The organism is Pseudocitrobacter sp. CD920760, assembly GCF_057782505.1.
Window position 1 is genome coordinate 4,125,887 of the sequence record NZ_CM173490.1, and the last position, 461,373, is coordinate 4,587,259.

Sequence of the window (461,373 nt, forward strand, 5' to 3'; positions counted from 1 at the left end):
ATTTCGTGTCGTTCAGCTACTACGCGTCTCGCTGCGCATCTGCCGAGATGAACGCCAATAACACCAACGCGGCGAACATTGTGAAATCGCTGAAAAACCCGCACATCCAGGCCAGCGAATGGGGCTGGGGCATCGACCCGCTGGGGCTGCGCATCACCATGAACATGATGTACGACCGCTACCAGAAGCCGCTGTTTTTAGTGGAAAACGGGCTGGGTGCGAAGGACGAAGTGAACGCGCAGGGTGAGATTAACGACGACTATCGCATCAGCTATCTGCGCGAACATATCCGCGCGATGGGCGAGGCAATTGGCGACGGCATTCCGGTGATCGGCTACACCAGTTGGGGCTGTATCGACCTGGTGGCGGCCTCGACGGGCGAGATGAGCAAACGGTATGGTTTTGTCTATGTCGACCGCGATGACGCAGGCAACGGCACGCTGGCCCGCACGCGCAAAAAATCGTTCTGGTGGTATAAGAAGGTGATTGCGAGTAACGGGGAAGATTTGGGATAACCCCTCACCCCGGCCCTCTCCCACCGGGAGAGGGAGAAACCCCGTTTGTAATCCGGATAAGGTGAAGACACCATCCGGCTACTGCGGATCAATCAAATCCACGACCATGCCGAGAATTTCATCCATCACCCTGGGTGAAACGGTTGCGGCATAGCGTGCTTGACGCTCCAGCAAATCGAGGGCGCGAAGCTGATAACACAAAACCACCCCGGTGATTTTTCCGCTATCCGTACTATCACCATCCAGCCAGACCGTTACCGCTTTCGAGCGTGCCAGACCACCACCGCTGGTAATCGGCAGGCATACCGCCGTACCTAAAGCGGCGACCAGTTTTTTTTCTGAAAGAACCAGATAGTAGTGTGCACCTTTAAATTCATGCCCCTCTACCGGGTCGCCGTTAACATGCCAGATTTCTCCCTTTGCCGGAATCCGCTTCCCCTGCGCCATTAAATTTTCTCCTTACCCTTCGGAGTATCAGCTAAATCATCGGCTAATGACTGGTTGAGGCTGGCAATTTCGTTTTCATCGATGCCACCCAGAATTTCAGCAACCGAGCGACGCCCTCTGGCCCGACGCTTTGCAGGCGTGATGCTGACCGTATCGCCGTGCGCCTTTACATTGAGCATCGTGCCAACGACCCAGCCCATTAACGATGCAATTTCGCCGGGGATAGTTACCACGACCGCCCCGCCCTGCTGCCTGAGTTTTGTTAACGGCATATTCCCTCCGATGAGTGCAACAAAGTCTCACTCAGCATATATTCTGAGTAACACAAAGTCACACTGAAATCGTGCGATTTTTATTGCTGACACAAGGGGGTAATTACCAGAAACTGGGAGAATGGAAGGTAACAGCAGTGCCGGATGGCGCTAACGCTTATCCGGCCTACGGTATTGCATAGATTGGTAGGCCGGATAAGGCGTAGCCGCCATCCGGCATGGTTACTCCTCAGCCTCTAACTGCGCAAACCCGCCGTTACATTCCCAACCTTCAAGCCGCTGATAAACCACCTCAACCGCGTCTTTAATCGCCTGGGTCATCGGGTAATAGAAACCGACAATATCCGGCTGAATGCCGAGGAAAATCACCTCGCCGACATCTTCTTTGAGCTGTTCGACCAAATAGTTCAGCGGCATATTATGGGTGGTCATCATAAACATCTCGGCGATGTCGTCCGGGTCGATAATACGGATCTCGCCAGGGTTAAGCCCCATGTCGGTGGCATCGACAATCAGCAGACGTTCCGGGTGCAGTTCGCGGATGGCGAAGACGTCGTTTTCCGGCGCGCTGCCGCCGTCAATCACCACCCAGTTGCCTTTCGGCGCGGCGGCGCACATTTCGGCGAGCAACGGGCCTGCGCCATCGTCGCCCATCATGCTGTTGCCCACGCAAAGTAATACGTCAGTCACGAAGCCTCCGGACCATCAAATAAATCGCACTTTCCTGATAAATCGCGTGCAGCATACCGAGCATCGCTTCGCTCCATTCCTTCTGCTGCGCTGTTTGCCCCGCACGCGCTTTATCAAACGCGTTCGCGAGCATAGAGACGTGATTACTGTCGATAACGATTTCACCGTACTTCGGCACGCCTTCCATTTTGCGCCGCGCGACGCTGCCCTCTTCCAGCGTAGCAATCCATGCCAGGTATTGATCCCACGGGCAGGTCAGCGCGGCTTCGAGGCAGTCGATCACCCCGAGGTGGTGGCCAATCGCCAGGCTGTAATAGACAACCTGCTGCGCCTCAGACGGCGTCGCATCGTTCTCATCAATAAATTTACGGCTCAGTTGACTGAACACCACCGTTTCGCTCATCGGATACGCGCCTCTTCAACAACGTGATTAAGCTGGCCGACGATTTCGGTCAGACGGGGATCGCTTTCGGCTTCCAGCCAGCGCTGAACCTGGTGATCGCCCTGCCCCAGCAGACGCAGATAATCGTCTGCAATCTGGCGGCCATAGCGATAGCCCGCCAGACGGCGCGCGGCGCGGTCAACGCGAACGCGCAGCGGCTGGTTCATATCCGGGTGCAGCAGTTCTGCCGGTTGTGCGTCCAGTTCACCCGGCGCGCGGGCGTGGATTTTCTGCTCCAGCAGGCCGAGCGCCATTGCAAAGCCATACAGCGTGGCGGCAGGCGTCGGCGGGCAGCCTGGGATGTAAACATCCACCGGCACGATTTTGTCGGTGCCGCCCCAGACGCAGTACAGGTCGTGGAAGATGCCGCCGCTGTTGCCGCAGGCGCCGTAAGAGATACAGATTTTCGGGTCCGGCGCCGATTGCCAGGCACGCAGCGCCGGGGAACGCATGGCGCGGGTGACTGCGCCAGTGAACAGCAGGATGTCCGCATGACGCGGCGACGGCACAACTTTAATGCCGAAGCGTTCAGCATCAAACAGCGGCGAAAGCGTGGCGAAAATCTCGATTTCGCAGCCATTACAGCCGCCGCAGTCCACGCGGTAAACATACGCGGAACGTTTGATGTTTTTCAGTAACGCCGTTTTCATGCTGGCGATGGACTCTTCCACCGTCATCGGCACCGGCATGCCGTTATCATCACGTGGGCCTAGTAAAGCACTCATCAGATGGCCTCTTTCATATGGCGAGTCAGTTCAATACGGTCGGACGGCACCAGGCATTTCTGGCGTTTGCATTCCGGGCAGGTTTCGAAGCTTTCGCGATGTTTTTCCGCGCGGCTGTCGCCGTTGTGCTTGAGGATAGCAATGGCGTAGTCGATCTCTTTTTGCACCGCGAACGGACGCTGACAAACGCGGCAGTTACAGATGTCAAAGCGAGACTGCTGTAAGAAGTCCTCTTTTTTCCACACCGCCAGTTCGTACTCCTGCGACAGTTTAATCGCCGCCGTTGGGCACACTTCTTCACAGCGGCCGCAGAAAATGCAGCGACCCAGGTTGAATTGCCACGCCAGTTGGTTGGTGGCTAAATCCGTTTCCACGGTCAGCGCGTTAGACGGGCACGCGTTCACGCAGGCCGCACAGCCTACGCACTGCTGCGGATTATGTTCCGGTTTGCCACGGAAGTTTTTATCAACCGGCAGCGGCTCCAGCGGATACGACGCGGTGGTCGTACCGGTTTTGATCACTTTTTTGATAAAGGTAAACATGGCGATTCCTTATTTCAGCGGCGAGTTTTTACGCTCGATGCTGTAGCGCTCAAGTTCTTTGTACGGCACCACTTTGCTTTTCTTCTTACGCACATCAACCACAGTCATGCGGTCGGTACAGGAGTAGCAAGGGTCGAGGCTACCGATAATCAGCGGCGCATCGGAAACGGTGTTGCCGCGCAGCATGTAGCGCAGGGTCGGCCAGTTCGCATAGGTCGCCGCACGGCAGCGCCAGCGGTAGAGTTTCTGGTTGTCGCCGGTCATGCTCCAGTGGATATCATCGCCGCGCGGCGCTTCGGCAAAGCCAAGGGCGAAGCGATGCGGAATGTAGGTAAAGCCTTCCACCGCCAGCGGGCCGCCAGGCAGATTATCGAGGCCGAAATCAATCATATTCAGCGCGGTAAAGACTTCGTTGATACGCACTTTCAGGCGCGAAATCACATCACAGCCCTGCTCGCTGTGGACTTCCATCGGCAGCAGGCCATAACCGACAAACGGGTGATCGGCGCGGGTGTCGCGCGCGTGGCCGCTGGCGCGAACCATCGGGCCGACGTTACTGAAGTCGCGGGCGATTTCCGGGTCAAGACGACCAATGCCGACGGTGCGCTGTTCCATGTTCGGCGTACTGAGCAGCACGTCTACCAGCTCCTGAACATCGCGGCGCATCTGCTGCGCCAGTTGGCGGGTCTGGATCATGTCATCTTTCAGCAGGTCGCGACGAATACCGCCAATCAGGTTCAGACCGTAGGTTTTACGCGCCCCGGTGAGGATTTCCGCCATTTTCATGGAGGTTTCACGCACGCGGAAGAACTGCATAAAGCCGGAGTCAAACCCGGTGAAGTGGCAGGCCAGGCCGAGGTTCAGCAGGTGCGAGTGCAGGCGTTCCACCTCCAGCAAAATGGCGCGGATCATCTGCGCACGTTCCGGCACCACGATGCCCATCGCATTCTCAACGGAGGTGGTGTACGCCGTACTGTGGGCGAAGCCGCAGATACCGCAGACGCGATCCGACAAGAAAGTGACTTCGTTGTAGCCCATACGGGTTTCCGCCAGTTTTTCCATGCCACGGTGGACGTAGAACAGACGGTAATCGGCGTCGATAATATTTTCACCGTCAACAAACAGACGGAAGTGACCCGGTTCATCAGAGGTAACGTGCAACGGGCCAATCGGCACCACGTTGTTCTTTTTGCTGCCCAGTTCGTTGATGAACTCGTAGGTTTCGGCATCGGTGGTCGGTGCCGGGCGCTGACGGTAATCCATGCTGTCTTTACGCAGCGGATAAAGTTCGTCCGGCCAGTCATCCGGCAGAACCAGACGACGCTCATCCGGTAAACCAACCGGAATCAAACCGTACATGTCGCGCACTTCGCGCTCGCCCCACACCGCGGCAGGCACGCGCGGCGTCACGGACGGATATTCCAGCGTGTTGGCGTCCACTTCGACGCGCACCGTTACCCAGCATTTCGTGCCCTGCTCCATGGAGAGCACGTAATAGACCGCGTAGTGGCCGTTCAGCTTGCGTTCATCGTTGCCGAACAGCACCGACAGCCAGCCGCCCTGTTTGTAGTAAAGAAACTCCACCACTTCCGGCAGGTAGTTCACCTTCACCGTAATAGTGAGCTGATCTTTCGTCTGCCAGGCTTCATCCAGCACCACGCCCGGAAAGGCCTGATGCAGTGCGGCGAGGTAATGTTGACCGATTTTTTCTTCAGACATGCTCAAACTCTCTTAATCACGCCGCCAGCAAGGAGACGAAAGCTAAAAACGCAAAACCAAAACCCGCCCAGGTGACGCGAGACGTGGCACAAAAACGCAGACGCGCCATGCTGTTTTCGAACAGGGCAATCACCAGAACGCCGACCACCAGTTTGACGACCGCAGCCACCAGCGCCAGCACAAGGCCGCCAACGCTGAAGCTGGTCATCTGGCCCCACGGAATGAAGACTCCGACGAACATTTGCAGCACCACCAGTTGTTTCAGGCTGATGCCCCATTTCAGGATGCCGAAGCCACTGCCGCTGTACTCAGACAGCGGGCCTTCCTGCAACTCCTGCTCTGCTTCAGCCAGGTCGAACGGCAGTTTGCCCATTTCGATAAAGGTGGCGAACGCGCAGGCGCAAAGGGCCAGCAGCAGCGGCAGGGAGTGAGAAACAGGCCAGTGATAAACGGTGTTCGCGATATTGCTGATGTGCGTAGACCCCGCCACCAGCGCGGCCACCCACAGGCCGAGCAGCAGAATCGGCTCCACCAGCACGCCCAGCATCGCTTCACGGCTTGCGCCGATGGCGGTAAACGGGCTACCGGTATCCAGCCCGGCGATGGCAAAGAAGAAACGGGCAATGGCGAACAGATAAATCAGGGTGATGAGATCGCCCAGAGACGGCATCAAAGACCCTACTGTTACCACCGGCAGCGCGGTCGCAATGGTGAGCATCACGCCGACCATCACAAACGGCGTCAGGCGGAAGACCCAACCAGATGCATCCGGCCCGACACTCTGGCGGCCCAGCAGTTTGATAATGTCGCGATACTCCTGCAACACCCCCGGCCCACGGCGGTTATGCATACGCGCGCGGGCCACGCGGGTAATGCCGGACAGCAGCGGCGCGGCGGCAAACAGCACCAGCGCCTGCAGTAATGCAAAGAAAACGGTCATTCTCAGGCTCCTCGCGAAATCACAATCACCACCAGCACGGCAAGCTCAACGAGCGCCACACCGCGCAGCAACGCTGGCGCACTGGCGTTCTGCCAGCCTGGCACCAGACGCACCGGGTTCAGCCAGTCGCGCAGTTTCAGCACCACGGCAAAGACTTCTTTCACCGGCATGGCAAAACCGTGCGCGGTGACGACCATTGATTGCTCATGGTCATAGCCACACACCCACGCCGCGCCGCGTGAACGGTTCGGCAGGCGGTCGCCTTTGAAGATTGTCATGATGATGAACGGCAGCAGCGGGCAGGCAATCAGCAGTAAGGTGATCATCGGCTGAGACACCACGGTGCTCGCGGTCTGCAACGGCAGCGGCACGGCGGAGGTCAGCAGCGGCAGCAGCCAGGGTGCCGCAACGCCACCCACGACGCACAGCAGCGCCATCGCCACGGTGCTCACGCCCATCAGCAGCGGCGCACAGCAGGCGTTTTCCGCCTCTTTCGTACGCGGTGCGCCAAGGAAGGTGACGCCATAGACTTTCGCCATACACATCACCGCCAGCGCGCCGGTAATGGCGAGGCCCACCGCCAGCAGCGGCCCTAACAGACGACCAATAAACAGGTCGCTGGTGCTCAGTTTGAAGAAGGATTGATAGATAACCCATTCGCCTGCGAAGCCGTTCAGCGGCGGCAGCGCAGCCATCGCCATCAGGCCAACCAGCATAGCAATGGAGATAACCGGCATTTTTTTGCCGATGCCGCCCAGTTTTTCGATATCGCGATGCCCGGTGCGATACCACACCGCGCCTGCGCCGAGAAACAGCGTGGTTTTAAACAGGCTGTGGTTCACCAGGTGATAGAGACCACCGGTTAAGCCCAGCGCCACCAGAACCGGCTGTTGCAGCGCAATACCGGTTACGCCAGCGCCAAGGCCGAGCAGAATGATGCCGATATTTTCCAGCGTGTGGTACGCCAGCAGACGCTGAATATTGTGTTCCATCAGCGCATAAAGACCGCCGACAAACGCGGTGATCATTCCCAGCACCAGCAGGGCAATCCCCCACCACAGCGGTTGATTCACGCCAATCAGCGAGACGGTCAGAATGCCGAGTAAACCCACTTTCATCACCACGGCGGAGAACAGCGCCGCAGCCGGTGCGCTGGCATTGGCATGCGCCTGCGGAACCCAACCGTGCAGCGGAATAATCCCCGCCAGCAGGCCGAAGCCCAGCACGCTCAGAACCCAAATATCAGATCCGAGCGGCAGAAGCAGCGTCCGTTGATTCAGGACGGAAAGCTCCAGCGAGCCGTAGCGTTGCCACAGCAGCCAGCAGGCGACCGCCAGCAGAATTGTGCCCAGGCGACCCAACGCAAACCACAGTTTGCCGGAGGTGGCGCAGCCGGTCAGGAACGCGCCGCACAGCGCCATGATTTCCGCCATGACAACCATCGAACCCAGGTTATCTGCAAGCGTAGCGCATACCGCCGCCGCCAGCAGAATGTTCATCAGCCAGCCATTGGCTTTCGCCTGCGGATGACGATGCCAGGTAATGTTAAACAGGCTGATAAACAGACCACACAGGCCAAAAGCAATCAGCCAGATGGAATTCAGCGGAGTGGCCAGCACGCGATGACCCACCAGCGGGAGTACCCCGGCAATGGGCTGCGCATGCGTTAATACCCCAAAACCCGCCAGCGCCGTGCAGACACTGCCGACCGCGCCGCCAATACCGGCAACCCAGCCGCTCAGCGGTTTATTGAACGACAGCAGAAAAGCGAGCACCGCCGCCGCCGCAAACCAGGCGACCGCACTATCAATTAACGACATCACGCTCATTTCGCCTCTCCTTCCTGCATGCTCTGCAACAGCGACAGATCGCCTAAGTCGGTATTAAAGGTCAGTTCGCGTTTGCGTTTGCTGACGCGAGCAATATCCATGTTATTGACCAGATGCAGCGCTTTAGTTGGGCAGGTGCGTACACAGGCCGGGCCTTCTTCGTCGAAGTCGCACAAATCGCACTTCACGGCGATGGCGCGAACGCCCGGCACCCAGTCCAGCAGCGTGCTCACACGTGCAGGCGCAGGCGGCGCGGGCAGTGCTTTCGGCGTATTGGCATTGGCCGGAATATCCAGCGGACGGCTGCCGGAGAATTCAATGGCACCAAACGGGCAGGCGATGCCGCACAGTTTGCAGCTTACGCACAGGCTTTCATTGAGCTGTACCGCACCGTCAACGCGGTTGATAGCGTTCACCGGGCAAACGGTGGCGCACGGCGCGTCTTCACAGTGGTGGCACATCTGCGGGGCAGATTCTTTTTCATTGCGCATCACGCGCAGACGCGGCATGGACTGCAATCCATGATGGCGATGCGTCTCGGAACAGGCGGCTTCGCAGGTGCGGCAGCCAATACAGACGCTTGAGTCAGCAATTACAAAACGGTTCACCAGGTCTTCCTCAGGTGACAGTCATTTTTGACGAAATCATGCAGAGCAGGTGTCATTTCGACACCTGTCGACACACCGGTACTTCAGGCTACTTTGGCCGTATTCACGCTTTGCGCCAGCGGGTTGAACGTCACCGGGCTGTCGCTTTCCAGCGCGGCATACAGGGCGTCGTAAACCGGGGCGATTTTTTCCAGATAGTGTTCCAGCACCTGCTCGCGGTCGCGGCATTTGACGCCGTTATCCACGGTGCCGTCGGCGTTTAACTCCGCGCGGGCAATACATTTTTTGTCTTCTCCGTCGCGCGTTTCGACGGTGTATTCGATGGTGTGGCTGTTGAAGCCGCCGACCAGGCTCACGGAAAGCACAAAGTGTTCGAACAGCACAAAGCTGAGATCCTTATCCGGCGCGCAATTCACCGCATGATGCAGGCGCGCTTTGGAAAGCGTGATCCCCTGAACCAGCGAGTTGCAGTAAATACGCCACTGTTCCTGTTGGCGATGGTGTCGATCGGCAATGAAGTCAGCTTTTTCGCTAATTTCCCAAATGGTCATGTCAGGTTACCCGGTTGATAGAGACTCACCCTGATAAGCACGTTCCATGCCAGTTTTTATGCTGTTGAAAAATATGGGTTTTACACATTCTGACAGCAAGGAGTGACATGTCATTTCGTCAGTTTGACACTGTCATCGACAGTACAAATGCATCAGATTTCATCTCTGGCATCGTTATTGCATTAATCGGGTCAATGAAATGTCGGAGGCGTTATGCACGAAATTACGCTCTGCCAGCGGGCGCTGGAAATCGTCGAACAGCAGGCCACCCAGCACGGCGCAAAACGCGTAACCGGGGTCTGGCTCAAAGTTGGCGCATTTTCCTGCGTCGAAACCAGCGCAATGACCTTTTGTTTTGATCTGGTATGCCGCGGCACGTTAGCTGAAGGATGTAAATTACACGTCGAAGAACAAGAGGCGGAGTGCTGGTGCGAAAAGTGCCAGCAATATGTTCAGTTACTCTCCGTTCACGTGCGCCGCTGCCCGCAATGCCAAAGTAACGACCTGCACATTGTGGCGGATGACGGTTTACAGATTCAGCGAATTGAAATAGATCAGGAGTAAACTATGTGTACCACCTGTGGTTGTGGAGAAGGTAACCTCTATATAGAGGGAGACGAACATAACCCGCACTCGCCGTTTCGCAGTGCGCCTTTCGCCTCTGCTGCACGGCCAGCAATGACCATTACGGGCGTGAAAACCCAGGAATTTGAACCGACGCGCGCCGACAACGGCGACCTGCATTACGGTCACGGCAAAGCGGGAACCCACGCGCCGGGCATGAGCCAGCGTCGCATGCTGGAAGTCGAAATTGACGTGCTGGATAAAAACAACCAGCTCGCCGCGCGCAACCGCGCGCGCTTCGCCGCCCGCGAACTGTTAGTACTGAATCTGGTGTCCAGCCCCGGATCCGGTAAAACCACCCTGCTCACCGAAACGTTAATGCGCCTGAAAGACAAGGTGCCTTGCGCGGTTATTGAAGGCGATCAGCAAACGGTGAACGATGCCGCGCGGATTCGCGCCACCGGTACACCAGCCATTCAGGTTAACACGGGTAAAGGTTGTCACCTTGACGCGCAGATGATTGCCGACGCCGCGCCGCGTTTGCCGCTGGATAACCACGGCATTCTGTTTATCGAAAACGTCGGCAACCTGGTGTGCCCGGCAAGTTTTGATCTCGGCGAAAAGCACAAAGTCGCCGTGCTCTCCGTCACCGAAGGTGAAGACAAACCGCTCAAATATCCGCATATGTTTGCCGCCGCATCTATCATGCTGCTCAATAAAGTCGACCTGCTGCCGTACCTCAACTTCGACGTTGAGAAGTGCATCGCTTACGCCCGTGAAGTGAATCCGAATATTGAAGTTCTGCTGATCTCCGCCACCAGCGGCGAAGGCATGGACACCTGGCTAAACTGGCTGGAGGCACAGCGATGTGCATAGGCATTCCGGGGCAAATCTGCGCCATTGATGGCGTCCAGGCGAAAGTGGAAGTCAGCGGCGTAAAGCGCGACGTTGACCTGACGCTGGTTGGCGCGGTGGATGAACAGGGCCAGTCGCGTATCGGCCAGTGGGTGCTGGTGCACGTCGGCTTCGCGATGAGCATCATTAACGAAGAAGAAGCCCGCGACACCCTCGCGGCGCTGCACAATATGTTTGAAGTCGAGCCGGACGTCGGCGCGCTGCTGTATGGCGAGGAGCACTGATGCGTTTCGTTGATGAATATCGCGCCCCTGAGCAGGTGATGCAGCTTATCGCGCATCTGAAATCCCGCGCGGCGCTGCTGAACTACACCGCCGCGCGCCCGTTGCGCATCATGGAAGTGTGCGGCGGTCATACCCACGCCATTTTTAAGTTTGGCCTCGACCAGCTTCTGCCGGATAACATTGAGTTCATCCACGGGCCGGGCTGCCCGGTGTGCGTACTGCCGATGGGGCGCATCGATAGCTGTATCGAAATCGCCAGCCATCCGGAAGTGATTTTCTGCACCTTTGGCGATGCGATGCGCGTGCCGGGGAAAAATGGCTCGCTGATGCAGGCGAAATCGCGCGGCGCGGACGTGCGCATTATCTATTCGCCGATGGATGCGTTGAAACTGGCAAAACAGAACCCTGATCGCAAAGTGGTGTTCTTTGGCCTTGGCTTCGAAACTACCATGCCCGCTACCGCCATTACGCTGCAACAGGCGCGTATCCAGCAGGTCGATAATTTCTTCTTTTTCTGTCAACACATTACGCTCATCCCGACGTTGCGCAGCCTGCTGGAGCAACCGGACAACGGCATTGACGCGTTCCTCGCGCCGGGCCACGTCAGTATGGTCATCGGCACCGACGCTTATGGATTTATCGCCAGCGATTTTCATCGTCCATTAGTGGTCGCTGGATTCGAACCGATTGATCTACTGCAAGGCGTGAACATGCTGGTTGAGCAGAAAATAGCGGATAACATTCAGGTAGAGAATCAATACCGCCGGGTCGTGCCCGATGAAGGCAACCGGCTGGCGCAGGTGGCTATCGCCGACGTGTTTAGCGTGAAAGGCGACAGCGAATGGCGCGGTCTGGGGCTTATCAATGACTCTGGCGTGCAGTTAACCGAAAAATATCAATCATTTGATGCAGAAGCGCACTTCAAACCTGCGCCGCAAAATGTCAGCGATGACCCACGCGCGCGCTGCGGCGACGTGTTAACCGGGCGCTGCAAACCGCATCAATGCCCGCTTTTCGGCAACACCTGTAATCCACAAAGTGCCTTCGGCGCACTGATGGTTTCCTCCGAGGGAGCCTGCGCGGCCTGGTATCAATATCGCAGTCAGGAATCAGAAGCATGAAAAGTATTCAGCTCGCTCACGGCAGTGGCGGCCAGGCAATGCAGCAGTTGATTGGCGACCTGTTTATGCAGGCATTCGCCAACCCGTGGCTGGCGGAGCAGGAAGATCAGGCGCGTTTGTCGCTGGCAACGCTGACCGCGCAGGGCGACCGTTTAGCCTTCTCCACCGACAGTTACGTTATCGACCCGCTTTTCTTCCCCGGCGGCAACATCGGCAAGCTGGCGGTGTGCGGTACGGCGAATGATGTCGCAGTCAGCGGCGCGATCCCGCGCTTTCTCTCCTGCGGTTTTATCCTCGAAGAAGGCCTGCCAATGGAGACGCTGGAAGCGGTGGTGAACAGCATGGCGGCGACGGCGAAAGCGGCGGATATCGCCATCGTGACCGGCGATACTAAAGTGGTACCGCGCGGCGCGGCGGATAAACTGTTTATCAATACCGCGGGTATGGGCGCGATTCCGGCGGATATTCACTGGGGTGCGGCGCAGTTGCAGCCTGGCGACCAATTATTGGTGAGCGGCACCCTGGGCGACCACGGAGCGACTATCCTTAACCTTCGCGAGCAGATGGGGCTGGATGGCGAACTGGCGAGCGACTGTGCGGTGCTGACGCCGCTGATTCAGGCGCTGCGTCATATTCCTGGCGTGAAAGCCCTGCGCGACGCCACCCGTGGCGGCGTGAACGCCGTGGCGCATGAGTATGCCGCCACCAGCGGTTTCGGTATTGAACTGTACGAGCAAAAACTGCCGCTGAAAGAGGCGGTACGTGGCGTATGTGAACTGCTGGGGCTGGATGCGCTTAACTTTGCCAACGAAGGCAAACTGGTGATCGGCGTGGCACGCGACGCGGCGGATGCCGTGCTGGAAGCGTTGCGTGCGCATCCTTTGGGGCGCGATGCGGCGATTATTGGTGAAGTCACCGAACGCAGTGGCGTGCGCGTCGCCGGGCTGTACGGCGTGAAACGCACGCTCGATCTTCCGCACGCAGAGCCGCTGCCGCGGATTTGCTGAGTGCCCGCTTTGTGCCGGTGGCGCTGCGCTTGCCCGGCCTACGGGTAAGCGCAGCGCCACCCGACACCATGCACCGGCATGATGGTTTAATCGTTTGTAGGCCGGGTAAGCGTAGCGCCACCCGACACCATGCACCGGCATGATGGTTTGGTCGTTTGTAGGTCGGGTAAGCGCAGCGCCACCCGACACCATGCACCGGCATGATGGTTTAGTCGTTTGTAGGTCGGGTAAGCGCAGCGCCACCCGACACCATGCACCGGCATGATGGTTTGACCGTTTGTAGGTCGGGTAAGCGTAGCGCACCCGACAAAAAGCAGGTTCCGCCCTGCCATTAATCTAATTTTTTCTTTTTCCGTACCCTCACGGTACGTTTGTGGGCTAATCAATGTCGTATACACCGATGGGCGATCTCGGTCAGCAAGGGCTGTTCGATATCACCCGGACACTTCTGCAACAACCCGATCTGGCGGCGCTTAGCGAAACGCTAACGCGCCTGGTGAAACAATCTGCACTGGCAGATCGGGCGGCCATCGTACTGCTGCAGGCGGGCAATCATCGCGCCAGCTATCATGCAACGCATGATGAAGGGAAACCCATTGCCTACGACGACGACAGCCTGCTGGCGAACGGCCCGGTGCGTCGACTGCTCTCACGCCCGGACGCCCTGCACTGCGACTATCACGATTTCAGCGAAACCTGGCCGCAGCTCGCCGCCAGCCAGCTCTATACGCCCTTTGGTCATTACAGTCTGTTGCCGCTCGCCGCCGAAGGCCGCATTTTCGGCGGCTGCGAATTTATTCGTGACACCGACCAACCGTGGACGGAAAAAGAGTACCAACGGCTGCAAACCTTCACCCAGATTATCGCGGTGGTCACCGAGCAAATTCAGAGTCGCGTCACCAACAACGTTGATTACGACTTACTGTGCCACGAACGCGATAACTTCCGCATTCTGGTTGCCATCACCAACGCCGTCCTCTCGCGTCTGGATATGGACGACCTGGTGAGCGCGGTGGCCAAAGAGATCCACTATTACTTCCGCATCGACGCCATTAGCATCGTGCTGCGCAGCAACCGTAAAGGCAAACTCAACATCTACTCGACGCACTATCTGGATGTGAACGACCCGGTTCACGATCAGAGTGAAGTTAGCGAAGCGGGTACGCTGACCGAGCGCGTGTTCAAAAGCAAAGAGATGCTAATGCTCAACCTGCGCGAGCAGGATAATCTTGCGCCTTACGAACGTATGCTGTTCGACATGTGGGATAACCAGATTCAAACCCTGTGCCTGCTGCCGTTGATGTCGGGTAACACCATGCTGGGCGTTCTGAAGCTGGCCCAGTGCGACGAAAAAGTCTTTACCGCCACCAATCTTAAACTGCTGCGCCAGATTGCCGAGCGCGTGGCCATCGCGGTAGATAACGCCCTCGCCTATCAGGAAATTCATCGTCTGAAAGAGCGGCTGGTGGATGAAAACCTGGCGCTGACCGAGCAACTCAACAACGTCGAGAGCGAGTTCGGCGAAATCATTGGCCGCAGCGAAGCGATGTACAGCGTGCTTAAGCAGGTTGAAATGGTGGCGCAAAGCGACAGCACAGTATTGATCCTCGGCGAAACCGGCACCGGGAAAGAGCTGATTGCCCGCGCTATTCACAACCTCAGCAACCGTAATGGTCGCCGGATGGTGAAAATGAACTGCGCCGCGATGCCTGCCGGGCTGCTGGAAAGCGACCTCTTCGGCCACGAACGCGGCGCATTTACCGGCGCGAATACGCAGCGTATTGGCCGGTTTGAACTGGCGGATAAAAGCTCGCTGTTCCTTGATGAAGTCGGTGACATGCCGCTGGAACTTCAGCCAAAACTGCTGCGCGTATTACAGGAGCAGGAGTTTGAGCGCCTCGGCAGTAATAAGCTGATCCGCACGGATGTGCGCTTGATCGCCGCCACCAACCGCGATCTGAAACAGATGGTTAACGATCGCGAATTTCGTAGCGATCTCTATTATCGATTGAACGTCTTCCCGATCCACCTTCCACCGTTACGCGAACGTCCGGAAGATATTCCGCTGCTGGTGAAAGCCTTCACCTTTAAAATCGCCCGTCGCCTGGGACGCAATATCGACAGTATTCCGGCGGAAACCCTGCGCACCCTCGAACGCATGGAGTGGCCGGGCAACGTCCGCGAACTGGAGAACGTGATTGAACGCGCCGTTCTGCTGACGCGCGGCAGCGTGCTGCAACTTTCGCTACCCGAAGTGACCATCACACCGGATGAACCCACCGCACCCGCAGCGACCTGCGCTATGGACGGGGAAGATGAATTCCAGTTGATCACGCGCGTACTGAAAGAGACCAACGGCGTCGTCGCCGGGCCAAAAGGTGCGGCGCAACGCCTGGGGCTGAAACGCACCACGCTGCTGTCGCGCATGAAGCGCCTGGGGATAGATAAAGACGCACTTCTGCCTTAAATCTGGCTATACTGCTCTCACACACATCGAAAGGAGGCAGTATGTCAGTATCAGCACGTAACCAGCTTACCGGCACCGTCAGCGCCGTATCCACCGGCGCCGTCAACGACGAAGTAGAACTGACGCTTGCAGGCGGCGCGAAGCTTGTCGCCATCGTCACGCACAGCAGCAAAGAAGCGTTGGGGCTGGTAAACGGTAAGGAAGCCATCGCGTTAATTAAAGCGCCGTGGGTCACGCTGGCTACCGAAGATTGCGGCCTGAAATTCTCCGCCCGCAACCAGTTTGCCGGCAGCGTTTCTCAGATTACCGAAGGTGCCGTGAACGCCACCGTACATATCAAAACCGACGCCGGTTTTGAGGTTGTCGCGGTAGTGACTAACGAAAGCCAGGATGAAATGAAACTCACCACCGGCAGCCGTGTCATTGCGCTGATTAAAGCCTCAGCGATCCTTCTGGCGACCCGCGCGTAATAATGCCATAATCCCATATTACTGCGGTGATATGGGATTTTATCTTTTATTCACAAAACCCAACAAATAATGAGAACACATCAATAATAAAATAAATCATTACTCTCAGGAAATTATAAAATCCGAACTCACAACACAAATGGCAACCACGATTGCGGTGATTAAACCACAAGATAAAAAATTCAATATTGAATCTTTTTTTCTAACATTAAGAATATCAATTAAATATTTTTCTCTGCGGGCTGACGGAATAAGCCCTTGAGAGCCCAGTGTTATTTCTTTTCTCAGCATCTGGCTAAGTTGTTGCGCATTCACTAACAGATAAAGCCCTTTCTTTGCATTGGTGTGAACTTGAATATAACAGGCAGATTCTTTTTGACGCCCCAGTTTTTTTAGCGACCAGGATACATCTATACCGTCAATGGCCGCACCATCGTCCGTCACCTCAATTTGTTTAATGAAAAAATAGGGAACACAGCAACTGCTCATTATTATAAATAAGCCAAAACATAGTGTGTACTCCATAACATGCTCAATATGGCATATCTGATTGACTACGCCATAACTTGTGCGACATATACTCATCGTTATCCCCACTAAAAAAGCGAGAGATAATACATACAAACCGATGATGAATGTCAGTCGGCATGCAGATATTGAAATCATGAATAAATAGTCACAATGCGCTCTTTTGCTTAACAACCAGTGTAGTCTTTTAAAAAACAAACGAAAAGTAAGAGCCGTTAATGAAATAATCAAAAAGTACTTCGTCATAATTCACCTGATATCCGCCAACAGCAACGATGACGCATTCACCACTATAAAAACAGAGGCGTAAATTTCATATAAATAAACAATAATATCGACAAGTATGATTTATAAAAATGATAATAAGTTAATTATCCGAGGCGGTCAGAGTACAGTAATAACTGAGAAATGTCATCCCGGCTACTTCATCTCTAAAGCAGGACAAAACAGAGATCTCACTTTCAAAATCTGCGTACAATAATCCAGTATTTCGCCAGATTGTCTCCTGTCTTCACGCCGCTGATTTGCCTACCTTAGACACATCACCTGTTCTGAGGAGCAACCTGTATGACCCATCGCATTCAACGCCTGAAAGACGCCCTTTTCGCTCACCCACGTGAAATTTCTCTGGAGCGCGCCCTGCTCTACACTGAAAGCCATCGCCAGACAGAAGGCGAGCCGGTGATCGTTCGCCGCGCTAAAGCCACCGCACACATTCTGGATAACGTTGCCATCAGCATTCGCGATGACGAACTGATTGCGGGCAATCGAACGATTAAACCGCGCGCCGGGATTATGTCACCGGAGATGGATCCTTACTGGTTGCTCAAAGAACTGGATCAGTTCCCGACGCGCCCGCAGGATCGGTTTGCCATCAGCGACGCCGACAAACGCTGCTATCGTGAAGAACTTTTCCCCTATTGGGAGAAACGCTCGATGAAAGATTTCATTAACGGGCAGATGACCGATGAGGTAAAAACCGCCGTTGGTACACAGATTTTCAGCGTTAACCAGACTGACAAAGGCCAGGGTCATATCATTATCGACTACCCGCGCCTGCTGAATAACGGCCTCGCCGCGCTGGTTTCAGAGATAAAAGCACACTGTACTCAGCAGCCGGAAAACCATTTTTATGCCGCAGTGTTGATTGTGCTGGAAGCCGCGCAGCGTCATATTCTGCGCTATGCCGTACTGGCGGAAACCCTGGCCGTAACGTGCCCGGATGCCACGCGTCGCCAGGAGTTGCTGTCTATCGCCGCGACATCCCGCCATAACGCCGAACAGCGCCCGGAGGATTTCCATCAGGCATGCCAGCTGTTCTGGTACATGAACATCATTTTGCAGTATGAATCTAACGCCAGTTCGATTTCCCTTGGCCGCTTCGACCAGTACATGCTGCCCTTCTGGCAGGCCTCGCTCAACCGTGGCGTTGACGCGCAAACGCTGCGCGAGCTGCTGGAATCCCTGTGGGTGAAATGCAACGACATCGTACTGCTGCGTTCCACCAGCAGCGCCCGTTATTTTGCCGGTTTTCCGACGGGTTATACCGCACTGCTCGGGGGCTTAACCGAGAATGGCCGCAGCGCCGTCAACGCCCTTTCGTTTATGTGTCTGGATGCGTATCAGAGCGTACGCCTGCCGCAGCCAAACCTCGGCGTGCGCGTCAATGAGCTGATTGATCGCCCGTTCCTGCGTAAAACCGCCGAGACCATTCGCCTCGGTACCGGCATTCCGCAAATTTTTAACGATGAAGTGGTCGTTCCGGCATTTTTAAACCGTGGCGTGTCGCTGGAAGATGCGCGCGATTACGCGGTAGTCGGCTGCGTCGAGCTGTCGATTCCAGGGCGGACCTACGGGTTACACGATATCGCCATGTTTAACCTGCTGAAGGTGATGGAAATCGTGCTGCATGAGAACGAAGGCAATTCAACGATCGACTGGGAAAGCTTGCAGGCGCAAATCCGCGACAAGATTCGCCACTACATTAAGCTGATGGTTGAAGGCAGCAACATCTGCGATATCGGTCACCGCGACTGGGCGCCGGTTCCCCTGCTCTCCTCGTTTGTCAGCGACTGCCTGATCAACGGCAAAGACATCACCGAAGGCGGCGCGCGCTACAACTTCTCCGGCGTACAGGGTATTGGCATCGCCAACCTCAGCGATTCGCTACATGCACTGAAAGGCATGGTTTTTGACCAGCAGCGGATGCGTTTTGACGAACTGTTGGCGGTACTGAAAGCAAACTTCGAAACACCAGAAGGCAAAGAAGTTCGCGCGCGACTAATTAACCGCTTTGAGAAGTACGGCAACGATATCGACGAAGTGGATAATATCAGCGCCGATCTGCTGCGTTTTTACTGCAAAGAGGTGGAAAAATACCGCAATCCGCGCGGGGGGCAGTTTACGCCAGGTTCCTACACCGTTTCAGCGCACGTGCCGTTGGGATCGGTGGTTGGCGCGACGCCGGATGGCCGCTTTGCCAGGGAGCAACTGGCGGATGGCGGGTTGTCGCCCATGTTAGGCCAGGATTGCCAGGGGCCAACGGCGGTGCTGAAATCGGTGAGCAAGCTGGATAACTATTTGCTCTCTAACGGGACGCTGCTGAACGTGAAATTTACCCCGGCGACGCTGGAAGGCGAAGGCGGCCTGAACAAGCTTTCGGATTTCCTTCTCGCCTTTACCAAACTGAAGTTGCAGCACGTGCAGTTTAACGTCGTTAACGCCGATATGCTGCGCGAAGCCCAGCAGCGCCCGCAGGATTTCGCCGGGTTGGTGGTCCGCGTGGCGGGCTACAGTGCCTTCTTTGTTGAGCTGTCGAAGGAGATTCAGGATGACATTATCCGCCGCACCGCGCATCAGCTGTGAGGTAATGGAGCCGCGCGCCAACACGGCGCGCATCTTTAACATCCAGCGTTACTCGCTGAACGACGGCCAGGGCATCCGTACGGTAGTCTTTTTTAAAGGCTGCCCACACCGCTGCCCGTGGTGCGCTAATCCGGAATCACTGTCGCCCAAAATCGAAACCGTGCGCCGCGAAAGCAAATGCCTGCGCTGCGTTCGCTGCCGCCAGGATGCGGATGAGTGTCCGTCTGGTGCATGGGAAAATATTGGCCGCGACGTCTCGCTGGCACAGCTGGAACGCGATGTTCTAAAAGATGACATATTCTTTCGCGCATCGGGTGGCGGTGTCACGCTTTCGGGCGGTGAAATACTGATGCAGGCAGAATTCGCCACACAATTTTTGCAACGCCTGCGCCAGTTAGGTATCCGTACGGCAATCGAAACGGCGGGTGACGCATCATTCAGCCGCCTGCTACCGCTGGCCAGCGCCTGCGATGAAGTATTGTTTGATTTAAAAATCATGGATGCCGAACGCGCCCGCGAGGTGTTGAATATCAACCAGCTACGCGTGCTGGAAAACTTCCGCCAGTTGCTGGCGGCCGGTATAAAGGTCATCCCGCGCCTGCCACTGATCCCTGGCTTCACGTTGAACGACGAGAATGTGACGCAGATTCTGGCATTCCTCGCACCGCTTGCGGTGCAGGAAATTCACCTGCTACCGTTTCATCAGTACGGTGAACCGAAATACCATCAGCTTAGTAAAGTGTGGCAAATGGCGGGCGTGACAGCACCAACAGAGCAGGATATCGCCCCTCTGCGCGAGAAAATCGAACAGGCCGGTTATCGGGTAGTGATGGGCGGATAGTTATTTCGCATTGGGTTTCTTGCGATATTTTTCAGGTAGTTCCGGCACCGGGCGTTTGTCATCAATCAGATGGCGGACGGTGAGTATCGGGTGACGCCAGAGCATTCGTGGCCCGGCCCAACGCATTATCTGCTTCATCTCTTCGCGCTTTGCCGGCTGATAGCAGTGTACCGGGCACTGTTTGCAGGCCGGTTTTTCTTCACCGAACACGCACTTGTCGAGACGCTTTTCTGCATACGCGAAAAGTTCATCATAATGCCCGCTCTGAGCTACGGCCTGCGGGCACCGTTTCTCGTAAAGCGCGATCATTTTTTCAATCGTTTTTTTCTCACGAGCAATACGTTTTCCAGACATTGCGCCCCCTCCCGACAAAAGATGCATGTATCTTACAACTTATCTATTGTGCATACCATTACCCGAAAGTGACAGTTCGCCATTATCTGCTTGTATCGATATCCGGTTATTCAGCGTCGTATAACGAATAATATGAAACAGTATTAATAACTTGTCATTGTCTTAATGCTTATGTTATTTTTCTTATATCATCAACTCTTCAACTTTTGATTTTAATCAATAAACCCACATTATTATCAAACGCTCTCGCCCCACACTTCCATATTAATATGGTGATAATAATAATCACACCAATATTCACCCATGATAACTAAATTATTTTTCTAATCTTTTCGCCGTTTGTTCATACACAAAAAAGACGCTAATTTAAGATTTTTACCTCCCCGTGGATAAGTGACAACAAAAAACTTTTAATCACTGCGCCAGCATTTTTCACACGCGCATTATTCTTATATTGTTAAAACCTATTAATCATTCATGGTTGCGGTGTTTTAAACGATTTTTTATTTCATTCCTGCCATCACTACTATCCAGATTGCAAAACTTTTGTTTTTAACCGTTGCAAAAACAATATTGATTATGAGCAAGGAAAAGCTATGAGCCCTAATCCTCTGATTCTCCCAATGTCAAAAGTAGCACTTGTCGTATCACTGGTACTTTCTGCTCATGCCAATGCAGGTGCAATCAATAATAATATCGATTTATTCGCTTTATATCCGCCGATTGATGCCAGCACCACCGTCACTATCAATGAAAATAATTCCGTTACGCTGTCATCGACAGAGAATACCGAACCTGAATGGGACCAGTTTAAGTCGCTGATTATCGGGAAAGACACCGATGGCAGCATGATTATTGATAATCGCGCAATCAATACTCAACCCATAAACGTAAATGACAATATCATCGGTGAAAACTCAACGGGGTCCTTAACGTTAACCAATGGCGCCAGATGGTCGGTTAACCGTGCTTATCTTTCTTTAGGAACAAATGACGGCAAAGGAACCCTGGTGGTTGAAAAAGGGAGCCAGATTACCGGCATCGGTGAGCTCAGAATCGGTGAGTTCGCGAGTGCGGCTGAAGGCGTCGTTATTATCGACGGAGAGAACTCATCAGTTGAGACTCAATGGACGATGGTTGGCGATCAGGGAACGGGGTATCTTGCGATCACTAACGGAGGTCACCTCAGCGTAGCCAGACACCTGGTATCAGGATTCAATGGTTATCCAGAATTTAATCAGGCTGGTCATGGTGAAGTGCTGGTCGACGGTGACCAGTCAACCCTTGATGTCACTTCTAATTTAACCGTTGGCGGTTACGGTGCGGATGAAAATTCAGGGTTTGGCACTCTGACCATCAGTAATGGCGCAACCGTCAATGTGGGAAACGAATTGCAATTAGGCTATAGCACAACGGCCACCGGAATCCTCAATATCGGCGGCGTAGCCGGTGAAGCGGAACAGGGCGCGGGCACACTCAACGCGCCGGTGATCCTTTTAGGTCGTGAGGGTGATAACAGCACCGCGATTCTCAACTTTAACCATAACAGCGAAGATTTTACGCTCGCGGCGAATATTGTTAACCACGGGGAAGTGAATCAGGTAGGTTCGGGCATTACGACCCTCAGCGGCGCGAACACCTACACGGGCACCACCCATGTGGCAAACGGCACGCTGCGCGCGGGTGTAGCGAATACCTTTAGCGCCAATTCAGATTATGTCGTCGACAGCGCCGGGACGCTTGATCTCAACGGTCACGATCAAACGCTCAACTCGCTGATTCTGGCAGGCAACGCCACCCTTTCCTCAGGCGAAGCAGGCGATGAATTTACGCCCACCACGCTCACCATTAACGGCGACTATACGGCAGACAACGCTCTACTGGCGCTGCGCACGGTATTAGGTGATGACCTCTCTGCCACCGACAAACTGGTTGTGCTGGGCGATACCGCGGGCGACACCCGCGTCAGCATCAGCAATGCGGGCGGCACTGGTTCGCAGACTATTGAAGGTATCCGCATTGTCGATGTCGCCGGAGCATCAAACGGCACGTTTGCCAAAGAGGGGCGCATCGTCGCTGGCGGGTATGACTACAATATTGTCAAACTCGACAATCAGAACTGGTATCTCACCAGTGAAGCCATTCCGGACCCGGTCAAGCCCGTAGATCCTGTCGACCCTATCGATCCTAAACCTCCGGTTGATCCGGTTGACCCTGTACCGCCTGTCGATCCGGTTGACCCTGTACCACCTGTCGATCCGGTTGACCCTGTACCGCCTGTTGATCCGGTTGACCCTGTACCGCCTGTCGACCCGGTTGACCCGGTGCCGCCTGTCGACCCTATTCCAACGAAACCTGAAGGTGAACATCAGTATCGCCCGGAATCTGGCAGCTATCTCGCGAACGCAATGGCCAACAACACCTTGTTTAATACTCGCCTGCACGATCGTTTGGGGGAAACCCAGTACACCGATGCACTGACCGGCGAGCAGAAAGTGACCAGTCTGTGGATGCGTAACGTCGGCGGACACACTCGATTTAAAGATGGGTCAGACCAACTCTCAACGCAGAGTAATCGCTATGTGTTGCAGATTGGCGGTGACATCGCACAATGGAGCAGCAACGGTCAGGACCGTTTACACCTCGGCATGATGGCGGGCTATGCCAACAGTAAAAGCCGCACGCATTCAAAACTGACCGGATATTCTTCTCGCGGCGAAGTGAGTGGTTATAGCGCGGGGCTCTACGGCACATGGTATGCCAACGAGCTCGACAAAACCGGCCTCTATGTCGATAGCTGGGTGCTTTATAACTGGTTTGATAACAAAGTATCCGGCGAGGGTCTCGCCACCGAGAAGTATGATGCAGATGGCGTTACCGCCTCAATTGAGAGCGGCTACAGCTTCCGTCTCGGCGAAAGCAGCGATACGCGTACCAGCTACTGGCTGCAACCCAAACTCCAGCTTACCTGGATGGACGTGCAGGCCGACAGCCTGACCGAACATAACGGAACCCGCGTGTCGGATAAAACAGATGGCAATCTGCAAACACGTCTCGGCGTGAAAGCGTATCTTCAGGGGAACAACAAACTGGACGACGGGAAAGATCGTACTTTCCAGCCGTTTGTTGAAGCGAACTGGATCTACAATTCGGACACGTACCGCGTGAAAATGGATGATATCAGCAATGATATCAGCGGCACGCGCAATGTTGGCGAGCTGAAAGTGGGCGTTGAGGGGCAAATTAACAAGCGTCTACAACTATGGGGGAATGTTGCCCAACAGCTGGGCGACAACGGTTACAGCGACACCCAGGGTATGCTGGGTATGAAGTACAGTTTCTAATCCCCCCTGTCCCCACCTGCGTTTTCGCAGGTGGGGATCCTGTTATCCCTCCTCTCAATCACCATGCCTTTTGCTTTTACGCGCTCATACGCATAACCCCAGGCGACATCTGGAAGCGCGATCGCAGAACCACGCAGATTGTTAAATCAACGTCGTATTAATGGTACAATCGCCCCCCAAGAAGCTGAATTTCATCGGCGGCGTTGACGCGACCCGGTTCACTTTCGTGGTCATGCATGAGAAGCGAAATTCTCACTAACGCACTAAAAGTAAAGAGAATGGAATAACGAATTCGATGAGTACGATTGATAACCTGGACGCCCACACGCCGATGATGCAGCAGTATCTCAAGCTGAAAGCACAGCATCCGGAAATCCTGCTGTTCTACCGCATGGGCGACTTTTACGAGCTGTTCTACGATGACGCCAAACGCGCATCGCAGCTGCTGGATATTTCGCTTACCAAACGCGGCGCTTCAGCAGGCGAGCCTATTCCGATGGCGGGCATTCCGCATCACGCAGTGGAAAACTATCTCGCTAAGCTGGTGAATCAGGGCGAATCGGTCGCCATTTGCGAACAAATTGGCGACCCGGCAACCAGTAAAGGCCCGGTAGAACGTAAGGTTGTGCGCATCGTCACGCCGGGTACGATCAGCGATGAAGCTCTATTGCAGGAGCGCCAGGACAACCTGCTGGCGGCTATCTGGCAGGACAGCAAAGGCTACGGCTACGCGACGCTGGATATCAGCTCCGGGCGTTTTCGTCTCAGCGAACCGGCAGACCGGGAAACGATGGCGGCAGAGCTGCAACGCACTAACCCTGCGGAATTGCTGTATGCAGAAGATTTCGCCGAGATGGCGCTGATTGAAGGCCGTCGCGGCCTGCGCCGTCGCCCGCTGTGGGAGTTTGAAATCGACACCGCGCGTCAGCAGCTTAACCTGCAATTCGGTACCCGCGATCTCATCGGTTTTGGCGTGGAAAACGCGCCGCGCGGCCTGTGCGCTGCGGGCTGCCTGTTGCAGTACGTGAAAGATACCCAGCGCACCTCACTCCCGCATATCCGCTCCATCACCATGGAGCGTCAGCAGGACAGCATCATTATGGATGCGGCCACCCGGCGTAATCTGGAGATCACCCAGAATCTGGGCGGGGGCGTTGAAAACACGCTGGCGTCCGTGCTCGATTGTACCGTAACGCCGATGGGCAGCCGCATGCTCAAGCGCTGGCTGCATATGCCGGTGCGCGACACAAAAACGCTGACAGAGCGCCAGCAAACTATCGGCGCTTTACAGGATGCGACCGGCGAACTGCAACCGGTACTGCGTCAGGTGGGCGATCTCGAACGTATTCTGGCGCGCCTTGCGCTGCGTACCGCTCGCCCGCGCGACCTGGCGCGTATGCGTCATGCCTTCCAGCAACTGCCGGAACTGCGCGCACAGCTGGAGAGTGTCGATAGCGCCCCGGTGCAGATGCTGCGCGAGAAAATGGGCGAGTTCACGGAACTGCGTGAACTGCTCGAACGCGCGATTATCGATGCGCCGCCGGTGCTGGTGCGCGACGGCGGTGTCATCGCGCCAGGCTATCATGAAGAGCTGGATGAGTGGCGCGCGCTGGCCGACGGCGCAACCGACTACCTCGATCGTCTGGAAATTCGTGAACGCGAGCGTACCGGCCTGGATACCCTGAAAGTGGGCTTTAATGCCGTCCACGGTTATTACATCCAGATCAGCCGTGGGCAAAGCCACCTGGCACCTATCAACTATGTTCGTCGCCAGACGCTAAAGAATGCTGAACGCTATATCATTCCTGAGCTGAAAGAGTATGAGGATAAAGTCCTCACCTCCAAAGGCAAAGCCCTGGCGCTGGAAAAACAGCTTTACGACGAACTGTTCGACCTGTTGCTGCCGTATCTGGCCGAGCTGCAACAGAGCGCAAGCGCCCTGGCGGAGCTGGACGTGCTGGTAAACCTTGCCGAACGCGCGTATACGCTGAACTATACCTGCCCGACCTTTATCGACAAACCGGGCATTCGCATCACCGAAGGCCGCCACCCGGTGGTTGAACAGGTGCTGAACGAGCCGTTTATCGCCAACCCGCTGAACCTGTCACCGCAGCGTCGTATGTTAATCATCACCGGCCCGAACATGGGCGGTAAGAGTACCTACATGCGTCAGACCGCGCTAATTGCCCTGCTGGCTTACATCGGCAGCTACGTGCCTGCGCAAAGCGTGGAGATTGGCCCGATTGACCGCATCTTTACCCGCGTTGGCGCGGCGGATGACCTTGCCTCTGGCCGCTCAACCTTTATGGTGGAGATGACCGAAACGGCCAACATTCTGCATAACGCCACCGAAAACAGCCTGGTGCTGATGGATGAAATTGGGCGCGGTACATCAACCTATGACGGTCTGTCGCTGGCATGGGCGTGTGCGGAAAATCTGGCGAATAAAATCAAAGCGTTAACGCTTTTTGCCACCCACTACTTCGAGCTGACTCAACTGCCGGAGAAAATGGAAGGCGTCGCCAATGTGCACCTCGATGCACTGGAGCATGGCGACACCATCGCCTTTATGCACAGCGTACAGGACGGCGCGGCGAGCAAAAGCTACGGCCTGGCGGTTGCTGCACTGGCAGGTGTGCCGAAAGAGGTGATCAAGCGTGCGCGGCAGAAACTGCGCGAGCTGGAGAGCATTTCGCCGAATGCCGCCGCGACGCAGGTCGATGGCACGCAGATGTCGCTGCTGTCAGCGCCGGAAGAAACCTCGCCCGCGGTGGAAGCGCTGGAAAATCTCGACCCGGATTCACTGACTCCACGTCAGGCGCTGGAGTGGATTTATCGGTTGAAGAGTTTGATGTAAATGCACTATCCCCGATGGTATTAACCCTCGGGGATATTAATGGTCATTAACGATGCAAACAGGAGTATAATAAAAGCTGAGATATAAAACCATTAAGGAAATATATGAAAAGGATTTTTCTATTTATAGTAGTAATACTCCAATTCTCGGGTAGTTGTTTAGCTACTTCGCAGCCATCACTTGATGATCTCATTCAGGCTGAAAAACGTTATTCTCTTACCAAGCAAAAAAAACTTAATGATATTATTACACAGGCTCAATCTGGTGACAAAAAAGCTCAACAGACATTAGGCCTTGTTTACAGAGAAGGTTTCACCGGAGTTATTAATCGAGAAAAATCATTTTATTGGTTTAACCTTGCAGCAATTCAAGAAGATCCCATTTCAGAGTTTTATGTCGGCCTTTTATATCATGAAGGCGATAAAAATACTCCTCCAGATTATAGCAATGCGTTAAAATGGTATGAGAAGGCAGCTAACCATGGTAATACACAGGCACAAGTAAACTGTGCCAATATCTATCAGTTTGGGCCTACCGCATTCAAAGATATTAATAAGGCCAAATATTGGCTACTTAAGGCCGCAGAAACTGGAGATCCTATCGCTCATGCGAATCTGGGCCTGCTTGCCGCAGAAGAGAAGAAATATGATGAAGCTGCCTCATACTTGAAATATGCCGCAGAGAAAGGCCAGCGTATTGCTCAATATAATTATGCCACACTCTTTCTAAATGGTACTGGTGTCGCTAAAAATATCGGCCAAGCTAAATATTGGTATGAGAAAGCGGCGGCACAAGATCTTCCTGATGCACAAATTTACTTAGGCAGGATTTATGCGTCAGGAGCAGATGTGAAAGGCGTAGATAAAGAAAAAGCATTATATTGGCTTAATATGGCTAAAGAGAAAGGTGCAATTTCTGAGGAACAAATCAACGCTATTCTTTCACAAAAGAATGATTAACATCCTTATGGGGAGTTGTGATGCTATCCGTTCGCTATCAAAAAATTGACACTCATCACTATCGCCATATCTGGGCCGTTGGTGATATTCATGGTGACTATCAATTATTACAATCCCGCTTGCACCAATTATCTTTTTGTTCTGAAACTGACTTACTTATTTCCGTAGGCGATAATATTGATCGTGGGCCGGATAGTCTTAACGTGCTACGCCTGTTAAACCAGCCCTGGTTTACATCGGTTAAAGGCAACCACGAGGCAATGGCGCTTGATGCCTTCGCGACTGGCGATGGCAATATGTGGCTTGCCAGTGGCGGTGACTGGTTCTTTGAGTTAAATGATTCAGAACAAAAAGAAGCAATAGACCTGTTGCTTCGCTTTCATCATCTTCCGCATATTATAGAAATCACCAACGATATTATAAAATATGTTATCGCACATGCAGATTATCCGGGTGATGAGTATCAGTTTGGCAAGGAAGTAGCGGAAAGAGAGATACTTTGGCCTGTTGAGCGCGTGCAGAAATCACTCAAAGGTGAGTTAAAAGAAATAAACGGTGCCGACTGTTTTATCTTCGGGCATATGATGTTTACAAATATCCAGACATTTGCCAATCAGGTTTATATTGATACCGGCTCGCCGGAAAGCGGACGGTTATCGTTTTATAAAATTAAATGACGTAGCTACCGTCTTGAACGTCAAGCGGTAGCTGCATAATTTTCGTCCCAGAGAAGCCGCGTTTTTAACACTCCGAAGCATAAATGCACCAGTTTGCGCATAACCGCTCCCAGTGCGGCTTTTTTGGCTTTACCCTTTGCGACCAGTCGTTCATAAACAGCTTTTGCCTGTTTGTTCCAGCGGCACGCGCTCAGCGCTGCAACATACAGCTTAGCCCGTACTTCCGACGGCCCTGTCTTTGACATATGGGGTCTGCCACGTACCGAACTCCCCGACGTTTTCTCTACCGGCGTGATACCCAGATAAGCCGCGACCTGTGAGGCGCTTTTGAACGTCCCGTCTTTCAGCAGTGCCAGCATCTCCCGCCCGACCTGATCTTTAACGCCCTTGATCGATTTCAGTAAATCAAGATCAGCCTTCAACCCCGGATCGTTATCTGTATGATCGGTTATGAGTTTTTCTATCCGGGCCAGTTCATCGCTCAGCCAGCTTTTCGTCCGCTCAAGTGAACGGATGACCTCCTGCGGAGTGGTTGTGGAATTCGCTTTTTCCAGCCGGTTCACCGTGCGCTGAACATCCTCTTTCAGGGCATCCCGCTGGCGCAGCAGCGCCCTCAGCTTGCGGACTTCGGGCGAAGGTGGAACCCAGGCATTCGGGTGTTTCAGCTCGCCATAACAGGCCAGAACGAAGGCATCCACAGCATCATTCTTGTTGAGAATACCCATCCCGCTGGCAAATTCACGAACACGATAGGGATTAGCCATGCAGACTCTGACACCGGCTTCATGCAGGCCATATGCCAGATTTTCATGGTAGATACCCGTCGCTTCCAGCACGACCGTCACACTTTCCGGAACGCATTTTTGTGCGCTCAGCCAGTCGATAACTTTGCTGGAGACGTCGGGTTCATTGGTCAGAACTTTGTGTTTTTTTTTGCCGCCGGGACCGGCAGTAAGCAGACAAACATCGATTTTATTTTTACTGACATCAATACCGAGAGTACACATCGAGAATCTCCTTTCACCTGAGCCAACACGTCATTCCAGCCTTGTACATACGAAGTCAGAGCTTCTGGTTACCGTTCGGATTTTGAGTGACGTGAAAGGTGAAACGGGAGGCTTAAGCTACGTCGAAAGATCGATGTCTTCAGGCCGGATACAAGCTTCTCCCGTTTCATGTAGCTGATAGCTAATCAGCTACCAGTTCAAGATACAAGGCCGGGTAAGGCGTAGCCGCCACCCGGCATTGTGTGCTTAACGCTTATCTTCCGCCAGCAGCGGCGGGATGCTCGGCACCATTGGCGCGTCATCAATATCTTTCTGCGTCATACGAAACGCTTCCGGGTAATGTTCGCGACTGGTGCGGCGTAGCGGTTCGGTATCGCGCCAGGTATAAAGGCAATGCTGGCACTGGTAGACCGTCCAGACATCTTTCACCGGCGATTTCGCCATCACTTCAATCTGTTCATCGGCACAACGTGGACAAATCATCTTCTTCTCCTTATTGACGTGCGGCCAGCATAGCGGTCAGTTTTTCAGCCCAGGCTTTGGTTTCCGGTAAGTCCACCACCGGCTGGCTGTAGTGACCACGGTTGTCCGGGGCGACAGGCGTGGTGGCGTCGATAATCAGCTTGTCGGTGATCCCCGCCGGGCTAGAGCCAGGGTCGAGTTCCAGCACGGACATATTCGGCAACTGCACCAAATCCCCTGCCGGGTTCACTTTAGAGGAGAGCGCCCACATCACCTGCGGCAGGTTGAACGGGTCAACGTCTTCATCGACCATAATCACCATCTTTACGTAGCCCAGACCGTGCGGCGTGGTCATCGCACGCAGGCCCACCGCGCGGGCAAAGCCGCCGTAGCGTTTTTTGGTGGAGATTATCGCCAGCAGGCCATGGGTGTACATGGCGTTCACCGCCTGCACTTCCGGGAACTCGGCTTTCAGTTGCTGATACAGCGGCACGCAGGTGGCAGGCCCCATCAGGTAGTCGATTTCGGTCCACGGCATGCCGAGGTACAGCGATTCAAAAATCGGTTTGCTGCGGTAAGAGACTTTATCGATGCGCACCACGGTCATATTGCGCCCGCCGGAGTAGTGGCCGGTAAACTCACCGAACGGCCCTTCAATTTCACGTTTGCGGCTTTCGATAACGCCTTCGAGGATCACTTCCGAGCCCCACGGCACATCAAAACCGGTCAGCGGGGCGGTAGCGATCGGGTATGGGCTTTCGCGCAGTGCGCCCGCCATTTCATATTCAGACTGATCGTATTTCAGCGGGGTGGCCCCCATTAGCGTGATGATCGGATCGTTACCGAGGGTGATCGCAATCGGCAGATCTTCACCGCGTTCTTCCGCTTTATGCAGATGCAGAGCGATATCGTGCATCGGCACCGGTTGCAGGCCGAGCTTACGTTTGCCCTTCACTTCCATACGGTAGATGCCGACGTTCTGCTTGCCGAAGTTATCCGGGTCGAGCGGATCGCGGGAAACCACGCAGGCTTTATCGAGATAGAAACCGCCATCGCCATCGTTTAAACGAAACAGCGGCAGGATATCGAACAGGTTAATCTCGTCGCCATCGACGGTGTTCTGTGCCCACGCTGGATTAGCGCGGCGCTCCGGGGCAATCGGGAAGTTATCCCAGCGGCGGATAAACTCATCAATCTGCTTTTTGACCGGCGTATTCGGCGGCAGGCCGAGGGAAATCGCGTGGTTCTGCCAGGAACCGATGGTGTTCATCGCCACGCGCGCATCGGTAAAGCCGCGAATATTATCAAACCACAGCGCGGGCGCGCCGTCGCCAATACGCCCGGTGGCGTTGGCCGCAGCGGCCAGATCTGGCTCGGCGTTCACCTCTTCGCTGATTTTCAGCAATTGCCCCTGGTCGTCGAGCGCCTGTAAAAAGCTGCGTAAATCATCAAAAGCCATTATGCATTCTCCTGTGAAAATGAGTGTGCCGACGGAAGCCCCTTCCAGCGGCGGGCCTTGTCATACTTCAGGCCGAATTGGTCCAGCACGCGGGTGACGATGTGATCGACGATGTCGCCCACCGTTTCCGGGTGGTTATAGAAAGCAGGCATGGGCGGCACCATCGCCACGCCCATGCGGGAAAGCGCGAGCATATTTTCCAGGTGAATGGTGCTGAGCGGCATTTCACGCGGCACCAGTACCAGCTTGCGGCCCTCTTTGAGCACCACATCTGCCGCGCGCCCTACCAGGCTGTCGGCGTATCCGGCGCGGATCCCCGCCAGGGTTTTCATGCTGCAAGGGATCACAATCATGCCGTCAGTCTGAAACGAGCCTGAGGAGATAGTCGCTGCCTGGTCCGCCGGGCTATGGCTGAAATCCGCTAACGCGGCGACATCGCGCGCGCTATAGGGGGTTTCCAGTTCGATGGTGGTTTTCGCCCACTTCGACATCACCAGGTGCGTTTCAACGTCTGGCATATCACGCAACGCCTGAAGCAGTGCGACGCCAAGCGGTGCGCCCGTCGCGCCGGTCATACCCACAATCAGTCTCATTCATCACCTCAATATTTGTTCGTGTACGAACGTTTTATATAACCTACGTCAGAATGTCCTTTCATACAATATTGTTCGTATACGATCGCACTCAGAGCTAAAAAATGAAGGATTAAAAAAGCGGCGCGTAGCGGCTATCATGAGAGAAAGTTTTTTACGATGGGGTTTTCATGGAGTTAAGAAACGAAGCATTCCACCTGCTGCGCCAGCTCTTTCAGCAACACACCGCGCGCTGGCAGCAAGAATTGCCGGAGCTGACCAAGCCCCAGTACGCCGTGATGCGCTCTATCGCTGAGCATCCGGGCATTGAGCAGGTTGAACTGACGGAGGTCGCGGTCAGCACTAAGGCGACGCTTGCTGAGATGTTGAGCCGCATGGAGAGCCGCAATCTGGTGCGACGCGAGCACGATCCGGCCGATAAACGCCGCCGATTTGTTTTTCTCACCGAGGAAGGCGAAGCGTTATTGAACGCAAAAAAAACCGTCGGCAACGCCGTGGATGAGGAGTTTTTGGGCCGATTAAGTAAGGAAGAGCGCGAACAGTTCACGCGGCTGGTGAGGAAGATGATGGGGTGAATGACCGCCCCCAAAAAAGAAAAAGGCCAGTCTCTCGACTGGCCTTTTTGACGAATGTTCACTTACTCGCGGAACAGCGCTTCGATATTCAGCCCCTGCGTCTGCAAAATTTCACGCAGACGACGCAGACCTTCAACCTGAATCTGACGAACGCGTTCACGAGTCAGGCCAATTTCGCGGCCCACATCTTCAAGCGTTGCAGCTTCATACCCCAGTAAACCGAAACGGCGTGCCAGCACTTCACGCTGTTTAGCGTTCAGTTCGAACAGCCATTTGACGATGCTCTGTTTCATGTCATCGTCCTGCGTGGTGTCTTCCGGGCCGTTTTCTTTTTCATCGGCCAGGATGTCCAGCAGCGCTTTTTCAGAATCTCCGCCCAACGGCGTGTCAACTGAGGTAATGCGCTCGTTGAGACGCAGCATACGGCTTACGTCATCAACCGGTTTGTCCAGTTGCTCGGCTATCTCTTCCGCACTTGGCTCGTGGTCCAGTTTATGGGACAACTCACGCGCCGTACGCAGATAGACGTTCAGCTCTTTGACGATGTGAATCGGCAAACGAATGGTACGGGTTTGGTTCATAATCGCCCGTTCAATCGTCTGGCGGATCCACCAGGTCGCGTAGGTTGAAAAGCGGAACCCGCGTTCCGGGTCAAACTTCTCAACGGCGCGGATCAGCCCCAAATTGCCCTCTTCGATAAGATCCAGCAATGCCAGACCACGATTGCCATAACGGCGAGCAATTTTTACCACCAGACGCAGGTTACTCTCGATCATCCTGCGACGGGAGGCGACGTCTCCACGCAATGCACGACGTGCAAAATAGACTTCTTCTTCGGCTGTTAACAGTGGAGAATAACCGATCTCTCCAAGGTAAAGCTGAGTCGCGTCCAGCACACGCTGTGTGGCACCCTGCGATAACAGCTCTTCCTCAGCCAGGTCGTTATCACTGGGTTCCTCTTCTACTAAGGCTTTCTCATCGAAAACCTCTGCTCCGTTCTCATCAAATTCCGCGTCTTCATTTAAATCATGAACTTTCAGCGTATTCTGACTCATAAGGTGGCTCCTACCCGTGATCCCCAGGCAAAGCACCTTATCACTTCATCTTCAGACGGCGCATTTACACCGCCTGAATGACTCCGTGCTTAGTACTCTGCCGAATTATCGCTGCGGCAAATACTGCAGCGGGTTTACGGATTTCCCCTTGTAACGAATTTCAAAATGCAAGCGTGTCGAACTGGTTCCGGTGCTACCCATGGTAGCTATTTTTTGCCCCGCCTTGACCTCTTGTTGTTCCCGGACCAGCATTGTGTCGTTATGGGCGTAGGCGCTCAGGTAATCATCGTTATGTTTGATGATAATTAAGTTACCGTAACCTCGCAGCGCATTACCGGCATACACAACGCGACCATCCGCGGTCGCGGTGATAGCCTGTCCTTTGCTACCTGCGATATCGATGCCTTTGTTGCCTCCTTCGGAGCCGCCAAAGCCTTCGATGATTTTGCCGTCAGTTGGCCAGCGCCAGGACGAAATTGGCGCGCTGGTTGTCGTACTGCTGGCATTGGGTACGGAAGAGCTCGCAACCGGTGCTGTTACAGGCGCTGTGACTGTCGTCGCAGGCTTGTTATTAGGCAACATCTTGTTAGCACTTTGTTCACCTGAATCCTCAGAATACGTAATTGTTGGTTGCGACGCAACAGCCACGGTTGAATTTTGTGCAGGTTTTGCGACCGCCGTCTGAGAAGTGGTTGCCGCTTGCGTGCTGGCCATTGCAACCGGATTATTGCCGGTGATCGGCTGGCCGGACGCGTTCCCAACTTGCAGCACCTGGCCAACATTCAGCGCGTAAGGCGCGGCGACATTGTTGCGCTGCGCCAGGTCGCGGAAGTCGTTACCGGTGACCCATGCGATATAGAAAAGCGTGTCGCCATGCTTGACGGTATAAGTGCTGCCGCCCGCGTAACTGCCTTTCGGAATATCGCCGTATTTACGGTTATAGACGATATGACCGTTCTGCATTTGCACCGGTTGCTGGGCAACAGGCTGCTGAGTGACCGGCTGAATCTGCGTCGGCTGAGTTTGAACCGGCTGCACCGGTTGGATTTGCGGCGTGGCTGGCACGCTGTTTTGCGCCGTTGCGCCCGCTTTCTGCTGCGGCGTGATGAGCATGCCGGAATTGGTGCTGCTGGAGGTGTTTCCGTTAACAGAGGTTACCGGCGCAGGCGGATTGTCCGAAGACGTACAGCCTGCCAGCCAGAGTGAAACCAATGATAATGCCGCAACACGGCGTACGGTGATTTTTGGGCTTCCCGCGCTCATTTATCCCCCAGGAATAGTGTTAACTGCCAGTGTTTTAATAACCGTGTCGCGTCCATCGTGGACTCTTACAAAGTCTCCCCACGATACGCTGAATTGTGCCGAAAAACCTAAGAAAAATCCGGGTCTCAGGCCAGCTCTCCTTTGACTAAAGGAACAAAACGCACGGCTTCCACGGTATCAATAATGAATTCGCCTCCCCGTCGATGAACGCGTTTTAAAAACTGATGTTCATCGCCCACGGGTAAAACGAGAATGCCGCCTTCATCCAGCTGCGACATTAGCGCCACCGGAATTTCCGGCGGTGCGGCCGTGACGATAATGGCGTCGAAAGGCGCACGCGCCTGCCAACCCTGCCAGCCATCGCCATGGCGAGTAGAGATATTATGCAAATCAAGCTGCTTCAGGCGACGTCTTGCGTGCCATTGCAAACTTTTAATGCGTTCAACCGAACACACGCGCTGCACCAGATGCGCCAGAATCGCGGTCTGATACCCGGAGCCGGTGCCAATTTCCAGCACCCGCGATTCCGGCGTCAGCTCCAGCAGTTCAGTCATCCGCGCAACCATATAAGGCTGAGAAATAGTTTGCCCCTGCCCTATCGGTAAAGCGACGTTTTCCCAGGCTTTATGTTCAAACGCTTCATCAACAAATTTTTCGCGTGGAACGCGGGCAATGGCATCGAGCACCCGCTCATCACGAATGCCCTGCGTGCGAAGTTGTTCCAGAAGCGCCAGTACGCGTCCGCTTACCATTGCGTATCCACTCCCGCCTGTTCCAGCCAACTGCCTACGACTTCACGGGCGCTGTGCGCGGTTAAATCGACATGCAACGGGGTGACGGAAACATACCCGGCGTCAACCGCGGCAAAATCCGTATCCGGGCCAGCGTCCTGTTTTTCGCCCGGTGGGCCAATCCAGTAGAGCGTATTGCCGCGTGGATCCTGCTGCGGAATCACTTTATCCGCCGGATGACGGCTGCCGCAACGGGTAACGCGAATGCCTTTGATTTGATCGAGCGGTAAGTCCGGCACGTTGACGTTGAGAATACGCCCGGTGCGCAGCGGTTCACGCGCCAGCGCGCGCAGCAACGTACAGGTGACCGCCGCCGCCGTGTCGTAATGCTGCGTGCCGTTCAGCGAAACCGCCAGTGCCGGAAAACCGAGGTGACGCCCCTCCATCGCTGCCGCGACGGTGCCAGAATAGATAACGTCATCGCCCAAATTCGGTCCGGCATTAATACCCGACACGACGATATCAGGACGTGGGCGCATCAGGGCATTGACGCCGAGATAGACACAGTCCGTCGGCGTGCCCATCTGCACGGCGATATCGCCGTTTTCAAACGTAAAAGTACGAAGAGAAGATTCCAGCGTCAGCGAGTTTGATGCGCCACTGCGGTTACGATCGGGTGCAACTACCTGAACCTCGGCAAATTCCCGTAAGGCTCTGGCCAGTGCCTGTATGCCTGGCGCGTGGATCCCGTCATCGTTACTCAGCAATATTCGCATATTCACCTGTTGTATTGATAAGTTCCCTTACCACGCTGGTCGCAAAACTGCCCGCCGGGAGCCAGAAACGCAACTCTACGGTTACGTCGTCCCACCAGTTCCACTCAAGCTGTTGTGGATAGAGCAGCATCGCGCGCCGCGCGGCCTCTACTTTTTCGCGCACCAGCAACGACTGGAGCGCAGTTTCTTCTGCAAGCTGAAGTTGTTCAAATGCGAGCGCTTCACGCTGGGTTCCCCAGTCGCCGCTACCCGGCATTGACGCGGTGATCATCAATTCGCGTGCATCCACACGCGTTTGCAGTTCGGGCATTTCTTCAGGCGTGGCGACAAACCAGCTGCCGCGTCCCGCTAATTGTAGCGCATCGCCATCAACAACTTGATTAAATTCCGGTTTCTGTAAGCGCGCGCTCGCCAGCTGATTAAACAACGCACTGCGCGCTGCCGACAACCAAAAACTGCGTTTATTGCGATCGCGCACCGGCGCACCGCTTTCGGCCCAGCGCAGCGCACCCTGTAGATTACTGCCGCCAATACCAAAACGCTGAGCGCCAAAATAGTTCGGCACACCCTGGGCGTTAATCGCCTGCAGGCGCGTGTCGACATCCTCGCGGTGACTGACTTCGCGCAGAATAATCGTGAACTGATTGCCTTTCAGCGCGCCTAAACGCAGTTTACGCTTATGTCGCGCATACTCCAGCACCTGGCAGCCTTCCAGCTCGAACTTACTTAAATCGGGCATCTCTTTGCCCGGCACGCGTGCGCAGAGCCACTGCTCGGTGACCGCGTGTTTGTCTTTCTGCCCGGCAAAGCTCACTTCGCGAGCGTGAATCTTCAGGAATTTCGCCAGCGCGTCAGCCACGAAACGGGTATTGCAGCCATTTTTCAGGATGCGCACCAGAACGTGTTCGCCTTCGCCGTCGGGCTCAAACCCTAAGTCTTCCACCACCAGGAAATCTTCCGGGTTGGCTTTCAGCAGCCCGTGTCCCTGCGGCTTACCGTGCAGGTAAGTCAGGTCATCGAATGCAATCATTTGTTTGCCTTATACAACAGAGCGACCGCTTCGCAGGCGATGCCTTCACCGCGCCCGGTAAAACCGAGTTTTTCAGTGGTGGTCGCTTTTACGTTAACGTCATCCATATGGCAGCCAAGATCTTCAGCGATAAAGACACGCATTTGCGGGATGTGCGGCAGCATTTTCGGCGCCTGCGCGATGATGGTGACATCGACGTTGCTCAGGGTGTAGCCCTTTGCCTGCACGCGTTTCCAGGCCTCACGCAGCAGCGCGCGGCTGTCTGCACCTTTGAACGCCGGGTCGGTGTCCGGGAAGAGTTTCCCAATATCGCCCAATGCCGCTGCGCCAAGCAGGGCATCGGTCAGCGCATGGAGCGCGACGTCGCCGTCAGAGTGGGCGAGCAGCCCTTTCTCGTAAGGGATGCGCACGCCGCCGATAATAATCGGCCCTTCGCCGCCAAACGCGTGTACATCAAAACCGTGTCCAATTCGCATTATGCTTTCTCCTGGTGTCCCGATCGGGTGAGGTAAAATTCTGCCAGCGCCAGATCTTCCGGGCGTGTCACTTTAATATTATCAGCGCGTCCGGCAACCAGCGCCGGATGAAAACCACAATATTCCAGCGCCGATGCTTCATCGGTGATGGTTGCGCCTTCGTTGAGCGCCCGGGTCAGGCAATCGAAGAGTAATTCGCGGGGGAAAAACTGCGGTGTCAGGGCGTGCCACAGATCGTTGCGGTCAACCGTATGGGCAATCGCAGGTTTGCCGGGCTCCGCGCGTTTCATGGTATCGCGTACCGGCGCGGCCAGAATACCGCCGACGCGGCTGGTTGCGCACAGCGCCAGCAGACGCGCCAGGTCATCCTGATGTAAACAAGGGCGCGCGGCATCGTGCACCAGCACCCACTCTGCATTGCCAGCGGCTTTCAGGCCCGCCAGCACGGAGTCGGCACGTTCGGCGCCGCCGTCAACGACGGTAATTTGCGGATGCTGTGCCAGAGAGAGTTGGCTGAAACGCTCGTCTCCGGGAGAGACAGCGATGATCACCCGCTGGACGCGCGCATTTGCCAGCAGCGCATCCACCGAATGTTCGAGAATCGTTTTGTTACCGATTGAGAGATATTGTTTCGGGCAGTCCGTTTGCATGCGGCGACCAAATCCGGCCGCCGGAACCACGGCGCAAACGCCCGGAAAAGTTGCTGCCATGTGTTAATCCTGGGCTTATTCTGTTTATCGGTTTGTTTGCCCTGAACTCTGATTGCGTTTCGACGCATCCGGCACCAGACGGTAGAAGGTTTCACCCGGTTTCGTCATGCTGAGTTCATTGCGTGCGCGTTCTTCGATAGCTTCCTGGCCGCCGTTAAGGTCATCAATTTCGGCGAAAAGCTGATCGTTGCGCGCTTTTAATTTGGCGTTAGTCGCCTCTTGTACTGACACGTCATCACGGACCCGGCTAAAGTCATGCAGACCATTTTTGCCGAACCACAGCGAATACTGCAACCACACCAGCAAAGCCAGTAATAGCAGCGTTAATTTACCCATCCTGCCCCCTGAAAAACGGCATCATCATCCCAAAACTTGCCGTCGTACTCTACGCCGGCTGCGGACGATACCGCGTCACGCGGGCAATGTATCACATTTTGCCTGCCGATACTTATGTCTCGTTGTCGGGCGATTGTGCGGATTTTCACAAAAAACGTCAGGCTTAGCCCATCAACCATAGAAATAATAGACCGCACAACGCGGCGACGGTAAGCAACGTTGCGATAATACTGTAGCGCAATTTGCTGTTCACCAGCGAGTGGATTGCCACGCCAATCACCACAGCAACGGGCATCAGCGCAAGGAAGAAAGGCCAGGTATAGAGGAAGAAAAACAGGGTGTTATTGCCATACCAAAGGTAGGGAATACCCAATGCAATCAGCCAGGCAACGAAACCCACGGTTGCGCCTGACAAAGACCAGGTGGTTTCGTCATCGGGCGGGGGGATGGACTCTGAACGCGTCAGGCTGATGTTTTGAGTATTGCGCATAGTTAATCCTGTCAGGCCGGGCAACGATACGCCCGGCACTCTCTCAGGATCTGATGATATCGTCCTGTCTCAGCAGGTCTAACATTTGGTCCACTAAATTTGTTACCAATTGTTCACCATCGAGGTAGATTTCAGGACGTTCAGGGGATTCATAGACTGAATCAATACCGGTGAAATTGCGCAGTTCTCCGGCACGTGCTTTCTTGTATAACCCTTTGGGATCGCGAGCCTCGCAGGTATCAAGCGGCGTATCGACGAACACCTCGATAAAGCGCCCTTCCCCCACTCGCTCACGCACCATCTGGCGCTCAGCGCGATGCGGAGAGATAAACGCCGTTAAAACCACCAGCCCGGCATCGACCATCAGGTTAGCCACTTCGCCCACCCGACGGATATTCTCTTTGCGATCGTCATCACTAAAGCCGAGATCGCTGCACAAACCGTGACGCACGTTATCGCCATCCAGCAGATAAGTGCTGACGCCCAGTTTATGCAGCGCCTCTTCCAGCGCCCCGGCAACAGTCGATTTCCCCGAACCCGAGAGCCCGGTAAACCACAGCACAACCCCACGATGACCGTGGAGTTGCTCACGCTGTTGCGCAGTGACCGGATGAGCGTGCCAGACGACGTTTTCGTCATGCACCGCCATCACTTGCCTCCCAGCAGGTCACGCGCGCCCCAGTGTGGGAAGTGTTTACGCACCAGCGCGTTGAGTTCCAGCTCGAAGGCACTGAATTCCGATGCCACTGCCGTCGGGGCCGTATTCGGTTCACGCACCATGCCTGCGCCCACCGTGACGTTGGTCAGACGGTCGATAAAGATCAGGCCGCCGGTAACCGGGTTTTGCTGATATTTATCCAGCACCAGCGGTTCATCAAAGGTCAGATCCACCAGGCCGATGCCGTTCAGCGGCAGGTTATCAACGTCACGCTGCGTCAGGTTATTAATATCCACCTGATACTGAATACCGTCCACGCGGGCGCGGGTTTTCTTGCCTGCGATTTTTATGTCATAGCTCTGGCCTGCCGCCAGCGGCTGTTCCGCCATCCATACCACATCCACAGATGCACTCTGTACGGCAGGCAGCCTTTCGCTGGCATCCAGCAGCAGGTCGCCACGGCTGATGTCGATTTCGTCCTTCAGCACCAGCGTCACGGCTTCGCCGGCAAAGGCTTCCTGCAAATCGCCATCGAAAGTGACGATGCGCGCGATGGAGGATTCCACGCCTGACGGCAGCACTTTAATGCGTTGCCCAACCTGAACATGCCCAGAAGCCAGCGTGCCGGAGAACCCACGGAAATCGAGGTTCGGACGGTTCACGTACTGCACCGGGAAGCGCATCGGCTGGGTGTCGACCACGCGTTGAATCTGCACGGTTTCCAGCACTTCCAGCAGCGTCGGGCCGCTGTACCACGGCATTTTTTCGCTCTGACTGGCAACGTTATCCCCTTCCAGTGCCGATAGCGGCACGAAGCGAATATCAAGGTTGCCAGGCAATTGTTCGGCAAAGGTCAGATAGTCCTGACGGATCTGCTCAAACTTCTCTTCGCTGAATTCAACCAGATCCATTTTGTTGACCGCGACGATCAGGTGTTTGATCCCCAGCAGCGTGGAGATAAAACTGTGGCGGCGGGTTTGATCGAGCACGCCTTTACGCGCGTCGATCAGCAGGATCGCCAGATCGCAGGTGGACGCGCCGGTCGCCATGTTACGGGTGTACTGCTCGTGCCCAGGGGTATCGGCGATGATAAATTTGCGCTTCTCAGTAGAAAAATAGCGATACGCCACATCAATGGTAATGCCCTGCTCGCGTTCAGCCTGAAGGCCATCCACCAGCAGCGCCAGATCCAGGCGCTCACCCTGCGTACCGTGACGTTTACTGTCATTGTGCAGCGAAGAGAGCTGATCTTCATAAATCTGACGGGTATCGTGCAGCAAACGGCCAATCAGCGTACTTTTGCCGTCATCCACGCTGCCGCAGGTCAGAAAACGCAGCAGGCTTTTGTGTTGCTGGGCGTGCAGATACGCTTCAACGCCGCCTTCATCCGCAATTTGTTGTGCAATTGAACTGTTCATGGCGGCTCCTTAGAAATAACCCTGACGTTTTTTAAGCTCCATCGAGCCTGCCTGGTCGCGGTCAATCACGCGGCCCTGACGCTCACTGGTGGTCGAAACCAGCATCTCTTCGATGATTTCCGGTAGCGTCTGCGCATCGGATTCCACTGCGCCGGTCAGCGGCCAGCAGCCGAGGGTACGGAAGCGCACCATACGTTTTTTGATAACCTCGCCCGGCTGTAAATCGATGCGATCGTCATCGATCATCATCAGCATACCGTCGCGCTCCAGCACCGGGCGCTCTGCCGCCAGATACAGCGGTACAATTTCGATATTTTCCAGATAGATGTATTGCCAGATATCCAGCTCGGTCCAGTTGGAGAGCGGGAAGACGCGGATGCTTTCACCCTTGTTGATCTGGCCGTTGTAGTTGTGCCACAGCTCCGGGCGCTGGTTTTTCGGGTCCCAGCGGTGGAAACGGTCGCGGAAGGAGTAGATACGCTCTTTAGCGCGCGACTTCTCTTCATCACGACGCGCCCCGCCGAACGCGGCATCAAAACCGTATTTATTCAGCGCCTGTTTCAGGCCTTCAGTTTTCATGATGTCGGTGTGTTTGGCGCTGCCGTGCACAAATGGGTTGATCCCCATCGCCACGCCTTCCGGGTTTTTATGCACCAGCAGCTCACAGCCATAGGCTTTTGCAGTGCGGTCGCGGAACTCGTACATCTCACGGAATTTCCAGCCGGTATCCACGTGCAGCAGCGGGAACGGCAGGGTTCCCGGATAGAACGCTTTACGCGCCAGGTGCAGCATCACGCTGGAGTCCTTGCCGATCGAATACATCATGACCGGGTTGGCGAATTCGGCGGCCACCTCACGGATGATATGGATGCTTTCCGCCTCCAGTTGCCGCAGGTGAGTGAGTCGTTTTTGGTCCATAACCGTTCCTTAAGCCAGATTCACTACAGAAGAATCGAAATTTTCTGAGTCTGTTGTGTGTTGAAACCAGGCGAGCTGGTGATGCAGTTCCACCACTTCGCCGACCACCAGCAGTGCTGGCATGGGGGCCTCTTTCGCCAGGTTTTCGAGTTGTTGCAGGGTGCCTGTTTTTATCTGTTGGTCCGCACGCGTACCGCGCGAAATTACCGCCACCGGCGTTTCGCTATCGCGTCCGTGTTGAATCAGTTGTTGGCTAATCTCCGCCGCTTTCATGGTGCCCATGTAAATCGCCAGCGTCTGACGGCTTTGCGCCAGCTGTTTCCAGTCAAAGGGCGTGCTGTCCGCTTTGTAGTGCCCGGTGACGAAAGTGACGCTTTGCGCGTAATCGCGGTGGGTGAGCGGTATGCCAGCATAGGCTGTTGCACCTGCGGCTGCCGTCACGCCAGGGACGACCTGGAAGGGAATTCCCGCTTCTGCTGCCGCCTGAAGTTCTTCGCCGCCGCGCCCGAAAATAAACGGGTCACCGCCTTTAAGGCGCACCACGTTTTTGCCTTCACGCGCCGCTTCGATTAGCAGACGATTGGTGTCATGCTGGGCTACGGCATGCGTTCCCGCGCGTTTACCCACGCAGATAAGTTCTGCATCACGACGCACCAGTTCTCGCACTGCGTCGCTCACCAGGTGATCGTAGAAAACGATATCCGCCTGCTGAATGACCTGAAGCCCGCGCAGCGTCAGCAGCCCGGCATCACCCGGTCCTGCGCCCACCAGAATAATCTCGCCCACGCGCCGCTGCGGCTGAGCCAGTTCATCCTGTAATGCCGCTTCCGCCGCCTGCTGATTGCCGGCAAGCAACATGTTGGCAATACGGCCACGGAACACGCGTTCCCAGAATCGACGGCGCTCGGCGGTGGTTTTCAGGTGCGTTTTAATCGCATGACGCCAGTAACTGGCCGCTTCGGCCAGCAGGCCTAAGCGCGTTGGCAGTAGAGCTTCAATTTTTTCGCGCAGGATGCGTGCCAGTACCGGCGCGGTGCCGCCGGATGAAATCGCCACCAGCAGCGGCGACCTGTCGACAATCGATGGGAAAATAAAGGAACACTGCGACGGGCTATCCACCACATTCACCAGCCGCTGGCGGGCATTTGCCGCGTCATAAATACGCTGATTGAGTACGCTATCTTCAGTGGCGGCAATCACCAGGAAAACGCTATCGAGCTGTGTTTCCTGAAAAGAGTCTGCCAGCCATGCAATCTTGTTATCCGCCACCAGAGCCGCCAATTCGTCACACAGCGTTTCGCTCACGACCTGAACGTTAGCGCCCGCACGAAGCAAAAACGCAATCTTACGAGCAGCGGTGTCATCGCCGCCCACAACCAGGGCAGTGCGGTCTTTCACAGCGGCAAAAAGGGGCAGATAATCCACAGAGTTACAACTCACTAACAATCAGTCATAGTGGGACTATAGGGTGCCCCTTAGTGCAAATGAAATTACGAAATGGAATGAGTAGTTCCTCAAAGGAATAACAGCCTGAAAAAGCAAATATCAAAAAGTGCTTAACACCCTCTTTTTTGGGCATTTAAGAAGAAATGAAATTGTGTAATTACCGCCTCGGTTTCATACTGGCTGCGTCTAATTTTTTGCATTGTTTAAAGGATTTCCCTATGTCTTCCGCACTGCGTCGCCGCCTCTTTGCGCTGGCGCTTGGCGTATGCTCTGCCTTCCCGGCACTGGCGACAACGACGTCGCCCGGTTCTATCGCAAACACCCAGGCTCGCTATATCGCAACCTATTTCCCTGGCCGTATTACCGGCACACCGGCAGAGATGCTGTCGGCAGATTATTTGCGTCAGCAGTTTGCCAAAATGGGTTATCAAAGCGATATCCGCACGTTCCACAGCCGCTATATCTACACCGCCAAAAATAACCGCCAGAACTGGCATAACGTGATTGGCAGCACCGTTATCGCGGCGCATGAAGGTAAATCGCAGCAGCAGATTATTGTGATGGCGCATCTGGACACCTACGCGCCGCAAAACGATGGCGATGTCGAAAATAATCTCGGCGGGCTGACGCTTCAGGGTATTGATGATAACGCGATGGGGCTGGGCGTGATGCTTGAGCTGGCAGAGCGTTTGAAAGACGTGCCGACGGAGTACGGCATTCGCTTCGTCGCCACCAGCGGCGAGGAAGAAGGCAAGCTGGGCGCGGAGAATCTGCTCAAACGCATGAGCGCCGCCGAGAAGAAAAATACGCTGCTGGTTATCAACCTCGATAATCTGGTCGTCGGCGATAAGCTCTATTTCAACAGCGGCGTTAAAACCCCGGCGTCGGTACGAAAACTCACGCGTGACCGCGCGCTGGCAATTGCGCGCAGCCATGGTATTTCTGCCTTTACCAACCCAGGTTTGAATCCTGATTATCCAAAAGGTACCGGTTGCTGTAATGATGCTGAGGTGTTTGATAACGCAGGTATTCCCGTGTTGTCTGTCGAAGCCACGAACTGGTCGTTAGGGAAGAAAGATGGTTATCAACAGCGGGCAAAAACGCGCAGCTTCCCGGAAGGAAACAGCTGGCACGATGCGCGGCTGGATAATCAGCAGTATCTCGATAAAGCCCTACCGGGCAGAATTGAGCGCCGCAGCCGCGATGTAGTGAAGGTGATGATGCCGCTGGTTGCGGAACTGGCGAAGGCGGGGAAGGTTTAGGTTAAAAGGGTGCCGAAGACCAAACCATCACAATCCAATACGCGGGGTTTTACCCCCGCGTGATGGCTACTTCTTCGATTCGTAAGCGAGAACAGCCTTAAACTCCATACCACGCTCTCTGATACTCAACTCACACAACGAGTCGCCTACCATCAGCGTGAATCCCAGTACTGTAAAACACAGCACTATGATTGCCACAAGGGCATATTTTGTTAGCATGTCTTGCCTCCCTGCAAAGAAGAGACTAACATCCGAATTGCTTAGGTTCGGACGCTGGCCTCAGGTTGATAGAAATATCGCCTGGGGCTTTTGTCCATCTGGAACCTCGCGAATGCTCAACGCCAGACAGCCTCAAGCACCCGACGCCATTCTATGCCTGTTGATTCCCCCTGCTATATTCACGTTTAAAAGCAGGAATGCGGCTCGCAAAATAAAAACGCCCCCATCTTTTCAGACAGAGGCGTTTATTAAGCGGCACGATGTTTTACCCTTCGTGCAGCCCACATTCCCTTTTTAAGCCAAAGAAACGCGTTTCTTCTTCCGCCATGCCGGGTTCCCATTTACGGGTTGTATGGGTATCACCGACGGATAAATATCCTTCATCCCATAGCGGGTGATATTTCAGACCATGTTTTTGCAGGTACTGATATATCGTCCGGTTATCCCAGTCGATAATCGGCAACACCTTAAATACACCCCGCTGAACCGCCAGTACCGGCAATGTTGCGCGGCTACCGGATTGTTCGCGGCGCAGGCCAGCAAACCAGGTTTGTGCGTTCAGTTCTTTCAGCGCCCGGTTCATCGGTTCGACTTTGTTGATATCGTTGTACTTCTCAATACCTTCGACACCCTGCTCCCACAGTTTGCCGTAGCGCGCTTCCTGCCAGGCGGCGCTCTCGGTGGCGCGGTACACTTTCAGGTTGAGCTTGAGTTTGTCCGTTAACTCATCGATAAAACGGTAGGTTTCCGGGAACAAATAACCCGTATCGGTGAGGATCACCGGAATATCCGGACGGATCTGATTCACCAGATGCAGGCTCACCGCCGCCTGAATGCCGAAGCTGGAAGAAAGCACATATTCACCGGGCAGATTTTCCAGCGCCCAGGCGACGCGGCCTTCAGCGTCCAGTTTTTCAAGCTCGGCGTTGGTTTGGGCCAGCGCCAGAATGCGGTCTACCTTTGGCAGTTCGTTCAGGGCGTTTAGATCGAGTTTGGACATAAGTTCCTCACTGTTTGCCTTGCGGGTTAAGTAGGCCGAATAAGGCGTTTACGCCGCATCCGGCAAAAGATGCCACAGTGCCTGATGGCGCTTCGCTTATCAGGCCTACAAAACCGGGCAGGAGCGGCAATTCAAGTTAATCCCACAAATCGCGCGCCGGGTCGAGTACCGGGCGAATGATGCCCGCACGCACCGTAAAGTCGCCGAAGCCTTCACCCGCTTCACGCTCTTTCGCCCAGCGCCCTACCAGCTCATCAATCACCGCAAGAATTTCGGTATCAGTGATGTTTTCTTTGTACATACGCGGGATACGCGTTCCCATGCGGTTACCGCCAAGGTGCAGGTTGTAGCGACCCGGCGCTTTACCGATCAAGCCGATCTCTGCCAGCATCGCGCGGCCACAGCCGTTCGGGCAGCCCGTCACGCGCAGGACGATGTGCTCATCGCTGACACCATGCGTCGCCATCACCGCTTCCACCTTGTCGACGAACGACGGCAGGAAACGCTCAGCTTCGGCCATCGCCAGCGGGCAAGTTGGGAACGAGACGCAGGCCATTGAGTTTTCACGCTGCGGGGTGACAACATTCATCAGGCCGCTCGCCTGCGCAATTTTCTCGATCTTCGCTTTCTGGCTTTCCGGTACACCGGCAATGATCAGGTTCTGGTTCGCGGTAATGCGGAAATCGCCTTTGTGGATCTTCGCGATCTCCAGCAGACCGGTTTTCAGCGGCCGCCCCGGATAATCAAGGATACGACCATTTTCGATAAACAGCGTCAGATGCCATTTGTCGTCGATCCCTTTTACCCAACCGATACGATCGCCACGTCCGGTGAACTCATACGGACGGATCGGTTCAAATTTGATCCCCGCGCGACGTTCAACTTCCGCTTTAAACGTCTCAACACCCACACGCTCGAGCGTGTATTTGGTTTTGGCGTTTTTACGGTCGGTACGATTACCCCAATCGCGCTGGGTGGTAACCACCGCTTCCGCTACCGCCAGGGTATGCTCCAGCGGCAGATAACCAAATTCGCTCGCGGTGCGGGCGTAGGTTTTCTTGTTACCGTGCTCGATGGAAAGCCCACCGCCCACCAGCAGGTTGAAGCCCACCAGTTTACCGTTTTCCGCTATCGCCACGAAGTTCATGTCGTTGGCGTGCAGATCGATATCGTTCTGCGGCGGGATCACTACCGTGGTTTTGAACTTACGCGGCAGATAGGTCTGGCCGAGGATCGGTTCTTCATCGGTGGTGGCGACTTTCTCTTGATCGAGCCAGATCTCCGCATACGCGCGAGTACGCGGCAGCAGATGTTCTGAGATTTTCTTCGCCCACTCGTACGCTTCTGCGTGCAGCTGCGACTCATACGGGTTCGAGGTGCACAACACGTTACGGTTCATATCGTTGGCGGTCGCCAACGCATCAAGACCGACCGAGTGCAGCATCTGGTGCACCGGTTTGACGTTCTTCTTCAGAATGCCGTGAAACTGGAACGTCTGGCGGTTGGTCAGACGGATGCTGCCGTAAATCGTGTTATCAGCGGCGAATTTATCAATTGCCTGCCACTGTTTAGTGGTGATCACCCCACCTGGCAGACGGCAGCGCAGCAGCATCGCATGACGCGGTTCCAGCTTCTGTTCAGCACGTTCCGCGCGAATGTCGCGGTCATCCTGCTGATACATGCCGTGGAAACGGATCAGCAGGAAGTTATCGCCCTTAAACCCGCCGGTCAGGCCATCGTTTAAATCTTCAGCAATCGTGCCGCGCAGGTAGTTGCTCTCAAGCTTCATGCGCTCGGCGTCTGCCAGTTTACCTTCGACCACTAAAGGCCCTGGATGTTTTTCGCTCATTAGTAGACATCTCGCTGATAACGGCGCTCTACGCGCAGCTCACTTAAAAATTCATCCGCCGTTTCGGTGTCCATGCCACCAAATTCGGCAATCACTTCCAGAAGTGCCTGTTCAACGTCTTTCGCCATTCGATTGGCGTCGCCACAGACATAAATGTGGGCACCGTCATTGATCCAGCGCCACACCTCTGCGCCCTGTTCGCGCAGTTTGTCTTGTACGTAAATTTTTTCTTTTTGATCGCGCGACCAGGCGAGATCGATACGGTTCAATACGCCCTCTTTCACGTAACGCTGCCACTCCACCTGATACAGGAAGTCTTCGGTAAAGTGCGGATTGCCAAAGAACAGCCAGTTTTTACCCGGCGCTTCGTCGGCGGCGCGTTGCTGCATAAAGGCGCGGAATGGCGCGATACCGGTGCCAGGACCAATCATAATCACCGGGGTTTCCGGGTTTGCTGGCAGGCGGAAGTTGTCGTTATGTTCGATAAAGACGCGGACCTCTCCCTCTTCTTCCACGCGGTCCGCAAGGAAGCTGGAGGCACCACCCGCACGGGCGCGGCCTTCAATGTCGTAACGCACCACGCCAACGGTGACATGCACTTCGCTTTCCGCTTCCGCCTGCGATGAAGCGATGGAATAGAGGCGCGGCGTCAGCGGGCGTAGCAGGGTGATCAACGTTTCAGCATCAAGCTGCGCCGGGGAGAAACGCACCATATCGACAATCGGCGTGGTCGCGGCGTAATGCTGTAACTTCGCTTTATCGCCCACCAGCGGCAGCAGCGTTTCGCTGCGGGTAAGCGTGGCGTAGTTCTCAACGATGTTGGCGGTGTTAACCGTTAGTTCAAAATTCCACTGCAAAGCTTCAGCCAGCGGCAGGGTTTTGCCGTCAACGGTGACAGATTCATCGCCTTTCAGCCACAGCAGTTCGACAAGTTCTTTCACCAGTGCCGGATCGTTCTGATACCAAACACCCAGCGCATCGCCCGGCTGATAACGCAGGCCAGAGTCGCCTAAATCAATTTCGATATGACGAACGTCTTTTTCTGAATCACGGCTGGTGATTTTCTGGTTAACGGACAAGCTTGCCGTTAGCGGCGCTTCTTTGCTGTATGGGCTGGTGCAGATTTCATTCACTGCGCCCGTGGCGAAGGATTGCGAAGGTGCTGCGACAGGCGCGCGAGATTTCAGTACATCAACCACGCGAGCGCGCCATTCACTGGCGGCAGCCTGATATTCTACATCGGCATCTACACGGTCAAGCAGACGCTCGCCGCCGAGCTCCGCCAGCTTGCTGTCGAAATCTTTCCCTGCCTGGCAAAAGAACTCATACGAGGTATCGCCCAGCCCCAGCACAGCAAACGCGGTGCCATCAAGCTTCGGTGCTTTTTTCGAGAACAGGAACTTATGCAGCGCCACCGCTTCTTCCGGAGGCTCCCCTTCCCCTTGCGTGGAGGCAACGACAACCAGCAGTTTTTCTGACGCGATTTGTTTGAATTTATAATCCCCGGCATTCACCAGGTTCACGTTCAGTTTCGCGGCGAGTAAATCGTCACGCAGCGCTTCAGCGACGCGGCGAGCGTTGCCGGTTTGCGAGGCAGAGATAAGTGTAATGGTTGGGGCCTGAACAGCCGCAGGCGTTGCAGCAATGGCTGCCGCACCAGGCTGCTGGTTTAGCACGCCCCAGAAATAGCCGGAAACCCAGGCAAGCTGGGTCGGCGTTAAGTCAGTCGTGGCCGCCTGAAGGCGTGCCAGTTGCTCCGTATTAAGCGGCAGCAGCGCGGAAGGGGGGACCTGTGTTGTCATGCTTGTTATGTTCCAGTATCAAAGCTGTTTTAAATCGGGAAAAACAAAACTGAATGTAAGGTTAACGAGCTGGATAATAACAATTAAAGAAGGGTTGGAAATATCAAATAACCAAATGGACTAACCTGATTTACAGGTAGTTATTAGCAATAAAAGTGATTGGATAACCTATTGATATAGATAGTAAATGAAGCATGGACACAATCCATTACGCTCTTCACGCCCATTTGTGGGTTTTAGTTAATGATAAAAAATGTGCTTTCCGGTACTATGCGGCGGTTTTTTCCGCAAGACTGAGAGTTCATGATGTCCACCACACTGTTTAAAGATTTCACTTTTGAAGCCGCTCACCGTTTGCCTCACGTACCCGAAGGGCATAAGTGCGGTCGCCTGCACGGCCACTCCTTTATGGTGCGCCTTGAGATTACGGGTGAAGTCGATCCGCATACCGGTTGGATCATGGATTTCGCCGAACTGAAAGCGGCGTTTAAACCGACTTACGATCGTCTGGATCACTATTATCTGAATGATATTCCGGGCCTGGAGAATCCGACCAGCGAAGTGCTGTCGCGCTGGATTTGGGAACAAGTGAAACCGGTTGTGCCGCTGCTGAGCGCGGTGATGGTGAAAGAGACCTGTACGGCGGGTTGTGTTTATCGCGGGGAGTAAGAGCGATTGAGATGCGTGTATTCCTGCGGGGATATGCGCATGCAACAACGCGAAAACTTTGTTCCTGGTAAACATTGCTGATTCAATTTTCAGGCATGAAGATTGTTGGAATCAGTTGCTATTTTTTATCCATAATACAGTTTGATGCTGAGTCTGCAGTAGGTACGTTTAACGCTAAATCGGCAGGCACCAGGGTGCCATGTTTATGTGGGCTCGACTCCCATCCCGCTGTAGACTCACTCCTCATTTTTCCCTCAATATATTTACTGATTGCGCTTTAGATTGGCCTGCAGGCAGATGACTTCTCATGACGTTTTTTGCGAGCGGCCAATTTCCGCAGCTGGAACTGAAGATACAAGGTCAGCGACGCGATCATTTGTAATGCACCTTTCTGATACTGTGGTATATCCCCGCTGGCGCGGGGAACTCCCAGATTCCCCATCAGATCAACAACAATGCTGACCGGTTTATCCCCGCTGGCGCGGGGAACTCTCGTTCGACTGGTTGTAATCGATGACGAACAACGGTTTATCCCCGCTGGCGCGGGGAACTCGCGATCGCCGTCTCGCGTCGTGTATGTAATAGCCGGTATATCCCCGCTGGCGCGGGGAACTCACCAGCTTAGTAACGCTGCGCCCGGCGAGTTTCGGTATATCCCCGCTGGCGCGGGGAACTCTTTTCCGTTTGATACGTAATCAATTACGTGATCGGTATATCCCCGCTGGCGCGGGGAACTCGCTCACTGATAAAGCAAAGCCCGGTTGGCCAGCGGTATATCCCCGCTGGCGCGGAGAACTCGCTATATCACCGGACGCATAACCCGCCTCGCGCGGTATATCCCCGCTGGCGCGGGGAACTCAGTTGAGAAATCACTAAATTTCATCCCAATCTCGGTATATCCCCGCTGGCGCGGGGAACTCCAGCCGCCGCCACAAATCGGCGAGGCTATAATCGGTATATCCCCGCTGGCGCGGGGAACTCTATAAACATAACCCACTGTTTTAAAACACCTTATTCACCAACAAACATCCCACCAACGTACCACATCAATTTCTTTCACAAATCCGCATTATTAAGGAGCTGCTAACCCATTAATTTCAATAAATAAACCATCAGCCTTGTTAAAGTCAGCCCAAAAACACCAAAAGCACTCGACTGAGTTTCGCGCGTTCGGCAAAAGGCCGCTGAGAAAAATATGGGAATGACGACTAACATCCCACTTTAGAGGGAAAAATCTATGAGGAAGGTGCGAAAACGGACAGCCAAAGCTGTCCGTTTATCATCAACTTGTCACCGACCATAACCATGGTCAGCGGTAAGTAAAATCAGGCAATATTCAAATACTTATGCGTCTGCATCGACAAACGCCAGTTGCGCGCAATGCAGGTGTCAATGCACAGGCGTGTGGCATCTTCTTTCTGGCTAATCGGCTGCAGGGCAATCACACGCTGTTTGTCATCCGTCAGCGTCTCCAGCAGCTCGTCCAGCGCTTCAATATCGCGCACGCGGCCTACCGGATGCTTGATTTCATCAGCGCGCTCCAGCGCCTGCGATAGCACGTCATAGCCGCCGCGCATATTCACTTTCGGGGAAACCGTGACCCACGTGGTGTGCGTGCAACGCACTTCGTGCGTACCGCTGGTTTCAATCTGGCAGCTATAGCCGTTTTGCTCGAGCAGCGTTGTCAGCGGGGTGAGGTCGTGAATGCAGGGTTCGCCGCCGGTGATGACAACATGCTTCGCTGTCCAGCCCTGACGGGCAATCGCGGTTAACAGATCGTCTTCCCCTGCCGCGCCCCATTTATCGCTCTCTTTAGTTTTTGCCAGGATGCTGAACAGAGACACTTCCCGATCGCTAAGTTTTTCCCAGGTATGCTTGGTATCACACCAGGCGCAGCCCACCGGGCATCCCTGTAAACGAATAAAGATAGCGGGAACGCCAGTGAAGTAACCCTCGCCTTGCAGGGTCTGGAACATTTCATTAATCGGGTACTGCATAATCATCTCTGTAAAAGGGGTATGCGGTAATTATCGCAGATTTATGCGGGAGGGTCATGTTTGCCCGTGCATTCTCTTACAGGCGTAAAAAAACCCGCCGAAGCGGGTTTTTATTAAGAGTTAAAAGCGGGGCGATTAAGCCTGGCCTTTGATCTCTTTACGACCGTTGTACGGAGCTTGTTCGCCCAGTGCTTCTTCGATACGAATCAGCTGGTTGTATTTAGCAACACGGTCAGAACGGCTCATAGAACCGGTTTTGATCTGGCCTGCAGCAGTACCGACCGCCAGGTCAGCGATGGTAGCGTCTTCAGTTTCGCCAGAACGGTGAGAGATGACAGCAGTGTAGCCAGCGTCTTTCGCCATTTTGATCGCAGCCAGAGTTTCGGTCAGGGAACCGATCTGGTTGAATTTGATCAGGATGGAGTTAACGATGCCTTTTTCGATGCCTTCTTTCAGGATCTTGGTGTTGGTTACGAACAGATCGTCACCAACCAGCTGGATTTTGTCGCCCAGTACTTTGGTCTGGTATGCGAAACCATCCCAGTCAGATTCGTCCAGGCCATCTTCGATGGAGACGATCGGGTACTGTTTGGTCAGTTCTTCCAGGAAGTGAGTGAATTCTTCAGAGGTGAACGCTTTGTTGCCTTCGCCAGCCAGAACGTATTTACCGTCTTTGTAGAATTCAGACGCTGCGCAGTCCATCGCCAGAGTGATGTCTTTGCCCAGTTCGTAGCCTGCTGCTTTAACCGCTTCAGCGATGACAGCCAGCGCTTCTGCGTTGGAACCCAGGTTCGGCGCATAGCCGCCTTCGTCACCAACAGCAGTGTTCATACCTTTAGCTTTCAGAACTTTAGCCAGGTTATGGAACACTTCAGAACCCATACGTACGGCTTCTTTCAGGGATTTCGCGCCAACCGGCTGAATCATGAATTCCTGGATGTCGACGTTGTTGTCAGCGTGCTCACCACCGTTGATGATGTTCATCATCGGAACCGGCATGGAGTATTTACCCGGGGTGCCGTTCAGTTCAGCGATGTGAGCATACAGCGGCAGGCCTTTAGCGGCAGCAGCAGCTTTAGCAGCAGCCAGAGAAACGGCCAGGATTGCGTTCGCACCGAAGTTAGATTTGTTTTCAGTACCGTCCAGGTCGATCATGATTTTGTCGATGCCAGCCTGATCTTTAGCATCTTTACCCAGCAGAGCCTGAGCGATTGGGCCGTTAACAGCTGCAACAGCTTTCAGTACGCCTTTACCCATGAAACGGGATTTGTCACCATCGCGCAGTTCCAGAGCTTCGCGGGAACCAGTAGAAGCACCTGACGGAGCAGCTGCCATACCGACGAAACCACCTTCCAGGTGTACTTCTGCTTCAACAGTCGGGTTACCACGGGAGTCGATGATTTCACGACCGATGATTTTAACGATTTTGGACATTAGGTTTTCCTCAGTACAAGTTAAACTAAAACTCCAGACAAACAACGCCCCTCATGGGGCGTTGCCGTTCTAACTTTTTTACTTACTTCGCCTGACGCTTCTGGTACTCGCTGGCGGCTTTTACAAAGCCTGCAAACAGCGGGTGCCCATCACGAGGTGTAGAAGTAAACTCCGGATGGAACTGACAAGCAACGAACCACGGGTGATTCGGAACTTCGATGATCTCGACCAACTGATCATCCCCGGAACGGCCCGCAACGCGCAGACCTGCAGCTTCAATCTGTTTCAACAGCATATTGTTGACTTCGTAGCGGTGACGATGACGCTCAACGATAGTTGGCGCATTGTACATCTTACGAACCAGGCTATCGTCGGAGAGCTGGCACTGCTGTGCGCCCAGGCGCATAGTGCCGCCGAGATCGCTCTTCTCGGTACGCACTTCAACATTACCTTCTTCATCACGCCACTCGGTAATGAGCGCCACAACCGGGTACTTACAGTCTGGCACAAATTCCGTAGAGTTGGCGTTATCCATACCCGCCACGTTACGTGCAAACTCAATCAACGCAACCTGCATACCCAGGCAAATGCCCAGATACGGAATATTGTTTTCACGCGCATAGCGTGCGGTAGCAATTTTACCTTCGACACCACGGTAGCCGAAACCACCAGGAATCAGGATAGCATCTAAATCTTTCAGAATTTCGACGCCACGTGTTTCAACATCTTGCGAATCGATCAGTTTGATGTTGACGGTTACACGATTTTTCAGGCCACCGTGTTTCAGCGCTTCGATAACTGATTTATAGGCATCCGGCAGTTCGATGTACTTGCCGACCATACCGATAGTCACTTCGCCTGCCGGGTTGGCTTCTTCATAGATAACCTGTTCCCATTCAGACAAGTTAGCTTCCGGACAGTTCAAGCTGAATCGTTTACAAATATAATCGTCCAGCCCCTGAGATTTCAACAGGCCTGGAATTTTATAAATGGAATCGACGTCTTTCATCGAAATAACGGCTTTTTCTGGCACGTTACAGAACAATGCAATTTTTGCACGTTCGTTAGCCGGAATCGCACGATCGGAGCGACAAACCAGGATGTCAGGCTGAATACCAATGGACAGCAGTTCTTTCACAGAGTGCTGAGTCGGTTTGGTTTTGACTTCACCCGCCGCCGCCAGATAAGGCACCAGGGTCAGGTGCATGAACAGCGCGTGTTCACGGCCAATATCAACCGCCAACTGGCGAATCGCTTCAAGGAACGGCAGGGATTCGATATCACCTACGGTACCGCCGATTTCAACCAGAACCACGTCATGGCCTTCACCGCCAGCAAGTACGCGTTCTTTAATAGCGTTAGTGATGTGCGGGATAACCTGTACGGTCGCGCCCAGATAGTCGCCACGGCGCTCTTTGCGCAGGACATCTGAGTAGATACGGCCAGTCGTGAAGTTATTGCGGCGAGTCATTTTGGTGCGGATGAAACGCTCGTAGTGACCCAGGTCCAGGTCGGTTTCAGCGCCGTCTTCAGTAACGAACACTTCGCCGTGTTGGATCGGGCTCATGGTGCCTGGATCGACGTTGATGTACGGATCCAATTTCATCATGGTTACGTTGAGGCCACGGGCTTCAAGAATGGCTGCCAGGGAGGCTGCGGCAATGCCTTTACCCAGAGAGGATACGACCCCGCCGGTCACAAAAATATAGTTCGTTGTCATGCTGAACCTGAGAAGTTAGGGTGAAACGATGGAATAACCAGGACGGGAAAACAGTATACCCGAACATGACGAGCGCCACAAACTTTCATTCTCCCTCCCCTATGTTCTTCAGGCCGCGTTAATGTTGGTTTTCTCCGGGTTAAACAGGGCATTACACTGCTATTCACCCAGAGAATTACTCCTTTATCACCTTGATGTCTCACGAATAAGTGATGAATGCATCTCAGCACGGAGTCTCAACAGAGATAAGGAGTGAGAAAATAGCCGCTTTTGGCTAAATGTTTTTGACGCAAATCAAGCGCTTGTCATTTAAAAAATCACACAAATTGCGCTTGATCGCGAAATTTCCTTAGAGATCATGTTCCTGTCGTTTTACCTCCTGCCATACCTCTTCCATGGTATTCAGGTCTACTCCGGTCATTTCCAGGCCTCTGGCGGCGACGATTCGCTCAACTTCACGAAAACGGCGTTCAAATTTAAGATTGGCCTTTTGCAGCGCGGTTTCGGCTTTTACGCCTAAATGACGTGAAAGATTCACCGTGGCGAACAACAGATCCCCCACTTCCTCTTCCAGTTTGGCTTCATCAATCACCGCCTGCTTCGCTTCGTGCATCACTTCGTCAATTTCTTCATGCACTTTATCCAGCACCGGGCCGAGCGTGTCCCAGTCAAAGCCAACCGCCGAGCAGCGTTTCTGAATTTTGTGCGCGCGCATTAACGCCGGGAAGCTGTGTGGAATATCATCCAGCGCGGAGGTCTGCGCTTTTTCAGCGCGTTCGGCGGTTTTGATTTGCTCCCAGCGCGCCAGCACTTCGCTGCTGTTGCCTGCGGTCGCGTCGCCAAAGATATGCGGGTGGCGGCGTTCTAATTTGTCGCTGATGGCCGCGCAGATATCGTTGAAGTCGAAGCGTCCCTCTTCCTGCGCCATCTGGGCGTAAAACACCACCTGGAACAACAGGTCGCCGAGTTCGCCGCGCAGGTCGTCAAAATCTTCACGGGCGATAGCGTCGAGCACTTCGTAAGTTTCTTCAAGGGTGTATGGCGCGATGGTGCTGAAGGTTTGTTCTTTATCCCACGGACAGCCGGTTTCTGGGTCGCGCAGGCGCTGCATAATGGTGAGAAGGCGGGTGATTTGGTCCATGTAAAATCCTGGAAAATTGAAAAGATATAGGCCGGATAAGGCGAAGCCGCATCCGGCGTTGCGATAGTGCCGGATACGGCTTCGCCTTATCCGGCCTGGAAGAATTTACCCCCCGTGCAAACGCCGCGCGTCTATCACATCCGGCACCTGGTTCAGTTTGCCAAGCACGCGGCCCAGCACCTGCAGGTTGTAGATTTCAATGGTCATGTCGATGGTCGCCATCTGCTGCCTGGTATCGCTGCGGCTGGCGACGCCGAGGACGTTGACCTTTTCGTTGGCGAGGATGGTGGTGATATCGCGCAGCAGGCCGCTACGGTCGTTCGCCGTGACGCGCACCACCAGCGAGTAACCCGCTGAGTAGCTTTCGCCCCACACGGCGTCCACCAGGCGTTCCGGCGCATGCGCGCGCAGTTCGACCAGCTGTTCGCAGTCGGCACGGTGAACGGAAATACCGCGCCCCTGGGTGATAAAGCCCACAATCTCATCGCCCGGAATGGGCTGGCAGCAGCGAGCAATGTGGTGCATCAGGTTACCGACGCCTTCCACCACCACACGGCCATTGTCCTTGCTGCGGTTTTGCGGAGTGTAGGTTTTCTGCTGCAACTGTTTCAGCGCCGCCGCGTCTTCTTCTGCCGCGCTCGGTTTGTTGAACTGCGCCTGCAGGAAGTTGACCATCTGGTTAAGACGAATGTCGCCGCCGCCAATCGCCGCTAACAGCTCTTCCACGTCGTTGAAGTTGTAACGCGGCAGCAGATGTTTTTCCGCTTCCTTCAGGCTGATGCCCAAATGCTCAAGCTCGTCATCCAGAATTTGACGCCCGGCCAGCACGTTTTTATCGCGATCCTGTTTACGGAACCAGGCGTGAATTTTCGAACGCCCGCGACTGGTTGTGACGTAGCCCAGATTCGGGTTCAGCCAGTCACGGCTCGGGTTCGGCTGCTTCTGGGTGATGATTTCAATCTGATCGCCCATCTGCAACTGATAGGTGAACGGCACGATGCGTCCGCCAATTTTCGCACCGATGCAGCGGTGGCCGACATCGCTGTGAATGTGATAGGCGAAATCAAGCGGCGTCGAGCCTGCCGGTAAATCGACAACATCACCTTTCGGTGTAAACACATAGACACGGTCGTCAAAGACCTGGCTGCGCACTTCGTCGAGCATTTCGCCGGAGTCGGCCATCTCTTCCTGCCACGCAATCAGCTTACGCAGCCAGGCGATGCGGTCTTCGTGGCCGCTACGCGGGCCAGGTGCCGCCGTGCCCTCTTTGTATTTCCAGTGCGCGGCGACGCCCAACTCGGCATCTTCGTGCATCTGTTTGGTACGGATCTGAATCTCAATTGTTTTGCCGCCAGGCCCCAGCACCACGGTGTGGATGGACTGGTAACCGTTCGGTTTCGGGTTGGCGACATAGTCGTCAAACTCATCCGGCAGGTGGCGATAGTGAGTGTGTACTATCCCCAGCGCGGCATAGCAGTCCTGCAAACGTTCGGCGACGATTCGCACCGCGCGCACATCAAAAAGCTCATCAAATGCGAGCTGTTTTTTCTGCATTTTGCGCCAGATGCTATAGATGTGTTTTGGTCGCCCGTACACTTCCGCTTTCACGCCTTCGGTTTTCATTTCGGCGCGCAGATGCCCCACGAACTCAGAAATGTAGTGTTCGCGGTCGATACGGCGTTCGTGCAGCAGCTTGGCAATGCGCTTGTATTCTGCCGGGTGCAGATAGCGGAAACAGTAGTCTTCCAGCTCCCACTTCAACTGGCCGATACCGAGTCGGTTCGCCAGCGGCGCGTAGATGTTGGTACACTCTTTCGCCGCCAGAACGCGTTCATCTTCTGGCGCGTCTTTCACTTCACGCAGATGGGCAATGCGCTCTGCCAGCTTGATAACCACGCAGCGGAAGTCGTCCACCATCGCCAGCAACATGCGGCGCACGTTATCGACCTGATCGGAGGAAACGGAATCCGTGTGGGTGGCTTTCAGCTGGCGAATGGCTGCCATATCGCGCACGCCGTGGATCAGGGTGACGACGGATTTCCCGGCGCTTTCAGCAAGCACCTCTTCGGAAACTACGTTAGCGTCCACCAACGGGAACAGCAAGGCGGCGCGAAGGGTGTCGTTATCCATACTGAGCATCGACAGAATCTCTACCATCTCTACCCCACGCCAGAGCAGAAGCTCGGCGTCCGGGTGATTCTGGGTGTGCTGTCGACAATAATCCCAGGTCTCGGCTAAGCGCTCACACGACTGCTGGCTGGTAATTCCCAGACTTGAGATCCATTTTTGTGAGTCAAACTCACCAGCTTTATTTAGATGTGCACTTCTTACCGCAACCATTGTCCTCTCCTTAAGGGACCGGGCCTGTCGAAGTCGACAAGCCACAATTATTACTTACGCTCAAACAACACCATTGATTCCAGATGCCCAGTGTGCGGGAACATGTCAAGCATTGCCATACGCTGAATTTGGTAACCCGCACGTAAAAGCGCTTCACTGTCACGCGCAAGCGTAGCGGGGTTACAGGACACATAGACCATCCGCGTTGGCGCTAATTTTATAATATGTTGCATCACGCCCGGTGCGCCTGCGCGGGCAGGATCGAGTAAAATTTTGTCAAAGCCGTGCTTTGCCCAGCTCTGACGCGTTACGTCCTCTTCCAGATTCTCATGGAAAAACGTGACATTCTGTAAATTATTCAGCGCCGCATTTTCCTGGCCTTTCGCCACCAGCGCCGGAACGCCCTCTACGCCAATGACGCTGGCGGCGCGTTTTGCCAGCGGCAGCGTGAAGTTGCCCATGCCGCAGAAAAGATCGAGCACGCGGTCCTCTTTCTGTATATCGAGCCATTCAAGCGCAGTGGCGACCATTTTTTGGTTTACACCATCGTTCACCTGAATGAAGTCGCGCGGGCTGAACGTTAAGCGTAGTCCGTCTGAGGAATACCAGGGCACTTCACCGCTTACGCGTTCAAGTATCTCGCTTTCGGGCGCGAGATACAGGGAAAGACCTGAAGAATGCGAAAAGCGTTCCAGTTTTTCTCTGTCCTGCGCACTCAGCGGCGCGGTATGGCGAAGCACCATTAGCGGGCCGTTGTCAGCGCTCACTAACTCAACGTGCCCCAGGCTGCGTTTGCCTTGCAGCGTATTCAGGCATTCGCGCAACGGCACCAGCAATGCTTCAAGAGTGGGCACCAAAACGGGGCACTGCACCACATCGACGATATCGCTGGCGTTGGCCTTGCGAAAACCCATCTGCAACTGCTGCGTTTTAGGCTGGTAGTTCAGGCTCAGGCGCGCACGGCGGCGGTAGCCCCAGGGCTGGGCCGCAATCACCTCTTCTACGTCGCGCTTCATCAGGCGCGCGAGTGCGGCCTGTTTACTGCGCTGCTGTAGTGCAATCGAGGCGTGTTGCTGCTGGCACCCGCCGCAGACGCCAAAATGCGGGCAACGCGGTTCTACACGCTCCGGGCTGTCGCTTAAGCGCCGTTTTACCTGCCCACGGGCATACTGTTTTTTATCTTCCGTCAGGGTAATTTCCGCGCGTTCATCAGGAAGTAATCCATTGATAAATAGCGCCTTACCGTTGTTACGCGCAACACCCTGACCAAAGGGATCGAGGTCACTGACTGTCACAGTTATGATCTGGCGCGTCGTCACGCGCCGTTTTGCAGAGTAGAATTGCGCCATCGTAGAGATTTTTCTCAATCAAACATATTACCCTGATTCTCCCACAACGGACCTTCATGACCAACTACAGCCTGCGTGCGCGCATGATGATTTTGATCCTGGCCCCGACCGTACTCATCGGTTTGCTGCTCAGCATCTTCTTTGTCGTTCACCGCTATAACGACCTGCAGCGTCAACTCGAAGACGCTGGCGCCAGCATTATCGAACCGCTTGCCGTCTCCAGCGAATATGGAATGAATTTGCAGAATCGCGAATCCATTGGCCAGCTCATCAGCGTGTTGCATCGCCGTCACTCTGATATCGTGCGGGCAATTTCGGTGTATGACGAACATAACAAACTGTTCGTGACCTCGAACTATCAGCTCGACCCGACCGAACTGCGCTTGCCCAACGGGCAGCCTTTCCCCCGACGGTTGAGCGTAGTGCGCCACGGCGACATCATGATTTTACGCACGCCGATTATCTCAGAACACTATTCACCGGATGAATCCCCGCAGTCAGAGGCAAAAACTCCGGTCAATATGTTGGGCTACGTCGCGCTGGAGCTGGATCTCCGCTCCGTGCGGCTTCAGCAGTACAAAGAGATTTTCATCTCCAGCGTGATGATGCTGTTCTGTATCGGCATTGCGCTGATCTTCGGCTGGCGTTTAATGCGCGATGTGACCGGGCCGATTCGCAACATGGTGAACACGGTTGACCGCATCCGGCGCGGGCAACTCGATAGCCGCGTGGAAGGCTTTATGCTGGGCGAGCTGGATATGCTGAAAAACGGCATTAACTCGATGGCGATGTCGCTGGCGGCATATCATGAGGAGATGCAGCACAACGTTGACCAGGCCACCTCTGACCTGCGTGAAACGCTGGAGCAGATGGAAATTCAGAACGTTGAGCTGGATCTGGCGAAAAAGCGCGCTCAGGAAGCCGCGCGTATTAAGTCTGAATTTCTTGCCAATATGTCACACGAACTGCGTACGCCACTCAACGGCGTGATTGGCTTTACCCGTCTGACGCTGAAAAGCGAGCTGAATCCCACTCAGCGTGACCACCTGAATACCATTGAGCGTTCGGCGAATAATCTGCTGGCGATCATCAACGATGTTCTCGACTTCTCGAAACTGGAAGCCGGTAAACTGATTCTGGAAAGCATTCCGTTCCCGCTGCGTAACTCGCTGGATGAAGTGGTGACGCTGCTTGCCCACTCCGCCCACGATAAAGGGCTGGAGCTGACCCTCAACATCAAAAACGATGTGCCGGATAACGTCATCGGCGACCCGCTGCGCTTACAGCAGGTGATTACCAACCTGGTCGGTAATGCGATTAAATTTACCGAACACGGCAACATTGACGTGCTGGTTGAGAAACGCGCGCTCAGCAACAATAAAGTACAGATCGAAGTGCAAATCCGCGACACGGGAATTGGTATTCCGGAGCGCGATCAGTCGCGGCTGTTCCAGGCATTCCGTCAGGCAGACGCCAGTATTTCTCGCCGCCACGGCGGTACCGGGCTGGGGTTAGTGATCACCCAGAAACTGGTGAAAGAGATGAGCGGGGATATCTCCTTCCACAGCCAGCCAAATCGCGGCTCAACCTTCTGGTTCAATATCAATCTGGATCTCAATCCGAATGTTCTCTCGGACGGGCCATCCACACAGTGCCTGAAAGGCAAGCGCCTGGCCTACGTAGAAGCGAACGCAGCCGCTGCGCAGGCAACGCTGGATATGCTGGCCTCGACGCCACTGGAGGTCATTTACAGCCAGACCTTCTCCGCGCTGCCGGTTGAGCATTACGACATCATGCTGATAGCGATTCCGGTTTCGGTACGCGACCTGGAGCATCATCGTGAGAAGCTGTCGCAGGCCCGTGCAATGACCGATTACCTGCTCCTCGCGCTGCCTTGCCATGCGCAGGTTGATGCAGAAGCGTTGAAAAGAGAGGGGGCCGCTGCCTGCCTGTTGAAACCGCTAACCTCAACGCGTCTGCTGCCTGCGCTGACAGATTATTGCCGCACAACGCAACCCGCGCTGGAACTTCAGGATGACGACGCCCGCATCGCCATGACGGTGATGGCGGTAGATGACAACCCGGCCAACCTTAAGCTGATTGGCGCGCTGCTCGGCGACCAGGTTCAGCATGTTGAGCTGTGCGAGAGCGGTCAGCAGTCGATTGAGCGCGCCCGCGAAATGCAGTTTGACCTGATTCTGATGGATATTCAGATGCCGGATATTGACGGTATTCGCGCCTGCGAACTGATTCGTCAATTGCCGCATCAGCAGCAAACGCCGGTGATTGCGGTGACCGCGCACGCCATGGCCGGGCAGAAAGAAAAACTGCTGAGCGCGGGTATGAACGATTATCTGGCGAAACCCATCGAAGAAGATAAGCTGCGCAATCTTCTGCTGCGTTACAAACCGGGGCTATCTGCGGCGACGCTGCCGACCGCGTCTGAGCCCGTAGAACCTGCAATCGATCTCAACACCACCCTCGACTGGCAGCTGGCACTGCGTCAGGCCGCGTATAAACCGGACCTTGCACGCGAGATGCTGCAAATGCTGGTCGCCTTCCTGCCAGAAGTGCGTAACAAGGTGGAAGAGCAACTGGTGGGGGAAGAGCCGGAAAATCTGGTGGACGCCATTCATAAGCTGCACGGTAGCTGCGGCTACAGCGGCGTGCCGCGCCTGAAACACTTGTGTCATTTGATTGAAGGGCAACTGCGCAACGGAACGCCTGCGGAAGATCTGGAGCCAGAGTTTCTGGAACTGCTGGATGAGATGGACAACGTGACGCGCGAAACGAAGAAGATGTTGGGATGAGAAGATAGCCTTTGCCGGATGGCGCTCACGCTCATCCGGCACTAAACGTAGGCCGGATAAGCGTGAGCGCCATCCGGCATTTTACAGCGATAATCTCTGCCCCATCCTCAGCACCGCCGCGATATTCCGCGCCGCCATAAACAGATTATCTTCGGCATCCCGCAATGCGTCTTCCAGCGTGCAGATGCGATACAGCACGCTAAACACCGCATCTAAGCCATGCTCATGCACTACGCCGACATCCGGCGTCAGGCTGCCGCCAATCGCGATGACCGGCACGTTATAGCGCTTTGCCACGCGTGCCACGCCTACCGGTACTTTGCCGTGAATAGTCTGGCTGTCGATACGCCCTTCCCCGGTAATCACCAGGTCAGCGTCAGCCACCAGCTTATCGAGATGCAGCGCGTCGGTAACAATTTCGATGCCAGGGCGAAGCTCTGCGCCGCAGAATGCATACAGCGCCGCGCCCATTCCGCCTGCCGCACCACCCCCTTCCAGCGCCAGCACGTCAATATCCAGACAGCGCTTCACGCATTGCGCATAGTGCTCAAGCGCCGCATCAAGTCGGGAAATCATCTCGGGCGTTGCGCCTTTCTGCGGGCCAAACACGGCGGATGCGCCCTCTTCGCCCGTTAACGGGTTGGTGACATCACAGGCGACTTCAATACGGCACTCAGCCAGACGCGCATCCAGCTCGCTGATATCGATAAGTTTAAGCGTCTCCAGCCCTGCGCCGCCTGGGGCAATGGCCTGGTTATCCGCCGTCAGAAGCTTCACGCCCAGCGCCTGCGCCATGCCTGCGCCGCCGTCATTGGTCGCGCTGCCGCCAAGGCCAATAATAATATGCTTTACGCCCGCATCTAAGGCGTGGCGAATCAGCTCCCCGGTTCCCCAGGATGTTGTAGTCAGCGGGCAGCGTTTGTCGCCTGGAACGAGCTCCAGCCCGCTGGCCGCCGCCATTTCGATAAAGGCGCTCTGCTCATCGCCAGACAGGCCGTAAAAACCCTGCACCGTGTCGCCCAGCGGGCCGGTAACCTCTACTTCGACGACACGCCCCTGAGTAGCGGCAACCATCGCTTCGACGGTACCTTCACCGCCATCCGCAACGGGAAGTTTATGGTAATCCGCGTCGGGGTAAATTTCGCGAAAACCCCGCTCGATGGCACTCGCCACCTCCAGCGCGCTCAGGCTTTCCTTGTACGAATCCGGTGCAATTACAATCTTCATTGGCTGTCCTTATGCGTCGGGAGTGCCATGATCTTACATCTGAATCAGAAAAAATACCGACCCCGGCAGGGATCGGCATTTTGCTTAACGCACCATGCAAGGGCGCTTATTATCGAACGTCCAGTTCGGGAGGAGATACTGCATGCCCATCGCGTCGTCGCGTGCGCCAAGGCCGTGTTTTTTATACAGCTCGTTGGCCTGCATAACGCGGTCCATATCCAGTTCAACGCCCAGACCCGGCGTAGTCGGTACCTGCACCATCCCGCCCTTGATTTCAAACGGTTGTTTGGTGAGACGTTGATTTCCTTCCTGCCAAATCCAGTGGGTATCAATCGCGGTAACATTACCCGGCGCGGCAGCGGCCACGTGGGTGAACATTGCCAGCGAAACGTCAAAGTGGTTGTTGGAGTGTGAACCCCAGGTCAGGCCGAATTCATGACACATCTGCGCCACGCGCACCGAACCCTGCATGGTCCAGAAGTGCGGGTCCGCCAGCGGGATATCGACAGATTGCAGCGAAAGCGTGTGGCCCATCTGACGCCAGTCGGTGGCGATCATGTTGGTGGCGGTCGGCAGGCCAGTTGCGCGACGGAATTCCGCCATCACTTCACGTCCGGAGAAGCCCTGCTCCGCACCACACGGATCTTCCGCATACGCCAGCACGCCCTTCAGGTATTTACCAATTTTAATCGCTTCATTGAGCGACCATGCGCCGTTCGGATCGAGCGTAACGCGCGCCTGTGGGAAACGTTTTGCCAGCGCCACAATCGACTCGGCCTCTTCTTCCCCGGCAAGCACGCCGCCCTTCAGTTTAAAGTCGTTAAAGCCATATTTTTCATACGCTGCTTCCGCCAGACGTACCACGGAATCCGGGGTCATCGCTTCGTCGTGACGCAGGCGGTACCAGTCGCACTTTTCATCCGGCTGGCTCTGATACGGCAGCGGCGTGGCTTTGCGGTTGCCGACGAAGAACAGATAGCCGAGCATTTCCACTTCGCTACGCTGCTGACCGTCGCCCAGCAGAGACGCCACGTTTACGCCTAAGTGCTGACCCAGCAAATCCAGCATTGCCGCTTCAATACCGGTGACCACGTGAATGGTGGTACGCAGGTCGAAGGTTTGCAGCCCACGACCGCCGGAATCCCTATCGGCAAAGGTATTGCGCACCAGCGTCAGGACGTTCTTGTATTCGCCCAGGGTTTTACCGACAACCAGCGGGATCGCATCTTCAAGCGTGGTGCGGATCTTCTCGCCGCCGGGGATTTCCCCCACGCCCGTGTGGCCGGAATTGTCTTTAATCACCACAATGTTGCGGGTAAAGAACGGCGCGTGCGCCCCGCTCAGGTTCATCAGCATACTGTCGTGGCCCGCAACCGGGATGACCTGCATGGAAGTAACAACTGGCGTTGAATAGTGAGACATGATTCAGTCCTTTTTTAATGAGTTGCGGCCGAAAACGGGACGTTTGCGGTCAAATGTCCAGCCGGGGATCAGATACTGCATCGGGCCGGCGTCGTTACGCGCACCGCCCGGCAGGCTTTTGTAGGCGTCATGCGCTTTCAGCACCTGATCCCAGTCCAGCTCTACGCCCAGTCCAGGCGCATCGGGAACGGCAATTTTGCCGTCGGTAATCTGGAGTGGATTTTTGGTCAGGCGCGCGTCGCCTTCCTGCCAGATCCAGTGGGTATCAATCGCCGTCGGTTTACCGGGTGCGGCAGCGCCCACGTGGGTAAACATCGCCAGCGAGATGTCGAAATGGTTGTTGGAGTGGCAACCCCAGGTCAGGCCCCAGTCGTCACAAAGCTGCGCGACACGCACCGCGCCGGATAGCGTCCAGAAATGCGGGTCCGCCAGCGGAATGTCTACCGCATTGAGCATCACCGCATGGCCCATTTCACGCCAGTTGGTGGCAATCATATTGGTGGCGACCGGCAAGCCGGTGGCGCGGCGGAATTCCGCCATCACTTCTCGCCCGGAGAAACCCTGTTCGGCGCCGCACGGATCTTCTGCGTAAGTCAGCACATCGTTCAGCCCCTTACACAGGGAAATCGCTTCATCCAGCAGCCAGGCCCCGTTGGGATCGACAGTGATACGGGCGTCGGGGAAGCGTTTTTTCAGCGCCTTCACTGATTCAATTTCCTGTTCGCCCGGCAGGACGCCGCCCTTCAGTTTGAAATCTTTAAAGCCGTAGCGGTCCTGCGAGGCTTCTGCCAGACGCACCACCGCATCGCTGGAGAGCGCTTCCTGATGACGCAGATGATACCAGTCATGGTTGCCTGGGGTGCTTTCCAGATACGGCAAATCGGTTTTGCGACGGTCGCCAACGTAGAAGAGATAGCCCAGCACGGTCACCGCATCACGCTGCTTACCAGGGCCCAGCAGTTCACAAACCGGGACATTGAGCGCTTTGCCGAGCAGGTCGAGCAGCGCGGCTTCCAGTGCTGCCACCGCGTTAACCCGCAGTTCAAATGTCCACGCGCCTTTGCCGAAGGTGTCAAAATCTGCCGCCTGGTTTCCCTTATGCACCTGCTGAACCACTTTATTCAGCCGGGCTATCTCCTGGCCCAACACCATCGGTATCGCATCCACCAGCGTCTGGTAAATCACTTCACCCCCCGGCGCTTCCCCCACGCCGGTATTCCCGGCGTTATCGGTCAGCACCACGATATTACGGGTGAAATACGCGTTGTGTGCGCCGCCGATGTTGAGCAGCATACTGTCATGCCCGGCGACCGGAATGACCTTCATGTCCGTTATAACTGGGCTGGATTGCGTTGTCATGATGATTGCCCCGCAACAGGTTTCAGTTCGATACGTTTAATGTCGCCAACCAGTATCAGATAGCTCAGTACCGCCACCAGCGCATGCACACCGACATAAATCAGCGCACCGTTAAACGAGCCCGTGGTACCGACGATATAGCCAATTGCAATTGGCGTAACGATGCCGGAAATGTTGCCGAACATATTGAACAGGCCGCCCGAGAGACCGCTTATCTCTTTCGGCGCGGTATCTGCCATCACCGCCCAGCCCAGCGCGCCAATGCCTTTACCGAAGAAGGCCAGCGCCATAAAGCCGATGATCATCCACTCAACGTTCACATAGTTACAGAACACCATCACCATCGACATCAGCATGCCCATGACGATTGGCGTTTTACGCGCAATGTTCAGCGAACCGGTACGACGCATCAGCCAGTCGGAAATAATGCCGCCCAGCACGCCGCCCGCAAAGCCGCAAATTGCCGGAACGGAGGCCACGAAGCCCGCTTTCAGAATCGACATGCCGCGCGCCTGCACCAGATAAACCGGGAACCAGGTGATAAAGAAGTAAGTCAGGGCGTTGATGCAGTACTGGCCGATATAAACGCCAATCATCATGCGAGAACCCAGCAACTGCTTGATTTGCCCCCACTTCACGCTGAACGGCACTTTGGCTTTTGCCCCCGCCTGATCCATGTTGATCAGCGCACCACCTTCTGCAATGTAATCCAGCTCTTTTTGGTTCACACCCGGGTGCTGGTTCGGTTCGTGGATCACCTTCAGCCAGACAAAACTGATAACGATCCCAAGCCCGCCCATAAAGAAGAACACATGAGACCAACCCACTTCATGGGTCAGCCAACCCATGATTGGCGCAAAGATAACGGTGGCGAAATACTGTGCGGAGTTAAAAATCGACACCGCCGTGCCCCTCTCCTGCGCCGGGAACCATGCCGCGACGATTCGACTGTTGCCAGGGAAGGAAGGCGCTTCCGCCAGGCCGACCAGGAAACGTAAGGTAAACAAGGCGATAATGATGCCAAAACCACTGAAGATATCGACGAAGCCCTGCAAAAGGGTAAACATGGACCAGATAAAGATAGACCAGAAGTAAACGCGTTTTGAACCAAAGCGGTCAAGCAGCCAGCCGCCCGGTATCTGGCCGATAACATAGGCCCATGAGAATGCGGAGAAAACGTAACCCATACCCACCGCGTCCAGGCCAATATCTTTCGCCATCTCCGAACCGGCAATAGACAAGGTGGCGCGGTCGCCGTAGTTGAAGGATGTGACAATAAACAACATCACCACTATCCAGTAACGAGCATTGGTGCGCTTTTCCGCCCCGCTCGCAGCCTGACTTAATGAACTCATTGTTGTACTCCTGAATTATAGCTTTCGGCTACATTCACTCTGAACAGCACAACCTGTAGGGTAATCAGAATGACGTATTTGTGTTTTTATCGCAGTGTGTCGTTATGTCTTGCTGACTGCGTTTTATAACTGGCTCAGGAAGTATAAAAAGAGGTCACCTGTGGCTCACCGTGCATCTTCACAGCATTCACGCGGTAAATAAAAGAGATTTATGGCTTATGCACAACGCGCTGGAAGATACCTCACGGAAATGAAAACTGTTTGCGGGAAGAGCACGTTACAAACACAGAGGAAGGCAGAGTGTGAAACAGCTCTCTTGACGCAGTGAAAACGCCCTGCGCTAACCCATTATTAAATGGGCAAATATTGGCATTCGCCCGAGGCAGGTGGCGAAAATGAGGAATAAGATAGTGAAAGCTGCTAGTGCAGCGAACTGGCGATTTAAGGGAACGCCCTCTGCGTAGGGAGAGGGCGACACCTTACTTAAGCAATGTTGCCCACTGCTCAACCCACGGGTTCGACACGCCCTCTGGTTCAGGATCTTCGCTGGCGTCAATCATCAGCATGTCGCCGATACGCTGCGCGTCCTGTTCCTGCAACAACGCATCAAACGTTTTCCCGCCGCCGCAGAAATTAGCGTAGGTACTGTCACCCAGCGCGATAATGCCGTAGCGCAGATGCGGCTGATACATATCTTTGAGATCGTTAAACAGCGGCACGATGCTGTCTGGCAAATCGCCCTGCCCGGTCGTGGAGGTCACCACCAGCACGTATTTGCCGACATACTCTTCCCACTCGCTGACCTGCGGGTCTTCAAACACTTTGGCGGTATGGCCCTGATTGCCCAGAATCGCCTGCGCTTCTTCGGCGACTAACAGCGAATTGCCATACATGGTGCCTACAAAAATCCCTACTTCAGCCATGATTTAACTCCCTGTTTACTTTCAGATGTTCTCATCCTGACCGCTGTTGGCGACAAACTCAACCCTTTCGTTATCGGGGAGAAGCCCGCGCCAGCCAAAGTGTGACAAGGCCTGCATCCAGGTCTCGTCGAACCCGGCGCGCAGCGTAAGCGGTTCGCCAGTAAACGGATGCGTCAGCGAAAGCGAGCTGGCGTGCAGCATCAGACGCTGGCAGCCGAAATGTTCCGCCGCGCTACGGTTCTGACGCAAATCACCATGCTTGCTGTCGCCAAGAATAGGATGGCGCAAATGGGACAAATGGCGGCGCAATTGATGCTTGCGCCCGGTTTTCGGTTCCAGCTCAACCAGCCCGTAACGGGTCGTTGGGTAGCGCCCGGTGGCGACCGGCATTTCGACCGTCGCCAGCCCACGATAGTGCGTCACCGCAGGCTGCGGATCTTTATTCTCTTTCGCGAATTTATCGGCGATTTTGTCGAGCTCTTCCACCAGCGGGTAATCGAGCACCGCGTCATCCATCAGCCAGCCGCGCACAATCGCATGATAGCGCTTCTGCATTTGATGCTGCTCGAACTGCTGAGACAACAAACGCCCCGCCTCGCTGGAGAGCCCCATTAGCAGAACGCCGGAAGTCGGGCGATCGAGGCGATGAGCGGTAAACACGTGCTGACCAATCTGGTCGCGGACGGTCTGCATCACCACCACTTTTTCATCGCGGTCCAGCCAGCTGCGGTGAACCAGCCAGCCGGATGGTTTGTTGACGGCCACCAGCCACTCATCCTGATAAATAATTTCCAGCATCAGTTAGCGTCATCGGCAAAAAAGGCATCGAGCTTTTGCAGCTCCAGCAGAATAATCTCGCGCTGCGGATGCTGTGCATCCAGCGCCATTTCATAATACGGCGCGATGGCAAAGCTTTGCGGCAGCGGCTGGCCGTTATCCAGCAATTGATGCATGCGCGGAATCAATACCCACTGCAACCACTCCAGCGGCTCCAGCGTGTCCATGCAAAAGGGTTGGTCGCTGGCAAATTTGCTTTCATGCGGCGCTTCGTCCTGCCAGTGTTGGTGCAGGCGCAGCATCGCTTCGATGGCCTGAAGTTGTTCGCGCAAATTATCGTGAAGGGTCATGGCTACCTCGGTAGAAACAAAATCGCGTGCAGGATACACCAGCCGAACGCAAAACAAAAAAAGGGAGCACTGTATAAACAGTGCTCCCGGTTCGTTTCGCAGCATTCCAGCTACTTTTCGTGCTCCCTGCTCGTCCGTGACAACTTTTCCTGCGGCCTTGCGGCCTGTTCATCCGTAAACTGTTGCGTCCTGCTCACACCACCCCGATGCGAATCTACCCAATCCCTGAGTATGTCCTGAACTTCTTGCTCCACCAGGCATCCTGTCTGGCTCTCATTCTCCGTCCTGGAGGTGTCCTTTAACGCGTCCTGCGTTATCCTTTTGCCTCGTCCTGAAGCCTTTCCTTGTAACACCATCCTGGCGTATCCACTTACCTCATCCTGAGGCCTATCCCTGAAGCACCGTCCTGGTGTGTCCTGTTTGAAGTGTCATCATCCTGATGTTCACTTCACTGTGCGACTCCTTGTCGACGGACATAGAATCGCTTATTCCGCCCCGTCTTACAAGGGCCCTTCAGGCAATCCTGTAAGGACATTTTCATATGAAAGAGCCTAAGAAAAATCTTAATAAGCTGATTTATAAGGAAAACATAATAATCGATCAGTAGCTGTCCTACTTACAGCCTGGCGATCTCCTACAAGGCTTGTAAGAGATCTCTCACAAGCATTCGGGCAAACTGGATTACAAATCGGGGTCTAATTGATTGAGGAAGCTCTCAAGAGAGGGGGCGAGAGTCTGGCGCTTGCGGGTGCCGAGCGTCTCTTTAACCACTTCGCCGGTCAGATTACAGACGGAAATTACGTCCAGTTCACTGTCGAGCGTGGCGATAAACAACGTCGGCGAAAGCTTCAGGCGTTTCTGAGTGACCATATGGCCGATCAGATTCTCCTGCACGCGACGAAAATCGTCCGGGCTCCATACCTGTAGCAGCGTCAGTCGTTGTCCGGCAAAACGGGCTTCCATGTCGCCAGCATACTGAGTGGTATAATAAGTATGAAGGGGTGGTTGTACCACAATGTCCAACGCACGTTCAACGCCATTTACATTCTGTTCACCACTAAACGGCAACGGTTGCCAAAAAACCGCGTCGTCGGTGGTATTGACGATGCAGGGAGACGCTACGCCAAACAGCTCTTCGCTGCGCGGCCAGCAGTGATTCTGTTGCTGCCAGGCGTCGCAATAACGTTGGGTAAAGGCTTTAAGCGCTTCTGCGGTCTGATGGTCCACCGATTTCTCTCTTCTGGTTAGTCAGGTTACACTTGGCGCATAGTCTACCTGCTTTATAACGGTGAAACATGTCTTCTTATGAGAATCATCAGGCGCTGACGGGCCTGACGCTTGGTAAATCAACGGATTACCGCGACACTTACGATGCCGGGTTATTACAGGGCGTTCCGCGTAGCCTGAACCGCGATCCGCTGGGCCTGCATGCCGACACGCTGCCGTTCCACGGCGCCGACATCTGGACGCTGTATGAACTCTCCTGGCTTAACTCCAAAGGGCTGCCGCAGGTGGCGGTGGGTCACGTTGAGCTGAGCCATACCACCGTCAACCTGGTTGAGTCCAAAAGCTTCAAGCTTTACCTGAACAGTTTTAACCAGACGCGTTTTGGCTCATGGGAAGATGTCCGCCATACGCTGGAGCGCGATCTCAGCGCCTGCGCGCAGGGCGACGTCACCGTTTCGCTTTATCGTCTGGATGAAATTGAAGGGCAGCCTATCGCCCATTTCCACGGCACCTGCATTGATAATCAGGATATCGAGATTGATAACTATCAGTTCAATGCCGATTACCTGCTGAACTCAACCGGCAGCAAGAGTGTGGAAGAGACGCTGGTCAGCCATCTGCTGAAATCCAACTGCCTGATTACCCATCAGCCAGACTGGGGCTCGGTGCAAATCCAGTATCGCGGGCCGCAGATTGACCGCGAAAAGCTGCTGCGTTATCTGGTGTCGTTCCGTCACCATAATGAGTTCCACGAGCAGTGCGTCGAGCGTATTTTTAGCGATATTCTGCGCTTCTGTAAGCCGGAAAGCCTGAGCGTCTATGCGCGCTATACCCGTCGCGGCGGGCTGGACATTAACCCGTGGCGTTCGAATACGGACTTTGTGCCGGCGATTGGGCGACTGGTCAGGCAGTAAGCTCGCACAAACCTAAATAATTTCTCAATTTGCAACCATTCTCCCACACAGGATGGTTGTAGTATTCCTACAGGCAAGGCTATTGTAATCAGCAGGGAAGACGATTCTCGTCCCGTAAGGAGCTCACTTGATTACACATATTAGCCCGCTTGGCTCAATGGATATGTTGTCGCAGCTGGAAGTCGACATGCTTAAACGCACGGCCAGCAGCGACCTGTACCATCTGTTTCGTAACTGCTCGCTGGCGGTACTGAATTCAGGCAGCCTGACCGATAACAGTAAAGAACTGCTGTCACGTTTTGAGAATTTCGATATTAACGTGCTGCGCCGCGAACGCGGCGTGAAGCTGGAACTCATCAACCCGCCGGAAGAGGCGTTCGTTGATGGCCATATTATTCGCTCGTTGCAGGCGAACCTGTTTGCCGTGCTGCGCGATATCCTGTTCGTTTACGGCCAGATTCATAACGCCGTACGCTTCCCGAATCTTGATTTGGAAAGTTCCACGCATATTACCAACCTGGTCTTCAGCATTCTGCGTAACGCGCGTGCGCTGCACGTCGGCGAAGCGCCGAGCATGGTCGTTTGCTGGGGTGGTCACTCCATTAACGAAAATGAATACCTCTACGCGCGTCGCGTGGGGAATCAGCTTGGCCTGCGCGAGCTGAATATCTGTACCGGCTGTGGCCCGGGGGCGATGGAAGCGCCAATGAAAGGCGCGGCGGTTGGTCACGCGCAGCAGCGTTACAAAGAAGGCCGTTTCATCGGCATGACTGAACCATCAATCATCGCTGCTGAGCCGCCTAACCCGCTGGTTAACGAGCTGATTATTATGCCGGATATCGAAAAACGTCTCGAAGCGTTTGTCCGTATCGCTCACGGCATCATTATCTTCCCCGGCGGTGTCGGTACGGCGGAAGAGCTGCTGTATCTGCTCGGAATTCTGATGAACCCGGCGAATAAAAATCAGGTACTGCCGCTCATCCTCACCGGCCCGAAAGAGAGCGCCGATTACTTCCGCGTGCTGGATGAGTTTATCGTCCATACGCTGGGTGAGAGCGCGCGGCGCCACTACAAAATCATCATCGACGATGCGGCGGAAGTGGCTCGTCAGATGAAGAAAGCGATGCCGCTGGTGAAAGAAAATCGTCGCGATACGGGTGATGCTTACAGCTTTAACTGGTCGATTAAAATCGCGCCAGACCTACAGATGCCGTTCGAACCGACTCACGAAAACATGGCGAACCTGAAGCTTTATCCGGACCAGCCGGTTGAAGTGCTGGCCGCTGACCTGCGCCGCGCCTTCTCGGGTATCGTCGCCGGTAACGTGAAGGAAGTGGGTATCCGCGCCATCGAAGAGCATGGGCCGTATAAGATCCACGGCGATAAAGAGATGATGCGCCGTATGGACGACCTGTTGCAGGGTTTTGTCGCCCAGCACCGTATGAAACTGCCAGGTTCCGCTTATATCCCTTGCTACGAAATCATGGCCTGATAAGGCCTGTCACGCCGTCGCCCGCTCGTCGGGCGACTTATCCCTTCTTGCCCATTGAATCCATTAGCATAAAACGCCACCCCGTTTCGTTTATCCCCTCACATGTGCTGACGGGGTTGAACAAAAAATGACAACAATCCCTTATCGTTAATCACTTTCCCTCAATCGTTTGCGTACTCAGCAAAGCGTGAATTATTGACAACAAAGATAAATAAACCGTCTAAAACGCTATTTTTGACACTTTTATTAGTGCAAACCGCGTATTTACACTCCTGCCTATTTACCAACCATACTGCTAATGCTAGGTTTCGCGCCCATAAATTTCTGCCCAAATAACAATCACAGGCAGATGAACTGCAAACACAGCGAAGAGGAGTGAATTATTACATTTGGGATCATGATCACTGATAGATTCATCAGTTAAATGTATCTTTCCGCCCCGTCGTAGTGATGGGTGGAAAATCATAAAAAAACCGTCACTGAAAAGATTTCATATTACTGTCGGTCTTAATTCCATTGGATTTAACTAAAAACCGGCAATTTTAGTCCTCCAGGAGATACAGATGGAAAGCACTCAAACCAGCACCATCGCGTCAACACAATCCGCTAGCGGATGGCGCAAAACAGATACCATGTGGATGCTGGGTCTGTACGGTACAGCAATCGGCGCGGGCGTTCTGTTCCTGCCGATCAACGCAGGCGTCGGCGGTATGATCCCGCTGATTATCATGGCAATCCTTGCCTTCCCGATGACCTTCTTCGCACACCGCGGCCTGACCCGCTTCGTGCTGTCCGGTAAAAATCCGGGCGAAGACATCACGGAAGTTGTTGAAGAACACTTCGGCGTAGGCGCAGGTAAACTGATTACCCTGCTCTACTTCTTCGCTATCTACCCGATTCTGTTGGTATACAGCGTAGCCATCACCAACACCGTAGAAAGCTTCATGACGCACCAGCTGCAGATGACTGCGCCGCCGCGTGCGATTCTGTCGCTGATTCTGATCGTCGGTATGATGACCATCGTTCGCTTCGGTGAGCAGATGATTGTTAAGGCGATGAGTATTCTGGTGTTCCCGTTCGTTGCAGCCCTGATGCTGCTGGCTCTGTACCTCATCCCTCAGTGGAGCGGTGCGGCGCTGGAAACCCTGTCCTTTAGCTCTGCCTCCTCTACCGGCAACGGTCTGTGGATGACGCTGTGGCTGGCTATTCCGGTCATGGTCTTCTCCTTCAACCACTCGCCGATCATCTCCTCTTTCGCCGTAGCGAAACGTGAAGAATACGGCCAGGGTGCTGAGAAAAAATGTTCTAAAATCCTGGCATGCGCACACGTCATGATGGTGCTGACGGTAATGTTCTTCGTCTTCAGCTGCGTACTGAGCCTGACTCCGGCAGACCTGGCAGCAGCAAAAGCACAGAACATCTCGATTCTGTCTTACCTGGCGAACCACTTTAACGTCTCCTTCATCGAATGGATGGCACCAATCATCGCGATTATCGCTATCACTAAATCGTTCCTGGGCCACTACCTGGGCGCACGTGAAGGCTTTAACGGGATGGTGATTAAGTCTCTGCGCGGCAAAGGCAAATCCATCGAAATCAACAAACTGAACAAAATCACTGCGCTGTTCATGCTGGTTACCACCTGGATTGTGGCGACCCTGAACCCAAGCATCCTGGGTATGATTGAAACCCTGGGCGGCCCGATTATCGCGATGATTCTGTTCCTGATGCCGATGTATGCGATTCAGAAAGTACCGGCGATGCGTAAATACAGCGGCCACATCAGCAACGTCTTCGTTGTGATTATGGGTCTGATTGCTATCTCCGCTATCTTCTACTCTCTGTTCAGCTAATATCCCCCGCGCCGCCTTCGGGCGGCGCGTCTCTTCTTTTCCTACAGCAATGGATGCATCATGATCAGCGTATTCGATATTTTCAAAATCGGCATTGGTCCCTCCAGCTCTCATACTGTCGGGCCAATGAAAGCAGGCAAACAATTCACGGACGACTTGATTGCGCGTGGGATCCTGACCGACATCACCCGCGTCGTCGTCGATGTATATGGCTCACTCTCCCTCACCGGGAAAGGCCACCATACCGATATCGCCATCATCATGGGCCTGGCGGGTAACCTGCCGGACACCGTCGATATCGACAGCATTCCTGGCTTTATCCAGGACGTGAATACCCACGGTCGTTTACTGCTGGCAAACGGCCAGCACGAAGTGGAGTTCCCGGTTGATAAGTGCATGAACTTCCATGCCGACAACCTCTCTTTGCATGAAAACGGCATGCGCATCACCGCACTGGTGGGCGAAAAAGCGGTTTACAGCAAAACTTATTATTCCATCGGCGGTGGCTTTATCGTCGATGAAGAGCATTTCGGTCAGCAGACTGAAGCACCGGTCGCCGTGCCTTATCCGTACCGCAGTGCGGCAGATTTGCAGCGTCATTGCAGCGAGACGGGCCTTTCCCTCTCGGGCCTGATGATGCAGAACGAACTGGCGCTGCACAGCAAAGAAGAGCTGGAAAAGCACTTTGCTGACGTCTGGGCGGTTATGAAAGGCGGCATCGAACATGGCACCACCACCGAAGGCGTGCTGCCGGGTAAACTGCGCGTCCCGCGCCGTGCCTCCGCGCTGCGCCGTATGCTGGTCAGCCAGGATAAAATCAGCAGCGACCCGATGGCGGTCGTTGACTGGATCAACATGTTCGCGCTGGCGGTAAACGAAGAAAACGCCGCTGGCGGACGCGTGGTGACAGCGCCAACCAACGGTGCCTGCGGGATTGTTCCGGCGGTGCTGGCGTACTACGACAAGTTTATCCGCGAAGTGAACGCCAACTCTCTCGCACGCTACCTGCTGGTGGCCAGCGCAATTGGCTCGCTTTACAAGATGAACGCCTCTATTTCCGGCGCGGAAGTGGGCTGTCAGGGCGAAGTGGGCGTGGCCTGTTCCATGGCTGCCGCAGGCCTGGCGGAACTGCTGGGCGGTAGCCCGGCTCAGGTGTGCATTGCCGCTGAAATCGGCATGGAGCATAACCTCGGTTTAACCTGCGACCCGGTTGCCGGTCAGGTTCAGGTGCCGTGCATCGAGCGTAACGCGATTGCCTCTGTCAAAGCGGTCAACGCTGCCCGTATGGCGCTTCGCCGTACCAGCGAGCCGCGCGTATGCCTCGATAAGGTCATCGAAACCATGTATGAAACAGGCAAAGACATGAACGCCAAGTACCGTGAAACCTCTCGCGGCGGCCTGGCAATGAAAGTGGTTGCCTGCGATTAATCCCCCCAATTGCCCGGTGGCACGCTGCGCCGGGCAGTTTTTTGCGAGTCGCCTTCCTGATTTTTTATCCCGCGTAGCCTCCCCCTGACGCAAATGTTACCCTAGCCTCAATTGTTACAAGGAGGTCCCGGTGTCCGTTCATCTGCTTATCGTCGACGCACTCAATTTGATTCGCCGCATTCATGCCGTGCAGGGTTCCCCCTGCGGTGAAACGTGCCTGCGGGCGCTGGAGCAACTAATTGCCCACAGCCAACCCACGCACGTGGTCGCCGTGTTTGATGATGAAGAGCGGGGTCAGGGTTGGCGACACCAGCGTCTGCCAGACTACAAAGCGGGCCGTGCGCCGATGCCGGACACGCTGGTAGAAGAGATGCCCGTCTTACGCACGGCCTTCGAACAGCGCGGCATTAAATGCTGGGCGCTACCCGGCAGCGAAGCCGATGACCTGGCCGCGACGCTTGCGGTGAAAGTGGCGCAGGCCGGGCACCAGGCGACGATTATCTCGACGGATAAAGGCTACTGCCAGTTGCTCTCACCCACCATTCGCATTCGTGACTATTTCCAGAAACGCTGGCTGGATGCGCCGTTTATCGCCAGTGAATTTGGCGTCACGCCGCAGCAGTTACCTGATTACTGGGGGCTGGCGGGGATCAGCAGTTCGAAAGTGCCGGGCGTGGCAGGAATCGGGCCGAAGAGCGCCACGCAGTTACTGAATGAGTTTGAATCGCTGGAAGGGATCTATGCGCAATTAGAGAAAGTGCCGGAGAAGTGGCGCAAAAAGCTCGAAGAGCATAAAGAGATGGCGTTTATCTGTCGCGACGTTGCGCGGCTGGAGACAAATCTACAGCTGGATGGGAATTTGCAGCAGTTGCGGTTGATGCGGTAGAACTCCCCCTCACCCCGCCCTCTCCCGCAGGGAGAGGGAGAAAACCGGCTCAGTTCTGTCAGATATGCACAATCGGTTCCCTCTCCCTGCGGGAGAGGGTTAGGGTGAGGGGGGCCTTACCGCTCGTCCCGACGTCCACCGACCGCTGCCCACCAGCGACGCACGTGAACCGTCACTTCTTCGCGGTCATGGTACAGCTGACGCGCCTGAATCTCTGCATTGATACCGTTGTCCTTCAGCGCCTGCTCAATATGCGCCAGGTTTGACGACAACTCTTCATAGCGCTTTTTCATCGGCAGCTTAAGGTTGAAGATGGTTTCGCGACACCAGCCGTTTACCAGCCACTGCGCCATCAGCGCGGCGACTTTCGCCGGTTTCTCGACCATATCGCACACCATCCACGAGATGTTGTTGCGAGTCGGACGATAGCGGAAACCATCTTCGCGCAGCCACGTCACCTGCCCGGTATCCATCAGGCTTTGTGCCATTGGGCCGTTATCCACGGAGGAAACCCACATATTGCGTTTCACCAGCTGATAGGTCCAGCCGCCAGGGCACGCCCCGAGGTCAACCGCGTACATCCCGTTCGCCAGACGCTCATCCCACTCATCGGCGGGAATAAAGACATGGAACGCCTCTTCCAGCTTCAGGGTTGAACGGCTTGGCGCATCGGACGGGAACTTGAGGCGCGGAATGCCCATATAGAACGGGGAATTATTGGTGCTGTAGGAATAACCGGTGTAGCAACAACCTGGCGCGATAAAGAACACATGCACGACCGGGCGCTTCGGCGTGTCGTATTTGGCTAATACGCCAACCTCACGCAGTGCCGAACGCAGCGGTACGGTAAATTTGCGACAGAACTTCATCAGCTCTTTGCTTTCGTTGGTGTCGGCCACTTCCACACGCAGATCGCCGCCTTTTTCGACCACGCCCTGCAACATGCCGACTACTGGCGTAATGCGATCTTCCGGCGGCAAATCTTTGAGTAACTCACCGACAACAAACATCTGACGCGCGAAAATCAGTGAGCTAAACGGCAGCTCACGGGCCAGTTTATCGGCCTCGCCTTCCTGATAACACTCGAATATCACATAGCCAGAGTTATCTTTTACTCGCGCAAAACCAAAGACTTCGCGGCGTGCGGCTTTATCTGTAATTTCCGCAGCACACTCTTTCTCAAACCCAGGGCGGCAATAGAGCACAACCTTATTCATGAACAACACCCTTACGTTTAAGACGAATAGCGCCGACCAACATCAGCGCCCAACCTGCGAGGAAGCTAACGCCCCCCACCGGAGTAACAAACGCCCACAGGCGTAAATGAGAGAGCGCCAGGCAGTACAGGCTGCCGCTGAATAACACGGTACCTAATGCCAGGAAAACGCTGCTCCAGTAGAACCAGATGCTGATGCGACGCTGCATCGCAACGGATAAGCCGAGAATTGCCAGCGTATGGAACGCCTGGTACTCGAGGCCGGTTTGGATCCAGCCCATCTCAACAACACCCAGAGATTTGCTTAACACGTGTGCGCCAAAAGCGCCCAGTGCGACAAAGATAAAGCCGCTAATGGCGGCGAAAATCAGCATAAAACGGCTGGTCATGCGATTACCCTACATTCATTTATTGTTCGTAGCGGAAGCGGAATGTCTCTTGTTCATTGGCCGCTTTCGCCAGTATCCATTGCCGGAAGGCAGCTATTTTACCCAGTTCAGCCTGACTGTCATGACAAACCAGATAAAAAGCGTTTTTACTGACCAGGACATCATTAAACGGGCAGACCAGGCGGCCTGCTTCTATTTCCGATTGCGCCATGACGTTATTCGCCAGCGCAACGCCTTGTCCATGAATGGCAGCCTGTAGCACCATCGCGCTATGGCTGAAGATCGGTCCCTGCTGAACGTTGATGTGGTTAAGCCCCAACTGACGAGTATAGGTTTGCCAGTCGCGACGCGAAGCATCGTGTAATAACGTGTGCTTTGCGAGATCTGCTGGCGTTTTAAGCGCTTTATCGCCCGTCAGCAGCAGCGGTGAGCAAACCGGCAGCAGGTATTCTGCGTACAATTTTTCGACACGCAGCCCCGGCCAGTTGCCGCGACCATAAAAAATAGCCACGTCAACATCGTCAGCCAGCTTGTCTTCCTGACGGTCAACAGCCTGGATTCTGACGTCGATTCCCGGATAAGCTGAGTTAAAGCTTGTAAGACGAGGCACCAACCACTGAATGGCAAAACTGGGCAATAAACTGACCGTCAAGGCCCCTTTTGCACTTCGTGCCTGTAGTTTACGCGTTGCCTCGGTTAATTGCGAAAAGATCTCTTTGATGTCGAGGAAATAGCTCTGCCCCTCTTCCGTAAGCAGCAACGATCGATTGCGGCGTCGGAACAGCTTCAGACCCAAAAAATCCTCAAGTGACTTGATTTGGTGGCTTACTGCGGCCTGTGTCACAAAAAGCTCATCGGCGGCGCGAGTAAAACTTAAATGGCGGGCTGCTGCATCAAATACACGTAATGCATTCAGAGGTGGCAATCGCTTCGACATGGTCCCAGAACCTGAATGTTAATAGGATTTAACAAATAGGAAACAACGCTTAACCTATTAGTTTTTTTTATCTGAGACATTATAAATTGTCCGTTGAGCTTCTACCAGCAAATACCTATAGTGGCGGCACTTCCTGAGCCGGAACGAGAAGCTTTTTTCGGAATGCGTGTTCTGATGGGCTTTTGGCTTACGGTTGTGATGTTGTGTTGTTGTGTTTGCAATTGGTCTGCGATTCAGACCACGGTAGCGACGCTACCCTTTTTCACTTCCTGTACATTTACCCTGTCTGTCCATAGTGATTAATGTAGCACCGCCAAATTGCGGTGCTTTTTTTTGCCTGTAAACCTGACTTAGTCTTCCAGGGCAACCATCTCTTTCACATCGGTACGGTTAATCTGCTGCTTGTTCCCGTTGGCATCTTTGTAAGAAATCATCCCGGTTTCGTCATCCGTTTTCGGCTTACCATCAGAGACAATACTACGGCCATCATTCGTGTGCATGACGTAGTTCGGGGAAGAACATGCGCCCAGGGCAAAGGTCATTACACAAGCTGAAATAATTGCGGCAGTCTTTTTCATCTTCTACTCCTTTAAGCGATTTATGCCAGATAGTTCATATTCCGTAACAGGCAAAAACATTTGCCTAACGTTATTTAGCATATGTCACTGGTCAGATTTCGCCAGGATATCCAGATTATTCTGATGGTTAGCACAAGCCTTGTCACAGGGCCTGTTTTGCGCCACGATCGCACTACTGAACCGAGGAATATCATGAACGCTTTCAACCCCGCGCAGTTTCGCGCCCAGTTCCCTGCTTTGGCCGATGCAGGCGTCTATCTTGATAGCGCCGCGACGGCCCTTAAGCCGCAGGCCGTCATTGAAGCCACGCAGCACTTCTATTCGCTCAGCGCAGGCAATGTCCACCGTAGTCAGTTTGCACAGGCGCAAAAGCTCACCGCCCGTTATGAAGCCGCCCGCGATCAAGTTGCAGAGCGCCTGAATGCCCCTTCCGGGAAAAATATCGTCTGGACGCGCGGAACGACAGAAGCCATCAACATGGTAGCGCAATGCTATGCGCGGCCTCGCTTGCAGGCAGGTGACGAGATTATCGTCAGCGAAGCAGAACACCACGCCAACCTGGTGCCGTGGCTGATGGTTGCGCAACAAACCGGGGCGAAAATCGTTAAGCTCCCGCTGGGCAGCGATCGTCTGCCCGATCTCAACCTTTTGCCTTCGCTTATCACACCGCACAGTAAGTTTCTGGCGCTGGGGCAAATGTCCAACGTGACCGGCGGCTGCCCGGATTTAGCGCGCGCCATTACCCTTGCTCATCAGGCAAATATGGTGGTGATGGTCGATGGGGCACAGGGCGCGGTGCACTGCCCGGCGGATGTGCAACAGCTGGATATCGATTTCTACGCCTTTTCCGGGCATAAACTGTATGGCCCGACAGGTATCGGCGCGCTGTACGGCAAAAGCGACCTGCTCGACGACATGTCGCCATGGCTTGGCGGCGGCAAGATGATCAGTGAAGTCACCTTCGACGGATTTACCACGCAACCGGTACCTTATCGCCTGGAAGCGGGCACGCCAAACGTAGCGGGCGTCATTGGCCTGAGCGCCGCGCTGGAGTGGCTTGCTGATATCGATATCGTGCAGGCAGAAAACTGGAGCCGTGGGCTGGCAACGCTTGCGGAAGATGAACTGGCGAAGCGACCGGGATTCCGTTCCTTCCGCTGCCAGGATTCCAGCCTGCTGGCCTTCGATTTTAAAGGTGTTCACCATAGCGATATGGTTACGCTGCTGGCAGAGTACGGTATCGCCCTGCGCGCCGGGCAGCACTGCGCACAGCCGCTGCTGGCCGCACTTGGCGTAAGCGGCACGCTGCGTGCTTCCTTTGCGCCCTATAATACGCAGGATGACGTTTACGCGCTGGTCAACGCCGTTGATCGGGCGCTCGAATTACTGGTGGATGAATGACAGCTTCCCTGCTCGCCGGGCATCCGTTCGGCACAACCGTGACCCCCGACTCGCTGCGCCAGCTTTTTACCCCATTGCAGCAGTGGGAAGAGAAATACCGGCAGGTGATTCTGCTGGGCAAGCAGCTTCCTACGCTCAGCGACGATCTCAAAGCGCAGGCACGGGAAATCCCCGGCTGCGAAAATCGCGTCTGGCTGGGCTATACGGTCACGCCATCGGGCGCGATGCATTTCTTTGGTGACAGTGAAGGAAGGATTGTGCGCGGGCTGCTGGCTGTATTGCTGACAGCGGTAGAAGGACGAAGCGCCAGCGATCTGGCTTCAGCCGACCCACTGGCGCTATTTGATGAGCTGGGGCTACGCGGTCAGTTGAGCGCCTCGCGCACGCAGGGCCTGGCGGCCCTGAGTGAGGCGGTAACGCAAGCTGCACGTCAGGCGCTGGCCTGACGCTCCGCTTTCGCCATCATTTTTTTCAACACATGGGATACCGCAACAAAGCCAAAAGTTGCGGTGACCATGGTCGCCGCGCCAAAGCCGGAGGCGCAGTCCATCCGTTTTGGCCCTTCTGCCGTGCTTTTCATCGCACACACTGAACCATCCGATTGCGGGTAAACCAGCGCTTCGGTGGAAAATACGCAGTCCACACCCAACTTGCCTTTACTGTTTTTCACCACGTTGAACTCACTCTTCAGCCGCTCACGCAGTTTCGCTGCCAGCGGATCCTGAATCGTTTTCGCCAGATCGGTCACCTGAATCTGCGTCGGATCGATTTGCCCGCCCGCCCCGCCGGTGGTCACCAGCGGCACTTTATAACGGCGACAGTAAGCAATCAGCGCCGCTTTGGGGCGCACGCTGTCGATGGCATCAATCACGTAGTCATAGCCTGCGCTCATGTACTGTGCGACGTTTTCCGTGGTAACGAAATCATCGATCACCGTGACGCGGCATTCCGGGTTGATCTGGCGAATACGCTCGGCCATCACTTCCGCCTTAGCCTGCCCGACATTGCCAGTCAGCGCATGAAGCTGGCGGTTGGTGTTGGTCACACAGACGTCGTCCATATCGATAAGCGTGATTGCGCCAATCCCGGTACGCGCCAGCGCTTCTGCCGCCCAGCAGCCTACGCCGCCGATCCCTACCACGCAAACATGCGCGCCCGCAAAGAGCTGCAACGCTTTTTCACCGTACAACCGCGCCGTGCCGCCAAAACGCTGGCGCCAGGCGTCACTGATGACAACTGACATAAAACCTCGGAGTTGAAAAACATAAGAGTGGGAGTGGATGGTTACCCTCACCCTAACCCTCTCCCTGAGGGAGAGGGAACCGATCGAGCGCGGAGTGACGACTCTGCTCCGCCTTTCTCCCTCTCCCTCAGGGAGAGGGCGGGGTGAGGGTGAAGGAATTAACCGCTAAACACGTTCCCGGCGCCTGGCGCAGGTTTCAGCACCCACACGCGGCCATAGTGATTATACCAGCCTGCGCGGTGTCCGGCATCCGGGCCGATCCCCTGATAGATATCAAAGTGTTGGCCTTTAATCGCCCCGCCCACATCCAGCGCGACCATCAGTCGCAGCTCGTACTGACCGTTAAACTTGCCGTTATTGTCCAGCAGCGGCACTTCCGCCAGCAGCGTGGTGCCCGCCGGAACGATGCTACGATCCGATGCCACAGACGCGCGACCAATCAGCGGCACCGCGCTTGCCCCTTTCACCGGCGCAAATGATTGAGGTTTAAAGAAGACGAACGACGGGTTCTGTTCCAGCAACTCACGCACTTCCGCTTCGCTGTGTTTTTCGCCCCACTCACGGATCGCCTGCATCGACATATCTTCGCGCTTCACTTCCCCGCGATCGATCAGCACTTTACCGATGCTGCGATACGGCCAGCCATTTTTGCCGGAGTAGCTAAAGAAGTTGAGCGGCGAACCGTCGCCAAAATCGATATAGCCGCTGCCCTGCACATCCATAATGAAGTTATCCATCAGCGAGTTGCTGTAGGCAAGGATATAGCTGTCGCTCAGGCCACCGGCATAAATGCTGGCGCGCGACGGCAGTTTTCCGCGCTTCGGCGGCATGCGGTAAATCGGATACTGGAACTCACCCTGACGGGTATGGCGCGCCTGAATCACCGGCGTGTAGTAACCAGTAAACTGGACGTTACCGTAGTTATCGGCACCTTCCATTTGCCAGGCGTCGAGACCGAACTGGCGCATGTTGCGCGTATCGCCCCCGGCACGCAGCCACTGCTGCACGGCGTTATACACGTTGCTCTGGTTACCATACAGGCGCGGCGACGCGCTGCGAATTTGATTAACCTGTTCTGCAAAATCACCGGCGTTGATTGGCGCGCCGACGGCTTCAGGTTGATTGACCAGTGAGAAAGGCTGGGTAAATTTCCCGTCTTTATACTGTTGACCGCGATCGGTCGGTTTGGAAGAACAAGCAGCCAGCATTGCCAGCATTGCGCCCGTCACCACATACTTTGCCCAACGTCCTTTCATGGTATCTCGTCTTCTACGTAAATCGTGAATGCCCGAAGAAGATAACAAACCGCCAGGCCTATTGAAACGTGATAACGTCCCCTGAGCGCAATTTCGTACAAAAAACAAACCGAACTGACGCTTTTTAACGCGTTTTCGGAAAAAATAACCATTTAAATCAAAAAATAGTTGCATCAGAAAGCGAGCAGAGTATAGTGCGCATCCACGGACGCGGGGTGGAGCAGCCTGGTAGCTCGTCGGGCTCATAACCCGAAGGTCGTCAGTTCAAATCTGGCCCCCGCAACCAATTACAATGTGAAAAGAGTTACTTGAAAGAGAGTAACAGACGGACGCGGGGTGGAGCAGCCTGGTAGCTCGTCGGGCTCATAACCCGAAGGTCGTCAGTTCAAATCTGGCCCCCGCAACCAACACATTGTACAAAAGAGAAAAGGTTACTCGATGGAAGAGTAACAGACGGACGCGGGGTGGAGCAGCCTGGTAGCTCGTCGGGCTCATAACCCGAAGGTCGTCGGTTCAAATCCGGCCCCCGCAACCAACAAAATCAAGCACCCATTCGGGTGTTTTTTTTGCCTGCAATATACCTGCCGTACTAGCCAGATCGCCTGTTTATCATCAGCCCCCCAGGATATTGGGACTGATGACAAACGCAACATTGCCTGATGTGCTACGCTTATCAGCGCCTACATGATTTCTTCAATATATTGAATTTTCAATATTTTGTAGCTACCGTCTTGAACGTCAAGCGGTAGCTGCATAATTTTCGTCCCAGCTAAGCCGCGTTTTTAACACTCCGAAGCATAAATGCACCAGTTTGCGCATAACTGCTCCCAGTGCGGCTTTTTTGGCTTTACCCTTTGCGACCAGTCGTTCATAAACAGCTTTTGCCTGTTTGTTCCAGCGGCACGCGCTCAGCGCTGCAACATACAGCTTAGCCCGTACTTCCGACGGCCCTGTCTTTGACATATGGGTCTGCCACGTACCGAACTCCCCGACGTTTTCTCTACCGGCGTGATACCCAGATAAGCCGCGACCTGTGAGGCGCTTTTGAATGTCCCGTCTTTCAGCAGCGCCAGCATCTACCGCCCGACCTGATCTTTAACGCCCTTGATCGATTTCAGTAAATCAAGATCAGCCTTCAACCCCGGATCGTTATCTATATGATCGGTTATGAGTTTTTCTATCCGGGTCAGTTCATCGCTCAGCCAGCTTTTCGTCCGCTCAAGTGAACGGATGACCTCCTGTGGAGTGGTTGTGGAATTCGCTTTTTCCAGCCGGTTCACCGTGCGCTGAACATCCTCTTTCAGGGCATCCCGCTGGCGCAGCAGCGCCCTCAGCTTGCGGACTTCGGGCGAAGGTGGAACCCAGGCATTCGGGTGTTTCAGCTCGCCATAACAGGCCAGAACGAAGGCATCCACAGCATCATTCTTGTTGAGAATACCCATCCCGCTGGCAAATTCACGAACACGATAGGGATTAGCCATGCAGACTCTGACACCGGCTTCATGCAGGCCATATGCCAGATTTTCATGGTAGATACCCGTCGCTTCCAGCACGACCGTCACACTTTCCGGAACGCATTTTTGTGCGCTCAGCCAGTCGATAACTTTGCTGGAGACGTCGGGTTCATTGGTCAGAACTTTGTGTTTTTTTTTGCCGCCGGGACCGGCAGTAAGCAGACAAACATCGATTTTATTTTTACTGACATCAATACCGAGAGTACACATCGAGAATCTCCTTTCACCTGAGCCAACACGTCATTCCAGCCTTGTACATACGAAGTCAGAGCTTCTGGTTACCGTTCGGATTTTGAGTGACGTGAAAGGTGAAACGGGAGGCTTAAGCTACGTCGGAAGATCCGTGTCTTCAGGCCGGATACAAGCTTCTCCCGTTTCATGTAGCTGACAGCTAATCAGCTACCAGTTCAAGATACAAGGCCGGATAAGGCGTTTACGCCGCATCCGGCATGAACAAAGCGCACTTTGTCAGCAAGCCTCGTCACTTTAGGTGATTAGTTGTTGAAAATAACACCCGCACAAATTATAGAATATTCATGAAATTTATTAATACACATATTATTATTTATGCCGCTTACGTGTTAATCCCATGAAACTCTTTGATTTTATTTTACTTTAACCATAAGATATAATCAGACCGTTTGGTATATACGAGGTCTGAAATGCGTGTATTAACTTTAATTTTCAAAGTAATAATGACTTATTTGCTATGTAGCTCAATATCTTTATTCATGTTATGGGTTAATGGCAAACTTTTTAACCTTCCTTATATAATATGGAGAGCATATGAGTATTTGAATACTCACTATGGGTTGTATAATGATATGGAACAATATGACTCTATTCCTATCGTTAGAGATTTCTTAATTATCTGGATGTTGTTTTTCCCAACAATAATGACCGCTGCTATATTTGTTTTCAAAAAAAAACATAGAGATAAGTAAATTTATATGTATCAACCTGATTCTTAACGATTTTGGTTCCTTCTATCATACATACCGAACTAAAATAAACCCGCTAATCTAATCATAGTAACTGAGCAGAATATCCTACCCCAAAACTAAGATTCCTCATCGGAAATTAGCCAGCTAATTTTCGATAAAGAACCTTAATCGATTATCTATTATCGCCTTGCAAGCGTCGCGCCATCGGCAAAATAGGCTTTTATCCCCGCCAGGATAGACTCGGCGACTTCCTGCTGGAAGGTTGCCGTCTTGAGCTTACGCTCCTCTTCGACGTTACTGATAAACGCTGTTTCGACGAGGATAGACGGAATATCCGGCGCTTTCAGTACCGCAAAGCCCGCCTGCTCAACCTGATTCTTATGCAGCTTATTCACCTTACCCATGTGTTTAAGCACCGCTTTGCCGAATTTCAGGCTATCGGCGATGGTCAGCGACTGCACCATATCAAACATGGTGTGGTCGACGTAGCGATCGCCGCTTTTACTCACCCCACCGATTAAGTCGGCGGCGTTCTGGGTTTGTGCGAGGAATTTCGCGGCGGTACTGGTTGCGCCTTTGGTTGAGAGCGCAAAAACCGATGACCCGCTCGGCTGACGGCTGGTGAAAGCATCGGCGTGAATAGAGACAAACAGATCTGCGCGCTGCTTCTGGGCTTTCGCCACGCGCACCTTCAGCGGAATAAAGATATCTTCATTTCGCGTCATGTAGACCTTCATGTTGCCTTCTTTCTCGATAAGCGACCGCAGGCGTCGGGCAATTTGCAGCACCACATCTTTTTCACGCGTTTTATATTTACCCACCGCGCCGGAGTCTTCCCCACCGTGCCCCGGATCGAGCATGATAACGATAGGACGATCGCGCCCGGCCTTACCAGGCTGCGGCCCACTCTGCGCAGGCGGCACCTGTTTATCGAGATCGCCACGGTTGTAATCTTCCAGCAACGCCAGCAGCGGATCCTGAACATCCTGCGCATTCGCCGGGTACAGGTCCATGACCAGACGCTCTTTAAACCCGGCAACCGGCGCCAGCGCAAACAGCTGCGGCGTGACGTTCTGCTTGAGTTCGAACACCATCCGCACGGTTTGCGGATCAAACTGCCCGACGCGCGCGGATTTAATAAAGGGATCGTCAGCGCGGATTTGCGCCGTCATGCCTTTCAACACCGAGTTCAGGTTCACGCCCTCGAGGTCGACAACCAGGCGTTCCGGATTGCTCAGCGCAAACTGTCGGTATTTCAGCTCCCGATTTGACTCAACCGTCACACGCGTATAGCTGGACGCAGGCCAGACGCGCACGGCCACCACCTGGCTTGTGGCAGCCATACCTACCTGACTGACGCTTAATAACCACATGGCGCCCGCCCCTTTTAACAAGCGGCGGCGGCTAAATGACTGACTTCCCGACATGCTTCTCCCGAGCCAATAATGCTTACTTTGGTATTACGCATAATAAGTTTGACCAAAAACTTTAACCAAAGGCGCATAAACTGTCATCTATAAAAGGGTAAACATTCTTTTGCTAAGCCCTTTTTCAGAATTCATTTTACCCTTTCGCGGAAAATTCGCGCTTGCACTCACGGCCAAAACAGAATAAAAATACACTTATTGCGAATAAAAATGCACTGAGAGGTCATGCCGTGGTGAAGGAACGTAAAACCGAACTGGTCGAAGGGTTTCGTCATTCAGTTCCCTATATCAATGCCCATCGGGGAAAAACGTTTGTCATCATGCTGGGCGGAGAAGCCATCGAACATGACAATTTCTCCAGTATTGTCAATGACATTGGTCTGCTGCACAGTCTGGGGATTCGCCTGGTGCTGGTCTATGGCGCGCGCCCGCAAATCGATGCCAATCTTGAAGCGCATCATCATGAGCCGCTCTACCACAAGCAAATTCGCGTGACCGATGCGAAAAGCCTGGAACTGGTTAAACAGGCAGCCGGGTTGCTACAGCTCGATATCACCGCGCGTTTATCCATGAGCCTCAACAATACGCCGTTGCAGGGTGCACATATCAACGTGGTCAGCGGTAACTTCATCATTGCCCAGCCGCTGGGCGTCGATGATGGCGTCGATTACTGTCACAGCGGGCGCATTCGTCGTATCGATGAAGAAGCGATTCATCGTCAGCTCGACAGCGGCGCAATCGTCCTGATGGGGCCGGTCGCCGTTTCCGTCACCGGCGAAAGCTTCAACCTGACCTCTGAAGAGATTGCCACGCAGCTGGCTATCAAACTGAAAGCAGAAAAGATGATCGGCTTCTGCTCTTCTCAGGGGGTTTTTGACCGTGAGGGTAACATCGTGCCAGAGCTGTTCCCCAACGAAGCACAGGCCCGCGTTGAGGAGCTTGAGCAGGAAGGCGATTACTTATCTGGCACCGTGCGTTTTCTGCGCGGTGCGGTCAAAGCATGCCGCAGCGGCGTGCGCCGCAGCCACTTAATCAGCTATCAGGAAGATGGCGCGCTGTTGCAGGAGCTTTTCTCCCGCGACGGTATCGGGACCCAGATTGTGATGGAAAGCGCCGAGCAGATCCGCCGCGCCACCATCAACGATATTGGCGGCATCCTCGATCTCATCCATCCGCTGGAACAGCAGGGTATCCTGGTGCGCCGCTCCCGCGAACAGCTGGAGATGGAGATCGACAAATTCACCATTATTCAGCGCGATAACACCACCATCGCCTGTGCCGCGCTCTATCCGTTCCCGGAAGAGAAAATCGGTGAGATGGCCTGCGTGGCGGTGCATCCGGATTATCAAAGTTCATCACGCGGGGAAGTGCTGTTGCAGCGTATCTCTACGCAGGCAAAGCAGATGGGGCTGAGCAAGCTGTTTGTGCTGACCACCCGCAGCATTCACTGGTTCCAGGAACGTGGGTTCCAGCCGGTGGATGTTGAGCTGCTGCCGGAGAGCAAAAAGCAGATGTATAACTACCAGCGACGCTCAAAAGTACTGATGGCGGATTTGGGGTGACGTTTTACGCCGGATGGGGCAAACGCTTATCCGGCCTACAAGACTTCACGATGTAGGTCGGATAAGCGTTAGCGCCATCCGACAACCCCATTAATTCTCGGCGAAAATCGCCGCCAGCCCGCTGCGTCGCTCGGTTCTGGCGACAATCGCCTGCCCTAACAACGCCGTATCGGCGTACATCGACAAGCGTGATTTCGCACGCGTAATCGCCGTATACACCAGTTCCCGCGTCACAACCGGCACGGGCTGCGTCGGCAAAACCAGCGCGGCATGGTCAAATTCAGAGCCCTGCGATTTATGCACCGTCATCGCCCAGGCCGTATCGTGCTCGGGCAAACGACTCGGCTGCACCGATTTAATGGTTCCGTCCGGCATCGGGAACCAGACGCGTAACCCCTGTCCGCGATCGAGCGCCACGCCAATGTCACCGTTAAACAGCCCCAGCGCACTGTCGTTTCGGGCGATCATCACCGGACGCCCTTCATACCAGCGAGAATGCCGCTGCGGCGCAATCATGCGATGGCGCACCAGCGAGAGTTCGAGCTGCTGATTCAACCCACTGACGCCCCACGGCCCTTCGCGTAGGGCGCACAGGAGCTGATACTCACCAAAAGCCTCTAAAATTTCAGCCGGGTCGGCCTGCTGGCGCAGGCATTGCAGATAGCGCCCATAGCCCGCGCGCGCATCGTCGAGCATCGTTTCATACTCGTCGCTGGTACGCAGGGATTTCAGTTCAATATCCGCGAAGCCTCGCGCAAAGACGTCACGCACGCCAGCACGATCGCCCTGATTCACCGCGCGCGCCAGTTGCCCAATTCCGGAATCACTGCCGAAGCGGTAGCTGGTACGCAGCAGGCAAAGGCTGTCACGCAATGCGCCAGCCGCCTCTCCTTCCCCTTCCGGCACCGTCGTGCCTGTCAGGCGGCTCAGTTGAAGAGCGCGCTCCGACGTATAGCCGCTATTAACCCACGCACAGATATCGCCCAGCACCGCGCCGGCTTCCACCGAGGCCAGTTGGTCGCGGTCGCCAAGGAAAATCACCCTCCCGTGACGCGGCAGCGCGTCAATCAAGCGCGCCATCATCGGCAGGTCAATCATTGACGCTTCATCCACCACCAGCACATCCAGATGCAGCGGGTTTCCCGCGTGATAACGCATGCGCTGGCTGCCAGGCTGCGCGCCTAACAGACGATGCAGCGTACTGGCATCGGTTGGCAGCATCGCTTTCTGACTTTCGCTCAGCAGCAATTTGCGCAGCGCAGCGCCCAGCGATTCAGTAAGTCGCGCCGCGGCTTTCCCGGTCGGCGCGGCCAGGCGAATACGGCATTTATTCTCGCCCGCAATGCGCACCAGCGCCGCCAGCAGTTTTGCTACGGTGGTGGTTTTCCCGGTGCCAGGCCCACCTGAGATCACCGAAATACGTCGGGTGAGCGCGACGGCGGCAGCGACTTTTTGCCAGTCGATGGTGTCGGAGGGCGGGAAAAGATCGGCGAGCGTCTCGGCAATCAGCGATTCATCAATAGGCTCTGCAAGCTGCGCATCGCGGAAGAAACGCGCGACGCTACGTTCATTACCCCACATGCGGTTCAGATACAGACGGTCCCCGCAGAGGATCAGCGGCGTCGGGCGCTCGCCCTGGCTCACCGCCTGCGAGGCCAGTAACAAGGCCGCCCAGTCGTCGGGTATTTCGACCGCGTCCAGTAGTTGCGTCCACAAGACTTTTGCCCGACCATTCAGCGTCGGCGCATGCTGCAAATGGCTGAGCGGCAGGCAAACGTGCCCCTCTCCGGCGTCGCGGCTCAGAATCGCCGCCGCCAGCATCACGGCGGGATGTTCATTGCGGGCGATAGTCAGCGCGAACTGCACATCCAGCGGGCGCAGCAGCTTTAGCTCTGCGGCTTCAATCAATAAATTTTCCAGGTTCACGATGCTGTCTCCTGCGTCTGTTTGGCAAAGAGGACGTCCATTGCATCAACCAGCTCCCGTTGGGGGCGGGTGCTAAAAATCCCCTGCTGGCCCGGCTCACCGTCCACGCCGCGCAGGAACAGGTAAATCACGCCGCCAAAGTGTTGCTCGTAGTCATAATCGGCTAAACGGTGGCGCAAATAACGGTGCAGCGCCAGCGTATAGAGCTGATACTGCAAATCGTAGCGGTGCGACTGCATCGCCTGCGCCATCGCCTGCTGGGTGTAGGCGTCGCTGTTCGCGCCCAGCCAGTTCGATTTATAGTCAAGCAGGTAGTAGCGCCCGTTGTGGCGGAAGACCAGGTCGATAAAGCCCTTCAGCATCCCCCGCACCTGACGGAAATCAAGGGGCGGACAGCCCGCCGAAAGCGAGTCGTAGCGGCGCACCACGGTATCCAGCGCCACCGGGTCGAGCGGCTTTTCGATAGGAAGATAGAACTCCATCTCCACCTGTTTTTGCCGTGCATCCAGTTGATTTAGCGCCACGCCTTCCGGCGTAAGCGGCGTTGCCAGCACCTGGGAAATCCAGCGCGTCAGCACCGGTTCCCAGTGCGCTTCAAAACCGTTAAGCAGCAGTTTTTCACGCATCCATTCGGCATCAACCGGCTGCGTAAAATCGAGATCTTCAAACAGGCTGTGCAGGAAGGTGCCCGGCGATGCGCCGCGCGGGAAGTGATGCGGCGTGAGCGCCTCCTCTTCCATCGCCTCCCCTACGCCTGCGGCATCGATATCCAGACGTGGCAGCAGATCCTGCGCCATGCTATGGCCGCGCTGTTGCAGGCCGGAATAACTGGTAACGCGCCAGTCATCAACCATGCGCCGCATCACCTGGCGCGCCGTTAGTTCAGGCACCTCTGGCTGTAACGCCTGCCAGCGGGTGTCGTCGGGTTCGCAGGCAATCGTCAGCGCAATATGTTCATCACACAGCGCGCGCAGTGCGGCTTCCAGCCCGGCGGCGTCAAGCTGCTCGCCTTTTTGCAGCAGGCGGCCCGGCGCACTGTGGTGGATATCGGTTTCGGTCGCTTTGTCGCTACGACGCGAAGTCAGCGGCGCCATGCCCAGGCTGCAGTGCCAGACGGCGCGGGTTAGTGCCACATAGAGCAGGCGTAAATCTTCCGCCAGCCGTTCCGCTTCCGCCAGCTCCAGGCTCTCTTCGCCCTGCTGGAGATCCAGCACCGCCGAGAAGGATTCGCGATCGTGATAAAACGCCTGATCCTGTTTGCGAAAACGGGCGATAAACGGCAGCCAGACCAGCGGATACTCCAGCCCTTTCGATTTGTGGATAGTAACGATTTGCACCAGGTGCTTGTCGCTCTCCAGACGCATCTGTTGATTCGAGGCGTTGGTGTTGGGCTCGGCGATTTGTTGGTTCAGCCAGCGCACCAGCGCGTGCTCACTTTCAAGCTGTGTCGCCGCTTCCTGTAACAGTTCGCTTAAATGCAGGATGTCGGTTAAACGGCGCTCGCCGCCGTGGGTCGCCAGCAGGTTTTCAGCGATGTTTCGCGCGCTCATCAGGGCGCGGAACATCGGCATTACGCCGCGCTTTTGCCAAATGTCACGGTACTGGCTGAACTCTTCCACCAGCGCATCCCAGGCATCTTCATCCTGATTCAGGCGCTCGATATCCTGTGCGTTCAGGCCAAACATCGCCGTCGCCAGCGCGCTGCGCAGCGTGGTTTCACGCTCAGGGCTTAATGCCGCTTGCAGTACCCAGAGCAACTCCTGCGCTTCCGGCGTTTCAAACACGCTATCGCGGTTGGAGAGATAAACCGAAGGGATCGCCAGCGCATTGAGCGCATCACGAATCAATGATGCTTCCTGGCGATTACGTACCAGCACCGTGATATCTGACGCCTGTACCGGACGGGCTTTTTCGCCGCGCCACAGCAGCGCGGTGCCCCGTTGCCCGCCGGTCAGCCAGTCGCGAATTTGCGCCGCGCACTGGCGTGCCATAAAGGCCTGATAATCGCCCGCGCCAACGCCCTGCCCTGGCATCAGGCAGACGTTCATCGCCGGTTGCGTTTCGCCATTAATTTCAAATTTCAGCGACTGGTTTTTGGCAGCGGATTTTACCGGCAAAAATGGAATATCGCGGAACATGAACGGGTTATCAACCGTGGTGAAAAGCTTGTTGATGCTTGCCACCACGCCCGGCGCGGAACGCCAGTTGGTGTCCAGCGTATAGTGCGCCGCCACGTCGCTGCGCGCGCGCATGTAGGTAAAAATATCCGCACCGCGAAACGCGTAAATGGCCTGCTTCGGGTCGCCAATCAGCAACAGCGCCGTATCCGGTTGCTGTCGCCAGATACGGCGGAAAATGCGGTACTGCTGCGGGTCGGTATCCTGGAATTCATCGATCATCGCTACCGGAAAACGCTGGCGAATCGCCGCGGCCAGCGCGTCGCCGCTTTCGCTTTGCAGCGCGGTGTCCAGACGGCTAAGCATGTCGTCAAAACCCAGTTCGCCGCGGCGACGTTTCTCCTGCGCCACCGCATCACGAATTTCTACCATCGCCTGAGTGATCACCAGATCATTCAGGCTGAGCGGCGCGGCAAGCAGTGCCTCAATGGCGCTGAACAGCGGATGCGTAGGCACCTCACCGCCTGCTTTGGTTCGTTCGGCTAAAAAGGCCTGCGAGAACTTTTCCAGCGCATCCGGAAGCTGATAGCCCCGGGTTTCCTCGCTCGCCCAGGCGCTGACCTTATCAATCCATTTGCCCTGGTTGCCGCGATTAAATTTGCGCCGGTCAATACCGGAGTTTTCCAGCACATCATTCAGTTCGCTAACCGCTGCCAGCCACTGGCTTTTAACCGCATCAATGTGGGCGACGATTTTTTCGTGCCGCGACTCCAGCGTCTCGCTGTCATCCGGCGGGCGTTTGATGGTGGGTGCTTCGCCCTGCAAATAGCGGTCGATGGATTTCAGCAGATCCTGCGGCCCTTTCCAGGTGTCAAAAATCACCTGCGCGATTTCGCGCTTTAATGGGTAGCAGTGACGTCGCCAGAAATCGGCACAGGCCTGGTAGCGAAGCTGAGATTCATCTTCAATGAGCTGTTGTTCAAACAGCATGCCTGACTCAAAGGCGTTGAGGCTGAGCATCCGCTGACAGAAGCCGTGAATGGTAAAGACCGCCGCATCGTCCATCTGCCGCTCGGCCAGCAGCAGCACTTCCGCTGCCTGCTGTTTATCGGCGATTTCATCCAGCAGCCGCGCGTACAGGGGGTCAACGGTGGTTTCGGGTTCATCGGGGTTATAGCGAAGACAAGCAATACGCAGCTCGTGAATGTTGCTGCGGATACGCCCGCGAAGCTCTTCCGTCGCCGCTTCGGTGAAGGTCACTACCAGCAGTTCTTCGACGTTGACGGGCCGGGGGAAAGCGGCGCTTTCGCCCAGGCCCAGTAAGAGCCGCAGATAGAGTGCGGCGATGGTGAAGGTTTTTCCGGTGCCCGCAGAGGCTTCAATCAGACGCTCGCCATACAGGGGCAAGCGCAGGGGATCAAGGGACTCGGCGGTATCGGTCATTCGTTCTCTCGTCTCAACGGTAAGGTTTGCTGCAATTCACTGATGCTTTGCCATACTTTCCAGCCTTCAGGATGCGCGTAGTCCTGTTTTCCGTTATCACTCCCGGAAACCTGCGACAGTACGGTCATACCCTGCGGCTCAACCACCGTTTGATGGAAGAAGTCGGCAACTTTAAGCGGCGTCAGTAACTTAATCTGGGCCACTACTTTATCACGTGAATCGAACGCCATATTACCCCTGTCGAAATCTTTACTGAGCTGTGACGCTTCTTCGCTCAGGGTTTGCGGGGCCTGCACCATTTGCGCAATCACCGCCTGCTGAATTTGTGCAAACTCTTCCGGTTTCATGGCACGCAGCTTCGCTTCCGCCGTTGGGAAGAACGCTTTAAAACGCTCCCACAGGAAGGCCGGTTGCTTGTCGCTGCTCTGCAGCAGGAAGCCCATACCCCACTGGCGGCCCACGTTCATCGAGAAGGCAAATACCGCGTAACCCAACTGCTCTTCCGTGCGCAACTGCGTGTAGAACCACGGTTGGACAATTTGAGCCAGGACGGCGCTGGTCGCGGAGGTGCTGGTCTCATCGGCATTCACCGGCGCGAAAACGGCCGCCAGGGCGGAGTCCGTACTCGGGCCCGCTTTTTCAAAAATCGCCGACTGTTTTTTATCAATCAGCACATCTTTGTTACGACACCATTCGGTACCTTTTGCGCCAAGCTGCGTCTGGATATTGTGCGCCAGCGTGCTGGAGGCCTCTTTGCTCAGGTTACCAATCACCATAAATTCCGGGCGGGCGTTGGTTTTCAGGCGATCGCGATAGGCCATCACCTCTTGCAATGTAATGGACGGTAACAATGCCCGGCGCTCTTCACGCTGGAAGTACGGCACCTGAGAAAGCATCTGCACCGGCATAATCGCCTGTTCGTAGGCTTTGCCTTTATCGGCGGAATCCATCATCTGCGCGTACCAGGATTTCGCCTGTGCCAGCTGTTCTTCCGTTGTCTGATAGCTGAAATAGCCCTGCAACAGCGCATCAAACAGCTGCGGCAAACGCTGGGTATACCCGTTAGCGTTCAGCATCAGGCCATTATTTGCACCGGTCGAGAAGCTGATGCCGCCCACCGCCGCCTGATTGCTGAGCTGGTCGAGCGAGATCCCCGCCAGATAATCATTGAGCGCAAACATCACCTGGTTGCGGGCGCTGTCCATCGCTTTCGGATTACGCAAAATCAGCGTGACATCGGCCTTCGGTTCGCTGGCAAAGTAGTGGCTCGGCATATACACCAGACGCAGCGTCGGCTCATCAATGACAAGTTCAGGGTGCGTATAGCTTTTTTCCGGCTTAATCAGGGTGAAATCATCCGGGATATAGGGGTTCAGCTCAGGCAGCTTCAGCGAGATCGTTTCGGCTTTTTGTTTCCACTCGCTAAACGTCTGCGCGCTGATTTTGTCGACCTGATAAGGCGCATTCACGAAGTAAGCCGTTTTGTTATGCGGCTCTTTTTCGCTGATATACCAGACGCGCGCATTCTGCGGGGTCATCATCGCCAGGCGCGCTTTTACCGCCTGCGCATCAAACTGGTCGGCGATATTCACCGCATCCAGCGTATGCTGGACCGGCACGCGGATCATGGTGTCCGCCAGCCATTCGACATAGCCCATATCGCGGTTGATTGACGGATAACGGAAGTCGAGATCCAGCACATGGGCCAGCTCATCGAAGTAACGTTTATCGATGCCTTTTTCACGCAACAGATTGAGATAGCTGAAGATAGCGGCAACAACCTCATCGCGATGTGCGAGGCCCTTATCGGTTAAGGTCGCGGAAATCGCCAGCACGCCGCTGTTGCCGTTCACCACCGGGTCAGAGTCGGCGCGAATGCCTTCCACCAGCCCCTGATTTTGCAGCCAGTCGGACAGGGTACCCGGGCTACGGTTGCCAATCATGTAGGTAACCAGTTCATCGGTTTTGCTGCGGAACTGAGCGGTGTTGTTGTCGATGCGAAATTCCACGCGCAGCACTTTACGCGGCAGCGCCGGGACATAGTGAATCAATACGCCCTTTTGCGCGTCGGTCACCACGGGCACATCAATTTGCGGCACGGTAATGGATTTGTTGGGCACGCGACCATAGGTTTGCGCCGCCATCTGCGCCAGCTCCGGCAACGGTTTATTGCTGTAGATAACCGCTTTCATCAGGTTGGCGGAATAGTATTGATCGCGGAAGGCGAGCAGCGCCTGGTGCACCGGGCTGCCAGGCTTGTCGCTCAGCGTTTCAAGGTTACCGCCGGAGAAGCGTGAGCCGGGGTGCGCCGGGTTAATGGTTTCGGCGCTCACCTGCGCCATGCGCATACCGTCCCGCGAGCGGGCCATAGTCAGCTCGGCGTTCACCGCATTGCGTTCACGCTCAACGTATTTTTTGTCCAGTTTAGGTGATGCAATCGCATCAGCAAGGCGGTCAACCGCGCCCTGCAATGCATCGTTTTCGACTTCCAGATAAAAAGCCGTACGGTAAGGCGCGGTACTGGCGTTGTGGCTGCCACCGTGCATTTTCAGATATTCAGCGAGGCTGTCAGGCTGCGGGTACATTTTCGAGCCCATCAGCGTCATATGTTCGAGGAAGTGCGCAAGGCCAGGATGGACCTCGGGATCCTGCAATGAACCCACCGGCACAACCAGCGCCGACAGCGATTTCACCGCCTGAGGATCGGAAACCAGCAGCACCACCATGCCGTTATCGAGCTTGATAGCCTGATAGTGACGAGGATCTTTTTCACTTTTGCGGATGGTCTCCTGTACGGGTTGCCATCCTGTGTCTGCCTGACTAATGGGTGCCCAAAGGGCGGTAATCAAAACAACAACACTCAACCAGATACTACGGGGCATTCACGGACCTCATCATTAACAAACCGGCGGCTGAACATGTCAGCCGTTGTATCGTATGCGCATCAGTCCGTGACTTCTTGCGCATAGTAAACGAAGGGTTTTAATTGCGCAATTTTTATACTGCCATTATGACTGGTGATAACGGAAAACCGGCAACAGGTAGCGCTGCGTCTGTTCGATAATGGCTTCATATTGCTCATTTTCGAGCGTGCGCCACAGGCGTTGATACCATAAATCACTCCCTTCGCCACTGACTACCATATTCCCTTCATACGCCTGAAGAAACTTGCTTCGCGCTTTTTGCTGCGTTTCGTCGTCCATCAGGAGCGTGTTGCTTTCGGCGTCGAAGCAGGCTTTTAGCCAGGCACCGCCGCTTTCAGGCAGGAACAGTAGCGGCTGCGTCATGCCGAATCGGTAACCTTCAACCAGCTCAGCAAGATAGCCGCTCGCTTCCATGGCCGACAGCGGCGGGAAGCGCCACTCCCCCTCTTTGCGCAGCAGCAGACGGCTCTCGCCGGTTCCACCACTGGCACAGTAGACAAGGTGTTCCAGCCAAAGTTGCATTCCCTGTGAAACGCTGAGCAAAGATGGGCGCCAGCGCAACAATCCGTTCGACTGTACTTGCGCCAGCCAGCCGGTAATGTTAACGCCCGCACAATCAAGGTCGATCTCCATGCTTTGCGCAGGCTCGCGCAGCTCGATAACGCGCGAGGCCAGCGCCTCCATCTCCTGACGCTGCACCTCCCAGGCGATTTCCCCATAAGGGCCATAAGGCAGCGTACCCGCCGCCCGATAACGGCGATACATCTGCCCGGCGTCCTGCTCTTCAATCAGCGTATTCAGTAGCTGTTGATTGAGCTGATAGCGGGTCAGCCCTTCCAGGGTAAACGGTTCGGTGTCCGGGATTTCACTCTCTTCCGCGCGGAAATTCACCTGTAAGCGCATCTGGAAGAAGGCGCGCACCGGGTGCTGCCAGAAGCGCTGAAGCTGCTCCAGCGGCAGATGTGTAATATCCTGTGGCGCGAGTGGCTGAATAAACGGTGAATGGGCCTCGCCCTGCTGGCTGGCCGCCGCGAGCCATTCGCGGGCGTAACTTTGCCGCTCATTGGCCGTGAAGTTCTCGGCATCAAACGGCATGCGCGTATGCTGGTGCATGATATGCGCTTTCACGCGCTTATCGCTCTCGTCACAGTTCAGCGCTTCATCACCTTCCAGGCAATGGCTTTGCCCGATGTAATCCAGCAGTTCCTGCACCAACACCGACGGGTAACGTTCGCTGTTGTCCTGAATGGAACGGCCAATGTAGCTGATATAGAGCGTCTGCCCGGCGGACATCAGCGCTTCGAGGAACAGATAGCGGTCGTCATCACGACGGCTGCGGTCGCCGCGTACCGGTTTCTGACTCATCAAATCGAAGCCCAGCGGCGGTAGCGCGCGTGGATATACGCCATCGTTCATGCCCAGCAGGCACACCACTTTGAACGGAATGGAACGCATCGGCATCAGGGTACAGATGTTCACCGGCCCCGCGAGGAAGCGCTGGCTGATACGCTCCTGATCGAGCCGCGAAGCCAGCTCGTCGCGCAGCAGCGAAAGCGGGACCATCCCCTCGTAATGAGACTGGGTTCCCTGCGCAATAATCGCCTGCCACTGCTGTTCAATCAGCGCCAGCGCGGCTTCTGTATCTTGATCGGGCAGGAAGAAGTCGTTGAGCATATCGCGACACACCGGCAGCCACTCTTCCAGCGGGCGATCCTGCGACAACGCCTGCCGCCAGTGATTAAGCTGCATCAACAGCGAGGCCAGATGCCCCACCAGTTCGGCAATCAGACCGCTGGACTCATCATAAGGTAAGACAGATTGCCACTCGCCCTGCTGGCTTTCCATCGCGTAGCCAAGCAGCATACGCGTCAGGCCAAAGCGCCAGGTATGTTGCCCGGTGGCAGGAAGGTCGAGCTCGCGGACGTTATCGTCATCAAGCCCCCAGCGAATACCAGACTCATTCACCCACTGACGCAGGTAACGCAGCCCCTCTTCATCAATGTTAAAGCGAGCGGCCAGCACGGGTACGTCCAGCAGCGCCAGCACGTCTTCGCTGACAAAGCGGCTGTCGGGCAGCGAGAGCAGCGTGATAAACGCCTGCATCGCCGGATGCGCCTGACGGGCGCGACGGTCGGAAATTGCATACGGTAGATAGCGCTCGCCGGTGGCACTACCAAACACCGCCTGAATAAACGGGCTGTAGCTGTCGATGTCCGCTACCATCACAATGATATCGCGCGGCGTCAGCGTCGGGTCTGCTTCCAGCATCGCCAGCAGGCGATCGTGCAATATTTCCACTTCACGCTGCGGGCTGTGGCAGACGTGAACCGTCAGGCTGCGATCGTCGGGCTTCAACACGCGTTTGGCACCGCTGTGGGCAAACTCTTGCGCCGTGCGCCCGGCGATGGCGGAATTTTTTAATTCGAGAACGTCATGTTGCAGGTTGTGCAGCAGGTTATCCGGGTCAATATCAACAAACGCTTCCAGCTCCTGATAACGCTCCAGGCCAGCAAGCAGGTAAATATAATCGCGCCCCAGTTTACCCCATGAGGCCAGCATCGGGTTGGTGACATTCTGCTCGCCGTCGTCGTTAAACAAACCCGGCGCGGCGGCGGCGTCACGAAACAGCGGCAACTCGCGTTCTTCACGGAAATGCCGACGCTGGCGCGCCTGCAAACGCGCCAGAAACGCCGGGTCCTGAATATCGCCCCAGTAGTAACGGCAAGGGTTAGTGAACAGCACGTAAATATCAATGTGCTTGCCCAGCGCCTGTAAGGCGTGGAGATAAACCGGCGGCAGCGCCGAAATACCGCAGATAAACACCCGCGACGGCAGGCCTTCCGGACGCGTCTCGCTTTGTTCAAGGATATCGATAAACCGTTGATACAAATTGGCGCGGTGCCAGAGCGGCTGGCCTAGCGCTTCGGTGTGCGCCACCAGCGATTTCCACAGCGGTGCCTGCCAGAGCTGCGCCTCACCGAGGCCATCCACCAGCTTGTCGTTTTCCCAGTCGGTTAGCCACTGCGGGCGATACACCAGATACTGGTCGTAGAGATCCGCCACCCGTGAGGCAAGCTGGAACAGTTTGCGCTTGTCAGCATCATCGTGCAGATAATGACGCAGCGGGGTAAATGCGTCATCATCCAGCATTTGCGGCAGCAGGGTCATCAACTTCCAGCTCATGCTTTGCTTGTTGAAGGCGCTTTCGCCGGGAATATCCGGCAGCACGCGGGTGAACATATCCCAGATAAAGCTGGCGGGAAGCGGGAAGTCGATATTCGCCGCAATGCCAAAGCGTTGCGACAGGGTCATCTGCAGCCATTGCGCCATCCCGGTGCTTTGCACCAGCACCATTTCAGACTCGAATGGGTCATCGAGCCGCTGTTGCTCAACAATGAACTCCATTAATGCTTCCAGCACATCCAGACGGTTGGAGTGGTAGACCCGTAACATATTCGCTCCTGACTACAGATTGACGGGGCAATGCAGCCGCGTCATATGACCTTGCTTACCCAGCGGGGCAGTAATAGTAACATTGATGCTGACACAACGTTGGCTTGTTGTCTGCACACGCTGGCTGCTCCAGCCTTCCGGCAGGGGTTGAGCCTGCCGCTGCGTTTGCAGCCACGCATAGCGCCAAAGCTGGCGATACTGATTAAGCTGATGGTTGCTCAGCGCCAGGCTACGATAATATCCGCCCAACGCCGTAATGACGCTGACCATCAGCAGCATCGCCAGTAACACTTCCGGTAGGCTAAAGCCGCGCGTTTTGGTCAGGGCATCTGGCATAGGGCTCTCTCCTGTAAGGGGCAAAAATCGCTCCAGCCGTGAGGCGAAAACACCATACTGTTATCCTGCCGCCTGCCGGATTGCCAAAGCTGAACGCCGTTACTCTCCGCCATCAGCAGTATGGCGTCATCGTTAAGCTGCCGCAGACACGCGCGAGCGCCGTCGCTGTTTGCCCGACACTGCACGCTCATCGCCATCGACCACGGTAAGGTTTTTCCCCACTGTAGCGCGGTGTGCGCCCGCGCCGTATCGCGCAGCGCCAGCGTTTCATCATTGACCATTGCGACTTGCCGACGCTGGGTCTGATTAAACCCCTGTAACATCAAACTGCCTAACACCAGCAGTAACAGAACCAGCGCCAGTGACGATGCCCCCCGCTCGCGATTCACAGGTTGTACCCCGTCACGCTATACAGCGCATTGACGTTACCCGCGTCATTGATACCAGATGCACTTAGTGCGACCGTTAACTCCGGTGGAAACCCGGCGCTGTTTTGCCGCGTAACCTGAAATTGCGTGATGGTCACCGTCGCCGGGTCGGTCATTTTATCCCACCCTTTTCCCTCGCAGCTCGACGCGCCGCGTAAGGTTTCCAGCACGCCCTTTTGCAGGCGGAACCCGATACTGTCGGCATCAGTCATCGGCGATGCCTGCCAGATACCGTCGCTGTTAGCATCCCAGCGAATAATGACGCACTGCCCCTGCTGTGCAAGTTCCAGCGGCTCGCCACTGCACTCGCCGTTGCAGTATCCGGCGCGTTGCAGATGCTTCGCCACCGTGTAAAGCCGCTGCCAGACCTCATCTTCCAGCGCCTGCTGACGAGTCTGTTGTAAAATGCCACGCTGTAACGCGGGCAGAAAACGCGACGCCCCCAGCAGCAATACGCTGCTGATAGCCATTGAAATCAGCACTTCCAGCAGCGAAAAACCGCGCATGATCACTGGCATTCGTTGCCTCCTTCACGTTCGCACAAACGTAACCGCCCAAAGCTTGAGAGAATCACCACCCAGTGTCCGGCAGTGCTTTGAACTGAAATACTCCCGGCCCACGCGGTATTACGTAACCCGAAAAAACCCAGAGAAGGTGTGATGCTCGCCAGTTGCACCTCAGCCCACGGTGGCAGAAAAACCAGCGGATTAGCCGATGGGCAACCTTCCGTCACGATGTCATCGGCCACCAGACACCATCGCGTATCAACATAATGGGCTTTAATCATCCGATCGCGGTTATGCCAGTTAGCGTCATTGCGCAGAAATAGCAGGTAATCACGCAGCTGCGTCGCGGTTTGCCATAGCCGCTGTTGCTGCTGCCAGCTTTGCCAGCCGTAAAGCCCTCCCGCGCTGAGGATGATAACCAGCGAGACGGCGACTAACGTTTCAATCAGGGTATAGCCCGTTTGTTTGTTCATGGCGGGGAGTATCGGAAAACCGAAGATGCGTTGCGAGAGGCAGATTGCATTTCTACGAGGCGCTTTCCAGTGAATTTACGTGATTGCAGCGGCTTGCAAAAAAATGGGAAGGCGAATTCCAGACATAAAAAAACCGGCACGCAGAAGCTGCCGGTTTTTCATACACTGCGATTAAATCGCGACGGGTGCTTTGATACCCGGATGCGGGTCGTAGCCTTCAATCTCGAAATCGTCGAAACGGTAATCAAAGATAGATTCTGGCTTACGTTTAATGACCAGCTTCGGCAACGCGCGTGGTTCGCGAGTTAGCTGAAGTGCAGTTTGTTCCATGTGGTTGCTGTACAGGTGCGTGTCGCCGCCCGTCCAGACAAAATCGCCCACTTCCAGGTCACACTGCTGCGCCATCATATGCACCAGCAGCGCATAGCTGGCGATATTAAACGGCAGGCCGAGGAATACATCACAGGAGCGCTGATAGAGCTGGCAGGAGAGCTTGCCATCCGCAACATAGAACTGGAAGAACGCGTGGCACGGGGCCAGCGCCATTTTATCCAGCTCGCCGACATTCCATGCCGACACAATAATGCGGCGGGAATCCGGGTCGTTTTTCAGCTGATTCATTACCGTGGTGATCTGGTCGATATGGCGGCCATCCGGCGTTGGCCAGGCACGCCACTGTTTACCATAAACCGGGCCTAAATCGCCGTTTTCATCAGCCCATTCGTCCCAGATGGTGACGTTATTTTCACGCAGATACGCCACGTTGGTGTCGCCCTGCAGGAACCACAACAGTTCGTGGATGATGGAGCGTAAATGACAACGTTTCGTCGTCACCAGCGGGAAGCCATCCTGCAAGTTAAAGCGCATCTGGTGGCCAAAAATGGAGGTCGTGCCCGTGCCGGTACGGTCATTTTTCTGGGTGCCTTCATCAAGCACCTTCTGCATCAGTTCAAGATACTGTTTCATGATTCCTCAGGAGACGTGTTGCTGCGGACGGCGGAATGCCCAAACCATCATAATGATACCCGCAAGCACCATCGGAATGGAAAGGATCTGCCCCATGCTGATGTACTGAACCCACGCGCCGGTGAATTGCTGATCCGGCTGGCGGAAGAATTCGACGATGATACGGAACAGGCCATAACCGATCAGGAACAAACCGGAGACCGACCCCGCCGGGCGCGGTTTGCGAATAAACCAGTTGAGGATCAGGAACAGCACTACGCCCTCCAGCGCCATTTCATACAGCTGAGACATATGACGCGGCAGCGAGCCGTAAGTATCAAACAGCGATTGCCATTCCGGGTGCGATGGCAGCAGCGCCAGGTCTTCGGCGCGCGAATTTGGGAACAGCATGGTGTACTTGAAACCAGGATCGACGCGGCCCCACAGTTCACCGTTGATAAAGTTGCCCAGACGCCCGGCGCCCAGACCAAACGGAATCAATGGAGCAATAAAATCAGAGACCTGGAAGAAGGTGCGTTTGGTGCGTTTCGCGAAGACGATCATCACGATAATCACGCCAATCAACCCGCCGTGGAAGGACATGCCGCCATCCCAGACGCGGAACAGATACAGCGGGTCATTCAGGAACAGATCGAAGTTATAGAACAATACGTAACCGATGCGCCCGCCGAGGAATACCCCGAGGAAGCCCGCATACAGCAGATTTTCAACTTCGTTTTTCGTCCAACCACTGCCAGGGCGATTCGCCCGACGGCCCGCCAGCCACATCGCGAAGACGAAGCCAACCAGATACATCACGCCATACCAGTGCAGCGAGACCGGTCCAATAGAAAAAATTACCGGGTCAAATTCCGGGAAACGCAGATACCCACTATTCATCTGTCACCACAAGTTCTTGTTATTCCGCCGAAAGTGGTCAGCGGTATGGATGTGCGCCTACGTGAAACGGGCGCGCCAAAGGGCAGAATGATAGCACAAGGCTTGCAGGAGAGGATGCGGGGAAGATGTAAAAGATGTGTATAGGGAGAGGGCATCAACGTGCCCAATCTCACGATTTACCGCCCCCCGCGAATCAATCCACCCAGCCCGCGTCGCTCCATAAACGCCGCCACCTGATGGCGTACTTCAGTGGTGAGCTGCGCTTCCAGGCTACGCTGGGCCAGCGTTTGTGCCTCTTCAAGCTCAACGTTGCGAAGCAAATACTTCACACGCGCTACGGAGCGGCCATTCATCGACAAATGCCGGAAACCGAGCCCAACCAGTATCGTCACACACATTGGGTCGCCTGCCATTTCACCACACAGACGAAGATCGATATCGTAGCGCTCCGCTTCCTGCGCCACCATCGACAGCACGCGCAGCATGGCCGGATGCAGGCTGTCGTAGATGTTCGCCACCCGCGTATTGTTACGATCCACCGCCAGAATGTACTGGGTAAGATCGTTGGTGCCGACGGAGATAAAGTCGATGCGATTCGCCAGATGCGGCAGCATAAAGACCATCGACGGCACTTCCAGCATGATGCCGATACGCGGTTTCGGGATCGCGTAGCCGATCATCTCTTCCACTTCCCGCCCGGCGCGGTCGATAAGCCTTCGCGCTTCATCAACCTCTTCAAGGCTGGTTACCATGGGCAGCAAAATGCTGAGGTTACCGGTCGCGGCGTTGGCACGCAGCATGGCGCGTACCTGGATCAGGAAGATCTCCGGCTGATCGAGCGTAATGCGGATCCCACGCCAGCCCAGGCACGGGTTCTCTTCGCTGATCGGCATGTACGGCAGTTGTTTATCCGCACCGACATCAAGCGTACGCAAGGTCACCGGTTTGTCGTTGAACATCTGCAACATGCCCTGATACTGGGCAACCTGTTCCTCTTCCGACGGGAAGCCACTTTGCAGCATAAATGGAATTTCGGTGCGATAGAGGCCAATGCCGTCAATGCGTCGCCCCTGCTTCTCTTCATGCTCCGGGCTGAGGCCCGCGTTGAGCATGACTTTTACCCGTTCACCGCTTTTAAGCTGCGCCGGGCGTTCAACATCATCTTCGGCGATGCGGCTGAGTTCATGTTCTTCGCTGATAAGGCGTTGATATTCCTGAATCAGGATCGGTTCAGGGTCAACCAGCAATTCACCGCGATAGCCATCCACCACCAGGTTGCGACCATGCAGCACCGACGGCTGAATGTCCGCGCCCATGACGGTAGGAATGCCGAGTGCGCGCACCATGATCGCCGCATGCGAGTTTGCTGCGCCATCGCGAACGACCACCCCCACCAGCCTGTCCTGTGGCACTTCCGCAAGGGTGGTAGCCGAGAGTTCATCCGCCACCAGCACGAAACGTTCCGGCCAGGCATTTGCGCCCTGAATGGTATCGTCGAGATGGAACAGCAGACGCTGGCCCAGCGTACGCAAATCGCCCGCGCGCTCTTTCAGATAGCCGTCACTCAGCGCTGCAAACTGTTCGGCAAACTTCTCAATAACTTTTTTGACCGCCCACTCAGCGACCGAGCCTTTATCCACTTCGGCAAACAGCGCCCGACGCAGGCTGGCATCGGAAAGCAGGTGCGAGTAAAGGTCGAAAATCGCCGCCGTTTCTTTCTGCGCTCCGGCGGCATAACGCTTGCTGTAGCGACGGAACTCATTGGCCGCCTCTTCCAGCGCGCCGGTCAGGCGTTCGCGCTCTTGCGCGGTGTCGAGCGTCGAGGCTTCGTATACCTGCTCCATTAATGGCAGCGTGGCATCCATCCAGCCTTCGGCAATCGCCACCCCGGACGACGCCGGAAGCGCGCGAATACGCGTCTGGCGATACTGGCCAAACAGCGCAGTCAGCTGCGACTGGGAAAGTATCGCCGCCATCTGCGTGGCGAGGGTGACCAGGAAAGACTCTTCACTTTCGTCGTACTGGCGCAGCTCGCGCTGCTGAACGACCAGCACGCCAAGCAGCTGTCGCCGCTGAATAATCGGCACGCCAAGGAAGGCGCGGAAGCGCTCTTCTTTTACGGAAGGAATGTATTTAAAACTGGGGTGTTTTTGCGCGTCGGCCAGGTTGATGGGTTCGGCAAGTCGGCCAACCAGGCCGACAATACCTTCATCGAAGGCGAGCGTGACCGTACGACCGCGCGGTTTTTTTAAGCCGCGCGTCGCCATCAGGTAATAGCTGCGTCGGTCGTGGTCGGCCAGGTAAACCGAGCACACCTCGGTTTCCATCGCCAGGCAGATATCCGTAACCAGGATATCCAGCGCCTCGTTTAAACGCGGCGCACTGGCAACCTTCTCGACTATTTCGCGTAAGCGAGTGAGCATAATGTGCGTGGCTTAACCTCTTTTACGTCGATAAGCTGGTGCGCTTTGCGGCCTGGAATTGCTTTCCGCAAGCGCCATCACAACACTGGCGAACTCTTTCATCACCCGGCGGTATACATCACGCTTAAACGAGACGACCTGACGCACCGGATACCAGTAACTCACCCAGCGCCAGCCATCGAACTCCGGCGTGCTGCTGGTTTGCATATTGATATCTGCGTCATTGCCAATCAACTGCAAGAGAAACCACTTCTGCTTCTGGCCGATACAAACCGGCTTTGTGTCCCAACGCACCAAACGTTTCGGCAACTTGTAACGCAACCAGTTTCGGGTTGAAGCGAGGATCCGCACATCCTTGCGGCTTAATCCTACTTCTTCAAACAGTTCCCGATACATCGCCTGCTCTGCGGTTTCTCCTGGATTTATCCCGCCCTGCGGGAACTGCCAGGAGTGCTGACCATAGCGCCGAGCCCACATGACCTGGCCCTGACGGTTGCAAATTACAATACCAACATTTGGGCGGTAGCCATCGTCATCAATCACCGGACTACCTCAAAATAAGCTTCAATGTGAATGATTGTTTCATACTCCCCGGAAACGGTAAACCACTCTATTACCCCGCCCACAACGAATAACATTTGAATAACTCACAGTAATGAGCCGAGTTATAAACAGAGGCGCGAGCGCAAAGGCGATTTTATTCACTTTTTCTGTGGATAGAGTTGTGAAGAAGTATGGAATTAACCAGGGAAAACCCGGAGTAGTCCTAATCAACAGGGATGAGAGCATCTCAGGAAAACGCTATTTTTCATAAAGTTATTATCACCATTTGTCAGTTATTACAGCATAACGTGATGATCATCACATCACCGATCCTTTGATTGATGAAAGATCGAGCAACGTTGGTTTTATCCACAGATTGTGCCAACATCTTAGGCATCTTTTGTGCGAAAATTCGATTTTCGTCGCACGTCAAGGCTGTAAATCGAAACAGTAGTGGGGCTTTTCCCCAGTTATCCCACTTTTCTGTGGATAACATGGTGTAAGATCCTGTTCATTGCCAGTGACCAGAATTGGAAAACCTTTTTTCTACAACTTTTTCATGAGCAAAAACCCAAAAAAAAGTCATATTAATCATGCCATTGGTATATTTACTCAGAAAAAGTTAAACTCTATCCACAGTGTGCAAAACTCTCGTTCATTTTTTGACCAAAAGGTTCAACCTCATGTCTGCCCTGATTCCATTGACCACTTCCCCACAAACTCAGGCTGAGTTGTTAACACAAGCGCAACGTCTTGCCGGGTATTCATTGGGGGAACTGGCGGCGATGGCAGGGCTACCCATTCCGAAAGATTTGAAACGCGATAAAGGCTGGATTGGCATTCTTCTTGAGCTATGGCTGGGGGCCAGCGCGGGCAGTAAACCCGAGCAAGATTTCGCCGCCCTGGGCGTCGAACTTAAAACGATTCCCATTGATAGTCTGGGCCGCCCGCTGGAAACCACGTTTGTCTGCGTTGCACCGCTCACCGGTAACACCGGGGTAACCTGGGAGAACAGCCACGTACGTCATAAACTGAAATGCGTTTTGTGGGTTCCGGTTGAAGGCGAGCGTTCAATTCCGCTAGCTGAACGCCGGGTGGGCTCGCCGCTGCTGTGGACGCCGAGCGCCGAAGAAGAGAGGCAGTTGCAGATGGACTGGGAGGAACTGATGGACCTCATCGTGCTGGGTCAGGTCGAGAAAATCACCGCCCGCCACGGCGAAGTGCTGCAACTGCGCCCCAAAGCCGCCAACAGTAAAGCGCTGACGGAAGCCATTGGCGCGCACGGCGAACCCATTCTGACGCTGCCGCGGGGCTTTTATCTGAAGAAAAACTTCACCTCCGCCCTGCTGGCCCGTCACTTCATGCTACAAACGTATTAATCTTTTTACCCCGCCGTGTGACACGCTTATAATTGACGCTTTCGTTTTTGGCAGGACTTTATAGATGTTATTTGCATGGATAACCGATCCCAACGCCTGGCTGGCGCTAGGAACCCTGACGCTTCTGGAGATCGTCCTTGGGATCGACAACATTATCTTCCTCTCTTTGGTTGTCGCGAAACTTCCCACCGCACAACGTGCCCACGCCCGTCGCTTAGGGTTGCTGGGCGCGATGATTATGCGTCTGGGTCTGCTGGCTTCCATCGCCTGGGTCGTCAAACTGACAAACCCACTGTTCTCAGTGCTGGGACAGGAAATCTCGCTGCGCGATCTCATCTTGCTGGTCGGTGGGCTATTCCTCATCTGGAAAGCCAGCAAAGAGATCCACGAGTCGATCGAAGGCGATGAAGAGGGGCTGAAAACCAACGTCCACTCGTTCATGGGTGCCATCGTGCAGATTATGCTGCTGGATATTATTTTCAGCCTCGACTCGGTGATTACGGCGGTAGGTCTGTCCGATCACCTGTTTATTATGATGGCCGCCGTGGTGATTGCAGTTGGTGTGATGATGTTTGCCGCCCGCCCGATTGGCGATTTTGTTGACCGCCATCCGTCGGTCAAAATGCTGGCGCTGTCGTTCCTGATTCTGGTGGGTTTCACCCTGATTCTGGAAAGTTTCGACGTTCATGTGCCGAAAGGCTACATCTACTTCGCGATGTTCTTCTCCATTGGCGTCGAAAGCCTGAACCTCATCCGCAACAAAAAGAATCCGCTCTAATCCCCCTCTTCAGCCCTCTTTTGAGGGCTGAGTCTTATTTTTTTAAGACTTTACTGCTTTATCCTCTCAAAATATTGAGTTATTACTACAATGATAAACGTGCGGCCATAAAAGGGGATTAAGGATGAAAAAATGGGCAGTGTTGATTTCCGCAGTGGGTTTGGCTTTTGCTGTATCGGGTTGCAGCAGTGATTACGTGATGGCAACCAAGGATGGCAGGATGATCCTGACGGATGGAAAACCGGAAGTCGATGACGACACCGGGCTGATTAGCTACGAAGATCAGCAGGGCAACAGAATGCAGATTAATCGCGACGACGTTTCGCAAATCATTAAACGCTAAGAAAATGAGGTCAGCCGCCTGCTGGCCTTTTTTGATCTTTTTGCTTCCACTTTCTCTCTCCCTCTGCCATTTTTATATTCCTTTGTCGGGACATTCCTGACGTTGTTAAGAAAAAGGAAGCTGGCTATGCACTACCACCGTATTCCCCACAGCTCACTTGAGATAAGTACTCTTGGGCTGGGCACTATGACGTTTGGTGAACAAAATAGTGAAGCCGACGCCCACGCACAGCTCGATTACGCCGTCAGTCAGGGTATCAACTTGATTGACGTCGCCGAAATGTATCCGGTGCCTCCTCGCCCGGAGACACAGGGTTTGACCGAGACCTACGTCGGTAACTGGATTGCCAAACGCGGCAACCGTGAAAAAATCATCCTGGCCTCAAAAGTCAGCGGCCCTTCGCGCAATAACGACAGCGGCATCCGCCCAAACCAGGCGCTGGACCGCAAAAACATTCGCGAAGCCCTGCATGACAGCCTGACCCGTCTGCAGACGGATTACCTCGATTTATACCAGGTACACTGGCCGCAGCGCCCAACCAATTGCTTTGGCAAACTGGGCTACACCTGGGCCGATTCCGCACCGGTGGTTTCATTACTCGATACGCTGGAAGCGCTGAGCGAATTCCAGCGCGCCGGGAAAATTCGCTACATTGGCGTCTCGAACGAAACGGCTTTCGGTGTAATGCGCTATCTGCATCTGGCGGATAAACACGATCTGCCGCGCATCGTCACCATCCAGAACCCGTACAGCCTGCTCAACCGCAGCTATGAAGTGGGTCTGGCCGAAGTGAGTCAGTTTGAAGGCGTTGAACTGCTGGCCTACTCCTGCCTGGCCTTTGGCACATTAACCGGCAAATATCTTAACGGCGCAAAACCCGCTGGGGCGCGCAATACGCTGTTCAGCCGCTTCACCCGCTACAGCGGTGAGCAGGCGCAGAAAGCGGTGGCAGCTTATGTCGATATCGCCAAACGCCACGGGCTCGACCCGGCGCAGATGGCGCTGGCTTTTGTGCGTCGTCAGCCGTTTGTCGCCAGTACGCTGCTGGGCGCCACCACGCTTGAACAGCTGAAAACCAACGTCGAGAGCTATCACCTTGAGCTAAGCGAAGAGGTGCTGGCAGAGATTGAAGCGGTGCATCAGGTTTATACCTATCCGGCACCGTAATTCCCCGGCCTGACGTTTTGCGTCAGGCCTCTCGTTTTCCCCTTTTTCAGAATTCATTCACACGTTTTAGTCACGTTTTTCTTAACGACGCGCAATAGACTTACGCCGACGCCACGCAGGCGTTTTTCTTCGTTAAGGACAACCATGTTTATTTTAAAACCGCTTCCCCTTGCCCTGTTTCTGGCAGGCGTGTCTGTTTCATCGGCCTGGTCTGCACAGCTTACGCAGCCGCTCTCGCTTAAAGAGGTCACCGTTTATCTGCGCGGTGCGAGTCTGCAAAGTGAAGAGGCGCTCAATCTCCCTGCCGGAGAGAGCGAAATTACCTTTACGCAGGTTGCCGATTCCGTGCTTCCTGACAGCATCGCCATTGCCATGGATAACGGCGTCACCGTACTTTCCTCGCGCGTCGCGCTGCAGGAAACACAATCCGGCGCGGACCTGTCCGACATCCAGCAGCAGCTTAACGCCGCCAGACAAGAAAAAGAGAAACTGACCGCCGAGAAAAACAATATCAACGCGCAAATTAAGGTGCTGGAGGCTAACCGTTCGTTAACCACCAAGAGCGCGGCGGAGGTGGGAAAATATCTGCAAATGGTCAAAGAAAAGAACGGCGAACTGTTGTTAGCCGCCGGTCAATTGACGCAGAAAATCAGCGATAAGCAAAGGGATATCGATAAGCTGGAGCTACGCGAAAGTATGAGCAAAGGCGAGTTGGGCGGCGAAAACGAACCGCAGGTGATTATCGCCAGAGTGTATGCCCCCAAAGCCGTCAGCTCCCGGGCAGTGGTGCGTTATATGACCCGAGCCGCCTCATGGACGCCGCTCTACGATATTCACGCCAGCGCCATTAATCAACCGCTGCGGCTGGTCTATAAGGCCAGTATTCGCCAGTATACGGGGCTGGCGTGGAAGAACGTTAAGCTGGTGCTCTCCACCAGCGAGCCGAATACGCATCTGACGTTGCCGCGCATGGAGACGCAGTATGTGGATGTACGCGATGAAAGCAATGTAATCCAGGGTTATGCCTACGGCTCCGGCAGCGGCTCACTTGATGCGGCCTTCCAGGCACGAGAGGAAGCGACGGCTCGTAAGGACACTTATGCCGCCGAGGAAGCGGCAGTGGCGGCAAAAGCCGCCGCTGATAAAAAAGCAGCAGAAGCCGGTCGTCGTTATGCTGCCCCGGAAAAAGCGCCATCCCCAAGGCCCGCAGAAAACTTCACCGCATTAAACGTCCGTTATGCACTCACCCTTCCCTGGCAAATAGACAGCGATAACAACGCGCGTACGGTGGTGATTAAAGAAGAGTCCGTCTCCGGCAACTATCGCTTCTTTGCGATTCCGAAAATCAGCAATGACGCCTATTTGCAGGTGCAGATTAACGCGTGGGAAGATCTGAACCTGATCCCCGGCGAAAGCCAGATTTTCTTTGGCAACAACCGTACCGGAGTCGGTTATTTACAGCCGCCGGAAGATGGTAAATCACTGAACATTCAGCTTAATCGTGATCCGAAGCTGATTATCCAGCGTAAAACGGTGCAGAAGAAAGAGAATGCGGTCTCTATCTTTAACGACGATGCGATACGCAATTTCAGCTATTCCCTGAACGTGAAAAACAGCTATGCCGAAGCCGTGGATTTAACCCTTCTCGATCAAATCCCGGTCAGCGCCAACAGCGATATTACGGTGGAAAAAGTGCAGTATGGCCAGGCGCAGTACAACGCCAAAACCGGCGAGCTGAGCTGGAAACTGCATCTGGCGGGGAAAGAGAACGTCAGTTTGCCGTTCTCCTATACGGTGAAGTATCCGAAAAAAATCACGCCTTCAGGATTATAAATTCAGCGGGTGGCGTTAAACGCCACCCTATTCACGCTTAGCGCCTGTGCCCCCACAGCCACAGGCCGATAATCGCCAGCGCAAACAGCACGCCAAAGCCAATGCCTACGCCAATGACCGGAATTCCTACCATCACCGCCAGCGAGTAAATTCCCAGCATAATCAGCATCGCGCTGTTTTCGCCAAGGTTCTGCACGGCGATAGCATTACCTGCGCCCACCGAGTGTTTGCCGATATCCTGAAGCAGCGCGTTTAGCGGCACGACAAAGAAACCGCCGCAAATCCCGATGACAAACAGCAGCGCATAGGCTGGCAAAATCGCGTGTTGCAGGGCGAAAATCGCTACCACCACACCAATCAACACGCCTGCAGGCATACAACGGGCGACGGTTTTCAGCGTCACCAGTTTGGCCGCTGCGCCTGCGCCGACCACAATCCCTACGGCGACCATGGCGTTAAGATACGTGGGCGTGGCGTTATCGGTAATGCCAAGCGCCACCGGTACCCACAGCACCAGCAGAAAACGCAGCGTTACGCCTGCGCCCCAGAACAGACTGGTCCCCAACAGCGAGAAACGCGCTTCGCCGTTGTGCCACAGGGTTTTGCAGGCGCTGAAGAAACTGTTGGTCATCGGGCGAAAACGCCAGGACTGCCCCGGACGCGCCGCCGCCAGCTTCGGAATAAACAGGTTCGCCACCACCGCGCCGCCGTAAGCGATAGCACAGGCCACCAGCGCCGCAATCACGTGCCAGTCGGCGAGCACGCCGCCCGCCACAGACCCCAGCAGTATGGCTGCAATGGTCGATGCTTCCATCAACCCGTTGGCTTTCACCAGCTTATCGCCGGTCGTCAGCTCGCCCAGAATGCCATACTTGGCCGGTGAGTAACCCGCCGCCCCAATGCCCACCAGCAGATAGCCGATGAACGGGTTTACGCCGAGACAAATGCTCGCCGCGCCAATCAGTTTCAGGCCGTTGGTCATCATCATGACGCGCCCTTTGGCAAAGCTATCTGCTATTTGCCCAACGAACGGCGCGAAAAGAATGTAAGCGCCCACAAACACCATCTGTAAAACCGGTTGGCTCCAGTCGGGGTAAAACTGCTGTTTCATCAACGCCAGCGTAGCAAACAGCAGGGCGTTATCACCGAACGCGGAGAGGAACTGGGCGGCAATCACCGCCATCATGCCCTTCGACCAGATAGAGGTGTTAGTGTGTACTGACTCACTCATTGTGCTGTTCTGCCTCTTCAACCATACCTTTGAGCGTCACGAAATCGGGCTTGCCGCTGCCCAATAGCGGCAGCTGTTTCAGCCAGCGGATATCGCGCGGCACTGCCAGCTCCGGTACGCCATGTGCCCGCGCGTACTGCAACAGTTTGTCGCGGGTCAGCTCATTATCGGTGGTAAACAGCACCAGCGCCTCCCCTTTGCTGGCATCCGTTTTCACGGCTGTGGCGTGCATTTTCTCTGGCGATACCGCCAGCGCGACCTGCTCGACCATTTCCAGCGACACCATTTCCCCGGCAATTTTTGCGAAGCGTTTGGCGCGGCCCTGAATTTGCACAAAGCCCTGTTCGTCAAAGGCGACAATATCGCCCGTGTCGTACCAGCCCTCTTCCAGCTCGCCGTGTTGATTCTCGGCGCTCGGTTTTTCCAGCACGCCAGGGTTCTCGACGCGCAGATAGCCGGTCATGATATTCGGCCCTTTCAACTGCAAACGTCCGCCTTTATCAATGCCAGGGATTGCCAGCAAACGCGCATCCATTCCAGGTAAAATGCGCCCCACAGTACCCGGCTTCGCCGCCATCGGCACGTTGATAGAAACCACCGGCGCACACTCCGTCACGCCGTAGCCTTCCAGAATGCGCAGGCCGAACTTGTCCTGCCACAGCTCTTTGGTACTTTGCTGCAGTTTTTCCGCCCCCGCCACCACGTAGCGCAGACGATAAAAATCATAGGGATTCGCGAATCGCGCATAGTGGCCAAGGAAGGTGGAGGTGCCAAACAGTACGGTACAGTTACGGTCATAAACCAACTCCGGCACAATGCGATAATGCAGCGGGCTCGGATAGAGGAAAACCTGCGCGCCGGTCAGCAGCGGCGTAAACAGCCCGACCGTCAGACCGAAGGAGTGAAACAGCGGCAGCGCGGACATAAAGCGATCGTTAGCGGTAAAGTCGGCGATGGTTTTAATCTGCTCGACGTTCGCCAGAATGCTTTTATGGCTGTGCACCACACCTTTCGGGTTGCCTTCGGAACCGGAGGTAAAGAGGATAATCGCCGGGTCTTCCGGTTTCTGTTCGACCTGCGCCAGGCGCGGCATCAGCAGGCGCGAGAAAATCCACAGTTTGTCCTGGGTGGTGACATCGCCTTTTAAATCTTCGAGGAACACCCAACGTACCTGAGTCAGCTGTTCGGTCAGGTGCCAGAGCTTGCCTTTATCAAGGAAGGTGCGCGAGGTAAATATCGTCTTCAGTTCCGCCGCGGTAATCGCGCTGGAAAGCCCCTTCACGCCTGCCGTGTAGTTCATCATCGCCGGAATACGCCCACGTGCAATCGCGCCGAAAATCACCGCCGCGCTGATCCCCGCGTTCGGCAACATCAGACCGATGCGTTCGCCTTTCCGGGTATATTTGTCGAGGATACGCGCCACAAACAGCGTTTTGGTCATCAGCTTGTGATAGCTGTCGGGCTGGAAATTAATGTCTTCCACGCACGGTTTTTTCGCGCCGTAGCGATATTGCGCCGTAATGAGTGACTCAAAGAGCGTTTCACGCGGACGCACTGCCATCCGCGCTTCCATCATGATTTGATGCAGCATTTCGCCCGCAATTTTGCGGCGATCGCGCGCGCGCGGCGCGTCCGGCATCTCAATGCGGGTTGGCGGCAGTAGATGCAGGCGAATTTGCGGGAAGAGACGCTGTTTCACCAACCCTTTCAGGCGACTGAAATAGGTCAGTTCTGCCCCTTCAATACGTACCGGGATAATGGTCGCGCCCGATTTTGCCGCCACAAAGGCCGCGCCGTCGTAGATTTTCATCAGCGAACCAGAGACTGAAATACGCCCTTCCGGGAAAATCACCACCGGTCGGCCCTGTTCAATCAGGCGCACCAGGTGTTTGATAGACATCGGTTTAGTCGGGTCGAGCGGCACAAAATCGATCAGTGGCGCAAGCCAGCGCATAAACCATTTTTGTGAAATTGAGGAGTAAACAGCAAACACCGGACGCACAGGCAGGAACAGCGCCAGCAAAATACCATCAATAAATGAGACATGGTTCGGGGTAATCAGTACCTTTGATTGCGTTAAAGCCGCTGTGTCGCCGGTCATCCTTACCCGAAACAGAACTTTAAAAAGCTGCCGAAAAAAGCCAATAACCATACCAACTCCTTTTGCCAAAGTTTTCTCTGCAAGCAGGGTACATGAGAAAACAGCGGAAAAGCAGCAAACCCCAGTTTCTTGACAAAAAAAAACCTGCGCATCTGCGCAGGTTGGTGTAATTCAAGTCAGTCAACCTTGCGGATGACTTCACCTATCAATACCTCTGGGATAATCAGAGTAGCAATCCCGTTGCTGCTTTCTCCAGCACAGAACCGCAACAGCCCTTCGCAAAGTGTAAGCAAAAGTTTGTATTCGTTTTTTTAGAATCACTTAGTGCTTTTTCGTGCCATCGGGGCGATATCAAAGATCTTCCCCTCAAGCGTCTCCCGGCCTTGAACCTGTGCGAAATTTCCGTAACACTACAGTAGTGTAACCGTTTACCCATCAAAAAGGCAGTGTATGGCGACTATCAAAGATGTGGCTCGACTGGCTGGCGTCTCTGTCGCCACCGTCTCCCGCGTAATCAATAATTCCCCGAAAGCCAGCGATGCTTCTCGTCAGTCGGTTTCTTCGGCCATGGAAACACTCAACTATCATCCGAACGCCAACGCGCGTGCCCTGGCGCAGCAGTCAACGGAAACCGTGGGGCTGGTAGTAGGCGATGTGTCCGATCCCTTCTTTGGTGCCATGGTCAAAGCCGTTGAGCAGGTGGCTTACCACACAGGTAACTTTTTGCTGATCGGCAACGGCTATCACAACGAATTAAAAGAGCGTCAGGCCATCGAGCAATTGATTCGCCACCGCTGCGCGGCGCTGGTGGTGCACGCCAAAATGATCCCCGATGAGGAACTGATAGGGTTGATGAAACAAATGCCCGGCATGGTGCTGATTAACCGCATTTTACCCGGTTTCGAAAAACGCTGCGTGGCGCTGGACGATCGTTATGGCGCGTGGCTCGCGACGCGTCATTTGATTCAGCAGGGGCATACCAGGATTGGCTACATCTGCTCGAATCACGCGATTTCCGATGCGGAAGACCGCTTGCAGGGGTATTACGACGCGCTAAAAGAGAACGGGTTGCCGTGTAACGATCGGCTGGTCACCTTCGCCGAACCCGACGAAAGCGGCGGCGAGCAGGCAATGACCGAGCTACTGGGGCGCGGAAAGCAGTTCACCGCCGTCGCCTGCTATAACGACTCGATGGCAGCAGGCGCAATGGGCGTGCTCAATGATAACGGCATCGACGTGCCGCAGGAGATTTCGCTGATTGGTTTCGATGATGTGCTGGTCTCACGCTATGTGCGCCCGCGTCTGACCACCATTCGTTATCCGATTGTCACCATGGCAACGCAGGCAGCAGAACTGGCGCTGGCACTGGCGGAAAAACGTCCGGTGCCGGATGTCACCCACCTCTTCAGCCCGACGCTTGTGCGTCGTCATTCGGTGTCGGTGCCGGCAGAGAGCGATAAGGCTTAACCGCGTTTACATCAGCTTGCCCTGAAAAATCGGCACCGATTCAAACAAGAAACCATCAAAATCGGGCGCGTCGGCGTCCGAAAGTTCAAGCATACTGTTTTTCACATTCTCCAGATGCTGCCACATTGCCTGCCAGGCCCCCATTACATCGCGACGGCGCAGCGCGGCAAGGATGGCCTGCCGCTCGCCGAGCCATTTCAGCCGGTAAGCGCGGCTGGCGATATGCACATTAAATTGCTGCCATAGTGGGCTACTGTCCATTTGCAGCCAAATGCGCTCGACCGTCGCCAGCATCATCTGATTTTGCGTCGCCCCCGCCAGCACCAGGTGAAACATTTTACTGTTATCCTGGCGAGTATCATTGCTGGCGATGGCGTGCTGCTCCTGCTCGATGATGCGCCTCAGGTTGTCGATATCCGCCCGCGTGGCCATTTTGGCGGCGAAAGCGGCGATATTACTTTCCAGCAACTGACGCGCCTGAAGGATCTCAAACGGGCCAACGTCACTGTTCAGCAGTTGCTCTTCATCGCCGTCATTCTCCTGAGGGACGCGCATCACATAGACACCGGAGCCCTGGCGTATATCGACAATCCCCTGTAGTTCCAGCATCAGCAGCGCCTCGCGGACAATGGTTCGGCTAACGCCGTACTTTTCGGCGATATTGCGCTCCGGCGGCAGCCGCGAGCCGACGGGATACTGCCCCTGAATAATTTGCGAGCGGAGATCCTCACCTATTTCCTGGTACGGTTTTTTTTCCGGCGGAGTGACGGCCTTTTCCACAATATCACCTGTTTCAGATAACGGATGTCCTGGCGAGTATCTTAACAAAATTTGCCCGGCTTATTTCCACTCGTCATCAATCGTCAGCGTCAGGCTTCGCGATTCGCGCAATGTTCTGAACCACGAGGCCGATTTTTTCGCCCGCCGTGCGCGATGATTATCGAGGTCTATTTCAATTAGCCCATAGCGATTTTTAAACGCATTCATCGGCGAGACACAATCCGTAAAAGCCCACAGCATATAGCCGTGACAGTTAGCGCCATCAGCACGCGCACGTAGCGTTTGCCACAAATGCTGGCTGATGAAATCGATACGGTAATCGTCCTCAATCACGCCGTCACGGTTACGGAATTGCCCTTCATTTTCAACGCCCATGCCGCTTTCCGCGACGAACCATGGAATATTGCGGTACTCATTTTTGATGCGCATCGCCATGTCGTAAATAATCTGCGGGTATATTTCCCAGCCGCGCGAGTTATTCATCTTGCGCCCCGGCAGCTCGAAGGGTTCGTAATACCAGGCTGGGTGAAACGGCGTTTGCGGGTGCCACGCGCGCGAAGGTGCTTTCACGCGGTGCGGATAATATAGATTGATGCCCAACTCATCGACTGTATTCTCACGGATAAGCGTAAGCTCTGCTTCGCTGTAATCCCACGCGATGTGATGCTGCTCCAGCAGGGAAACCAGTTCGGCGGGATATTCACCATGCACCAGCGGATCGAGGAAGACACGGTTGTAGAAGAGATCGTACACCTCGGCGGCGCGCTTATCATGCGCAGCGCGAGATCGCGGATAGGTCACTTCCGGGTTAAGAATACAACCCACACTGCCGCGATAACCTTTCTCACGAAACAACTTCACCACTTTGGCAGTCGCCAGCACCTTGTGGTGGTTCCACTGCATCCAGGTACTGGTGTTTTGCTCATACGGCCAGCGCAGGGCGTCCAGATAAACGCGGGTTTGCACCACAATGGGCTCGTTGAAGGTGAACCAGCGTGTCACTTTCAGGTGATAGCGGGCAAACACCTGTTCAACGTAACGCACATATAGCTCGACCACTTTTTTCGAGCCCCAGCCGCCGTAAGTTTCCAGCAAATAGCCCGGTAGCTCGTAATGTTCCAGGCAGATCATTGGTTCGATGCCGTTGGCGCGCATCTCGTCGAATAGCTGGTCATAGTAGCGGGCGTACTCTTCATCGACCGACACATTTTCATAGTCGGTGAGAAAACGTGACCAGTTAATTGAAGTGCGAAAATGGGTGAGCCCCGCCTGCTTCATCAGTTGCACATCTTCGCGAAAACGATTGATAAAATCGGTGGCGACCGCCGGACCGTAACCATTGTGCCAAACGTGGCGGTCGTTTTTATACCAGAGATCGGGCCATGAGTCCTGGCCCTCTTTTTTCCCGCTCCAGCCCTCGGTTTGCCAGGCGGATGCGGCCGCGCCAAGAATAAAATCGTGCGGAATTGCTGCTGTTTTTACGCTCATTTTTCCCTCACGCGTTGTTGGCGGCTTGCTGATTTTCCGCAGCCTGCTGAGCCAGCGCGGCACGGCGCGAGGCGATTTTGACGAACGGCAGATAGATAATCACCGCCGTCACGATGCAGATAAGCTGCGTGACCACCGCGCCCATCGACCCCGCCGTCGAAAGCCAGGCGTTGATCAACGGCGGTGTGGTCCACGGCACCATTACCACCGCTTTTCCGGCAAAACCGGTTAACGTTGCAAAATAGCCGATCGTGCCGGTCACCAGCGGGGTGATGATAAACGGGATCGCCAGGATCGGATTAAGCATGATCGGCATGCCGAAGATCACCGGCTCATTGATATTAAACAGCCCTGGACCTATCGACAACTTGGCTATCTCTTTCATCTCTTTGCGTTTGGTCGCAATCATGACTGCAATTAGCAAGCCGATCGTCAGACCGGAGCCGCCAATACTCATGTAGACGTCCCAGAACGGCATGGTGATGATATTCGGCACCTCTTTGCCCTGTTCAAAAGCGCTCATGTTGACGGTGATCGCCCCCAGCAGCAGCGGCTCGCGGATCGGTTTGATCATCTGATTGCCGTGAATGCCGATCACCCAAAACAGCTGGGCGACAAACATCAGTAGCAGGATCCCCGGCAGGCTTTGCACCACACGTTCCAGCGGTTGCTGCACCACCTGATATACCGCATCGTAGAGATACATTCCGGTAAGTTGATGAAAAATAAAGCCAAAGGTGGCGATTGCCGTGGTGGTAATAATCGCCGGGATCAGCGCAGAAAATGAGGCCGAGACGTTTGGCGGCACGGTATCGGGCATTTTGATCTTTAGCCCCTCGCGCTTCTCAAGCCAGCAATAAACCTCTACCGACAAAATAGCGATAAACATGCCGAGGAACAGACTGCGGGTATCGGAGAACTGGCGCAGTAGCACATCTTTAACTTCATGCATCTGCCCATCCACCATCATCTCAACGGTGGTAGGCGTCACGCAGATAAAACAGATCACCGCCAGCAGGCCGGGAAACAGGGTTTTTATGCCGTTAATTCGGCCTAACTCAATGCCAATAAGAAACACGGCGCCGATATTAAGAAAGTTAAGCGTCGCATAGTTAATTGCACTGGTGATAGGTTTTAATGCCGCCAGAAACGAGAGCGCCTGGAAGCTGGCTAAACCATTTTTTGGATCCAGTACCATGTTAGAAATCAGCACTGAAAACGCGCCGACGATGATCACCGGCATGAGGGTGATAAAGGAAGATTTGATCGCCATTATATAGCGGTAGCTATTGAATTTTGTGGCGAAACTTCCCAGGGAATCGATGACTTTTTCCTGAAATGCCATGAGTTGGTACCTCAAAAATGTAGGGCTTTATTATCGAATGGGTAGACAGCCGAATACCATTTGGCATACCAAAAATAGTCACAGGTCAGAAAAAGTTCTGTGATTAAACTCTCACCTTCTCTTCTGGTATTCCAAAATAAGCAAAAATATCATCATTGGTATACCACATTAAAATCACGGCTATTTTTCTCCCCCTCACGCTAAAAAGCGTGATCCCGATAGTTATTTGCCGCGTTCTCAAAGCATATGCCCCTGAATGTCTGTGATAAACTGCGGAAATCACGTGGCATCAGGAACAGACAATGACAACAATGCTGGATGTCTCAATTCGCGCAGGCGTTTCGAAAGCAACGGTTTCCCGCGTCTTGAACGGCACAGGTCAGGTAAAAGAGAGCACCCGTCAGCAGGTGTTCAAAGCAATGGAAGAGTTGGGCTACCGGCCAAATTTTCTGGCGCGCTCACTGGCAAACCGCACCAGCAATAGCATTGGGCTGATTGTCTCAACCTTTGACGGCTTCTATTTTGGCCGCCTGTTACAACAGGCATCACGCCAGACAGAAGTCTGGGGCAAGCAGTTGATTGTCGCCGACGGGCACGACGAGCCAGAGCGAGAAAAGCAGGCGGTGCAGATGCTGGCCGATCGCCAGTGCGATGCGATTGTGCTCTACACCCGTTTTATGAGCGAAGAAACCATCATGTCGCTCATCGATTCCATTCCCATGCCGCTGGTGGTGATCAACCGCGACGTCAGCCAGGCGCGCGAGCGCTGCGTCTTCTTCGAACAGCAGGATGCCGCGTTTCAGGCAGTGGAGTACCTGATTTCCCAGGGCCATCGCGATATCGCCTGCCTCACGGTTCCCATCCACACGCCGACCGGGAAAGCGCGTTTAGAAGGGTATAAAAATGCGCTGGAAAAACATGGTATTGCGTGGGATCCGGCGAAGGTAAAATATGGCGATGCGGGTATGACCTGCGGCTTTGAGAAGTGCAATGAACTGCTGAACGAAAAGGTGCCATTCAGTGCGCTGTTTGCCTGTAACGATGATATGGCACTGGGCGCGTCAAAAGCGCTGCATCAGGCGGGGCTACGTATTCCGCAGGATATTTCACTGTTTGGCTTCGATGACGCGCCGAGCGCGAAATGGCTGGAGCCGGGGCTGTCGACGGTTTATCTGCCGATCGATAACATGATTGTCACCGCTATCGATCAAGCCATTAAGCTCGCCAATGCCGAGCCGATTGAAACGATCCCGCCGTTTACCGGCACGCTGGTGTTGCGTGATACGGTGACGACGGGGCCGTTTTACGCCAGTTCCAGCGCCAGCAGTTCCTGAATCGTCTGGCGGCGGCGAATCAAACGCGCCGCGCCATTTTCAAATAACACTTCCGGCAGCAGCGGGCGGCTGTTGTAATTCGATGACATCGACGCACCGTACGCACCGGTGTCGTGCAGCACCAGATAATCGCCCGGCTTCACCGCAGGCAAGGCGCGCGTTTCCACTTTTCCGCCTTCCTGCTGCGTAAAGACATCGCCCGACTCACACAGCGGACCGGCAACCACCGTTTCAATCAACGGTGCCTGGGACAGATCGCGCCCGTCAGCAGCGAGCGCTGAAATGTGGTGATAGCTGCCGTACATAGCCGGACGCATCAGGTCGTTAAACCCGGCATCGATCAGCACAAAGTGGCGGCTCCCCATCGCTTTCACGCTACGCACCTGCGCCACCAGCACGCCAGACTCCGCCACCAGGAAGCGACCCGGCTCGAGTTCCAGTTTTACCGGATGGCCCAGATGTTTGGCAATCTGCTCACGCGCACCGTTCCACAGACCATAGTAGTGATCGGTGTTGATCGCCTCTTCACCTTCACGATATGGAATAGACAGCCCGCCCCCCGCAGAGATCGCTTCCAGATCCTGGCCAAATTCAACAACCTGACGCACCATTGCGCCACAAACCTGCTCCAGATGCGCATAATCCACACCGGAACCGATGTGCATGTGAATGCCCACCAGTTTCAGCTGATAACGCTGAATCACTTCCAGCGCGGCCGGAAGATCGCTGTACCAGATACCGTGTTTGCTGTTTTCGCCGCCGGTGTTGGTTTTCTGGCTGTGACCGTGACCAAAGCCTGGATTCACGCGCAGCCACACGCGATGGCCTGGGGACACCTCACCCAGTTGCGCCAGCATATCGACGGAACCGGCGTTAACCGGGATCTGCAACTCGTGCACGCGCGAAAGCGTCGCCTCGTCGATAGTGTCAGCGGTGAAAACGATATCATCAGAATCAGCACCCGGCTGATAGCCCGCCACCAGCGCGCGCTCAATCTCACCCAATGATACCGAATCAACCTTCACGCCCTGCTCGCGCATCAGACGCAGAATATGGATGTTCGAGCACGCCTTTTGAGCAAAACGCACGACGTCAAACTGGCTCAGTTTGGCAATCTGCTGGCGAATAATTTGCGCGTCATATACCCAGACCGGGCAGCCAAATTCAGCGGGCAGGCGCAGCAGATTATCTGCGGTCAGGTCAGTGTCGGTACTGTTAAGCGGGCGTGGCATACAAGGCTCCGGTGTCAGATGTTGCTTTTTACCGATTACGCCACAGGATGAAGGGAATAAAAAATATCGTTTTATAGCGAGTCTATGCAAAAATGATATACATTCACACCAGGAGCCTCTCATGCCCGCCGTCAACCTGCGTCACATTGAAATCTTCCATGCGGTAATGACCGCCGGTAACCTGACAGAAGCCGCGCGCCTGCTGCACACCTCGCAGCCCACGGTCAGCCGCGAACTGGCGCGCTTTGAAAAAGTGCTCGGTTTGAAGCTCTTTGAACGCAGCCGTGGCCGCTTACATCCTACCGTGCAGGGGCTGAGGCTGTTTGAAGAGGTACAACGCTCCTGGTACGGGCTCGATCGCATCGTCAGCGCGGCGGAAAGCCTGCGCGAGTTTCGCCAGGGCGAGCTGTCGATTGTGTGCCTGCCGGTCTTTTCACAATCCTTTTTACCGTTGCTGATCCAGCCTTTTCTGGCGCGCTACCCGGATGTCAGCCTGCAAATTGTGCCGCAGGAGTCGCCGTTGCTGGAGGAGTGGCTCTCGGCGCAGCGCCATGATTTAGGGCTGACGGAAACGCTGCACACGCCCGCAGGGACTGAACGCACGCCGCTACTGACGCTCAACGAAGTCTGCGTTCTGCCGCAGGATCACCCACTGACCGCAAAAAGCGTACTGACGCCGGAAGATTTTCAGGGCGAGAACTACATCAGCCTGTCGCGCACCGACAGCTATCGCCAGCTGCTGGATACATTATTCAACGAGCATCAGGTGAAACGGAGAATGGTGGTAGAAACCCACAGCGCGGCGTCAATTTGTGCGATGGTGCGGGCAGGCGCGGGAATTTCAGTGGTTAACCCGTTCACCGCGCTGGATTACGTTAATAGCGGTGTGGTGATCCGCCGTTTCAGTAAAGATGTGCCTTTTACCGTGAGCCTGATTCGCCCGCTCCACCGGCCCGGTTCGGCGCTGGTTGAGGCATTTACGCAGCATATGCAGGCAAACCTGGGCGTGATTACCGATACGTTGAATAAGGTTCTCGCGCCGTAAGGAGATGCCGGATGGCGGCAATCTTGTAGGCCCGGTAAGCGAAGCGTCACCGGGCATTAAGGCTCAGGAGAGCATGAAATCCACCGCATCAGCGGCGTGGATCGCCGCCGTATCGAACACCGGCAGCGGACTGAGTTCCGCAGGCACCAGCAGCCCAATTTCGGTGCAACCGAAAATCACGCCCTGCGCGCCCTGCGCTTTCAGTGCGGAAATCACCTCAAGATAATAGTCGCGTGACGCCTCGCTGAAGATGCCAAGGCACAGCTCATCAAAGATTATCTGGTTGATACGCGCGCGGTCGTCGCTGTCCGGAATCGGCGTGCTGATGGCAAATTCCTGTTGCAGACGGCCGCGATAGAAATCCTGTTCCATGGTGTAGCGCGTGCCCAGCAGCGCAACATTACTCATTCCGGCTTTCTGGATTGCGCGTCCGGTCGCATCGGCAATGTGCAGGAATGGCACAGTCACAGCGTGCTCAATTTGATCCGCCACTTTGTGCATGGTATTGGTACACAGCACAATCCCTTCCGCACCGGCCTGCTCCAGCCCTTTTGCCGCCTGCGCCAGAATGTCGCCCGCGCGCTGCCAGTCTCCGCTCGACTGACAGGCTTCAATCTCATGGAAATCAACGCTGTGCAGCAGTATTTGCGCCGAATGTAGCCCACCCAGACGCTGCTTTACGCCTTCATTGATCAGCCGATAATAGGGAATTGTCGATTCCCAGCTCATGCCGCCTAACAGACCAATCGTTTTCATTTTTATGCCTCGGTTTTTCGCGTGCCTTCCAGTGAAGCAAACTTGTGATCAACTTTCCACTTCTCCAGCAGCCGATTTCTTTTTCACGCATTCTGAGATAAGTTAAATGAAACATTGTTTCAACTTACTACAGGACTGCCTGATGTTTATTTTTCATAAAGAGACCACCCTTGAAGACCTGGGTAACGGCGTCACCCGTCGTATCCTCGCCCATGATGGCAAGATGATGGCGGTAGAGGTCAACTTTGAGCAAGGCGCCGTTGGCCCGCTGCATAACCACCCGCACGAGCAGTTGACCTACGTGCTTTCCGGTGAATTTGAGTTCACTATCGGCGACGAAAAACACGTCGTGCGCGCAGGCGACACGCTGTATAAAAAACCGGAAATTATGCACGGTTGTGTTTGCCTGCAAGCCGGTACGCTGCTGGATACCTTTACCCCGATGCGCCAGGATTTCCTCAAAGACTAATATTTTCACACCGCCAAAAGCCTTCGTTAAGCGAGGGCTTTTTTTTACTTCAAATAAGTAAGCATTAGCCTGTTAACCATTAATGGAACCACTAATTTCAGCCGGTTAGTGCGTGATTTCTCTTATCTACTTCCATACCACCTTAGTAGAAACACCACCCACCTCACTTAATTGAAACATCGTTTCGACTTCGATCACATTTCCATCATTAAACGCATGACGCGGAAACAAATAGCAATAAAATAAAATTAAAACGGTGTTTTACTAATCACGCGTTACAAAACGTCAGAGTTGAAACAGCAAAACGCCACCAATGGAATGAGTAGTAAAAAAGTCTTACACAACATTTATTTACAGGGAAGGATCGTATGACCGACACCAAGCTAACACCGTGAATTCCGCGCCCCGTGCCCCTCGTGTGGAGCGATGACCGAACCTCAATCCGTTTTACAAACTTGTTTGCCAGGTAGGTATCTATGAATGAAAACAGAATGCTGGGTTTGGCCTGGATTTCGCCCTATATCATTGGGTTGATAATCTTTACGGCCTTCCCGTTTGTGTCATCTTTCTTTCTCAGTTTTACTGAGTACGACTTGATGAGTCCGCCGGTATTTAACGGCATTGAGAACTATCGCTATATGTTTACCGAAGATACGCTCTTCTGGAAATCAATGGGCGTAACGTTCGCGTATGTATTTTTGACCATTCCGCTGAAGCTCGCTTTCGCCCTTGGCATTGCGTTTGTTCTGAACTTTAAATTACGCGGCATCGGGTTCTTCCGTACCGCTTATTATATTCCGTCCATTCTTGGCAGCTCCGTGGCCATCGCCGTGCTGTGGCGCGCCCTGTTTGCCATCGACGGCCTGCTGAACAGCTTCCTCGGCGTGTTCGGTTTTGATGCCATTAACTGGCTCGGCGAGCCGTCTCTGGCGCTGATGTCCGTTACGCTGCTGCGTGTCTGGCAGTTCGGTTCCGCGATGGTTATCTTCCTGGCCGCACTGCAAAACGTTCCGCAATCGCAGTACGAAGCCGCGATGATCGATGGCGCGTCTAAATGGCAGATGTTTATGAAAGTGACCGTGCCGCTGATTACGCCGGTTATCTTCTTCAACTTCATCATGCAAACCACCCAGGCGTTCCAGGAGTTTACCGGCCCGTACGTGATTACCGGCGGCGGCCCAACTTACTCCACGTACCTGTTCTCGCTCTACATCTACGACACCGCGTTTAAATACTTCGATATGGGTTATGGCGCAGCGCTGGCATGGGTTCTGTTCCTGGTCGTCGCGGTCTTCGCCGCCATCGCCTTTAAGTCTTCAAAATACTGGGTGTTCTACTCCGCCGATAAGGGAGGCAAAAATGGCTGATATTCAACAAATCGACGAAGCAAGAAGCATCGCTGAACGTGAGGTTGCCCGCACCCTGAGACGCGAGAAGATTAACGCCTGGATTCGCTATACCATCCTGCTGTTTGTCGGCCTGCTGATGCTTTACCCGCTGGCGTGGATGTTCTCGGCGTCGTTCAAACCGAACCACGAGATCTTCACCACCCTGGGTCTTTGGCCAGCAAACGCCACCTGGGAAGGGTTTATCAACGGCTGGAAAACTGGTACCGAATACAACTTCGGCCATTACATGCTAAACACCTTCAAGTATGTGATCCCGAAAGTAATTCTGACCATTATCTCTTCCACTATCGTGGCCTACGGCTTTGCCCGCTTCGAGATTCCGTGGAAGAAATTCTGGTTTGCCACGCTCATCACCACCATGCTGCTGCCGAGCACCGTACTGCTGATTCCTCAGTACCTGATGTTCCGTGAAATGGGCATGCTGAACAGCTACATGCCGCTGTATCTGCCGCTGGCATTCGCCACGCAGGGGTTCTTCGTCTTCATGCTGATTCAGTTCCTGCGCGGTGTACCGCGTGACATGGAAGAAGCGGCGCAGATTGACGGCTGTAACTCCTTCCAGGTGCTGTGGTACGTGGTGGTGCCGATTCTGAAACCGGCCATTATCTCCGTCGCACTGTTCCAGTTCATGTGGTCCATGAACGACTTTATCGGCCCGCTGATCTACGTCTACAGCGTCGATAAGTACCCGATTGCACTGGCACTGAAAATGTCCATCGACGTCACCGAAGGTGCGCCGTGGAACGAAATTCTGGCAATGGCGAGCATCTCCATTCTGCCATCCATCATTGTGTTCTTCCTGGCTCAACGCTACTTCGTACAGGGCGTGACCAGCAGCGGAATTAAAGGTTAAGAGGGATATATCATGGCTGAAGTGATTTTCAACAAACTGGAAAAAGTGTACTCCAACGGCTTCAAAGCGGTACATGGTATCGACCTTAAAATTGCTGAAGGCGAATTTATGGTGATCGTTGGCCCATCGGGCTGCGCCAAATCCACCACCCTGCGTATGCTGGCCGGGCTGGAAACCATCAGCGGTGGCGAAGTGCGCATCGGCGAGAAAGTGGTGAATAACCTCGCGCCGAAAGAGCGTGGCATTGCGATGGTGTTCCAGAACTACGCGCTTTATCCGCACATGACCGTGCGCGAGAACCTGGCGTTCGGCCTGAAGCTGAGCAAAATGCCGAAAGATCAAATCGACAGGCAGGTCGATGAAGCGGCGAAAATTCTTGAGCTGGATGAACTGCTGGACAGGCTGCCGCGCCAGCTCTCCGGCGGCCAGGCACAGCGTGTGGCCGTAGGCCGCGCGATTGTGAAAAAGCCAGACGTGTTCCTGTTCGATGAACCGCTCTCCAACCTTGACGCCAAACTGCGTGCATCGATGCGCATCCGTATTTCTGACCTGCATAAGCAGTTGAAGAAATCGGGCAAACCGGCGACCACCGTTTACGTCACCCACGATCAGACCGAAGCGATGACCATGGGCGACCGTATCTGCGTCATGAAGCTGGGTCACATCATGCAGGTCGATACGCCGGATAACCTCTACCACAAGCCGAAAAACATGTTCGTCGCGGGCTTTATCGGCGCACCGGAAATGAACATTCGCGCCAGCAAACTGGTGGATAAAGAGGGACACCTCTATCTGACCATCGGTGACGAGTTCCTGCCGCTGAGCAACGTGTTAGAGCAGAAACTGGCGGGCCATAAAAATGAAGATGTGTTCTACGGTATTCGCCCGGAATTCGTGTCGGTGGCGGACGAACCGTTTGCTGAAGGCGGCTGTACCGGCGAGATGGTTCGCGTTGAAAACATGGGCCATGAGTTCTTCGTTTACCTGAAAGTAGCCAACTACGAACTGACGGCGCGCATTCCATCGGATGAAGCTAAGCCAATGATTGATAAAGGGCTTAACCGTAAAGTGTACTTTAAGTTTGATATGAATAAGTGTCATATCTTTGACGCAAAAACAGAACAGAACCTCTCTCTTTAATGGAGTATTAAAATGAAAAAAGTGCTTTTAAGCGCAGCAATCTCCACCATTTTGGGGCTGACTGCTTTACCCTCAATGGCAAAAGATGTGGATTTACGTATGTCCTGGTGGGGCGGTAATGGCCGTCACCAGGTCACTCTGAAGGCGCTGGAAGAGTTCCATAAACAGAACCCTGACATCAACGTTAAAGCGGAATATACCGGCTGGGATGGTCACCTCTCCCGTCTGACCACCCAGATTGCGGGCGGTACCGAACCGGATGTGATGCAAACCAACTGGAACTGGTTGCCGATCTTCTCCAAAACGGGCGATGGCTTCTACGACCTGAATAAAATGAAAGATGTCATCGACCTGAGCCAGTTCGATGCCAAAGAGCTGCAAACCACCACGGTGAACGGCAAGCTGAACGGCATTCCGATTTCCGTGACCGCGCGCGTGTTCTACTTCAACGATGAAACGTGGAAAAAAGCCGGCGTGGAGTACCCGAAAACCTGGGACGCGCTGATGGAAGCGGGAAAAACCTTCGAAAGCAAACTGGGTAAGCAGTACTACCCGGTGGTGCTTGAGCATCAGGATACGCTGGCGCTGCTGAACTCGTATATGGTGCAGAAGTACAACACGGCCGCCATTGACGAACAGACCAAAAAACTGGCCTGGAGCAAAGACCAATGGAACGAGTTTTTCCAGATGTACAAAAAGCTCATCGACAGCCACGTGATGCCGGATACCAAGTACTACGCCTCTTTCGGTAAGAGCAACATGTACGAAATGAAACCGTGGATCCAGGGCGAATGGGGTGGAACCTACATGTGGAACTCCACCATCAACAAATATTCCGACAACCTGAAGCCGCCAGCAAAACTGGAGCTGGGTAACTATCCGATGCTGGAAGGCGCAACCGACGCGGGCCTGTTCTTCAAACCGGCGCAGATGCTCTCTATCGGTAAGTCGACGAAAAACCCGGAAGCGGCAGCGAAGTTGATCAACTTCCTGCTGAACAACAAAGAAGCGGTCGATACGCTGGGCCTGGAGCGCGGCGTGCCCCTGAGCAAGGCAGCGGTGAAATTCCTGACCGAAGACGGCATCATCAAAGAGGATGATCCGGCGGTATCCGGCCTGCGTCTGGCGCAGTCTCTGCCGACCAAACTGAGCGTGTCGCCGTACTTTGATGACCCGCAGATCGTCGCCCAGTTCGGCACCACGCTGCAATACATCGATTATGGTCAGAAATCCGTGGAAGAGGCTGCCACAGACTTCCAGCGCCAGGCGGAACGTATTCTGCGTCGCGCCATGCGTTAATCCCCACCGTGTCTCTCAATACCCTGGCGCTTCGGCGGCGGGGTATTTTTTTATCAGGAGCTGATTGATGAAAGGTAAAATCATCCCGCTAAATTTCCGTTCACAGCCGGACCACGAAACGGGGCATGAGGTTATTCGCCTGACGCCGCCGCATATTATTTGTCACCGCAACTACTTCTATCAAAAGTGCTTTACCCGCGATGGCAACAAACTCATTTTTGGCGGTGCGTTTGAAGGGCACTGGAATTACTACCTGCTGGACCTTGAAGCGCAGCACGCTACGCAGTTAACGGACGGCGAAGGCGATAACACCTTCGGCGGCTTCCTTTCCGCAGACGACCAGGCGCTATGGTATGTCAAAAACAGCCGCCAGCTAAGGCGCGTTGATCTCGATTCGCTGGAAGAGCAGGTGATTTACGAAGTCGATGACGCCTGGGTGGCCTATGGAACATGGGTCGCCAACAGCGACTGTACCCAGCTTGTCGGCATCGAAATCAAAAAAAGCGACTGGCAGCCGCTGACCGACTGGGGCAAATTCCGCGATTTCTACTTTACGCAGCCGGAGTGCCGCCTGATCAACATCGACCTGAAAACGGGTGCACAGCGCACTATTTTGCAGGAGAAGCGCTGGCTGGGGCATCCGATTTACCGCCCGTTTGATGATAATACCGTGGCGTTCTGCCACGAAGGCCCACGCGATGCGATCGATGCGCGCATGTGGCTCATCAATGCCGACGGATCTAACCTGCGCAAGGTTCGCCAGCATCAGCCTGGGGAAAGTTTTACCCATGAATTCTGGGTGCCGAATGGCTCCGCGCTTTATTACGTGGCGCATCAGGAGAATGCACCGCAGCGCTATTTATATCGCGCCGATCCGGCAACGCTTGAGAATACGCTGCTGATGGCGATCCCACCCTGCTCTCACCTGATGAGTAATCATGACGGCTCGCTCGTTGTGGGCGACGGTGCGCCGCATAACGGTAGTAACGATCCGTTTATCTGGGTGTTTGATATTCACAGCGGGGAGCAGAAAGCGGTCTGTCAGCATAACAGTAGCTGGAAGGTGCTGGACGGAGACCGCCAGGTGACGCATCCGCACCCTTCGTTTTCACCGGATAATCAATGGGTGCTGTATACATCGGATGTAGAGGGGATGCCGGCGCTGTATTTGGCGAAGGTGTAAACCCTCACCCTAACCCTCTCCCTCAGGGAGAGGGAACCGACTGTGCACAATTGTTACCTCTCGGCCTCCCAGTGGGTATAGTGCGCCGTTGCTACTTCTCCCTCTCCCTGTGGGAGTGTACGGTCCGGGGACATGGTAGACAGGTGTTCGGGGACATGGTGAACACTTTTTAACATCCTTTACCCATGGTGATCGACTTTTTCTTCAGGTCGATCACCCCCACTTTTGTACTGTACCACCACACTTCATAGCAGCCATCCTCCTGCGTCTCCTTCAGCCCGACCCGCTCTCCCCTGAACGCGTTGCCTGCCTTCAGACTGATACCTTTTATGCTCAGCTTCCCGCTGATATCGACCTTCCTCACCATCACCCCTTCATCATATTCCGGTGGCGTAATGCTGTCGCTGTACTGCCGCACAGACGGCTGATACCGCGAGGCCGGAACGGCCATACCCAGTGCTTCATGGGGCCGTTCAAGGTTATACACCGTACGCCAGTGGTCGAAAGCACGCTGCAGCTCACCGCTGTCTGTGAACCATTTACCCTGCAGCACTTCCGCCTTCAGGCTGCGGTGAAAACGTTCCAGCTTGCCCTGTGTCTGCGGATGATATGGCCGGGAATGCCCCACCCGGATGCCCTGGCGCATCAGCCACAACTCAAGTGCCGTCCAGGTACCGGTGTCGCCCCACGGCGAGCCGTTGTCCATCGTCATCCGGTCTGGCAGCCCGTAGCGTTCAAACACGCTGACCAGCTGCTGCTGCACGGTCTCACGGCGTTCATCGGTGCAGGGTGCCAGACACAGGGAGAAACGGGAGTGGTCATCCAGCAGGGTGAGCGGATGGCAGCGGCCCCCGCCGAAGGGGAAGTGACCCTTAAAATCCATCTGCCAGAGCCGGTTCGGCGCGTCATGTTCGAAGCGCCCTGTGGCCGGAATGCCCGGAGCCGTGCCCGGTAGCAGACCGTGACGGGCCATCAGGTTATGGACGGTGCTGAAGGCGGGCATACGGTGTCCCTGGTCTTCGAGCCAGCGCTTTATCTTGCGGGCGCCCCAGCGCTCATGACGGGCATGGGCGATGCGCAGCAGGTCAGTGATGTCGTCGGGCGAGCGGTTGGGAGAATAATGAGGCGTTCGGGGACGGTCCAGAAGACCGGATGTGCCTTCCTCAGCCCAGCGGCGAAGCCACTTGTAGCCAGTGGCGGGAGAAATGCCGTAGTGACGGCAGAGGGAACGGATGTTCGCCCCCTCTTGCGAGGCGAACAGAACAAACTCGGAACGTAATGACATGGTATCTCTCGCATCCCAGGGCATAAGCGACTCCATAAACGGGTTCTTATGCCTTAGTTGTAAGTGTCTACCATGTCCCCGAACAAGTGTTCACTATGTCCCCGGACTGTACAGGGAGAGGGCCGGGGTGAGGGCATCAGCGCGCACTCACCCCAACTGTCCTTCACACCCCAATATCGCGCAGCTTCTCTCCTGCCATCAGTTTGCGTTCGATATGCTCCAGCGTGACATTTTTGGTTTCCGGTATCAGCCAGAACGTGATGCCGATAAAGGCAATATTCAGTCCGGTATAGAGCCAGAACGTACCTGCCGCGCCGATGCTGTCGAGCAGCGTCAGGAAGGTCGCGCCGATAATCATATTGGAGACCCAGTTGGTTGTGGTGGAACAGGTAATACCAAAGTCGCGGCATTTCAGCGGCTGAATTTCAGAACACAGGATCCATACCACCGGCGCGGCACTCATTGCGTAACCGGCGATGCACATCATGGTCATGCCAACCGACAACCATGAAAGCCCGCTTCCCGCCGTGCCGTTATCGAACTGCATCAGGCAGTAGCCCAGCACCAGCGTACCCAGCGCCATCACGCTAAAACCAATCTTCAGCGCCGGTTTACGCCCGGCTTTATCCACCATAAAGATGGCGATAAAGGTGGCAAACATAAAGGTCAACCCGACGACCAGCGTCGCCAGCATCTGCTGTTCCGTGGTGGTGAAACCCGCCATTTTGAAGATGCGCGGCGCGTAATACATGATGATGTTCATCCCGGTAAACTGCTGCATCGCCTGCAATAGCATACCGAGGAACACCGCGCGGCGTACGTTACGGTTAGCTTTAAACAGCTTCCAGCCGCCCTGCTTCAGCTTCAGGCTTTCGCGAATTTCATTCAGCTCTTCACGCGCTTTTTCAGAGGTATCGCGCAGCATACGCAACACTTCTTCCGCTTCGATATGCCGCCCTTTCTCCGCCAGCCAGCGTGGGCTGTTCGGCAGGAAGACCACCAGCACAATCAGGATCAACGCCGGCAACGCCAGCACGCCAAGCATCGCGCGCCAGTTACCGGTGTAGCTGAATGCGGTATCCGAGAGGAACGCCAGCACAATGCCCAGGGTGACCATCAACTGATACATGCTGATCATCTTACCGCGCACGTTTTCGCTCGCCATTTCAGAGAGATAAAGCGGTGCAGTGTAAGAGGCAATCCCCACCGCGACGCCCAACAGCACACGCGCCGCAATCAGAATTTCCACGCTGCTGGCCAGCGCAGAGCCCAGCGACCCCAGCACGAACAGTACCGCCGCCGCCATCAGGCTGTATTTACGCCCAAGCCGGAAAGAGAGCCAGCCGTTAAACAGCGCACCCAGCGCCGCGCCGAGCATCATGCTGCTGACCACCCACTCCTGCAAACGGCTGCTCAGGGCAAAGTGGTCAGTGATAAAGGGCAGCGCCCCGGCAATCACCCCAATATCTAAACCAAACAACAGACCGGCAACCGCCGCAGAAACGGAGACAAACAGATTCATTCGCCGCGTATCGCGCAGCGAGCGTGGAGACACAACTGAATCACTATTTAAGGTAACCATCTTTTCCTGCCTGCACTGTATAAAACATTCCCTGAACATACGGGATTTCTATAGAAATACGTCAGGCGGTTCATCGCGTAGATATGGATTAAATAGCTGCACATATCGGTTATGTGATGGACATTACAATTTTAAAATTGGCGCGTATTTCATCAATTATTTTTAATTTGCTGTTTTTAAATAAATTTATTATTAATGATTTCAATATGGAAATAATCACATGGATAAATCAATTTATGCGATATGGATTGATGTGATTAACAGGCAAAAAAAACCCTGCCGCGAAGCAGGGTTCTTACCGCTAGCCCGAAATTAGCGAGCCAGCCAACCGCCATCCACCGCGACGGTGTAGCCATTGATGTAATCGGATGCGCTGGAAGCCAGGAAAACAATCGGCCCCATCAGATCGCTCGGCAGACCCCAACGACCTGCCGGGATACGGTCGAGGATCGCCGCACTACGCTCTTCATCCGCACGCAGTTGCTGGGTGTTGTTGGTCGCCATGTAGCCCGGCGCGATAGCGTTAACGTTGATGTTATGTTTCGCCCACTCGTTGGCCATCAGGCGAGTTACGCCCATCACGCCGCTTTTAGATGCGGTGTAAGACGGCACGCGGATCCCGCCCTGGAAGGAGAGCATGGAAGCGATATTGATAATTTTGCCGCCTTTGCCCTGCGCGATGAAGTGTTTCGCCGCCGCCTGAGACATAAAGAACACGCTCTTGATGTTCAGGTTCATCACGTCGTCCCAGTCTTTTTCGCTGAAGTCGATAGCATCTTCACGACGAATCAGACCGGCGTTGTTGACCAGGATATCGATATGGCCGAATTCCGCTACCGCACGATCAAGCAGCGCCGGAATGCCGTCGATGGAACGCAGATCGGCAGTCAGGCTCAGGAAGCGACGACCCAGCGCGGTGACGCGCTCGATGGTCTCAGCCGGCTCAACGATGTTGATACCCACGATGTCGCAGCCCGCTTCCGCGAGGCCAACCGCCATACCCTGGCCCAGGCCGGTATCACAACCGGTGACGACGGCAACTTTACCCTGTAACGAGAATGCATCTAAAATCATGTTAAATTCCTTATTGATTGCGCCTGTTCGCGACAGGCATTATTTCTTTTGCTGCCCGCGACTTAGCGCAGATCCTTAACCGCCACGTGATCCATGTCATCAAAGACCTGGTTCTCGCCAACCATTCCCCAGATGAAGGTATACGCTTTAGTACCCACACCAGAGTGAATAGACCAGCTCGGCGAAATCACTGCCTGTTCGTTATGCATCACGATGTGACGCGTTTCCTGCGGCTGCCCCATCATATGGAACACGCAGGCGTCCTCATCCATATTGAAGTAGAAGTACACTTCCATACGGCGCTCGTGGGTGTGGCACGGCATGGTGTTCCACAGATTTCCCGGCGCGAGTTCAGTCAGCCCCATGCTAAGCTGGCAGGTTTCCAGCACATCAGGCACAAAGTATTTATTGATGGTGCGGCGGTTGCTGGTGAGGTTATCGCCCAGCGTGACCGGAGAAACGTCATCCGGCGTGACTTTTTTGGTCGGATAAGTGGTGTGGGCCGGTGCGCAGTTATAGTAGAACTTCGCCGGTTTCGCCGTATCGACGCTGGCGAAGACCACTTCTTTTGCCCCTTTCCCGACATACAGCGCATCGCGATGGCCGATTTCATAACATTTACCGTCAACGGTAATGGTGCCTGCGCCGCCGATGTTGATAACGCCCAGCTCACGACGCTCCAGGAAGTAGCTCACGCCCAGTTGTTTGCCCACTTCACCGCCCACGGAAACGGTTTTCGCCACCGGCATAATGCCGCCGACAATGATGCGGTCGATGTGGCTGTACACCATGGTGTACTCATCCGCGACAAAGACTTGCTCAACGAGAAATTCGTTGCGCAGGCCCTGCGTATCCAGCGTTTTTGCATGTTCACTATGAATGCTTTGTCTTACGTCCACCGAATGCCTCCAGAAAATCTGTTGTTCTTTATTAAGCGACCTGAAACAGGGTTCCGCTTTGTCAATGAGGTCATCTTATCGCTGATGAAATGGGTTTTCAATTACAATTAAAACGTTGTTTCACTTTTTCTGCATGATATTACTGAAAATGCAGAAGGGATCACGAATATGCCTCCCCTTATCACCCGAGATAAAATAAAGTCTTTCTAATTCAGTAAAATAGAAACATTGAGAATTAACTGAAATGTGAGAAATATCCGTCAGAAAACAAAGTTCATTTATGGAGACATCGTGTTGGACAACGTCCTCTGGATTGAATTTACTGCCTTTTCGTACAAAATGCGCTCACCATCACAAACAATGAAACGACGTTTTGATAAATTATCACTACATTTTTAAAACGACATCCACATCGGCCGGTGAGCGTTACGCCACCATTGCTTGAGAAAAAGGAGTGCAACATGGCTAAAGGTATGCGGGTAAAACTGAACTATGAGGTCAGCCGCGATCCAGACACAGGCGCGGAAGTCACCCGCTTAACCCCACCAGAAGTCACCTGTCATCGTAACTACTTCTATCAGAAGTGCTTTTTCAATGATGGCAGCCACCTGCTGTTCGCGGGTGAGTTCGACGGCCACTGGAACTACTACCTGCTGGATGTCGCCAATGCAGAAGCGGTGCAATTAACGGAAGGTGAAGGCGATAACACTTTCGGCGGTTTTCTCTCGCCGGATGACAAATCGCTCTACTACGTGAAAAACGATCGCACCCTGCTGGAAGTGAACCTGAAAACGTTGGTGGAACGGGAAGTGTATCGCGTGCCGGACGAATGGGTCGGCTACGGTACCTGGGTTTCCAACAGCGACTGTACCAAACTGGTGGGCATTGAGATTGCCAAAAGTGACTGGACGCCGCTCAACAGCTGGCAGCTGTTCCACGACTTCTTCCATAAAGGCCCACACTGCCGCCTGCTGCGCGTTGACCTGCAAACCGGTGAAAGCTCAGTTATTCACGAAGAGAAAAACTGGCTCGGCCACCCCATTTACCGCCCGTTCGATGATAATACCGTCGCGTTCTGCCACGAAGGCCCGCACGATCTGGTCGATGCCCGTATGTGGCTGGTAAACGAAGACGGCAGCAACGTGCGCAAAGTCAAAGAGCATGCGGAAGGCGAAAGCTGCACCCATGAATTCTGGGTACCGAACGGTTCGGCGCTGGTGTATGTCTCTTATCTGAAGGGCAAGCAGGGTCGCACTATTTATCGTTACAACCCGGACACCGGCGTCAACGAAGCGCTGATGCAGATGCCGGCCTGTTCGCATCTGATGAGCAACTTCGACGGTACGCTGCTGGTCGGTGATGGATCTGGTACGCCGGTCGATGTGAAAGACACCAGCGGCTACACCATTGACAACGATCCCTATTTATACGGTTTCGACGTGGCGAAAAAAGCGTACTTCCGCATCGCGCGTCATGACACCTCCTGGGCGACGGTGCAAAACAGCCGCCAGGTCACGCATCCGCACCCTTCTTTCCTGCCACACGATGGCGCGGTGCTGTTCAGCTCCGACAAAGACGGGAAACCGGCGCTTTATATCACCAAACTCCCGGCGCAGCGTGATTTCATTCAGGCCTGAATGGCTGAATATGAAGTATGAGTGAATGAGTGTTTGATATATACAAAATCATTCAAGTTGCATCAAGGCGGCAAGCGAGCGAATCCCCAGGAGCGTACATAAGTACGTGACTGGGGTGAGTGAACGCAGCCAACGCAGAGGCAGCTTGAAGGATGACGTATATAGTGTTTCTGTAACTGGCCTTGCCCTCCTTTGTGGAGGGCCTTTTTTTTATCTGCCGTTTATATTAGAAATATGATTACAGGAAAAAAAGAAAACAGAAAAACCCGGCTAACTACGCCGGGTTAATAACGAGGTGGAAGAATTAATTAGAAGGTATACGCCACACCGACACGGAAACGCGTCTGGCGATCGTTACGGTCATTCACACCCACGTTACCCACTTCGCCATACGGCGCCCAGTTTTTATCCCAACGGTAAGCCAGCTTAACGTTATATTCCTGAGAATATGGTTTGTTATTATTACGCGCGGTACCTTCGGTGCTGCGCGCATAAACATAGTTCAGCTCGGTACGCCAGTCACCGAACACATAACCCGCCCAGGCATCGCCACGGTTGACTTTGTCATCATCTTTACCGGCATTAGAAGGATAGCGCGTGTAATCATAACGATAACGCGCGGCGACATAAAAACCACTGTCGAAGCTGTATTGAACACGCAGGTTCGGTTTGTAAATAGAGCGGCTATCATTACTTTCAATATTGAATCCCGGCGTTACCGAGAAATTCTTATTGGCTTTCCACTGCCAGCTAATCGTCTCTTCGTGACCATTACCAATAAAATCCGCATACGGCTTATCGGTATTATCACCACCCGATTTCCATTTTGCTTCGACAGAGAAACCAAAGCCATTTGCAAATCGATGAGAAACAGAAACGCGGTCAGCGTTAGATTTATCTGTTTTACCACCATCAATGAATTCATGACGTAAATCGACAGTTACCGCTGATGCAGCAAAAGATGCTCCACACAATACAGCCAGGGCCAGAGTTTTTTTAAACATTTGCTATCCCTCAATTGAAATCATGTTTCGTTTTTATGGAATTGCATTTTATTTTTTTAACTCATGTGTTTTAGTGATCAGGATCGTAATTATTTGTTTCAAAAAATACGGCACGAAATGGCGTGATCGGCTTCAATAAAAAAATGTCAAAACACCATAAATATGAGATATAAGTCACATGCAATTCATTTTTCACACATAATCCGCTAAAACACACCTTTTAAATAGCCGATAAAAATCAATAAGTTATGAATGCAGTGAAAAATAAAATAACCATGGTTATTTTATTTCATCAAATAATAAGGATTTTATTAATGTGCTTTTTATAGAATTAACGCAACGCAAAACATTACAAACGACGACAAAAGTGTAAGCAAAAAGCTTTTCGTTACGTCATTTGTATTAGCGTTAATAGTGAGGGGGATAAAGAGGGATTAACTCAGGGTAATCTTAACGCTACCGGGGATTTTAGTAGCGTTGTAAGAGATTATGCAGCAGGCAAATCACGTTCCACGGCCAGCGCCACGCCCTGACCGCCGCCAATGCACAGCGTCGCCAGGCCTTTACGGGCATCGCGTTTCATCATTTCGTGAACCAGAGACACCAGAATACGGCAGCCGGAAGCGCCAATAGGGTGACCCAGGGCGATAGCGCCGCCGTTCACATTCACTTTCTGCTCATCCCACTCCAGCATCTTGCCGACAGAAATCGCCTGCGCGGCAAACGCTTCGTTGGCTTCGATAAGATCAACATCGTTCAGTTGCCAGCCCGCACGCTCCAGGCAACGGCGGGTGGCGTACACCGGAGCAATCCCCATCAGCGCGGGATCGACACCGACGCTCGCAAACGCGCGGATGCGCGCCAGGATCGGTAAATTCAGCTCCAGCGCTTTGCTTTCACTCATCATTAACACCGCCGCAGCGCCATCGTTGATCGACGACGCATTCCCGGCGGTGACGGAACCCAACTGATCGAATGCGGGAGAAAGCCGCGCCAGGCCTTCCGCACTGGGATCGGTTTGCGGCTGTTCATCGGTTTCGACACGCAACGCTTCACCGTTCGGCTGCGCATTCACTACCGGGACGATTTCAGCACGAAAGCGTCCGGAATCAATCGCCTTGCGCGCCTTATGCTGGGAACTCAGCGCCCAGGCATCTTGTTGTTCACGGCTGATGCCATATTCGCGTGCCAGATTCTCCGCCGTCACGCCCATATGATAATCGTTAAACGCGTCCCACAATCCGTCGTGCACCAGGCTATCAATCAGCTGACTGTTACCCAACTGCGCGCCGGTGCGGCTGTCGGTTAGAACATGCGGCGCGCGGCTCATGTTCTCCTGGCCGCCCGCGATCACCACATCCGCTTCACCGCACTGAATAGCCTGCGTCGCCAAATGCAGCGCTTTCAGACCCGAGCCGCAGACGTCATTGATGGTGATGGCTGAAACGGTATTGGGCAGGCCGCCTTTAATCGCCGACTGCCGGGCAGGGTTTTGCCCGGTGCCCGCCGTCAGCACCTGACCAATAATCACTTCATCAATAACATGCGGCTCAATCCCGCTGCGTTCAACCAGCGCGTTGATCACCAGGCTGCCCAGCTCGACAGCCGAATGGCGGGAGAGCGCCCCCTGGAAGCAGCCGATGGGTGTACGGACTGCACCTACGATAACGACATCTTTCATCTCTACCTCAGCGCAAAATAACCCGGCTATAGTAGATGATTGTTATCAACTTTTATCGTAATTGTTTAAAAAAAGTGAGATTTATCACAAAGGTTTTCCGTCAGGCTGACACCTGTTGCAGATACGCTTTGACCCAGCTTCCGGCCGCGCCCGGCGGCGCGCTTTTGTTCCACAGCAAATCGATAGAGACAGCGATCGGCCAGCCGGGAAGCGTCAGCATCGTTAACGGTGCGGAGCAGGAAAACTCCTCCACCAGCGCACAGGGCAGCACGCACCAGCCGAATCCCTGTGCGGCCATGCTCATCAACATCAGATAGTTAGGCGCAGACCACACCGGGCCGCGCGCAGGCGTGGGCCGATTTTCAAGATAGGTATTCAGCCGCAGCTCACGCCAGGTATGCAGTTGATCCCACTCGACGCTGGGCTGCGCGGTTAACGGATGATCGAGGGAAACGTAAATAGCCATATGCGTCTGCATCGGCAGGCGAGTATGGCCAATATCGGTAGGATAACTTTCCCGCGCCTCAATCAGCCCCACCTGCGCGCGGCCTTTTTGCAGCAAATCGATAACATCATCGTCCTCACCCACCAGACATTCGAATTCTGTGTGCGGAAAACGCCGATCGAACTGCACCATCAGCTCCTCCAGCACATCCGGGTGGAGCGTATCGGACAATACAAATGCCAGCCGCGCTTCCGTTTCGCTGCTCAGGGCCACCGCCAGTTCATCCAGCCGCTCGCTGGCGGCCAGAATCGCCTGCACGTAGCTCAACACGCGCTGACCTTCGGCCGTCAGTACCGGCTGGCGTGATGTGCGATCGAACAACGTCACACCGAGATCGGCCTCAAGATTGGCAATGGCGGTACTGATGGTGGACTGGCTTTTTCGTAAGCGCCGCGCGGCAGCGGAAAACGAACCACTGTCGACGGTTTCAACAAATGCGGTAAGGGCTTCGGGAGAATAGCGCATGATCTATCTACTTTATCGATGGAATCTATCTTTTACTTATCATATTTATCCATAAAATGCCCAGCAATACAGAGAACAAATTGAGGTAATATCACCATGCAAAACGACAACCTTCACCGCAGAAAGCTGCCGGAACGCATTTTCCACGCCGTGTGCTTTGAGGGCATCGCCACGGCGATCCTCGCCCCGACCGCCGCGTACCTGATGCAACGTTCGGTGCTCGAAATGGGTGGGTTAACCATCATCCTCGCCACCACGGCGATGGTGTGGAATATCATTTATAACGCCATTTTTGACCGCCTGTGGCCGGTGACGCGCGTCACCCGTACGGCGAAAATCCGCGCCTTCCACGCGTTGGGATTTGAGTGTGGCTTTATTGTGATTGGGGTGAGCATTGTGTCGGCGGTGCTGGGCGTAACCCTGATGCAGGCACTCACGCTGGAGATTGGTTTCTTCCTGTTCTTCCTGCCATACACCATGCTCTATAACTGGGTGTACGACATGCTGCGCGAGCGCGTAATGAAGCGCCGTGTGCAACGGGCGTTGGCCCGGAGCTGACCGCTCTGCCGGATGGCGCTGCGCTTATCCGGCCTACAGGACATGCAGCTCCCTCGCATCCCGCAACACCCCGCACAATCCGTAGGCCGGATAAGGCATCGCCGCCATCCGGCAATGCTGCTCCCAGACCATCAATAGTATTCATAACCACCACGAATCATAATTATGGTAAATTACGCTCCATTTTGTATGTTCCATGGTTATTAAATTCGCATAATGTCTAAAATTTGGTCAAAAGAAGAGACGCTCTGGAGCTTTGCCCTGTACGGCACGGCTGTAGGCGCCGGTACCCTGTTTCTGCCGATCCAGTTGGGATCAGCAGGGGCCGTGGTACTGTTTGTTACCGCGCTGGTCGCGTGGCCGCTGACGTACTGGCCGCATCGCGCCCTGTGCCAGTTTATCCTCTCCTCCAACACCCCTGCGGGTGTCGGGATAACCGGCGCAGTCACCCACTACTATGGCAAAAAAATTGGCAACCTCATCACCGCGCTCTATTTCCTGGCGTTTTTTGTGGTGATTCTGATTTACGCCGTCGCCATCACTAACTCCATTACCGAACAGATAGCCAAGCATATGCCGGTCGATCTGACGGTACGCGTGCTGGTGAGCCTTGGCGTGGTATTGCTGCTGAACGTGATTTTCCTTGCCGGTCGCCAGGCCACCATCAAAGTGATGGGCTTCCTGGTGTTCCCGCTGATCGCCTACTTCCTGTTTTTGTCGATTTACCTGACAGGCAGTTGGCAGCCCGCGCTACTCACCGGGCAAATGGAAGTGACGCCGCACACGCTGCACCAGGTGTGGTTATCCATCCCCGTGATGGTTTTCGCTTTTAGCCATACGCCAATTATCTCTACCTTCGCCATCGACCGCAGAGAGAAATATGGCGAGCTCGCGATGGGTAAATGCAAAAAAATCATGAAGGTCGCGTATCTGATTATCTGCCTGAGCGTGCTGTTCTTTGTCTTCAGCTGCCTGCTCTCCATTCCGGTGGATTACATCAATACCGCCAAAGATCAGGGCGTGACGATTCTGTCAGCGCTGTCGATGATGCCCAACTCGCCAAACTGGCTGTCCGTATCCGGCATTATTGTGGCGATTGTGGCAATGTCGAAATCGTTCCTCGGCACCTACTTTGGCGTGATTGAAGGCGCGAGCGAGATGGTTAAAGCGTCGCTGAATCAGGTTGGCGTGCGCAAAAGCCGTTCGTTTAACCGCATGCTGTCGATTCTGCTGGTCTCCACGCTGACCTTCATCGTCTGCTGCATCAACCCGAACGCCATTTCGATGATCTACGCGATAAGCGGCCCGCTGATTGCCATGATTCTGTTTATCATGCCGACGCTTTCTACGTACCTCATCCCGTCGCTGAAGCCATACCGTTCTATCGGCAGCCTGATTACGCTGATTGTTGGTCTGCTCTGCGTCTCAGTGATGTTCCTCGGATAACACCGATAACGGGCAGCATGAGCTGCCCGCTTTTCCTTGTCTTTTCGACTTATTTATTCGATTCAGCATAAAACGCTAAGGATACTGGCCTTCCGGGTGTATGGTATGCGCTCCAAAAAACATAGGAAATATTTATGGCTCATACCCCTAAACGTACGAAAACAAGTTCATTCCTGGTCAAGATCCCTTGCCCGAAATGCAGTAAAACCGCCGAGCACAGCGCCTCACGCGTCTACAAAAGTAAAAACCTGATTTGCCCATTCTGCAGCACCCTCTTTATCCCTTCTGAAAGTAAAGTTCAGAGCGAATAATCTCTCTATCGGCTCTCTATGACGTAATTCATCACGTTCCAGGAGAAAGCCCGTGCCTCCCGCACAGCACGCTCGTGTGTCAACCTGATGCACATATCCACGCCCGTTGTGCGGGCGGATTACCGAATACGTAGAGAAAGCATCTATTTTATGCCCGCTAATTAAGAAACATCCTGGCGTAAAAAATATTAAAAATACGTTATCGAAATGGGCCTCAGCCTGCGCTATTGCTGGCTTGGCATATATTTTCGCTTGCGCTACCACAACCCTGTACAATATTGCAGGCTTATCATCATAACTATTGATTCGCGGACGCGCGTTAATGAAATTAGCATTCAACATCATCGACTGGATCGCCCGAGCGCCTGGACTGGGCGAGGCTGACCAGTGGCTGTCATGGGCGCAATCGCCTTATGCCATTGACCCTGCCAGCCCGCAGGAGAAACTGGTTGAATTGTCGATGATGACCGCGCGCCGCCTGAGTTCGGGTAGCAAGCTGGCCGTAGAGTGTGGCCTTACCCTGCTGCGTCGCCATGCCATTGATGCCGTGCTGTATACCAGTCGCCACGGCGAGCTGGAGCGTAATTACCGTATCCTTAGCGCGCTGGCGAGCGACGAAGCTATTTCACCGACCGATTTCGCAATGTCAGTGCATAACGCGGCGGTTGGAAATCTCACCATCGCCGCAAAGCAGCCGATTGTCTCTTCATCGCTGAGCGCCGGGCGCGACACGTTCCTGCAAGGCTTATGCGAGGTAATGTGCCTGCTACAGGCGGGCCACCAGCGTATTTTAATGGTCGATTTTGACGGTACGCTGCCAGATTTTTACCGTGCCTCATTACCCGCGCAGATGCCTGCCTGGGCCTTTGCGACAGCGCTGGTGATTGAGGCGGGTGACCAGGTTCAGTGCATCACCGAGCCGGGCGGAACGAAAGAAGAGCCCGCGCTGCCGCAAAGCCTGCAATTTTTACAGCATTACCTGGGCCGCACAGCCCATTTCGCCCTTGAAGGCGAACGGTTACGCTGGAGCTGGAGCCAGACATGATCGCCAGGCGCATCAATCACCTTTGGCGATTACTGATGACCGTACTGTGTTTTGCGCTGTTTGGTCTGGGCGGCCTGCTGCTCTCGCTGTGCTGGTTTAACCTGCTGCTGTTGGTCATACGCGATGACGACAAACGCCGTCGCCTGGCGCGCCGCAGTATTTCGGCCAGCTTCCGCGCTTTTTTGGGGTTCGCCAGCGTGACGGGGGTGCTGCGCTATCGCGTGCAGGGTGCCGATATTTTACGTCAGGCGCGCGGTTGCCTGGTGGTGGCAAATCATCCGACGCTAATTGATTATGTGCTGCTGGCCTCGGTGATGCCGGAAACAGACTGTCTGGTAAAGAGCGCACTGTTGAAGAACCCGTTTGTCAGCGGCGTGATCCGCGCAGCAGATTATCTGGTAAACAGCGAGGCAGAACGACTGCTGGCCGAAAGCCAGGCCCGTTTGCAGCGCGGCGACACGCTGGTCATTTTCCCGGAAGGCACGCGTACTCGCCACGGCGAAACCATGACTCTCCAGCGCGGCGCCGCCAATATTGCGGTGCGCTGCGAACGCGACTTACGCCTGGTGAGCATACGCTGTAGCGAGCACCTGCTGGATAAGCAGCGCCCGTGGTATCACGTCCCGGAGACGACGCCGCAGTTTGAGGTTATCGTTCAGGAACGAATCTGTATTAACGACTTTATTACCGCGAATAAGCAAGAACCGGCGCTGGCCGCGCGTGCGCTAAACCGGCATCTTTTACAGAAATTACAATTATTTTGTTAAAACATCATTGTGCAGGAATTAACGATGCAAGAGCTCTATTCTGAGATTAAACATCTCATCATTAACACATTGAATCTGGACGAACTGAGCGTGGACGACATCGATACCGATGCGGCCCTGTTCGGCGACGGCTTAGGCCTGGATTCTATTGATGCGCTGGAGCTGGGGCTGGCGGTAAAAAACCAGTATGGCATTGTGCTTTCTGCTGAAAATGAAGCGATGCGTCAGCATTTCTATTCGGTGGCAACGCTCGCTGCCTTCATTCAATCCCAACGCGCCTGAGGAGATGCCATCATGACCGACCAAACTGCTGTCTATCAGGAAGTCACTTCCCTGCTGGTAAAACTGTTCGAAGTCGACCCGGCGGCAATCACCCCCGAGGCGCGTCTGTATGAAGATCTTGAACTCGATAGCATTGATGCTGTGGATATGATCGTCCAGTTGCAGAAGAAGACCGGCAAAAAAATTAAGCCGGAAGAGTTCAAAGCCGTGCGCACCGTGCAGGATGTTGTTGACGCCGTCGAGCGCCTGCTGCGGGAAGCCTGATTTTTCGTGCGTTTACCGCTCCTCAAGATAATCACCGCGTGTGTGCTGCTGTCCTGGCCATTTTTGGTCTGGTTTGGCCTGGCGCATAACGGCCTGCAATGGCTGCTGCCCACGCTGGCGGTCGTTCTGCTGCTTCGTCTGCGTCAGGCGCAGGACAACGCCGGGCCGATGCGCCGGGTGATGCAAAGCGTCGCGCTAGCCGGGCTGGCGCTCTGCCTTGCCAGCGCGCTGCTGGGAACGCATCAGTTGTTGCTCTACTGGCCTGTGGCGGTCAATGGCATCATGCTCGCCCTGTTTGGCAGTTCGCTGTTCAGCGCGATGCCGCTGGTTGAACGGCTGGCACGCCTGCAATATCCCCAACTCTCTGAGAAAGGTGTGCGCTACACGCGGCGCGTGACGCAAATCTGGTGCGGCTTTTTTATTCTCAACGGCAGCGTTGCCCTGATCACCGCGCAGATTGGCGATATGGCGCTATGGAGCGCGTGGAACGGAATGATCGCCTACCTGCTGATGGGCGCGCTGATGGCCGGTGAATGGCTGGTGCGCCGCCGGGTGATGAAGCGAGAAACCGCATGAACGCGCCGCGCCCGTTATCCCGCTGGCTGAGTGCCGAACGCCCCGATACCACCCCTGTCGCCTGGTCTGGCGATCGCCACTGGACGCTGTGCCAACTGCGTAACGACGTGGCCGCGCACTGCGCGTGGCTGCAAACGCAGAAGGGTCAGCGCTGGGCGCTGTGTCTGGAAGAGAGCTATCTGTTTCTTGTTGCCCTGCTGGCGACGCTGCATGCCGGAAAAACGCCGGTGTTGCCGGGCCACGCTCGCCCCGCGCTACTTGAGGAACAACGAGCGCTGTTCGACGGCGTCTTAAGCGATGGCCCTCTGAGCTGGGATGGCCCTTTACGCATCATCAATACCCACGCCCGTGGCGATGCACAATCGCTTCCCGCCATACCCGATGATGCGGGACTGGAGCTTTTTACCTCCGGCTCCACCGGGCAGCCCAAACGTATTCACAAAAGCCTGGTGGCGCTGGATGCAGAATCCGCCCTGCTGGCCGCGCGCTTTGCCGGGCGACTGGCCGATTGTCGGGTGGTCGCTTCCGTCTCGCCGCAGCATCTCTACGGCCTGACTTTCCGCATTTTTCTGCCAATGTCATTGGGCCTGCCGCTGCATGCCGACATCCTTGCCTGGCCTGAACAACTGGCCGCGCTCGATGCGCAGCAGCGTTATCTGTTCATCAGTAGCCCGGCGTTTCTGAAGCATCTGGATGCGCGGCTGACGGCCCCTGATGTCGCCATGGTGATAACCGCGGGCGGTATGCTGCACTGGCAGGATGCGCAGCACGCGTTTCGCTGGCTAAACGTCTGGCCCGACGAAATTTACGGCAGTAGTGAAACGGGCGTACTTGCGTGGCGGCAACGCAATGCGGAGGAGATCGCCTGGCAGACCTTCTCCGGCGTGACGTTCACGGCAGAGAGCAACGAGTGGCGCGTGATGTCGCCGCTGATTGCCGAGCCCGCCGGGCTACTGCTGGAAGACGCGCTACGCTTCACTGCGGATAACCACTTTCATCTGCTTGGGCGGCGCGGTCGGGTGGTCAAAATCGCCGAAAAACGGGTCTCGCTGGCGGAAGTCGAACAGCGCGTGTTATCGCTGGAGGGCGTGCGCGATGCCGCAGCCATACTGCTTACACGCGGCACGCGGCAGAGTGTCGGCGTGCTGTTAGTGCTTACTGATGATGCACGCCAGGCCTGGCAGCGCGCGAGCCGCAAACGGGAGCAGGCGTGGCGTCAGGCGCTGCGCCCGTGGCTGGAGCCCGTTGCCCTTCCCCGCTTTTGGCGCGTGGTAGATGTTATTCCAGTGAATACAATGAATAAGCGCATCGATGCGCAATTACAGGAGTACTTTCATGACCATGACGCCCGATGAAATTTCCTGCCAGCACACGGGCGCGGGCGAGGCGGAGATTGTCCTGCACCTGCCCGCCACGCTGTTCTGGTTTCAAGGCCACTTTGCCGTCCAGCCGCTATTGCCGGGTGTCGCACAACTGGATTGGGTCATGCACTATGCCAGCCGTTTACTGACGCCTGACTATCGCTTTCACAGTATTCAAAACGTGAAATTCCAGGCGCCGCTACTGCCGGACAACCGCATCACCTTAACGCTGACCTGGCAGGCATCGCGCCAGATACTCGCCTTCTGCTACCAGCGCCACGACGGTGACGCGCGCCACACCACCAGCAGCGGGAAAATCCGTTTATGCCGCTAACCTTCACGCCCTGCGTGGTGATCCCCTGCTACAACCACGGCGCGATGATGGCGCGGGTACTGACGCGTCTTGCGCCGTTTGCCCTGCCCATTATCCTCGTCGACGATGGCAGCGACGACGCTACCCGGCGTGAATTATGCACGCTTGCCGACAATCACCCCAGCGTCACGCTCATTCGCCAGCCGCACAATGCGGGGAAAGGCGCGGCGGTGATCCGCGGGCTGGAAGAGGCGGCGCGCGCGGGTTTCAGCCATGCGGTGCAGGTTGATGCCGACGGGCAGCACGCGATTGAAGATATCCCGGCGCTGCTCGCACTTTCGCAGCAACATCCCGAGGCGCTGATCTCGGGTCAGCCGATTTACGATGACTCCATCCCCCGCTCACGCCTGTATGGCCGCTGGATAACCCACGTCTGGGTGTGGATTGAAACCCTGTCATTGCAGCTTAAAGACAGCATGTGCGGTTTTCGCGTTTATCCGATTACGCCGACGCTGCAACTTGCACAGCGTGTGCCGCTTGGCCAGCGAATGGATTTCGATACCGAAGTGATGGTGCGTCTCTACTGGCAGGGCCATCGCAGCTATTTTCTGCCAACGCGCGTCACCTACCCGCAGGATGGGCTTTCCCATTTCGATGCGTTGAAAGACAACGTGCGCATCTCATGGATGCACACCCGCCTTTTCTTCGGCATGCTGCCGCGTATTCCGTCGCTGCTGTTTCGCCGTCGCAATGTGCACTGGGCGGAGCAAAAAGAGGTAAAGGGATTATGGGGCATGCGCCTGATGCTGCGTGTCTGGCAACTGCTGGGGCGTGGCGCATTTTCGCTGCTGCTGAAACCGGTGGTGGCAGTGTACTGGCTGATTGCAGGGGCTGAACGACGCGCCTCGCAGCAGTGGCTCGCACGCGTACATCAACAGCAGCCGAACGCCAGGCCGCTGAGCAGCTATCGCCACTTTCTGCGCTTTGGCGAGGCGATGCTCGATAAAGTCGCCAGCTGGCGCGGGGAGCTGCGTTTTGGCCACGAGGTGGTGTTTTCCCCCGGCGCGGAAGCGGCGCTGGCGATGCATGAACCGCGGGGCAAATTGCTGCTGGCGTCGCATCTTGGCGATGTGGAAGCCTGTCGGGCGCTGGCGCAGCGCGAGGAAGGCCGGGTGATCAACGCGCTGGTGTTCAGTGAAAACGCCCAGCGATTTAAGCAGATCATGCAGGAAATGGCGCCGCAGGCCGGGCTGAACCTGATGCCGGTCACCGACATCGGCCCGGATACCGCCATGCTGCTGAAAGAGAAACTGGATCGCGGCGAATGGGTGGCGATCGTCGGCGATCGCATTGCCGTTAACCGTCAGCGCGGCGGCGACTGGCGCGTTATCTGGAGCCGCTTTATGGGCCAGCCCGCGCCGTTCCCGCAGGGGCCGTTTATTCTCGCCGCGCTGCTGCGCTGCCCGACCTTACTGATTTTCGCACTGAAACAGCAGGGCCAATTACACATTCATTGCGAACCGTTCGCCACCCCGTTGCTGCTGCCGCGCGCAGAGCGCCAGGCGGCGCTTCAGCAGGCAGTAGACCGCTATGCACAGCGGCTGGAGCATTATGCGCTTCTGGCGCCGCTGGACTGGTTTAACTTTTTTGATTTCTGGCGGCTGCCCGACGCAGCCAATAAGGAGTAAAGGGTGCTTAACGATCCCCGCTTTACCACTGAGGTTGAACTCACCATCCCGTTTCATGACGTCGATGCGATGGGCGTGGTGTGGCACGGCAATTATTTCCGTTATTTCGAAATCGCCCGCGAAGCGCTACTCAACCAGTTCGACTACGGCTATCGCCAGATGAAAGCGTCAGGCTATGTCTGGCCAGTGGTGGATACGCGCGTCAAATATCGCGATGCCCTGACCTTCGAGCAGCGTATCCGCGTGCGGGCGCATCTGGAAGAGTATGAAAATCGACTGCGCATTGCCTACCAGATTTTCGACGCCGAAAGCGGCAAGCGCACCACCACCGGCTACACCATCCAGGTGGCGGTTGAGGAAGCCAGCAAAGAGATGTGCTTCGTCAGCCCGGCTATCCTTTTTGAACGTATGGGAGTCGCGCCATGAAACTCCTGCCGCTTATTTTCCTGTTGATTGCGCCGTGGGTGCACGCCGTGACGCTGGACACCCTGCAACAGCGTTTTACCGAACAGCCGATTGTGCGCGCCCACTTCGAGCAAACCCGCACCATTAAAACGATGCCGCAGCCGCTGCGTTCCCAGGGCGAGATGCTGATTGCCCGCGACAACGGCTTACTGTGGGATCAGAAAACGCCGTTCCCCATGCAGCTGATGCTTACCGACACCCGCATGGTACAGCAGGTTAACGGCCAGCCGCCGCAGGTGATCACCGCTGAGAATAACCCGCAGATGTTCCAGCTCAATCATCTGCTGCGCGCCTTATTCCAGGCCGATCGCCGGGTGCTGGAACAAAACTTCCGCATCAACCTTCAGGACAAAGGCGATAACCGCTGGGCGCTGCGCCTGACGCCCATTACCTCGCCGCTGGATAAGATTTTTGCCTCTATCGACCTGAGCGGGCAGCAGTTTCTCGAAACGATCCAGTTGAACGATCAACAGGGTGACCGCACCGATATCGCCCTCTCACAACACCGCCTGACGCCAGCCACCCTGACCCATGACGAACAACAACGTTTTAGCGCCCAATAACGCCCGCCGTCCGGCGCTCATCTGGGCTGTTTTTTGCCTGATTCTGCTGGGTACGCTGCTGGCGCTGTTACCCGGTGCGAGGATGAACAGCAGCGTGCTGGCGATGTTACCAAAACAGGCGTTGGGCAACATTCCACCCGCGCTGAACGACGGTTTTATCTCGCGCCTTGATAAGCAAATGATGTGGCTGGTCAGCCCCGGTAAAACGCCCGATCCCCACGTCGCGCTGGCGTGGTTCGATCAACTGAAAAGCACCCCGGCGCTGGCACAGGTGAAGGGCCCGATGGATGCCAAAAGCCAGCAGGACTGGGGCGCGTTTTACTGGCAGCATCGTAACGGCATGGTAGACAGCGCCACCCGCGCTCGCCTGCAAAACGGCGGCGAGGCGCAGGCGCAGTGGGTCCTCTCGCAGCTCTACTCCGCCTTTTCCGGCGTCAGCGGCAAAGAACTGCAAAACGATCCCTTCATGCTGACGCGCGGTTCGCAACTGGCGTTAATGCAAAGCAGCCAGCGCTTACGCCTGATGGACGGCTGGCTGGCAACGCAGGATAAAGACGGTAACTACTGGTATCTGTTACACGGTGAGCTGCAAAGCGACGCGTTTGATATGCAGCAAACCCACCAACTGGTGCAGGAACTGACCGCCGCCGAAGCCCGGCTTAAAACACGCTTCCCCCAGGCGCAGGTGTTATCGCGCGGCACGGTGCTGTACAGCGATTACGCCAGCCAGCAGGCGAAACGCGATATCTCGACGCTCGGCGCGGCAACGGTATTCGGCGTGCTGCTACTGATTGTGCTGGTGTTCCGCTCGCTGCGTCCGCTGCTGTTGAGCCTGCTCTCCATCGGCATTGGCGCGCTGACGGGTACCACGGTGACGCTGCTGCTGTTTGGCGAACTGCATCTGATGACGCTGGTGATGAGCATGAGCATCATCGGTATCTCTGCCGACTACACGCTCTATTATCTGACCGAACGGATGGTGCACGGCGCGGAAAACTCGCCGTGGCAAAGCCTTGCCAAAGTGCGAAAAGCGCTGCTGCTGGCGCTGCTGACCACGGTTGTCGCCTATCTGATTATGATGCTCGCCCCCTTCCCCGGCATTCGCCAGATGGCAATCTTTGCCGCCGTGGGGCTGAGCGCGTCCTGCCTGACGGTGGTGTTCTGGCATCCGTGGCTGTGCCGCGGGCTGCCGGTGCGCCCGGTGCCGATGCTCGGCCTGCTGCTGCGCTGGCTCGCCCTGTGGCGACGCAATAACGCCCTGATTTACGGCCTGCCCGTCGCGCTGACCGTGGTTTCGCTGATCGGCCTTTCCACACTTCACGTTAACGATGATATCGCCCAATTGCAGGCGCTGCCGCCACATCTGCTGGAACAGGAAAAGCAGATCACGCAGCTCACCGGGCAGAACGTCGATCAGAAATGGTTTGTGGTCTACGGCGACTCGCCAGAGCAGACGCTGACGCGCATGGAAGCATTTACCGCGCATCTGGATAACGCTCGCCAGCAAGGCTTACTCGCCCGTTATCGCACGATTCCGCTCAATTCACAGGCGCGTCAGTCGCAGGATTTGGCGCTACTTAATCACGCCGCGCCCGCAATCGGCCAGGCACTGCAGCGGGCGGGGCTACCTGACGTGAAGCCCGACCTTCGCGCAATGCCGGTGAACGTGGCCGACTGGCTGGCAAGCCCTGTCAGCGAAGGCTGGCGCTTGATGTGGTTGACGCTGCCGCATGGCGTCAGCGGCGTGCTCATTCCCGTAGACGGCGTGAAAGATAGCGCGGCGTTAAAGGCGTTGGAGGAACAACACACCGGCGTGGCCTGGGTTGACAGAAAACAGAGTTTCGATGCGCTGTTCGGGCTGTACCGCACGGTATTAACGCTGCTGCTCGGCGTGGCGCTGGCGGCTATCGCGATTGGCGCCGTCGTACGAATGGGCTGGCGCAAGGGATTAATCAGTTTGCTTCCTTCATTGCTCTCACTGGGCTGCGGGCTGGCGGCGCTCTCCTTTAGCGGGCACAGCGTCAACCTCTTCTCACTGTTGGCGCTGGTGCTGGTATTGGGTATCGGCATTAACTACACCCTGTTCTTCAGCAACCCGCGCGGCACGCCGCTGACGTCGCTGCTCGCCATCACGTTTGCAATGATGACCACCTTGTTGACCCTGGGCATGCTGGTCTTCAGCAGCACCCAGGCCATTAGCAGTTTTGGGATTGTCCTGGTCTGCGGTATCTTCACTGCCTGGCTACTGTCGCCGCTGGCGATGCCAACGAAAAAAAGAGAAAAACGATGATGATACGCAACGCCTGGCGCGCCCTTGCGCTGGCAACCGCGCTACTGCTTGCGGGCTGTAGCCACGATCATGATGGCACTCGCCCCACCGCCTGGCTGCAGCCGGGAGCGCGCGTGACGCTGCCTGAAGCGGGCATGACGCCCGCTTTTACGTCGCAGCAGCTTTTGACCGGCACCTTCAACGGCAAAACCCAATCATTAATGGTGATGCTGGATGCCGATGAACACAAAATTACCCTCGCCGGGCTATCGTCGCTGGGGATACGTCTGTTCCTGCTGACCTATGATGAAAAAGGCCTGCGCACGGAACAAAACATCGTCGTACCGCAATTGCCGCCCGCAAGCCAGGTACTGGCTGATGTGATGCTCAGCTATCTGCCGATTAGCGCGTGGCAGCCGCAGTTGCCGAAAGGCTGGACGCTCACCGACGCAGGCGACAAACGCGCGCTGCGTAACGCCCGTGGCGAAACGGTAACGGAGATAACCTACCTGACGCGCAAAGGCAAACGCGAGCCGGTCAGCATTGAGCAGCACGCCTTCAAATACCACATCACCATTCAATACCTGGATGACTGATATGATTTATATCTCTGCCGTGGGCATGATTAACGCGCTGGGTAACAACGCGCTTGAGGTCGCCGCGAACCTGACGCGCGGAATCGCGCCGGGCATGCGTGCCCGTGCGGGCTGGTTGCAGGGCAATTCAGATGCCGTTTTTGGCGGCGTGGAGGCGGAACTGCCCGTCATTCCGGACACCTTTGCCGAACATCACAGCCGCAATAATCAGCTCCTGCTGGCGGCGCTGGCGCAAATCCAGCCGCAGGTGGATGACGCGATTGCCCGGTATGGGCGCGAGCGCGTTGCCGTGGTGATGGGCACCAGCACGTCCGGGCTGGACGAAGGCGATAAACATGTCAGCCAGCAACATCCCCGGTGGCGCTACGCACAGCAGGAACTGGGCGATCCGTCGCGATTCCTCAGCCACTGGCTGGCGCTCGATGGCCCGGCATTTACCCTCTCCACCGCCTGTTCATCCAGTGCGCGCGCGATCATTAGCGGTCGCCGTCTGATTGAAGCGGGTTTAGCGGATGTGGCAATTGTTGGCGGCGCGGACACCTTGAGCCGGATGCCGATTAACGGCTTTAACAGCCTGGAGTCGCTCTCAGCCTCGCGCTGCCAGCCTTTTGGTCGCGATCGCAGCGGCATTACCATCGGAGAAGGCGCGGGGCTGATGCTGCTGACCCGCGAGCCGCAGCCAATCGCGCTGCTGGGCGTCGGCGAATCGAGCGATGCGTGGCATATGTCAGCTCCGCATCCTGAAGGCGAAGGCGCAATTCGCGCAATTCTTCAGGCGCTGAAAGAGGCCGAACTCGCGCCGCAGGACGTGGGCTACATCAATATGCACGGCACCGCCACGCCGCTGAATGACAAAATTGAATCGCAGGTGGTGAATCATATCTTCGGTGATACGGTTCCCTGTAGCTCCACGAAGCATCTTACCGGGCATACATTAGGCGCGGCGGGTATCACCGAAGCAGGTATTGCCATGTTGATTTTGCAGCATAACCTGCCGCTGCCACCGCAGGACTTCAGCCAAATGCCCGTCGATGACACGCTGCTGCCCTGCGGCCTGCTTCACAATGCCGCGCCGCTGGCGCGCCCGGTGATTCTTTCCAACTCTTTCGCCTTTGGCGGCAACAACACCAGTATTTTGTTAGGACGATGTTCATGAGTCACTACTTACCGCCAGCGGACTATTTGCCGCACGACGCGCCGATGCTACTGCTTGAACAGGTTTCCGCCGTCGGCGAAAACGACGTTCAGTGCCAGGTGTCGGTTAATCCTGCGGGCGTGCTGGCACCGTTTCTTGATGCGTCGGGCAACCTGCCCGGCTGGTACGCGCTGGAGCTGATGGCGCAGACGGTCGGCGTCTGGTCCGGCTGGCACCGTCAGGATGATGGCGAGCAACAACTGACGCTGGGCATGGTCCTCGGCGCACGTGAACTGGTGTGCGCGGCGGGTTATTTTCCGGCACACGCCACGCTGGATATTCACGCCCACCTGCTGATGCGCGACAGCCGTTTCGGCAGTTTTGAATGCACAATAATGATTAATAACACCGTCGTCGCCACGGGCCGCGTCAACACATTCCAGCCGTCGACCGAAGAGTTAACGTCGCTGTTTCAGCAGGGAGAAAGCGCATGAGTCGTTCCGTTCTGGTTACCGGCGCCAGCAAAGGCATTGGCCGCGCCATCGCCATTCAGCTGGCCGCTGATGGCTTTACCCTTGGTGTTCACTATCATCAGGATGAGCCCGGCGCACGCGAAACGCTGGCTGCCATTGAACTGGCTGGCGGTAAAGGGCGATTGCTGCGCTTTGATGTGGGCGATCGCGCCCAGTGCTTAGCGGTGCTTGAAGAGGATATGGCCGAAAACGGCGCGTGGTACGGCGTGGTGAGCAACGCCGGAATTACCCGTGACGGCGCATTCCCGGCGCTGAGCGAAGAGGACTGGGATTCGGTTATTCACACTAACCTCGACAGCTTCTACAACGTGATTCACCCCTGCATCATGCCCATGATTAGCGCGCGTAAAGGCGGGCGAATCATTACGCTTTCCTCCGTTTCCGGCGTGATGGGCAACCGCGGACAGGTGAACTACAGCGCCGCCAAAGCGGGGATCATCGGGGCCACCAAAGCGTTGGCAATTGAACTCGCAAAGCGCAAAATCACCGTCAACTGTATCGCTCCGGGGTTGATTGATACCGGAATGGTTGCAATGGAAGAGGCCGCGCTGAAAGATGCCATGGCGATGATCCCAATGAAACGCATGGGTCAGGCCGAAGAGGTCGCCGGGCTGGCGAGTTATTTAATGTCGGACATCGCGGGCTACGTCACCCGGCAGGTGATTTCGATCAACGGAGGCATGTTATGACACGTCGTGTCGTGATCACGGGCATGGGCGGCGTCACCGCTTTCGGCGAAAACTGGCAGGACGTATCGCGCGGCCTGTTGGGTTATGAAAACGCCGTGCGGCATATGCCGGAGTGGCAGGTCTACGCTGGCCTGCATACCCTACTGGGCGCGCCCATCGATGACTTCACGCTGCCCGCTCACTACACCCGCAAGCGCATCCGCGCCATGGGTCGCGTGTCGTTGCTTTCTACCCGCGCCACTGAACTGGCGCTGGAGCAGGCCGGACTGATTGACGACCCGGTTCTGACCAACGGCCAGACCGGTATCGCCTATGGTTCATCGACCGGCAGCACCGGCCCGGTGAGCGAATTCGCCACCATGCTGACCGAAAAGCATACCAATAATATTACCGGCACCACCTACGTGCAGATGATGCCGCACACCACGGCGGTGAATACCGGGCTGTTCTTCGGCCTGCGCGGGCGGGTCATTCCCACCTCCAGCGCCTGCACTTCCGGTAGCCAGGCGATTGGCTACGCCTGGGAAGCGATTCGCCACGGTTATCAAACCGTGATGGTCGCGGGCGGCGCAGAAGAACTTTGCCCCTCGGAAGCCGCCGTTTTCGATACGCTTTTTGCCACCAGCCAGCGTAACGATCAGCCGAAAACAACGCCCTCACCGTTCGACCAGACGCGCGACGGGCTGGTGATTGGCGAAGGCGCGGGTACGCTGATTCTGGAAGAACTGGAACACGCGAAGGCGCGTGGGGCGACCATCTACGGCGAAATCGTCGGCTTCGCCACCAACTGCGATGCCGCGCATATCACCCAACCGCAGCGCGATACGATGCAAATTTGCATGGAGCAGGCGTTGCAGATGGCGGGTATTGGCGCTCAGCAGATTGGCTATATCTCCGCACACGGTACGGCCACCGATCGCGGCGATCTTCGGTGATACCACGCCGATCTCCTCGCTGAAAAGTTATTTCGGCCATACGCTGGGAGCCTGCGGCGCGCTGGAGGCGTGGATGAGCTTACAGATGATGCGCGAAGGCTGGTTCGCACCGACCATTAACCTGACACAGCCCGATGAAGCCTGCGGCGCGCTGGATTACATCATGGGCGAAGCGCGTCACATTGACTGCGAATATCTGCAAAGCAATAACTTCGCTTTCGGCGGGATCAACACCTCGCTGGTCATTAAGCGCTGGGCATAAGCATGTATCGCCTGCTGCGCGGAAAGGTATCGGACTACATCGACGCTCAGGCTGCGGGACGCGCGCTGCTTGAACGGGCGATTTTCCCCGCCGTGCTGCCAGAGATTATTCGCAACCATAACGGCAAACCCGGCTTTGTTCGTGGGTATCCGCTGTGGTTTAACATCAGCCACAGCGGCGATGACATTGTGCTGCTGCTGAGCGACGAGGGCGAGGTGGGTTGCGATATTGAGGTCATACGCCCGCGTAAAAATAGCCAGCGTATTGTTGAATCGGTATTCAGCCCCGGTGAACAGGCGCAGATTGCAGCGGCGGAAGATAAGCTCGTCGCGTTCTGGCAAATCTGGACGCGCAAAGAGGCGATGCTTAAACAGGCAGGCAGCCAGATCTGGCGCATCGCCGATTTCGACAGTTGCTTGCCCACACCGCTGTTTTTAGCCCAACTCCGTTGGTCTGAAAATCGAATCGTGACGCTGTGTACCCCGACGCCCGTTTCAGCGCAGGAAAACGATTTCATTGTTAAATAATAACGTGAATATCACTCTGATAAATAATACACCACTAAAGTATTATCATAATATTCGATGATATATAATACCTAAATTAGATCAAAAATCGATCATATGTATTAATGATGTTGATATATTCCATCAGGAATATGAATTAAAGAAACAAAGCGGAAACATGAAATTTGGTATAATCATTTTTTGTGATAGAGATAACACAAATTTCAATTGTCTATGGATTCGTTTTGCCCGTATAGTGGCTCTCTGTTAGAAGATAGTTACCTTTGCTTACTTTAATTAGCATTATTGTAACTATTGCAATCATTATTATTGAGGCACAGATTATTTTACGCACTCTATTTTCTGAGGCTCGAACGCAGATAACGCTGCATGAACTGATCAAAGAACTCGAAAAACAGAACATCGTTTTCTACGTTCATTTCGTCTCTACCGGGAACGTCAATCTGGTCGATAACGACGGTTGTATTCGTATTATAGAAGGCGAGTACAGCCTCAAACGCGTCAATCTGCGGGCCAATGAAGACCTCATTCGCGCAGCGTCACGCCGCCATTTCGCAGGTGAAATAGGCTATGAAGAGTATTGTTCTCTGGTGGCCAGCGCCGGGGTATATAAGTGGATTGTCGATATAAAACAGATGACGCGAAAATATGTCGGCTTATCTGACAAAGTGATTTTCTGCGAAGAGATAACGCCCGTTATTAGTAATGAACGCGTATGGCGTTATAATTAACCGCGTGATTATCGTAGGGGCAACCACATCCAGAGCCCATGCAAGATAAGCCAAATACCCGCACACGATAACGTAATTAACGAAACCATTTTCATTGAACCTCCCTGGCTCATTTCCATCGCAACTTTCCTTTTTTGCGCCAGACGATAAGGGATAAATATAAAAATCGCCTGATAAAAATGTCATCAGGCGATATTCTATAACAAATAATGCACATCAGGATATACGTAATAATAATTACGCCTGGTTATTTTCTGTTACTTCGCCCAACGCAGGTTGAGAAGAATTGGCACTGATTCAGCGCCTGGCATCCTCAAGCGTAATCGTAAGCCTCGAGAGGAGATGTCGACATCAGCCTGAAGGCAGCATAAATTTCTACACTTACGTGATTTATGATTTCGCCTCATAAAGGCTATCCGCTGGAGAGGGATTATTAACCAATAGCTTTCCGATATCCTTACTCTCTCACTTCTGTCGAACGGAAAATTATGAGTCACGCACAACGCCAACCGGTAAAAACAACCGGGCTGGTTTTTATTCTTATTCTGAGCGCCCTGATGGCGTTTACCTCCCTCTCCACCGATATTTATCTTCCTGCAATGCCCGTCATGGCGAATGAGTTACAGGGCAACGTCGAGCTAACGATTACCGGTTTTTTGGTCGGTTTCTGCATCGCTCAGCTTATTTGGGGGCCGATTAGCGATCATCTTGGCCGTCGCATTCCGCTGGTGATTGGGATGGTGCTGTTTGTCATTGGTTCGATGGGCTGCGCACTGTCTACCGATATTACGCAGATCGTTTTCTGGCGCGTATTCCAGGCGCTGGGGGCCTGTACCGGGCCGATGCTGGCACGTGCGATGATCCGCGATCTCTTCAGCCGTACGCGTGCCGCGCAGATGCTTTCAACCCTGACCATCGTGATGGCGATCGCGCCCATTGTCGGGCCGCTGCTTGGCGGGCAGATGATTAAATTCGCGTCCTGGCATGCCATTTTCTGGCTACTGGCCGTTATCGGCGTACTGATGCTCTGTTCACTCTATTGGCTACCGGAAACATTACCGCCAGAGCGACGCGTAAAAGCCTCTGTACGCGGCGCATTCGAAACCTATTACACACTGCTTTCGAATCGTAGTTTTATGCGATTTACCCTAAGCCTGACGTTTTATTACGTCGCCGCTTACGCCTTTATTACCGGCTCACCGTTCGTTTATATCAGCTGGTTTCATATCGACCCACAGCACTATGGCTGGCTGTTCGCCATTAATATCGTCGGAGTGATGAGCATGAGCGCGGTGAACCGTCGCCTGGTGCAACGCTACCCGCTGGAGACGCTGCTAAAACGCGCAGTCAGTGTTGCCACCCTTGCCGCCCTCGCGCTGGCGGAGGGGACAAAACTCAACCTCGGCGGCGTCATAACGATTGTCGCAACGGTGTTTGTTTTCTTCTCGATGAACGGCATTATCGCCGCCACCGCAACAGCCGCTGCGCTGGATAGCGCGCCACACGCAGCAGGTTCCGCATCAGCGCTGATTGGTGCATTGCAGTACGGCAGCGGAATTATCTCCTCGCTGCTTCTGGCGCTGTTCAGCGACGGCACCCCGTGGACAATGGGGTGGATTATTGCGTTGTTTACGTTGCTGAGTGCGGGGATGGTGGTCAGAGTCAGGCTTCCTGTTCATCATCCCTAGTTGGCTCTGTAGCGAAGCATTTCTGCGTCAGTGCTGTCGTGGTTTTAATATGCCCCCTACCCGCCCCTTATGTGAAAGCGGTTCCATAAAATCCGCTTACATCCATTTACATCTAAAACACTAATGCGTATATTTCTCATTCGCATTTTTATGCTCATTGATTAACTAAAAAAACAATCCCTGGCGCGGCAATGTATCGCTGTCGGGCAGTCCCTCAAACACACTTAAGGGTTTATCATGTCTTTCACTTATCAGACCCGGGAAACGCGTCGTACGCTCGGATGTTCCCCTTCTTTACTCGCCCTCTCCGTGGCGATGGCGTTCACGCCTGCACTGTCATTTGCCGCCGCTGCGAACAGCGATGACACCATTGTGGTGGAAGAGAGCACCACACCGGGTGACGAAGGTCAGGACCAGGATTACAGCGTTAAAACCACCACCACCGGCACCAAAATGCTGCTGGTGCAGCGCGATATCCCGCAGTCGGTCAGCGTTATCAGCCAGCAGCGAATGAAAGATCAGGAGCTGAATTCAATTGAAGAGGTGCTGGATAACACCACCGGTGTCAGCGTTTCCCGCATCGACAGCCACCGTACTAATATTTTCTCACGCGGTTTCTTCGTCAGTAACTTTGCCTTCGACGATATGCCGACGTTCCTCGACGATCGCTGGAATTTTGGCGACACAGCGGGCGATACGGCGATTTTTGAGAGCATCGAGGTAGTGTGTGGCGCTGCCGGTTTGATGAGTGGCACGGGCAACCCATCGGCGTACGTCAACATGGTACGTAAGCACGCCGATAGCCGTGAGTTTAAAGGCTCGGCTTCCGCAACCTACGGTAGCTGGGATAAACAACGTTATGTGCTGGATTTACAAGCCCCGCTGACTGAGTCCGGTGACGTGCGTGGCCGCGTGATTGCCGGGTATCAGGACAACGACAGCTGGCTTGAGCACAATCACTACCGCAAAAAATTCATCACCGGCGTCGTGGATGCCGATATCACAGACTCCACCACCCTCTCGCTGGCCTACGATTACCAGAAGAGCGAAGAAGACAGCCCAACCTGGGGCGGTTTCCCTTCCCTGTGGAGCGACGGCAGCCGCACCGATTTCCGCCGCGAATTTAATACCGCCGCCGACTGGACCTACTCCAATGAAGATACCTCACGCGTATTTGCCAACCTGACACAACGTTTTGACAACGGTTGGGAGGCGAAGGTGAACGCCATGCACGCGGAAACCAATTTCGACAGCCGCCTGATGTATATCGATGGCTTCCCGGATAAAAATACCGGCCTGTATAATGGCGCACTGTACCAGGGCGCGTGGGGCGGCTGGAACCGCGGCGAGCGTAAACAGGACTCCGTGGACGCCTTTGTGCGCGGTGGTTATGAACTGTTTGGCCGCCAGCACCAGATAATGTTCGGCGGCAGCTACAGTCGTCAGCGCAACAACTACGATAACTCGTATCCAGTTACCGATAACTACGGGTTAATGGATGTCGGTAATATTCACAACTATGACGGCAAACTGGCGTATCCGGAGTGGTCTGACTGGGCGCTGTATCAGCGCGATATCATCCGCCAGAAATCGCTCTACACCGCGACGCGTCTTTCGCTTGCTGACCCGCTGAACCTGATCCTCGGCGTGCGCTGGACGGAATGGAGCGCTCATTACAATCTGGAGCGCAAACCGGATGAAACCCGCGACAGCAAATTCGATGACGTCACGCCATATGCAGGCCTGGTATATGACATCAATGATGAGTGGTCGGCCTATGCCAGCTACACCTCCATCTTCCAGCCAACCAGCAAGCGTAACGCTAACAGCGAGTTCCTCGATCCAACCACTGGTAAGAGCTATGAAGCGGGCGTGAAAGGTGACTGGTTTAACACCCGCCTGACCGCGACGCTTGCCGTATTCCGTACCGAGCAGGATAAAGTTGCCGTCAGCACCGGGCAGACCATTCCTGGCTCCGGCGGCCAGACGGCGTATAAATCAGTCGATGGTACCGTGAGTAAAGGCGTGGAATTTGAGATTAACGGCGCGCTGACCGACCGCTGGCAGCTCACCTTCGGCGCATCCCGCTACATCGCAGAAGACGGTGACGGCGTGGCAGTGAACCCGGAGCAACCACGCACTACGGCGAAACTGTTTACCCGCTATCAGCTGCCAATGTTGCCTGAACTGGCAGTCGGCGGTGGCGTACGCTGGCAGAATAAAACCTGGCAGGACATTGCCGGGCCGAACGGTGATACGCGTATTAAACAGGGCGGTTATGCGGTGGTCGATCTCTTCAGCCGCTATCAGGTCACCAAAAACTTTGCCCTTCAGGCCAACCTGAACAACCTGTTCGACAAAGAATATTACGACTATCTGGGCACTTACGGCGTGTACGGCGCACCGCGTAACTTCTCGGTCAGCGGCACCTATAACTTCTGATCTCCCTCAACGGCACCGCCCGGTGCCGTTTTTCCTTCTTCTGAATTTCCGCCGCCAGGTTTGGCGCAATCGCCTTTTTCGACCAGACTTATCACTGTGTTTCTTTTTCAGGATGATTATGAAAAACGTGGCGATTGTCGGCGTCGGCCCGACCGGAATTTACACCTTTCATGCGCTTATTGAGCGCGGCGAACCGCTTGCGATTACGCTCTTCGAGCAGGCTGAAGAAGCGGGCGTCGGCATGCCCTATAACGATGATAATAATGCCACGCTGATGCTGGCCAATATCGCGAGCATTGAGATCCCGCCGATTTTTATCACTTATCTGGAATGGCTGCATCAACAGAGCGACAGCTACCTGGCGCGCTTTGCGATTAAACGTGAATCACTGCATGACCGGCAATTTTTGCCGCGCGTGATCCTCGGCGATTATTACCGTGACTGCTTTCTGGCGCTGGTCGAGAAAGCAGAGCGTTTGGGGTTTGGCGTCTCGGTGCGGGAAGCGAGCAGGATTGCTGATATTGAGGCCACCGGGAATGGCGTGCAGCTGTGGATCGACAATCGCAATACCCCGGAACCCTTTGATTATGCGGTGATCGCCACCGGCCATATGTGGCCTGAAGACGATGACTCGCCGCGTGACTTTTACCCCAGCCCGTGGACCGGCCTGATGGATGCGCACATTGCGCCGTGCCGTGTGGGCATTATGGGCGCTTCATTGAGTGGGCTTGATGCTGCTATGGCAGTCGTCTCGCAGCATGGAAAATTTATTGTTGAAGAGGGCAAAACCACGCGCTTCCAGCGTAATGCGCAAAGCCAGTCGCTTCAGCTAACGCTAATGTCGCGCAGCGGCATTCTGCCGGAAGCCGATTTTTACTGCCCGCTGCCCTACGAACCGCTGGCAATCGCGACGGAGCAGGCCATTGAAGTTGAAATCGCTAAAGGCAGTGAAGGTCTGCTGAACAGAGTATTTCAGTTGATCGTCTCCGAACTGGAACAGGCAGATCCGCAGTGGAGTGCGCGGATAGGCTTAAACAAGCTGAATGCCGATACGCTTGCCGACGCCTGGTTTGCCGATCGTAAAAAACACGATCCATTTTACTGGGCGCAGGACAATCTGGAAGAGGTCGAACGTAATAAGCGCGAGAAACACACGGTGCCCTGGCGCTACACGGTTCTGCGGCTGCATGAAATCGTTGAGGAGATCGTCCCACATCTGAACGAAGAAGACCGTCAACGTTTCAAAAAAGGACTGGCGCGCGTTTTTATCGACAATTATGCCGCTATTCCGTCTGAATCTATCCGCCGCCTGCTGGCGCTACGTGAGGCCGGGCTGATTCATATTCGGGCGCTGGGTAACGACTATGAGATGCAGGCTAACGACGGCCTGACGACCATCACCACCGATGATGCGCGTTATGAGTTTGACGTGTTTATCGACGCTCGTGGTCAGAAGGCGCTGAAAACCAAAGACCTTCCCTTCCCCACGCTTCGCAAACAGCTTTTAGCCTGCGGCGATGACATACCGGATGTCGGTGACGACTATACCTTGCAGGCACCTGATAATGTACGCGGGCGAATTGCCTTCGGCGCACTGCCGTGGCTAATGCATGACAGACCGTTTGTGCAGGGGCTGGTGGTGTGTGCGGAAATTGGCGCAGCAATGGCGAAAGGCGTGGATAAACAAGCGTCAGGGAAGCGAAAGAAGGTACAGCGAAATGAGTAAAATCGTTGAGTCTGGAGCGGGCGAAGGGAATCGAACCCTCGTATAGAGCTTGGGAAGCTCTCGTTCTACCATTGAACTACGCCCGCTTCGGCGTGTGCGAGGAGCATTATAAACCTTATGCCCTCGCTGGCAAGCCTCATCGCCACTGACTGGCGATAAAATAGTCTTTTAGCACTTAGGCTTACTGCCCTGCGGCGGTAAATAGCGCAATGGATCAATCGCCGTCGCACGGTAGCGGATCTGGAAGTGCAGACGCACGGAATCCGTATCGCTGCTGCCCATGGTGGCAATCTTCTGGCCAATCTTCACGCTTTGCCCGTTGTTCACCAGCAGCGTGTCGTTATGCGCGTAGGCGGTGATGTAATCTTCACTGTGTTTAATCATGATCAGATTACCGTAGCCGCGCAGCTGATTGCCGACGTAAACCACCTTCCCGGCTCCTGCGGCATACACCGGTTGACCACGACTGCCGGAAATATCGATGCCCTTATTACCGCCGTCAGCGGTGGAGTACGGCATGATGACTTTCCCGCTGGTCGGCCAGCGCCAGCAGCGTTGTCCCACCGGCGGCCATGATGCCTGCGGTACGGCGGAGGACGGCGTGACTTTCGCCGTGCTGGTCGATTTTTTACCTAACAGTTTTGAGGAACCGCCGGTTTTAATCTTCTGCCCCACCTCAATGGTGTAAGGCGGCTTGATGCCGTTCAGACGCGCCAGTTCAGCCACGCTGGTGCCCGTTGCGCGAGAGATACGCGACAGCGTGTCGCCGCGTTTTACGGTGTAGACCGAACCGTCATAGCTGCCGGAGCCAGACTTGCTCCCGGAACAGCCCACCAGCACCACGCCGAGGAACAGGCACAGTAATAAACGCATTGGCTGGGTACTCAGGCATCCTGCTAGCAAAACATCGTCCTCGGGTTAGTTCGGTCAGGTCGCCTATGATAGCAGGCTGATGGCGGATGCCAATATCTCAGACAGAAGGATGAGTGTTAAAAGGATACCCTTCCGCCACCAAATTCATCACTTCCGGCACCCAGTTTGCGGCGGGCATTTTCACCAGCGCGGGATAGAAAACCTGCGGCGAGGGGAAGACATCTACCACGTGGCAGTGGGGCAAGCGCGCCGCGTCCACTTCCGAGGAGGGCAGCAGCGTGGCGGCAGCCAGCCCTGACTCCAGCCAGTCGAGGATCATGCCCGGCTGCGTGATATGCATAATCACATTCGGATTTACCCCCGCCTTCCTGAACAGATCGATAAGCATCTCGTAAGTGCCGGAGTCTTTCGCCCGATGCAGCAATACCAGCGGAAAGTCAGCCAGCGCCGTGTAGTCGAAAGGATTTGCAGGCGCCTGTGGTAAACATTTTTTGCTGATGACCGCCACCAGCTTGATGGGATCAAAGGAGACAAAATCAAACCCTTCACTGCGATAAGGGCGCTGAATCAGCGCTAAATCAATGGCGCCCTCATTGAGTAGCATCTCCAGATGACTGGAATCGGTGACCGAGATGTTCACCTCAATGTTGGGATTGCGCTCATACAGCTCCAGCAGCAGCGGTTTAAAGTAGGACTGGAAAAGGTGCGTTAAGCCAAGACGAAACTGCGGATGATCTTTCTGCGCGATCTCCATGGTTTCGCGTGCGGTGTCTTCTACCTGGCGCAAAATCTCACAGGCTTTGCGATAGAGGAAAAAACCGGCCTCCGTTGGCTCAATACGATTTCCCCGGCGGATAAAGAGCGGCGTTTGCAGTTCATCTTCCAGCTCCTGGATGCGTTTACTGAGCGGCGGTTGCGCCATGTTCAGTACCTTCGCCGCCTGGCTTATCGAGCCCTGCTCCACTACCCGACAAAAATAGCGTAATCGTTTTAGATCCACCCAACCGTCCCCCTCGCCTGCATCCTGAAGGCTAGTGTACGTCAGGCTTTTAGCCGCCTCACACTTTTTTGATCTACTCAGACGCAGCTAAACGGTATTTGTCCCTTTATCTGTTGGGGATTAGGGTAACCGCAGACAGTTTTACTGCTTACTCACAGGAATAACACAATGAAAAGTAAGGTTCATGACCTACGCTCCGCGCTGGAGCTGTTGAAAACGCTACCAGGCGAATATGTTGAAACCGATACCGAAGTTGACCCGCACGCGGAACTCTCCGGCGTTTACCGCTATGTTGGCGCAGGCGGTACCTGCCAGCGTCCAACGCGTAAGAATGGCCCGGTAATGATGTTCAACAAAATTAAAGGCTTTAACGACATCAGCGTGGCGATCGGTCTGAACGGTTCCCGTAACCGCGTCAGCCACTTCCTGAACTGCCCGCCGGAACGTCTGGGCCATCTGCTGAAAGATTCCGTACAGACGCCCATCGCGCCCGTTCTGACCACCGCGCCTGCCGTGGGTCAGGAAGTGGTTCACCTCGCCACCGACGCCGGTTTCGACCTGCGTACCCTGTTGCCCGCACCAACCAATACCGAAGAAGATGCTGGCCCCTATATCACCATGGGGCTGTGCTACGCCTCAGACCCGGAAACGCACGAATCGGATATCACCATTCACCGTTTATGCGTACAGAGCAAGGATGAGCTCTCCATGTGGCTCACTCCGGGCCGTCATATTGATGCGTTCCGCATGAAAGCCGAAGCCGCAGGCAAACCGCTGCCGATTTCTATCAGCATCGGCGTAGACCCGGCGATTGAAATTGCCGCCTGCTTCGAGCCGCCGACCACGCCGCTGGGCTTTGATGAACTGAGCATCGCCGGCTCCCTGCGCGGTCACGCCGTTGAAATGGTGCAGTGTAAAACCATCAACGAGAAAGCGATCGCTCACGCGGAAATCATCATCGAAGGCGAACTACTGCCAAACGTGCGCGTGCGTGAAGACCAGAACACCAACACCGGCAAAGCGATGCCTGAATTCCCGGGCTACACCGGCGAAGCAAAAGAAGCGATCCCGGTGATTAAAGTGAAAGCCGTGACGCACCGTAAAAACCCGATCTGGCGCACCACTGTAGGTCCTGGCGAAGAACACGTGAACATGGCGGGTATCCCAACCGAAGCAAGCATCCTCGATATGGTTGAACGCGCGATGCCGGGTAAATTGCTGAACGTCTTTGCGCATACCGCAGGCGGCGGCAAGCTGCTGGCGGTGATGCAATTTAAAAAATCCGCCGCCGTGGATGAAGGCCGTCAGCGCCAGGCTGCCCTGCTCGCCTTCTCGGCCTTCCCGGAACTGAAACACGTCATTCTGGTGGATGAAGATGTCGATATTTTCGATAGCGATGATGTGCTGTGGGCGATGCAAACGCGCTATCAGGGCGACGTGGACACGGTCACCATTCCGGGCGTACGTTGCCACCCGCTCGATCCGTCTCAGGTTCCGGCATACAGCCCGAGCATTCTGCAACAGGGGATGTCCTGCAAAACGATCTTTGACTGTACCGTACCGTTCCATCTGAAAAGCCACTTTGAACGCTCGAAATTCAAAGAAGTCGATGTGAAACGCTTCCTGCCGGACTTCGAATAAGGGGAACACCGTGGCCACCAAACGCATGATTGTCGGGATTAGCGGCGCCTCCGGGTTCCAGTACGGCGTGAAAGCGCTGGAGCTGTTGCAGAAACTGGACGTTGAGGTTCATCTGGTTGTCTCGAAAGGGGCGGAGAAAACCTGCCAGCTGGAGACGGATTATCGTCTGGAGGATGTCTTCGCCATGGCGGACGTCGTTCACCCGATTGGTAATCTGGGCGCGGCGATTTCCAGCGGATCATTCAAAACGGCGGGGATGCTTGTTGCCCCCTGTTCAATGAGAACGCTGGGCGCGATTGCCCATTGCCTGACCGACAATCTGCTGACGCGGGCGGCAGACGTGGTGCTCAAAGAGCGCCGCCGTCTGGTGCTGCTGGCGCGGGAAACGCCGCTCAATCTTGGTCATATTCGCAATATGGGCGCGGTGACTGAAATGGGCGGCATTATCTTCCCGCCGGTACCTGCGCTTTATCAGCGGCCACAAACGGCTGACGAGATCGTTACCCATAGCGTCAGCCGTGCTCTCGATCTGTTTGATTTTGATATTAAAGATCTTCCGCGCTGGGGCGAAGGATCTCTTAGCCATACTGAATAACTCTATCAGGACACTTCCATGTTAATTGGACCATACGTGAACGGCGCGGCGGTGATCGTCGGCGGCCTGTTCGGATCGGTCATCGGGACGCATATTCCCGATCGCGTTAAAACTGCGCTCCCCCTGACCTTCGGGCTTTGCTCAGTAGGCCTTGGCATCAATCTGGTCATCAAGGTGAAATTCATGCCCGCCGTGGTGCTGGCGATGGTTATCGGCGCGGTGATCGGCGAGATGTTTTTCCTCGAAAAACAGATTGGTAAAGCCGCTGGCAGCACACGCGGCCTGATCAACCGTATCTTCCCGCCGGTTCAGGGGTTAACGCACGACGAATTCACCGAGAAGTTTGTTGCGATTCTGGTGCTCTTCTGCGCCAGCGGTACCGGGATTTTCGGTGCAATGCATGAAGGGATGACCGGTGACCCGTCGATTCTCTACATTAAAACCGTGCTGGATCTCTTCACCGCGGCGATTTTCGCCACCATGCTGGGTTTCTCGGTGATGACTATCGGCCTGCCGCTGATTGCCGTCCAGGTCGCGCTGGCGGTGCTGGCGGTGCATATTCTGCATCTGATCACGCCAGATATGATGGCCGACTTCTCTTGTGCAGGCGGGTTGATTATGGTCGCCACCGGGCTGCGCATCTGTAATATCAAAGCATTCCCCGTCGCCAATATGCTGCCGGGCTTGATTCTGGTTATGCCCATTTCCGCACTGTGGGCCAGTTTGTTTGCTTAAGCTTGAGGTATAATGGCTTTGCCCGGTGGCGCTTCGCTTACCGGGCCTACGGGTGGTATTTGTAGGCCGGATGAGCGCAGCGCCATCCGGCGTTTTTGAATTCGCTATCGGGAGCCGTGATGGAAGGGCAAGAACACGTCATTTTATTGAATGAAAAAGGTGACCCTATTGGCACAGCCGAAAAATATGCCGTGCATACCGCTCACACGCCTCTCCACCTCGCCTTCTCCTGCTGGATTTTCGATAACATAGGCCAGGTTCTGATTACCCGACGCTCGCTCAGTAAAAAAGCCTGGCCGGGCGTCTGGACTAACTCTGTTTGCGGTCATCCTCAATTAGATGAAACCTTCGAGCAGGCGATTACCCGTCGCTGCCGTTTCGAAGTCGGCGCGGCGCTCACCGACATTACTCCGGTGTATCCTGAATTTCGTTATTGCGAAACAGACGCCAGCGGCATTGTGGAAAACGAAGTCTGCCCGGTGTATGCGGCAAGGTTAACCAATGCCATTGCATTAAACCCGGACGAAGTGATGGATAGTCACTGGGTTTCATTAGATGCGCTTTTTCAGGCGCTGGCTGCCACACCGTGGGCATTCAGCCCGTGGATGGTATTGCAGTATCGTTCGCAAGAAGCGCGGGATAAGCTGGCGCGGTTTGTCCCCTCACCCCTGCCCTCTCCCTAAGGGAGAGGGAGAAAACCTGCACCAGTCTCAACCACCAGCACTATCTGTCCCCTCTCCCTTAGGGAGAGGGTTAGGGTGAGGGGGTAAAAAAAAGCCCCGATGCTCACACATCGGGGCTTTTTCACATCTCAGTGATTTATTTCACCGGGCGCATCGCCGGGAACAGAATCACATCGCGGATGGTGTGGCTGTTGGTGAACAGCATCACCATACGGTCGATACCGATACCCAGACCCGCAGTCGGTGGCAGGCCGTGTTCCAGCGCGGTTACGTAGTCTTCGTCGAAGAACATCGCTTCGTCGTCGCCTGCGGCTTTCGCATCAACCTGATCCTGGAAGCGCTGCGCCTGATCTTCTGCATCGTTCAGCTCGCTAAAGCCGTTACCGATTTCACGGCCACCGATGAAGAATTCAAAGCGGTCAGTGATTTCCGGGTTAACGTCATTACGACGCGCCAGCGGAGACACTTCTGCCGGGTATTCAGTGATGAAGGTCGGCTGAATCAGGTGCGCTTCGGCCACTTCTTCGAAGATTTCGGTCACGATGCGGCCCAGACCCCAGCTCTTCTCAACTTTAATACCGATGCTTTCCGCAATCGCTTTTGCAGAATCGAAGTTATCCAGATCCGCCATATCCGTTTCCGGACGGTATTTCTTGATCGCTTCGCGCATGGTCAGTTTTTCGAACGGTTTGCCGAAGTCGAAGGTTTCTTCACCATAAGGCACTTCGGTAGTACCGAGGATGTTCTGCGCCAGAGTGCGGAACAGAGATTCGGTCAGCTCGATCAGATCTTTGTAATCCGCATACGCCATATAGAGTTCCATCATGGTGAACTCTGGGTTATGACGTACGGAGATGCCTTCGTTACGGAAGTTACGGTTGATTTCGAACACGCGTTCGAAGCCGCCAACAACCAGACGTTTCAGGTACAGTTCCGGCGCGATACGCAGGTACATGTCCAGGTCCAGGGCGTTGTGGTGGGTGATGAACGGACGGGCAGACGCGCCGCCAGGAATCACCTGCATCATCGGGGTTTCCACTTCCATAAAGTCGCGGGCAACCATGAACTGGCGGATACCGGCCATAATCTGAGAGCGGATTTTAAAGGTTTTGCGGGATTCATCGTTAGAGATGAGGTCCAGGTAACGCTGGCGATAGCGCGCTTCCTGATCCTGCAGGCCGTGGAATTTGTCCGGCAGCGGGCGCAGCGCTTTAGTCAGCAGACGCAGCTCGGTGCAGTGGATAGACAGTTCACCGGTTTTGGTTTTGAACAGTTTACCTTTCGCGCCAAGGATATCGCCGAGGTCCCATTTCTTGAACTGCTCGTTATAAACGCCTTCCGGCAGATCGTCACGGGCAACGTACAACTGAATGCGGCCCCCCACGTCCTGCAAGGTCACGAAAGAGGCTTTACCCATGATACGACGGGTCATCATGCGGCCAGCAACGGACACTTCGATGTTCAGCGCTTCCAGCTCTTCGTTCTCTTTGGCGTCGAAGTCAGCGTGCAGTTGGTCTGAGGTGTGGTCGCGACGGAAATCGTTCGGGAACGGGAGGCCCTGCTCGCGCAGTGCTGCCAGCTTCTCGCGGCGCGCTTTCAGTTCATTGTTAAGGTCAGCTACCGCGTCAGCACCTTGTGCGTGTTGTTCAGACATGTTGGTTCCTCATAACCCTGCTTTCAAACTTGCTTCGATAAATTGATCCAGACTGCCGTCCAGCACCGCCTGCGTGTTACGGGTTTCTACACCGGTACGCAAGTCTTTGATGCGGGAGTCGTCCAGGACATAAGAACGAATCTGGCTACCCCAGCCGATATCAGACTTGGTGTCTTCCATCGCCTGTTTCTCCGCGTTCTTCTTCTGCATTTCCAGTTCATAAAGCTTTGCTTTCATCTGCTTCATGGCCTGGTCTTTGTTCTTGTGCTGAGAACGGTCGTTCTGGCACTGCGTTACCGTATTGGTCGGAATGTGGGTAATACGTACCGCGGATTCCGTACGGTTAACGTGCTGACCACCCGCCCCTGACGCACGATACACGTCGATGCGCAGATCAGCCGGGTTGATTTCGATATCAATATCGTCATCCACTTCCGGGTAAACAAACGCAGAGCTGAAAGAGGTGTGGCGACGTCCACCGGAGTCGAACGGGCTCTTACGCACCAGGCGGTGAACGCCGGTTTCAGTACGTAACCAGCCGTACGCGTAATCACCGGAAATCTTGATAGTGACGGATTTGATACCCGCAACTTCACCTTCAGATTCTTCGATGATCTCGGTTTTGAAGCCGCGCGCTTCGGCCCAACGCAGATACATGCGCTCAAGCATGCTGGCCCAGTCCTGCGCTTCGGTGCCGCCGGAACCGGCCTGGATATCCAGGTAGCAGTCGGCGCTATCGTATTCACCGGAGAACATGCGGCGGAATTCCAGCTGTTCCAGCTTCTCTTCCAGCACGTCCAGCTCAGCAACAGCTTCGTTGAAGGTGTCTTCATCGTCAGCTTCAACCGCCAGTTCCAGCAGGCCAGAAACATCTTCCAGACCCTGCGACATTTGGTCGAGAGTTTCAACAATGGCTTCCAGAGAGGAACGCTCTTTACCCAGCGCCTGTGCGCGCTCAGGTTCGTTCCAGACGTCCGGCTGTTCCAGCTCGGCGTTTACTTCTTCAAGACGCTCTTTCTTGGCATCATAGTCAAAGATACCCCCTAAGAACGTCAGAGCGCTCCGTGAGGTCCTGAATGCGGTTATTTACCGGGTTAATTTCAAACATGGTCTGTTTTCTTTTAATGGACGAGTCAAAATGCGGTTATAAGGGCGAGATTTTACCGGATCTGCGCCCTTATTTATAGCGATTACTGGCGCTAAATTGGCCAGATATTGTCGATGATTAACTGCAAACTGCGGTTTCCGCGAAACTCGTTGATGTCGAGCTTGTAGGCGAGCTTAACTTCGCGCACGCCGTTATCCGGCCAGCAGGCGGTATCAACGTTAAACGCGATGCCGTCCAGCAGCGGGCCGCCGCCCACCGGTTCCACCATCACCTTCAGGTGACGTTCACCGACAATGCGCTGTTGCAGCAGACGAAAATGCCCGTCAAATAGCGGTTCCGGGAACATCTGCCCCCATGGCCCGGCTTCACGCAGCATCTGCGCCACGTCCAGCGTCATCTCTTGTGGGGAGAGTTCGCCATCCGAAAGAATTTCACCCTGCAACAGGGCCGGATCGAGCCATTCGGTGACCAGTTCGCCAAAGCGCTGCTGGAACTCATCGAACTTCGCTTCCTCCAGCGATAAACCGGCAGCCATCGCGTGGCCGCCAAACTTCATCATCAGGCCTGGATAGAGCGTGTCCAGGCGCTCCAGCGCATCGCGCATATGCAGCCCCTGAATCGAACGGCCAGAACCTTTCAGCATGCCGTCTCCGGCAGGCGCAAAGGCAATCACCGGGCGATGGAAACGCTCTTTGATACGCGAGGCGAGAATACCCACCACGCCCTGATGCCATTCAGGATGATACATCGCCAGCCCGCCGGGCAGTGTGTCGCTACTGCGCTCCAGCTTTTCGCACAGCGTCAGCGCTTCCGCCTGCATGCCCTGTTCTATCTCTTTGCGCGTCTGGTTAAGCGCATCAAGTTCATTTGCCAACATGCGGGCTTCGCCGAGGTTTTCGCTCAGCAGCAATGCCACGCCCACCGACATATCGTCCAGCCGACCGGCCGCGTTCAGACGCGGGCCGAGTGCGAAACCGAGATCGCTCGCCACCAGCTTTTGCGGGTCGCGATTAGCTATTTCCAGCAAGGCTTTGATGCCAGGGCGACACACGCCCGCACGAATACGGCTCAGGCCCTGCCAGGTCAGAATGCGGTTATTAGCATCCAGCGGCACCACGTCAGCGACCGTACCCAGCGCCACCAGATCGAGGTACTCGACAATCTTCGGCACCGCGATGCCGCGCGATTCAAACCAGCCTTTCGCCTTCAGGTGATTACACAGCACCAGCATCAGGTAGAACGCCACGCCCACGCCCGCCAGCGATTTCGACGGGAACGGACAGTCCACCAGGTTTGGGTTTACCATCGCATCGGCAGCCGGCAGCGTCTCCCCCGGCAGGTGGTGATCGGTCACCAGCACGCTGATCCCCAACGCATGCGCGTGATCGACGCCCGCGTGCGAAGAGATCCCGTTATCTACCGTCATGATCATCTGCGCGCCGCGTGCGTGCGCCTGATCAACGACTTCCGGGCTCAGGCCATAACCGTCTTCAAAACGGTTCGGCACCAGATATTCCACGTTATGGCAGCCCATCGCACGCAGCGAGAGCACGCTCAACGCGGTGCTGGTTGCTCCATCGGCGTCAAAATCGCCGACAACCATAATGCGCAGGTTTTTCTCGAACGCATCGTGCAGCATCTCAACGGCTTTTTCGACGCCCGTTAACGTGCGCCAGTGCAGCATGCCCTTCAGGCCGCGCTCCAGATCGTCCGCCGACGTCACACCACGGCTGGCGTACAAACGACGCAGCAGCGGCGGTAAATCAGCGGGCAGCGAATCTGAATCAACCGCCTCGCGGCGGCGAAGTTGAATCTGTGGTTTCACGCGAATTATTTACCGCTGGTCTGTTTTTTGTGTTCGTCGAGGAAGGCTTTCATCTCTTTCGGCCCCTGATAACCCGGCACAACGTAGCCATCGTTCAGGACAATCGCCGGTGTGCCGTTGACGCCAAACTGCACGCCCAGCGCGTAGTGATCCGCGATGTTGATATCGCAGCTGGCAGGCTGTACGCCTTTGCCGTTCATTGCGTCATCGAACGCTTTGTTGCGATCTTTCGCGCACCAAATCGCTTTCATATCCTGCTCGGCCTGGCTCTGAATGCCCTGGCGCGGGAAGGCGAGATAACGCACGGTGATACCCAGCGCGTTGTAGTCGCTCATCTCTTCATGCAGCTTGTGGCAATAGCCGCAGGTGATATCGGTAAAGACGGTAATCACGTGCTGCTCTTTTGGCGCTTTGTAGACAATCATCTCTTTTTCCAGGGCGTTGAGATGCGTCATCAGCAGTTGATTGGTCACGTTAACCGGCTGCGCGCCACTCACGTCATACATCGGCCCCTGGATAATGTGTTTGCCATCTTCGGTGACATACAGCACGCCGCTGTTGGTCAGCACGGTTTTCATGCCCGCCACCGGCGCATTCTGGATATCCGTACTCTGTACGCCCAGTTTAGCCAGCGACTGTTTAATCGCCGCATCATCCGCGTGGGTGGTAGCGGAAAACGCCGCCGCCAGCAGGGTAAACATCACTAAACCTTTTTTCATGAACTCGTCCTTTGTAGTCAGCATCACGCGCGTGGGTGGTGCTGTTGATGAAGTTGTCGCAGTCGCTCTGTCGCCACATGCGTATAAATTTGTGTTGTCGATAAATCACTATGGCCTAACAGCATTTGCACCACACGCAAATCTGCGCCGTGGTTGAGCAAATGGGTGGCAAATGCGTGACGCAACACGTGCGGGGAGAGCTTTTCGCTGTCGATACCCGCCAGTTGAGCATAGTGTTTAATGCGATGCCAGAACGTCTGGCGCGTCATTTGTTGCGCGCGCTGGCTGGGGAACAGAACGTCTATCGAGACCCCGTTGAGCAACCACGGGCGACCATGTTCCAGATACGTTTCCACCCAATATACCGCTTCTTCCCCCAGCGGCACGAGGCGTTCTTTGTTGCCTTTACCAATGACGCGTACCACGCCCTGACGCAGGCTGATATCGCTCATCGTCAGCCCGACCAGCTCAGAGACGCGAAGGCCGGTGGCATAGAGTACCTCAAGCATCGCTTTATCGCGCAGCTCCAGCGGGATATCGGTCACCGGCGACTGCAACAGCCGGTCAACCTGTGCTTCACTTAAATCCTTCGGTAAACGCTGCGGCAGCTTTGGTGAGGCCAGCAAAGCGCTGGGGTCATCGGCGCGCACTTTCTCGCGATAAAGATGCTGGAAGAAGCGACGCATAGCGCTTAACAGACGCGCCGAACTGGTGGCTTTATACCCACCCTGCTGGCGTTCCGCGAGCAAATTTTGCAAATCATCATGCTGCACGGTATCAAGCGTCAGGCCGCGATGGGCCAGCCATTCGACCACCATAGTGAGATCGCGACGATAGGCGCTCAGCGTGTTTTCGGCAAGATTGCGCTCCAGCCACAGCGCATCGAGAAATTGTTCGATTCGTGCGAGATCCTGTTCCACGTTCGCCCCTTTGCCTGTTTCATCGGCACCATTATGCATGATTCTATGCGTGTTCTGGTACACTGGCGGCATAGTCACAGCAAGAATCGAGACCTTTACGTTATGAACATCGGCCTTTTTTATGGTTCCAGTACCTGCTACACCGAAATGGCGGCGGAGAAAATTCGCGACATCATCGGCCCGGAACTGGTGACGCTGCACAATGTGAAAGATGACGCTCCGGCGCTCATGGAGCAGTACGATGTGCTGATCCTCGGCATTCCGACCTGGGATTTCGGTGAGATTCAGGAAGACTGGGAAGCCATCTGGGAACAACTGGATACGCTGAATCTTGAGGGCAAAATTGTTGCGCTCTATGGTATGGGCGATCAGCTAGGTTACGGCGAATGGTTCCTGGACGCGCTCGGCATGCTGCACGATAAACTGGCGACCAAAGGCGTGAAGTTTGTCGGCTACTGGCCGACCGAAGGCTATGAGTTCACCAGCCCGAAACCGGTCATCGCCGACGGCCAACTGTTTGTCGGCCTCGCACTCGACGAAACCAACCAGTACGACCTGAGCGATGAACGCATTCAGAACTGGTGCGAACAAATTCTTGGCGAAATGGCCGAGCAATTCTCTTAATGCTTACTCGGCGCGGGCTGCTGCATCATGATACGCCGCAGGTCGCGCCACTCTTCTGCATCCATACTGTCTGCCGCAATCCATAAATGCTGACGACGACGGCTGGCCAGCCTGCGTAAACGCAGCATCACGCCAGAATTGAGTACCCACGGATGCCCGAGGATCTCCCACTCCTGATCGCGCCAGCGAAGACGAGAATCCATCAGCAGTTTAATTTCCCCCTGATGGCTGTTGATGCGCCGCTGGCTGCGTACGCAGTCAAACACCACCAGCGACAGCAATAACAACCACAGCGGGGTGTAGCTCAACGGCCAGGGCATCAGCAATATGAAGGCCGCCACCAGGCCGTGGAGCAATAAAGAAAGCCATTGTGAGCGCCAGGAGACGCGTAAATCAGATTGCCACAGGACCACGTTCCCGATTCCGAGTCTGAATTAAATGCACCATGCGCTGAAGATCAGCATCCGCCGGCTTACCGTGATTCATCAGCCAGTTGAACAAATCTGGATCGTCGCACTCCAGCAGACGAATAAAAATCGCTTTGTCACCGTCGCTCAGCGAATCGTACTCATGCTCGAAAAACGGCATGATGGAGATATCGAGCTCACGCATACCGCGACGGCATGCCCAGTGGATACGGGCTTTATTATTGATGTCCATAATTTCCTTCCAGCATAACGATGTCATTAGTTTAACGTGTTTTTTGCACTTACTTTACAGCAATCTCGTTAATCGCGGGCAACATTCAGAAAACCCACGCAAACAAAATGGATTTTCAGGTTGCCTGCGTACCTTATCGCAAACCGCGCGTCAGGGCACGAATCGGCTGTTGAAAGCACTTGCATTGATGACCATCTCTTTTACCATGAGTTATCTACCCGTGCGTTAAGCAATTCAGGACATCACTATGGCTTTTACACCTTTTCCTCCTCGTCAGCCTTCCGCTTCTGCGCGTTTACCGCTGACGCTTATGACACTTGATGACTGGGCGCTGGCGACCCTTACCGGTGCCGACAGTGAAAAGTATCTGCAAGGCCAGGTTACCGCCGATGTCGCGGAACTGGGCGCCAATCAGCATCTGTTAGCGGCCCATTGCGATGCCAAAGGCAAGATGTGGAGCAACCTGCGCCTGTTTCGCCGTAACGAAGGTTTCGCCTGGATCGAACGCCGTAGCCTGCGCGACGCACAGCTGACGCAGCTGAAAAAGTACGCGGTGTTCTCCAAAGTGGTTATCGAGCCGAACGATGCGCTGGTGCTGCTTGGCGTAGCGGGCTTCCAGGCACGTGCGGCGCTGGCGAATCTGTTTGCTGAACTGCCGGATGCCGACAAACCTCTGGTGCAGGAAGGCGAAACCTCCCTGCTGTGGTTCGCCCATCCCGATGAGCGTTTCCTGCTGGTGACCGACGAAGCTACCGCCACCCGCGTCACCGACGCCCTGCGCGGCGAAGCACAGCTCAACAACAGTCAACAGTGGCTGGCGCTGAACATCGAAGCGGGCCTGCCGGTTATCGATGAAGCCAACAGCGGTCAGTTTATTCCGCAGGCCACCAACATTCAGGCGCTGGGCGGTATCAGCTTTAAGAAAGGCTGTTACACCGGGCAGGAGATGGTGGCGCGCGCCAAATTCCGTGGTGCCAACAAACGTGCGTTGTGGTCACTGGCGGGAACGGCCAGCCGCGTACCGGAAGCCGGGGAAGACCTGGAACTGAAGATGGGCGAGAACTGGCGCCGTACCGGTACCGTTTTAGCCGCGGTACAGCTTGATGATGGCCGACTGCTGGTGCAGGCGGTGATGAATAACGATATGGAACCGCACAGCATCTTCCGCGTGCGCGACGATGCCAACACCTTGAGCATTGAGCCGCTGCCGTATTCACTGGAAGAGTAATTGTGTCAGTGCCGGATGCGGCTTCGCCTTATCCGGCCTACGACAGGCATGATGCAGTTTGTAGCTACCGTCTTGAACGTCAAGCGGTAGCTGCATAATTTTCGTCCCAGAGAAGCCGCGTTTTTAACACTCCGAAGCATAAATGCACCAGTTTGCGCATAACCGCTCCCAGTGCGGCTTTTTTGGCTTTACCCTTTGCGACCAGTCGTTCATAAACAGCTTTTGCCTGTTTGTTCCAGCGGCACGCGCTCAGCGCTGCAACATACAGCTTAGCCCGTACTTCCGACGGCCCTGTCTTTGACATATGGGGTCTGCCACGTACCGAACTCCCCGACGTTTTCTCTACCGGCGTGATACCCAGATAAGCCGCGACCTGTGAGGCGCTTTTGAACGTCCCGTCTTTCAGCAGTGCCAGCATCTCCCGCCCGACCTGATCTTTAACGCCCTTGATCGATTTCAGTAAATCAAGATCAGCCTTCAACCCCGGATCGTTATCTGTATGATCGGTTATGAGTTTTTCTATCCGGGCCAGTTCATCGCTCAGCCAGCTTTTCGTCCGCTCAAGTGAACGGATGACCTCCTGCGGAGTGGTTGTGGAATTCGCTTTTTCCAGCCGGTTCACCGTGCGCTGAACATCCTCTTTCAGGGCATCCCGCTGGCGCAGCAGCGCCCTCAGCTTGCGGACTTCGGGCGAAGGTGGAACCCAGGCATTCGGGTGTTTCAGCTCGCCATAACAGGCCAGAACGAAGGCATCCACAGCATCATTCTTGTTGAGAATACCCATCCCGCTGGCAAATTCACGAACACGATAGGGATTAGCCATGCAGACTCTGACACCGGCTTCATGCAGGCCATATGCCAGATTTTCATGGTAGATACCCGTCGCTTCCAGCACGACCGTCACACTTTCCGGAACGCATTTTTGTGCGCTCAGCCAGTCGATAACTTTGCTGGAGACGTCGGGTTCATTGGTCAGAACTTTGTGTTTTTTTTTGCCGCCGGGACCGGCAGTAAGCAGACAAACATCGATTTTATTTTTACTGACATCAATACCGAGAGTACACATCGAGAATCTCCTTTCACCTGAGCCAACACGTCATTCCAGCCTTGTACATACGAAGTCAGAGCTTCTGGTTACCGTTCGGATTTTGAGTGACGTGAAAGGTGAAACGGGAGGCTTAAGCTACGTCGAAAGATCGATGTCTTCAGGCCGGATACAAGCTTCTCCCGTTTCATGTAGCTGATAGCTAATCAGCTACCAGTTCAAGATACAAGGCCGGATAAGCGAAGCGCCATCCGGCAATCAACTACGCTTGCCCAATATACAAATAAATCGCCAGGAAGTGGCACACGCTGCCGCCCAGTACAAAGCCGTGCCAGATAGCGTGGTTGTAAGGAATGCGTTTGCAGACGTAGAAAATCACGCCCAGCGAATACACCACCCCGCCGACCGCCAGTAGCGTTACTCCGCCAATCGCCAGCTTAATCGCCAGTTGATATACCACGATCAACGACAGCCAGCCCATCGTCAGATAGGTGACCAGCGACAACACTTTGAAGCGGTGCGCGATGGTGAGCTTAAACAGAATACCCAGCAGCGCCAGGCTCCAGATAACAATCATCAACCCACGCGCCAGCGGTGAATCCAGGCCCACCAGCAAAAATGGCGTATAGGTCCCCGCAATCAGCAAATAGATAGCGCAGTGGTCAAATTTCTTCAGCCAGATTTTGGCCCGCTGATGTGGAATCGCGTGATACAGCGTCGAGGCGAGGAACAGCAAAATCATGCTGCCGCCATAAAGGCTATAGCTGGTGATTGCCATTGCGCTGGCGTTGGTATCCACCGCCTGCACCAGCAGCAGAACCAGCCCCACAATACCAAATACAAAACCCACTCCATGGCTGATGCTGTTGGCAACTTCCTCTGCCAACGAGTAACCCTGTTTAATGAGCGGCTTCTGGTCCATTACGTACTCCGGGTGAACAACACAATCTGTTAAACGCCCCTAGCGTAACTGAGAATGATTCCAGTGAACACCTGTTCGCTAAAATAAAAAGATGTAAATTTGTAAATTTAGAAAAATCATAAAGTTATAAAAATGATTCACCTCACACTTGTTCATCATTTTTATGAAGATATTTGAACTCAATCACGTGATACGCCGTTTGGCCTGGGTAAATGTCGGTGATCACCCGACGCAGTTCGGCAAGCGTCATGTTTTCCTGCTGCGCGTGCCACTCCGTTAACGTATCAAGCGTAACGCGCGAAGTGGCCAGCACTTCGATGGTGCAGAAGTAGCCATCATCTTCATATCGCCCGACGCGTAAAATATCTCCGGCCTTAAAATGGGACTCCGCATCGTCACGCAGGGTAATCGTTTTCCGCCCTGCCAGAATATCGTCCTGAAAACGGCGAAAAAAAGTGATGTCGTTGGGCTGCATGGTACTATTCCTTTAAGGTCTATGAATTTTATGAGTATCGCCACCGTGAGCATGTTTACCCACACCGCCGTTGCCAGCCTCAATAATCTTGAGATGATGGTCTATCACTACGTTATCAAAAACCGCGACAAAATGATGTACATGACCATTCGCGAACTGGCGGACGCGGTAGGCGTTTCTACCACCACGGTGATGCGTTTCTGTCGCAAGCTCAACTGCGACGGCTACTCTGAATTTCGTGTACGTTTTAAATTGTATCTGGAACAAAACGAGCCGCAACAGGCTAATTTTGGCGCCAGTGAAATTATTGGCTTTTTTAAAAGCGTCAATAATGACGAGTTTGATAAATTACTTGATGATGCCGTCGATATAATATTATCTTCGGAACGTATTATTTTCGTTGGCGCGGGCACTTCGGGCTCGCTGGCAAAATATGGCGCACGCTTTTTCTCGAATATCGGTAAATTCAGTAATCACATTGATGATCCGTATTTTCCGGTAACCAACGATATGGCCAAAAACGCCCTGGCAATTGTGTTATCCGTTTCCGGGGAAACAGAGGAGATCCTGCGCTTTGCCAGCCAGTTCAGTCTGCATCGCTGCAAAGTGATGTCAATAACCAGCCACGAACATTCCCGTCTGGCTAAACTCGCTGACTTTAACCTCTCCTGGCATTTCCCACAAACGCGCATTGGTGGCGTTTATGATATTACGACGCAGATCCCGGTCGTTTATATTCTGGAATCTCTGGGACGTAAACTGGCGAAGAAATTAGCATAAAAATACAGGGTGTTTTTTCGATGTAACATATAACACGGCGTAACATTTGTTATATCGTGACTTTTCTATACCCTTTGTTAGACTCACTTTAATTGCATTAACGAGTGAGTATAGCAACAATGAAAAAACTGACCTTACCGAAAGATTTTTTATGGGGCGGCGCGGTCGCAGCGCATCAGGTTGAAGGCGGCTGGAATAAAGGCGGCAAAGGCCCGAGCATTTGCGACGTACTGACCGGCGGCGCACACGGCGTACCGCGCGAAATCACTCAGGAAGTGGTTCCCGGGAAATACTACCCAAACCACGAAGCCATCGACTTTCACAGCCATTACAAAGAAGACATCAAACTGTTTGCTGAGATGGGCTTCAAATGCTTCCGTACCTCTATCGCCTGGACGCGAATCTTCCCGAAAGGCGACGAAACGCAGCCGAATGAAGAAGGCTTAAAATTCTACGACGACATGTTCGATGAGCTGCTGAAATACAACATCGAACCGGTTATCACCCTCTCCCACTTCGAGATGCCGCTGCACCTGGTGCAGGAATACGGCGGCTGGACCAACCGCAAAGTGGTTGATTTCTTTGTGCGTTTCTCTGAGGTTGTTTTCGAGCGCTACAAGCACAAGGTCAAATACTGGATGACCTTCAACGAAATCAACAACCAGCGTAACTGGCGCGCGCCGCTGTTCGGTTACTGCTGTTCCGGCGTGGTCTACACCGAGCATGAAAACCCGGAAGAAACCATGTATCAGGTGCTGCATCACCAGTTCGTTGCCAGCGCGCTGGCGGTGAAAGCGGCGCGTCGCATCAACCCGGAAATGAAAGTCGGCTGCATGCTGGCGATGGTGGCGCTCTATCCGTTCTCCTGCAAACCGGAAGACGTGATGTTTGCTCAGGAATCAATGCGTGAACGTTATGTCTTTACCGACGTTCAGTTGCGCGGCTACTACCCGTCATATGTGCTGAACGAGTGGGAACGCCGAGGCTTTACCATCAAAATGGAAGAGGGCGACGACGCCATTCTGCGCGAAGGCACCTGCGACTATCTCGGTTTCAGCTACTACATGACCAACGCGGTTAAAGCCGAAGGCGGCAGCGGCGATGCCATTTCCGGCTTCGAAGGCAGCGTGCCAAACCCGCACGTGAAGGCCTCCGACTGGGGCTGGCAGATTGACCCGGTGGGCCTGCGCTACTCACTGTGTGAGCTGTATGAGCGTTACCAGAAACCGCTGTTTATTGTCGAAAACGGCTTCGGCGCGTATGACAAAGTGGAAGAAGACGGCAGCATCAACGATGACTATCGCATCGACTACCTGCGCGCGCACGTGGAAGAGATGATGAAAGCGGTGACCTACGATGGCGTAGATTTAATGGGCTACACGCCATGGGGCTGCATCGACTGTGTGTCGTTCACCACCGGCCAGTACAGCAAGCGCTACGGCTTTATTTACGTCAACAAGCACGACAACGGCACGGGCGACATGTCGCGCTCACGCAAGAAAAGTTTTGAGTGGTACAAAGCGGTGATTGCCAGCAACGGCGAGACGCTTTAAAAACGGTCCCCCTCACCCTGCCCTCTCCCACAGGGAGAGGGTAAAAACCCGCGCAGTTCTTTAGACCACGCTCGATCGGTTCCCTCTCCCTGTGGGAGAGGGTTAGGGTGAGGGGAAACAAAAAACCTCACTTCCCGCCCGCACGTTGTAGGTCGGGTAAGGCGCAGCCGCCACCCGACAACAAACTACTTCCCGCCCGCCAGCTCGAGAAAACTCCCTGTCACATACGACGCTTTATCGCTTAACAGCCAGACAATCGCCTGCGCGACCTCTTCCGGCTGACCACCACGCTGCATCGGCAACACCGATTTCACCCGGTCAACCCGCCCCGGTTCGCCGCCATCTGCGTGCATTTCGGTGTAGATAAACCCTGGCCTCACGCCGTTTACCCGAATCCCCTGCGCCGCGACTTCCAGTGCCAGCCCGGTGGTTAAGGTATCCACCGCCCCTTTCGACGCCGCATAGTCCACATACTCGCCCGGCGCCCCCAAACGCGCCGCCGCAGAAGAGACGTTCACGATCGCCCCGCCCACGCCGCCATGCTGATGCGCCATCCGTTTAACCGCTTCACGACAGCAGAGGAAAAATCCCGTCACGTTGGTCGCCAGCACGCGGTTAATGCGATCTGCCGTTAACGCTTCCACGCGGCTTTGTTGAAACAGAATGCCCGCGTTGTTCACCAGCGCCACCAGCGGCTGATTGTGCTTGTCTATGGCCTCAAACATCGCCACTACCTGCGATTCATCGCTGATGTCAGCACGCAGGGCGAAAGCCTCACCACCGGCTTCGGTTATCTCGCGCACCACGTCGGCTGCCGCCTGCACGTTATGCCGATAGTTGACGGCAACGCTATACCCTTCCTGCGCCAGCTGCAGCGCAGTAGCCCTGCCAATTCCCCGGCTCGCGCCGGTTACCAGTGCAATTCCCATGACGGTCTCCCATAAAAAAGGGCGCCGAAGCGCCCTTAAAAGCATAGCCGAATAAGTTACTGGTATTCGCTCATCGGCACGCAGGAGCAGAACAGATTGCGGTCACCATAGACGTCATCCAGACGTTTCACGGTCGGCCAGTATTTGTTCTCCACGCCTGCCGGGAAGACCGCCACTTCGCGGCTGTAACCGTGATTCCACTCAGAGACCAGCTCGTTCTGGGTGTGCGGAGCGTTCACCAGCGGGTTATCTTCCAGCGTCCACTCGCCTGCTTTGACACGGTCGATTTCCGCACGGATAGCCAGCATCGCATCGATAAAGCGGTCCAGCTCCACTTTGCTTTCCGATTCCGTCGGTTCAACCATCAGCGTACCCGCAACCGGGAAGGACATGGTCGGCGCATGGAAACCGTAGTCGATCAGACGCTTAGCGATATCCAGTTCGCTGATGCCGGTTTCTTCTTTCAGCGGACGAATATCAAGAATACATTCGTGCGCTACATGTCCTTCGCGACCGGTATACAGCACCGGGAAAGCGTCTTTCAGACGGCTGGCAATGTAGTTAGCATTCAGGATTGCCACCTGGCTTGCCTGCTTCAGCCCTTCTGCGCCCATCATGCGGATGTACATCCAGCTAATCGGCAGAATAGAGGCGCTACCGAACGGAGCGGCAGAGACCGCGCCCTGACGGGTCAGCATGCCTTCAATCTGCACCACGCTGTGGCCCGGAACGAACGGCGCCAGATGCGCTTTCACGCCAATCGGCCCCATACCCGGTCCGCCGCCGCCGTGCGGAATGCAGAAGGTTTTGTGCAGGTTAAGGTGCGAGACATCCGCGCCGATAAAGCCCGGCGAGGTAATCCCTACCTGCGCGTTCATGTTCGCGCCATCAAGGTAAACCTGGCCGCCGAACTGATGCACGATTTCACACACTTCGCGGATCGTCTCTTCATACACGCCATGCGTGGACGGGTAGGTCACCATGATGCAGGAGAGGCTCTCGCCGTGCTGCTCGGCTTTCGCGCGCAGATCGGCCAGGTCGATGTTGCCCTGTTTATCACAGGCAACCACGACAACCTGCATTCCCGCCATCTGTGCGGAAGCCGGGTTAGTACCGTGCGCGGATGCCGGGATCAGACACACATCGCGATGCCCTTCATTGCGGCTTTCATGATAGTGGCGAATAGCCAGCAGGCCCGCGTATTCGCCCTGCGCGCCGGAGTTCGGCTGCATGCAAACCGCATCGTAACCGGTCAGTTTCACCAGCCAGTCCGAAAGCTGGCCGATCATCTGATGATACCCTTCCGCCTGCTCTGCCGGGCAGAACGGGTGCAGTTCGGCAAATTCAGGCCAGGTGATCGGGATCATTTCCGCTGCCGCGTTCAGTTTCATGGTGCAGGAACCCAGCGGGATCATCGCCTGATTCAGCGCCAGATCTTTACGCTCCAGCGAGTGCATATAGCGCATCATCTCGGTTTCGCTGTGGTAGCGGTTAAACACCGGATGGGTCAGGATCGCGTCATCGCGCAGCATCGCCGCCGGGATCGAACGGCTATCCAGCGCCACGTCTTTATCCAGCGTGTCGATATTCAGCCCGTGATTATCACCGAGGATCACGCTAAACAGCTTCAGCACATCATCACGAGTGGTGGTTTCATCAAGCGTAATGCCCACCGCGTTGTGGATGTCGCTGCGCAGGTTGATTTCTGCCGCTTCGGCACGCGCCAGCACGCTGGCTTTGTCCGCCACCTCTACACACAGGGTGTCGAAGAAGTGTGTAAAGCGCAGTTTCTGCCCTTTCTGCTGCAGACCGGTCGCCAGGATATCGGTCAGGCGATGAATACGATTAGCGATACGTTTCAGACCAACCGGGCCGTGGAAGACGGCATACAGGCTGGCAATGTTCGCCAGCAGAACCTGAGAAGTACAAATGTTGGAGTTCGCTTTCTCGCGGCGGATATGCTGCTCGCGGGTCTGCATCGCCATGCGCAGCGCGGTATTGCCCGCCGCATCTTTCGATACGCCGATAATACGGCCCGGCATGGAGCGTTTAAATTCGTCTTTCGCGGCAAAGAACGCCGCGTGCGGGCCACCGTAGCCCATCGGTACGCCGAAGCGTTGAGCTGAGCCGAAAACAATGTCTGCGCCCTGCTTACCCGGTGCGGTTAACAGCACCAGCGCCATAAAATCAGCGGCAACGCTTACTACGACTTTGCGGGATTTCAGTTCAGCCATCAGCGACGTGTAATCGTGAACTTCGCCGGTGGTGCCCACTTGCTGCAACAGCACACCGAAGACATCCTGGTGATCCAGCGCTTTACTGGCATCATCAACAATCACGTCAAAACCGAACGTTTCTGCGCGTGTACGTACCACATCCAGCGTCTGCGGATGGACATCGGCAGCCACGAAGAAACGGTTGGCATTTTTCAGTTTGCTGACGCGTTTTGCCATCGCCATCGCTTCGGCGGCGGCAGTCGCTTCATCCAACAGAGAGGCGGAGGCGATATCCAGGCCGGTCAGATCCAGCGTGACCTGCTGGAAGTTCAGCAGCGACTCAAGGCGGCCCTGCGAAACTTCCGGCTGATAAGGGGTGTACGCGGTGTACCAGCCAGGGTTTTCCAGCATGTTGCGCTGGATAACCGGCGGCAGCTGAACGCCGGTATAGCCCATGCCAATGTAAGACTTAAAGCGCTTGTTGCGTCCGGCAATCGCTTTCAGCTCCGCCAGTGCGGCGAATTCTGTCGTCGCGTCGCCCACCTGCGGCGGGGTGGCAAGCTGGATATCTTTCGGCACGATTTGGGAAATCAGTGCAGTTAATGAATCCGCGCCAACCGTTTTCAGCATCTCCTGCTGTTGCTGAGCGTCCGGCCCGATGTGACGTTCGATAAAAGCATCACGGTTTTCAAGCTGGCTTAAAGTCTGTGTCATGAGCGATGGTTCCTGAAACGTGCGGTGATTTTAGAATGCCCTCTCCCCTGGAGAGAGGGATAGGGTAAGGGACACATTGGCACCCTCACCCCGGCCCTCTCCCTGAGGGAGAGGGAGAAAAACGGTTACTCGTCTTCTAACAGTGCTGCGTAGGCCGTCGCATCCAGCAGCGCGGCAACTTCCGCTTCGTCGCTGGCTTTGATTTTGAAGATCCAGCCGCCCGCATACGGTTCGCTGTTGACCAGCTCCGGCGAGTCGCTCAGTTCATCATTAACCGCGACGATTTCACCGCTGATTGGCGCGTAGATGTCGGACGCCGCTTTTACGGATTCCGCCACTGCGCAGTCATCGCCCGCGGCAACGGTCGCGCCGACGTCAGGCAGGTCAACAAACACCATATCGCCCAGTAATTCCTGTGCGTGTTCGGTGATGCCCACGGTGTAAGAGCCATCGGCTTCTTTACGCAGCCATTCGTGTTCTTTGCTGTATTTCAGTTCTGCAGGTACGTTGCTCATCAAAAAATCTCCAGAAAAGGGGGGAATTACGCGACGGCTTTGCCGTTGCGCACAAAAACAGGTTTGGTGACTTTTACCGGCATTTCACGGTTACGAATCTGCACGATGGCCGTCTCGCCAATGCCTTCTGGCACGCGTGCCAGCGCAATACTGTGACCAAGCGTCGGGGAGAATGTCCCGCTGGTGATCACGCCTTCCAGCGCGTTGCCGTGAGCGTCGGTGAAACGCACCGGCAGTTCGCCGCGCAGCACGCCTTTTTCGGTCATCACCAGGCCAACCAGTTGCTCGGTGCCTTTTTCACGCTGCATCTCCAGCGCTTCACGACCGATAAAGTCGCGGTCGGCGGGTTCCCAGGCAATGGTCCAGCCCATGTTGGCCGCCAGCGGAGAGATACCTTCATCCATCTCCTGGCCGTATAAATTCATCCCGGCTTCCAGACGCAGCGTATCGCGTGCGCCCAGACCACACGGTTTTACACCCGCTTCAACCAGCGCGCGCCAAAAATCGGCAGCTTTCTCGCGCGGCATCGCAATTTCGTATCCTGCTTCACCGGTATAGCCGGTGGTGGCCACAAACAGATCGCCCGTCTGTACGCCAAAGAACGGCTTCATGCCCTCAACGGCTTTACGCTGTTCATCGCTAAACAGGGTTTCGGCTTTTGCTTTGGCATTTGGCCCCTGTACCGCAATCAGCGACAGGTCATCACGAACGGTGATTTCAATGGCGAAAGGTTCAGCGTGTTGGGTGATCCAGGAGAGGTCTTTTTCGCGGGTGGCGGAGTTTACGACGAGGCGGAAATAATCTTCGGTGAGGTAGTAGACAATAAGGTCGTCAATCACGCCGCCCGAGGCATTTAGCATGCCGCTATAAAGCGCTTTGCCGGGTTTCGTCAGTTTGGCAACGTCGTTTGCCAGCAGATAGCGCAGAAACTCGCGGGTGCGGCTGCCGTGCAGGTCGACGATGGTCATGTGCGACACATCAAACATCCCGGCGTCGGTGCGCACCGCATGGTGCTCATCAATTTGCGAGCCGTAATGCAGCGGCATCATCCAGCCGTGGAAATCCACCATTCGCGCGCCGCACTGCACGTGTTGATCATACAAAGGCGTTTGTTGTGCCATCTTGTCCTCGTTGAGTAAGCAAAGCCAACCACTTTCCATTACAAAAACCCGGCGTCGACACCGCGAACAGGCCCCGACGCAAACGTTCTCTTTTGCCTGAACTTACCACCGAAATCGGCAGTAAACCATAAGCAAAGACGGGTCATCAGATTAGCTTATGGTCAAAATCAGCCAAAAAGCTTACAGAGTTATTCGCTATAAAAATGCGAATAGCACCACATATAATTAACATTCATGCGCAAGCATTTAGCATAAAACCATATTTAGTGCGGAAAACGAGGCGTGTTTTTCGTTATCTCAAAAACGCTGAATTAGAAAAACTAATGCGAAAAAAGGCGTGAAATTAGAATATTTCAAACGAGAGGAAGGATCTCCCGGCAGAGCGCCGGGAGAAGAAGTGTGACGCAGTTAACGAAGCCACTCCGGGAGGTCATTCAGCCCCATGGCCTGACGAATCAATTGCGGTTTAACCCCAGGCAAGGTATCCGCCAGTTTCAGGCCAATATCGCGCAGCAGTTTTTTCGCCGGGTTCTCGCCCGCGAAGAGTTCGCGGAACCCCTGCATGCCGGCAAGCATCATCGCGGCGCTGTGTTTACGGCTGCGCTCATAGCGGCGCAGATAGAAATGCTGACCGATATCTTTACCCTGCGCGTGCAGACGACGAACTTCATCAATCAGTTCCGCCGCATCCATAAAGCCCAGGTTAACGCCCTGCCCCGCCAGCGGATGAATGGTATGCGCCGCATCGCCAACTAACGCCAGACGGTGCGCGGCGAACTGACGCGCGTAACGCCCGGTCAGCGGATAAACCTGACGCTCGCTTTCAAGCGTACACAAACCGAGGCGATTGTCGAAAGCGATATTGAGCGCTTTGGTAAAAGTAGGCTCATCGGCCTTCTGCATCCGTTCAGCTTCCTGCGGCGACAGCGACCAGACTATCGAGCAAAGATGTGGGTCGGAAAGCGGCAGGAAGGCCAGAATACCTTCGCCATGGAATGCCTGACGGGCGATGGCATCATGCGGTTCCTCGGTGCGAATGGTTGCCACCAGCGCGTGATGTTTATAATCCCAGAAGGTTAACGGGATATCCGCTTTATTACGCAGCCAGGAGTTTGCGCCATCGGCACCCACCACCAGACGCGCCGTCAGCATCGCGCCATCTTTCAGCGTCAGAAATGCGTCGTTCTCCCCCCAGGCAACCTGCTGAAGTTCAGCGGGAGCCATTAAGGTAATATCCTGACAACGCTGCGCTTTTTCCCACAGCGCGTTGTGGATCACCGCGTTCTCAACGATATGGCCGAGATGACCGTAGCCCAGGCTTTTATCATCAAAGGCGATGCGCCCGAAGCTGTCTTTATCCCACACTTCCATGCCGTGATAGCGGCTGGCGCGGTGGGCAAGAATTGCGGACCATACATCCAGCTTGTTGAGTAATTTTTCGCTACCCGCATTGATAGCCGACACACGCAACGCCGGAGGCGCATCCGCAGCCAGCGGCTGGGGCAATGCCTGTTCCAGCACCGCGACGCGCAGCCCGCTGCCCTGTAAACCACAGGCAACCGCCAGGCCCACCATTCCACCGCCAACGATAGCGACATCTACACTCTGCACATTGACTCCTTAACGGGCTACCCAGCCCAGCGTACGCTGCGCCAGCACATCGCGTGCCGGGGTAAATAATTCCATCGCCATTAAACCGACATTGCGCCCAACAACCAGCGGGGCCCAACGATTGGCAAACAGATGCACTAAACCATCGGTCACACCGATAGTGGCGGCTTTATCGTCCGCGCGCTGACGTTGATAACGACACAGCAGCCCATAGCTGCCGATATCCTGACCCGCGTCATGCGCCTGCGCCAGCAGTTCCGCCAGCGACATGACGTCGCGCAGGCCAAGGTTAAATCCCTGCCCGGCAATCGGATGCAGCGTCTGCGCCGCATTACCGACCAGCGCCAGACGGTGTGATACCGCCCGAGTGGCCGTGGTGAGAGACAACGGATACGCATTACGTGCGCCAGCCTGTGTAATGCGTCCTAAGCGCCAGCCAAACGCCTGCTGAAGTTCATTGCAGAAACGTTCGTCCGACCAGCCCATCACCTCATCACGATTTTCCAGCGCATGGCACCATACCAGCGAGCAGCGACCTTGTGACATCGGCAGCATCGCCAGCGGGCCATTCGCGGTGAAGCGTTCAAATGCGCGCCCCTGATGCGGCACAGCGGTAGTGACGTTGGCGATAACGGCAAGCTGTTGATACGGCTCTTGTTGCCAGCTAATGCCGCACTGTTCACCCAGCGCTGAGCGGGAACCGTCGGCTGCCACCAACATCTGCCCGTTGATCGTTTCGCCACTTTCAAGCGTGACGCTCACGGCATCCTGAGTGCGATTGACGCGGGAAACGCGCGCCGGGCAATGCAGCGTCACGCCAGGCGCTTTACGCAGCAGCGCGAAAAGGCGTTGCCCGACATCATGCAGTTCGACCACGTTACCCAGCGCTGGCAGGCGATAATCTTCTGCTTCCAGCGTGACAAACCCGGCATGGCCGCGATCGCTCACATGAACGGTATGAATTGCCGTCGCACAGTTCGATATCGCCTGCCAGATACCAACTTTCGCCAGTTGCTGACAGGTGCCCGCCGCCAGCGCAATCGCCCTGGCATCAAAACCCGGATGTTGCAAAGAATCGACTTCCGCCGCTTCAATCAGATGCACGGGCAAGCGCCCGCCGGTCATCTGCGACACCGCCAGCGCAAGCGTCGCGCCGGTCATCCCACCACCGACAATAATCAGGCTCATGAGCGACGCGCCGCCGCCATCAGCGCTTCAATATCGTCCGCGCGTTTGACCACCGAGGCGGTCAGGTTTTCATTACCGTCTGCGGTTATCAGAATGTCATCTTCGATACGAATACCAATGCCGCGATACTCCGCCGGAACGTCCGCATCTGGCGCGATATACAGGCCAGGCTCCACGGTTAACACCATGCCCGGTTCCAGTACGCGCGAGCGGTCCACACCATAAACGCCGACGTCATGCACATCCAGCCCCAGCCAGTGGCTCAGGCCGTGCATGAAATACGGGCGATGGGCGTTTTCCGCGATAAGTTCATCGATCTCACCGTGCAGAATACCCAGATCGCGCAGTCCGGTAATCATGATGCGCACCACTTCGCCGGTCACTTCCTGTATAGAGGTGCCTGGACGATAGAGTTTGAGCGAGGTTTCCAGCGATTCCAGCACGATGTCGTAAATAGCGCGCTGCGCCGGGGTAAACTTGCCGTTCACCGGGAAGGTACGGGTGATATCACCGGCGTAGCCTTTGTATTCGCAACCGGCGTCAATCAGCACCAGTTCGCCATCGCGCAGTTCGGATTCGTTTTCGGTGTAGTGCAGAATGCAGCCGTTTTCGCCGCCGCCAACAATCGTGTTGTAAGACGGATAGCGCGCGCCGTGGCGGGTAAACTCGTGCAGAATTTCCCCTTCGAGCTGGTACTCAAACATCCCCGGCTGGCATTTTTCCATCGCGCGCGTATGCGCCAGCGCGCTGATTTCGCCAGCGCGGCGCATCACGGCAATCTCTTCTTCCGATTTGAACAGACGCATTTCGTGCACCAGCGGACGCCAGTCAATCACTGTGGACGGGGCCACCAGATTCTGGCGCGAACCTTTGCGCAGTTTGTCCATCGCGGTGAAGACAATTTCATCGGCCCAGACGTATTCACCCTGCGCGTGATAAATCGTGTCCAGACCGTTAAGCAACTGGAACAGCTGTTGGTTGATTTCACTGAAGGCCAGCGCGCGGTCAACGCCCAGCTTTTCCGGGGCCGCATCCTGACCCAGGCGGCGACCAAACCAGATCTCCGCCGTCAGGTCGCGAACACGGTTAAACAGCACGCTGTGGTTGTGAGTGTCATCGCTTTTAATCAGCACCAGCAAGGCTTCCGGCTCGTTAAAGCCCGTAAAGTACCAGAAATCGCTGCTCTGGCGATAGGGATACTCGGAATCCGCGCTACGGGTCACTTCCGGCGCGGCAAAAATCAGCGCCGCGCTGCCTGGCTGCATTTGCGCCAGCAGTGTCTGACGGCGACGGAGAAACTCTTGCTGTGTCATGACATCTCCTTAATACGTAAAATGCGGACGGTTTGTCGGATGGCGGCTACGCCTTATCCGACCTACGTTCGACGACATCACTTTGTAGGCCCGATAAGCGCAGCGCCATCGGGCAAAGCCGGCAAAACGCACATTGACCCGCAACCCTGAATATTTAGTGTAACGTTGGCTTTTGCACTTCCGGCGCCGTCGGCTGCGGGCGCGTGAAGGTATCGTGGCACAGCAGCGCCGCAACGCGCACGTACTCGATGATCTCTTCCAGCGACATCTCCAGCTCTTCCTGGTCTTCGTCTTCGTCGTAGCCCAGCTGCGCGATATTGCGCAGATCGTCAATCGCTTCCCCGGTTTCGCCTTTCACTTTATCCAGCTTCGGCTGAGACACGCCCAGCCCGAGCAGGTAGTGATTCACCCAGCCAGAGAGCGCATCGGCGCGTTCAAACACGCTGACATCGTCGCCTTCAGGCAGATAAAGCTGAAAAAGAAAACCGTCGTCTTCCAGCGAATCGCTGGTCACCGCATGCATGGTACGCAGCGCTTCAGCCAGCTCGTGGCCGAAGGCAAGCCCTTCGTTGGTGAGGTCGTGAAGCAGCGGCTGCCATGAGCTGTCGCTGTTTCCGCCACAGAGCATCCCGCTGATGAGGCCATGCATTTCCGCAGGCGTCAGGCCTACCCCTTGTTGGTTCAGTAACTGGTTCACGTCGGTGTAACCAGGCATTTCGTTCTGTATAGACATGCGCATTCATCATCGTTGGGAGGAATATTCATGGTATGCTACCACTTTGGACCCTGGTGATACCAGAAAAGGGCTTGTATGTTCATACCAGGGTAGCTATAGTGTCGCCCCTTCGCATCCTGGGTGTGAAGGCCGCGCAGTCAATCAGCAGGAAGGTGGCATGTCTGCAGAACCCGTCGATATTCACATTTTTGGCCGTTCGCTTCGCGTGAATTGCCCGCCTGAACAAAGGGATGCTTTGAATCAGGCTGCGGACGATCTGAATCAGCGGTTGCAAGATCTGAAAGAACGCACTAGAGTCACAAATACTGAGCAGCTGGTCTTCATCGCCGCGTTGAACATCAGCTATGAATTAACTCAGGAAAAGTCCAAGACGCGCGACTACGCTTCCAGTATGGAGCAGCGCATTCGGATGCTTCAGCAGACCATTGAACAAGCATTGCTTGACCAGGGTCGCGCCTCCGAAAAGTCAGGGCAAAACTTTGAATAACACTTTGCAGTTTACTGTGGTAGAGTGACTGTGAAGACAAAATTTCTCTGAGATGTTCGCAAGCGGGCCAGTCCCCTGAGCCGATATTTCATACCACAAGAATGTGGCGCTCCATGGTTGGTGAGCATGCTCGGCCCGTCCGAGAAGCCTTAAAACTGTGACGACACATTCACCTTGAACCAAGGGTTCAAGGGTTACAGCCTGCGGCGGCATCTCGGAGATTCCCCTTCTTTTACTACCAACCCCTATGACACAACTTCCTGAACTCGCCCTTTCCCGACAAGACATCCGCAGGATGATTCGGCAACGGCGTCGCGAGCTAACAGAACAGCAGCAAATCGACTTTGGCGAACAGGCCGCAACCCGCATGATGGCGTATCCGCCCATGGTGATGGCGCGCACGGTCGCACTCTTTCTTTCCTTTGATGGCGAGCTCGACACTCAACCGCTAATAGAACAACTCTGGCGAGCGGGGAAACGCGTTTATCTGCCAGTGCTTCATCCCTTCAGCCCTGGAAACCTGCTGTTTCTGCACTATCACCCACACAGCGAACTGGTGGTAAACCGTCTAAAAATCCACGAACCCAAACTTGATGTCCGCGATGTTCTGCCTCTGAGTAAACTGGATGTGCTGATTACGCCGCTGGTGGCTTTTGACGAAAAGGGGCAACGGCTGGGGATGGGCGGCGGGTTTTACGATCGCACCCTGCAAAACTGGCAACAGCATGGCATCAGCCCGGTAGGCTACGCGCACGATTGTCAGTTGGTGGAACGATTGCCGGTTGAAGAGTGGGATATCCCGTTGCCAGCGGTGGTGACGCCGTCGAAAACCTGGGTGTGGTAGGGCGAAGTTTCCCACTCCGCCCCGATTGACTTTGCTGATTCTTTGACCTAATTTAGTGAGTAAGGGTAAGGGAGGATTGCTCCTCCCTCTGGAACACTGTTTAGAAAGCTGGCGTGCTTATCATCAACAGAATAACCAGGATGATGACTAACTTCATCATAACCTTTCTCCTTTGAGCCCCTGCTTCGGTAGGGGCTTTCACGTTTTAGCATCATGCTGCCCCTATCCTAATCTTTCTTACGCACGCAAAGACGCCGTCGCGCGGCTTTAGTTGCCTTTTACGACTCGCTTCGCAAAGTGATTTACATACGTTTCAGAAGGCTTCAAAAGTGAAGTGACGACGTCTTACGGCACAGATTTCCACCGATTGACACCGCCGTTTTTTTGACCTAAATTCCTCGGTAAAGGGTGAGGGAGGCGAACCTCCCTCCTGCGTCTTTGTTAATATGCCGGGAAAGCGATTATTAACAGAATCAGCAGCATGATGACGTAGCTCATCATCGTCCCTTTCCTTATCAGAGCCCCTGCTTCGGTAGGGGCTTTCCCGTTTTAGCATCATGCTGCCCCTATCCTAATCTTTCTTACGCGCGCAAAATCGCCGTCGCGCGGCTTTAGTTGCCTATTACGACTCGCTTCGCAAAGGGTGATTACATACGTTTCAGAATAGAAAACAGCAGAGGATGAGCGGGAAAGAACGGGCAGGCCAGCGGCCCGCCCGTTAGAGAAGGGTAATCAGAACAGCATGCGTGCGCGAACCGTGCCCGGAATCGCTTTCATGCTTTGCAGCGCTTTCTGCGCCACGTCTTCTTCTGCTTCAATATCGATGACCACATAGCCCATCTGCGGCGTGGTTTGCAGGTACTGTGCGGCAATGTTGACGCCCTGCTCAGCGAAGATCTGGTTGATGGCGGTTAACACACCAGGACGGTTTTCATGGATGTGCAGCAGGCGGCGGCCACCGTGAATCGGCAACGAGACTTCCGGGAAATTCACCGCAGAAAGAGTTGAGCCGTTATCAGAATACTTAGCCAGTTTACCCGCCACTTCAAGGCCGATATTTTCCTGCGCTTCCTGCGTTGAACCACCAATATGCGGCGTCAGGATCACGTTATCAAACTCGCACAGCGGCGAGTTAAACGGATCGCTGTTAGTTGCCGGTTCAGTCGGGAAGACGTCGATCGCCGCACCCGCCAGGTGTTTGCTCGCCAGCGCATCGCACAGCGCCGGAATATCCACAACGGTGCCGCGAGAGGCGTTAATCAACAGCGAGCCCGGCTTCATCAATGCCAGTTCTTCCACGCCCATCATGTTTTTGGTGGAGGCGTTTTCCGGCACGTGCAGGCTGACCACATCGCTCATATTCAGCAGGTCGGAGAGATGTTGAACCTGCGTCGCGTTGCCCAGCGGCAGTTTGTTTTCGATGTCGTAGAAGAAGACGTGCATCCCCAACGATTCCGCCAGAATGCCCAGCTGTGTGCCGATATGACCGTAGCCGATAATGCCCAGTTTTTTGCCGCGCGCTTCAAAAGAGCCCACGGCCAGTTTATTCCACACGCCGCGGTGTGCTTTGGCGTTTGCTTCCGGCACGCCGCGCAGTAGCAGCAGCAGTTCGCCAATCACCAACTCGGCCACGGAACGGGTGTTCGAGAACGGTGCGTTAAAGACCGGTACGCCGCGTTTTGCCGCCGCTTTCAGGTCAACCTGGTTGGTGCCGATGCAGAAGCAGCCTACCGCCACCAGTTTTTCCGCCGCCTCAAAAATTTCTTCGGTCAGATGCGTACGGGAGCGCAGGCCAATGAAATGGGCATCACGGATAGACTCTTTCAGTTGCTCGCTGTCCAGCGCGCCTTTGTGAAACTCGATGTTGGTGTAACCTGCTGCACGAAGGCTGTCCACAGCCTTCTGATGTACGCCTTCTACCAGCAGAAATTTAATCTTCTCTTTTTCCAGTGATACCTTAGCCATTTCCCCGCCCTGTCTTTGTTTTACTGATGTTGTGATGAACGAAAGTTCACCTAAGCAACATATCAAAAAAAACTATCGCGGCAATCTAAACGTTTGCGTGCACGTCACGCGGAAATTTCACGCAGGGCAAAATGTCAGCATAAAATGCTACACATAAGAAATTAGATGGGATGTTAATGAAGTGGTTTTATAAAATGTGACACAAGTCACCAAAATCAGGCGGGTAAAAAATTTTGGGGGAATTGAGCTTCCCCCAGTCAGATCATTTCGTGATGGTTTTCACACCATCAGCCGTACCAATGAGTGCCACGTCAGCACCACGGTTGGCGAATAATCCTACGGTCACCACGCCAGGAATGGCGTTGATGGCGTTTTCCAGCGCGATGGCATCAAGAATTTCCAGGCCATGTACGTCCAGAATCACGTTGCCGTTGTCGGTTACGACGCCCTGACGGTATTCCGGGCGACCACCCAGCTTCACCAGTTGGCGTGCCACGCAGCTGCGCGCCATCGGGATAACTTCAACCGGCAGCGGGAAATTGCCAAGAATATCAACCTGCTTAGAGGCATCTGCGATGCAGATAAATTTGTCCGCAACGGAGGCAATAATCTTTTCACGCGTCAACGCCGCACCGCCACCTTTGATCATCTGCATGTGGCCGTTGATTTCATCCGCACCGTCAACGTAGATACCCAGACGGTCAACTTCGTTGAGGTCAAAAACGGTGATCCCCAGGCTTTTCAGTTTCTCGGTGGAAGCATCAGAGCTGGATACCGCGCCTTCAATCTGCCCTTTCATGGTGCCCAGCGCATCGATAAAGTGTGCGGCGGTAGAGCCCGTGCCCACACCGACGATGGTGCCCGGTTGTACATATTGAAGCGCCGCCCAGCCTACTGCTTTTTTCAGTTCATCCTGCGTCATGATTATTGCCCGTGCTGTAATGATATTTGCCGCATTATAGAACATATGCGCGGGTTGTCGCATTGCGCCAGGCACCAATTTCGTCTGTATCTGCCTGCAATTTATGTCATAGTGCGAGATAACGATTTTAGAGGAGCCCCTCAACGCAATGAAACGTCCTGACTACAGAACATTACAGGCGCTGGATGCGGTTATTCGGGAACGCGGCTTTGAGCGCGCAGCGCAAAAGCTTTGTATCACCCAATCAGCCGTATCGCAGAGAATTAAACAACTGGAAAATATGTTCGGGCAACCGTTGCTGGTGCGAACCGTTCCACCGCGCCCGACAGAGCAAGGGCAAAAGCTGCTGGCGCTGCTGCGTCAGGTTGAACTGCTGGAAGACGAGTGGCTGGGCGATGAGCAAACGGGTTCAACGCCGCTGCTGCTGTCGCTGGCGGTCAACGCCGACAGTCTGGCTACCTGGCTGCTGCCAGCGCTTGCCGATGTGCTGGTTAACTCACCTATCCGTTTGAATTTACAGGTTGAAGATGAAACGCGCACACAAGAACGATTGCGTCGCGGTGAAGTGGTTGGCGCGGTGAGTATCCAACCGCAGGCGCTACCAAGCTGCCTGGTTGATCAGTTAGGCGCGCTGGACTATCTGTTTGTGGGTTCAAAAGCGTTTGCCGAGCGCTACTTCCCGAATGGCGTGACGCGTTCAGCGCTGCTGAAAGCGCCTGCCGTGGCGTTTGACCATCTCGACGATATGCATCAGGCCTTCCTGCAGCAAAACTTTGATTTGCCGCCGGGCAGCGTGCCGTGTCATATCGTGAATTCATCAGAAGCCTTCGTTCAGCTGGCGCGTCAGGGAACGACCTGCTGCATGATCCCGCATTTGCAGATTGAGAAAGAATTGGCTTCGGGTGAGCTGATTGACCTGACACCAGGTCTGTTCCAGCGTCGGATGCTGTACTGGCACCGCTTCGCGCCGGAAAGCCGCATGATGCGCAATGTGACGGATGCGCTGCTGGCCTACGGGCGTCGGGTATTGAGACAGGATTGAGGGTAAAACGTCGGATGGCGCAACGCCATCCGACATATCAACGATTACTGCGCTTTCGCGGGCGCCGCTGACTGAGACTGCGCCTGAGTCGGTTGCAGCTCAAACACCACGTCTACCTGGTCGCCAAACTGAATGGTTGGCTGTTCGTAAGTCTCTTCCGCTGATACCGGCGCGGCATCCGCTTTCATCATGCGAACCATCGGGCTCGGCTGATAGTTTGACACGTGATAACGCACGCTATACACCGGTCCCAGCTTGCTGTTAAAGCCTGCTGCCAGTTCTTTAGCCTGATGAATCGCATCATCAATCGCCGCTTTACGCGCTTTATCTTTATAGGCATCCGGCTGAGCCACGCCCAGCGATACAGAGCGGATTTCGTTCAGGCCAGCTTTCAACGCGCCGTCCAGCAGAGAATTAAGCTTATCCAGCTGACGCAGGGTTACCTCGACGGTACGCACCGCGCGATAGCCTTTCAGAATGCTTTTGCCGTTCTGATAGTCATAATCAGGCTGAGTACGCAGGTTGGCCGAGCTGATATCTTTCTTCGCTACGCCATTCTGCTCAAGGAAGGAGAGGTACTGCGCCACACGCTGATCCGCCTGCTTCTTCGCCGTCGCCGCATCTTTCGCAGCAATATTCACTTCAATTGCCAGGGTGGCAAGATCCGGGGTCGCATCTACGCTGGCCGTACCGGAGGTGACAATATGCGGGCCGTTAGGTAATTCATTCGCCTGTACCGACATCGCGCTCAAACCCATTAATGCTGTCAGCGCCATCACTTTAAACTTCACTGTCGTCTCTCCATGTTACGTTATCACCCGAAAATACAGGTACTCGCATCCAAGCTTAGCGCTTCAGATGCGAAAGTCCATCGGACAACGCTTAGTTGAACAAGGCGTGAACATGCCCGATGCCCTCTTTCGCCAGCTGGAAAGCGATAAACCACATTACGACACCAACCAGGGTGTTAATGATGCGCTGCGCTTTAGCGGTGCGCAGACGCGGCGCCAGCCAGGCGGCCAGCAGCGCCAGGCCAAAGAACCACAGGAACGAGGCGCTGACGGTGCCGAGTGCAAACCAGCGCTTAGGTTCCACATCAAGCTGTCCGCCAAGGCTCCCCAACACCACAAACGTATCAAGATAAACATGCGGATTCAGCCAGGTCACCGCCAGCATGGTGGCGACAATTTTCCAGCGCCCCTGCTTGAGCACTTCGGCACTGGCAAGTTCCAGATTGCTACTCATTGCAGTTTTCAGTGCGCCATAACCATACCAGAGCAAAAAGGCGACGCCGCCCCAGGTCACGAACGCCAACAGCCACGGCGACTGCATCAGCAACGCGCTGCCGCCAAAAATACCGGCGCAAATCAGCAGCAGATCGCTAACGGCGCAGAGCAGCGCAATCATGATGTGGTACTGACGACGAATGCCCTGGTTCATCACAAAAGCATTCTGTGGGCCAAGGGGAAGAATCATGGCAGCGCCAAGCGCAAGGCCTTGAAAATAGTAAGATATCACGAGTTTTTATCCTGAGCAGTGTCTGTTTACGGCAGACTATAGCGCGGGATAATCATTAGCGGAAATTGATAATTTTAATCGCTTATAAGACAGACTAATAATGGCGGAGCAACGCTCCGCCATCGGCAGGGAACGTTATTCAGCGTCTTCTTTCACGCGTTTGAAATTAACGTCCATTTGCGGATACGGGAAGCTAATACCGGCGGCATCAAATTCACGTTTAACGCGTTCCAGCACATCCCAGTACACGTTTTGCAGGTCGCCGCTGTTACTCCAGACGCGCACCACAAAGTTAATTGACGATGCGCCCAGCTCATTCAGACGCACGGTCATTTCGCGATCTTTCAGAATACGTTCATCGGACTGAATGATATTGGTGAGAATGGATTTCACCTGATCGATATCGGAATCATACGCCACACCAATGATAAATTCGTTGCGGCGCACCGGCTCACGCGAGAAGTTAATGATATTACCGGCAATAATTTTTCCGTTCGGGATCACCACAATTTTACCGTCGACGGTACGCATGGTGGTGGAGAAAATCTGCACATTGAGCACGGTACCGGCTACGCCGCCCAGATCAACATACTCACCCGCACGGAACGGACGGAACATCACCAGCAGCACGCCCGCCGCCAGGTTGGAAAGTGAGCCTTGCAACGCCAGACCAACGGCTAAACCCGCGGCACCCAGCACCGCAATTACCGATGCGGTCTGAACGCCTACACGTCCCAGCGCGGCAATTAGCGTAAACGCAATAATCGCATAGCGAACCAGTGCAGAAAGGAAATCGGCCACGGTGGCGTCAATGTGACGCGCGCGCATCAGACGGTTTACGGTGTTAGAGACCAGGCGCGCGATGATCATCCCGACGATGATAATCGCGATGGCCGCGACGATATTCACGGCATAACTGAGCAACAGCGCCTGGTTGCGCACCAGCCAGGTGCCCGCCCCATTAATGCTGTCGACTACGTTTAAATCTTCCATTCAAACTCCCCGAAAATAAAAAAGTGTGAGTTGGCTCTCACGAAAAATGACTATTTAAAGGTAAACAAAAAGCGTCAAATATGCCATTTTTCAATATGATTCAGGGAATATATGGTGGTTAATTCAGACTCCAGCAGGGCGATCGACCATCCGCAGGAAGCCGCTCACTAACGCATTTCTCTGCTTAAAGACTTCTGCAATTTCGCTCACTACCTTGCCGCTGCCGGCATTCTTCCAGGCAATAGAAAGCGGTGAAGGTTGGCGTGGATGAGCGACCTCGCGGGCCACCAGCGCCCCCGATTCCACATAGGGGCGACACATTCGTTCCGGTAGAAAACCGACGCCAAGGCCGCTTAAATGGCAAGCCAGTTTGGTGCTGAGATCGGGCACCTTAATCTCTTTTTGGCCGCTTAGTAGCCACGCCACGCGGCGCGTCAGGGTTCGTGAGGTATCTTCGATATTAATAGCGGGATAACGTCGCAGCACATCATCCGAAAGCAGCTCAGCAGGATGACTGGCAAGCGGATGAGTAGCCGCCACCACAAACTGCCAACTGATATCACCCAGCGGCAGCAATGAAATGTTATTGGAAAGCGATTCCGAACCGGTGACGCCAATCGCCAGTTGAAAATCATCGTACAGCAGTGAGTCCCACACGCCCATGTAGACCTGGCGGGAAATCTGAAAGCGGGTAAAAGGGAACTGTTGATGCAGCCAGGTCAGCAGGTCTGCCGTGGTTTGCGGTTGGTAGAGCAGGTTATTGATAACAATATTCACCTGCCGTTCAACGCCCGCGTTGATTTGCTGTAGCTCATCCGGCATGGCATCCAGCCAGTTGAGCCACTGCCGGCAGTGTTCGAGTAAATGTTGCCCGGCGCGAGTGAGGCTGACGGAGCGGGTGGTGCGTAAAAAGAGTTGCGTGCCGACCTGCTCTTCCAGAGTCTTAATGCGATAGCTGATCGCTGCCGGCGTTTTATGCAGCGAGCTGGCTGCACGAGAAAAACTCTCCGTTTCAGCAACCCGAATAAACGTGCGTATTGTTTCCTGATCGAGCATGCACTCTCCTTGATTCCCTCAGACGCAACCCCTGTTGCGCCATCGCCATTCCTAACAATGTGTCCGCGCCGGACGTGTGACCAACGTTCAGCAAACGCTGTACCGCATAATGCGCGCTGCGCGTGGATTGCCAGCGCCGTAACAACCTTAACACTGGCGTTGAGAATGTGCCGTGACGTGCGCTGTTAAGATAACGACAGCTTACCGAAGTTGTGAGTAGCGCGAGTTGATCCGCCGGGGGTAAAAATGGACGCGGTGATGAGGTGTGACCTGTTGCATACAGCATAGCAAGCGCCCCAATTAGCATATCGTCACCACTTGGCGTCAGGCCGGGGCCGCAGCCAATCAACCATGACCAGTCCGGCGTTTCACCCTTTAGCCAGTGTTCCAGTTCCTGCGTAAAACGATCAAAAATCGGCATTGCGGCCAGTGGCTGATTCAGAGCGCCGCACAAACCACTCAGATGAGGCGAGACATGCACGTTATCCTGCCTGAGTTCGGCAACTTCCGGGGTTAACGAAAGCACGCGACGCGGGCGAATCAAAATATCCGATCCCCAAAGCAGATTGCCCTGCTTGAGAAGTCGCGCAATGTGAGAACAGGCGGCAAAGTGACGGGTCGTGAGCAATACGCCCGCCGGGCCCATACCTTTGCCGAAGCGGAAAAGCGTTAACAGCTCGCCATCCGGGCGGCAGTAGTTAATTGCCTGTGAGAAGCGGCTGTGCAACGTCCATTCACCATCGGGTAAATGAGACAACCCGGCGCACGCCTGAGCATTAATGATTTTCATCAGCAGCACTCCGGGGCGGCAGTGCCGCCCCTTCACTTGTTACGCAGTGATGTGGTGCAGCTCCGCCAGCGCTTCCAGCGCTTTCTCGAAGCAAAGCAGCGGCGCACGTACGGTGCCCGCACCAACCTGACCTATTCCCGCCTCGCGGTGCGCAATGCCGGTGTTAATCAACGGCGTGATGCCCGTTTCTACAACGCGGCGGATATCCAGCCCCAGGCACGCGCCTTTAAAATCCCAGGAGGGGATCTGGAACAGCGGGTTGTGATCGAGATAGATCTCCGCCATCTCTTCCGATGTCTCCAGTGCCGCCCCCATTCCGCCGGCGCCAACGAAGCGGGTTACGCCCGGTGCAGCAATCATCGCCGCACCACCAATACCCAGCGTTTCAGTGATCGCGCTATCACCAATATCCGGGTTAGCATCCGCCTGGCTGTAACCGGTAAAGAAAAGCCCCTGCGGCGTATTCACCGGCGCGGTAAACCAGCGATCGCCGGTGCCGCTCACGCGAATACCAAAGTCGCGGCCGTTACGCGTCATCGCGGTTACCACCGAGCCCGCTTTAATCACCGCCGCCGCATCCATCACCGCCTTGCTGTACGCCATCGCCAGATTCAGGAAGAACTGATCGGTAACGCTAAGGAACTGTAATACCTCAATGACTTCGGTTTTAGGACGATCCAGGCCCGCGATCGCCGGAGATAGCGTGCGTAGCAGCAGTGAAGAAGCGGCGATATTACGCTGATGGAATTCATCGCCCATGGTGATGGCCTGCGCCATCAGCGCGGTAAGATCGACGCCGTTTTCCAGTTTGCCAATCGCATCCTGAAGTACCGGCGCCAGCGTATCGCGCATCCAGCGCAAACGTTGCTGGACGTCGCCACCGTAGGCTCCAAAGCGCATCACCTTGCCGATGCCTTCGTTCAGATTGCAGCAAGCGTGATTTCCATGGACCACATCTTTCACCACCAGAACCGGCATATTTGCTGAAGTAATGCCGCCCATAGGGCCCACTGCGCCAACATGATGACAAGGGATGAACTCTACCTCGCCCTGACCAAGCAAGCGCACAGCCTCTTCTTCCGTTGCAGCCCAGCCTTCAAACAGCGACGCGCCAATACAGGCGCCACGCATCGGCCCGGTCATCTCTTCCCATGCAATTGGCGGCCCGGCGTGAAGCAGTTTGCGGCCTGATGCCAGCGTGACGACCACCTCTTTAGCGGGTCGAACGGCGACCCAGTGCGGTCGGGCAGCTTTGATGCGTTCAATGATGGCTTCGTTAGCCTGTGCAATTGATGAATACATATCCGTACCTCTAACTTAATGTAACTGCTTGAGAAGACTGGCAAGACGCGCGTTGCCGCCGGCAACTGGCGCCCACTGATAGTGCACAACAGGTGTGCCGTTGCTTTGCAGATCCAGCGCGAAACTGCGTAAACCGGCGTTGATGACCTGCACGCCGTCCAGCAGCGGGTAGTGTTTTTCTGCCGGGTGGCTTTCCTGGTGATGCGTCAGGCTAATGGCGAGCAGAATCGCCTCTTCCAGGGTCTCGACGACCGCAATGCCCGCTTCACGAAGTTTTTCGCTTTGCGCGGTGCGGCCCTGCGGATCGCCTTCGGTTCCCGTCAGTGTGGCGATAGTGACCAGCGGCGCAGTACGGCGCGCGCGCACCTGTTCCAGCGTCTGAACCACCGCTCCAGCAGGGTCTTCACAGGCTCCGTAGCCAAGCACCACATCCAGTAGCAGCACACCAACATCCGGAAGTGCGGCCAGTTTTTCGATTTCAATACTGCGGGTGGTTGGATCAATCATCGGATGTGGCCTGCCGAGGGTGTAGCTGTCATCCCCCAGGTCAACAATCCGGTGACCGCCTGCGTCCAGCATCACGCCTTGCGCATGGCTCTCACTCATTGGCACATTTAGACCCGCAGAGAGAAGCATCGCCGCTTCCGCCGCCAGGGTTCCCCCGGCATACAGCCCATAAATACCTTTGCCCGCCACTTCCGGTTGAATCTGCCGCTGCCGCGCGACGCGCATCAGCAACACAGCCAGACGCGCAGCTTCAGACAACGAGTTAGCCAGCCAGACATTTCCTTCACGGCGCTGCTCCGGCTTACTGCCAAGAAAGAGCGCTACAACGGGTTTTCCGACATTCTGCATCGCGGCGATAATCCGCGTGCGAACCTGTGGTGACGGAGGTTTCGAGACAAAGGCAATCACCTGAGTCGCTTCATCAGAGGCCAGCATCTCAAGCGCGGTTAACGCGCTGATACCGCCGATATCGGCACTTAAATCTCGCCCACCTAACCCAATCGCATGGCTAATACCTTGTTGATGCAAGGCCACCTGCGAGGTGATCTCCTGAATCCCCGTACCCGATGCGCCAATCACGCCGATGCCCCCTTCCGGCAGCACGTTCGCGAACGCCAGCGGGCTCCCGGCAATCATCGCTGTGCCGCAGTCTGGCCCCATCACGATAAGCCCACGTTCACGCGCCAGGTTTTTCAGCTCCACCTCTTGCGCCAACGGAACGTTATCGGAAAACAACATCACGTTTTTACCTGCCAGCAGCCCTTCTTTCGCCACCGAGGCGGCGTACTCTCCGGCCACCGAGACCAGCAGCAGGTTAGCCTGCGGTAACTTCTGACACGCACTTTCCCAACGGCGGGCTTTCAGCAGTTGTTGCGAGCTACCTGATGCACTGGCAATGGCGCTGAGTTCTTTCTCCAGTTGCTCACGGATTAAATCCATAATCGCCGGTTGTTCCGTTTCAGTACGCACCGCCACGCAGATGTCGTTAGGTGTAGCTTCCGCGAAGTCGTCATGCCAGAAACCGGTCGATTCCAGCATCGATTTATTCGCGGGCGTGCCCATCATTACCGATACCTGATCCACTTCCGGACGTTCACTCAGCTTGCGGGAAATAATCATCAGACTGACGGAGTCCTGAAAACTTCCCTTTTTAATAAAGGCATAAATCATTACCGCTACCTCTTATGTACGTTTTTCTTTTAAAAACAGCATGGCGACCAGGCCGATAGCTAATAAAACGGCTGAAACATAAAAACTGGAGGCCAGACTTCCGGTCATATCTCGTGCCGCACCGGCAATAATCGGCGCAAGAATTGATGAGCTCATACCGATGAAATTAAATAAACCAAAAGCGGTGCTGTAATTATTTTCATCCACGCTGTCGGCCACCAGCGCAACCAGTACCGGGTCAAGTGCCAGTTTGCCCACCAGCCCATAAACGCACAGGGCAACAATGACGCCGGTCATATTTGGCATCCAGACAATGGACAGCATGCTGAGAATGGCAACGGGCACCAGGAACATGATTAAGGGTTTACGCTTGCCTAATTTATCTGACAGGCTGGAGAATAACAGCGCGCCAGGAATGGAGATCCACGCCACCAGTGATGAAATAAAGCCTGTTTCACTACCGGCAATACCACGCTCACTTTGTAAATAGTAAGGCAGCCAGGTCAGGATAACGAAGAAACCAAACAGGCTACAGAACACCATGATATAGGTAAGAATTAAATTACGGTTCTTCAGCAGGTCGCTAAATTTCCCTTTTTTAATCGGCTTACCGTCAACTTCAGTGGTGCGTTTCTTCTCTTTAACAAAGAACCAGATTGCCAGGCCGACGAGAATAGACGGCACAGCCATCGCGTAGAACGGCATCCTCCAGGAATGGCCCTGATCGTAAACCAGCCAGCTTGAGGTCATCAGGCCCAGCGCAATACCAAACGCCATACCACTGTTGATGATTGCACTCCCCAGCGAGCGGAATTTTTTCGGGATCTGCTCTGAAGACAAGCCGTACTGCGGGCCATAATAGGTTCCCTCGCCCGCGCCTGTGACCACGCGGGCAAACAGTAATGTGTACCAGCTTTTTGCCCAGCCCGTTACCGCAGTAAAGACGCCAAACAAAATAAACCCGGGCACCAACACTTTTTTCTTACCGATTTTATCGCCGAGGACCCCAGCGGGTACCTGCAATAAGGCGTAAGAAAAATAGAATACTGAATTAAGAATACCTAACTGTGTTCCCGTTAAGCCAAACTCCTTTTCCAGCTCACCCATTACCGGATTAAGAACGGTACGGTCGGCATACATAAAAATCCAGCCCAGCCAGAACAGGAATACGGTGACCCACCAGGCCGGTATTCCTTTTCTTTTTGTGACATCAGTCACTTCACATGAATCAGACATAAGTGAACTCCCGGTAATCATTACCGCTGAATGCCTCTGTCAGGAGGCTTGATGTTTAAACTGACCTAACCATATCGGGGTTAAGTGAGTTTTCATTTGAGCAAAGTCACACTAAAACCATTGTTATAAATTCCTGGTAACTCACTGCATAATTATTAAAAAAAGTCTAATAATCACTTTTAAATTTAGTTATATAAAAACAATTAAAATGGCGGAGATTGACAAGTTATTTTTCCCGATAATTAAATCATTATCACCATCACAGTGAATAGAAATGGAAAAACTATATTGAGCACGACATCATCTATTTTGTGAGGCAATAATGAAAAAGAAACTGGTCATTGCCCTTGGCGGTAATGCGTTATTACAGCGTGGTGAAATCCTCAGCGCTGAGAATCAACAGAAAAGCATTCAACTCTTTTCCCAAATGGTGGCGCAGCTGGCGCATGATTATCAGTTAGTGATCGTTCACGGCAATGGCCCACAGGTCGGACTGCTGGCCTTGCAGAATGCCGCCTACCAGGATGCGCCTGCCTGGCCGCTGGATATCCTGGTTGCCGAAAGCCAGGGAATGATTGGTTTTGCGATTGCGCAGGAGCTCACGGCTAACAGCAGCGCACCGGTCACCACGCTGATGACTCGCGTAGAAGTTGATCCGAATGACGATGCCTTTGCATCGCCAGGCAAATACATCGGGCCCGTATATCCACCAGAGCAGCAGGCCGAGCTGCAGACGCGCTATGGCTGGCAAATGAAGGCCGATGGCCAGTATATCCGCCGCGTGGTTGCCTCCCCCACCCCTTTGAAAATTATCGATAGCGAGGCGATCCGCACGCTAATGGATGACGGGCATCTGGTGATTTGCTGCGGTGGCGGCGGGATTCCGGTCATTGCAAAAGAGAGCGGGTATCAGGGTATCGAAGCCGTAATTGATAAAGATTTGACGGCAGCCGTGCTGGCCCAGGCAATCAGCGCCGATCATCTGCTCATTTTGACCGATGCCGATGCGGTGTATGAAAATTGGGGTACGCCACAGGCCCGCGCTTTACGTCACGTTACCCCTGCGGAACTGGCCCCGTTCGCCGCACCGGATGGGGCGATGGGGCCAAAAGCCGCTGCGGTCATTCAGTTTGTAAAGCAAACAGGAAATGCAGCGTTTATTGGCGCGCTGAAAGATGCGCCACAGATACTTGCAGGAAAAAAAGGCACCTGTATTTCAGACTAATGCTCTGTTTTTCAGGCAAAAAAAAGGCTTCCCGGAGGAAGCCTTTTATCAATCATGTTGCCTCAAATTACAGAACGTCAACCGCGTTCAGTTCTTTGAAAGCCTGCTCCAGACGAGCGCTCATGCTGGTCTGGCCAGCGCGCAGCCATACGCGCGGATCGTAGTATTTCTTGTTCGGCTGGTCTTCGCCTTTCGGGTTGCCCAGTTGGCCCTGCAGGTAAGCTTCGTTGGTTTTGTAGTAGTTCAGAATACCTTCCCAGGTCGCCCATTGGGTATCGGTATCGATGTTCATTTTCACTACGCCGTAGCTTACTGAGTCTTTGATTTCCTGAGCAGAAGAACCGGAACCGCCGTGGAAGACGAAGTTCAGGCTGTTGTGCGGCAGGTTGTGTTTCTTAGAAACATAGTCCTGAGAATCACGCAGGATAGTCGGGGTCAGAACCACGTTACCTGGTTTGTACACGCCGTGTACGTTACCGAAGGAAGCGGCGATGGTGAAACGCGGGCTGATTTTGCTCAGTTCAGTGTACGCGTAATCTACGTCTTCCGGCTGGGTGTACAGTGCAGAAGCGTCCATGTGGCTGTTGTCCACGCCATCTTCTTCACCACCGGTGCAACCCAGTTCGATTTCCAGAGTCATGCCCATTTTGGACATACGCGCCAGGTATTTGGAGCAGATTTCGATGTTTTCGTGCAGGGATTCTTCAGACAGGTCGATCATGTGAGAAGAGAACAGCGGTTTGCCGGTAGCAGCGAAGTGTTTTTCACCCGCGTCCAGCAGGCCGTCGATCCACGGCAGCAGTTTTTTCGCGCAGTGGTCAGTGTGCAGGATAACCGGTACACCGTAGTGCTCAGCCATCTGGTGAACGTGATGCGCGCCAGAGATAGCGCCCATGATGGCTGCGCCCTGAGGAACGTCAGTTTTCACGCCTTTACCCGCGATGAATGCTGCACCACCGTTGGAGAACTGAACGATAACCGGTGCTTTAACTTTTGCAGCGGTTTCCAGAACGGCGTTGATGGAGTCGGTGCCCACGCAGTTTACTGCTGGCAGTGCAAAGTTGTTTTCTTTTGCTACCTGGAACACTTTCTGAACGTCATCACCAGTGATAACACCAGGTTTTACGAAATCAAAAATTTTAGACATGTTTACGAGTCCTATCTGTATCTTCGGCCGTTAGAAAAAGAAGCGCGAGCTATGTAGCGCGCTGAAAAACAGGCGGGTTTCCCCGCCTGCTCAAACATTACTTCTTAGCGCGCTCTTCGAGCATTGCAACTGCTGGCAGTACTTTGCCTTCCACGAATTCGAGGAATGCGCCGCCGCCAGTGGAGATGTAGGAGATTTTGTCAGAGATACCGAACAGGTCGATTGCAGCCAGAGTGTCGCCGCCGCCTGCGATGGAGAACGCGTCGCTGTCTGCGATTGCGTTAGCCACGATTTCAGTACCTTTACGGAAGTTCGGGAATTCAAACACGCCAACCGGACCATTCCACAGGATGGTTTTCGCGTTTTTCAGGATGTCAGCCAGCTGCTGTGCAGAGGCGTCGCCGATATCCAGGATCTGCTCGTCTTCTTTCACGTCAGCAACGGATTTCAGAGTCGCTGCCGCAGTTTCGGAGAACTCAGTTGCCACGCGCACGTCAGTCGGAACCGGAATGTCGCAGGTAGTCAGCAGACGTTTAGCTTCATCAACCAGGTCAGCTTCGTACAGGGATTTACCGACGTTGTGGCCTTGAGCGGCAACGAAGGTGTTCGCGATACCACCGCCAACGATCAGCTGGTCAGCGATTTTAGACAGAGAGTCCAGAACGGTCAGTTTGGTAGAAACTTTAGAACCACCAACGATTGCCACCATCGGGCGAGCCGGTTCTTTCAGTGCTTTACCCAGTGCGTCCAGTTCAGCCGCCAGCAGCGGGCCTGCACACGCAACGTCAGCAAATTTGCCGATGCCGTGAGTAGAAGCCTGAGCACGGTGAGCGGTACCGAAAGCATCCATCACGAATACGTCGCACAGCGCAGCGTATTTTTTGGACAGTGCTTCGTCGTCTTTTTTCTCGCCTTTGTTGAAGCGAACGTTTTCCAGAACAACCAGTTCACCTGCAGCAACTTCAACGCCATCCAGGTAATCTTTAACCAGACGTACCGGGTTAGACAGTTTGTCTTTCAGGTAATTAACAACCGGCAGCAGAGAGAATTCTTCGTTGTACTCGCCTTCGGTCGGACGACCCAGGTGGGAGGTTACCATCACTTTCGCGCCTTGTTTCAGGGCCAGTTCGATGGTCGGCAGGGAAGCACGGATACGCGCGTCGCTGGTTACTTTCCCTTCTTTAACTGGTACGTTCAGATCCGCACGGATAAAAACACGTTTACCAGCAAGATCCAGATCGGTCATCTTAATTACAGACATGGTGAATCCTCTCGTTGATTCATAAAGTTTTGCAGACGCATTCGCGTCCTACCTGAAACCTTGTGCGGCCATCGCTAACGTGGTGTCGAGCATTCGGTTAGCAAAGCCCCATTCGTTATCACACCAGACCAAAGTTTTGATCAAATGCGCCCCACTCACTCGCGTTTGGGTGCCATCGACAATGGCACTGTGCGGATCGTGGTTAAAATCTGTTGAGACCAACGGTAATTCCGTATAGTCAACTATACCATGAAATGCATCCCGTGCTGCTTTTTGCAGCAACTGGTTGACTTCATTAGCGTTTACCGGATTTTTTACCGTTACGCTAAGATCGATTGCCGTGACGTTAATGGTCGGTACACGCACCGCAATCGCTTCGAATCGATCGTTAAACTGCGGGAAAATACGCGTAATCCCTGCAGCAAGCTTCGTATCGACCGGAATGATCGACTGACTTGCGGCGCGTGTGCGGCGCAGGTCCGGGTGATACGCGTCAATCACCTGCTGATCGTGCATCGCGGAGTGAATCGTCGTCACCGTTCCCGACTCAATGCCCCAGGCATCATCCAACAATTTTATGATGGGGATTATGCAATTCGTGGTACAGGAGGCATTGGAGACAATACGATGTTCAGGGCGTAACGCGTCATGGTTCACGCCATAAACCACCGTTGCGTCGAGGTCGTTGCTACCGGGATGTGAAAAGAGCACCTTCTTCGCACCTGCGGCGATATGTGCTTCGCCGTCAGCGCGACTACCGAACACGCCGGTACAATCGAGCACTACATCAACCGACAGTTCGCGCCAGGGCAGCGCGTTAATCTCGCGCTCGTGCAGAAGACGAATGCTGTCGTCACCGACAAATAACTGTTCCCGCTCCTGGCGAACGTCCCAGGCAAAACGGCCATGGCTGGTGTCATATTTCAATAAGTGCGCGATGCCCGCAGCATCCGCCAGTTCATTGATTGCCACCACGGTGATTTCCGCACGGCGTCCGGATTCATACAAAGCACGAACCACGTTACGCCCAATGCGACCGAAGCCATTAATCGCTACGCGTACGGTCATAGGTCTCCTGCAAGGTCATCCCAAAGCAATGTGGCTGACAGAGTAATGCAGCAATTCATTCCGGGAAACCTTACCTGCCACAAACAGTGACTGATTGGTCAAATGTCGAACACTTCATCGACTGAAACGCTTCAGCCAGAATAAGCGAAACCTGGAATAAAAGGAATGATTGTCCAGACAAACGCACCAGGAATCTGACATACATCACATTTCTACAGGAATAATTTGCAGCGTTATGCCAGAAGGAGTCGGGCGATGGAATAAAGACCGAGTACGGAATCAGACTATCTCTGAATGAGTGATTAGGCGAAATGAAGGGTAAAATTTGCTCGTCGATGCGTAAGTCATCGCCAGGTGCAACGGCGCGGGGACTTTTTCCGTGCGGCTCCTTGCACTGGAAAAAGAAAACCCCCGTCGTTGCGGTATAAAAACAGGCAAACTACGGGGGTGATCCATGACTCTCAACAGGTCTAGGATAGCCGCTGACGCTTGCCGCTTCAAGCAGGATGTGCGGTATGGATATTCTGAAATTCGCCGTACTGATGGTTGTAATTCATATAACAGTATCGTCAACGATATATGATGATTTACACCCCTCGCCGATTCATCGCGTTATTTATACGCTAAGCGATGGAGGGGTTCCGTACCGTTACTCTTAATTTGAAACTGGCTAACGTTGTACCTTGACTAGCCCCGCTTCGGCGGGGCTTTTCTTTGAAAGAAATAAATTCGCACTATTCATAGATACCTTCAATATTTATTTATCGTCGCGTCTGTCACACAATCCCGTTTTTACGATGATAAACTCCTCACTCGGTTTTAAATAAACACAGCAGCCATGCGGCCCGCATGATAACTAATAATTATTAGCGACATCAATAAAAACCACGCTAATTACATTTATAAAATAAATATAAAACCTCTGAAGGCCGTGAATAAAAATAGAGGAATTCATCCGAGTTATCGTCGGACGAACTATTCACAAGGATAATTTATGAAGCAGCAGATGCAAATGATTGGCCAGGCCATGCTGGTCCCCATATCAATTATCACCATCGGCTCCATGTTTATGGGCTTTGGGAGTGCCTTCACGAATACAGAAACCCTTGCAGCGTTGCATCTCTCCTCGCTTATCAGCAAAGGTTCGCCTGGATACATCGCCTTTAGCGTCATGAAAGCCACCGGCGATGTGGTCTTTCGCAATCTTCCGCTCTTCTTCTCCATCGGCGTCGCTTTCGGGTTGGCAAAGAAAGAGAAAGCCTGGGCCGCGTTTTCCGGCGCGGTATGCTTTATGGCGATGCATTACATCCTCAACACGCTGCTGGATTCCCAGGGCATCAGCGCGCAAACCACCACCGCAGACTGGTTTATCACTCAGCAGCACATGGACCCCGTCTCCGCCGTGCAGAAGGCCTCTATCTATACCACCGAATTGGGTATGTTCACCTATCGCATGAGCGTTTTCGGCGGGATGGCGGTTGGCCTGACCACCGTCTGGCTGCATAATCGTTTATACAACGTGAAGCTTCCGCTGGTGCTTTCATTCTTTGCCGGTACGCGAACGGTACCCATCGTTACGCTGGTTGTTGGAGCGTTGATGGGCGTGGCGCTCTATTTTATCTGGCCGCCCATCGGCTGGATGCTGGCACAGTTCAGTAAAATGATCGGCGATTCCGGTCTGTTCGGCACCTTTATCTGGGCCATTGCCGATAAATCGCTTCTGCCCGTCGGGTTGCACCACCTCATCACCACGCCTATCCGCCTGACCGAGCTCGGCGGGTCGATGGAGATTTGCGGCAACCTGGTCAGTGGCACCACCAATATTTATATGGCGCAGCTGGGATGTGAGTCCTCGCACGAGCTACTGGTACGCGGTTTCCAGTCTGGCCGCGTGGTGATTCACTTCGGCGCGTTGCCGGGTGCCGCACTGGCGATGTACCACTGTTCACGCTCAAGTCATAAAAAAGTGGTCGCCGGCTTACTGCTCCCCGTCGTCGCAACCATGATGCTGTTTGGCATCACCGAGCCCATTGAATACACCTTTTTGTTCGTCGCGCCGTGGCTGTTCTACTTTGTGCACGTACCGCTGACCGGCCTGATTTTTGTTTTGTCAGAAATGGCGAACATTTCCGTGTATGGCGGTTGCCTGAAGGACATTCTTCCCGTTCTGCTCCAGCCGGATAAACTCGATATGTGGGGCTACCTGTGGCTGACCCCGCTCTTCTTCGCCGTTTATTATTTTTTATTCCGCTATCTGATTACGCGCTTCAACGTGATGACCCCAGGCCGCGAAGAGGACTCCGCCGCAGACGAAGACGTCAGGCTGTTCAGTAAGCAAGATTTTAAAGACAAAACAAACGCCAGCACGGCGCAAAGCAGCCTTTTTGCCCAGCAGATTATTGATGCCCTGGGTGGCCCACAAAATATTTCGCAGTTCGATAACTGTATTTCCCGACTACGCGTCGAGGTCATTGACCCGGCTCGCGTCGCCAGCGATGACGTCTGGAAAAAAAGCCTGCGCGCGAAAGGCGTCGTCCACGTCAGTGAGAAAGGCCTGCAAGTCATTTATGGCGCGGAAGTGGTCATGATCGCCGGCGACTGCAAAGAACTGCTGGGGGAAGCGTAATGGAATCCACTACCCTGCACCAATCCGTTGTGGTTCATCCCTATGACGAGAAACAGCTCAGGCCCGTCACCTTCGAGGTGGACTGCGAGGTCGAGCGGCTGATTATTAGCTACCGTTTTAGCGAGGGTCATGTGGTGGATTTGGGCCTCGCACACGGCGATGACATCATTGGCTGGAGCGGCGGCGCGCGAAAGGAGTTGGTTATCAGCGAATCATTCGCCACGCCGGGTTACCGCCACACGCCCATCAACAAAGGCACATGGTCGGTGATGCTCGGTCTGTACAAAATTCGGGGCGAATGCCGCATTGATATCGATATCACCCTGCAGCGCAAAACATCCCGATGGCTGACGGGCGATACGCATGTTCACTCGGAACACAGCGATGGCAAGCTTTCTGTCGATGCGCTAATTGAGCGCGCGATGGGGCAGAATTTTGATTTTCTGTGCCTGACCGATCACAACACCACCTCGCAGAACCGGGTGATTGCCGGAATGAACGCGCCGCTGACGCTGATTCCGGGTATGGAGCTGACCACCGATCGCGGGCACGTTAATTTTCTTGGTCTGACGCAGCCCGTTGAACGCTTTCTTCCGCATTTTAGCGAGCAAGATATCACGGCCAAAATGGACGAGGCTCGCCGTAACGGCGCACGCATTGGTATCAATCACCCTTTCTGCCACTACTGCCCCTGGATGCTGCCGTTTCGCGGCCACGACTGGCTGGAACTGTGGAATGGCCCATGGGATGCCACCGGCAATGAGATGACCTTCCAGTACTGGTTGCAGCTGCTGTACGACGGCATCAAGGTACCGGTCACCGCAGGCAGCGATTTCCATAAAGAGAAAGGTCAAATCCTGCCGCGCATCAGCGTACGAACGAGAAGCGCAGAGCGCGAGGATATCTTGCGTGGTCTTGAACGTGGGCAAAGTTATCTGCAAAGCGACAGTGATACCCGACTAAACCGCTTTGTCATGGGCGACGCCGGTATCGGCGACACCTCTGACAGCGCCCTGCTTCAGGTCAATCTCGATACCCGCCCCGACAACCAGGTGCTGCTCTACACGCAGAAGAAAATCTATCTGCTTAACAACCGTAACGGCCATATCAATCAGGAAGTGGATTGCAGCGACAGCGCGTTTGCTTTTTTACGGGTCAACCGTGAACAGACGGCTCAGTTGATTACCAACCCCATTTTCAGGGAGTGAAAAATGAAACGCGTACACATTATCTATAAAACGCATCTGGATATCGGCTTCACCGATTTTGCCCAGGTGATTGAAGATAAATATCTGAATGAGTTTATTCCGTCGGTTATCAATCTTGCCCAGCAGGTGAACCGCGACGGGCAAAAAAACTTTATCTGGAGCTGCGGCTCCTGGCTGATTCAGCGCTATTTCCAGAAAGCGGATCGCCCTTCTCAGGTGCGCCTTGCCGAGGCAATTAACCAGGGTGATATCGTCTGGCATGCGTTACCGTTCACCACGCACAGCGAGCTGCTGACGCCACAGCTGTTACAGCATGGCCTTTCTTACAGTCGGACGCTGGATGCTCGTTTCGGGCGTCACACCATCGCCGCGAAAATGACGGACGTTCCTGGCCATCCGCAAACGTTGATTCCCTGGCTTGCTGATGCAGGCGTTCGTTACCTGCATCTTGGCGTTAACCCGGCATCCTGCCCGCCCGATGTGCCGCCGCTGTTCCTGTGGAAATATGGCGATCGGAGCCTTATCGTTAACTACTCCTTCGGCGGCTACGGTAATGAAACCTGGTGCGAAGCGCTGGATGAGTTGCTGGTCTTCTGCCATGCGGAAGACAACTGCTCGCCGCCCTCGGCAAGCGATGTGTTGCAGCTTATCGACCGCTACCGGGAGCGCTATCCGGAGGCGGAAGTCAGCGCGTCCACGCTCGATAACTTCGCCGCGCGGCTGGAAACCGTGCGTCACACGCTGCCGGTCATTGAGGCCGAAATGGGCGACACGTGGAATCACGGAATCGGCACCGATCCGGCGAAAGTCAGTCGCTACCGTCGGGTGACAAAGCTGCTTGCACAGATGCCGCAGCCCAATCCGCAGGCGCTGGATGCACTGCTGATGATCCCGGAACACACCTGGGGCATGGATCTCAAATTGCATCTTGGCGATTACAGCCACTACCTGCCCGAGGAGTTTGATTGCGCACGTAAAGCCGACAACGTTACCGATCCGATGCCTGAGAAATACGCATTCATTCAGCAGTTTGTCGATAAACTTCCGCACCGTAAAATTCGGGGCTATCGCCATTTTGCCCGTTCGTGGCAGGAGCAGCGAAACTATCTGGAAAGCGCATTTACCCATCTTCCCGACGCGCTGGTGCAGGCAAGCCAGCCCGTTCCCGTTGAGGTAAAGGGTGAGGTTACGGTTTCTCGTACATTCCGCTTTGGTGATTACACCCTCTCTCTGGCGCAGGACGGTAGCCTGGCGTCGTTGCGGATAGCTGAAACCGAGCAGCTTCAGGCTCCCCTTGGACGGCTGATTTACCGTCAGGTGGGTTATCAGGAGTATGACCAGTTCCGCGAGCGCTATATGCAAAACATGGAGGTGACCTCCGTCTGGTCGCTCTCCGATTTCACCAAACCAGGCATGGAGCTCTATTCGCGCCCTGTCACCACACAACAGGCGGATTTCGCGCTACGCCAGGCCCGCTGGCGTGAAGACGATGAGGCCTGGTATTTACTGGCGATAACACGCCCGACGGCGGACAACAGCATGATCATCCGTCTGCCGGAGGAAATCCGCACCGAATACCGTTTTAGTAAAATCCGCCACGATGTCACCCTGCGCGTCACGATGATTGGCAAACAAGCCAACCGCCTGCCGGAGGAGATCTGGCTGCAACTCGGCCTTGCCGACACACAGCACAGCCAGTGTCACAAGCTGGGCTACCCGCTGAACTGGCATAACGTCATTAAAAACGGCAACCGCAACCTGCACGCCGTCGAGTCTGCAAGCAACCCGTACTGGACGCTTAACCCAATCGATGCGCCGCTACTGGCGCTGTTCGAACCGCGCGTACTCTGTTTTAACGATCACCCGCAAACCAGTACCAGCCTTTATGGCCAGCTTTATAACAACATCTGGGGTACCAATTTCCCGATGTGGTATGAGGAAGATATTCACGTTGAATATCAATTGCATTTCCACTTGGGAGAAACCGCATGAGCGACGCCCGCACCATCCACGCGGTATCGCACACCCACTGGGACCGTGAATGGTATTTCTCCACGCTCGATACGCAGCTGTTTGCCCTTAAGGCATTCAGCGAGTTAATCGAAGCGCTGGAGAACAACCCGCGTTTCGTTTTCCATCTTGATGGGCAAAGCTCCATTTTCGATGATTTCGTTCGCCTCATGCCCGAAATGGCTCATCGCGGTCAGGCACTGGTTGCACAAAAACGGTTACTGATTGGCCCGTGGTACACACAGCCAGACCTGTTCAACATCAGCACCGAGTCACTGTTCCGTAACCTGCGCGTCGGCATTCATCATGCGAAACAGGCGGGTTATTGCATGCAGGTGCTTTATTTGCCCGATACCTTTGGCAGCCACGCGCAGCTTCCACAAATCGCCCGCGCGTTTGGCCTGCCCGCCATTTTGCTGCGTCGCGGTTATGACCCCAACGTAATGGGCCCGACAGAGCTCAACTGGGAGGCGCTGAATGGCGACAGCGTGACCACCGTCATCACGCCGTTCGGCTATTCACTGGCGCACCCGGAACGCGGCGGTCGCTGGCGAAATTTCTCTCGCCACCATCTGGATGAAGAGACGTTCCCGTTGATCGCGCGAATGAAAACCTTAACGGCATCGGAGGATCTTCTCTGCCCGATCGGCGGCGATCAGGTCAGTTGCGACGCAGATTTTAAAAGACTTATTGATGAGATCAACCATCACAGTGACGATCGCTGGGAAGTGAGTAGCTATGAACGCTTCTTTGCCACATTAAATGGCAAAACGTTACCGCCCTGGCGCGGAGAGTTTCGTATTCCACGCCTCGCACGCGTGCACAAAAGCATTGGCTCATCACGCTACGACATCAAAAAAGCCAACTTCGATGCCGAAGAGATCCTGACCCGTCTGGCAGAACCGATGCTGGCGATCGCCCGCCTGAACGGCATCGCCCACGGTGACGCGCTGCTTGAACAGGCTTGGCGCTGGCTACTGGAAAGCCACGCCCACGACAGCATGGGGGGCTGCAACAGCGACGAAACCAACCGCGATATCCTTCACCGTTGCCGCCAGGCGCAACAGATTGGTGAGGCGATTTACAGCCTCCACGCGCGTCAGATTCTGGCGAACCTCGCACCAGACAAAAACTATCGCTTCCTGCTCAGCAACGGCACCAGCAGCCCAACCGTCACGATGCGCCAGCAAACGCTCATCACGCCGCAACCCAGCTTCAGCGTGCTGGATGAAACAGGCCAACCGGTACAGGTTGTCTTACGTCAGCAGCAAAAAATTCAGCGCCCTCGTCACGTGTTGCTCACCCCGGATGGCGAAGTCGAAACCGAACAGCAGGCGTGGTACTACGAAAATGTGGTGGATATTCTTAATGCGCCTGTTCCGCCGCTGGGTCTGGCGCTATTCTTCGTTGCTCCAGCGTCTGCGCCACAGCCTCTGCTCGCCAACACGCCGGAAGCGACGGCGATTGAAAATGCGTACTATCGCCTGAGCCTGCACCGCAACGCATTGCGGCTGGAGGACAAAATTCAGGGTCGCGTGCTGGAACCGCTTCTTCACTTTCACGATGTTAGCGATGACGGCGATCTTTATGATTTTTCTCCTCTTCCCGGCGACGACGGTCTGCTCTTTTCGGCATTTCAGCGCTTGGCAATACGCCATCATCCGGCGCATCAGGAGATGCACCTTCGCGCCACGCTCACTTTGCCGGAAGCGCTGAACGACGATCGCCGCACGCGTAGTGAAAACACACGATCTGTCGCCGTAGAACTGATCGTTACGCTCGAAGACAACATCATCCGTTTTGCCATGAGCGTCGATAATCAGGTCCGCGAGCATCGCCTGCAGCTGCGTTTTAACAGCGGAAAAGTGATAAACGCGGTAACCGCCGATGTGCCTTTCGGTTCAATCGTGCGCGAAAACCAGGCCATCAACAGCGCTGCGGGTTTCGCCGAAATGCCTGTCGATAGCGAACCATTCATGCACCAGTTGAGCGCACATCCGGACTTCCACTTCTTTGCGCGTGGCCTGAAAGAGTATGAATATCACGGGCAGGAGCTGCGCGTAACCCTGTTTCGTGGCACCGGTAATCTTGGCAAAGATGATCTGCTCTATCGTCCGGGTCGCGCCTCCGGGCAGCGGATGGCAACGCCAGAAGGCAACCTCATTGGCAAACTGCATTTTGAATTTGCTCTCTGCCTGGCAGCACTCTCGCCTGCCCAGCTCGCCGTTCGTCAGCAACACTACAGCTTCTCGCCTGTACTCTGGCAATGGCAGCAAGATCGCAGCTGCCTGCATCGGCTGGATAACTTTGATCTGCATATTCCGCAGCAGAAAATGGCGCGGTTGAAGATTCTGGACGCACTACCAGAAGGATTCATCGTCAGCGGCGTAGACGTGCTGTACGGGCAAACGCTGGTGAGGCTTTACAACCCTTCAGCGGAGGCGTTACCGATTCCCGCACCGTGGCTGCCGCACCTGTGCAACGCCATGGGCGAGCCGGAGGAGAAAACCCGGTTACGGGGTTATGATCATTTAACACTTAAAGTGGAGTAAAAAGGGGGGCCGGTCGTTTTACCGCCGGCCGGGCTTCCCTTTATGAATTCTGAAAGTGCGCTGGCGGACTTTAATCCCCACACTTCTTATGCCATCGTCCGCTTTTTAACTCACGGATGAAAGCCATGGAAGTGCCTGTGCTAAAAATACCTTTTCAGCCCCAAAAGATTGTATTCATCACCTTTTCGGGACTCATCATTCTTTTCCTGATGCTCCTCTCCTGGTACACCGTCAACGAAGGTGAACGCGGTATTCTCTTGCGTTATGGAAAAATTGTGAAAGTTGCCGAGCCGGGTCTCGGATTTAAAATCCCGTTTATCGAAGGCGTGGAAAAGATTTCGACTCGCAATCAGGCAGTCGTTTATCAGGGGCTACAGGCTTACAGTCGCGATCAACAGCCCGCGCAAATGACCGTATCCGTCAGCTTCCATATTCCGCCTTCAGAAGCTGGCGCGGTCTACACCACCTACAACACCATTGACGCGCTCAAAGACAGGCTGATTGTCCGCCAGCTTCCTACGCAGCTGGAAAACGTATTTGGTCAGTACACCGCCATCAGCGCGGTACAGGATCGTACTAAGCTGGTTCAGGACCTGCAAAACGCGATGCGTAAAGCCGTTATTGGCCCGGTTGTTATCGATGGGGTACAGATTGAAAATATCGACTTTTCCGATGCTTATGAAAAATCGATTGAAGACAGGATGAAGGCGGAAGTTGCCATTGCCACCCGTAAGCAAAATCTGGAGACCGAAAAAATCCAGGCGCAGATTGCCATCACCCAGGCGCAGGCAGAAGCCGAAAGTAAGCTGGCCTCAGCCAAAGCCGAAGCTGAGACCATTCGTTTAAAAGGTGCGGCAGAAGCAGAAGCCATTCGCCTGCGCGGCGAAGCGCTGCGCGATAACCCGAATCTCATCGCGCTGACCACCGCTGAACGCTGGAACGGTAAACTGCCGGATACCATGATCCCCGGTGGAACGATGCCGTTTATTTCGACGAAATAAAAAAAGGGCCGCTTTCGCGGCCCTTCTCACAAAGCATCTTACCGATTACAGCAGCGCTTTTGCTTTCGCAACAACGTTGTCAACGGTGAAGCCAAACTCTTCAAACAGCAGCTCAGCCGGTGCAGATTCACCGAAGGTGGTCATACCGACGATAGCGCCGTTCAGGCCAACGTATTTGAACCAGTAGTCTGCAATACCTGCTTCCACTGCAACGCGTGCGGAAACGGCTTTCGGCAGAACGGATTCACGGTAAGCCGCATCCTGTTTGTCGAATGCGTCGGTAGACGGCATGGAAACCACGCGCGCTTTCACGCCTTCGGCAGTCAGTTTTTCGTAAGCAGCAACCGCCAGTTCAACTTCAGAACCGGTAGCGATGAAGATCAGTTCCGGCTGACCGGCACAGTCTTTCAGTACATAACCACCGCGTGCGATGTTTGCCAGTTGCTCAGGTGTACGTTCCTGCTGCGCCAGGTTCTGACGGGAGAGGATAAGCGCAGTCGGGCCATCCTGACGCTCAACACCGTATTTCCACGCGACCGCGGATTCAACCTGGTCACACGGACGCCATGTGGACATGTTCGGGGTTACGCGCAGAGAAGCCACCTGCTCTACCGGCTGGTGAGTCGGGCCATCTTCGCCCAGACCGATGGAGTCGTGGGTGTAGACCATTACCTGACGCTGTTTCATCAGCGCAGCCATACGCACGGCATTACGCGCGTATTCTACGAACATCAGGAAGGTAGAGGTGTACGGCAGGAAACCACCGTGCAGAGAGATACCGTTCGCGATCGCAGTCATACCGAATTCACGTACACCGTAATGGATGTAGTTACCGGCAGTATCTTCGTTGATAGCTTTAGAACCAGACCAGATAGTCAGGTTAGACGGTGCCAGGTCAGCGGAGCCGCCGAGGAATTCCGGCAGCAGCGGGCCGAACGCTTCAATCGCATTCTGAGACGCTTTACGGCTGGCGATTTTCGCCGGGTTAGCCTGCAGTTTGGCGATGAATTCGTTGGCTTTCGCGTCGAAGTCAGACGGCATTTCGCCTTTCATACGACGAGTGAATTCAGCAGCTTCCTGTGGGAAAGCTTTCGCGTAAGCAGCGAATTTCTCATTCCAGGCAGATTCTTTCGCCAGGCCTGCTTCTTTCGCATCCCACTGCGCATAGATTTCAGACGGGATTTCGAACGGCGCGTATTTCCAGCCCAGTTTCTCGCGGGTCAGCGCGATTTCAGCGTCGCCCAGCGGCGCACCGTGGGAGTCGTGGGTGCCGGCTTTGTTCGGCGAACCGAAACCGATGATAGTTTTGCACATCAGCAGGGACGGTTTGTCAGTCACTGCGCGCGCTTCTTCTACTGCGCGTTTGATGGAATCAGCATCGTGACCATCAACGCCACGAACCACATGCCAGCCGTAGGCTTCGAAACGTTTAGCGGTATCGTCGGTGAACCAGCCTTCAACGTGACCATCGATAGAGATGCCGTTGTCATCGTAGAACGCAACCAGTTTACCCAGTTTCAGGGTGCCTGCCAGAGAACATACCTCGTGAGAGATACCTTCCATCATGCAGCCGTCGCCCATGAACGCGTAGGTGAAGTGGTCAACGATGTCGTGGCCCGGACGGTTGAACTGCGCCGCCAGCGTTTTTTCTGCAATAGCCATACCGACTGCGTTGGCAATACCCTGACCCAGCGGACCAGTAGTGGTTTCTACACCGGCGGTGTAGCCCACTTCCGGGTGACCCGGCGTTTTGGAGTGCAGCTGACGGAAGTTTTGCAGTTCAGACATCGGCAGATCATAACCTGTGAGGTGCAGCAGGCTATAAATCAGCATGGAGCCGTGGCCGTTAGACAGCACGAAGCGGTCACGGTCAGCCCAGGAAGGGTTCTGCGGGTTGTGGTTCATGAAATCACGCCACAGGACTTCGGCAATGTCAGCCATACCCATCGGGGCACCCGGGTGACCGGATTTGGCTTTCTGTACTGCGTCCATGCTCAGCGCACGAATAGCATTAGCAAGCTCTTTACGTGAGGACATTTTGACTCCAGTTCGGACTGTTGAAGGCTATGCCCCTTAACGACTTGACGACCGCGCGTTATGGGCTACGCCAGAAAAAAGTGCCAACAATGTAACCCAAGCGACAAGTCATGTACATGGACCATCCTTTTGCCGCTTCAGAAATCTCCGGAACAGGGCACACTCTGCGCAAACCACTCGCTCATCTTTAAGGATTTTCTTTATACTAAAGGCATCTCTCGCTCCGTTTCTCTGGAGCAACTTTCAGATTTTATATAGATGAGTGAGTTCGGAATAACATCATGAAAACACGTGCGATCGTGCTGGCTCTGGGTGCGTCACTGCTGCTGAGCGGCTGTCAGAATATGGATTCAAACGGCATGTTAAACTCCGGCGCGGGTGCCTTTCAGGCCTTCTCGCTGAGTGATGAACAGGTGCAGGCGCTGAGCGACCAGGCCTGTAAGGATATGGATGCAAAAGCGACCATTGCTCCGTCTACCAGCGACTACAGCAAGCGTCTGAGTAAAATTGCTGCCGCGCTGGGCGATAACATTAACGGTCAGCCGGTGAACTATAAGGTGTACGTGGCGAAAGACGTCAACGCCTTTGCGATGGCGAACGGCTGTATTCGTGTATACAGTGGCCTGATGGACATCATGACCGATAACGAAGTCGAAGCGGTGATTGGCCATGAAATGGGTCACGTTGCGCTGGGCCACGTGAAAAAAGGTATGCAGGTGGCGATTGGTACCAACGCCCTGCGCGCCGCCGCCGCGTCAGCGGGTGGCATCGTAGGCAGTCTGTCGCAATCGCAGCTTGGCGATTTGGGTGAAAAACTGGTGAATTCCCAGTTCTCCCAGCGTCAGGAATCGGAAGCGGATGACTACTCTTACGATCTGCTGCGTAAGCGTGGCATTAATCCAACCGGCCTCGCCACCAGCTTTGAAAAACTGGCGAAACTGGAAGACGGACGCCAGAGTTCTATGTTTGACGATCACCCGGCATCGCAGGAACGTGCGGCGCACATTCGTCAGCGTCTGGCGGCAGACGGGATTAAGTAAGTTTAATGCCTCTCTTCTTCGGAAGAGAGGCATATTCATCATTGTGCAAAGCTAATGCGATTATTTTATTCATCATTAAATCGCATCAATCGCTAATTAAATAGCACGATTTGCTAACGATAACTGAAATTCGCCAAATAAATAATTTCAAAATATCGCGTTTCAAAAGATATTTATTTTGTCATTTACAAACTTCCTGTTCATTCTCTCCTTGAGAATAAACCAATGCCATATAATCCATAGTCCATCCCCTGTAAGCCTTGCCAGCTGTGGCCTGACATACCCGGCAATAATGAAGAAACATTTACACACATAATGATTGCAATCGTTATTCATTCAGGAGAATATCGCGAAGAACTCACAACTTTTAATATAGACAGACAGAGACGTTCCCGCCGTGAAAAATAAATTATCGTTAATTGCATTAGGCCTGATCGCCGCTACACCTGCATTTGCCAGCCAGCAATCTGAAAGCCAGGGCTTTGTTGATGACAGCCATTTAGATGTATTTTTGCGCAATGCGTATATCAACCGTGATTACCAGGATGGGCTGAAAGATAAAGCCGAATGGGGTCAGGGCATTGTCGCGACCTTTGAATCTGGCTTCACCCAGGGTGTGGTGGGTTTTGGCGTTGACGGTATTGCACAGTATGGTGTGCGTCTTGACGGCGGCCGTGGCCGCAGCGGCGCGGGCGGGATCGACTTCTTCGCCCAGGATAACGATGGCCGCGCGAAATCTGACCTCGCAAAATTTGGCGCAACGGTCAAAGCGCGTTTCTCGAATACGGTACTGAGCTACGGTACCCAGCGCCCGGCGCTGCCGATTCTGACGGCGGATGATTCTCGTCTGTTATACGAAACCTACACCGGTACCCTGTTGACCTCTAAAGAGATCGACGGCCTGGAAGTGAACGCCGGTTACTTCACCGACGAACAGCGTAAGAGTGACGATAGCCATAACTCCGGTCTCGAAAGCATCTCCTTCGGCGGCGCGAGCTATCAGTTTAACGACCAGTTCAGCGGGGCAATCTATGCCTCTCACATTGAAGATGTGATGAACAAACAGTACCTGGGCCTGAACTACAAACAACCGTTCAGCACCGGCCAGCAGCTGGTTCTTGATTTCAACGGTTATAACTCTCGCCTCACCCCAGGCTATGCTGAATCGCTGGATACCGGCCGCAGCAACAGCATCTGGAGCCTGGCAGCCAGCTATATCTGGGATATTCATACCTTTAAAATCGCTTACCAGCAGAGCAGCGGCAGCACCGGCTATAACTACGGCGGCTACCGTAACCAGGGCGGCGTAGGCGATGGCGGCAACACCATCTGGCTGGCGAACTCCTACTGGTCCGATTTTAACGGTGAAGACGAACGTTCATGGCAGGCATCTTACGGCCTGGACTTCGCGGGCCTCGGTTTACCGGGTCTGAGCTGGACCACCGCTTACGTGCGCGGCGATAACATCAAAACCTCGCAGACCAGCAACGGTAAAGAACACGAATGGTTCAACCAGGTGCAATACCAGGTTCAGGACGGCGTGGCGAAGGATCTGAAATTCAAAGTCCGTTACTCCGTACTGCGCGTCTCTAACAACGCCAGCGACTATAACGTGAGCGGGAACGAAGTTCGCGTGTACGTTGAGTATCCGTTCAACGTATTCTGACCCTCACCCTGCCCTCTCCCAAAGGGAGAGGGTAAAACCCTGCGCAAAATGTCACATCTCGCACTGTTTGTTCCCTCTCCCAAAGGGAGAGGGTTAGGGTGAGGGTGATAAATACCGCACCTTAATACAACGTCTTCTGCGGCGGCCCGGCAAAGCGTAGCGCGCCAATCTCGCCCATTCGCACTTCCACTACCGACGGCCCCGGCATCGCCAGCGCTTCGGTCATCGCCGCCTGGAAATCTTCCGCACGGTTCACCGTCCACGCCTGTAAGCCAATGGCCTGCGCCAGCGCGGTGAAGTCCGGCGTGTGCAGTTCGTTATAATACTGGCGGCCACCGAAGTATTTATCCTGAATACCGCGCATCACGCCGTAGCCGCCGTCATTCATAATTAACAGCGTCACGTTGGCTTTTTCCTGCGCCAGAGTCGCCAGTTCGCCCAGGTTCAGGCTCAGGCCACCATCGCCTACCAGCCCCACCACTTTGTGCTGCGGATTCGCAATCGCAGTGCCAATCGCCATCGGCAGCCCCATCCCAATCGCCCCGGCGAGGGAGTGGATGTTTTTCAGCGGCTGATGGGCGCGGAACAGACGACTGCCCCACAGGCTGCCGGAAACGGTGATATCACGCACCAGAATGCCGTCGTCCGGCAACGCATGTTCAATGGCATCATTCAGCCCGGCATACGCGCCACACTGCTCGCGCAACCCCTGTTCTGCTGCCACGACCGCCTGCTGCACCTGCTCATCCCACGCGCTATTGCCCCATTCACGCCCCTGGGCTTTCGCGGCTAACGCCGTCAGCAATGCGCCGCAGTCAGCGATAATTGTCTGATCCATCAGGTAATTCCGGCTTGCCGCCGCCGGGTCGATATCAATCTGCACGCGCGGTTCCGGCAGCGTCAGCGTCCAGGAACGGGTCTCATTACTGCGCAGGCGCGAGCCCGCCACCAGCGTGAAATCACAGGTTTCCATCATCGCTTCCACGGAAGGCGAGTTATGGAACGCGCGCAGGCTGGCGCGGTGATTATCCGGCAACACACCGCGGGCATGGGTGCTGGAAATGACCGTCATCCCGGCATCGGCCAGCTTCTTGACTGCCGCAGCGCTCGCCAGCGCCCCGCCGCCTAACCACAGCAGCGGTTGCTTCGCCTGCTTAAGCTGCGCCCACAGCGCATCAACGGTTGCGGTATCCGCCGCCGCAGGCATCGCCGGACGCACCGCTGCCGTCACCAGGGAAGCGGGAATTTTCGCGCCCTGAATATCAATAGGAATTTCCACCGACACCGGGCCACACGGCGGTGTCTGCGCGTCCTGAATCGCTTTATGCAGAATCGCTATCGCCTGATTGGCATTGCTGATGCGATAGGCACGTTTTGAGCTGGCCTTCAGAAAAGTCAGCTGGTCGCGCGTCTCGTGAATAAACCCGGTATCCGCATCCAGCCAGGCCTTTTCCACCTGACCGGTCAGATGCAGCAGCGGCGTGCAGGCGTTCATCGCCTCCACCAGCGCGCCAACCGCATTGCCCGCGCCTGCGCCGGTGCTGGTTAGCGCCACCCCCAGGCCGGAAAAACGCCCGTGCGCATCCGCCATCGTCACCGATCCCGCTTCTCCGCGCGCCGGGACGAAACGGATATTGCCACGCTGCCCGACGGCATCGGCAATCGGCAGGTTGTGGATAGAGATAACGCCATAGATAGCGTCTACCTGATACTGCTCCAGCGTTCTGGCAATGGCCTCGCCGACGGTAATCATTTCACTCATAACTCACCCTTATTCTTAGTCGCACCAGCGGTTGACGCTATTGCCCGTCGCCAGATAAATGCTCTTTTGTTGCATCCAGGCTTTCAGCCCCTGAATACCCTTTTCGCGGCCCAGACCGCTCTCTTTAAAGCCCCCGAACGGGGTCGAGATGGCGAAAACTTTGTAGGTGTTGATCCACACCGTGCCCGCTTCCAGCCGCTCGCTTAAGCGCAGCGCTCGCCCGGTGTCGCGTGTCCAGATACCCGCCGCCAGCCCGTAAACCGATGAGTTCGCTTGTAAAATCAGCGCCTCTTCGTCGGCAAACGGCATAGCCACCAGCACCGGGCCAAAAATCTCGTCCTGACAGACACGTGCCTGATTATTCAGGCCATCGATAATCGTCGGCTGGAAATAGCTGCCACTGGCAAGCGCCGGGTCAGCGGGAATTTCACCGCCACACAGCACGCGCCCGCCCTCTTTCTGCGCCAGCGCGACGTAATCCATCACGCTTTTACGGTGCTTTTCGTTAATCAGCGGCCCAATGTGCGTGCCTTCCTGATGAGGGTGCCCAACGCGCAGCCCACGGGTTAATTCCAGCAGCCGTGCCATCAGCGGTTGATAAACTGATTCGTGAATAAACAGACGCGAACCGGCGATACACGCCTGCCCTGCCGAACTGAAAATGCCGTAGCAAATGCCGCGCGCCGCCTGTTCGATATCGGCATCTTCCAGCACGATGGTCGGCGATTTGCCGCCCAGCTCCAGCGAGGCGGGGATCAGTTTTTCCGCCGCCACGTGCGCCAGATGCCGCCCGGTGGTCGTGCCGCCGGTGAAAGAGATTTTGCGAATCTGAGGATGGCGCGCCAGCGCATCGCCAATCACCGAGCCTTTCCCCGGCAACACGCTCAACAGCCCGGCGGGAAGCCCTGCCTGTTCAAAAATACGTGCCAGTTCAAGCGCCATCAGCGGCGTGGCTTCTGCCGGTTTGAGGATCACCGCATTGCCCGCCACAATCGCCGGAGCGACCTTCTGCATTTCGCTGGCAATCGGCGAGTTCCACGGCGTAATGGCCGCGACGACGCCCAGCGGCTCATAGCGGCTGAGGGTTAATACCTCCGCCATGCGCGGGGTCGGCAGTTCGCCTTCCAGCAGTTCGCAGGCCGCCGCAAAATAACGCGCCGTTCCCGCAGCACTCAGCACCAGGCCGCGCGCTTCCGGCAACGGTTTGCCGTTGTCGCGGCTTTGCATCAGGGCCAGTTCATCCACGCGCGATTCGATAATGTCCGCCACGTTGTGCAGCACTTTCGCCCGCTGATGCGGCAGCGCATTGCGCCATGCCGGGTCACGCCAGGCGCGCTCAGCGCTTTTAACCGCATCGTTCAGATCGTCGATGCTGGCGGCGTTGAGCGTGGCGTTCAGCGAACCGTCCGCCGGGAAGGTGCTCTGCATCGCTTCACCGTTACCACGTCGCCAGGCTCCGCCAACAAAAATAGAGAGTTCTTGCATATCAGCCTCTTAGCACTGAGACAGTTCACGGCAGGCGCGCACCGCGCTCAGTGCCGCCAGAGTGGAGGTTTTCGGGTTGCTGGCGAGCGGCAGGCCGCTGAGTTCGAGGTGGAATTCGCCAAACAGCCCCTCAACGTGCAGGGTATGGGTGTTACGTTTCGTCGCCGGATCAACCATTAACTGAACGCGGGTGTCATCCATGCCCACCCCGCCCAGCGCCACGGTTGCCGCCACGTTGGCATTCGCCGGGAAAAGGCGTGCGGCTTCCCGCGCACTGCCTTCGAAAAAGATTTGCGCTTCCTGCACCGTCGCCAGGTCAATCAGCTGTTCGGCGTAGCTCCCGCGCCAGCTGGCCGGGCTTTTACACGACTGATAGGTCACGCGCTGCAAGCCGCCTTCTCTCGCCGCCGATAAACCGTCGATGCCCGCCACCGCGCCTGCCAGCAGGGTTAATTTTCCGCCCGCGTTCAGCAGCCGCTGTTCAAGTTCACTGTCCGCCAGCGCACCAGTGGAGACAACCGCCAGGTGCCAGCCGCGTTTGAGGACCGCTTCGCCGTACTGTGCCACCGCCTGCTGGCTGGCGCACTCCAGCACCAGATCCGGCGTAGCATCGCATGCCAGCGGATCCACCAGCGGGGTAACCTCGCCGTGAAAACGCGCCAGGATCGCCTGATGATGTGATTCCCGCGCCACGATCCAGCCGATCGCCACGTTGGCAGGTAAACGTTCGATCACCGCCTGCGCCATCGCGCCGTAGCCAATTAACATGACCTTTTTCATCATTGCTCCTTAAAGGTGACGGCAGAAACCGCCGGAGACATCCAGCGCGGCCCCGGTGGTGAACGAGGCCAGCGGCGACGCCAGGAATAACAGCGCCTGCGCGGGCTCCTGCGGTTTGCCCAGACGGCCCATCGGAATGCCGCGCTTACGGGCGATATCACCGGTCCACTCCGGCCAGCTCTGGCTTTTATCGTTGCGCTGCTCATAGCGGCGCTGCCATTGGCCGGATTCCACCATCCCCAGCAGAATGGAATTTACGCGGATACCTTTCTCAATCAGATCTTTCGACAGGGTGAGCGTCATGTTCAGCAGCGCGGCGCGCGCAGCCGAGGTGGCGATCATGTGCTCTTCCGGCTGTAGCGCCAGCAGTGAGTTTACGCAGGTGATCGACGCGATATCCGACGCTTCAAGCTGGCTTAAAAACGCCTGTACCGGGTTGATGACACCAAATAATTTCAGCTCGGCTTCATGCAGCCATGCGCTGCGCGGGGTGTCAGCAAAATGGGCGACAAAGCCCTGCCCGGCGTTGTTGATTAGCATGTCGGCGCGGCCCAGATTCGCTTCAACGGCGGCGGCGAACGCCTGTACATCTTCTTCTTTCAGTACATCGCAGCAGGCAGAGAAAACCTCACCCTGCGGAAATTCGTTGAGCAACGCGGCATGCGCGCTGGCGAGCCTGTCCGGATCGCGGCCACAAAATGCCACTTTTGCACCTTCACCCAGTAACAGGCGCAGGGTTTCAAAACCGATCCCCGACGATCCCCCGGTGACTACCGCTACACGCCCTTCAATTTGTGCATTCATCGCGCACCTCTTCCATTGCCTGCAAAAGCCATTGATTAAATGTCGTTTCGTTATCGAGATAGCTGGCATGCCCGGCCTTCGGAACGGCGGTGTACGGCATACCGTAACGGGCGGCCAGCGCCTGCGCGGCATCCGGTGGCGTGATGGTGTCCTGCTCGCCGCAGCACACGCTGAACGCCCCGCCGTACTGTTCAAGCCAGCGGTGAATATCGTCATGCGCCAGCATCCACGCCGCCGCCAGATACCCTTCCGGGCGCAGACGGCGCATCCCTGCCGCCACCGTCGCGACATCGTCCTGGCGTGCCGCCGGTTGCAGCAGTGCCGCCGCGCGGGTTTGCGCGAGGATCTCGCCGCCCATCGCTATTTGCTGTTCCCGGCTGCGCCACACCTGTTCGCGCTTTTCCGCCGTCGCGTTGCCATAGCCCTGCGCCGGGTCCGCCAGCAGCAGATGCACTACCCGTTCGGGGTAACGCGCAGCAAACGCGCTGGCCACCAGCGCGCCCAGCGAATGCCCCACCAGCACCGTTTGCCAGACGCCAGCACGGTCAAGCAACAGCGCAAGCGCATCCGCGTAGTCGCCCGCATTCGCCCGTTCGGTTGCCAGCATCGGGCTTTCGCCATAACCCGGCATATCCCAGGCCAGCACGCGGCAGCCCGGTAGCGCCATCTGCTTATGCCAGGAGGCGGCACCGGAGCTAATGCCATGGAGCAGCATCACCGGCACGCCATGGCCCTGTTCACGAAAACCCGTCATCGTCATTCCTTAGTTACGTTTCACTTTCGACAGCGGATGGTCTGCCGGATAGGTTGGGATCTCCGGCTTTTTGGTGCCGAGCATCACGCACATCAGCGCTTCTTCTTCGCCGTGGTTAAACAGGCCGCGATAGATCCCCGCCGGAACGGAGATGAGATCGCGCTCGCGCAGCACCGTTTCGGTGTAGTTGTCACCATCCTGAATCATCAGGGTGATCTGCCCTTTCAGCATGAAGAAGACCTCTTCCACGTCATCGTGCAGATGCAGCGGACCTTCGCATTTCGACGGCAATACCATGGTGGAGAAAGTGAAGTGTTCCGCCGCAACGGTGTTGGTATCGCTGGCGACGCCGGTCGCCCCGGTACCGATATAACGCATCTGCGCACGGCGATATTTCGGGTCAAAATCGGCCTGGAACTTCAACGCGTTCCAGTCATATTTACGGCCTTCAAAGCGGGCAATACGCGACTCCACCCACTCTTCCATGCTCAGATTTTCTGGCTTGATGCCGGTTTTCGCGCTCACGGTTGAATCAGACATGACACACTCCTCAGTAACGTTTAAGCAGCGGCAGTAACAGGACGCACCCTACGGTCGCCATTACCACCAGAAAGATCAGCCCGGAATCCATACTGTGAGTGAAGGCGATCAGCGCCCCCATCACCGCCGGCGACAACGCCCCGGCAAAGTTTCCCAGCCCGTTGAAAATACCGCCCGCCGTGGCGCTCACCCGTGGATGGGTGGCTTTTGCCAGCAGGGCAAAAATGTTCGGCGCGCCCACGCCCCACATAAAGGTGCTGAAGCTCATGGCGGCGATGATGGTTAGCGGCGTATCCAGATGCATGACCGCCGTCAGGCCAATGGCCGCCCCTGCCATCGAGATAAAGCAGGCGGCTGCGCGTTTATCGACGCGATCGGAAAGCCACGCGCCAATCACCTCGCCCAGTAGCATGGCGATGAACGGCATCGACGACAGCCAGCCCGCATGCTCCAGGTGAATGCCTTTACCTTTAATCAGGTAGCCCGGCAGCCAGCCGTTGATGCCCCACAGATAGGTCAGGAAGGCGATGTTAAAGACGCAAATCATCCAGAAGTGAGTGCTGACAAACAGCTCCTGACGCGCCGCCCGACGCGTTAGCTGCGACTGTTGCGTCGGTGCCTGTTTCGCCTCCAGCTGCACGCCACGCAAACCAATGCGCACCAGAATCAACACCGGGATGGTGAGCAGCGCCATGGTGAAGAAGGTACTCTGCCAGCCAAAGGTATTGAGCAACCAGATGGAAAGCGGGAAGCCAATTGCCGCGCCCACGGGCGTGCCGAGCAGCCAGAGCATGGTGGCGCGCGCCTGCAAATGCTGCGGGAAAGAATGGCGCACTATGGCGAACGCCAGCGGGAACAGTGGCCCTTCCGCCACGCCGAGCAGAATGCGCAGCGTTACCATCAGCGTGTAGTTGTGCGTAAAGCCCATCATCACCATCAACACGCACCACACCGCCATCATCCCGGTGAGCAAACGCAGCGGCGCGATCTTGTCGCCCAACCCGCTCAGCAAGACGGAAGAAAAACCGTAGCTCAGCAGGAACGCGCTCATCAGAATGCCCAGACGCGTGGTGTCGAAGTCGATGCCCATCGCCTGCTGGAAATGGCTGTCAGAAAAGAGTGCGGCAATGCTGATTTTGTCGAAAAACGCCAACAGGACGCAGGCCAGCAGCGACAGCGGAATAGCCCAGCGAACGGTCGTTTCAGGCGTGCAGACGCCCTCACCGCGCGCCTCAACGGGCGCGGTGTTGTTCTCTAATGTGCTCATGTTCCCCCCTGAGGGTTACGTCGCGGTTAGCGTAGTGACATCAGTGAAAATGCAGGATCGCCTAATGGCTCGGCGTTCAGATCGCGCCCGCTCGCCATCCAGCGTTTCGCAAGCTTAACGGTGCGCGGATCGTTAAACGCCACCAGCTGATTCAGCGTACCGTCAGCGTTGAGCGAGAAGAAAATCGGTCCTTTTTCTTCCCGGCGAACCACCGTCCGGCTGTTTGGCTGCGGAATGCCAAGGATCTGAATATTGTGCTGGTATTGATCCGACCACAGCCACGGCACGTCGTCGTAACCGGGCGCGCTGGCATCCAGCATCGCTTTGGCCGTCGCCACCGCCTGATTCTGCGCAAATGCCCATGACTGCACGCACAGGCCGTAACGCGCGTGCTGCGCCACATCACCCACGGCAAAGATCGCCGGATCTGACGTGCGTCCTTGCGCATCGACCACAATACCGCGATCGGTTTTCAGCCCGGCATCGCGTGCCAGCTCCAGGTTGAGATCGACGCCGATCCCCACCACCACCGCGTCGAAGATCTCACGCTGGCCGTCGCAGTGGATCACCGCGTTTTCATCGCCGCCATCCAGTTCGATAGCCCCGCATCCGGTGCGCACATCCACGCCCTGCTGCTGATGCAGCGCCAGCAGTTCAGCGGAAACTTCCGCGCTGACTGAGCGCATACACAGCGCGGGCTGTTGTTCAAACAGAGTGACCGCGATACCGCTTTTGCGCGCCGAGGCGGCAATCTCCAGGCCAATCCAGCCGCCGCCGATAATCGCCAGCGTTTGGCTCTGCGCCAGGCGCTTTTTCAGACGCTGCGCATCCTGCCAGTGGCGCAGGGTATACACCTGCGGATGCGTCGCCCACGCGTCTCCCGGCAGGCGCGCCCGGCCGCCGGTAGCAATCAAAAGCTGGTTGTAGCTGAGTGACTCTCCGTTACTCAACGCAACGGTTTTTGCGTGTGGATCGATAGCCTGCGCGCGAAGCGGACGATACCAGCGCAGGTTCAGCGCCTGTTGCGCCTCCTCGCTGAACAGACGCGGCAGCGTCGGGGACGCGTCCAGCAGCGAGGCTTTCGACAGCGGCGGGCGTTCGTAGAAATCCCACTCTTCTTCCGCCACTACGCAAATCTCGCCGTCGAAACCATCATCGCGCAGGGTTTTCGCCGCCCAGCCGCCCGCCTGGCCGCCGCCGATAATCACGATGCGCGCCGTCATACCGCCTCCGGCTTCTTCTGCTGGCGGCGAGTGTCGTGGTCGATACCGCCTTCCACCGCCCACTCGGTAAAGGAGACCAGCGAATGCTCCAGCTCGCGCGGCTGCCACTTCTCGGTGAGGTAGTCGTCGTTGGTGTAGTACTCAAACGCCCCGCCGGTTGGGCTGTTTACATACCAGAAATAGGCGGAAGAGACCGGGTGACGACCGGGGCCGATAAAGGTGCTCCAGTCATGTTTGTTCATGGCAATCCCGCCTCCAATCACTTCATGGATGTCGCGTACGGTGAAGGCGACGTGATTCAGGCCGCGCTTGCGGTTAGGCAATTGCAGCAGGAAAAGATTGTGATGGCCGCCGCGCGCCTGGCAACGCAGGAATACCGCGCGGTTGATGTAACGGTCAGAGACCTGGAAGCCCAGCACTTCACGGTAGAATTTCTCCACCGCCGCCAGTTCTTCAACAAAGAACACTACGTGGCCGATGTTGATCGGCTCCGCACGATCGTAAACCGGGCTTGGCGTGTCGATACGGCGCGCATCGCCCCACTGGTTAATCGGCTCAACGTTCAGTTCAACCGGCTGCTGCTGGCTAACCTGCACGCGCAAGGTCATGCCGTTCGGGTCACGGCATTCCAGCGCACCGTCCACCTCACGAAAACCCGGCTGGCTGGTAAGCTTCGGGCGCAACGCATCCAGTTCCGCCTGGCTCGCCACGCCCCAGGTCATGCGGCGCAGCGTGTTGCCCGCTTCAAAAGCGTCCGGCAGCGCGGGGGCATCCTGCGAATTCAGCTCCACGCTCGCACCGCTCAGGGTGGTGAATCGACGCCCGCTGGCATCACCCTTCAGGCCAAAATCAGCCATAAATTTTGCGCTGTGGGTCACGTCATCGACGCCAAACTCCAGCTTTTCAATTCCGATTACACTCATGGTTCGTTGCCTCTTTGCCACTCCACGCCCTGATTTGGGCGTAAAGCATGCCCGACGCCCTTCAGCGCCTGCATCTCACTGTTTGATTTAACTGGCTTGTGACAGATACCCTAAAAAGCCAGAGATTTTGTCCGCCGCCATGCGAACGTCGTTTTGCAACCGATCGCGATCGGTTTGCGGCACCTGTTCCGAGGGCACCAGAATGCTCACCACCGCCGCCACGCGCCCGCTGCGGTCGTAAACCGGATAGACAATGGAGGAGATCCCTTCACGGAAGAATGATTCGCCAATGACGTAGCCGCGCGCTTTATCCTGCTGCACCATTTGCCACAGCGCTTCCCGATCATGCGGCTGGCCCAGCGTGTTCCCCGGTAAGCGTTCGTTCGGGAAAATCTGTTCAAACTCGCTGCGCGACACATCCGTCAGCAGCATGCGGCCCAGCGATGTGCAATGCACCGGCAGACGTGTGCCAATACTGACGTGGTTGATACGCGAACCAGCGGCGCTGACGCGGGCGATGTAGATAATGTCGCGCCCGTCGCGGATCGCCAGATGGCTGCTGCACTGGCTGCTGTCGCGCAGTTGCTCAATCACCGGCTGCCCAACCTGGGCCACATCCAGCGAGGCGATATATTCAAAGCCAAGACGCAACACGTTCATCCCAAGCGAGAAGGTGTTAGTACGCGGGTTGCGCTCCAGAAACCCCATATATTCCAGCGTCTGGACCACGCGGTAGGCCGTCGCTTTCGGCATATCCACCAGCCGGTGAAGCTCAGCGAAGGTCAGGTCGCGGTGCTGTTCACCGAAGGCCAGCAGCAGCTGTAAACCGCGCTCCAGACCGGGCACCAGGTACTTGATTTCGTGCTCGTTCGCCATACTGCCTCCGCCCTGCTCAGTTAAAAATAAAGCCGCCGTTGACCGGAATAAGTTGCCCGGTAACAAATCCGGAGAGATCGCTCAACAGCCACAGCACACTACCGGTGACATCTTCCGGCTGCTGCGCACCCGCCAGCGCCCGGCCATTTTCATACAGCTGATGACGCTCAGCAGGCACGTATTCCGTCGCTTCCACGCGCGTTAGCCCCGGCGCAATCGCATTGATACGGATGCGTTTTTCGCCCAGTTCACGCGCCATCGAACGGGTCATGGCAATCACCGCGCCCTTGCTGGCAACGTAAGCCATCAGGCGCGGCGCGCCCCACAGGGCAGTGTCCGAGGCCACGTTAACGATCCCCGATCCTTCGCGCAGCAGAGGTACGGCGGCGCGGGTCACCAGCCAGGTACCTTTGACGTTGACGTTCATCACCCGATCCCAGAGATCCGGATCGTAGTCGATCATGTTTTTGCCGCCGACGCCGGTCGCCATCGCCGCGTTATTCACCAGCCCATCAATCGCCCCACTTTCTGCGATAGCGGTAAACGCGGCGTCGATAGACGCGCTGTCGGCTAAATCAATCACGTAATCTTCAATACGGTAGCCCTGCTCACGCAGGCCGTGCGCGCTTTCCGCCAGCTCACCGGCGAGGATGTCGCACATCGCAACCGTCGCGCCCTGCTCTGCACAAGCTTTGGCAAAGTGGAAGCCGAGCCCGCGCGCTGCGCCGGTCACCACGATGCGCTTGCCGTCGAGTAAGCCGTGCATCAGGCCGCTCCCTGCTGCGCGTCGCGCGTCGCCAGCTGTTCTTTTGCCGCTTTCTGCATCATGCGGCGCAGGCGGGAAAGGCCGACATCGTGCTGATAGAGATATTCATGATCGCGGGCGTTCGGCGCCAGGCTCTCCAGCACTACGCGGTCCTGCTCCAGCACTTCCCAGTGCAGTTTTTCCAGGCGGTTGCGGTACATGAAACGCCAGAGATCGCGCTGCCAGCCCTGTACGCGACGGATACGCCAGAAGAAGACGCGGCAATTGTCGTTATCTTCCGGCACCACCATGCCGACTATCCAGAAGTGACCGCCCGGCCCAAAACGTCGTTTATACGGAATCGAGAGGCGCATCCAGTAAGTGCCGCTGTTGCCCAGTTCAACCCAGTCGAAGTTGACGCCGCTCTGCCCTTTTTTCTCGAAGATAAAGCCCGTTTTAGTCGGTTGCAGCACCATGTCGGCTTTGCGATCGCCTTCCGCCATCGAGTGCGAAGACGAGTGAAGGTAGGTGCCGTGCATCGGGTCCATCACGTTTTCCAGCGCGTACTGGTAATTGCATTTCCACGCAGCAGAACAGAGGAAATTGCTGTAGCTTTCGGTGTCCGCCAGCTCTTCCGGGAAGGTGAGTTCTTCCGGCTGTTGGTCAGCGGTGACGCCAAACCACAGGAAAATCGCGCCGTGCGCTTCCTGCACGTTGTAGCTGCGCACGCACTGCTGGCCCACCAGCGGGCAGCGATCCACCGCCGGAACGTCTTTCACTTCACCGTTGCCCGCTACTTCCACGCCGTGATACCAGCAGGCAATACGGTCGCCGAGGTTCCAGCCCATCGACAGACGCGCGCCACGGTGCGGGCAGCGATCTTCCAGCGCCTGAACCTGACCATCTTTGTTACGCCACACCACAATTTGTTCGCCCAGGCGGGTGATCCCGACCGGTGCGGACTGCACTTCCCAGCTCGCCAGAACCGGATACCACAAACCGCGCAACCCTTTATCGAGATAGCTCTGTACTGTTGTTGTCATCACCCGCCCCTCAGTAACCGTTAACCTGTAAGAATGCCTGGAAGCTGTCATCGCTCCATGGCGCGCCCTGCTGGTCGTACATGCGAATCGCGTTCAGCCCGTTGACCAGTTCCGGCAGCGTCTCCACGCCCTGTTCGAACAACTCTTCCAGCGCGGTAATCAGCAGCAGCTCCCAGTTCTCCGGCACGCGGCTGCGGGTTTGCCAGATGATATTTTGGTAATCGCCCGGTTTGTGAATGTTGCCGTTACCGCCTTCTGCCGGCGGGGTAAACTGGCGGCTTTCCGGCAGCGCCGGGTTGAAATCCAGGGTTTCGCTCATGCCACGGTCTCCTCAATGAAAGTGATCTGAATTTGGTTTTCGAATACCCGTACCGGGTAGCGATTCAGGTTGCGGCCACCTGGCCCGTGCAGGCACTGGCCGGTTTTAACGTCGAACACCGCTTCATGCAGCGGGCATTCCACTTTGCCATCTTCGACAAACCCCTGACTCAACAGCGCGTAAGCGTGAGGACAAACGTCTTCCAGCGCGTAAAACTCGCCATCGACCAGATAAATACCGATCTCTTTACCTTCAATGTTGCCGCTATAAGGGAAATCTTCCTGTACCTGCTCCGCGTCACATACGCCTATCCAGCTCATCGCATTCCTCCAGGCTTTTGTTTCATATATGAAACTGTGTTTCTTATTTAATACGCTCAATATAAAAGCGGTGAATGTTTCGTCAAGCGCAAATGTGACGTTTTTGTTAAGTACTATGCAATTAATTAGCTAAGTGTGTAATCGATCACGAAAAACTGCATCGATATGAAATTGTGATTTATGAAGGCGGAAAGAATCTGTTTTATAAATAGCGTGATTTTCACTTTCAAAGATATTGACTTTTGAATGACGGGATTATTAATAAATAGCTCGAGGTTTCGTCACCTGGTTTCACAGGTGAAACCAATAAAAAAATTAATCTTTTATATCAATGAGTTTCACTGGTGATACATTTTCATTGTGAAACTATAAACGCAAAAAAATAAATAATATTTCTGGCAGGAGAAATAAGATGATTTCAGCACGCTGGCAGGGCGTCATCGCGTTATTGTTTCTAATTGTGATTTCTTATGTCGATAGAGTAAATATCTCGGTGATGATTCTCAATGCCGACTTCGTCAATCATTTTCATATAAATGAAAACAGAATGTTACAAGGAATGTTAATGACATTCTTTCTTCTGGGTTATGGATTGTCGGCTCTTCTATTAACTCCGGTAATGGAAAGTAAACTCAATTACCGTCAGGGACTGTTGATCAGCATCGCCGTCTGGGCGCTGGTTTGCGCTATCTCCCCTCTGCTCGGATCGCTGTTCGGCATGCTTATCGCGCGCGTGATCCTCGGCATTGCTGAAGGGCCGCTCTTTTCACTGAAGACGCGCTACATCAGCGACCACTTTGCCGCGCAGGAGATTGGCAAACCGAATGCCGTAAGCGCCCTGGGTGTATCGCTCGGGCTGGCTGTTGGCTTCCCGCTGGTCACGTTTCTGATGCAACATCTGGGCTGGATGGGGTCATTTTATGCACTTGCCGCGCTGAATTTGCTGCTTGGTGGCGGGCTGATTTATCGCTTTTTACCTGCGCCACAGAAAGCGAATCGCACCAGCCAAAGGGGATTGAGCGAGACCTTTATGCTGGCCTGGCGCACGCCGTTGCTCGGCTGGATCCTGCTGGTTGAGATTGCCACGTTGAGCTATCTGTGGGGCAGCAGCGCGTGGCTTCCGGCGTGGCTGCGCGATGAGCATCACTTCTCACTTCACGCGACGGGCTTTCTGGCCGCCATTCCGTTTCTGCTGAGTCTCGGGTCAAAATTTTTAGGCGGCGTTCTCCTCGATAAACTGCGCCCGGAACAGGCCCCGCTGCTGTTCGTCACCGGCGGCGCGCTGACAGCGTGCTCAGTGCTGGCGCTCATGCTCAGCCATCAGCCCGCCATGCTGGGGCTGTTTTTACTCTCAGCCAATATTTTCTGGGGATTACAGGGTGCAGCCATTCCGGCAGTGGTACAGCATCACGCGGCACACGACGCGGTGGGCAGCGCCTATGGAATCATTAACGGGATTGGCAATATTTGCGCGGCGTTTATTCCGCTCCTGATGGGCGTGGTGATGAAATATGCCGGGTCGGTGAGCGCAGGGTTTTCGGTTCTGGTGGCGTCGCAAATCGTGACGCTGTTGGCGGGCGGAATGTTGCTGCTGCGCATGCGTCGCGCAGCAGCAGTGAGCACGTAACGGATTACTCGCCTTTTTTCGCGGCCTGGATGTACAGCATTTCCAGTGCGAGGGTCGCCGCTGCCAGCGCGGTGATTTCAGACTGATCGTAGGCCGGCGCCACTTCCACAACATCCATACCCACGATGTTGAGATCTTTCAGGCCGCGCACCAGCTTGATGGCGCGGTCAGACGTCAGGCCGCCGATGACCGGCGTACCGGTACCTGGCGCGAAAGCCGGGTCGAGGCAGTCGATATCAAAGGTCAGATAAACCGGCATATCACCGACAATCTGTTTCACCTGGGCGATGATGTCATCAGCGGTGCGATCGTTTACCTGGCAGGCATCCAGCACGGTGAAGCCATTGTCTTTATCAAACTCGGTACGGATACCAATCTGCACGGAATGGTTCGGGTCAATCAGACCTTCGTTCGGCGCGGTGTAGAACATGGTGCCGTGGTCGAATTCGCAGCCGTTCGCATAGGTGTCGGTGTGGGCATCAAAATGCACCAGCGCCATTTTACCGAAGTGTTTGGCGTGCGCGCGCAGCAGCGGCAGCGTGACGAAGTGGTCACCGCCGAAGGAGAGTATGCGTTTACCCGCAGCCAGCAGTTTTTCAGCGTGCGCCTGCAATTTTTCGCTCATTTCGCGAGCATCGCCAAAGGCATACACCAGGTCGCCGCAGTCCACGACGTTCAGGCGTTCACGCATGTCGAAGTTCCACGGGAAGCGGTTGTGCTCCCAGGCCAGATTGGTGGAAACCTGACGGATGGCCGCCGGGCCATGACGGCCACCGGCACGACCCGAGGTCGCCATATCAAACGGCACGCCGGTGATCACCCAGTCGGCATCGCTGTCATACGGTTGGAAGTTCAGCGGCAGACGTAAAAAACCAAATGCGTTAGATACCAGGGAGTTATCGTACTGATTTCCTAAGGTACTCATGGCTATGACCTCATCTAAAGTCGGTAAAAAAAAATCCCTTCCGCGTCGTTAGGCCCGACGAGGAAGGGATTGATTTGAGTTACAGCTTGTTGGGGCAAATTATCGCCGTTTTTTTGCGCGGGTTCAAGGTACTTGTAGGCCCGGTAAGCGTAGCGCCACCGGGCAACGCCCGCGCAAACTTACTCGTCTTCCAGGTACGTATACCCGTAAAGCCCCGCTTCAAACTCTTCCAGGAACTGCTGTTGCAGCGCCTCGTCCAGACCGGTGTTTTTCACCTGGTCACGGAACTGAGTCAGCAACGTGTTGGGATCAAGCTGCACGTATTGCAGCATATCCGCTACCGTATCGCCTTCGTCAGACAGTTCAACTTCCACGCTGCCGTCAGGGAAGACGAACACGTCAACCGCTTCGGTATCACCGAACAGGTTATGCATGTTGCCGAGGATCTCCTGATACGCGCCAACCATGAAGAAGCCCAGCATCGGCGGGTTGTCCACGTCATACTGCGGCATCGGCATGGTGGTGGCGATCCCGTCGCCATCGACGTAATGATCAATCGCACCATCGGAATCACAGGTAATATCCAGCAACACCGCGCGGCGCTCTGGCACCTGGTTTAAGCCTTCCAGCGGCATCACCGGGAACAACTGGTCGATACCCCATGCGTCCGGCATCGACTGGAACAGAGAGAAGTTGACGTAAATTTTATCCGCCATACGCTCTTGCAGTTCATCGATAATCGGGCGATGCGCGCGGTTGCTCGGGTCGAGCTGTTTCTGCACTTCGTGGCACATGTTCAGATAAAGCTGCTCTGCCCATGCGCGCTCTTTCAGGTTGAACGCCCCGGAGGAGTAACCGATGTGAATGTCGTGCAGGTCCATCTGGCTGTCGTGCAGCCATTCACGCAGCGAGCGGCGCGTGCCGGGCTCATGCATCTCCTGCCAGGTTTCCCACATGCTTTGCAGCGCACGCGGCGCGTCGTCAGCAGGCGGAGTCGCCTCGGTGTATTCGTTGCGCTCAACGCCAATGATGTTCGACACCAGCACCGTGTGATGCGCGGTTACCGCTCGGCCCGATTCGGTGATCACCGTCGGGTGCGGCAGACCGTTCTCTTCACAGGCATCGCCAATCGCCCAGATAATGTTGTTAGCGTATTCGTTCAGGCCGTAGTTCACCGAGCAATCGGACTGGGAACGCGTCCCTTCGTAGTCCACGCCCAGGCCGCCGCCAACGTCGAAGCACTGAATGTTCACACCCAGTTTGTGCAGTTCAACGTAGAAACGCGCCGATTCACGCACGCCGGTGGCGATGTCGCGAATATTGGCCATCTGTGAACCCAGGTGGAAGTGCAGCAGTTGCAGGCTGTCCAGATGCCCGGCTTCACGCAGGATATCCACCAGTTGCAGCACCTGCGTCGCCGCGAGGCCGAATTTGGATTTCTCGCCGCCGGAGGATTGCCATTTACCGGAACCCTGCGACGCCAGACGCGCACGCACGCCAAGGCGCGGCACGACGTTTAATCGCTCGGCTTCTTCCAGCACGATGGCGATTTCCGACATTTTCTCAATCACCAGATAGACCTTATGGCCCATCTTCTCACCCACCAGCGCCAGGCGAATGTATTCACGGTCTTTATAGCCGTTACACACAATCACACTGCGGGTCATGCCAGCGTGAGCCAGCACAGCCATCAATTCTGCTTTGGAACCCGCTTCCAGCCCCAGCGGTTCGCCAGAGTGGATCAGGGATTCAATCACGCGGCGATGCTGGTTTACCTTGATCGGGTAGACCAGGAAATAGTCGCCGTTATAGCCGTAAGACTCGCGCGCACGCTTGAACGCGGCGTTGATCGAGCGCAAACGGTGCTGGAGGATCTGCGGGAAGCAGAACAGCGCAGGCAGGCGCTGCCCCTGCGCTTCACGCGCTTTTACCAGCTGCGCCAGGTCAACGCGGGCTTCCGGAACGTCCGGGTCAGGGCATACGCTGATATGGCCTAACTCGTTGACGTCATAGTAGTTATTGCCCCACCAGGCAATGTTGTATGTGCGTAGCATCTTGCTTGCTTCCTGGGAGCTCATCGCAACCTCCTGCATGGAACGTAGTACACCTTGTTCGCCCGCTGACGAAGGCAAACCCATAGACATGTCGTCAGACATAGCGAACCTCAATAATTTGTATCTAGTGTAAAACAGTTAACTACTATCGCAGCGTAACGATGCGATAACAACCCATATACAGCCTGATTTCCCAGCGCGTTATGCTGGTGCATCGACTGTGCGACCGGTTTCTTGTTCATATCATTGTAAAACACGCAACCGAACTTAAGACGATGTTCGGAGAAACCACGAGAAATCTCTTGCTGGAGCAAGAGCGCCCTTGTTCAGTTCCTGAAAGCCTGGCCGGCCCTGGAGTCCTGAGAAGCGCCGAAATGGGTAAAACATCGGCAGGTATACAAAGCAGAGATACTGAGAACGGGAGTCGGGTTCACACCAGGACGGTGTGACAGATTTGGCACAATACAACGGTTCATTATTTGATATCACCTCCACGCCAGCCCCGAAGGACTTGCTATAGCCAAAAAACGCATGTTTTAGCCCGGCTGGAAGTGGCGTCACGAAATCAATTCGTGCACTTTTTTGGTATGAGCCGCGCGCCGCGTTTTATACCGGGAAGACGGGTAAAAAGCAAAATAAAAATACGGACTCTGCCAGCAATGTCAGGAAAAATTTCCACCTTGCGTTGCGCAAGAATGCGAGCCAAATCAAAAAACGCTGGAAATCGGATTAAGAAGTAACCTAGAATAGCCGTCCAGAAGTTAATCCGTCTATACTGACTTCTTGTGTGCCGACCTGCTGCCCGTTTTAGCGCACATCGCACAGCGCGGGCATCGCCACATGAAGCTTATCGAACTCTATTTTTTCCAGGGTGAAGAAATTATGGCAAAACACCTATTTACGTCCGAGTCTGTATCCGAAGGGCATCCTGACAAAATTGCGGACCAAATCTCCGACGCCGTGCTTGACGCTATCCTCGAACAGGACCCGAAAGCCCGCGTAGCCTGCGAAACCTACGTGAAAACAGGCATGGTTTTGGTTGGCGGTGAAATCACCACCAGCGCATGGGTTGATATCGAAGAGATCACCCGTAACACCGTTCGCGAAATTGGCTATGTGCATTCGGATATGGGCTTTGACGCCAACTCCTGTGCCGTACTGAGCGCAATTGGTAAACAGTCTCCGGACATCAACCAGGGCGTTGACCGTTCCGATCCGCTGGAACAGGGCGCGGGCGACCAGGGTCTGATGTTTGGTTATGCAACCAACGAAACCGACGTGCTGATGCCAGCGCCAATCACCTATGCGCACCGTCTGGTGCAGCGTCAGGCTGAAGTGCGTAAGAATGGCACCCTGTCATGGCTGCGTCCGGATGCGAAAAGCCAGGTCACCTTCCAGTATGACGACGGTAAAATCGTCGGTATTGATGCGGTCGTTCTGTCCACTCAGCACGCTGAAAGCATCGATCAGAAATCCCTGCAGGAAGCAGTGATGGAAGAGATTATCAAGCCAGTTCTGCCGACTGAATGGCTGAACGCGTCAACCAAATTCTTCATCAACCCAACCGGTCGTTTCGTGATCGGCGGCCCGATGGGCGACTGCGGTCTGACCGGCCGTAAAATTATCGTTGATACCTACGGCGGCATGGCGCGTCACGGCGGCGGTGCGTTCTCCGGTAAAGATCCATCAAAAGTGGACCGCTCCGCAGCATACGCGGCACGTTATGTGGCGAAAAACATCGTTGCTGCGGGCCTGGCTGACCGTTGTGAAATTCAGGTCTCCTACGCAATCGGCGTGGCAGAACCGACTTCCATCATGGTGGAAACCTTCGGTACCGAGAAAGTGCCTTCTGAACAACTGACCCTGCTGGTGCGCGAGTTCTTCGACCTGCGTCCGTACGGCCTCATTCAGATGCTGGATCTGCTGCACCCGATCTACAAAGAGACCGCAGCTTACGGTCACTTTGGCCGCGAACATTTCCCGTGGGAAAAAACCGACAAAGCGGCACTGCTGCGCGATGCTGCCGGCCTGAAATAATCTCCCCACCGTTTTATCTGAAGGCCAGCCTCGTGCTGGCCTTTTTTTATTTCTAACGCGTGCGCTATGAAAGCGATTACACCCCACCGCCTATCAGGCCAATTGACGTAGCCAGGCATGTTACATAGCAAATGCTCTGTTGTTACATTTATTTTTCAGGCTAATCTGAAGCACAATTTTTTTTCCGCCACATTTCACAATTAACTATTTGATTACTATAATTTTTAATACATAGTCACTATGAATGATAGTGTAAGCGATTACACTCCTGTGATTACAATCACATATTTTTACGGCGGACTCACTTACCCTTAACATCGACAAAGCTGATAATCCAACTGGAGGGCATAATGCCTGACAATAAAAAACAAGGGCGTTCTAACAAGACAATGACCTTTTTTGTCTGTTTTCTGGCAGCCCTGGCCGGACTCCTTTTCGGTCTTGATATCGGCGTAATTGCCGGTGCCCTACCCTTTATTACCGATGAGTTTCAGATTTCTCCACACACCCAGGAGTGGGTGGTCAGTTCCATGATGTTCGGTGCCGCGATTGGTGCAGTCGGCAGTGGCTGGCTCTCCTTCCGTCTCGGGCGTAAAAAAAGCCTGATGATTGGCGCAATCCTGTTTGTCCTCGGCTCGCTGTTCTCCGCCGCTGCGCCAAACCCGGAAGTGCTGATTATCTCCCGCGTCCTGCTGGGCCTGGCTGTGGGTGTCGCGTCCTATACGGCACCGTTGTATCTCTCTGAAATCGCGCCGGAAAAAATTCGCGGCAGTATGATTTCCATGTACCAGTTGATGATTACCATCGGTATTCTCGGCGCGTACCTGTCGGATACCGCGTTCAGCTACTCTGGCGCATGGCGCTGGATGCTGGGCGTGATTATCATTCCGGCGATCCTGCTGCTGATTGGCGTATTCTTCCTGCCGGACAGTCCACGCTGGTTCGCGGCCAAACGCCGCTTCCACGACGCGGAACGCGTACTGCTTCGTCTGCGTGATACCAGCGCGGAAGCGAAACGCGAGCTGGATGAAATCCGTGAAAGCCTGCAGGTTAAGCAGAGTGGTTGGGCGCTGTTTAAAGAGAACAGCAACTTCCGCCGCGCGGTGTTCCTGGGCGTGCTGTTACAGGTAATGCAGCAGTTCACCGGGATGAACGTCATCATGTATTACGCGCCGAAAATCTTTGAGCTGGCGGGTTATACCAACACGCACGAACAGATGTGGGGCACGGTTATCGTCGGTCTGACCAACGTACTGGCGACCTTTATTGCCATCGGGCTGGTTGACCGCTGGGGCCGTAAACCAACCCTGACGCTGGGCTTCCTGGTGATGGCCGTCGGCATGGGCGTACTGGGTACAATGATGCACGTCGGTATCCATTCGCCGTCTGCACAATACTTCGCGATTGCCATGCTGCTGATGTTTATCGTTGGCTTCGCCATGAGCGCCGGTCCGCTGATTTGGGTACTGTGTTCTGAAATTCAGCCGCTGAAAGGCCGCGATTTCGGTATCACCTGCTCTACCGCGACCAACTGGATTGCCAACATGATCGTCGGCGCAACGTTCCTGACCATGCTCAACTCGCTGGGCAACGCCAACACCTTCTGGGTTTACGCCGGTCTGAACCTGTTCTTCATCGTCCTGACTATCTGGCTGGTTCCGGAAACCAAACATGTGTCGCTGGAACATATTGAACGTAACCTGATGAAAGGTCGCAAGCTGCGCGAAATCGGCGCGCACGACTAATCCGGGCGTAGTGTCGGGTGGCGCTGCGCTTACCCGACCTACCTATCATCTTGTATGCCCGATGTGCGAAGCGCCATTGGGCATACCTTCCTCTTGCACTCGCCCCACTACCCGCTCTATCCTCTGCGCCATGAAAAGCCCTCGAATTCCTATCGCCCTCCAGCAAAGCGTGATGCGTTGTCTGCGGGAAAATCTTGCCAAAGCGAATCTTGCGCTCAAGCGTAACTACCCCGAGCCAAAGCTGGTTTATCAACAGCGCGGCACCTCGGCGGGTACCGCGTGGTTGCAGGAGTATGAAATTCGCCTCAATCCGGTACTGCTGGCGGAAAACCAGCAGGCGTTTATTGATGAAGTGGTTCCGCACGAACTGGCGCATCTGCTGGTGTGGAAGCACTTTGGCCGCGTTCCTCCGCACGGGAAAGAGTGGAAATGGATGATGGAAGCGGTGCTCGGCGTTCCGGCACGCCGCACGCATCAGTTTGAACTGAGTTCAATACGCAGCAAAACTTTCCCCTACCGCTGCCGCTGCCAGCTGCATCAATTGACCATTCGCCGCCATAATCGCGTGGTGCGCGGTGAAGCGACCTATCGTTGCGTACACTGCGGCGAGCCGTTGGTTGCAGAATTGTAACTGATGGAATTTTCTGGAAGTTTTCTGATCTGACTGATTGCATCTGACCTTTGCATTCGCTACGTTGCGGGCTCGTTTTGAGACGGAGTTCGTGATGTCCCCTAAAGTAGCATTCGCAGTCGTGTTTTTTACGGCGGCGCTCTCAGGCCAGGCGCTGGCCGAAGGTATCAAAAGTTTTTCCCAGGCCAAAACCGCTGGCGTAAAAGTTAACAGTGATGTGCCGGGTGATTTCTACTGCGGCTGTAAAATCAACTGGCAGGGTAAGAAAGGCGTCATTGACCTTGAGTCCTGCGGTTATAAAGTGCGTAAAAATGAAAACCGCGCCAGCCGCGTCGAATGGGAACACGTGATGCCCGCCTGGCAGTTTGGTCACCAGCGCCAGTGCTGGCAGGATGGCGGACGGAAAAACTGCGCCAAAGATCCGCTGTACCGCAAAATAGAAAGCGATATGCATAACCTGCAACCTGCGGTCGGAGAAGTGAACGGCGATCGCGGTAACTTTATGTATAGCCAGTGGAATGGCGGCGAAGGCCAGTACGGTCAGTGCGCCATGAAGGTAGACTTTAAAGAGAAAGTGGCCGAGCCACCGGCACGCTCGCGCGGCGCAATTGCCCGCACCTACTTCTATATGCGCGATACGTATCAAATCAATCTTTCCCGCCAGCAGACGCAGCTTTTCAACGCGTGGAATAAGATGTATCCGGTCAGCGAATGGGAGTGTGAGCGCGACAGGCGCATCGCCAAAATTCAGGGTAACCATAACCCTTACGTGTTGCAGGCTTGCCAGGCGCAAAAGAGCTAACCTACACTAGCGGCTAATTGTTTAATTTTCTGCCGGACATTTCCCCCTCACCCTGGCCCTCTCCCTCAGGGAGAGGGAACGGAAAGTGCCTGGTACCTAAGCTATTAATGGAACGTCACATCATGCGCATCCCCCGTATTTATCACCCTGAACACATCACCGCCGGGCATGAAATCGCCCTGTCGGAAGACGCGGCAAACCATGTTGGCCGTGTGCTGCGCATGGGGCCGGGTCAGGCGATTCAGCTTTTCGATGGCAGTAACCAGATCTTCGATGCCGAAATTACCCACGCCGATAAAAAAAGCGTGCGCGTGAATATTGTCAGCGGGGAAATTGATAACCGCGAATCCCCCATTCACATTCACCTGGGCCAGGTAATGTCGCGCGGCGATAAAATGGAATTCACCATCCAGAAATCAATAGAACTCGGTGTAAGCCTCATAACGCCACTGTTTTCTGAGCGCTGTGGCGTTAAACTGGATGCCGAGCGTTTGAATAAGAAGATCCAACAGTGGCAAAAAATCGCGATTGCCGCCTGTGAACAGTGTGGCCGCAACACGATTCCGGAAATTCGCCCGGCGATGAATCTGGAACAGTGGTGCGCCGAAGAAGATAGCGGGCTGAAGCTGAACCTGCATCCGCGTGCCAGCGCCAGCATCAATACGCTTCCGCTGCCGGTGGAGCGCGTGCGTTTGCTGATTGGCCCGGAAGGCGGTCTCTCGGCAGATGAAATTGCCATGACCGCACGCTACCAGTTTACTGATATCCTGTTGGGACCTCGCGTTCTGCGTACTGAGACTACCGCGCTCACCGCCATTACTGCGCTTCAAGTGCGCTTTGGCGATCTGGGCTAATACCGGCTTCCAGGAGAACTAGAATGATTAAGCTCGGCATCGTGATGGACCCCATCGCAAACATCAATATCAAAAAAGACACCAGCTTCGCGATGTTGCTGGAGGCACAGCGCCGGGGCTATGAACTCCATTACATGGAGATGAATGACCTCTATCTGACCAACGGCGAATCCCGCGCGCGTACGCGTCTGGTGAACGTTGAGCAGAACTATGACAAATGGTACGAATTTGGCAGCGAGCAGGATATCGCGCTTGCCGACCTCGATGTGATTCTGATGCGTAAGGATCCGCCGTTTGACACCGAATTCATCTACGCGACCTATATTCTGGAACGCGCGGAAGAGAAAGGCACTCTTATCGTCAACAAACCGCAGAGCCTGCGCGACTGTAACGAGAAGCTGTTCACCGCCTGGTTCTCTGAACTGACGCCGGAAACGCTGGTCACCCGTAACAAAGCGCAGCTGAAAGCGTTCTGGCAGGAGCATGGCGACATCATCATGAAACCGCTGGATGGTATGGGCGGCGCGTCGATTTTCCGCGTGAAAGAAGGCGATCCTAACATTGGCGTTATCGCCGAAACCCTGACCGAGCTTGGCAGCCGCTATTGCATGGCGCAAACGTATCTGCCAGCAATCAAAGACGGTGATAAGCGCGTGCTGGTCGTCGATGGCGAACCTGTCCCGTACTGCCTGGCGCGTATTCCGCAGGGCGGTGAAACCCGTGGTAACCTGGCCGCCGGTGGCCGTGGCGAGCCGCGTCCGCTGAGCGAAAGCGATTGGGAAATCGCCCGCAAAGTGGGCCCGACGCTGAAAGCGAAAGGTCTGATTTTTGTCGGCCTGGATATCATCGGCGATCGCCTGACCGAGATTAACGTCACCAGCCCAACCTGCGTGCGTGAAATCGAAGCGGAGTTCCCGATTTCCATCACCGGGATGCTGATGGACGCTATCGAAAAACGTTTAGGCAAGTAATCTCTGCGGCGGGAGGGAACCCGCCACAACCAGGCTTTCCTGCCAGGCGCTTACGCGCGTTTACAGGACTGCCTGGTGACAGCACGCCTCTTTCCCCGCATACTGGACGTTGCTGCTTTTTGAACCAGGACAGAACCTCTGACAATGAATTTACAGCATCACTTTCTTATTGCCATGCCGGCTCTTCAGGACCCCATCTTCCGCCGTTCCGTTGTCTATATCTGCGAGTATAACGACGATGGCGCAATGGGGATTATCATCAATAAGCCGCTGGAAAACCTGCAAGTTGAAGGCATTCTGGAAAAACTGAAGATCACGCCCGATCCGCGCGATCCGTCGATTCGCCTCGATAAACCGGTGATGCTCGGCGGCCCGCTGGCGGAAGATCGCGGCTTCATTCTGCACACGCCACCGGCGTCGTTTTCCTCAAGCATCCGTATCTCTGATAACACCATCGTCACCACGTCGCGCGACGTGCTGGAAACCCTGGGCACGGCGGCACAGCCGACAGACGTGCTGGTTGCGCTGGGTTACGCATCATGGGAGAAAGGCCAGCTGGAGCAGGAAATTCTCGATAACGCCTGGCTCACCGCGCCTGCCGACCTCAATATTCTGTTTAAAACGCCGATCGCCGATCGCTGGCGCGATGCGGCAAAACTCATCGGCATCGATATTCACACCATGCCTGGTGTGGCGGGGCACGCATAATGAGCGGAACCTTTCTCGCATTTGATTTTGGCACCCGCAGCATTGGCGTCGCGGTCGGACAGCAAATTACCGGTACCGCGCGCCCACTCAACGCCCTGAAGGCGCAAAACGGCACACCAGACTGGACGCTGATTGAGAAGCTGCTGAAAGAGTGGCAACCGGCGTTAGTGATCGTCGGCCTGCCGCTGAATATGGACGGCACTGAGCAGCCGCTTACCGCGCGCGCACGTAACTTCGCCAATAAAATTCACGGCCGTTTCGGCGTGGCGATTAAACTGCATGACGAGCGTCTGAGTACCGTTGAAGCCCGCGCCGGGTTGTTCGAGCACGGTGGTTTTCGCGCGCTGGATAAAGGCAGCGTGGATTCAGCCTCTGCGGTGGTGATTCTGGAGAGTTACTTCGAGCAAAGCTACAGTCAGTAGTCAGGCTAGCATAACGTGTAAATAGTGGGCGTTAGAGACAGGAAAGCCGGATGGCGCTAGCGCTTATCCGGCCTACAACGTTTCCAGTGTAAAACTTAGTGACGCAAATTTTCGTTCGCCCAGCTGACAGCCTGGGTTCTGTTTTTCACGCTTAACTTACGGAAAACATTATATAAGTGTGTACGCACTGTGTTTTCACTGATGAACAGCGCACGAGCAATATCCATATTGGTCGCACCATGACGTAATTCATTAAGAATTTCGCATTCACGTTCGGTCAGTGGAATATTGTCTGATGATTCAGTCGGCTGTTCAACTGCGTACATTGCCGGATGCATTACGCTCAATTCAGCAGTCTGTTCACCGTTCAGCACGGCTTTGACACCCTCAATTAAGCGCGATTCTTCATCATCATGACGGAACACACCGTACAGCGCGGGCCACTGCGCCATTTCGTATAATTCATACTTTTGCGCACTGTTAATAATAAGCAAGCGTGGAGAATCAAACTGCGAGCGGATAATATCGCGCCAGATACCGTTCAGCTTTTTGTTCGATACCGCGATATCAAACAGCACCACAGTACCTTTCGCAAGGCGCTGTACCATCGGCTTATTGATATTGTGAACATCTACAGAAACTGAAAGTAAATCAGAAAGATAACCAGCGAATGCATTGGCCTGTACTGACGGGTGGGTGATTAAAATGATTTTGCGGGATTTAGATACACTCTCTGATACATCAAGCATTTGAAACTCTCCTTAGTATTTTGCCACCATCATGGTGTTTTAATAAATCAAAGCAATCTTAATTATCATGCATAATAATAATCAAGACAGTATGAAGTGAAACAATATTTCATAAGAATAATCCTAATTCCATAATTAGAATAGAACGATCCCCACTGAGTGTCAAAAGAATATCACCCTTTTTTTCTATGTCTACACAACATAATGTTGTGCATCGGTGTAAAAATCCGTCATCCATATTACTTAGGAATTATGGCTTAGGTATAACATGTTACACTGATGATTATATTTTCGCAGAATAATAACGGAACGTTGAATTTACAAATAAAACATTATTACAACAAAATGTCGAATAAACGTCACATTCATAATATATTGAAACATTCTTTCCTGTCGATTAATTCCAAAAACTCTACTGTCATCACAGTAATAACACTTATCTATTAGAAATAGAATTAATAAGCACAGGAGAAATAGCCTAATCCTTATAGCTTACCCTTCGCCACACATTGTTGATAGCTTTGGGTGAAAGTTTGCATTCCTGCCTGCTGTCCAGTTTGCATGACACCCGGTAACTGATGGTTTTTCCCCTCGCGGATCAGGTTCCCTACCGCCGGGGTATTCACCAGCAGCTCGAAGAGCGCCACGCGCCCGCCTTGTTTATCCGCCACCAGCTTTTGCGCCACCACCGCACACAGGCTGTTCGCCAGCTGGCTGCGCACAGGCTCTTTTTCCTGCGCCGGAAAAACATCAACCAGACGTTCAATCGCCTGGGCCGCACCGCGCGTATGCAATGTCGCCAGCACCAGATGACCTGTTTCGGCGGCGGTTAATGCCAGCCGGATCGTCTCGCTGTCGCGTAACTCCCCCAGCAGGATAACGTCGGGGTCCTGACGTAGCGCGCCGCGCAGTGCCTCAGCGAATGATGAGATATGTTGACCGATTTCGCGTTGCTGGATTAAGCAGCGCTGGCTGGCGTGAATAAATTCCACCGGATCTTCCAGCGTCAGAATATGCCCATCCAGAGTGTTATTGAGGTAATCGACCATTGCGGCAAGCGTCGTTGACTTACCGCTGCCGGTTGCGCCGGTGACCAGTATCAACCCACCCTCTTCATGCAACAGTTCAGGTAGCGCCGCTGGCACGCCGAGTTCAGCGAGCGTTGGGCAGCGCGTCGGTAGCACACGCAATGCCAGCGAAACACCGCGCGCATGGCGAAATGCGCTGGCGCGCAGGCGTGGCCCTTCAGAGGGCGCTATCGCAAAATCAAGCTGGCCCTGCGACCGCCATTGCGCATGCTGCGCTTCGCTTAACCAACCGCGTAGCAATGCTTCCGGTTCCGGCGATAAAAATGGCGCAGATTCGAGCAAGCCACAACGTCGCCATCGCGCCATTGCTCCGCTACACAGGTGTAGATCCGACACGTTATGCTTTACACTAAGCGCCACGATTTCTTGTATTTCCATAAGACCCACCAGCAAATATGAACGATATAGCGCATAACCTGGCACAGGTCCGGGACAAAATCTCAGCCGCTGCATCACGATGCGGCCGGCTTTCAGAAGAAGTTACGCTGCTTGCAGTCAGCAAAACCAAACCTGCGAGCGCCGTCGAAGAAGCAATGGCTGCTGGCCAACGTGCATTCGGCGAAAACTATGTTCAGGAAGGCGTGGAAAAAATCCGCTTCTTTCAGGACAAAGGCATAACGGATCTGCAATGGCACTTTATTGGCCCGTTGCAGTCCAACAAAAGTCGCCTGGTGGCGGAGCATTTCGACTGGTGCCATACGGTCGACAGGCTGAAGATCGCCACCCGGCTTAGCGAACAGCGCCCTGCGCATTTGTCGCCGCTCAACGTGCTGATTCAGGTCAACATTAGCGATGAGCAGAGTAAATCCGGCATCGAACCCGAGGCGGTTGACGCGTTAGCGGCGGAGGTTTCCGCCCTGCCCAATCTCTGCCTGCGCGGTTTGATGGCCATTCCGGCACCGGAAACCGAGTACGATAAGCAGTTTGCCGTCGCCCAACAAATGGCGGTAGCATTCGCGCGGCTGAAGACGCACTACCCTACAGTCGATACGCTCTCACTGGGCATGTCAGACGATATGGAAGCCGCCATTGCGGCGGGTAGCACTATGGTACGCATCGGCACCGCGATTTTCGGTGCGCGTGATTACACAAAAAAATAAGGAACTCTGAGGAACGCCATGAAGACGTTGACCTTCCTGCTCTCAACAGTGATTGAACTGTACACAATGGTGCTACTGCTGCGCGTCTGGATGCAGTGGGCGCGCTGTGATTTTTACAATCCGTTCTCCCAGTTTGTGGTGAAAATCACCCAACCTATCGTGGGGCCACTGCGCCGCATCATTCCGGCGATGGGGCCGCTCGACAGTTCCTCGCTGCTGGTTGCCTTTATTCTGAGCGTCATCAAAGCGATTACCCTGTTTATGGTCATCACCTTCCAGCCGATAATCTGGATTGCGGCGGTGCTGATCCTGCTGAAAACCACCGGCCTGCTTATCTTCTGGGTACTGCTGCTGATGGCGATTATGAGCTGGGTAAGCCAGGGCCGTAGCCCGGTTGAGTTTGTGCTGATGCAGCTCGCTGACCCGCTGCTGCGCCCGATTCGTAAGCTGCTGCCTTCGATGGGCGGTATCGATTTCTCGCCGATGATCCTCGTGCTGCTGCTGTATGTTATCAACATGGGCATCGCCGAAGTGTTACAGGCAACGGGCAACATGCTGCTGCCGGGGCTGTGGATGGCGCTATGAGTGCCGTAACATCCTGCGACGACGGGCTGGTGCTGCGGCTGTATATTCAGCCGAAGGCCAGCCGTGACAGCATTGTGGGTGAACATGGCGACGAATTAAAAGTCGCCATTACCGCCCCGCCGGTCGATGGGCAGGCCAATGCCCATCTGGTGAAGTTCCTCGCCAAACAGTTTAAGGTCGCCAAAAGCCAGGTCATCATCGAGAAAGGTGAACTGGGCCGCCATAAACAGGTTAAAATCATTCATCCGCAGCAAATCCCAGCGGGCGTCGACGCCCTGATAAATTAGGATATCCCATGCAAAAAGTTGTCCTCGCTACCGGTAATGCCGGTAAAGTGCGCGAGCTCGCCTCGTTGCTGAGCGATTTTGGTCTCGATATCGTTGCGCAGACTGACCTTGGCGTCGATTCCGCAGAAGAGACGGGTCTGACGTTTATTGAGAACGCGATCCTTAAGGCGCGTCATGCGTCGCAGGTTACCGGCCTGCCCGCGATTGCCGATGATTCCGGGCTGGCGGTGGATTATCTCGGCGGTGCGCCGGGCATCTATTCCGCACGTTATTCCGGTGAAGGCGCGACCGACGAGCGTAATCTGCAAAAACTGCTGGAAACGCTGAAAGATGTGCCGGACGACCAGCGTCAGGCGCAGTTCCACTGTGTGCTGGTCTATCTTCGTCACGCGGAAGACCCAACACCGCTGGTGTGTCATGGCCGCTGGCCGGGCGTTATCACCCACGCGCCTGCGGGCAACGGTGGCTTCGGCTACGATCCTATTTTTTATGTCCCTTCTGAGGGGAAAACCGCCGCTGAGCTGACGCGTGAAGAGAAGATTGCCATCTCTCACCGTGGTCAGGCGCTGAAACAGTTACTGGAAGCGTTACGAAATGGCTAATTTGCCGCCTCTGAGTCTTTATATTCATATCCCGTGGTGCGTGCAGAAATGTCCGTACTGCGACTTTAACTCGCACGCGCTGAAAGGCGAGGTGCCACACGACGATTATGTTCAGCATCTGCTGAGTGATTTAGATGCTGACGTGGCTTACGCGCAGGGACGTGAAGTAAAGACCATTTTTATTGGCGGCGGTACACCGAGCCTGCTTTCAGGCCCGGCGATGCAAACGCTGCTGGATGGCGTGCGTGCGCGTCTTACTCTGGCGGCGGATGCGGAAATCACTATGGAAGCGAACCCCGGCACGGTGGAAGCAGATCGCTTTGTCGATTACCAGCGTGCGGGCGTGAACCGAATCTCCATCGGCGTGCAGAGCTTTAGCGAAACCAAGCTGAAACGTCTGGGGCGTATTCACGGCCCGGAAGAAGCCAAACGCGCGGCGAATCTGGCGACGGGCCTGGGCCTGCGCAGCTTCAACCTTGACCTGATGCACGGCCTGCCGGACCAGTCTCTGGAAGAGGCGCTGGACGATTTGCGCCAGGCGATTGCGCTCAATCCACCGCATCTTTCCTGGTATCAGTTGACTATCGAACCTAACACCCTGTTTGGCTCGCGCCCCCCGGTGCTGCCGGATGACGACGCGCTATGGGATATTTTCGAGCAGGGCGATAAGCTGCTGACGGCAGCAGGTTATCAGCAGTATGAAACGTCGGCTTACGCGAAACCGGGATATCAGTGCCAGCATAACCTCAACTACTGGCGGTTTGGCGACTACCTCGGCATTGGCTGCGGCGCACACGGCAAAGTTACCTTCCCGAACGGGCGCATTCTGCGTACTGCCAAAACGCGCCATCCGCGCGGTTACATGGAAGGGCGCTACCTGGAACGCCAGCACGATGTTGAAGCAGCCGATAAACCGTTTGAGTTCTTTATGAACCGCTTCCGCCTGCTGGAACCCGCCCCGCGCGCGGAGTTTAGCCGCTATACGGGGCTTAGTGAGCAAGCGATTCGCCCGCAAATTGATGAAGCGTTGGCGCAGGGGTATCTCACCGAATGCGCGGAGTACTGGCAGATTACCGAGCACGGGAAGCTGTTTTTGAACTCGCTGCTGGAGCTGTTTTTGGCAGAATAACCGGTACCGGATGGCGACGAGCCATCCGGTCATTTCCGTTAATATTGATTAAACATCTGCTGAATTTGTTTTGGATCTTTGGTTTGCGTTAACGCAAGCTGAAGCAGGACACGCGATTTTTGTGGGTTCAGCGTTCCCGAAGCGACAAAGCCATATTTCGCGTCATCAATTTCCGCATCTTCCGTTGTCGCGCCTGTTGGTACGCGGGATGATCTTACAACTGCAACGCCCTGATGAGCCGCTGTCGCCAGCGTATCGAAGATCGTTTTATAAAGATTTCCGTTACCCACACCTGCGCTCACGATGCCCTGATATCCCGCCTCAATCAACGCTTTTGCCGGAAGATCGGAAGCACTGGCGTAGTTATAAACAATACCCACTTTCGGCAATTCACTCAGGTTTGAAACATCGAAAGGCGTGGCGGCAGTATGTTTACGCGCCGGCGTGCGTTGATAATCAACTTTGCCATTATGGATATACCCCAGCGGCCCGTAATTCACTGAGCGGAACGTCGCGACATCCGTGGTATTTGTTTTGGTCACGTCGCGCCCGTCCAGAACCGTATCGTTCATTACGACCAGCACGCCGCGTTTTGCAGATTGCGGATCAACTGCCGTTACCACCGCGTTGTAGAGATTAAAAGGGCCGTCTGCACTCATCGAGGTTGATGGGCGCATCGCGCCGACCAGTACGACAGGCTTATCGCATTTGACGGTGAGATCGAGAAAATAAGCTGTCTCTTCCATCGTATCCGTACCGTGCGTGATCACGAATCCATCGGTAGCCGCACAATCATTATTAATTTTTTTCGCCAGAGTCAGCCAGACGTCATCATTCATATCCTGAGATCCGATATTAACCACCTGCTCCCCTTTAACGACGGCAATATCTTTTAATTGCGGTACTGCATTAACGAGGTTCTCCACACCCACTTTACCTGCGGTGTAATTGGATTTTGTTGCTGAATCACCTCCACCCGCAATCGTTCCACCTGTCGCCAGTATCGTTACACTGGGTAGCGCTAACGCAGCACCGCTGCAACCCATAACCAGTACAGCCAGTGCCGTTTTTTTGAAAAACTCCATGTTATTTCTCCAGTTACGTGAATTTGTCGCATTATCCCAATGCAGAAGACGAATAATGTGACCTCATTCCATTAACCAGATAAATATCTTAATAAGATTGTGTATTTTAGACATTGCTATCAAAACGGCACTGTTGCGTGCCGTTGATGTAGGGGCGCTATTTTGCACCCCAACGTTTTGATTACTGGATAACGCCCTCTTTTTTCATTTTTTCGAGCGCTTCTCGCCACCACTTATAATCACGAGTGAACTCATGGGTACTGACTTCGAGAGCAACCAGCTGTTTGCGCAGCTCGCCCTGCTCTTTACGCAAAGGCGCGACGTTGTTATCCAGCGCCGCCATATCTTCCCTTATCTTCCCGGCCATTTGCGTATGTTTTGTATAAAACGCGTTGCGATGATCGGCAAAAGCTTTGTCGCGAGCATCGTACAACGGTGTTGCATCGCAGGAGAGCTTTTGCTGACAGGCTGCGAGCGCGGGCTCGTAGACGGTTTCGAGGTAGTGATTTTCGAATTTTAGCGGATCGTTTTCACGATCCACGGCGTACATTTTTTCCAGTTTCTCTTGTTGTACCGCGCTGCGATCGAGCGGTTTACCGTTGGCATCTTTTCCCCACGAAAGGCTGATTTTCTCGTCGATTGCAGCAATTTTCTGCTTCAGCGCCTTTTGCTGAGCAAGGTCTTTATCCGCAGTCGCCTTCCTTCGTGCAAAGTCTGCTTCTACCTTGCCAAGCTCGGTCATGAAGTGAGCGTCGTTAACCACCAGCATTTTGCTGCGATCTTCTCCCGCTTCAAACGGTCTGCCGACATTCTTCGCGGCGGTTTGCATAGAAAAGAAGGTCGTTTTCCAGCCGGAGTCTTTCGTCCCCACGGCCTGCATCATGGCTGAAAACTTAACAGGCTGCCCTTTTGTCCACGTCCTTTCATAAAAGAGATAATCGCCAGCGCCCTCGACAATAGTGTACAGATTGTCGGTAGAGGACATATCGCCATCCACCTGATACGTCGCCTGATTTCCCACGGCATCAATCTGGTGCAAGGTGAACGAGTCCAGACGCAACATCCCACCGGAATCTTTGGCGAACTGTTGTTTGATAACGTCATCAGTGGGCGTGTTATCGGCAGCAAGCGCGTGAAGTGAAAAGCACCACAGCAGCAACGCCGCCGTTTTCCAGGCTAATTTCATCGGTTAAATCCTTTTAGTGAGTAAGGACACCATCATACGAAACTCGTCCGCGGAGGAAGGATAAACAGAATCTGAAAGTACTCTGGAAGACGGGTTCCAGTTTTGATTATGAGATCTGACGGCGGTTGAGCGTGGTGACAAGATGAGGGCATGGAGAAACGACAGGAATATGCGAAGACGCTACGGCGCCAGCAAACGAAGGAAGAACTGCGGTTGTGGTATTTGTTGAGGGGGCGACGGTTTCATGGTTTTAAGTTTCGTCGGCAAATGCCAATTGGGAATTACATTGTTGATTTTGCCTGCTACAAAGCGGCACTGATTATCGAACTGGACGGAGGGCAGCATGCCGAATGTGTTGAATATGACGAGATGCGCACTGGTTTCTTAGAACGACAGGGGTGGTTGGTTTTACGTTTCTGGAATAATGACTTTAGAAATAATGAAGAGGGGGTTCTGCTGACAATTTTAAGACATCTGCAAACCCGCGCCCCTCACCCCGGCCCTCTCCCACAGGGAGAGGGAGAAGGTCGGAGCTGAGCTCAAACAATTGTGCTGTTGCTTCCCCTCACCCCGGAACTCTCCCACAGAGAGAGGGAGAAGGTCGGAGCTGAGCTCAAACAATTGTGCTGTTACTTCCCCTCATCCCGGAACTCTCCCACAGGGAGAAGGAGAAGGTCGGTGACAACACTACGTATTTGCACTATCGGTCCCCTCTCCCTGTGGGAGAGGGTTAGGGTGAGGGGTCAGCGCTCTACTTCAGCGTCCCCACCAGTGCCTTACGGCTGTCCTCAAGCGCAATCACGCGCCCGCAGACATCTTTGCCAAACGCTTTGAAATCCGCTTCCTGGTTTTTCCATTCGTTCTGAATGGAGGTTTGCAGGCCGCCCAGGCTGCCGAGTACGCCCTGTAACGGGTTACCGCCGCCTTTAAGCACAGCTTTCGCGCCCATTTCGTTAATACTGTCCTGCAGGATGCCGCCCATTGCCTGGTTCACCAGGTTCTGACCGTCAGCGCGGACTTCATCGATAGCTTTGTAATGGAACGTCAGGCCATCGGTACGATGCTCGATAATACGATTCATCTGCGCTTTAAGCTGGGCATCCAGCTTGGTCAGACGGCTGCGCATGTTGCTGCTCTCGCCCACTTCTTTGGCGATGATTTTATCCAGCGCAACGCGGCCCTTTTCAACGCGCGTTCTCGCGCCTTCATCGATCCACGGCAGCGCGCTGCGCAGTTCGGTTTGATAATCTTTTGCCTGTTCGCGCTGTGCGGCGTTCAGGGAATACTGTTTGCCGTTAAAGGTCACGCCACCGTCGGGGGTGATGACCAGATTGCCATTCTCGCCTTTGACCTGCACCGTTTGCGGGCTCAGGATCACATCATCACGCGGGGTGACGCTGCACTGGTAATCCGCATGGGCGGATAATGCCGTTAACGAAAGTGCCGCCGCCAGCAGCGTTTGACGCATCATACAAATCCCTCGATAGAAAACGGGCCAGCGTATGCTGGCCCCTATGCTAATTTAGTCCCACCAAACGTCGAAAAGTTCGCTGGTGCGGACTTCTTCGAATTTGTGGTCTTCCAGCCATTTACGCACCTGAGCCTGATGGTCTTCGGTGCATTTGCCGATTTCCTGGGTGCAAATCAGACCTTCCCAAGCCAGATAGCCGCTGCCGTCAAACGCCAGCTTGTTCGGCTCGATCACTTCTTCAATGAACTTATCAACCGTCTGGTCGATCTGCTCTTCGCTGGTGCCTTCCGGGAAACGCCACGCTACAGAGAAGCCAATTTCCTGAAACTCATCGATGTGCATTTTTTTACGCAAACGACGGCTACGATTCTTTGCCATTATTTCACCCTCTCGAACATTAAGTCCCATACGCCGTGACCAAGACGATGGCCACGTTGTTCAAATTTGGTTACCGGACGTGATTCCGGACGCGGTACATAGTCGTTCGTTTCTGAGCGGTTTTTATACCCTTCAAGGGAAGACATTACTTCCAGCATATGTTCCGCGTAGGCTTCCCAGTCGGTCGCCATATGGAAAACACCGCCCAGTTTGAGCTTGCTCTTCACCAGTTCAGCAAACGGTACCTGAACGATACGGCGTTTATTATGACGCGCTTTGTGCCACGGGTCAGGGAAAAAGAGCTGAACCATGGTTAAAGAATTGTCAGGGATCATTTTGTGCAGCACTTCCACCGCGTCGTGGCACATCACGCGCAGGTTTTCTACGCCCTCTTCATGCGCGGTCGCCAGGCAAGCACCCACGCCCGGCGAGTGAACCTCAATGCCGAGGAAGTTCTGATGCGGATTCGCTTTCGCCATCGCCACCAGCGATGCGCCCATGCCAAAACCGATTTCCAGCGTGGTTGGCGCTTCGCGGCCAAACAGCGTGGCAAAGTCGACAGGTTCTTCGCTGAATTCAACGCCCATCACCGGCCAGTAGTTTTCTAATGCGTGTTCCTGCCCTTTGGTCAGTCGCCCCTGGCGACGCACAAAGCTGCGAATTCGGCGCAGCGGGCGGCCGTTTTCATCAAATTCCGGTGAAATGACGTCGTTCTTCATAAAAGTATTGTCTGCTTGTGAGAGTGTTCGGGAAACGGGCATTATCCAAAGTTAGTTGCCGGATGCAAGCACCGGAAAGTTCCTGTTTACACCATAGTGCCGCTGTGCTGCAATCTGCCACCCAAATAGTGCGATATCGGAAACCCTGCTTTGACCTTACAAGCGTCTCAATTTTCGGCCCAGGTACTGGAGTGGTACGACAAATACGGGCGTAAAACCCTGCCCTGGCAACTTAACAAGACGCCCTACAAAGTATGGCTCTCTGAAGTGATGTTGCAACAAACCCAGGTTGCCACCGTCATTCCCTATTTTGAACGCTTTATGGCGCGTTTTCCCACGATAACCGATTTAGCCAATGCGCCACTGGATGAAGTGCTGCATCTGTGGACCGGCCTCGGCTACTACGCCCGCGCGCGTAATCTGCATAAAGCCGCGCAGCAGGTGGCGACGCTGCATAACGGGCGCTTCCCGGAAACCTTCGAGGAGGTGGCCGCCTTACCCGGCGTCGGGCGTTCAACGGCGGGAGCCATCCTTTCGCTGTCTCTCGGTCAGCATTTTCCGATTCTCGACGGTAACGTCAAACGCGTGCTGGCGCGCTGCTATGCTGTAAGCGGCTGGCCCGGCAAGAAAGAGGTTGAGAAAAAACTGTGGGAGATCAGCGAGCAAGTCACGCCCGCGAAAGGCGTGGAGCGATTTAATCAGGCGATGATGGATTTAGGCGCGATGGTCTGTACGCGCTCGAAACCGAAATGCGAGCTTTGCCCGCTGAACACAGGTTGTGTGGCATACGCGAACCATAGCTGGGCGCAATATCCGGGTAAAAAACCGAAGCAGACGTTACCTGAACGCACCGGTTATTTCCTGATGATGCAACAGGGCGACGAGGTGATGCTGGCACAGCGTCCGCCGAGCGGTTTGTGGGGCGGGCTGTACTGTTTTCCACAGTTTGAAGATGAAGCGGCGCTTCGCGAGTGGCTGGATGCACGACAGATAACCGCTGAGAATCTTACGCAATTAACCGCGTTTCGCCACACATTCAGCCATTTCCATCTGGATATTGTGCCAATGTGGCTTCCCGTGTCCTCCTTCACCTCTTGCATGGATGAAGGCAGCGCTCTCTGGTATAACTTAGCCCAGCCACCGTCCGTTGGACTGGCGGCTCCCGTGGAGCGGTTGTTGCAGCAGTTACGCGCTGGCGCATTAGCGTAAGCGTCAGTGAACAAAGAGGATTTATCATGAGCAGAACGATTTTTTGTACTTTCCTGCAGCGCGACGCTGAAGGTCAGGATTTTCAGCTCTACCCAGGCGAGCTGGGCAAGCGTATTTTTAACGAGATCTCCAAAGAGGCGTGGAAGCAGTGGCAGCACAAGCAAACCATGCTCATCAACGAGAAAAAACTGAGCATGATGAACCCGGAACATCGCAAACTTCTGGAAGAGGAAATGGTGAATTTCCTGTTTGAAGGTAAAGATGTGCACATCGAAGGCTACACTCCGCCAGAAAAACAATAAGGGCCCTCTGGCCCTTTAGCCCAACACAACACGCGCTCCCGGAATGATGAAAAAATTATTTGCACTGGCTCTGATTGCGCCGTTGCTTATCTCCTGCTCAGGCTCCAAAAAGGGTGATTCCTATAATGAAGCCTGGGTTAAGGACACCAACGGTTTTGATATTCTGATGGGGCAATTTGCCCATAACATTGAAAATATTTGGGGATTTAACGAAGTTCTTATCGCAGGCCCGAAGGACTACGTTAAATACACCGACGGCTACCAGACCCGTAGCCACATCAACTTCGACGAAGGTACCATTACCGTTGAGACCATCTCCGGCACCGAACCGGCAGCGCATCTGCGCCAGGCGATTATCCAGACGCTGCTGATGGGCGACGATCCGGGTTCTATCGACCTTTACTCCGACGCCAACGATATTCAGATCTCCAAAGAGCCGTTCCTTTATGGCCAGGTGGTCGATAACACCGGCGAGGCGATTCGCTGGGAATGGCGCGCCGCGCGGTTTGCTGATTATCTGCTGCAAACGCGAATGAAAAGCCGCAGCAACGGCATTCGGATGATCTACAGCATTACCATTAATCTGGTGCCCAATCACCTTGACCAGCGTGCGCATAAATACATCGGTATGGTGCGTCAGGCGTCGCGCAAATATGGCGTCGATGAGTCGCTGATCCTGGCGATTATGCAGACCGAGTCCTCTTTCAACCCGTACGCCGTCAGCCGTTCCGATGCGCTGGGGCTGATGCAGGTAGTGCAGCACAGCGCCGGGAAAGATGTATTCCGCTCACAGGGGAAATCGGGCACGCCGAGCCGCAGCTTCCTGTTCGACCCGGCCAGCAACATTGATACGGGTACCGCGTATCTGGCGATGCTTGGCAATGTGTACCTTTCCGGTATCGATAACCCAACATCACGGCGTTATGCGGTGATCACCGCCTATAACGGCGGCGCGGGCAGCGTGCTGCGCGTCTTCTCGAACGATAAGATCCAGGCTGCGCAAATCATTAACAGCATGGCACCGGGCGATGTGTATACCACCCTGACCACGCGTCATCCGTCTGCGGAATCTCGTCGCTATCTCTATAAGGTGAATACAGCTCAGAAGAGTTACCGTCGTAAATAACCCACTTTCGCCCTTCCTTCACGGGAAGGGCAAATCCAAACTGTTACCCACGTCACTATTTCAGATTGCAACTACGTAATGATTGCAAATTTCTGCCGCAGTTAACAAATCCTCACGCCCGCCACTGATAGAATCGCCTCAAATTTGGCTCGTAAATGTTTTAATAAAAACATCACTACCATCATTTTGTGAGGAAATTAACATGAACCTTAAGCTGCAGCTGAAAATACTCTCTTTTCTGCAGTTCTGTCTGTGGGGCAGCTGGCTGACAACGCTGGGCTCGTATATGTTCGTGACCCTCAAATTTGATGGGGCAGCGATTGGCGCGGTTTACAGTACGTTGGGTATAGCAGCGGTCTTGATGCCTACGCTGCTGGGCATCATTGCCGACAAGTGGATCAGCGCCAAATGGGTTTATGCCCTGTGCCATTTGGTCGGCGCGGGAACCCTCTTTATGGCGGCGGAAGTCACCACGCCAGGCGCAATGTTCATGGTTATCCTGTTCAACTCGCTGGCCTACATGCCAACGCTTGGCCTGATTAACACCATCTCCTACTACCGCCTGCAATCGGCAGGGATGGACATCGTTACTGACTTCCCGCCGATTCGTATCTGGGGCACCATCGGCTTTATTCTGGCGATGTGGGCGGTGAGCTTCTCCGGATTTGAGCTGAGCCACATGCAGCTCTACATCGGGGCGGTCCTGTCCCTGGCGTTAGCGCTGTTTACCCTGACGCTGCCGTACATCCCGGTCGCCAAAGAACAGAAAAATCAGAGCTGGACCTCCATGCTGGGCCTGGATGCCTTTGCACTGTTTAAAAACAAACGTATGGCGATTTTCTTTATCTTCTCCATGCTGCTGGGCGCTGAACTGCAAATTACCAATATGTTCGGTAATACCTTCCTGCACAGCTTCGATAAAAACCCGCTGTTCGCCACCAGCTTCATTGTTGAACATGCGTCGGTGTTGATGTCCATCTCGCAGATTTCTGAAACCGTGTTCATTCTGACGATTCCGTTCTTCCTGAGCCGCTATGGCATTAAGAACGTGATGTTAATCAGTATCGTCGCGTGGATGTTCCGTTTCGGTTTGTTTGCCTACGGCGACCCAACGCCGTTCGGCACCGTGCTGCTGGTGCTGTCGATGATTGTCTATGGCTGCGCCTTCGACTTCTTTAACATCTCCGGTTCTGTTTTTGTGGAGAAAGAAGTCAGCCCCGCCATTCGTGCCAGTGCGCAAGGTTTGTTCCTGATGATGACTAACGGCTTCGGCTGCATCCTGGGTGGCTTTGCCAGCGGTAAAGTGGTGGAGATGTTCACACTTGATGGCGTGACGGACTGGCAGACGGTGTGGTTGATCTTCGCCGGCTATTCGCTGGTGCTGGCGTTCGCGTTTGTTGCGCTGTTTAAATATAAACACGTGCGTAATGAAAGCGGTGCCGCGCAGGCGGTGGTGCAGTAAGAGGGGACATTACCCCCTCACCCTAACCCTCTCCCTCAAGGGAGAGGGGACCGACCGTGCAACCGGCTAAGTGTGTGCTGATTTTCTCCCTCTCCCTGTGGGAGAGGGCCGGGGTGAGGGCAGCTAGCCGCACAATCCCCCCAACACCCACGCGACCGACAGCAAATCCGCACTTCCGCCCGGGCTTAAATTCCGGGCAATCAACTGCTTGTCCATCTCATGTAGATCCTTTAACGTCCAGCCGCGTGATAGCAGTTGTTGTGCATAACTTTGCACGTAGCGCATCCCTGCCATTCCGCCCCTGGACACCAGATTGCTGTCGGGATTCACCGCCATCAAACGCAGCAGCATTTCGTGCATGGCACGCGGGTTCCAGTAAGGCAACACATGGCGCATCACCGTCGCAAACCCGCTTTCGGCCTCGCCGCGTGCGCCGGTCAGGCCGAACTGATGGTACTGTTTCTCACCTGCTGTCGCTCTACTCTGGCGGCAGGCTAATTCCCGCTGAACCATTCCCTGGCATAACCCGCTTACCTGCGAGGAAAGCGACAAGACATTAATCTGTATCCCTTTTTCCGCCAGTCGTCCGGCGGCAAAGCACAGCAGCCCTAATGCAAAAATACCGCCTTTATGTGTGTTCACTCCGTGGGTTGCGCGCAGCATGGCTTGTTCGCAGGCGATGCCGATGGGGCGCAGCAAGGCGAGCTGCTCGCTATCGGTACGCAGGGCAAACTCACGCCCCGCGTCGTCAAAGCGCGCAAACCACGGCGAGATGGCCTGAATACTTCGCACAAACAACGCGTGGTCCATGTCACGATGCGAACCGTTATTGTTTTTATCCACCAGCCCCGGCTTCGGCGTCAGTTCAAGCTCCTGCCACAGCGCCTCTTCTGCCAGCGCCGCCACGTTGATGACGCGGGGTTTAATCGCGAGCAAACCAGCCATCAATCAGGCCCTCCACGCGGGCGACAACCTCTTCAACCGGATGGGCACGCGAGCGGGCGCAGGCGTGCGCGGCTTCGTCACAAATCAAGCAACGGCGCATATGCGCCCCGAGCGATAAGCGCCCTACATGCCCGTTTTGCGGGCAGATCACATCCAAATCCCACAACCGCCCCAGCGGGTGCGTTTGTTCCAGCGCCGCACAGTGCGCTTTGATTTCCGGCGCCTGATGCGCAACGCACCATAGCGCTTCCGGGCCCGTGGGCAGCCACAGCACCTGGCGGTCAAGCACCTTCCAGCCATTGCCCCACAGCATCTGGTCGCAGGCCTGTAGCGCCACGCCCATCGTATTGCGATAGCGAATGCTGTCTTTCACCGCACCGGGCGTCACCAGCGTCAGCGAAATCAGCGATTGTTGATAGTGTTGCAGCCAGTCAGCCTGACGCGCGGCGCGGCGCTCTTTTGCCGCCAACAGCGCATCGAGACTGACGCCCTCAACAACGGGCGTCATCGTTTCCATTATGCGTACTCCTTCACCTGACGGACGACGTCAATCACGCTGCCGTCGCGATAGCGGATCACGCCGACAATTTTGTCGGTAAATTCAATCGGTTTCGGGTTGCCGGTCAGGGAAATTGCACGTTGATAAAGGTCGTCGATATCCACCACTTTTAGCCCCGCCGCCAGCAGGCGTTCGCAAATTTCCGGGCGAGCCGGATTCACCGCGATGCCGTGGTCGGTGACCAGCACATCAATGCTTTCGCCGGGTGTTAAGCGAGTCGTTACGCGCTTCACCACCGTTGGAATGCGGCTGCGCAGAAGCGGCGCAACGACGATGGTGAGGTTGGCCGCTGCCGCCACGTCGCAGTGTCCGCCGGATGCGCCGCGCATTACGCCGTCCGAACCGGTAATCACGTTGACGTTAAAATCGACGTCAATCTCCAGCGCACTCAGGATAACCACATCCAGTTGGTCACAGCATGCCGCTTTACTGCCTGGATTGGCGTAAACGTTGGTGGAGATTTCGACGTGATTCGGATTTCGCGCCAGCGACGCTGCCGCCTGGCCGTCGAAGCACTGGGTATCAAGCAGTTTGCCAATCAGCCCTTTCTCGTGAAGATCGACCAGGCTGCCGGTAATTCCGCCGAGCGCGAAACTGGCTTTGACGCCGCTGCGCTCCATTTTCTCTTCCATAAAGCGCGTGCAGGCGGTCGCCGCTGCGCCGGAACCGGTTTGCATCGAGAAACCGTCGCGGAAGTAGCCGGAGTGCTCAATCACATCCGCCGCATAACGCGCAATCATCAGTTCGCGCGGGTTGCTGGTCACGCGCGCCGCCCCGACGCTAATTTTCGCCGGGTCGCCGACGCTCTCAACCTGCACGATGTAGTCCACCTGATCCTGCACCAGGCTTGCCGGCATATTGGGGAACGGCACCAGCTCTTCGGTCAGCAGCACGACTTTACGGGCAAACTGCGCATCAACCATTGCGTAGCCCAGCGAACCGCAGCACGATTTTCCCTGCGTACCGTTGGCGTTGCCGAATTCGTCGCTGCACGGCACGCCAAGAAACGCCACGTCAATATTCAGCTCGCCGTCCTGAAGCAGCTTCACCCGGCCCCCGTGAGAGTGGATTTGTACCGGCTCATCCATCAGACCGTGGGAGATGGCATCCGCCAGTTTGCCACGCATGCCGGAGGTATAAATCCGCGTAATCACGCCGCGCTCGATGTGCTCAATCAACGCGTCGTTGCAGGTCATCAGCGAACTGGAGGCCAGGGTCAGATTTTTAAAACCCATTTTCGCCAGCAGAGCGACCACGGTATTAATGACCCGGTCGCCTTCGCGAAATGCATGGTGGAAGGAGATAGTCATGCCGTCACGCAGGCCGCTACGTTCAATCGCCTGTTCCAGCGAGTCGCAAAGTTTGCGTTGATGTTTCGTTTCCAGGTTATCCAGCCACGGCGTGGCGCTATGTGCGGTATCAAAAGGTTTTAACGCCCGCAGATGCGGGAAATTCACATGAAGAAGTTCTGTCTGATTCATTTTTCTGTCCTTAACGACGCACGCCGGACGCGGCGGCGCGTTCCAGCACCCGCTGCGCGTGGTTAATAATCGGTGCATCGACCATTTTTCCGTTGAGCGATACGACGCCCAGGCCGTTACGTTCGCCCTCTTCCGCCGCTTCAATAACGCGCTGCGCGTGGTCCACTTCCTGCTGCGTTGGCGCATAGGCGTTATGCAGCAGGTCAATCTGGCGTGGGTTAATCAGCGATTTGCCGTTGAAACCCATTTTGCGGATCAGCTCAACTTCGCGCAGGAAACCGGCTTCATCATTGACGTCTGACCACACCACGTCGAACGCATCGATCCCTGCGGCACGGGCCGCATGCAGGACAGCGCAACGCGCGTAGAACAGCTCGGTGCCGTCGCTGCGCTCGGTTTGCATATCCATCACGTAGTCGAACGCCGCCAGGGCGATACCAATCAGACGCGGAGAGCTGCGGGCAATCGCCACGGCATTGATGACGCCCACGGCAGATTCAATCGCCGCCATCACGCCCGTGGAACCCACTTCACGCCCGCATTCACGCTCAATACGTTCAAGGTGACCTTCGAGTTCGAAGATATCTTCCGGGGTATCGGTTTTTGGCAGGCGAATCACATCAACGCCCGCACGAACCACCGCTTCGAGATCCGCCAGGCCAAACGGCGTACTCAGCGGGTTAATACGCACAACGGTTTCGATATCCTGATACATGGGGTGTTGCAGAGCATGGAACACCAGCAGACGCGCGGTGTCTTTCTCACGCAGCGCCACGGCGTCTTCCAGGTCGAACATGATGGAGTCGGGGCGGTAGATGAATGCGGTAGAGAGCATGGCGGCGTTCGCGCCGGGTAAAAACAGCATACTGCGGCGAAGTTTATTCATTAGAGCACCTCCCAGGCGATGGCTTTTTCATCGGCAGCGCGCAGCAGCGCACTCTGCAAACGGGCACGGATGACACAATCCAGCGCGCCTTTGTCTTCGATGATAATGAGCCCCTGCACCACGCCCATGCGCTGTAGCGTCTCGTCAACCACCCGGCGGATCTGCTCGCCAAACTGTTTAATCACTTCACTGTGGATGACAATCTCCAGCTCGCCGTCGGCGGGGGCGATTTTCACCATCAGGTCGCTGGACTCCTGTGTACCGGCCAGCGCCTCCCTTACTATTTTCATGATGTGTTCCCTGAATGTTTACGCCACTTCCACCGCGCCATAATGCGCTTCCAGGTGGGCGAAAGTGGTTTCTGGTACGATCTCCCGAATACGGGAAAACTGTTCTGTTTTTAATAACCTGCGCACTTCTGATGCAGAAATCGCGCTGCCGGTCGCCCGAATACGCGCGACCTCCACCACCTCGATGCGGCCCGCCAGCAACTGATGCAGCGTTTCGTTGTACTGCCGCGTGACGTCGCAAAACGGTTCAGAGCCGATAAAACGGTGGGTAATGCCTAATGCCGGGGCGATATGGTCGCGGAAAATCAGCGCATCGATTTCGCTCCAGGCGCGCTGCACTTTGCCGGTTTCTTTCAAAAAGTAGGCCGGGAAAGTGGCACGGGAGATGATGTACTGCGAACCTTCATGCACCGTGACATTCGGCAGATGGGCAACGCCTGCGCGCACCATCGCCAGCCGGGCGCTAAACGGGAAGAATGACGCGTCTTCTCGTACGACAAAGAGATGCAGCCAGTCGCAGCGCGATGCCGCCAGTTCAACCAGATGGCGATGCCCCAGCGTAAACGGGTTAGCGTTCATGACGATGGCCCCCATGCGCGCGCCTTCATGGCGATAACGTTGCAGCGAGCGACAGTAACGTGCGATCCCCTGCGGCGTGTTTTCCATCAGCACGGCATTACTGCCGCTTTGCGCAATCGGCCAGAAGCCGCTGCGTTGAAACCGCTCCGCATTGCAGGGGCGGGTGCACAGGAAGAGGTGAAAATGACCGCGATCCACGGCCACGTTTTCCACTTCCGCCAGCAGCTTCGCGCTGAGGTTTTCGCCACGGAGTTGCTTATCCACCGCCACGCATTTGATAACGTTAGCGGCAAGGCCCGCGCAGCCCACCAGCTGCGAATCGGACCAGGCTTCTACAAACAACGTGATGTCGGCATCCATGCCCAGACCGCTGTCCGCCAGGAGCTGGCGGATCTGAATCAGACGTGCCGGGTGTTTAGCGACTTCCGTCACCCTGAAGTCGATTGCGGGTTGCGACTGCATCCTGTCACCTGCCGGTTAGTGTGCTGCCGTCAGCGTCTGCGCTGGCGCTTCCATAATCACATTGCTGAGGTGACCGATATGTTCGATCTCAACTTCAATGCGATCGCCTTCGTGCATGAACAGCGGCGGATTGCGCTTTTTACCGACGCCGCCAGGTGAGCCGGTGATGATCACGTCGCCCGGGCTTAAACGGGTGAAGGTGCTGATGTACTCAATCAGCTCGGCGACTTTGTGGATCATGCTGCTGGTGTTGTCTTCCTGCACCATGCGGCCATTGAGCCAGGTGCGGATTGCCAGTTGATGCGGATCGGGGATTTCATCAGCCGTCGCCATCCATGGGCCAAAAGCCCCAGTCTGGCGCCAGTTTTTCCCGGCGGTAAACCAGGTGTGCTGCCAGTCGCGGGCGGAACCATCCATATAGCAGCTGTAACCCGCCACGTGGTTCAGGGCATCATCACGAGTAATATTTTCGCCGCCTTTGCCAATGATGACCGCCAGTTCACCTTCGTAATCGAACTCATTGGAGCTGCGCGGTTTCAGTACTGGCGAGTTATGGCCGGTTTGCGAATCCGGGAAACGCACAAACAGCGTGGGTGCCGGGTTGTGCTGGTCAAACTCTTTACGTTTTTCGGCGTAGTTCATGCCCACACAGAGGATCTTTTCCGGATGCTCAATCACCGGTAAGAAGGTGATTGCCTCCATGTTCAGATCTGCCGGTTCATTGGCGAACAGGCGGGCCTGAGTTAAACCATCGCCCTGTAACAGCGCCTTGAGGTCGCTGTAGCGGTCGCCAAGACGGCGACCTAAATCCACCACACCTTCGGCATTGACGATGCCGTAGCTGCGATTACCCTGATATGTAAAGCTTGCGAGTTTCATTGTTCTGTTCCTGCGTACATCAATTAAACAAGGAAGTTGCCGAGTACCAGCAGCGAGACGGAGACGTTAATCGCGCCGCCGATACGCGTGGCAATCTGGGCGAATGGCATCAGGCTCATACGGTTGCCTGCGGTCAGAATCGCCACATCGCCGGTACCGCCCTGGCCGCTCTGGCAGCAGGAGACGATGGCGACATCAATGGGGTGCATACCGATTTTTTTACCGACGAAGAAGCCTGTGGCGACCAGCGCAGAGACGGTGCTGACAATCACCAGCAGGTTGTTGAGGGTGAACGCATTCACCAGTTCCTGCCATGGGGTGATCGCTACGCCCACGGCGAAGAGAATCGGATACGTAACGGAAGTCTGGAAGAATTTGTACACCACCTGGGAGCCTTCCAGCAGGCGCGGAGACGCCCCGTTGCACAGCTTGACCAGTACCGCGACAAACAGCATGCCAACCGGCGCAGGCAGGCCAATCAATTTGTGGCCGAGCATGCCGATCATGTAGAGCAGCACCGCCAGCAACGCACCAGACGCAATGGTGGTGACATCCGTTTTGCCAGAGACAACAGGCTGTGAAGCGGTGGTATCTGCATTTGCGCGATTCGGCATCAACTGGCCTTCACCGGTCAAATGCGGATAGCGTTTACCCAGTTGGTTAAGGCAACCGGAGATAATAATCGCCGTCAGGCCGCCGAGCATAACCATCGGCAGAACGCGCCCCAGCGCTACACCCTGGTCCATATGCAGCAGCGTGGCATAACCGATGGAAAGCGGGATCGCCCCTTCCCCGACGCCGCCCGCCATGATCGGCAGAATGATAAAGAAGAAGATCTGGAACGGTTCCATCCCCAGCGCCAGGCCGACGCCCATCCCCACAATCATGCCGACGATTTCGCCGCACAGCATCGGGAAGAAGATGCGCAGGAAGCCCTGAATCAGCACCGTGCGGTTCATGCTCATAATGCTGCCAACGATAATGCAGCAGATATAGAGATAAAGAATGTTGGTCGATTTGTAGAATTTGGTGGTGGACTCCACCACGACATCCGGCAGCAGCCCGTAGTAGACCATCGCGGACGGAATAAAGGTGGCGCAAATCGCCGCCGCACCCAGCTTGCCGACGATAGGCAGGCGTTTACCAAATTCACCACAGGCAAAACCGAAGAACGCCAGGGTGGCGACCATCACCACAATATCGCTCGGCAGCTTGCCGCCTAAACAGTCGATGGCAATCAGTACACCGGCCAGTAAGAATAGCGGTAGCGGGATAATACCCACTTTCCACGTATCCATAATGTGCCACCAGCGCTCTTTCAGCGCCGGGCGCTGCATATCTATTGGGTCGTGAGGTACAGAGAAAGAATCATCAGTTGTGCTCATAATAAGCCCCTTGGTTATTTTTCACGTTCAGCTTAGGGCTACGAAGGCATACTTTATGTGAGGAAATGCATATTAAAACCAGAGTTTTAATGGCATCTATGGTTTTTAAGGTTTCTTTTATTTTGTGTGACTTACCGCTTATTTATTAGCGTGGTTTTTATGGTTTCTTTTATTAAATCGCGAATAAATACATTCTTGCATGAATTATTTTCGCAAAGCTTCGAGGTGATGTGCAAAGGCTCACAACTTTCCGTAAAAACAGAAGCCACCCGTACAAAAGGTGATACATTAGGCGTTCCAGTTGCTAACGTGCGTGATAGTCATGAAGTTGTCATTCCAGATAAAACTGTTTATATCGCTGGTTGCCTTTTTCTCGGTGCTATTTGCATTATTGGGTGGCTATTATTATGTCGATATGGAAAGACAGCTTTATCAGGAAATGAGCGGGCGCGCCAGAATACAAGCAGAAGAGATAGCGCTTATTCCCTCACTGCGTCAGGAAGTCGCCGATAAAGATATTGCAGAAATTAAAACGTATATGCAGAAACTGGCCGCGCACAGTGACGCCAGTTTCATTGTGATTGGCGATAATAAAGGAATGCATCTGTTTCATTCGGTGTTTGAGGACCGCGTGGGAAAAGAACTGGTGGGCGGCGATAACACCGAGGTGCTGGCTGGAAAAAGTACCACCACCATTCGCAAAGGTGGGCTTGGGATTTCACTGCGCAGCAAAGCGCCTGTTTTGAATGATGCAGGTCAGGTGGTTGGGATTGTTTCCGTGGGATATCTCACCAGCTATCTCGACGCGATTACGGTGAACAAAGTCGTCAATATTCTTCTGGCCGCCGTGCTGCTGCTGATCGCCCTGTTTATTTTTTCATGGTTCTTCACCCGCAGCATTAAGAAGCAGATTTTCTCACTGGAGCCGCGCGAAATTGGCCTGCTGGTGCGTCAACAAAAGGCGATGATGGAATCCATCTACGAGGGCGTTATCGCCATTGATAAAAACTGCCGAATCGAGGTGATTAACCAGGCCGCGCGTAAACTGCTTTCGCTGAGCCAACCGACGCGCCATCTGCGCGGGCAGCTTATCAGTGAGGTTATCTCGCCCGTGCCGTTTTTTGCCCCTGAAACCATGCTCGCCCGCGATACGCATGACGAAATTTGCCACTTTAATCAGTCGATGGTTATCGCCAGCCGGGTACGCATCATGCTTGAGAACGAGCTTCAGGGCTGGGTCATCACCTTCCGCGATCGCAACGATATCGACTCGCTGAGCGCGCAGCTTAGCCAGGTGAAGCGCTATGTCGATAACCTGCGCATCATGCGCCATGAACAGCTTAACCGTATGACCACCTTATCTGGGATGCTGCATATGGGCCGCTACGAAGAGGCGATTGGCTACATCCAGGCGCAGTCTGAACACGCGCAGGAGTTGCTGGATTTTATCTCCTCACGCTTTGCTTCGCCGACCCTGTGCGGGCTGCTGCTGGGTAAAGCCGCACGCGCACGTGAGAAAGGCGTCGAGCTGGCGTTTGATCCTGCCTGTCTGATGGATAAACCCTTCACTACGCTTAGCGAAACGGAGCTCATTTCCATTATCGGCAACCTGCTGGACAACGCGATTGAAGCCACCCAGCGATCTGCGCTTCCGCACGCGCCGGTTGAAGTACTGATAAAACTCACTGAACATGAGCTGATTATCGAAGTGGCGGATCAGGGCGTCGGCATTGATCCTGAAGTGCGTGAACGCATTTTTGAACGCGGCATCACCACCAAAATTCACGGCGACCATGGCATTGGCCTCTACCTGATTGAAAGCTATGTCACTCAGGCAGGCGGTGCGATAGAAGTGGCGGATAACACGCCGCGCGGCGCCATTTTTTCTCTTTTCATCCCCGCAGGGGGAGAGGCACGACGCGCCACGCCAGCGCAGGAAGAGACTGATTATGCAACATGAACTTATCGATGTACTGATCGTTGAAGATGAAAACGAACTGGCCCAGCTTCATGCGGAACTGATTAGCAAGCATCCGCGATTGCGCCTGGTGGGGATCGCCGGGTCGCTGGCCGAGGCGCAAATGCAGCTTGCGGAAAAGCAGCCGCAGCTGGTTTTGCTGGATAACTATTTGCCGGATGGCAAAGGCATCACGCTTATCAATAATCCACTGGTGATGCGGGCTAACTGTTCGGTGATTTTCATTACCGCCGCCAGCGATATGGACACCTGTAGCCAGGCTATTCGCAACGGGGCGTTCGACTATATTCTCAAGCCGGTATCGTGGAAGCGGTTGAGCCAGTCGCTGGAGCGCTTTGTGCAGTTTAACGAGCAACAACGCGTGTGGAAGATAGTCGATCAGCAGAACGTTGACTCGCTCTACCAGTTGCAGGCGAAAAATTATCGCCAGGACGGCGGCAGTAAGGGCATTGAAGAGAATACGCTGGCGCGGGTGCAAAAACTGTTTAATGACCAACCGGCGTACTGCTTCTCGGTTGATGAGGTGGTGAGCGAGACCGGGTTGAGTAAGACCACTGCACGCCGCTATCTGGAGCACGGCGTGGATAACGGTTTTCTGAGCGTTGAGATGCTGTATGGCAAGATTGGGCATCCGCGCAGGATGTATAAGCGGAGTGCGGCCTGAAGGGCCCCCTCACCCTAACCCTCTCCCATAGGGAGAGGGAACTGACTGTGCAGAACTGAAAGGTCAGCTCTGGTTTTCTCCCTCTCCCGGTGGGAGAGGGCCGGGGTGAGGGGCCAAAAAAATTACTTCAACATATACCCAAACAACCGCTCGATTCCATCGGCATCGGTTTCGCTGTAAACCCCCTGCAACTCCGGTGAGAAGCCCGGCAGCAGGTTTACGCCCTCTTCCAGCGCCAGGAAGTAACGTTGAACCGCACCACCCCATACTTCGCCAGGCACTACACAGAGCACCCCTGGCGGGTACGGTAACGCGCCTTCCGCAGCAATCCGCCCTTCCGCTTCACTGATACGCACCAGCTCCACGTTACCACGAATAAACTCGCGGTTGGCATCCTGCGGGTTCCTCACCACCTTCGGCAGGCTCTCTTTGCGGAACATCGCCTTTTGCAGATCTTTTACGGCAAAGCTGACATAAAGATTGTGCATCTCCTGGCACAGTTCGCGAAGGGTGTAATCGCGATAACGCACCGGATACTTGTTGAATATCGTCGGCAGTACGTCAGCCAGCGGCGTGTCGTCTTCGATGTGCTGCTCAAACTGGGCCAGCATCGCCACCAGTTGCGCCAGCTTCTCGCGGCTCTCGGCAGGCGTCAGCAGGAATAAAATGGAATTGAGATCGCACTTCTCCGGCACGATACCGTTCTCGCGCAGGTAGTGCGCCAGAATCGTCGCCGGGATCCCGAACGCCGTATATTCGCCGGTCGTGGCGTCGATCCCCGGCGTGGTGAGCAGCAGTTTGCAGGGATCAACAAAGTACTGATCCTGCGCGTAACCTTCAAATCCGTGCCAGCGCGCGCCTGGCGCAAAACTAAAGAACTTACGATCGCTGGCAAGCGTTTGGGTCGAATAACTCTGCCATGGGCGGCCATCCACCTCTGGCGGCACGAAGGGTTGGATCATCTTGCAGTTAGCAATGATCGCTTTACGCGCGTCGATCCCCAACTCAACGCATACTGCCCACAAACGACGTCCGCTTTCACCTTCATGAATTTTGGCGTTGATATCCAGCGCGGCAAACAGCGGATAGAACGGGCTGGTTGAGGCGTGAAGCATGAAGGCATTATTCAGCCGTTTGTGCGGGCAGAAACGCGCCTGGCCGCGAATATGGTTATCTTTTTTGTGGATCTGCGAGGTCTGGGAGAATCCGGCCTGCTGCTTGTGCACCGATTGGGTGACAAAAATACCCGGATCGTTCTCGTTAAGTTCCAGCAGCAGTGGAGAGGTATCGGCCATCATATCGATAAACTGCTCGTAGCCGACCCACGCTGAATCAAACAGAATGTAGTCGCAGAGATGACCGATTTTATCCACCACCTGACGCGCATTATAGATAGTGCCATCGTAGGTGCCGAGCTGGATCACCGCCAGGCGGAAGGGACGCGCGTCCTCCGCTTTTTCCGGCGCAACGTCGCGGATGAGCTCACGTAAGTAGCTATCATTAAAGCAGTGCTCATCAATACCGCCGATAAAGCCGAACGGGTTACGTGCGGCTTCCAGATAGACCGGCGTCGCACCGGCCTGAATCAGCGCGCCGTGGTGGTTGGATTTGTGATTGTTACGGTCAAACAGCACCAGGTCACCGCGCGTCAGCAGTGCGTTGGTGACGACTTTATTCGCGGCCGACGTGCCGTTAAGCACAAAATAGGTTTTGTCGGCATGGAATACTTTTGCCGCGAATTTCTGTGCATCTTTCGCAGAGCCTTCGTGGATCAGCAAATCGCCCAGTTTGACATCGGCGTTGCACATATCGGCACGAAAGACGTTCTCACCGAAGAAATCATAAAACTGGCGGCCCGCCGGGTGCTTTTTGAAAAACTCGCCGTGCTGATGGCCCGGACAGGCGAACGTGCTGTGGCCCATTTCGACATACTGGCTCAGCGTATCGAAAAACGGCGGCAGCAGATTCTCTTCATAGCGGCAGGCGGCGGATTCCAGCTCCAGCCACTCCTGTGCTTTGCCAGTGATCACTGCATCAACGCCCGCAGGAGCATCCACACCCTCCATCGCGAGCAAAAAGACCGGCAGATTAAACCCGGTACGCTTAAGCAGCGCCAGAATACCGCTACGGCTGTCCGCAACGGTAATGATGACGGCGGCAACGTCGGTAAAGTCAGTACTGTCCAGCGCCACCACGCGACGGTGAGTGGAGAGTTGAGAGACCAGCTCCGCGCTGGCGGCAATATGCAGTGATTTCATCGGCGCAACAACCCATTTCGGAAAAGTAAAAACCAGGACAAGACATTCAGTCTTGCCCCGCGAAACATCAGGGGCCCAACGGAGTTCCAGCCTCGACAGCGATAGCCTGGCTGGAGAAAAATCGCGCAATCATGGCACCTTTCACCGAGAGGGGCAAGATGCCCCCTGTCGGCGAGAATGTCTATTTAACCCACACTGAACCGATTAACCAGGTCATAATAGCGTCATACTCAAGGGATTATTTTACAGGAGTCAGCGTGGTTATTGGGCCATTTATTAATGCCGGGGCCGTCTTATTAGGCGGTATCCTCGGCGCACTTCTCAGTCAGCGTTTACCGGAACGTATTCGCAGCTCCATGACCTCTATTTTTGGTCTGACATCGCTTGGGATTGGTATCTTGTTAGTGGTGAAGTGCGAGAACCTTCCGGTTATGGTGTTAGCGACGTTACTGGGAACACTCATCGGCGAATTCTGTCTGCTCGAGAAAGGCATCAACAACGGCGTGAGCAAGCTGAAGAAACTGCTGTCGCGCAGGAGTAAGAGCAACAACAATCAGGAGACGTTTATTCAGAGCTACGTCGCCATCATCGTGCTATTTTGCGCCAGCGGTACGGGGATCTTCGGCGCAATGCGAGAAGGGATGACCGGAGACGCATCGATTCTTATCGCCAAAGCGTTTCTCGATTTCTTTACGGCGACGATTTTCGCCTGCACGCTGGGCATCGCCGTTTCAGCAATCGCCGTGCCGATGCTGGTGATTCAGATCGCATTGGCCATGAGCGCCTCGCTATTGCTGCCGCTCACTACGCCGATGATGATGGCCGACTTCACCGCCGTCGGCGGCATGCTGCTACTGGCGACCGGGTTGCGGATTTGCGGTATCAAAATGTTTGCCGTGGTGAATATGCTGCCAGCCCTGATACTGGCGATGCCGATTTCTATCCTGTGGACCGCCTTTTTCGCCTGAGTCGCGTGCAAATGCAGCAAGGTGATGATATATTGCGCAATTCGCATCAAATTTTATAAATTCCGTTGACGCGGAGAGGTGAATAAGGTTTAATGCGCCTCGTTGCCCGGATAGCTCAGTCGGTAGAGCAGGGGATTGAAAATCCCCGTGTCCTTGGTTCGATTCCGAGTCCGGGCACCACTATTTAAAGAACCCAGCCTATGGCTGGGTTTTTGCTTTTCTGGGGTTTGTACTCCACTCATCCAGCTTTTCTCCCTTCCGCTTTTAAATCATCGCTGTAATCCACGAGACGCGTTTTAATCTGTTGGGTATTGTCCTGGGCAGGTATCGTTAAGATGTCGTCAGGGAGAGGTTGTGCGCGCGGTATCGCCCGGTGGCGCTGCGCTTACCGGGCCTACAGAGTTCAGGCTCGCGCCGTTTAACTGTTTTTTCGCACTAACGCAAAAAGGCCATCCTTTCGGATGGCCTTCTGCTTTATTTGATGCCTGGCAGTTCCCTACTCTCGCATGGGGAGACCCCACACTACCATCGGCGCTACGGCGTTTCACTTCTGAGTTCGGCATGGGGTCAGGTGGGACCACCGCGCTAGTGCCGCCAGGCAAATTCTGTTGTATTAACCCGCTTACGCCGGTTAATTTAATCTGTTATCAAGCTTACTTATCGATGTCTCTTCGCCAAAACATCTTCGGCGTTGTAAGGTTAAGCCTCACGGTTCATTAGTACTGGTTAGCTCAATGCATCGCTGCACTTACACACCCAGCCTATCAACGTCGTAGTCTTCAACGTTCCTTCAGGACTCTTAAAGAGTCAGGGAGAACTCATCTCGGGGCAAGTTTCGTGCTTAGATGCTTTCAGCACTTATCTCTTCCGCATGTAGCTACCGGGCAATGCCATTGGCATGACAACCCGAACACCAGTGATGCGTCCACTCCGGTCCTCTCGTACTAGGAGCAGCCCCCCTCAATTCTCCAGCGCCCACGGCAGATAGGGACCGAACTGTCTCACGACGTTCTAAACCCAGCTCGCGTACCACTTTAAATGGCGAACAGCCATACCCTTGGGACCTACTTCAGCCCCAGGATGTGATGAGCCGACATCGAGGTGCCAAACACCGCCGTCGATATGAACTCTTGGGCGGTATCAGCCTGTTATCCCCGGAGTACCTTTTATCCGTTGAGCGATGGCCCTTCCATTCAGAACCACCGGATCACTATGACCTGCTTTCGCACCTGCTCGCGCCGTCACGCTCGCAGTCAAGCTAGCTTATGCCATTGCACTAACCTCCTGATGTCCGACCAGGATTAGCTAACCTTCGTGCTCCTCCGTTACTCTTTGGGAGGAGACCGCCCCAGTCAAACTACCCACCAGACACTGTCCGCAACCCGGATCACGGGTCTACGTTAGAACATCAAACATTAAAGGGTGGTATTTCAAGGTTGGCTCCATGCAGACTGGCGTCCACACTTCAAAGCCTCCCACCTATCCTACACATCAAGGCTCAATGTTCAGTGTCAAGCTATAGTAAAGGTTCACGGGGTCTTTCCGTCTTGCCGCGGGTACACTGCATCTTCACAGCGAGTTCAATTTCACTGAGTCTCGGGTGGAGACAGCCTGGCCATCATTACGCCATTCGTGCAGGTCGGAACTTACCCGACAAGGAATTTCGCTACCTTAGGACCGTTATAGTTACGGCCGCCGTTTACCGGGGCTTCGATCAAGAGCTTCGCGTTGCCGCTAACCCCATCAATTAACCTTCCGGCACCGGGCAGGCGTCACACCGTATACGTCCACTTTCGTGTTTGCACAGTGCTGTGTTTTTAATAAACAGTTGCAGCCAGCTGGTATCTTCGACTGATTTCAGCTCCACGGGTAAACCGCTTCACCTACATATCAGCGTGCCTTCTCCCGAAGTTACGGCACCATTTTGCCTAGTTCCTTCACCCGAGTTCTCTCAAGCGCCTTGGTATTCTCTACCTGACCACCTGTGTCGGTTTGGGGTACGATTCAATGTTACCTGATGCTTAGAGGCTTTTCCTGGAAGCAGGGCATTTGTTACTTCAGCACCGTAGTGCCTCGTCATCACGTCTCAGTGTTAACAGAAGTCCGGATTTACCTAAACTTCCCACCTACACGCTTAAACCGGGACAACCGTCGCCCGGCCAACATAGCCTTCTCCGTCCCCCCTTCGCAGTAACACCAAGTACAGGAATATTAACCTGTTTCCCATCGACTACGCCTTTCGGCCTCGCCTTAGGGGTCGACTCACCCTGCCCCGATTAACGTTGGACAGGAACCCTTGGTCTTCCGGCGAGCGGGCTTTTCACCCGCTTTATCGTTACTTATGTCAGCATTCGCACTTCTGATACCTCCAGCATGCCTCACGACACACCTTCAACGGCTTACAGAACGCTCCCCTACCCAACAACACATAGTGTCGCTGCCGCAGCTTCGGTGCACAGTTTAGCCCCGTTACATCTTCCGCGCAGGCCGACTCGACCAGTGAGCTATTACGCTTTCTTTAAATGATGGCTGCTTCTAAGCCAACATCCTGGCTGTCTGAGCCTTCCCACATCGTTTCCCACTTAACTGTGACTTTGGGACCTTAGCTGGCGGTCTGGGTTGTTTCCCTCTTCACGACGGACGTTAGCACCCGCCGTGTGTCTCCCGTGATAACATTCTTCGGTATTCGTAGTTTGCATCGGGTTGGTAAGTCGGGATGACCCCCTAGCCGAAACAGTGCTCTACCCCCGAAGATGAGTTCACGAGGCGCTACCTAAATAGCTTTCGGGGAGAACCAGCTATCTCCCGGTTTGATTGGCCTTTCACCCCCAGCCACAAGTCATCCGCTAATTTTTCAACATTAGTCGGTTCGGTCCTCCAGTTAGTGTTACCCAACCTTCAACCTGCCCATGGCTAGATCACCGGGTTTCGGGTCTATACCCTGCAACTTAACGCCCAGTTAAGACTCGGTTTCCCTTCGGCTCCCCTATTCGGTTAACCTTGCTACAGAATATAAGTCGCTGACCCATTATACAAAAGGTACGCAGTCACCCCATAAAGAGGCTCCCACTGCTTGTACGTACACGGTTTCAGGTTCTTTTTCACTCCCCTCGCCGGGGTTCTTTTCGCCTTTCCCTCACGGTACTGGTTCACTATCGGTCAGTCAGGAGTATTTAGCCTTGGAGGATGGTCCCCCCATATTCAGACAGGATACCACGTGTCCCGCCCTACTCTTCGAGTTCACAACATATGCATTTTGGTGTACGGGACTTTCACCCTGTATCGTGCGACTTTCCAGACGCTTCCACTAACACACATGCTGATTCAGACTCTGGGCTGCTCCCCGTTCGCTCGCCGCTACTGGGGGAATCTCGGTTGATTTCTTTTCCTCGGGGTACTTAGATGTTTCAGTTCCCCCGGTTCGCTTCGTTAAGCTATGTATTCACTTAACGATAGTGCAACGAATTGCACTGGGTTTCCCCATTCGGAAATCGCCGGTTATAACGGTTCATATCACCTTACCGACGCTTATCGCAGATTAGCACGTCCTTCATCGCCTCTGACTGCCAGGGCATCCACCGTGTACGCTTAGTCGCTTAACCTCACAACCCGAAGATGTTTCGTAAAACACCATCGTGTTGCGAAAATTTGAGAGACTCGAACACACTTAAAAGTGTGTCGTTTCAATTTTCAGCTTGATCCAGATTTTTAAAGAGCAAAACTTCTTAATGCACTCGAAAGTACATTCAGAAGTTCATCATTTATCAGACAATTTGTGTGAGCACTTCAAGGAACGGTTCTTTAAGGTAAGGAGGTGATCCAACCGCAGGTTCCCCTACGGTTACCTTGTTACGACTTCACCCCAGTCATGAATCACAAAGTGGTAAGCGCCCTCCCGAAGGTTAAGCTACCTACTTCTTTTGCAACCCACTCCCATGGTGTGACGGGCGGTGTGTACAAGGCCCGGGAACGTATTCACCGTAGCATTCTGATCTACGATTACTAGCGATTCCGACTTCATGGAGTCGAGTTGCAGACTCCAATCCGGACTACGACATACTTTATGAGGTCCGCTTGCTCTCGCGAGGTCGCTTCTCTTTGTATATGCCATTGTAGCACGTGTGTAGCCCTACTCGTAAGGGCCATGATGACTTGACGTCATCCCCACCTTCCTCCAGTTTATCACTGGCAGTCTCCTTTGAGTTCCCGGCCGAACCGCTGGCAACAAAGGATAAGGGTTGCGCTCGTTGCGGGACTTAACCCAACATTTCACAACACGAGCTGACGACAGCCATGCAGCACCTGTCTCACGGTTCCCGAAGGCACCAATTCATCTCTGAAAAGTTCCGTGGATGTCAAGAGTAGGTAAGGTTCTTCGCGTTGCATCGAATTAAACCACATGCTCCACCGCTTGTGCGGGCCCCCGTCAATTCATTTGAGTTTTAACCTTGCGGCCGTACTCCCCAGGCGGTCGACTTAACGCGTTAGCTCCGGAAGCCACGCCTCAAGGGCACAACCTCCAAGTCGACATCGTTTACAGCGTGGACTACCAGGGTATCTAATCCTGTTTGCTCCCCACGCTTTCGCACCTGAGCGTCAGTCTTCGTCCAGGGGGCCGCCTTCGCCACCGGTATTCCTCCAGATCTCTACGCATTTCACCGCTACACCTGGAATTCTACCCCCCTCTACGAGACTCAAGCTTGCCAGTTTCAAATGCAGTTCCCAGGTTGAGCCCGGGGATTTCACATCTGACTTAACAAACCGCCTGCGTGCGCTTTACGCCCAGTAATTCCGATTAACGCTTGCACCCTCCGTATTACCGCGGCTGCTGGCACGGAGTTAGCCGGTGCTTCTTCTGCGAGTAACGTCAATTGCTAAGGTTATTAACCTCAACACCTTCCTCCTCGCTGAAAGTACTTTACAACCCGAAGGCCTTCTTCATACACGCGGCATGGCTGCATCAGGCTTGCGCCCATTGTGCAATATTCCCCACTGCTGCCTCCCGTAGGAGTCTGGACCGTGTCTCAGTTCCAGTGTGGCTGGTCATCCTCTCAGACCAGCTAGGGATCGTCGCCTAGGTGAGCCGTTACCCCACCTACTAGCTAATCCCATCTGGGCACATCCGATGGCAAGAGGCCCGAAGGTCCCCCTCTTTGGTCTTGCGACGTTATGCGGTATTAGCTACCGTTTCCAGTAGTTATCCCCCTCCATCAGGCAGTTTCCCAGACATTACTCACCCGTCCGCCACTCGTCAGCGAATCAGCAAGCTGATTCCTGTTACCGTTCGACTTGCATGTGTTAGGCCTGCCGCCAGCGTTCAATCTGAGCCATGATCAAACTCTTCAATTTAAGTTTGATGCTCGTGAATTAAACTTCGTAATGAATTACGTGTTCACTCAGAGACTTGGTATTCATTTATCGTCTTGCGACGTTAAGAATCCGTATCATTGAGTGCCCACACAGATTGTCTGATAAATTGTTAAAGAGCAGTTGCGACGCGCTTTAGCGAACTGTCGCGAGGTGGCGTATATTACGCTTTCCTCTCTCAGAGTCAACCCTGATTTTCAGGATTTTTCTCTTCAACCGAACCGGCTGTTTGTGTGAAGTGATTCACATCTGCCGTGTCAGTGGGAGCGCATTATAGGGAGTTACGCCGAGCCTGCAACCCCTAATTTGCACCTGATTCACTGACTGCTGCATTCCACAGCAAAACCCCGCCTTATACCCACTTAACCACAGAGTTATCCACAAAGAAGTGCATTTTGCTGAATAACAGACACAGCCCTACTCTGTTGCAGCCCACTCCTGCGGATAGCGTGACGGGACAAAACGCAGCGTCAGCAGCATTAATCCGACAACACAGCACGCATGAAATACCCAATCGACGACAAAATCCCCGCTCAGGCTACGCAATATTCCAGAAAGATAGGGAGACAGTCCGGCGATGATAAAACCGATCCCCTGCATAAACGCCACCAGCTTTCCGGAAATAACCGGATGCCCGGCATGATCGAGCGCCAGCACCAGGCAAAGCGGGAAAGCACCACCCAGCCCCACTCCGCACGCGATCGCCCACAGCACAGAAAGATGTGCAGGCCAGAGAATAAAGCCGAGGAAACCTATCATTTGCAAGGCCAGCGCCACCAGCAGCAGTCGCCGCCGATCCTCATGCCGCGCCAACATAGGTAGCAGCAGCGCGCCCGCCGTTTGTCCGACGGTCATCAACGCCAGCAGCGTACCGCTAAACTGTGCGCTATTTCCCAGTTGCATATAATAAGGAGGTAACCAGGCAATCAGGCTACCATAGCCGCCATTAATCACGCCGAAATAGAGCCCCAGGGTCCACGCGCGGGGATTGCGGGTGATACGAATTGCGCTCTGTGCGTTTCGTGAGCCTGTCTCGGGTGAAAGTCGGCTCTGCGGCCACCAGCCAATCAAGGCGATAATTGCAGGCACCGCCCACCACGCCAGTGAGGTGTGCCAGATTTCACTCTGACCCGCGATCCACGGCGTTAATGCCGCGCCCAACCCACCGCCGCCCATCAATGCCGCTGACCACAGTCCCATGACCTGCGGCATATGACGTTGAAACTGGCGCTTGATAACCGTGGGCATCACAACCTGAATAACGCCAATGCCGATTCCCCCCAGCAGCGCGCTAGTCAGCAGCACCACGCTGTGAGGCGCCAGCTCACGCATTAGCGCCCCAATAATGATCATCAACAGACCGACCGCCACGCTATCACGCTCGCGAATATGACGAGTGATCCAGCCTCCCGCCAGCGCCAGTCCGCCCATCGCGACCATCGGTAATGCGGTAAGAAGAGAAGCCACAGTAAAACTCATGCCGCTGGCCGCACGTAATTGCGGGAGTAAAGGCCCGATTGACGTGAGTAGCGGACGCATATTCAGGCCAATCAGCACCAACACAAGGAGCATCAGACCCGTACGAGGAGATTGATTCATATTGTTCTTTGAGCCCGGCGCGGATAACGCGCCAGGCTTTACTCGGGTTTAGAAAGGTTTTGTCGGCAGATATTTGCCATCAAGCGTAATCACCGCGCGTTCACCGCCTTCCGGGTCAGCCACTTTTTTGACATCCAGCTTGAAGTTAATGGCGCTGATAATGCCGTCGCCAAATTTCTCATGCACCAGCACCTTCAGCGTGGAGCCATACACCTGCAGGATTTCATAGAAGCGATAAATGGTCGGGTCAGTGGGGACGCGATCGTCAATACTGCCGCGCAGTGGGATCATTTGCAGAAGCAGCACCGCATCTTCATCCAGTGAGAGCTTTTCACCAACCAGACGCGCCGCATCAGCCGGCAGTGCATGCTGCCCCAGCAAGGCCGCGGTAACAAAAGCTTCAGATAAGCCCGTACCATCGGTGAGTTGCGCAAAGGTCAGATCTTTTTTCGCTTTGATAAGCAGAATCTGGTCAGCCAAAGAGAGGCGAATATCGCGGTTAATTTGTGCGTGGATCATAATGGAACCTCCTGTATAGAGAGAAAAAATTAAGCTGCGGTGAGGCTGCGAAGCGGCATCGCGTAGGTATTTGGATTTTCGGCAAGCGAGACAAACTGCCCGCTGGCACCGTTGTAAGCGGCAATATCGCCACGTTCGATGTCGTAAACCCAGCCGTGTAATGCCATCCGCCCCTCTTCCAGCGCCAGGCGTACTGACGGGTGGGTCTGAATATTGGCCAGCTGTGCGATAACGTTTTCACGCACCATTGATGCGGTTTTCGCCTGCAATGAAATATGCGTGCGTGATTCATTCACCACGCGGGCTGAATCGGCATAGCGCAGCCAGTGGCTGACGGCGGGCATACTGTCCAGGCAATGGCATCCGGCGATGGCCGTCATGGCGCCACAGTCAGAGTGACCACATATAACAATGTCATTTACTTTCAAAACCGACACGGCGTACTCCACCGATGCGGTAACGCCTCCCGGTTCCGGGCCATAAGAAGGAACAATGTTGCCCGCATTACGGATGACAAACAGATCGCCAGGCTCACGCTGCGTCACCAGCTCCGGCACCAGGCGGCTATCTGAACACGATATAAAAAGCGCGCGTGGGTTTTGCTGGTTTGCCAGCGATCTGAAAAGCTCGGCGCGTTCGGGATAGACGCTGCGCTGAAATTTCAAAAAGCCATCAATAATCTCTTTCACGATTGTTCCTCTGTCTCACTATGGAATGGACACAGGCTACTCGCTACGTTCCATAAGATAAAAGACTCATTTATAATCAAGTCTATTGGTAAAACTTATGGGAAAGATGATGCTGTTACGACATATTCACTACTTTCTGGCCGTCGCTGAGCATCGCGGCTTTACCCGTGCCGCCACGGCGCTTCACGTTTCGCAGCCCGCGCTTTCTCAGCAAATCAGACAGCTTGAAGAGTCACTTGGCGCGCAACTGTTCGATCGCAGTGGTCGCCATATTCAGCTCACCGATGCTGGCGAAGCCTGGTTGGGTTACGCGAAAAATGCGCTGAGATCGCTGGAAGAGGGAAAGCGGGCAATTCATGATGTCGAGGATTTGAGCCGTGGCTCACTGCGCGTCGCCGTTACCCCCACGTTTACCTCGTGGCTTATCGGGCCGCTCATGGCGAGGTTTTATGCGCGCTATCCCAATATCACCCTTGCGTTACAGGAGATGTCGCAGGAAAAGATGGAAGAGCTGCTGCTCAACGATGAACTGGACATCGGCATCGCGTTTGATGATGTTCATTCGGCAGACATCGACGTACTGCCGCTACTGAAGGAATCCCTTGCGTTGATGGTGTCTGAAAGCCATCCTCTGGCGCAACAGGAGTGCGTAGCCTTGTCACATCTTAATAATGAACGACTCATTTTACTGAGTGAGGAATTTGCGACGCGCGAACAAATTGATCGCTATTGCCGCCAAAGAGATCTGCATCCGCAGATAGTAATAGAAGCAAACTCTATCAATGCCATTCTGGAACTGGTGCGTCGTACAACGCTCGCCACCTTGCTTCCATCGCCAATCGCCGCGCAAAATGAGGGATTAAAAGCCGTTTCACTGACGCCGCAGTTGCTGGAACGAACAGCCGCGTTGATGCTACGCAAAGGCGCGTGGAGAACGGCCGCCGTGAAGGCATTTATGGCAATGGCGCAGGAAGTGACGAAAACGTACACCCGGTAACATTGAATTTCGCACGCCAGCAGGCGATAGTGCTTTTTTGACTGAGACAGAAGACGAGTATGACATCAACCGCACTCTCATCGACACTCAAAGGCGGCGCGCTGATCCTGTTGCTTGCCCTGATTTACACCGGCCTCTTTACCGCTGACCGCACGACCTGGCTCATGGAGGTCACTCCGGTCATTATCATTGTGCCGCTGCTATTGGCCACGCATCGTCGCTACCCGCTGACGCCCCTCCTTTACACGCTTATTTTTTTCCACGCGCTTATTCTGATCGGCGGCGGCATGTACACCTACGCCAAAGTGCCCATCGGCTTCGACGTGCAGGAGATGTTTAACCTGAGCCGCAATCCTTACGACAAACTGGGCCACTTTTTCCAGGGGCTGGTTCCGGCACTGGCGGCGCGAGAAATTTTGCTACGCGGCGGCTACGTGCGCGGGCGTAAAATGGTCGGTTTTCTGGTCTGCTGTATCGCTTTGGCCATCAGTGCAGCCTATGAATTGATCGAGTGGTGGGCGGCGCTGGCGATGGGCCAGGGCGCAGATGATTTTCTGGGGACTCAGGGCGATCCGTGGGATACGCAATCAGACATGTTCTGCGCCTTGCTCGGGGCATTAACCACGGTATTGCTGCTTGGTCGTTACCATCAGCGCCAGCTAATGCGCTTACTGTAATTTCTCGAACCCGCCTGATTGGCGGGTTCTGCGTTATACAGCACACCGTTTATCAGGCAACAACCTTACAAATCAGGATGGTTCTTCTCAGGTCGCTCCAGCGCCAGATATCATTTTGCAATTTATCCAGCTTATAGAAGAAGATAGATTGGGAAGAAATTAGCAGTTTGGCGACGGCATCTGGCATGGAATCTGCCGGATTTTTGTCGGTGCCTTCCCGATGAACCTCAGAAAAACCATTCTTTTTACTTTCAGAAAAAAGCAGGCGTACATTGCGATCGATAATGTATTTTTTACCGTCAGCGACAACATAACCGTACTCGGAAACATAACTTCTTTTTTTAGCGAAAGGGACGATGTGCGCGGTAATCTGAATATCGCCGCTTAACGCCTCATTTCCGGATTGCATAACACGAATATCGACATTCCCGGAGCAATTCAACTCATCCGGCACTGAGAAACTCTGAAAAATTGCATTGATTGCCATCCCGATGATGGTAATCAAGATACTAACCACTATAAATATCGACGTAATTCTTACAGTCATTCACCTGTCCATCCGAATTCAACTTGCAAATTGAAACTATGCTTTCAGCAACACCTCCGCTCTGCCCCTTGTTATTATCATCGTAGTAGATAATCGCAGGAGTATCGCATTGCGAAAGCACCTCTTCACCTCGTTTGCTGGAAAAATAGTGTTCAACTTTCTCTATATTCACGTCACCAAAAAAATAGACATTACATTTTTTGACATGTTCGTACAGTTGATAACTGTGGGTTCTCTCTTTGAAGAAAACCAAAAGAAACAGGAGAATCGCAATAATGGATAATCCAATTGCCGCGAGCGGGAAAACTCTCAATAACAAATCATGCCAGGTTTTTAATGCAGGGCGTTTTAGCGATGATGCATTTTCAATATTACGCGAAAGATAATCACCAGGAAGATTCTCAAGTTTAACGTCATCAAGATGCAGTATGAATCCTTTCTTGGGAACAGTTTCAAGGACATTATCCACCCCAACGTCACTCAACCCACGCCGCAAGCTACTAATGCTATTATTCAAACTGCTTTCAGATGAAACCAGTCCAAAATCTTCCCAGACTTTTGTCAACAATGCTTCACGGCTTACCTGTAATTGATTATTTTCCAGGAGAACCAGAAGTAGCCTACAGGCAGGGTTAGAGAGGGTCACTTCCTTATCATTGCCGTACAATTTCCGTTCGGCAACAATAAAATCGACCGAGTTATTTATTATGTATTTCATATACCTGTATCATCAAACTCACAATCTGGCTGTGGAATATTTCACCACAGCTGGGATATTATAGATCACGCGGGTAGGCATAACAAAAATAATTAAAACGTAATTACACATAGAAATAATAAGGCTATTTATTTAACCCTATTGTTTTCAGGTATATTTCAAGCTCATCATAATTGAGAGGAGCTGAATGTAAGAATCCCTGTTGAAGTTGGCCACCATTCGCGCAGAGATATTCACATTGCGCTCGTTCCTCTACTCCTTCGATAATAACATTGAGGTTTAAAGCCGAAGCGAGAGCCAGCGTATGGCGAATAATCACGTCAGCCCGCTCAACCTGATACTCCTGAATGAAGCGGCGATCCAGTTTAATGCCATCGACATCCAGCATTAATAGATAGTCGAGATTAGAATATGAGGTGCCAAAATCATCGAGGAAGATCTTCGCATTCGCAAATTTCAGAAGCTGCAATACCGTACGGGAAATACGGTTAAGGCTTTGCGTCTCCGTGACTTCAATAACAAAAGCATACTTTTGCGCGGGAATAGCCGCCTGAAAAGCGAGATATTCCGCGACAAAACCGGATGCCTGAATAGACGCGGCGTTAAAGTTCAATGCCAGATGTAACCCGTCAGGTAGCATGGCATCAAGCCTTGAGATATCCCGGCCGACCACGGCCATCAGGTAGCGGGAAAACTCCAGCGCCAGCCCCGCCCTTTCGAACTCCGGGATGAAGTTCGAAGGCGAGTAAATATAGCCGCTCTTTCCCCGCCAGCGGGTGAGAACTTCCAGGCCATAGAGTTCCCCGGTCACCGCGTTGATTATCGGCTGATAACAAGGATAAATAGCGTTGTCACTCAGCGCCTGACGCAGTTCACTTTGAAAAAAATAAAACCTGGACATTCTCGCCTCTTAATCACATCAAATCCTTTTGAAATTAATTCAACAAACCATTATGGATAATAAAAATGCACGCCTGGTTGTAACTTTCGAATCCCAGGTCACGGTAGAAACGCTCACGGTGAAAATAGACCCGTTTAACAGGCATTCTGAACTGCTTTGCGATCAGCGCCAGGCTCTCCCCGGCCTGAATCAATCGCATTAACTCAAGATCGATACCCCTGATAAATCGCTTTTGCCAGGCGATGTTCTTTATCTCGGAGAAATTGCCGCCATGCAGGCACGCAGCGATAACGTCCTGACATACACTGATGCCACCACGCATATCGATCTTCTTGTATTTTTCATATCCTTTTCTGAAATAGATAGCACCTTTCATCTCCAGAACAATAAGCTCAACCTTTACTTTTTTATCAAGCAGAAGTGCGCGAACTTTTTCTACGAAATTAAATGGCATGCGATTATCCACTAACAGATAACACTCATCCCCTTGCCAGAAGGCATCCATATCAAACCCGTCAATACCATCAACGCTCATATGTTGTAGATTGGGGATAAGTTCTTCTAATGCATGATACAGAAAACGATCATGGCTAATTAAAATTTTGCTATTCATGATTAAATTTGAGTAATTTCCTACTCGACAGTAATCAACATAATTGTTGATCCTGAGAATTCTCCTGCTTCAGGTGTGCCATTGGTACGCAGACGAGACTTAACGCTGACCTCTGTCTGGCTGTTTACATCAAGAGTGAAACCGGTCGTCCCCAGTACATTGTCATTAAGATAGAGCTCAGAATAGAGGCTGCCATCGGCGCGCAAATCCACTTCATTTGCGGAGTAGATGTAGAGTTTTAAGGTCTGCGCGGTCGTGCAGCTAATGCTGACATTTTCGCTGACTTCATGACCTTCAAGTTCACGGCGAGAAAGCGTGCCGTGATCGAGCGTCAGGACATCCTGATCAAAATCGCAGGAACCGCTGGGTGCCGGGGCAACGCCGCAGATACTGCCTTCCATCAATGGGTAGCCCTGAAATGTAGTATCATTTATTTCAGAGTTATTACTTCCCAGGTTTTTCCCCGCAGCGTAAAAAATCCCGACACACTCTTCTGTCGCAACAGTATTACCACTGTGTCGCGTTGATGATGAATAAGGTAGCGAAAATACCGCTTTGAACTCTTTCGCCAAATCACCCATTGTCTCTGCCGTTAGCAGGAACGGATAAACTCCAGCTCCCCAGGAACGATTTGTACGAGGACCTGATGTCCCAGCAGCATTATGTCGGTGGCCGATGAAAATGGTGCAGGCGCTCAGCCCATAACAGGGGTTGGGTGATGTATCATTTTCATCCCAATCAGCAATAGTAAACGTATAGTCATAACAATAAGTCGCTGTTGAAGTACACGTGCTCAATGTATCAATCCAGCTCCAAATCGACGCCGAAGAGACATGACTAAAAGAAAGCCCACCCAGCAAAATCACAGCACAAATCAGTCGTTTCATGGGGTTCTTCCTTTACTGGTATTGAATTTTTAGCGTGGCGGATGCGGAGAAGACGCCCGTTTCCACCTCACTACCGTCAATTTTTACCGGGGCCGCCTGTAATAGCGGGATCTCCGGCCAGGTAAAAGGCGTCCAGGTATTCAGCGGCATCGCCTCGCCGTTCATGTAGATTTTGATCCCCAGCCCTTCCCGGTCCGTTGCCAGATAATCGTCGCTAAAGGAGGTGGCGGTGCCTTCAAACTGCATTTCGAGATCGTTCGAGACGAGCTCTTCACACGACAGGGTGTAATCAATACTTTTCATAAAGTTTTCCCCGTTTATCTCGCGCGATTGCAGGTTGCTGCCGAAGTCGACGTTAATCGTCTCGCCGTTATTAATTTCACAGACGCCATCCACCAGCACACCGGTCACATTCACCGTCAACGCCGCCTGAGCGGATGGCATCCACAACGCTGCCGCCAGCAGAGCCAAAAAGTATCTAGTCATAGTTAAGCCTGAAGTGAATAAGCGCATGCCAGGCTCCCGCCACCAGCGGCGAGGCCGTGCGTTCCGGCGCGATATAGTAGAAAAGCTGATTGTCGCCAGGTTCCAGCAATAACGGCTGGCCCTCACCGCCTAAACGAATGTCACGGTGATAACGGTCTGTCATCCGTAATGCCATACCCTGCGTCCCATTAACCCGAATCAGACTGGGATTCATCGGTTCTGAGGGCGCAACAAACGTCACGGTGACGGAAGGCTGATCGCGGCTCCAGAGCAGGTTGCCGCTCCACGCATCGCGCTGCGAACTCGGCGATGGCAGGCAATCTTCCAGTCGTATTTCAACGCGGACAGGCGAACCTTGATCCCCCGGCTTTTTCAGCGACGCGGTCGGGATTGTCCCCATATCAACCTCCTGCCAGGTCGAGGCCATCGCCAGGCGACAAGCGCTCTCAGTGAGCGCACCGTGTACATGCAGCAGCCCATATTCGCCATCAACCAGCTGCGGCTCCTGCGCATGAACCAGGCCCGCGGCCATCATCCATGCCAGAAAGCCACTGACGGTGAAGATTGCAGTTTTCATCCAGCCTCCTCTTTCCGCTTACTTTTTCTTTTCCTGAGGCACCGCTTTGCACGCGCCGCCGTTGCAGCTAAAGACCAGCTTTGCCCTGCCGCCAAAATCATTCACATAGGTCAGAACCGGCGCGCCGCCCAGTTCCGATGCCGATGGCGCCAAATCAATCTGCCCTTTAGGTTCGACCATCACCGGTTTAAAACCCGCAGCCGCTTTCCCCGTTAACGTCGAAGACGCATTAACCAGCGAAATGTAATAAGGGGTTGGGTTATTGACGCGATACTTATCGCCAGCGCGCGTCAGCGTCACTTGCTCCTGGAACGGCGTCGCATAATCCGCGCGTTTTACTTCAATGGCTTCCGGGCGGTAAAAGAGCTTGATCCGCGTCTGTAACGCCAGTTGAAGCGTATTGGGTTTGTTGCTCTTCGGTGGGATCTCGCGCAGATTGAAATAGAACAGCGATTCGCGATCCTGCGGCAAACGATGGACAGACGACGTAGACTGCACTTTCAACTGACTCTGCTCGCCGGGCTCAATACGTTGTACGGGGGGCAACAGCACCAGCGGATCGGTGATCTTTTTACCCTGAGGATCTTCAATCCATCCCTGCGCCAGATAAGGCAAGGTTTTGTTCTCGTTAGTAATGCGCAGGCTGACCGATTTGGCCGCGCCGTCAAAAATAACGCGGGTACGATCCAGGGAGACCGCCGCCGTTGCGTTTTGCGTCAGGCCAGCCAGTATCAGCGTCGTGATGGCGATTGCAGAAGATCGAACAATAGTCATTTCAGTAAACTCGTCTCTTAGTCAGGCCGATTCATTCCGGCGCACAGGTTAAAAGCAGGTTATCCAGCACCTGCGGCAGGACAGGCGGCATCTGCACGACGCAGCGGGTTTTGCCGTCCCATTTCACACTCATTTTTCCGTTCGGGCTGATGCCGCTCAGCCAGACGCTACCTTCATCATTGACCACCCCGGTCTCCTGATTTTTGTCATTCACCACGGACGCGCCAAACGGCGGGAAACTGCCATCCGCTTTGCGAATAAAGGCCATCGCTTTTCCGCCAGCAATCACATCAAACTGGCGGTAGCCAATCGCGCCCTCGGTCAGCGTGGCCTGGGACACAGAGCGCGTCACATCGGCATTTTCCGCAAGCTTATCGACATCAATACGGATCGGATTTCGGTAGTAGCTGTTCACATCGGCAATCACAGCTTTACCAAAACGGTTGGTTTTCACCGACGCGCCAAACCCTTTCACCGGCACGTCGCTGACGCCTGAGGTATCCACCAGCACGCGGCTGCCGCCACGGGCGTTGGAACGGTGCGCTGCGGCCCCTTCCGTTGTCGCCGTCAGGCCGCCGGTTACCGTCATACCCAGCCCGCTGTAGCTGCCGGACTGATAGCTGGCATTGGCCTGAACCTGTGCGCTGTCACCCTGCCAGGTGTAATAGCCGTAAGCCGTCGGGCCGCTGCGCGATAAACCGCTGCTGACCTGGTAGCTGTTATGCTCATCAAGGCGACCGTAATAGCTCACGCGGTGGGTGTTATCGGTGCGGTTTACCGTCGCACCGTAGCTGATGGACGCACCATCACCAAACGGCATAGACAGGGAGATATAAGCGCCATCATCTTTCTGCGAGTAGTATTCACTACGATAGACAGACAGAGAGACGCTCATGTTTTTGATCGGGCCAATATCGACATAGCGTGACAGCGACAGACTCAGGCGATCGTTATCGGCGCTGTTCCAGTAAGTCTGGTGGCTGTAGTTGAGGTAGGCCGTTAACCCCACATCGCGAAAACGCTGATTAAAGGAGACGGTGTATTTCTCTTTGGGGCTATGCGTCACGCCGCTGCCATAACGAGCATCGAGATACTCCGACATGCTCATAAAGTCGCGCTCAGAGAAGCGATACCCGGCGAAGGTGACCTGGCTGTCGTAGTCATCAAACGTTTTCGAGTAGCTGACGCGGTATGAGGTTCCGGTCATCACGCCATCGGAAGGCAGTGAAGCACGTGATTGCGTGACATCCGCCGCGATCGCCCCCAGCAGATAGAGATCGCGCCCGATCCCCATCGACAGCGCGTTATAGTCGCCGCCAATGATTGAGCCGCCATAGAGCGTCCAGCCGTTAGCAATCCCCCACGAGGCTTCACCCGACGAGAAGAGCGGCCCCTGCATACTGTGTTCCCATTCGGACGGTTTCCCCATCGCCAGCTTATAGCGCACCGCGCCCGGACGCGTCAGATAGGGAACGGAAGCAGTGCTGACCTGGAAGACCTGCACGCTGCCGTCCAGTTCTTCGACGCGTACGTCCAGCGTACCGGAGACGGCATCATTGAGTTCCTGAATGCGAAATGGCCCCGCGGCAACCTGCGTTTCATACAGCACGCGGCCCTGCTGGCTGATAACCACCTTCCCGCCCGAGCGCGATACGCCGGTCACTTCCGGCGCATAACCGCGCAGGCTGGGTGGCAGCATGCTCAGATCAGAGTTCAGGCTGACACCGCTGAAGCGGAAGGTGTCAAAAATATCGGAACTGAGGTAATCCTCACCCATGGTGAGTTTTGCTTTTAGCGATGGAATGGCACGATAGAGGTAATAGCGGCTAAAGGTAAAATCTTTATCCGTGTAACCGTTCCGTCGATTCCAGTTAGTCTGCCAGTCTGCGCGCGCACGCCACGGCCCCAGGTTGGCGCCAAAGACGCCGGTACCGCTCAGGTTCTGGCTATCTGCACCATTATTTGAGTGCTGGGTCTGGAAATTGAAATTGTAATCGGCAATCAGCCCGGCGATCCCTTCATCCCAGCGCGAAGGCGGATCCCAGTTTGGTGCGGTAAATTCGATATATGCCTGCGGAATAGAGAGATAGAGCGTGTCCTTAGAGAGATCGACGCGGATTTCCATCCCGTGCAAACTGTCCGTATCCAGGCACTGCCCTTCACGTAACCAGCGCAGCTCACTCACCGTGCTGCTTTTAAGGTTCAGGCGCGAAACCTGATCGGGCGTCAGGCAAATCAGACTATTTTTTCCGTCGTCACCGTCGGCATACACCACAATCGGCTCTTCACGCAGAATGTCCTTATTCACCATAATCGTGAAGGTGTATTCCCCCGGCATCACATAGCCACGACGGGAAAAGTGGCTCAGATCGATATTGTCTTTATCCTGAGTATCCAGCACATCAGTATTAAACTGAATCTCCTCTTCCGCCCAGGCAGAAACCGGGATCATCAGCAAAAATATGGCTGCACTGAGCGCTGAACGCTTAAAAGGCATTTTTTTAATAAAAGGTGTCTTCATCTCAGTAATAATCCATTCTGAACCGAATTAGGGTCTGATAACTGCCGGACTTTAACGGCTGTCCATTACTGACCAGACGTAGGGTGTAATTCAGATCCATTATTCCGGGTGTAACTTCCCTGGCCGGAAGCGCAATTCCCGGCTCGGCGAAATGACCTTCACTATCGTGAATAGCAAGTTCAATACCTTCAGCATCGCCGCTAATTGAGAAACGATCGTTTCCGGACATAGGGTCGAACGTAATCTGGTAATACTCAGACTCATATTGGGTTTGCCCTGGTGCAGGCAAAAGAAGGCAATTAATCAGACGAACCGTAAATTTTCGTGTCGGCCCATACCCTTTGACGGCAATTTCAGAGACCGGCGTTTCGCCCATATCAATAGTTTGATCGCGGCTATCGAGATCAATTGCGCAAGGGGTGTATAAAACCTCACCGCGAATAAATACGGTACCCTCGCCCTGGTTCGCTGCCATCGCCGTGGAACAAAAACCGGATAAGAGAAAAAGGAGCGCTTTTGTCGCTGGCTGTAGTGACTGTGTATTTAAATAAATCATTGCGCTCCCTTTTCTCATATTCAGCTGAAACTCATTTCAGGTGGCCCATTAAGGCCACCTGTTGGTTACGAATTACTCGTAAGCCAGAGTCCAGTTGGTCACACCGGTGAAATCACCTTCGGTCGGCGCTTCGCCACCGATGATGTAAGCGGAGTAAGAAAGGGTGTTATCACCGTTGGTGATGGTCTGGCCGGTCGTTGCTTCACCCAGAGTGATGGTGTTGCTGTCACCATCGGTCATCACGATACCGACATCCGTTGCATTACCGGTTACGCCCAGTACCGCGCCGTCAACGCTGGATGAAGCGCCGCTGAAGGTGGTGGTAACGGTGTTAGCCGTATCAACAGAGCAGTTTTCCAGATGGATGTAGAAAGGAACCGGCGTAGAGGTGCCACCGTTGGCAACCGCAGAGCTGGAAACCTGACCCAGGCTGATAGTCTGATCTTCATCACCCGCAGCGATGGAGCACGGCGCATCAATAACGGAACCGGTGAAGGTGACTACGCCGCTACCCTGATCTGCCTGAGCACCGAATACCATCACGCCAGAAGCCAGAACGAAAGCAGAAACAATTTTATTAAGTTTCATAAATAACAATCCTTTTAATTGATCGACACACGAATAAAAACATTAATAAATCGTTCAGAATCTTTCACTCAAACAATTCAACAGCAAGATTCACTCTCCCTGATAAAGTTAAAAGGCTCCCTGCCAATAGATAAACATATCAGCCTTAACCCATATGAAAGATTCGCAAACCACAATTGATTAGCGATTTACTAATACAGAAACATCATCGATTCGGGTTCACATTAATATCAACGACCCCGTCTCGCTGACGTAATAAATTATCGATTAATCTCCCAAAAAAGAAAGGTCAAAAAACACGCAGATTTAAAATGAAATAACAACTCTAAAAATAGAACTATTATTAGAGTTAAAAACTAAAATATCGCCATGATTATGTTTATATACTTAACAAATACACTTTATTAGATTTTTATACTTACAATCAATGAAAATGCAGCATCTAACACTTACCAAATCCACTTTTTTTTGCCACGAAAAGCACTCAGTGTCGTCCATTTCTCCTGCGTATGCACATGGCAGTAGAATGCAAATGACATTTTTTAGAATGGAACTTAACATTGAGAGTATTTAGCTTAAGAGGAATAAAAGGCGGCGCGGAATTTAACTTAACATCATATAAACATCATTAACTAATTTTCATAACGCGCTATCTAATCACTTGCCATGAAATATAACAACGGAAACAGGATGTGAAGGTTCTGAAAAAGCGCAGATAAGTTACCTGCTGATACCCCTACTCATTCGGTTACCTTGCATCGATTGTTTATCACTTTTAAGAAAAAACACTCGGGTTGATACAAGGATAATCTCGTTCTTAACGATGCCAGTGTGAAAAGGTCGTCGCACGACCTCTACCGTGCTATTTGTCATGCAAATCTAACCTCAGAGATAAAAGAGATGTAGCGCACATTGCAAACCGTCATTCAATATCATCAGCCCGGGGTTTCACTCACTAAAATTGCCGCCAGTTCAATAGAGTCATACTATTTTGTCACCAAAACCGGCGGAAAATACGAAAAAGGTATTAGATGCAATACCGCTTCGGTTGCCCACTATTAGCGGGCAGCATTCATCGCAGGAGAGATTAAATAATCCTGCCGGGTTATTTAATCCCTGAAGAGAGGAAGCTGTGCACGTCTTTATCATTGTAATTCGAATGTCCTACTAAACAACACAGTAACAGGATACGCACATGAAAAAGATATATCTGGGTTTGATGGTTACCGCGGCTTTATTGGGTGGCAGTGTGGCAGCATATGCAGATGATTCTGCATCTTTTGGTCATCCTGGCAATGGTGGCGGCGGTGATGATTATACCGTTGGCACAGGTGATACATTATTGTTCGACGGTGATGTCTATACCGGTTCGTGCAAAATTAAAATTGTAGGTGGGAAAAATGGTAGCAATACCATTTACCTTAACTCAGTGCGAACTTCCGCTCTTTCAACCAAAGGCGCACTGGTTAACCGCACTGACTTCAGTATTAACCTGAAGGATTGTGGTGACCCGGATGGTAAACACGGCACATTCACCCGTAAAGTACAGTGGACCGGCTCCTCTGGCCTGTATGGCAACGGCAACCCAGGCTATCTGAAAAATACAGATAACAATGGCGCAAGCAACGTCGCCTTCGCACTGACCAACCCAAGCAGCACAACGGTTATCAAACCGGGGAGCGATTCAGGTAAGGTTCGTGATGCAACTGACGGCTCCTGGGATGTTTATAAGTACCAGGTTAGCTATGTCAGCCCAGCCGGAAGTGGTAACCCAACCGGGGGCCATGTTTCAGCTAATGCTACATTCCAGGTATTCTACGATTAATATTTAAAATCAGTGGCGGGCGACCGCCACTTTTAGCCTATTAAAAGTAATGACAATAAAATGATATAAACCTGCACGAGGGTGATTATGAAACTTGTCGCTGCGCTAAGTGGATTATTATTATCTCTTCCTGTTTTAGCGGATAGTTTACTCGTTAATGGAACCCGATTTATTTATAAAGGAAGCGATAAAGAACTTACAGTACAACTGTCAAATGCCGCTGGACGTCCGTCATTGGCACAAGTCTGGCTGGATAATGGCGATCCCGAAGTCACACCGGATAAAATATCGACACCCTTTATTATTAATCCCCCTGTTTCGCGCATTGATGGTCATAGCGGGCAAGTTATCCGCATTAAACTCGCGCCAGGCAGCAATTTACCGACAAACAAAGAGTCTATTTGGTGGATTAATGTTCTGGATATTCCCGGTACCTCCTCAGCAGATAAAGCCCCCGAAGGTGCTGGCCTGTTCAAGATGGCAGTACGTTCCCGCTTTAAATTGATCTATCGACCAACAGCACTCGCAGGAAGAGCAGACGCGATAGAAAAACTGAAGCTTCAGCCTTCAGGGTCAACGTTAACGATGACCAACCCTACGCCCTTTTACATCACCGTAGCGACCATCAGCGCAGGTCAGGGTGATCCTATGAACTCCGCCGCCGTGATGATCCCACCGTTATCATCCGAAACGGTCACCCTGAATAAGGCATTACACAGCGGTGAGGAGATCACACTAGAAGAAATTAATGACTATGGCGCGCTGGCAAAACGTAAAGCGACCGTTGGCTAATACCGTTTCCCTATAACAAAAATGGTACCGGCCGTCGCCGGAAAATTCTCTTTTATCAGGGTGGATCCACATGGAGCATAGGCGAGTCACATCCTGGCAAGTCGGCGGTCTGGTGACCCTTTTTTGCCTGGGAACCGGCTTTTGCCGCGCTGAGCAAACCGGCGCGGATGACAGTAGTGCAGACTTCGAATTTGATAACAGTTTTATTGTTGGCAGCCAGCAGCAGGCCAACCTGAAGCGTTTTGATGCGCTGGCCTTTAAGCCAGGTATCTATTCCGTTGATGTGTATACCAACGAAAGCTGGAAAGGACGCTACGACGTTAGCGTTGAACGCACATCTACAGGTAAACCAAAAATCTGTTATACGAAAGCGATGCTGGAGAATTTTGGGCTTTCACCTGAAAAGCTGAATGCGTCCAGAAGCGATGACGAGACCTTTTGCGGCACGCTTGCTGAATGGAACAGCGAGCCCGCGTTAACAGACACCTTTAGTGCATCTGCAATGCGTCTTGATTTCAGTGTGCCACAGCAACTGACGGATGGCAGTGGTGAGGGATACATCCCCCCACAATTCTGGGATCAGGGCGTTCCCGGGCTAAACCTCGGTTATACGGCAAACTACTATAACATCCTGAAATCTGACAGCGATGATAAAGGCGCCAGCGCTTATCTGGGTGTCAATGCGGGGCTGTCCGCCATGGGTTGGCAGTTACGTCATTCAGGCAACTATACATGGGATGAAAATAGCGGCGAGAACAAATGGACCAGTAACCAGACCTATTTACGCCGTCCTATCGCGCCGCTGATGTCCGTCTTAACGATGGGCCAGTTTAATACTAATGGCACATTTTTCGACACCATTCGCCTGCTCGGAGGAAGCCTTCAGACCGATGACTTGATGTATCCGGATAGCATGCGCAGCTATGCGCCCGTTGTTAATGGCGTAGCACAGACTAACGCCCTCGTCACCGTTCGCCAGGATGGCAACATTATCTATCAGACGACGGTGACACCGGGCCCGTTTACACTAACGGATGTCTATCCGGCAGGGACCGGGAACGATTTAATCGTCACACTTCAGGAAGCCGATGGTCGGACCTCAACCTGGTCAATTCCTTATGATTCTGTCGTTCAACTCCTGCATCCAGGCATGATGCTATATGGCGTCGCCGCCGGTCAGGTGGATGAGGATGACCTGCATGACAAGCCGACTATTGGGCAGGCAAATTATCAGTATGGCTTGAACAACACCTGGACGCTCTACTCAGCGATAACGGGCTATAACGATTATCAGGCCGGGCAAATCGGTACGGGGATCAATACAGGTATTGGCGCGCTGGGTCTGGACGTGACGCAAGCCAGAACAAAACTGCCTGACGGCTCATCATCCGGTCAGCAATATCGCGCCACCTTTAGCCGTATGTTTGGCCTGTCCCAGACCAACCTGAACATTCAGGGATGGATCAATAACTCGGATAATTATTACTCTCTGCGCGATGCGCTCTACGCGCGTGATGATCAAATGCGCGGGCTCACAAGCAGTAATATTCGGCAAAAAAGTGGCATCAGCTACTCGATAAACCAGCAATTTCCTGACCCCTGGGGCTCGCTTTATTTGACAGGATCCGTCACTCGCTACTGGAACTACTCAGGCAAAGAACAGCAATACTCTTTGGGTTATAGCAACGCCTGGGGGAAATTAAATTGGTCCATTTCCGTTCAAAGAACCTACTCCAACGACAGGAATTCATCGGACGACAACGGCACTACTTCATCGCGGCGCACTAAAGAGGATTTAGTGTTCCTGAGCTTCAGCTATCCGCTTTATCAGGGAGAGAACAGCGCGGCCACACTCTCTTCGAATACGCAATTCAAAGACTCTTCGTTTGACCGCAGCCAGGTAGGCATCAACGGCTCCGTTGGCGAAGACCACACATTGACGTGGGGCGTCAACAGCAGCGTTGATGATAACGGCAGCTATACCACTGGCGTGAACGGCGGATATACCTTCCCGAAAATCGATCTCTCCGGCAGCTACAGCTATGGGCGTCGCTACCAGCAGGCTTCTGCTACCGCCGAGGGATCCATTGTCGCTATTCCTGGCGATATTATTTTAACGTCAACCACCGGAACAACGCTTGCTGTGGTTGAGGCCAAAGACGCAACGGGCGCTTCAATTGTCGGCGCGCCATCCTGGGTGGATGGCGACGGCCATGCCGTCGTCTCGTCACTACAACCTTACCGCGTAAACAGCATCGAAGTGGATCCAAAAGGCGTCCACGAAGATGTTCAGTTCTCCAGCACCGAAGCACGCACGGTACCGTATGAAGGCAGTATCGTAAAAGTTGTCTTTAATACCCGTCGCGAAAAAACACGAGTGTTCATTGCTCGTCAAAGCAACGGTATGCCACTGCCATTCGGATCAGAAATTACCGATGGCAAGGGAAAATCACTGGGCTTTGTTGGCCAGGGCAGCACGCTCTACATCAGTGGTGAAAATGTCAAAAATGCGTGGGTTCGCTGGGATGGAGGGCAGTGCCAGGTGGTGCTGCCAGTCAGTAGTTCACAACAGTTGAGGTGCTTATGATGCTGCACAGACGATGGTGGCTGGCAGGATTACTCTTGACCAGCGGAGTGGCGCATGCCAGTTGTGAGTTAAACTCCGCAAGCTCTTCCACACCGTTTTATATGGATATTGGCCGCGTGATGGTCGATCCGCAAACCCCGCCCGGTGCAGTTATTGCCAGCCGCAGTTGGCCGCTGCGTGATAATAAAGCGCAGCTACAATGTAATGGTTCGCAAAATCTGGAAGCGCGAGTCATCGCCGCCGCCAGCCGCCAGAGTGGGAATCAGATATGGTCAACAAACATTCCCGGTATCGGCCTGCGGTACACACTACAAAGACAAGCGCAGCAGATTGTTTATCCAGGTAAAATCACCGTTGGCGGCCATGGCAATAATGATGTCTCGCTACGCGATTTAACCTTCAAACTTGAAGTGATAAAAACCGCCAATCTGGTCGGAAGCGGTTCTATCGCGCCGGGACAATACACGACCTTCGGCACCGGTAGCCAGGCGCTTCTCAACACCTGGATGCGTGAAAGCTCTCTAACTATTGTGGCCCCTTCCTGTCGGGTAACGAACAACAATAATTTTCGTATTAACTTAGGCACAGTGCCTCTGACTGCCTTCAAAGGGCAAGGTAGCGGCGCTGGAGGGAGAAACTTTTCCATTCGCCTGCAATGCGCGGGCGGCGTCAGCATATCTGGAACGCGAGTCAATATGACATTCAATGGCAATACGCCTGATGGCATATCCCCCTCACTCGGGGTGATTCGTAATGAAAGCCGTAGCAATAGTGCCGCAACGGGGATTGGCGTACAGTTGATGGATCAGAATCACCGCCCGGTGCCGTTTCGCCAGGCAACACGTGTCGCGACACTCAACAGCTCACCTTCGCAGTTTCTTGATTTACGCTATTTTGCCCGGTTTTATCAATACCAGGCGAAAGTCTCAGCGGGGAACGTCACCGGACATATGGTCTTTCGTGTGAGCTACGACTAACTCACTCTTCCGGCAAGCACTGTAAATGTCCGTGCCGCACGCCGCGCTGGGCGATAACGTCATCGGCAAAATGCTGCACGTCGCCCATGTCACCTTTCAGCACGGCGATTTCCAGACAGTCGTCGTGGTTGATGTGCACATGTAGCGTGGCGACGGAGAGATCGTGGTGATGGTGCTGGGTGGAGACAATACGGCTGGCTAAGTCGCGTTTTTCATGTTCATACACATAGGAGAGGACCGCAAAGCCCTGGGTACCGTGCTCCTGCGTCGTTTCCTGCGCCAGCGCATCTCGCAGAATATCGCGGATCGCCTCTGAGCGGTTGTTATAGCCACGACGCTGGCTCAGGCTGTCCAGCGTCTCCAGTAAATCGTCATCAAGGGTGATAGTGACTCGTTGCATAGACTTAAACCTTTTCTGTGGCGCGACGGCGCACGGGGAATGCGGGTAATACCGCGTTTTGAAGCACGCGTCCGGCGTCAGAGGAAAAGGCTAATCTCTCCCCCACGGTCTGTGTTTCAACAATGTACCCGTTATCCATCACCATCACCCGCTGGCAAAAGCGTTCTACCAGGCGTAAGTCATGAGTGATGAACAGACAGGCCGTGCCAAATTGCTGTTGCAGTTTTTTCAGCAGGCGAATGACGCCCGCCTGTAACACGAGATCAAGGTTGGAGACGGCTTCATCCAGAATCAGCAGTTTCGGTTCGACCGCCAGCGCACGCGCCAGGCAGACGCGCTGGAGCTGGCCGCCGCTTAACTGCGGTGGGCGCTTGTCGAGCACACTGTCGTCGAGATCGACCGCCTTCAGCATTTCGCTGGCGCGCGCCAGTTGCTCCGATTTTTTCAGCGACAGCAGGTGGCGCATCGGTTCACGCAGGATCTCGCGCACGGTTTTGCGTGGATTCACGGCGCTGATGGAGTCCTGAAACACCATCTGAATATCGCGACGGAATGCTTTACGTTGGGCGCGATTAAGTTTCGCCAGCGGTTCGCCGCGCCAGCTAATATTTCCCTGTGAAGGCGATTCCAAACCTACCAGCAGCCGCGCGAGGGTGCTTTTTCCGCAGCCGCTGCGTCCCAGCAGGGCGACGGTTTCGCCACTTTTTAGGGTCAGGGAAACGTTATTCAGCACCGCCTGATGCTGATGTTTGCCGCTAAATCCACCGTGCGCATAGTGATGGGAAAGGTCGCAGACATTAAGTAAAGTCATGATGCCAGCTCCATACCATAAAGAGCGAGGTGAGCCGACACCAGGCTGCGCGTCACCGTATGTTTGGGGGCGTTAAACAGCGTTTCGACATCGCCCTGTTCGACAATATTACCGTCAGACATCACCGCGACGTCATCCGCCAGACGCGCCACCACGCCCATATCATGGGTCACCAGCAGCATCCCCGGCGCCTGTTTTTGCATAATGCTCTCCAGCAGATCGAGGATGCGCGCCTGCGCTACCACGTCAAGGTCGGTGGTTGGTTCATCGGCGATGATAAACGGCGATTCGCACAGCACCGCCATCGCAATCATCATGCGCTGCAACATCCCGCCGCTCATCTCGAACGGGTACAACTTCAACACGCGCGCGGCGTTTTCCAGCCCCACGGCTTCTAATGCAGCGGTAAGCGTAGCATCGTCGGCGGGTTTCCCTAACGCCAGACAGGTTTCCCGCGCGTGGGTGTGCATGGTGTGCAGCGGGTTAAAGGCGCTGCGCGGGTTCTGCATGATGGTGGCAATTTTGATCCCGCGTAGGGCGCAGGGAGAAACCGGTTTGCCATCGGCTAAAATTTCCCCCGCCGTCTGGCGAACGCCTGCGGGCAGAATGCCCAGCGCCGCGGCGCAGGTTAATGATTTCCCGCTGCCGCTACCGCCGACTAACGCCAGCACGCGCCCGCGTTGCAGGGTTAACGATACGCCGTGTACCAGTGGCTGCGCGGCCTGTAGCGCGATATTACGTAGTTCAATATGTTGCGGCATTAGTGTGCGTGCTCCGTCACCAGATGAGGGTCCAGATGATCGCGCAGAGCGTCACCCACCAGGTTAAAGGCCATCACGCTGATAAACAGCGCCAGCCCCGGCCAGAACATTTGCAGCGGCTGGGTCCAGATATACTGGCGCGCGTCGTTAATCATCACGCCCCATTCGGCGGTCGGCGCGGTCACACCGAGGCCGAGGAAGGACATCCCCGCGACGTGCAGCATCATATGACCGATATCCAGCGTCGCCAGCACCAGCAGCGAAGGGATCACCGCGCCTGCCAGGTGATCAACAAACACCCGCACATGGCCCGCCCCGGAAAGCCGCGACGCCAGCACAAACTCGCGCTGGCGCAGGGAGATCACCAGGCTGCGCACCATGCGTGCGTACCACGCCCAATGCGACAGGGCGATGGCGATAATCACGTTGGTCAACCCGGTGCCGAGCACGCCAACCATAAAGAACGACAGAATCGAGGTCGGGAAGGTCATAAACATATCGGCGACGCGCATGGTGGCCTGATCAACGCGCCCGCCAATCAGCCCGGCGCTGCCGCCAATAATCAACCCTAACGCCAGCACCAACAGCAGGCAGATCATTACGGAACCAAGCGACACGCGGGTCGCCGCCATTAGCCGCGAGAAAATATCACGCCCTAAGTGATCGGTGCCCAGCCAGTGCTGCGCATCCGGCGAGAGCAGGCGCGAGGGCAAATCAATTGCCTGGGGATCATACGGCAGCCACCACTGGCCGGTGAGCGCAATCAGCGCCAGCAGGACGATAATGATCAGCGCCAGGCGTACCGACCAGCGGGAGGAGAGGAAAAAGTTCACGCGTGCGCTCCTTCATGACGACGAATGCGCGGGTCCAGCGCGGCGTTGAGCAAATCGACAATCAAATTACAGACCACAAAAACCACCACCATCATCAGCGTAAAGCACTGAATCACCGGATAGTCGCGGTTAAAAATCGCCGACACCGCATAGCGCCCGACGCCCGGCCAGGCAAAGATGTTTTCGATAATCATCGTCCCGCCGATCAGTTCGCCGATGTGCATCCCCACGGCGGTGATCATCGGCAGTGAGGCATTGCGCAGAATATGGCGACGTTCGGTCTGTTTGTCGTTCAGGCCGCGCAGCCGCGCCCAGGTCACATGACGCTGACCGGCAACGTCCAGCATGCTGGCGCGCAGTAGTCGCGCGTTAATCGCCAGCGACATAAAGGCGATGGAAACCGCAGGCAAAATGATGTGCTGCCAGCCGCCGTAACCCATCGCGGGCAGCCATTGCAGATACACCGAGAAGAACATCACCAGTAAAAACGCCAGCCAGAAGTTGGGCATCGACACACCGAGAAACGCAATGAAACGCACGGCGAAATCCGGCAGACGATCGCGATGACGCGCCGCCCAGATACCGAGCGGTACGGAAGTGAGCAGAATTAACACCAGCGCCGCGCCCGCCAGTTCCAGCGTGGCGGGCAGGAAGTTCAGCATATCGTCCAGTACCGAGCGCTGCGTGGCAAACGAGATACCAAAGTCAAGATGCAGCGCCTTCCATAGCCAGGTGCCGTACTGCACGTACAGCGGCTGATCCAGCCCGAGCATGGTGCGGGTAGAGGCCAACATATCTGGCGTCGGCGGCAGATTAGACAGACGCAAATAATCAAGCGCCGGGTCGCCGGTGCCGAGGCGCAACATCAGAAAAATGATCACCGAGGCGGAAAGCACCATCGGGATCAACAGCAGCACGCGGCGTAATACGTAACGCAACATCAGGGTTTCACCGGGGTCATCTGTTCAAAAGGAATATCGCTGGCGATGGGCGCGTAGGGAATTTTGCCCAGTTCAGGTTTCGCCACCACCATCATCGACACGTAGCTAATTGGCAGATACACCGCGTCGCTATGCAGGCGCGTCAAAATATCACGGTAAAGCGCCTGGCGTTTTGTTTCGTTCGTGGTTTCCAGTACTTCGCCAATCTCTTTATCAATCAGTGGCTTGTCGGCTAATCCTTGTTGCGCCTGAAAATCAGCGTGCGATGGCACGCGCATCGAACTTAAAAACGCATGCGGATCGTAAGGTGCGCCCCAGGTGCGATTGAAGATCATGCCAAAGCGCCCATCGCGCTGACGCGCGTAGATGCTGCTCTCTTCTTCGCCGATCAGGGCGACATCGACGCCAATCTGGTGCATATCGGCCTGAATGACCTCCGCCATTGATTTACTTAACGCATCGGTGCCGATGAACGACAGTTCAATGCGCAGCGGCTGACCGTTTTTCTCGCGGATGTCTTTGCCTGCGGGCAGCGTCCAGCCTGCTTTTTCCAGCAACGCTTTCGCCTGCTGCGGATCGTACTGGCGAGGTTTCAGTTTGAGATCGGCGTAAGGTACGGTCGGCGCAAACAGCGTATCCGCCACCTGCTGCGTGCCGTAAAGCACGTTGTCGATCAGGGATTTTTTATTCACCGCATGATTGAGCGCTTCGCGCACCGCCAGCTCGTTGGTGGGCGCTTTGGCGGAGTTCAACGCCAGCATCACCGTTTCAATCGGCTGAGAAAGCTGAGTGCGCCAGGCCGGGTTATGGCTGAAACGCTCAAAGGTATCAAGCGGCAGTAAACCTTCATTGCCATACAGCAGGTCAATATCGCCGGTTTCAAACGCCACTGCGCGGGTGGTCGGGTCCGGAATCACTTTAATGGTTATCTTGTTAATCGCCGGTTTTTCGCCCCAGTAGTTTTCGTTGCGGACGAAGACATCGTACTGATTCAGTTTCGATTCTTTCAGCACCCACGGCCCCGTGCCGACAGGCGCTTTAATCCCGCGCAGAGTCTCGTTATCTTTAAATTGCGACGGGGCGATAAAACGGAAAGGGCGGGGTAACGCCAGCTCTTGCAGGAAAGGGTAATAGGCGCTTTTCAGAGTGATTTGCAGCTCGGTTTTGTTCAGCGCTTTCACATCGACAATCTGATTTACCAGTTCAAGCCAGGCATGACGCTGGCGGTTATCGAGCACCACGCGGAAGTTTTCTGCCGCCGCCTGGGCATCAAACGGTTCTCCGTTGGAGAAGGTCACATCATCACGCAGGGTGAAGGTCCAGATCTTGCCATCATCCGAATGCGTCCAGCTTTTTGCCAGCCAGGGTTTTACCGATCCATCGGCCTGATATTTCACCAGCGGTTCGTAAACCATGCTCTGGGCAAACATCTGATTCGGCGTATAAAGATGCGGATTAAGCGGCCCAACGTTAACCGGCCAGGCGGTAGTGATTTCATCTGGCGCAGCGGCGTGTGCGAAAAACGAGGCACAGGTCAGCAGCGCAATGAGCGTGCGACGGAGAATGGACAAAACGATGACCTTCAGTGAAAAGGAGTACGACTAAGTGAGTATGATGATTTTAAGGATTCATCATACGTTTGGGATGTGCTGGATCAATTTATGCGCCGAATTGCCCGAAGGGTTCAATATTGTGTCGTGATGTTCGCAGGTAAAAAAGCGGAGCCCATTGCAGGCTCCGCTTCGATTTATTACCGCTCAATCACCACCAGCGGTTCGATATCGCTCTCTTTCTTAATCACCAGCGACGTATCGCCACGCAGGCAGGTCCCGCCGTAGTTACCGCCGACGGTAAAGGTACAAACCTGGATGTATTTCCCGGCGACGTTCGGTAAACACCACAGCTGCTGGTAGATATTTTTGCGGTCGACAAACTTACCGCTGGTTTGATCAAGAAGCTGATCGTGCCCGCTCACCAGGTCAATGTTGCTGCCGCAGCGCCCGGAGATTGGTTTCACCGCATAGCCGGTTTTCGCCAGCGCATCGGTCACTTCAAAATCGGTGTCGAGCAGATACGGATGATTCGGGAACAGCGACCACAGCACCGGCAGAATCGCTTTGTTGCCCGGAATCACCGTCCACAGCGGTTCGAAGACCATCACTTCCGGACGCAGCAGCACGTCAATCAAACGCACTTCCCCCGCCGGGCTGCCGGTGCGGATCGGCACGGCGGCGTACTCGGCATCGCTGACTTCGCGCACCTGTTCAATGGCGGTTTCCCACGCCCAGGTTTTCCATACGCAGTTCACCAGTCGCCCTTCGTCATCCACCAGCTGACCCGCGGCATCCCAGTGCACCTCTTCCAGGCCGTGGAGAATTTTGCACTCGAACCCGGCCTGCGTAATGGCACGCTGCATAAACTGCGCGTGGTAATCTTCTTCCAGATCTTTATCCTGCATGATGTGAACAAACGGACGCGCCGAACTGTGTTTCCACGCGCCAATCAATTCGCTGAGCAGTTCATCTGAAGGGTTATGACCTTTGCCCTCAAAGCCGGTTTTCAGCCACTGTTCGAGGATTAACCCGCCTTCCGTATGGCAGGATGCGGAATCGGCGTTGTATTCGTACACCTTCAGACCGCGTTCATCCATGCAGAAATCCATGCGTCCGGTGATCATGTCGTGGCGGCGACGCTGCCAGGAGAGACGCAGACGCGGCCAAAGGATTTTCGGAATATCAAACAGCGCCAGCAGGTTATCGTCACGCATCACTTTATCGGTGGCGTGCAAATACATCAGGTGCATTTCGTTGGTGGCTTTAATCAGTTCCTGTTCAGCGCTTTCCGTCATGGTGAAGTACTGATACGGGTCCTGGTTGATCACATGACCATTTGCCGCGACGTACGCTTTCTGCAATGAATCCTGTTCGTTGAGCCATTTACCGTCGAACTGACCGCGATTTTCCAGCCGCGCGCCCTGCAAATTCAGCGCTTTGCTGGCAATCGTTGGTTGCGGCAGGCTGTATTCGGTATCGGCGGTTTGGATCATCCAGCCAAGAATGGTGGTGTCATCAAACGTATCGTGAAGGATGTAATGGCCGTCTTTCACTTCCAGCGTCAGCTCGCGCGTCCACTGCTGGCCCGCAGGCAGCGGCGAATGGATAACGTTCTGTTCTGCAATACGCACTTTGTTGCCGACCAGTTGGGTGATGACCGCGACGTGCCCGGTTTCATGGAATTCACCGCCCTTCTGCCAGATGAGCAGCGAACCCGCTTTCGGCGCGCGACGGGAACCGTTGGCAAACGCCTGCAACGGCAGAATGTCGTCATTCACTACCTGGCGCAAAAAGCGCAGAGAGAAGATTTCATAGGCCATGCCGACGTCGGTGAAAACAAAACCGTAGGTAAGGAACAGGAAGCGGCGCGCGAATTCAACGCATTGCCACTTGTAGCCCATGTACTCGTTATCGATATAGCTACGGAACGAGACATCATCCGCCCGCTCTTCGGGCTTCAGGCTACTGTAATTTGAAGAATAGATGGCGACGCCACCCGGTGCATATCCCAACAACGTGCCAAACGGCGCGTCACTACTCGTACAACTCATGTGTCTTCCTCAGAGCATGCAGGCGGCGAGTAATAGCGGGTGTGGTCGTCCCTGCACGTTGTTATTTATCCAACAGGTGTCCGTTAATCATACACCTGTTGTGCGCGCTGTCACACTGTGCGGTCTGATGCCCTCACCCTAACCCTCTCCCACAGGGAGAGGGGACCGAACTGTGCGGTTTTTCTCCCTCTACCTCAGGGAGAGGGCCGGGGTGAGGGTGATCATTTCCGCCATCAACTGCTACACTGCCTCAACACATCATCAAAAAGGCAGGCCAACATGTCAGACAATACCTATCAGCCTCCCAAAGTCTGGGAGTGGAAACAGAATAACGGCGGCGCGTTCGCCAATATCAATCGCCCGGTTTCCGGCGCGACGCATGAGAAGGCACTGCCGGTTGGGCATCACCCGCTTCAGCTCTATTCGCTGGGTACGCCGAACGGCCAGAAAGTCACCATCATGCTCGAAGAGTTGTTAGCTCTGGGGGTGACGGGCGCGGAATATGACGCGTGGCTGATTCGCATTGGCGAGGGTGATCAATTCTCCAGCGGTTTTGTTGAAGTGAACCCGAACTCGAAAATCCCGGCCCTGCGTGACCACTCCACCACGCCGCCAACCCGCGTGTTCGAGTCCGGCAATATCCTGCTGTATCTGGCTGAAAAATTTGGCCACTTCCTGCCCAAAGATCCGGTGGGCCGCGTAGAAACCCTGAACTGGCTATTCTGGCTGCAAGGCTCCGCGCCGTTCCTCGGCGGCGGTTTTGGCCACTTCTATAACTATGCGCCGGTGAAAATTGAGTACGCGATCGACCGTTTCACCATGGAAGCGAAACGTCTGCTGGATGTGCTGGATAAACAGCTGGCGCGTGGGCGCTATGTCGCAGGTGAGGAATACACCATTGCCGACATGGCGGTCTGGCCGTGGTTTGGCAACGTGGTGCTGGGTACCGTGTACGGTGCGGATGAGTTCCTTGATGCGAAGAGCTACAAAAACGTGCAGCGCTGGGCGAAGGATATCGCCAGCCGCCCGGCGGTTGGGCGTGGACGCATCGTCAATCGCACCAACGGCCCGTTGAATGAGCAACTGCATGAGCGTCATGCCGCCAGCGATTTCGACACCCAAACGGAAGATAAACGTCAGGGTTAAACGACGGAAACCGGGTGAACCCCACCCGGTTTATCTGCCTTCCAGGCGATAACCCGCCATAAAGTAGCGCACCGTGGTGCTGGATTCGTGTTCTTTAAAGAAATCCATCACCATCTCTTTATCCAGGCCATAACGTCGTGTCAGGACGCCCGCTTCCCATGCGCTGAGCTGGCGGTCCCCCGTCTTCTCAAACATGCGATGGGAAAACCCCAGCACAAACCCGCGTTTATAGTCAGAACAAAAACCCAGAACCTTCTGCGCACTGTCGGCGTAAGGTGCTTTCAGCCCGGCCATCAGGCCTTTACCAAAATGGTTATCCATCGCACTACCCTCAATCGTTATATATAAAATTATATAGCGACTTTTTGAGCGATATCCAGTGCTATTTGCAGCCTTTACTTTCAGTGCAAATATTTCTCAAACCACGCCAGCGTTCGCTGCCAGGCGAGATCCGCTGCGGCCTTGTCGTAGCGCGGGGTCGAGTCGTTGTGGAAACCATGATTCACGCCCGGATAAATATAGGCTTCGTACACTTTTTTATGCGCCTTTAACGCCTCTTCCATTGCCGGCCAGCCTTCGTTAATACGCGTATCCAGCGCCGCGTAATGCAGCAATAAAGGGGCGTTGATTTTTTTCACATCCGCGACCGGGGCCTGACGTCCGTAGAACGGCACCGCGCAGGCCAGCTCAGGATAAGCCACCGCCGCCGCATTCGACACGCCGCCGCCGTAGCAAAAACCGGTTATCCCGACTTTGCCCGTCGCCTGCGGATGCGCCTGCATAAACTCAATCGCGGCGAAGAAATCATTCATCAGTTTAGTTGGATCGACTTTTTGCTGTAACTCGCGCCCTTCATCATCATTACCGGGATACCCGCCAACGGAAGAGAGCCCATCCGGCGCAAGGGCGATATAGCCCGCTTTCGCGACGCGTCGGGCAACATCCTCGATATACGGGTTAAGCCCGCGATTTTCATGCACCACCACCACGGCGGGCACCTTTCCGGCGGCTTTCGTCGGCGTGACCAGATAACCGCGCACCTCGCCGTGGCCGTTGGGCGACGGATAACGAATATATTCCGGTTTGATATCCGGGTCGGTGAACTCGACCTGTTCCGCCAGCGCGTAGTTGGGCTTGAGCAGATTAAACAGCGCCAGCGCGGTCATGCCGCCGACGGCGTACCGCCCTGCCAGTTGCAGAAACTCGCGTTTTGAAATTTTACCGTGCGCGTAATAGTCATAGTAATCGAGCAACTCTTGCGGAAAGTCTTTGGCGGTCAGTCGGGTCATCGAGGGATCTCCATTAACAGGCATTAACTAAGAAAAGCACAAGACAGATTTATTGCCCATAAATCATCAGCATTGTGATCCCGCCGACGGGTTGGTTGTGACAAAAACGTTAATCTGGAAACAGCGTTTCAAAAATCAGACAATCAAGGAGACATTATGACCTGGTCCGCCAATCCTGCCCGTTACGAGCAGATGCAATATCGCTATTGCGGCAACAGCGGCCTGCAACTGCCCGCGCTGTCACTCGGGTTATGGCACAGTTTTGGTCATATCCAGTCGCTCGATAGCCAGCGCGCGCTGCTGCGTAAAGCGTTCGACTGCGGCATTACTCACCTCGACCTCGCCAATAACTACGGGCCGCCTCCGGGCAGTGCGGAAGAGAACTTTGGCCGCCTGCTGCGGGAAGATTTCGCCGCCTATCGCGATGAGCTGATCATCTCGACCAAAGCCGGATACGACATGTGGCCGGGGCCATATGGCAAGGGCGGTTCGCGCAAATACCTGCTCGCCAGCCTCGACCAGAGCCTGAAGCGCATGGGGCTGGATTACGTCGATATCTTCTACTCGCACCGTGTTGATGAAAACACACCGATGGAAGAAACCGCTGCCGCGCTGGCGCAGGCGGTGCAGAGCGGAAAAGCGCTGTATGTCGGCATCTCGTCTTATTCGCCAGAGCGCACGCAAAAGATGGCGGAGCTGTTGCGCGAGTGGAAAATCCCGTTACTTATCCATCAGCCGTCTTACAACCTGCTCAACCGTTGGGTGGACAAGAGCGGCCTGCTGAATACGCTGGAAGAGAACGGCGTCGGCTGCATCGCCTTTACCCCGCTGGCGCAAGGGCTGCTGACCGGTAAATACCTCAACGGAATTCCGGACGGCTCACGCATGCAGACCGAAGGGAAAAAAGCGCGCGGCCTGACAGAAAACATGTTGAGTGAAAACAACCTCAACAGCCTGCGTTTGTTGAACGAGATGGCGCAGAGTCGCGGTCAAAGCATGGCGCAAATGGCGCTAAGCTGGCTGCTGAAAGATAATCGTGTAACGTCTGTGCTGATTGGCGCAAGCCGACCGGAACAGATTGAAGAGAACGTTCAGGCACTGAATAACCTGAACTTTACGGCAGAAGAGCTGGCGCAGATTGATAAGCATGTTGCCGATGGGCAATTGAATTTGTGGCAGGCGTCGTCAGATAAATAGCACACTCTTTGCCCGGTGGCGCATCGCTACCGGGCGCGAGCCGCGTTTTAATGCTTCTGGCCACGCGTTAAGCGGTCCAGATACCCCATTACAAACGCCGACAGCACAAATGTCAGGTGGATAATCACATACCACATCAGCTTGTTATCCGGCACATTCTTGGCATCCATAAACACCCGCAGCAGGTGAATAGATGAAATAGCGACAATGGATGCCGCAACCTTGTTTTTCAGCGAGGTGGCATCCATTTTCCCCAGCCAGTTCAGCTTCTCTTTGTGGGTACTGATATCCAGCTGCGAGACAAAGTTTTCGTAACCGGAGAACATCACCATCACCAGCAGACCGCCCACCAGCGTCATATCGACCAGCGATAACAACGTCAGGATAAGATCGGCTTCTGCCAGTTCAAAGATGTTAGGCAGAACGTGAAAGATCTCCTGAAAAAACTTAATCATCAACGCCAGCAGCGCCAATGAAAGGCCAAAATATACCGGGGCTAAAATCCAGCGCGACGCGTACATCGCATTTTCAAAAAAACGTTCCATAGTGTCCTGTCGATAAACTCAATTCGGCTTAGTATATCGCAACCATGCAACATCATTTCAACAATTCACATCAGCAATTTAGGGTTAGGTTATACCAATCTGAACACCGAAATCGCCGTTTTCAGTTCGCCGGTATATCGCTGCTGTTGCTGCGCCATCTGCATGGTTTGCGCCACATGCTGGACGTTTTCCTGCACGCTGGCATCAATGCTGGCGATACTGCCCTTCATCTGCATCACGCTGGTACGCTGCTGTTCGCTCATCGAAGAGAGGATTTCCAGCGAGTCCTGTAAGCCTTCAATATGCGTAATGATCGCTTGCATGGTATTTCCCGCCAGCTCGACCTGCTCAGCGCCCTGATGAGTGCTTTTCACCGAAGCGGCGGTAAGCTGGCGAATCTCTTTCGCCGCCTCTTCACAACGTAACGCCAGCGAACGCACTTCAGAGGCGACCACCGCAAACCCTCGGCCATGTTCGCCTGCGCGAGCCGCTTCAACCGAGGCGTTCAGCGACAGAATATTCGTCTGAAAGGCAATGCCGTCGATTAACTCCAGAATGCTATTAATCTGCTGTGATTCATCACGAATATGCATCATTGATGCCGTCGCCGCGCGGATGTTTTCCCCGCCCTGCCTTGCGACATCGCATGCCTGTAAAACACGCTTGCGCGCCTCGCCGGCTTGTTCACTGGTCAGGGATGCTGCGCTTGCCAGTTGTTCCATCGCGCTGGCGGCGATAGCGAGAGAAGTGGCCTGGCTGTCGGTGCGCTCTGATAGCGCGGTATTGCGCTGCAAAATCGTTTGCGAGGCATCCAGCAACTGACCGACATTGCCACTCACCTGCTCCAGTGTGTTACGCATCGCGCCAAGCGTTCGGCTAAACGTACGGGCGAACGGCGAATGGCTGTTGTTTGATTCTCGCGCCAGGGTCAGGCTTCCGGGTTCACAATTAATGACCGCCGCCAGTTTCGCCACCTCACTTGCAGATATCGCATCCTGTTCCATACGCACCGCCAGTACGACCAGGAATAGGGTTTGCGCCACCACAAACGCGCCATGCATCATCACCATATGCAGTCCGGTATGCATAAAAATAACGATGTGATAAAGGTTATAGGCCTGCAAATAGTTAAAGACTAAATGGTGCACCGCAATGACCGCCGCGCCCATCACTAACGGACGCCAGTCACGCCAGGCCAGCAACGCGGATAAAAGCACAAAAACAGAGAAGTGATATTCCGTTTCGCCCTCGCCAAGCTGAATAAGCAATGCGGAAAAGGCCATCAGGATAAACGCAAAAACCAACCGTGACATTAAGCGCCCGCGAAAAAATGCGGTGACAAGCGTGGCCAGAATCGCTAAAGGCGTTGCGAAAAATAGCGCCACCAGCGCATTCCCGACTATCCAGCCCACAACCAGCGAGATAGCCCAAAGCAGCCACACCAGCGCCAACATCTGGTCATCGGCCCGTTGGCGAAGAGTAGAAACAGAGATGCTTTCACGCAGCGATCCGCGAGCATTTGTTTTGTTTGATTTATCCATATTGTTCCGCACTATGCAGGTAATGTTATTAGTATTTTTAGCGCCATAAATAAGCGTAGAGAGTTTATTAATCATTACCAGCGGAGGGAAAGAATATATTCTTTACACGCGTTTTTATTACTACTTAATAAAGAATTAAATTTAATTTAAAGCAGAGATAAATAATTGTGTTGTGGGGACGTATTTATTAGGAGAGAAGACTTAGGGGAAATGTGCGGTGTTTACCCCCTAATCCAACCCTCTCCCTCAAGGGAGAGGGAACCGACAGAGCCAGGGTTTAAGTGAGTGCGGTTTTCACCCTCTCCCTGAGGGAGAGGGCCGGGGTGAGGGGCTTTACTTCACCCCCGCGTGTTCTTCCCCTACCAGACCAATCTTCAGATAACCGGCCTGATGCAGAGTGTCCATCACCTTCATCATCGTTTCATAGTCGACGGTTTTATCGGCACGGAAGAAGATAGTGGTATCTTTCTTCCCTTCCGTCAGCGTGTTCAACGCGTTTACCATGTTCTCATCGGTAATGGGGTCATTACCCAGGAACATCGACTTATCTGCTTTCACCGACAGGTAGACCGGTTTTTCCGGGCGCGGCTGCGGTTGGCTGGAAGACGCCGGCAGATTGACCTTCACATCCACCGTCGCCAGTGGCGCGGCAACCATGAAGATGATCAGCAGAACCAACATAACGTCGATAAACGGCGTCACGTTGATTTCATGCATTTCGCCGTTATCGTCCAGATTTTCATTAAGACGCATTGCCATGGGGCATCAACCTACTCGTAATTTCTGTGCGGAACGTACCGGCTGGGTCACGCCGCTGGCGTGGAGGTCCAGGTCGCGGCTTTGCAGCAGCAGAACCTGCGCAGCAACATCGCTGAGGTTTGCTTTATAGCTGCCAATCAGACGGGCGAAGACGTTATAGATAACCACCGCCGGAATCGCGGCAAACAGACCAATTGCGGTCGCCAGCAGCGCTTCTGCGATCCCCGGCGCAACAACGGCCAGGTTGGTGGTTTGCGTCTGCGCAATACCGATGAAGCTGTTCATGATACCCCAAACGGTACCGAACAGACCGACAAACGGAGAAATGGCGCCGATAGTCGCGAGATAGCCGGTCCCGCGACTCATATTACGACTCACGAAGGCAACACGACGTTCCAGGCGGAAGCCAGTACGCTCTTTAATCCCTTCATTGTCTTCTGAACCCGCAGAAAGCTCGCGCTCGTCCTGCGCTTCATGAATCAGTTGCGTGCTTAGGCTTTTCCCGTGGAAGGCGGCGGCGATTTCGTGCGCCTGATCGATAGAGCGGGCTTCCGCTAACAGCTGCTGCTCGCGTTTGAGGCGACGCTTCTGGGAGAACAACTCTGCGCTCTTACTAAAGAAGATGGCCCAGGTGACTACGGATGCCAGAATCAGGCCAATCATAACCACTTTAACAACGATGTCGGCATGATGATACATACCCCAAACGGAGAGATCCGTCTGCATCAAATTATTACCCACTCTGTATCTCCAGGACATAAATCACAAAATCTGAGCACAATAATATCAAAACGACGTCGAATTGATAGTAGTTCTCATTAGTATTTACATAGTGACTCAAATCATACTTATTTTCCTTGCGCTTACGCAGTAAAAAAGTCACCACCGCGATTTTTGAGAAATTTTCTGCTTTATGTCGCGCGAGCGGGTACATCCTGCAACAATCGTGATAGTTTAGACGTCCAGACGTATAAAAATAGGCAGGAGAGACATGGCAGATAAGCACCTGGATACCGCGCTGGTCAACGCCGGGCGGAGTAAAAAGTACACGCAGGGTTCGGTAAACAGCGTCATTCAGCGCGCCTCTTCGCTGGTGTTCGACACCGTTGAGGCGAAGAAACATGCCACCCGCAATCGCGCGAAAGGCGAACTCTTCTACGGGCGTCGCGGTACGCTCACCCACTTCTCTTTACAGGAAGCGATGTGTGAGCTGGAAGGCGGCGCGGGCTGCGCCCTCTTCCCTTGCGGCGCAGCGGCGGTCGCCAATACGATTCTGGCCTTTGTTGAACAGGGCGATCATGTGTTGATGACCAATACCGCCTATGAGCCGAGCCAGGATTTCTGCACCAAAATACTCGGTAAACTCGGCGTCACCACCGGCTGGTTCGACCCGCTGATCGGCAGCGACATCGTGCGCCTGATTCAGCCCAATACCAAAGTGGTGTTCCTGGAATCCCCGGGTTCAATCACCATGGAAGTTCACGATGTTCCGGCGATTGTTGCCGCCGTGCGCAGCGTTGCGCCGGATGCAATCATTATGATCGACAACACCTGGGCGGCAGGCGTGCTGTTTAAAGCGCTCGATTTCGGCATTGATATCTCGATTCAGGCTGGCACGAAGTACCTGATTGGCCACTCTGACGCGATGGTCGGTACCGCGGTATCCAACGAACGCTGCTGGGCGCAACTGCGCGAAAATGCGTATCTGATGGGCCAGATGCTGGATGCGGACACCGCCTACATGACCAGTCGAGGCCTGCGCACACTTGGCGTTCGCCTGCGTCAGCATCATGAAAGCAGCCTGAAAATTGCCGAATGGCTGGAACAGCATCCGCAGGTTGCCCGCGTGAATCATCCGGCGCTGCCGGGCAGTAAAGGTCACGAATACTGGAAACGAGATTTTACAGGCAGCAGCGGCTTGTTCTCCTTCGTGCTGAAAAAGCGCTTAACCGATGCTGAGCTTGCGACTTACCTCGACAACTTCTCCCTGTTCAGCATGGCCTACTCGTGGGGCGGTTTTGAGTCGCTGATTCTGCCTAACCAGCCAGAACAGCTGGCGGAGATTCGCCCCGGCGGCGAAGTGGACTTTACCGGCACCCTTATTCGCTTACATATTGGTTTAGAAAACATTGACGATCTTATCGCTGATTTAGCAGCAGGCTTCGCGCGTATTGTGTAAAATAGCCTCAGGCCCGGCGGCGTTTCGCCTCGGGCTGTCTGGTTAGCAATGTTCCTGAAGATACGCGCCGCGCAAAGCCTCGCGTATTTTCATGATTTTGAGAACAGTCTCTCTGCCGAATGGCCAGAACATCCCGGCGTAAACGCATAGTGCTCAGGTTGTTCTTATTCCTGAACAGCTGCGCGTGCGTTGTTGCGCGAGGGATCAAAGAGTTTCGGGCAATTCGGGAGTACAATAAGCGAAAATGCTGTTCCACAGGAAAGTCCATGGTCGTCATTCAAGATATTGTCGCCGCGCTCTGGCAGCATGACTTTGCCGCGCTGGCGAATCCTCACGTTGTGGGGGTGGTTTATCTGGTCATGTTTGCCACGCTGTTTTTAGAAAACGGTCTGCTTCCGGCTTCCTTCCTGCCGGGCGACAGCCTGTTGCTGCTCGCAGGCGCGCTCATCGCCAAAGGGGTGATGGGGTTCGTGCCGACGGTGATCATTCTGACGACCGCCGCCAGCCTCGGCTGCTGGCTGAGCTATATCCAGGGGCGCTGGTTGGGCAACACCCGTACGGTGAAAGGCTGGCTCTCGCAATTGCCGGATAAATACCATCAACGTGCGACCTGTATGTTCGATCGTCACGGCCTGCTGGCGCTGCTCGCCGGGCGTTTTCTGGCGTTCGTACGTACGCTGCTGCCAACCATGGCAGGCATTTCCGGGCTTTCTAATCGCCGCTTCCAGTTCTTTAACTGGCTGAGCGCGCTGCTGTGGGTGGGCGTCGTCACCAGCCTTGGCTATGCCATCAGCATGATTCCGTTTGTAAAACGTCATGAAGATCAAGTGATGACCTTTCTGATGATCCTGCCTATTTTCCTGCTGGTTGCCGGGCTGCTCGGTACGCTGGTGGTGGTGATTAAGAAGAAATATTGCAGCGCCTGAGGGCGCTGTTCTATAGGGCCGGATGCGCTTTGAAGCCGGATGGCGCAGTGCTTATCCGGCCTACAAAGGTCATCAAAAGGGCTCTTGCCTAAACGATTTGAATCGCGCGTAATCGCGCCGCATCTTCTCCCGGCGTAATACCGAAATAGCGTTTAAATTCGCGGCTAAACTGCGATGCGCTTTCATATCCCACCTGCATTGCCGCTGCGCTTGCTTTTAATCCATCATGCACCATCATCATGCGCGCCTTATGCAGGCGATAAGTTTTCAGGTACTGCAAAGGTGACGTGCTGGTCACCGATTTAAAATTATGATGAAACGCCGACAGGCTCATATCGGCTTCGGCGGCCAGTTGATCGACACTCAAGGTTTCGGTGTACTGGCTTTCGATGCGTTTCAATACCCGGCTTATCTGACTGAAATGCGTCTGGCGGCTGACTAACGCCAGCAGCGCCCCACCACGCGGCCCGGTAAGCACATAGAAGAGCATTTCGCGGATAATCTGTTTGCCGAGGATGCGCGCTTCCAGTGGGCGCTCCATCACATCCAGCAGGCGCTCGGCCGCACAAAGGATCTCATCAGAGAGCGTCGCCGAGTTAATGCCGCTCGCCGCCATTGCAGGCTGGAAGCATTCATCTTCCCCGATATCCATCAACAGCTCCTGAAGCTGTAAAATATCGACGTTCAGGCGCAACCCGGCCAGCGGCGCGGCCTCGGTGGCAAAGGTTTCACACTCAAACGGTAGCGGCACCGTCAGCAGTAAATATTCGTTGGCGTCGTAGCGGAAGGTGCGTTCATTGATATAGCCAATCTTATAGCCAGAAAAGAGAAATATAATCCCAGGACGGTACATAACGGGCGTACGAGCGGCAGGCTGTGTACCATAGATAAGCTGGATATCCGGCACCAACGTGCTGAGCTTTTGCTCATTACTTTTCAGTGACTTAACTTTATCCGTCAGCAATGCGCAAATCTCTTCCCGGTTCATATCCCCACTCTCCCGCCAGTTGAATTCAGGCTTTCATTGTTGACCTTTTCGCTACTTTTCTCCAGCCCTATGGAGAAATGGGCAAGACATAGGCAGGAATGTGCATTGAGAGGATCGCCCCCAAAGACCACAATAGTCGTCATCCGGTAGCCACGGTTGCTACCCACTTTTTCCATCCTCCGATGAAGGAAACGAGCAATGTTTAATTTTGATCTCCATACCCCAACCCGCATTCTTTTCGGTAAAGGCGTTATTGAAAATCTGCGTGCGCAAATTCCGGCAGATGCTCGCGTTCTGGTGACCTATGGTGGCGGCAGCGTGAAAAAAACCGGCGTACTGGACCAGGTGTTAACCGCGCTGAAAGGTCTGGACGTTCGCGAGTTTGGCGGCATTGAACCGAACCCGTCTTATGAAACGCTGATGAACGCGGTGAAAATTGCCCGCGACGAAAAAATCACTTTCCTGCTGGCCGTTGGCGGCGGTTCCGTGCTGGATGGCACCAAGTTCATCGCGGCGGCGGCGCATTACGATGCGTCTATCGACCCGTGGGAAATTCTGGAAACTTACGGCAGCAAGGTGAACAGCGCGATTCCAATGGGTTCCGTTCTTACCCTTCCTGCAACCGGTTCTGAATCCAATAAAGGTGCGGTTATTTCCCGGAAAACCACCGGTGACAAACGCGCATTTATGTCGCCGCACGTGCAGCCAGTCTTCGCAATTCTGGACCCGGTCTACACCTACACTCTGCCACCGCGTCAGGTCGCCAACGGCGTGGTTGATGCCTTCGTGCACACGGTAGAACAGTACGTGACCTACCCGGTTAACGGCAAAATTCAGGATCGCTTCGCGGAAGGTATTCTCCTGACGCTGGTTGAAGATGGCCCGAAAGCGCTGAAAGAACCTGAAAACTACGATGTTCGCGCCAATATTATGTGGGCGGCAACCCAGGCGTTAAACGGCCTGATTGGCGCAGGCGTGCCGCAGGACTGGGCAACCCACATGCTGGGTCACGAACTGACCGCCATGCACGGTCTTGACCACGCACAGACGCTGGCTATCGTGCTGCCGGCCCTGTGGAATGAAAAACGTGACACCAAACGCGCCAAACTGCTGCAATACGCAGAACGCGTCTGGAACATCACCGAAGGTTCCGATGATGCGCGTATCGACGCTGCCATCGCCGCCACCCGCAATTTCTTCGAGCAAATGGGCGTACTGACTCGCCTGTCCGACTACGGTCTGGACGGCAGCTCCATCCCCGCACTGCTGAATAAACTCGAAGAACACGGCATGACAAAACTGGGTGAAAATCAGGACATTACCCTCGAAGTAAGCCGTCGCATTTACGAAGCGGCACGTTAATCCCCACCCAAAGCCAGACCTAAGTCTTTAGCGTCTGGCTTTCGTTTTTGCATATTTCGACCAGAATTGATCTTACAAATCTTATCGGGCCCACTGTGCCGATAAGCAATAGAGAGAAAAGGAGAAATGCATGACACATCCAACCGTAATCAAACTCCAGGACGGCAACGTGATGCCGCAGCTGGGTCTCGGCGTGTGGAAAGCAAGCAACGAGGAGGTTGTCACCGCGATTCATAAAGCGCTGGAGGTCGGGTATCGCTCGATTGATACCGCCACCGCCTACAAGAACGAAGATGGCGTGGGCCAGGCGCTGAAAAGCGCAGGCGTTCCGCGCGAAGAGCTGTTTATCACCACCAAACTGTGGAACGACGATCAGAAACGCCCGGCCGAGGCGCTACAGGAAAGCCTCGATAAACTACAGCTGGATTATCTCGATCTCTACCTGATGCACTGGCCGGTTCCCGCCATCGACCACTACGTGGACGCGTGGAAAGGAATGATTGAGCTGCAAAAGCAAGGGCTGGTAAAAAGCATCGGCGTCTGCAACTTCCAGGTGAATCACCTGCAACGCATTATCGATGAAACCGGCGTCGCCCCGGTCATCAATCAGATTGAACTGCACCCGTTGATGCAGCAGCGCCAGCTACATGCGTGGAACGCGACGCACAAAATTCAAACCGAATCCTGGAGCCCGCTGGCTCAGGGCGGCGAAGGCGTATTCGATCAGAAAATCATTCGTGAACTGGCGGATAAATATGGCAAAACACCCGCGCAAATTGTGATTCGCTGGCACCTGGATAACGGCCTGGTCGTCATCCCGAAATCCGTCACGCCGGCGCGTATTGCCGCCAACTTCGACGTCTGGGATTTCCGCCTTGATAAAGACGAATTGGCCGAAATAGCCAAACTGGATAAAGGCAAACGTCTGGGACCCGATCCGGATCAATTCGGCGGCTAATGATTTTCGCCTGGTACGGTTATTCGTATCAGGCGTTTTTATTCTGCAATTCATTTTTACAATGAATAACATAATTCAATCCATTCTCCATATCTATATTATCAATATAATTCTAAACAATAAGTGTGCCATTATATAAAGTTATATCTTCTATTTACTGCCGACCGTCATTTTCTTTTTCAGGATCAAAGTTTTCTTCGTAAGACATTGCAAAATAAAGGTCACAGAGTTCAGTCTCGGCGCGACACTCTACGCTAACCGCTGAATTTCTCCGGCCTCCTGATGGTTTCAGGATAAAAATATCATCAGGATAACTGTATTTCTCAGACATCAATAGCGCGGTAATTTTTGGCAAAACATATACGCCATGAATTAATTCGCCTATAAAAACGAGTGTAATGTCGTGACGAAAAAAACAACCCAGGGAGTAAAATGGCTCCCACTCATTATTATCGTGCTTATCGCCGCCGGGCTTTGGCAACTGACGCCACCTTCCGGGCTCAGCGCGCCCGCCTGGCATTCTGCGATTATCTTTGTGGCAACCATTGCCTCTATTGTGGCAAAAGTCCTGCCGATTGGCGCGGTCGGGATCATCGGTATTACGGTTTTTGCCCTCGCCTATGCGGCGGGTGATAAAACTGCCAGCGGCGCTATCACCACGGCGCTGAGTGAACTGAACAGCTCATTGATCTGGCTTATCGTCGTCGCCTTTATGATTGCCCGCGGGTTTATCAAAACGGGCCTGGGTCGGCGCATCGCCCTGCAAATGATCCGCCTGCTGGGTAAACGCACGCTGGGGCTGGCGTATGGGCTTGCGTTTGCCGACCTGATTTTATCCCCCGCTATGCCGAGCAACACCGCGCGCTGCGGCGGCGTTATCTACCCCATCGCTGACTCGCTGGCGCGCAGTTTTGGCTCACGCCCGGAGGACGAGTCGCGCAGCAAAATCGGTACCTTCCTGATCACCTGTATTGGCAACGTCAATGACGTCACCGCCGCGCTGTTTATGACCGGCTACACCGGCAACCTGCTGGCGGTCAAACTGGCGGCTAACGCGGGCGTCACCCTGACCTGGGGGAGCTGGTTTATGGCAGCCCTGTTGCCGTGCGTGGTGTCGCTGATGATCGTTCCGCTGCTGGTTTACTGGCTGACGCGCCCGGAAATCAAGCACACGCCGGATGCTCCGGAAATCGCCCGTAAAGAACTCGCCGAAATGGGCAACATGGCGCGTGGCGAGTGGCTGATGCTGGCGACCGTCGGCGTACTGCTGGTGCTGTGGATCTTCGGCGACAAACTGGGTGTGGATGCCACCACCGCGTCGTTTGTCGGGCTCTCCATTCTGCTGCTGAGCGGCGTGCTGAGCTGGGAAGATGTGAAAAGTGAGAAAGGCGCATGGGACACCCTGATTTGGTTTGCCGCGCTGCTGATGATGGCCAACCAACTGAAAAAACTGGGCTTTACCATGTGGTTCGGTAACCTGATTGGCGACAGCATCGGCAGCGCCATGCAGGGCACCAGTTGGGTGGTTGTACTGCTGCTGCTGAACGCCGCCTACTTCTACACACACTACTTCTTCGCCAGCGGCAACGCGCAAATCGCCGCGCTGTACGCGGTATTCCTCGGCGTCGGGTTGCACCTGAACATCCCGCCGGCGCCGATGGCGCTGATGCTGGCGTTCACCAGCAGCCTCTATTGCTCACTCACCCAGTACACCCATGCGCGCGGCCCGATTCTTTTCGGCGCGGGCTACGTACCAACCGGCGTCTGGTGGCGAACCGGGTTTGCTATCAGCCTGTTTAACCAGGCGGTGTTTATCACCGTCGGCCTGGCGTGGTGGAAGATGTTGGGCTTTTACTGACAAGACTCTGCCGCCTTAGTTTTTAGGGCGGCATTTTTGATGAGGAAGATAATGAAATACCTCCTTTGCCTCCTGAGCCTTTTCTTCAGCGCCCCATCACTGTCACAAATACCATCATTATCACCTGAGCAAACTGTCCGACAGATTTATCAACATTACACTGCCGACGCCACGGGGGTTAATTTTGGTGACACCAGCAGCGCATCATTGCTTTCCACGCGGATGAAAAATGCCATTACCCTCAACAATCAACTCACGCTGCCGGGCGAAATTGGCTGGCTGGATGGCGACCCGATTTGTGATTGTCAGGACTATGAAACGCTGGTGCTGGAAAATGTCTCAGCAATTCAGACTAATGAAACGCACGCCAGCGTAACCGTGCGTTTTCGCTTATTTGTCGATGATACGGAAAGCAGAACGCAAACGTTGTATATGGTTGCGGAAGATGAGCGTTGGTTGATTGACGACATTAAGTCTTCACAAGGAAGCACATGGCAGGCGATAAACAGTGAAAATCAGACCATGCTTTCTTCGTTAGCCTCGCTGCAAAGAAAGCAACCTCAGGATTTCGTTAGGGAGCTTTTTCACCGCAGAAGTGATTATACCTGGCCGTGGACCTGGGTTGTCAGTGCGCAATATCGTGATGCGGTGAATGACTATTATCATTCGACCTTTGAACTGGGCAATATTTTGGCGAATTTACCGCGATTTTTCGGACAGATAAACCGCAACGATAGCTGGCCCTGGCAATGGATAATTACCACCTGGTATCACCATGTGATGAACGACAGCATCGCAACGCCAGTGAAATCATCTCAGGAAATAAGAAATGCATTGCAGGCCGACGCGCTATATATCTACGACAATCCTGTATTCATTGGCGTGCCGGACGACAACATCAGACGATTCGACACTACGGTACCAGAAGCCGAAGGCGACCAGGCAAAGGTGCATGTTCGTATTACGCTTAACGACAATTCGATAAAAGAGCAAGACCTGCTTCTTCGCCGCTCAGCCGGGGCGTGGGAGATTTTGGATTTTATTCGCCCGGAATACGGAAGCTTGCGTCGACAAATTGAAGAGGCAACCCTCCAGAGGCGGCGATAATACGCATTATGACTAAAATTCTGGCGTGGGTATAAAACTATTCATAGATTACTGGCAGTTGTTAAGGATAACGATAGTGAACACCTCACTTTGCCCCATCTGTTTGAAAAAAACACCCGATCATCCTCATGACGTGTGCCGCGCCTGCTTCGACAAATTCAAAGCCGAACCAGACAACACCTGCGAATTTTGGAAAGAAAAAAGACCTCATCCCGTCGCGATCTATCTCGCCATCTTCATTATCGATAACGCAGGCGAGAGGGAAATGGATCGTGGAAAGAAAAGCAAAATGGCGTGGCATCTCAAGCGCCTCGATTTTGTCAGCGACTGTATCGACCTTCTTCCTGATTCGCTTTTCCTTCCAGCCAGCAGAGAAGACGTTAAAATTTGCCAAAACATGGCACTAAATTACTGGCGCCAGAAAACGGCTACGAGCAGTCTACAAGAGATAGCCCACTATATCCGCACGACGACTGACGATAAAAATAGTGCTGAATGGGATGCTAAGACGCTGCCAGGTTTGATGGCTTCTGACGAAGAAAGTCTGGACTTCATGTGGACACAATTTATCGAAAGTGCAGTCGCCTGTGTTAGAACTCACTTAAGTGATGAGACCTGGATGATACTATTCCATAAGCACTTTTCTGCCGAAATTCACGCGTGGGTAAACCAAACAGGAGACCTTGAATGACCTGCATTTTCTGCCAAATCGTTGAGGGCAAAGCGCCCTGCCATAAAATCTGGGAAGATGAGCATCACCTGGCCTTCCTGTCGATTTTCCCCAATACCGAAGGCTTTACCGTCGTCATCCCAAAAAAACACTATCCGAGCTATGCCTTTGATATGCCGCCGCAGGCGCTGGCCGATTTAGTTCTGGCGACGCAGAAAGTGGCTAAATTGCTGGATAAATCCTTTGATGATGTGGGCCGCAGCGGAATGTTTTTTGAAGGTTTCGGCGTGGACCACGTGCACAGCAAACTCAGCCCGATGCACGGCACAGGCGACATGACGAAATGGCGGCCTATCGAATTTAAGCAGAAGAAGTATTTTGAACAGTATGAGGGCTATCTGTCTTCTCACGATCACGAGCGGGCGGATGATGAGAAGCTGGCCGCATTAGCGGCCAGAATCAGAGCGGAGCAGGATTCTTAACGCCCCGCTGTCGGTTTTGCGCGTTTTTTCGCAGCCGCATTAACCGGACGCGGCTGCGCGGCAGGCGCTTTCTTCGCACCCGCTGGCGTTTGGCGTTGGTGCGCCACCGGCGTGTGTTTAGTCAGCGCCGGGCGCGTGTTGCGGTTCTGGCGACGCGCTTCGCGCATCTCGTCGAGCGTCGGTGACGGCACCAGACAATCACGACGCGGGCCGATCAGATGCTTTTTACCCATTGCTTCCAGCGCCTGACGAATCATCGGCCAGTTTTTCGGATCATGATAACGCAGCAGCGCTTTATGCAGGCGACGCTGTTTATCGCCTTTCGGCACCACCACTTCTTCACTCTTATAACCAATTTTACCCAGCGGGTTCTTGCCGGTGTAATACATGGTGGTCGAGTTCGCCAGCGGTGACGGGTAGAAGTTCTGCACCTGATCGAGGCGGAAACGGTGTTTCTTCAGCCACAGCGCCAGATTCACCATATCTTCATCACGCGTACCAGGGTGCGCGGAGATAAAATACGGAATCAAATACTGCTCTTTCCCGGCCTGTTTCGAATAGGTGTCGAAAAGCTCTTTAAAGCGGTGATAGGTTCCCATCCCCGGCTTCATCATTTTCGACAACGGCCCCTCTTCCGTATGCTCCGGCGCAATCTTCAGATAGCCGCCCACGTGATGGGTTGCCAGCTCTTTGATATAGCGCGGATCTTCCACCGCGATGTCGTAACGCACACCGGAGGCGATGAGGATCTTCTTGATGCCTTTCAGATCGCGCGCGCGACGGTAAAGATTGATCGTCGGCTCATGGTTGGTGTCCATGTGCGGGCAGATATCCGGGTAAACGCAGGAGAGACGGCGGCAGGTTTGCTCGGCGCGCGGCGATTTACAGCGCAGCATATACATGTTCGCCGTTGGCCCGCCGAGGTCGGAAATCACGCCGGTAAAGCCCGGCACCGTATCGCGAATGGCTTCGATCTCGTTGATGATCGAATCTTCCGAACGGCTCTGAATAATGCGTCCTTCGTGCTCGGTAATGGAGCAGAAAGAGCAGCCGCCGAAGCAGCCACGCATGATGTTGATCGAGAAGCGGATCATCTCATACGCCGGAATACGCGCATTGCCATACGCCGGATGCGGAACACGCTGGTACGGCAGCGCAAACACGCTGTCCATCTCTTCGGTAGAAAGCGGGATCGCTGGCGGGTTGACCCAGATATAGCGGTCGCCGTGCTTTTGCATCAGCGCACGCGCGCAGCCTGGGTTGGTTTCATGGTGCAGAATGCGCGAGGCGTGCGCATACAGCACTTTATCACTTTTCACTTTCTCAAAAGACGGCAGCAGCACGTAGGTTTTTTCCCACGGCTTCGGACGCGGCGGCTGAACGGTGACGGTTTTGACTTCCGCTTTTTGCGGTTCAACCGGCTTGTTGTCGGCACACGGCAAATCTTCACCATACGGATGCGGAATCGGGTCGATTTTCCCCGGCGTATCTAAACGCGTGGAATCCACGCCAGCCCAGCCCGGCAGCGCTTCTTTGACGATAATCGCCGTGTTACGCACATCGCGGATCTGCGAAATCAGCTCACCCTGCGACAGACGATGCGCCACTTCCACCAGCGGACGCTCGCCGTTACCGAACATCAGCATATCGGCTTTGGAATCAACCAGCACCGAACGGCGCACGGTATCAGACCAGTAATCGTAATGCGCGGTACGACGCAGGCTGGCTTCGATGCCGCCCAGAATCACCGGCACATCTTTCCACGCTTCTTTGCAGCGCTGGGTATAAACCAGCGTCGCGCGATCCGGGCGTTTGCCACCGACGTTATCCGGCGTATAGGCATCGTCCTGACGCAGCTTACGGTCAGCCGTGTAGCGGTTGATCATCGAGTCCATGTTGCCTGCGGTCACGCCGAAAAAGAGGTTCGGCTTGCCCAGACGCATAAAGTCGTCTTTGCTGTTCCAGTCCGGCTGCGCGATGATGCCCACGCGAAAACCCTGCGCTTCCAGCATACGACCGCAAATCGCCATCCCAAAACTCGGATGATCAACGTACGCGTCGCCGGTAACCAAAATGATGTCGCAGCTATCCCAGCCAAGTTGATCCATCTCTTCACGGGACATTGGCAAAAACGGTGCCGGCCCAAAACAGGCGGCCCAATACTGCGGCCAGGAGAACAGGTCGCGATCCGGTTGGATCAGGGAGATAGAGCTCATTTTGCTTCCAAAAAGAAAAGTGGTAAAAAAATAATCAAAGGCCGGGGATTATACGCTGTATTCAGGGGGGAAATGAAGGAGATTATCGGCTGAACACGCCTGGATAACGTAAAGCCCAGCCTACTTTTTCAGAATACAACAGCGCCGGGCATTGCCCGGCGCTGATTCCCTGCATCCCGCGTTACGGCGCCGGATTCACCAGAATTTGCCCAATCGAGCCGCGATCGGCCAGCTCCAGCGTTTGGCTGGAATACTGGAACGGGAAGTGCGGCCAGGACGGCTGGTTGTAGTAGACCAACAGTTCAATTTGCCCATCCACCCACACGGTATCTTTCCAGCCTCTGTCTTCCGGGAACGGCATTGCGCCGTTAACGTTGCGGATCAGGAACATCACGCCTTCGATATGGAACGACTGCGGCTCATCCGCGCGTACCGTCCAGCGCTCCCAGGTTCCCTGTTGCGCGGTAATATCAATACGCTGCGGGTCCCACAGCTGGCCGTTGATGCCAGGGTCATCGCCCAGCACGATATCACGGCTACGCAGCGGCGTGCCGGTCATGATCTCGGTGGAGAGCAGACGCATCGGCAGGTTATCCGTCACCAGCGGCAACAGGCCGGTAGGTTTCAGAGTGAGCACCAGCGTAGAGATCAAAATGCTCGACGGCTCAAAGAAACCACGCAGGCGATCCATGATGCTTGCCGCTTCCCCACAGGTAATGGAGACTTCATCACCATTGGTCATATCGACCAGGATTTCACGTCGTTCACCCGGCGCGAGCGACAGCTGCTTGACCGAAACAGGCGCAGGCAGGAAGCCCTGGTCGCCGGAGATCACGTGCAGCGCGCGGCCATCGCTCATCTGCAACTGATAGCGGCGTGAGTTAGAGGCGTTCAGCAGGCGCAGACGCACCCATCCGCGTGACACTTCGACATACGGGCTTTGCGCGCCATTCACCAGCAGCGTGTCGCCAACGAAGCCACCGCTGCCAGGTTCGCTGTATTCCGGCGTGCCAAAGTTATCCAGCCGCTTGTCCTGAATAATTACCGGGAAGTCGTCCACGCCGTAGTGGTTTGGAATAGGTAAGGACTTACTTACTTCATCTTCAATCAGCCACATTCCGGCCAGGCCGTTGTAGACCTGCTGAGCCATATGGTTCGGCGTATTGGCCTGATACCAGAGCGTGGCGGCAGACTGGCGAATCGGCAGCACCGGCGCCCAGTCGGCGTTTGGCGACATCATGCGCGCCGCACCGCCAATCAGCGGGCCGGGAACCTGCAAACCGCGCACGGTCATGGCGACGTTTTCCGTCAGGCGGTTGCTGTAGATCAGTTTGACGTCATCACCGTTCCACACGCGGATGGTCGGACCGAGGTAGCGACCATTGATGCCCCAGACAGGCGCGCGCGTGCCCTGAGAGAAGGACCAGTGTGAACGTTGTAAGGTAAGAAAGAGAGGCTGTCCGCGACGCGATTCCACCAGCGGCGGTATCGGCAGCTCAGGCTGTTTCCCTGCGGCATTTGCCCTCAGCGGCACTGCCCCTGCGCAGAACGCAACGCCCGATGCCTGAATAAACTGACGCCGACTGAGTGACATATAAACTCCATGAAAACTGATCAATCAAAAAAGGGAATTCGTTTCCCGTAAGCCAGCACCGCGTTTTATGTTTGCCGCCGTGCTTTATTCGCCCGGCGGCGAGTGAGCCTGACCCGGTTTTATAGTTTTCCGTCAGACTCGCGCTGGGCGACTTCTTTATCTAATTCTTCAATCTTCGCCTGCATAACTTCACGGCAGTGTTTGGAAAGTTCGCGTACCTGGTCTTTACCCCATTTGCTGGTATCGATCGGCGGCAGCATTTCAACAATCACCAGCCCGTTGTTCAGGCGGTTAAGGTTAATCTTATCCGATGTATTGGAAACGCACACGGGAATAATCGGTACACCCGCCGCAATGGCGGCGTGAAACGCGCCGGTTTTAAACGGTAACAGGCCACGACCACGGCTACGCGTTCCTTCCGGGAACATCCAGAAGGAGATTTTGCGGTTGTTGAAGTGTTTCACCACTTCGGCGATGGTGCTGTGCGCTTTCGCACGATTATTACGGTCAATCAGCAGGTTACCGGTGAGCCAGTAAAGCTGACCAAAGAATGGGATCCACACCAGGCTTTTTTTGCCCACGGTGACAGTCGGCGGCTGCACAATATTTGCCGCAGTAACCATGTCGTAGTTGTTCTGGTGGTTCGCAATGTAGATAGCATTCCCGTAGCTTGCGGCATCCGCAGGCAGGCGGGTTTCAACTTTCAGACCAAACAGCGGGGCCATACGGCCAAACATATGGCCAAAAGTGGCAACGTGTTTTGGATTACGCGGACTAAACAGGCAATAGATACAGCCAAACACGCATACCAGGATGCAGTAAATGACCACGATGATGACACGAAAAATAAATAGCATAGCTACCTCTGAAGCCCTGACCGCTTAGAGTTATATATTGGTCAGGATTTGTGACTCGCAAACCCTCGTAAGGGCTATTCTTAATCGCAACGGCGTAATTAACAACGTTTTTACAGGAAAATGTGTACGTTGTCGCCTTAAGCCCCCTCACCCCGGCCCTCTCCCACAGGGAGAGGGTGAAAACCAACGCAGTTCTTAATGTCAGGCACATTCAGCCCCCTCTCCCTAAGGGAGAGGGTTAGGGTGAGGGGTAAGCTTTACTCCTCGCTCTCTCCCGCGCTCTGACGCAACGGAGAGTCGATATCGATACGGTCGATTTTCTGCAACCCACGCATCAGCGTACCGCGACGGCCACGTTCGCCCGTCACTTTTTGCAGCTCTTCCGGACGCAGTTTGATTTTGCGTTTCCCGACGTGCACGGTCAGCGTGGTCTGTGGCGGCAGCAGGTAAAGGTGCGCCAGACTATCTTCCCCTTTCGCCGCTTCCGCTGACGGGATGTTGATAATCTTGTTGCCCTTGCCTTTCGACAACTGCGGCAGGTCGCTTACCGGGAACATCAGCATGCGACCCGCGCTGGTGATCGCCAGCAGCATGTCAGACTCATCTTCTACCACTACCGGCGGCAGAACGTGTGCGTTTTCCGGCAGCGAGATCATCGCTTTACCCGCGCGGTTACGCGCAACGAGATCGTTGAACGTACACAGGAAACCGTAGCCCGCGTCGGAGGCCATCAGCAGTTTCCGATCGTCGCTCTCCATCAGCATATGCTCAACGGTCGCGCCCGGCGGGAGCGTCAGCTTACCGGTCAACGGTTCGCCCTGACCGCGCGCCGACGGCAGCGTGATAGGGTCGATGGCATAGCTGCGTCCGGTCGTATCAACAAATACCACCGGCTGATTGCTCTTGCCTTTCACCGACGCTTTCCAGCTGTCGCCCGCTTTATAACTCAGCCCCTGCGCGTCGATGTCGTGACCTTTGGCGCTACGCACCCAGCCCATCTGCGACAACACAATGGTCACCGGCTCAGACGGCAGCATGTCATGCTCGCTCATCGCCTTCGCTTCATCACGCTCGTGCAGCGGAGAACGACGATCGTCACCGAAGGTATCGGCATCCGCCTGAAGTTCTTTCTTCAGCAGGTTATTCATTTTGCGTTCGGACGCGAGAATCGCCTGCAGCTGATCGCGTTCTTTCGCCAAATCGTTTTGCTCACCACGAATCTTCACTTCTTCCAGCTTCGCGAGGTGGCGCAATTTCAGCTCAAGGATGGCTTCCGCCTGCGTTTCGCTAATGCCGAAGCGCGACATCAGCGCCGGTTTCGGCTCATCCTCGGTGCGAATGATCTCGATCACTTCGTCGATATTGAGAAACGCCACCAGCAAACCTTCGAGGATATGCAGGCGCTTAAGGACTTTCTCCAGACGATAATTCAGGCGACGACGCACGGTGTCGCGACGGAACGCCAGCCATTCGGTGAGGATCTCCAGCAGGTCTTTCACCGCCGGGCGACCATCGAGGCCTATCATGTTCAGGTTGATGCGATAGCTTTTTTCCAGGTCCGTAGTGGCGAAGAGGTGATTCATCACCGGCTCCATATCCACACGGTTGGAACGCGGCACAATCACCAGACGCGTCGGGTTTTCGTGGTCCGACTCATCGCGCAGGTCATCGACCATCGGCAGCTTTTTGTTGCGCATCTGGGCGGCGATTTGCTCCAGCACTTTCGCGCCGGAAACCTGATGCGGCAGCGCAGTGATCACCACCGCGCCATCTTCTTTATTCCAGACCGCGCGCATACGCACCGAGCCGCGCCCGTTCTGGTAAATTTTGCGGATTTCCGCGCGGGGTGTGATGATTTCCGCTTCGGTCGGATAGTCCGGCCCCTGCACGATATCAAGCACTTCATCCAGCGTGGTTTTCGGCTGTTCAATCAGTTTGATGGCGGCGTTAGCGACTTCGCGCAGGTTGTGCGGCGGAATATCCGTCGCCATACCCACCGCAATGCCGGTGGTGCCGTTCAGCAGAATATTTGGCAGACGCGCAGGCAGCATTTTCGGCTCCTGCATCGTACCGTCAAAGTTCGGTACCCAGTCCGCCGTGCCTTGTCCCAGTTCACCCAGCAGCAGCTCGGCATACTTCGACAGACGCGATTCGGTATAACGCATTGCCGCGAACGATTTCGGATCGTCAGGCGCACCCCAGTTCCCCTGTCCATCGACCAGCGGGTAACGATAAGAGAATGGCTGCGCCATCAGCACCATCGCTTCATAGCAGGCGCTGTCGCCGTGCGGGTGATATTTACCTAACACGTCACCGACGGTACGCGCCGATTTTTTGAATTTGGCGCTGGCGTTCAGGCCCAGCTCAGACATCGCATAGACGATGCGGCGCTGCACCGGCTTCAGACCATCACCAATAAACGGCAACGCGCGATCCATGATGACGTACATGGAGTAGTTTAAGTAGGCGTTTTCCGTGAATTCATGTAGCGCAAGGCGCTCTGCCATATCGCTCATTAATGGGGGTTCCTCAAATCTGCATGCTGACCGTTCGGACGGCAATATTGCCGCAGATAATACCCTATCTCACGGGCTGAGTCACAAGTCCGTGAGTTGAGGCGAGGAAGGCGGTTTATTGCAGTGGCAGGTAAATATCCGTTTGCAGTTCGTGCTCGGCAACTTCATTGACAAAATTGTGATACTGGAAAAAGACCGGGAAATCGCGCGGGGTTTCACCGCTGCCAGGCAGCCAGTCGCGGAACAGGTACCAGACGCTTTCGCCGACCGTATCCAGCGAGCCGTGATGGCGCACTACCGCGCAGCGTCCGGCGGGAATTTCGCTGTTAATGACGCCGTGGGCGTTTTCAGGCACAGGCGCGTTGACGCTGCCGCAAATATCAAATCGGAATGCCTCCGGCGCCGTCGTTTGCGGGTCGTCCCAGGCGATGCCAAAGGTAGCGCTTTGCGCGACCGGCGACAGGCCCGTTTCTTTGCGCCATAAAATAAACTTCGCGGCGCTGTAGTTCACTAATTCCGGATTACCGCGATGTTGCAGTAACGCAACCGGTGTACGGGGAAAATCGACAAGGGTGACATCCATATTTTTTTGCCCTTTTATGTTCATCATTGGCATGCGCTGGTGCCAGACACGCCAGTCCGGCAGTTGCCGAAACTGTCGCGGGCTTTGACCAAACGCGGTCTTGAAAGCTCGAGTGAATGACTCCGGGTTCTGAAACCCCGCATCCAACGCAATATCGATAACCTTATCCTGTGGATTAAACGCCAGCCGCCACGATGCGCGGCGCAGGCGCAACCACTGGATGTAGCGGTAGAGCGGCATTCCGACCCAGGCGGTAAACTGCCGGTGGAAATGGAAAGGCGAACAGTGCGCCATCTGGCTTAATGACTCTAACGAGAGAGGCGTATCCAGATGGCGCTCGATATAGTCACACACTCGCCGTAAGCGAGCCGAATATTGCGTTTTTAACCGGTCATTCATCACGGCCTCCGTGCCAACAATAGTGCCGGGGTTACGTCGTGAGATCCTGACCGATCTTGCGCATTCTTCCCGATTACGGTTTCAGTTTCTGAATCTGTTTGACGTCGATTTCAACCGAGTTCCAGTCTTTATCCACTTCACCGCGAATTTCCACTTTATCCTGCGGGGTGACGGTCAGACCGTTCCAGCGTTTGTCGTCGATATCCACGTTGATGGTGCCGGTCTCATCTTTAAAGGTATAGAGATCGTCAGAGATACGCTCAACGATAGTCCCTTTCAGCGTAACCCAGGTGTCATCGCGCAGGGTTTTCGCATTGGCAACGGTGGTTACAGTACCATCCGGGCCAACGAAGCCGCCGCTTTGTGTTGACGTTGAATTTGGGCCAGAAAAACCGCCCTGAGTGTTAGCCAGAACCGGGGTAGCGATCAGCGCCAGGACGGCGGCCATTGCAGCAAGTTTCTTCATGATATTTTCTCCCTTAAATTTCATTACGAAAGCCATTTAACAGGATAATGCTTAACGACTTCTTAAGGTAAAAATATTCTTTTTTTTACTGTACAGCGCAGGTCTGATAAGGGTTTACTGGCTTTATTCAGGCAGAGTGGCAAGGAGCGCAAGATGCGAATTTTACTGGTAGAAGATGACAAACTGATTGGCGACGGGCTAAAAACCGGCCTTGGCAAAATGGGCTTTACCATCGACTGGTTTACCCGGGGCGAAGAAGGGAAAATTGCCCTCGACAGCGCACCGTATGACGCCGTCATCCTTGATCTCACTCTGCCCGGCATCGATGGGCTGGATATTCTGCGCAGCTGGCGAGAAAAATCGCATCATGAGCCGGTTCTGATCCTCACCGCGCGCGACGCGCTCAGCCAGCGCGTTGAAGGGCTTCGCCTGGGGGCGGACGACTACTTATGTAAGCCCTTTGCGCTGATTGAAGTCGCCGCCAGGCTGGAGGCCTTAATCCGTCGCGCACACGGGCAGCCCAGCAATGAACTGCGCCACGGCGCGGTGACGCTCGATCCCGGTAAACTGACCGCCACGCTCAACGGCGAACCGCTTCCTCTTAAACCGAAAGAGTTTGCTCTGCTGGAGTTGCTGCTGCGCAACAGCGGGCGCGTTCTGCCGCGCAAGCTTATTGAAGAAAAACTCTACAGCTGGGATGACGACGTCACCAGCAACGCCGTGGAAGTACACGTGCATCATCTGCGCCGCAAACTGGGCAGCGAGTTTATCCGCACCGTACACGGCATCGGTTATACGCTGGGGGCGCAGTGAAACTGTTTCCCCGCCTCAGTCTGCGCGTTCGCCTGACGCTGCTGTTTATGCTGCTTTCTGCCGCCGCATGGCTCTGCGCCAGCCTGGTGGCCTGGCATCAAACCACCAATAAACTGGATAAGCTCTTCGATACCCAGCAAATGCTGTTTGCCAAGCGCATCAGCGCGATGGATTTTACCGACGTTCGCAGCTCGCGGCAGTTTATCCGCGCGCCGAAAAAGGTCAAACACGGGCATCTTGATGAAGATGTGCTGGCTTTCGCGGTGTACGCGATCGACGGCAGAATGGTGATGCACGATGGCGAAAACGGCCCGTTCATCCCTTATAGCTATCGCCGGGAAGGGTTTGACGACGGCAACTTGATCAATGATGACGATCGCTGGCGTTTTCTGTGGCTGACCACCGCCGATAAAAAATACCGCATCGTGGTCGGCCAGGAGTGGGAATATCGCGAAGAGATGGCGCTGGACATCATCACGTCGCAGCTTACACCGTGGTTGGTGGCGCTGCCGGTAATGTTTTTACTGTTGATTCTGCTGCTCAGCAGCGAACTACGGCCGCTGAAAAAATTAACGCTCACCCTACGTTGCCGTTCGCCGGAAGACGATACGCCACTCAACACCAAAGGCGTACCGAACGAGGTGCGCCCGCTGGTTGACGCCCTTAATCACCTCTTCCATCAAACCCATGAAATGATGAACCGCGAGCGACGTTTTACCTCCGACGCCGCCCATGAACTGCGTAGCCCGTTAACCGCGCTGAAAGTGCAGACCGAAGTGGCGCAGCTCTCACAGGATGATGCCGACGCGCGCGAGAAAGCCTTGTCACAGCTGCATGAAGGGATCGACCGCGCCACCCGCCTGGTGGAACAGCTGCTCACCCTCTCCCGCCTCGATTCGCTGGATAATCTGGCAGATGTACAGACGGTCCAGCTGGAAGAGTTGCTGCAATCTGCGGTGATGGATATTTATCACAGCGCCCAGCGCGCGGGCATTGAAGTTCGCTTACACCTCAACGACATCAGCATTGCCCGCACCGCGCAGCCGCTGCTGCTCAGCCTGCTGGTACGTAATCTGCTGGATAACGCCGTGCGCTACAGTCCATCAGGCAGCGTTATCGACGTGACCCTGGAACAGGACAGTTTTACCGTGCGCGATAACGGGCCAGGCGTCTCACCGGAAGCGCTGGCGCGAATGGGCGAGCGTTTTTATCGCCCACCAGGGCAAGAGCAAACGGGCAGCGGGCTGGGGTTGTCGATTGTGCGGCGCATTGCGTCTCTCCACGGTATGACGGTGAATTTCGGCAATATTCCTGAAGGCGGATTTGAAGCACGGGTGCGCTGGTAATTAGATTATTGCTCATACAGCAAAAGACTTTGCACATTTTGCTCATATTCACGCTTCGTCAGGAGGGGTATTATAACCGCCAAACGCTTTTCACCGAGGACAAAAAATGAGCAACATATTGATTATTAACGGCGGCAAAAAATTTGGCCACTCTAACGGCCAGCTGAACGACACCATGACCGAGGTCGCGGAAAGCTTCCTGCGCGACGCCGGACATGATGTTAAAGTTGTGCGCGCCGACAGCGATTACGACGTGAAAGCCGAAGTACAAAACTTCCTGTGGGCCGATTCCGTTATCTGGCAGATGCCGGGCTGGTGGATGGGCGCACCGTGGACCGTGAAAAAATATATCGATGATGTGTTCACCGAAGGTCACGGCGCACTGTATGCCAGCGATGGTCGTACCCGTTCCGATGCCAGCAAAAAATATGGCTCCGGCGGCCTGATTCAGGGCAAAACCTATATGCTTTCCCTGACCTGGAACGCGCCAATGGAAGCATTCACCGATAAAGAACAGTTCTTCCACGGTGTGGGCGTAGACGGTGTTTACCTGCCGTTCCACAAAGCCAACCAGTTCCTTGGTATGGAAGCGCTGCCGACCTTTATCGCCAACGACGTCATCAAAATGCCTGACGTTCCGCGTTATATTGCAGAATACCGCGAGCATCTTGGTAAAATTTTTGCTTAACTGGGAAGCTGGATTAAGAAGGAGTTTACTATGTTGACAGTTATTGCAGAGATTCGTACTCGTCCGGGCCAACACCACCGTCAGGCGGTTCTGGATCAGTTTGCGAAAATCATCCCGACCGTTTTGCAGGAAGAAGGCTGCCACGGCTACGCGCCAATGGTTGACCATGCTGCGGGCGTGAGCTTCCAGACCACGTCTCCAGACTCTATCGTGATGATTGAGCGGTGGGAAAGCATCGCGCATCTTGAAGCGCATCTGCAAACGCCGCACATGAAAGCCTACAGCGAAGCGGTGAAAAACGACGTGCTGGATATGTCTATTCGTATCCTGGAAGCGGGCGTTTAAGCTTTAGTCTGGATGTTGTGCCGGGTGGCGATTACGCTTACCCGGCCTACAAAGGATTGCCAGCCCGGGAAACGTACGCGCCACCGGGCAATCACTCACCAGTACAATTTCCAGCTCTGCGTCATGCGCATCAGCGCTTCCACGTAGAAATAATCCCCCCAGCTACTGCACTCATCTACGCCTTTATTTCCGGCTAAATGGTAGACCGAGTGTTTCAGCAGGCCATTACCCGGCTCATCTAACCCTGTCAGATAATGCTTCGTCAGCGACGACATCATCCCTATCGCCCATTGCTGATAACGCGCGCGATCCGGATCGGTGACCGGCAGAGATTTCACCAGCTCCAGCAGACCACAAACCGCAATCGCCGCCGAAGAGGAATCACGTAATGCGTCGGTGCCCTGCAATGCCAGATCCCAGTGACATACCGCATCCTCCGGCAGACGATTAAGAAAGTAGTTCGCCAGCTTTTTCGACAGGCTAATCAGTTGCTTGTCGCCGGTGTAGAGGTAACTCAGCATAAAACCGTAGATGCCCCACGCCTGCCCGCGCGACCAGCAGGAGTCATCCGCATAGCCCTGCTGCGTATTGCCAAAGCGCGGCGCCCCGGTCTGCACATCCATATAGTAGGTGTGATAGGTCGATGCGTCGTCGCGCACCAGATACTTCGCCGACTGGCGCACATGCGCTTTTGCCGCCTCGGCAAAACGCGGGTCGCCGGTTTGTTCACTGGCCCAGTACAGCAGCGGCAGATTCATGGTGCAGTCAATGATCATGCGACCGGCCTGCGCGGGATCGTTAAGATCGCCCCATGCCTGGATGATCTCCGCTTTACGATGGAACCGCTCCAGCAGCGCTTCGGCGGCCAGCAGGGAGAAACCACGTGCATCGCGATTGCCCGTCAGACGCCAGGCGGCAACGCAGGAGAGCGTATACAAAAAACCGAGGTCGTGCGTGTTGGTATCGTGTCGCCCGGCAATGCGCAGGCCAAACGAGCGCACATGCTTTTCCGCCAACGCGCGGAAAGCCTCATCACCGCTCATCTCCCAGGCAAGCCACAATTGGCCCGTCCAGAAACTGGTGGTCCATTCGACGTTTTCCGTCAGCGGATAAACCCCTTTTTCACAGGTCTCCGCCGGAAATTTTTCGCCAAACTCCGCCATATGGCGGCGAATCAGCGTCAGAACGTGCTGTCGTGCAGCACCCATCTCATCGTTAAACGCGTCCATATTTACCGGCGCGCCCGGGAATTCTGGTAATGTTTCCTCAATGACGGAATTGTGCATTTTCGTGTCCTTATTACTCTTCGGTTCAGGATTATTTAGCCGCATTGTTTTCAGCCACATTTAGCGCCGCAGGGCGGTTACGTTGGGTACGACAGGCGGATAAGGTAAATGCCGAGATAACAGTAAACAGCAGGGCGATTGAGCCCATCAGGATGTACGTTTTTTCAAAACCAATGCGGTCATAAAGAATGCCCGCAGGCGAGGAGACCACGACATTACCGACATATAACATCGCCTGGTAACCCAGCAGATACATGGTCGCATTGACGCGTTTATCGAAATGTTCGGCGATATATTTAAATACCGATACCAGCAGCAAACAGATTTCCAGACCATACAGCGGCTTCAGTACGGAAATAAGCAGATGCGAATCACACAGACCGGAAATAATCAGACGCGCGCCAACCACGGCACCGACGATTAACAACCCGCGTTTGGCACCGATATAATTCACCACCAGCGGAATAAACATATACATCACGAATTCAATGCCGGACTGTACGGTACCAAGATAGCCAAACAGCGCATTGCCCTGATGAACATCCTCGAAGAAGGTGACGAAATAGCGCGAGAACTGCTGCTCGGCGATAAACATCATCCATGCCACGCCCGCGACATACATGCAGAAGGCCCAGAATTTACCGCTTCGCAGCAGCGCGTAGACGTCGGCCGGGGCGATTTTCTCCTTCGTTAGCACTTCGCTTGCATAAACGGAGTTAGTGTTCACTTTCAGGCTGATAAGTACCACCAGCATGATAATCGACGCCACGCTGCCCATAATGAAGTTATAGGCGGGCGAGAGGTTAAACAGCAGGCCCGAGAAAGAGGACGCCACTGCCCAGCCGAGCGACCCCCACATACGGATCTGGCCGAACTCCATGCCGTTTAAGCGACTGTAACGGTCTGCATACGATTCACAGGCTGCCACGCCCGCATACCACGCAAAGCTCAGGTAAATCGCGCCGACGATAATCCCCAGCATGGTGTGCGACAGCAGCAGCGGCTGATAGACATAAATAAAAAATGGTGCCATCAGAGCAGAGACCGCAACGACAAAATAGAGCAGGCATTTACTCATGCCTATTTTATCGAGAATATAACCGTAAATCGGTTTTAGGATAACGGCAAAGATGCCATTTACCGCAAAAACAGTACCGATCACCGTGCCGCTTAAATTAGCTTTTTGCCCTAACCAGATAGCAAATAAACCAATACTGGCGGACCAGGTAAAAAAGTAGAGAAAAATAAAGGTACTTATTTTGTAATATTCAAGCCTGTTTTGAGACGATAACTTTTCCATACCATCCTCGACGAAAGCATGTAGGATCAACAGAGAGTATTCCGGGCCTGCGCCCGGAAAATTAAAAACTCAGAGCAGCATATTGTTTGTCTGATTCACCAATAACTCTGAGCGTATTCTTTTCAATAACCAGCCGTGGCGGCTGTTGATATTTTTTCGTCACGTCGCCGCTGGCAGCCACCGCGCAGCAGAGCCAATGTTCACCCGGCGTCAGGTCGGCGGTGAGTAACGGAATCGACGCACATTCGGCGAACATCACGCTACTGTTGGGCGGCGTCACGACCGCATCACCCTGCCGTGTAAGCGTTGGTGAGAGATCGGCAATCACGCTGACACCATTGCGCGCGGTAATCTGACACCGGCCTTCACCCTGCTGCGCATCGGCCTTCATCACCGCGAAACCGCCCTCGGCACTTTGCAAATGTCGCGCGGTATCCAGACGATGTACGCGTACGTGCCACTCGCCTGCCGGAATAAGCCAGGTGGTGACGTGCACGTCTTGCCAGGGCGACCAGCGTGAAACGATCGCATTCTCCTGCACCTCAACGCATTCGCATTCCCGACGCCCGCGCCAGTGGTTATCGTTCTCGGCAAGCAGCAGCATGGAGTCGCTGGCCGCATGTTTGATGCCGTAACGCCCGCGTTCGATGGTGAAACCAAAACGGCTGGAGTAGGCAAATTTGGTGTACTTGGCGTCGGTGTTCACATAGTTGTTCAGCTCCAGCTGGCCGGAGGTGAGCATCACAACATGTTGCGAATGTTCGCTGTGCTGCAAAACCTGCTGCGCAGGCGCAATAACGTGAACATCCTCCAGCGCGGGCAGCGGCAGTTCTTGCGCCTGCCAGAATGAGTGATCCGCCGGCAGCGCCAGAATCAAAAAGACCTTCAGCGCCCAGTATGGCGAGCCCGGCGCGTTGTAGTCCTCGCACATCGCCAGATTCGGATAGGCGAAACCAAGGGTCAGAATGCCGTCGCGATCGAAAATCGGTTTTTCCAGCCACCAGCGCAGATGACGCAAAATGATGCCCTTCACCACGCCCGGTGAGAAGACATCCAGCCCGGCGAATGCCACACCGCTCCAGAAGGCAACCATCGCAAAACGATAGGTCAGGCTGCGCCCAAAGGGCACGGAAGCGCCATCGGCGGCACTGAGATAGATAAAGTCGCGGGCAAACAGCGTGGCGCGTTCGCGGATGGTCGCCGCGCGCTGCGGATCGTCGCTGCCGTTCAGGGTCGCGTAGATCAAGCCATAAAAATGAAAGGCCATTGAGATGTAATAATCTTTGGGCCGCCCCGGACCATCGGAATACCAGCCATCACCCAAATAGTAGGCTTCCATCATTGCGAAGCGTTTATCGATGGCCAGACGATCGTAAGGCAGACCGGCACGTTTAAAGCCCAGTTGCACCATGATGGCAAAGTAGTTCCAGTTACTGTCCGGCATTTGTGAATCGGTGATTTGATCCAGCCAGCGGTGCAGATTATTCAGCTCAGCGGCGCTGAAATGATCGGTGAAGCGGCCCGGTAACAGCGCCAGCCCAAGGCCATAGGCCGCCATCTCGACCAGACGCTGATCGTACGGGCCCGTTTCGCCCCAATACCCTGGGCTGTGTGGATCGGTGCCTGTCTTGATGGCGGTGAAATATTTGTCGCTGAAGGGTACCTCTGCCCCGCCCGCCAGCAACGGGAACAGGCCCCACAGCGCGCGTGACAGCCCTTCCATTTCGGCAATCTCCACACTGTAATGCGCGCAGGTATCGCCCAACGAGAATTGCGCCGCACCGGCGGGAAACTGTTTATCCAGCGCACTCAACATGCTTGTGAGCGCGGTCACCACCTCTTCACGTGAAGACAATGAATTTGATTTTTCCATCACCGCCAGAACCCTCTGCTTAGCCATCCTCGAAAGTGGCTCAAGCATAGAGAATCGGACAGGGCGTGAAATGTTAACCCGGTCACAACTGATATGATTAAATAAACCGCAGCTTGATAAAATTTAAAACGGTGGTTTAGTGGGGGAATTAATAACGTAAAAATTTAATTCTGTTGCTATGAGTACATCATTAAATGCGGAACGTCTGGAGCTGATCACGCTGAAGGATAAGGTAGCGTCATTCAGCCGCCTGTACGCTAACAGCGTGCGCTACCACCACTGGCATCAGTGTCTGGAAGTGCTGTACGTCGAAGAAGGATTTGGCGTGGTGATTGTCGATAATCGCCAGTACACCATGCGCCCGGGGCGGCTGTTTTTCTTCCCGCCGTTTACGCTGCATAAAGTGATGGTGGATGAACAAGCGCATGACACCTACCGCCGCACGATTATTCATCTCGATCAGCATGCGATTATTCGCCTGCTGCGCGACTTTCCCGACGCGAGAAGCCGTCTGCAAATGCTGTCTCAACGCGCAGCCCCGGCCTTTGTTGCCGACCTTGCCGACGCACATCCTCATATCGATTATCTGTTTACGCTTTACGCCCGTCTTGCCGCTTCCGGGCTCAGCGCGGAGCATATTGCCAGCCTGCTGATGGCGTTGCTTCACATGCTGCCACCCGCGCAGGAAAAAATGCCAGAGGATAACCACGGTATCGCCAGCCCGGTGATGTTCTGGATAGAAGAAAACTATCGGCAAAAATTCAGCCTCGATAAGCTGGCGCAGGATCTCGGTAAATCGCGCAGCTATCTCTCGCGGCGGTTTCACGTCGAGACCGGGGAATATATTCACAACTATTTGAATACGATACGGCTGCGGCGAGCCTGCGAGTTATTGCTGCATAGCGCGATGAGCGTGGCGGAGGTGGCAAGCCAGGTCGGATTTGCCGATACCACATGGTTTATCAGCTCGTTTAAGAAAGGGATTGGCGAAACGCCGTTACAGTATCGGAAAAATCATCGCGCGGGTTAACCGTCATGGAGGCGCAGCCGGCCTCCATGACGTCAGGCTTTTACAGGAACAGCGACGGCAGCCACAGCGACAGCGCCGGGATGTAGGTCACCAGAATCAGCACCACAAACAGCGCGAAATAGAACGGCAGCATCGCTTTCACTACCTGCTCTATCTTCAGCCCGCTCACCGCGCTCGCGACAAACAGCACGGAGCCCACCGGCGGCGTAATCAGGCCAATTCCCAGGTTGGTCATCATGATGATGCCGAAGTGCATCGGGTTTATCCCCAACTGCATCACCACCGGCAGCAGAATCGGCGTGAGGATAAGGATCAGCGGCGCCATATCCATCAGGAAGCCCAGCAGCAGCAACATCACGTTGATAATCATCAGGATGATGTATTTGTTATCCGACAGAGACAGCAGCGCGGAGGAGATCTGGCTCGGTAAATCCACCAGCATCATCACCGAACCGAAGGCTGCCGCAAAGGCTATCAGCACCATCACCATGGTGACGGTTTTAATGGTGCGGTGAATCAGCTTCGGAAAGTCGCGGAATTTATATTCGCGATAGATAAAGAAGGTGACGAACATCGCCCAGATACAGGCGATGGCCCCCGATTCCGTCGGCGTGAAGAAGCCGGAAAGGATGCCGCCTGAGATGATCACGATGGTAATCAGACCCCAGATGGCATCCAGCGCAATTTTCAGTTTGCGCCGCAGCTCTATCTTCGCCTCTTTCGGATAATTATTGCGTCGGGCGGAGATCAAACACAGCACAATCAATGTGCCACACAGAACGAAAGTGGGAACAATTCCCGCCAGAAACATACCGGGAATGGTCACCGCTGCGGTATTGGCGACAATCGCAAATAGCACCGAGTTGTGGCTCGGTGGAACCAGAATCGCCTGCACCGAGGCACTGGCGGTGAGTACTGCGCCAAAAGATCGCGGATACCCTTTGCGTTCCATTTCAGGAATTAATACCGAACCAATCGAAGCGGTATCGGCAACGGATGAACCGGAAATCGCGCCAAACAACGTGGAGGCCAGAATGTTCACCAGCGCCAGGCCACCACGGATCCAGCCGACAAACAGCCCGGCAAAATCCACCAGCCGTCGCGCCATACCGCCTTCCGCCATTATCGCCCCTGCAAATACGAAGAACGGAATCGTCAGCAGGTTGACGTTATCAGTACTATGGAAAATGGTGATGATGAGACCATCCAGCGAGAAATCCGCCATCACCGTGACCACCACGGCGGTCAGGCCAACCGCATAGGCCACCGGCATGCCAACCGCCATCAGCACAACAAACGTCACCACAAAAACAAGCAGCGTCATGTCCATATTATGAATTCCTTAGTGACCCACTTTCGGCGAGCCAAATTGCACCAGTTCCCGGTGCGTTTGCGGGCCAAACAGTAATTTTTCAACGACAAACAGCAGCGTAAAGAATGCCCCTAAAGGAACGGGAAGATGGGTGATTCCGGAGGTCAGGAAAGGCAGTGAGGGAATCACATCGTCCCAGGCGTCCTGGCAGCCGACAATACCCCATTTGATAATAAAAATGCAGGTTGCCAGCATGGCGAGATCCACGAGCAGCGCGATCCCTTTTTGCGCCGCCGCAGGAATACGATCGACCAGCATGGTGATGGCAATATGTCCACCCGCCCGATAGGCCGCCGCTGCGCCAACGAAGGAGAAGGTGATCATGCAAATTTGCGACAGCGGTTCGGGCCAGCTGGTTGACGCGTGGGGCATAAAGTCCAGCCACGCGGGAAGGTCCGGGCGAAATCGGGCGTAAATACCGATCAAATAAATAAACGTCATAAATAACAAGCTAAAACCGGACAGCCAGATACAGACCCGGTAGACATAATCCATGGCCAGAATATAGGCATTTTTCATTTTATGCTCCTACAACGACCGGGCCAGAATAAGCCAGCCCGGCACATCGGATTCTTATTTTGTTTCCTGGATTTGCTGCATCAACGCACTAAACTGTTTGCCATATTTTTCACGGACTGGCGCAGTCGCGTCGATAAAGGGTTTTTTATTCACCTTAATAAACTCCACGCCCTGGCCTTGTAATTTTTGCGTTGATTTTTCAACATACTGCGCCCACAGAACGCGTTCTTCCGCCTGCGCTTCTTTCGCCAGTTTTAAAATCAGCGCCTGATCTTCAGCAGAGAGTTTGGCCCATTTTTTCTTTGAGAAGACGAACACTTCTGGAATCATAAAGTGCTCAGTCATATCAAAGTATTTAGTGCCGGCCACCACATAGTTTTCAGTATCAAACGTCGGTTCATTGTTTTCCGCTGCGTCGATAACACCGGTTTGCAGGCTGGCAAAAACGTCGCCTACCGGAATGACGACCGGGTTTGCACCCATCGCTTTAAAGGAATCCAGGCCGATCGGGTTGTTTTGCAGGCGGATTTTCACGCCTTTCAGATCGTCGAGATTATTCACCGGTTTTTTGGTAATCAGACTACGTGAGCCCGCGTCCATCCAGCCGAGGAACACCAGGCCCAGGTTGCTGTCGGTGACTTTCTGCCCCAGTTGTTCGCCTACCTGACCATCCAGCACATGATGGAGATGATCGAGGTCGCGGAAAACAAACGGCATATTAAAGACGCTCACTTCCGGCAAAATACCGCCCACGGGTGCCATTGATACACGCAGAATATCAATCGCCCCTGCGCGCGCTTTTTCAATGGTGGCGCCTTCATCCCCCATCTGCCCATTGGGGAACATTTTTATCGCTAAACGCCCGTCCGTTTGCGCACTCAGTTTTTCGCCCATATGAATCACCGCCGCCGTGGTGGGGTAATCCGCAGGATGGACATCCGAGGCGATAAAGACGGTTTTTGCCAAAGCCATCGAAGAGGTAACCAGCAGGGATAACGCTAATAACCCGGTGGTGAGTTTCTTATTTCCCATTGTGTGCTCCATGCGTTGTATTTAATTAATAAATATATTCACAAAGATTATTTATTCATAAATAACGTTCGCACGTACTATGCAAAAACGCGAAAAGCCAATCCGTGACAGGACGCAATAAAAAAGAAAATAGCTTTTCACAAAAATAAAAAGCACGTATTGTTATTAGTGTTGTAAATACTAATAATTGAATATATCTTTAAGACAAATAAAAAAGGAGAGCGAGCGCTCTCCTTTTAAAAATAAATAACCCATCAGGCCTCAATATCCGCCATATCGCCTTTTTCCTGCAGCCAGTTGCGGCGGTCTTCCGAACGCTTCTTGGCCAGCAGCATATCCATCATGGCGTTGGTTTGCTGTTCATCTTCATCATCAATAATCAGCTGTACCAGACGGCGCGTATTCGGATCCAGCGTGGTTTCACGCAGCTGCATCGGGTTCATTTCACCCAGCCCTTTAAAGCGCTGCACGTTCGGTTTCCCTTTTTTGCGCTTCAGCTGTTCCAGCACGCCCGCTTTCTCTTCTTCGGTCAGGGCGTAATAAACTTCTTTGCCGAGATCGATACGGTAGAGCGGCGGCAGCGCCACGTAGACGTGCCCCTGTTTCACCACCGCGCGGAAGTGCTTCACAAACAGCGCGCACAGCAATGTGGCGATGTGCAGACCATCGGAGTCCGCATCCGCAAGGATACAGATCTTGCCGTAGCGCAGCTGGCTGAGATCGTCGCTGTCCGGATCGATGCCGATCGCCACGGAAATGTCGTGCACTTCCTGCGAGGCCAGCACTTCATCGGAGGAGACTTCCCAGGTGTTAAGGATCTTCCCTTTCAACGGCATGATCGCCTGATATTCACGATCGCGCGCCTGCTTGGCGGAGCCGCCTGCGGAGTCACCTTCCACAAGGAAAAGTTCGGTACGGTTGAGATCCTGCGCGGTGCAGTCCGCCAGCTTGCCAGGCAGCGCCGGGCCACTGGTCAGTTTTTTACGCACCACTTTTTTCGCCGCGCGCATGCGGCGCTGAGCGCTGGAAATCGCCATTTCGGCCAGCATTTCTGCGGCCTGCACGTTCTGGTTCAGCCACAGGGAAAACGCATCTTTCACCACGCCGGAAACAAATGCCGCGCACTGACGAGAAGAGAGGCGTTCTTTGGTCTGACCGGCAAACTGCGGATCCTGCATTTTCACCGACAGCACGTACGCGCAGCGTTCCCAGATATCATCCGCCGTCAGCTTCACGCCGCGCGGCAGAATATTGCGGTATTCACAGAATTCGCGCATCGCGTCGAGCAGGCCCTGACGCAGACCGTTAACGTGCGTACCGCCTTGCATGGTCGGGATCAGGTTAACGTAGCTTTCAGTCAGCAGCTCGCCGCCTTCCGGCAGCCACAGCAGCGCCCAGTCAACCGCTTCCGTTTCACCAGAGAACGTCCCGACAAACGGCTGTTCCGGCAGCGTCGGCAGGCCGTTCACCGCTTCTTTCAGGTAATCCGTCAGGCCGTCTTCATAACGCCAGCTCTGCTCGGTGTTATTCACTTTGTCTTTAAAGACGATTTCCACGCCAGGGCAAAGTACCGCTTTCGCTTTCAACACGTGATTCAAACGCGAAACGGAGAAGCGCGGGCTGTCGAAGAAGCTTTCGTCCGGCCAGAAGTGGACGCTGGTACCGGTATTGCGTTTACCGCAGGTGCCGGTAACGTGCAGATCTTCCACTTTATCGCCATTTTCAAAGGCGATGCTGTAGACCTGACCATCGCGACGCACGTTCACTTCCACGCGTCGGGACAAGGCGTTAACCACCGAAATCCCTACGCCGTGCAGGCCGCCGGAGAACTGGTAGTTTTTGTTGGAAAATTTACCGCCCGCATGCAGACGGCACAGAATCAGCTCGACCGCCGGTACACCCTCTTCCGGGTGAATGTCGACCGGCATGCCGCGCCCGTCATCGATAACTTCCAGCGACTGGTCAGCATGAAGAATGACTTCGACACGTTTTGCGTGGCCCGCCAGCGCTTCATCGACGCTGTTATCGATCACTTCCTGACCAAGATGGTTAGGGCGTGTAGTATCCGTGTACATTCCCGGACGGCGGCGAACCGGCTCAAGCCCGGTGAGTACCTCAATGGCATCAGCGTTATAAGAAGATTGTGTCATGATCTGTTCGTAGGTAATGGGAGCGGCTTAATGCAGCCCCAGAAAGTCGATAATCTGTGTGAAGTGATCTTCAAAGCCCACAAATGCGTGATTACCGCCCTCCTCTACCGTTTGGCGGCAGGAGGCGAAATAGTCAACGGCCTGGCGGTAATCAAGCACTTCATCGCCCGTTTGCTGCAACAACCAGATGAGATCCGGTGCTTCCAGCGGGTCAATTCGCATCACTTTGAGATCGTAAATATGGCGAGACTCTAGCACATAATGCTCACCGGTGTAGGGATTCTCGTTCGGACCGAGGAAGTTCGTTAGCAGCTCATACGGGCGTATCGCCGGGTTCACCACCACGGCGGGCAGCATGAAGCACTGCGACAACCAGGTGGCGTAATAGCCGCCCAGCGAGGAGCCGACTACACCCAGCGGTTCGCCCCCATGCTTTAACACCAGCGCTTCCAGCATTTCTGCGGCTTCAGCGGGATAGGACGGAAGTTGCGGAATCACCATGGTGATATCCGGATAATGCTCCGCCAGCCACGTTTTCAGCGCCGTCGCTTTGGCAGACCAGGGAGAGCTGTTAAACCCGTGCAGATAGAGAAGCGTAGCCATCAGTATCCTTCTGACGCGGTATCCGGGTGAAACTCCGACCCGGCAAGGCGGCAAACTTCGGTGGTTAGCGAGCCATCAGCATGCAGCTCCAGCCAGCGCCAGCCCGGAGAAACGGTATCCAGCGTAAAGTTGGCGCAATGCGGCTTAAACTGCACGCAGGTGGACGGTGTCGCCATCATCCGGCGGCCGTTCCAGTCGAGGTCAAGTTCCTGATGGATATGGCCGCATAGCAGGTTCTTCACCTTCGGGAAATTCACCAGCACGTTATCCAGCGACGCGGCGTTGCGCAAGCTGTGCTGATCGAGCCAGCTGCATCCTGCAGGCAATGGATGATGGTGCAACAGCAGCAGCGTGTGACGTTCCGGCTCTTCTGCCAGCCGCTTTTCCAGCCACTCCAGTTGAAATTCGCTCAGTTCGCCATGCGGCACGCCAAAGACCTGGCTGTCGAGCAGCAGGATTTGCCAGTGCTCGCCCACCATCACGCGCTTGGCCGGGGAGATTCCGGCGTCCTGGAGCGTACTGTACATGGCGGGTTGGAAGTCATGGTTGCCAGGTAGCCAAACGCAGGGCGCAGAAAATCGCGCGATGCCTTCAGCGAAGTGCTGATAGGCCGCGGAGGTGTGATCCTGCGCTAAGTCGCCGGTTGCGACAACCAGATCGACTTCACGCTGCGAAGCGTTAATCGCTTCGAGCACGGCGTGATAACTGTCCCAGGTATTCACGCCCAACAGCGTTTCACTCTTTTTAGCGAACAGGTGAGTATCAGTAATTTGCAGTAACCTGACACTGGCCCCACCAGCCAGAGGAAGGTTTAACAGGCTTTCCAAATGGTGTCCTTAGGTTTCACGATGCTTAAACCGGAATCGCCATCGCTCCATATGCTAAACAGTAACGTAACCAGTCAGCCAGAAACTGGTTAATTTGATGCTTTTCGTCGCGTTGATGCAACTTTTTATTAGGATAATCATAACGTGCTTTGAAGCGAAAAATCTGCTGACTCGAACACACTTCAGCCACCATGGCATCATGATACAGGCGTACCGTCATTGACGGCAGGCTCCAGTAGCTAACTTTCGGGTGTGTCTGCTCTATCTCAACCAGCGTTGTGTAACGCGTTGATTCGACAATCGTTAACCGATATTGCGCATTCGCCACCTGATAGTTCACTGCGTCGCCGGGCGTATCGGTGCGCGGCAGTAATCGGCGTAGCTGGGCGAAATTGGTTTCGCAAAGCCGCATCATTTCAGGGAAGTCAGGTGTATAGCGCTTCATTTTAACCACTCTTGTCGTAAGTCTTGATAATGCAACTGCAGCCATTGCAAAGCGATGACCGTCGCCGCGTTGTCGATTTTTCCCTCTTCTACCCACTGATAAGCTTGTTCCCGACTTACCACATGAACCCGAATGTCTTCGTTTTCTTCTGCCAGGCCATGAATACCTTTAGCCGTCGTTGCGTCCACTTCGCCCGCTAATATAGAAAGGCGCTCACTGGTTCCGCCTGGGCTTGCCAGGTAACTCAGCATTTTTTTCGTGCGCCCGACGATTAAGCCCGCCTCTTCTACTGCTTCCCGGCGCGCCACATCCTCGATGGTTTCGCCTTCTTCGATCATACCGGCCACCATCTCCAGCAACCACGGGCTTTCGCTGGTGTCGAATGCGGCGATGCGGATCTGTTCAATCAGCACAACTTCATCCCGCACAGGGTCAAAGGGTAGCAAGACTGCGGCGTGACCGCGCTCAAAAATTTCGCGTTTTACCTCGCCACTCATTTCTCCGTTGAATAAACGATGACGAAAACGATACAAATCAAGCGAAAAAAAACCGCTGTACAGCGTTTCCCGTGCAATAATTTCTACATCGTTTTTCGAGAACGTAACCACTGAGTCATTCGTCTTAGTCATGATTGGTTCCAATTGCATTTGTGCTGAAATTGTGGATTTCGGGTCAGTTTGGCTACCGTTTAGCTGACTGTATGCTAGATTGATGCAAATTAACGCCGCATGGCACATTACGCCAACTTTTTAAACTGGCAGACTCTGATACAATCGGCGAATATTTTTCTGAATTAGATCAGCGCTAAGCTTCACAACAAGGAATGCAAATGAAGAAATTGCTCCCCATCCTTATTGGCCTGAGCCTTACGGGTTTCAGCGCAATGAGCCAGGCAGAGAACCTGCTGCAAGTGTATCAGCAGGCGCGTTTAAGCAACCCTGACCTGCGTAAATCCGCAGCAGATCGCGATGCTGCCTTTGAAAAGATTAACGAAGCGCGTAGCCCACTGTTACCACAGCTTGGCCTGGGTGCTGATTATACCTATAACAACGGCTATCGTGACAACAACGGCGTCAACTCTAACGTCAGCAGTGCGTCGTTACAGTTAACGCAAACGTTGTTTGATATGTCGAAATGGCGTGCCCTGACGCTGCAAGAAAAAAGCGCCGGTATTCAGGACGTCACTTATCAGACTGACCAGCAGCAGCTTATTCTGAACACGGCGACGGCCTACTTTAACGTGCTGAGCGCGATTGATGCGCTTTCCTATACTGAAGCGCAGAAACAGGCTATCTACCGTCAGTTGGATCAAACCACTCAGCGCTTTAACGTCGGTCTGGTTGCTATTACCGACGTTCAGAACGCCCGTTCACAGTACGATACCGTGCTGGCGAATGAAGTGACCGCGCGTAACAATCTCGACAACGCCGTTGAAGCGCTGCGTCAGGTCACCGGTAACTACTACCCGGAACTCTCTTCGCTGAACGTTGACAGCTTCTCTACCGACAAGCCGAAAGCGGTCAATGCGCTGCTGAAGGAAGCGGAAAGCCGCAACCTGGCGCTGTTGCAGGCACGCCTGAGCCAGGACCTGGCTCGCGAGCAGATTCGCCAGGCACAGGACGGTCACCTGCCGACTCTGGACCTGAACGCGTCTACCAGCGTGTCCAACACCAAATATGACGGCAGCAAAACCGGTGGCAGCACCTATGCTGACCGCGATATCGGCCAGAACTCTATCGGCCTGAGTTTCAACCTGCCAATCTACAGCGGCGGTTCGGTGACCTCTCAGGTTAAACAGGCGCAGTACAACTTTGTTGGCGCAAGCGAGCAGTTGGAAAGCGCGCACCGTACCGTGGTACAGACCGTGCGTTCTTCCTTCAATAACGTCAATGCCTCTATCAGCAGCATCAACGCCTATAAACAAGCCGTTGTCTCTGCACAGAGTTCATTAGACGCGATGGAAGCCGGTTACTCAGTCGGTACCCGTACCATCGTTGACGTGTTGGATGCGACCACCACGCTGTATAACGCCAAGCAGCAACTCTCCAGCGCGCGTTATAACTACCTGATTAACCAGCTGAATATCAAATCTGCGCTCGGTACTCTGAACGAACAGGATCTGCAGGCGCTGAACAGCACGCTGGGTAAACCGGTTTCAACGACGCCTGAGTCTGTTGCCCCGGAAAATCCAAAGCAGGATGCTTCAGCAGACGGCTATAACGGCGCGACCACTACCGCGAATCGTTAAGCTCAACGCCGTATAAAAACGCCACGCCGAACACGCGTGGCGTTTTACATTGCGCAGAACGTAAGGCAACGTAAAGATCCCCCTGTTTCTTCCCCTTCTCGCTTCATTTTCAACCAGTCATCCACTATCCTGAGCGCTAATGCTCTACCACTGGGTCCAGGAAGATAACGATGAAACGGACAAATAATATTAAGCACGCCGCTTTTCGCAAAAGCTGGAGTGCACGCCATTTAACACCGGTTGCTTTCGCTGTCACTGCCGTCTTTATGCTGGCGGGCTGTGAGCAAAGTGACGAAACGGTCACCCTCTATCAAAACGCGGACGACTGCTCGGCAGCCAACCCGGGGAAAGGTGCGGAATGTACTACCGCCTTTAATAACGCACAGAAAGAAGCGGAACGTACTGCGCCGAAATATGCCACGCGTGAAGATTGCGTAGCGGAATTTGGTGAAGGTCAGTGTCAGCAAACGCCAGCTCAGGCAGGTGTTGCGCCAGAAAACCAGGCTCAGGCACAAAGCAGCGGCAGCTTCTGGATGCCGTTGATGGCCGGTTACATGATGGGTCGTATGATGGGCGGCGGCGCGGGTTTCCAGCAGCAGCCAGTGTTCACATCCAAAAATCCATCCAGCCCGGCGTACGGTAAATACACCGATGCCAGCGGCAAAAACTACGGCGCCGCGCAACCAGGTCGCTCCATGACCGTACCGAAAACCGCGATGGCGCCAAAACCGGCAACCACCAACACGGTCACCCGTGGCGGCTTTGGCGAGTCTGTTGCGAAACAGTCGACAATGCAGCGTAGCAGCGCCTCCGGCACTTCTTCTCGCTCAATGGGCGGCTAAGTCAGATGGAAAGAATCAGTATTACAGAGCGCCCGGACTGGCGTGAAAAAGCTACTGAATATGGCTTTAACTTCCACACCATGTACGGCGAGCCGTACTGGAGCGAAGAAGCGTATTACAAGTTGACCCTGGCCCAGGTTGAAAAACTGGAAGACGTCACCGCAGAACTGCACCAGATGTGTTTAAAAGTGGTGGAGCGCGTAGTCGCCAGCGATGAGCTGATGACCAAATTCCGCATTCCGAAACACACCTGGGGCTTCGTGCGCCAGTCGTGGCAGACGCATCAGCCTTCGCTCTATTCACGCATGGATCTGGCGTGGAATGGCGTGGGCGAGCCGAAGCTGCTCGAGAACAACGCCGATACCCCAACCTCACTGTACGAAGCGGCGTTTTTCCAGTGGATCTGGCTGGAAGATCAGCTCAATGCCGGTAACCTGCCGCAAGGGAGCGATCAGTTCAACAGCCTGCAAGAAAAGATCATCGAGCGCTTCACCGAGCTGCGTGAGCAGCATGGTTTTCAGCTGCTGCACCTGACCTGCTGTCGCGATACCGTGGAAGATCGTGGAACCGTGCAATATCTGCAGGATTGCGCGGCAGAAGCGGAAGTGGCAACCGAATTCCTGTACATCGAAGATATTGGCCTGGGTGAAAAAGGTCAGTTTACCGATCTTCAGGATCAGGTTATCGGTAATCTCTTTAAGCTCTATCCGTGGGAATATATGCTGCGCGAGATGTTCTCAACCAAGCTGGAAGACGCTGGCGTGCGCTGGCTGGAACCGGCATGGAAGAGCATTATTTCCAACAAAGCACTGCTGCCACTGCTGTGGGAAATGTTCCCGGATCACCCGAATTTGCTGCCCGCTTATTTTGCCGAAGACGATCATCCGCAGATGGACAAATATGTGGTGAAACCGATCTTCTCCCGCGAAGGCGCCAATATTTCGATCATTGAGAACGGCAAAACGCTGGAACAGGTTGAGGGGCCTTACGGTGAAGAAGGCATGATCGTGCAGCAGTTCCATCCGCTGCCAAAATTTGGTGACAGTTATACGCTGATTGGCAGCTGGCTTATCAACGATCAACCGGCCGGAATTGGCATTCGCGAAGACCGCGCGCTGATCACGCAGGATCTCTCTCGCTTCTATCCGCATATTTTTGTGGAGTAAGCTTTGTTCCAGATACCGCCCCTTCGCAGGGCGGTATTTTCTCTTCGCGCCAACGACGAATCATCTCCAGCAACGCATCTCTTTCCTGCCGACAGGCGCGGCGCTCACGCCTGACATGGTAAATAGCATATCCCGCCAGTACAGCAATCAAAGCCATCCAGTACCACGCTATATACATTCTTTCATCCTTAAAAGTTAAAATTATTTTACATTCAACACTCTCACTTCACATCAATATATATTCATTTGTTTATTCATTAAGAATATCCCGCAACTTATCATCGAAACAAATAAACTAAATTCAACTTTGAAAGAGTTACATTATGCTATTTAAAACAATGTAATCAGGATCACACTCTATAACAATAGCGGTTGTGGTTGATATATCACACACCTACTATCCGAATAAATAAAGCTGATTCATATATTTATAAAAAACATATTTAAAAAGAAAAGATAGATTTCATACTCATTCAGAAAAAACGATGTTTGTTATCTCATAAATAATCCACGGGAATATATAAGGAAATATCGTTATGTTTAATCAATATCGAAAAACGTTCCTCGCGGGCGCGGTGGCACTTACCTTTAGCGTATCAAGCGCAGGCGTGCTGGCCGCAGGTTTTCAACCAGCCCCACCGGCGGGTCATCTGGGAGCTGTCGTCGTTGATCCCTACGGTCACGCACCATTAACTGCGCTGGTTGAACTCGATAGCCACACGATCTCCGATGTAAAAGTCACCGTACACGGTAAAGGCGAGAAAGGTGTGCCAATCAGTTACAGCGTGGGCGATGAATCGCTGAAGAACTACGACGGTATCCCTATTTTTGGGTTGTATCAGAAGTTTGCCAACAACGTCACCGTGGAATGGAAAGAGAACGGCAAACCCATGAAGGACGATTATGTGGTGCAGACCTCCGCTATCGTCAACCACTATATGGACAACCGCTCTATCTCTGACCTGCAACAACCGAAAGTCGTTAAAGTCGCGAAAGGCTTTGAAGATCGCCTCTATATGGTGAATACGCACACCTTCACCGCGCAGGGCTCTGACCTGCACTGGCACGGCGAGAAAGCAAAAGACGCCGGTATTCTCGACGCAGGCCCGGCAACCGGTGCGCTGGCCTTTGACATCGCGCCCTTCACCTTTGTGGTGGATACCGAAGGGGAATATCGCTGGTGGCTGGACCAGGAAACCTTCTACGATGGGCATGACCGCAACATCAATAAACGCGGCTACCTGATGGGTATTCGCGAAACGCCACGTGGAACCTACACGGCAGTGCAGGGCCAGCACTGGTATGAATTCGACATGATGGGCCAGGTACTGGAAGATCACAAACTGCCGCGCGGGTTTGTCGATGCCACCCACGAATCTATCGAAACGTCGAAAGGCACCGTGCTGTTGCGCGTCGGCAAACACAGCTATCGCCGCGATGACGGCGTGCACGTCAACACTATCCGCGACCATATTCTGGAAGTCGATAAATCAGGTCGTGTGGTTGACGTCTGGGACCTCAACAAAATTCTCGACCCGATGCGTGATTCGCTGCTTGGGGCGCTGGATGCCGGTGCCGTCTGTGTAAACGTCGACCTGGCACACGCGGGCCAGCAGGCGAAACTTGAGCCAGATACACCGTTTGGTGATGCGCTGGGCGTAGGGCCAGGACGCAACTGGGCGCACGTTAACTCAATTGCTTATGATGCCAAAGACGACTCCATTATTATTTCTTCACGCCACCAGGGCGTGTTCAAAATTGGCCGTGATAAGCAGGTGAAATGGATCCTTGCACCGTCCAAAGGCTGGAATAAACAGCTGGCGGGCAAACTGCTCAAACCGGTTGATGATAAAGGGAAACCGATTAGCTGTGATGAAAACGGCAACTGCCAGAACAGTGATTTCGACTTCACCTATACCCAGCATACCGCGTGGCTCTCCAGCAAAGGCACACTCACCGTCTTTGATAACGGCGATGGTCGTCATCTGGAACAACCAGCCCTGCCAACGATGAAATATTCCCGTTTCGTGGAATATAAAATCGACGAGAAAAAAGGCACCGTCCAGCAGGTTTGGGAATACGGTAAAGATCGCGGCTACGACTTCTACAGCCCGATTACGTCCATCATCGAATATGAAAAAGACCGCAACACGATGTTTGGCTTCAGCGGTTCAATTCATCTATTCGACGTTGGTCAACCGACCATTGGTAAGCTCAATGAAATTGACTACAAAACCAAAGAAGTGAAAGTCGAAATCGACGTTCTGTCGGATAAACCGAATCAGACCCACTACCGTGCAATGCTGGTTCATCCACAGCAAATGTTTAAATAAGAAGGAATGGCTATGTCTACGAAATGGATAAAATCATTATTCACCGGCGTGGTACTCACCGCCGCGCTGACGACGTCTTTTGCAGCATCGGCTTTCACCGAAGGCACGGACTACATGGTGCTGGAGAAACCGATTCCCAATGCCGATAAAACGCTGATTAAAGTCTTCAGCTATGCCTGCCCATTCTGCTACAAGTACGACAAAGCGGTGACCGGCCCGGTGTCTGAAAAAGTGAAAGATGTAGTGGCCTTCACGCCATTCCATCTGGAAACCAAAGGTGAATATGGCAAGCAGGCCAGCGAAGTGTTTGCTGTGTTAATTGCCAAAGATAAAGCCGCAGGCATTTCTCTTTTTGATGCTAACTCACAGTTTAAAAAAGCAAAATTCGCTTACTACGCAGCGTATCACGACAAAAAAGAGCGCTGGTCTGACGGTAAAGATCCCGCTGCCTTTATCAAAACCGGCCTTGATGCCGCGGGTATGAGCCAGGCTGATTTTGAAACCGCGCTGAAGGAACCTGCGGTTCAGGAAACGCTGGAAAAATGGAAAGCAGCCTACGATGTGGCCAAAATCCAGGGCGTTCCGGCCTATGTAGTTAATGGTAAATATCTGATCTACACCAAGAATATTAAATCCATCGACGCTATGGCAGACCTGATTCACGAACTGGCGAGCAAATAACACAGGGAAATGCTTATGGCTTTCATTAAGGGATTATTGAGAGACCTGCGCAAAACGCCGGTCGATACGCTGGTGAGGTGGCAGGAACGGCGCTTTCTGTGGCTGTTTATGGCTATCGCAATGGGCGCGCTTATCGTGCTGGCGCACTCATTCTTCCAGATCTATCTCTACATGGCACCGTGCGAACAGTGTGTTTATATTCGCTACGCGATGTTTGTGATGGTGTTTGGCGGCGTAATTGCGGCGATAAACCCAAAAAACATTATCCTGAAGCTGATTGGCTGCGTGATGGCGTTCTACGGCAGCATCATGGGGATCAAGTTTTCGATCAAGCTGAACGGTATCCATTATGCGGTGCATAACCCGGACCCCGACGCGCTGTTTGGCGTGCAGGGCTGTTCAACAGATCCTACTTTTCCCTTTAATCTGCCGCTGGCGCAGTGGGCGCCGGAATGGTTTAAACCGACCGGCGACTGCGGCTATGATGCGCCCATCGTGCCTGATGGCGTCACACTTAGTAGCACCCAACACTGGTTTGTTAATTTGTACCAAAGCTCAGAAGGCTGGTATCTCCTGCCGCCATGGCATTTTATGAATATGGCGCAGGCGTGCATGCTGGCTTTCGGAACTTGCCTGGTGCTGCTGCTGATTATGAGCGCAGCCTGGGGCATAAAGCTTATCAGAGGATGAAAAAAGCCTGATGGCGCTGCGCTTATCAGGCCTACCGACAGTCCGTAACACATTAACAGAGCGGGCTATTCGTAGGCCGGGTAAGCGCAGGGCCACCCGGCAAAAAACTACCCGATTTGAACAGACAACATGCTTAAGCTTCCCATCTCCAGCCCGTCCACCGGAATCGTGATAGGCTCTTCGCCATCCCAGGCGCCCAGCACATACAGCAGAGGCAGGAAGTGATCCGCCGTCGGGTTCGACAATGCTCCCCCTTCGTGCTCCAGATAGTTCACCAGCGGATGCTGCTCCAGCGACCCTTTCCAGTTCAGGTTGGCTTTCACGTAGTCGTTAAACGACGTTGCCCACGGGTACGGCGTGCCATCTCCGTGCCATTTCGCGGTCCGCAGGTTATGCACCACGTTGCCGCTGGCCACCAGCATAATCCCCTCATCGCGCAGGCTGGCGAGCTTACGCCCCATCTCCATATGCCACGCCGCCGGTTTGGTGCTATCGATGCTTAACTGCACCATCGGAATATCCGCGTTAGGGTACATCTTGATCAACACGCCCCATGAGCCGTGGTCAAAACCCCAGGCTTCATTGTCCAGCGTCACAGGCACCGGTGACAGCAGTTCAACTAATTTCTGCGCCAATGCCGGAGACCCTGGTGCCGGGTAGTGAATGTCATACAGCGCCTGCGGGAAGCCGCCAAAATCATGAATCGTTTTCGGCGTTTCCATGGCCGTCACGCCGGTTCCCCGGGTGAACCAGTGGGCGGAAATCACCACAATTGCTTTTGGACGAGGCAACGTCTCGCCCAGACGCTGCCAGGTACGGGTATAGATGTTGTCTTCCAGCACGTTCATCGGGCTACCGTGACCTAAAAACAACGCTGGCATTCGGGTACGAGACATGGTGTTATCCTCATAAAGAGTACGATGTAATAACACTACATTAACCTGTTTTAGACAGGGTGAAACTCAGATAAGCGTGATGATGATCTTCAGAAAATTTGAATGTAAGCTGGAGTAAAGACGCAATAAGTCTCTCGTAATGGACGACAACTTTTAGTATAAATGATAATCATTATCATAAGGAGTAAACGATGTCGGTACCCTTAATTCTGACCTTATTAGCGGGTGCGGCCACGTTTATTGGCGCCATCCTTGGCGTTATCGGGCAAAAACCATCTAACCGCGTGCTGGCGTTTTCTCTCGGCTTTGCCGCAGGAATAATGCTGCTGATTTCATTGATGGAAATGCTACCAGCCGCGCTGAAAACAGAAGGCATGTCCCCGCTACTGGGCTATGGCATGTTCGTCGTCGGGCTGCTTGGCTATTTTGCCCTTGACCGTCTGTTACCGCATGCGCATCCACAGGATTTGCCCCCTGCGGACGTGAAACCCCTGCCGTCCAACCTTCGCCGCACGGCGATATTATTAACGCTGGGGATCAGCCTGCATAATTTCCCGGAGGGGATAGCCACTTTTGTAACGGCCAGCAATAATCTTGAACTCGGCGTCGGTATTGCCTTTGCCGTCGCCCTGCACAATATTCCCGAGGGTCTTGCCGTTTCCGGGCCGATATATGCAGCAACAGGCTCCAAGCGCAAGGCGGTATTCTGGGCAGGCATTTCAGGGATGGCGGAAATTCTTGGCGGCGTTCTGGCATGGCTTATCCTCGGCAGTCTGGTATCTCCGGTGGTCATGGCGGCGATTATGGCGGCAGTGGCTGGCATTATGGTGGCGCTGTCGGTTGATGAATTAATGCCGTTGGCAAAAGAAATCGACCCTAATAACAACCCAAGCTACGGTGTTCTTTGCGGGATGTCGGTGATGGGACTAAGTCTGGTACTGCTACAAGCGATTGGCTTGGGCTAACATTCTGCGCCATGCGGTAAATGAGTCGTATGGCGCATATCGTTTGTTTTCTACGTTACATATGCTAACTAAATGTAATCTTAATTCCTGGTTATTTTATTGAAACATTTAAATTTTATTGATTTAATAATTACGAAAACAACTAACGCCGCCCCGAATATAATCAAACGGTAAATACAATCCCCCAAAAGCATTAACAAACAAAATTATTTAAGATTACCTTCTGCACGCATTTAATTTAACTAAAACCAGCTTACTATTTCTTACGATATACTCCAGCCTTAGCCCCCTCCCATTAAAAATATTAGCCCTCTTCACAAAGGATATATTGTATGAATTCAGGAAAAAAAGCATTACTGGCGCTAATGATGACCGCGCTCACTTCCGGTTATGCGCTGGCGGAGGTTGATGGCGGCAGTGGTAAAATTACCTTTACCGGTCTGGTCATCAGCGCGCCATGCTCCATCAAAAAAGAGGATGTCGATAAAAAGGTTGATCTTGGCGATGTAACCGATACTTATATTAATACCAACATCCACTCTGAACCCGCCGATTCCAGCATTACGCTAGAAAACTGCGCTCTTAAAAACGCCGACGATGGTGCCGGCGGGACGATATCGAAAGTCAACGTCACTTTCACCAGTACAAGCGTCGTCAATGGCACTCAACTGCTCAGTAATACCTTTGCAGGCGGCGCCACCAATGTTGGTGTGCGTCTGAGGGACGGCGACGGTAACAATATAACATTGGGTACAGCAAAAGAACTCATATTGAACGTAGATTCCAGTACGCAAATCCTGCCGTTCCAGGCGTGGATGGAAAAAATCGGCTCCGATAATGTCACCGCTGGCGACGTCACCGCAACTGCAAACTATACGCTGATATATAACTAAGAATCCCGGTGGCCATGACGGCCACCCGTTCTTTTCTTCTTTGCACAACCCCCGGTATGGACGCCATGGATAACTGCAAGCTGCTCGCCACAGGCTGTGGGTTATTACTGGCCCTTTCCGCTCAGGCCGTTGAATTTAATTTAAACGTGCTGGATAAATCCATGCGCGATAGTGTCGACGTTTCCCAGTTCAAAGAGAAAGCCGCCATTGCACCAGGCGATTACTTCGTTTCCGTCACGGTCAATAAAAACCTTATTTCTTCAGGCAGGCAATTGAGCTGGAGAAAACAGGACGAAAAGATAGCGGTGTGCATCCCCGCTGAACTCGCCGATCAGCTCGGACTAAAAGAAGACATTCGCCAGGCGCTGACTGTTAAAGCGAATTGTGTCGACTTCAGCGCGCAGCCAGAAATCACTTTTAAACTGGATATGGCCAATCAGCAACTGGATATTGCTATTCCACAGGCTATGCTGGCGTGGAAATCCGATACCTGGATGCCGCCCTCTACATGGGACGAAGGCGTTGCGGGTCTGATGCTGGACTACAATTTATTCGCCAGCACCTATCGCCCAAATCACGGTGAGCACAGTGAAAACTATAATAGCTATGGCACCGCAGGGGCGAATCTTGGCGCATGGCGTTTACGCAGCGACTATCAAATCAGCCAGACTCAAAATTCCAGCAGCTCGCAAACCACACGCAGCATCGCCCGAACCTATTTGTTTCGCCCGTTACCTTCACTGGGCGCCAAATTAACCCTCGGCGAAACTGATTTCAGTTCTAACATCTTTGACGCCTTTTCCTATGATGGCGCTGCCATTGCCAGCGACGATCGTATGCTACCGTGGGAGCTTCGCGGCTATGCACCACAAATCAGCGGCATTGCGCAAACCAACGCCACGGTCACAGTCAGTTATGCGGGCCGCGTTATCTATCAAACCAAAGTCGCGCCAGGGCCGTTTATCATCAGCGACCTCAACCAGTCAGTGCAGGGCACACTGGATGTAAAAGTGATGGAAGAAGATGGCCGGGTGAACAGCTTTCAGGTTTCCGCTGCCTCAACGCCCTTCCTGACGCGAGAAGGCCAGGTGCGTTATAAAGTTGCTACCGGGCGCGCTCGTCCGGATATCTCACACCATGTGATTGACGATACCTTTATCAGCAGTGAGGCCTCCTGGGGTATGCTGTCTAATACGTCGCTATACGGCGGCGTGCTGGCAGCAGGTAGCAATTACCGCTCGGAGGCCATCGGCGTCGGGCAAAACATGCTGTGGTTAGGGGCGATTTCTTTTGATGTCACGCACGCCAGCAGTACTTTTGACGATGGACACACCGAACAAGGGTTGAGCTACCGTTTAAACTACAGCAAGCGTTTTGATGCCACCGACAGCCAGCTTTCGCTGGCTGCATACCGTTTTTCCGAACGTGAGTTCCACAGCTACGCCAACTTTATCGACCACCAGTACAACGATGCCGACACACGGGATGAAAAGCAGACCATCAGCATGTCCTTTAATCAGCCCATCACGCCGATTAACGTAAACCTTTATCTGAGCGGCCTGCGTCAGCAGTGGTGGGATGGCGACAACTCAACCACCGCCAGCATAACTGCCGGGTTTAACTTTGATATAGGAAAGTGGAAAGGCCTCACGCTCTCCACCTCATGGAGCACCACCCGCTACGAAGAGAGCGGCAATGACAAACAGTTCTATATGTCGCTCTCCATCCCCTTCGACTACGGTCGCCGCCTGAATTACGACATGCACAACAGCAATTCCACCAGTCACATGATGACCTGGAATGACTCCTCCAGCGAGCGCAATACCTGGGGCGTCTCGGCAGGCGTGGAATCGGATAAGCCAGATAACGGCGCGCAGTTCCGTGGCAATCTCCAGCACATCACGACGATGGGTGATTTACAACTTTCCGGCAGCTATGCCGCCAGCGACTACAGTACGGCGAGCGCCAGTTGGACCGGTTCCCTGACGGCGACGCGGTACGGTGTTGCATTACATCGTCGTAGTTTTGGCAATGAACCCAGAATCATGATCGATACTGACGGCGTTTCAGGTGTCCCCGTTCAGGGGGATCTCAATCAGACTAACTGGCTTGGTAACGCGGTCGTCCCAATGATCTCCAGCTATTCGCCTGCAACGATTGCCGTGAATATGAATAACCTGCCGGATGGCGTCACCGTTGATGAAAACATTATGCGGCAGGCCTGGACGGAAGGCGCAATCGGCTATAAACAGATGGTCTCTCGCGCCGGGAAAGATCTGCGCGTTATCATCCATACCGCTGACGGCGGCGTACCGCCGCTAGGCGCTGTCGTGCACCTGGCAGATAAAAATGTCGATGTCGGGATGGTCAGTGAAGAAGGGCACGCCTGGCTCAGTGGTGTGAAAGGTGGCCAGACGTTAAACGTGCAGTGGGGTAAAGACCAGCGCTGTGCGATTGAACTGCCCGCAAATGTGGATGCTGTTGAACAACAGCTTATTTTACCTTGTCATTAATTAAGGATGAGAAATGACACTTTCTAAAGTACTCCCCGTTTTATTGCTGCTGTTACCAATGGTGGGCCGTGCGGCTATTCTACCAGACAGAACCCGCATCATTTTTAACGCGGATGATAAGGCCAGTAGCCTGAAGCTGGAGAATCAGAGTACATCGCTGCCTTATCTGGCTTACTCATGGATTGAAACCGAACAGGGGCAAAAAGATGATAGCATTCTGGCTGCGCTGCCACCGATCCAACGTCTGGAGCCTGAAGCGATAAGCCAGATACGCATCGTAAAACAGACCAAAGCCAGTACGCTGCCTACCGATCGCGAATCACTCTTTTACTTCAACGTCCGCGAAATCCCTCCGACGCCGGAGAATGGCAACAACCATGCCATTTTACAGTTGGCTTTACAGTCAAAACTGAAACTTTTCTGGCGGCCCGCAGGGCTTAAAAAAACACCTGATGCGAAAGTTGAACAACAGCTCACTGCGTCACAACAGGGAAGCTCGCTAGTGGTCAAAAATCCGACCCCCTACTACATCACCCTGGTCTTCTTCGGCAAAGACGTGCTGGCTGTTTTCCCGGGCTATAAAAGCACGATGATTGCGCCCTTCGCTTCGCTGACACTCAATGCGGGAAGCTATAACGGAAACGCATTTGTACTGGGCTATATGGATGATTACGGCGCAATGCGCATGCTTAACGTGCGCTGCAACGGGCAATGCGTAGTGAAAGCGCCGGAGGAGAAGAAACGATGAGGCGCGTGCTATTTTTACTCGCTCTGGCCTTGTTGTCGCTGCTCCCACTGCGGGCCGCTTTAGCGGTGAATTGCTATCTCGGTACCGCAGGCGGGCCTGTCGAAGGCTTTAGCAATATTGAACCTTTTGCAGTGCCGAGCAATGCCAAACCTGGCGACAAAATCTGGGAAAGTAACGATATTAAGATCCCCGTTTATTGCGACGCCGGTACTGCGCCTAACTTTGGCAATGAAGATATCTACGCCTGGATAAACCCCTATACATCAGTGAATGACCCTTATTACCAGCTCGGCGTTACCTATGAAGGTGTGGATTACGATGCTTCTCAGGGCAGTATTGGCATTGATACCCATCAATGCCTGGACAATAAACAGCTTGAGATATACACCCCGGAGCAAATTAAAGCGTCTGGATGGGAGCACGACCTCTGCTCGGGTGACGTGAACAATATTCACTACTCGCGCACCTTTATTGCACGTATGAGGTTGTATGTGAAGGTCATTTCCATGCCGCCTCACGACTACAAAAGCAGTATCAGCGATTACATTTTGGTGCAGTTTGACGGCGTCGGCGGAGTAAACCAGAACCCGGAAGCGCAAAACCTGAAGTATCACGTGACGGGTCTGGACCAAATCCGCGTGCTGGACTGTAGCGTCAACTTCAATATCTACCCGGAAAATCAGACTATCGATTTCGGTACGTTCAACAACATGGAAATTAACCATAAAACGTTAACCCGCACCTTCTCGGTCAAAACCACGAAAAACATCGCTGATTCAGAATGTACAGACACGTTTAAGGTCTCATCGTCGTTCTACACCACAGAAACCCTGGCAGAAAACGATACATCAATGAGGTTAAGTAATGGTCTGCAAATAAAAATTCGCGATATGGAAGATAACTCTTTCTTCACCTACAACGAGTATAAAGAATATGCCGATTTTGACTCTTCTTTGCTGATGAGGGAAAAAACATACCAGGCGGAATTGAGTCAGGTGGCAGGCGAAACGGTAAAGACGGGGCCGTTTGAAACGGTAGTGTTGTTTAAGATTAACTACAACTAGCCACAAAAAAGCCCGCTATGCGGGCTTTTTATCGAATATCGCAGCGATTAGCTTGCTTTACGCTCGTGAGCCTGGCGGTAAGCCACCAGATCTTCAATCGTCACCAGCGCCATATTGTGTTTGCGGGCAAACTCGATGCACTCTGGCGCACGCGCCATGGTGCCGTCGTCGTTGGTCAGTTCACACAACACGCCTGCCGGTTTGAAGCCAGCCAGAGAAACCAAATCGATGGTCGCTTCAGTGTGGCCGCCGCGAGTCAGTACGCCGCCCTGCTGCGCGCGCAGCGGGAAGACGTGGCCAGGACGGTTCAGGTCAGACGGTTTCGCGCCGTCGGCAATCGCTGCGCGAACGGTAGTCAGGCGGTCAGCGGCAGAAACGCCGGTAGTCACGCCGTGTGCCGCTTCGATGGTAATGGTGAAGCCCGTTCCGTACGCGCTGGTGTTGTTTTCTACCATCATCGGCAGATCCAGCTGTTTACGGCGTTCTTCCGTCAGGCACAGACAAACGATGCCGCTACCGTGACGGATAGTCAGCGCCATTTGTTCAACAGTCATGTTTTCGGCGGCAAAGACCATGTCGCCTTCGTTTTCACGGTTTTCGTCGTCCAGCACCATTGCGCCGCGGCCTTCGCGCAGGGCAATCAGTGCGTTTTCAACGCGTTCAAAAGCAGTACCAAAAGAGGAAAGTAGCGTCTGATTCATGGTAAAAAAACCTCGTTAAAATTATGGTTACCAGAATCAGGGCAGTCTTAGGAGTGCCGGTTTAGCGGCAAATGGATAACGCGAGCGGGCTCAGCCCGACTGGATCGTTACTCTCTCCCATCCGGACTCTAACCGTCGGCCCCGGAATTACACCGGATCTGCTGACCTTTGAGTTTGCACCCAAAGCGCTCGCGGGCTTTCAGCCGTAGCTGATTTACCGCCGGTGGGGAATTTCGCCCCGCCCTGAGAATAAGCGTACTCACTATAACGCTATTGACTATGTTCGGCAATGCATAAGCTTCGAACAATTCTGGTTTATCGGGAGGAAGTAAGGCACTACAATGATCGTCAGAACAGACTAATCAGGTAAACGACGATGATTGACCCGAAAAAAATTGAACAAATCGCACGCCAGGTCCATGAATCTATGCCGAAAGGCCTCCGTGATTTCGGGGATGATGTAGAGAAAAAAGTCCGTCAGGTCCTGCAGTCACAGCTAACTCGTCTGGATTTGGTGAGCCGTGAAGAGTTCGACGTACAGACGCAGGTGCTGCTGCGTACCCGTGAAAAACTGGCGCTTCTTGAGCAGCGACTGAGCGAGCTCGAGAGCCGGACAGCTACTCCAGCGGAAGATAAAGAGTAAGAAAAATGCCGGGTGGCGCTACGCTTGCCCGGCCTACGATCTACGTCCCCAGCCAGGGATAAACGCTATCCCCCGGCGCAAAGGTCTCAGTGTTCCAGCTCAGGCTCGTTATCCTTCTCCACTATCCGGCAGTAGCGTTCATAACGCTTACAGAACCAGACACGGTGCTCTTCATCCATGTTGCCGGTAATCGCTTTTAAATCAACGTCCTGACCCTGTTCGTGCATTCTGGCAAAGCTGTGGGCCAAAAAATCGAAATTATTCAGGGAATAAATATTGCTGTGTTTCATCGGCATACTCCTTCAGTCGTTGAGTTTCTGAGTGTCATATGCTTTTTCTACCACCAGTATTTCCCTATTTTTCACATGGCTTTGTGCAGGAAATGCGCTTTTATCGGCTAATTAGTGTGCTAAATCATATTTCGGGGATATCAATAAAAAACCCCGCGCTCGCGAAGAGGACGGGGTTTATTTTTTCGACGCCGTGGCTTACTTACTGGCGTCTTTCTGGATTTTCTTGATGATATTGGTGGTCGAGCAACCGTCTTCGAAGTTGAGCACCAGCACTTCACCGCCGTTGGCCCAAACTTCTTCACTCCCGGCAATTTGTTCAGGTTTATAGTCGCCGCCTTTCACCAGGCGATCCGGCAAGATCCCGGCGATCAGGCGCTGCGGGGTATCTTCTTCAAAAGAGACCACCCAGTCGACGGATTCCAGTGCGCCCAGCACGATCATGCGCTGTTCCAGCGGATTTACCGGGCGGGATTCTCCCTTCAGGCGTTTGGTCGATGCATCGCTGTTCACCGCAACAATCAGGCGATCGCCGAGCTTACGCGCATTTGCCAGATAAGAGACGTGCCCCGCGTGCAGAATGTCGAACACACCGTTGGTCATCACCACTTTCTCGCCGCGTTTACGCGCCGCGGCCACCGCCTGCTTCAACTCTTCTTCGCTCATCACGCCAAAGCCGGTTTCCGCACGACCGCGCACGGCGTTTTCCAGCTCGATAGGCGAAACGGTTGAAGTACCCAGTTTACCCACGACGACGCCTGCCGCCGCATTGGCGAAGTAGCAGGCATCTTCCAGAGAATTACCCGCCGCCAGCGTTGCCGCCAGCACGCCAATCACCGTGTCACCGGCACCGGTGACGTCATACACTTCCTGCGCCTGGGTCGGTTGATGCAGCGGCTCTTTGCCCGGCTGCAGCAGCGTCATGCCCTGCTCGGAACGCGTCACCAGCAGCGCGGAAAGTTCGTAATCAGCAATCAGCTTCATGCCGCGCTCAACGATCTCCGCTTCGCTTTTGCATTTACCCACTACCGCTTCAAACTCAGAGAGGTTAGGCGTCAGCAGCGTTGCGCCACGATAACGGTCAAAATCAGTCCCCTTCGGGTCAATCAATACCGGGACTTTCGCTTCACGCGCCAGCTTAATCATCTGCTGTACGCTTTCCAGCGCGCCTTTGGCGTAGTCTGAAAGCACCAGTGCGCCCACGCTCGCCAGACCGCTTTTAATGCGATCATGCAGCGGCTGCGGGTCTACGCCGGCAAAACCTTCTTCGAAGTCGAGACGAATCAGCTGCTGGTTGCGCGACAGCACGCGCAGCTTGGTGATGGTCGGATGCGTCGCCACGGAGACAAAATCACATTTGACGTTCACGTCCGCCAGCGCTTTGTTCAATGCGCGCGCCGCGTCGTCAATGCCGGTCAGGCCGACCAGACGAGAATTTGCTCCCAGGGACGCGATATTCATCGCCACGTTCGCCGCGCCGCCAGGCCGTTCTTCGATGGTTTCAACCTTCACCACTGGCACCGGCGCTTCCGGGGAAATACGGCTGGTTGGGCCATACCAGTAGCGATCCAGCATCACATCACCAACAACCATTACCCCTGCGCGCTCATATTCTGGCAGCGTTACTTTCATTCGTGTCTCCTGAGAGATTCAAAAATTTGGCGCGATAATAGCACATTTCACGGCGTGACCAGCCACTTCAGCCAACTCGCCTCTACCTGTTCACGCTCGGCGGTAAAACGCTCCAGCCCAACGTTCCCCGGTAATTCCTGCAACGCCAGATGATGCAACGCATCGCGCAGCGTGGTGTAGGCACGGGTCAACGCTTGCGCTTCCTGCTCATCCATAATGTCGTTCTGCGCCAGCAGTTCTAAGATGCGTACGTTATCAGACCACCGCGTCAGCTTCGGTTTTTCATGCGCGTAGCGCAGCACCAGATATTGCGTAATGAATTCAATGTCGGTGATCCCGCCGGCATCGGTTTTGATATCAAAGCGATCGCGCTGCTTACCACCCAGATGGGCGCGCATTTTTTCGCGCATTTCGCGCACTTCCGTGCGCAAGGTGTCGCCATCGCGGACGTTGGTGAGGATCTGGCGGCGAATGGCATCAAACTGCTGCTGAAGCTGCGGGTCGCCATAGACCACGCGCGCGCGAACCAGCGCCTGATGTTCCCACGTCCACGCTTCGTTTTGCTGGTAATCAGCAAAGGCTTCAGCCGTGGTCACCAGCATTCCCGCCGCACCGGAGGGACGCAGCCGCGCGTCAACTTCGTAAAGGATGCCGGAGGACGTCCGCGTGCTGAACAGGTGCATAATGCGTTGCGCCAGACGCAGGTAGAACTGGCGGCCGTCAATTTCGCGATCGCCATCGGTCATCACATCCGCCGGGCAGTCGTGAAGGAACACCAGATCCAGGTCGGAACTGTAACCCAGTTCCCATCCGCCCAACTTACCGTAACCAATTACCGCAAAACCGCGCCCATGACGGTCATGCAGATGCGTCGGTTTTCCGAAGCGCGCGACCATTTGTGTCCACGCCTGGTGAACTACGGCGTCAATCATCGCTTCGGCCAGCCAGGTTAAGTGATCGCTCACTTTCATGACTGGCAACGTTCCGGCGATATCGGCTGCGGCAATGTGCAGCAACTGAGCTTGTTTAAACTGGCGTAATGCTTCCAGTTGTTGTTCTTCATCCTCTTCCGGCACGCGCAGCAAATACTGGCGCAGCTCGTCGCGATAGGCGTCGGTCGCTGTCGGTTGATAAAGCGTATTCGGGTCGAGCAGTTCATCCAGCAGCAACGGGTAGCGCGCCAGCTGGCTCGCGACCATCGGCGAGGCCGCGCACAAACGGATAAGGTGTTTCAGTGTTCCCGGATATTCGCTGAGCAGTTCCAGATAGGTGGTGCGCGTGACGATGCCAATCAGCAGCGGCGTGATGCGCATCAGCGGCACCGGCGCGTCATCGCGCACGCACACTTCGCTCAACAGATGCGGCATCAGCGAATCCAGCACCTGACGCCCGCGCGGGCCAATGGTACGTTTATCCAGTTCTTTGCGGAAATCCGCAATCAACGCCACCACCTGGCGGCGATCGTCCTCGCTGAGGTGCGCCAGCACCGGCGGGTTGTCCTCTTCCTGCAACGTGTCCTGCCAGAGTTCGCGCCAGTCTTCAGCCAGCGTTTCTTCTTCCGGCGAGGATTCATCGTCGCCAATCAATTCATCAAAAATGCGGCGCACGCCCGCCATCAGCCCTTCAAGCTGTACAGTGAGCGCCTCCCAGTCGGCCACACCCATTCCCCACGCCAGACGCGCGCGGTTAAGGTCGTCGCCCGGCAGGGTTTGCGTCTGTTCATCGTTGATGCTTTGCAGCAGGTTTTCCAGGCGGCGCAGGAAAAGATAGGCTTCGCGCAGCGCGTCTGCGTCCTGCTCTGAAAGCAGATGCAGGTTTTCAATCGCCGCAAGCGTCGGCAGCAGAGAACGCTGCTGTAACGATGGTTCACGCCCACCGCGAATCAACTGGAACACCTGGACGATAAATTCGATTTCGCGGATGCCGCCCGCGCCGAGCTTGATGTTGTCTTTCAGACCCCGGCGGCGCACTTCGCGGGCAATCATCCCTTTCATGCTGCGCAGCGACTGAATCACGCTAAAGTCGATATAGCGACGGAAAACAAATGGCCGCAGCATGGCGCGCAATTCCTGGCTCCAGACGTCATCGTTGTCGCCCATAATCCGCGCCTTGACCATCGCGTAGCGTTCCCAGTCGCGGCCCTGCTCCTGGTAATAATCTTCCAGCGCGGCAAAGCTCAGCACCAACGGGCCGCTGTCGCCAAACGGGCGCAAACGCATATCGACGCGATAGACAAAGCCATCCTGCGTCGGCTGATCGAGCACTTTAATTAACCGCTGACCGAGGCGGGTAAAGAACTGGGCGTTGTCGAGTTCGCGACGCCCGCCGCGCGTGGAGCCGTGCTCCGGCCAGGCAAAAATCAGGTCGATATCCGAGGAGAAGTTCAGCTCCCCGCCGCCCAGCTTGCCCATACCGAGAATCAACAGCGGTTGCGCGACGCCATCGGCGTTACTGGGCGTGCCCCATTCGCGGCAACAGCCGTCATAGAGCCAGTCGCGAGCGCTGACGATCAGCGTCTCGGCCAGCACACTGAGCTGTTGCAGTGTATCCACCTCAGAAATCAGCGACAGCGACTGCGCCCAGGCGATGCGTACCATGATACGTCGGCGGAACAACCGCAGTTCGCGCATGAGCCCGGCCTCATCGGTTACGTCTACCAGCGCGGCCTGTAGCCAGTCGCGATAGTGCTGCCATTCGTCCGCCTGCGGCGGCTGGCTGGCGAGCGTTTCCAGCCATTCGGGATGCATCGTCAGGCTTTGCTGAACGAAATCGCTGAACGTCATGACGGCCTGCGCCTGCGGCGTCAGCGTCGCAACCGGAAAGGTCTCCGGCAGCCGCTCAACCAACGTTTGCCAGTGCTGCTGTAACTGCGATGAAAGCGGGGTCATACTCGGTTTCCCTGAGGTCAGTTATCGTTTTCCGCTGTGTAACCAGAATGGCTCAACCGCCAGTGCTTCATTGCGGAAATGTTCAATTTCAATGTGCTGGCGCGTCAAAATGGCGTGACGTAATCCCAGCCAGTTTGCCAGCCATGCGTCGGCCTGCGCGCGATTGTAATAACCCGCCAGCAGCTGCACGCAGGTGATATCACGCGTTAATCGTGGCAACTGGTCGGCATAGCTGTCGCCCAGCGGATACGCAAAGGTGGTGCGCAGTTCTGCGGCCTGGCGCGAAAGATGGGTATCAGCGAAACGCTTAAAGGAGTCGCTGATTTTGGTCTGCGCTTTGGCATCAAGGAAAGACTGCCAACCGCGGGTCACCAGCCACTCGGTGAAGGCCAGTTTGGCCTGGGTTACCGCCACGTTGAAGGCGGCATCATGCGCGGAAGTGTCGCCGCCCAGCACCTCTTCTGCCTGGGTCAGTAAATCACGCAGCGCCGCGCTGGCTTTGCGCGGCACCACGCCACCAAACAACATCAGCGTGTGGCGAATCTGACCAATTGCCGCCAGGACTTCGTCTTTCGCTTTTTTATTACCGCGAACCCACAGCTCTTCGTGGTATTGCCAGTGCGCCAGTGCTTTTTCCAGCGCCGCTTCCAGCCCCTGTTCGATGGTCGATTTCGGCGCGATTTGCATGATTTCCGCAGGCTTGATCGGACGTTCATCGTTTCCCTGCGCCAGATGATAGCCGCGCGCGGCTTTGCTCAGGCTGCCCTGACGCACCAGGCCGGTTTGGTTAAGCTGCTGCGCCAGCGCCAGAACATCGGCTGTTTCGCCGGAAAGCAGTTCCAGTTCCAGCTCGCAAATCGGTTCCTGATAATCACCCGCTTTGACCTCGCCCAGGTCGAGCGCAATTTCAATTTGGCTCTTGCCGTGGCTTACCACCCACTTTTCACGCAAGAAATCGGTGCTGAACAGCGGCTGCACCTGCTCTGCCAGCCCTTCCGGCATCTCGCCATTCGGCCAGACTTCTGCAGGCAGTTTTTCCAGCGCGAGTTTCGGTTCGTCGAGATCGATATTGTACTCCGGGCGCTGATGCAGCCCGCCAACCGTACGACCGGCCACCTTCAGGGTCATTTCATAGCGATCGCCCGCGCCGCGAATGCGCAGGCCCATGTCATGACGACGCAGCCAGTTATCTTCAGTTTCGTAGTAAATATTGAGGAGTTTCCCGGCGTCCGTATGCTCGGCCTTCAGGGTGGAGAGATGCTGACGCAGGGCATCAACACCTGCCTCATCAACGAGGAACTTTAATTCAATTTCTTGTGCCATGGCTGATTTCTTATGGTTTCGTGGCCCGGAAGTACCCTTTCGGCGAACTTCCAGGTAATCTTTTTGTCAGTAGATAGTATTTTGCGAAAAATTACCATGCAATGCGCAATTTGCGCGGCAACTTTACGCGGTTAACATTATTGCGACGTCACCCGCGCCTCCTGGATGATTCTGATTGCTGTAGAAGGCTTTGCGTCGCCAGACTGTTGCCACTACTATCGTTCCACTTTTATGACAAAAACGATGACCTGATGCCAAAATTACGCCTAATCGCAGTCACTTTACTTGCACTCACCGCTTCCGCCGTCACCCATGCTGATGAGAAGCGCTATGTTTCTGATGAACTGAATACCTGGGTTCGCAGCGGCCCTGGCGATAACTATCGCCTGGTGGGCTCCATTAACGCTGGTGAAGAAGTCACCCTGCTGCAAACCAATCCCGGCACGCAATATGGACAAGTTCGCGACGGCAATGGCCGTACCGCGTGGATCCCGCTGAAAGAGCTGACGGAAACCCCGAGCCTGCGCACCCGTGTGCCGGATCTGGAAAATCAGGTGAAAACCCTGACTGACAAGCTGACTAACATCGATTCGACCTGGAATCAGCGCACTGCCGAAATGCAGACCAAAGTCTCCCAGAGCGACAGCGTGATCAACAGCCTGAAAGAAGAAAACCAGAAGCTGAAAAATGAGCTGATTGTGGCGCAGAAAAAAGTCAGCGCCGCCAACCTGCAGCTCGACGATAAACAGCGCACCATCATCATGCAGTGGTTTATGTACGGTGGCGGCGTGTTAGGCGCTGGCCTGATTCTTGGCCTGGTGCTGCCGCATCTGGTGCCAAGCCGTAAGCGTAAAGACCGCTGGATGAATTAGCCATAACGCCGCTTCTCTCGTATTATCCACAAAGGACAATAGCGAGGAGAAGCGTGGCGTGAAGAGTTATCTGGTCGGTGGTGCGGTACGAGACGGTTTATTAGGTCTGCCGGTCAAAGATAAAGATTGGGTCGTGGTCGGCGCGACGCCACAGCAAATGCTCGACGCGGGCTACCAGCAGGTAGGCCGCGATTTTCCCGTGTTTTTGCATCCGCAAAGTCATGAAGAGTATGCGCTTGCACGCACCGAACGGAAGTCAGGCTCCGGGTACACCGGATTCACCTGCTACGCTGCGCCGGATGTGACGCTGGAGCAAGATTTACTGCGCCGCGATCTGACAGTGAACGCCCTCGCACAAGACGACAACGGCACGATTATCGACCCTTACGGCGGTCGTGCCGATTTGCAAAACCGCCTGCTGCGTCATGTTTCCCCCGCCTTTGGTGAAGACCCGCTCCGCGTGCTGCGTGTGGCGCGTTTTGCCGCACGCTACGCCCACCTGAGCTTCCGTATTGCCGATGAAACCCTGACGCTGATGTGCGACATGACCGCCGCTGGCGAACTTGAACACCTAACGCCAGAACGCGTGTGGAAAGAGACGGAAGGCGCGCTCGGTACCCGCAACCCGCAGGTGTTTTTCCAGACCCTACGCGATTGTGGCGCGCTGAAAGTGCTGTTCCCGGAGATCGACGCGCTGTATGGCGTGCCTGCGCCGGAGAAATGGCATCCGGAAATCGATACCGGCGTGCATACGCTGATGACGCTAACAATGGCGGCTATGCTGAGCCCGAATATCGACATCCGTTTCGCCACCCTGTGCCACGATTTAGGCAAGGGCCTAACGCCAAAACATCTCTGGCCGCGTCATCACGGCCACGGCCCGGCGGGTGTCAAACTGGTGGAGCAGCTCTGCCTGCGCCTGAAAGTGCCTAATGAGATGCGCGATTTAGCGAAACTGGTGGCGGAGTTCCACGATCTCATCCACACCTTCCCGATTTTGCAGCCGAAAACCATCATCAAGCTGTTCGATTCAATCGATGCCTGGCGTAAACCGCAGCGCGTCGAACAGGTTGCGCTAACCAGCGAAGCTGACGTGCGCGGACGTACGCATTTTGAAGCCTGCGATTACCCGCAAGGGCGCTTGCTGCGTGAAGCATGGATCGTGGCGAAAAACGTGTCGAATAAAGAGGTGATAGAAGCGGGTTTTCAGGGGCCGGCAATCCGCGAAGAGTTGACGCGCCGTCGCATTCAGGCTGTCGCGAACTGGAAGGAAAAACGTTGCCCTCAGCCGAAAGACTGAGGGCTGTACATCAGAAGAAGACCACGTACACCGCTGCCGCGACAATAAAGCGGTAGATGGCGAACGGGATAAACGAGATGCGTTTGATGAGTTGCAGGAAGGTTTTAATCGCCACCAACGCCACAAGGAAGGCCATCACAAAGCCCACCGCAAACATCGGAAAATCAGCCAGCGTCAGGAAGTGCCAGCTTTTATAGAGATCCAATACCGTGGCACCCATCATCATTGGTACCGCCAGCAGGAATGAGAATTCTGACGCCGCATAGCGGCTTACGCCCATCAGCATACCGCCGGAAATGGTCGCGCCGGAGCGAGAAAAGCCCGGCCACAGGGCCAGACACTGGAAGCAACCAATCATAAATGCCTGACGATAGGTCATATCATCCACGCCCACTGCGCGCGGTTGTTTAGGCTTCAGGCATTCGGCGGCAATCAGCAGGAAACCACCGACGACCAGCGCGTACATCACGTTAACCGGATTAAACAGCGACTTGATGGTGTCGTGAAATACCAGCCCCAGCACCACCGCCGGGATCATCCCCAGCAGAATGTGGATGAGCGACAAACGCCCTTTCCCTTCGCCTTCATGAACCGGTCGGCCAAAATGGATGCCAATCAGCCCAAACAGACGACGCCAGAACATCACCACCACGGCCAGAATCGAACCGAGCTGAATGACCACTTCAAACGTTTTCGCCGTTTCACCTTCAAAACCCAGCAGATGCCCGACAATAATCATGTGGCCGGTGCTGGAGACGGGCAGAAACTCCGTCAATCCTTCGACAACACCCAGAATAGCCGCAATCAGCAGCGAGTGCATATCGCTCATCACTTAAACCCTTAAAATTTAAAAAATAAAATAAACCCGGCTCTAAGACCGGTGTATTACCGTTTGGTTTAATCCATTCTGAATTTAAATGGTTTGTTTCAGATTTTGGCCACGCTCGATGATAACGCCCACGTTCGCCGCCCTGGCGACCGCGCCCGGTTTGCTGACTTTAATGCGCACCCACGGAGAATTAAAGCGCGTCATGAGCAATTCAGCGACCTCTTCCGCCACGCGCTCAACCAGCGCAAAGCGGCTACCTTCGACATGCGCAATCACCGCGTCGCTAATATCGGCATAGCTCAGGCAATACTTGACGTCGTCACTTGATGCCGCCCGGCGGTTGTCCCACCCCATTTCGATATCGAACACCAGTTTCTGTTCGATGGTCTGTTCCCAGTCATAAACACCGATAGTGGTGATTACCGAAAGTTGCTCTATAAATACAATATCCATCACGACCTGCCTGCTTTTTGGCTGAACCGGATACCACTTCCGGCGAATTATGCGTATTATCCACAGATGCAGAGAATACTTCGACATTTTCACAACGGAACAGCGTTATGAGTGCAATCGCGCCTGGAATGATCCTCCTCGCCTACCTTTGCGGCTCAATTTCCAGCGCCATTCTGGTCTGCCGCATCGCGGGTTTACCCGACCCTCGCGAGAGTGGTTCCGGGAATCCCGGGGCGACCAACGTTTTACGAATTGGCGGCAAGGGAGCAGCCGTAGCAGTTCTGCTTTTCGACATTCTGAAAGGAATGTTGCCGGTCTGGGGCGCGTATGCCCTCGGGCTCACGCCGTTTTGGCTTGGGCTGGTGGCCATCGCTGCCTGTCTGGGACACATCTGGCCGGTTTTCTTCGGCTTTCATGGTGGAAAAGGCGTCGCCACCGCATTTGGCGCGATTGCGCCAATTGGCCTCGATCTCACCGGCGTGATGGCGGGCACCTGGCTTTTGACCATCCTGCTGAGCGGCTATTCATCGCTGGGCGCCATCGTCAGTGCGCTGGTCGCGCCGTTTTACGTCTGGTGGTTTAAACCGCAATACACTTTCCCGGTGTCGATGCTGTCGTGCCTGATCTTACTTCGCCATCATGACAATATTCAGCGTCTGTGGCGGCGTCAGGAAACGAAAATCTGGGCGCGGTTTAAGAAGAAGAAAGAAGAAGAGAAAAAATAAAAGCGCGCCGAATGACACGCTTTGAGACTGATGGCAAACGCAACATTGCCTGATGCGCTACGCTTATCAGGCCTACAAGTTTCCTGCAATATATTGAATTTGCGATATTTTGTAGGCCGGATAAGCGTAAGCGCCATCCGGCATTGCCATCACGCTGCCGGTAACTCCGCCAGCGGCCAGCGTGGACGCACGGTTACGCCAAGGTCTGCATTCACACCCGCTTTGAAACGCACCATGCCCGCATAGGCAATCATCGCCCCATTATCGGTGCAAAATTCCGGGCGCGCGTAGAACACTTCGCCGCGACGTTTCTGCATCATCTCCGCCAGTTTTGCACGCAAGGTTCGGTTAGCGCTCACGCCGCCCGCCATCACCAGACGCTTGAAGCCGGTTTGATCCAGCGCGCGTTTGCACTTGATCATCAGCGTATCGACCACCGCATCTTCAAAGGCACGGGCAATATCGGCACGCGTTTGATCGTCGTTGTCATTATTGCGAATGGTGTTCGCCGCGAAGGTTTTCAGGCCAGAGAAGCTGAAGTCCAGACCCGGACGGTCAGTCATCGGACGCGGGAAGACAAAGCGCCCTTCCGTGCCCTGAGAGGCCATTTTCGACAGCATTGGGCCGCCTGGGTAGTCAAGTCCCAGCAGTTTGGCGGTTTTATCGAAGGCTTCGCCCGCCGCGTCATCAATCGATTCGCCCAGCAGTTCATACTCGCCAATGCCGGTCACGCTGATAAGCTGCGTGTGACCGCCAGAGACCAGCAGCGCCACAAACGGGTATTCCGGCGGGTTATCTTCCAGCATCGGCGCCAGCAGATGCCCTTCCATATGGTGTACCGGGATCGCCGGAACATTCCAGGCAAATGCCAGCGAACGCCCAACGGTTGCGCCAACCAGCAGCGCGCCAACTAAACCCGGCCCGGCGGTATAGGCAACGGCATCAATATCTTTTGCCGTCAGATTCGCCTCTTTCAGCGCAGCCTGAATCAATGGCACCGTTTTACGCACGTGATCGCGCGAGGCCAGTTCCGGCACGACGCCGCCGTAGTCGGCATGTAATTTCACCTGACTATACAATTGGTTGGCTAACAGACCTTTTACATCGTCATAAATTGCGATGCCGGTTTCATCGCAGGATGTTTCAATTCCCAGTACACGCATGGCTAGATTTACCTCGTTTCAATACCGCGCAGTGTAGGTTCTCTGACCCGGCTTGTAAAACATTGTTCGCCCCAGGAGGCTGCCTCGTGTATACTCCTCACCCTTAAAAAGTCCCTTTCAAAAACGCGTCGGTGCTTTACAAAGCAGCAGCAATTGCAGTAAAATTCCGCACCATTTTGAAATAAGCTGGCGTTGATGCCAGCGGCAAACCGAATTTATTAAAGGTGAGAGTTACATGCCGGTAATTAAAGTACGTGAAAACGAGCCGTTCGACGTAGCACTGCGTCGCTTCAAGCGTTCCTGCGAAAAAGCGGGTGTTCTGGCGGAAGTTCGTCGTCGTGAGTTCTATGAAAAACCGACTACCGAACGTAAGCGCGCTAAAGCTTCTGCTGTGAAACGTCACGCGAAGAAACTGGCTCGCGAAAACGCACGCCGTACTCGTCTGTACTAATCTCTTGAGAGCACATGCTCTCAATTGTCAGACCGAGTAGTAGTTGCAAGGCCGTGCTTCCGGAAGGAAAGCGCGGCTTGTTTTCGTTTAAGCATCATTAAAAACTACGGGGCTTATGGCTGGACGAATTCCGCGCGTATTCATTAATGATCTGCTGGCACGCACCGACATCATCGATTTGATCGATGCGCGAGTGAAGCTAAAAAAGCAGGGCAAGAACTATCACGCGTGCTGTCCTTTCCATAACGAGAAAACCCCCTCTTTCACCGTCAACGGTGAAAAACAGTTTTACCACTGCTTCGGCTGTGGCGCGCACGGCAACGCCATCGACTTTTTGATGAACTACGACAAGCTCGAGTTCGTGGAAACCGTCGAAGAACTGGCCGCCATGCACAACCTTGAAGTGCCGTATGAAGCAGGCAACGGGCCGAGTCAGATAGAGCGCCATCAACGGCAAAGTCTCTATCAACTGATGGACGGTCTGAATGCGTTTTATCAGCAATCCCTGATGAATCCTGCCGCTGACCCCGCGCGCCAGTATCTGGAAAAGCGTGGCCTCAGCAGTGAAGTGATTTCTCGTTTCGCGATTGGTTATGCGCCTCCGGGTTGGGACAACGTCCTGAAACGGTTTGGCGGCAATAGTGAAAATCGCCAGGCGCTCATTGACGCCGGCATGCTGGTAACCAACGATCAGGGGCGTAGCTACGACCGCTTTCGCGAGCGCGTCATGTTCCCTATTCGTGATAAACGTGGCCGGGTAATTGGTTTTGGTGGACGCGTGCTGGGCGATGCCCTGCCGAAATACCTTAACTCCCCGGAAACCGATATTTTTCATAAAGGCCGTCAGCTGTATGGCCTTTATGAAGCGCAGCAGACAGAAGCTGAACCCCAGCGTTTACTGGTGGTCGAAGGTTATATGGATGTGGTCGCTCTGGCGCAGTACGACATTAACTATGCCGTCGCCTCGCTTGGCACCTCGACCACTGCCGACCATATTCAGCTGCTGTTCCGGGTGACGAATAACGTCATCTGCTGTTACGACGGCGACCGTGCTGGCCGCGATGCCGCATGGCGCGCGCTCGAAACAGCGCTGCCATACATGACCGACGGGCGTCAGTTACGCTTTATGTTTCTGCCCGACGGCGAAGACCCGGATACGCTGGTGCGTAAAGAGGGTAAAGCAGCATTTGAAGCGCGGATGGAGCAGGCTCAACCGCTCTCCACGTTTCTGTTTAACAGCCTGATGCCGCAGGTCGATTTGAGCACCCCGGACGGGCGCGCGCAGTTAAGTACGCTGGCGCTGCCGCTCATCGGCCAGGTTCCAGGCGAAACCTTACGCATCTATTTGCGTCAGGAGCTGGGAAACAAACTGGGTATTCTGGATGACGCCCAGCTTGAACGTTTAATGCCGAAACTGGCAGAAAATGGCGTAGTCCGCCCGGCTCCTCAGCTAAAACGCACGACCATGCGTATACTGATAGGGTTACTGGTGCAAAATCCCGATCTCGCGCCGTTGGTTCCCCCCTTAACTGGGCTGGATCCGAAAAAACTGCCGGGACTTGGCTTATTTGCAGAACTGGTCAACACTTGTTTGTCACAGCCTGGACTGACCACTGGTCAACTTCTGGAACAATATCGTGGCACAAATGAAGCCGCGACCCTTGAAAAACTGTCGATGTGGGACGATATAGCAGATAAGGATATCGCAGAAAAAACGTTCACCGACTCACTCAACCATATGTTTGACTCATTGCTGGTTCTGCGACAAGAAGAGTTGATTGCTCGCGATCGCACACACGGACTCAGCAGTGAGGAACGCCGGGAACTCTGGACGCTAAACCAGGAACTGGCCAAAAAATAGAATTGAACGGCTTAAGTGCCGAATATCACTCGGGAAGCCCCCGAAAGCCGCGTGAAGGGCAGCGGCAAAATATAAATAAGTCCTCGTTACACTCTGTTGGCGGCTTGTTTCGCCGACCGACACCAATCTCATGAAATAAGTGTGGATACCGTCTTATGGAGCAAAACCCGCAGTCACAGCTGAAGCTTCTTGTCCAACGTGGTAAGGAGCAAGGCTATCTGACCTATGCCGAGGTCAATGACCATCTGCCGGAAGATATCGTCGACTCCGATCAGATCGAAGACATCATCCAAATGATCAACGACATGGGCATTCAGGTGATGGAAGAAGCACCGGATGCCGATGACCTGTTGCTCGCTGAAACATCGAACAACACCGATGAAGATGCGGAAGAAGCCGCCGCACAGGTGCTTTCGAGCGTGGAATCTGAAATCGGGCGCACCACTGACCCGGTACGCATGTACATGCGTGAAATGGGTACCGTTGAACTGTTGACCCGCGAAGGCGAAATTGACATCGCCAAACGTATTGAAGACGGGATCAACCAGGTTCAGTGTTCCGTTGCGGAATACCCGGAAGCCATCACCTATCTGCTTGAACAGTACGATCGCGTTGAAGCGGAAGAGGCTCGCCTGTCCGATCTCATCACCGGGTTCGTCGATCCGAACGCTGAAGAAGATTTAGCGCCGACCGCGACTCACGTTGGTTCTGAACTCTCTCAGGAAGAGATGGATGACGACGATGAAGATGAAGAGGACGACGACGACAGCAGCGATGACGACAACAGCATCGACCCTGAACTGGCGCGTGAGAAATTCGCTGAACTGCGCACGCAGTATGAAGTGACTCGCGACACCATCAAGGCGAAAGGCCGTAGCCATGCCGCTGCGCAGGAAGAGATCCTGAAGCTGTCCGAAGTCTTCAAACAGTTCCGTCTGGTGCCGAAACAGTTCGACTACCTGGTGAACAGCATGCGCGTCATGATGGATCGCGTGCGTACCCAGGAACGTATCATCATGAAGATGTGCGTTGAACAGTGCAAAATGCCGAAGAAAAACTTCATCACCCTGTTCACCGGCAACGAAACCAGCGAAACCTGGTTCAACGCGGCCGTCGCGATGAACAAACCGTGGTCTGAAAAGCTGCTCGACGTGAAAGAAGACGTTCAGCGCGGCCTGATGAAGCTGCAACAAATCGAAGAAGAAACCGGCCTGACCATCGAGCAGGTGAAAGATATCAACCGTCGCATGTCCATCGGTGAAGCGAAAGCCCGCCGCGCGAAGAAAGAGATGGTTGAAGCGAACTTACGTCTGGTAATTTCTATCGCCAAGAAATACACCAACCGTGGCCTGCAGTTCCTTGACCTCATTCAGGAAGGTAACATCGGCCTGATGAAAGCGGTTGATAAGTTCGAATATCGTCGTGGTTACAAGTTCTCCACCTATGCAACCTGGTGGATCCGTCAGGCGATCACCCGCTCTATCGCGGATCAGGCGCGCACCATCCGTATTCCGGTGCATATGATTGAGACCATCAACAAGCTCAACCGTATTTCTCGCCAGATGCTGCAAGAGATGGGCCGCGAGCCGACGCCGGAAGAACTGGCTGAACGCATGCTGATGCCGGAAGACAAAATCCGTAAAGTGCTGAAAATCGCTAAAGAGCCTATCTCCATGGAAACGCCAATCGGCGACGATGAAGATTCGCATCTGGGTGATTTCATCGAGGATACTACCCTCGAGCTGCCGCTGGATTCTGCGACTACCGAAAGCCTGCGTGCGGCAACGCACGACGTTCTGGCTGGCCTGACCGCGCGTGAAGCGAAAGTTCTGCGTATGCGTTTCGGTATCGACATGAACACCGATCACACGCTGGAAGAAGTGGGTAAACAGTTCGACGTTACCCGTGAACGTATCCGTCAGATCGAAGCGAAGGCGCTGCGTAAACTGCGTCACCCGAGCCGTTCTGAAGTGCTGCGCAGCTTCCTGGACGATTAATCCCGGCCTGTGAAACGTAAAAAGCTCCCTGCGGGGAGCTTTTTTTATGGGTTTTTTATCCCCTCAAAGCCCCCGCAATACCAGCGCCTGATCCAGCTCCCGGTATGCCTCAACCAGCTTATCCGTGGTAATGCGGCTTAGTCCGCTCGGGTTCGGCAGCACCCACACCTGGGTCACGCCAATCGACATCGACTGCTTGCCCCACGGCACGCCCCGCTGGCTGAATCCCTGTTCAAACGCCTGTTTCCCCAGTACCGCCAGCGCTGCCGGCTGGTACGCCTCTATTTTGGTAATCAGCGACCGCCCGCCGTCATGTAACTCCTGGCGCTTCACTTCCGTGGCCTGCACAGTCGGACGATCAACCAGCTTGGTGACACCACAGCGAAAATCGAGCAGGTGATCGGCTTCTTCTGGCTTCAGCTGCCTGTCGGTAAACCCGGCCAGATGCAGGACTTTCCAGAAGCGGTTAGCCGGATGGGCGAAGGGAAAACCAAGCGAAGAGGAAGACAAACCAGGATTAATGCCGCAAAACACCACCCGTAGGCCTGGAGCGATAATATCTTTAACCATGCTGTTCTCTGATAAATGGCTCATGTGACCATTATAACGAATTGAAAATACGTTGTTTATAAAAACAGCAGACGTACCTTAACAACTGGATTGTAAACCGCAGTTACTTTATAATTCCCCGCCACGGCCCCTTAGCTCAGTGGTTAGAGCAGGCGACTCATAATCGCTTGGTCGTTGGTTCAAACCCAACAGGGGCCACCAGATACAGCAAGGGCTTACGTGAAAACGTAAGCCCTTCGTTTTTTGCAGCACTCCTCACCACGTTAACTCACACTAACGCGCTCAGCTGTTCCTGCATATAGGATGAAAAATACTCGGGGTTTTTAATCACAACACGCTCGTCAGAGGCGATTTTATCAGCCCATCCGACCACTTTTTTGGTGAACTCGGGGTTCCATCCCTCTGAAGTCCCTCGCGCAGTAATGTCTTCTGCACTCACCTGTACACCGATTTCTTTCAGATACTTAAAGATACCCTTCGCTGTGCTTTCATCCATAGAGTGCGGTACCGCAACGGTTGTATCCATAGCGTTGATGAAATCCAGGGCTTTAGCGATGACTGTTGGCATGTTCTCGTCCTTAAATTAACCACGTGATTAACAAGACTATAAGACCTCAAATGGCTCACGATATCAAAGGGATTCTTACACCTTTCATACGAAACCTCGTACGGGTCACTTCTTCGGGCATCCGTGTCCTCAGTCTCCCTCATCGGGAGTGTAGCGGGTAATCGCTTTTTTGCCATGTCGGGCGACGGGTTGAGACTGTTAAAACATATAATATATTATATATCATACCTTATTTATTCTATCTCTTAAAAACATCCACAAGAATATTCCTATAAAATAACCACACAAATAAAATATATCCACACAGAAAAATCAATACGCATAAATCCTTATTTTAAATTGGCACAAAACTTTTCCGTACCCTAAGGTTTACTTAAGTCCAATTGAGATAATTCCCCTTCCACTCATTTGAAAAGAATAAGATAACCTGTAGAGGATAAGAATATGAAACCATCAAACCTGCTGCGCTTCATTCTTCCTTGCTTCGCATTTGCCGTTATTCCAGCAGCCAATGCGGCGACAGCGACAGCCACCTTTCAGGTTCTTATTACTATTCTCAAATCATGCAGCGTTACCGCCGGAGCATCCTCCAATATTAACCTGGGCTCGGTGAATGCCAGCGCCACCAATACCAGCGGTAACAGCACCATTTCGGTGAACTGCTCGAAAACAACCCCCTACTTTATCGGCCTTGCGCCCTCCACGGCGAACGGCGGCGGAACAGGTGGCGCGGGGGCGATGTCATCTGTCGCCAACGCCGCGACCAACACCGATAAAGTGCCGTATCAGCTCAACCAAACCTCCGCCACCGGCCCGGTGTGGGGGAATACCGCCACCACCACCACGGTGGGTAATGGCGTGGCAGGCACCGGTACTGGCGTTGCACAAACCTACACGGTCTACGCGACCGCCGCGAGCGCAAACTTCACCCCAGATAGCTATGCCGACACGGTAACCGTCAACGTTAACTATTGATTAAACGGAATTTTATGAGAATAAAAACCTTTTTAAGGCAGGCCATTTGGCTTTGCCTGACAGGATTGATCGCCTCACAAAATCTCGCCCTGGCCAGCGGTTTGCAGGTTTCTCCTGTCTCGTTAACCCTTCAGGATAAAAATGCTGACGGCATCTGGCTGAGCAACGAAGGCAGCAATGCAATTAACGCGCAGGTGCGTGTCTTTCACTGGAGCCAGCGCAATTTTCAGGACAACCTGACCGCCTCGCGCGATCTGGTGATCAGCCCGCCGATGCTCACCCTGCAACCCGGGCAGCGCCAGTTGATTCGCGTCATTCGCCTGGGGAGCCCAACAAACAGCGTGGAAGAGTCTTACCGGTTATCGGTTAATGAATTACCGTCAGCCACCCCGCAGTCCAATAAATTACAATTCGTTTTACATTATTCACTCCCCGTTTTTATTCAACCGAAAAACAGTGGCGCGCCGGAAGCGAAATTAACGTGGGGTGTTAAACGCGTAGGAAATGATAATTTCCTTGAGGTCAGCAACCAGGGAAATAGCCATGCGCAACTCTCGGCGGTGACATATATCAATCATCAGGGTGGCAGAAGGGAAATTACGCCGGGGCTGCTTGGCTATGTTCTTCCCGGTTCAACCATGCGATGGATATTAGCGCCACAGACCGCAAATATTGCGCCTGGCGGAAAACTCGAAGTCATGATCAATGGCCAAAAAGCGGTGCAAAATCTGTAGAAGGCTTTCCCGTCTGGCAAACGTCATTTTGCTTAGCGCAACATGTTTATCGGGAGCCGCGGTCGCGAACAATAGCAACACTGGCCCATCACGGGATACTCCGATGAATGATAACGCGCAGCATGAAGGTATCGACCTCTACCTTGATGTGACGGTTAACGGAAACCCCAAAGGGCTGGTGCATTTTCGCTTCAATGATGAAAAGCTCTACGCCAGCCCCGCCACGCTGCGCCAGATTGGCATCCCGGCGGGCGAGACGCGCGCGCTAAATGACATTCCACAACTCAATGTCGATTACGATGTCCAGCAGCAAACCCTCACGCTCACTGCCCCGCTTAGCGTGCTGGATCTCGGTACTACCGAGGTGGGAAGAGAGAACGTGGAGCAGCCGCAAGCCAGCATCTCGCGTGGGCTACTGCTCAACTACGATCTCTATGCCGCGCAGGATGATGAAACGCGCCTCAACACATGGAGCGAGCTGCGCGCGTTTAATGCCGCCGGGGTTCTCAGCTCGACCCAGTTAAGTCAGAACACCACCGAAAGCACGCCAGGTTATCAGAGCAACGGCTTCACGCGCCTCGATACCAACTGGCGCGCCTCATTCCCGGATAAAATGCTGTATGTCTCGTTGGGCGATACGCTCACCAGCGCTCTGTCATGGTCGCGTTCCACGCGGATTGCCGGCCTGCAAATCGGCACCGATTTCAGCCTGCAACCCTATCAGCCCACGACTCCGCTGCCTGCGTTTTTTGGTTCCGCCACGTTACCCTCCAGCGTCGAGCTATACGTGAACGGGGTGAGAAACTACAACGGCAACGTCCCCGCCGGGAATTTTGAGATTAACACGCTGCCCAATATCAACGGCGCGGGGAACGCCCAGGTGACAATGACCGATGCGCTGGGGCGCACGTCCGTGCAAAATTTTTCGTTTTATAACGATCAGTCGTTGTTACGAAAGGGGCTAACCGAGTGGTCCGCCGAGCTGGGCGTCGTGCGGGAAAACTACGGTTACACCTCGTTTGACTACGCCAGCAATCCCGCTCTCAGCGCCACGTGGCGTCACGGCGTCAGCAACACCTTCACCACCGCCGCACACGGTGAAGCCAGCGACAGCCTGATTAACGGTGGCATCAGCAATGACTGGGTGCCAGGCCCGCGCAGCGGTACGATTTCAGCCGCCCTCGCCTTCAGCGGTGATGATGGAAAAAGCGGCGCGCTGTACAGCCTCGGCTATCGCTGGTCGAACGAAATTTTCAGTTTTAATACCTCCACAACCGCCACCAGCGGCGACTACCGCGATATCGCCACCGCTTACGGCCAGGCGCCGCCGGAGCTCAACAGCAATACGGTGGTGGGCTATAACGCCCAGTCACTCGGCAATTTCACCGTTGGATATTTACAGTTTCGTTATCCACACGACAGTAATCTGCGCTACGTGAATGCCAACTGGTCAAAAGCGCTGACGGAAAAAGCCTGGCTTAACCTCGGGCTGAATCAGAATCTTGATGATCATCAGGACAGCAGCGTCTACCTGATGCTCACGGTTTCACTGGAGAATAACCGTACCGTCAGCGGTACCGTTCAGCGCACCAACAATGAGACGGGTTACATGATGAATGCCAGCCAGATGCTGCCGTCCGAAGGCGGATGGGGCTGGAATATCGCCGCCAATCGCCAGGCGTCAGAAACCAGCGGCCAGGGCGAAGTCGGCTATCAGGGGCGATACGGGAAGGTGTATAGCGGCTTTAACCGTGTTCCTGATAACCACTATGCCTACGCGGGCGCGACCGGTTCTCTTGTGATGATGGGCGGCGGCCTGTTCGCCGCGCGTGAAATCAACAATGGCTTTGCGGTGGTGTCAACGCAGGGCGTGCCGGACGTGCCAGTGATGCTGGAAAATAATGTGGTTGGCACCAGCGACGACGACGGCTTGCTGCTGGTGACGCAGCTCAATAGCTATCAAAACAATCAGATAAGCATCGATACACTGAATCTTCCGGCCAACACGCGCGTCGACCGCGTTAACACCGCCGCCGTTCCCGCCGATCGTTCCGGCACGCTGGTTGAGTTTGGTATTACCGCCACGCAACCCGCGTTGATTGTCTTAGTGGATGCCCAGGACCACGCGTTACCGGAAGGCAGTCAGGCCACACTCAACCCAGGCCAAAAGCACACTGATACGGTGATGATCGGTTTCGATGGGATGGCCTATTTCGACATGGTGTCGCCGCACAATACGCTGGAAGTTGCCCTGCCGGGCGGCAAGTGCGCTGTGCAGTTCGATTACCCGCGTCAGGCCAAAGGCATCCCGCAAATTGGCCCATTGGTCTGTCGCTAACTACAGGAGTCGTGATGTGCGGTTAATTCATCTGGTATTACTGTTGGGATTATTGCTCTGCCCGCTGGCCAGCAAAGCGGTGGTGTGCTCAATGTCCGGCGTGCAAAACATCAACTTTGGTAACGTCAACCCGTTAAGCAGCGCGGATACCAATACCAGCATGACCTTCAACTACAGCTGTACTAAAGAGCTCGGCGATTTACTGGCCGGTGTGACTATCTGCTTTAACATCGGCGCGTCGGCGAACAGCGGTCAGGTGATACCGCGCAGAATGGCTTATGCGGGACCACCCGCCGGGACGCTCGATTATCAGCTTTATCAGAATGCGGGGTACACCACTGTCTGGGGTAGTCAGTATCAAAGCGGGACCACCGTTCCGGCGATCCAGCTTAATTTATTAAACCTGACGCCAGTGACGGGCAGTGCGACGGTGTATGCCAAAGTGCCCTCCAGGCAAACCACCGTCGTGCCGGGAAGCTATCAGGATACCTATACGGCGGCGACCGCCAGCATGACCATCAACGTCGGCCTGCTGGCGCCACCGACGACCTGTGGAACCACGCAGGGGCCAACTTTTCCTTTTAACGTCCAGGCTACCGTGACCAAATTTTGCAACGTCACCACGGCGAGTAATATCAATTTTGGCAATGCCGCCTTCACCGATACCAACCTGAGCGCTAACAACAGCATTAGCGTGGCCTGTACCAGCAATACGCCCTATACCATCGGGCTGGTGCCGTCCAACAACAGCACGACCGGCAGCGGGGTGATGAAAACCAATACCGGCAATGCCAGCAACAGCGATCAGGTGCCGTATCAGCTTCGCTCCGCCGCCGGAACCAGCGGCGCGCCATGGGGAAACACCACGGGCAACACAGTTGCTGGAACGGGGAACGGGCAAACCACCACTTACAATGCGTATGCCACGGTGCCGAGCGCGAATTACACGCCCGACACCTACGCCGATACGGTCACCATCAACGTGACCTACTAAAGCCCGCTCCACCACAGCCGGGCGCGCATGCCCCAGTAGCTGGTCCAGCCGGTAGTCACATTCACCACCTGGCCCTGCGAAATAACCACCAGCGTGGGCGTCACACTTACCTGCCAGCGCGCGGAAAGCTCACCGCGCGGGTCGTTTACCACGGGCAGGGTCAGGTGCTTTTTTGCCATCCACTGCGCCAGTTGGCTGTCGTCTCCGGAGCGCAAGGCCACGCTCAGTACGTTCTGACCCTCCTGCGAAAGTTGCTCCACCGCTGGCGTGGTGTAGCGGCATACGCCACACCAGGTCGCCCATACGTAAAGTAACAACGGCTTTTTCTGGCTCAGTTCCGCCAGCGAATGGGTTTCGCCGTCCAGGGTCTGTAAGGCTATCCCGGAAACATTCTCCGGGAGTTCAGGCTTACGCAGTTGATCCATCCCCCACATCAGCGCCATTGCCAGGAGTAGCAGGACAACCAGATCCTTCAGCCAGCGGCGTAATTTACTGCGCATTGGCTTTCGCCAGCTGTTCTTTCACCAGCGCCTCCAGATCGTCATAGGCGATGGCGCCCGCCACCAGTTGATCGCCAACGATCGTCGCGGGCGTTCCCTGAATGCCCAGCACCTGAGACAGGATCAGATTCAGCTTCACGCTGTCCGAGCTTTGCGCATCCGCCTTGATCTCCGCCGTCTGGGTTTTCTGCTGCGCATTCAGGATAGAAGCGTCATCGTGCGTGCCCTTTTTCGCCATTAACCGCTGATGTAGCGCCCAGAATTTTTCCGGCTGCTGACGCCAGGTGGTTAACGCCACACGCGCGGAGGTCATCGAACTTTCGCCGCGAAACGGCAGCAGTTTGACGACCAGCTGTACCTGTGGGTAATCCTGCACAATTTTCTCCAGCATCGGGTCAAACTGTTTGCAGTAGGGGCAGTTGTAATCGGTAAAGTTGACGATCACCAGCGCCGGTTTTTCCGCGCCTTTACGCGGGCTGGTCGGGTCATTGAAAATCATCTCGGTGAGCTGCGATTGTGTGTCCGATTCTTGTGCCTGGCTAAAGGTGGCAATACACAGCAGTAATATCAGAGTAAATACGCGCATTAGTTTTTTCCTTTGGCATTGGACAACGCATTCAGTACCGCATCGCGGCTGAGCAGCGGCGGCAGAATCTCGCCCTGCGGCGTTCCGGGGCCATAAATTTGATTAAACGGGATAGCCGCGCTTTGGCGGCGCTGGAGAAACTGGCTGATGACGGTGGACGGGCGGCTCCAGTCTCCGCGCAGGGCAACAACATCTGGCGCGGTGAGCGCCTGCTGAACGTCATCGCGTAGCAGCACGTTGTATTTATTGGCTTTACAGGTGACACACCAGTCGGCGGTCACATCGACAAATACGCGCTTGCCGTCACCCAGCGCCGTCTGGATCGCCTGCTCGCTCAGCGGTTGCCAGTCAATTCGGTCGCGTAGCGGGGAAGATGATTGCGCAAGCCAGAATAGCGCCGCAGCAGTAAGCAACATCAGCCCAGCCGCGCCCAGCGCCACACGCCCGCGATAGCGCCAGGCCAGCGCAGCGCACAGCAGCAGCGCCAGCACGCCGCCAATTCCCCAGGTGATGGCTGCCCCAACATGCGCGTTCAGTAGCGTCAGCAGCCAGAGCGCGGAGCCGAGCATCATCACGCCCAGTATGATACGCACGAGGTTCATCCAGCGGCCCGGTTTCGGCAGGCGCTGCGCCAGCCCCGGCCAGGCCGCGACCAACAGCCACGGCAGGCTCATGCCAATCCCCATCGCAAGGAAAATGCCCCACAGTTTCGGCAACGGCGCAACCAGCGCCACCGATACCGCTGTGCCAAGGAATGGCGCCGTACAGGGCGTTGCCAGCAGCGTGGCAAATGCGCCCTGCCAGAAATGCCCCGCCAGCCCGTGGCCGCCGCGCGTGGCGAGAAACGTCGTGGTGTTTGATGAGAGGCGAATTTCGAATAATCCCAGCAGGCTGGCGCTGAACAGCACCATCACCAGCACCATCGCCGCAATAAACCACGGATTCTGGAACTGTATGCCCCAGCCCAGCGCCTGATTGCTCAGACGCAACAGCGTCATCATCAATGCCAGCGCCAGAAACGACGCCACAATCCCCGCCACCGAGGCCAGGAACTGCCGCCGCACCACGCCACGTTGTGCACTATCGCCCTGTAATACCGAGCCAAGTTTCATCGCGAGAACCGGTAATACGCAGGGCATAATATTGAGAATCAGCCCGCCGAGCAGCGCCATCGACAGCACCAGCCACAGCGACACGCTTTCTGACGGCAGCCCACTCGCCTGGCCAATTACCCGCGTACTCTCCTGCGCGAGGCCGTTATCCACCAGCACCAGCGACAGCGTTTTGCCCTGTAAATCCGGCGCGCTATCGCCCCATTCGTCCGTCACCGGCACGGTGGCAGTTAGCGTATCGCCGTTCACCTGGACACTGGGTTTGGCAAAACTCACGCCGTCCAGCGTATCGAGAAACAGCGCGGGCGATTGCCAGCCGCCCTCACGCGTGGCAGTAACGATCATTTTTCCCGGCGCGTAATCCGCCTGCAACGTGGTGGTAAGCCCATCTTCGCGTGGCAGGGTGCCCATAGCGCGGGTGAAGTCGTAATCGATGTTTTTATCCGCCGGGGCGCGCAGGTCGAGCGAGAACGGATAGTCCGTCAGAATACAGACGTTGCTACAGGTAGAGAGCGTCAGCACGCCGCTCAGCGTCGGCGTTTTTACATCATGCAGCGTGATGGGGAAGCTGACGTTATCGTGATAGCCCTGCGTCGTAATGCCCGCGACATCAAAACGTTGCGGCACCGGCCAGCGCCAGGTCACCGTCGGTGCATTATCCCAGACGATAGTGGGCGCAATCCCGCCCTCGCCCGGCGAGCGCCAGTAGGTTTTCCAGCCCTTCTCCAGTTGAACATCAAGAAGCAGGCGCGTATCGCCGCCCGGAAGAGTTTGCGTGCGCAGCCGCACGCTGGCGTGGTCGTTATCGGCGGCGCGCAGCCAGCCGCTGTCCGCCGCCCAGCTTGCGGGCAGCCACAGACAAACCAGACAGAGCAGAAGCTGCCTGAAAAAAGTAAGCATCGGTTTTCTCCGTAAGTAATTAATTAACCTGAATAACGCAGGCTAAAACTCACTCACGAAAGACGCACAATCGTAGATGTACCCGCAATCGGGGCGGAGAGATAACGCGAGGAGGCCAGACGCGCGTGAAGAAGACGGGCAGCGCCGCCAGTACCGCCAGCAGCAGTGCAACGGCAAACAGCGCGCCTTCAAACAGCACTGGCGGCGACGCCAGCAGCGATTTCGCACTCAGTTCGCAAGGCGTGACGGGCGCATCGCCATCCGATGAGACGGTCTGGCTTACGGAGGCAACGTTCATCGTCAGGGCGTGCAGGCTCGCCATGCGCTGCGCGGTGCAAACCAGCACCACCAGACATGCAAGGGCTACCAGTAATATCGCCTTTCGCTGCCGATGAATCATCATTACCTCGTATAAATACGGGCTTAATCTTAACGGGCGAAAATGGTTTGGCAATCTTATTGCTGTAAAGAAGTGTCGGAGAGGGAGAAACGCCCGGCGTTAACCGGGCGGAAGGATCAGTTATTAACCGGGATCACCGCGCCTTTGTATTTGGTGCGGATCCACTCCTGAATCTCTTTCGAGTGCAGCACGTTCACCAGCGCCACGATATCTTTTTTCTTCTCGTCGCCGCGATGCACGGTAATGATATTGGCATACGGGTTATTTTCGCCGCTCTCTACCGCAATCGGGTCATGCACCGGGTCGAGGCCCGCATCAATCGCGTAGTTGGCGTTAATCACCACCGCCGCACCTTCGTCGTTGTTGTACATCTGCGGCAGCAGAGACGCTTCTACGTTCGGCAGGAATTGCAGCTTTTTCGGGTTCTCCACGATGTCGCCGATACGCGCGGTCACTTTATCAATCCCCGGCTTCAGCTTAATCACGCCCTCTTTTTCGAAGATGGTCAGAATACGCCCCTCTTCGGAAACCGCGTCACGCATGATGATTTTGCCGCCTTCCGGCAGGTCTTTCAGCGTTTTGTATTTTTTGGAGTAAATACCAATCGGCTCGATGTGAATCGCCCCGGCACTCACGAAATCATAATCTTTATCGCCCGCATGATCTTTCAGCACGCTGTTCAGATACGGGATGTGCTGGAAGTAGTTGGCGTCAATGTCGCGGCCTGCCAGCGCGGTGTTCGGCAGGATGTAGTCCTGGAACGGTTTAATCTCCAGGTCGATACCCTGCTTCGCCAGAATCGGTTTCGCCTGCTCCAGAATTTCCGCGTGCGGCGTGTTGGACGCCCCCACGGTCAGGGTGTCAGCCCAGGAAGCAAAGCTCAGGGCGCTCAGGGTAGCGGCGGCGATTAGCGTGAGTGTCTTTTTCATGATGATGGTTCCTGTGTGTGTTATTAGCGTTTATCTAACAGAGAAGTCAGTACGTCGCCGCAGAACTGGATGATGAAAACGATGATGAGAATAGTCACCGTCGCGACCAGCGTGACGTCATTGTGGTTGCGCTGGAATCCTTCCAGATAAGCCAGATTCCCTAAGCCACCTGCGCCGATCACCCCCGCCATTGCGCTGTAACTCACCAGCGCAATCAGCGTGACGGTAATACCGGAAACCAGCGCCGGGGAAGATTCGGGCAGCAGGACGCGAAAAATCAGCGTCGACAAACGTGCGCCCATAGAACGGGTTGCCTCAATCACCCCTTTGTCGACTTCACGCAGGGCAATCTCGACCAGTCGCGCATAGAACGGAGCCGCACCAACAATCAGGGCGGGCAGCGCCGCGTTCGCGCCGAGAATGGTGCCGACGATCGTTTTGGTAAACGGGATCAGCAACACAATCAAAATAATGAACGGAATGGAACGGAAGACGTTCACTACCACCGAAATCACGCTGTACAGCGGGCGGTTATAAAAGAGCCCGCCTTTGGCGGTCAGAAACAGCGCCAGCCCGAGCGCGATGCCGAGGACAAACGTCGCCACACCGGAAAGCGCGGTCATGTAGAGCGTCTCCTGGGTGGCGGCCCACAGGGCATCCCATTTCAGATGCGGTAAGAATTGCTCAGCCATGTTTCACTACCTCGCTGTCGATGCCGGTTTCCTGCAAATCTGCGAGGATGCTTTTCAGTTGTTCAGGGTTCGCCACCACATGCAACCAGAGCTGACCAAACGCGCCGTGCGTGGTCTGCGTCATCTTGCCGTGCAGAATGTTGAACGGCAGGCCGTAGCGCAGCGTCAGCTCGCCCACCACCGGGCGATGAGTCGTCTGCCCGGTAAAGGTCAGCTTGATAATGCTGCCGGTCAGGCCGTCGGTGAGATCGGGGTTAAACGCCTCTTCTTCAACGTACTGGCTTACCTGGCGTACAAACTGCTGGGTAATCGGTTTTTGCGGATGGGTAAAGACCTCCAGCACATCGCCCTCTTCCACCACTTTGCCGTCTTCCATCACCGCCACGCGGTCGCAGATTTTACGCACTACGTGCATTTCATGGGTGATAAGCACGATGGTTAAACGGAAGCGGCGGTTGATATCCAGCAGCAGGTCGAGAATTTGATCGGTCGTTTGCGGGTCGAGCGCCGAGGTGGCTTCATCGCACAGCAGCACATCCGGGTTATTGGCCAGCGCGCGGGCGATACCCACACGTTGCTTCTGCCCGCCGCTTAACTGTGAGGGATAGGCATTTTCACGCCCCTTCAGGCCCACCAGCTCAACCAGTTCCGCCACGCGAGCGCGAATTTTGGCTTTCGGTACGCCGGCAATCTGCATCGAAAAGGCGATGTTTTCGCTGACCGTACGCGACCAGAGCAGGTTAAAGTGCTGGAATACCATGCTGATTTTCAGGCGTGCCTGGCGCAGACTTTCGCCTTTCGCAGCAGAGATATCCTGCCCGTTAATGACAACGCTGCCCGCAGTGGGTTTTTCCAGCCCGTTAAGCAGGCGAATCAGCGTGCTTTTTCCCGCACCGCTGTAGCCGATAATGCCGTAAATCTGCCCCTGCTCAATGCTCAGGTTGACGTTATCGACCGCCGTAATCGTCCCTTTTCCAGGGTTAAAAATCTTTGAAATATTCCTGAGTACTATCATTCGTCTGCCAAATAGCGGTTTAGAAGTATGGACGTCCAGACGATATCGGGAATGAGTGATAGATAGCAAACAACAAAAAGGAATGTGTTATTACGAGAGATTATAAGCGAGTCGCCGCACCGGGTGCGGCAATACGATTATTTTCGGCAAAGCATAGCCGGAATTTGGCTAATGCGGTTGCGCAGCGCCACCCGACAAAACCAGCGCACTTACTTCTTATGCCAGTACGCCTGCGTCCTTACCAGCTGTTGATCAATCGCGTCAGTTTCAAAACGACTCACCATCGATTTGGCCACCGCGCCTTCTCCGGTCACCCAGATAAAATAATCCTCCGCAGGCACAGACAGCGTCGCCAGTTTATCGGCCACGGCTTGTTCGCGATGACCTATCACCCACTCGATCTCAAACTCGCTGAACTCGGCCAGATAGTCCTTATACGACTCATCCGCGATCGTCACAATGGCCTTAACCTGCGGGCACGAGGGCAGCTGGCGCAGGCTTTCCAGACGGCGGCGCAGCGCAGGCATACCCGATTCATCACACACATATAGCTGCCAGGCGTAATCTTCCGGCACCACCAGCGAACCACGCGGCCCGCCAATCGTCAGCGTGTCACCTACGCGGGCATTCATCGCCCATGAACTTGCCACGCCGCCATCATGAATAAAGAAGTCATAGGCCAGCTCATGACGCTCGGCGTTGTAGAGAGGCGTGTAGTCTCGCGACTGCGGGCGCACACCGTCCGGCCAAACGATCCCTTCGTCGGTCATGGTCGGCGGCGCGATACGTTCGCCTGCCTGAGGGAAAAACAGTTTGGTGTGATCGTCAAAGCCGCGTGAAGAGAAGCCATCCAGCGCCTCGCCGCCCAGCACAATGCGCTGAAAACCTGCGCCGATGCGCTCCACGCGTAACACGCTCAATTCGCGAAAACGCAGTTCATTACGCACGCGCTGTGGGTATTTTTTTTCTTTCATAGTGGTGTTATCCGTCGCCTTCGTGAAAAATAGATATATCTAAACTTGATGCAAATGATAATGATTGCCAGTTGGACAGAAAGCAAGCTTTTTTTAAGATATACTTTATCTATCGCACAGAAAATCCACGAAATTAAATTAATTCTTTATATTTCATGATGATAGAAAATTACCTCATCTCACCCTTGCTAAAGATAGATATTTAGATATAAGTTAGATATATCGAAAACAAGTTAAGGTAAAAAATGATGAGACACTTTTCAGAGTTTGGCCGCGGCGGACGCGGTGGTCGTGAATGCCATGGTGAGCGCGAATATCGTGGTGGTCGTGGTGAAGGTCGTCACGGCGGTGGAGGCGGCTTTGGCGGCGGGCGTCGTCAGCGTTTCTTCGGCCATGGCGAGCTGCGTCTGGTGGTACTGGATATCCTTTCCCGCAACGCCAGCCACGGTTACGAGTTGATCAAAGAGATCGAAAACATGACCCAGGGCAACTACACCCCAAGCCCTGGCGTAATCTACCCGACGCTCGATCTGCTGCAGGATCAGGGGCTGATCACCATCCAGGAAGAAGACGGTGGACGTAAAAAAATCGCCATCACCGGGGAAGGCAGTAATGTGCTGGTGGAAAACAAAGAGGTGCTGGAGCAGGTTCAGGCGAAGCTGAAACTCCGCATGGTCGGCCACGAACTGCGTAAAGATCCGCAAATGAAACGCGCGCTGGAAAACTTCAAGGCCGTACTGAACCTGAAAGTGAACCAGAGCGAACTCAGCGACGCGCAGCTAAAACAGATTGTTGGCGTGATTGACCGCGCGGCGCTGGAAATTTCACAGCTTGATTAATGCAGTACCGTGACAGCGTCCTGAAGCCGGCTGGCGCGATGTTTTACCATCGCCGACACATGGGCGCTTTCAGCAACCAGCCCGGCATTTTTCTGGGTAATGGCATCCAGTTCCGCCACCGCGCGGGTAATATCCGACAGCCCGTTGGCCTGTTCTGAGGTCGACTGGCTAATTTGTGCAATCAACTGCGTCACATTCTGCACCTGGGCCAGAATATCGTTCATCACCCGCCCCGCCGCGTGAACCTGATCGGCGCCGGAATGCACCTTGCTGGCGCTGGCCTCAATCAGCTTACGAATGTCGTTAGCCGCCGTTGCGCTGCGGCTCGCCAGCTGACGAACCTCCCCCGCTACCACCGCAAAGCCTTTCCCCTGATCGCCCGCTCGCGCGGCTTCGACCGCCGCATTTAGCGCCAGAATATTGGTCTGGAAGGCAATATCATTGATAAGCGTGGTGATTGAGCCAATCCGCTGCGTGCTGTCAGCAATTTCGTCCATCGTTCTGACCACGCCCTGCATTGCCTGCCCGCCCTGCTCCGCCGCGCCGCTGGCGGCAATTGAGAGCTTATCGGCTGCCGCCGCCGTTTGCGAATTGCTTTGCACGGAGGCATTCATCTCGTTCATCGTTGCCACCGTCTGCTGGACATTAACCACCGTCTGGCGGGTGCGTTCGTTAAGATCATCGTTGCCCTTCGCTAACGTATCGCTTCCCTGGCTGACGCTGGAGACCTGGCTTGCGACATCATTTTTCAACCAGCGACAGATAAGCCCCAGTTGTCCGACCGATCGCAAAATCAGCCCCAGTTCATCACCACGGCTCAGATGCTGCACGCGGTGACGTCCACCGGTCGCAATACTGAGTGCCTGATGCGCCACATTCTCGACCGGGCGAACGATCTGCGCTTCAAGCAGCGCCGTTCCCGCCAGCATCAGCAGTGCCGCCACCGCCAGCGACATCCACGGCGCATGCGTGGCGCACAGCGCTGCCGCTAACAGCATAAACAGGGACGTCATCAATAGCCGCACGCGCCAGCGTAGCGGCATCACGGACAGCTTGCCCCACCAGTGTTTACTGATCACCATGCCTTTGTAGAGCCGCTTGTTACTGCGCCCCTCTTTTAACGCCCGATAGAGCGGCTCCGCGACGGCTACCTCTTCCGGCGTAGCCTGAGTGCGAATCGACATATAGCCGGTGACTTCACCGTGCCGCACCATCGGGATGGCGTTGGCGCGCACCCAGTAATGGTCGCCATTTTTACGCCGGTTTTTGACAATTGCGCTCCACGGCTCCCCCTGTTTCAGGGTGTACCACATATCGGCAAACGCCGCTTTCGGCATATCCGGGTGACGGACCAGGTTGTGTGGCTGACCGCAAATCTCTTCCATGCTGTAGCCGCTCACCTGAATAAACGCATCGTTTACGTGAGTGACATAGCTATTGAGATCGGAAGTGGACATTAACGTCGTTTGGTCATCCAGCGGGTATTCGCGTTGACTAACCCAGGGTTGTGAAGACATGCAGGTATCCTTGCCGGTAATAAGGCTTATTGTGTAAAGGGTATGTCGGCGGCGGATGACTTAGCTTTATTCGTTAATCTCGATTCAGCTCGCATTTTTAGAGGATATATTCTCTCACGCGTTAAAATGGCGCACGATCTGCCCCGTTTTCGCGCATTTCGCCCCATTCTGGCGAGATGAGATTTGTCCTTCTCCTGCGGCCACAGGGCCGCTGGACGATTAAATATTGTGCAACTGCATTTCTCCCTGGTGTTTATCCCGATTTTCAGCGCCCGCTTCGAAGTGGCGCAATCCCTGCAATACTTAATTCAGTATCGTGTGATACGTGACCCCCGGGAGCTTATTTTGAACAGATTACCTTCCAGCGCATCGGCTTTGGCCTGTAGCGCACACGCATTGAATCTCATTGAAAAGCGCACGCTTGATCATGAGGAGATGAAAGCTCTCAATCAGGAGGTCAGAGAATACTTTAAAGAGCATGTAAACCCGGGGTTTCTGGAGTATCGAAAATCTGTGACCGCCGGCGGGGATTACGGAGCCGTAGAGTGGCAAGCGGGGAGCCTGAATACGCTTGTCGACACCCAGGGACAGGAGTTTATTGATTGTCTGGGTGGATTTGGCATTTTCAACGTGGGGCACCGTAATCCAGTTGTGGTTTCCGCCGTACAGAATCAGCTCGTCAAACAACCGCTACACAGCCAGGAGCTGCTCGACCCGCTTCGTGCGATGCTGGCAAAAACGCTGGCCGCGCTGGCGCCGGGGAAACTGAAGTACAGTTTCTTCAGCAACAGTGGCACCGAATCCGTGGAAGCGGCGCTGAAGCTTGCCAAAGCATACCAGTCGCCACGCGGTAAATTCACCTTCATCGCCACCAGCGGCGCGTTTCACGGGAAATCGCTCGGCGCACTCTCGGCCACAGCGAAATCCACGTTCCGTAAGCCGTTTATGCCGCTGCTGCCGGGCTTCCGACATGTGCCGTTTGGCAACATCGACGCCATGCGTCTGGCGCTATCCGAATGCCAGAAAACCGGTGACGACGTGGCGGCGGTGATCCTGGAACCTATTCAGGGTGAAGGCGGCGTGATCCTGCCGCCGCAGGGTTACCTGCCAGCGGTACGCAAGCTGTGCGATGAGTTTGGCGCGTTACTGATCTTCGATGAAGTGCAAACCGGGATGGGGCGCACGGGCAAAATGTTTGCCTGCGAACACGAGAACGTTCAGCCGGACATTTTGTGCCTGGCGAAAGCACTCGGCGGCGGCGTGATGCCTATCGGCGCGACCATCGCCACTGAAGAGGTCTTTTCGGTGCTGTTCGATAATCCGTTCCTGCATACCACCACCTTTGGCGGCAACCCGCTGGCCTGTGCGGCCGCACTCGCCACCATCAACGTGCTGTTGACGGAGAACCTTCCGGCACAGGCGGAGCAGAAAGGTGACATGCTGCTGGACGGCTTCCGCAGCCTGGCGCGCGAATACCCGGACCTGGTGCGTGAAGCGCGCGGTAAAGGGATGCTGATGGCGATTGAGTTTGTCGATAACGAAATCGGCTACAGCTTCGCGAGTGAAATGTTCCGCCAGCGCGTGCTGGTTGCCGGGACGCTCAACAACGCCAAAACCATCCGCATCGAGCCCCCGCTCACGCTGACCATCGAGCAGTGCGAACTGGTGCTGAAGGCGGCACGCAAGGCGCTGGCGTCACTGCGCGTTGAAAAACAGGTCACGACCGAGCAGTAAATCTCACGCCCCCCTGTTTTCGTGGGGGGCGTTCTTTGAATCCCATCACAATCCCTGCATTCCCCTTTTCCCTTTTCTACGCCGACGGCTAAATTAAACTCATCCGACCACATAACAATAATTTTACATACTGGACAATCTTATGAGCTATCCGTCGCTGTTCGCCCCGCTGGACCTGGGCTTCACTACCCTTAAAAACCGCGTTCTGATGGGCTCGATGCACACCGGGCTGGAGGAGCATCCCAGCGGGGCCGAACGGCTGGCGGCGTTTTATGCCGAACGTGCGCGTCACGGCGTGGCATTGATTGTCACCGGGGGCGTCGCACCGGCGCTTTCCGGCGTCGGTATGGAAGGCGGTGCGGTGCTGAGTGACGCCAGCCAGCTCCCTCAGCATCGGCTGGTGACGGATGCGGTGCATCAGGAGGACGGCAAAATCGCCCTGCAAATTCTGCACACCGGGCGATACAGTTATCAGCCGCATCTGGTGGCGCCCTCGGCCATTCAGGCGCCGATCAACCGCTTTACGCCGCATGCGTTAACCCACGATGAAATCCTGACGCTGATTGATGATTTCGCCCGTTGTGCCCAACTGGCGCGGGAAGCCGGGTATGACGGCGTGGAAGTGATGGGCTCGGAAGGCTATCTGATTAACGAATTTCTGGCGGCGCGCACCAACCATCGCGACGATGAATGGGGCGGCGACTATCCGCGCCGAATGCGTTTTGCTGTGGAGGTTATTCGCGCAGTACGCGAGCGCGTGGGAAAAGATTTCATCATCATTTTCCGTCTGTCGATGCTGGACCTGGTGGAAGGTGGCGGCGCATTTGATGAGACCGTGCAGCTGGCGCAGGCCATTGAAGCAGCGGGGGCGACGATCATTAATACCGGCATTGGCTGGCACGAAGCGCGGATCCCTACCATCGCCACGCCGGTACCACGCGGGGCATTCAGTTGGGTCACGCGCAAGCTCAAAGGCCGTGTCACGATCCCGCTGGTGACCACCAACCGCATCAACGATCCTGGCGTCGCGGACGATATTCTGGCGCGCGGCGATGCCGACATGGTATCGATGGCTCGCCCGTTCCTCGCTGATGCGGAGTTGCTGTCAAAAGCACAGGCGGGCCGCGCCGACGAGATCAACACCTGTATTGGCTGCAATCAGGCGTGTCTCGATCAGATCTTCATGGGCAAAGTCACCTCCTGCCTGGTGAACCCCCGCGCCTGTCATGAAACCAAAATGCCGATTGTCCCGGCGCTAAAAAAGAAAAATCTCGCCGTCGTCGGCGCGGGCCCGGCCGGGCTGGCATTTGCCATTAACGCCGCCGCGCGCGGGCATCAGGTCACACTGTTTGATGCGCATAGCGAAATTGGCGGGCAGTTTAATATCGCCAAACAGATCCCCGGCAAAGAGGAGTTTTACGAAACGCTGCGCTACTACCGCCGTATGATCGACGTCACGGGCGTAACGCTCAAACTGAATCATCGGGTCACGGCGGATCATCTGCAGGCATTTGACGAAACGATCCTCGCCTGCGGGATCGTCCCGCGCATGCCCGCAATTGACGGGATCGACCATCCCAAAGTGCTGACCTATCTCCAGGTGCTGCGTGACAAGGTTGCGGTGGGAAATTCGGTGGCGATTATCGGCTGCGGCGGCATTGGCTTTGATACCGCGATGTATTTAAGTCAGCCAGGCATTTCTACCAGTCAAAATATTGACGAATTTTGCCAGGAATGGGGCATCGACACCACGCTGCAACAGCCGGGCGGCCTGCGCCCGGAAGGCGCAATGCTGCCGAAGAGCCCGCGCAAAATAGTGATGCTTCAGCGTAAAGCCAGTAAACCCGGTGATGGGCTTGGCAAAACCACCGGCTGGATCCACCGGGCAACGCTGCTGTCGCGCGGCGTGAAGATGATCCCGGCGGTGAGTTATCAGAAGATCGACGACGAAGGGTTACATATCACGATCGGCGATGAAGCGCAGGTGCTGAGGGTCGATCATGTGGTGATCTGCGCCGGACAAGATCCGCAGCGCGCGCTGGCGCAACCGCTGGCGGAAAGCGGGAAAACCGTGCATTTGATTGGCGGCTGCGATGTAGCAATGGAGCTGGATGCGCGGCGGGCAATCGCGCAGGGGACACGGCTGGCGCTGGAGATTTGACACCCTCTCCCTCAGGGAGAGGGAACCGATTGTGCGTAATGTTAAGGCAGCGACGCCTTAATCAATGAACAACGCCGGTGAAATACCAAAACGGGCCGCCAGCTTTTTCGCGTGTTCAAGAGTTAGCTTTCGCTGCCCGTTGAGAACCCGGGATACCATCGATTTGCTGCCGATTTCAGGAAGATCGGATAACGTTAATTCGTACTGATCCATTAACGTACGAATTACCGCAATGCCTGCTGGCGTCGCTTCAAGCCTCGCATTAAATTCAGCAAACTCCGGTGCTGAGGTTTCCCAGGCCGTAATTTTTGCGCATACCAGGTCCACAAGCGGGTTATCGGGATCGTTCAGTAACAGATGCTCAATCAGTAGGAGCGCTTCTTTATGCTGTTCATCGTTCTGGATACCGGCCAAAAAAGGAGCGGCTTGTGTCAGCTTTTCACCTGCCTTCAGTACTTTAGAAATGACCATCATCTTTTTCCCCTTCCTCGATGCTCTGCTGTAAACCTATCGTACTCTTTATGCGTGAACACCTGCCGAACATAGAACTTCTGCGAATCAAAAAAAATCATCACAATAACGCGTAATTCGTTCCGACCAATGTCGATAACATAATGTTTATCCAGATATTTAAAATTACCCAGAGAGGGGAAAAGCCCCTTTAGTGCCTCGGGCGTCCTGAAGTATCCTTTCGAAACCACCCTCCCCAGCGCGAGGATCTCCAGCGCATGCTGCGGAAATTTTTCGGCCGCATCTTTCAATGCTTTTTGTATTATCAGGTGCATTCTTCATCAACTCCGTTGACAAATTGGCAATATCATAACGCATGTTGCCAAATTGGCAATACGTTACGTCATCAGGGCGAAGTGAGATTACGCTTCAAACAGAGCGATACAAGAGAAGGGAGATGTAGAATTTTAATGCTGCGAGCACGCTTCCAGAAGCGGAGGTTTTGCTCCCTCTCCCTATGGGAGAGGGCCGGAGTGAGGGATTCGCCTTAACGACGACGCCCCAGCTTCACCGCTTTCAGCACCACAAACTTGCTGTTGGTGGCGATGGTGGTGCAATTGCCGAAAATCTTCTTCAGCTTGTGGAAGTAGTCGAGGTGACGGTTAGCCACAATATACAGCTCGCCGTTAATTTTCAGGCAACGACGCGCGTGGTGGAACATTTCCCATGCCACGTTATCAGTCAGCGCATGCTGCTGATGGAACGGCGGGTTGCACAGTACCGCGTTGAAGCGGAACGGTTCGACGCCGGAGAGCGCGTTGTTGATCATAAATTCACAACGGTCGATGGCGTCCGGCAGGTTGCTTTCCACGTTAAGGCGGCTGGAGGCCACCGCCATCGGTGATTCATCCACAAACACCACCGTCGCTTCCGGGTTTTTCGCAAGCAACGTCAGGCCAATCACCCCGTTACCGCAGCCGAGATCAACAATCTCACCTTCCAGGTTTTCCGGCAGATGCTCGATAAAGAAGCGTGCGCCGATATCCAGACCGGTGCGAGAGAAGACGTTCGCGTGGTTATGAATGGTCCACGAGGTGCCTTCCAGCGGCCAGCTCAGGATCTGCGATTCGTCTGCCAGCGCCGGCTTCGTGAAGGTGCAGTTGATCAGACGCGCTTTCTTCCACGCAAGCGTGGTGGTGGTAGTGCCGAGAATTTTCTCGAACAGCGCCAGCGTGGAATTGTGAATATCGCGGGCTTTCGCACCAGCGATAATACGCGTTTGCGGCGTAACGACGTTGCGCAGCGCGCGCAGTTGCTGTTCCAGCAGAGCCAGCGTTTTTGGGATTTTGATCAGCACGACGGCTGGCGCAGACGGATATTCCGCGGTACTGTCGAGGAATCTGACGCTGGATTCGTCAATGTCGTTATGGCGCAGGTTTTCACGCGTACCCAGCTCACTGACGTAAGAGTCACCAATGCTGTACGGCTTATGCTCCGCCAGCGCGCAGCTCAGTGCGCCGAAGCTGTCATTGAAGATCAGGACCGGGCCGTTGATTTCGGTGTCGTCCAACTGCTGCAGCAGATACTCATCCGCCGCTTCCCACGCCTGTAGCGGGTTGACGTCGTCCGTCTCCGGGAAACGTTTCAGGTTCAGTGAACGGAAACCGTTGTCTATGTGGCTCATCGGCCCTCCAGAATGGTAAAATTTGGCGTTATCCCTGAAAAGGGTGCGTGAGTATACACTTTTTAATCCGATTTGGGGCTGTGATGACGCAACTAACTTATCTCCAGGGCTACCCGGAACACCTGCTGGCACAAGTGCGCACGCTTATCGCCGAACAGCGTTTGGGTGCCGTGCTGGCAAAGCGCTACCCCGGCACGCACGATTTCGCCACCGATAAGGCGCTCTGGCAATACACGCAGGATCTCAAAAGCCAGTTTCTGCGCAACGCGCCGCCAATTAATAAGGTGATGTATGACAATAAGATCCACGTGCTGAAAAACGCGCTGGGCCTGCATACTGCCGTTTCGCGCGTTCAGGGTGGGAAGTTGAAAGCTAAAGCGGAAATTCGCGTCGCCACCGTTTTTCGCAATGCGCCAGAGCCGTTTCTGCGCATGATTGTGGTGCATGAATTAGCGCACCTGAAAGAGAAAGAGCACGACAAAGCGTTTTATCAGCTTTGCTGCCACATGGAACCGCAGTACCACCAGCTGGAGTTTGATACCCGGCTGTGGCTGACACAGATGTCGTTGGGTTAAGACAAAATCTGAATTCGATCGCCGATCGTTATGAATTTACCCACTAACGTCTACAATCGACTTTCCCCTGCTTTCGTTAAGGATAACGATCAATGCTGCGCGTGTTAGCCCGTTTTCTCCGTCACCTTTTTTGCTCTCGACGCATGTTCAGGTTCGTCTGTTTTCTGCTCTTTGCGGCTATTGCTATGATTTTTTTCGCCAACCGGGAGATAGTCAAAGCAAGCCAGCAACTGACATGGAATGACGTCGATGCAATACCTGCGCGCAATGTAGGCCTGCTGTTAGGGGCCAAACCGGGCAACAATTACTTCGCCCGACGGATTAACGCAGCAGCGGCATTATTTCATTCCGGAAAAGTGAAATGGCTGCTGGTGAGCGGCGATAATGGTCGTAAAAATTACGATGAATCTTCCGGCATGCAGCAGGCGTTGATCGCCAAAGGCGTCCCCGCCAGTGCTATCTTCTGTGACTACGCGGGGTTCTCCACCCTCGACTCCGTCGTGCGCGCCAATAAAGTCTTTGGCGAAAATAACATCACGATTATCTCGCAAGAATTTCATAATCAACGCGCCATTTGGCTGGCGAAACAATATGGCATTGATGCCATCGGCTTTAACGCTCAGGATTTGGATCAAGGCCGCGGCAAACTGGTGCGCCTGCGCGAAAAGCTCGCCCGCGTCAGCGCGGTCATTGATGCCAAAATACTCCACCGTCAGCCCAGGTATCTCGGCCCCACGGTGATGATTGGCCCGAACAGCGAGCACGGTTGCCCCGCCACTAAATAAGTGCGTTACTGCGCACTCATTTTGTCATGCCAGCGTGCTACATTGAAGGAAGATCCCCTTTTATGGAGCACGTCAGCGTCTATGATACGTTTCGCAGTCATTGGTACAAACTGGATAACCAAACAGTTTGTCGATGCCGCCCACGAGACCGGCAAATATAAGCTCACCGCTATCTACTCCCGCAGCCTTGAGCAGGCTCAAACCTTCGCCAACGATTATCCCGTCGAGCACCTTTTTACTTCGCTTGAAGCGATGGCGCAAAGCGATGCCATTGATGCGGTGTATATCGCCAGCCCAAATTCGTTCCATTTCCCGCAAACACAGCTTTTCTTACGCCATAAAAAGCACGTGATTTGTGAGAAGCCACTGGCGTCAAACCTGCGTGAAGTGGAAGCGGCGATTGAAACCGCGCGCGAAAATCAGGTCGTACTGTTCGAAGCGTTTAAAACCGCCAGCCTGCCTAATTTCCTGCTTTTACAGCAGTCGTTAAGCAAGGTAGGTAAGGTGCGTAAAGCGCTTATCAACTACTGCCAGTACTCGTCCCGCTATCAGCGCTATCTCGACGGTGAAAACCCAAATACCTTTAATCCGGCGTTCTCTAACGGTTCGATTATGGATATCGGTTTTTATTGCCTGGCCTCAGCGGTCGCGCTGTGGGGCGAACCGCACGGTGTGCAGGCGTCAGCGAGCCTGCTGGAAAGCGGCGTGGATGCGCATGGTCTGGTGGTGCTCGACTATGGCGATTTCAGCGTTACGTTGCAGCACTCAAAAGTCAGTGATTCCGTGTTGCCGAGCGAAATCCAGGGCGAAGACGGGTCGCTGGTCATCGAGAAAATCTCCGAGTGCCAGAAAGTCACCTTCGTGCCGCGCGGTGGCAAAGCGCAGGATCTCACTCAGCCTCAGCATATTAATACTATGCTGTATGAAGCAGAGGTCTTTGCCCGTCTGGTCGAAACCAATGAAGTGAATCATCCGGGGCTTGCTGTCAGCCGTACAACCGCGAAACTGCAAACGGAGATTCGCCGCCAGACTGGCGTCACTTTCCCTGCGGATGACATTAGCGAGCAGGTGCCTGCGTAAAGCTATGTAAAACGGATGTTACAGGTCATTGACGTCGTCGATGGCCTGTAATATTTTGTAACCCGCAAAGGGGAGTAACTTCCTTGCCGGTGGATCGTCATTACGATACGTGAAAAACCGTATCCGGTCGCCGGGCAATAAAACGTATGCACCTTCGGGCAACCGTTTGAAGTGCATACTTTTTGTTGTAAGTGAGACCTTGCCGGAAGGCGAGGTCTATGCATAGAAAAAGCAGCGGCTGCCGTCTTCCGACGTTAGCCGTTTTTTTATGCGTAAGGAAAATATCTATGAATAGTGTCGGCACACCGTTGCTGTGGGGCGGATTCGCTGTCGTCGTCGTGATCATGTTAGCCATCGACCTGATGTTGCAGGGCCGACGCGGCGCTAACGCCATGACCATGAAACAGGCTGCGGCCTGGTCTATCGTCTGGGTCACGCTCTCGTTGTTGTTCAACGCTGCCTTCTGGTGGTATCTGGCTGAGACACAGGGTCGCGCGGTGGCCGATCCGCAGGCGCTCGCCTTCCTTACCGGTTATCTGATTGAGAAATCGCTGGCCGTCGATAACGTCTTCGTCTGGTTGATGCTGTTCAGCTACTTCTCGGTTCCGGCAGCGCTGCAACGCCGCGTACTGGTTTATGGCGTATTAGGCGCGATCGTGCTGCGTACAATCATGATCTTCGCCGGAAGCTGGCTGATTACCCAGTTTGAATGGCTGCTGTATGTGTTCGGCGCGTTCCTGCTGTTTACCGGTATCAAGATGGCGCTGGCGAAAGAAGATGAGAGCGGTATTGGCGATAAACCGCTGGTGCGCTGGCTGCGCGGGCATCTGCGCATGACTGATAAGATAGAGGGCGAGCACTTCTTTGTGCGCCAGAAAGGCGTTATCTACGCGACGCCGCTGTTATTGGTGCTGATTCTGGTCGAGTTCAGCGACATTATTTTCGCCGTCGATAGCATTCCGGCCATCTTCGCGGTCACCACCGATCCGTTTATCGTACTGACCTCTAACCTGTTCGCCATTCTCGGCCTGCGCGCGATGTACTTCCTGCTGGCGGGCGTGGCAGAGCGCTTCTCGATGCTCAAATACGGTCTGGCGGTGATCCTGGTGTTTATCGGTATCAAAATGCTGATCGTCGATTTCTACCATATCCCTATTGCGATATCGCTGGGCGTGGTGGGCGGCATCCTGGTGCTGACGTTAGTGATCAACGCCTGGGTGAATCACCAGCACGATAAAAAGAACCAGCAGGCCTAAGCCGTTTAGCCGGGCAGCAGTACGCTGCCCGGCATCAATGTGAAACTAAAGTTAAAAAATATGATGCACCGCGTAAATTCCAGCATTTTACGCTTCCCCGCCGGCCAACTTTCCTTATACTCAACCAGGCAAACATTTTTTTACATCCTGACATAAACGAGACAAATAATTCGTAACCGGGATGGCACATTACATCACTGGAAGGAATACATTCATGACGACATCTCCGTCTTCCAGCTTCTTTCGCCGCCTGGTGCAGGGAAGTCTGGTAAAACAAATATTGATTGGTCTGGTGCTGGGCATCGCACTGGCGTTAATTTCAAAACCGGCGGCGGAAGCCACGGGCCTGCTCGGTACGCTGTTTGTTGGCGCACTGAAAGCGGTCGCGCCGGTGCTGGTACTGACGCTGGTGATGGCCTCAATCGCCAACCATCAACAGGGGCAAAAAACCAATATCCGCCCTATTCTGTGGATGTATTTACTGGGGACCTTCTCTGCGGCATTAACAGCCGTGGTGGTGAGCTTTATGTTCCCCTCCACACTGCAACTCACGACTGGGGCGACGGATATTACCCCGCCAACAGGCATTGTGCAGGTGATGCACGGGTTGCTGATGAGTATCGTCGCCAACCCGATTCATGCGCTGATTAACGCAAATTACATCGGTATTCTGGTGTGGGCCGTGGGCCTGGGCTTCGCTCTGCGTCACAGCAACGACACCACCAAAAACCTGGTCAACGATATGTCCAACGCGGTCACTTTTATCGTGAAGGTGGTGATTCGCTTTGCACCCGTGGGTATTTTCGGCCTGGTCTCTTCTACCCTCGCCACCACCGGTTTTTCCGCGCTGTGGGGCTACGCGCAAATTCTGCTGGTGCTGGTCGGCTGTATGGCCGTGGTGGCACTGGTGATCAACCCGCTGCTGGTATGGCTGCAAATCCGGCGCAACCCGTATCCGCTGGTCTTTACCTGCCTGCGTGAAAGCGGCGTGACCGCCTTCTTCACCCGCAGTTCTGCGGCGAACATTCCGGTGAATATGTCGCTGTGCGAGAAGCTGAATCTGGATCGCGATACTTACTCGGTCTCCATTCCGCTGGGTGCGACCGTGAACATGGCTGGTGCGGCAATTACCATTACCGTGCTCACGCTGGCGGCGGTGCATACGCTGGGCATTCCGGTTGACCTGCCGACGGCGCTGCTGCTGAGTGTGGTGGCATCGCTGTGCGCCTGCGGCGCATCGGGTGTGGCGGGTGGTTCACTGCTGTTGATCCCGCTGGCCTGTAATATGTTCGGCATTCCGAACGAAATCGCCATGCAGGTGGTGGCTGTCGGCTTTATCATCGGCGTATTGCAGGACTCCTGCGAAACCGCGATCAACTCCTCTACCGACGTGATGTTCACCGCTGCCGTTTGCCAGGCAGAAGATGCACGCCTGGCGAAAGACGCCCTGCGCAGCTAATCGTTTCCCCCTTCGCCGTCAGGCGGAGGGGCTTTCTTTCTGTACTTTCTTCTCGACGTTAAACGGGTCAATACCGCGCCGCTGCATGCGCCAGAAGCGGATTATATTCAGGCCGTTCATCACCAGAAAGCTCCCTTCAATCATCGTGCCGCCAATCGAACCGAGCCAGAAGTTATGGGCAACCCAGCAGGCGGTAGAGCACCACATCACGCAGCGCACCGACAACCCTTTGCAACGAAACAGCGCCCACGTACTGGCAACCGTACCCGCAATCGGCAGCAGTTCCATCGCGTGATGCAGCTTGCTTAGCCCCAGGGTAAGCGTCAGCGCGATAAACACAAACATCACCCAGATGCGCCGGGTGTATACCGAAATAATGGTACGGATGACGTTGAGTTCGGCGCTCATCCCCGCCGGGATAGCCCCCATCAGGAAGAAATGCACCCCAATGGTCGCACTGTAGAGGGAGAGCTGAAACTTAAAGCGCCGTTCATCGCGATTGATGAAGGTGGTGATACCGATTAAAAACGCGAGTACACCTACGCCCTGGGCGAGCCAATACGCAGTCATGGAGAAGTCCTTATTGAACACCATAAAAAAACGGCGTTTCAGGAAGTGAAACGCCGTTTTATCGTATCAGATCACATTTTTATTACAATGTGACGCCGCTCTTAAAGATCGCCAGCTCGCGGAAATCATTGCGTTCGTTGCAGGTCTCTTTGCCATTGGCAAAATCAACAATCACATCAACGAACTCGTTCAGCAGCTGCGGCATTGCTTTGCCGTGAATCAGCTGCCCCGCGTCGAAGTCGATCCAGTGTTTTTTCTTCGCCGCCAGTTCACTGTTGGTGGCGATTTTCACCGTCGGCACAAAACCGCCGTAAGGCGTACCGCGACCGGTGCTGAACAGCACCATATGACAGCCCGCACCCGCCAGCGCGCTGGTCGCAACCGCATCGTTACCCGGTGCGCTCAACAGGTTCAGACCCGGCGTTTTCAGACGCTCGCCGTAGCGCAGCACGTCCACCACCTGGCTGGAGCCCGCTTTTTGCGTGCAACCCAGCGATTTATCTTCCAGCGTGGTGATGCCACCGGCTTTGTTACCCGGTGATGGATTCTCGTAGATAGGCTGATCATGGGCAATGAAGTACTGCTTGAAGTCATTGACCATGGTGACCAGTTTCTCAAACGTGGCTTCGTCACGGCAGTGGCTCATCAGGAGCTGTTCCGCGCCAAACATTTCCGGCACTTCGGTCAGCACGGTGGTGCCGCCGTTGGCAATCACGTAGTCGGAGAAGCGACCCAGCATCGGGTTGGCGGTGATCCCGGAGAGGCCGTCGGAACCGCCGCACTCGAGGCCAAACTTCAGCTCGCTCAGCTTGCCCGGTACACGTTTGTCGTTACGCATTACGTTGTACAGCTGATGGAGATGCTCAATCCCCGCTTCCACTTCATCGTCCTGGTGTTGGCAAATCATAAAGTGAACGCGGTCGGCATCAAAATCACCCAGCGTTTCGCGGAAGGCATCAACCTGGTTGTTTTCACAGCCAAGACCAATCACCAGCACCGCACCCGCGTTAGGGTGACGCACCATGTTTTGCAGCATGGTACGGGTATTAATATGGTCGTCGCCCAGCTGAGAGCAGCCGTAAGTGTGGCTGAAGAGATGCACGCCGTCGGTACCTTCGGCGTTATTGGTCTCTTTCAGGAAGCGAGTCTGGATCTGACGCGCGATGCCGTTAACACAGCCCACGGTCGGCAGGATCCAGATTTCGTTACGCACCCCAACGTCACCGTTAGCGCGACGATAAATGTTGATATCGCGATCTGCCGGTTGCGCCGCTTCAGGCTGGAATTCGGGTTGATAGCTATACGTATCCAGATCGCTCAGATTGGTACGCGTATTGTGTGAGTGAATATGTTCACCCGCGGCAATATCCACCAGCGCATGGCCAATCGGTAAACCATACTTAATGACGTTTTCACCTTTGGCGATAGGGCACAACGTGAATTTATGCCCACGCGCTACCGCCTGACGGAGCGTTACCGTCTGGTTGTCGACCGTGACTTCCGTGCCTTCAGCCAAATCCGCTAATGCTACCGCAACGTTATCCAGCGCATGGATCTTGATGTATTGCATATCAACCCCAGACCTTAGTTCAGTTCAATGGCGAAGTAGTCACGCGCATTGTTAAAGCAAATGTTTTTCACCATCTCGCCCAGCAGGTTGATATCCGCCGGCGCTTCGCCCGCAGCAACCCAGCGGCCAATCATCTGGCACAGAATGCGACGGAAGTATTCGTGACGGGTATAAGACAGGAAGCTGCGGCTGTCGGTCAGCATGCCGACGAAACGGCTCAGCAGGCCCAGCTGTGCGAGCTGAGTCATCTGACGTTCCATGCCATCTTTCTGGTCGTTGAACCACCAGCCGGAACCGAACTGCATTTTGCCCGGCATCCCTTCGCCCTGGAAGTTACCGATCATGGTGCCCAGCACTTCGTTGTCGCGCGGGTTCAGACAGTACAGGATGGTTTTCGGCAGCAGATTCTGTTCGTTCTGTTTGCTCAGCAGTTTAGAGAGCTCTTCCGCCATCGGACGGTCGTTGATGGAGTCGAAACCGACGTCCGCGCCCAGCAGTTTGAACTGACGCTGGTTGTTATTACGCAGCGCGCCAATGTGGTACTGCTGTACCCATTCGCGACGGGCATATTCTGCGCCAAGGAAGACCAGGACTGCCGTTTTGAACTGCGCCACTTCGCGCTCGCTCAGGCTTTCACCCGCCAGACGACGCGCCAGGATGCTATCCAGCTCGGCTTCGCTCGCTTCGGCGAACATCACCACGTCCAGCGCGTGGTCGGACACTTTACAGCCGTGGGCGGCGAAGTGATCGAGACGTTTGGTCAGCGCGGTTTGCAGGTCGGTGAAACGACGGATATCGGTGTCAGACACTTCACCCAGTTTCGCCATGTAGTCGTTGAAGGTGGCCTGCTCAATGTTGAACGCTTTATCCGGGCGCCAGCTCGGCAGCACTTTGATGGAGAAGGTGCTGTCTTTGGCTACGGTCGCGTGGTGTTCCAGCGTGTCGATCGGGTCATCGGTAGTGCCGACCATTTTCACGTTCATCTGCTGCATGATGCCACGCGCGGAGAACTTATCCTGCGCCAGCAGTTCGTTGCATTCGTTCCAGATTTCGTCAGCGGTAGACGGGGAAAGCAGCTTGCCGGTGATGCCAAACGGACGGCGCAGTTCGAGGTGCGTCCAGTGGTATAACGGGTTGCCGATGGTGTGTGGCACGGTCGCCGCCCACGCATCAAATTTTTCGCGGTCAGACGCATCGCCGGTGCACAGGCGCTCGGCGACACCGTTGGTACGCATGGCGCGCCACTTATAGTGATCGCCTTTGAGCCAGATGTCATACAGGTTGTTGAAACGGTAGTTTTCAGCAATCTGCTGCGGCGGCAGGTGGCAATGATAGTCAAAAATCGGCTGATCTTTTGCGTAGTCGTGGTACAAACGGCGGGCAAATTCGGTATCTAACAGAAAATCTTCAGTCATAAACGGGGTCATTATCGTCTTCCTCTCACGAGTGGTCAGATGTTTATCTGTAATGCTGACAAAGTTATCACACCAATTTCGTCAAGCCGAAGATTTTTTCGTGAGTTAGATCAATAAAAATTGACAAAAAATGACATTAAAAAACTAAAAAAAGCGACACAGACCGCGCCACGACTGGCTTCAAGCCCTACCACCTATACCCACACGTAAAATACCTCTTTTGTGACAGCATTCACCTTTTAAAGTTGTATGACAAGTTATTGTGCACCCCGTCAAACATAAGCCGACGGAATGCATTGTTGGTGAAAGATACAACTGACTTAACGGTACGGATACCGAATTAAGCACAAGTACGAAGGCAAGGTTCGGGTCGTACCGGGTTCTCCCGGTAAGCCCCTCGATTGAGACATCCTCCCGTAGTACTGGATGAAGACCGTATGAAGATGCGGAATAACGACACGATGAGGTTTACATGCGTAAAATTAAAGGGTTACGTTGGTACATGATCGCACTGGTGACAATGGGCACCGTGCTCGGATACCTGACGCGTAATACCGTTGCAGCTGCTGCTCCTACCCTGATGGAAGAGCTGCACATTTCTACACAGCAATACTCCTATATCATTGCCGCTTACTCCGCGGCCTATACGGTGATGCAGCCTGTTGCCGGGTACGTGCTGGATATTCTGGGCACCAAAATTGGTTACGCCTTCTTCGCCGTTGCATGGGCTGTGTTCTGCGGCGCGACTGCGCTGGCAGGTAGCTGGGGCGGCCTGGCGCTGGCGCGTGGTGCGGTCGGTGCGGCAGAAGCTGCGATGATCCCGGCTGGCCTGAAAGCGAGCTCCGAATGGTTCCCGGCGAAAGAACGTTCTATCGCGGTCGGTTACTTCAACGTCGGCTCTTCAATCGGTGCGATGATTGCTCCTCCGTTGGTGGTATGGGCAATCGTTATGCACAGCTGGCAGATGGCATTTATTATCTCCGGTGTGCTGAGCTTCATCTGGGCGATGGCCTGGCTGGTGTTCTACAAACATCCGCGTGATCAGAAAAAACTGACTGATGAAGAACGCGACTACATCATTAATGGTCAGGAAGCACAGCACCAGGTCGGTACGGCGAAGAAAATGTCCGTTGGTCAGATCCTGCGTAACCGTCAGTTCTGGGGTATTGCCCTGCCGCGTTTCCTGGCAGAACCAGCCTGGGGTACCTTCAACGCCTGGATCCCGCTGTTCATGTTTAAAGTGTATGGCTTTAACCTGAAAGAAATCGCCATGTTCGCCTGGATGCCAATGCTGTTTGCTGACCTGGGTTGTATCGTGGGGGGTTACCTGCCGCCGCTGTTCCAGCGCTGGTTTGGCGTGAACCTGATTGTTTCCCGTAAAATGGTTGTCACCATGGGCGCCCTGCTGATGATTGGCCCTGGTATGATTGGTCTGTTCACCAGCCCGTATGTTGCAATCGGCCTGCTGTGCATCGGTGGCTTTGCTCACCAGGCGCTGTCTGGCGCGCTGATTACGCTCTCTTCTGACGTATTCGGTCGTAACGAAGTGGCCACGGCTAACGGCCTGACCGGGATGTCCGCCTGGCTGGCAAGTACCCTGTTCGCACTGGTTGTCGGTGCGCTGGCAGATACCATCGGCTTCAGCCCGCTGTTCGCGGTACTGGCGGTATTTGACCTGCTGGGTGCGCTGGTTATCTGGACGGTACTGAAAAACAAACCGGCTGACGAGGTTGAGCAAGAAACGCATCAACCGGCGACGCAAAGCTAGTTTGAGCGTGTTAAACATGTAGCAAAAGCCGCCTCCTCTGGCGGCTTTTTTCATGCGGCGTTATGGTTAGATCCTCGTAAAAGTGGTATAACAAATCTAATCTGCCGTACCCTGCCTGGAGAGAATATGGAAATCACTGACGCACGTCGTTTATATCAGCAACTTGCCGCTGAGCTGAAAGAGCGCATTGAGCAAGGCGTCTATCTCGTGGGCGACAAGCTGCCTGCCGAGCGCTTTATTGCTGACGAAAAATGCGTTAGCCGTACGGTGGTTCGTGAAGCCATTATCATGCTGGAAGTCGAAGGTTACGTGGAAGTGCGTAAAGGTTCCGGCATTCATGTTATTTCCAATACGCCACGCCATCAGCAGGTGCCTGACGAATCCATGGAATTCGCCAATTACGGCCCGTTTGAGCTGCTCCAGGCCCGCCAGCTCATTGAAAGTAATATTGCCGAGTTTGCCGCCACGCAGGTGACCAAGCAGGACATCATGAAGCTGATGGAGATCCAGGACAAAGCGCGCAACGAGAAGTGTTTCCGCGACTCCGAATGGGATTTGCAATTCCACATTCAGGTCGCGCTGGCCACGCAGAATACCGCCCTTGCCGCCATCGTCGAGAAAATGTGGACCCAGCGCAGCCATAACCCGTACTGGAAAAAACTGCATGAGCATATTGATGCGCGTACGGTCGATAACTGGTGTGATGACCACGACCAAATTCTGAAAGCGCTGATCCGCAAAGACCCGCATGCCGCCAAACTGGCGATGTGGCAGCATCTGGAAAACACCAAGCTGATGCTGTTTAACGAAACCAGCGATGACTTCGAATTTAATGCCGACCGCTATCTCTTCGCAGAGAACCCGGTCGTGCATCTCGACACCGCCGCCAACGGCACCAAATAATCGCCCGATCCCTTCCCAGGCCAGTCTTCAGACTGGCCTGACGTTTAATGTGGGTAAGCAAAACATATATAGTGTCAGCCTTTGTAAATACCCTCGCCTCTCACCCACGCAACCCGCAAAATCAAACCTCAACAAACTGCAAAATCTATGACGTAAAACTCAGGTGTTTGTTACAATTAGATGCATTTTGTCGTTCTGTGAGTTAGCAATTGCTTACTTCGCCATTAACACGGATGTGTTTACCGCGACCGATTAAAATATAAACAATGTCGCAGTTCGTTCAGGCGTTACGTTAATCGTTGTACCAGGAATCGTGAATGGAACTATTATCCCAGTTATTAAATGCGTTATGGAGCCAGGATTTCGAAACCCTGTCGAATCCGTCCATGATTGGCATGCTCTACTTCGTCTTGTTTATGATCCTGTTCCTTGAGAATGGGCTGTTACCTGCTGCCTTCCTGCCAGGCGATAGCCTGCTGGTGCTGATTGGCGTTCTGATTGCCAAAGGCGCGCTGGGTTTCCCACAAACCATTCTTCTGCTGACTACCGCCGCAAGCCTTGGCTGCTGGCTCAGTTATATTCAGGGGCGATGGCTGGGGAATACGCGCCTTGTGCAGAACTGGCTTTCGCATCTTCCGGCCCACTATCACCAGCGTGCACATCATCTGTTCCATAAACACGGTCTCTCCGCGTTGCTGATTGGCCGCTTCATCGCCTTCGTGCGTACCCTGTTGCCAACCATCGCCGGGATATCCGGCCTGAGCAATGCCCGTTTCCAGTTCTTTAACTGGATGAGTGGCCTGCTGTGGGTGCTTATCCTCACTTCGCTGGGATACCTGCTTGGCAAAACGCCGGTATTCCTGAAGTATGAAGACGCGCTGATGTCCTGTCTGATGCTGTTGCCGGTAGCCCTGTTGGTGATTGGTCTGGTGGGGTCGCTGGTTGTTCTGTGGAAGAAAAAATACGGCAACCGGAGCTCATAATGGGGCTGAAACAGGTCACGCTACGTCGATTTACCCTGAGCCTTGGCGCATTGCTGCTGTTTTGCGCCATTCTCTGGCTCTGCGCGGCGTTACAGCAGAAAGAATCCACGCTGGCGATTCGCCCGCTCAATCAGGGCGCCAGCATGCCGGATGGCTTCTCCATCTGGCATCATCTGGATGCTAACGGCATTCAGTTCAAAAGCATTACGCCGCAAAACGATGCGCTACTCATTAAATTTGAGTCCAGCGCGCAAAGCGCCGCAGCCAAAAAGGTGCTCGACAGCACGCTGCCGCATGAGTACATCATCGCCCAGCAGGATGACGATCGCGATGCCACCACCTGGCTTTCGCTGTTGCGCGACACGCCGCATCGCTTTGGATAATTCTGTATCTAATCACTGGCTTTGGTGATTTCCCATTTTTCTAACTATGCTTAAGTAAGTGGGCGTAATCTATTACCCCCGTTACTGGAACCCGTACATTCCTGATGTACTTAACACAATGGAAGGTTTCTTACATGAAATACCGCATCGCACTGACCATCGCACTTCTTTCCCTCACCGCTGGCGCAAGCGCGACCACACTGTGTCAGGAGAAAGAACAGGACATCCAGCGTGAGATCAGCTATGCCGAAAAGCATAACAATCAAAACCGCATTAATGGCCTGAAAAAAGCGTTGAGTGAGGTCAAAGCAAACTGTTCCGACAGTAAGTTACGCGCCGATCATCAGAAAAAAATTGCCGAGCAGAAAGAAGAGATCGCCGAACGTCAGCGTGACCTGCATGAAGCAAAGCAAAAAGGCGATGCGGATAAAATTACTAAACGCGAGCACAAACTCGCGGAATCTCAGCACGAGCTTAAAGAACTGGAGTCTCGCCAGTACTAAGCACATGGACATTCAAACAGGAGAGCATCATGTCTAAAGATACCAATGCAGATAACCTGCGCGCGGAACTGAAATCACTGGCTGACACCCTGGAAGAAGTACTGAATAGCTCCTCTGATAAGTCGAAAGAAGAGATAAGTAAGCTGCGCAGTACAGCGGAAAGCGCGCTGAAAGAGAGCCGCCATCGCCTGGGCGAAACCAGCGATGCGCTGGCCAAACAGACCCGTGAAGCCGCGGCGCGTGCCGACGGTTATGTGCGTGAGAACCCGTGGACGGGCGTGGGTATTGGGGCTGCGGTCGGTCTGGTACTGGGCGTGCTGCTGACGCGTCGCTAATAATGGCGGATTATCAACACACACAAGGCCCGGGGAAAAATATCCTCGGCATCGGCCAACGTCTGGTGACCGTACTGGTGCAGATGGTTGAGACGCGGGTGCGCCTTGCGGTGGTGGAGCTGGAAGAAGAGAAAGCCAACATCTTCCAGCTATTACTGCTGGTTGGCTTAACCCTGCTGTTTGCCGCTTTCGGTCTGATGAGCCTGCTGGTGCTGATTATCTGGGCGGTCGATCCGCAATATCGACTGAACGTGATGATTGGCACCACCGTCACCTTGCTGGTGCTGGCGTTAATCGGTGGCCTTTGGACGTTACGTAAAGTGCGACGCTCAACCCTGCTGCGTCACACGCGTCACGAACTGGCCAACGACCGGGCGCTGCTGGAGGACGATCGTGAGTAACCGAAAGGAGCGTGAGGCGCGTAAGGCGTATTTGCTGAGCCAGATTCAGCAACAGCGGCTGGACTTAAGTGCGGGCCGACGCGACTGGCTGGAACTCACCCACGTCTACGACCGCAAATGGGCGATGCTGCTCAGCCTGCGGACCTGGGCCCTGGCAGGTAGCGGCGTATTCGCCGTCTGGGGTTTGCGTCAGCCGAACAGGCTGGTGCGCTGGGCACGACGCGGATTCAGCGTCTGGAGCGCCTGGCGGCTGGTGAAAAACACGCTACGTTAATCTGACACAGGCCCGGTATACCATGCCGGGCCTTGTTTTTAGGCGAGCGCTTCTATCTCGGCAACTGTCAAGCCGGTGGTTTTGGCGATAATCGCCACGTCGATGCCGGTGGCTAATAATGCCTGGGCGATTTGGCGTTTGGCGTTGCGTTCGCCTCTATCAAAACCCTTATCGAGCCCTTTACTAAAACCTTCGCGACGCCCTTTGTTCATCCCTAACCGACGGCCAAAATCGATCCCTTTTTCCCGCTCTTTTTCCATCCACTCCGCAATCGTCATCAACGTCTCCTTGTGTTGAGGTACCTTACGCGCCAGCCGGCGAAAAAAGACGAACAGACTGGCGGAATGGCCAGCCTGCGCGATATAGCTCATCATCGCATCGAACTGGCTTTGGGTAGTGTAACCTGGCGCTAAAAGCCTTGCCAGCGCATCGGTGAGCTCGAGAAGATCGCGGCGGCGAATATGCTTTTGCAGAAATTCCAGCACCGCCATTCGCCGATGCGTGGCTATCTCATCGTCTGACAGCACCGTGATATCCACCAGCGGCAGCGCCTCGAAATAGAGCTGTTTCGCCAGTGCCGGATGACTAAACGCTTCCCACCAGCGCATGGAATAGGGATAAGGGCTACGTTCGCCATGATAAAACAGAATCGGGATAACCAAAGGCAACTGGTTATCGACGTTTTTGAGATGGCGATGCATCGCGGAAAAGGCATAGTACATCAGGCGAAAGGTCATGTTCTTCTGGGCCGTGCTTTGATGCTCAACCAGCGCATAGACATACCCTTTCCCCTGCGCCGTATTCACAGACCACAGCACATCGGAGTGCGTTTCCTTCAGCTCCTCGTCGATAAAGCTGCTCGATTCCAGCTGCAGCGTCGACAGGTCGCACTGCGCACGTAAAGGGGCGGGAAGATGAATTGCCAGAAAGTCGCGAGCGGTTTCCGGGTGGGTCATAAACGTTTTAAAAACAGCATCATGCGGTGTCGAGGTCGTTGTCTCAGTCATGACATCCTGTCCGATAAGTGTCCTGCGCCGAGTATCCTGCCGATAAACCTCGCCGTCAGCAGGCAATTCACCACTCCCCGAGCAGCCTCGACAAAAATATTCATCTTGCATTGCATTACTCAGAATTTTTGAAGCAATTCGACAGTTTTCCTTGCTAACAATTGATCCAGGCCGCAGGTATTCTTCTTTCCATCGACAGCAGGCACACAGCATCAACGTGTATTTGCACAATAAATAACATTGTTCGCCCGATGGGTTTCCTGGAGTTATAAGATGAAAAAATTAGAAGATGTTGGTGTACTGGTAGCGCGCATCCTGATGCCAATCCTGTTCATTACCGCAGGTTGGGGCAAAATCACCGGTTATGCGGGTACCCAACAATATATGGAAGCAATGGGCGTCCCTGGCTTTATGCTGCCGCTGGTTATTCTGCTTGAGTTTGGCGGCGGTCTGGCAGTGCTGTTTGGTTTCCTGACCCGTACCACCGCATTGATTACCGCGGGCTTCACCATCCTGACCGCGTTCCTGTTCCACAGTAACTTTGCGGAAGGCGTAAACTCGCTGATGTTTATGAAAAACCTCACCATCGCGGGCGGTTTCCTGCTGCTGGCTATCACTGGCCCGGGCGCATTCAGCATCGACCGCGTGCTGAATAAAAAATGGTAATCGCACTATACTGAATCAAAGCGAGGAGACATCTCCTCGCTTTTGCCATCTGAAGGAGAGAAAAAATGGGACAACTGATTGACGGCGTCTGGCATGACACCTGGTACGACACCAAATCCACCGGGGGTAAATTTCAACGTTCAGTCTCGGCATTCCGTAACTGGCTCACTGCGGATGGCGAAGCAGGCCCATCGGGCGTCGGCGGCTTTGCCGCTGAGAAAGATCGCTATCACCTGTACGTCTCGCTCGCCTGTCCGTGGGCACACCGCACGCTGATTCTGCGTAAACTGAAAGGCCTGGAGCCGTTTATTTCCGTTTCCGTGGTTAACCCGCTGATGCTGGAAAATGGCTGGACCTTTGATGACAGCTTCCCGGCAGCGACCGGCGATACGCTGTATCAGCATGAATTCCTGTATCAACTCTATCTGCATGCCGATCCGCACTATACCGGGCGCGTTACCGTACCGGTGCTGTGGGATAAGAAAAACCATACCATCGTCAGTAACGAATCTGCCGAAATCATTCGCATGTTCAATACGGCCTTCGACGGTCTGGGCGCGAAAGCAGGCGATTACTACCCTGTTGCCCTGCGCGCGCAAATTGATGAGCTGAACGGCTGGATCTACGACACCGTAAATAACGGCGTCTACAAAGCCGGTTTTGCCACCAGCCAGGACGCCTACAGCGACGCGGTGGAGAAAGTCTTTACCTCACTGGAACGCCTTGAGCAGATCCTCGGTCAGCATCGTTATCTGACGGGTAATCAGCTTACTGAAGCCGATATTCGTCTGTGGACTACACTGATTCGCTTTGATCCGGTTTATGTGACGCACTTTAAGTGTGACAAGCACCGCATCAGCGATTACCTGAACCTGCACGGTTTTATGCGCGATATCTATCAGATGCCGGGCATTGCCGAAACGGTGAATTTCGATCACATCCGCAATCACTATTTCCGCAGCCATAAAACCATTAACCCTACGGGAATCATTTCCATTGGGCCGTGGCAGGATCTCGACGAGCCACACGGGCGTGATGAGCGCTTCCGCTAATGACACAGGGCATCCTCCGGGATGCCCTATTAATTGGTGACACCAATATTTACCACCGTTTCATTCACGGCTATTCTTAATTCGATCGCTTAGAAAACAAGTGATTAACGAATAGCTGAGGCAGAAAATGGATTGGTATCTCAAAGTTCTACGAAATTACATCGGTTTTGGGGGCCGCGCGCGCCGTAAAGAGTACTGGATGTTTATTCTGGTCAACGTCATCTTTACGCTGGTGCTGGGTATTCTCGATAAGATGCTGGGCTGGCAACGCGCCAGCGGTGAAGGCATTCTGACAACAATTTATGGTGTGCTGATTTTCCTGCCCTGGTGGGCCGTCCAGTTCCGACGTCTGCACGATACCGACCGCTCAGCCTGGTGGCTGTTGCTGCTGATCATCCCGATTATCGGCTGGCTGGTGATTATTATCTTCAACTGCCAGTCAGGTACGCCGGGCGAAAACCGCTTTGGGGCGGATCCGAAGTTGAATTCGTAGTGCATTTATTGCCGGATGGCGCTTCGCTTATCCGGCCTACGCAAATCCTGTAGGCCGGATAAGGCGCTGAACATAATGACTACTTAACCGCCAGCAGCTTCTGAATTTCCCGCAGACACCACGACTTCGCTTCGCCCATGCTGTCGCGACGCCACGCCATGATAATTTCCACTTCGTTGGTGTATTCCGGGCTCACTACCCGCAAACGCCCCTCGGCGATATCTTTTTCCACCAGCGGATACGGCATGGTCGCCACGCCTAAACCGGCCAATAACGCCTGGCGTTTATCTTCCATCGACGTGACCGTCAGGCGCGGCTGTTTATCCAGTAACTGCACCGTCAGCACCGGGCGTTCACGGGCGGTATCCGCCACCGCCACGCCGCGGTACTTCACGCGCGTCACTTCAGAGAGCGGTTCCGGCTCCTGATGAATCGGGTGATCTGGCGCGGCGACGTAAACGTTCATCACCGAATAGAGTTTGCGGGAGTTAATTTCCGATGACGAGCGGAAATGCATATCCGGCGCAATCACGATATCCGCACGCCCTTGCTCCAGGCGTTCCCACGCACCGGCCAGCACTTCGGTGATAATCGACAACTGGGTGTTGGCTTTCAACGCCAGCTTCTCGATCAGCGGGTAGAGCGTAGGCGTTGGAATAAGCGCTTCGGTGACAATCGTCAGATGCGTTTCCCACCCGCGCGCCAGTGCTTCGGCGTCCGTCGTCAGCTTATCCGCCGCTTCCAGCAGTACGCGCCCGCGTTCCAGCAACATACGCCCGACATTGGTGAATTTTGTTCGATGACCTGAGCGGTCGAACAGCACAACATCCAGTTCTTCTTCCAGTTTTTGCATGGTGTAGCTTAATGCCGACGGAACGCGTCCCAGCTCATCAGCCGCAGCGGCAAAGCTGCCGCGACGGTCGATTGCATCCATCACCCGCAGGGCTTCCAGCGTTAATGCTCTCTCTTTAGCCATCGTTTTATCATTCAGGAAATTTGAATATACCGGGCAGAATATCTGGCTAACAATGCAGCGTCCATACCTTTACCATTGATTTAGTGTAAAGAGAGGTCAAAAACTATGATTACTACCCGAACAGCCAAACAGTGTGGACAGGCGGACTTCGGCTGGCTCCAGGCTCGCTACACTTTCTCCTTTGGACACTACTTTGACCCGAAACTGCTGGGATACGCCTCTTTGCGTGTCCTGAACCAGGAAGTGCTGGCACCAGGGGCCTCCTTCCAGCCGCGAACTTACCCGAAAGTGGATATCCTCAACATTATCCTCGAAGGGGAAGCGGAGTACCGCAACAGCGAAGGCCATCATGTCCAGGCGAAAGCAGGCGAAGCGCTGCTGATTTCGACCCAGCCGGGCATCAGCTACAGCGAACATAATGTCAGTAAGGATAAACCACTCACCCGGATGCAGCTCTGGCTTGACGCCTGCCCGGAACGTGAAAACCCGCTGGTTCAGAAAGTGGACATTGCAGATGCTTCACCACAACTTCTGGCTTCGCCAGACGGCGCAGACGGCAGCCTGCAATTGCGTCAGAAGGTGTGGATACACCATATCGAATTGAAAAAAGGTGAGAAAGTCAGTTTCCACCTCAACGGTCCGCGCGCTTATCTGCAGTCGATCCACGGTACCGTGCATGCAGAGACGCAGGCGCTGGAAAAAGGAGCGCTCACCTGCGGTGACGGCGCATTTATTCGTGACGAAGATAACATAACGCTGGTTGCCGATACGCCGCTGCGCGCTTTACTGATAGATTTACCGGTGTAATTTTCAGGATGAAAAGAGTGAGCAGATGAGTAAAAAAAGCCATAAGAAGCCGCAGGCGAAAAAGCAGGTAAAACCCCAGGCCGTCATTTCAGCGCCGGTAAGTTTCGGTTATGAAGAGATGTTAGGCGAACTCGAAGCGATTGTCGCAGATGCCCAAACCCGTCAGTCGGAAGAGGAAGCGGCATAAAAGGAAACCCCGGGAAACCGGGGTTTTCTGTTTTTAGCCCTTCAAAAATTAACTGCACACTACTTTTATCGCCAGCCCGCCACGGGATGTTTCGCGGTACTTGTCATTCATGTCTTTGCCCGTTTCATACATCGTCTCGATCACTTTATCGAGAGAGACACGCGCTTCACTGGTACGCTGGATGGCCATTCGCGCCGCATTGACCGCTTTCACCGCGTTGATGGCATTACGCTCGATACAGGGAATTTGCACCTGTCCGCCAACCGGGTCGCAGGTCAGGCCCAGGTTATGCTCCATAGCGATTTCCGCCGCCATGCACACTTGCTGCGGGCTGCCGCCAAGCAGCTCCGTCAGGCCCGCTGCTGCCATCGAGGCCGCGACGCCTACCTCTCCCTGACAGCCCACTTCCGCACCGGAAATTGAAGCGTTCTGCTTATACAGGCCGCCAATCGCCCCAGCGGTCAGTAAGAAACGCGCCACGGAGTTACCGTTCACCGTACGACGGAATTTGTCGTAATAGGCCAGCACCGCCGGGACGATACCGCAGGCACCGTTGGTGGGCGCGGTGACGACGCGCCCACCCGCCGCATTCTCTTCACTGACCGCCAGCGCGAACATGTTGATCCAGTCGATCACATTCATCGGATCGCTGGATGTGCTGTCGCTGGAGACGAGGATCCGCCGTAACGCCACCGCGCGACGCGGCACATTCATCGGCCCTGGCAACACGCCTTCCGTATTCATACCGCGCTCGATCCCGGTGCGCATGACGTGCCAGATCCGCGCAAAACCGGTGTCGATCTCTTCTCTGCTCCTGAGCGCCAGCTCGTTTTGCATCATCAGGCCGGAGATAGACAACCCGTTATCCGTACACTGTTTTACCAGTTCACTGGCTGAACGGAATGGAAACGGCACCGGCTGTTCGATGTCATGCGCCTGGCCAAACTTTTCCTCTTCGACAATAAAACCGCCACCCACCGAGTAGTAAGTTTTACTCAGCAGAATCTGGTCGCCGTGACGCGCGGTAAAACGCATGCCATTCTCGTGGCGCGGCAGAGTCTCGTCATGAAAGACCACGTCATCATTCACAGAGAACGGCACCACGGCAGCGCCCTGCGCGACCGGTAGGCGCCCGCTGCGCTGTACGGCGCGAATAAATGCCGGAATGGCGTCAATATCGACGCTATCCGGGCGATTGCCGGCCAGCCCCATAATCACCGCAACATCGGTCGCATGCCCTTTCCCGGTGAGCGACAGCGAACCATAGAGATCGACCGTCAGACCGGTTATTTGCGACAGCGCCCCACTCTTCTCGAGTTCATCAATAAAGGATTTCCCGGCATTCATCGGCCCAACCGTGTGCGAACTGGATGGCCCAACGCCGATTTTGAACATATCGAATGTGCTAATCATATCCGTGACCTCGATACGACTTCAGAGACGGGCTACCGGATAGCAGCCCGGTGTGGCTACAAGCGAATTACAGGCTATCTCCCCGAACGGCGATCGCTTCAATTTCCAGCTTCACATCCTTCGGTAATCTCGCCACCTGCACGCAGCTGCGCGTCGGGTAGGTCGCATGATGATCGTCGAAGAACTGCTGATAAACCTGGTTGATGGTCGCAAAATCATTCAGGTCAGTGATAAATACCGTCGTCTTCACGATACTCCCCACCTCAAGGCCCGCCGCCGTGATAATGGCTTTGACGTTTTCCAGGCTCATTCGCGCCTGATCCGCCACATCCGCCGGGATCTCGCCGTTTTGTGGATTCACCGGGATCTGCCCGGAGGTGAAGATCATTTTTCCTAAATCGATCCCCTGTACGTAGGGGCCAATCGCACCCGGCGCACGGGTGGTTTCAATCATCTTTTTCATGCGCTCTCCAGTTCTCAAAGTGCCTGGGTAAAGGTTCGGGAAATCACGTCCTGTTGCTGCTCACGCGTCAGCGCATTAAAGCGCACAGCGTAGCCAGAGACGCGAATGGTTAAGTTCGGGTAGTTTTCCGGATGCGCGATGGCATCCAGCAGCATGTCGCGGTTCATCACGTTGACGTTAAGATGCTGGCCGCCTTCTATCGACGCTTCATGATGGAAATAGCCATCAAGCAGGCCGACGAGGTTGGTCTTGCGTACCGCATCCTCTTTGCCGAGCGCTGCCGGAACAATCGAGAAGGTGTAGGAAATCCCGTCTTTGGCATAAGTAAACGGCAGCTTCGCCACCGATGTCAGCGAGGCAACCGCACCTTTGCGATCGCGTCCGTGCATCGGGTTGGCACCCGGCGCAAACGGCGTGCCCGCGCGGCGACCGTCCGGGGTATTCCCGGTTTTCTGGCCATACACCACGTTCGAGGTGATGGTCAGAATCGACTGGGTCGGCACGGCGTTACGGTAGGTTGGCAGCACTTTGATTTTCTTCATAAAGCGCTCAACCAGGTCACAGGCGATGCTGTCAACGCGTTCGTCATTGTTGCCGTATTGCGGATAATCGCCTTCGATTTCAAAATCGACCGCCAGCCCGTTTTCATCACGAATCGGTTTTACGCGGGCATATTTGATAGCCGACAGGGAATCTGCCGCCACCGACAATCCGGCCATACCGCAGGCCATGGTGCGATAGACATCGCGGTCGTGCAGCGCCATCAGCGACGCTTCGTAGCTGTATTTGTCATGCATGTAGTGAATGACGTTCAGCGCGCTGATGTACTGCACCGCCAGCCAGTCCATAAAGTGGTCGAGGCTTTCCATCACGGTGTCGTAATCCAGCACGTCATCCATCAACGGCGCGGTTTTCGGCCCGACCTGGATTTTCAGCTTCTCGTCCACCCCACCGTTAATGGCGTACAGCAGCGTTTTAGCGAGGTTGGCGCGCGCACCGAAGAACTGCATCTGTTTGCCGATAACCATCGGGCTGACGCAGCAGGCGATGGCATAGTCATCGCTGTCAAAGTCTGCGCGCATCAGGTCATCGTTTTCATATTGCAGCGATGAGGTGACGATAGAGACCTGCGCCGCATACTGCTTGAACGCTTTCGGCAGCGCTTCCGACCACAGAATGGTCAGGTTAGGCTCCGGTGCCGGGCCCATCGTGTGCAGGGTATGCAGGTAACGGAATGAGTTTTTGCTTACCAGCGTGCGGCCATCCAGCCCCATCCCGCCGATCACTTCCGTCGCCCAAATCGGGTCGCCGGAGAAGAGCGTGTCGAATTCCGGGGTTCGCAGGAAGCGCACCATGCGGATCTTCATAATGAAGTGGTCGATCAGCTCCTGCGCCTGCTGTTCCGTTAGCTCACCCGCCTGCATATCACGCTCAATATAAATATCGAGGAAGGTGGCCGTGCGGCCCAGCGACATCGCGCCACCGTTCTGCGATTTCACCGCCGCCAGGTAGGCGAAATAGAGCCACTGCACCGCCTCCTGAGCATTACGCGCCGGGCGCGAGATATCGCAACCGTACTTCGCTGCCATCTCCTGCATTTGCAGCAGCGCGCGGCGATGTTCGGCCAGCTCTTCACGCAGGCGAATGGTGGCTTCCAGGCTTTCGCCCCACTCCAGTTTGTTCTGTAAGTCCGCGAATTGCAGCTCGCGTTCGCGCACCAGATAACGGATGCCGTACAGCGCCACGCGGCGGTAATCGCCGATAATGCGCCCACGCCCGTAGCCATCCGGCAGGCCGGTCAGCACGCCCGATTTGCGGCAGCGCAGCATATCCGGCGAGTAGGCATCAAATACACCCTGGTTATGGGTTTTACGCAGTGACGTGAACTGGTACTCGAAATCGGCATCCATTTCGCGGCCATAGGCCTCGAAAGAGCTTTTGATCATATTGATGCCGCCGAACGGATGCAGCGCGCGTTTCAGCGGTTTATCCGTTTGCAGGCCGACAATTTTTTCCAGATCTTTTTCGATATAACCCGCATCATGCACGGTAATGGTAGTCGCGATATTGGTGTCAAAATCGACCGGGGCGTGAGTGGCATTCTCGGTACGAATGCCTTCCATCACTTTTTCCCACAATGCGGTCGTCGCCGATGTCGCTTTCGCAAGGAAAGACTCATCGCCTTCATACGGCGTGTAGTTCTGCTGAATAAATTCGCGAACGTTAATTTCGTCCTGCCATTCGCTACCCTTAAAACCGCGCCATGCATCGGCAAAATGCATATCGTTAAGATCGATATTTACCTTCATGAAACTCTTCTCTCAATTTTAAAAGCGATTAACTCAGGCGTATTCCGCTACCGTATTAATATTTCCTAAACGGATAGCGTCCAGCGCAATCATTTTTTCTTCATTGGTCGGAATAACGGCGCAGACGACACAGGAACGTTCGTCAGAAATAATACGTTCGCCGCAGGAATTAGGTTGGTTATTCATTTCGCGACTCACCACCACGCCCAGCACGCGTAAATGCTCCATCACCATTTGGCGGATAAGTACCGAATTTTCACCGATACCGCCGGTGAAAATAATACCGTCCAGCCGGGTCAGGGATGCCGCGTGTCCGGCAATATGGCGCGCAATGCGATGGACAAAGGTTTTGATCGCCAGCTGCGCGCGCTCATGCCCTTCGTGCCACGCTTTTTCCAGGGTGCGCAGATCTGATGACAATCCGGAAATACCCAGCAGGCCAGACTCTTTATTGACGATGCGCTCAAGGTCGCTCATCGTCTGGTTGGTCTGGCTGGCAATCCACGCCATCGCGCCAAAATCGACGTCACCGCTGCGGGTGCCCATCATCAGGCCTTCCAGCGGCGTCATGCCCATCGACGTATCTACACTCTGCCCGTTGTGTACTGCGCAAATAGATGCCCCGTTGCCCAGGTGCGCAATCACCAGCCCGGAATCGGCTTCCTGTAACCCCAGCAGGCCATACGCCTGTTTTGCGACATAACGATGAGAGGTGCCGTGGAAACCGTAGCGACGAACGCCCAGCTCTTCAGTATATTTCCACGGTAAACCATAGAGATACGCCTCTGGCGGCAGCGTCTGATGGAAGCTGGTGTCAAACACGGCGACCTGCTGTACGCCCGGGAAAAGCTGGCGGGCGGACTCAATCCCACTGAGGTTGGCGTAGTTATGCAACGGCGCCAGCGGCGAAACTTTACGGATACTGTCAATCACTGCGTCAGTAATTAAAACAGACTGGGTAAAGATATCGCCGCCATGGGCGATGCGGTGGCCAATTAAGGCCACACTGTCCATTAAATCGCGTTTTTCAAGTTCAAATGAGATAGCGCTTAATGCCGCTTCATAAGTGGGTTGGGACAGCGGCGAAATATCGCCGCCGTTGACCGTTAAACCCGCCTGCTCAGTATTAATACCCTCCGCGATACCCGCCAGTAATACATCACAGGTATCAACATCCAGTACTGAAAATTTAATAGACGATGAACCGCTATTAATAACCAATACAACCGGGAACTCATTCATATTACGACTCCGCTCATCCTGAGCATGTTAATTAAAACAGTTTGTAGACGATGTTCAGAATGGTCAGCAGACCAATCGCGGTAACGAAGACGTTATCCAGCTTGCCACGGTATTTCGCCAGCGACGGTGCTTTACGGATGGCATACATCGGCAGCAGACAGAGCAGAGAAGCGATAATCGGCGCGCCCATGGCTTCAATCAGGTCCAGGATGTTCGGGTTGGCATAAGCCACCACCCAGGTGGAGCCCATGATGAAGATCATGCTGATGGTATTCAGTTTGCCGGTGGAGACTTTGGTTTTATCGCCTTTGTAGCCGAATTTCAGTACCAGGCCATTCAGCCCTTCCAGCGTACCCAGGTAGTGGCCGAAGAAGGATTTGAAGATAGCAACCAGCGCGATGATGGAGGCACCATACTCAAGCGTGGTGGCAAACGTCGATTTCTGACCCGCCATGGAGGAGAAGTGGTTCGCCAGATAAGAAAGCACCGGAATGTTCTGCGCTTTCGCTTCCGCCATGTTTGCCGGAGAGAGCGTGAACAGGCAACTGAAGGCGAAGAACATGACCACTGCAACCATCAGCATACTGGCGCGGGATATGATTTTAGAACACTTACGCTCGGTGAAATCACGGCCAAATTCGCCTTCGTACTCTTCACGCTTGGAGACCACGAACGAAGAGACGATTGGTGAGAAGTTGAAGGAGAACACCATGATGGAAATCCCCAGCCACACGGTGACCAGAATGCCATCGTGACCGGTCAGCGAGATATCGCTCAGGCTGACCTGGTCAATGACCGCAGAGTTCCAGTAAGGGATCAGGGAGAGCGAAATCAGCACCAGACTCGCGATGAACGGGAATACCAGGAAGCTCATCACTTTTACCATCAGGTCTTTACCGAAGTAGATGACGAACGCCATCAACAGCAGCAGGAGCATCGCAACCAGACCACGGTTTAACGCGGGCATCTGGAGCTGGTTTTCCCAGAAGGTCATAAAGGTGTTGGTAATGGTGACGCCATAAATCCACAGCAGCGGGCAGATAGCAAAGAAGTACAGGAAGGTGATAACCACCCCGCCGGTTTTACCAAAATGCTCTTCTACCGTTTCGGTGATGTTTCCGGAAGGATTCGATCCGGAAAGGCACAGGCGCGCCAGCGCGCGGTGGCAATAAAAGGCAATGGGATAAGCCAATAACAGCATTAATAATATTGGGATCAGGCCGCCGTAGCCTGCGCGAATTGGGAAGAATAAAACCCCGGCACCAATCGCTGTACCGAATAAACCCAACGTCCATGTGGTATCCGATTTACGCCAGGAGGCTTCTTTAGAATGGCTTACATTAATACTTTCTGTCGTACTCATATCTTATCCTTTGATTAAAGTACCCGTCATTCTTTAAATACCAGGCCAGCGCCGTTCAGCGCGCGGCCCGTAAATAATGATCAGGAAAATGGATTAAGCACCAACATACCCTGTAATTTGGGAAACACGAGAAAGGTCGATATTCCCGCCTGAAATAATACTTACCGTTTTACGGCCACGAATATAATCATCGAGCTTGCCGCTTAAGAGAGCCGCCGACGCTAATGCGCCCGCGCCTTCAGTCACCACTTTATTACGCTGAATTAATGCAATCATGCTGTCGCGAATTTCGTCTTCAGTGACCAGAACAATATCGTCAACCAGCTCACGTACAATTTCGAAGGTCAGGTTGCCCGGACGCGCAACGTCGCAGCCGTCAGCCAGCGTCGTGCAGGTACGGTGATTGGTGATTTCACCGGCATAGAACGATGCTGCCATACCGTGTACGTTTTCAGACTGCACGCCGATGATTTTGATTGTCGGGTTGATGGATTTGATCGCCGTGGCGATCCCGGCAATCAGGCCGCCGCCGCCAATTGGCACGATGACGTTATCCACATCATAAAGGTCTTCAAGGATCTCCAGACCGATGGTGCCCTGACCGGCAATCACCAGCGCATCATCATAAGGAGGAATAAAGATGCGGCCTTCGGTTTCAACGATTTCGCTCACTTTGGCAATTGTATCGTTGAAGTTATCGCCGTGAAGAATCACTTCGGCGGAGTAATCCTGCGTCGCCGCAACTTTCGACTTCGGCGCGCCTTTTGGCATCACAACCTTGCCGTCAATCCCAAGCATCGCGCAGGAAAGAGAGACGCCCTGCGCATGGTTGCCCGCTGAACAGGCGACCACGCCTTTACGGCGTTCAGCTTCCGTCAATGCGCTCAGTTTGTTAAATGCGCCGCGAATTTTAAAGGAGCCCGTACGCTGCATATTTTCAAACTTCAGAAATATTTCGCCTTTGCAGCGTTCGCTAAGATAATTTGAGCGCGGCATCCCGGTTTTATAAATTTTACCGGCCAGTCTTTTTTTCGCTGTTTGAATATCGTCAAGAGTTACAGGCAGATCGTAGGTAATATGCATCATATCCTCTTATCAGAATTAATTTCTGATGTTTAGACAAAATCAGGGTGTCAGAGTATTTAATAACTCTGGGTTTCGTTTACGTTATTAGCTGTTTTTAATAAACAGGCTGTTAATTCATTTCTGTCTTCCCGGCCTTCGACGAATATTCTTTCGCCAAATCAACCAATACTGAGGCAGATTTTTTAATTCGATAATTTTTAGACCACACGGCTGCATAGCGCGCTACCGGTAATACATCTTCAACCTTTAGCGTAATAAATTGTTTAGAGCCAAACGGCGCAATCATATCTCTTGGGATCACCGTCAGGAATCCGGCATTCAACACCAGGTTGTAAATGGTGACGACAGAATCGGTTTTTACAATATTTTCGGTGCTGATGTGATGAAGATGGAGGGTGGTGAGAAGTTCTTTGTAGTAACCCATATCCGTTTGCGGCATAACCCACTGCTCGTTCGAGAGCGACTCCAGCGTGACCGTTGACGTATACGTTCGCGATTTCGATGCGACGACAACAAATTCAGACTCGAACAGCGGCTCTACCTGCAAATCCTGGAGCTGCATTTCATCACTTAATGTACCAATGGCAAAATCTAAGCGGCCATCACGCAGGGCCGGTAAAAACGACGAAAGCTGTGCTTCAAACATGGTGACCTGCGCTGCCGGGAACACCGTTTTAAAGGTTTTAATCATCTCGGGTAAGAAGGTGAAACCGATAAGCGATGGGTAACCAAACGAAACGTCAACCACGCTGTTGCAGCTCAGGCTGTTCATCTCGTTGACCATGTTTTTCATTTCACGGGTGATGGATTCTGAGTAGCTCAGCAACACCTGACCTGCGCTGGTCAGCGTGACGCCGGTATTTTTACGCACCATCAACTCGATACCAAAGTTAGACTCAATGTCGTTGATAATTTTACTGACCGCCGGTTGGGTAAGCCCAAGCTGCTTGGCAGCTGAACCAAAAGAACCACTTCTAATGACTTCCTGAAACACGACCAGCTGTTGTGTTTTTGGCAGAAGAACATTATCCATTTTTCTTTCCCCCTTTATTTCCATTTGGCGAGAGGGATTCTAATAAATATAGGAGAGTAAGATGTGTGCTATTACTCACAATTTACCTTAAACCTGTATAAACACAGGTCACAAAATACAATAAAAACGTTATAAATCAAATGCATATTAATTTATTCAAGTGACTTTAGCCTGACTTTTATCAACAAAAATAAGGTGTATAACTTTATTTTATGGCGATAAATAAAGCACCTTTAAACATATAAAAAATCAAATTAAAAGATCACCTTTCAACCAATTTCAGGACGTTTTTTTACCCTATTGTGCGCATTAACATTCTTTTTAATATATAAAATAAACTGGTAAAAAAGCCTGTTATTAAAAAAATTCTTCGTACGGCGTCACAGATACCCAGGACAAACATACATTCACGTTAATATGTTTAGATCACTACCATTAACATACAAGCAACCCATGTGAAACATTGCGGATAATTCAAAACCCTGTTTTTGTTTTGTTTTACGAGAAATTAATCAAGCCAAAAGCACGATAGGCAGCATAAAAAACCGCTAAATTTTACCCGTTCAGTGTTTTGTGCATCGTGTCGCAATTCTGCAAAATGGCACTCGTTGATGCAGGAGGAAGAGAAGGAAATTGCGGTTGTCGGGGCAGAAAAGCAAAAACCCGCCGAAGCGGGTTTTTGCCTGAAAAAAGTGAAACTGACCGATAAGCCGGGTTCTGTCGTGGACAGTCATTCATCTAGGCCAGCAATCGCTCACTGGCTCAAGCAGCCTACCCGGGTTCAGTACGGGCCGTACCTTATGAACCCCTATTTGGCCTTGCTCCGGGTGGAGTTTACCGTGCCACGGACTGTTGCCAGCCGCGCGGTGCGCTCTTACCGCACCCTTTCACCCTTACCTGATCCCACTTGCGTGGGCCATCGGCGGTTTGCTCTCTGTTGCACTGGTCGTGGGCTGTTACACCCCCCAGGCGTTACCTGGCACCTTGCCCTATGGAGCCCGGACTTTCCTCCCCTCCGCCCGTCTCCCCCGAAGAGGACGACGACGAAGCGGCGACTGTCTGGTCAGCTTCGGCGCGAAGTATAGAGGGTTTGCGCGCCCTTGTCACCCCGCGCTGCGCATTCCGACCGCCAGCGTGGCCGCAATGTTGCGCGAAGCGCGGTAAATGTTGTCGAATGCACCGCGAAATGCCTCTTCCAGCGTACCGATACTGGTCAGCACGCTAAATACCGCATCGATACCATATTGATGTACCACGCCCACGTCACGCGTCAGGCTGCCAGCAATACCAATCACCGGTTTATGATACTTTTTCGCCACGCTTGCCACGCCAACCGGTACTTTGCCATGAATGCTTTGGCTGTCGATGCGCCCTTCCCCGGTGACCACCAGCGTGCAGTCGTGAATATGCTCTTCCAGATTCAGCGCCGTGGTGACAATCTCAATGCCGCTTTTCAGCTCCGCACCAAGAAACGCCATCAGCGCAGCTCCCATACCGCCTGCGGCGCCCGCGCCGGGCACCTCTTTAACGTCTACGCGCAGCGATGTCTTAATCACATCGGCATAGTGCGACAGGTTGTTATCGAGTTCGCGGATCATCGCCTCGTCAGCCCCTTTCTGCGGGCCAAAGATGCGGGATGCGCCGTTATCGCCGATCAACGGATTGGTGACATCGCAGGCGACGCGAATGCTGCAATGCTGAATGCGGGGATCGAGGCCCGAGATATCGATGGTATTCAGGCTTTCAAGGCTGCCACCGCCAAAACCGATGTCGGTGCCATTGGCATCCTGGAGTTTCGCGCCCAGCGCCTGGACCATGCCTGCACCGCCGTCATTGGTGGCGCTACCGCCAATGCCGATAATAATGTTCGTTGCACCGCTTTCCAGCGCTTGCAGGATGAGCTCACCGGTACCACGAGAGGTTGTCACCAGTGGATTGCGTTTTTCCGGAGGAACCAGCGCCAGCCCACTGGCCGCCGCCATTTCGATAAACGCGGTTTTTCCGTCGCCAGACATTCCCCAGCTGGCATTCACCTTTACGCCCAAAGGCCCGGTGACCCACGCATGATGTTCTGAGCCCTGCGTGGCAGCAATCATCGCTTCAACCGTTCCTTCGCCGCCGTCAGCAACCGGAACAGAAACATACTGCGCATCAGGAAAAATTTCCCGAAATCCTTTTTCTATCGCCTGAGCTACCTCGGAGGCAGAAAGGCTTTCTTTGTAAGAGTCTGGGGCGATTACGATTTTCATAGTGATAGCCTGTTGCTGCACAACGCCGGATGGCGTTTCACTTATCCGGCCTACAATGTAGGCCCGGTAAGCTAAGCGCCACCGGGCACAACGTCATTAGCGAGTGACTTCCACCTTCGCCAGTTTTTCGTAGTAGCACGCCAGGGCGCTATGGTCCGCCGTTCCCAGGCCATCCGCACGCAGCGCCTGCATCATTTCCATGACCGCAGCGGTAAGCGGAAGCTGTGCGCCAACGCCGTGAGAGGTGTCCAGCGCATTCGCCAGATCTTTGATATGCAAGTCGATACGGAAACCTGGTTTGAAGTTTCTGTCCATCACCATGGGCGCTTTGGCTTCCAGTACGGTGCTGCCCGCCAGGCCGCCGCGAATCGCCTGGAATACCAGTTCCGGGTTCACGCCCGCTTTGGTTGCCAGCGTCAGCGCTTCGGACATTGCGGCGATGTTCAGCGCGACAATCACCTGGTTTGCCAGCTTGGTGACGTTACCCGCGCCGATTTCGCCGGTATGCACCACGGAGCCCGCCATCGCTTTCATCAGGTCGTAATATTTGTCGAAAATCGCCTTGTCGCCACCGACCATGACGGAGAGCGTGCCGTCGATGGCTTTCGGTTCACCGCCGCTCACTGGCGCGTCCAGCATATCCACACCTTTTGCTTTCAACGCGTCGCTGATTTCGCGGCTCGCCAGCGGCGCAATAGAACTCATGTCGATCAATACGGTGCCTGGCTTCGCGCCCTCGATAATTCCGCCTTCACCCAGCGCAACCTCTTTCACGTGCGGGGAGTTCGGCAGCATGGTGACAATCACATCACACTGCTCGGCAATGGCTTTAGCGGTGGTGGCGGTTTCTGCGCCTAAGGCAATCAGTTCAGCAATCACTTCCGGGTTACGGTCGGAAACCACCAGCGAGTAACCGGCTTTAATGAGGTTTTTACTCATTGGTTTACCCATGATGCCCAGGCCAATAAAACCAACTTTCATCGTCATAATTGTGTCTCTCTCTTATTGCGGTGGTGGTTATTTTTTAAAGGAATCAGCCAGTTTCTGCGTGGCAGAACGGAAAACGCCGAGGTCGCTGCCGACGGCGACAAAGGTCGCACCCCAGTCAAGATAACGACGCGCATCCGCTTCAACCGGGGCCAGAATGCCGCTCGGTTTGCCGTGTGCTTTTGCACGCGCAAAAATGTGCTGAATAGCTTTCTGTACATCCGGGTGCGATGCGTTGCCAAGATGGCCCAGTGCCGCAGCCAGGTCGCTTGGGCCAACGAAAATACCGTCCACGCCTTCGGTCGCCGCAATAGCATCAACGTTATCGACGCCCTGCTGGCTTTCGATTTGTACCAGGATGGTGATGTTCTTGTTCGACTGCGCGAAGTAGTCCGGCACCGTGCCAAACATATTGGCGCGATGAGAAACGGAGACACCGCGAATGCCTTCTGGCGGATAACGCGTCGATGCCACGGCCTGCACGGCTTCTTCTTCGGTTTCCACAAACGGGATCAGGAAGTTATAAAAACCGATATCCAACAGACGCTTAATAATCACCGGCTCGTTAGTCGGCACACGAACCACCGGTGCGCTGCTGCTGCCCTTCAGCGCCATCAGCTGCGGAATAAAGGTAGAGATATCGTTTGGTGCATGTTCACCGTCCAGCACCAGCCAGTCAAACCCGGCCAGGCCCAGTACTTCGGTGCTGATTGGGCTTGCCAGCGCTGACCAGCAGCCAATTTGAATCTGTTTGGCGGCCAGTGCGGCCTTGAATTTATTCGGGAAGATATCGTTATTCATCGCTTATACCTTGTCTCTTAACCGTTAATTATTTCTGCAATTCCATACGCTTGATGTCGCCGACGACAAACAGGTAGCAGAACATCGCCATCAGTGCCGAACAGCCGACGAAGACCAGCGCGGCGTTGAAGGAATGCAGTTCACTAACCAGATAGCCAATCACCAGTGGAGTCACGATAGAGGCTACGTTGCCAAACACGTTAAATACCCCGCCGCACAGGCCTACAATTTCTTTCGGTGCGGTATCGGAAATTACCGGCCAACCCAGCGCGCCAAACCCTTTGCCGAAGAATGCCAGCGCCATCAGCGTGACCACCAGTGCGGTGTTATCGGTGTAGTTACACAGGATGATGGTCGAAGCCAGCAACATACCCAGTACAATCGGTAACTTACGCGCTAACGTAATGGTGGCCCCGCGTTTAATCAGATAATCCGAGAACACGCCGCCCAGTACGCCGCCGGCGAACCCGCACAGTGCCGGAATCGACGCCACCAGGCCCACTTTCAGAATCGACATCCCTTTTTCCTGCACCAGATAGATCGGGAACCAGGTGAGGAAGAACCAGGTGATGGTGTTGATAAAGTATTGCCCGAAGAACACGCCCAGCATCATGCGGTTGGTCAATAACTGTTTGATGTAGTGGAGTTTTGGCCCCTGTGTCGTGCTGCCTGGCTTTTTGTGATCCATATCGACCACGGCGCCGTTATCAGAGATAAACTTCAGCTCCTCCGCCGACATGCGAGGGTGGTCGGTCGGGTTATGAATCAGCTTGATCCACAGCCCCGTCAGCACAAAACCAATCACGCCCATCACGGTAAAGACATGTTCCCAGCCCCAGGCGAAGGTCAGCCAGCCCAGCAGCGGTGAGAAGAGCGCCAGTGAGAAATACTGCGCCGAGTTAAAGATAGCGGACGCGGTGCCACGCTCTTTAGTCGGGAACCAGGCCGCAACAATACGCGCGTTGGCCGGGAAGGATGGCGCTTCCGAAAAACCAAGCATAAAACGCATAAAGAACATGGAGATTCCTGCCCAGGCAAGTGGGAACATATCCACGAAGCCCTGCAGGAACGTAAACAGTGACCAGAAGAAGAGACTGTAAGAGTAAACCTTCTTCGAGCCGAATTTATCGAGCAGCCAGCCGCCAGGGATCTGCATCAGCAGGTAAGCCCAGCCAAACGCTGAGAAGATATAGCCCATCGAGACCGCACTCAATTGCAGCTCTTTGGCCACTTCCGTACCGGCAATTGATAACGTGGCGCGGTCCGCGTAGTTAACGGCGGTAACAATAAAGATGATTAGTAAGATTAAATACCGGGTTGGTACACCTTTTTTTGATTCGACAGTAGTATCCAGCATCATTTAATTTATCCTCGGGTACAGGATGCCTTATATTATATGTTTAGTACTAAGGCATATTTCACTGATTATTTATCGACAGCAGGAATATCGGATAACTAACCAGACACAATGAAATCGTGATTCAGTATAATCAGCATCGCTGTTCTGCACACTGTGCAATTCCACAATTTGAATATTTTAATATCGCATACTATTGAGCATATGCACATCTCTTTGGGCGCTGATGCACAGATTTACGCAATACCCGCCACAGCTGGCCTGACAGGCGATTAAGTGGTGATCTGCGTCACATTTTTACCGTTAAACTCCTGACATTCTTTATGCCATCACGCGATGTAATAATTTTGCTTCGTCAGAAAGCGATACCCTTTATTGTAATTTTTAGGTTTACCACCTGGCTGGAGAATACTGGACAATGGCTAACATCGAAATTCGCCAAGACGCGCCGAAAGCATTTTATATAAAAGTGCACGATACGGATAACGTGGCGATTATTGTTAATGATAATGGCTTAAAAGCAGGAACACGTTTTCCTGATGGGCTTGAGTTAATTGAACATATTCCACAAGGCCATAAGGTGGCATTGGTGGACATTCCCGTTAATGGCGAAATCATTCGCTATGGCGAAGTCATTGGCTATGCGGTGCGCGATATCGTCAAAGGCAGTTGGATCGACGAATCCACCGTGTCGCTGCCGGAAGCGCCGCCGCTGAATACGCTGCCGCTGGCCACCAAAGTACCGGAGCCGCTGCCTGCGCTTGAGGGTTACACCTTTGAGGGTTATCGCAACGCCGATGGCAGCGTAGGGACGAAAAATCTGCTGGGGATCTCCACCAGCGTCCACTGCGTAGCGGGTGTTGTTGATTATGTCGTCAAAATTATCGAACGCGACCTGCTGCCGAAGTATCCCAACGTTGATGGTGTCGTCGGTTTGAACCACCTCTATGGCTGCGGCGTGGCGATTAATGCACCTGCCGCCATCGTGCCTATCCGCACTATTCACAACATTGCACTGAACCCGAACTTTGGCGGCGAGGTAATGGTGATTGGCCTCGGCTGTGAAAAACTTCAGCCGGAACGCCTGCTGGAAGGCACGCCAGATGTGAATGCCATTCCGGTCGACAGCGCCAGCATTGTGCGTTTGCAGGACGAACAGCACGTCGGCTTTAAATCGATGGTTGATGACATTTTGCAGGTCGCTGAACGCCACCTGAAAAAATTGAACGCGCGCCAGCGCGAGACCTGCCCGGCCTCTGAACTGGTCGTTGGGATGCAGTGTGGCGGCAGCGATGCGTTTTCCGGCGTGACGGCGAACCCGGCGGTGGGCTACGCGTCTGACCTACTGGTACGCTGCGGCGCAACCGTGATGTTCTCAGAGGTGACGGAAGTACGTGATGCTATCCACCTGCTGACACCTCGCGCCATTAACGAAGAAGTAGGTAAACGCCTGTTGGAAGAGATGGCCTGGTACGATAACTATCTTGATATGGGTAAAACCGACCGCAGCGCCAACCCGTCCCCCGGCAACAAAAAAGGTGGACTGGCAAACGTGGTGGAAAAAGCGCTCGGCTCGATTGCCAAATCAGGCAAAAGCGCCATTGTGGAAGTGCTGTCACCCGGTCAGCGCCCAACCAAACGCGGGCTGATCTACGCGGCTACGCCTGCCAGCGATTTCGTCTGCGGCACGCAGCAGGTGGCTTCCGGTATTACGGTGCAGGTCTTCACCACCGGGCGCGGTACGCCGTATGGCCTGATGGCGGTGCCAGTCATTAAGATGGCGACGCGTACCGAACTGGCGAACCGCTGGTACGACTTAATGGATATCAACGCGGGCACTATTGCCACTGGCGAAGAGACGATTGAGGATGTCGGCTGGAAGCTGTTCCAGTTTATTCTCGACGTCGCCAGCGGGAAGAAGAAAACCTTCTCGGATCAGTGGGGGCTGCATAACCAGCTGGCGGTGTTTAACCCGGCACCGGTGACCTGATAATACTTTGGAATATTCCTCGCAAGACATGGCCTTAGGGCCATGTCAGACCGATGACAAACGCAAAATTGCCTGATGCGCTACGCTTATCAGGCCTACAAGTTATCTTCAATATATTGATTTTGCACTATTTTGTAGGCCGGATAAGGCGTTTACGCCGCATCCGGCAATAACAACGCGCACCTTGTCAGCACTCTGACATCGCCCTGGGATCGTGTTTTATTCCGCCACCACGACAACGTCGATCCCCGTCTTCCGCAACCCTTCCAGGCACTCTTGCGGAATACCGTCATCAACAATGATCGTATGGATCCGCTGAGTATCGATGATCTTATGCAGGCTCGAACGATTGAATTTACTGGAGTCAGTGACCACGATAATGCGTTCAGCCACTTCACACATTTTACGGTTCAGCCGCGCCTCATCTTCATTATGCGTGCTCACGCCACGCTCAAGATCAATCGCATCCACGCCCAGGAAAAGCATATCAAAGTGGTAATTTTGCAAAGACTGTTCAGCCTGATCGCCGTAGAAAGAGAGTGACTGTCGGCGCAAATGCCCACCGGTCATCAGCAACTCCACTCCCTCAGCTTCCAGTAGCGCATTAGCTACGTTAATCCCATTCGTCATCGCGATTACGCCCTGATGATGGCGCAGCTTCCTTGCAATCTCATAGGTCGTCGTACCGGAGTCAAGGATCACACGATGCCCTGGATGAATCAGTTCTGCCGCAACCTGCGCAATACGCTGCTTAAGACCGGTATTCAGTGCACTTTTATCCTCAAGGCTAGGCTCTACGTTTGTTGCACCCGTTTCACAAATTAGCGCGCCGCCATAGGCGCGTACCGCAATCCCCTGCTTTTCAAGGAATGCCAAATCGTTACGGATGGTGACGGTTGATACACCGAAAAAGTGAGAAAGATCATTAACCTGAACACTTCCTTGTTGGCGTAACCGCTGAATAATCTGCTCACGACGCTCGCTGGTGCCAGTCATCCGTTTGTCCGCAGAAGTAGAGTCGCTCATCGATAATCCTTTTCTTAATCTTTCGTTTTATTTCGTTTCGTCTATTAACCCCTTTCTTTTACCAAAAAGCAAGCCGGAAACGGTGCAGAGACCGGTTTCTTCGCCACGCCAGAACCTTTCGTTATATTTCTTTTGTGAAACAGATCGTAATTCTATTATCTTTCGTTTTGTTTTTACATCACCTTAATACACTATCAAATGAAACAAACCGAAAGATTTACTGACATAGAACCCTACCGGGAGATGAAAGTGAAACATCTGACGCACATCGTGGAGCAACATAAAAAAGGTGCAGCCAAAGGAATATACGCGGTCTGTTCCGCACATCCTGTTGTACTTGAAGCTGCCATCCGTTTCGCCCGTGAAATGCAAGCTCCGCTTCTGATAGAAGCCACATCGAATCAGGTCGATCAATTTGGCGGCTATACGGGAATGACACCCGTAGATTTTCGCCAATTTGTTATAGAACTTGCGAATAAATGGCATTTCCCGTCAGAGGACTTAATCCTTGGAGGCGATCATTTGGGGCCAAACCGCTGGCAAAAATTATCCTCTGACACTGCCATGGCTCACGCTGAAGATCTGATAAAAAGCTATGTTCAGGCCGGATTTAAAAAGATCCATCTCGATTGCAGCATGTCCTGCGCCGACGATCCTGTTCCCCTGACCGACACCATTGTCGCCAGCCGTGCCGCGCGACTGGCGACAATTGCCGAAGAGACGGCGCACGAGATGTTTGGTGAATCTGACCTTGTTTACGTCATCGGTACCGAAGTCCCCGTTCCGGGAGGTGCTCATGAAACGCTAAATACACTTGAAGTGACGACGCCTTCTGCCGCACAAGCGACGCTACGAGCGCATTACGATGCCTTTGAACAACATGGGCTCACCGCCATTTGGCCAAGAATCATCGGGCTTGTCGTTCAACCCGGCGTCGAATTCGACAACACACAGGTTATCGATTATGTGCCTGAAAATGCCACTGCACTTAGTCAAATGATCGAAGATTACGACACGCTAATTTTTGAAGCGCACTCGACCGATTATCAGAACCCTGCATCACTGCAAAAGTTAGTTTGCGATCACTTTGCCATTCTTAAAGTAGGCCCGGCACTCACCTTCGCGCTACGGGAAGCGCTTTTTGCCCTTAGCGCCATTGAAGAGGAGTTGATCCCTTCTCGTACCAGCGCCAGCCTTCGTACAGTGGTAGAAAATGTCATGCTGGAAAAACCAGAATACTGGGAAAGCCACTACCACGGTGACAACGCACTACGCCGCCTGGCCCGAGGCTATAGCTATTCCGACCGCATTCGTTACTACTGGCCCGATCAATGCATTGATGATGCTTATCATCAGCTGGTACGAAATCTGGAGCATGAAACCCTCGCGCTTCCTCTCCTCAGTCAATATTTACCGCTGCAATACGCCCGCGTCCGCGAAGGCAAGCTCACCGCGACGGTGCATGAATTGATCATCGACCATATTCAGGACGTGCTGCGCCAGTACCACGCTGCCTGCACGCCGCTATAACAAAGAAGAAAAGAAAGGAAAAATGTTATGCCAAATATTGTGTTGAGTCGGATTGATGAACGCCTGATTCACGGGCAGGTAGGTGTGCAGTGGGTGGGGTTCGCTGGCGCAAATCTGGTACTGGTCGCGAATGATGAAGTGGCTGAGGACCCCGTTCAGCAAAACCTGATGGAAATGGTACTGGCAGAAGGCATTGCCGTACGCTTTTGGTCACTACAAAAAGTCATCGATAACATTCACCGTGCTGCTGACAGACAGAAAATTCTCCTGGTCTGCAAAAACCCAACGGATTTTTTAGCACTGGTAGAAGGCGGCGTTCCGGTCAGCCGGATTAATGTCGGCAACATGCACTACGTTAACGGCAAACAGCAAATAGCAAAAACGGTTTCCGTCGATACCAGGGATATCGCCGCGTTCAACGGGCTAAAGGCAAATAATGTTGCCTGCTTTGTCCAGGGCGTCCCCACAGAACCCGCACAGGATCTGTTTAAACTTCTCTGAAGGAGAGTGTCATGGAAATCAGTTTATTACAGGCTGCCGCACTCGGAATACTGGCATTTATTGCCGGCCTGGATATGTTCAATGGCCTGACTCACATGCATCGCCCGGTGGTACTCGGGCCGCTGGTAGGGCTCATTCTCGGCGATCTGCACACGGGGATTCTGACCGGCGGTACGCTGGAATTGGTCTGGATGGGTCTGGCGCCTCTGGCAGGGGCACAGCCGCCGAACGTGATTATTGGCACCATCGTGGGCACCACTTTTGCGATTACAACAGGGGTAAAACCTGAGGTTGCTGTCGGCGTCGCCGTTCCTTTTGCCGTCGCAGTGCAAATGGGCATTACGTTCCTGTTCTCCGTTATGTCCGGGGTCATGGCACGTTGTGACAATCTGGCTGCTAACGCGGATACCCGTGGTATTGAGCGCATCAACTATCTGGCACTTCTGGCCCTGGGCACGTTCTACTTTTTGTGTGCGTTCCTGCCAATCTATTTCGGCGCTGAACACGCCAAAACAGCCATTGATGTTCTACCGACACGCCTGATTGATGGCCTCGGCGTGGCAGGCGGCATCATGCCGGCTATCGGCTTTGCGGTCCTGCTAAAAATCATGATGAAGAATGTCTACATTCCCTATTTCATCCTCGGTTTTGTCGCCGCGGCCTGGCTGAAGTTACCGGTACTGGCCATTGCCGCTGCCGCGCTGGCAATGGCGCTCATCGATTTCGTTCGTAAAGATCCTGAACCCAAAACTGCACCGTCACAGCAGGAGGAATTTGAAGATGGCATCTAATCACACCACGCTGGCCCCGGTTGCAGATAAAGAGGAAACCCTGCTGACCGGCGTAAACGAAAATGTTTATGACGATCAGTCAATGGGGGCAGACCTGACAAGGCAGGATATTAATCGTGTGGCATGGCGCTCAATGCTTTTACAAGCCTCATTTAACTACGAGCGTATGCAGGCTTCTGGCTGGCTATATGGGCTGCTTCCTGCGTTAAAAAAAATCCATACGAATAAGCGCGACCTCGCGCGGGCAATGACAGGACATATGGGATTTTTTAATACCCATCCTTTTTTAGTGACCTTTGTCATCGGCATCATTCTGGCGATGGAACGTTCTAAGCAGGACGTTAATAGCATCCAAAGTACCAAGATAGCCGTCGGCGCACCGCTGGGCGGTATTGGTGATGCCATGTTTTGGCTCACGCTTCTCCCTATTTGTGGCGGCATCGGCGCAAGCCTGGCGCTTCAGGGGTCCATCCTTGGCGCGGTTATTTTTATTGTTCTGTTTAACGTGGTGCATTTAGGTTTGCGCTTCGGTCTGGCGCATTACGCATACAGGATGGGTGTCGCAGCGATTCCACTTATAAAAGCCAACACGCGCAAAGTGGGGCACGCGGCGTCGATTGTCGGCATGACGGTCATCGGTGCACTGGTAGCAACCTATGTGCGCCTGGCGACGACGCTCGAAATTACCGCAGGCGACGCGGTCGTTAAACTTCAGGCGGATGTCATTGATAAGTTGATGCCTGCGTTTTTACCCCTGGTCTATACCCTGGCGATGTACGGCCTTGTTCGTCGCGGCTGGAGCCCATTGCGCCTTATTGGTATCACCGTCGTGTTGGGTATCGTCGGCAAATTTGCCCACTTCCTCTGAGCATAAGGAGACACAATGTTAAGCATTATTTTGACAGGACACGGCGGGTTCGCCAGCGGAATGGAAAAGGCGATGTTACAGATTCTTGGTGAGCAGGAGCAGTTTGTTGCCATCGATTTCCCGGAAACGTCGTCCACTGCGATTCTCACCGCACAGCTTGAAGAGGCGATACAAACATTACCGGGAAACGAAGGCATCATTTTTCTCACAGACCTGTTAGGCGGTACGCCTTTCCGCGTGGCTTCAACGCTTGCGATGCCACGCCTTGATTGTGAAGTTATCACCGGCACCAACCTGCAATTACTGTTAGAAATGGCGATGGAGCGCGATGAACTGAACTGCAAAGATTTTCGCCAGCAGGCACTCGAGTGCGGTCACCGGGGTTTGACCAGTCTCGCCGATGAGCTTGTCCGCAATCGAGAAAGCGAACCCGTTGAGGAAGGAATATGACGCAAATCATCCGTGCCCGGCATGTATTGACCGGGCAGGGCTGGTGTCACGACAGGTTACTTCGTATTGATGACGGAATGATCACTGCCATCGAACCTGTACCGATTGGAACTCCCTTCCGTGAAGCGGAGTTACTCTGTCCGGCCTATATTGACCTGCATGTTCATGGCGGCGATGGCGTGGATGTGATGGATTGCGATCCTGACGCGCTTGATAGATTAGCCATTTTTAAAGCGCAACAAGGGGTTGGCGCCTGGCTGCCAACAACGGTCACTGCACCAATGGCAGAGATACATCACGCACTGGCTCGCATTGCTAAACGTTGCCAGTCTGGTGGGCCCGGTGCAACGGTTCTGGGGAGTTATCTGGAAGGACCTTTTTTCACGCCGAAGAATCGTGGCGCGCATCCAGCGGCGTTGTTTCAGGAGTTAGACCTCAATGAACTGGACCGCTTAATCACTGTTTCACAACAGACCTTACGCATCGTCGCGCTTGCGCCAGAGAAGCCCGGAGCACTGGAAGCCATTACGTACCTTAAACAACGAGGCGTTCTTGTCATGCTTGGCCATAGCGCTGCGACATCGGAACAAACACAGAAAGCCTTTGATTCCGGCGCTGACGGTCTGGTGCATTGTTTCAATGGCATGACGGGATTACATCATCGAGAGCCCGGCATGGTGGGGGCGGGCCTTACGGATGACCATGCCTGGCTGGAGCTTATTGCTGATGGTCATCATGTTCATCCGTCGGTACTCGCGTTGAGCTGCACGTGCGCTCGCCAGCGCATTATTCTGATTACCGATGCCATGCGTGCCGCAAGTATGCCGGACGGGCGTTACGAGATCTGCGGCTGTGCTGTCGACATGAAACAAGGCGTGGTGCGCACTGAAGAAGGTGGACTGGCTGGCAGTACGCTGTCGCTGGATGCTGCTGTTCGCAATATGGTGCAATTCTGCGACATCAGTTCAGAAGAGGCGATCAAAATGGCATCGTTGCACCCTGCCAAACTGCTGGGTATGGATAGCGAATTGGGCACCATCGACGTAGGAAAACGCGCGAATCTTATCGCCCTGGATAGCCATTTACAGGTACAGAAAACCTGGGTGAATGGCATAGTTGCCATTTAAATCCTTTCGTTATGTTTCTAACTGACTTACTGAGTCTCTCGGTAAGTCATCCTCTTTCACTTTTTTATCTTGATAAACAAATAAAACCTTATAATTCATCATCTTAAATAAAACACCCTTCATATCTCACAAATTTCGTTTTATTTCCTTTTATAATATTGACCTTTCATTTTCTTTTCTATAGATTTTAGGAAAAGAAACGAAAGAAGCAGTGAAACGAAATGAAAGGTCAATTCCCTCACTGTAATTTCCTGAATGGCTACTGCTAAGGATGATGTGATGAGTGAAACACTGGATATCAATGCAACGGCGGCACCCACCTGGACGGAGGAAGAGATTCGCCAACAACCAGAGACCTGGCTGAAAGCACTCAACAACCTTGATAACCAACGGTGCGAAATAGCGGCTTTTCTAAAGCCTGTTCTGAACGACGGGAACGTAAAAATCATTCTCACGGGAGCCGGAACCTCTGCCTTTATTGGCGATATTATCGCGCCCTGGCTGGCCCGCCATACTCAGCTTGATATCGTTGCCGTACCGACCACTGATATCGTGAGTAATCCGATGGATCATTTCAGTAAAGATCGCACAACGCTGCTGGTCTCTTTTGCGCGATCCGGCAACAGCCCGGAAAGCGTGGCGGCCGTTGAGTTGGCCAATCAAATGATCGATAACAGCTACCATTTGATGATTACCTGTAACGATGCTGGCGCACTTTACCAGGATGCTCATAATAATCCTCGGGCATACGCGCTGTTGATGCCTGCTGAAACGCACGATCGTGGCTTTGCTATGACCAGCAGCATCACCACAATGATGGCAAGTTGCCTCGCCGTTTTCGCCCCGGAAGTGATTAATCTTGCCAGCTTTTGCGCAGTCTCTGAACGCTGCCAGCAGATTATTGAATCTCTGGGCGAATTCCATTCCCATCCCTTCGGCGATCTTCCTTTTAAACGCATCGTCTACCTTGGCAGTGGCGGATTACAAGGCGTAGCACGCGAATCAGCGCTGAAAGTTCTCGAGCTTACCGCGGGCAAGCTGGCGGCCTTCTACGATTCCCCTACGGGTTTTCGCCATGGACCAAAATCATTGGTCGATGGGGAAACGCTGGTGGTTGTGATGATTTCAAGCCATCCGTACACCCGTCAGTACGATCTGGATCTTCTGACCGAATTGCGTAATGACAAGCAAGCAATGCGCGTCATCGCGATCTCTGCTGAGAGGCATCCGGCGATCGACGCGGGCCCACATTTCTACCTTCCTCCCGCTCGCCATTTCCATGATGTTGAACAGGCCTTTTGTTTCCTGATCTACGCGCAAATTTTTGCACTTTCGGAATCGCTAAAAGCCGGAATTACCCCCGACTCCCCTTCGGCTAACGGAACCGTAAACCGTGTAGTTCAGGGCGTCAATATTCATCCCTGGAACGCATGAGAGGTCTGACAAATGGCAATTATCTCGACGAAATACCTGCTTCAGGATGCCCAGGAAAAAGGTTACGCCGTTCCCGCATTCAATATTCATAACGCCGAAACCATTCAGGCGATCCTGGAAGTATGTAGTGAACTTCGATCGCCGGTTATCCTGGCCGGAACGCCGGGTACCTTCAAACACATCGCTTTTGAAGAGATTTACGCGCTGTGTGAAGCCTACTCAGCAAGCTACGATATCCCCCTCGCTCTCCATCTCGATCATCATGAAAAACTTGATGATATCCGCTGCAAAGTTGATGCTGGCGTACGCAGCGCAATGATCGACGGCAGCCACTATCCGTTTGAAGAGAATGTCCGTTTAGTAAAATCGGTCGTCGATTTCTGCCATCGCCACGATTGCAGCGTTGAAGCCGAGCTTGGTCGCCTGGGTGGCGTCGAAGATGACATGAGCGTCGATGCAGAAAGCGCTTTTCTTACCGACCCGCAAGAGGCCCGTCAATTTGTGGAACTGACCGGGGTAGATAGCCTGGCCGTTGCGATAGGAACAGCACATGGTTTATATAAACAGCGCCCAAAAATTGACTTTGCCAGACTTGCCAAAATTCGTGAAGTGGTTGATATTCCGTTAGTTCTTCATGGTGCGAGTGATGTTCCAGACGAGTATGTCAGACGCGCCATTGAGCTGGGTATTTGCAAAGTTAATGTTGCAACAGAATTGAAAATTGCTTTTGCCGCAGCAGTTAAAAAGTGGTTTAGCGAAAATCCTGATGGTAATGACCCTCGGTATTATATGCGCGTAGGGATGGATGCAATGAAAGAAATTGTCAGAAACAAAATTACCGTCTGTGGATCAGCACAAAAACTACTTGTTGAGTCAGTTAATTAAACCCTTGCTTAACTCTATATTTAAAAAACTGACGTTGCATTAAAGCATAAAATTAGCGAGCGTTATCTGGCAATCACTGGATAACGCTATTTTTGATAAAGTTACGTAGAGGTACGTAATTAGAAGCGCTGAGTCCCTGCAAGTCACACATAAATATTCACCATTTTTATATTACAATAAATTTATATGACAGGAAAACATAATATGAGCTCCCCAAATATTTTATTAACACGTATCGATAACCGTTTAGTTCATGGTCAGGTTGGTGTGACCTGGACATCGACCATCGGAGCGAATCTGTTAGTCGTTGTTGATGATGAGGTGGCGGGTGATGACATTCAGCAAAAGCTCATGGGTATGACCGCAGACACCTATGGTTTCGGCATTCGATTTTTCTCTATAGAGAAAACCATTAACGTCATTGGTAAGGCCGCGCCACATCAAAAAATATTCCTCATCTGCCGCACACCTGCAACGGCCCGTAAACTCGTCGAAGGCGGAGTGCCGTTAAAAGACGTTAACGTGGGTAATATGCATTTCTCTGAGGGTAAACGCCAAATCAGTAATAAAGTTTATGTCAATGCTCAAGATTTACATTTTATAAAGAAAAATCACATTAATGTTTTTATTCAGGATGTTCCTGGTGATCAAAAGGAAAGCATACCTGAGTAAATGTCCTCCAGATATTCAAACTGACATCACTGATTTATGAGGCATTGATATGCATGAAATTACATTAATGCAAGGGATATCCCTTGCCGCATTAGTGTTCTTCCTGGGAATTGATTTTTGGCTGGAAGCACTTTTCCTTTTTCGTCCCATTATCGTTTGTACGTTAACGGGTGCCATTCTGGGAGATATTCAAACGGGGCTTATCACGGGTGGATTAACCGAACTGGCCTTTGCGGGTCTTACACCTGCGGGCGGCGTTCAACCTCCGAACCCCATTATGGCCGGATTGATGACCACCGTTATTGCCTACTCCACTGGCGTCGATGCCAAAACGGCGATTGGCCTCGGTCTCCCTTTCAGCCTGCTGATGCAATACATCATTCTCTTTTTCTACTCAGCATTCTCGTTGTTTATGGCTAAAGCTGACCGCTGTGCAGAGGAAGCGAACACGGGAGCTTTTTCAAGGCTTAACTGGACGACCATGCTGATTGTCGCCAGCTCATATGCCCTACTCGCTTTTCTGTGCACTTATCTGGCGCAGGGGGCGATGCAATCACTGGTTAAGGCCATGCCTGGCTGGTTAACACATGGATTTGAAGTCGCTGGCGGCATCCTGCCTGCTGTCGGTTTCGGCCTGCTGTTACGCGTGATGTTTAAGGTCCAGTTCACGCCTTACCTGATAGCCGGGTTCCTGTTTGTTTGCTTTATCCCGGTCAACAACTTACTACCGGTTGCGGTGCTCGGCGCAGGCTTTGCTATCTGGGAATTCTTCAACGCAAAAACGAAAGCCGCGGCGCAAGTCGTGCAGAAAAGTGAATCAACAGAGGACTACAGCAATGGGATCTGAAATTAGCAAAAAAGATATTACCCGCTTAGGGTTTCGCTCCTCTTTGCTTCAGGCCAGCTTTAACTATGAACGTATGCAGGCCGGGGGCTTTACCTGGGCAATGTTACCGCTGCTAAAGAAAATCTATAAGGACGACAAGGCCGGGTTAAGCGCGGCAATGAAGGATAACCTCGAGTTTATTAACACTCACCCTAACCTGGTGGGCTTCCTGATGGGCCTGTTAATCTCCATGGAGGAAAATAAAGAAGATCGCAGCACCATCAAAGGGTTAAAGGTTGCATTGTTCGGGCCCATTGCCGGGATTGGCGACGCTATTTTCTGGTTTACGTTGTTACCGATTATGGCCGGGATCTGTTCATCTTTTGCCAGTCAGGGAAACCTGCTCGGGCCAATACTCTTTTTCGCCGTCTATCTGGGGGTATTCTTCCTGCGCGTCGGCTGGACACATATCGGCTATACGCTGGGCGTCAAAGCGATCGACAAAGTGCGTGAGAACTCGCAAATGATTGCCCGTTCCGCGACGATCCTCGGGATCACCGTCATTGGTGGTTTGATTGCCTCCTACGTGCACATCAATGTGATCACCACGTTCGCTATTGATGCCACTCATAAAGTCGCGCTCCAGCAGGACTTCTTCGACAAAGTCTTCCCGAATATTCTGCCTCTGGGCTATACGCTACTGATGTACTACTTCCTGCGGGTGAAAAAATCACACCCGGTATTACTGATTGGCGTGACGTTCGTACTGGCAATCCTCGCCTCAGCACTGGGCATTCTTTAGGACCTATCATCATGCAGAAAATTAATGTCTGTAGTCACTATGACGTTTTGAGCCAACAAGCCAGCGAACTGTTGCTTGCCTGCATTGAAAATAAACCGGACGCCGTCATTTGCCTTGCTACCGGCGCGACGCCGCTGCTTACCTATCATTATCTGGTAGAGAAAATCCGCCAGCGCAGGATAGATATCAGCAAAGTGACCTTTGTAAAACTGGATGAGTGGGTGGGTTTACCCTTAGAGACACCAGGAACCTGTGAGCATTTCCTGCAACAGCACGTTATAGAGCCTCTGGCGTTACGGGCAGACCAGCTAATCGGTTTTCGATCTGAAGGGATTGATGAAACAGAATGTCTGCGTGTGACGCATCAAATTGCCCAACGCGGCGGGCTGGATCTCTGTGTTCTGGGGCTGGGTAAAAATGGTCACCTGGGTCTGAATGAACCTTCGCCGACTCTCGAACCGTTCTGCCACATCAGCAAGCTTGATGATAAAACGCGGGGTCATGACATGCTGCAACAAGCAGGTATTCCCGTTGAATTCGGTATTACGTTAGGGCTAAAAGAAATCATGAGCGCCAGAGAAGTTCTTATGCTGATTGCAGGAGAGGGAAAACAGGATGCTTTTGAACGGTTTATGTCAAAAAGGATAAGTACGCTAACACCAGCCTCATTGCTGTGGTTGCATGAGAAATTAACGTGTCTGGTTGATGGGTCAATCGCGAGGTAGAACGCCTGTCGGGTTGCGGCTTAATCTGGAGCCGCAACCTGGTCAAGTCGTCTTAATCGCCCTGCTGTTCCAGCGCATACTTATACAACGCATTCTTTTTCACGCCGTGAATTTCCGCAGCCAGGGCCGCCGCTTTCTTCAGCGGCAGTTCTGCCTGTAACAGCGCCAGCGTGCGCAGCGCATCGGCGGGCAAGTCATCTTCCTGCGCTTTATGGCCTTCGACAATCAGCACCATCTCACCTTTGCGACGGTTTTCATCTTCCTTCACCCACGCCAACAGTTCACCTACCGGCGCGCCGTGAATAGATTCCCAGGTTTTAGTCAGCTCACGGGCCAGAACCACGTAGCGAGATTCGCCCAATACCGCGACGATATCTTCCAGGCTATCTAACAGACGGTGTGTTGACTCATAAAAAATCAGCGTGCGCGTTTCTTCTTCGATAGCTTTCAGCGCGTCGCGACGGCCTTTTGATTTGGCCGGCAGGAAGCCTTCATAGCAGAAACGGTCCGAAGGCAGACCGGCGGCGCTCAGTGCGGCGATAGCGGCACATGGCCCCGGCAGCGGGACAACGCGGATGCCCGCTTCACGACAGGTACGCACAAGATGATAGCCAGGATCGTTAATCAGCGGCGTACCCGCATCGGAAACCAGCGCAATGTTTTGCCCCTCTTTCAGCTTCGCCACCAGCGTTTCGGCTTTTTGTTGTTCATTGTGGTCGTGAAGCGCAAACAAACGGGCGTTAATCGCAAAGTGTTGCAGCAGTAAACCGGTGTGACGCGTATCCTCAGCGGCAATTAAATCAACGGCTTGTAATACGTTTAATGCACGTTGGGTGATATCAGCCAGATTCCCGATAGGAGTGGGTACAATATAGAGCTGACCTTCAGAATTCTCAGCTGATTCGTGTTGTTTCATTGTTTCATCCGTATTGCCGATTTAATATTGAGCATTGAGCCAAAAAAATATCACTGGATACATATGGTACCGTCAACATTTCTTCGTTCTAAAGCCGCGCGCTGCCTGCCTGTTGTTCTGGCGGCATTACTTTTCGCCGGCTGTGGCACCCAGCAAACACAGGACCAGAGTGCATCCCATTTAGAGGGAACCGCACAAGCGGACTCGGGTTATTACCTGCAGCAGATGCAGCAGAGTGCGAATGATAGCAAGACCAACTGGCAATTACTCGCCATTCGTGCACTGCTGAAAGAAGGTAAGAGCCAGCAGGCAATGGAACTGTTCGGCCAGTTACCGAAAGAGCTTAACGATGAGCAGCGTCTGGAGCAGTCGCTGCTGGCCGTTGAGATCAAACTCGCACAGCAGGATTTCAAAGGCGCGGAAGCGCTGCTGGCAAAAATCGACCCGAATGGTCTGAGCAACAATCAACAGATCCGCTTCTGGGCCGACGGCATCGCCTCGCAGCAAGGGAAGCCCACACTTACGCTGCTGCGTGCATTAATCGCGCAAGAACCGCTACTGAAAGCCGTACCGGAAAAACAGAAAAATATCGATGCCACCTGGCAGGCGCTTTCCGCAATGACGCAGGAACAGGCCAACGCGCTGGTGATTAATGCCGATGAAAACGTGTTACAGGGTTGGCTCGATCTGCAACGCGTCTGGTTCGATAACCGTAGCGATGCCGATATGATGAAAGCCGGTATCAAAGACTGGCAGACCCGCTATCCGCAGAATCCTGGCGCAAAACTGCTGCCGACCCAACTGGTGAACGTCCAGAGCTTTAAACCCGCATCGACCAATAAGATCGCCCTGCTTCTGCCGTTAAATGGTCAGGCAGCGGTGTTTGGCCGCGCCATTCAGCAAGGTTTTGAAGCCGCGAAAAACGGGATTTCTCCGGTAAGCGGCAGCGCGGTGCCGGAACAAGTTGCACAGGCGGCATCGACGAATGACGTGGTGAGCCCGTCTCAGGCCGAAGTCACTGACCTGACGACACCGCAGACGCACCCAGTACAGGCCCCAGCGCCTGCACAAGCACCGGTGCAATCCGTCACCGCCGCACCACAGCAGCAAGAACAAGCGCCAGCCGCAACCGCACCTGCAACGCCTGCGGCCCAGCCCGCTGCTGCGAATCCGTTCGCCGAGCTGAAAATTTATGACACCACCACGCAGCCCATGAGCCAGATTCTGACGCAGGCTCAGCAGGATGGCGTCACGCTGGTCGTCGGCCCGCTGTTGAAAAACAATGTCGACGACCTGCTGAAAAGCAATACGCCGCTGAACGTGCTGGCGCTTAACCAGCCGGAGTCAGTCACCAACCGTGCGAACGTCTGCTACTTCGCGCTCTCTCCGGAAGATGAAGCGCGCGACGCCGCGCGTCATATTCATGAGCAGGGTAAACAGGCTCCGCTGCTGCTGGTTCCGCGCAGCGCACTGGGCGATCGCGTAACGCGCGCCTTCGCAGAAGAGTGGCAATCGCTGGGCGGCGGTACCGTGCTACAGCAGAAATTTGGTTCCCTGTCTGAGCTGCGCGGCGGCGTGAACGGCGGCTCCGGTATTGCACTGACCGGCAGCCCGGTCACCACCAGCCAGAATCAACCACAGAGCGTGACGATTGGCGATTTAACGATTCCGGCACCGCCGAGCGATGCGCAAATCAGCAGCGGTGGTAAAGTGGATGCCGCGTACATCGTGGCGACCGCGCAGGAAATTGCGTTCATCAAGCCGATGATCGCCATGCGTAACGGCAGCCAGGGTGGCGCAACGCTGTATGCCAGCTCGCGCAGCGCGCAGGGTGTCGCCGGCCCCGATTTCCGTTTAGAGATGGAAGGCTTGCAGTACAGTGAGATTCCGATGCTGGCGGGCAGCAACCCATCTCTGATGCAGCAGGCACTGCGTGCGGTGAATAACGACTATTCCCTGGCGCGCCTGTATGCAATGGGCGCAGATGCCTGGTCGCTGGCGAATCATTTCTCGCAAATGCGCCAGGTGCCGGGCTTTGAGCTGAATGGCAACACCGGCGATTTGACGGCAACTCAGGATTGCGTGATTAACAGGAAGTTATCATGGCTCAAATACCAACAGGGTCAGGTCGTTTCAGCAAACTAACTACGAAACAGACTGGCGACGCGGCGGAACTTCGCGCGCGTCGCTGGCTGGAACATCAGGGGCTAACATTCATCGCCGCCAACTTTCGCGATCGCGGCGGCGAAATCGACCTGATTATGCGCGACGGCACGGTAACGGTTTTTGTGGAAGTCCGTTATCGTACTTCCGGTGCGTATGGCGGCGCTGCCGCCAGCGTAACCCGGAGCAAGCAACATAAATTATTACACACTGCTCAATTGTGGCTCGCCCGTCACAATGGAAGTTTTGATACTGTGGATTGCCGTTTCGATGTGGT

Annotated in this window: 424 protein-coding genes, 6 tRNA genes, 3 rRNA genes, 2 other RNA genes, 2 pseudogenes and 1 riboswitch (2 of these 438 only partly in view); of the genes and pseudogenes, 192 read left to right on the top strand and 245 right to left on the bottom strand. The window is 54.3% G+C overall.

What is annotated here, in order from left to right; all coding sequences use genetic code 11:
• Nucleotides 1-515, top strand: partial view of a 6-phospho-beta-glucosidase gene (locus AC1MKH_RS19320; RefSeq protein ID WP_276222514.1) — the end only. Its footprint begins 910 nt before the window's first position; 515 of the gene's 1,425 nt are visible here — the last part of the coding sequence; its start codon lies beyond the left edge, outside the window; the stop codon is at nucleotides 513-515.
• 78 nt (nucleotides 516-593) lie between these two features.
• Here AC1MKH_RS19320 and AC1MKH_RS19325 read toward each other — a convergent pair whose 3' ends face one another.
• The 11 genes from AC1MKH_RS19325 to hycA all read right to left on the bottom strand — a co-directional run bounded on the left by AC1MKH_RS19325 (nucleotide 594) and on the right by hycA (nucleotide 9,280).
• A complete protein-coding gene (locus AC1MKH_RS19325; protein ID WP_276222517.1) occupies nucleotides 594-962 on the bottom strand; it encodes a type II toxin-antitoxin system PemK/MazF family toxin in 369 nt (122 codons plus the stop codon).
• On the bottom strand, nucleotides 962-1,234 hold the full coding sequence (locus AC1MKH_RS19330) for an AbrB/MazE/SpoVT family DNA-binding domain-containing protein (protein WP_276222519.1): 273 nt from the start codon (nucleotides 1,232-1,234) through the stop codon (nucleotides 962-964). The genes AC1MKH_RS19325 and AC1MKH_RS19330 overlap by 1 nt, the downstream gene beginning before the upstream one ends.
• Nucleotides 1,235-1,456: 222 nt before the next feature.
• Nucleotides 1,457-1,924 carry a hydrogenase maturation peptidase HycI gene (gene hycI, locus AC1MKH_RS19335; RefSeq protein WP_276222522.1) on the bottom strand — a complete coding sequence of 156 codons (468 nt, stop codon included), beginning with the start codon at nucleotides 1,922-1,924 and terminating at the stop codon, nucleotides 1,457-1,459.
• Entirely contained in the window at nucleotides 1,917-2,327 is a 411-nt protein-coding gene (locus AC1MKH_RS19340; RefSeq protein ID WP_231826428.1) for a formate hydrogenlyase maturation HycH family protein, read from the bottom strand. The genes hycI and AC1MKH_RS19340 overlap by 8 nt, the downstream gene beginning before the upstream one ends.
• Entirely contained in the window at nucleotides 2,324-3,091 is a 768-nt protein-coding gene (locus AC1MKH_RS19345) for an NADH-quinone oxidoreductase subunit B family protein (protein WP_276222524.1), read from the bottom strand. Before AC1MKH_RS19345 ends, AC1MKH_RS19340 begins: the two co-directional genes overlap by 4 nt.
• A complete protein-coding gene (locus AC1MKH_RS19350) occupies nucleotides 3,091-3,633 on the bottom strand; it encodes a formate hydrogenlyase complex iron-sulfur subunit (RefSeq protein WP_276222526.1) in 543 nt (180 codons plus the stop codon). Before AC1MKH_RS19350 ends, AC1MKH_RS19345 begins: the two co-directional genes overlap by 1 nt.
• Before the next feature lie 9 nt (nucleotides 3,634-3,642).
• Nucleotides 3,643-5,352: a formate hydrogenlyase subunit HycE gene (gene hycE / locus AC1MKH_RS19355; protein ID WP_231826427.1), complete on the bottom strand. Its 1,710-nt coding sequence runs from the start codon at nucleotides 5,350-5,352 to the stop codon at nucleotides 3,643-3,645.
• A 16-nt stretch (nucleotides 5,353-5,368) separates the two neighbouring features.
• Entirely contained in the window at nucleotides 5,369-6,292 is a 924-nt protein-coding gene (locus AC1MKH_RS19360; protein WP_276222529.1) for a respiratory chain complex I subunit 1 family protein, read from the bottom strand.
• A gap of 2 nt (nucleotides 6,293-6,294) precedes the next feature.
• Nucleotides 6,295-8,121: a formate hydrogenlyase subunit 3 gene (gene hycC / locus AC1MKH_RS19365; RefSeq protein ID WP_276222531.1), complete on the bottom strand. Its 1,827-nt coding sequence runs from the start codon at nucleotides 8,119-8,121 to the stop codon at nucleotides 6,295-6,297.
• Nucleotides 8,118-8,729, bottom strand: coding sequence for a 4Fe-4S dicluster domain-containing protein (locus tag AC1MKH_RS19370; RefSeq protein WP_276222533.1), 612 nt, complete (start codon nucleotides 8,727-8,729; stop codon nucleotides 8,118-8,120). The genes hycC and AC1MKH_RS19370 overlap by 4 nt, the downstream gene beginning before the upstream one ends.
• Before the next feature lie 83 nt (nucleotides 8,730-8,812).
• A complete protein-coding gene (gene hycA, locus AC1MKH_RS19375; protein WP_276222536.1) occupies nucleotides 8,813-9,280 on the bottom strand; it encodes a formate hydrogenlyase regulator HycA in 468 nt (155 codons plus the stop codon).
• Nucleotides 9,281-9,493: 213 nt separating this feature from the next.
• On the opposite strand from hycA, the gene hypA reads away from it, so the two are divergent.
• The 7 genes from hypA (at nucleotide 9,494) to AC1MKH_RS19410 (ending at nucleotide 16,048) form a co-directional block, all read left to right on the top strand.
• On the top strand, nucleotides 9,494-9,844 hold the full coding sequence (hypA, locus tag AC1MKH_RS19380) for a hydrogenase maturation nickel metallochaperone HypA (RefSeq protein ID WP_108476395.1): 351 nt from the start codon (nucleotides 9,494-9,496) through the stop codon (nucleotides 9,842-9,844).
• Nucleotides 9,845-9,847: 3 nt separating this feature from the next.
• On the top strand, nucleotides 9,848-10,720 hold the full coding sequence (hypB, locus tag AC1MKH_RS19385) for a hydrogenase nickel incorporation protein HypB (RefSeq protein WP_276222538.1): 873 nt from the start codon (nucleotides 9,848-9,850) through the stop codon (nucleotides 10,718-10,720).
• Nucleotides 10,711-10,983, top strand: coding sequence for a HypC/HybG/HupF family hydrogenase formation chaperone (locus tag AC1MKH_RS19390; protein ID WP_015963272.1), 273 nt, complete (start codon nucleotides 10,711-10,713; stop codon nucleotides 10,981-10,983). The genes hypB and AC1MKH_RS19390 overlap by 10 nt, the downstream gene beginning before the upstream one ends.
• Nucleotides 10,983-12,104, top strand: coding sequence for a hydrogenase formation protein HypD (gene hypD, locus AC1MKH_RS19395; protein ID WP_276222541.1), 1,122 nt, complete (start codon nucleotides 10,983-10,985; stop codon nucleotides 12,102-12,104). The genes AC1MKH_RS19390 and hypD overlap by 1 nt, the downstream gene beginning before the upstream one ends.
• The gene (hypE, locus tag AC1MKH_RS19400) at nucleotides 12,101-13,111 is read left to right on the top strand and encodes a hydrogenase expression/formation protein HypE (protein WP_276222543.1); all 1,011 of its coding nucleotides are present in this window, start codon (nucleotides 12,101-12,103) and stop codon (nucleotides 13,109-13,111) included. The genes hypD and hypE overlap by 4 nt, the downstream gene beginning before the upstream one ends.
• A 385-nt stretch (nucleotides 13,112-13,496) precedes the next feature.
• On the top strand, nucleotides 13,497-15,578 hold the full coding sequence (flhA, locus tag AC1MKH_RS19405) for a formate hydrogenlyase transcriptional activator FlhA (RefSeq protein ID WP_276222546.1): 2,082 nt from the start codon (nucleotides 13,497-13,499) through the stop codon (nucleotides 15,576-15,578).
• A 41-nt stretch (nucleotides 15,579-15,619) separates the two neighbouring features.
• Nucleotides 15,620-16,048 (top strand): TOBE domain-containing protein, encoded by a 429-nt coding sequence (locus AC1MKH_RS19410; RefSeq protein WP_276222548.1) that lies wholly within the window; start codon nucleotides 15,620-15,622, stop codon nucleotides 16,046-16,048.
• A 105-nt stretch (nucleotides 16,049-16,153) separates the two neighbouring features.
• On the opposite strand, the gene AC1MKH_RS19415 is transcribed toward AC1MKH_RS19410, so the two are convergent.
• Nucleotides 16,154-16,822 carry a hypothetical protein gene (locus AC1MKH_RS19415; RefSeq protein WP_276222550.1) on the bottom strand — a complete coding sequence of 223 codons (669 nt, stop codon included), beginning with the start codon at nucleotides 16,820-16,822 and terminating at the stop codon, nucleotides 16,154-16,156.
• 321 nt (nucleotides 16,823-17,143) lie between these two features.
• On the opposite strand from AC1MKH_RS19415, the gene AC1MKH_RS19420 reads away from it, so the two are divergent.
• Together AC1MKH_RS19420 and AC1MKH_RS19425 are read left to right on the top strand one after the other, a co-directional pair.
• Nucleotides 17,144-19,441 carry a formate C-acetyltransferase gene (locus tag AC1MKH_RS19420; RefSeq protein WP_276222551.1) on the top strand — a complete coding sequence of 766 codons (2,298 nt, stop codon included), beginning with the start codon at nucleotides 17,144-17,146 and terminating at the stop codon, nucleotides 19,439-19,441.
• Nucleotides 19,407-20,282: a [formate-C-acetyltransferase]-activating enzyme gene (locus tag AC1MKH_RS19425; RefSeq protein ID WP_276222553.1), complete on the top strand. Its 876-nt coding sequence runs from the start codon at nucleotides 19,407-19,409 to the stop codon at nucleotides 20,280-20,282. The genes AC1MKH_RS19420 and AC1MKH_RS19425 overlap by 35 nt, the downstream gene beginning before the upstream one ends.
• On the opposite strand, the gene AC1MKH_RS19430 is transcribed toward AC1MKH_RS19425, so the two are convergent.
• A complete protein-coding gene (locus AC1MKH_RS19430) occupies nucleotides 20,283-20,636 on the bottom strand; it encodes a nitrous oxide-stimulated promoter family protein (protein ID WP_276222555.1) in 354 nt (117 codons plus the stop codon).
• Nucleotides 20,637-21,232: 596 nt separating this feature from the next.
• Here AC1MKH_RS19430 and AC1MKH_RS19435 point away from each other — a divergent pair.
• The 4 genes from AC1MKH_RS19435 to pphB all read left to right on the top strand — a co-directional run bounded on the left by AC1MKH_RS19435 (nucleotide 21,233) and on the right by pphB (nucleotide 28,473).
• Entirely contained in the window at nucleotides 21,233-23,980 is a 2,748-nt protein-coding gene (locus tag AC1MKH_RS19435) for an autotransporter outer membrane beta-barrel domain-containing protein (RefSeq protein WP_276222558.1), read from the top strand.
• Nucleotides 23,981-24,275: 295 nt separating this feature from the next.
• Nucleotides 24,276-26,837, top strand: a complete 2,562-nt coding sequence (gene mutS / locus AC1MKH_RS19440) for a DNA mismatch repair protein MutS (protein WP_327622006.1) — start codon at nucleotides 24,276-24,278, stop codon at nucleotides 26,835-26,837.
• Between the two features lie 104 nt (nucleotides 26,838-26,941).
• Nucleotides 26,942-27,796 (top strand): tetratricopeptide repeat protein, encoded by an 855-nt coding sequence (locus AC1MKH_RS19445; RefSeq protein ID WP_327622007.1) that lies wholly within the window; start codon nucleotides 26,942-26,944, stop codon nucleotides 27,794-27,796.
• Between the two features lie 20 nt (nucleotides 27,797-27,816).
• Nucleotides 27,817-28,473, top strand: coding sequence for a protein-serine/threonine phosphatase (pphB, locus tag AC1MKH_RS19450; protein ID WP_276222586.1), 657 nt, complete (start codon nucleotides 27,817-27,819; stop codon nucleotides 28,471-28,473).
• 20 nt (nucleotides 28,474-28,493) lie between these two features.
• On the opposite strand, the gene AC1MKH_RS19455 is transcribed toward pphB, so the two are convergent.
• The 4 genes from AC1MKH_RS19455 to AC1MKH_RS19470 form a co-directional block, all read right to left on the bottom strand.
• Complete coding sequence (locus AC1MKH_RS19455; RefSeq protein ID WP_488450733.1) at nucleotides 28,494-29,480, bottom strand: IS110 family RNA-guided transposase; 987 nt, start codon at nucleotides 29,478-29,480, stop codon at nucleotides 28,494-28,496.
• A 246-nt stretch (nucleotides 29,481-29,726) separates the two neighbouring features.
• Nucleotides 29,727-29,963 (bottom strand): non-oxidative hydroxyarylic acid decarboxylases subunit D, encoded by a 237-nt coding sequence (locus AC1MKH_RS19460; protein ID WP_015963262.1) that lies wholly within the window; start codon nucleotides 29,961-29,963, stop codon nucleotides 29,727-29,729.
• 10 nt (nucleotides 29,964-29,973) lie between these two features.
• Entirely contained in the window at nucleotides 29,974-31,401 is a 1,428-nt protein-coding gene (locus tag AC1MKH_RS19465; protein WP_276224041.1) for a non-oxidative hydroxyarylic acid decarboxylases subunit C, read from the bottom strand.
• Nucleotides 31,401-31,994 carry a non-oxidative hydroxyarylic acid decarboxylases subunit B gene (locus tag AC1MKH_RS19470; RefSeq protein ID WP_276224039.1) on the bottom strand — a complete coding sequence of 198 codons (594 nt, stop codon included), beginning with the start codon at nucleotides 31,992-31,994 and terminating at the stop codon, nucleotides 31,401-31,403. Before AC1MKH_RS19470 ends, AC1MKH_RS19465 begins: the two co-directional genes overlap by 1 nt.
• Before the next feature lie 170 nt (nucleotides 31,995-32,164).
• Between AC1MKH_RS19470 and AC1MKH_RS19475 the strand changes: the two genes are divergently transcribed.
• Entirely contained in the window at nucleotides 32,165-32,569 is a 405-nt protein-coding gene (locus tag AC1MKH_RS19475; protein ID WP_276224038.1) for a MarR family winged helix-turn-helix transcriptional regulator, read from the top strand.
• Nucleotides 32,570-32,631: 62 nt separating this feature from the next.
• Here the strand turns inward: AC1MKH_RS19475 and rpoS are convergent, their stop codons facing one another.
• The 13 genes from rpoS to cysG all read right to left on the bottom strand — a co-directional run bounded on the left by rpoS (nucleotide 32,632) and on the right by cysG (nucleotide 43,846).
• Complete coding sequence (gene rpoS, locus AC1MKH_RS19480) at nucleotides 32,632-33,624, bottom strand: RNA polymerase sigma factor RpoS (RefSeq protein ID WP_015963258.1); 993 nt, start codon at nucleotides 33,622-33,624, stop codon at nucleotides 32,632-32,634.
• A gap of 105 nt (nucleotides 33,625-33,729) precedes the next feature.
• On the bottom strand, nucleotides 33,730-34,887 hold the full coding sequence (gene nlpD / locus AC1MKH_RS19485) for a murein hydrolase activator NlpD (protein WP_276224034.1): 1,158 nt from the start codon (nucleotides 34,885-34,887) through the stop codon (nucleotides 33,730-33,732).
• A 125-nt stretch (nucleotides 34,888-35,012) separates the two neighbouring features.
• Nucleotides 35,013-35,639: a protein-L-isoaspartate(D-aspartate) O-methyltransferase gene (locus AC1MKH_RS19490; protein WP_015963256.1), complete on the bottom strand. Its 627-nt coding sequence runs from the start codon at nucleotides 35,637-35,639 to the stop codon at nucleotides 35,013-35,015.
• Nucleotides 35,633-36,394, bottom strand: coding sequence for a 5'/3'-nucleotidase SurE (gene surE / locus AC1MKH_RS19495; protein WP_015963255.1), 762 nt, complete (start codon nucleotides 36,392-36,394; stop codon nucleotides 35,633-35,635). Before surE ends, AC1MKH_RS19490 begins: the two co-directional genes overlap by 7 nt.
• Nucleotides 36,375-37,424, bottom strand: a complete 1,050-nt coding sequence (truD, locus tag AC1MKH_RS19500) for a tRNA pseudouridine(13) synthase TruD (RefSeq protein ID WP_231826391.1) — start codon at nucleotides 37,422-37,424, stop codon at nucleotides 36,375-36,377. Before truD ends, surE begins: the two co-directional genes overlap by 20 nt.
• Nucleotides 37,421-37,900 carry a 2-C-methyl-D-erythritol 2,4-cyclodiphosphate synthase gene (gene ispF / locus AC1MKH_RS19505; protein WP_015963253.1) on the bottom strand — a complete coding sequence of 160 codons (480 nt, stop codon included), beginning with the start codon at nucleotides 37,898-37,900 and terminating at the stop codon, nucleotides 37,421-37,423. Before ispF ends, truD begins: the two co-directional genes overlap by 4 nt.
• Nucleotides 37,900-38,610 carry a 2-C-methyl-D-erythritol 4-phosphate cytidylyltransferase gene (ispD, locus tag AC1MKH_RS19510; protein ID WP_327622012.1) on the bottom strand — a complete coding sequence of 237 codons (711 nt, stop codon included), beginning with the start codon at nucleotides 38,608-38,610 and terminating at the stop codon, nucleotides 37,900-37,902. The genes ispF and ispD overlap by 1 nt, the downstream gene beginning before the upstream one ends.
• A 24-nt stretch (nucleotides 38,611-38,634) precedes the next feature.
• Nucleotides 38,635-38,946 (bottom strand): cell division protein FtsB, encoded by a 312-nt coding sequence (ftsB, locus tag AC1MKH_RS19515; protein ID WP_015963251.1) that lies wholly within the window; start codon nucleotides 38,944-38,946, stop codon nucleotides 38,635-38,637.
• Between the two features lie 163 nt (nucleotides 38,947-39,109).
• Nucleotides 39,110-39,436 (bottom strand): DUF3561 family protein, encoded by a 327-nt coding sequence (locus tag AC1MKH_RS19520; protein WP_015963250.1) that lies wholly within the window; start codon nucleotides 39,434-39,436, stop codon nucleotides 39,110-39,112.
• A gap of 43 nt (nucleotides 39,437-39,479) precedes the next feature.
• Nucleotides 39,480-40,085: an adenylyl-sulfate kinase gene (cysC, locus tag AC1MKH_RS19525; protein ID WP_276224024.1), complete on the bottom strand. Its 606-nt coding sequence runs from the start codon at nucleotides 40,083-40,085 to the stop codon at nucleotides 39,480-39,482.
• Nucleotides 40,085-41,512 carry a sulfate adenylyltransferase subunit CysN gene (cysN, locus tag AC1MKH_RS19530; RefSeq protein ID WP_276224022.1) on the bottom strand — a complete coding sequence of 476 codons (1,428 nt, stop codon included), beginning with the start codon at nucleotides 41,510-41,512 and terminating at the stop codon, nucleotides 40,085-40,087. The genes cysC and cysN overlap by 1 nt, the downstream gene beginning before the upstream one ends.
• A 9-nt stretch (nucleotides 41,513-41,521) precedes the next feature.
• Nucleotides 41,522-42,430: a sulfate adenylyltransferase subunit CysD gene (gene cysD / locus AC1MKH_RS19535; protein WP_015963247.1), complete on the bottom strand. Its 909-nt coding sequence runs from the start codon at nucleotides 42,428-42,430 to the stop codon at nucleotides 41,522-41,524.
• A 9-nt stretch (nucleotides 42,431-42,439) separates the two neighbouring features.
• Nucleotides 42,440-43,846, bottom strand: a complete 1,407-nt coding sequence (gene cysG, locus AC1MKH_RS19540) for a siroheme synthase CysG (protein ID WP_276224047.1) — start codon at nucleotides 43,844-43,846, stop codon at nucleotides 42,440-42,442.
• 248 nt (nucleotides 43,847-44,094) lie between these two features.
• On the opposite strand from cysG, the gene AC1MKH_RS19545 reads away from it, so the two are divergent.
• A complete protein-coding gene (locus AC1MKH_RS19545) occupies nucleotides 44,095-45,138 on the top strand; it encodes an aminopeptidase (RefSeq protein ID WP_276224020.1) in 1,044 nt (347 codons plus the stop codon).
• Nucleotides 45,139-45,204: 66 nt separating this feature from the next.
• Here AC1MKH_RS19545 and AC1MKH_RS19550 read toward each other — a convergent pair whose 3' ends face one another.
• The 4 genes from AC1MKH_RS19550 to cysJ all read right to left on the bottom strand — a co-directional run bounded on the left by AC1MKH_RS19550 (nucleotide 45,205) and on the right by cysJ (nucleotide 50,008).
• Nucleotides 45,205-45,357 (bottom strand): Hok/Gef family protein, encoded by a 153-nt coding sequence (locus tag AC1MKH_RS19550; RefSeq protein ID WP_000956460.1) that lies wholly within the window; start codon nucleotides 45,355-45,357, stop codon nucleotides 45,205-45,207.
• Between the two features lie 265 nt (nucleotides 45,358-45,622).
• On the bottom strand, nucleotides 45,623-46,357 hold the full coding sequence (gene cysH, locus AC1MKH_RS19555) for a phosphoadenosine phosphosulfate reductase (RefSeq protein ID WP_276224015.1): 735 nt from the start codon (nucleotides 46,355-46,357) through the stop codon (nucleotides 45,623-45,625).
• Between the two features lie 136 nt (nucleotides 46,358-46,493).
• The gene (gene cysI / locus AC1MKH_RS19560) at nucleotides 46,494-48,206 is read right to left on the bottom strand and encodes an assimilatory sulfite reductase (NADPH) hemoprotein subunit (RefSeq protein ID WP_276224013.1); all 1,713 of its coding nucleotides are present in this window, start codon (nucleotides 48,204-48,206) and stop codon (nucleotides 46,494-46,496) included.
• Nucleotides 48,206-50,008 carry an NADPH-dependent assimilatory sulfite reductase flavoprotein subunit gene (cysJ, locus tag AC1MKH_RS19565; protein WP_276224011.1) on the bottom strand — a complete coding sequence of 601 codons (1,803 nt, stop codon included), beginning with the start codon at nucleotides 50,006-50,008 and terminating at the stop codon, nucleotides 48,206-48,208. Before cysJ ends, cysI begins: the two co-directional genes overlap by 1 nt.
• A gap of 303 nt (nucleotides 50,009-50,311) precedes the next feature.
• Here cysJ and queD point away from each other — a divergent pair, with 303 nt between their 5' ends.
• Entirely contained in the window at nucleotides 50,312-50,677 is a 366-nt protein-coding gene (gene queD / locus AC1MKH_RS19570) for a 6-carboxytetrahydropterin synthase QueD (protein WP_015963241.1), read from the top strand.
• Between the two features lie 1,325 nt (nucleotides 50,678-52,002).
• On the opposite strand, the gene queE is transcribed toward queD, so the two are convergent.
• From queE to rlmD, 6 genes are all read right to left on the bottom strand, one after another.
• A complete protein-coding gene (gene queE / locus AC1MKH_RS19575; RefSeq protein ID WP_015963240.1) occupies nucleotides 52,003-52,674 on the bottom strand; it encodes a 7-carboxy-7-deazaguanine synthase QueE in 672 nt (223 codons plus the stop codon).
• A 135-nt stretch (nucleotides 52,675-52,809) separates the two neighbouring features.
• Nucleotides 52,810-54,108, bottom strand: coding sequence for a phosphopyruvate hydratase (gene eno, locus AC1MKH_RS19580; RefSeq protein WP_276224008.1), 1,299 nt, complete (start codon nucleotides 54,106-54,108; stop codon nucleotides 52,810-52,812).
• Nucleotides 54,109-54,190: 82 nt separating this feature from the next.
• Entirely contained in the window at nucleotides 54,191-55,828 is a 1,638-nt protein-coding gene (gene pyrG, locus AC1MKH_RS19585; protein WP_253897762.1) for a glutamine hydrolyzing CTP synthase, read from the bottom strand.
• A 349-nt stretch (nucleotides 55,829-56,177) separates the two neighbouring features.
• Nucleotides 56,178-56,969, bottom strand: coding sequence for a nucleoside triphosphate pyrophosphohydrolase (gene mazG, locus AC1MKH_RS19590; protein ID WP_276224005.1), 792 nt, complete (start codon nucleotides 56,967-56,969; stop codon nucleotides 56,178-56,180).
• 105 nt (nucleotides 56,970-57,074) lie between these two features.
• Complete coding sequence (gene relA / locus AC1MKH_RS19595) at nucleotides 57,075-59,309, bottom strand: GTP diphosphokinase (RefSeq protein WP_276224003.1); 2,235 nt, start codon at nucleotides 59,307-59,309, stop codon at nucleotides 57,075-57,077.
• Between the two features lie 50 nt (nucleotides 59,310-59,359).
• A complete protein-coding gene (gene rlmD / locus AC1MKH_RS19600; protein ID WP_276224001.1) occupies nucleotides 59,360-60,658 on the bottom strand; it encodes a 23S rRNA (uracil(1939)-C(5))-methyltransferase RlmD in 1,299 nt (432 codons plus the stop codon).
• 56 nt (nucleotides 60,659-60,714) lie between these two features.
• Here rlmD and barA point away from each other — a divergent pair, with 56 nt between their 5' ends.
• Nucleotides 60,715-63,468, top strand: a complete 2,754-nt coding sequence (gene barA, locus AC1MKH_RS19605; protein ID WP_276223999.1) for a two-component sensor histidine kinase BarA — start codon at nucleotides 60,715-60,717, stop codon at nucleotides 63,466-63,468.
• 81 nt (nucleotides 63,469-63,549) lie between these two features.
• Here the strand turns inward: barA and AC1MKH_RS19610 are convergent, their stop codons facing one another.
• From AC1MKH_RS19610 to syd, 8 genes are all read right to left on the bottom strand, one after another.
• A complete protein-coding gene (locus tag AC1MKH_RS19610; protein WP_276223998.1) occupies nucleotides 63,550-64,695 on the bottom strand; it encodes a glycerate kinase in 1,146 nt (381 codons plus the stop codon).
• Between the two features lie 84 nt (nucleotides 64,696-64,779).
• The gene (gene gudD / locus AC1MKH_RS19615; protein WP_442961953.1) at nucleotides 64,780-66,117 is read right to left on the bottom strand and encodes a glucarate dehydratase; all 1,338 of its coding nucleotides are present in this window, start codon (nucleotides 66,115-66,117) and stop codon (nucleotides 64,780-64,782) included.
• 3 nt (nucleotides 66,118-66,120) lie between these two features.
• Nucleotides 66,121-67,476, bottom strand: a complete 1,356-nt coding sequence (locus AC1MKH_RS19620; RefSeq protein ID WP_276223996.1) for an enolase C-terminal domain-like protein — start codon at nucleotides 67,474-67,476, stop codon at nucleotides 66,121-66,123.
• On the bottom strand, nucleotides 67,473-68,831 hold the full coding sequence (gudP, locus tag AC1MKH_RS19625; protein WP_276223993.1) for a galactarate/glucarate/glycerate transporter GudP: 1,359 nt from the start codon (nucleotides 68,829-68,831) through the stop codon (nucleotides 67,473-67,475). Before gudP ends, AC1MKH_RS19620 begins: the two co-directional genes overlap by 4 nt.
• A gap of 479 nt (nucleotides 68,832-69,310) precedes the next feature.
• The gene (locus AC1MKH_RS19630; protein WP_276223992.1) at nucleotides 69,311-69,754 is read right to left on the bottom strand and encodes a flavodoxin; all 444 of its coding nucleotides are present in this window, start codon (nucleotides 69,752-69,754) and stop codon (nucleotides 69,311-69,313) included.
• A 21-nt stretch (nucleotides 69,755-69,775) separates the two neighbouring features.
• On the bottom strand, nucleotides 69,776-70,552 hold the full coding sequence (truC, locus tag AC1MKH_RS19635) for a tRNA pseudouridine(65) synthase TruC (RefSeq protein WP_276223990.1): 777 nt from the start codon (nucleotides 70,550-70,552) through the stop codon (nucleotides 69,776-69,778).
• The gene (locus tag AC1MKH_RS19640; RefSeq protein ID WP_276223988.1) at nucleotides 70,552-70,881 is read right to left on the bottom strand and encodes a YqcC family protein; all 330 of its coding nucleotides are present in this window, start codon (nucleotides 70,879-70,881) and stop codon (nucleotides 70,552-70,554) included. Before AC1MKH_RS19640 ends, truC begins: the two co-directional genes overlap by 1 nt.
• 681 nt (nucleotides 70,882-71,562) lie before the next feature.
• Nucleotides 71,563-72,108: a SecY-interacting protein gene (gene syd, locus AC1MKH_RS19645; RefSeq protein WP_276223986.1), complete on the bottom strand. Its 546-nt coding sequence runs from the start codon at nucleotides 72,106-72,108 to the stop codon at nucleotides 71,563-71,565.
• 68 nt (nucleotides 72,109-72,176) lie between these two features.
• Between syd and queF the strand changes: the two genes are divergently transcribed.
• From queF to xni, 5 genes are all read left to right on the top strand, one after another.
• The gene (gene queF, locus AC1MKH_RS19650; protein WP_276223984.1) at nucleotides 72,177-73,022 is read left to right on the top strand and encodes an NADPH-dependent 7-cyano-7-deazaguanine reductase QueF; all 846 of its coding nucleotides are present in this window, start codon (nucleotides 72,177-72,179) and stop codon (nucleotides 73,020-73,022) included.
• A gap of 127 nt (nucleotides 73,023-73,149) precedes the next feature.
• Nucleotides 73,150-74,514, top strand: coding sequence for a nucleotide 5'-monophosphate nucleosidase PpnN (gene ppnN, locus AC1MKH_RS19655; protein WP_276223981.1), 1,365 nt, complete (start codon nucleotides 73,150-73,152; stop codon nucleotides 74,512-74,514).
• A gap of 563 nt (nucleotides 74,515-75,077) precedes the next feature.
• Nucleotides 75,078-76,367 (top strand): HAAAP family serine/threonine permease, encoded by a 1,290-nt coding sequence (locus AC1MKH_RS19660; RefSeq protein ID WP_276223979.1) that lies wholly within the window; start codon nucleotides 75,078-75,080, stop codon nucleotides 76,365-76,367.
• A 60-nt stretch (nucleotides 76,368-76,427) separates the two neighbouring features.
• The gene (locus AC1MKH_RS19665; RefSeq protein ID WP_276223976.1) at nucleotides 76,428-77,795 is read left to right on the top strand and encodes an L-serine ammonia-lyase; all 1,368 of its coding nucleotides are present in this window, start codon (nucleotides 76,428-76,430) and stop codon (nucleotides 77,793-77,795) included.
• A 130-nt stretch (nucleotides 77,796-77,925) separates the two neighbouring features.
• On the top strand, nucleotides 77,926-78,681 hold the full coding sequence (gene xni, locus AC1MKH_RS19670) for a flap endonuclease Xni (RefSeq protein WP_276223974.1): 756 nt from the start codon (nucleotides 77,926-77,928) through the stop codon (nucleotides 78,679-78,681).
• Between the two features lie 116 nt (nucleotides 78,682-78,797).
• Here xni and rlmM read toward each other — a convergent pair whose 3' ends face one another.
• The 4 genes from rlmM to AC1MKH_RS19690 form a co-directional block, all read right to left on the bottom strand.
• A complete protein-coding gene (gene rlmM, locus AC1MKH_RS19675) occupies nucleotides 78,798-79,898 on the bottom strand; it encodes a 23S rRNA (cytidine(2498)-2'-O)-methyltransferase RlmM (protein ID WP_276223973.1) in 1,101 nt (366 codons plus the stop codon).
• The gene (locus AC1MKH_RS19680) at nucleotides 79,891-80,286 is read right to left on the bottom strand and encodes a DUF423 domain-containing protein (RefSeq protein ID WP_108477165.1); all 396 of its coding nucleotides are present in this window, start codon (nucleotides 80,284-80,286) and stop codon (nucleotides 79,891-79,893) included. The genes rlmM and AC1MKH_RS19680 overlap by 8 nt, the downstream gene beginning before the upstream one ends.
• Nucleotides 80,287-80,305: 19 nt before the next feature.
• Nucleotides 80,306-81,223 (bottom strand): glycine cleavage system transcriptional regulator GcvA, encoded by a 918-nt coding sequence (gcvA, locus tag AC1MKH_RS19685; protein WP_015963219.1) that lies wholly within the window; start codon nucleotides 81,221-81,223, stop codon nucleotides 80,306-80,308.
• 350 nt (nucleotides 81,224-81,573) lie between these two features.
• A complete protein-coding gene (locus tag AC1MKH_RS19690; protein ID WP_015963218.1) occupies nucleotides 81,574-81,801 on the bottom strand; it encodes a YgdI/YgdR family lipoprotein in 228 nt (75 codons plus the stop codon).
• Nucleotides 81,802-81,993: 192 nt separating this feature from the next.
• Here AC1MKH_RS19690 and csdA point away from each other — a divergent pair, with 192 nt between their 5' ends.
• Together csdA and csdE are read left to right on the top strand one after the other, a co-directional pair.
• On the top strand, nucleotides 81,994-83,202 hold the full coding sequence (gene csdA / locus AC1MKH_RS19695; protein ID WP_276223968.1) for a cysteine desulfurase CsdA: 1,209 nt from the start codon (nucleotides 81,994-81,996) through the stop codon (nucleotides 83,200-83,202).
• A complete protein-coding gene (gene csdE / locus AC1MKH_RS19700; protein ID WP_276223966.1) occupies nucleotides 83,199-83,648 on the top strand; it encodes a cysteine desulfurase sulfur acceptor subunit CsdE in 450 nt (149 codons plus the stop codon). Before csdA ends, csdE begins: the two co-directional genes overlap by 4 nt.
• Here csdE and tcdA read toward each other — a convergent pair.
• Both tcdA and mltA read right to left on the bottom strand, forming a co-directional pair.
• Nucleotides 83,633-84,445 carry a tRNA cyclic N6-threonylcarbamoyladenosine(37) synthase TcdA gene (gene tcdA, locus AC1MKH_RS19705; RefSeq protein WP_276223964.1) on the bottom strand — a complete coding sequence of 271 codons (813 nt, stop codon included), beginning with the start codon at nucleotides 84,443-84,445 and terminating at the stop codon, nucleotides 83,633-83,635. The two genes, csdE and tcdA, sit on opposite strands and share 16 nt — an antisense overlap.
• Nucleotides 84,446-84,603: 158 nt before the next feature.
• A complete protein-coding gene (mltA, locus tag AC1MKH_RS19710) occupies nucleotides 84,604-85,701 on the bottom strand; it encodes a murein transglycosylase A (protein WP_276223961.1) in 1,098 nt (365 codons plus the stop codon).
• A gap of 209 nt (nucleotides 85,702-85,910) precedes the next feature.
• Between mltA and AC1MKH_RS19715 the strand changes: the two genes are divergently transcribed.
• The 3 genes from AC1MKH_RS19715 (at nucleotide 85,911) to AC1MKH_RS19725 (ending at nucleotide 86,236) form a co-directional block, all read left to right on the top strand.
• Nucleotides 85,911-85,987: transfer RNA gene (locus AC1MKH_RS19715), tRNA-Met, on the top strand.
• Nucleotides 85,988-86,031: 44 nt separating this feature from the next.
• Nucleotides 86,032-86,108 (top strand) — tRNA-Met (locus AC1MKH_RS19720).
• Nucleotides 86,109-86,159: 51 nt separating this feature from the next.
• Nucleotides 86,160-86,236, top strand: a tRNA-Met gene (locus AC1MKH_RS19725).
• A 203-nt stretch (nucleotides 86,237-86,439) separates the two neighbouring features.
• Here AC1MKH_RS19725 and AC1MKH_RS19730 read toward each other — a convergent pair.
• From AC1MKH_RS19730 to amiC, 3 genes and pseudogenes are all read right to left on the bottom strand, one after another.
• Nucleotides 86,440-86,777, bottom strand: a pseudogene (locus AC1MKH_RS19730) (transposase).
• Nucleotides 86,778-87,425, bottom strand: a complete 648-nt coding sequence (locus AC1MKH_RS19735) for an IS110 family transposase (protein ID WP_488451066.1) — start codon at nucleotides 87,423-87,425, stop codon at nucleotides 86,778-86,780.
• A 913-nt stretch (nucleotides 87,426-88,338) separates the two neighbouring features.
• The gene (amiC, locus tag AC1MKH_RS19740; RefSeq protein WP_231826367.1) at nucleotides 88,339-89,586 is read right to left on the bottom strand and encodes an N-acetylmuramoyl-L-alanine amidase AmiC; all 1,248 of its coding nucleotides are present in this window, start codon (nucleotides 89,584-89,586) and stop codon (nucleotides 88,339-88,341) included.
• 230 nt (nucleotides 89,587-89,816) lie between these two features.
• Here amiC and argA point away from each other — a divergent pair, with 230 nt between their 5' ends.
• Complete coding sequence (argA, locus tag AC1MKH_RS19745) at nucleotides 89,817-91,148, top strand: amino-acid N-acetyltransferase (RefSeq protein ID WP_149463375.1); 1,332 nt, start codon at nucleotides 89,817-89,819, stop codon at nucleotides 91,146-91,148.
• 90 nt (nucleotides 91,149-91,238) lie between these two features.
• On the opposite strand, the gene recD is transcribed toward argA, so the two are convergent.
• From recD to rppH, 12 genes are all read right to left on the bottom strand, one after another.
• Nucleotides 91,239-93,074, bottom strand: coding sequence for an exodeoxyribonuclease V subunit alpha (gene recD, locus AC1MKH_RS19750; RefSeq protein WP_276224460.1), 1,836 nt, complete (start codon nucleotides 93,072-93,074; stop codon nucleotides 91,239-91,241).
• A complete protein-coding gene (gene recB, locus AC1MKH_RS19755; RefSeq protein WP_276224462.1) occupies nucleotides 93,071-96,634 on the bottom strand; it encodes an exodeoxyribonuclease V subunit beta in 3,564 nt (1,187 codons plus the stop codon). The genes recD and recB overlap by 4 nt, the downstream gene beginning before the upstream one ends.
• On the bottom strand, nucleotides 96,631-99,516 hold the full coding sequence (gene ptrA, locus AC1MKH_RS19760) for a pitrilysin (protein WP_276224464.1): 2,886 nt from the start codon (nucleotides 99,514-99,516) through the stop codon (nucleotides 96,631-96,633). The genes recB and ptrA overlap by 4 nt, the downstream gene beginning before the upstream one ends.
• Before the next feature lie 126 nt (nucleotides 99,517-99,642).
• A complete protein-coding gene (recC, locus tag AC1MKH_RS19765) occupies nucleotides 99,643-103,011 on the bottom strand; it encodes an exodeoxyribonuclease V subunit gamma (RefSeq protein WP_276224466.1) in 3,369 nt (1,122 codons plus the stop codon).
• A 12-nt stretch (nucleotides 103,012-103,023) separates the two neighbouring features.
• A complete protein-coding gene (locus tag AC1MKH_RS19770; protein ID WP_276224468.1) occupies nucleotides 103,024-103,347 on the bottom strand; it encodes a prepilin-type N-terminal cleavage/methylation domain-containing protein in 324 nt (107 codons plus the stop codon).
• Nucleotides 103,332-103,736, bottom strand: coding sequence for a DUF2509 family protein (locus AC1MKH_RS19775; protein ID WP_276224470.1), 405 nt, complete (start codon nucleotides 103,734-103,736; stop codon nucleotides 103,332-103,334). The genes AC1MKH_RS19770 and AC1MKH_RS19775 overlap by 16 nt, the downstream gene beginning before the upstream one ends.
• Nucleotides 103,733-104,293, bottom strand: coding sequence for a prepilin peptidase-dependent protein (locus AC1MKH_RS19780; RefSeq protein ID WP_276224472.1), 561 nt, complete (start codon nucleotides 104,291-104,293; stop codon nucleotides 103,733-103,735). Before AC1MKH_RS19780 ends, AC1MKH_RS19775 begins: the two co-directional genes overlap by 4 nt.
• Nucleotides 104,284-104,754 carry a prepilin peptidase-dependent protein gene (locus AC1MKH_RS19785; RefSeq protein ID WP_276224474.1) on the bottom strand — a complete coding sequence of 157 codons (471 nt, stop codon included), beginning with the start codon at nucleotides 104,752-104,754 and terminating at the stop codon, nucleotides 104,284-104,286. Before AC1MKH_RS19785 ends, AC1MKH_RS19780 begins: the two co-directional genes overlap by 10 nt.
• Before the next feature lie 171 nt (nucleotides 104,755-104,925).
• A complete protein-coding gene (gene thyA / locus AC1MKH_RS19790) occupies nucleotides 104,926-105,720 on the bottom strand; it encodes a thymidylate synthase (protein ID WP_276224476.1) in 795 nt (264 codons plus the stop codon).
• A 6-nt stretch (nucleotides 105,721-105,726) separates the two neighbouring features.
• The gene (gene lgt, locus AC1MKH_RS19795; RefSeq protein ID WP_015963202.1) at nucleotides 105,727-106,599 is read right to left on the bottom strand and encodes a prolipoprotein diacylglyceryl transferase; all 873 of its coding nucleotides are present in this window, start codon (nucleotides 106,597-106,599) and stop codon (nucleotides 105,727-105,729) included.
• A 176-nt stretch (nucleotides 106,600-106,775) separates the two neighbouring features.
• Nucleotides 106,776-109,022, bottom strand: a complete 2,247-nt coding sequence (ptsP, locus tag AC1MKH_RS19800) for a phosphoenolpyruvate--protein phosphotransferase (protein ID WP_276224479.1) — start codon at nucleotides 109,020-109,022, stop codon at nucleotides 106,776-106,778.
• Between the two features lie 12 nt (nucleotides 109,023-109,034).
• On the bottom strand, nucleotides 109,035-109,565 hold the full coding sequence (gene rppH / locus AC1MKH_RS19805; RefSeq protein ID WP_015963199.1) for an RNA pyrophosphohydrolase: 531 nt from the start codon (nucleotides 109,563-109,565) through the stop codon (nucleotides 109,035-109,037).
• Between the two features lie 453 nt (nucleotides 109,566-110,018).
• Here rppH and AC1MKH_RS19810 point away from each other — a divergent pair, with 453 nt between their 5' ends.
• From AC1MKH_RS19810 to AC1MKH_RS19835, 6 genes are all read left to right on the top strand, one after another.
• On the top strand, nucleotides 110,019-110,156 hold the full coding sequence (locus AC1MKH_RS19810) for a hypothetical protein (RefSeq protein ID WP_276224481.1): 138 nt from the start codon (nucleotides 110,019-110,021) through the stop codon (nucleotides 110,154-110,156).
• Nucleotides 110,157-110,248: 92 nt separating this feature from the next.
• Entirely contained in the window at nucleotides 110,249-110,944 is a 696-nt protein-coding gene (mutH, locus tag AC1MKH_RS19815; RefSeq protein WP_276224483.1) for a DNA mismatch repair endonuclease MutH, read from the top strand.
• A 64-nt stretch (nucleotides 110,945-111,008) separates the two neighbouring features.
• Complete coding sequence (locus tag AC1MKH_RS19820; RefSeq protein ID WP_276224485.1) at nucleotides 111,009-111,722, top strand: TerC family protein; 714 nt, start codon at nucleotides 111,009-111,011, stop codon at nucleotides 111,720-111,722.
• Nucleotides 111,723-111,846: 124 nt separating this feature from the next.
• A complete protein-coding gene (locus AC1MKH_RS19825; RefSeq protein WP_015963194.1) occupies nucleotides 111,847-112,065 on the top strand; it encodes a YgdI/YgdR family lipoprotein in 219 nt (72 codons plus the stop codon).
• 126 nt (nucleotides 112,066-112,191) lie between these two features.
• Nucleotides 112,192-113,232: an NADP(H)-dependent aldo-keto reductase gene (locus AC1MKH_RS19830; protein WP_276224487.1), complete on the top strand. Its 1,041-nt coding sequence runs from the start codon at nucleotides 112,192-112,194 to the stop codon at nucleotides 113,230-113,232.
• A 144-nt stretch (nucleotides 113,233-113,376) separates the two neighbouring features.
• Nucleotides 113,377-115,065 (top strand): DUF4139 domain-containing protein, encoded by a 1,689-nt coding sequence (locus AC1MKH_RS19835; RefSeq protein ID WP_276224488.1) that lies wholly within the window; start codon nucleotides 113,377-113,379, stop codon nucleotides 115,063-115,065.
• Between the two features lie 37 nt (nucleotides 115,066-115,102).
• On the opposite strand, the gene lplT is transcribed toward AC1MKH_RS19835, so the two are convergent.
• Together lplT and aas are read right to left on the bottom strand one after the other, a co-directional pair.
• A complete protein-coding gene (lplT, locus tag AC1MKH_RS19840; protein WP_015963192.1) occupies nucleotides 115,103-116,296 on the bottom strand; it encodes a lysophospholipid transporter LplT in 1,194 nt (397 codons plus the stop codon).
• Nucleotides 116,289-118,448, bottom strand: coding sequence for a bifunctional acyl-ACP--phospholipid O-acyltransferase/long-chain-fatty-acid--ACP ligase (gene aas / locus AC1MKH_RS19845; RefSeq protein WP_276224490.1), 2,160 nt, complete (start codon nucleotides 118,446-118,448; stop codon nucleotides 116,289-116,291). Before aas ends, lplT begins: the two co-directional genes overlap by 8 nt.
• Nucleotides 118,449-118,847: 399 nt before the next feature.
• Here aas and galR point away from each other — a divergent pair, with 399 nt between their 5' ends.
• Entirely contained in the window at nucleotides 118,848-119,864 is a 1,017-nt protein-coding gene (gene galR / locus AC1MKH_RS19850) for an HTH-type transcriptional regulator GalR (RefSeq protein ID WP_276224492.1), read from the top strand.
• Nucleotides 119,865-119,870: 6 nt separating this feature from the next.
• On the opposite strand, the gene AC1MKH_RS19855 is transcribed toward galR, so the two are convergent.
• From AC1MKH_RS19855 to AC1MKH_RS19865, 3 genes are read right to left on the bottom strand one after another with little or no spacing between them, the layout of a single operon-like run.
• Nucleotides 119,871-120,644 (bottom strand): GntR family transcriptional regulator, encoded by a 774-nt coding sequence (locus AC1MKH_RS19855; RefSeq protein ID WP_149463355.1) that lies wholly within the window; start codon nucleotides 120,642-120,644, stop codon nucleotides 119,871-119,873.
• A 60-nt stretch (nucleotides 120,645-120,704) separates the two neighbouring features.
• Entirely contained in the window at nucleotides 120,705-122,132 is a 1,428-nt protein-coding gene (locus tag AC1MKH_RS19860) for a glycoside hydrolase family 1 protein (RefSeq protein ID WP_276224497.1), read from the bottom strand.
• A gap of 7 nt (nucleotides 122,133-122,139) precedes the next feature.
• On the bottom strand, nucleotides 122,140-123,477 hold the full coding sequence (locus AC1MKH_RS19865; protein ID WP_149463353.1) for a PTS sugar transporter subunit IIC: 1,338 nt from the start codon (nucleotides 123,475-123,477) through the stop codon (nucleotides 122,140-122,142).
• A gap of 302 nt (nucleotides 123,478-123,779) precedes the next feature.
• Between AC1MKH_RS19865 and AC1MKH_RS19870 the strand changes: the two genes are divergently transcribed.
• Nucleotides 123,780-124,811: a LacI family DNA-binding transcriptional regulator gene (locus AC1MKH_RS19870; protein WP_276224499.1), complete on the top strand. Its 1,032-nt coding sequence runs from the start codon at nucleotides 123,780-123,782 to the stop codon at nucleotides 124,809-124,811.
• Here the strand turns inward: AC1MKH_RS19870 and lysA are convergent.
• Nucleotides 124,781-126,043 (bottom strand): diaminopimelate decarboxylase, encoded by a 1,263-nt coding sequence (lysA, locus tag AC1MKH_RS19875; RefSeq protein WP_276224501.1) that lies wholly within the window; start codon nucleotides 126,041-126,043, stop codon nucleotides 124,781-124,783. The genes AC1MKH_RS19870 and lysA overlap by 31 nt on opposite strands.
• Nucleotides 126,044-126,164: 121 nt before the next feature.
• Between lysA and AC1MKH_RS19880 the strand changes: the two genes are divergently transcribed.
• Nucleotides 126,165-127,088 (top strand): LysR family transcriptional regulator, encoded by a 924-nt coding sequence (locus tag AC1MKH_RS19880; protein ID WP_276224503.1) that lies wholly within the window; start codon nucleotides 126,165-126,167, stop codon nucleotides 127,086-127,088.
• A gap of 63 nt (nucleotides 127,089-127,151) precedes the next feature.
• On the opposite strand, the gene AC1MKH_RS19885 is transcribed toward AC1MKH_RS19880, so the two are convergent.
• Nucleotides 127,152-127,844: an aspartate/glutamate racemase gene (locus AC1MKH_RS19885; RefSeq protein ID WP_276224505.1), complete on the bottom strand. Its 693-nt coding sequence runs from the start codon at nucleotides 127,842-127,844 to the stop codon at nucleotides 127,152-127,154.
• Between the two features lie 142 nt (nucleotides 127,845-127,986).
• On the opposite strand from AC1MKH_RS19885, the gene AC1MKH_RS19890 reads away from it, so the two are divergent.
• From AC1MKH_RS19890 to AC1MKH_RS19915, 6 genes are all read left to right on the top strand, one after another.
• Nucleotides 127,987-128,313: a cupin domain-containing protein gene (locus AC1MKH_RS19890; protein ID WP_276224507.1), complete on the top strand. Its 327-nt coding sequence runs from the start codon at nucleotides 127,987-127,989 to the stop codon at nucleotides 128,311-128,313.
• Nucleotides 128,314-128,789: 476 nt separating this feature from the next.
• The gene (locus AC1MKH_RS19895) at nucleotides 128,790-129,680 is read left to right on the top strand and encodes a carbohydrate ABC transporter permease (protein WP_108475941.1); all 891 of its coding nucleotides are present in this window, start codon (nucleotides 128,790-128,792) and stop codon (nucleotides 129,678-129,680) included.
• Nucleotides 129,673-130,575, top strand: a complete 903-nt coding sequence (locus tag AC1MKH_RS19900) for a carbohydrate ABC transporter permease (protein ID WP_276224509.1) — start codon at nucleotides 129,673-129,675, stop codon at nucleotides 130,573-130,575. Before AC1MKH_RS19895 ends, AC1MKH_RS19900 begins: the two co-directional genes overlap by 8 nt.
• 12 nt (nucleotides 130,576-130,587) lie before the next feature.
• Entirely contained in the window at nucleotides 130,588-131,715 is a 1,128-nt protein-coding gene (locus tag AC1MKH_RS19905) for an ABC transporter ATP-binding protein (RefSeq protein WP_276224511.1), read from the top strand.
• 12 nt (nucleotides 131,716-131,727) lie between these two features.
• Nucleotides 131,728-133,014 (top strand): ABC transporter substrate-binding protein, encoded by a 1,287-nt coding sequence (locus AC1MKH_RS19910; RefSeq protein WP_276224513.1) that lies wholly within the window; start codon nucleotides 131,728-131,730, stop codon nucleotides 133,012-133,014.
• Nucleotides 133,015-133,081: 67 nt separating this feature from the next.
• Nucleotides 133,082-134,197, top strand: a complete 1,116-nt coding sequence (locus AC1MKH_RS19915) for an oligogalacturonate lyase family protein (protein ID WP_276224515.1) — start codon at nucleotides 133,082-133,084, stop codon at nucleotides 134,195-134,197.
• 169 nt (nucleotides 134,198-134,366) lie between these two features.
• Here AC1MKH_RS19915 and AC1MKH_RS19920 read toward each other — a convergent pair whose 3' ends face one another.
• The 4 genes from AC1MKH_RS19920 to kduI form a co-directional block, all read right to left on the bottom strand.
• On the bottom strand, nucleotides 134,367-135,506 hold the full coding sequence (locus AC1MKH_RS19920) for an IS481 family transposase (RefSeq protein WP_442961959.1): 1,140 nt from the start codon (nucleotides 135,504-135,506) through the stop codon (nucleotides 134,367-134,369).
• Between the two features lie 139 nt (nucleotides 135,507-135,645).
• Nucleotides 135,646-137,064 (bottom strand): arabinose-proton symporter AraE, encoded by a 1,419-nt coding sequence (gene araE / locus AC1MKH_RS19925; RefSeq protein ID WP_276224566.1) that lies wholly within the window; start codon nucleotides 137,062-137,064, stop codon nucleotides 135,646-135,648.
• A 312-nt stretch (nucleotides 137,065-137,376) separates the two neighbouring features.
• The gene (gene kduD / locus AC1MKH_RS19930; protein ID WP_015963173.1) at nucleotides 137,377-138,138 is read right to left on the bottom strand and encodes a 2-dehydro-3-deoxy-D-gluconate 5-dehydrogenase KduD; all 762 of its coding nucleotides are present in this window, start codon (nucleotides 138,136-138,138) and stop codon (nucleotides 137,377-137,379) included.
• Between the two features lie 62 nt (nucleotides 138,139-138,200).
• Nucleotides 138,201-139,037: a 5-dehydro-4-deoxy-D-glucuronate isomerase gene (kduI, locus tag AC1MKH_RS19935; RefSeq protein ID WP_108475934.1), complete on the bottom strand. Its 837-nt coding sequence runs from the start codon at nucleotides 139,035-139,037 to the stop codon at nucleotides 138,201-138,203.
• A 461-nt stretch (nucleotides 139,038-139,498) separates the two neighbouring features.
• Here kduI and AC1MKH_RS19940 point away from each other — a divergent pair, with 461 nt between their 5' ends.
• On the top strand, nucleotides 139,499-140,674 hold the full coding sequence (locus AC1MKH_RS19940) for an oligogalacturonate lyase family protein (protein ID WP_276224565.1): 1,176 nt from the start codon (nucleotides 139,499-139,501) through the stop codon (nucleotides 140,672-140,674).
• 308 nt (nucleotides 140,675-140,982) lie between these two features.
• On the opposite strand, the gene AC1MKH_RS19945 is transcribed toward AC1MKH_RS19940, so the two are convergent.
• The 3 genes from AC1MKH_RS19945 to AC1MKH_RS19955 form a co-directional block, all read right to left on the bottom strand.
• Nucleotides 140,983-141,678, bottom strand: coding sequence for an oligogalacturonate-specific porin KdgM family protein (locus AC1MKH_RS19945; RefSeq protein ID WP_231826343.1), 696 nt, complete (start codon nucleotides 141,676-141,678; stop codon nucleotides 140,983-140,985).
• Nucleotides 141,679-142,165: 487 nt separating this feature from the next.
• Complete coding sequence (locus tag AC1MKH_RS19950) at nucleotides 142,166-143,359, bottom strand: acetyl-CoA C-acetyltransferase (protein ID WP_276224564.1); 1,194 nt, start codon at nucleotides 143,357-143,359, stop codon at nucleotides 142,166-142,168.
• A 100-nt stretch (nucleotides 143,360-143,459) separates the two neighbouring features.
• Complete coding sequence (locus tag AC1MKH_RS19955; protein WP_276224563.1) at nucleotides 143,460-144,329, bottom strand: LysR family transcriptional regulator; 870 nt, start codon at nucleotides 144,327-144,329, stop codon at nucleotides 143,460-143,462.
• Nucleotides 144,330-144,425: 96 nt separating this feature from the next.
• Here AC1MKH_RS19955 and AC1MKH_RS19960 point away from each other — a divergent pair, with 96 nt between their 5' ends.
• The 3 genes from AC1MKH_RS19960 (at nucleotide 144,426) to AC1MKH_RS19970 (ending at nucleotide 146,644) form a co-directional block, all read left to right on the top strand.
• A complete protein-coding gene (locus AC1MKH_RS19960; RefSeq protein WP_276224562.1) occupies nucleotides 144,426-144,887 on the top strand; it encodes a multidrug/biocide efflux PACE transporter in 462 nt (153 codons plus the stop codon).
• A gap of 216 nt (nucleotides 144,888-145,103) precedes the next feature.
• The gene (locus tag AC1MKH_RS19965; RefSeq protein ID WP_276224561.1) at nucleotides 145,104-146,333 is read left to right on the top strand and encodes an amino acid permease; all 1,230 of its coding nucleotides are present in this window, start codon (nucleotides 145,104-145,106) and stop codon (nucleotides 146,331-146,333) included.
• A gap of 134 nt (nucleotides 146,334-146,467) precedes the next feature.
• Complete coding sequence (locus AC1MKH_RS19970; RefSeq protein WP_276224560.1) at nucleotides 146,468-146,644, top strand: YnfU family zinc-binding protein; 177 nt, start codon at nucleotides 146,468-146,470, stop codon at nucleotides 146,642-146,644.
• Here AC1MKH_RS19970 and AC1MKH_RS19975 read toward each other — a convergent pair.
• Complete coding sequence (locus tag AC1MKH_RS19975) at nucleotides 146,558-146,989, bottom strand: hypothetical protein (protein WP_276224570.1); 432 nt, start codon at nucleotides 146,987-146,989, stop codon at nucleotides 146,558-146,560. The genes AC1MKH_RS19970 and AC1MKH_RS19975 overlap by 87 nt on opposite strands.
• Here AC1MKH_RS19975 and AC1MKH_RS19980 point away from each other — a divergent pair.
• From AC1MKH_RS19980 to AC1MKH_RS20080, 21 genes and pseudogenes are all read left to right on the top strand, one after another.
• On the top strand, nucleotides 146,967-147,689 hold the full coding sequence (locus AC1MKH_RS19980; RefSeq protein ID WP_276224559.1) for a beta-ketoacyl synthase chain length factor: 723 nt from the start codon (nucleotides 146,967-146,969) through the stop codon (nucleotides 147,687-147,689). The genes AC1MKH_RS19975 and AC1MKH_RS19980 overlap by 23 nt on opposite strands.
• Complete coding sequence (locus AC1MKH_RS19985; RefSeq protein ID WP_276224558.1) at nucleotides 147,686-148,456, top strand: lysophospholipid acyltransferase family protein; 771 nt, start codon at nucleotides 147,686-147,688, stop codon at nucleotides 148,454-148,456. Before AC1MKH_RS19980 ends, AC1MKH_RS19985 begins: the two co-directional genes overlap by 4 nt.
• 24 nt (nucleotides 148,457-148,480) lie before the next feature.
• On the top strand, nucleotides 148,481-148,738 hold the full coding sequence (locus tag AC1MKH_RS19990) for a phosphopantetheine-binding protein (protein ID WP_015963163.1): 258 nt from the start codon (nucleotides 148,481-148,483) through the stop codon (nucleotides 148,736-148,738).
• Nucleotides 148,739-148,750: 12 nt separating this feature from the next.
• Nucleotides 148,751-149,002, top strand: coding sequence for an acyl carrier protein (locus tag AC1MKH_RS19995; protein ID WP_015963162.1), 252 nt, complete (start codon nucleotides 148,751-148,753; stop codon nucleotides 149,000-149,002).
• 6 nt (nucleotides 149,003-149,008) lie between these two features.
• A complete protein-coding gene (locus AC1MKH_RS20000) occupies nucleotides 149,009-149,578 on the top strand; it encodes a COG4648 family protein (protein ID WP_327622013.1) in 570 nt (189 codons plus the stop codon).
• Nucleotides 149,575-150,933: a class I adenylate-forming enzyme family protein gene (locus tag AC1MKH_RS20005; protein ID WP_276224569.1), complete on the top strand. Its 1,359-nt coding sequence runs from the start codon at nucleotides 149,575-149,577 to the stop codon at nucleotides 150,931-150,933. The genes AC1MKH_RS20000 and AC1MKH_RS20005 overlap by 4 nt, the downstream gene beginning before the upstream one ends.
• The gene (locus AC1MKH_RS20010) at nucleotides 150,920-151,273 is read left to right on the top strand and encodes an ApeI family dehydratase (RefSeq protein WP_276224568.1); all 354 of its coding nucleotides are present in this window, start codon (nucleotides 150,920-150,922) and stop codon (nucleotides 151,271-151,273) included. Before AC1MKH_RS20005 ends, AC1MKH_RS20010 begins: the two co-directional genes overlap by 14 nt.
• On the top strand, nucleotides 151,264-152,940 hold the full coding sequence (locus tag AC1MKH_RS20015; protein ID WP_276224556.1) for a glycosyltransferase family 2 protein: 1,677 nt from the start codon (nucleotides 151,264-151,266) through the stop codon (nucleotides 152,938-152,940). Before AC1MKH_RS20010 ends, AC1MKH_RS20015 begins: the two co-directional genes overlap by 10 nt.
• 3 nt (nucleotides 152,941-152,943) lie before the next feature.
• Complete coding sequence (locus tag AC1MKH_RS20020; RefSeq protein ID WP_149463330.1) at nucleotides 152,944-153,366, top strand: acyl-CoA thioesterase; 423 nt, start codon at nucleotides 152,944-152,946, stop codon at nucleotides 153,364-153,366.
• Nucleotides 153,363-153,968 carry an outer membrane lipoprotein carrier protein LolA gene (locus AC1MKH_RS20025; protein ID WP_276224555.1) on the top strand — a complete coding sequence of 202 codons (606 nt, stop codon included), beginning with the start codon at nucleotides 153,363-153,365 and terminating at the stop codon, nucleotides 153,966-153,968. The genes AC1MKH_RS20020 and AC1MKH_RS20025 overlap by 4 nt, the downstream gene beginning before the upstream one ends.
• On the top strand, nucleotides 153,937-156,258 hold the full coding sequence (locus tag AC1MKH_RS20030) for an MMPL family transporter (protein WP_276224554.1): 2,322 nt from the start codon (nucleotides 153,937-153,939) through the stop codon (nucleotides 156,256-156,258). Before AC1MKH_RS20025 ends, AC1MKH_RS20030 begins: the two co-directional genes overlap by 32 nt.
• Nucleotides 156,258-156,833 (top strand): DUF3261 domain-containing protein, encoded by a 576-nt coding sequence (locus AC1MKH_RS20035; protein WP_276224567.1) that lies wholly within the window; start codon nucleotides 156,258-156,260, stop codon nucleotides 156,831-156,833. Before AC1MKH_RS20030 ends, AC1MKH_RS20035 begins: the two co-directional genes overlap by 1 nt.
• A gap of 1 nt (nucleotide 156,834) precedes the next feature.
• Nucleotides 156,835-157,989: a beta-ketoacyl-[acyl-carrier-protein] synthase family protein gene (locus AC1MKH_RS20040; RefSeq protein ID WP_276224553.1), complete on the top strand. Its 1,155-nt coding sequence runs from the start codon at nucleotides 156,835-156,837 to the stop codon at nucleotides 157,987-157,989.
• Nucleotides 157,986-158,462, top strand: coding sequence for a hotdog family protein (locus AC1MKH_RS20045; protein WP_276224552.1), 477 nt, complete (start codon nucleotides 157,986-157,988; stop codon nucleotides 158,460-158,462). The genes AC1MKH_RS20040 and AC1MKH_RS20045 overlap by 4 nt, the downstream gene beginning before the upstream one ends.
• Complete coding sequence (locus AC1MKH_RS20050) at nucleotides 158,459-159,190, top strand: 3-ketoacyl-ACP reductase FabG2 (protein WP_276224550.1); 732 nt, start codon at nucleotides 158,459-158,461, stop codon at nucleotides 159,188-159,190. Before AC1MKH_RS20045 ends, AC1MKH_RS20050 begins: the two co-directional genes overlap by 4 nt.
• A pseudogene (locus AC1MKH_RS20055) lies at nucleotides 159,187-160,387 on the top strand (beta-ketoacyl-ACP synthase). Before AC1MKH_RS20050 ends, AC1MKH_RS20055 begins: the two are co-directional and overlap by 4 nt.
• Before the next feature lie 2 nt (nucleotides 160,388-160,389).
• Entirely contained in the window at nucleotides 160,390-160,914 is a 525-nt protein-coding gene (gene acpT, locus AC1MKH_RS20060) for a 4'-phosphopantetheinyl transferase AcpT (RefSeq protein WP_276224548.1), read from the top strand.
• 263 nt (nucleotides 160,915-161,177) lie between these two features.
• The gene (locus AC1MKH_RS20065) at nucleotides 161,178-161,645 is read left to right on the top strand and encodes a DUF1398 family protein (protein ID WP_149463321.1); all 468 of its coding nucleotides are present in this window, start codon (nucleotides 161,178-161,180) and stop codon (nucleotides 161,643-161,645) included.
• 488 nt (nucleotides 161,646-162,133) lie between these two features.
• Nucleotides 162,134-163,333 (top strand): multidrug effflux MFS transporter, encoded by a 1,200-nt coding sequence (locus AC1MKH_RS20070; protein ID WP_276224544.1) that lies wholly within the window; start codon nucleotides 162,134-162,136, stop codon nucleotides 163,331-163,333.
• A 237-nt stretch (nucleotides 163,334-163,570) separates the two neighbouring features.
• Nucleotides 163,571-165,775, top strand: a complete 2,205-nt coding sequence (gene fhuE, locus AC1MKH_RS20075; protein WP_327622014.1) for a ferric-rhodotorulic acid/ferric-coprogen receptor FhuE — start codon at nucleotides 163,571-163,573, stop codon at nucleotides 165,773-165,775.
• A gap of 118 nt (nucleotides 165,776-165,893) precedes the next feature.
• Nucleotides 165,894-167,501, top strand: a complete 1,608-nt coding sequence (locus tag AC1MKH_RS20080; protein WP_276224541.1) for an FAD-NAD(P)-binding protein — start codon at nucleotides 165,894-165,896, stop codon at nucleotides 167,499-167,501.
• A gap of 12 nt (nucleotides 167,502-167,513) precedes the next feature.
• Here the strand turns inward: AC1MKH_RS20080 and AC1MKH_RS20085 are convergent.
• From AC1MKH_RS20085 to AC1MKH_RS20095, 3 genes are all read right to left on the bottom strand, one after another.
• Nucleotides 167,514-167,587: transfer RNA gene (locus AC1MKH_RS20085), tRNA-Gly, on the bottom strand.
• Between the two features lie 82 nt (nucleotides 167,588-167,669).
• On the bottom strand, nucleotides 167,670-168,374 hold the full coding sequence (actS, locus tag AC1MKH_RS20090; protein ID WP_442961954.1) for an amidase activator ActS: 705 nt from the start codon (nucleotides 168,372-168,374) through the stop codon (nucleotides 167,670-167,672).
• A gap of 97 nt (nucleotides 168,375-168,471) precedes the next feature.
• Complete coding sequence (locus AC1MKH_RS20095; protein ID WP_276224537.1) at nucleotides 168,472-169,374, bottom strand: LysR family transcriptional regulator; 903 nt, start codon at nucleotides 169,372-169,374, stop codon at nucleotides 168,472-168,474.
• Between the two features lie 168 nt (nucleotides 169,375-169,542).
• Between AC1MKH_RS20095 and AC1MKH_RS20100 the strand changes: the two genes are divergently transcribed.
• The 4 genes from AC1MKH_RS20100 (at nucleotide 169,543) to idi (ending at nucleotide 173,028) form a co-directional block, all read left to right on the top strand.
• Entirely contained in the window at nucleotides 169,543-171,015 is a 1,473-nt protein-coding gene (locus tag AC1MKH_RS20100) for a UbiD family decarboxylase (RefSeq protein ID WP_276224535.1), read from the top strand.
• A 25-nt stretch (nucleotides 171,016-171,040) separates the two neighbouring features.
• Nucleotides 171,041-171,610, top strand: coding sequence for a UbiX family flavin prenyltransferase (locus tag AC1MKH_RS20105; protein WP_442961955.1), 570 nt, complete (start codon nucleotides 171,041-171,043; stop codon nucleotides 171,608-171,610).
• An 18-nt stretch (nucleotides 171,611-171,628) separates the two neighbouring features.
• A complete protein-coding gene (locus tag AC1MKH_RS20110) occupies nucleotides 171,629-172,345 on the top strand; it encodes a DUF554 domain-containing protein (RefSeq protein WP_231826321.1) in 717 nt (238 codons plus the stop codon).
• Between the two features lie 119 nt (nucleotides 172,346-172,464).
• Complete coding sequence (gene idi, locus AC1MKH_RS20115; protein ID WP_276224530.1) at nucleotides 172,465-173,028, top strand: isopentenyl-diphosphate Delta-isomerase; 564 nt, start codon at nucleotides 172,465-172,467, stop codon at nucleotides 173,026-173,028.
• Nucleotides 173,029-173,164: 136 nt separating this feature from the next.
• Here idi and lysS read toward each other — a convergent pair whose 3' ends face one another.
• The 5 genes from lysS to xerD form a co-directional block, all read right to left on the bottom strand.
• Nucleotides 173,165-174,682 (bottom strand): lysine--tRNA ligase, encoded by a 1,518-nt coding sequence (lysS, locus tag AC1MKH_RS20120; protein WP_276224528.1) that lies wholly within the window; start codon nucleotides 174,680-174,682, stop codon nucleotides 173,165-173,167.
• A 9-nt stretch (nucleotides 174,683-174,691) separates the two neighbouring features.
• Nucleotides 174,692-175,790 (bottom strand): peptide chain release factor 2 gene (prfB, locus tag AC1MKH_RS20125; protein WP_276224526.1). Its coding sequence is split into 2 segments (ribosomal slippage): nucleotides 174,692-175,714 and nucleotides 175,716-175,790, totalling 1,098 coding nucleotides; the frame shifts between segments, so codons are not numbered across the junction.
• Nucleotides 175,791-175,881: 91 nt separating this feature from the next.
• Nucleotides 175,882-177,615, bottom strand: a complete 1,734-nt coding sequence (gene recJ, locus AC1MKH_RS20130; protein ID WP_276224524.1) for a single-stranded-DNA-specific exonuclease RecJ — start codon at nucleotides 177,613-177,615, stop codon at nucleotides 175,882-175,884.
• Nucleotides 177,616-177,620: 5 nt separating this feature from the next.
• Complete coding sequence (dsbC, locus tag AC1MKH_RS20135) at nucleotides 177,621-178,334, bottom strand: bifunctional protein-disulfide isomerase/oxidoreductase DsbC (protein ID WP_015963132.1); 714 nt, start codon at nucleotides 178,332-178,334, stop codon at nucleotides 177,621-177,623.
• A gap of 23 nt (nucleotides 178,335-178,357) precedes the next feature.
• Nucleotides 178,358-179,254 carry a site-specific tyrosine recombinase XerD gene (xerD, locus tag AC1MKH_RS20140; RefSeq protein WP_149463303.1) on the bottom strand — a complete coding sequence of 299 codons (897 nt, stop codon included), beginning with the start codon at nucleotides 179,252-179,254 and terminating at the stop codon, nucleotides 178,358-178,360.
• A gap of 102 nt (nucleotides 179,255-179,356) precedes the next feature.
• On the opposite strand from xerD, the gene fldB reads away from it, so the two are divergent.
• Nucleotides 179,357-179,878, top strand: coding sequence for a flavodoxin FldB (gene fldB, locus AC1MKH_RS20145; RefSeq protein ID WP_231826316.1), 522 nt, complete (start codon nucleotides 179,357-179,359; stop codon nucleotides 179,876-179,878).
• Here fldB and AC1MKH_RS20150 read toward each other — a convergent pair.
• Both AC1MKH_RS20150 and sdhE read right to left on the bottom strand, forming a co-directional pair.
• Entirely contained in the window at nucleotides 179,875-180,291 is a 417-nt protein-coding gene (locus AC1MKH_RS20150; protein WP_276224520.1) for a protein YgfX, read from the bottom strand. The genes fldB and AC1MKH_RS20150 overlap by 4 nt on opposite strands.
• Entirely contained in the window at nucleotides 180,272-180,538 is a 267-nt protein-coding gene (gene sdhE / locus AC1MKH_RS20155) for an FAD assembly factor SdhE (RefSeq protein WP_015963128.1), read from the bottom strand. The genes AC1MKH_RS20150 and sdhE overlap by 20 nt, the downstream gene beginning before the upstream one ends.
• Before the next feature lie 247 nt (nucleotides 180,539-180,785).
• On the opposite strand from sdhE, the gene ygfZ reads away from it, so the two are divergent.
• The gene (ygfZ, locus tag AC1MKH_RS20160; RefSeq protein ID WP_276224517.1) at nucleotides 180,786-181,766 is read left to right on the top strand and encodes a tRNA-modifying protein YgfZ; all 981 of its coding nucleotides are present in this window, start codon (nucleotides 180,786-180,788) and stop codon (nucleotides 181,764-181,766) included.
• A 79-nt stretch (nucleotides 181,767-181,845) separates the two neighbouring features.
• Here the strand turns inward: ygfZ and AC1MKH_RS20165 are convergent, their stop codons facing one another.
• The 3 genes from AC1MKH_RS20165 to yqfB form a co-directional block, all read right to left on the bottom strand.
• Entirely contained in the window at nucleotides 181,846-182,832 is a 987-nt protein-coding gene (locus AC1MKH_RS20165) for an IS110 family RNA-guided transposase (RefSeq protein WP_488450733.1), read from the bottom strand.
• A 241-nt stretch (nucleotides 182,833-183,073) separates the two neighbouring features.
• On the bottom strand, nucleotides 183,074-183,733 hold the full coding sequence (gene trhA / locus AC1MKH_RS20170) for a PAQR family membrane homeostasis protein TrhA (RefSeq protein WP_276224224.1): 660 nt from the start codon (nucleotides 183,731-183,733) through the stop codon (nucleotides 183,074-183,076).
• Between the two features lie 142 nt (nucleotides 183,734-183,875).
• The gene (yqfB, locus tag AC1MKH_RS20175) at nucleotides 183,876-184,208 is read right to left on the bottom strand and encodes a N(4)-acetylcytidine aminohydrolase (protein ID WP_276224222.1); all 333 of its coding nucleotides are present in this window, start codon (nucleotides 184,206-184,208) and stop codon (nucleotides 183,876-183,878) included.
• Between the two features lie 51 nt (nucleotides 184,209-184,259).
• On the opposite strand from yqfB, the gene AC1MKH_RS20180 reads away from it, so the two are divergent.
• The gene (locus AC1MKH_RS20180) at nucleotides 184,260-184,988 is read left to right on the top strand and encodes a MurR/RpiR family transcriptional regulator (RefSeq protein ID WP_276224228.1); all 729 of its coding nucleotides are present in this window, start codon (nucleotides 184,260-184,262) and stop codon (nucleotides 184,986-184,988) included.
• A 119-nt stretch (nucleotides 184,989-185,107) separates the two neighbouring features.
• Entirely contained in the window at nucleotides 185,108-186,541 is a 1,434-nt protein-coding gene (gene bglA / locus AC1MKH_RS20185) for a 6-phospho-beta-glucosidase BglA (RefSeq protein WP_276224220.1), read from the top strand.
• A 185-nt stretch (nucleotides 186,542-186,726) separates the two neighbouring features.
• Here bglA and AC1MKH_RS20190 read toward each other — a convergent pair whose 3' ends face one another.
• The 8 genes from AC1MKH_RS20190 to AC1MKH_RS20225 all read right to left on the bottom strand — a co-directional run bounded on the left by AC1MKH_RS20190 (nucleotide 186,727) and on the right by AC1MKH_RS20225 (nucleotide 196,881).
• A complete protein-coding gene (locus AC1MKH_RS20190) occupies nucleotides 186,727-187,470 on the bottom strand; it encodes an SDR family oxidoreductase (RefSeq protein WP_015963121.1) in 744 nt (247 codons plus the stop codon).
• 56 nt (nucleotides 187,471-187,526) lie between these two features.
• Entirely contained in the window at nucleotides 187,527-190,400 is a 2,874-nt protein-coding gene (gene gcvP, locus AC1MKH_RS20195) for an aminomethyl-transferring glycine dehydrogenase (RefSeq protein ID WP_276224217.1), read from the bottom strand.
• Nucleotides 190,401-190,525: 125 nt separating this feature from the next.
• Nucleotides 190,526-190,915, bottom strand: coding sequence for a glycine cleavage system protein GcvH (gene gcvH, locus AC1MKH_RS20200; protein WP_108475859.1), 390 nt, complete (start codon nucleotides 190,913-190,915; stop codon nucleotides 190,526-190,528).
• 26 nt (nucleotides 190,916-190,941) lie between these two features.
• Nucleotides 190,942-192,036, bottom strand: coding sequence for a glycine cleavage system aminomethyltransferase GcvT (gene gcvT / locus AC1MKH_RS20205; RefSeq protein WP_276224213.1), 1,095 nt, complete (start codon nucleotides 192,034-192,036; stop codon nucleotides 190,942-190,944).
• A gap of 408 nt (nucleotides 192,037-192,444) precedes the next feature.
• Entirely contained in the window at nucleotides 192,445-193,647 is a 1,203-nt protein-coding gene (ubiI, locus tag AC1MKH_RS20210) for an FAD-dependent 2-octaprenylphenol hydroxylase (RefSeq protein ID WP_276224211.1), read from the bottom strand.
• Between the two features lie 9 nt (nucleotides 193,648-193,656).
• Nucleotides 193,657-194,835, bottom strand: coding sequence for a 2-octaprenyl-6-methoxyphenyl hydroxylase (gene ubiH, locus AC1MKH_RS20215; protein WP_276224210.1), 1,179 nt, complete (start codon nucleotides 194,833-194,835; stop codon nucleotides 193,657-193,659).
• A complete protein-coding gene (gene pepP, locus AC1MKH_RS20220) occupies nucleotides 194,832-196,148 on the bottom strand; it encodes a Xaa-Pro aminopeptidase (protein WP_276224208.1) in 1,317 nt (438 codons plus the stop codon). The genes ubiH and pepP overlap by 4 nt, the downstream gene beginning before the upstream one ends.
• Nucleotides 196,149-196,302: 154 nt before the next feature.
• A complete protein-coding gene (locus tag AC1MKH_RS20225) occupies nucleotides 196,303-196,881 on the bottom strand; it encodes a YecA/YgfB family protein (protein WP_149463289.1) in 579 nt (192 codons plus the stop codon).
• Between the two features lie 160 nt (nucleotides 196,882-197,041).
• On the opposite strand from AC1MKH_RS20225, the gene zapA reads away from it, so the two are divergent.
• From zapA to AC1MKH_RS20240, 3 genes are all read left to right on the top strand, one after another.
• The gene (gene zapA / locus AC1MKH_RS20230; RefSeq protein WP_276224205.1) at nucleotides 197,042-197,371 is read left to right on the top strand and encodes a cell division protein ZapA; all 330 of its coding nucleotides are present in this window, start codon (nucleotides 197,042-197,044) and stop codon (nucleotides 197,369-197,371) included.
• A 41-nt stretch (nucleotides 197,372-197,412) separates the two neighbouring features.
• Nucleotides 197,413-197,596: non-coding RNA, 6S RNA (gene ssrS / locus AC1MKH_RS20235), on the top strand.
• A 22-nt stretch (nucleotides 197,597-197,618) separates the two neighbouring features.
• On the top strand, nucleotides 197,619-198,215 hold the full coding sequence (locus tag AC1MKH_RS20240; protein WP_276224203.1) for a 5-formyltetrahydrofolate cyclo-ligase: 597 nt from the start codon (nucleotides 197,619-197,621) through the stop codon (nucleotides 198,213-198,215).
• 100 nt (nucleotides 198,216-198,315) lie between these two features.
• On the opposite strand, the gene AC1MKH_RS20245 is transcribed toward AC1MKH_RS20240, so the two are convergent.
• The 3 genes from AC1MKH_RS20245 to rpiA form a co-directional block, all read right to left on the bottom strand.
• Nucleotides 198,316-198,375: a type I toxin-antitoxin system Ibs family toxin gene (locus AC1MKH_RS20245; protein WP_149463453.1), complete on the bottom strand. Its 60-nt coding sequence runs from the start codon at nucleotides 198,373-198,375 to the stop codon at nucleotides 198,316-198,318.
• 572 nt (nucleotides 198,376-198,947) lie between these two features.
• Nucleotides 198,948-200,180 carry a phosphoglycerate dehydrogenase gene (serA, locus tag AC1MKH_RS20250; RefSeq protein ID WP_276224201.1) on the bottom strand — a complete coding sequence of 411 codons (1,233 nt, stop codon included), beginning with the start codon at nucleotides 200,178-200,180 and terminating at the stop codon, nucleotides 198,948-198,950.
• A gap of 262 nt (nucleotides 200,181-200,442) precedes the next feature.
• Nucleotides 200,443-201,102, bottom strand: a complete 660-nt coding sequence (gene rpiA / locus AC1MKH_RS20255; RefSeq protein ID WP_108475851.1) for a ribose-5-phosphate isomerase RpiA — start codon at nucleotides 201,100-201,102, stop codon at nucleotides 200,443-200,445.
• A 148-nt stretch (nucleotides 201,103-201,250) separates the two neighbouring features.
• Here rpiA and argP point away from each other — a divergent pair, with 148 nt between their 5' ends.
• The gene (argP, locus tag AC1MKH_RS20260; protein ID WP_015963109.1) at nucleotides 201,251-202,144 is read left to right on the top strand and encodes a DNA-binding transcriptional regulator ArgP; all 894 of its coding nucleotides are present in this window, start codon (nucleotides 201,251-201,253) and stop codon (nucleotides 202,142-202,144) included.
• A gap of 44 nt (nucleotides 202,145-202,188) precedes the next feature.
• Here the strand turns inward: argP and AC1MKH_RS20265 are convergent, their stop codons facing one another.
• The 8 genes from AC1MKH_RS20265 to AC1MKH_RS20300 all read right to left on the bottom strand — a co-directional run bounded on the left by AC1MKH_RS20265 (nucleotide 202,189) and on the right by AC1MKH_RS20300 (nucleotide 210,716).
• Entirely contained in the window at nucleotides 202,189-202,935 is a 747-nt protein-coding gene (locus AC1MKH_RS20265) for an oxidative stress defense protein (RefSeq protein ID WP_276224197.1), read from the bottom strand.
• 91 nt (nucleotides 202,936-203,026) lie between these two features.
• The gene (gene argO, locus AC1MKH_RS20270) at nucleotides 203,027-203,662 is read right to left on the bottom strand and encodes an arginine exporter ArgO (RefSeq protein ID WP_276224195.1); all 636 of its coding nucleotides are present in this window, start codon (nucleotides 203,660-203,662) and stop codon (nucleotides 203,027-203,029) included.
• A gap of 135 nt (nucleotides 203,663-203,797) precedes the next feature.
• Nucleotides 203,798-204,655: a small-conductance mechanosensitive channel MscS gene (locus tag AC1MKH_RS20275; protein WP_015963106.1), complete on the bottom strand. Its 858-nt coding sequence runs from the start codon at nucleotides 204,653-204,655 to the stop codon at nucleotides 203,798-203,800.
• Between the two features lie 123 nt (nucleotides 204,656-204,778).
• The gene (gene allS, locus AC1MKH_RS20280; protein ID WP_276224193.1) at nucleotides 204,779-205,711 is read right to left on the bottom strand and encodes an HTH-type transcriptional activator AllS; all 933 of its coding nucleotides are present in this window, start codon (nucleotides 205,709-205,711) and stop codon (nucleotides 204,779-204,781) included.
• The gene (locus tag AC1MKH_RS20285; protein ID WP_276224191.1) at nucleotides 205,668-206,501 is read right to left on the bottom strand and encodes an oxamate carbamoyltransferase subunit AllH family protein; all 834 of its coding nucleotides are present in this window, start codon (nucleotides 206,499-206,501) and stop codon (nucleotides 205,668-205,670) included. Before AC1MKH_RS20285 ends, allS begins: the two co-directional genes overlap by 44 nt.
• Nucleotides 206,502-206,540: 39 nt before the next feature.
• A complete protein-coding gene (locus tag AC1MKH_RS20290; RefSeq protein ID WP_327621998.1) occupies nucleotides 206,541-207,803 on the bottom strand; it encodes a YlbE family protein in 1,263 nt (420 codons plus the stop codon).
• Nucleotides 207,804-207,818: 15 nt separating this feature from the next.
• Nucleotides 207,819-209,480 carry an acyl-CoA synthetase FdrA gene (locus tag AC1MKH_RS20295; protein WP_276224186.1) on the bottom strand — a complete coding sequence of 554 codons (1,662 nt, stop codon included), beginning with the start codon at nucleotides 209,478-209,480 and terminating at the stop codon, nucleotides 207,819-207,821.
• A gap of 12 nt (nucleotides 209,481-209,492) precedes the next feature.
• A complete protein-coding gene (locus tag AC1MKH_RS20300; RefSeq protein WP_276224184.1) occupies nucleotides 209,493-210,716 on the bottom strand; it encodes an MFS transporter in 1,224 nt (407 codons plus the stop codon).
• A 322-nt stretch (nucleotides 210,717-211,038) separates the two neighbouring features.
• Here AC1MKH_RS20300 and AC1MKH_RS20305 point away from each other — a divergent pair, with 322 nt between their 5' ends.
• A complete protein-coding gene (locus AC1MKH_RS20305) occupies nucleotides 211,039-211,941 on the top strand; it encodes a carbamate kinase (RefSeq protein ID WP_276224182.1) in 903 nt (300 codons plus the stop codon).
• Between the two features lie 67 nt (nucleotides 211,942-212,008).
• Here the strand turns inward: AC1MKH_RS20305 and fbaA are convergent, their stop codons facing one another.
• From fbaA to epd, 3 genes are all read right to left on the bottom strand, one after another.
• Nucleotides 212,009-213,088 carry a class II fructose-bisphosphate aldolase gene (gene fbaA / locus AC1MKH_RS20310; RefSeq protein ID WP_149463278.1) on the bottom strand — a complete coding sequence of 360 codons (1,080 nt, stop codon included), beginning with the start codon at nucleotides 213,086-213,088 and terminating at the stop codon, nucleotides 212,009-212,011.
• A 97-nt stretch (nucleotides 213,089-213,185) separates the two neighbouring features.
• Entirely contained in the window at nucleotides 213,186-214,349 is a 1,164-nt protein-coding gene (gene pgk, locus AC1MKH_RS20315) for a phosphoglycerate kinase (protein ID WP_276224179.1), read from the bottom strand.
• Nucleotides 214,350-214,397: 48 nt separating this feature from the next.
• Complete coding sequence (gene epd, locus AC1MKH_RS20320; RefSeq protein ID WP_231826298.1) at nucleotides 214,398-215,417, bottom strand: erythrose-4-phosphate dehydrogenase; 1,020 nt, start codon at nucleotides 215,415-215,417, stop codon at nucleotides 214,398-214,400.
• A 994-nt stretch (nucleotides 215,418-216,411) separates the two neighbouring features.
• Between epd and AC1MKH_RS20325 the strand changes: the two genes are divergently transcribed.
• From AC1MKH_RS20325 to AC1MKH_RS20345, 5 genes are all read left to right on the top strand, one after another.
• Nucleotides 216,412-218,043 carry a PTS transporter subunit EIIC gene (locus AC1MKH_RS20325; RefSeq protein WP_276224176.1) on the top strand — a complete coding sequence of 544 codons (1,632 nt, stop codon included), beginning with the start codon at nucleotides 216,412-216,414 and terminating at the stop codon, nucleotides 218,041-218,043.
• Entirely contained in the window at nucleotides 218,043-219,251 is a 1,209-nt protein-coding gene (locus tag AC1MKH_RS20330) for a CehA/McbA family metallohydrolase (RefSeq protein WP_276224173.1), read from the top strand. The genes AC1MKH_RS20325 and AC1MKH_RS20330 overlap by 1 nt, the downstream gene beginning before the upstream one ends.
• A gap of 3 nt (nucleotides 219,252-219,254) precedes the next feature.
• Nucleotides 219,255-221,243, top strand: a complete 1,989-nt coding sequence (locus tag AC1MKH_RS20335; protein WP_276224171.1) for a DUF5054 domain-containing protein — start codon at nucleotides 219,255-219,257, stop codon at nucleotides 221,241-221,243.
• Nucleotides 221,240-223,813, top strand: coding sequence for a glycoside hydrolase family 38 N-terminal domain-containing protein (locus tag AC1MKH_RS20340; protein ID WP_276224169.1), 2,574 nt, complete (start codon nucleotides 221,240-221,242; stop codon nucleotides 223,811-223,813). The genes AC1MKH_RS20335 and AC1MKH_RS20340 overlap by 4 nt, the downstream gene beginning before the upstream one ends.
• A gap of 125 nt (nucleotides 223,814-223,938) precedes the next feature.
• Complete coding sequence (locus AC1MKH_RS20345) at nucleotides 223,939-224,814, top strand: prohibitin family protein (protein WP_276224168.1); 876 nt, start codon at nucleotides 223,939-223,941, stop codon at nucleotides 224,812-224,814.
• Between the two features lie 45 nt (nucleotides 224,815-224,859).
• Here the strand turns inward: AC1MKH_RS20345 and tkt are convergent, their stop codons facing one another.
• Entirely contained in the window at nucleotides 224,860-226,851 is a 1,992-nt protein-coding gene (tkt, locus tag AC1MKH_RS20350) for a transketolase (RefSeq protein ID WP_276224166.1), read from the bottom strand.
• A 281-nt stretch (nucleotides 226,852-227,132) separates the two neighbouring features.
• Here tkt and loiP point away from each other — a divergent pair, with 281 nt between their 5' ends.
• Nucleotides 227,133-227,891, top strand: a complete 759-nt coding sequence (loiP, locus tag AC1MKH_RS20355; protein ID WP_015963094.1) for a metalloprotease LoiP — start codon at nucleotides 227,133-227,135, stop codon at nucleotides 227,889-227,891.
• A gap of 397 nt (nucleotides 227,892-228,288) precedes the next feature.
• Nucleotides 228,289-229,557 (top strand): OprD family outer membrane porin, encoded by a 1,269-nt coding sequence (locus tag AC1MKH_RS20360; RefSeq protein ID WP_015963093.1) that lies wholly within the window; start codon nucleotides 228,289-228,291, stop codon nucleotides 229,555-229,557.
• Nucleotides 229,558-229,678: 121 nt separating this feature from the next.
• On the opposite strand, the gene AC1MKH_RS20365 is transcribed toward AC1MKH_RS20360, so the two are convergent.
• The 14 genes from AC1MKH_RS20365 to AC1MKH_RS20430 all read right to left on the bottom strand — a co-directional run bounded on the left by AC1MKH_RS20365 (nucleotide 229,679) and on the right by AC1MKH_RS20430 (nucleotide 242,398).
• Nucleotides 229,679-231,319: a thiamine pyrophosphate-binding protein gene (locus AC1MKH_RS20365; protein ID WP_276224162.1), complete on the bottom strand. Its 1,641-nt coding sequence runs from the start codon at nucleotides 231,317-231,319 to the stop codon at nucleotides 229,679-229,681.
• A gap of 15 nt (nucleotides 231,320-231,334) precedes the next feature.
• Nucleotides 231,335-232,804, bottom strand: a complete 1,470-nt coding sequence (locus tag AC1MKH_RS20370; RefSeq protein WP_276224160.1) for an aldehyde dehydrogenase — start codon at nucleotides 232,802-232,804, stop codon at nucleotides 231,335-231,337.
• A 9-nt stretch (nucleotides 232,805-232,813) separates the two neighbouring features.
• Nucleotides 232,814-233,584, bottom strand: coding sequence for an aspartate dehydrogenase (locus tag AC1MKH_RS20375; RefSeq protein WP_276224226.1), 771 nt, complete (start codon nucleotides 233,582-233,584; stop codon nucleotides 232,814-232,816).
• A 9-nt stretch (nucleotides 233,585-233,593) separates the two neighbouring features.
• Nucleotides 233,594-234,388 (bottom strand): SDR family oxidoreductase, encoded by a 795-nt coding sequence (locus tag AC1MKH_RS20380; protein WP_276224158.1) that lies wholly within the window; start codon nucleotides 234,386-234,388, stop codon nucleotides 233,594-233,596.
• On the bottom strand, nucleotides 234,372-235,142 hold the full coding sequence (locus AC1MKH_RS20385; RefSeq protein ID WP_276224156.1) for an alpha/beta fold hydrolase: 771 nt from the start codon (nucleotides 235,140-235,142) through the stop codon (nucleotides 234,372-234,374). The genes AC1MKH_RS20380 and AC1MKH_RS20385 overlap by 17 nt, the downstream gene beginning before the upstream one ends.
• A gap of 9 nt (nucleotides 235,143-235,151) precedes the next feature.
• Nucleotides 235,152-235,682 (bottom strand): cupin domain-containing protein, encoded by a 531-nt coding sequence (locus AC1MKH_RS20390; protein ID WP_015963087.1) that lies wholly within the window; start codon nucleotides 235,680-235,682, stop codon nucleotides 235,152-235,154.
• Nucleotides 235,683-235,692: 10 nt separating this feature from the next.
• Nucleotides 235,693-236,949 carry an MFS transporter gene (locus tag AC1MKH_RS20395; RefSeq protein WP_276224152.1) on the bottom strand — a complete coding sequence of 419 codons (1,257 nt, stop codon included), beginning with the start codon at nucleotides 236,947-236,949 and terminating at the stop codon, nucleotides 235,693-235,695.
• Nucleotides 236,950-236,975: 26 nt separating this feature from the next.
• Entirely contained in the window at nucleotides 236,976-238,172 is a 1,197-nt protein-coding gene (locus AC1MKH_RS20400; protein WP_327621999.1) for an NAD(P)/FAD-dependent oxidoreductase, read from the bottom strand.
• Nucleotides 238,169-239,095, bottom strand: coding sequence for a VOC family protein (locus tag AC1MKH_RS20405; protein ID WP_276223715.1), 927 nt, complete (start codon nucleotides 239,093-239,095; stop codon nucleotides 238,169-238,171). Before AC1MKH_RS20405 ends, AC1MKH_RS20400 begins: the two co-directional genes overlap by 4 nt.
• A gap of 87 nt (nucleotides 239,096-239,182) precedes the next feature.
• Complete coding sequence (locus AC1MKH_RS20410) at nucleotides 239,183-239,971, bottom strand: IclR family transcriptional regulator (RefSeq protein WP_108475824.1); 789 nt, start codon at nucleotides 239,969-239,971, stop codon at nucleotides 239,183-239,185.
• A 16-nt stretch (nucleotides 239,972-239,987) separates the two neighbouring features.
• Nucleotides 239,988-240,737 (bottom strand): SDR family oxidoreductase, encoded by a 750-nt coding sequence (locus tag AC1MKH_RS20415; protein WP_276223719.1) that lies wholly within the window; start codon nucleotides 240,735-240,737, stop codon nucleotides 239,988-239,990.
• Nucleotides 240,737-241,759, bottom strand: coding sequence for an aromatic ring-hydroxylating oxygenase subunit alpha (locus AC1MKH_RS20420; RefSeq protein WP_276223721.1), 1,023 nt, complete (start codon nucleotides 241,757-241,759; stop codon nucleotides 240,737-240,739). The genes AC1MKH_RS20415 and AC1MKH_RS20420 overlap by 1 nt, the downstream gene beginning before the upstream one ends.
• A gap of 10 nt (nucleotides 241,760-241,769) precedes the next feature.
• On the bottom strand, nucleotides 241,770-242,078 hold the full coding sequence (locus AC1MKH_RS20425; RefSeq protein ID WP_015963080.1) for a recombinase-like helix-turn-helix domain-containing protein: 309 nt from the start codon (nucleotides 242,076-242,078) through the stop codon (nucleotides 241,770-241,772).
• Nucleotides 242,075-242,398 (bottom strand): Rieske (2Fe-2S) protein, encoded by a 324-nt coding sequence (locus AC1MKH_RS20430; RefSeq protein WP_015963079.1) that lies wholly within the window; start codon nucleotides 242,396-242,398, stop codon nucleotides 242,075-242,077. The genes AC1MKH_RS20425 and AC1MKH_RS20430 overlap by 4 nt, the downstream gene beginning before the upstream one ends.
• 415 nt (nucleotides 242,399-242,813) lie before the next feature.
• On the opposite strand from AC1MKH_RS20430, the gene AC1MKH_RS20435 reads away from it, so the two are divergent.
• The gene (locus AC1MKH_RS20435) at nucleotides 242,814-244,025 is read left to right on the top strand and encodes an MFS transporter (RefSeq protein WP_276223802.1); all 1,212 of its coding nucleotides are present in this window, start codon (nucleotides 242,814-242,816) and stop codon (nucleotides 244,023-244,025) included.
• Between the two features lie 4 nt (nucleotides 244,026-244,029).
• On the opposite strand, the gene speB is transcribed toward AC1MKH_RS20435, so the two are convergent.
• The 4 genes from speB to AC1MKH_RS20455 form a co-directional block, all read right to left on the bottom strand.
• Entirely contained in the window at nucleotides 244,030-244,950 is a 921-nt protein-coding gene (gene speB / locus AC1MKH_RS20440) for an agmatinase (protein WP_276223726.1), read from the bottom strand.
• A 179-nt stretch (nucleotides 244,951-245,129) separates the two neighbouring features.
• Nucleotides 245,130-247,106: a biosynthetic arginine decarboxylase gene (gene speA, locus AC1MKH_RS20445; protein WP_276223728.1), complete on the bottom strand. Its 1,977-nt coding sequence runs from the start codon at nucleotides 247,104-247,106 to the stop codon at nucleotides 245,130-245,132.
• Between the two features lie 8 nt (nucleotides 247,107-247,114).
• A complete protein-coding gene (gene yqgB, locus AC1MKH_RS20450; protein ID WP_149463255.1) occupies nucleotides 247,115-247,246 on the bottom strand; it encodes an acid stress response protein YqgB in 132 nt (43 codons plus the stop codon).
• An 84-nt stretch (nucleotides 247,247-247,330) separates the two neighbouring features.
• Complete coding sequence (locus tag AC1MKH_RS20455; protein ID WP_442961949.1) at nucleotides 247,331-247,480, bottom strand: hypothetical protein; 150 nt, start codon at nucleotides 247,478-247,480, stop codon at nucleotides 247,331-247,333.
• A 406-nt stretch (nucleotides 247,481-247,886) separates the two neighbouring features.
• Here AC1MKH_RS20455 and metK point away from each other — a divergent pair, with 406 nt between their 5' ends.
• From metK to ruvX, 8 genes are all read left to right on the top strand, one after another.
• Nucleotides 247,887-249,041, top strand: coding sequence for a methionine adenosyltransferase (gene metK, locus AC1MKH_RS20460; RefSeq protein ID WP_276223804.1), 1,155 nt, complete (start codon nucleotides 247,887-247,889; stop codon nucleotides 249,039-249,041).
• Between the two features lie 350 nt (nucleotides 249,042-249,391).
• Nucleotides 249,392-250,786: a galactose/proton symporter gene (gene galP, locus AC1MKH_RS20465; RefSeq protein WP_276223731.1), complete on the top strand. Its 1,395-nt coding sequence runs from the start codon at nucleotides 249,392-249,394 to the stop codon at nucleotides 250,784-250,786.
• A gap of 130 nt (nucleotides 250,787-250,916) precedes the next feature.
• Nucleotides 250,917-251,417, top strand: coding sequence for a SprT family zinc-dependent metalloprotease (locus AC1MKH_RS20470; RefSeq protein ID WP_276223733.1), 501 nt, complete (start codon nucleotides 250,917-250,919; stop codon nucleotides 251,415-251,417).
• Between the two features lie 94 nt (nucleotides 251,418-251,511).
• On the top strand, nucleotides 251,512-252,219 hold the full coding sequence (endA, locus tag AC1MKH_RS20475; RefSeq protein WP_276223735.1) for a deoxyribonuclease I: 708 nt from the start codon (nucleotides 251,512-251,514) through the stop codon (nucleotides 252,217-252,219).
• Between the two features lie 122 nt (nucleotides 252,220-252,341).
• Nucleotides 252,342-253,073: a 16S rRNA (uracil(1498)-N(3))-methyltransferase gene (gene rsmE, locus AC1MKH_RS20480; RefSeq protein ID WP_149463251.1), complete on the top strand. Its 732-nt coding sequence runs from the start codon at nucleotides 252,342-252,344 to the stop codon at nucleotides 253,071-253,073.
• Nucleotides 253,074-253,096: 23 nt separating this feature from the next.
• A complete protein-coding gene (gshB, locus tag AC1MKH_RS20485) occupies nucleotides 253,097-254,044 on the top strand; it encodes a glutathione synthase (RefSeq protein ID WP_015963070.1) in 948 nt (315 codons plus the stop codon).
• 144 nt (nucleotides 254,045-254,188) lie between these two features.
• Complete coding sequence (locus tag AC1MKH_RS20490; protein WP_231826279.1) at nucleotides 254,189-254,752, top strand: YqgE/AlgH family protein; 564 nt, start codon at nucleotides 254,189-254,191, stop codon at nucleotides 254,750-254,752.
• On the top strand, nucleotides 254,752-255,174 hold the full coding sequence (ruvX, locus tag AC1MKH_RS20495) for a Holliday junction resolvase RuvX (RefSeq protein WP_149463249.1): 423 nt from the start codon (nucleotides 254,752-254,754) through the stop codon (nucleotides 255,172-255,174). Before AC1MKH_RS20490 ends, ruvX begins: the two co-directional genes overlap by 1 nt.
• A 95-nt stretch (nucleotides 255,175-255,269) precedes the next feature.
• On the opposite strand, the gene AC1MKH_RS20500 is transcribed toward ruvX, so the two are convergent.
• Nucleotides 255,270-255,923 carry a LuxR C-terminal-related transcriptional regulator gene (locus tag AC1MKH_RS20500; RefSeq protein ID WP_015963067.1) on the bottom strand — a complete coding sequence of 218 codons (654 nt, stop codon included), beginning with the start codon at nucleotides 255,921-255,923 and terminating at the stop codon, nucleotides 255,270-255,272.
• A 485-nt stretch (nucleotides 255,924-256,408) separates the two neighbouring features.
• Nucleotides 256,409-257,389: a type IV pilus twitching motility protein PilT gene (locus AC1MKH_RS20505; RefSeq protein WP_276223741.1), complete on the bottom strand. Its 981-nt coding sequence runs from the start codon at nucleotides 257,387-257,389 to the stop codon at nucleotides 256,409-256,411.
• Nucleotides 257,390-257,406: 17 nt separating this feature from the next.
• On the opposite strand from AC1MKH_RS20505, the gene AC1MKH_RS20510 reads away from it, so the two are divergent.
• The 5 genes from AC1MKH_RS20510 to hemW are packed head-to-tail and all read left to right on the top strand — an operon-like array spanning nucleotide 257,407 to nucleotide 260,714.
• Nucleotides 257,407-258,111, top strand: a complete 705-nt coding sequence (locus AC1MKH_RS20510) for a YggS family pyridoxal phosphate-dependent enzyme (RefSeq protein ID WP_276223743.1) — start codon at nucleotides 257,407-257,409, stop codon at nucleotides 258,109-258,111.
• Nucleotides 258,112-258,129: 18 nt separating this feature from the next.
• On the top strand, nucleotides 258,130-258,696 hold the full coding sequence (locus tag AC1MKH_RS20515) for a YggT family protein (RefSeq protein WP_015963064.1): 567 nt from the start codon (nucleotides 258,130-258,132) through the stop codon (nucleotides 258,694-258,696).
• Nucleotides 258,693-258,983, top strand: coding sequence for a DUF167 family protein YggU (gene yggU, locus AC1MKH_RS20520; protein ID WP_276223747.1), 291 nt, complete (start codon nucleotides 258,693-258,695; stop codon nucleotides 258,981-258,983). The genes AC1MKH_RS20515 and yggU overlap by 4 nt, the downstream gene beginning before the upstream one ends.
• An 8-nt stretch (nucleotides 258,984-258,991) precedes the next feature.
• A complete protein-coding gene (locus AC1MKH_RS20525) occupies nucleotides 258,992-259,585 on the top strand; it encodes an XTP/dITP diphosphatase (protein WP_231826275.1) in 594 nt (197 codons plus the stop codon).
• Nucleotides 259,578-260,714: a radical SAM family heme chaperone HemW gene (gene hemW / locus AC1MKH_RS20530; protein ID WP_276223751.1), complete on the top strand. Its 1,137-nt coding sequence runs from the start codon at nucleotides 259,578-259,580 to the stop codon at nucleotides 260,712-260,714. Before AC1MKH_RS20525 ends, hemW begins: the two co-directional genes overlap by 8 nt.
• 38 nt (nucleotides 260,715-260,752) lie before the next feature.
• On the opposite strand, the gene ansB is transcribed toward hemW, so the two are convergent.
• Both ansB and AC1MKH_RS20540 read right to left on the bottom strand, forming a co-directional pair.
• Nucleotides 260,753-261,799: an L-asparaginase 2 gene (gene ansB, locus AC1MKH_RS20535; protein ID WP_276223753.1), complete on the bottom strand. Its 1,047-nt coding sequence runs from the start codon at nucleotides 261,797-261,799 to the stop codon at nucleotides 260,753-260,755.
• Between the two features lie 181 nt (nucleotides 261,800-261,980).
• The gene (locus AC1MKH_RS20540; protein WP_276223755.1) at nucleotides 261,981-262,985 is read right to left on the bottom strand and encodes a DUF1202 family protein; all 1,005 of its coding nucleotides are present in this window, start codon (nucleotides 262,983-262,985) and stop codon (nucleotides 261,981-261,983) included.
• 150 nt (nucleotides 262,986-263,135) lie between these two features.
• Between AC1MKH_RS20540 and AC1MKH_RS20545 the strand changes: the two genes are divergently transcribed.
• The gene (locus AC1MKH_RS20545; RefSeq protein ID WP_276223757.1) at nucleotides 263,136-263,522 is read left to right on the top strand and encodes an endonuclease domain-containing protein; all 387 of its coding nucleotides are present in this window, start codon (nucleotides 263,136-263,138) and stop codon (nucleotides 263,520-263,522) included.
• Between the two features lie 214 nt (nucleotides 263,523-263,736).
• On the opposite strand, the gene AC1MKH_RS20550 is transcribed toward AC1MKH_RS20545, so the two are convergent.
• The 3 genes from AC1MKH_RS20550 to trmB are packed head-to-tail and all read right to left on the bottom strand — an operon-like array spanning nucleotide 263,737 to nucleotide 265,553.
• Nucleotides 263,737-264,456 (bottom strand): YggN family protein, encoded by a 720-nt coding sequence (locus tag AC1MKH_RS20550; RefSeq protein WP_149463238.1) that lies wholly within the window; start codon nucleotides 264,454-264,456, stop codon nucleotides 263,737-263,739.
• Between the two features lie 51 nt (nucleotides 264,457-264,507).
• Entirely contained in the window at nucleotides 264,508-264,834 is a 327-nt protein-coding gene (locus tag AC1MKH_RS20555; RefSeq protein WP_015963056.1) for a YggL family protein, read from the bottom strand.
• A complete protein-coding gene (gene trmB, locus AC1MKH_RS20560) occupies nucleotides 264,834-265,553 on the bottom strand; it encodes a tRNA (guanosine(46)-N7)-methyltransferase TrmB (protein ID WP_276223760.1) in 720 nt (239 codons plus the stop codon). The genes AC1MKH_RS20555 and trmB overlap by 1 nt, the downstream gene beginning before the upstream one ends.
• Nucleotides 265,554-265,703: 150 nt before the next feature.
• Between trmB and mutY the strand changes: the two genes are divergently transcribed.
• The 4 genes from mutY to AC1MKH_RS20580 all read left to right on the top strand — a co-directional run bounded on the left by mutY (nucleotide 265,704) and on the right by AC1MKH_RS20580 (nucleotide 269,652).
• Nucleotides 265,704-266,762 (top strand): A/G-specific adenine glycosylase, encoded by a 1,059-nt coding sequence (mutY, locus tag AC1MKH_RS20565; protein ID WP_276223761.1) that lies wholly within the window; start codon nucleotides 265,704-265,706, stop codon nucleotides 266,760-266,762.
• Nucleotides 266,763-266,788: 26 nt separating this feature from the next.
• Nucleotides 266,789-267,064, top strand: coding sequence for an oxidative damage protection protein (locus AC1MKH_RS20570; protein ID WP_276223763.1), 276 nt, complete (start codon nucleotides 266,789-266,791; stop codon nucleotides 267,062-267,064).
• Between the two features lie 43 nt (nucleotides 267,065-267,107).
• Complete coding sequence (mltC, locus tag AC1MKH_RS20575) at nucleotides 267,108-268,190, top strand: membrane-bound lytic murein transglycosylase MltC (RefSeq protein ID WP_276223765.1); 1,083 nt, start codon at nucleotides 267,108-267,110, stop codon at nucleotides 268,188-268,190.
• Nucleotides 268,191-268,392: 202 nt separating this feature from the next.
• A complete protein-coding gene (locus AC1MKH_RS20580) occupies nucleotides 268,393-269,652 on the top strand; it encodes a nucleoside permease (protein WP_276223767.1) in 1,260 nt (419 codons plus the stop codon).
• A 123-nt stretch (nucleotides 269,653-269,775) separates the two neighbouring features.
• Here the strand turns inward: AC1MKH_RS20580 and citG are convergent, their stop codons facing one another.
• From citG to AC1MKH_RS20620, 8 genes are read right to left on the bottom strand one after another with little or no spacing between them, the layout of a single operon-like run.
• Complete coding sequence (citG, locus tag AC1MKH_RS20585) at nucleotides 269,776-270,597, bottom strand: triphosphoribosyl-dephospho-CoA synthase CitG (protein ID WP_276223769.1); 822 nt, start codon at nucleotides 270,595-270,597, stop codon at nucleotides 269,776-269,778.
• The gene (citX, locus tag AC1MKH_RS20590) at nucleotides 270,575-271,114 is read right to left on the bottom strand and encodes a citrate lyase holo-[acyl-carrier protein] synthase (protein WP_276223771.1); all 540 of its coding nucleotides are present in this window, start codon (nucleotides 271,112-271,114) and stop codon (nucleotides 270,575-270,577) included. Before citX ends, citG begins: the two co-directional genes overlap by 23 nt.
• Nucleotides 271,114-272,637, bottom strand: coding sequence for a citrate lyase subunit alpha (gene citF, locus AC1MKH_RS20595; RefSeq protein WP_276223773.1), 1,524 nt, complete (start codon nucleotides 272,635-272,637; stop codon nucleotides 271,114-271,116). Before citF ends, citX begins: the two co-directional genes overlap by 1 nt.
• Before the next feature lie 10 nt (nucleotides 272,638-272,647).
• On the bottom strand, nucleotides 272,648-273,523 hold the full coding sequence (gene citE / locus AC1MKH_RS20600; protein WP_231826266.1) for a citrate (pro-3S)-lyase subunit beta: 876 nt from the start codon (nucleotides 273,521-273,523) through the stop codon (nucleotides 272,648-272,650).
• Complete coding sequence (gene citD / locus AC1MKH_RS20605; RefSeq protein ID WP_149463232.1) at nucleotides 273,523-273,813, bottom strand: citrate lyase acyl carrier protein; 291 nt, start codon at nucleotides 273,811-273,813, stop codon at nucleotides 273,523-273,525. Before citD ends, citE begins: the two co-directional genes overlap by 1 nt.
• 18 nt (nucleotides 273,814-273,831) lie before the next feature.
• Nucleotides 273,832-274,854, bottom strand: coding sequence for a [citrate (pro-3S)-lyase] ligase (gene citC, locus AC1MKH_RS20610; protein WP_276223777.1), 1,023 nt, complete (start codon nucleotides 274,852-274,854; stop codon nucleotides 273,832-273,834).
• 15 nt (nucleotides 274,855-274,869) lie between these two features.
• Nucleotides 274,870-275,733 carry a fumarylacetoacetate hydrolase family protein gene (locus AC1MKH_RS20615; RefSeq protein WP_015963045.1) on the bottom strand — a complete coding sequence of 288 codons (864 nt, stop codon included), beginning with the start codon at nucleotides 275,731-275,733 and terminating at the stop codon, nucleotides 274,870-274,872.
• 23 nt (nucleotides 275,734-275,756) lie between these two features.
• Nucleotides 275,757-277,118, bottom strand: coding sequence for a 2-hydroxycarboxylate transporter family protein (locus AC1MKH_RS20620; RefSeq protein ID WP_276223780.1), 1,362 nt, complete (start codon nucleotides 277,116-277,118; stop codon nucleotides 275,757-275,759).
• A 322-nt stretch (nucleotides 277,119-277,440) separates the two neighbouring features.
• Between AC1MKH_RS20620 and AC1MKH_RS20625 the strand changes: the two genes are divergently transcribed.
• Both AC1MKH_RS20625 and AC1MKH_RS20630 read left to right on the top strand, forming a co-directional pair.
• Nucleotides 277,441-279,078, top strand: coding sequence for an ATP-binding protein (locus tag AC1MKH_RS20625; protein WP_276223782.1), 1,638 nt, complete (start codon nucleotides 277,441-277,443; stop codon nucleotides 279,076-279,078).
• Nucleotides 279,068-279,760, top strand: coding sequence for a response regulator (locus AC1MKH_RS20630; protein WP_276223784.1), 693 nt, complete (start codon nucleotides 279,068-279,070; stop codon nucleotides 279,758-279,760). The genes AC1MKH_RS20625 and AC1MKH_RS20630 overlap by 11 nt, the downstream gene beginning before the upstream one ends.
• Nucleotides 279,761-279,882: 122 nt before the next feature.
• On the opposite strand, the gene AC1MKH_RS20635 is transcribed toward AC1MKH_RS20630, so the two are convergent.
• Nucleotides 279,883-282,018: an ornithine decarboxylase gene (locus AC1MKH_RS20635; protein ID WP_276223786.1), complete on the bottom strand. Its 2,136-nt coding sequence runs from the start codon at nucleotides 282,016-282,018 to the stop codon at nucleotides 279,883-279,885.
• A gap of 257 nt (nucleotides 282,019-282,275) precedes the next feature.
• Between AC1MKH_RS20635 and AC1MKH_RS20640 the strand changes: the two genes are divergently transcribed.
• Complete coding sequence (locus AC1MKH_RS20640) at nucleotides 282,276-282,986, top strand: DUF554 domain-containing protein (RefSeq protein ID WP_276223788.1); 711 nt, start codon at nucleotides 282,276-282,278, stop codon at nucleotides 282,984-282,986.
• Between the two features lie 104 nt (nucleotides 282,987-283,090).
• A tRNA-Phe gene (locus tag AC1MKH_RS20645) sits at nucleotides 283,091-283,166 on the top strand.
• A gap of 303 nt (nucleotides 283,167-283,469) precedes the next feature.
• On the opposite strand, the gene rrf is transcribed toward AC1MKH_RS20645, so the two are convergent.
• From rrf to AC1MKH_RS20675, 6 genes are all read right to left on the bottom strand, one after another.
• Nucleotides 283,470-283,585 (bottom strand): 5S ribosomal RNA (gene rrf, locus AC1MKH_RS20650).
• Between the two features lie 96 nt (nucleotides 283,586-283,681).
• A 23S ribosomal RNA gene (locus AC1MKH_RS20655) occupies nucleotides 283,682-286,588 on the bottom strand.
• Nucleotides 286,589-286,793: 205 nt separating this feature from the next.
• Nucleotides 286,794-288,335: ribosomal RNA gene (locus AC1MKH_RS20660) — 16S ribosomal RNA — on the bottom strand.
• Together the 16S, 23S and 5S rRNA genes form the textbook arrangement of a ribosomal RNA operon.
• 435 nt (nucleotides 288,336-288,770) lie before the next feature.
• Nucleotides 288,771-289,952 carry a cyanate transporter gene (locus tag AC1MKH_RS20665; RefSeq protein WP_276224718.1) on the bottom strand — a complete coding sequence of 394 codons (1,182 nt, stop codon included), beginning with the start codon at nucleotides 289,950-289,952 and terminating at the stop codon, nucleotides 288,771-288,773.
• Between the two features lie 48 nt (nucleotides 289,953-290,000).
• A complete protein-coding gene (gene cynS, locus AC1MKH_RS20670) occupies nucleotides 290,001-290,471 on the bottom strand; it encodes a cyanase (RefSeq protein WP_003032552.1) in 471 nt (156 codons plus the stop codon).
• A 29-nt stretch (nucleotides 290,472-290,500) separates the two neighbouring features.
• Entirely contained in the window at nucleotides 290,501-291,160 is a 660-nt protein-coding gene (locus AC1MKH_RS20675) for a carbonic anhydrase (RefSeq protein ID WP_276224717.1), read from the bottom strand.
• Nucleotides 291,161-291,269: 109 nt separating this feature from the next.
• Between AC1MKH_RS20675 and cynR the strand changes: the two genes are divergently transcribed.
• Together cynR and AC1MKH_RS20685 are read left to right on the top strand one after the other, a co-directional pair.
• Entirely contained in the window at nucleotides 291,270-292,157 is an 888-nt protein-coding gene (gene cynR, locus AC1MKH_RS20680) for a transcriptional regulator CynR (protein WP_276224720.1), read from the top strand.
• Nucleotides 292,158-292,216: 59 nt separating this feature from the next.
• Nucleotides 292,217-292,834, top strand: coding sequence for a DUF2238 domain-containing protein (locus AC1MKH_RS20685; RefSeq protein ID WP_015963034.1), 618 nt, complete (start codon nucleotides 292,217-292,219; stop codon nucleotides 292,832-292,834).
• 52 nt (nucleotides 292,835-292,886) lie between these two features.
• On the opposite strand, the gene AC1MKH_RS20690 is transcribed toward AC1MKH_RS20685, so the two are convergent.
• The 11 genes from AC1MKH_RS20690 to AC1MKH_RS20740 all read right to left on the bottom strand — a co-directional run bounded on the left by AC1MKH_RS20690 (nucleotide 292,887) and on the right by AC1MKH_RS20740 (nucleotide 302,002).
• Complete coding sequence (locus AC1MKH_RS20690; protein WP_276224716.1) at nucleotides 292,887-293,339, bottom strand: hypothetical protein; 453 nt, start codon at nucleotides 293,337-293,339, stop codon at nucleotides 292,887-292,889.
• A 4-nt stretch (nucleotides 293,340-293,343) separates the two neighbouring features.
• On the bottom strand, nucleotides 293,344-294,099 hold the full coding sequence (locus AC1MKH_RS20695) for a winged helix-turn-helix domain-containing protein (protein ID WP_276224715.1): 756 nt from the start codon (nucleotides 294,097-294,099) through the stop codon (nucleotides 293,344-293,346).
• 124 nt (nucleotides 294,100-294,223) lie between these two features.
• A complete protein-coding gene (locus AC1MKH_RS20700) occupies nucleotides 294,224-295,000 on the bottom strand; it encodes an EAL domain-containing protein (RefSeq protein ID WP_276224714.1) in 777 nt (258 codons plus the stop codon).
• Between the two features lie 34 nt (nucleotides 295,001-295,034).
• Nucleotides 295,035-295,613: a hypothetical protein gene (locus AC1MKH_RS20705; protein WP_276224713.1), complete on the bottom strand. Its 579-nt coding sequence runs from the start codon at nucleotides 295,611-295,613 to the stop codon at nucleotides 295,035-295,037.
• 20 nt (nucleotides 295,614-295,633) lie between these two features.
• Nucleotides 295,634-296,500 (bottom strand): MrpH family fimbial adhesin, encoded by an 867-nt coding sequence (locus AC1MKH_RS20710; RefSeq protein ID WP_276224712.1) that lies wholly within the window; start codon nucleotides 296,498-296,500, stop codon nucleotides 295,634-295,636.
• 12 nt (nucleotides 296,501-296,512) lie between these two features.
• Complete coding sequence (locus AC1MKH_RS20715) at nucleotides 296,513-296,986, bottom strand: fimbrial protein (RefSeq protein ID WP_276224711.1); 474 nt, start codon at nucleotides 296,984-296,986, stop codon at nucleotides 296,513-296,515.
• Nucleotides 296,979-297,563, bottom strand: coding sequence for a fimbrial protein (locus AC1MKH_RS20720; protein ID WP_276224710.1), 585 nt, complete (start codon nucleotides 297,561-297,563; stop codon nucleotides 296,979-296,981). The genes AC1MKH_RS20715 and AC1MKH_RS20720 overlap by 8 nt, the downstream gene beginning before the upstream one ends.
• 18 nt (nucleotides 297,564-297,581) lie before the next feature.
• Entirely contained in the window at nucleotides 297,582-298,337 is a 756-nt protein-coding gene (locus AC1MKH_RS20725; protein WP_276224709.1) for a fimbria/pilus periplasmic chaperone, read from the bottom strand.
• A 31-nt stretch (nucleotides 298,338-298,368) separates the two neighbouring features.
• Complete coding sequence (locus AC1MKH_RS20730) at nucleotides 298,369-300,858, bottom strand: outer membrane usher protein (RefSeq protein WP_276224708.1); 2,490 nt, start codon at nucleotides 300,856-300,858, stop codon at nucleotides 298,369-298,371.
• A 1-nt stretch (nucleotide 300,859) separates the two neighbouring features.
• Nucleotides 300,860-301,414 carry a fimbrial protein gene (locus AC1MKH_RS20735; protein ID WP_149465021.1) on the bottom strand — a complete coding sequence of 185 codons (555 nt, stop codon included), beginning with the start codon at nucleotides 301,412-301,414 and terminating at the stop codon, nucleotides 300,860-300,862.
• Between the two features lie 72 nt (nucleotides 301,415-301,486).
• Nucleotides 301,487-302,002 (bottom strand): fimbrial protein, encoded by a 516-nt coding sequence (locus tag AC1MKH_RS20740; protein ID WP_149465020.1) that lies wholly within the window; start codon nucleotides 302,000-302,002, stop codon nucleotides 301,487-301,489.
• 1,195 nt (nucleotides 302,003-303,197) lie between these two features.
• Between AC1MKH_RS20740 and AC1MKH_RS20745 the strand changes: the two genes are divergently transcribed.
• From AC1MKH_RS20745 to AC1MKH_RS20760, 4 genes are all read left to right on the top strand, one after another.
• Nucleotides 303,198-303,827: a fimbrial protein gene (locus AC1MKH_RS20745; protein ID WP_276224707.1), complete on the top strand. Its 630-nt coding sequence runs from the start codon at nucleotides 303,198-303,200 to the stop codon at nucleotides 303,825-303,827.
• Nucleotides 303,828-303,914: 87 nt separating this feature from the next.
• The gene (locus tag AC1MKH_RS20750) at nucleotides 303,915-304,619 is read left to right on the top strand and encodes a fimbrial biogenesis chaperone (RefSeq protein ID WP_276224706.1); all 705 of its coding nucleotides are present in this window, start codon (nucleotides 303,915-303,917) and stop codon (nucleotides 304,617-304,619) included.
• A 70-nt stretch (nucleotides 304,620-304,689) separates the two neighbouring features.
• On the top strand, nucleotides 304,690-307,206 hold the full coding sequence (locus AC1MKH_RS20755) for a fimbria/pilus outer membrane usher protein (protein WP_276224705.1): 2,517 nt from the start codon (nucleotides 304,690-304,692) through the stop codon (nucleotides 307,204-307,206).
• The gene (locus AC1MKH_RS20760; protein ID WP_276224704.1) at nucleotides 307,203-308,183 is read left to right on the top strand and encodes a fimbrial protein; all 981 of its coding nucleotides are present in this window, start codon (nucleotides 307,203-307,205) and stop codon (nucleotides 308,181-308,183) included. The genes AC1MKH_RS20755 and AC1MKH_RS20760 overlap by 4 nt, the downstream gene beginning before the upstream one ends.
• 1 nt (nucleotide 308,184) lies before the next feature.
• Here the strand turns inward: AC1MKH_RS20760 and nikR are convergent, their stop codons facing one another.
• The 7 genes from nikR to gss all read right to left on the bottom strand — a co-directional run bounded on the left by nikR (nucleotide 308,185) and on the right by gss (nucleotide 315,533).
• A complete protein-coding gene (nikR, locus tag AC1MKH_RS20765; protein ID WP_149465015.1) occupies nucleotides 308,185-308,583 on the bottom strand; it encodes a nickel-responsive transcriptional regulator NikR in 399 nt (132 codons plus the stop codon).
• A gap of 4 nt (nucleotides 308,584-308,587) precedes the next feature.
• Nucleotides 308,588-309,394 (bottom strand): nickel import ATP-binding protein NikE, encoded by an 807-nt coding sequence (nikE, locus tag AC1MKH_RS20770; protein ID WP_276224703.1) that lies wholly within the window; start codon nucleotides 309,392-309,394, stop codon nucleotides 308,588-308,590.
• Nucleotides 309,391-310,155 carry a nickel import ATP-binding protein NikD gene (gene nikD, locus AC1MKH_RS20775; RefSeq protein ID WP_276224702.1) on the bottom strand — a complete coding sequence of 255 codons (765 nt, stop codon included), beginning with the start codon at nucleotides 310,153-310,155 and terminating at the stop codon, nucleotides 309,391-309,393. Before nikD ends, nikE begins: the two co-directional genes overlap by 4 nt.
• Nucleotides 310,155-310,988: a nickel ABC transporter permease subunit NikC gene (gene nikC, locus AC1MKH_RS20780; protein ID WP_276224701.1), complete on the bottom strand. Its 834-nt coding sequence runs from the start codon at nucleotides 310,986-310,988 to the stop codon at nucleotides 310,155-310,157. The genes nikD and nikC overlap by 1 nt, the downstream gene beginning before the upstream one ends.
• Nucleotides 310,985-311,929, bottom strand: coding sequence for a nickel ABC transporter permease subunit NikB (gene nikB / locus AC1MKH_RS20785; protein ID WP_276224700.1), 945 nt, complete (start codon nucleotides 311,927-311,929; stop codon nucleotides 310,985-310,987). Before nikB ends, nikC begins: the two co-directional genes overlap by 4 nt.
• The gene (gene nikA / locus AC1MKH_RS20790; protein ID WP_327621865.1) at nucleotides 311,929-313,506 is read right to left on the bottom strand and encodes a nickel ABC transporter substrate-binding protein; all 1,578 of its coding nucleotides are present in this window, start codon (nucleotides 313,504-313,506) and stop codon (nucleotides 311,929-311,931) included. Before nikA ends, nikB begins: the two co-directional genes overlap by 1 nt.
• Nucleotides 313,507-313,679: 173 nt before the next feature.
• On the bottom strand, nucleotides 313,680-315,533 hold the full coding sequence (gss, locus tag AC1MKH_RS20795) for a bifunctional glutathionylspermidine amidase/synthase (protein WP_276224699.1): 1,854 nt from the start codon (nucleotides 315,531-315,533) through the stop codon (nucleotides 313,680-313,682).
• A 279-nt stretch (nucleotides 315,534-315,812) separates the two neighbouring features.
• On the opposite strand from gss, the gene yghU reads away from it, so the two are divergent.
• Entirely contained in the window at nucleotides 315,813-316,679 is an 867-nt protein-coding gene (yghU, locus tag AC1MKH_RS20800; RefSeq protein ID WP_276223171.1) for a glutathione-dependent disulfide-bond oxidoreductase, read from the top strand.
• 30 nt (nucleotides 316,680-316,709) lie between these two features.
• On the opposite strand, the gene AC1MKH_RS20805 is transcribed toward yghU, so the two are convergent.
• The gene (locus AC1MKH_RS20805; protein ID WP_015963010.1) at nucleotides 316,710-317,000 is read right to left on the bottom strand and encodes a DUF2623 family protein; all 291 of its coding nucleotides are present in this window, start codon (nucleotides 316,998-317,000) and stop codon (nucleotides 316,710-316,712) included.
• Between the two features lie 80 nt (nucleotides 317,001-317,080).
• The gene (gene yghX / locus AC1MKH_RS20810; RefSeq protein ID WP_276223174.1) at nucleotides 317,081-317,968 is read right to left on the bottom strand and encodes a YghX family hydrolase; all 888 of its coding nucleotides are present in this window, start codon (nucleotides 317,966-317,968) and stop codon (nucleotides 317,081-317,083) included.
• A 156-nt stretch (nucleotides 317,969-318,124) separates the two neighbouring features.
• On the opposite strand from yghX, the gene AC1MKH_RS20815 reads away from it, so the two are divergent.
• On the top strand, nucleotides 318,125-319,165 hold the full coding sequence (locus tag AC1MKH_RS20815; RefSeq protein WP_276223176.1) for an aldo/keto reductase: 1,041 nt from the start codon (nucleotides 318,125-318,127) through the stop codon (nucleotides 319,163-319,165).
• Between the two features lie 47 nt (nucleotides 319,166-319,212).
• Here AC1MKH_RS20815 and AC1MKH_RS20820 read toward each other — a convergent pair whose 3' ends face one another.
• The 4 genes from AC1MKH_RS20820 to exbB form a co-directional block, all read right to left on the bottom strand.
• A complete protein-coding gene (locus AC1MKH_RS20820; protein WP_015963007.1) occupies nucleotides 319,213-319,710 on the bottom strand; it encodes a TIGR00645 family protein in 498 nt (165 codons plus the stop codon).
• A gap of 89 nt (nucleotides 319,711-319,799) precedes the next feature.
• Nucleotides 319,800-321,251: a methyl-accepting chemotaxis protein gene (locus AC1MKH_RS20825; protein ID WP_276223179.1), complete on the bottom strand. Its 1,452-nt coding sequence runs from the start codon at nucleotides 321,249-321,251 to the stop codon at nucleotides 319,800-319,802.
• Between the two features lie 333 nt (nucleotides 321,252-321,584).
• Nucleotides 321,585-322,010, bottom strand: a complete 426-nt coding sequence (gene exbD, locus AC1MKH_RS20830) for a TonB system transport protein ExbD (RefSeq protein WP_276223181.1) — start codon at nucleotides 322,008-322,010, stop codon at nucleotides 321,585-321,587.
• 6 nt (nucleotides 322,011-322,016) lie between these two features.
• Nucleotides 322,017-322,751 (bottom strand): tol-pal system-associated acyl-CoA thioesterase, encoded by a 735-nt coding sequence (gene exbB / locus AC1MKH_RS20835; RefSeq protein WP_327621863.1) that lies wholly within the window; start codon nucleotides 322,749-322,751, stop codon nucleotides 322,017-322,019.
• Nucleotides 322,752-323,001: 250 nt separating this feature from the next.
• Here exbB and metC point away from each other — a divergent pair, with 250 nt between their 5' ends.
• Both metC and yghB read left to right on the top strand, forming a co-directional pair.
• Nucleotides 323,002-324,189, top strand: a complete 1,188-nt coding sequence (gene metC, locus AC1MKH_RS20840) for a cystathionine beta-lyase (protein ID WP_276223185.1) — start codon at nucleotides 323,002-323,004, stop codon at nucleotides 324,187-324,189.
• A 266-nt stretch (nucleotides 324,190-324,455) separates the two neighbouring features.
• Nucleotides 324,456-325,115, top strand: coding sequence for a DedA family general envelope maintenance protein YghB (yghB, locus tag AC1MKH_RS20845; RefSeq protein ID WP_015963002.1), 660 nt, complete (start codon nucleotides 324,456-324,458; stop codon nucleotides 325,113-325,115).
• A gap of 88 nt (nucleotides 325,116-325,203) precedes the next feature.
• On the opposite strand, the gene AC1MKH_RS20850 is transcribed toward yghB, so the two are convergent.
• A complete protein-coding gene (locus tag AC1MKH_RS20850; protein ID WP_276223187.1) occupies nucleotides 325,204-326,103 on the bottom strand; it encodes an AraC family transcriptional regulator in 900 nt (299 codons plus the stop codon).
• A gap of 198 nt (nucleotides 326,104-326,301) precedes the next feature.
• Here AC1MKH_RS20850 and yqhD point away from each other — a divergent pair, with 198 nt between their 5' ends.
• Entirely contained in the window at nucleotides 326,302-327,465 is a 1,164-nt protein-coding gene (gene yqhD, locus AC1MKH_RS20855) for an alcohol dehydrogenase (RefSeq protein WP_276223188.1), read from the top strand.
• A gap of 130 nt (nucleotides 327,466-327,595) precedes the next feature.
• Nucleotides 327,596-328,423, top strand: coding sequence for a 2,5-didehydrogluconate reductase DkgA (gene dkgA / locus AC1MKH_RS20860; protein WP_276223189.1), 828 nt, complete (start codon nucleotides 327,596-327,598; stop codon nucleotides 328,421-328,423).
• A 154-nt stretch (nucleotides 328,424-328,577) separates the two neighbouring features.
• Here dkgA and AC1MKH_RS20865 read toward each other — a convergent pair whose 3' ends face one another.
• Entirely contained in the window at nucleotides 328,578-328,778 is a 201-nt protein-coding gene (locus tag AC1MKH_RS20865) for a hypothetical protein (protein ID WP_276223190.1), read from the bottom strand.
• 48 nt (nucleotides 328,779-328,826) lie between these two features.
• Here AC1MKH_RS20865 and AC1MKH_RS20870 point away from each other — a divergent pair, with 48 nt between their 5' ends.
• The 4 genes from AC1MKH_RS20870 to AC1MKH_RS20885 all read left to right on the top strand — a co-directional run bounded on the left by AC1MKH_RS20870 (nucleotide 328,827) and on the right by AC1MKH_RS20885 (nucleotide 332,540).
• Nucleotides 328,827-330,281, top strand: a complete 1,455-nt coding sequence (locus AC1MKH_RS20870; protein WP_276223191.1) for a DASS family sodium-coupled anion symporter — start codon at nucleotides 328,827-328,829, stop codon at nucleotides 330,279-330,281.
• 51 nt (nucleotides 330,282-330,332) lie between these two features.
• On the top strand, nucleotides 330,333-331,388 hold the full coding sequence (locus AC1MKH_RS20875; protein WP_276223192.1) for a DUF3828 domain-containing protein: 1,056 nt from the start codon (nucleotides 330,333-330,335) through the stop codon (nucleotides 331,386-331,388).
• A 76-nt stretch (nucleotides 331,389-331,464) separates the two neighbouring features.
• Nucleotides 331,465-332,079 (top strand): hypothetical protein, encoded by a 615-nt coding sequence (locus AC1MKH_RS20880; RefSeq protein ID WP_276223193.1) that lies wholly within the window; start codon nucleotides 331,465-331,467, stop codon nucleotides 332,077-332,079.
• Nucleotides 332,076-332,540, top strand: coding sequence for an HIT family protein (locus AC1MKH_RS20885; RefSeq protein WP_015962996.1), 465 nt, complete (start codon nucleotides 332,076-332,078; stop codon nucleotides 332,538-332,540). The genes AC1MKH_RS20880 and AC1MKH_RS20885 overlap by 4 nt, the downstream gene beginning before the upstream one ends.
• On the opposite strand, the gene AC1MKH_RS20890 is transcribed toward AC1MKH_RS20885, so the two are convergent.
• The 6 genes from AC1MKH_RS20890 to AC1MKH_RS20915 form a co-directional block, all read right to left on the bottom strand.
• Nucleotides 332,537-334,756, bottom strand: coding sequence for a YgiQ family radical SAM protein (locus tag AC1MKH_RS20890; protein ID WP_276223194.1), 2,220 nt, complete (start codon nucleotides 334,754-334,756; stop codon nucleotides 332,537-332,539). The genes AC1MKH_RS20885 and AC1MKH_RS20890 overlap by 4 nt on opposite strands.
• A gap of 181 nt (nucleotides 334,757-334,937) precedes the next feature.
• Nucleotides 334,938-336,350, bottom strand: a complete 1,413-nt coding sequence (gene ftsP / locus AC1MKH_RS20895; RefSeq protein ID WP_108475111.1) for a cell division protein FtsP — start codon at nucleotides 336,348-336,350, stop codon at nucleotides 334,938-334,940.
• Between the two features lie 119 nt (nucleotides 336,351-336,469).
• Nucleotides 336,470-337,207, bottom strand: coding sequence for a 1-acylglycerol-3-phosphate O-acyltransferase (gene plsC, locus AC1MKH_RS20900; protein WP_276223195.1), 738 nt, complete (start codon nucleotides 337,205-337,207; stop codon nucleotides 336,470-336,472).
• Between the two features lie 257 nt (nucleotides 337,208-337,464).
• Complete coding sequence (gene parC, locus AC1MKH_RS20905) at nucleotides 337,465-339,723, bottom strand: DNA topoisomerase IV subunit A (protein WP_276223196.1); 2,259 nt, start codon at nucleotides 339,721-339,723, stop codon at nucleotides 337,465-337,467.
• Between the two features lie 115 nt (nucleotides 339,724-339,838).
• The gene (locus tag AC1MKH_RS20910; protein WP_276223197.1) at nucleotides 339,839-340,705 is read right to left on the bottom strand and encodes an AraC family transcriptional regulator; all 867 of its coding nucleotides are present in this window, start codon (nucleotides 340,703-340,705) and stop codon (nucleotides 339,839-339,841) included.
• 73 nt (nucleotides 340,706-340,778) lie between these two features.
• Nucleotides 340,779-341,171 (bottom strand): YgiW/YdeI family stress tolerance OB fold protein, encoded by a 393-nt coding sequence (locus tag AC1MKH_RS20915; protein ID WP_276223198.1) that lies wholly within the window; start codon nucleotides 341,169-341,171, stop codon nucleotides 340,779-340,781.
• Nucleotides 341,172-341,324: 153 nt separating this feature from the next.
• Here AC1MKH_RS20915 and qseB point away from each other — a divergent pair, with 153 nt between their 5' ends.
• The 4 genes from qseB to AC1MKH_RS20935 all read left to right on the top strand — a co-directional run bounded on the left by qseB (nucleotide 341,325) and on the right by AC1MKH_RS20935 (nucleotide 344,363).
• Nucleotides 341,325-341,984: a quorum sensing response regulator transcription factor QseB gene (gene qseB, locus AC1MKH_RS20920; protein WP_276223199.1), complete on the top strand. Its 660-nt coding sequence runs from the start codon at nucleotides 341,325-341,327 to the stop codon at nucleotides 341,982-341,984.
• Nucleotides 341,981-343,330, top strand: a complete 1,350-nt coding sequence (gene qseC, locus AC1MKH_RS20925) for a quorum sensing histidine kinase QseC (RefSeq protein WP_276223200.1) — start codon at nucleotides 341,981-341,983, stop codon at nucleotides 343,328-343,330. The genes qseB and qseC overlap by 4 nt, the downstream gene beginning before the upstream one ends.
• Before the next feature lie 106 nt (nucleotides 343,331-343,436).
• Complete coding sequence (locus tag AC1MKH_RS20930) at nucleotides 343,437-344,018, top strand: NAD(P)H-dependent oxidoreductase (protein ID WP_231826220.1); 582 nt, start codon at nucleotides 343,437-343,439, stop codon at nucleotides 344,016-344,018.
• A gap of 30 nt (nucleotides 344,019-344,048) precedes the next feature.
• Nucleotides 344,049-344,363, top strand: coding sequence for a putative quinol monooxygenase (locus tag AC1MKH_RS20935; protein ID WP_276223201.1), 315 nt, complete (start codon nucleotides 344,049-344,051; stop codon nucleotides 344,361-344,363).
• Between the two features lie 95 nt (nucleotides 344,364-344,458).
• On the opposite strand, the gene AC1MKH_RS20940 is transcribed toward AC1MKH_RS20935, so the two are convergent.
• The 3 genes from AC1MKH_RS20940 to AC1MKH_RS20950 form a co-directional block, all read right to left on the bottom strand.
• Nucleotides 344,459-345,649, bottom strand: coding sequence for a glycoside hydrolase family 88 protein (locus tag AC1MKH_RS20940; RefSeq protein ID WP_276223202.1), 1,191 nt, complete (start codon nucleotides 345,647-345,649; stop codon nucleotides 344,459-344,461).
• Nucleotides 345,650-345,680: 31 nt separating this feature from the next.
• Nucleotides 345,681-346,949 carry an oligosaccharide MFS transporter gene (locus tag AC1MKH_RS20945; protein ID WP_276223203.1) on the bottom strand — a complete coding sequence of 423 codons (1,269 nt, stop codon included), beginning with the start codon at nucleotides 346,947-346,949 and terminating at the stop codon, nucleotides 345,681-345,683.
• A gap of 61 nt (nucleotides 346,950-347,010) precedes the next feature.
• The gene (locus tag AC1MKH_RS20950; protein WP_327621862.1) at nucleotides 347,011-348,849 is read right to left on the bottom strand and encodes a DUF2264 domain-containing protein; all 1,839 of its coding nucleotides are present in this window, start codon (nucleotides 348,847-348,849) and stop codon (nucleotides 347,011-347,013) included.
• A 151-nt stretch (nucleotides 348,850-349,000) separates the two neighbouring features.
• Here AC1MKH_RS20950 and AC1MKH_RS20955 point away from each other — a divergent pair, with 151 nt between their 5' ends.
• Nucleotides 349,001-349,852: an AraC family transcriptional regulator gene (locus AC1MKH_RS20955; protein ID WP_276223205.1), complete on the top strand. Its 852-nt coding sequence runs from the start codon at nucleotides 349,001-349,003 to the stop codon at nucleotides 349,850-349,852.
• A gap of 40 nt (nucleotides 349,853-349,892) precedes the next feature.
• On the opposite strand, the gene AC1MKH_RS20960 is transcribed toward AC1MKH_RS20955, so the two are convergent.
• The 8 genes from AC1MKH_RS20960 to nudF all read right to left on the bottom strand — a co-directional run bounded on the left by AC1MKH_RS20960 (nucleotide 349,893) and on the right by nudF (nucleotide 357,429).
• Nucleotides 349,893-351,182 (bottom strand): TRAP transporter large permease, encoded by a 1,290-nt coding sequence (locus AC1MKH_RS20960; RefSeq protein WP_276223206.1) that lies wholly within the window; start codon nucleotides 351,180-351,182, stop codon nucleotides 349,893-349,895.
• 12 nt (nucleotides 351,183-351,194) lie between these two features.
• Entirely contained in the window at nucleotides 351,195-351,743 is a 549-nt protein-coding gene (locus AC1MKH_RS20965) for a TRAP transporter small permease (RefSeq protein ID WP_276223207.1), read from the bottom strand.
• Between the two features lie 54 nt (nucleotides 351,744-351,797).
• Nucleotides 351,798-352,775, bottom strand: a complete 978-nt coding sequence (locus tag AC1MKH_RS20970; protein ID WP_276223208.1) for a TRAP transporter substrate-binding protein — start codon at nucleotides 352,773-352,775, stop codon at nucleotides 351,798-351,800.
• A 254-nt stretch (nucleotides 352,776-353,029) separates the two neighbouring features.
• Nucleotides 353,030-354,925, bottom strand: a complete 1,896-nt coding sequence (gene parE / locus AC1MKH_RS20975; RefSeq protein WP_276223209.1) for a DNA topoisomerase IV subunit B — start codon at nucleotides 354,923-354,925, stop codon at nucleotides 353,030-353,032.
• A gap of 27 nt (nucleotides 354,926-354,952) precedes the next feature.
• The gene (gene yqiA / locus AC1MKH_RS20980) at nucleotides 354,953-355,528 is read right to left on the bottom strand and encodes an esterase YqiA (protein ID WP_015962974.1); all 576 of its coding nucleotides are present in this window, start codon (nucleotides 355,526-355,528) and stop codon (nucleotides 354,953-354,955) included.
• A complete protein-coding gene (gene cpdA, locus AC1MKH_RS20985; RefSeq protein WP_276223210.1) occupies nucleotides 355,528-356,355 on the bottom strand; it encodes a 3',5'-cyclic-AMP phosphodiesterase in 828 nt (275 codons plus the stop codon). The genes yqiA and cpdA overlap by 1 nt, the downstream gene beginning before the upstream one ends.
• Before the next feature lie 25 nt (nucleotides 356,356-356,380).
• The gene (locus AC1MKH_RS20990; RefSeq protein ID WP_015962972.1) at nucleotides 356,381-356,800 is read right to left on the bottom strand and encodes a DUF1249 family protein; all 420 of its coding nucleotides are present in this window, start codon (nucleotides 356,798-356,800) and stop codon (nucleotides 356,381-356,383) included.
• Nucleotides 356,797-357,429, bottom strand: a complete 633-nt coding sequence (gene nudF / locus AC1MKH_RS20995; protein WP_015962971.1) for an ADP-ribose diphosphatase — start codon at nucleotides 357,427-357,429, stop codon at nucleotides 356,797-356,799. Before nudF ends, AC1MKH_RS20990 begins: the two co-directional genes overlap by 4 nt.
• Nucleotides 357,430-357,629: 200 nt before the next feature.
• On the opposite strand from nudF, the gene tolC reads away from it, so the two are divergent.
• From tolC to dsbI, 6 genes are all read left to right on the top strand, one after another.
• Nucleotides 357,630-359,048, top strand: a complete 1,419-nt coding sequence (gene tolC / locus AC1MKH_RS21000; RefSeq protein WP_276223211.1) for an outer membrane channel protein TolC — start codon at nucleotides 357,630-357,632, stop codon at nucleotides 359,046-359,048.
• A gap of 170 nt (nucleotides 359,049-359,218) precedes the next feature.
• Nucleotides 359,219-359,890 carry a DUF1190 family protein gene (locus AC1MKH_RS21005; protein ID WP_276223212.1) on the top strand — a complete coding sequence of 224 codons (672 nt, stop codon included), beginning with the start codon at nucleotides 359,219-359,221 and terminating at the stop codon, nucleotides 359,888-359,890.
• 5 nt (nucleotides 359,891-359,895) lie between these two features.
• Nucleotides 359,896-361,056: a glutathionylspermidine synthase family protein gene (locus AC1MKH_RS21010; RefSeq protein ID WP_276223213.1), complete on the top strand. Its 1,161-nt coding sequence runs from the start codon at nucleotides 359,896-359,898 to the stop codon at nucleotides 361,054-361,056.
• Between the two features lie 536 nt (nucleotides 361,057-361,592).
• On the top strand, nucleotides 361,593-363,389 hold the full coding sequence (locus tag AC1MKH_RS21015; protein ID WP_276223214.1) for an aryl-sulfate sulfotransferase: 1,797 nt from the start codon (nucleotides 361,593-361,595) through the stop codon (nucleotides 363,387-363,389).
• 12 nt (nucleotides 363,390-363,401) lie between these two features.
• Nucleotides 363,402-364,070 carry a thiol:disulfide interchange protein DsbA/DsbL gene (locus AC1MKH_RS21020; protein WP_276223215.1) on the top strand — a complete coding sequence of 223 codons (669 nt, stop codon included), beginning with the start codon at nucleotides 363,402-363,404 and terminating at the stop codon, nucleotides 364,068-364,070.
• Between the two features lie 15 nt (nucleotides 364,071-364,085).
• A complete protein-coding gene (gene dsbI / locus AC1MKH_RS21025) occupies nucleotides 364,086-364,760 on the top strand; it encodes a protein-disulfide oxidoreductase DsbI (RefSeq protein ID WP_276223216.1) in 675 nt (224 codons plus the stop codon).
• A gap of 107 nt (nucleotides 364,761-364,867) precedes the next feature.
• Here dsbI and ygiD read toward each other — a convergent pair whose 3' ends face one another.
• Nucleotides 364,868-365,656 carry a 4,5-DOPA-extradiol-dioxygenase gene (gene ygiD / locus AC1MKH_RS21030; RefSeq protein WP_276223217.1) on the bottom strand — a complete coding sequence of 263 codons (789 nt, stop codon included), beginning with the start codon at nucleotides 365,654-365,656 and terminating at the stop codon, nucleotides 364,868-364,870.
• 191 nt (nucleotides 365,657-365,847) lie between these two features.
• Here ygiD and zupT point away from each other — a divergent pair, with 191 nt between their 5' ends.
• The 5 genes from zupT (at nucleotide 365,848) to AC1MKH_RS21055 (ending at nucleotide 371,839) form a co-directional block, all read left to right on the top strand.
• On the top strand, nucleotides 365,848-366,621 hold the full coding sequence (gene zupT, locus AC1MKH_RS21035) for a zinc transporter ZupT (RefSeq protein WP_276223218.1): 774 nt from the start codon (nucleotides 365,848-365,850) through the stop codon (nucleotides 366,619-366,621).
• A 332-nt stretch (nucleotides 366,622-366,953) separates the two neighbouring features.
• Entirely contained in the window at nucleotides 366,954-367,514 is a 561-nt protein-coding gene (locus AC1MKH_RS21040) for a fimbrial protein (RefSeq protein WP_276223219.1), read from the top strand.
• Nucleotides 367,515-367,570: 56 nt separating this feature from the next.
• Nucleotides 367,571-370,027: a fimbria/pilus outer membrane usher protein gene (locus tag AC1MKH_RS21045; protein ID WP_442961915.1), complete on the top strand. Its 2,457-nt coding sequence runs from the start codon at nucleotides 367,571-367,573 to the stop codon at nucleotides 370,025-370,027.
• 13 nt (nucleotides 370,028-370,040) lie between these two features.
• Nucleotides 370,041-370,775: a fimbrial biogenesis chaperone gene (locus AC1MKH_RS21050; protein ID WP_276223221.1), complete on the top strand. Its 735-nt coding sequence runs from the start codon at nucleotides 370,041-370,043 to the stop codon at nucleotides 370,773-370,775.
• The gene (locus AC1MKH_RS21055) at nucleotides 370,772-371,839 is read left to right on the top strand and encodes a fimbrial protein (protein WP_276223222.1); all 1,068 of its coding nucleotides are present in this window, start codon (nucleotides 370,772-370,774) and stop codon (nucleotides 371,837-371,839) included. Before AC1MKH_RS21050 ends, AC1MKH_RS21055 begins: the two co-directional genes overlap by 4 nt.
• Nucleotides 371,840-371,886: 47 nt before the next feature.
• On the opposite strand, the gene ribB is transcribed toward AC1MKH_RS21055, so the two are convergent.
• Complete coding sequence (ribB, locus tag AC1MKH_RS21060) at nucleotides 371,887-372,540, bottom strand: 3,4-dihydroxy-2-butanone-4-phosphate synthase (protein WP_015962961.1); 654 nt, start codon at nucleotides 372,538-372,540, stop codon at nucleotides 371,887-371,889.
• A 105-nt stretch (nucleotides 372,541-372,645) separates the two neighbouring features.
• A riboswitch (FMN riboswitch) is annotated at nucleotides 372,646-372,795 on the bottom strand.
• Nucleotides 372,796-372,916: 121 nt separating this feature from the next.
• On the opposite strand from ribB, the gene ubiK reads away from it, so the two are divergent.
• Nucleotides 372,917-373,183: a ubiquinone biosynthesis accessory factor UbiK gene (gene ubiK / locus AC1MKH_RS21065; protein ID WP_276223223.1), complete on the top strand. Its 267-nt coding sequence runs from the start codon at nucleotides 372,917-372,919 to the stop codon at nucleotides 373,181-373,183.
• Between the two features lie 86 nt (nucleotides 373,184-373,269).
• On the opposite strand, the gene glgS is transcribed toward ubiK, so the two are convergent.
• The 4 genes from glgS to AC1MKH_RS21085 all read right to left on the bottom strand — a co-directional run bounded on the left by glgS (nucleotide 373,270) and on the right by AC1MKH_RS21085 (nucleotide 379,316).
• The gene (glgS, locus tag AC1MKH_RS21070) at nucleotides 373,270-373,479 is read right to left on the bottom strand and encodes a cell surface composition regulator GlgS (RefSeq protein WP_276223224.1); all 210 of its coding nucleotides are present in this window, start codon (nucleotides 373,477-373,479) and stop codon (nucleotides 373,270-373,272) included.
• Nucleotides 373,480-373,671: 192 nt separating this feature from the next.
• Nucleotides 373,672-375,105 carry a bifunctional D-glycero-beta-D-manno-heptose-7-phosphate kinase/D-glycero-beta-D-manno-heptose 1-phosphate adenylyltransferase HldE gene (gene hldE / locus AC1MKH_RS21075; protein WP_276223225.1) on the bottom strand — a complete coding sequence of 478 codons (1,434 nt, stop codon included), beginning with the start codon at nucleotides 375,103-375,105 and terminating at the stop codon, nucleotides 373,672-373,674.
• A 47-nt stretch (nucleotides 375,106-375,152) separates the two neighbouring features.
• Entirely contained in the window at nucleotides 375,153-377,993 is a 2,841-nt protein-coding gene (glnE, locus tag AC1MKH_RS21080; RefSeq protein ID WP_276223226.1) for a bifunctional [glutamate--ammonia ligase]-adenylyl-L-tyrosine phosphorylase/[glutamate--ammonia-ligase] adenylyltransferase, read from the bottom strand.
• 21 nt (nucleotides 377,994-378,014) lie between these two features.
• Nucleotides 378,015-379,316: a CYTH domain-containing protein gene (locus tag AC1MKH_RS21085; protein WP_276223227.1), complete on the bottom strand. Its 1,302-nt coding sequence runs from the start codon at nucleotides 379,314-379,316 to the stop codon at nucleotides 378,015-378,017.
• Nucleotides 379,317-379,567: 251 nt separating this feature from the next.
• Between AC1MKH_RS21085 and AC1MKH_RS21090 the strand changes: the two genes are divergently transcribed.
• Both AC1MKH_RS21090 and AC1MKH_RS21095 read left to right on the top strand, forming a co-directional pair.
• Complete coding sequence (locus AC1MKH_RS21090) at nucleotides 379,568-380,188, top strand: TIGR04211 family SH3 domain-containing protein (RefSeq protein WP_276223228.1); 621 nt, start codon at nucleotides 379,568-379,570, stop codon at nucleotides 380,186-380,188.
• Between the two features lie 58 nt (nucleotides 380,189-380,246).
• Nucleotides 380,247-381,488 (top strand): multifunctional CCA addition/repair protein, encoded by a 1,242-nt coding sequence (locus AC1MKH_RS21095; protein WP_276223229.1) that lies wholly within the window; start codon nucleotides 380,247-380,249, stop codon nucleotides 381,486-381,488.
• 10 nt (nucleotides 381,489-381,498) lie between these two features.
• On the opposite strand, the gene bacA is transcribed toward AC1MKH_RS21095, so the two are convergent.
• A complete protein-coding gene (gene bacA, locus AC1MKH_RS21100) occupies nucleotides 381,499-382,317 on the bottom strand; it encodes an undecaprenyl-diphosphate phosphatase (RefSeq protein ID WP_276223231.1) in 819 nt (272 codons plus the stop codon).
• Nucleotides 382,318-382,401: 84 nt separating this feature from the next.
• Nucleotides 382,402-382,770: a bifunctional dihydroneopterin aldolase/7,8-dihydroneopterin epimerase gene (gene folB, locus AC1MKH_RS21105; protein ID WP_108475077.1), complete on the bottom strand. Its 369-nt coding sequence runs from the start codon at nucleotides 382,768-382,770 to the stop codon at nucleotides 382,402-382,404.
• Nucleotides 382,771-382,877: 107 nt separating this feature from the next.
• Between folB and plsY the strand changes: the two genes are divergently transcribed.
• Nucleotides 382,878-383,495, top strand: coding sequence for a glycerol-3-phosphate 1-O-acyltransferase PlsY (gene plsY, locus AC1MKH_RS21110; protein ID WP_276223236.1), 618 nt, complete (start codon nucleotides 382,878-382,880; stop codon nucleotides 383,493-383,495).
• Between the two features lie 149 nt (nucleotides 383,496-383,644).
• On the opposite strand, the gene tsaD is transcribed toward plsY, so the two are convergent.
• Nucleotides 383,645-384,658, bottom strand: coding sequence for a tRNA (adenosine(37)-N6)-threonylcarbamoyltransferase complex transferase subunit TsaD (gene tsaD / locus AC1MKH_RS21115; protein WP_231826194.1), 1,014 nt, complete (start codon nucleotides 384,656-384,658; stop codon nucleotides 383,645-383,647).
• Between the two features lie 235 nt (nucleotides 384,659-384,893).
• Here tsaD and rpsU point away from each other — a divergent pair, with 235 nt between their 5' ends.
• The 3 genes from rpsU (at nucleotide 384,894) to rpoD (ending at nucleotide 388,967) form a co-directional block, all read left to right on the top strand.
• Complete coding sequence (gene rpsU / locus AC1MKH_RS21120; protein ID WP_001144069.1) at nucleotides 384,894-385,109, top strand: 30S ribosomal protein S21; 216 nt, start codon at nucleotides 384,894-384,896, stop codon at nucleotides 385,107-385,109.
• 115 nt (nucleotides 385,110-385,224) lie between these two features.
• Complete coding sequence (dnaG, locus tag AC1MKH_RS21125; protein WP_276223253.1) at nucleotides 385,225-386,970, top strand: DNA primase; 1,746 nt, start codon at nucleotides 385,225-385,227, stop codon at nucleotides 386,968-386,970.
• A 155-nt stretch (nucleotides 386,971-387,125) separates the two neighbouring features.
• Nucleotides 387,126-388,967 (top strand): RNA polymerase sigma factor RpoD, encoded by a 1,842-nt coding sequence (rpoD, locus tag AC1MKH_RS21130; protein ID WP_149463896.1) that lies wholly within the window; start codon nucleotides 387,126-387,128, stop codon nucleotides 388,965-388,967.
• Nucleotides 388,968-389,030: 63 nt separating this feature from the next.
• Here the strand turns inward: rpoD and mug are convergent, their stop codons facing one another.
• Nucleotides 389,031-389,537: a G/U mismatch-specific DNA glycosylase gene (gene mug / locus AC1MKH_RS21135; protein WP_276223256.1), complete on the bottom strand. Its 507-nt coding sequence runs from the start codon at nucleotides 389,535-389,537 to the stop codon at nucleotides 389,031-389,033.
• Between the two features lie 125 nt (nucleotides 389,538-389,662).
• Here mug and AC1MKH_RS21140 point away from each other — a divergent pair.
• A tRNA-Ile gene (locus tag AC1MKH_RS21140) sits at nucleotides 389,663-389,738 on the top strand.
• Nucleotides 389,739-389,805: 67 nt separating this feature from the next.
• Here the strand turns inward: AC1MKH_RS21140 and AC1MKH_RS21145 are convergent.
• Entirely contained in the window at nucleotides 389,806-390,105 is a 300-nt protein-coding gene (locus AC1MKH_RS21145) for a DUF1889 family protein (RefSeq protein ID WP_276220782.1), read from the bottom strand.
• A gap of 444 nt (nucleotides 390,106-390,549) precedes the next feature.
• Here AC1MKH_RS21145 and AC1MKH_RS21150 point away from each other — a divergent pair, with 444 nt between their 5' ends.
• The 4 genes from AC1MKH_RS21150 (at nucleotide 390,550) to AC1MKH_RS21165 (ending at nucleotide 395,146) form a co-directional block, all read left to right on the top strand.
• On the top strand, nucleotides 390,550-391,080 hold the full coding sequence (locus tag AC1MKH_RS21150) for a Csu type fimbrial protein (RefSeq protein WP_276220784.1): 531 nt from the start codon (nucleotides 390,550-390,552) through the stop codon (nucleotides 391,078-391,080).
• Between the two features lie 14 nt (nucleotides 391,081-391,094).
• Nucleotides 391,095-391,814, top strand: coding sequence for a fimbrial biogenesis chaperone (locus AC1MKH_RS21155; RefSeq protein ID WP_276220786.1), 720 nt, complete (start codon nucleotides 391,095-391,097; stop codon nucleotides 391,812-391,814).
• Nucleotides 391,815-391,917: 103 nt separating this feature from the next.
• Nucleotides 391,918-394,152: a fimbria/pilus outer membrane usher protein gene (locus tag AC1MKH_RS21160; RefSeq protein ID WP_276220788.1), complete on the top strand. Its 2,235-nt coding sequence runs from the start codon at nucleotides 391,918-391,920 to the stop codon at nucleotides 394,150-394,152.
• Between the two features lie 16 nt (nucleotides 394,153-394,168).
• Nucleotides 394,169-395,146 (top strand): Csu type fimbrial protein, encoded by a 978-nt coding sequence (locus AC1MKH_RS21165; protein ID WP_276220790.1) that lies wholly within the window; start codon nucleotides 394,169-394,171, stop codon nucleotides 395,144-395,146.
• On the opposite strand, the gene AC1MKH_RS21170 is transcribed toward AC1MKH_RS21165, so the two are convergent.
• The 8 genes from AC1MKH_RS21170 to AC1MKH_RS21205 all read right to left on the bottom strand — a co-directional run bounded on the left by AC1MKH_RS21170 (nucleotide 395,143) and on the right by AC1MKH_RS21205 (nucleotide 402,254).
• Nucleotides 395,143-395,646 (bottom strand): protein disulfide oxidoreductase, encoded by a 504-nt coding sequence (locus AC1MKH_RS21170; protein WP_276220792.1) that lies wholly within the window; start codon nucleotides 395,644-395,646, stop codon nucleotides 395,143-395,145. The two genes, AC1MKH_RS21165 and AC1MKH_RS21170, sit on opposite strands and share 4 nt — an antisense overlap.
• Nucleotides 395,636-396,232 (bottom strand): DsbA family protein, encoded by a 597-nt coding sequence (locus AC1MKH_RS21175; protein ID WP_276220794.1) that lies wholly within the window; start codon nucleotides 396,230-396,232, stop codon nucleotides 395,636-395,638. The genes AC1MKH_RS21170 and AC1MKH_RS21175 overlap by 11 nt, the downstream gene beginning before the upstream one ends.
• Nucleotides 396,232-398,244 carry a protein-disulfide reductase DsbD family protein gene (locus AC1MKH_RS21180; protein ID WP_327621861.1) on the bottom strand — a complete coding sequence of 671 codons (2,013 nt, stop codon included), beginning with the start codon at nucleotides 398,242-398,244 and terminating at the stop codon, nucleotides 396,232-396,234. Before AC1MKH_RS21180 ends, AC1MKH_RS21175 begins: the two co-directional genes overlap by 1 nt.
• Nucleotides 398,245-398,293: 49 nt before the next feature.
• On the bottom strand, nucleotides 398,294-398,644 hold the full coding sequence (locus tag AC1MKH_RS21185; RefSeq protein WP_108475055.1) for a copper resistance protein: 351 nt from the start codon (nucleotides 398,642-398,644) through the stop codon (nucleotides 398,294-398,296).
• A gap of 116 nt (nucleotides 398,645-398,760) precedes the next feature.
• The gene (locus AC1MKH_RS21190) at nucleotides 398,761-399,573 is read right to left on the bottom strand and encodes a MetQ/NlpA family ABC transporter substrate-binding protein (protein ID WP_149463922.1); all 813 of its coding nucleotides are present in this window, start codon (nucleotides 399,571-399,573) and stop codon (nucleotides 398,761-398,763) included.
• A 23-nt stretch (nucleotides 399,574-399,596) separates the two neighbouring features.
• Nucleotides 399,597-400,265: a methionine ABC transporter permease gene (locus tag AC1MKH_RS21195; RefSeq protein WP_108475053.1), complete on the bottom strand. Its 669-nt coding sequence runs from the start codon at nucleotides 400,263-400,265 to the stop codon at nucleotides 399,597-399,599.
• Nucleotides 400,258-401,280 carry a methionine ABC transporter ATP-binding protein gene (locus AC1MKH_RS21200; RefSeq protein ID WP_276220803.1) on the bottom strand — a complete coding sequence of 341 codons (1,023 nt, stop codon included), beginning with the start codon at nucleotides 401,278-401,280 and terminating at the stop codon, nucleotides 400,258-400,260. The genes AC1MKH_RS21195 and AC1MKH_RS21200 overlap by 8 nt, the downstream gene beginning before the upstream one ends.
• Nucleotides 401,281-401,489: 209 nt before the next feature.
• Nucleotides 401,490-402,254 (bottom strand): siderophore-interacting protein, encoded by a 765-nt coding sequence (locus tag AC1MKH_RS21205; RefSeq protein ID WP_276220805.1) that lies wholly within the window; start codon nucleotides 402,252-402,254, stop codon nucleotides 401,490-401,492.
• A gap of 248 nt (nucleotides 402,255-402,502) precedes the next feature.
• On the opposite strand from AC1MKH_RS21205, the gene AC1MKH_RS21210 reads away from it, so the two are divergent.
• Nucleotides 402,503-403,093 carry a PadR family transcriptional regulator gene (locus tag AC1MKH_RS21210; RefSeq protein ID WP_276221112.1) on the top strand — a complete coding sequence of 197 codons (591 nt, stop codon included), beginning with the start codon at nucleotides 402,503-402,505 and terminating at the stop codon, nucleotides 403,091-403,093.
• On the opposite strand, the gene AC1MKH_RS21215 is transcribed toward AC1MKH_RS21210, so the two are convergent.
• Complete coding sequence (locus tag AC1MKH_RS21215; RefSeq protein WP_276220807.1) at nucleotides 403,090-404,610, bottom strand: methyl-accepting chemotaxis protein; 1,521 nt, start codon at nucleotides 404,608-404,610, stop codon at nucleotides 403,090-403,092. The two genes, AC1MKH_RS21210 and AC1MKH_RS21215, sit on opposite strands and share 4 nt — an antisense overlap.
• A gap of 345 nt (nucleotides 404,611-404,955) precedes the next feature.
• On the opposite strand from AC1MKH_RS21215, the gene ygjG reads away from it, so the two are divergent.
• Both ygjG and AC1MKH_RS21225 read left to right on the top strand, forming a co-directional pair.
• The gene (gene ygjG, locus AC1MKH_RS21220; protein ID WP_276220808.1) at nucleotides 404,956-406,344 is read left to right on the top strand and encodes a putrescine aminotransferase; all 1,389 of its coding nucleotides are present in this window, start codon (nucleotides 404,956-404,958) and stop codon (nucleotides 406,342-406,344) included.
• 142 nt (nucleotides 406,345-406,486) lie between these two features.
• On the top strand, nucleotides 406,487-408,505 hold the full coding sequence (locus tag AC1MKH_RS21225; RefSeq protein ID WP_276220810.1) for an NADPH-dependent 2,4-dienoyl-CoA reductase: 2,019 nt from the start codon (nucleotides 406,487-406,489) through the stop codon (nucleotides 408,503-408,505).
• Nucleotides 408,506-408,562: 57 nt separating this feature from the next.
• On the opposite strand, the gene AC1MKH_RS21230 is transcribed toward AC1MKH_RS21225, so the two are convergent.
• The 3 genes from AC1MKH_RS21230 to rlmG all read right to left on the bottom strand — a co-directional run bounded on the left by AC1MKH_RS21230 (nucleotide 408,563) and on the right by rlmG (nucleotide 410,639).
• A complete protein-coding gene (locus AC1MKH_RS21230) occupies nucleotides 408,563-408,979 on the bottom strand; it encodes a helix-turn-helix domain-containing protein (RefSeq protein ID WP_276220812.1) in 417 nt (138 codons plus the stop codon).
• Complete coding sequence (locus AC1MKH_RS21235; protein WP_276220814.1) at nucleotides 408,976-409,290, bottom strand: type II toxin-antitoxin system HigB family toxin; 315 nt, start codon at nucleotides 409,288-409,290, stop codon at nucleotides 408,976-408,978. The genes AC1MKH_RS21230 and AC1MKH_RS21235 overlap by 4 nt, the downstream gene beginning before the upstream one ends.
• Before the next feature lie 212 nt (nucleotides 409,291-409,502).
• A complete protein-coding gene (rlmG, locus tag AC1MKH_RS21240) occupies nucleotides 409,503-410,639 on the bottom strand; it encodes a 23S rRNA (guanine(1835)-N(2))-methyltransferase RlmG (RefSeq protein WP_276220817.1) in 1,137 nt (378 codons plus the stop codon).
• 83 nt (nucleotides 410,640-410,722) lie between these two features.
• Here rlmG and AC1MKH_RS21245 point away from each other — a divergent pair, with 83 nt between their 5' ends.
• The 5 genes from AC1MKH_RS21245 (at nucleotide 410,723) to sstT (ending at nucleotide 415,794) form a co-directional block, all read left to right on the top strand.
• A complete protein-coding gene (locus AC1MKH_RS21245; RefSeq protein ID WP_276220818.1) occupies nucleotides 410,723-411,214 on the top strand; it encodes a M48 metallopeptidase family protein in 492 nt (163 codons plus the stop codon).
• A 92-nt stretch (nucleotides 411,215-411,306) separates the two neighbouring features.
• Nucleotides 411,307-411,999, top strand: coding sequence for a SanA/YdcF family protein (locus AC1MKH_RS21250; RefSeq protein WP_276220820.1), 693 nt, complete (start codon nucleotides 411,307-411,309; stop codon nucleotides 411,997-411,999).
• An 81-nt stretch (nucleotides 412,000-412,080) separates the two neighbouring features.
• Nucleotides 412,081-413,079, top strand: a complete 999-nt coding sequence (locus tag AC1MKH_RS21255) for a Gfo/Idh/MocA family protein (RefSeq protein WP_276220822.1) — start codon at nucleotides 412,081-412,083, stop codon at nucleotides 413,077-413,079.
• A gap of 287 nt (nucleotides 413,080-413,366) precedes the next feature.
• Entirely contained in the window at nucleotides 413,367-414,335 is a 969-nt protein-coding gene (locus AC1MKH_RS21260) for a TerC family protein (RefSeq protein ID WP_231826169.1), read from the top strand.
• Between the two features lie 214 nt (nucleotides 414,336-414,549).
• Entirely contained in the window at nucleotides 414,550-415,794 is a 1,245-nt protein-coding gene (gene sstT / locus AC1MKH_RS21265) for a serine/threonine transporter SstT (RefSeq protein ID WP_276220824.1), read from the top strand.
• 18 nt (nucleotides 415,795-415,812) lie between these two features.
• Here the strand turns inward: sstT and AC1MKH_RS21270 are convergent, their stop codons facing one another.
• The 3 genes from AC1MKH_RS21270 to uxaC form a co-directional block, all read right to left on the bottom strand.
• Nucleotides 415,813-416,364 carry a YgjV family protein gene (locus AC1MKH_RS21270; protein WP_276220826.1) on the bottom strand — a complete coding sequence of 184 codons (552 nt, stop codon included), beginning with the start codon at nucleotides 416,362-416,364 and terminating at the stop codon, nucleotides 415,813-415,815.
• An 82-nt stretch (nucleotides 416,365-416,446) separates the two neighbouring features.
• Entirely contained in the window at nucleotides 416,447-417,934 is a 1,488-nt protein-coding gene (locus AC1MKH_RS21275) for a UxaA family hydrolase (RefSeq protein ID WP_276220828.1), read from the bottom strand.
• A 14-nt stretch (nucleotides 417,935-417,948) separates the two neighbouring features.
• Entirely contained in the window at nucleotides 417,949-419,361 is a 1,413-nt protein-coding gene (gene uxaC, locus AC1MKH_RS21280) for a glucuronate isomerase (RefSeq protein WP_276220830.1), read from the bottom strand.
• A gap of 460 nt (nucleotides 419,362-419,821) precedes the next feature.
• Between uxaC and exuT the strand changes: the two genes are divergently transcribed.
• The 8 genes from exuT to AC1MKH_RS21320 all read left to right on the top strand — a co-directional run bounded on the left by exuT (nucleotide 419,822) and on the right by AC1MKH_RS21320 (nucleotide 424,899).
• Nucleotides 419,822-421,117, top strand: coding sequence for a hexuronate transporter ExuT (gene exuT / locus AC1MKH_RS21285; protein WP_276220832.1), 1,296 nt, complete (start codon nucleotides 419,822-419,824; stop codon nucleotides 421,115-421,117).
• A 126-nt stretch (nucleotides 421,118-421,243) separates the two neighbouring features.
• The gene (gene exuR / locus AC1MKH_RS21290; protein ID WP_015962918.1) at nucleotides 421,244-422,020 is read left to right on the top strand and encodes a transcriptional regulator ExuR; all 777 of its coding nucleotides are present in this window, start codon (nucleotides 421,244-421,246) and stop codon (nucleotides 422,018-422,020) included.
• 317 nt (nucleotides 422,021-422,337) lie between these two features.
• On the top strand, nucleotides 422,338-423,003 hold the full coding sequence (gene yqjA, locus AC1MKH_RS21295) for a DedA family general envelope maintenance protein YqjA (protein ID WP_276220835.1): 666 nt from the start codon (nucleotides 422,338-422,340) through the stop codon (nucleotides 423,001-423,003).
• Nucleotides 423,003-423,386 carry an EnvZ/OmpR regulon moderator MzrA gene (gene mzrA, locus AC1MKH_RS21300; protein WP_276220837.1) on the top strand — a complete coding sequence of 128 codons (384 nt, stop codon included), beginning with the start codon at nucleotides 423,003-423,005 and terminating at the stop codon, nucleotides 423,384-423,386. Before yqjA ends, mzrA begins: the two co-directional genes overlap by 1 nt.
• A 134-nt stretch (nucleotides 423,387-423,520) precedes the next feature.
• Nucleotides 423,521-423,889, top strand: a complete 369-nt coding sequence (locus AC1MKH_RS21305) for a DUF1090 domain-containing protein (protein WP_015962915.1) — start codon at nucleotides 423,521-423,523, stop codon at nucleotides 423,887-423,889.
• Nucleotides 423,890-423,918: 29 nt separating this feature from the next.
• Nucleotides 423,919-424,224, top strand: a complete 306-nt coding sequence (locus AC1MKH_RS21310) for an ElaB/YgaM/YqjD family protein (protein WP_327621860.1) — start codon at nucleotides 423,919-423,921, stop codon at nucleotides 424,222-424,224.
• A gap of 2 nt (nucleotides 424,225-424,226) precedes the next feature.
• Entirely contained in the window at nucleotides 424,227-424,625 is a 399-nt protein-coding gene (locus AC1MKH_RS21315) for a phage holin family protein (protein WP_015962913.1), read from the top strand.
• On the top strand, nucleotides 424,618-424,899 hold the full coding sequence (locus AC1MKH_RS21320) for a YqjK-like family protein (RefSeq protein WP_015962912.1): 282 nt from the start codon (nucleotides 424,618-424,620) through the stop codon (nucleotides 424,897-424,899). Before AC1MKH_RS21315 ends, AC1MKH_RS21320 begins: the two co-directional genes overlap by 8 nt.
• 38 nt (nucleotides 424,900-424,937) lie before the next feature.
• Here AC1MKH_RS21320 and AC1MKH_RS21325 read toward each other — a convergent pair whose 3' ends face one another.
• Nucleotides 424,938-425,906 carry an Rpn family recombination-promoting nuclease/putative transposase gene (locus tag AC1MKH_RS21325; RefSeq protein ID WP_276220842.1) on the bottom strand — a complete coding sequence of 323 codons (969 nt, stop codon included), beginning with the start codon at nucleotides 425,904-425,906 and terminating at the stop codon, nucleotides 424,938-424,940.
• 273 nt (nucleotides 425,907-426,179) lie between these two features.
• Here AC1MKH_RS21325 and AC1MKH_RS21330 point away from each other — a divergent pair, with 273 nt between their 5' ends.
• The 3 genes from AC1MKH_RS21330 (at nucleotide 426,180) to AC1MKH_RS21340 (ending at nucleotide 428,117) form a co-directional block, all read left to right on the top strand.
• Entirely contained in the window at nucleotides 426,180-426,572 is a 393-nt protein-coding gene (locus tag AC1MKH_RS21330; RefSeq protein ID WP_276220844.1) for a DoxX family protein, read from the top strand.
• 65 nt (nucleotides 426,573-426,637) lie between these two features.
• Complete coding sequence (locus tag AC1MKH_RS21335; protein WP_276220846.1) at nucleotides 426,638-427,624, top strand: glutathione S-transferase family protein; 987 nt, start codon at nucleotides 426,638-426,640, stop codon at nucleotides 427,622-427,624.
• A 127-nt stretch (nucleotides 427,625-427,751) separates the two neighbouring features.
• Nucleotides 427,752-428,117: a DUF805 domain-containing protein gene (locus AC1MKH_RS21340; RefSeq protein WP_108475028.1), complete on the top strand. Its 366-nt coding sequence runs from the start codon at nucleotides 427,752-427,754 to the stop codon at nucleotides 428,115-428,117.
• 79 nt (nucleotides 428,118-428,196) lie between these two features.
• Here AC1MKH_RS21340 and AC1MKH_RS21345 read toward each other — a convergent pair whose 3' ends face one another.
• Nucleotides 428,197-429,093, bottom strand: a complete 897-nt coding sequence (locus AC1MKH_RS21345) for a LysR family transcriptional regulator (protein ID WP_149463942.1) — start codon at nucleotides 429,091-429,093, stop codon at nucleotides 428,197-428,199.
• A 105-nt stretch (nucleotides 429,094-429,198) separates the two neighbouring features.
• Between AC1MKH_RS21345 and AC1MKH_RS21350 the strand changes: the two genes are divergently transcribed.
• Together AC1MKH_RS21350 and AC1MKH_RS21355 are read left to right on the top strand one after the other, a co-directional pair.
• On the top strand, nucleotides 429,199-429,900 hold the full coding sequence (locus tag AC1MKH_RS21350; protein ID WP_276220849.1) for a pirin family protein: 702 nt from the start codon (nucleotides 429,199-429,201) through the stop codon (nucleotides 429,898-429,900).
• A 25-nt stretch (nucleotides 429,901-429,925) separates the two neighbouring features.
• Nucleotides 429,926-430,087, top strand: a complete 162-nt coding sequence (locus AC1MKH_RS21355) for a hypothetical protein (RefSeq protein ID WP_015962905.1) — start codon at nucleotides 429,926-429,928, stop codon at nucleotides 430,085-430,087.
• A 48-nt stretch (nucleotides 430,088-430,135) separates the two neighbouring features.
• On the opposite strand, the gene tdcG is transcribed toward AC1MKH_RS21355, so the two are convergent.
• The 12 genes from tdcG to garP all read right to left on the bottom strand — a co-directional run bounded on the left by tdcG (nucleotide 430,136) and on the right by garP (nucleotide 444,393).
• Nucleotides 430,136-431,500 (bottom strand): L-serine ammonia-lyase, encoded by a 1,365-nt coding sequence (tdcG, locus tag AC1MKH_RS21360; protein ID WP_276220851.1) that lies wholly within the window; start codon nucleotides 431,498-431,500, stop codon nucleotides 430,136-430,138.
• 67 nt (nucleotides 431,501-431,567) lie between these two features.
• Nucleotides 431,568-431,963 carry an enamine/imine deaminase gene (locus AC1MKH_RS21365; RefSeq protein WP_015962903.1) on the bottom strand — a complete coding sequence of 132 codons (396 nt, stop codon included), beginning with the start codon at nucleotides 431,961-431,963 and terminating at the stop codon, nucleotides 431,568-431,570.
• 14 nt (nucleotides 431,964-431,977) lie between these two features.
• Nucleotides 431,978-434,272 carry a formate C-acetyltransferase gene (gene pflB, locus AC1MKH_RS21370; RefSeq protein ID WP_276220854.1) on the bottom strand — a complete coding sequence of 765 codons (2,295 nt, stop codon included), beginning with the start codon at nucleotides 434,270-434,272 and terminating at the stop codon, nucleotides 431,978-431,980.
• A 33-nt stretch (nucleotides 434,273-434,305) separates the two neighbouring features.
• Nucleotides 434,306-435,514 (bottom strand): propionate kinase, encoded by a 1,209-nt coding sequence (tdcD, locus tag AC1MKH_RS21375; RefSeq protein ID WP_276220855.1) that lies wholly within the window; start codon nucleotides 435,512-435,514, stop codon nucleotides 434,306-434,308.
• A gap of 31 nt (nucleotides 435,515-435,545) precedes the next feature.
• Nucleotides 435,546-436,877, bottom strand: coding sequence for a threonine/serine transporter TdcC (gene tdcC / locus AC1MKH_RS21380; protein ID WP_276220857.1), 1,332 nt, complete (start codon nucleotides 436,875-436,877; stop codon nucleotides 435,546-435,548).
• A 93-nt stretch (nucleotides 436,878-436,970) separates the two neighbouring features.
• On the bottom strand, nucleotides 436,971-437,960 hold the full coding sequence (gene tdcB, locus AC1MKH_RS21385) for a bifunctional threonine ammonia-lyase/L-serine ammonia-lyase TdcB (protein WP_108475019.1): 990 nt from the start codon (nucleotides 437,958-437,960) through the stop codon (nucleotides 436,971-436,973).
• A gap of 112 nt (nucleotides 437,961-438,072) precedes the next feature.
• Nucleotides 438,073-438,996 carry a transcriptional regulator TdcA gene (tdcA, locus tag AC1MKH_RS21390; protein WP_276220859.1) on the bottom strand — a complete coding sequence of 308 codons (924 nt, stop codon included), beginning with the start codon at nucleotides 438,994-438,996 and terminating at the stop codon, nucleotides 438,073-438,075.
• A 690-nt stretch (nucleotides 438,997-439,686) separates the two neighbouring features.
• An RNA gene (rnpB, locus tag AC1MKH_RS21395) (RNase P RNA component class A) lies at nucleotides 439,687-440,067 on the bottom strand.
• Between the two features lie 32 nt (nucleotides 440,068-440,099).
• A complete protein-coding gene (gene garK, locus AC1MKH_RS21400; RefSeq protein ID WP_276220862.1) occupies nucleotides 440,100-441,245 on the bottom strand; it encodes a glycerate 2-kinase in 1,146 nt (381 codons plus the stop codon).
• Between the two features lie 96 nt (nucleotides 441,246-441,341).
• Nucleotides 441,342-442,232, bottom strand: a complete 891-nt coding sequence (gene garR / locus AC1MKH_RS21405; protein ID WP_276220863.1) for a 2-hydroxy-3-oxopropionate reductase — start codon at nucleotides 442,230-442,232, stop codon at nucleotides 441,342-441,344.
• 30 nt (nucleotides 442,233-442,262) lie between these two features.
• Nucleotides 442,263-443,033 (bottom strand): 2-dehydro-3-deoxyglucarate aldolase, encoded by a 771-nt coding sequence (garL, locus tag AC1MKH_RS21410; protein ID WP_015962895.1) that lies wholly within the window; start codon nucleotides 443,031-443,033, stop codon nucleotides 442,263-442,265.
• 28 nt (nucleotides 443,034-443,061) lie between these two features.
• Nucleotides 443,062-444,393, bottom strand: coding sequence for a galactarate/glucarate/glycerate transporter GarP (garP, locus tag AC1MKH_RS21415; RefSeq protein WP_276220867.1), 1,332 nt, complete (start codon nucleotides 444,391-444,393; stop codon nucleotides 443,062-443,064).
• A gap of 415 nt (nucleotides 444,394-444,808) precedes the next feature.
• Between garP and garD the strand changes: the two genes are divergently transcribed.
• Nucleotides 444,809-446,380: a galactarate dehydratase gene (gene garD / locus AC1MKH_RS21420; RefSeq protein WP_276220869.1), complete on the top strand. Its 1,572-nt coding sequence runs from the start codon at nucleotides 444,809-444,811 to the stop codon at nucleotides 446,378-446,380.
• Nucleotides 446,381-446,599: 219 nt separating this feature from the next.
• Here the strand turns inward: garD and AC1MKH_RS21425 are convergent, their stop codons facing one another.
• Complete coding sequence (locus tag AC1MKH_RS21425; protein ID WP_276220871.1) at nucleotides 446,600-447,406, bottom strand: DeoR family transcriptional regulator; 807 nt, start codon at nucleotides 447,404-447,406, stop codon at nucleotides 446,600-446,602.
• Between the two features lie 249 nt (nucleotides 447,407-447,655).
• On the opposite strand from AC1MKH_RS21425, the gene kbaZ reads away from it, so the two are divergent.
• The 12 genes from kbaZ (at nucleotide 447,656) to AC1MKH_RS21485 (ending at nucleotide 458,017) form a co-directional block, all read left to right on the top strand.
• Nucleotides 447,656-448,936, top strand: a complete 1,281-nt coding sequence (gene kbaZ / locus AC1MKH_RS21430) for a tagatose-bisphosphate aldolase subunit KbaZ (RefSeq protein ID WP_276220874.1) — start codon at nucleotides 447,656-447,658, stop codon at nucleotides 448,934-448,936.
• 27 nt (nucleotides 448,937-448,963) lie between these two features.
• Nucleotides 448,964-449,437: a PTS N-acetylgalactosamine transporter subunit IIB gene (gene agaV / locus AC1MKH_RS21435; protein WP_149463959.1), complete on the top strand. Its 474-nt coding sequence runs from the start codon at nucleotides 448,964-448,966 to the stop codon at nucleotides 449,435-449,437.
• A gap of 11 nt (nucleotides 449,438-449,448) precedes the next feature.
• Nucleotides 449,449-450,228 (top strand): PTS N-acetylgalactosamine transporter subunit IIC, encoded by a 780-nt coding sequence (gene agaW, locus AC1MKH_RS21440; protein ID WP_276220876.1) that lies wholly within the window; start codon nucleotides 449,449-449,451, stop codon nucleotides 450,226-450,228.
• Nucleotides 450,218-451,096: a PTS N-acetylgalactosamine transporter subunit IID gene (agaE, locus tag AC1MKH_RS21445; RefSeq protein ID WP_276220878.1), complete on the top strand. Its 879-nt coding sequence runs from the start codon at nucleotides 450,218-450,220 to the stop codon at nucleotides 451,094-451,096. Before agaW ends, agaE begins: the two co-directional genes overlap by 11 nt.
• A 15-nt stretch (nucleotides 451,097-451,111) precedes the next feature.
• Nucleotides 451,112-451,546 carry a PTS galactosamine/N-acetylgalactosamine transporter subunit IIA gene (agaF, locus tag AC1MKH_RS21450; RefSeq protein ID WP_276220880.1) on the top strand — a complete coding sequence of 145 codons (435 nt, stop codon included), beginning with the start codon at nucleotides 451,112-451,114 and terminating at the stop codon, nucleotides 451,544-451,546.
• Complete coding sequence (gene nagA, locus AC1MKH_RS21455) at nucleotides 451,543-452,673, top strand: N-acetylglucosamine-6-phosphate deacetylase (RefSeq protein ID WP_276220882.1); 1,131 nt, start codon at nucleotides 451,543-451,545, stop codon at nucleotides 452,671-452,673. The genes agaF and nagA overlap by 4 nt, the downstream gene beginning before the upstream one ends.
• Nucleotides 452,674-452,952: 279 nt before the next feature.
• Nucleotides 452,953-454,107: an SIS domain-containing protein gene (locus AC1MKH_RS21460; protein ID WP_276220884.1), complete on the top strand. Its 1,155-nt coding sequence runs from the start codon at nucleotides 452,953-452,955 to the stop codon at nucleotides 454,105-454,107.
• A 12-nt stretch (nucleotides 454,108-454,119) separates the two neighbouring features.
• Nucleotides 454,120-454,992 (top strand): tagatose-bisphosphate aldolase subunit KbaY, encoded by an 873-nt coding sequence (gene kbaY / locus AC1MKH_RS21465; protein WP_276220886.1) that lies wholly within the window; start codon nucleotides 454,120-454,122, stop codon nucleotides 454,990-454,992.
• Nucleotides 454,993-455,196: 204 nt separating this feature from the next.
• The gene (gene agaB, locus AC1MKH_RS21470; RefSeq protein WP_276220888.1) at nucleotides 455,197-455,664 is read left to right on the top strand and encodes a PTS galactosamine transporter subunit IIB; all 468 of its coding nucleotides are present in this window, start codon (nucleotides 455,197-455,199) and stop codon (nucleotides 455,662-455,664) included.
• Between the two features lie 49 nt (nucleotides 455,665-455,713).
• Nucleotides 455,714-456,511, top strand: coding sequence for a PTS galactosamine transporter subunit IIC (gene agaC / locus AC1MKH_RS21475; protein WP_276220890.1), 798 nt, complete (start codon nucleotides 455,714-455,716; stop codon nucleotides 456,509-456,511).
• Complete coding sequence (gene agaD, locus AC1MKH_RS21480; protein ID WP_253898373.1) at nucleotides 456,501-457,292, top strand: PTS galactosamine transporter subunit IID; 792 nt, start codon at nucleotides 456,501-456,503, stop codon at nucleotides 457,290-457,292. The genes agaC and agaD overlap by 11 nt, the downstream gene beginning before the upstream one ends.
• Before the next feature lie 11 nt (nucleotides 457,293-457,303).
• The gene (locus AC1MKH_RS21485; protein WP_276220895.1) at nucleotides 457,304-458,017 is read left to right on the top strand and encodes a galactosamine-6-phosphate isomerase; all 714 of its coding nucleotides are present in this window, start codon (nucleotides 457,304-457,306) and stop codon (nucleotides 458,015-458,017) included.
• A 52-nt stretch (nucleotides 458,018-458,069) separates the two neighbouring features.
• On the opposite strand, the gene rsmI is transcribed toward AC1MKH_RS21485, so the two are convergent.
• Entirely contained in the window at nucleotides 458,070-458,933 is an 864-nt protein-coding gene (gene rsmI, locus AC1MKH_RS21490; protein ID WP_149463970.1) for a 16S rRNA (cytidine(1402)-2'-O)-methyltransferase, read from the bottom strand.
• A gap of 63 nt (nucleotides 458,934-458,996) precedes the next feature.
• On the opposite strand from rsmI, the gene AC1MKH_RS21495 reads away from it, so the two are divergent.
• Together AC1MKH_RS21495 and AC1MKH_RS21500 are read left to right on the top strand one after the other, a co-directional pair.
• Nucleotides 458,997-461,078 carry a penicillin-binding protein activator gene (locus AC1MKH_RS21495; RefSeq protein ID WP_276220898.1) on the top strand — a complete coding sequence of 694 codons (2,082 nt, stop codon included), beginning with the start codon at nucleotides 458,997-458,999 and terminating at the stop codon, nucleotides 461,076-461,078.
• Nucleotides 461,036-461,373, top strand: partial view of a YraN family protein gene (locus tag AC1MKH_RS21500; RefSeq protein ID WP_276220900.1) — the 5' portion only. 49 nt of this gene lie beyond the right edge of the window; only the first 338 of its 387 coding nucleotides appear in the window; the start codon lies at nucleotides 461,036-461,038; its stop codon lies off the right edge, out of view. The genes AC1MKH_RS21495 and AC1MKH_RS21500 overlap by 43 nt, the downstream gene beginning before the upstream one ends.

Coding starts and splice junctions, on each gene's coding strand:
- agaC (WP_276220890.1), top strand. CDS start 455,714: ATGCATGAAATTACATTAATGCAAGGGATATCCCTTGCCGCATTAGTG.
- pyrG (WP_253897762.1), bottom strand. CDS start 55,828: ATGACAACGAACTATATTTTTGTGACCGGCGGGGTCGTATCCTCTCTG.
- AC1MKH_RS20335 (WP_276224171.1), top strand. CDS start 219,255: ATGAAACGCGTACACATTATCTATAAAACGCATCTGGATATCGGCTTC.
- AC1MKH_RS20685 (WP_015963034.1), top strand. CDS start 292,217: ATGACATCAACCGCACTCTCATCGACACTCAAAGGCGGCGCGCTGATC.
- AC1MKH_RS21355 (WP_015962905.1), top strand. CDS start 429,926: ATGAGTAAAAAAAGCCATAAGAAGCCGCAGGCGAAAAAGCAGGTAAAA.
- trmB (WP_276223760.1), bottom strand. CDS start 265,553: ATGAAGAACGACGTCATTTCACCGGAATTTGATGAAAACGGCCGCCCG.
- AC1MKH_RS20555 (WP_015963056.1), bottom strand. CDS start 264,834: ATGGCAAAGAATCGTAGCCGTCGTTTGCGTAAAAAAATGCACATCGAT.
- AC1MKH_RS19430 (WP_276222555.1), bottom strand. CDS start 20,636: ATGTCTGGAAAACGTATTGCTCGTGAGAAAAAAACGATTGAAAAAATG.
- AC1MKH_RS20915 (WP_276223198.1), bottom strand. CDS start 341,171: ATGAAGAAACTTGCTGCAATGGCCGCCGTCCTGGCGCTGATCGCTACC.
- ygfZ (WP_276224517.1), top strand. CDS start 180,786: ATGGCTTTTACACCTTTTCCTCCTCGTCAGCCTTCCGCTTCTGCGCGT.
- AC1MKH_RS20395 (WP_276224152.1), bottom strand. CDS start 236,949: ATGAGCACATTAGAGAACAACACCGCGCCCGTTGAGGCGCGCGGTGAG.
- exuT (WP_276220832.1), top strand. CDS start 419,822: ATGCGTAAAATTAAAGGGTTACGTTGGTACATGATCGCACTGGTGACA.
- AC1MKH_RS19545 (WP_276224020.1), top strand. CDS start 44,095: ATGTCTTCCGCACTGCGTCGCCGCCTCTTTGCGCTGGCGCTTGGCGTA.
- AC1MKH_RS19390 (WP_015963272.1), top strand. CDS start 10,711: ATGTGCATAGGCATTCCGGGGCAAATCTGCGCCATTGATGGCGTCCAG.
- parC (WP_276223196.1), bottom strand. CDS start 339,723: ATGAGCGATATGGCAGAGCGCCTTGCGCTACATGAATTCACGGAAAAC.
- ptsP (WP_276224479.1), bottom strand. CDS start 109,022: ATGCTCACTCGCTTACGCGAAATAGTCGAGAAGGTTGCCAGTGCGCCG.
- epd (WP_231826298.1), bottom strand. CDS start 215,417: ATGACCGTACGCGTAGCGATTAATGGCTTCGGTCGCATTGGGCGTAAC.
- cynR (WP_276224720.1), top strand. CDS start 291,270: ATGCTGTTACGACATATTCACTACTTTCTGGCCGTCGCTGAGCATCGC.
- AC1MKH_RS21195 (WP_108475053.1), bottom strand. CDS start 400,265: ATGGCTGAGCAATTCTTACCGCATCTGAAATGGGATGCCCTGTGGGCC.
- aas (WP_276224490.1), bottom strand. CDS start 118,448: ATGGTTATTGGCTTTTTTCGGCAGCTTTTTAAAGTTCTGTTTCGGGTA.
- tcdA (WP_276223964.1), bottom strand. CDS start 84,445: ATGTCAGTTGTCATCAGTGACGCCTGGCGCCAGCGTTTTGGCGGCACG.
- AC1MKH_RS20385 (WP_276224156.1), bottom strand. CDS start 235,142: ATGACGGGTTTTCGTGAACAGGGCCATGGCGTGCCGGTGATGCTGCTC.
- AC1MKH_RS20300 (WP_276224184.1), bottom strand. CDS start 210,716: ATGTCTGATTCATGTGAAGTGACTGATGTCACAAAAAGAAAAGGAATA.
- yqhD (WP_276223188.1), top strand. CDS start 326,302: ATGTTTAATTTTGATCTCCATACCCCAACCCGCATTCTTTTCGGTAAA.
- citX (WP_276223771.1), bottom strand. CDS start 271,114: ATGGAAACGATGACGCCCGTTGTTGAGGGCGTCAGTCTCGATGCGCTG.
- AC1MKH_RS21250 (WP_276220820.1), top strand. CDS start 411,307: ATGCTGCGCGTGTTAGCCCGTTTTCTCCGTCACCTTTTTTGCTCTCGA.
- mzrA (WP_276220837.1), top strand. CDS start 423,003: ATGGGGCTGAAACAGGTCACGCTACGTCGATTTACCCTGAGCCTTGGC.
- AC1MKH_RS19410 (WP_276222548.1), top strand. CDS start 15,620: ATGTCAGTATCAGCACGTAACCAGCTTACCGGCACCGTCAGCGCCGTA.
- AC1MKH_RS19770 (WP_276224468.1), bottom strand. CDS start 103,347: ATGCCAGATGCCCTGACCAAAACGCGCGGCTTTAGCCTACCGGAAGTG.
- AC1MKH_RS20930 (WP_231826220.1), top strand. CDS start 343,437: ATGAGCAACATATTGATTATTAACGGCGGCAAAAAATTTGGCCACTCT.
- trhA (WP_276224224.1), bottom strand. CDS start 183,733: ATGGACCAGAAGCCGCTCATTAAACAGGGTTACTCGTTGGCAGAGGAA.
- gcvA (WP_015963219.1), bottom strand. CDS start 81,223: ATGTCGAAGCGATTGCCACCTCTGAATGCATTACGTGTATTTGATGCA.
- AC1MKH_RS19470 (WP_276224039.1), bottom strand. CDS start 31,994: ATGAGACTGATTGTGGGTATGACCGGCGCGACGGGCGCACCGCTTGGC.
- AC1MKH_RS20390 (WP_015963087.1), bottom strand. CDS start 235,682: ATGTCTGATTCAACCGTGAGCGCGAAAACCGGCATCAAGCCAGAAAAT.
- relA (WP_276224003.1), bottom strand. CDS start 59,309: ATGGTTGCGGTAAGAAGTGCACATCTAAATAAAGCTGGTGAGTTTGAC.
- AC1MKH_RS20550 (WP_149463238.1), bottom strand. CDS start 264,456: ATGATGCGTCAAACGCTGCTGGCGGCGGCACTTTCGTTAACGGCATTA.
- AC1MKH_RS19835 (WP_276224488.1), top strand. CDS start 113,377: ATGTTTATTTTAAAACCGCTTCCCCTTGCCCTGTTTCTGGCAGGCGTG.
- AC1MKH_RS21230 (WP_276220812.1), bottom strand. CDS start 408,979: ATGATGGTCATTTCTAAAGTACTGAAGGCAGGTGAAAAGCTGACACAA.
- hemW (WP_276223751.1), top strand. CDS start 259,578: ATGGCTAATTTGCCGCCTCTGAGTCTTTATATTCATATCCCGTGGTGC.
- rpiA (WP_108475851.1), bottom strand. CDS start 201,102: ATGACGCAGGATGAACTGAAAAAAGCAGTAGGCTGGGCGGCGCTTCAA.
- AC1MKH_RS19900 (WP_276224509.1), top strand. CDS start 129,673: ATGGCTGATATTCAACAAATCGACGAAGCAAGAAGCATCGCTGAACGT.
- AC1MKH_RS19865 (WP_149463353.1), bottom strand. CDS start 123,477: ATGGCATTTCAGGAAAAAGTCATCGATTCCCTGGGAAGTTTCGCCACA.
- rpoD (WP_149463896.1), top strand. CDS start 387,126: ATGGAGCAAAACCCGCAGTCACAGCTGAAGCTTCTTGTCCAACGTGGT.
- AC1MKH_RS20045 (WP_276224552.1), top strand. CDS start 157,986: ATGAGTCACTACTTACCGCCAGCGGACTATTTGCCGCACGACGCGCCG.
- AC1MKH_RS20620 (WP_276223780.1), bottom strand. CDS start 277,118: ATGAGCACAACTGATGATTCTTTCTCTGTACCTCACGACCCAATAGAT.
- pepP (WP_276224208.1), bottom strand. CDS start 196,148: ATGACACAGCAAGAGTTTCTCCGTCGCCGTCAGACACTGCTGGCGCAA.
- ubiK (WP_276223223.1), top strand. CDS start 372,917: ATGATTGACCCGAAAAAAATTGAACAAATCGCACGCCAGGTCCATGAA.
- AC1MKH_RS19435 (WP_276222558.1), top strand. CDS start 21,233: ATGAGCCCTAATCCTCTGATTCTCCCAATGTCAAAAGTAGCACTTGTC.
- gudD (WP_442961953.1), bottom strand. CDS start 66,117: ATGTCTCACTATTCAACGCCAGTTGTTACTTCCATGCAGGTCATCCCG.
- AC1MKH_RS20510 (WP_276223743.1), top strand. CDS start 257,407: ATGAACGATATAGCGCATAACCTGGCACAGGTCCGGGACAAAATCTCA.
- gshB (WP_015963070.1), top strand. CDS start 253,097: ATGATTAAGCTCGGCATCGTGATGGACCCCATCGCAAACATCAATATC.
- AC1MKH_RS21350 (WP_276220849.1), top strand. CDS start 429,199: ATGATTACTACCCGAACAGCCAAACAGTGTGGACAGGCGGACTTCGGC.
- garD (WP_276220869.1), top strand. CDS start 444,809: ATGGCTAACATCGAAATTCGCCAAGACGCGCCGAAAGCATTTTATATA.
- AC1MKH_RS20630 (WP_276223784.1), top strand. CDS start 279,068: ATGCAACATGAACTTATCGATGTACTGATCGTTGAAGATGAAAACGAA.
- yghX (WP_276223174.1), bottom strand. CDS start 317,968: ATGACCCGACTGACCGCCAAAGACTTTCCGCAAGAGTTGCTCGATTAC.
- yghU (WP_276223171.1), top strand. CDS start 315,813: ATGTCAGACAATACCTATCAGCCTCCCAAAGTCTGGGAGTGGAAACAG.
- rpsU (WP_001144069.1), top strand. CDS start 384,894: ATGCCGGTAATTAAAGTACGTGAAAACGAGCCGTTCGACGTAGCACTG.
- AC1MKH_RS21495 (WP_276220898.1), top strand. CDS start 458,997: ATGGTACCGTCAACATTTCTTCGTTCTAAAGCCGCGCGCTGCCTGCCT.
- tdcC (WP_276220857.1), bottom strand. CDS start 436,877: ATGAGTACGACAGAAAGTATTAATGTAAGCCATTCTAAAGAAGCCTCC.
- AC1MKH_RS19610 (WP_276223998.1), bottom strand. CDS start 64,695: ATGAAGATTGTAATTGCACCGGATTCGTACAAGGAAAGCCTGAGCGCG.
- AC1MKH_RS20080 (WP_276224541.1), top strand. CDS start 165,894: ATGAAAAACGTGGCGATTGTCGGCGTCGGCCCGACCGGAATTTACACC.
- garL (WP_015962895.1), bottom strand. CDS start 443,033: ATGAATAACGATATCTTCCCGAATAAATTCAAGGCCGCACTGGCCGCC.
- yqgB (WP_149463255.1), bottom strand. CDS start 247,246: ATGAACAAGAAACCGGTCGCACAGTCGATGCACCAGCATAACGCGCTG.
- AC1MKH_RS19905 (WP_276224511.1), top strand. CDS start 130,588: ATGGCTGAAGTGATTTTCAACAAACTGGAAAAAGTGTACTCCAACGGC.
- rlmM (WP_276223973.1), bottom strand. CDS start 79,898: ATGAATAAGGTTGTGCTCTATTGCCGCCCTGGGTTTGAGAAAGAGTGT.
- AC1MKH_RS19990 (WP_015963163.1), top strand. CDS start 148,481: ATGCAAGAGCTCTATTCTGAGATTAAACATCTCATCATTAACACATTG.
- cysI (WP_276224013.1), bottom strand. CDS start 48,206: ATGAGCGAAAAACATCCAGGGCCTTTAGTGGTCGAAGGTAAACTGGCA.
- fbaA (WP_149463278.1), bottom strand. CDS start 213,088: ATGTCTAAAATTTTTGATTTCGTAAAACCTGGTGTTATCACTGGTGAT.
- AC1MKH_RS20415 (WP_276223719.1), bottom strand. CDS start 240,737: ATGCACGGCTTACTCGACGGCAAGCGCATCGTGGTGACCGGCGCAGCG.
- AC1MKH_RS21235 (WP_276220814.1), bottom strand. CDS start 409,290: ATGCACCTGATAATACAAAAAGCATTGAAAGATGCGGCCGAAAAATTT.
- AC1MKH_RS19640 (WP_276223988.1), bottom strand. CDS start 70,881: ATGACCCTTCACGATAATTTGCGCGAACAACTTCAGGCCATCGAAGCG.
- AC1MKH_RS21200 (WP_276220803.1), bottom strand. CDS start 401,280: ATGATAGTACTCAGGAATATTTCAAAGATTTTTAACCCTGGAAAAGGG.
- AC1MKH_RS20725 (WP_276224709.1), bottom strand. CDS start 298,337: ATGACTATTGTTCGATCTTCTGCAATCGCCATCACGACGCTGATACTG.
- AC1MKH_RS19870 (WP_276224499.1), top strand. CDS start 123,780: ATGACAACAATGCTGGATGTCTCAATTCGCGCAGGCGTTTCGAAAGCA.
- tdcD (WP_276220855.1), bottom strand. CDS start 435,514: ATGAATGAGTTCCCGGTTGTATTGGTTATTAATAGCGGTTCATCGTCT.
- AC1MKH_RS21005 (WP_276223212.1), top strand. CDS start 359,219: ATGAAACGGACAAATAATATTAAGCACGCCGCTTTTCGCAAAAGCTGG.
- AC1MKH_RS20380 (WP_276224158.1), bottom strand. CDS start 234,388: ATGAATGCACAAATTGAAGGGCGTGTAGCGGTAGTCACCGGGGGATCG.
- AC1MKH_RS19445 (WP_327622007.1), top strand. CDS start 26,942: ATGAAAAGGATTTTTCTATTTATAGTAGTAATACTCCAATTCTCGGGT.
- AC1MKH_RS21310 (WP_327621860.1), top strand. CDS start 423,919: ATGTCTAAAGATACCAATGCAGATAACCTGCGCGCGGAACTGAAATCA.
- dsbC (WP_015963132.1), bottom strand. CDS start 178,334: ATGAAAAAAGGTTTAGTGATGTTTACCCTGCTGGCGGCGGCGTTTTCC.
- AC1MKH_RS19455 (WP_488450733.1), bottom strand. CDS start 29,480: ATGTGTACTCTCGGTATTGATGTCAGTAAAAATAAAATCGATGTTTGT.
- AC1MKH_RS20005 (WP_276224569.1), top strand. CDS start 149,575: ATGAACGCGCCGCGCCCGTTATCCCGCTGGCTGAGTGCCGAACGCCCC.
- AC1MKH_RS20190 (WP_015963121.1), bottom strand. CDS start 187,470: ATGGGAATTGCACTGGTAACCGGCGCGAGCCGGGGAATTGGCAGGGCT.
- cysD (WP_015963247.1), bottom strand. CDS start 42,430: ATGGACCAAAAACGACTCACTCACCTGCGGCAACTGGAGGCGGAAAGC.
- garK (WP_276220862.1), bottom strand. CDS start 441,245: ATGAAAATCGTAATCGCCCCAGACTCTTACAAAGAAAGCCTTTCTGCC.
- AC1MKH_RS20970 (WP_276223208.1), bottom strand. CDS start 352,775: ATGGGAAATAAGAAACTCACCACCGGGTTATTAGCGTTATCCCTGCTG.
- pflB (WP_276220854.1), bottom strand. CDS start 434,272: ATGAAGGTAAATATCGATCTTAACGATATGCATTTTGCCGATGCATGG.
- ruvX (WP_149463249.1), top strand. CDS start 254,752: ATGAGCGGAACCTTTCTCGCATTTGATTTTGGCACCCGCAGCATTGGC.
- AC1MKH_RS19820 (WP_276224485.1), top strand. CDS start 111,009: ATGTTATTTGCATGGATAACCGATCCCAACGCCTGGCTGGCGCTAGGA.
- AC1MKH_RS21245 (WP_276220818.1), top strand. CDS start 410,723: ATGACGCAACTAACTTATCTCCAGGGCTACCCGGAACACCTGCTGGCA.
- AC1MKH_RS21315 (WP_015962913.1), top strand. CDS start 424,227: ATGGCGGATTATCAACACACACAAGGCCCGGGGAAAAATATCCTCGGC.
- AC1MKH_RS21425 (WP_276220871.1), bottom strand. CDS start 447,406: ATGAGCGACTCTACTTCTGCGGACAAACGGATGACTGGCACCAGCGAG.
- AC1MKH_RS19885 (WP_276224505.1), bottom strand. CDS start 127,844: ATGAAAACGATTGGTCTGTTAGGCGGCATGAGCTGGGAATCGACAATT.
- AC1MKH_RS21225 (WP_276220810.1), top strand. CDS start 406,487: ATGAGCTATCCGTCGCTGTTCGCCCCGCTGGACCTGGGCTTCACTACC.
- AC1MKH_RS20030 (WP_276224554.1), top strand. CDS start 153,937: ATGACGAACAACAACGTTTTAGCGCCCAATAACGCCCGCCGTCCGGCG.
- AC1MKH_RS19890 (WP_276224507.1), top strand. CDS start 127,987: ATGTTTATTTTTCATAAAGAGACCACCCTTGAAGACCTGGGTAACGGC.
- AC1MKH_RS20570 (WP_276223763.1), top strand. CDS start 266,789: ATGAGCAGAACGATTTTTTGTACTTTCCTGCAGCGCGACGCTGAAGGT.
- AC1MKH_RS20375 (WP_276224226.1), bottom strand. CDS start 233,584: ATGAAAAAGGTCATGTTAATTGGCTACGGCGCGATGGCGCAGGCGGTG.
- AC1MKH_RS19940 (WP_276224565.1), top strand. CDS start 139,499: ATGGCTAAAGGTATGCGGGTAAAACTGAACTATGAGGTCAGCCGCGAT.
- speB (WP_276223726.1), bottom strand. CDS start 244,950: ATGAGTACCTTAGGAAATCAGTACGATAACTCCCTGGTATCTAACGCA.
- hycC (WP_276222531.1), bottom strand. CDS start 8,121: ATGAGCGTGATGTCGTTAATTGATAGTGCGGTCGCCTGGTTTGCGGCG.
- AC1MKH_RS19915 (WP_276224515.1), top strand. CDS start 133,082: ATGAAAGGTAAAATCATCCCGCTAAATTTCCGTTCACAGCCGGACCAC.
- AC1MKH_RS20890 (WP_276223194.1), bottom strand. CDS start 334,756: ATGAGCTCTATCTCCCTGATCCAACCGGATCGCGACCTGTTCTCCTGG.
- AC1MKH_RS20275 (WP_015963106.1), bottom strand. CDS start 204,655: ATGGAAGATTTAAACGTAGTCGACAGCATTAATGGGGCGGGCACCTGG.
- lgt (WP_015963202.1), bottom strand. CDS start 106,599: ATGAATAGTGGGTATCTGCGTTTCCCGGAATTTGACCCGGTAATTTTT.
- AC1MKH_RS21210 (WP_276221112.1), top strand. CDS start 402,503: ATGAGACACTTTTCAGAGTTTGGCCGCGGCGGACGCGGTGGTCGTGAA.
- AC1MKH_RS20345 (WP_276224168.1), top strand. CDS start 223,939: ATGGAAGTGCCTGTGCTAAAAATACCTTTTCAGCCCCAAAAGATTGTA.
- AC1MKH_RS21340 (WP_108475028.1), top strand. CDS start 427,752: ATGGATTGGTATCTCAAAGTTCTACGAAATTACATCGGTTTTGGGGGC.
- ispD (WP_327622012.1), bottom strand. CDS start 38,610: ATGGCAGCAACTTTTCCGGGCGTTTGCGCCGTGGTTCCGGCGGCCGGA.
- plsY (WP_276223236.1), top strand. CDS start 382,878: ATGAGTGCAATCGCGCCTGGAATGATCCTCCTCGCCTACCTTTGCGGC.
- AC1MKH_RS20745 (WP_276224707.1), top strand. CDS start 303,198: ATGAAAAAGATATATCTGGGTTTGATGGTTACCGCGGCTTTATTGGGT.
- AC1MKH_RS20825 (WP_276223179.1), bottom strand. CDS start 321,251: ATGGATAAATCAAACAAAACAAATGCTCGCGGATCGCTGCGTGAAAGC.
- AC1MKH_RS20295 (WP_276224186.1), bottom strand. CDS start 209,480: ATGATTTATGCCTTTATTAAAAAGGGAAGTTTTCAGGACTCCGTCAGT.
- AC1MKH_RS20110 (WP_231826321.1), top strand. CDS start 171,629: ATGTTAATTGGACCATACGTGAACGGCGCGGCGGTGATCGTCGGCGGC.
- queF (WP_276223984.1), top strand. CDS start 72,177: ATGTCTTCTTATGAGAATCATCAGGCGCTGACGGGCCTGACGCTTGGT.
- AC1MKH_RS19630 (WP_276223992.1), bottom strand. CDS start 69,754: ATGGCTGAAGTAGGGATTTTTGTAGGCACCATGTATGGCAATTCGCTG.
- AC1MKH_RS21155 (WP_276220786.1), top strand. CDS start 391,095: ATGAGAATAAAAACCTTTTTAAGGCAGGCCATTTGGCTTTGCCTGACA.
- AC1MKH_RS20665 (WP_276224718.1), bottom strand. CDS start 289,952: ATGAATCAATCTCCTCGTACGGGTCTGATGCTCCTTGTGTTGGTGCTG.
- AC1MKH_RS20040 (WP_276224553.1), top strand. CDS start 156,835: ATGATTTATATCTCTGCCGTGGGCATGATTAACGCGCTGGGTAACAAC.
- AC1MKH_RS20730 (WP_276224708.1), bottom strand. CDS start 300,858: ATGAAGACACCTTTTATTAAAAAAATGCCTTTTAAGCGTTCAGCGCTC.
- AC1MKH_RS19325 (WP_276222517.1), bottom strand. CDS start 962: ATGGCGCAGGGGAAGCGGATTCCGGCAAAGGGAGAAATCTGGCATGTT.
- AC1MKH_RS19980 (WP_276224559.1), top strand. CDS start 146,967: ATGAAATTAGCATTCAACATCATCGACTGGATCGCCCGAGCGCCTGGA.
- yqfB (WP_276224222.1), bottom strand. CDS start 184,208: ATGCAGCCCAACGACATCACTTTTTTTCGCCGTTTTCAGGACGATATT.
- AC1MKH_RS19895 (WP_108475941.1), top strand. CDS start 128,790: ATGAATGAAAACAGAATGCTGGGTTTGGCCTGGATTTCGCCCTATATC.
- argP (WP_015963109.1), top strand. CDS start 201,251: ATGAAACGTCCTGACTACAGAACATTACAGGCGCTGGATGCGGTTATT.
- AC1MKH_RS20290 (WP_327621998.1), bottom strand. CDS start 207,803: ATGTATTCATCAATTGCACAGGCTAACGAAGCCATCATTGAACGCATC.
- agaF (WP_276220880.1), top strand. CDS start 451,112: ATGTTAAGCATTATTTTGACAGGACACGGCGGGTTCGCCAGCGGAATG.
- kduD (WP_015963173.1), bottom strand. CDS start 138,138: ATGATTTTAGATGCATTCTCGTTACAGGGTAAAGTTGCCGTCGTCACC.
- AC1MKH_RS20470 (WP_276223733.1), top strand. CDS start 250,917: ATGAAAAGCCCTCGAATTCCTATCGCCCTCCAGCAAAGCGTGATGCGT.
- tsaD (WP_231826194.1), bottom strand. CDS start 384,658: ATGCGTGTACTGGGAATTGAAACATCCTGCGATGAAACCGGCATCGCA.
- AC1MKH_RS20180 (WP_276224228.1), top strand. CDS start 184,260: ATGTTTACCCACACCGCCGTTGCCAGCCTCAATAATCTTGAGATGATG.
- fldB (WP_231826316.1), top strand. CDS start 179,357: ATGAACATCGGCCTTTTTTATGGTTCCAGTACCTGCTACACCGAAATG.
- AC1MKH_RS19920 (WP_442961959.1), bottom strand. CDS start 135,506: ATGCCCTGGGATGCGAGAGATACCATGTCATTACGTTCCGAGTTTGTT.
- ubiH (WP_276224210.1), bottom strand. CDS start 194,835: ATGAGCCTGATTATTGTCGGTGGTGGGATGACCGGCGCGACGCTTGCG.
- AC1MKH_RS19360 (WP_276222529.1), bottom strand. CDS start 6,292: ATGACCGTTTTCTTTGCATTACTGCAGGCGCTGGTGCTGTTTGCCGCC.
- nikE (WP_276224703.1), bottom strand. CDS start 309,394: ATGACTTTACTTAATGTCTGCGACCTTTCCCATCACTATGCGCACGGT.
- AC1MKH_RS20515 (WP_015963064.1), top strand. CDS start 258,130: ATGAAGACGTTGACCTTCCTGCTCTCAACAGTGATTGAACTGTACACA.
- AC1MKH_RS21205 (WP_276220805.1), bottom strand. CDS start 402,254: ATGAAAGAAAAAAAATACCCACAGCGCGTGCGTAATGAACTGCGTTTT.
- AC1MKH_RS20305 (WP_276224182.1), top strand. CDS start 211,039: ATGAAAAAGAAACTGGTCATTGCCCTTGGCGGTAATGCGTTATTACAG.
- agaE (WP_276220878.1), top strand. CDS start 450,218: ATGGCATCTAATCACACCACGCTGGCCCCGGTTGCAGATAAAGAGGAA.
- AC1MKH_RS19490 (WP_015963256.1), bottom strand. CDS start 35,639: ATGGTAAGCGGACGCGTACTGGCGCTTCTGGAACAACTTCGCACGCAG.
- AC1MKH_RS20815 (WP_276223176.1), top strand. CDS start 318,125: ATGACCTGGTCCGCCAATCCTGCCCGTTACGAGCAGATGCAATATCGC.
- AC1MKH_RS20025 (WP_276224555.1), top strand. CDS start 153,363: ATGAAACTCCTGCCGCTTATTTTCCTGTTGATTGCGCCGTGGGTGCAC.
- nagA (WP_276220882.1), top strand. CDS start 451,543: ATGACGCAAATCATCCGTGCCCGGCATGTATTGACCGGGCAGGGCTGG.
- AC1MKH_RS20035 (WP_276224567.1), top strand. CDS start 156,258: ATGATACGCAACGCCTGGCGCGCCCTTGCGCTGGCAACCGCGCTACTG.
- AC1MKH_RS20875 (WP_276223192.1), top strand. CDS start 330,333: ATGAAATACCTCCTTTGCCTCCTGAGCCTTTTCTTCAGCGCCCCATCA.
- AC1MKH_RS20430 (WP_015963079.1), bottom strand. CDS start 242,398: ATGAGCTGGATAGGCGTATGTGACGCGGAGCAGGTACAGGAAGATTTC.
- AC1MKH_RS20950 (WP_327621862.1), bottom strand. CDS start 348,849: ATGGCTAAGCAGAGGGTTCTGGCGGTGATGGAAAAATCAAATTCATTG.
- surE (WP_015963255.1), bottom strand. CDS start 36,394: ATGCGAATATTGCTGAGTAACGATGACGGGATCCACGCGCCAGGCATA.
- AC1MKH_RS21345 (WP_149463942.1), bottom strand. CDS start 429,093: ATGGCTAAAGAGAGAGCATTAACGCTGGAAGCCCTGCGGGTGATGGAT.
- AC1MKH_RS20010 (WP_276224568.1), top strand. CDS start 150,920: ATGACGCCCGATGAAATTTCCTGCCAGCACACGGGCGCGGGCGAGGCG.
- AC1MKH_RS19830 (WP_276224487.1), top strand. CDS start 112,192: ATGCACTACCACCGTATTCCCCACAGCTCACTTGAGATAAGTACTCTT.
- AC1MKH_RS21255 (WP_276220822.1), top strand. CDS start 412,081: ATGATACGTTTCGCAGTCATTGGTACAAACTGGATAACCAAACAGTTT.
- loiP (WP_015963094.1), top strand. CDS start 227,133: ATGAAAACACGTGCGATCGTGCTGGCTCTGGGTGCGTCACTGCTGCTG.
- AC1MKH_RS21160 (WP_276220788.1), top strand. CDS start 391,918: ATGAATGATAACGCGCAGCATGAAGGTATCGACCTCTACCTTGATGTG.
- zapA (WP_276224205.1), top strand. CDS start 197,042: ATGTCTGCAGAACCCGTCGATATTCACATTTTTGGCCGTTCGCTTCGC.
- AC1MKH_RS21335 (WP_276220846.1), top strand. CDS start 426,638: ATGGGACAACTGATTGACGGCGTCTGGCATGACACCTGGTACGACACC.
- yqjA (WP_276220835.1), top strand. CDS start 422,338: ATGGAACTATTATCCCAGTTATTAAATGCGTTATGGAGCCAGGATTTC.
- AC1MKH_RS20525 (WP_231826275.1), top strand. CDS start 258,992: ATGCAAAAAGTTGTCCTCGCTACCGGTAATGCCGGTAAAGTGCGCGAG.
- rlmD (WP_276224001.1), bottom strand. CDS start 60,658: ATGGCGCAATTCTACTCTGCAAAACGGCGCGTGACGACGCGCCAGATC.
- AC1MKH_RS20365 (WP_276224162.1), bottom strand. CDS start 231,319: ATGAGTGAAATGATTACCGTCGGCGAGGCCATTGCCAGAACGCTGGAG.
- AC1MKH_RS20935 (WP_276223201.1), top strand. CDS start 344,049: ATGTTGACAGTTATTGCAGAGATTCGTACTCGTCCGGGCCAACACCAC.
- AC1MKH_RS20695 (WP_276224715.1), bottom strand. CDS start 294,099: ATGAAATACATAATAAATAACTCGGTCGATTTTATTGTTGCCGAACGG.
- AC1MKH_RS19660 (WP_276223979.1), top strand. CDS start 75,078: ATGGAAAGCACTCAAACCAGCACCATCGCGTCAACACAATCCGCTAGC.
- AC1MKH_RS20910 (WP_276223197.1), bottom strand. CDS start 340,705: ATGAATGACCGGTTAAAAACGCAATATTCGGCTCGCTTACGGCGAGTG.
- queD (WP_015963241.1), top strand. CDS start 50,312: ATGATGTCCACCACACTGTTTAAAGATTTCACTTTTGAAGCCGCTCAC.
- AC1MKH_RS19550 (WP_000956460.1), bottom strand. CDS start 45,357: ATGCTAACAAAATATGCCCTTGTGGCAATCATAGTGCTGTGTTTTACA.
- AC1MKH_RS20960 (WP_276223206.1), bottom strand. CDS start 351,182: ATGGACATGACGCTGCTTGTTTTTGTGGTGACGTTTGTTGTGCTGATG.
- cysN (WP_276224022.1), bottom strand. CDS start 41,512: ATGAACAGTTCAATTGCACAACAAATTGCGGATGAAGGCGGCGTTGAA.
- mltA (WP_276223961.1), bottom strand. CDS start 85,701: ATGAAAGGACGTTGGGCAAAGTATGTGGTGACGGGCGCAATGCTGGCA.
- dnaG (WP_276223253.1), top strand. CDS start 385,225: ATGGCTGGACGAATTCCGCGCGTATTCATTAATGATCTGCTGGCACGC.
- AC1MKH_RS21050 (WP_276223221.1), top strand. CDS start 370,041: ATGACACTTTCTAAAGTACTCCCCGTTTTATTGCTGCTGTTACCAATG.
- AC1MKH_RS20070 (WP_276224544.1), top strand. CDS start 162,134: ATGAGTCACGCACAACGCCAACCGGTAAAAACAACCGGGCTGGTTTTT.
- AC1MKH_RS19475 (WP_276224038.1), top strand. CDS start 32,165: ATGGAGTTAAGAAACGAAGCATTCCACCTGCTGCGCCAGCTCTTTCAG.
- AC1MKH_RS21190 (WP_149463922.1), bottom strand. CDS start 399,573: ATGAAAAAGACACTCACGCTAATCGCCGCCGCTACCCTGAGCGCCCTG.
- AC1MKH_RS20635 (WP_276223786.1), bottom strand. CDS start 282,018: ATGAAATCACTGCATATTGCCGCCAGCGCGGAGCTGGTCTCTCAACTC.
- AC1MKH_RS20330 (WP_276224173.1), top strand. CDS start 218,043: ATGGAATCCACTACCCTGCACCAATCCGTTGTGGTTCATCCCTATGAC.
- AC1MKH_RS20340 (WP_276224169.1), top strand. CDS start 221,240: ATGAGCGACGCCCGCACCATCCACGCGGTATCGCACACCCACTGGGAC.
- rlmG (WP_276220817.1), bottom strand. CDS start 410,639: ATGAGCCACATAGACAACGGTTTCCGTTCACTGAACCTGAAACGTTTC.
- AC1MKH_RS19520 (WP_015963250.1), bottom strand. CDS start 39,436: ATGCGCAATACTCAAAACATCAGCCTGACGCGTTCAGAGTCCATCCCC.
- yggU (WP_276223747.1), top strand. CDS start 258,693: ATGAGTGCCGTAACATCCTGCGACGACGGGCTGGTGCTGCGGCTGTAT.
- AC1MKH_RS20015 (WP_276224556.1), top strand. CDS start 151,264: ATGCCGCTAACCTTCACGCCCTGCGTGGTGATCCCCTGCTACAACCAC.
- galP (WP_276223731.1), top strand. CDS start 249,392: ATGCCTGACAATAAAAAACAAGGGCGTTCTAACAAGACAATGACCTTT.
- AC1MKH_RS21365 (WP_015962903.1), bottom strand. CDS start 431,963: ATGAAAAAGATGATTGAAACCACCCGTGCGCCGGGTGCGATTGGCCCC.
- hypA (WP_108476395.1), top strand. CDS start 9,494: ATGCACGAAATTACGCTCTGCCAGCGGGCGCTGGAAATCGTCGAACAG.
- AC1MKH_RS20615 (WP_015963045.1), bottom strand. CDS start 275,733: ATGAAACTCGCAAGCTTTACATATCAGGGTAATCGCAGCTACGGCATC.
- AC1MKH_RS19350 (WP_276222526.1), bottom strand. CDS start 3,633: ATGTTTACCTTTATCAAAAAAGTGATCAAAACCGGTACGACCACCGCG.
- AC1MKH_RS20500 (WP_015963067.1), bottom strand. CDS start 255,923: ATGCTTGATGTATCAGAGAGTGTATCTAAATCCCGCAAAATCATTTTA.
- citG (WP_276223769.1), bottom strand. CDS start 270,597: ATGGCTGGTTTGCTCGCGATTAAACCCCGCGTCATCAACGTGGCGGCG.
- ygiD (WP_276223217.1), bottom strand. CDS start 365,656: ATGTCTCGTACCCGAATGCCAGCGTTGTTTTTAGGTCACGGTAGCCCG.
- AC1MKH_RS20420 (WP_276223721.1), bottom strand. CDS start 241,759: ATGACAACAACAGTACAGAGCTATCTCGATAAAGGGTTGCGCGGTTTG.
- tdcA (WP_276220859.1), bottom strand. CDS start 438,996: ATGGATAATGTTCTTCTGCCAAAAACACAACAGCTGGTCGTGTTTCAG.
- AC1MKH_RS20165 (WP_488450733.1), bottom strand. CDS start 182,832: ATGTGTACTCTCGGTATTGATGTCAGTAAAAATAAAATCGATGTTTGT.
- cysH (WP_276224015.1), bottom strand. CDS start 46,357: ATGTCCAAACTCGATCTAAACGCCCTGAACGAACTGCCAAAGGTAGAC.
- AC1MKH_RS20805 (WP_015963010.1), bottom strand. CDS start 317,000: ATGGATAACCATTTTGGTAAAGGCCTGATGGCCGGGCTGAAAGCACCT.
- AC1MKH_RS20710 (WP_276224712.1), bottom strand. CDS start 296,500: ATGAAACGACTGATTTGTGCTGTGATTTTGCTGGGTGGGCTTTCTTTT.
- AC1MKH_RS19735 (WP_488451066.1), bottom strand. CDS start 87,425: ATGTGTACTCTCGGTATTGATGTCAGTAAAAATAAAATCGATGTTTGT.
- AC1MKH_RS19415 (WP_276222550.1), bottom strand. CDS start 16,822: ATGACGAAGTACTTTTTGATTATTTCATTAACGGCTCTTACTTTTCGT.
- yghB (WP_015963002.1), top strand. CDS start 324,456: ATGGTCGTCATTCAAGATATTGTCGCCGCGCTCTGGCAGCATGACTTT.
- AC1MKH_RS19425 (WP_276222553.1), top strand. CDS start 19,407: ATGACATTATCCGCCGCACCGCGCATCAGCTGTGAGGTAATGGAGCCG.
- bacA (WP_276223231.1), bottom strand. CDS start 382,317: ATGAGCGATATGCACTCGCTGCTGATTGCGGCTATTCTGGGTGTTGTC.
- tdcB (WP_108475019.1), bottom strand. CDS start 437,960: ATGCATATTACCTACGATCTGCCTGTAACTCTTGACGATATTCAAACA.
- AC1MKH_RS21040 (WP_276223219.1), top strand. CDS start 366,954: ATGAATTCAGGAAAAAAAGCATTACTGGCGCTAATGATGACCGCGCTC.
- hldE (WP_276223225.1), bottom strand. CDS start 375,105: ATGAAAGTAACGCTGCCAGAATATGAGCGCGCAGGGGTAATGGTTGTT.
- qseB (WP_276223199.1), top strand. CDS start 341,325: ATGCGAATTTTACTGGTAGAAGATGACAAACTGATTGGCGACGGGCTA.
- agaV (WP_149463959.1), top strand. CDS start 448,964: ATGCCAAATATTGTGTTGAGTCGGATTGATGAACGCCTGATTCACGGG.
- AC1MKH_RS19860 (WP_276224497.1), bottom strand. CDS start 122,132: ATGAGCGTAAAAACAGCAGCAATTCCGCACGATTTTATTCTTGGCGCG.
- truD (WP_231826391.1), bottom strand. CDS start 37,424: ATGATTGCATTCGATGACCTGACTTACCTGCACGGTAAGCCGCAGGGA.
- AC1MKH_RS19340 (WP_231826428.1), bottom strand. CDS start 2,327: ATGAGCGAAACGGTGGTGTTCAGTCAACTGAGCCGTAAATTTATTGAT.
- folB (WP_108475077.1), bottom strand. CDS start 382,770: ATGGATATTGTATTTATAGAGCAACTTTCGGTAATCACCACTATCGGT.
- acpT (WP_276224548.1), top strand. CDS start 160,390: ATGTATCGCCTGCTGCGCGGAAAGGTATCGGACTACATCGACGCTCAG.
- AC1MKH_RS21330 (WP_276220844.1), top strand. CDS start 426,180: ATGAAAAAATTAGAAGATGTTGGTGTACTGGTAGCGCGCATCCTGATG.
- ribB (WP_015962961.1), bottom strand. CDS start 372,540: ATGAATCAGACGCTACTTTCCTCTTTTGGTACTGCTTTTGAACGCGTT.
- AC1MKH_RS19465 (WP_276224041.1), bottom strand. CDS start 31,401: ATGGCTTTTGATGATTTACGCAGCTTTTTACAGGCGCTCGACGACCAG.
- metK (WP_276223804.1), top strand. CDS start 247,887: ATGGCAAAACACCTATTTACGTCCGAGTCTGTATCCGAAGGGCATCCT.
- AC1MKH_RS19995 (WP_015963162.1), top strand. CDS start 148,751: ATGACCGACCAAACTGCTGTCTATCAGGAAGTCACTTCCCTGCTGGTA.
- exuR (WP_015962918.1), top strand. CDS start 421,244: ATGGAAATCACTGACGCACGTCGTTTATATCAGCAACTTGCCGCTGAG.
- AC1MKH_RS19945 (WP_231826343.1), bottom strand. CDS start 141,678: ATGTTTAAAAAAACTCTGGCCCTGGCTGTATTGTGTGGAGCATCTTTT.
- AC1MKH_RS20400 (WP_327621999.1), bottom strand. CDS start 238,172: ATGACGGCGCGCATCGTGATTATCGGCGGCGGCCAGGCGGGCGGCTGG.
- gcvT (WP_276224213.1), bottom strand. CDS start 192,036: ATGGCACAACAAACGCCTTTGTATGATCAACACGTGCAGTGCGGCGCG.
- kbaY (WP_276220886.1), top strand. CDS start 454,120: ATGGCAATTATCTCGACGAAATACCTGCTTCAGGATGCCCAGGAAAAA.
- AC1MKH_RS20820 (WP_015963007.1), bottom strand. CDS start 319,710: ATGGAACGTTTTTTTGAAAATGCGATGTACGCGTCGCGCTGGATTTTA.
- hycE (WP_231826427.1), bottom strand. CDS start 5,352: ATGTCTGAAGAAAAAATCGGTCAACATTACCTCGCCGCACTGCATCAG.
- gudP (WP_276223993.1), bottom strand. CDS start 68,831: ATGAGTTCATTAAGTCAGGCTGCGAGCGGGGCGGAAAAGCGCACCAAT.
- AC1MKH_RS20425 (WP_015963080.1), bottom strand. CDS start 242,078: ATGAGCGAAACCCTGGATTTCAACCCGGCGCTGCCGGAAAGCCGCCAG.
- AC1MKH_RS19785 (WP_276224474.1), bottom strand. CDS start 104,754: ATGAACAAACAAACGGGCTATACCCTGATTGAAACGTTAGTCGCCGTC.
- AC1MKH_RS21275 (WP_276220828.1), bottom strand. CDS start 417,934: ATGCAATACATCAAGATCCATGCGCTGGATAACGTTGCGGTAGCATTA.
- pgk (WP_276224179.1), bottom strand. CDS start 214,349: ATGTCTGTAATTAAGATGACCGATCTGGATCTTGCTGGTAAACGTGTT.
- flhA (WP_276222546.1), top strand. CDS start 13,497: ATGTCGTATACACCGATGGGCGATCTCGGTCAGCAAGGGCTGTTCGAT.
- gcvH (WP_108475859.1), bottom strand. CDS start 190,915: ATGAGCAACGTACCTGCAGAACTGAAATACAGCAAAGAACACGAATGG.
- idi (WP_276224530.1), top strand. CDS start 172,465: ATGGAAGGGCAAGAACACGTCATTTTATTGAATGAAAAAGGTGACCCT.
- tolC (WP_276223211.1), top strand. CDS start 357,630: ATGAAGAAATTGCTCCCCATCCTTATTGGCCTGAGCCTTACGGGTTTC.
- AC1MKH_RS20105 (WP_442961955.1), top strand. CDS start 171,041: ATGATTGTCGGGATTAGCGGCGCCTCCGGGTTCCAGTACGGCGTGAAA.
- rsmE (WP_149463251.1), top strand. CDS start 252,342: ATGCGCATCCCCCGTATTTATCACCCTGAACACATCACCGCCGGGCAT.
- eno (WP_276224008.1), bottom strand. CDS start 54,108: ATGTCCAAAATCGTTAAAATCATCGGTCGTGAAATCATCGACTCCCGT.
- allS (WP_276224193.1), bottom strand. CDS start 205,711: ATGCTCGATCAGGAAACAATACGCACGTTTATTCGGGTTGCTGAAACG.
- tkt (WP_276224166.1), bottom strand. CDS start 226,851: ATGTCCTCACGTAAAGAGCTTGCTAATGCTATTCGTGCGCTGAGCATG.
- cynS (WP_003032552.1), bottom strand. CDS start 290,471: ATGATCCACGCACAAATTAACCGCGATATTCGCCTCTCTTTGGCTGAC.
- AC1MKH_RS21180 (WP_327621861.1), bottom strand. CDS start 398,244: ATGCTTACTTTTTTCAGGCAGCTTCTGCTCTGTCTGGTTTGTCTGTGG.
- nlpD (WP_276224034.1), bottom strand. CDS start 34,887: ATGAGCGCGGGAAGCCCAAAAATCACCGTACGCCGTGTTGCGGCATTA.
- AC1MKH_RS20325 (WP_276224176.1), top strand. CDS start 216,412: ATGAAGCAGCAGATGCAAATGATTGGCCAGGCCATGCTGGTCCCCATA.
- gcvP (WP_276224217.1), bottom strand. CDS start 190,400: ATGACACAGACTTTAAGCCAGCTTGAAAACCGTGATGCTTTTATCGAA.
- ansB (WP_276223753.1), bottom strand. CDS start 261,799: ATGGAGTTTTTCAAAAAAACGGCACTGGCTGTACTGGTTATGGGTTGC.
- thyA (WP_276224476.1), bottom strand. CDS start 105,720: ATGAAACAGTATCTTGAACTGATGCAGAAGGTGCTTGATGAAGGCACC.
- AC1MKH_RS21325 (WP_276220842.1), bottom strand. CDS start 425,906: ATGACTGAGACAACGACCTCGACACCGCATGATGCTGTTTTTAAAACG.
- AC1MKH_RS19910 (WP_276224513.1), top strand. CDS start 131,728: ATGAAAAAAGTGCTTTTAAGCGCAGCAATCTCCACCATTTTGGGGCTG.
- AC1MKH_RS19345 (WP_276222524.1), bottom strand. CDS start 3,091: ATGAGTGCTTTACTAGGCCCACGTGATGATAACGGCATGCCGGTGCCG.
- hypB (WP_276222538.1), top strand. CDS start 9,848: ATGTGTACCACCTGTGGTTGTGGAGAAGGTAACCTCTATATAGAGGGA.
- parE (WP_276223209.1), bottom strand. CDS start 354,925: ATGACACAATCTTCTTATAACGCTGATGCCATTGAGGTACTCACCGGG.
- AC1MKH_RS19960 (WP_276224562.1), top strand. CDS start 144,426: ATGCAAAACGACAACCTTCACCGCAGAAAGCTGCCGGAACGCATTTTC.
- AC1MKH_RS19965 (WP_276224561.1), top strand. CDS start 145,104: ATGTCTAAAATTTGGTCAAAAGAAGAGACGCTCTGGAGCTTTGCCCTG.
- AC1MKH_RS20945 (WP_276223203.1), bottom strand. CDS start 346,949: ATGGAAAAGTTATCGTCTCAAAACAGGCTTGAATATTACAAAATAAGT.
- barA (WP_276223999.1), top strand. CDS start 60,715: ATGACCAACTACAGCCTGCGTGCGCGCATGATGATTTTGATCCTGGCC.
- csdA (WP_276223968.1), top strand. CDS start 81,994: ATGAACGCTTTCAACCCCGCGCAGTTTCGCGCCCAGTTCCCTGCTTTG.
- AC1MKH_RS21010 (WP_276223213.1), top strand. CDS start 359,896: ATGGAAAGAATCAGTATTACAGAGCGCCCGGACTGGCGTGAAAAAGCT.
- sstT (WP_276220824.1), top strand. CDS start 414,550: ATGACGACATCTCCGTCTTCCAGCTTCTTTCGCCGCCTGGTGCAGGGA.
- uxaC (WP_276220830.1), bottom strand. CDS start 419,361: ATGACCCCGTTTATGACTGAAGATTTTCTGTTAGATACCGAATTTGCC.
- AC1MKH_RS21485 (WP_276220895.1), top strand. CDS start 457,304: ATGCAGAAAATTAATGTCTGTAGTCACTATGACGTTTTGAGCCAACAA.
- AC1MKH_RS20740 (WP_149465020.1), bottom strand. CDS start 302,002: ATGAAACTTAATAAAATTGTTTCTGCTTTCGTTCTGGCTTCTGGCGTG.
- AC1MKH_RS20955 (WP_276223205.1), top strand. CDS start 349,001: ATGAGTACATCATTAAATGCGGAACGTCTGGAGCTGATCACGCTGAAG.
- hypE (WP_276222543.1), top strand. CDS start 12,101: ATGAAAAGTATTCAGCTCGCTCACGGCAGTGGCGGCCAGGCAATGCAG.
- rsmI (WP_149463970.1), bottom strand. CDS start 458,933: ATGAAACAACACGAATCAGCTGAGAATTCTGAAGGTCAGCTCTATATT.
- AC1MKH_RS20405 (WP_276223715.1), bottom strand. CDS start 239,095: ATGAGTGTAATCGGAATTGAAAAGCTGGAGTTTGGCGTCGATGACGTG.
- AC1MKH_RS21270 (WP_276220826.1), bottom strand. CDS start 416,364: ATGACTGCGTATTGGCTCGCCCAGGGCGTAGGTGTACTCGCGTTTTTA.
- AC1MKH_RS20370 (WP_276224160.1), bottom strand. CDS start 232,804: ATGCAAGAACTCTCTATTTTTGTTGGCGGAGCCTGGCGACGTGGTAAC.
- endA (WP_276223735.1), top strand. CDS start 251,512: ATGTCCCCTAAAGTAGCATTCGCAGTCGTGTTTTTTACGGCGGCGCTC.
- AC1MKH_RS20490 (WP_231826279.1), top strand. CDS start 254,189: ATGAATTTACAGCATCACTTTCTTATTGCCATGCCGGCTCTTCAGGAC.
- nikD (WP_276224702.1), bottom strand. CDS start 310,155: ATGCCGCAACATATTGAACTACGTAATATCGCGCTACAGGCCGCGCAG.
- AC1MKH_RS21020 (WP_276223215.1), top strand. CDS start 363,402: ATGTCTACGAAATGGATAAAATCATTATTCACCGGCGTGGTACTCACC.
- AC1MKH_RS19970 (WP_276224560.1), top strand. CDS start 146,468: ATGGCTCATACCCCTAAACGTACGAAAACAAGTTCATTCCTGGTCAAG.
- speA (WP_276223728.1), bottom strand. CDS start 247,106: ATGTCTGACGACATGTCTATGGGTTTGCCTTCGTCAGCGGGCGAACAA.
- AC1MKH_RS20940 (WP_276223202.1), bottom strand. CDS start 345,649: ATGCACAATTCCGTCATTGAGGAAACATTACCAGAATTCCCGGGCGCG.
- AC1MKH_RS20965 (WP_276223207.1), bottom strand. CDS start 351,743: ATGAAAAATGCCTATATTCTGGCCATGGATTATGTCTACCGGGTCTGT.
- AC1MKH_RS19780 (WP_276224472.1), bottom strand. CDS start 104,293: ATGCCAGTGATCATGCGCGGTTTTTCGCTGCTGGAAGTGCTGATTTCA.
- AC1MKH_RS20720 (WP_276224710.1), bottom strand. CDS start 297,563: ATGAAAACTGCAATCTTCACCGTCAGTGGCTTTCTGGCATGGATGATG.
- nikR (WP_149465015.1), bottom strand. CDS start 308,583: ATGCAACGAGTCACTATCACCCTTGATGACGATTTACTGGAGACGCTG.
- truC (WP_276223990.1), bottom strand. CDS start 70,552: ATGCTGGAAATTATTTATCAGGATGAGTGGCTGGTGGCCGTCAACAAA.
- AC1MKH_RS20580 (WP_276223767.1), top strand. CDS start 268,393: ATGAACCTTAAGCTGCAGCTGAAAATACTCTCTTTTCTGCAGTTCTGT.
- cysJ (WP_276224011.1), bottom strand. CDS start 50,008: ATGACAACACAGGTCCCCCCTTCCGCGCTGCTGCCGCTTAATACGGAG.
- ptrA (WP_276224464.1), bottom strand. CDS start 99,516: ATGCCCCGTAGTATCTGGTTGAGTGTTGTTGTTTTGATTACCGCCCTT.
- AC1MKH_RS19665 (WP_276223976.1), top strand. CDS start 76,428: ATGATCAGCGTATTCGATATTTTCAAAATCGGCATTGGTCCCTCCAGC.
- ftsB (WP_015963251.1), bottom strand. CDS start 38,946: ATGGGTAAATTAACGCTGCTATTACTGGCTTTGCTGGTGTGGTTGCAG.
- citF (WP_276223773.1), bottom strand. CDS start 272,637: ATGAATCAGACAGAACTTCTTCATGTGAATTTCCCGCATCTGCGGGCG.
- AC1MKH_RS21055 (WP_276223222.1), top strand. CDS start 370,772: ATGAGGCGCGTGCTATTTTTACTCGCTCTGGCCTTGTTGTCGCTGCTC.
- AC1MKH_RS20545 (WP_276223757.1), top strand. CDS start 263,136: ATGGAGAAACGACAGGAATATGCGAAGACGCTACGGCGCCAGCAAACG.
- glgS (WP_276223224.1), bottom strand. CDS start 373,479: ATGCCGATGAAACACAGCAATATTTATTCCCTGAATAATTTCGATTTT.
- garR (WP_276220863.1), bottom strand. CDS start 442,232: ATGACGATGAAAGTTGGTTTTATTGGCCTGGGCATCATGGGTAAACCA.
- AC1MKH_RS21460 (WP_276220884.1), top strand. CDS start 452,953: ATGAGTGAAACACTGGATATCAATGCAACGGCGGCACCCACCTGGACG.
- AC1MKH_RS19460 (WP_015963262.1), bottom strand. CDS start 29,963: ATGATTTGTCCACGTTGTGCCGATGAACAGATTGAAGTGATGGCGAAA.
- AC1MKH_RS20755 (WP_276224705.1), top strand. CDS start 304,690: ATGGAGCATAGGCGAGTCACATCCTGGCAAGTCGGCGGTCTGGTGACC.
- araE (WP_276224566.1), bottom strand. CDS start 137,064: ATGGTTACCTTAAATAGTGATTCAGTTGTGTCTCCACGCTCGCTGCGC.
- mutH (WP_276224483.1), top strand. CDS start 110,249: ATGTCTGCCCTGATTCCATTGACCACTTCCCCACAAACTCAGGCTGAG.
- AC1MKH_RS21215 (WP_276220807.1), bottom strand. CDS start 404,610: ATGTCTTCACAACCCTGGGTTAGTCAACGCGAATACCCGCTGGATGAC.
- amiC (WP_231826367.1), bottom strand. CDS start 89,586: ATGTCGGGAAGTCAGTCATTTAGCCGCCGCCGCTTGTTAAAAGGGGCG.
- AC1MKH_RS19950 (WP_276224564.1), bottom strand. CDS start 143,359: ATGAAAGATGTCGTTATCGTAGGTGCAGTCCGTACACCCATCGGCTGC.
- mug (WP_276223256.1), bottom strand. CDS start 389,537: ATGGTTAAAGATATTATCGCTCCAGGCCTACGGGTGGTGTTTTGCGGC.
- AC1MKH_RS20410 (WP_108475824.1), bottom strand. CDS start 239,971: ATGGCGAACGAGCACGAAATCAAGTACCTGGTGCCCGGTCTGGAGCGC.
- ispF (WP_015963253.1), bottom strand. CDS start 37,900: ATGCGAATTGGACACGGTTTTGATGTACACGCGTTTGGCGGCGAAGGG.
- tdcG (WP_276220851.1), bottom strand. CDS start 431,500: ATGATTAGCACATTCGATATGTTCAAAATCGGCGTTGGGCCATCCAGT.
- AC1MKH_RS21170 (WP_276220792.1), bottom strand. CDS start 395,646: ATGCGCAGTAAATTACGCCGCTGGCTGAAGGATCTGGTTGTCCTGCTA.
- zupT (WP_276223218.1), top strand. CDS start 365,848: ATGTCGGTACCCTTAATTCTGACCTTATTAGCGGGTGCGGCCACGTTT.
- agaD (WP_253898373.1), top strand. CDS start 456,501: ATGGGATCTGAAATTAGCAAAAAAGATATTACCCGCTTAGGGTTTCGC.
- recC (WP_276224466.1), bottom strand. CDS start 103,011: ATGTTACGGGTCTACCACTCCAACCGTCTGGATGTGCTGGAAGCATTA.
- AC1MKH_RS19880 (WP_276224503.1), top strand. CDS start 126,165: ATGCCCGCCGTCAACCTGCGTCACATTGAAATCTTCCATGCGGTAATG.
- garP (WP_276220867.1), bottom strand. CDS start 444,393: ATGATGCTGGATACTACTGTCGAATCAAAAAAAGGTGTACCAACCCGG.
- ftsP (WP_108475111.1), bottom strand. CDS start 336,350: ATGTCACTCAGTCGGCGTCAGTTTATTCAGGCATCGGGCGTTGCGTTC.
- yqiA (WP_015962974.1), bottom strand. CDS start 355,528: ATGGCTACGCTTCTCTATCTGCACGGGTTTAACAGCTCTCCCTGGTCT.
- AC1MKH_RS21175 (WP_276220794.1), bottom strand. CDS start 396,232: ATGCGCGTATTTACTCTGATATTACTGCTGTGTATTGCCACCTTTAGC.
- AC1MKH_RS19330 (WP_276222519.1), bottom strand. CDS start 1,234: ATGCCGTTAACAAAACTCAGGCAGCAGGGCGGGGCGGTCGTGGTAACT.
- AC1MKH_RS20505 (WP_276223741.1), bottom strand. CDS start 257,389: ATGGAAATACAAGAAATCGTGGCGCTTAGTGTAAAGCATAACGTGTCG.
- AC1MKH_RS20715 (WP_276224711.1), bottom strand. CDS start 296,986: ATGACTAGATACTTTTTGGCTCTGCTGGCGGCAGCGTTGTGGATGCCA.
- AC1MKH_RS20990 (WP_015962972.1), bottom strand. CDS start 356,800: ATGAAGCGCTATACACCTGACTTCCCTGAAATGATGCGGCTTTGCGAA.
- glnE (WP_276223226.1), bottom strand. CDS start 377,993: ATGACCCCGCTTTCATCGCAGTTACAGCAGCACTGGCAAACGTTGGTT.
- dsbI (WP_276223216.1), top strand. CDS start 364,086: ATGGCTTTCATTAAGGGATTATTGAGAGACCTGCGCAAAACGCCGGTC.
- mltC (WP_276223765.1), top strand. CDS start 267,108: ATGATGAAAAAATTATTTGCACTGGCTCTGATTGCGCCGTTGCTTATC.
- AC1MKH_RS20050 (WP_276224550.1), top strand. CDS start 158,459: ATGAGTCGTTCCGTTCTGGTTACCGGCGCCAGCAAAGGCATTGGCCGC.
- AC1MKH_RS21185 (WP_108475055.1), bottom strand. CDS start 398,644: ATGATTCATCGGCAGCGAAAGGCGATATTACTGGTAGCCCTTGCATGT.
- AC1MKH_RS19620 (WP_276223996.1), bottom strand. CDS start 67,476: ATGACAACGCAATCCAGCCCAGTTATAACGGACATGAAGGTCATTCCG.
- gss (WP_276224699.1), bottom strand. CDS start 315,533: ATGAGTTGTACGAGTAGTGACGCGCCGTTTGGCACGTTGTTGGGATAT.
- AC1MKH_RS21090 (WP_276223228.1), top strand. CDS start 379,568: ATGCCAAAATTACGCCTAATCGCAGTCACTTTACTTGCACTCACCGCT.
- mutS (WP_327622006.1), top strand. CDS start 24,276: ATGAGTACGATTGATAACCTGGACGCCCACACGCCGATGATGCAGCAG.
- pphB (WP_276222586.1), top strand. CDS start 27,817: ATGCTATCCGTTCGCTATCAAAAAATTGACACTCATCACTATCGCCAT.
- lysA (WP_276224501.1), bottom strand. CDS start 126,043: ATGCCACGCCCGCTTAACAGTACCGACACTGACCTGACCGCAGATAAT.
- lysS (WP_276224528.1), bottom strand. CDS start 174,682: ATGTCTGAACAACACGCACAAGGTGCTGACGCGGTAGCTGACCTTAAC.
- AC1MKH_RS20455 (WP_442961949.1), bottom strand. CDS start 247,480: ATGAACCGTTGTATTGTGCCAAATCTGTCACACCGTCCTGGTGTGAAC.
- cysC (WP_276224024.1), bottom strand. CDS start 40,085: ATGGCGGTGCATGACGAAAACGTCGTCTGGCACGCTCATCCGGTCACT.
- citC (WP_276223777.1), bottom strand. CDS start 274,854: ATGCAGTCGCAACCCGCAATCGACTTCAGGGTGACGGAAGTCGCTAAA.
- AC1MKH_RS20735 (WP_149465021.1), bottom strand. CDS start 301,414: ATGATTTATTTAAATACACAGTCACTACAGCCAGCGACAAAAGCGCTC.
- hycA (WP_276222536.1), bottom strand. CDS start 9,280: ATGACCATTTGGGAAATTAGCGAAAAAGCTGACTTCATTGCCGATCGA.
- galR (WP_276224492.1), top strand. CDS start 118,848: ATGGCGACTATCAAAGATGTGGCTCGACTGGCTGGCGTCTCTGTCGCC.
- hypD (WP_276222541.1), top strand. CDS start 10,983: ATGCGTTTCGTTGATGAATATCGCGCCCCTGAGCAGGTGATGCAGCTT.
- AC1MKH_RS20285 (WP_276224191.1), bottom strand. CDS start 206,501: ATGAAAATCATTAATGCTCAGGCGTGCGCCGGGTTGTCTCATTTACCC.
- AC1MKH_RS21015 (WP_276223214.1), top strand. CDS start 361,593: ATGTTTAATCAATATCGAAAAACGTTCCTCGCGGGCGCGGTGGCACTT.
- citD (WP_149463232.1), bottom strand. CDS start 273,813: ATGAAAATAGTAAGGGAGGCGCTGGCCGGTACACAGGAGTCCAGCGAC.
- AC1MKH_RS19975 (WP_276224570.1), bottom strand. CDS start 146,989: ATGATGTTGAATGCTAATTTCATTAACGCGCGTCCGCGAATCAATAGT.
- agaW (WP_276220876.1), top strand. CDS start 449,449: ATGGAAATCAGTTTATTACAGGCTGCCGCACTCGGAATACTGGCATTT.
- AC1MKH_RS20760 (WP_276224704.1), top strand. CDS start 307,203: ATGATGCTGCACAGACGATGGTGGCTGGCAGGATTACTCTTGACCAGC.
- AC1MKH_RS19985 (WP_276224558.1), top strand. CDS start 147,686: ATGATCGCCAGGCGCATCAATCACCTTTGGCGATTACTGATGACCGTA.
- plsC (WP_276223195.1), bottom strand. CDS start 337,207: ATGCTATTTATTTTTCGTGTCATCATCGTGGTCATTTACTGCATCCTG.
- AC1MKH_RS21150 (WP_276220784.1), top strand. CDS start 390,550: ATGAAACCATCAAACCTGCTGCGCTTCATTCTTCCTTGCTTCGCATTT.
- csdE (WP_276223966.1), top strand. CDS start 83,199: ATGACAGCTTCCCTGCTCGCCGGGCATCCGTTCGGCACAACCGTGACC.
- bglA (WP_276224220.1), top strand. CDS start 185,108: ATGAAAAAACTGACCTTACCGAAAGATTTTTTATGGGGCGGCGCGGTC.
- nikB (WP_276224700.1), bottom strand. CDS start 311,929: ATGTTGCGTTACGTATTACGCCGCGTGCTGCTGTTGATCCCGATGGTG.
- queE (WP_015963240.1), bottom strand. CDS start 52,674: ATGCAGTACCCGATTAATGAAATGTTCCAGACCCTGCAAGGCGAGGGT.
- metC (WP_276223185.1), top strand. CDS start 323,002: ATGGCAGATAAGCACCTGGATACCGCGCTGGTCAACGCCGGGCGGAGT.
- AC1MKH_RS19825 (WP_015963194.1), top strand. CDS start 111,847: ATGAAAAAATGGGCAGTGTTGATTTCCGCAGTGGGTTTGGCTTTTGCT.
- AC1MKH_RS19690 (WP_015963218.1), bottom strand. CDS start 81,801: ATGAAAAAGACTGCCGCAATTATTTCAGCTTGTGTAATGACCTTTGCC.
- nudF (WP_015962971.1), bottom strand. CDS start 357,429: ATGACTAAGACGAATGACTCAGTGGTTACGTTCTCGAAAAACGATGTA.
- AC1MKH_RS20540 (WP_276223755.1), bottom strand. CDS start 262,985: ATGAAATTAGCCTGGAAAACGGCGGCGTTGCTGCTGTGGTGCTTTTCA.
- recB (WP_276224462.1), bottom strand. CDS start 96,634: ATGACCGATACCGCCGAGTCCCTTGATCCCCTGCGCTTGCCCCTGTAT.
- AC1MKH_RS20885 (WP_015962996.1), top strand. CDS start 332,076: ATGACCTGCATTTTCTGCCAAATCGTTGAGGGCAAAGCGCCCTGCCAT.
- AC1MKH_RS21085 (WP_276223227.1), bottom strand. CDS start 379,316: ATGGCACAAGAAATTGAATTAAAGTTCCTCGTTGATGAGGCAGGTGTT.
- AC1MKH_RS20705 (WP_276224713.1), bottom strand. CDS start 295,613: ATGAATAGCAAAATTTTAATTAGCCATGATCGTTTTCTGTATCATGCA.
- lplT (WP_015963192.1), bottom strand. CDS start 116,296: ATGAGTGAGTCAGTACACACTAACACCTCTATCTGGTCGAAGGGCATG.
- AC1MKH_RS19680 (WP_108477165.1), bottom strand. CDS start 80,286: ATGACCAGCCGTTTTATGCTGATTTTCGCCGCCATTAGCGGCTTTATC.
- AC1MKH_RS21045 (WP_442961915.1), top strand. CDS start 367,571: ATGGACGCCATGGATAACTGCAAGCTGCTCGCCACAGGCTGTGGGTTA.
- AC1MKH_RS21260 (WP_231826169.1), top strand. CDS start 413,367: ATGAATAGTGTCGGCACACCGTTGCTGTGGGGCGGATTCGCTGTCGTC.
- exbD (WP_276223181.1), bottom strand. CDS start 322,010: ATGGCAATGCGTCTTAATGAAAATCTGGACGATAACGGCGAAATGCAT.
- AC1MKH_RS20240 (WP_276224203.1), top strand. CDS start 197,619: ATGACACAACTTCCTGAACTCGCCCTTTCCCGACAAGACATCCGCAGG.
- actS (WP_442961954.1), bottom strand. CDS start 168,374: ATGCGTTTATTACTGTGCCTGTTCCTCGGCGTGGTGCTGGTGGGCTGT.
- sdhE (WP_015963128.1), bottom strand. CDS start 180,538: ATGGACATCAATAATAAAGCCCGTATCCACTGGGCATGCCGTCGCGGT.
- AC1MKH_RS20850 (WP_276223187.1), bottom strand. CDS start 326,103: ATGAACCGGGAAGAGATTTGCGCATTGCTGACGGATAAAGTTAAGTCA.
- citE (WP_231826266.1), bottom strand. CDS start 273,523: ATGAATAAACTTCGCCGCAGTATGCTGTTTTTACCCGGCGCGAACGCC.
- dkgA (WP_276223189.1), top strand. CDS start 327,596: ATGACACATCCAACCGTAATCAAACTCCAGGACGGCAACGTGATGCCG.
- AC1MKH_RS19955 (WP_276224563.1), bottom strand. CDS start 144,329: ATGCGCTATTCTCCCGAAGCCCTTACCGCATTTGTTGAAACCGTCGAC.
- agaB (WP_276220888.1), top strand. CDS start 455,197: ATGAGCTCCCCAAATATTTTATTAACACGTATCGATAACCGTTTAGTT.
- rpoS (WP_015963258.1), bottom strand. CDS start 33,624: ATGAGTCAGAATACGCTGAAAGTTCATGATTTAAATGAAGACGCGGAA.
- mazG (WP_276224005.1), bottom strand. CDS start 56,969: ATGGACCAAATCACCCGCCTTCTCACCATTATGCAGCGCCTGCGCGAC.
- AC1MKH_RS20625 (WP_276223782.1), top strand. CDS start 277,441: ATGAAGTTGTCATTCCAGATAAAACTGTTTATATCGCTGGTTGCCTTT.
- AC1MKH_RS20100 (WP_276224535.1), top strand. CDS start 169,543: ATGAAAAGTAAGGTTCATGACCTACGCTCCGCGCTGGAGCTGTTGAAA.
- fhuE (WP_327622014.1), top strand. CDS start 163,571: ATGTCTTTCACTTATCAGACCCGGGAAACGCGTCGTACGCTCGGATGT.
- AC1MKH_RS21305 (WP_015962915.1), top strand. CDS start 423,521: ATGAAATACCGCATCGCACTGACCATCGCACTTCTTTCCCTCACCGCT.
- AC1MKH_RS20225 (WP_149463289.1), bottom strand. CDS start 196,881: ATGTCTATACAGAACGAAATGCCTGGTTACACCGACGTGAACCAGTTA.
- serA (WP_276224201.1), bottom strand. CDS start 200,180: ATGGCTAAGGTATCACTGGAAAAAGAGAAGATTAAATTTCTGCTGGTA.
- AC1MKH_RS21145 (WP_276220782.1), bottom strand. CDS start 390,105: ATGCCAACAGTCATCGCTAAAGCCCTGGATTTCATCAACGCTATGGAT.
- AC1MKH_RS20750 (WP_276224706.1), top strand. CDS start 303,915: ATGAAACTTGTCGCTGCGCTAAGTGGATTATTATTATCTCTTCCTGTT.
- AC1MKH_RS20700 (WP_276224714.1), bottom strand. CDS start 295,000: ATGTCCAGGTTTTATTTTTTTCAAAGTGAACTGCGTCAGGCGCTGAGT.
- AC1MKH_RS19420 (WP_276222551.1), top strand. CDS start 17,144: ATGACCCATCGCATTCAACGCCTGAAAGACGCCCTTTTCGCTCACCCA.